296 protein-coding genes, 1 tRNA gene, 1 other RNA gene and 2 pseudogenes are annotated in these 359,432 nt (G+C 46.7%); 134 read left to right on the top strand and 166 right to left on the bottom strand.

Going from position 1 to position 359,432, the window contains the following annotated elements:
- Together A596_RS01530 and A596_RS01525 are read left to right on the top strand one after the other, a co-directional pair.
- A partial coding sequence (locus A596_RS01530) for a DUF1592 domain-containing protein (protein WP_039912073.1) occupies window positions 1-3,165 on the top strand: 3,165 nt, incomplete at its 5' end.
- A 113-nt stretch (window positions 3,166-3,278) separates the two neighbouring features.
- Entirely contained in the window at window positions 3,279-4,592 is a 1,314-nt protein-coding gene (locus A596_RS01525) for a DUF1552 domain-containing protein (protein WP_039912072.1), read from the top strand.
- Window positions 4,593-4,717: 125 nt separating this feature from the next.
- On the opposite strand, the gene A596_RS01520 is transcribed toward A596_RS01525, so the two are convergent.
- From A596_RS01520 to A596_RS01510, 3 genes are all read right to left on the bottom strand, one after another.
- The gene (locus tag A596_RS01520) at window positions 4,718-5,995 is read right to left on the bottom strand and encodes a valine--pyruvate transaminase (RefSeq protein ID WP_039912071.1); all 1,278 of its coding nucleotides are present in this window, start codon (window positions 5,993-5,995) and stop codon (window positions 4,718-4,720) included.
- A gap of 65 nt (window positions 5,996-6,060) precedes the next feature.
- The gene (locus A596_RS01515; protein WP_039912070.1) at window positions 6,061-6,426 is read right to left on the bottom strand and encodes a response regulator; all 366 of its coding nucleotides are present in this window, start codon (window positions 6,424-6,426) and stop codon (window positions 6,061-6,063) included.
- Window positions 6,427-6,522: 96 nt separating this feature from the next.
- Window positions 6,523-7,788, bottom strand: a complete 1,266-nt coding sequence (locus A596_RS01510) for a YihY family inner membrane protein (RefSeq protein WP_052417117.1) — start codon at window positions 7,786-7,788, stop codon at window positions 6,523-6,525.
- 73 nt (window positions 7,789-7,861) lie between these two features.
- On the opposite strand from A596_RS01510, the gene arsC reads away from it, so the two are divergent.
- The 4 genes from arsC (at window position 7,862) to sppA (ending at window position 11,376) form a co-directional block, all read left to right on the top strand.
- Entirely contained in the window at window positions 7,862-8,206 is a 345-nt protein-coding gene (gene arsC, locus A596_RS01505; protein ID WP_039912069.1) for an arsenate reductase (glutaredoxin), read from the top strand.
- 82 nt (window positions 8,207-8,288) lie between these two features.
- Window positions 8,289-8,882, top strand: a complete 594-nt coding sequence (gene wrbA / locus A596_RS01500; RefSeq protein ID WP_039912066.1) for an NAD(P)H:quinone oxidoreductase — start codon at window positions 8,289-8,291, stop codon at window positions 8,880-8,882.
- 75 nt (window positions 8,883-8,957) lie between these two features.
- Window positions 8,958-9,431, top strand: coding sequence for a DUF2069 domain-containing protein (locus A596_RS01495; protein ID WP_052417116.1), 474 nt, complete (start codon window positions 8,958-8,960; stop codon window positions 9,429-9,431).
- Window positions 9,432-9,444: 13 nt separating this feature from the next.
- Complete coding sequence (gene sppA, locus A596_RS01490; RefSeq protein ID WP_052417136.1) at window positions 9,445-11,376, top strand: signal peptide peptidase SppA; 1,932 nt, start codon at window positions 9,445-9,447, stop codon at window positions 11,374-11,376.
- Window positions 11,377-11,506: 130 nt separating this feature from the next.
- On the opposite strand, the gene A596_RS01485 is transcribed toward sppA, so the two are convergent.
- The 5 genes and pseudogenes from A596_RS01485 to A596_RS01465 form a co-directional block, all read right to left on the bottom strand.
- Complete coding sequence (locus A596_RS01485) at window positions 11,507-13,768, bottom strand: PQQ-dependent sugar dehydrogenase (protein WP_084127895.1); 2,262 nt, start codon at window positions 13,766-13,768, stop codon at window positions 11,507-11,509.
- Window positions 13,769-14,014: 246 nt separating this feature from the next.
- A pseudogene (locus tag A596_RS01480) lies at window positions 14,015-15,631 on the bottom strand (methyl-accepting chemotaxis protein); the annotation flags it as partial.
- Between the two features lie 443 nt (window positions 15,632-16,074).
- Entirely contained in the window at window positions 16,075-17,868 is a 1,794-nt protein-coding gene (locus tag A596_RS01475; protein WP_052417114.1) for a glycoside hydrolase family 9 protein, read from the bottom strand.
- Window positions 17,869-18,020: 152 nt separating this feature from the next.
- Complete coding sequence (gene hda, locus A596_RS01470; protein ID WP_039912064.1) at window positions 18,021-18,734, bottom strand: DnaA regulatory inactivator Hda; 714 nt, start codon at window positions 18,732-18,734, stop codon at window positions 18,021-18,023.
- Between the two features lie 18 nt (window positions 18,735-18,752).
- On the bottom strand, window positions 18,753-20,015 hold the full coding sequence (locus A596_RS01465; protein WP_235425593.1) for a DUF2066 domain-containing protein: 1,263 nt from the start codon (window positions 20,013-20,015) through the stop codon (window positions 18,753-18,755).
- A gap of 216 nt (window positions 20,016-20,231) precedes the next feature.
- Here A596_RS01465 and purM point away from each other — a divergent pair, with 216 nt between their 5' ends.
- From purM to slyD, 4 genes are all read left to right on the top strand, one after another.
- Window positions 20,232-21,287 carry a phosphoribosylformylglycinamidine cyclo-ligase gene (gene purM, locus A596_RS01460; RefSeq protein ID WP_039912061.1) on the top strand — a complete coding sequence of 352 codons (1,056 nt, stop codon included), beginning with the start codon at window positions 20,232-20,234 and terminating at the stop codon, window positions 21,285-21,287.
- A gap of 3 nt (window positions 21,288-21,290) precedes the next feature.
- Window positions 21,291-21,968 (top strand): phosphoribosylglycinamide formyltransferase, encoded by a 678-nt coding sequence (purN, locus tag A596_RS01455; protein ID WP_039912059.1) that lies wholly within the window; start codon window positions 21,291-21,293, stop codon window positions 21,966-21,968.
- An 11-nt stretch (window positions 21,969-21,979) separates the two neighbouring features.
- On the top strand, window positions 21,980-22,705 hold the full coding sequence (locus A596_RS01450; protein ID WP_039912057.1) for a DUF3108 domain-containing protein: 726 nt from the start codon (window positions 21,980-21,982) through the stop codon (window positions 22,703-22,705).
- A gap of 86 nt (window positions 22,706-22,791) precedes the next feature.
- A complete protein-coding gene (gene slyD / locus A596_RS01445; RefSeq protein ID WP_039912056.1) occupies window positions 22,792-23,277 on the top strand; it encodes a peptidylprolyl isomerase in 486 nt (161 codons plus the stop codon).
- Window positions 23,278-23,337: 60 nt separating this feature from the next.
- On the opposite strand, the gene A596_RS01440 is transcribed toward slyD, so the two are convergent.
- From A596_RS01440 to A596_RS01430, 3 genes are all read right to left on the bottom strand, one after another.
- The gene (locus A596_RS01440) at window positions 23,338-23,523 is read right to left on the bottom strand and encodes a hypothetical protein (RefSeq protein WP_039912055.1); all 186 of its coding nucleotides are present in this window, start codon (window positions 23,521-23,523) and stop codon (window positions 23,338-23,340) included.
- Window positions 23,524-23,534: 11 nt separating this feature from the next.
- A complete protein-coding gene (dcd, locus tag A596_RS01435) occupies window positions 23,535-24,104 on the bottom strand; it encodes a dCTP deaminase (RefSeq protein WP_039912207.1) in 570 nt (189 codons plus the stop codon).
- Window positions 24,105-24,172: 68 nt separating this feature from the next.
- Window positions 24,173-24,625 (bottom strand): MerR family transcriptional regulator, encoded by a 453-nt coding sequence (locus A596_RS01430; protein ID WP_039912054.1) that lies wholly within the window; start codon window positions 24,623-24,625, stop codon window positions 24,173-24,175.
- 317 nt (window positions 24,626-24,942) lie between these two features.
- Here A596_RS01430 and A596_RS01425 point away from each other — a divergent pair, with 317 nt between their 5' ends.
- From A596_RS01425 to A596_RS01400, 6 genes are all read left to right on the top strand, one after another.
- On the top strand, window positions 24,943-25,170 hold the full coding sequence (locus tag A596_RS01425) for a hypothetical protein (protein WP_039912053.1): 228 nt from the start codon (window positions 24,943-24,945) through the stop codon (window positions 25,168-25,170).
- 142 nt (window positions 25,171-25,312) lie between these two features.
- Window positions 25,313-25,708, top strand: coding sequence for a GtrA family protein (locus A596_RS01420; RefSeq protein ID WP_084127893.1), 396 nt, complete (start codon window positions 25,313-25,315; stop codon window positions 25,706-25,708).
- A 2-nt stretch (window positions 25,709-25,710) separates the two neighbouring features.
- Window positions 25,711-26,670, top strand: a complete 960-nt coding sequence (locus tag A596_RS01415) for a glycosyltransferase family 2 protein (protein WP_039912050.1) — start codon at window positions 25,711-25,713, stop codon at window positions 26,668-26,670.
- Between the two features lie 49 nt (window positions 26,671-26,719).
- Window positions 26,720-28,648 carry an NPCBM/NEW2 domain-containing protein gene (locus A596_RS01410; RefSeq protein WP_039912049.1) on the top strand — a complete coding sequence of 643 codons (1,929 nt, stop codon included), beginning with the start codon at window positions 26,720-26,722 and terminating at the stop codon, window positions 28,646-28,648.
- Between the two features lie 24 nt (window positions 28,649-28,672).
- A complete protein-coding gene (locus tag A596_RS01405; protein ID WP_039912047.1) occupies window positions 28,673-30,505 on the top strand; it encodes a hypothetical protein in 1,833 nt (610 codons plus the stop codon).
- Window positions 30,506-30,569: 64 nt separating this feature from the next.
- Window positions 30,570-32,105, top strand: coding sequence for a glycosyltransferase family 39 protein (locus tag A596_RS01400; protein WP_039912045.1), 1,536 nt, complete (start codon window positions 30,570-30,572; stop codon window positions 32,103-32,105).
- Between the two features lie 20 nt (window positions 32,106-32,125).
- Here the strand turns inward: A596_RS01400 and A596_RS01395 are convergent, their stop codons facing one another.
- The 3 genes from A596_RS01395 to A596_RS01385 form a co-directional block, all read right to left on the bottom strand.
- Complete coding sequence (locus tag A596_RS01395) at window positions 32,126-33,532, bottom strand: MATE family efflux transporter (RefSeq protein ID WP_052417135.1); 1,407 nt, start codon at window positions 33,530-33,532, stop codon at window positions 32,126-32,128.
- Between the two features lie 155 nt (window positions 33,533-33,687).
- Complete coding sequence (locus A596_RS01390; protein ID WP_039912044.1) at window positions 33,688-36,183, bottom strand: ABC transporter permease; 2,496 nt, start codon at window positions 36,181-36,183, stop codon at window positions 33,688-33,690.
- 4 nt (window positions 36,184-36,187) lie between these two features.
- Complete coding sequence (locus A596_RS01385; RefSeq protein ID WP_039912204.1) at window positions 36,188-36,856, bottom strand: ABC transporter ATP-binding protein; 669 nt, start codon at window positions 36,854-36,856, stop codon at window positions 36,188-36,190.
- A gap of 127 nt (window positions 36,857-36,983) precedes the next feature.
- Between A596_RS01385 and A596_RS01380 the strand changes: the two genes are divergently transcribed.
- Window positions 36,984-37,604: an arylesterase gene (locus A596_RS01380; RefSeq protein ID WP_039912043.1), complete on the top strand. Its 621-nt coding sequence runs from the start codon at window positions 36,984-36,986 to the stop codon at window positions 37,602-37,604.
- Window positions 37,605-37,630: 26 nt separating this feature from the next.
- Here the strand turns inward: A596_RS01380 and recJ are convergent, their stop codons facing one another.
- From recJ to A596_RS01330, 10 genes are all read right to left on the bottom strand, one after another.
- Window positions 37,631-39,361 (bottom strand): single-stranded-DNA-specific exonuclease RecJ, encoded by a 1,731-nt coding sequence (recJ, locus tag A596_RS01375; protein ID WP_039912041.1) that lies wholly within the window; start codon window positions 39,359-39,361, stop codon window positions 37,631-37,633.
- A 139-nt stretch (window positions 39,362-39,500) separates the two neighbouring features.
- Window positions 39,501-40,898 (bottom strand): threonine synthase, encoded by a 1,398-nt coding sequence (gene thrC, locus A596_RS01370; RefSeq protein WP_039912040.1) that lies wholly within the window; start codon window positions 40,896-40,898, stop codon window positions 39,501-39,503.
- Between the two features lie 47 nt (window positions 40,899-40,945).
- On the bottom strand, window positions 40,946-42,250 hold the full coding sequence (locus A596_RS01365) for a homoserine dehydrogenase (protein ID WP_039912039.1): 1,305 nt from the start codon (window positions 42,248-42,250) through the stop codon (window positions 40,946-40,948).
- Window positions 42,251-42,396: 146 nt separating this feature from the next.
- On the bottom strand, window positions 42,397-43,188 hold the full coding sequence (locus tag A596_RS01360) for a DsbC family protein (protein WP_039912038.1): 792 nt from the start codon (window positions 43,186-43,188) through the stop codon (window positions 42,397-42,399).
- A 33-nt stretch (window positions 43,189-43,221) separates the two neighbouring features.
- Window positions 43,222-44,121 carry a site-specific tyrosine recombinase XerD gene (xerD, locus tag A596_RS01355; RefSeq protein WP_039912202.1) on the bottom strand — a complete coding sequence of 300 codons (900 nt, stop codon included), beginning with the start codon at window positions 44,119-44,121 and terminating at the stop codon, window positions 43,222-43,224.
- Window positions 44,122-44,329: 208 nt separating this feature from the next.
- On the bottom strand, window positions 44,330-44,680 hold the full coding sequence (gene rplS, locus A596_RS01350) for a 50S ribosomal protein L19 (RefSeq protein ID WP_039912035.1): 351 nt from the start codon (window positions 44,678-44,680) through the stop codon (window positions 44,330-44,332).
- Between the two features lie 9 nt (window positions 44,681-44,689).
- Entirely contained in the window at window positions 44,690-45,463 is a 774-nt protein-coding gene (gene trmD, locus A596_RS01345) for a tRNA (guanosine(37)-N1)-methyltransferase TrmD (RefSeq protein ID WP_268745672.1), read from the bottom strand.
- A 57-nt stretch (window positions 45,464-45,520) separates the two neighbouring features.
- On the bottom strand, window positions 45,521-46,060 hold the full coding sequence (gene rimM, locus A596_RS01340) for a ribosome maturation factor RimM (RefSeq protein WP_084127890.1): 540 nt from the start codon (window positions 46,058-46,060) through the stop codon (window positions 45,521-45,523).
- Window positions 46,061-46,088: 28 nt separating this feature from the next.
- Complete coding sequence (rpsP, locus tag A596_RS01335; RefSeq protein ID WP_039912033.1) at window positions 46,089-46,337, bottom strand: 30S ribosomal protein S16; 249 nt, start codon at window positions 46,335-46,337, stop codon at window positions 46,089-46,091.
- Between the two features lie 148 nt (window positions 46,338-46,485).
- Entirely contained in the window at window positions 46,486-48,393 is a 1,908-nt protein-coding gene (locus A596_RS01330) for a beta-ketoacyl synthase (RefSeq protein ID WP_039912032.1), read from the bottom strand.
- A 123-nt stretch (window positions 48,394-48,516) separates the two neighbouring features.
- On the opposite strand from A596_RS01330, the gene A596_RS01325 reads away from it, so the two are divergent.
- Window positions 48,517-49,521: a GlxA family transcriptional regulator gene (locus A596_RS01325; RefSeq protein WP_039912031.1), complete on the top strand. Its 1,005-nt coding sequence runs from the start codon at window positions 48,517-48,519 to the stop codon at window positions 49,519-49,521.
- A 49-nt stretch (window positions 49,522-49,570) separates the two neighbouring features.
- Here A596_RS01325 and A596_RS01320 read toward each other — a convergent pair whose 3' ends face one another.
- Both A596_RS01320 and A596_RS01315 read right to left on the bottom strand, forming a co-directional pair.
- Entirely contained in the window at window positions 49,571-50,041 is a 471-nt protein-coding gene (locus A596_RS01320; RefSeq protein WP_039912197.1) for an Hsp20 family protein, read from the bottom strand.
- A 143-nt stretch (window positions 50,042-50,184) separates the two neighbouring features.
- Window positions 50,185-51,084, bottom strand: coding sequence for a TIGR01777 family oxidoreductase (locus A596_RS01315; RefSeq protein ID WP_039912029.1), 900 nt, complete (start codon window positions 51,082-51,084; stop codon window positions 50,185-50,187).
- Between the two features lie 256 nt (window positions 51,085-51,340).
- On the opposite strand from A596_RS01315, the gene A596_RS01310 reads away from it, so the two are divergent.
- Complete coding sequence (locus A596_RS01310) at window positions 51,341-51,652, top strand: HPF/RaiA family ribosome-associated protein (RefSeq protein WP_039912028.1); 312 nt, start codon at window positions 51,341-51,343, stop codon at window positions 51,650-51,652.
- Window positions 51,653-51,754: 102 nt separating this feature from the next.
- On the opposite strand, the gene A596_RS01305 is transcribed toward A596_RS01310, so the two are convergent.
- A complete protein-coding gene (locus A596_RS01305; protein ID WP_039912026.1) occupies window positions 51,755-52,498 on the bottom strand; it encodes a SapC family protein in 744 nt (247 codons plus the stop codon).
- A gap of 573 nt (window positions 52,499-53,071) precedes the next feature.
- Here A596_RS01305 and A596_RS01300 point away from each other — a divergent pair.
- The 3 genes from A596_RS01300 to A596_RS01290 are packed head-to-tail and all read left to right on the top strand — an operon-like array spanning window position 53,072 to window position 56,246.
- Window positions 53,072-53,902 (top strand): endonuclease/exonuclease/phosphatase family protein, encoded by an 831-nt coding sequence (locus A596_RS01300; protein ID WP_412130092.1) that lies wholly within the window; start codon window positions 53,072-53,074, stop codon window positions 53,900-53,902.
- 53 nt (window positions 53,903-53,955) lie between these two features.
- Window positions 53,956-55,233 carry a cardiolipin synthase ClsB gene (clsB, locus tag A596_RS01295; protein ID WP_084127888.1) on the top strand — a complete coding sequence of 426 codons (1,278 nt, stop codon included), beginning with the start codon at window positions 53,956-53,958 and terminating at the stop codon, window positions 55,231-55,233.
- Window positions 55,230-56,246 (top strand): lysylphosphatidylglycerol synthase domain-containing protein, encoded by a 1,017-nt coding sequence (locus A596_RS01290; protein ID WP_039912025.1) that lies wholly within the window; start codon window positions 55,230-55,232, stop codon window positions 56,244-56,246. Before clsB ends, A596_RS01290 begins: the two co-directional genes overlap by 4 nt.
- Before the next feature lie 91 nt (window positions 56,247-56,337).
- Here A596_RS01290 and A596_RS01285 read toward each other — a convergent pair whose 3' ends face one another.
- The 5 genes from A596_RS01285 to A596_RS01265 form a co-directional block, all read right to left on the bottom strand.
- On the bottom strand, window positions 56,338-58,272 hold the full coding sequence (locus A596_RS01285; RefSeq protein ID WP_039912022.1) for a family 2A encapsulin nanocompartment cargo protein cysteine desulfurase: 1,935 nt from the start codon (window positions 58,270-58,272) through the stop codon (window positions 56,338-56,340).
- An 88-nt stretch (window positions 58,273-58,360) separates the two neighbouring features.
- Window positions 58,361-59,296 (bottom strand): family 2A encapsulin nanocompartment shell protein, encoded by a 936-nt coding sequence (locus A596_RS01280; protein ID WP_039912020.1) that lies wholly within the window; start codon window positions 59,294-59,296, stop codon window positions 58,361-58,363.
- A gap of 198 nt (window positions 59,297-59,494) precedes the next feature.
- Window positions 59,495-59,755 carry a helix-turn-helix domain-containing protein gene (locus tag A596_RS01275; protein WP_039912019.1) on the bottom strand — a complete coding sequence of 87 codons (261 nt, stop codon included), beginning with the start codon at window positions 59,753-59,755 and terminating at the stop codon, window positions 59,495-59,497.
- A complete protein-coding gene (epsC, locus tag A596_RS01270) occupies window positions 59,752-60,744 on the bottom strand; it encodes a serine O-acetyltransferase EpsC (RefSeq protein ID WP_200882836.1) in 993 nt (330 codons plus the stop codon). The genes A596_RS01275 and epsC overlap by 4 nt, the downstream gene beginning before the upstream one ends.
- A 146-nt stretch (window positions 60,745-60,890) precedes the next feature.
- Window positions 60,891-61,418, bottom strand: a complete 528-nt coding sequence (locus A596_RS01265) for a rhodanese-like domain-containing protein (RefSeq protein ID WP_052417111.1) — start codon at window positions 61,416-61,418, stop codon at window positions 60,891-60,893.
- Between the two features lie 263 nt (window positions 61,419-61,681).
- On the opposite strand from A596_RS01265, the gene A596_RS21815 reads away from it, so the two are divergent.
- Window positions 61,682-62,506, top strand: coding sequence for a hypothetical protein (locus A596_RS21815; protein WP_052417110.1), 825 nt, complete (start codon window positions 61,682-61,684; stop codon window positions 62,504-62,506).
- A gap of 38 nt (window positions 62,507-62,544) precedes the next feature.
- Window positions 62,545-63,330: a class II glutamine amidotransferase gene (locus A596_RS01255; RefSeq protein WP_052417109.1), complete on the top strand. Its 786-nt coding sequence runs from the start codon at window positions 62,545-62,547 to the stop codon at window positions 63,328-63,330.
- A gap of 65 nt (window positions 63,331-63,395) precedes the next feature.
- Here the strand turns inward: A596_RS01255 and A596_RS01250 are convergent, their stop codons facing one another.
- From A596_RS01250 to A596_RS01230, 5 genes are all read right to left on the bottom strand, one after another.
- Entirely contained in the window at window positions 63,396-64,148 is a 753-nt protein-coding gene (locus A596_RS01250) for a cytochrome b/b6 domain-containing protein (protein ID WP_052417108.1), read from the bottom strand.
- A gap of 80 nt (window positions 64,149-64,228) precedes the next feature.
- Window positions 64,229-64,744, bottom strand: a complete 516-nt coding sequence (locus A596_RS01245) for a c-type cytochrome (protein ID WP_039912016.1) — start codon at window positions 64,742-64,744, stop codon at window positions 64,229-64,231.
- A 362-nt stretch (window positions 64,745-65,106) separates the two neighbouring features.
- Window positions 65,107-66,045, bottom strand: coding sequence for a hypothetical protein (locus A596_RS01240; protein ID WP_152600064.1), 939 nt, complete (start codon window positions 66,043-66,045; stop codon window positions 65,107-65,109).
- Between the two features lie 49 nt (window positions 66,046-66,094).
- On the bottom strand, window positions 66,095-66,937 hold the full coding sequence (locus tag A596_RS01235; protein WP_200882835.1) for a hypothetical protein: 843 nt from the start codon (window positions 66,935-66,937) through the stop codon (window positions 66,095-66,097).
- Window positions 66,938-66,995: 58 nt separating this feature from the next.
- On the bottom strand, window positions 66,996-67,457 hold the full coding sequence (locus A596_RS01230) for a DUF6152 family protein (protein ID WP_052417107.1): 462 nt from the start codon (window positions 67,455-67,457) through the stop codon (window positions 66,996-66,998).
- A gap of 626 nt (window positions 67,458-68,083) precedes the next feature.
- On the opposite strand from A596_RS01230, the gene A596_RS01225 reads away from it, so the two are divergent.
- From A596_RS01225 to A596_RS01215, 3 genes are all read left to right on the top strand, one after another.
- Complete coding sequence (locus A596_RS01225; protein WP_039912014.1) at window positions 68,084-69,580, top strand: MBL fold metallo-hydrolase; 1,497 nt, start codon at window positions 68,084-68,086, stop codon at window positions 69,578-69,580.
- A 287-nt stretch (window positions 69,581-69,867) separates the two neighbouring features.
- A complete protein-coding gene (locus A596_RS01220) occupies window positions 69,868-72,837 on the top strand; it encodes a TonB-dependent receptor (protein ID WP_052417106.1) in 2,970 nt (989 codons plus the stop codon).
- A 159-nt stretch (window positions 72,838-72,996) separates the two neighbouring features.
- On the top strand, window positions 72,997-74,019 hold the full coding sequence (locus A596_RS01215) for an Ldh family oxidoreductase (RefSeq protein WP_039912013.1): 1,023 nt from the start codon (window positions 72,997-72,999) through the stop codon (window positions 74,017-74,019).
- A gap of 234 nt (window positions 74,020-74,253) precedes the next feature.
- On the opposite strand, the gene A596_RS01210 is transcribed toward A596_RS01215, so the two are convergent.
- The 5 genes from A596_RS01210 to A596_RS01190 all read right to left on the bottom strand — a co-directional run bounded on the left by A596_RS01210 (window position 74,254) and on the right by A596_RS01190 (window position 80,174).
- Window positions 74,254-74,841 carry a peroxiredoxin gene (locus A596_RS01210; RefSeq protein WP_152600063.1) on the bottom strand — a complete coding sequence of 196 codons (588 nt, stop codon included), beginning with the start codon at window positions 74,839-74,841 and terminating at the stop codon, window positions 74,254-74,256.
- A 54-nt stretch (window positions 74,842-74,895) separates the two neighbouring features.
- Entirely contained in the window at window positions 74,896-75,615 is a 720-nt protein-coding gene (locus A596_RS01205; RefSeq protein ID WP_052417105.1) for a c-type cytochrome, read from the bottom strand.
- 3 nt (window positions 75,616-75,618) lie between these two features.
- Entirely contained in the window at window positions 75,619-76,032 is a 414-nt protein-coding gene (locus tag A596_RS01200) for a hypothetical protein (protein ID WP_039912012.1), read from the bottom strand.
- Window positions 76,033-76,244: 212 nt separating this feature from the next.
- A complete protein-coding gene (locus A596_RS01195; RefSeq protein WP_039912011.1) occupies window positions 76,245-77,699 on the bottom strand; it encodes a DUF1501 domain-containing protein in 1,455 nt (484 codons plus the stop codon).
- Between the two features lie 84 nt (window positions 77,700-77,783).
- Window positions 77,784-80,174: a DUF1549 and DUF1553 domain-containing protein gene (locus tag A596_RS01190; protein WP_039912010.1), complete on the bottom strand. Its 2,391-nt coding sequence runs from the start codon at window positions 80,172-80,174 to the stop codon at window positions 77,784-77,786.
- A 625-nt stretch (window positions 80,175-80,799) separates the two neighbouring features.
- Between A596_RS01190 and A596_RS01185 the strand changes: the two genes are divergently transcribed.
- The 6 genes from A596_RS01185 (at window position 80,800) to A596_RS01160 (ending at window position 95,180) form a co-directional block, all read left to right on the top strand.
- Window positions 80,800-83,595: a TonB-dependent receptor gene (locus A596_RS01185; RefSeq protein WP_052417131.1), complete on the top strand. Its 2,796-nt coding sequence runs from the start codon at window positions 80,800-80,802 to the stop codon at window positions 83,593-83,595.
- 153 nt (window positions 83,596-83,748) lie between these two features.
- Window positions 83,749-85,182: an aryl-sulfate sulfotransferase gene (locus tag A596_RS01180; protein WP_200882834.1), complete on the top strand. Its 1,434-nt coding sequence runs from the start codon at window positions 83,749-83,751 to the stop codon at window positions 85,180-85,182.
- 164 nt (window positions 85,183-85,346) lie between these two features.
- Window positions 85,347-86,786 (top strand): sulfatase family protein, encoded by a 1,440-nt coding sequence (locus A596_RS01175; protein ID WP_084127880.1) that lies wholly within the window; start codon window positions 85,347-85,349, stop codon window positions 86,784-86,786.
- Between the two features lie 430 nt (window positions 86,787-87,216).
- On the top strand, window positions 87,217-89,925 hold the full coding sequence (locus tag A596_RS01170) for a TonB-dependent receptor (protein ID WP_052417104.1): 2,709 nt from the start codon (window positions 87,217-87,219) through the stop codon (window positions 89,923-89,925).
- 404 nt (window positions 89,926-90,329) lie between these two features.
- The gene (locus A596_RS01165; RefSeq protein WP_052417103.1) at window positions 90,330-93,176 is read left to right on the top strand and encodes a TonB-dependent receptor; all 2,847 of its coding nucleotides are present in this window, start codon (window positions 90,330-90,332) and stop codon (window positions 93,174-93,176) included.
- A 531-nt stretch (window positions 93,177-93,707) separates the two neighbouring features.
- Window positions 93,708-95,180: a hypothetical protein gene (locus A596_RS01160; protein WP_039912009.1), complete on the top strand. Its 1,473-nt coding sequence runs from the start codon at window positions 93,708-93,710 to the stop codon at window positions 95,178-95,180.
- An 80-nt stretch (window positions 95,181-95,260) separates the two neighbouring features.
- On the opposite strand, the gene A596_RS01155 is transcribed toward A596_RS01160, so the two are convergent.
- Both A596_RS01155 and A596_RS01150 read right to left on the bottom strand, forming a co-directional pair.
- Window positions 95,261-96,295, bottom strand: a complete 1,035-nt coding sequence (locus A596_RS01155) for an NADP-dependent oxidoreductase (RefSeq protein ID WP_326979648.1) — start codon at window positions 96,293-96,295, stop codon at window positions 95,261-95,263.
- A 49-nt stretch (window positions 96,296-96,344) separates the two neighbouring features.
- On the bottom strand, window positions 96,345-97,562 hold the full coding sequence (locus A596_RS01150; protein WP_039912008.1) for an MFS transporter: 1,218 nt from the start codon (window positions 97,560-97,562) through the stop codon (window positions 96,345-96,347).
- Between the two features lie 130 nt (window positions 97,563-97,692).
- Here A596_RS01150 and A596_RS01145 point away from each other — a divergent pair, with 130 nt between their 5' ends.
- The 3 genes from A596_RS01145 to A596_RS01135 all read left to right on the top strand — a co-directional run bounded on the left by A596_RS01145 (window position 97,693) and on the right by A596_RS01135 (window position 100,648).
- Complete coding sequence (locus tag A596_RS01145) at window positions 97,693-98,625, top strand: AraC family transcriptional regulator (RefSeq protein ID WP_039912007.1); 933 nt, start codon at window positions 97,693-97,695, stop codon at window positions 98,623-98,625.
- A gap of 71 nt (window positions 98,626-98,696) precedes the next feature.
- A complete protein-coding gene (locus A596_RS01140; RefSeq protein WP_235425589.1) occupies window positions 98,697-99,464 on the top strand; it encodes a DUF3617 domain-containing protein in 768 nt (255 codons plus the stop codon).
- A 131-nt stretch (window positions 99,465-99,595) separates the two neighbouring features.
- Window positions 99,596-100,648 (top strand): S66 peptidase family protein, encoded by a 1,053-nt coding sequence (locus A596_RS01135; RefSeq protein WP_039912006.1) that lies wholly within the window; start codon window positions 99,596-99,598, stop codon window positions 100,646-100,648.
- A gap of 70 nt (window positions 100,649-100,718) precedes the next feature.
- Here the strand turns inward: A596_RS01135 and A596_RS01130 are convergent, their stop codons facing one another.
- The 3 genes from A596_RS01130 to A596_RS01120 form a co-directional block, all read right to left on the bottom strand.
- Window positions 100,719-103,049, bottom strand: a complete 2,331-nt coding sequence (locus tag A596_RS01130) for a carbohydrate binding family 9 domain-containing protein (RefSeq protein ID WP_152600060.1) — start codon at window positions 103,047-103,049, stop codon at window positions 100,719-100,721.
- 50 nt (window positions 103,050-103,099) lie between these two features.
- On the bottom strand, window positions 103,100-103,540 hold the full coding sequence (locus A596_RS01125; protein ID WP_039912004.1) for a rhodanese-like domain-containing protein: 441 nt from the start codon (window positions 103,538-103,540) through the stop codon (window positions 103,100-103,102).
- Window positions 103,541-103,926: 386 nt separating this feature from the next.
- Window positions 103,927-105,786, bottom strand: coding sequence for a phosphatase PAP2 family protein (locus A596_RS01120; RefSeq protein WP_200882833.1), 1,860 nt, complete (start codon window positions 105,784-105,786; stop codon window positions 103,927-103,929).
- 558 nt (window positions 105,787-106,344) lie between these two features.
- On the opposite strand from A596_RS01120, the gene A596_RS01110 reads away from it, so the two are divergent.
- The 4 genes from A596_RS01110 to A596_RS01095 all read left to right on the top strand — a co-directional run bounded on the left by A596_RS01110 (window position 106,345) and on the right by A596_RS01095 (window position 111,634).
- Window positions 106,345-109,056 (top strand): TonB-dependent receptor, encoded by a 2,712-nt coding sequence (locus tag A596_RS01110; protein WP_039912002.1) that lies wholly within the window; start codon window positions 106,345-106,347, stop codon window positions 109,054-109,056.
- A 194-nt stretch (window positions 109,057-109,250) separates the two neighbouring features.
- Entirely contained in the window at window positions 109,251-110,042 is a 792-nt protein-coding gene (locus A596_RS01105) for a hypothetical protein (protein ID WP_052417100.1), read from the top strand.
- 8 nt (window positions 110,043-110,050) lie between these two features.
- Window positions 110,051-111,001 carry a hypothetical protein gene (locus tag A596_RS01100; RefSeq protein ID WP_039912001.1) on the top strand — a complete coding sequence of 317 codons (951 nt, stop codon included), beginning with the start codon at window positions 110,051-110,053 and terminating at the stop codon, window positions 110,999-111,001.
- Between the two features lie 144 nt (window positions 111,002-111,145).
- Window positions 111,146-111,634 (top strand): GlcG/HbpS family heme-binding protein, encoded by a 489-nt coding sequence (locus tag A596_RS01095; RefSeq protein WP_039911999.1) that lies wholly within the window; start codon window positions 111,146-111,148, stop codon window positions 111,632-111,634.
- Between the two features lie 103 nt (window positions 111,635-111,737).
- On the opposite strand, the gene A596_RS01090 is transcribed toward A596_RS01095, so the two are convergent.
- From A596_RS01090 to A596_RS01060, 6 genes are all read right to left on the bottom strand, one after another.
- Entirely contained in the window at window positions 111,738-112,313 is a 576-nt protein-coding gene (locus A596_RS01090) for a peroxiredoxin (protein ID WP_039911998.1), read from the bottom strand.
- Between the two features lie 70 nt (window positions 112,314-112,383).
- Window positions 112,384-113,523, bottom strand: coding sequence for a PQQ-dependent sugar dehydrogenase (locus A596_RS01085; protein ID WP_052417099.1), 1,140 nt, complete (start codon window positions 113,521-113,523; stop codon window positions 112,384-112,386).
- 23 nt (window positions 113,524-113,546) lie between these two features.
- Window positions 113,547-114,014, bottom strand: coding sequence for a cupin domain-containing protein (locus A596_RS01080; protein ID WP_039911997.1), 468 nt, complete (start codon window positions 114,012-114,014; stop codon window positions 113,547-113,549).
- A 28-nt stretch (window positions 114,015-114,042) separates the two neighbouring features.
- Entirely contained in the window at window positions 114,043-114,537 is a 495-nt protein-coding gene (locus A596_RS21810; protein ID WP_052417098.1) for a DUF6644 family protein, read from the bottom strand.
- Window positions 114,538-114,560: 23 nt separating this feature from the next.
- Window positions 114,561-114,935, bottom strand: a complete 375-nt coding sequence (locus tag A596_RS01070; protein WP_039911996.1) for a DUF6152 family protein — start codon at window positions 114,933-114,935, stop codon at window positions 114,561-114,563.
- A gap of 343 nt (window positions 114,936-115,278) precedes the next feature.
- Window positions 115,279-116,535 carry an SGNH/GDSL hydrolase family protein gene (locus A596_RS01060; RefSeq protein WP_052417097.1) on the bottom strand — a complete coding sequence of 419 codons (1,257 nt, stop codon included), beginning with the start codon at window positions 116,533-116,535 and terminating at the stop codon, window positions 115,279-115,281.
- 235 nt (window positions 116,536-116,770) lie between these two features.
- Here A596_RS01060 and pdxR (A596_RS01055) point away from each other — a divergent pair, with 235 nt between their 5' ends.
- Complete coding sequence (gene pdxR / locus A596_RS01055; RefSeq protein ID WP_039911992.1) at window positions 116,771-118,228, top strand: MocR-like pyridoxine biosynthesis transcription factor PdxR; 1,458 nt, start codon at window positions 116,771-116,773, stop codon at window positions 118,226-118,228.
- 317 nt (window positions 118,229-118,545) lie between these two features.
- Window positions 118,546-119,181 (top strand): PEP-CTERM sorting domain-containing protein, encoded by a 636-nt coding sequence (locus A596_RS01050; RefSeq protein WP_039911991.1) that lies wholly within the window; start codon window positions 118,546-118,548, stop codon window positions 119,179-119,181.
- 181 nt (window positions 119,182-119,362) lie between these two features.
- On the opposite strand, the gene A596_RS01045 is transcribed toward A596_RS01050, so the two are convergent.
- The 3 genes from A596_RS01045 to A596_RS01035 all read right to left on the bottom strand — a co-directional run bounded on the left by A596_RS01045 (window position 119,363) and on the right by A596_RS01035 (window position 121,517).
- Window positions 119,363-120,073: a tetratricopeptide repeat protein gene (locus A596_RS01045; protein WP_039911989.1), complete on the bottom strand. Its 711-nt coding sequence runs from the start codon at window positions 120,071-120,073 to the stop codon at window positions 119,363-119,365.
- Between the two features lie 152 nt (window positions 120,074-120,225).
- A complete protein-coding gene (locus A596_RS01040; protein WP_200882832.1) occupies window positions 120,226-120,651 on the bottom strand; it encodes a GNAT family N-acetyltransferase in 426 nt (141 codons plus the stop codon).
- 29 nt (window positions 120,652-120,680) lie between these two features.
- Window positions 120,681-121,517, bottom strand: coding sequence for a penicillin-binding transpeptidase domain-containing protein (locus A596_RS01035; RefSeq protein WP_039911988.1), 837 nt, complete (start codon window positions 121,515-121,517; stop codon window positions 120,681-120,683).
- Window positions 121,518-121,754: 237 nt separating this feature from the next.
- Here A596_RS01035 and A596_RS01030 point away from each other — a divergent pair, with 237 nt between their 5' ends.
- Window positions 121,755-124,949, top strand: coding sequence for an efflux RND transporter permease subunit (locus A596_RS01030; protein ID WP_039911986.1), 3,195 nt, complete (start codon window positions 121,755-121,757; stop codon window positions 124,947-124,949).
- 60 nt (window positions 124,950-125,009) lie between these two features.
- On the top strand, window positions 125,010-126,266 hold the full coding sequence (locus A596_RS01025) for an efflux RND transporter periplasmic adaptor subunit (protein WP_084127875.1): 1,257 nt from the start codon (window positions 125,010-125,012) through the stop codon (window positions 126,264-126,266).
- Here the strand turns inward: A596_RS01025 and ribA (A596_RS01020) are convergent.
- From ribA (A596_RS01020) to A596_RS00960, 13 genes are all read right to left on the bottom strand, one after another.
- Entirely contained in the window at window positions 126,200-126,853 is a 654-nt protein-coding gene (ribA, locus tag A596_RS01020; protein ID WP_052417095.1) for a GTP cyclohydrolase II, read from the bottom strand. The two genes, A596_RS01025 and ribA (A596_RS01020), sit on opposite strands and share 67 nt — an antisense overlap.
- A gap of 29 nt (window positions 126,854-126,882) precedes the next feature.
- Entirely contained in the window at window positions 126,883-127,212 is a 330-nt protein-coding gene (locus A596_RS01015) for a DUF3325 domain-containing protein (RefSeq protein WP_052417094.1), read from the bottom strand.
- Window positions 127,212-128,807, bottom strand: a complete 1,596-nt coding sequence (locus tag A596_RS01010) for a PepSY-associated TM helix domain-containing protein (protein ID WP_039911985.1) — start codon at window positions 128,805-128,807, stop codon at window positions 127,212-127,214. The genes A596_RS01015 and A596_RS01010 overlap by 1 nt, the downstream gene beginning before the upstream one ends.
- A gap of 71 nt (window positions 128,808-128,878) precedes the next feature.
- Window positions 128,879-129,175, bottom strand: coding sequence for a DUF3649 domain-containing protein (locus tag A596_RS01005; RefSeq protein WP_200882831.1), 297 nt, complete (start codon window positions 129,173-129,175; stop codon window positions 128,879-128,881).
- Between the two features lie 243 nt (window positions 129,176-129,418).
- Window positions 129,419-130,021 (bottom strand): cytochrome c, encoded by a 603-nt coding sequence (locus A596_RS01000; RefSeq protein WP_052417093.1) that lies wholly within the window; start codon window positions 130,019-130,021, stop codon window positions 129,419-129,421.
- Between the two features lie 53 nt (window positions 130,022-130,074).
- Window positions 130,075-130,806, bottom strand: a complete 732-nt coding sequence (locus A596_RS00995) for a hypothetical protein (RefSeq protein ID WP_039911984.1) — start codon at window positions 130,804-130,806, stop codon at window positions 130,075-130,077.
- 92 nt (window positions 130,807-130,898) lie between these two features.
- Window positions 130,899-131,378, bottom strand: a complete 480-nt coding sequence (locus A596_RS00990) for a DUF6644 family protein (protein ID WP_039911981.1) — start codon at window positions 131,376-131,378, stop codon at window positions 130,899-130,901.
- A 56-nt stretch (window positions 131,379-131,434) separates the two neighbouring features.
- Window positions 131,435-131,935 (bottom strand): hypothetical protein, encoded by a 501-nt coding sequence (locus A596_RS00985; RefSeq protein WP_052417092.1) that lies wholly within the window; start codon window positions 131,933-131,935, stop codon window positions 131,435-131,437.
- 79 nt (window positions 131,936-132,014) lie between these two features.
- Window positions 132,015-132,470, bottom strand: coding sequence for a rhodanese-like domain-containing protein (locus A596_RS00980; RefSeq protein WP_039911980.1), 456 nt, complete (start codon window positions 132,468-132,470; stop codon window positions 132,015-132,017).
- Between the two features lie 368 nt (window positions 132,471-132,838).
- The gene (locus tag A596_RS00975) at window positions 132,839-133,732 is read right to left on the bottom strand and encodes a dienelactone hydrolase family protein (RefSeq protein WP_039911978.1); all 894 of its coding nucleotides are present in this window, start codon (window positions 133,730-133,732) and stop codon (window positions 132,839-132,841) included.
- Between the two features lie 126 nt (window positions 133,733-133,858).
- On the bottom strand, window positions 133,859-134,857 hold the full coding sequence (locus tag A596_RS00970) for an SMP-30/gluconolactonase/LRE family protein (protein ID WP_052417091.1): 999 nt from the start codon (window positions 134,855-134,857) through the stop codon (window positions 133,859-133,861).
- Between the two features lie 460 nt (window positions 134,858-135,317).
- Window positions 135,318-135,941, bottom strand: coding sequence for a redoxin domain-containing protein (locus tag A596_RS00965; protein WP_039911976.1), 624 nt, complete (start codon window positions 135,939-135,941; stop codon window positions 135,318-135,320).
- A gap of 73 nt (window positions 135,942-136,014) precedes the next feature.
- On the bottom strand, window positions 136,015-138,162 hold the full coding sequence (locus A596_RS00960) for a protein-disulfide reductase DsbD family protein (protein ID WP_235425588.1): 2,148 nt from the start codon (window positions 138,160-138,162) through the stop codon (window positions 136,015-136,017).
- A 982-nt stretch (window positions 138,163-139,144) separates the two neighbouring features.
- Here A596_RS00960 and A596_RS00955 point away from each other — a divergent pair.
- From A596_RS00955 to A596_RS00905, 12 genes are all read left to right on the top strand, one after another.
- On the top strand, window positions 139,145-140,152 hold the full coding sequence (locus A596_RS00955) for a sulfate ABC transporter substrate-binding protein (RefSeq protein WP_039911975.1): 1,008 nt from the start codon (window positions 139,145-139,147) through the stop codon (window positions 140,150-140,152).
- Window positions 140,153-140,464: 312 nt separating this feature from the next.
- Window positions 140,465-140,641: a YezD family protein gene (locus A596_RS22515; RefSeq protein WP_084127872.1), complete on the top strand. Its 177-nt coding sequence runs from the start codon at window positions 140,465-140,467 to the stop codon at window positions 140,639-140,641.
- A 112-nt stretch (window positions 140,642-140,753) separates the two neighbouring features.
- Window positions 140,754-142,022, top strand: coding sequence for a porin (locus A596_RS00950; protein ID WP_039911973.1), 1,269 nt, complete (start codon window positions 140,754-140,756; stop codon window positions 142,020-142,022).
- Between the two features lie 201 nt (window positions 142,023-142,223).
- Window positions 142,224-142,415 carry a YezD family protein gene (locus A596_RS00945; RefSeq protein WP_039911972.1) on the top strand — a complete coding sequence of 64 codons (192 nt, stop codon included), beginning with the start codon at window positions 142,224-142,226 and terminating at the stop codon, window positions 142,413-142,415.
- 105 nt (window positions 142,416-142,520) lie between these two features.
- Complete coding sequence (locus A596_RS00940; protein ID WP_039911971.1) at window positions 142,521-143,771, top strand: porin; 1,251 nt, start codon at window positions 142,521-142,523, stop codon at window positions 143,769-143,771.
- 32 nt (window positions 143,772-143,803) lie between these two features.
- Window positions 143,804-144,814 (top strand): sulfate ABC transporter substrate-binding protein, encoded by a 1,011-nt coding sequence (locus A596_RS00935; RefSeq protein ID WP_039911970.1) that lies wholly within the window; start codon window positions 143,804-143,806, stop codon window positions 144,812-144,814.
- 124 nt (window positions 144,815-144,938) lie between these two features.
- On the top strand, window positions 144,939-145,823 hold the full coding sequence (gene cysT / locus A596_RS00930) for a sulfate ABC transporter permease subunit CysT (protein WP_039911969.1): 885 nt from the start codon (window positions 144,939-144,941) through the stop codon (window positions 145,821-145,823).
- 2 nt (window positions 145,824-145,825) lie between these two features.
- Window positions 145,826-146,719, top strand: a complete 894-nt coding sequence (gene cysW / locus A596_RS00925) for a sulfate ABC transporter permease subunit CysW (protein ID WP_039911967.1) — start codon at window positions 145,826-145,828, stop codon at window positions 146,717-146,719.
- Window positions 146,720-146,787: 68 nt separating this feature from the next.
- Window positions 146,788-147,846: a sulfate/molybdate ABC transporter ATP-binding protein gene (locus tag A596_RS00920; RefSeq protein ID WP_039911966.1), complete on the top strand. Its 1,059-nt coding sequence runs from the start codon at window positions 146,788-146,790 to the stop codon at window positions 147,844-147,846.
- A 427-nt stretch (window positions 147,847-148,273) separates the two neighbouring features.
- Entirely contained in the window at window positions 148,274-149,551 is a 1,278-nt protein-coding gene (locus tag A596_RS23780) for a sigma-54 interaction domain-containing protein (protein WP_052417090.1), read from the top strand.
- 10 nt (window positions 149,552-149,561) lie between these two features.
- Window positions 149,562-150,809, top strand: a complete 1,248-nt coding sequence (locus A596_RS00910; RefSeq protein WP_039911965.1) for a hypothetical protein — start codon at window positions 149,562-149,564, stop codon at window positions 150,807-150,809.
- 203 nt (window positions 150,810-151,012) lie between these two features.
- On the top strand, window positions 151,013-153,115 hold the full coding sequence (locus A596_RS00905; RefSeq protein ID WP_084127869.1) for a TonB-dependent receptor: 2,103 nt from the start codon (window positions 151,013-151,015) through the stop codon (window positions 153,113-153,115).
- Window positions 153,116-153,182: 67 nt separating this feature from the next.
- Here A596_RS00905 and A596_RS00900 read toward each other — a convergent pair whose 3' ends face one another.
- From A596_RS00900 to A596_RS00885, 4 genes are all read right to left on the bottom strand, one after another.
- Entirely contained in the window at window positions 153,183-154,643 is a 1,461-nt protein-coding gene (locus A596_RS00900; RefSeq protein ID WP_084127867.1) for an FAD/NAD(P)-binding protein, read from the bottom strand.
- 210 nt (window positions 154,644-154,853) lie between these two features.
- A complete protein-coding gene (locus tag A596_RS00895) occupies window positions 154,854-155,267 on the bottom strand; it encodes an ExbD/TolR family protein (RefSeq protein ID WP_039911963.1) in 414 nt (137 codons plus the stop codon).
- Window positions 155,267-156,016, bottom strand: coding sequence for a MotA/TolQ/ExbB proton channel family protein (locus A596_RS00890; RefSeq protein WP_052417089.1), 750 nt, complete (start codon window positions 156,014-156,016; stop codon window positions 155,267-155,269). The genes A596_RS00895 and A596_RS00890 overlap by 1 nt, the downstream gene beginning before the upstream one ends.
- Before the next feature lie 101 nt (window positions 156,017-156,117).
- Window positions 156,118-156,891: an energy transducer TonB gene (locus A596_RS00885; RefSeq protein ID WP_052417088.1), complete on the bottom strand. Its 774-nt coding sequence runs from the start codon at window positions 156,889-156,891 to the stop codon at window positions 156,118-156,120.
- 508 nt (window positions 156,892-157,399) lie between these two features.
- Here A596_RS00885 and A596_RS00875 point away from each other — a divergent pair.
- Entirely contained in the window at window positions 157,400-158,689 is a 1,290-nt protein-coding gene (locus A596_RS00875; protein ID WP_039911960.1) for an O-acetylhomoserine aminocarboxypropyltransferase/cysteine synthase family protein, read from the top strand.
- 113 nt (window positions 158,690-158,802) lie between these two features.
- Here A596_RS00875 and A596_RS00870 read toward each other — a convergent pair whose 3' ends face one another.
- Complete coding sequence (locus tag A596_RS00870; protein ID WP_039911959.1) at window positions 158,803-160,248, bottom strand: catalase; 1,446 nt, start codon at window positions 160,246-160,248, stop codon at window positions 158,803-158,805.
- A gap of 284 nt (window positions 160,249-160,532) precedes the next feature.
- On the opposite strand from A596_RS00870, the gene mobA reads away from it, so the two are divergent.
- Together mobA and A596_RS00860 are read left to right on the top strand one after the other, a co-directional pair.
- Window positions 160,533-161,156 (top strand): molybdenum cofactor guanylyltransferase MobA, encoded by a 624-nt coding sequence (gene mobA, locus A596_RS00865; RefSeq protein ID WP_039911958.1) that lies wholly within the window; start codon window positions 160,533-160,535, stop codon window positions 161,154-161,156.
- A 39-nt stretch (window positions 161,157-161,195) separates the two neighbouring features.
- On the top strand, window positions 161,196-161,633 hold the full coding sequence (locus tag A596_RS00860; protein ID WP_235425587.1) for a VanZ family protein: 438 nt from the start codon (window positions 161,196-161,198) through the stop codon (window positions 161,631-161,633).
- Between the two features lie 200 nt (window positions 161,634-161,833).
- Here the strand turns inward: A596_RS00860 and aceF are convergent, their stop codons facing one another.
- From aceF to A596_RS00835, 4 genes are all read right to left on the bottom strand, one after another.
- Window positions 161,834-163,426: a dihydrolipoyllysine-residue acetyltransferase gene (gene aceF / locus A596_RS00855; protein ID WP_039911957.1), complete on the bottom strand. Its 1,593-nt coding sequence runs from the start codon at window positions 163,424-163,426 to the stop codon at window positions 161,834-161,836.
- A 94-nt stretch (window positions 163,427-163,520) separates the two neighbouring features.
- Complete coding sequence (gene aceE, locus A596_RS00850; RefSeq protein WP_039911956.1) at window positions 163,521-166,172, bottom strand: pyruvate dehydrogenase (acetyl-transferring), homodimeric type; 2,652 nt, start codon at window positions 166,170-166,172, stop codon at window positions 163,521-163,523.
- 443 nt (window positions 166,173-166,615) lie between these two features.
- The gene (locus A596_RS00840; RefSeq protein WP_052417087.1) at window positions 166,616-169,528 is read right to left on the bottom strand and encodes an insulinase family protein; all 2,913 of its coding nucleotides are present in this window, start codon (window positions 169,526-169,528) and stop codon (window positions 166,616-166,618) included.
- A gap of 44 nt (window positions 169,529-169,572) precedes the next feature.
- Complete coding sequence (locus A596_RS00835; protein ID WP_039911954.1) at window positions 169,573-169,857, bottom strand: sulfurtransferase TusA family protein; 285 nt, start codon at window positions 169,855-169,857, stop codon at window positions 169,573-169,575.
- Between the two features lie 287 nt (window positions 169,858-170,144).
- Here A596_RS00835 and A596_RS00830 point away from each other — a divergent pair, with 287 nt between their 5' ends.
- The gene (locus A596_RS00830) at window positions 170,145-171,554 is read left to right on the top strand and encodes a M48 family metalloprotease (RefSeq protein WP_052417086.1); all 1,410 of its coding nucleotides are present in this window, start codon (window positions 170,145-170,147) and stop codon (window positions 171,552-171,554) included.
- A 32-nt stretch (window positions 171,555-171,586) separates the two neighbouring features.
- On the opposite strand, the gene A596_RS00825 is transcribed toward A596_RS00830, so the two are convergent.
- The 3 genes from A596_RS00825 to A596_RS00815 form a co-directional block, all read right to left on the bottom strand.
- Complete coding sequence (locus tag A596_RS00825) at window positions 171,587-174,154, bottom strand: sensor domain-containing protein (protein WP_039911952.1); 2,568 nt, start codon at window positions 174,152-174,154, stop codon at window positions 171,587-171,589.
- A gap of 221 nt (window positions 174,155-174,375) precedes the next feature.
- On the bottom strand, window positions 174,376-174,594 hold the full coding sequence (locus A596_RS00820; RefSeq protein ID WP_039911950.1) for a SlyX family protein: 219 nt from the start codon (window positions 174,592-174,594) through the stop codon (window positions 174,376-174,378).
- Between the two features lie 4 nt (window positions 174,595-174,598).
- Window positions 174,599-175,786, bottom strand: a complete 1,188-nt coding sequence (locus A596_RS00815) for a serine hydrolase domain-containing protein (RefSeq protein ID WP_235425586.1) — start codon at window positions 175,784-175,786, stop codon at window positions 174,599-174,601.
- Window positions 175,787-175,868: 82 nt separating this feature from the next.
- On the opposite strand from A596_RS00815, the gene yciH reads away from it, so the two are divergent.
- Window positions 175,869-176,198, top strand: coding sequence for a stress response translation initiation inhibitor YciH (yciH, locus tag A596_RS00810; protein ID WP_039911948.1), 330 nt, complete (start codon window positions 175,869-175,871; stop codon window positions 176,196-176,198).
- A gap of 1 nt (window position 176,199) precedes the next feature.
- Window positions 176,200-176,460: a DUF3820 family protein gene (locus A596_RS00805; protein ID WP_039911947.1), complete on the top strand. Its 261-nt coding sequence runs from the start codon at window positions 176,200-176,202 to the stop codon at window positions 176,458-176,460.
- 15 nt (window positions 176,461-176,475) lie between these two features.
- Here A596_RS00805 and A596_RS00800 read toward each other — a convergent pair whose 3' ends face one another.
- Entirely contained in the window at window positions 176,476-177,264 is a 789-nt protein-coding gene (locus A596_RS00800) for an AraC family transcriptional regulator (RefSeq protein ID WP_039911945.1), read from the bottom strand.
- 114 nt (window positions 177,265-177,378) lie between these two features.
- On the opposite strand from A596_RS00800, the gene A596_RS00795 reads away from it, so the two are divergent.
- The 8 genes from A596_RS00795 (at window position 177,379) to A596_RS00760 (ending at window position 188,129) form a co-directional block, all read left to right on the top strand.
- On the top strand, window positions 177,379-178,623 hold the full coding sequence (locus tag A596_RS00795; RefSeq protein ID WP_084127865.1) for an MFS transporter: 1,245 nt from the start codon (window positions 177,379-177,381) through the stop codon (window positions 178,621-178,623).
- A 113-nt stretch (window positions 178,624-178,736) separates the two neighbouring features.
- Window positions 178,737-179,279, top strand: a complete 543-nt coding sequence (locus tag A596_RS00790; protein ID WP_039911944.1) for a hypothetical protein — start codon at window positions 178,737-178,739, stop codon at window positions 179,277-179,279.
- A 98-nt stretch (window positions 179,280-179,377) separates the two neighbouring features.
- A complete protein-coding gene (locus A596_RS00785; protein WP_039911943.1) occupies window positions 179,378-179,704 on the top strand; it encodes a rhodanese-like domain-containing protein in 327 nt (108 codons plus the stop codon).
- A 17-nt stretch (window positions 179,705-179,721) separates the two neighbouring features.
- Complete coding sequence (locus tag A596_RS00780; RefSeq protein WP_039911941.1) at window positions 179,722-180,789, top strand: AraC family transcriptional regulator; 1,068 nt, start codon at window positions 179,722-179,724, stop codon at window positions 180,787-180,789.
- 268 nt (window positions 180,790-181,057) lie between these two features.
- Window positions 181,058-182,185 (top strand): serine hydrolase domain-containing protein, encoded by a 1,128-nt coding sequence (locus A596_RS00775; RefSeq protein ID WP_160280057.1) that lies wholly within the window; start codon window positions 181,058-181,060, stop codon window positions 182,183-182,185.
- Between the two features lie 113 nt (window positions 182,186-182,298).
- On the top strand, window positions 182,299-184,797 hold the full coding sequence (locus A596_RS00770; protein ID WP_084127910.1) for a YgiQ family radical SAM protein: 2,499 nt from the start codon (window positions 182,299-182,301) through the stop codon (window positions 184,795-184,797).
- A gap of 196 nt (window positions 184,798-184,993) precedes the next feature.
- On the top strand, window positions 184,994-187,198 hold the full coding sequence (locus A596_RS23405; protein ID WP_052417085.1) for a bifunctional serine/threonine-protein kinase/formylglycine-generating enzyme family protein: 2,205 nt from the start codon (window positions 184,994-184,996) through the stop codon (window positions 187,196-187,198).
- Window positions 187,199-187,280: 82 nt separating this feature from the next.
- A complete protein-coding gene (locus A596_RS00760) occupies window positions 187,281-188,129 on the top strand; it encodes a hypothetical protein (protein ID WP_039911938.1) in 849 nt (282 codons plus the stop codon).
- Window positions 188,130-188,197: 68 nt separating this feature from the next.
- Here the strand turns inward: A596_RS00760 and A596_RS00755 are convergent, their stop codons facing one another.
- The 15 genes from A596_RS00755 to pyrH form a co-directional block, all read right to left on the bottom strand.
- Window positions 188,198-189,145: an acetyl-CoA carboxylase carboxyltransferase subunit alpha gene (locus A596_RS00755; RefSeq protein WP_039911936.1), complete on the bottom strand. Its 948-nt coding sequence runs from the start codon at window positions 189,143-189,145 to the stop codon at window positions 188,198-188,200.
- 281 nt (window positions 189,146-189,426) lie between these two features.
- Window positions 189,427-192,960 carry a DNA polymerase III subunit alpha gene (gene dnaE / locus A596_RS00750; RefSeq protein WP_039911935.1) on the bottom strand — a complete coding sequence of 1,178 codons (3,534 nt, stop codon included), beginning with the start codon at window positions 192,958-192,960 and terminating at the stop codon, window positions 189,427-189,429.
- A 32-nt stretch (window positions 192,961-192,992) separates the two neighbouring features.
- Window positions 192,993-193,607 (bottom strand): ribonuclease HII, encoded by a 615-nt coding sequence (gene rnhB, locus A596_RS00745; protein ID WP_200882830.1) that lies wholly within the window; start codon window positions 193,605-193,607, stop codon window positions 192,993-192,995.
- 8 nt (window positions 193,608-193,615) lie between these two features.
- Entirely contained in the window at window positions 193,616-194,764 is a 1,149-nt protein-coding gene (gene lpxB / locus A596_RS00740) for a lipid-A-disaccharide synthase (protein ID WP_039911933.1), read from the bottom strand.
- Between the two features lie 53 nt (window positions 194,765-194,817).
- Window positions 194,818-195,588, bottom strand: a complete 771-nt coding sequence (gene lpxA, locus A596_RS00735) for an acyl-ACP--UDP-N-acetylglucosamine O-acyltransferase (protein ID WP_235425584.1) — start codon at window positions 195,586-195,588, stop codon at window positions 194,818-194,820.
- Window positions 195,589-195,633: 45 nt separating this feature from the next.
- A complete protein-coding gene (gene fabZ / locus A596_RS00730; protein ID WP_039911929.1) occupies window positions 195,634-196,071 on the bottom strand; it encodes a 3-hydroxyacyl-ACP dehydratase FabZ in 438 nt (145 codons plus the stop codon).
- Between the two features lie 26 nt (window positions 196,072-196,097).
- Window positions 196,098-197,126 carry a UDP-3-O-(3-hydroxymyristoyl)glucosamine N-acyltransferase gene (lpxD, locus tag A596_RS00725; protein ID WP_039911927.1) on the bottom strand — a complete coding sequence of 343 codons (1,029 nt, stop codon included), beginning with the start codon at window positions 197,124-197,126 and terminating at the stop codon, window positions 196,098-196,100.
- A 13-nt stretch (window positions 197,127-197,139) separates the two neighbouring features.
- A complete protein-coding gene (locus tag A596_RS00720; protein WP_235425583.1) occupies window positions 197,140-197,652 on the bottom strand; it encodes an OmpH/Skp family outer membrane protein in 513 nt (170 codons plus the stop codon).
- A 39-nt stretch (window positions 197,653-197,691) separates the two neighbouring features.
- Window positions 197,692-200,316 carry an outer membrane protein assembly factor BamA gene (bamA, locus tag A596_RS00715; RefSeq protein ID WP_084127908.1) on the bottom strand — a complete coding sequence of 875 codons (2,625 nt, stop codon included), beginning with the start codon at window positions 200,314-200,316 and terminating at the stop codon, window positions 197,692-197,694.
- A gap of 65 nt (window positions 200,317-200,381) precedes the next feature.
- Window positions 200,382-201,740: a sigma E protease regulator RseP gene (gene rseP / locus A596_RS00710; RefSeq protein WP_039911924.1), complete on the bottom strand. Its 1,359-nt coding sequence runs from the start codon at window positions 201,738-201,740 to the stop codon at window positions 200,382-200,384.
- Window positions 201,741-201,781: 41 nt separating this feature from the next.
- Window positions 201,782-202,978, bottom strand: a complete 1,197-nt coding sequence (gene ispC, locus A596_RS00705; RefSeq protein ID WP_039911922.1) for a 1-deoxy-D-xylulose-5-phosphate reductoisomerase — start codon at window positions 202,976-202,978, stop codon at window positions 201,782-201,784.
- Between the two features lies 1 nt (window position 202,979).
- Window positions 202,980-203,834 (bottom strand): phosphatidate cytidylyltransferase, encoded by an 855-nt coding sequence (locus A596_RS00700; protein ID WP_052417084.1) that lies wholly within the window; start codon window positions 203,832-203,834, stop codon window positions 202,980-202,982.
- The gene (gene uppS, locus A596_RS00695) at window positions 203,827-204,561 is read right to left on the bottom strand and encodes a polyprenyl diphosphate synthase (protein ID WP_039911920.1); all 735 of its coding nucleotides are present in this window, start codon (window positions 204,559-204,561) and stop codon (window positions 203,827-203,829) included. The genes A596_RS00700 and uppS overlap by 8 nt, the downstream gene beginning before the upstream one ends.
- 137 nt (window positions 204,562-204,698) lie before the next feature.
- Window positions 204,699-205,256 carry a ribosome recycling factor gene (gene frr / locus A596_RS00690; RefSeq protein ID WP_039911919.1) on the bottom strand — a complete coding sequence of 186 codons (558 nt, stop codon included), beginning with the start codon at window positions 205,254-205,256 and terminating at the stop codon, window positions 204,699-204,701.
- Window positions 205,253-205,987, bottom strand: coding sequence for a UMP kinase (gene pyrH / locus A596_RS00685; RefSeq protein ID WP_039911917.1), 735 nt, complete (start codon window positions 205,985-205,987; stop codon window positions 205,253-205,255). The genes frr and pyrH overlap by 4 nt, the downstream gene beginning before the upstream one ends.
- A 253-nt stretch (window positions 205,988-206,240) precedes the next feature.
- Between pyrH and A596_RS00680 the strand changes: the two genes are divergently transcribed.
- The gene (locus tag A596_RS00680) at window positions 206,241-207,560 is read left to right on the top strand and encodes a GGDEF domain-containing protein (RefSeq protein ID WP_039912120.1); all 1,320 of its coding nucleotides are present in this window, start codon (window positions 206,241-206,243) and stop codon (window positions 207,558-207,560) included.
- A 36-nt stretch (window positions 207,561-207,596) separates the two neighbouring features.
- Here the strand turns inward: A596_RS00680 and A596_RS22510 are convergent, their stop codons facing one another.
- From A596_RS22510 to rpsB, 3 genes are all read right to left on the bottom strand, one after another.
- Window positions 207,597-209,708: an eCIS core domain-containing protein gene (locus A596_RS22510; RefSeq protein WP_235425582.1), complete on the bottom strand. Its 2,112-nt coding sequence runs from the start codon at window positions 209,706-209,708 to the stop codon at window positions 207,597-207,599.
- A gap of 197 nt (window positions 209,709-209,905) precedes the next feature.
- A complete protein-coding gene (gene tsf / locus A596_RS00665) occupies window positions 209,906-210,775 on the bottom strand; it encodes a translation elongation factor Ts (protein ID WP_039911915.1) in 870 nt (289 codons plus the stop codon).
- Window positions 210,776-210,901: 126 nt separating this feature from the next.
- Window positions 210,902-211,639, bottom strand: a complete 738-nt coding sequence (gene rpsB, locus A596_RS00660) for a 30S ribosomal protein S2 (RefSeq protein ID WP_039911913.1) — start codon at window positions 211,637-211,639, stop codon at window positions 210,902-210,904.
- Window positions 211,640-212,011: 372 nt separating this feature from the next.
- Between rpsB and uxuA the strand changes: the two genes are divergently transcribed.
- From uxuA to A596_RS00620, 8 genes are all read left to right on the top strand, one after another.
- The gene (uxuA, locus tag A596_RS00655) at window positions 212,012-213,202 is read left to right on the top strand and encodes a mannonate dehydratase (protein WP_039911912.1); all 1,191 of its coding nucleotides are present in this window, start codon (window positions 212,012-212,014) and stop codon (window positions 213,200-213,202) included.
- Window positions 213,203-213,463: 261 nt separating this feature from the next.
- Entirely contained in the window at window positions 213,464-214,237 is a 774-nt protein-coding gene (gene map, locus A596_RS00650; protein WP_039911910.1) for a type I methionyl aminopeptidase, read from the top strand.
- Window positions 214,238-214,329: 92 nt separating this feature from the next.
- On the top strand, window positions 214,330-217,017 hold the full coding sequence (locus A596_RS00645; RefSeq protein ID WP_039912118.1) for a [protein-PII] uridylyltransferase: 2,688 nt from the start codon (window positions 214,330-214,332) through the stop codon (window positions 217,015-217,017).
- A gap of 35 nt (window positions 217,018-217,052) precedes the next feature.
- Window positions 217,053-218,252: a succinyldiaminopimelate transaminase gene (dapC, locus tag A596_RS00640; protein WP_039911908.1), complete on the top strand. Its 1,200-nt coding sequence runs from the start codon at window positions 217,053-217,055 to the stop codon at window positions 218,250-218,252.
- Window positions 218,253-218,254: 2 nt separating this feature from the next.
- Window positions 218,255-218,926: an endonuclease III gene (gene nth / locus A596_RS00635; RefSeq protein WP_039911907.1), complete on the top strand. Its 672-nt coding sequence runs from the start codon at window positions 218,255-218,257 to the stop codon at window positions 218,924-218,926.
- Window positions 218,927-218,983: 57 nt separating this feature from the next.
- Window positions 218,984-219,328, top strand: coding sequence for an ArsC family reductase (locus A596_RS00630; RefSeq protein ID WP_039911906.1), 345 nt, complete (start codon window positions 218,984-218,986; stop codon window positions 219,326-219,328).
- Between the two features lie 26 nt (window positions 219,329-219,354).
- Window positions 219,355-220,386, top strand: coding sequence for a 2,3,4,5-tetrahydropyridine-2,6-dicarboxylate N-succinyltransferase (gene dapD / locus A596_RS00625; RefSeq protein WP_039911904.1), 1,032 nt, complete (start codon window positions 219,355-219,357; stop codon window positions 220,384-220,386).
- 129 nt (window positions 220,387-220,515) lie between these two features.
- Window positions 220,516-221,217: a YebC/PmpR family DNA-binding transcriptional regulator gene (locus A596_RS00620; protein ID WP_039911903.1), complete on the top strand. Its 702-nt coding sequence runs from the start codon at window positions 220,516-220,518 to the stop codon at window positions 221,215-221,217.
- A 184-nt stretch (window positions 221,218-221,401) separates the two neighbouring features.
- Here A596_RS00620 and A596_RS00615 read toward each other — a convergent pair.
- The 6 genes from A596_RS00615 to ftsH form a co-directional block, all read right to left on the bottom strand.
- Window positions 221,402-221,486: transfer RNA gene (locus A596_RS00615), tRNA-Leu, on the bottom strand.
- 11 nt (window positions 221,487-221,497) lie between these two features.
- Entirely contained in the window at window positions 221,498-221,926 is a 429-nt protein-coding gene (gene secG, locus A596_RS00610) for a preprotein translocase subunit SecG (protein ID WP_039911902.1), read from the bottom strand.
- 48 nt (window positions 221,927-221,974) lie between these two features.
- Window positions 221,975-222,790: a triose-phosphate isomerase gene (gene tpiA / locus A596_RS00605; protein WP_084127862.1), complete on the bottom strand. Its 816-nt coding sequence runs from the start codon at window positions 222,788-222,790 to the stop codon at window positions 221,975-221,977.
- A 168-nt stretch (window positions 222,791-222,958) separates the two neighbouring features.
- Entirely contained in the window at window positions 222,959-224,293 is a 1,335-nt protein-coding gene (gene glmM / locus A596_RS00600) for a phosphoglucosamine mutase (RefSeq protein ID WP_039911901.1), read from the bottom strand.
- A 40-nt stretch (window positions 224,294-224,333) separates the two neighbouring features.
- Complete coding sequence (gene folP / locus A596_RS00595; protein WP_084127860.1) at window positions 224,334-225,194, bottom strand: dihydropteroate synthase; 861 nt, start codon at window positions 225,192-225,194, stop codon at window positions 224,334-224,336.
- Window positions 225,195-225,270: 76 nt separating this feature from the next.
- The gene (gene ftsH, locus A596_RS00590; protein WP_039911899.1) at window positions 225,271-227,175 is read right to left on the bottom strand and encodes an ATP-dependent zinc metalloprotease FtsH; all 1,905 of its coding nucleotides are present in this window, start codon (window positions 227,173-227,175) and stop codon (window positions 225,271-225,273) included.
- Window positions 227,176-227,495: 320 nt separating this feature from the next.
- Between ftsH and A596_RS00585 the strand changes: the two genes are divergently transcribed.
- A complete protein-coding gene (locus tag A596_RS00585; RefSeq protein ID WP_039911897.1) occupies window positions 227,496-227,798 on the top strand; it encodes a YhbY family RNA-binding protein in 303 nt (100 codons plus the stop codon).
- Window positions 227,799-227,865: 67 nt separating this feature from the next.
- On the opposite strand, the gene greA is transcribed toward A596_RS00585, so the two are convergent.
- The 20 genes from greA to glyA all read right to left on the bottom strand — a co-directional run bounded on the left by greA (window position 227,866) and on the right by glyA (window position 249,199).
- A complete protein-coding gene (gene greA, locus A596_RS00580; protein WP_039911896.1) occupies window positions 227,866-228,345 on the bottom strand; it encodes a transcription elongation factor GreA in 480 nt (159 codons plus the stop codon).
- Between the two features lie 11 nt (window positions 228,346-228,356).
- A complete protein-coding gene (carB, locus tag A596_RS00575; protein WP_039911894.1) occupies window positions 228,357-231,575 on the bottom strand; it encodes a carbamoyl-phosphate synthase large subunit in 3,219 nt (1,072 codons plus the stop codon).
- Between the two features lie 11 nt (window positions 231,576-231,586).
- Window positions 231,587-232,744: a glutamine-hydrolyzing carbamoyl-phosphate synthase small subunit gene (gene carA, locus A596_RS00570; protein ID WP_039912115.1), complete on the bottom strand. Its 1,158-nt coding sequence runs from the start codon at window positions 232,742-232,744 to the stop codon at window positions 231,587-231,589.
- Window positions 232,745-233,147: 403 nt separating this feature from the next.
- Window positions 233,148-234,056: a DUF808 domain-containing protein gene (locus A596_RS00565; protein ID WP_039911893.1), complete on the bottom strand. Its 909-nt coding sequence runs from the start codon at window positions 234,054-234,056 to the stop codon at window positions 233,148-233,150.
- Between the two features lie 92 nt (window positions 234,057-234,148).
- Window positions 234,149-234,967: a 4-hydroxy-tetrahydrodipicolinate reductase gene (gene dapB, locus A596_RS00560; RefSeq protein WP_039911890.1), complete on the bottom strand. Its 819-nt coding sequence runs from the start codon at window positions 234,965-234,967 to the stop codon at window positions 234,149-234,151.
- Window positions 234,968-235,001: 34 nt separating this feature from the next.
- A complete protein-coding gene (ribA, locus tag A596_RS00555) occupies window positions 235,002-235,619 on the bottom strand; it encodes a GTP cyclohydrolase II (RefSeq protein WP_084127857.1) in 618 nt (205 codons plus the stop codon).
- The gene (locus tag A596_RS00550) at window positions 235,616-236,107 is read right to left on the bottom strand and encodes a phosphatidylglycerophosphatase A family protein (protein ID WP_039911888.1); all 492 of its coding nucleotides are present in this window, start codon (window positions 236,105-236,107) and stop codon (window positions 235,616-235,618) included. Before A596_RS00550 ends, ribA (A596_RS00555) begins: the two co-directional genes overlap by 4 nt.
- Before the next feature lie 15 nt (window positions 236,108-236,122).
- Entirely contained in the window at window positions 236,123-237,088 is a 966-nt protein-coding gene (gene thiL / locus A596_RS00545; protein ID WP_039911887.1) for a thiamine-phosphate kinase, read from the bottom strand.
- A gap of 26 nt (window positions 237,089-237,114) precedes the next feature.
- Entirely contained in the window at window positions 237,115-237,588 is a 474-nt protein-coding gene (gene nusB, locus A596_RS00540; RefSeq protein ID WP_039911886.1) for a transcription antitermination factor NusB, read from the bottom strand.
- Between the two features lie 186 nt (window positions 237,589-237,774).
- A complete protein-coding gene (ribH, locus tag A596_RS00530) occupies window positions 237,775-238,245 on the bottom strand; it encodes a 6,7-dimethyl-8-ribityllumazine synthase (RefSeq protein WP_039911883.1) in 471 nt (156 codons plus the stop codon).
- A gap of 58 nt (window positions 238,246-238,303) precedes the next feature.
- Window positions 238,304-239,419 carry a bifunctional 3,4-dihydroxy-2-butanone-4-phosphate synthase/GTP cyclohydrolase II gene (gene ribBA, locus A596_RS00525; RefSeq protein WP_039911881.1) on the bottom strand — a complete coding sequence of 372 codons (1,116 nt, stop codon included), beginning with the start codon at window positions 239,417-239,419 and terminating at the stop codon, window positions 238,304-238,306.
- A 139-nt stretch (window positions 239,420-239,558) separates the two neighbouring features.
- On the bottom strand, window positions 239,559-240,218 hold the full coding sequence (locus A596_RS00520) for a riboflavin synthase (RefSeq protein ID WP_039911880.1): 660 nt from the start codon (window positions 240,216-240,218) through the stop codon (window positions 239,559-239,561).
- A gap of 11 nt (window positions 240,219-240,229) precedes the next feature.
- Window positions 240,230-240,829, bottom strand: coding sequence for an RDD family protein (locus tag A596_RS21805; protein WP_152600057.1), 600 nt, complete (start codon window positions 240,827-240,829; stop codon window positions 240,230-240,232).
- An 87-nt stretch (window positions 240,830-240,916) separates the two neighbouring features.
- Entirely contained in the window at window positions 240,917-242,041 is a 1,125-nt protein-coding gene (gene ribD, locus A596_RS00510) for a bifunctional diaminohydroxyphosphoribosylaminopyrimidine deaminase/5-amino-6-(5-phosphoribosylamino)uracil reductase RibD (RefSeq protein WP_039911878.1), read from the bottom strand.
- Window positions 242,042-242,066: 25 nt separating this feature from the next.
- The gene (nrdR, locus tag A596_RS00505) at window positions 242,067-242,534 is read right to left on the bottom strand and encodes a transcriptional regulator NrdR (protein WP_039911876.1); all 468 of its coding nucleotides are present in this window, start codon (window positions 242,532-242,534) and stop codon (window positions 242,067-242,069) included.
- A 351-nt stretch (window positions 242,535-242,885) separates the two neighbouring features.
- Window positions 242,886-243,446 carry a peroxiredoxin gene (locus A596_RS00500; protein ID WP_039911875.1) on the bottom strand — a complete coding sequence of 187 codons (561 nt, stop codon included), beginning with the start codon at window positions 243,444-243,446 and terminating at the stop codon, window positions 242,886-242,888.
- A gap of 245 nt (window positions 243,447-243,691) precedes the next feature.
- The gene (locus A596_RS00495) at window positions 243,692-245,149 is read right to left on the bottom strand and encodes a sensor domain-containing diguanylate cyclase (RefSeq protein WP_039911874.1); all 1,458 of its coding nucleotides are present in this window, start codon (window positions 245,147-245,149) and stop codon (window positions 243,692-243,694) included.
- A 154-nt stretch (window positions 245,150-245,303) separates the two neighbouring features.
- Window positions 245,304-246,767 carry a reprolysin-like metallopeptidase gene (locus A596_RS21800; RefSeq protein ID WP_052417081.1) on the bottom strand — a complete coding sequence of 488 codons (1,464 nt, stop codon included), beginning with the start codon at window positions 246,765-246,767 and terminating at the stop codon, window positions 245,304-245,306.
- 162 nt (window positions 246,768-246,929) lie between these two features.
- Complete coding sequence (locus A596_RS21795) at window positions 246,930-247,613, bottom strand: hypothetical protein (RefSeq protein WP_052417080.1); 684 nt, start codon at window positions 247,611-247,613, stop codon at window positions 246,930-246,932.
- Window positions 247,614-247,933: 320 nt separating this feature from the next.
- Window positions 247,934-249,199, bottom strand: coding sequence for a serine hydroxymethyltransferase (gene glyA / locus A596_RS00480; protein ID WP_039911873.1), 1,266 nt, complete (start codon window positions 249,197-249,199; stop codon window positions 247,934-247,936).
- A gap of 364 nt (window positions 249,200-249,563) precedes the next feature.
- Here glyA and A596_RS00475 point away from each other — a divergent pair, with 364 nt between their 5' ends.
- From A596_RS00475 to A596_RS00435, 9 genes are read left to right on the top strand one after another with little or no spacing between them, the layout of a single operon-like run.
- Window positions 249,564-250,361, top strand: a complete 798-nt coding sequence (locus A596_RS00475; protein WP_039911872.1) for a polysaccharide biosynthesis/export family protein — start codon at window positions 249,564-249,566, stop codon at window positions 250,359-250,361.
- Between the two features lie 30 nt (window positions 250,362-250,391).
- Entirely contained in the window at window positions 250,392-251,750 is a 1,359-nt protein-coding gene (locus A596_RS00470; RefSeq protein ID WP_039911871.1) for a Wzz/FepE/Etk N-terminal domain-containing protein, read from the top strand.
- Window positions 251,747-252,610, top strand: a complete 864-nt coding sequence (locus A596_RS00465; protein WP_052417079.1) for a CpsD/CapB family tyrosine-protein kinase — start codon at window positions 251,747-251,749, stop codon at window positions 252,608-252,610. Before A596_RS00470 ends, A596_RS00465 begins: the two co-directional genes overlap by 4 nt.
- A gap of 33 nt (window positions 252,611-252,643) precedes the next feature.
- On the top strand, window positions 252,644-253,900 hold the full coding sequence (locus tag A596_RS00460; protein WP_052417078.1) for a hypothetical protein: 1,257 nt from the start codon (window positions 252,644-252,646) through the stop codon (window positions 253,898-253,900).
- The gene (locus tag A596_RS00455; protein ID WP_039911870.1) at window positions 253,890-255,029 is read left to right on the top strand and encodes a glycosyltransferase family 4 protein; all 1,140 of its coding nucleotides are present in this window, start codon (window positions 253,890-253,892) and stop codon (window positions 255,027-255,029) included. Before A596_RS00460 ends, A596_RS00455 begins: the two co-directional genes overlap by 11 nt.
- Entirely contained in the window at window positions 255,005-256,054 is a 1,050-nt protein-coding gene (locus A596_RS00450) for a glycoside hydrolase family 5 protein (RefSeq protein WP_084127855.1), read from the top strand. The genes A596_RS00455 and A596_RS00450 overlap by 25 nt, the downstream gene beginning before the upstream one ends.
- A 23-nt stretch (window positions 256,055-256,077) precedes the next feature.
- Window positions 256,078-257,289, top strand: coding sequence for a GumK N-terminal domain-containing glycosyltransferase (locus tag A596_RS00445; RefSeq protein ID WP_235425581.1), 1,212 nt, complete (start codon window positions 256,078-256,080; stop codon window positions 257,287-257,289).
- Entirely contained in the window at window positions 257,286-258,056 is a 771-nt protein-coding gene (locus A596_RS00440) for a WecB/TagA/CpsF family glycosyltransferase (protein ID WP_052417077.1), read from the top strand. Before A596_RS00445 ends, A596_RS00440 begins: the two co-directional genes overlap by 4 nt.
- Window positions 258,053-259,543: a lipopolysaccharide biosynthesis protein gene (locus A596_RS00435; protein WP_039911868.1), complete on the top strand. Its 1,491-nt coding sequence runs from the start codon at window positions 258,053-258,055 to the stop codon at window positions 259,541-259,543. The genes A596_RS00440 and A596_RS00435 overlap by 4 nt, the downstream gene beginning before the upstream one ends.
- A 194-nt stretch (window positions 259,544-259,737) precedes the next feature.
- Here A596_RS00435 and A596_RS21790 read toward each other — a convergent pair whose 3' ends face one another.
- From A596_RS21790 to A596_RS00420, 3 genes are read right to left on the bottom strand one after another with little or no spacing between them, the layout of a single operon-like run.
- A complete protein-coding gene (locus tag A596_RS21790; protein WP_052417076.1) occupies window positions 259,738-260,490 on the bottom strand; it encodes a glycosyltransferase family 25 protein in 753 nt (250 codons plus the stop codon).
- Between the two features lie 16 nt (window positions 260,491-260,506).
- A complete protein-coding gene (locus A596_RS00425) occupies window positions 260,507-261,715 on the bottom strand; it encodes a hypothetical protein (RefSeq protein ID WP_039911865.1) in 1,209 nt (402 codons plus the stop codon).
- Window positions 261,716-261,719: 4 nt separating this feature from the next.
- Window positions 261,720-263,174, bottom strand: coding sequence for an undecaprenyl-phosphate glucose phosphotransferase (locus A596_RS00420; RefSeq protein WP_200882829.1), 1,455 nt, complete (start codon window positions 263,172-263,174; stop codon window positions 261,720-261,722).
- 308 nt (window positions 263,175-263,482) lie between these two features.
- On the opposite strand from A596_RS00420, the gene A596_RS00415 reads away from it, so the two are divergent.
- Window positions 263,483-263,986 carry a M48 metallopeptidase family protein gene (locus tag A596_RS00415; RefSeq protein WP_039911864.1) on the top strand — a complete coding sequence of 168 codons (504 nt, stop codon included), beginning with the start codon at window positions 263,483-263,485 and terminating at the stop codon, window positions 263,984-263,986.
- Between the two features lie 113 nt (window positions 263,987-264,099).
- On the opposite strand, the gene A596_RS00410 is transcribed toward A596_RS00415, so the two are convergent.
- The 7 genes from A596_RS00410 to minC form a co-directional block, all read right to left on the bottom strand.
- Window positions 264,100-265,737 carry a di-heme-cytochrome C peroxidase gene (locus A596_RS00410; protein ID WP_052417075.1) on the bottom strand — a complete coding sequence of 546 codons (1,638 nt, stop codon included), beginning with the start codon at window positions 265,735-265,737 and terminating at the stop codon, window positions 264,100-264,102.
- Between the two features lie 154 nt (window positions 265,738-265,891).
- Window positions 265,892-267,433, bottom strand: a complete 1,542-nt coding sequence (locus A596_RS00405; protein WP_039911863.1) for a helicase HerA-like domain-containing protein — start codon at window positions 267,431-267,433, stop codon at window positions 265,892-265,894.
- Between the two features lie 25 nt (window positions 267,434-267,458).
- A complete protein-coding gene (locus A596_RS00400) occupies window positions 267,459-268,082 on the bottom strand; it encodes a YceI family protein (RefSeq protein WP_235425580.1) in 624 nt (207 codons plus the stop codon).
- Between the two features lies 1 nt (window position 268,083).
- On the bottom strand, window positions 268,084-268,731 hold the full coding sequence (locus tag A596_RS00395; protein WP_039911861.1) for a 3'-5' exonuclease: 648 nt from the start codon (window positions 268,729-268,731) through the stop codon (window positions 268,084-268,086).
- Window positions 268,732-268,873: 142 nt separating this feature from the next.
- Entirely contained in the window at window positions 268,874-269,131 is a 258-nt protein-coding gene (minE, locus tag A596_RS00390) for a cell division topological specificity factor MinE (RefSeq protein WP_039911860.1), read from the bottom strand.
- A gap of 3 nt (window positions 269,132-269,134) precedes the next feature.
- Window positions 269,135-269,944, bottom strand: a complete 810-nt coding sequence (minD, locus tag A596_RS00385) for a septum site-determining protein MinD (RefSeq protein WP_039911858.1) — start codon at window positions 269,942-269,944, stop codon at window positions 269,135-269,137.
- 98 nt (window positions 269,945-270,042) lie between these two features.
- Window positions 270,043-270,801, bottom strand: a complete 759-nt coding sequence (minC, locus tag A596_RS00380; protein ID WP_039911857.1) for a septum site-determining protein MinC — start codon at window positions 270,799-270,801, stop codon at window positions 270,043-270,045.
- A gap of 269 nt (window positions 270,802-271,070) precedes the next feature.
- Between minC and A596_RS00375 the strand changes: the two genes are divergently transcribed.
- On the top strand, window positions 271,071-272,699 hold the full coding sequence (locus A596_RS00375; protein WP_235425579.1) for a DUF3300 domain-containing protein: 1,629 nt from the start codon (window positions 271,071-271,073) through the stop codon (window positions 272,697-272,699).
- Window positions 272,700-272,872: 173 nt separating this feature from the next.
- The gene (locus tag A596_RS00370; RefSeq protein WP_039911856.1) at window positions 272,873-273,430 is read left to right on the top strand and encodes a hypothetical protein; all 558 of its coding nucleotides are present in this window, start codon (window positions 272,873-272,875) and stop codon (window positions 273,428-273,430) included.
- A 154-nt stretch (window positions 273,431-273,584) separates the two neighbouring features.
- On the opposite strand, the gene A596_RS00365 is transcribed toward A596_RS00370, so the two are convergent.
- From A596_RS00365 to pdxR (A596_RS00355), 3 genes are all read right to left on the bottom strand, one after another.
- Window positions 273,585-276,560 carry a TonB-dependent receptor gene (locus tag A596_RS00365; RefSeq protein ID WP_052417074.1) on the bottom strand — a complete coding sequence of 992 codons (2,976 nt, stop codon included), beginning with the start codon at window positions 276,558-276,560 and terminating at the stop codon, window positions 273,585-273,587.
- Window positions 276,561-276,795: 235 nt separating this feature from the next.
- A complete protein-coding gene (locus A596_RS00360; protein ID WP_039911855.1) occupies window positions 276,796-277,926 on the bottom strand; it encodes a site-2 protease family protein in 1,131 nt (376 codons plus the stop codon).
- Between the two features lie 99 nt (window positions 277,927-278,025).
- Window positions 278,026-279,537: a MocR-like pyridoxine biosynthesis transcription factor PdxR gene (gene pdxR, locus A596_RS00355; RefSeq protein WP_039911854.1), complete on the bottom strand. Its 1,512-nt coding sequence runs from the start codon at window positions 279,535-279,537 to the stop codon at window positions 278,026-278,028.
- Window positions 279,538-279,675: 138 nt separating this feature from the next.
- On the opposite strand from pdxR (A596_RS00355), the gene A596_RS00350 reads away from it, so the two are divergent.
- The 5 genes from A596_RS00350 to A596_RS00330 all read left to right on the top strand — a co-directional run bounded on the left by A596_RS00350 (window position 279,676) and on the right by A596_RS00330 (window position 286,912).
- Window positions 279,676-280,458: an aldolase gene (locus A596_RS00350; protein ID WP_039911853.1), complete on the top strand. Its 783-nt coding sequence runs from the start codon at window positions 279,676-279,678 to the stop codon at window positions 280,456-280,458.
- Window positions 280,459-280,493: 35 nt separating this feature from the next.
- Window positions 280,494-281,408, top strand: a complete 915-nt coding sequence (dapA, locus tag A596_RS00345; RefSeq protein WP_039911852.1) for a 4-hydroxy-tetrahydrodipicolinate synthase — start codon at window positions 280,494-280,496, stop codon at window positions 281,406-281,408.
- A gap of 211 nt (window positions 281,409-281,619) precedes the next feature.
- The gene (locus A596_RS00340; RefSeq protein WP_039911851.1) at window positions 281,620-282,453 is read left to right on the top strand and encodes a CvfB family protein; all 834 of its coding nucleotides are present in this window, start codon (window positions 281,620-281,622) and stop codon (window positions 282,451-282,453) included.
- 59 nt (window positions 282,454-282,512) lie between these two features.
- Window positions 282,513-283,493: a Gfo/Idh/MocA family protein gene (locus A596_RS00335; protein ID WP_039911850.1), complete on the top strand. Its 981-nt coding sequence runs from the start codon at window positions 282,513-282,515 to the stop codon at window positions 283,491-283,493.
- Between the two features lie 314 nt (window positions 283,494-283,807).
- A complete protein-coding gene (locus tag A596_RS00330) occupies window positions 283,808-286,912 on the top strand; it encodes a TonB-dependent receptor domain-containing protein (protein WP_052417073.1) in 3,105 nt (1,034 codons plus the stop codon).
- 32 nt (window positions 286,913-286,944) lie between these two features.
- Here the strand turns inward: A596_RS00330 and A596_RS00325 are convergent, their stop codons facing one another.
- The 3 genes from A596_RS00325 to A596_RS00315 are packed head-to-tail and all read right to left on the bottom strand — an operon-like array spanning window position 286,945 to window position 288,233.
- Window positions 286,945-287,169 (bottom strand): hypothetical protein, encoded by a 225-nt coding sequence (locus tag A596_RS00325; protein ID WP_039911849.1) that lies wholly within the window; start codon window positions 287,167-287,169, stop codon window positions 286,945-286,947.
- A gap of 27 nt (window positions 287,170-287,196) precedes the next feature.
- Window positions 287,197-287,745 (bottom strand): DUF1415 domain-containing protein, encoded by a 549-nt coding sequence (locus A596_RS00320; RefSeq protein ID WP_039911848.1) that lies wholly within the window; start codon window positions 287,743-287,745, stop codon window positions 287,197-287,199.
- An 11-nt stretch (window positions 287,746-287,756) separates the two neighbouring features.
- Window positions 287,757-288,233, bottom strand: a complete 477-nt coding sequence (locus A596_RS00315) for a YehS family protein (RefSeq protein WP_039911847.1) — start codon at window positions 288,231-288,233, stop codon at window positions 287,757-287,759.
- Between the two features lie 131 nt (window positions 288,234-288,364).
- Between A596_RS00315 and A596_RS00310 the strand changes: the two genes are divergently transcribed.
- Window positions 288,365-288,919, top strand: coding sequence for a sugar O-acetyltransferase (locus A596_RS00310; protein ID WP_039911846.1), 555 nt, complete (start codon window positions 288,365-288,367; stop codon window positions 288,917-288,919).
- On the opposite strand, the gene A596_RS00305 is transcribed toward A596_RS00310, so the two are convergent.
- The 3 genes from A596_RS00305 to A596_RS00295 are packed head-to-tail and all read right to left on the bottom strand — an operon-like array spanning window position 288,906 to window position 291,131.
- Window positions 288,906-290,078: a glutathionylspermidine synthase family protein gene (locus tag A596_RS00305; protein WP_039911845.1), complete on the bottom strand. Its 1,173-nt coding sequence runs from the start codon at window positions 290,076-290,078 to the stop codon at window positions 288,906-288,908. The genes A596_RS00310 and A596_RS00305 overlap by 14 nt on opposite strands.
- Before the next feature lie 3 nt (window positions 290,079-290,081).
- Window positions 290,082-290,669, bottom strand: coding sequence for a DUF1190 domain-containing protein (locus A596_RS00300; RefSeq protein ID WP_084127850.1), 588 nt, complete (start codon window positions 290,667-290,669; stop codon window positions 290,082-290,084).
- Window positions 290,670-290,717: 48 nt separating this feature from the next.
- Window positions 290,718-291,131, bottom strand: a complete 414-nt coding sequence (locus A596_RS00295; RefSeq protein ID WP_039911843.1) for a DUF350 domain-containing protein — start codon at window positions 291,129-291,131, stop codon at window positions 290,718-290,720.
- Window positions 291,132-291,343: 212 nt separating this feature from the next.
- Here A596_RS00295 and A596_RS00290 point away from each other — a divergent pair, with 212 nt between their 5' ends.
- The 6 genes from A596_RS00290 to A596_RS00265 all read left to right on the top strand — a co-directional run bounded on the left by A596_RS00290 (window position 291,344) and on the right by A596_RS00265 (window position 297,323).
- Complete coding sequence (locus tag A596_RS00290; RefSeq protein ID WP_235425578.1) at window positions 291,344-292,339, top strand: HlyD family secretion protein; 996 nt, start codon at window positions 291,344-291,346, stop codon at window positions 292,337-292,339.
- Window positions 292,332-293,300 carry an ABC transporter ATP-binding protein gene (locus tag A596_RS00285; protein WP_039911842.1) on the top strand — a complete coding sequence of 323 codons (969 nt, stop codon included), beginning with the start codon at window positions 292,332-292,334 and terminating at the stop codon, window positions 293,298-293,300. The genes A596_RS00290 and A596_RS00285 overlap by 8 nt, the downstream gene beginning before the upstream one ends.
- Complete coding sequence (locus tag A596_RS00280; RefSeq protein ID WP_039911841.1) at window positions 293,297-294,406, top strand: ABC transporter permease; 1,110 nt, start codon at window positions 293,297-293,299, stop codon at window positions 294,404-294,406. Before A596_RS00285 ends, A596_RS00280 begins: the two co-directional genes overlap by 4 nt.
- Window positions 294,407-294,571: 165 nt before the next feature.
- Window positions 294,572-295,585, top strand: coding sequence for a choice-of-anchor A family protein (locus A596_RS00275; protein ID WP_039911840.1), 1,014 nt, complete (start codon window positions 294,572-294,574; stop codon window positions 295,583-295,585).
- 133 nt (window positions 295,586-295,718) lie between these two features.
- Window positions 295,719-296,630, top strand: a complete 912-nt coding sequence (gene cysK, locus A596_RS00270) for a cysteine synthase A (protein ID WP_039911839.1) — start codon at window positions 295,719-295,721, stop codon at window positions 296,628-296,630.
- Between the two features lie 96 nt (window positions 296,631-296,726).
- Window positions 296,727-297,323 (top strand): pentapeptide repeat-containing protein, encoded by a 597-nt coding sequence (locus tag A596_RS00265; RefSeq protein ID WP_039911838.1) that lies wholly within the window; start codon window positions 296,727-296,729, stop codon window positions 297,321-297,323.
- 59 nt (window positions 297,324-297,382) lie between these two features.
- Here A596_RS00265 and A596_RS00260 read toward each other — a convergent pair whose 3' ends face one another.
- Window positions 297,383-298,750, bottom strand: coding sequence for an amidohydrolase family protein (locus tag A596_RS00260; RefSeq protein WP_235425577.1), 1,368 nt, complete (start codon window positions 298,748-298,750; stop codon window positions 297,383-297,385).
- Between the two features lie 23 nt (window positions 298,751-298,773).
- A complete protein-coding gene (locus tag A596_RS00255; RefSeq protein WP_052417072.1) occupies window positions 298,774-300,036 on the bottom strand; it encodes an alpha/beta hydrolase family protein in 1,263 nt (420 codons plus the stop codon).
- A gap of 255 nt (window positions 300,037-300,291) precedes the next feature.
- On the opposite strand from A596_RS00255, the gene A596_RS00250 reads away from it, so the two are divergent.
- Window positions 300,292-300,564 (top strand): hypothetical protein, encoded by a 273-nt coding sequence (locus A596_RS00250; RefSeq protein WP_039911837.1) that lies wholly within the window; start codon window positions 300,292-300,294, stop codon window positions 300,562-300,564.
- A gap of 141 nt (window positions 300,565-300,705) precedes the next feature.
- On the opposite strand, the gene A596_RS00245 is transcribed toward A596_RS00250, so the two are convergent.
- From A596_RS00245 to A596_RS00235, 3 genes are all read right to left on the bottom strand, one after another.
- On the bottom strand, window positions 300,706-301,620 hold the full coding sequence (locus A596_RS00245) for a hypothetical protein (RefSeq protein ID WP_039911836.1): 915 nt from the start codon (window positions 301,618-301,620) through the stop codon (window positions 300,706-300,708).
- A 1-nt stretch (window position 301,621) separates the two neighbouring features.
- Entirely contained in the window at window positions 301,622-302,701 is a 1,080-nt protein-coding gene (locus A596_RS00240; RefSeq protein WP_039911835.1) for a hypothetical protein, read from the bottom strand.
- A 134-nt stretch (window positions 302,702-302,835) separates the two neighbouring features.
- Window positions 302,836-303,564, bottom strand: a complete 729-nt coding sequence (locus A596_RS00235; RefSeq protein WP_235425576.1) for a glycerophosphodiester phosphodiesterase — start codon at window positions 303,562-303,564, stop codon at window positions 302,836-302,838.
- 144 nt (window positions 303,565-303,708) lie between these two features.
- On the opposite strand from A596_RS00235, the gene A596_RS00230 reads away from it, so the two are divergent.
- Window positions 303,709-304,347, top strand: a complete 639-nt coding sequence (locus A596_RS00230) for a mechanosensitive ion channel domain-containing protein (protein WP_235425575.1) — start codon at window positions 303,709-303,711, stop codon at window positions 304,345-304,347.
- A gap of 295 nt (window positions 304,348-304,642) precedes the next feature.
- Window positions 304,643-305,722 (top strand): hypothetical protein, encoded by a 1,080-nt coding sequence (locus tag A596_RS00225; RefSeq protein WP_039911833.1) that lies wholly within the window; start codon window positions 304,643-304,645, stop codon window positions 305,720-305,722.
- A 61-nt stretch (window positions 305,723-305,783) separates the two neighbouring features.
- Here the strand turns inward: A596_RS00225 and A596_RS00220 are convergent, their stop codons facing one another.
- The 4 genes from A596_RS00220 to A596_RS00205 form a co-directional block, all read right to left on the bottom strand.
- On the bottom strand, window positions 305,784-307,700 hold the full coding sequence (locus tag A596_RS00220) for a potassium transporter Kup (protein ID WP_052417071.1): 1,917 nt from the start codon (window positions 307,698-307,700) through the stop codon (window positions 305,784-305,786).
- 70 nt (window positions 307,701-307,770) lie between these two features.
- Window positions 307,771-308,493, bottom strand: a complete 723-nt coding sequence (locus A596_RS00215; RefSeq protein ID WP_039911832.1) for a response regulator — start codon at window positions 308,491-308,493, stop codon at window positions 307,771-307,773.
- Window positions 308,490-309,974, bottom strand: a complete 1,485-nt coding sequence (locus A596_RS00210; RefSeq protein WP_052417070.1) for a sensor histidine kinase — start codon at window positions 309,972-309,974, stop codon at window positions 308,490-308,492. The genes A596_RS00215 and A596_RS00210 overlap by 4 nt, the downstream gene beginning before the upstream one ends.
- Before the next feature lie 74 nt (window positions 309,975-310,048).
- Entirely contained in the window at window positions 310,049-311,239 is a 1,191-nt protein-coding gene (locus A596_RS00205) for an amino acid aminotransferase (protein WP_039911829.1), read from the bottom strand.
- A 160-nt stretch (window positions 311,240-311,399) separates the two neighbouring features.
- On the opposite strand from A596_RS00205, the gene cobT reads away from it, so the two are divergent.
- The 5 genes from cobT (at window position 311,400) to A596_RS00180 (ending at window position 315,926) form a co-directional block, all read left to right on the top strand.
- Window positions 311,400-312,434, top strand: a complete 1,035-nt coding sequence (gene cobT / locus A596_RS00200) for a nicotinate-nucleotide--dimethylbenzimidazole phosphoribosyltransferase (protein WP_052417069.1) — start codon at window positions 311,400-311,402, stop codon at window positions 312,432-312,434.
- A gap of 150 nt (window positions 312,435-312,584) precedes the next feature.
- The gene (locus A596_RS00195) at window positions 312,585-313,328 is read left to right on the top strand and encodes an adenosylcobinamide-GDP ribazoletransferase (protein WP_039911828.1); all 744 of its coding nucleotides are present in this window, start codon (window positions 312,585-312,587) and stop codon (window positions 313,326-313,328) included.
- Window positions 313,325-313,864, top strand: coding sequence for a bifunctional adenosylcobinamide kinase/adenosylcobinamide-phosphate guanylyltransferase (gene cobU / locus A596_RS00190; protein ID WP_039911827.1), 540 nt, complete (start codon window positions 313,325-313,327; stop codon window positions 313,862-313,864). The genes A596_RS00195 and cobU overlap by 4 nt, the downstream gene beginning before the upstream one ends.
- Window positions 313,864-314,484, top strand: coding sequence for a histidine phosphatase family protein (locus A596_RS00185; protein WP_084127846.1), 621 nt, complete (start codon window positions 313,864-313,866; stop codon window positions 314,482-314,484). Before cobU ends, A596_RS00185 begins: the two co-directional genes overlap by 1 nt.
- 29 nt (window positions 314,485-314,513) lie before the next feature.
- Complete coding sequence (locus A596_RS00180) at window positions 314,514-315,926, top strand: MATE family efflux transporter (protein ID WP_039911825.1); 1,413 nt, start codon at window positions 314,514-314,516, stop codon at window positions 315,924-315,926.
- A 34-nt stretch (window positions 315,927-315,960) separates the two neighbouring features.
- Here the strand turns inward: A596_RS00180 and A596_RS00175 are convergent, their stop codons facing one another.
- The 4 genes from A596_RS00175 to A596_RS00160 all read right to left on the bottom strand — a co-directional run bounded on the left by A596_RS00175 (window position 315,961) and on the right by A596_RS00160 (window position 321,507).
- Window positions 315,961-317,829: a M2 family metallopeptidase gene (locus tag A596_RS00175; protein ID WP_152600056.1), complete on the bottom strand. Its 1,869-nt coding sequence runs from the start codon at window positions 317,827-317,829 to the stop codon at window positions 315,961-315,963.
- 31 nt (window positions 317,830-317,860) lie between these two features.
- On the bottom strand, window positions 317,861-319,636 hold the full coding sequence (locus A596_RS00170; protein ID WP_039911824.1) for a peptide MFS transporter: 1,776 nt from the start codon (window positions 319,634-319,636) through the stop codon (window positions 317,861-317,863).
- A 72-nt stretch (window positions 319,637-319,708) separates the two neighbouring features.
- On the bottom strand, window positions 319,709-320,494 hold the full coding sequence (locus A596_RS00165; protein ID WP_039911823.1) for a TIGR01458 family HAD-type hydrolase: 786 nt from the start codon (window positions 320,492-320,494) through the stop codon (window positions 319,709-319,711).
- A gap of 113 nt (window positions 320,495-320,607) precedes the next feature.
- A complete protein-coding gene (locus A596_RS00160) occupies window positions 320,608-321,507 on the bottom strand; it encodes a LysR family transcriptional regulator (protein ID WP_039911820.1) in 900 nt (299 codons plus the stop codon).
- A gap of 150 nt (window positions 321,508-321,657) precedes the next feature.
- Between A596_RS00160 and A596_RS00155 the strand changes: the two genes are divergently transcribed.
- Complete coding sequence (locus tag A596_RS00155; protein ID WP_039912082.1) at window positions 321,658-322,269, top strand: NAD(P)-dependent oxidoreductase; 612 nt, start codon at window positions 321,658-321,660, stop codon at window positions 322,267-322,269.
- A gap of 156 nt (window positions 322,270-322,425) precedes the next feature.
- On the opposite strand, the gene A596_RS00150 is transcribed toward A596_RS00155, so the two are convergent.
- The gene (locus A596_RS00150; RefSeq protein ID WP_039911819.1) at window positions 322,426-322,992 is read right to left on the bottom strand and encodes a TetR/AcrR family transcriptional regulator; all 567 of its coding nucleotides are present in this window, start codon (window positions 322,990-322,992) and stop codon (window positions 322,426-322,428) included.
- 136 nt (window positions 322,993-323,128) lie between these two features.
- Between A596_RS00150 and fabF the strand changes: the two genes are divergently transcribed.
- Entirely contained in the window at window positions 323,129-324,409 is a 1,281-nt protein-coding gene (fabF, locus tag A596_RS00145; RefSeq protein WP_039911818.1) for a beta-ketoacyl-ACP synthase II, read from the top strand.
- Window positions 324,410-324,471: 62 nt separating this feature from the next.
- The gene (hisC, locus tag A596_RS00140) at window positions 324,472-325,527 is read left to right on the top strand and encodes a histidinol-phosphate transaminase (RefSeq protein ID WP_039911817.1); all 1,056 of its coding nucleotides are present in this window, start codon (window positions 324,472-324,474) and stop codon (window positions 325,525-325,527) included.
- A gap of 87 nt (window positions 325,528-325,614) precedes the next feature.
- Here hisC and A596_RS00135 read toward each other — a convergent pair whose 3' ends face one another.
- A complete protein-coding gene (locus A596_RS00135) occupies window positions 325,615-326,331 on the bottom strand; it encodes an STAS domain-containing protein (protein WP_039911816.1) in 717 nt (238 codons plus the stop codon).
- 408 nt (window positions 326,332-326,739) lie between these two features.
- Between A596_RS00135 and A596_RS00130 the strand changes: the two genes are divergently transcribed.
- A complete protein-coding gene (locus tag A596_RS00130) occupies window positions 326,740-329,058 on the top strand; it encodes a sensor domain-containing protein (protein WP_039911815.1) in 2,319 nt (772 codons plus the stop codon).
- Window positions 329,059-329,107: 49 nt separating this feature from the next.
- Here A596_RS00130 and rimK read toward each other — a convergent pair whose 3' ends face one another.
- The gene (gene rimK / locus A596_RS00125; protein ID WP_039911813.1) at window positions 329,108-330,013 is read right to left on the bottom strand and encodes a 30S ribosomal protein S6--L-glutamate ligase; all 906 of its coding nucleotides are present in this window, start codon (window positions 330,011-330,013) and stop codon (window positions 329,108-329,110) included.
- Window positions 330,014-330,052: 39 nt separating this feature from the next.
- Window positions 330,053-330,517, bottom strand: coding sequence for an ATP-dependent zinc protease family protein (locus A596_RS00120; protein ID WP_039911812.1), 465 nt, complete (start codon window positions 330,515-330,517; stop codon window positions 330,053-330,055).
- Between the two features lie 233 nt (window positions 330,518-330,750).
- Between A596_RS00120 and A596_RS00115 the strand changes: the two genes are divergently transcribed.
- Both A596_RS00115 and A596_RS00110 read left to right on the top strand, forming a co-directional pair.
- Window positions 330,751-330,960, top strand: a complete 210-nt coding sequence (locus A596_RS00115) for a PA3496 family putative envelope integrity protein (protein WP_039911811.1) — start codon at window positions 330,751-330,753, stop codon at window positions 330,958-330,960.
- Between the two features lie 331 nt (window positions 330,961-331,291).
- Complete coding sequence (locus tag A596_RS00110; protein ID WP_039911810.1) at window positions 331,292-332,611, top strand: GGDEF domain-containing protein; 1,320 nt, start codon at window positions 331,292-331,294, stop codon at window positions 332,609-332,611.
- Window positions 332,612-332,629: 18 nt separating this feature from the next.
- Here A596_RS00110 and A596_RS00105 read toward each other — a convergent pair whose 3' ends face one another.
- Window positions 332,630-333,565 carry a VanZ family protein gene (locus tag A596_RS00105; protein ID WP_039911809.1) on the bottom strand — a complete coding sequence of 312 codons (936 nt, stop codon included), beginning with the start codon at window positions 333,563-333,565 and terminating at the stop codon, window positions 332,630-332,632.
- A gap of 325 nt (window positions 333,566-333,890) precedes the next feature.
- Window positions 333,891-335,258: a deoxyguanosinetriphosphate triphosphohydrolase gene (locus tag A596_RS00095; RefSeq protein WP_200882828.1), complete on the bottom strand. Its 1,368-nt coding sequence runs from the start codon at window positions 335,256-335,258 to the stop codon at window positions 333,891-333,893.
- Between the two features lie 593 nt (window positions 335,259-335,851).
- Between A596_RS00095 and atzF the strand changes: the two genes are divergently transcribed.
- The 16 genes from atzF (at window position 335,852) to A596_RS00015 (ending at window position 357,717) form a co-directional block, all read left to right on the top strand.
- Window positions 335,852-337,666 (top strand): allophanate hydrolase, encoded by a 1,815-nt coding sequence (atzF, locus tag A596_RS00090; protein WP_039911805.1) that lies wholly within the window; start codon window positions 335,852-335,854, stop codon window positions 337,664-337,666.
- Between the two features lie 94 nt (window positions 337,667-337,760).
- Entirely contained in the window at window positions 337,761-341,399 is a 3,639-nt protein-coding gene (gene uca / locus A596_RS00085; protein WP_039911804.1) for an urea carboxylase, read from the top strand.
- 95 nt (window positions 341,400-341,494) lie between these two features.
- Window positions 341,495-342,208 carry a GntR family transcriptional regulator gene (locus A596_RS00080; protein WP_039911803.1) on the top strand — a complete coding sequence of 238 codons (714 nt, stop codon included), beginning with the start codon at window positions 341,495-341,497 and terminating at the stop codon, window positions 342,206-342,208.
- A 325-nt stretch (window positions 342,209-342,533) separates the two neighbouring features.
- Entirely contained in the window at window positions 342,534-343,832 is a 1,299-nt protein-coding gene (gene urtA / locus A596_RS00075) for an urea ABC transporter substrate-binding protein (RefSeq protein ID WP_039911802.1), read from the top strand.
- Window positions 343,833-343,928: 96 nt separating this feature from the next.
- A complete protein-coding gene (gene urtB / locus A596_RS00070; RefSeq protein WP_200882827.1) occupies window positions 343,929-345,623 on the top strand; it encodes an urea ABC transporter permease subunit UrtB in 1,695 nt (564 codons plus the stop codon).
- A 117-nt stretch (window positions 345,624-345,740) separates the two neighbouring features.
- Window positions 345,741-346,970: an urea ABC transporter permease subunit UrtC gene (gene urtC, locus A596_RS00065; RefSeq protein WP_235425574.1), complete on the top strand. Its 1,230-nt coding sequence runs from the start codon at window positions 345,741-345,743 to the stop codon at window positions 346,968-346,970.
- Window positions 346,970-347,782, top strand: a complete 813-nt coding sequence (gene urtD / locus A596_RS00060) for an urea ABC transporter ATP-binding protein UrtD (protein WP_039911800.1) — start codon at window positions 346,970-346,972, stop codon at window positions 347,780-347,782. The genes urtC and urtD overlap by 1 nt, the downstream gene beginning before the upstream one ends.
- A 46-nt stretch (window positions 347,783-347,828) precedes the next feature.
- Complete coding sequence (gene urtE / locus A596_RS00055; protein WP_039911799.1) at window positions 347,829-348,524, top strand: urea ABC transporter ATP-binding subunit UrtE; 696 nt, start codon at window positions 347,829-347,831, stop codon at window positions 348,522-348,524.
- Between the two features lie 320 nt (window positions 348,525-348,844).
- Window positions 348,845-350,323 carry an MFS transporter gene (locus A596_RS00050; protein WP_039911798.1) on the top strand — a complete coding sequence of 493 codons (1,479 nt, stop codon included), beginning with the start codon at window positions 348,845-348,847 and terminating at the stop codon, window positions 350,321-350,323.
- Between the two features lie 58 nt (window positions 350,324-350,381).
- Complete coding sequence (locus tag A596_RS00045; RefSeq protein WP_052417068.1) at window positions 350,382-351,407, top strand: glycoside hydrolase family 43 protein; 1,026 nt, start codon at window positions 350,382-350,384, stop codon at window positions 351,405-351,407.
- An 823-nt stretch (window positions 351,408-352,230) separates the two neighbouring features.
- On the top strand, window positions 352,231-353,202 hold the full coding sequence (locus tag A596_RS00035; protein WP_052417067.1) for a hypothetical protein: 972 nt from the start codon (window positions 352,231-352,233) through the stop codon (window positions 353,200-353,202).
- Window positions 353,203-353,240: 38 nt separating this feature from the next.
- Window positions 353,241-354,068 carry a Hint domain-containing protein gene (locus tag A596_RS00030; RefSeq protein WP_039911795.1) on the top strand — a complete coding sequence of 276 codons (828 nt, stop codon included), beginning with the start codon at window positions 353,241-353,243 and terminating at the stop codon, window positions 354,066-354,068.
- Window positions 354,007-354,930: a hypothetical protein gene (locus A596_RS00025; RefSeq protein ID WP_152600055.1), complete on the top strand. Its 924-nt coding sequence runs from the start codon at window positions 354,007-354,009 to the stop codon at window positions 354,928-354,930. The genes A596_RS00030 and A596_RS00025 overlap by 62 nt, the downstream gene beginning before the upstream one ends.
- Before the next feature lie 107 nt (window positions 354,931-355,037).
- Complete coding sequence (locus A596_RS00020; protein WP_039911792.1) at window positions 355,038-356,588, top strand: hypothetical protein; 1,551 nt, start codon at window positions 355,038-355,040, stop codon at window positions 356,586-356,588.
- Between the two features lie 357 nt (window positions 356,589-356,945).
- Window positions 356,946-357,300, top strand: a transfer-messenger RNA (tmRNA) gene (gene ssrA, locus A596_RS22505).
- 90 nt (window positions 357,301-357,390) lie between these two features.
- Window positions 357,391-357,717 (top strand): hypothetical protein, encoded by a 327-nt coding sequence (locus A596_RS00015; RefSeq protein ID WP_152600054.1) that lies wholly within the window; start codon window positions 357,391-357,393, stop codon window positions 357,715-357,717.
- 472 nt (window positions 357,718-358,189) lie between these two features.
- Here A596_RS00015 and A596_RS00010 read toward each other — a convergent pair whose 3' ends face one another.
- The gene (locus A596_RS00010; protein ID WP_039911788.1) at window positions 358,190-358,954 is read right to left on the bottom strand and encodes a DNA adenine methylase; all 765 of its coding nucleotides are present in this window, start codon (window positions 358,952-358,954) and stop codon (window positions 358,190-358,192) included.
- Between the two features lie 118 nt (window positions 358,955-359,072).
- Window positions 359,073-359,432, bottom strand: a pseudogene (locus A596_RS00005) (phage portal protein); the annotation flags it as partial.

Genomic DNA, 359,432 nt, shown 5'->3' with positions numbered 1-359,432 from the left:
CCTAACCTGGCGGCCAACGGTACGGCGTCGTTTGGTTTCCTGGTGAATAACCCCGGGGCTGCACCCACGGCGTTTACCCTCAACGGGGCGTCTTGTGGTGGCAATACCAGCCAACCCGGCACCAGCAGTAGCAGCTCAGCCGGTAGCAGCAGTTCTGTGAGTAACGGTTTAGCCGCTCGCTGGTTACTGGATGCAACCAACTCCACGTTCCATTTCGTGACCGTGAAGAAAAGCACTGCGGGTGTGGAAACCCCGGAAAACCTGACCTTCAGCACCTTGCAAGGTACGGTTTCACCAACCGGTCAAGCCACACTGACTATCCCGCTGGCGAGCATCAATACCGGTACTGCGATTCGCGATACCCGTATGCAAGACCTATTGTTCAAATCCAGCTACTTACCCAGCTTGCACTTCACCACCCAACTGGATTTAACCGCTATCAGCGCCCAGGCAACCGGCTCTACCGCTGTACAGTCGGTAACAGGTAACCTGATCCTGAATGGCGTTGTGAAATCAGTGGTGTTTGATGCATTGGTAGTTAAGCATGCAGATAGCAGCGTGAGCTTCTCCCCGCGCAAACCTATTGTGATCAACTCAATCGACTTCGACTTGAATGCCGGTGTTGAAGCACTGCGTGCCGCAGCGTCACTTTCCACCATCGGTGAAAAAGTACCGGTTTACTTCAAGCTGTTCCTCACCAGCAATAACCCGGCCAATACGCCGGCGATTAGCCTGCCAACCGCTCCAACCGCGCCGTTGAGTCTGACCGGTACCGCAGTTTCTACCGGTGCGAGCTTGAACTGGGCCGATACCAGTGCGAACGAAACCGGCTTCCTGGTTCGTCGTAAAGGTGAAGATGGCCGTTGGGTAACCACAACAGCAACCGCAGCAAACACCGTTTCTTACCTGGATGCGCTGACAACCGCTGGTAGCTATGACTATAAAATCATCAGCTATACCGACAGCATTCCATCAGCCGCGACCGCACCTCTCACCCTGGTGTACACCGGTTCCAACAGCACCAGCACATCGACTTCTACGTCTACCTCCAGCAGTGTGAGCAGTGCAGCGTTTACCGGTAATGCGACCACCGGCCAAAGCATTTTCACCGGTTCCGGCAGCTGTACCGGTTGCCATAAAGACACTAACGGCGACGGCGTATTCAGTGAAGGTAATATCCAGTTCAATGTGAATAACTTCACTTACCATACCCTGGCGAAGTATGCGGCCAAAGGTTATACCGGCACGTCAGCACTGGACCTGTCGGTGTTTATCAAAGACAACATGCTCGGCCATTGCAATAACAATGCTTGCCAGGATGTTGCTGCATACCTGTGGTCACTGCGTGGCAAAGTCACCACCAGCAGCACCAGCACATCAACCAGCTCGGCGTCGTCAAGCTCGGTGAGCAGTGTGTGTGTGGGCGATAGCTGTGCCCCGACCTACGCTGATCGTTCTCTGCGTATCTTGAGCAAGAGCGAGTACATCAACAGCATCAACGACCTGACTGGCATCAACCTGAACACTACCCTGGATGCGGCTACCCTGGCGTCGATCCCGGCGGATATCCTGGTCAATGGCTTCACCAACAACACCCGTGCAACCATTTCTGAAAACAGTGCGCGCGCTTACGAGTTGTTGGCCGGCAAGATTGCCGATGCAGCAGCGGCGAAGAGCTTCTCTGGCATTGCAACCTGTAGCGGAACCGTTGCCGCATGCGGCGATGCATTTGTTGCTGATTTCGCCAAACGCGCATTCCGTCGCCCACTGACTGCTGAAGAAAAGACAAACTACCTGACCTTCTTCTCTTCCAGCCTGGGTGTAAGTACTACCAGTGATGCACTGAAACTGGCCCTGCGTGCGGTATTTACCTCACCACAATTCCTGTATCGCAGCGAGATGGGTGTGAAAGTGTCTGACCTGCGCGCCGGTACCGTGGACTCAACCGCGAATATCAGCATTAACGATATTCCATCCGCAGACCGTACCGCATTGCCGGATACCGCTTACGTGTTGACGCCGTATGAGATCGCCTCATTCCTGGCTTTCACTTACACCGGCAGCACACCGGATGCAACCCTGTTGGCAGCGGCGGATAGCAAATCCCTGTGGACCAAAACGCAAATTGATGCACAAGTAACCCGTCTGTTGGGCACCACCAAAGCCCGTCAACATTTCGGTAACTTTGCTGTTCAATGGTTAGATGGTGAAGGCTTGCCTTACGATGCGCGCGATCCAGCCCGTTATCCGACCTACACCGCCGATGTGCAGAAATCCATGCTTGAGGAAGTTCGCGCAATCTACAACGACGTGCTCCTGGACGGCGCTCCGTTCGCGAATTTGTACAGCAGCTCTTACACCTTCGCTAACCAGGCATTGATTAACTTCTATGGTTTGACTGGTTCTGCCGGTTCTGCGTTGCAAAAAGTGAATACCACTAACCGTGGCGGCCTGTTGGCGTCCGGTGCATTCACTGCCCGCAATGCGCACTTCGCAAAAACCGCACCGGTCATCCGCGCTGTTCGCACCCGTCGCGCCTTCCTGTGCCATGACGTACCTAACCCGCCAACCGGTGTAGCGCTGGACCAATTGCGTGAAGATCAAGCCAAAGCATTTGATGCCTTGAAAGCCAGCCAGGGTGGTTTCGCGACTGCACGTCAGGAGTACCACTTCCTGACCAGCGTAAGCCCATGTACCAACTGCCACTTGAAGATCATCAACCCGCTCGGCTTCGGTTTCGAAGACTTCAGCCCGGTTGGCCTGCCACGTACCCGTGATGACAACAACCTGTCTGTCGCCTTCCAGGATGACGACGGTACGTTGTACGGTATAACCAGCGTGGACGATGGCAAATCATTGACCTTTACCGGCACCAAAGACCTGGGCGCCAAACTGGTCGCGTCTCCGGATGGCTTCTCACAACTGCGCGCCTGTTTTGTGGAAAACAACTTCCGCATGGCGTTCGGTACCGGCATCAAGTACTTCGACCGCAACCTGGTTGGCAGCGATGACAAGCCAATTCCGTTGCCGGCTGCACAACAGCAAGCTAACGCAAACGAAGTGGCTAGTTTGATCCAGCAAATGAGCGCCAATAGCGACAGCCCCAAAGCCATGCTGCAAAGCCTGGGTAGTTTGAAGTCGGTTCGCTATCGTAAAGACTTCTAAAAGTCAGCAAACCTAAAAAAATCGGGCGGGGCTACCACCCCGCCCTTTACAAAAAGATTTCTTCCCATCAATCGCCAGTGCTTCACTGGCAAGGGATAAAAAGGGTTTTAACTATGAATGACTTCAAAAAAATGGCTGATGAAAATCGCCGCGATTTTTTAAAGTTTGTTGCCAAAGCCGGTATCTCCATTCCTGCACTCCAGGCATCTACCCTGGCGATGGGCGTTATGTCCAGCCGCTTTGCCGAGGCCCAAACATCGTCCAATAAAATTAAACGTGTGATTTTTGTGTTTATCCCCGGCGGTACTCCGGGCTTTGCGTCCTACAGCTTCACCCCCACAGTAGAAAGCAATGGCAGCCTGACCATGAAGGCCTGCTCGCAATCGATGGATACCCATAAGCAAAACTGCATTTTCGTGCACAACGCCGCCATCGTTTCCGGCAATGATCCAGCCGGTGGCCACGGCCTGACCTTCCGCGTATTGGGCGCCTTCAACGGTAACGGTACGACCGTGGATAATGTGCTGGCACAATCGGTTGTCGGTGCCAGTTCACGCTTTGGTTCCTTGCGTTTGGGCGTTATCGCCAACTCGGCAACAGGTGCGACGCTGGACTGCTCTATTTCTTCAGTGAACATCTGGACCCAATCAACCTACGTCAGTAACCCACGTACGGTGTTCAACAGTTTGTTCACTGGCGGTGCCAGCACCGGTACTACGGCGCAACAACAACAGTTGAAGATTTATGACGTGAACCTGGCAGCGCTGACCAAAATCCGCAATCAATTGTCTACCGAGGAACAACTGCGTGTAGATGAAAACATTGCCGCAATCCAAAAGTTGAAAAACGATTTGAACAATTCCACCACTACCACCGGTGGCGCGTGCACCAATCCGGCCTGGGATAACTTCGGCACTGGCGAAGCGGACCCAATGCTGGGCGCGCATTTTTCACAATTGTTTGACCAGCAAGCACGCAACGCTGCCTTGGCACTGGCCTGTAACCTGACCAAAGTGGTTAGCATCCAAATGGGTACTGACGGCGGTAACTTCACCGCACCGGGCTTCAGCGATACTTACCATGGTTCTATCCACGTAGGTAAAGATGATCCGTTCATTGCCCAACGCGCTTATTTGCAAGGTCGCGTGGCCAGCCTGATCAATATCCTGAAAACCACACCGGATGAAACCGGTGCGCCACTGTTCAATTCAACCCTGGTTGTACAGCTGAGCGACATGGGTAATGGCCAGGTCCATATGGGTGAAGATGCGCCGTTGCTGTTGGCAAGTGGTGCCAGTACATTCCGTGGCGGTCGTGTAGTCACCGGCAAAACCCACACCCAGTTGCTGGATAACGCGGCGCAAGCGATTGGCCTGACGGGTTATACCGCGTACTCGGCGGGTGCACTTTCCGGCGTTTGGTCGTAAAGGTTTCGTTGTTCGGGGATCAATAAACAGCGCCTTTGGGCGCTGTTTTTATTTCAGGGTGGGGATTTATTGTGTGCTATTGGTAAACGAATCGAGGCTTGCGTAAGCCGCTAATCACTTAAAATTTATTTTTCCTGATAAATACGCCGCAGTTCATCCGCAATAATCTGTGCACCCTGCTCGACGATTTTCGGGTCCTGGCAATAAGTCACGCGAATGCATTCATGCTTGTGTTGCCAATCCTCTTCCAGGCCCGGAAAAAAATGATGGCCGGACACAACCAGCACACCGCGCGCTTTCAACCGCTGATAAAGCGCTTCACTCGAAATCGGTAAATTTCTGCACCAGAGCCACAAAAAAATCGCGCCTTCGGGTTTATGGATCAAACAGGGCAAATCATCGAGATATTGTTTGAACGTTGTAACCGCATGCTCCATACGCGCGCGATAAAACGGTGCGACTACTTCGCGACTTAATTGCAAAATTTTTCCGTCCGCTAACAAATGCCGCGCAAGTGCCGGGCCAAAATTTCCCGTCGCCAGGCTAAGAATCGTATTGGCTTTGGCGAATGCATTAATCATTTCCGGATTGGCAATGACAATGCCGGTGCGTGCGCCGGGCAAACCCAATTTCGACAGGCTCAATACCAAAATAGTGTTGTCATTCCAGTGTGGCTGCGCATCGGCAAATAAAATATTCGGAAAAGGAGTGCCGTAGGCGCCATCAACAATAAACGGTACGTTATGCACGCGCGCCAGTTCATCCAGCTTTACCAATTCTTCATCGCTGATGACATTACCCGTGGGATTGGTGGGACGCGACACACAGAGCGCACCGGTTTCTTCGGTTATTTTTAATTGCGAAAAATCAACGTGGTATTTAAAAAAACCATCTTCCAATAATTCAATGTTCGGACGCGTGGCGGTAAAAAAATCCTCGCAGATCCCCAAGTCGCTATAGCCCAGATATTCCGGCGTTAACGGCAATTGAATACGCTTTTTGCTGCCGTCGGGATATTCCCCCGCCAGCAAATTAAACAACACAAAAAATGCGGACTGGCTGCCATTGGAGAGCGCGATATTGGCGCGCGAAATCGGCCAACCGTATTCGCGCGTAAGTAATTCCGCAATGGTATCCAGCAATTCCGCATCGCCCTGCGGCGGTTGGTAAACGCCTAATAATTGATGTGCTTCGCGCGCATCATCCAGTGTTGCACGCAAGGCTTCTTCAAAGGCTTGCTCCATCGCCGGAATACGTGCCGGGTTGCCGCCGCCCATAAAAATCATATCGGGATTAACCCGCAGCGCATCGCCCAGGTCATCCATCAAGGTGACTATGCCAGCATCAGTACAAAGTTTTTGGCCAAAGCGGGAAAGCGATAAGGAAGCAGAAGAGGAAGTCATGGAATGCGCCAGTCAGGGTTAACAACTGGCGGCAATCTAACGGCAGACGGGATAAAACGCCAGAATCAAATCAAGCCAAATTTTCGCAGGGTATCGGCAAGCTTGTCAGGGTTAACCGGCTTCTGGATAAAATCCAGCGCGCCCAGTTGTGTCACACGGGCGTGCGCAGTGGGTTGTATGTCGCCGGAAATCACGATAATCATCGCATCCAGCCCCTCGGTTTTAACGGCTTCCAATACCTGGTAACCATCCATTTCCGGCATGGTCAGGTCAAGGAACACCATTTCGCCTTTGCCGTCGCGAATCGCTTGCAATCCTTCGGCGCCATTAGTGGCAAAGGTGATATCGACCTCCAGGCCTTCAGGTAAGGAGCGTGCAACTTGCTTGCGCGCCATCATAGAGTCATCACAAATCAACAAAGGAATTGCCATAGCGGGAACAAATCTTCTAATGATTAAAAAGTCATAAATCGAACGTTATCGAGAGTATAGACAGGGATCTTTCCTCGCAGAAATATTTTTACCTTCTTATTTGGATGGATTTTGAGCTGCCTCGCCGACAGAAAACAAAGACTCCACGGACCGGTCCAGCCGCTCGCGGGTAAAGTGATCCACCGCCCCCAACTCTGTCACCGCCTCCGCAGCCCAAGGCAAGCCCGACAGGCAATCGCGCTCTTTCGGCAATTGCCGCGGCACATCGAGCATGTCAGCCAAATCGAGCAGGCGCAGGTTTTTCAAATCATGGCAAAGCAAGTAATCGCCCTGGTAGTTAGTCGTCAGTACATGGTGTTTCACCAGGGTTTCGCTGATACGCAACCATTGTTCCGCCGATAACCCTTGCCGCAACAGCGCCCGCTCCGGCACGGTGTTGCCGTCGCGCGAGGCCTGGTAGCAGCGCCACAGGATCATCAGGCTGGCAAGCAAATCGGGGTAGTTGCGCACACGCAAACCGATTTGGTGAGCATTAATCGTATGCACAAATACCGCTCCCCCCAGAATCACAGTCCAGATCAAATTGACCCACAGCAGAAACAGCGGAACAGCGGCAAACGCCCCGTACACCAGCGTGAAGGAGGAGTGGCCGACGATCCAGCCAAAGGCCGCTTTTAATCCCTGGAAGCACAAGGTGGTGAAGAATCCGCCCACTAACGCATGGGTGACCGGCACCTTGCAGTTGGGCACCGCTACAAATAACAGGGTGAATGCAGCCCAAGTCAACACCCAGGGCGCAAATTGCAACACGGTTTCCACAACGCCAAGGCTATCGTAGGGGCCGACTAACAAACGAAAGGACACCAGGTAAGTACTCATCGCTAAAGCAACGCCTAGCAATAAGGGGCCCAGACTTAGGATCGCCCAATACAGCAGGAAATTGGCGACGCCGCGACGACCGCGCGCTACGCCCCAGATAGCATTAAAATTCTGCTCGATATTCTTGAGCATCAAATAGGCTGACACCAACAGAAACGCCAGGCCAAACGCGGTAAGCTGGCGCGCCTGGGCGGAAAAATCCTGCAGGTATTTGCCCAGGTCCTGCTCGCTATTGGGCAGGAAATGATCGAACACCAGGGCCTGTAGTTGATCGCCCAGATTCTGGAAGGCAGGGATAATCGAAAACATCGAATAGGTAACGGTCATCATCGGCACGGTAGCGAAGAGCGTTACGTAAGTCAGTGAGGCCGCACTTTTCTGGCACTCTTTGGCTTGATATTGGCGAACCATCAAACAGAAAAAACCCAGCAACCAGCGGTAATGCATCTTTATGTTGGCCAACTGCTCACTTAACCATGGCATAGCGATAAATCCTTAAACCTAAACCGGAACCCAGCCGCTATAATCGGCCTCATTCCCACAATGGATATTAAAAATGGTCACACTCTACCATAACCCGCGCTGCTCAAAATCGCGTGACGCCTTAAGCCTGCTGCGCGCTAACGGCGTAGAACCGGAAGTTGTCCTCTATCTTGAAACACCGCCAAACGCAAAGGCCTTAAAAGCACTGCTTGCAAAATTAGGCATCGGCCCGCGCGATTTATTGCGTAAAAGCGAAGATGTTTACAAAGAATTAAATCTGGGTGATGAAAAACTAGGGGACGCGGCACTGATTAATGCCATGGTGGAAAATCCCAAATTGATCGAGCGCCCTATCGCGATTAATGGCGATAAAGCCGTTGTAGGGCGCCCGCCCGAAAATGTCTTAACCATTATTTAATTGAAAATTTGTTAAACATCGGAAGAACATAGCCACAACATCGTTTAATGAATTAGAGACACATTATTTAAGAGGCCATCTTATGTCTGCCTATGTACTGGTGTTGTATTACAGCCGCAATGGTTCCACCCTGGAAATGGCGAAACACATTGCACGGGGCGTTGAACAAGCCGGCATTGAAGCGCGCTTGCGCACAGTTCCCGCCGTGTCCGCCACCACTGAAGCCACCGAGCCCGGCATTCCTGACAGCGGTGCGATTTATTGCAGTGCAGAAGATTTAAAACATTGTGCCGGTTTGATCCTCGGCAGCCCTACCCGTTTCGGCAATATGGCAGCGCCGATGAAATATTTTCTGGATGGCACCAGCGGCCATTGGTTAAATGGCGATTTGATTAACAAACCCGCAGCCGTATTTACCTCGACCTCTACGTTGCATGGTGGCCAGGAAAGTACGTTGTTATCGATGATGTTGCCATTGTTGCATCAAGGCATGGTAATTGCCGGCATTCCTTACAGCGAACCAGGCTTAAATACCACGCTGACGGGCGGTAGCCCATACGGTGCATCGCACTTTGCACACGGCGATAAACCCACCAGACTCAGTGATGTTGAAATGGATTTATGCCAGGCACTGGGTAAACGTGTTGCAACACTCGCATTGAAATTACACAGCTAGATATTCTGTACCCAGATCGCCTTAGCACCCGTTTTATTAACACCGCAACACGATAGAACACAACAAGGTTTATTCATGACTCAACCCGAACACGCGCACGAAACCGACAGCGGCAAGCGTAAAAAAGACATTGTTATCACCGATGCCGACGCCATCATCTTGCAAAAAAAATTGCGCATTGGCCGCCTGCTGACACTGGGTTGCTATTCCGGCTTATTATTATTATTTACCGCACTGAATCTATTCCGCGAGAGCGGTAATATCAAATTGTGGCTGGTACAAATTATTCCATTGCTGGTTTTTATTCCCGCGTTACGCAATGAAACCCATCGCAGTTACAGTTGGTTATGTTTTGTCGCACTGATGTATTTTCTGGTGATCATTCCACTGCTAATGACACGCTGGTTGTGGAGCGATTGGTTAATCACGATATTAGTCACTGTGTTATTTATTGCCGCCATGATGACCAGCCGCTGGTTGCAATACTGGAATTATTATTTGTACACCAAACAATCCCACTCGCCCGCTGTTGATGACAGCAATCAATAATCAGGAATTTATTGTGTCAGTCAATCATTACGAACCACCAGTTCCACCGAGCCCACCACCGCTTACACCACCACCCGCGACGCCCCCCCTCGTCGCTATTAAAAAACCGGGACCATTGCGTCGATTTTTTGGTGGCATTGGCGGTGGCATTACCTGGCTGCGCAACACGGTGATGAATATTTTCTTCCTTTTATTAGTACTGCTCATCATTGCTGCCATCGGATCAAGTGCACCCAAGCCACTACCGGCAAGTTTTGCATTGAGAATCGCACCGACGGGAATTTTGGTTGACCAGCGCAGTTATATAGATCCGACCAGTGCATTACTTTCCGAAGAAGATCCGGAAGATAATGAAACAGTTGTCAGTGAATTGGTTGAGGCAATTAACAACGCGGCGGCCGACAAACGTGTAACCACACTGGTGCTGGAACCCGGTCGCCTGGTTGGCGGTGGCTTAAGCAAAATGAATGAGCTTGGCCAGGCACTGGAAAATTTCAAAGGCAGCGGCAAAAAAATTATTGCGGTCAGCGATAACTATTCGCAAGAACAATATTACCTGGCGACCTACGCCAACGAAATTTACCTGCACAACATGGGCACGGTAGAAATCACCGGTTATGACCGCTATATGAATTACTACAAAACCGCACTGGATAACCTCGGCATCACTATCCATGCATTTCGCTCCGGTAAATATAAAGATTACCTGGAGCCATTTTTGCGCGATGACATGTCCGATGAATCGCGCGAGCACAACGAGCAATGGATCAACGAACTCTGGGCAACCTACACCGGCAATGTTGAACAACGCCGCAAACTTGCAGCCGGCAGCATCAACGATTATGTAAATAATCTGGATGCACACATGGCCCTCACTGAAGGTGATAGCGCCAAACTTGCGCTTGAAAAAACATTGGTAGATAAAACTGTTTCGCGCCAGGAAGCAGAACAATTATTAATTGATGCCGCAGGCAAAAGCGATGAAGGTGATTGGTACAACGGTGTTGGAGTGAGGTCCTACCTTGCAGATATTCGTAAATTGCCAACGCTGGAAAAAAATAAAGTCGCGGTTATTGCTGCGGTGGGTTCGATTGTTGATGGGCACCAGCCCGATGGCAGCATCGGCAGTGAAAGTATGGTGGAATTATTGCGCCAGGTAAAAGATGACGCCGATGTAAAAGCGTTGGTGATTCGTATCGACTCCGGTGGTGGTAGCGCGTTTGCATCAGAAATTATTCGCGCGGAAATTATTAAACTGCGTGAAAAAAATATTCCTGTTTATATTTCCATGGGTAGCGTTGCAGCATCCGGTGGTTATTGGATGGCAACGGCGGGCGATAAAATCTGGGCACAACCAACAACCATCACCGGCTCTATTGGCGTATTCGGCGCATTCCCTACACTGGAAAATTCGCTGAAAAAAATCGGTATCAGCACTGACGGTGTAGGGACTACCGAATTGGCAGGCACTATGCGCCTTGATCGTCCACTGAGCAGCAAAGCCAGCAAAGTGGTACAGCACAGCGTGGACAGTATTTACCAACGTTTTATCACCCTTGTTGCCGATGCGCGTAAGCAGGATAAAAACGCGATCAATGAAATTGCACAAGGCCATGTGTGGACCGGCACCAAAGCCAAAGAAATTGGTTTGGTGGATGAATTGGGCACGCTAAAAGATGTTATCGCCGCAATTGCTACCGAAGCCAAACTCGACAAGTATAAAGTAGAGTTTGTGCATCGCCCGCTTTCACCGAAGGAGGAATTAATCAAGTCATTGCTCGGTGGCCAGGCCGGTACATTGGCTCCCAAAACCTTACTGGAAAAGTTTTCATCGCTCGGTGTACTGAATGATCTGGCACCAGCATTAAAACCATTGCAGGAAATCAAAAGCCTGAATGATCCACGCGGCATTTATGTGAAATGTTTTGAGTGTGTTGCGCCTTGATGAATAAGCAATTTGGCAAAATGATCAGGAATTAATTTGAATCAATTGCCGTAAACAGAAATTTATTTTTATTAAACAGGCGGGTTAGTATGACTAACCCGCCTGTTTTTTTCACACTCATATTTTTATTTCACTCGCAACCCGTTAAGCCGGCGATCCAATCATTTACCACCTGCACCGCCCCGGCATCAACCAGATGCGTTGCCAGCGGTGGCATTTGGCTGCTATCCCGCCGCTTCATTCGCTCCAGCACAATTGACCGGGCGGGTTCACCCGGCACAATCAAGCGCGCGTTGGCAATTCCCAAGTCACCCACTAACGGCAATGAATTGCAAGCGTTAGTGGCAGACAACGCAGTAGTAAAACGCAAATCCAGATTTGTTGGCGTAGGTCCATTCGGGCTATGGCACCCGCCGCAATTGCTGTGCAGGTAAGAGCGTGCACGTTGGGCGAGGGTCGCGCTGGAATCATTTAACGAAAATAATTTTTCCGCTTTTTGTGCAGAGGTCGGAGCGGATGAAAATAACTGGATATGCGTTAATGTATCCAATTGGTTGGCAGTAACATTACTCGCCGGATAACGCAGAGCGGCATTTAGCTGCGCCGTTTCCAGCCCTAACGAGAAGTTGGCCACTTCGGTATGGCAAATCAAACATTGCCCTGCACTCGGATATTGCCACTGAATACCGTCAATGGTTTTTTCTTTCGCATCGCTTAATAAATTCGCATCAGTTTGATCATCGCGCCATTCATAACTAAATCCTTGCCAACCCAATTCGCCGCGCGCGAACAATCGCGTCTCAATAAATTTATCGCCCAATTTAAAATGCTTCATCAACACACTGCCAACGGGAAATAAAAAATCACCATTTGCAGCGAGATCAATCTTGCGATTATCCGGCACCGAGAGATAGCGTTCTTTTTCTGCTGAGTCCGACCACAATTGATTTTCAACCTGATACGGAATCATCGCCGTTGCCGGCAATGTGGGATTACCCGCACTCACGCAACCGGTTTCCGAAAGACGCTGCGCCATGGTGCCGGGTACACGCTCACCACCCGTGGCCTGGAGTTTTACAATTTGTGAACCGGCACCACTTTGGCCAATCGCATAAAGCTCGCCCTGGTTATCCTGCGCAAACGACACTATATCCACCGGCACATTGCCATGGCTATTTACACTGATACTGCTATCGCTATTGCGAGTGATTGACTGCATGGTATTCAGGCAATAGTCGGTAAAAAAATATTTTCCATATGCTGCCGGGTACTGCGTGCCGCGATATACAAATCCACCAATTACCGAACAAACACCGGTGTTGTGGCTGATTGATAACACTGGTTTGATTTTATTGGCTGTAGAACAATTGGGCCTGCCGCTGTAACAGCTATCACCCTCCATATCACCCCAACCATAATTGCCCCCACCGGTAATTAAATTGACCTCTTCCCAAGCCCCCTGCCCGACATCGCCCGCCCACAATTCACCGGTTTCGGTATCGAAACTAAAACGCCAGGGGTTACGTAAGCCATAAGCCCATATTTCCGGTGCGCCACCACTGCTGGCAAATGGATTATCGGCAGGGATACCATAATTTTTTCCACCGCCAGTTGAATCGACATCAATACGTAAAATTTTTCCGAGCAAATTATTTTTATTTTGCCCGTTTTGCTGCGGATCGCCGCCACTGCCACCATCGCCCGAACTGATATATAAAAAACCATCGTTACCAAACGCGAGTTGGCCACCGTTATGGTTCGAATAAGGCTGGTCAAAACGCAGTAAAATTAATTCGCTGTTTTTATCAATAGTACCGTTAGTGGCAAATTCATAACGCGCAACACGCGACTCCAAATTATTACTTGAATTTAATCCCATGTAATAAAAATACACGTAGCGATTGCGCGCAAATTGCGGGTGAAATGCAATTCCAAGCAACCCGGTTTCACCCCCATTGAATTCGACACGGTCCTCAATATTCAACACACTGGTCAACGTATTAGCGGATGCTTGATTGGGAAAGCGCACCACGATTCCTGATTGGCGCAACGCATACCAATTTGCATTGTCATCCGGCGCCTGGATTAAATTGGTCGCTTGGGAAATATTTGGCAAGGAAGGAAATACAGCACTCCAGTTGATACTCGTAGCACCCGACCCTACCGGTGCAGGTGCGAGGCAGGTTTTATTTACAGGGCGATTGGCGAGGCCTGAAATAACACTGCTGGCAGAGGAAGCTATCGCAGAAGATTGCACACTGGATGACATAATCGGCATTGAAGAAACAGCCCCCGAAGAAGTTGCCGGTTTACTGCCACTACTTCCTCCCCCACAAGAAACCAATATCCCACAACCAGTAATAAAAATAATTTTTCTTACGCAGGTTTGCATGGCACATCCCTCGGCGTTCACGGTTTATGTGATATATGGACTCATAATGCGCTGGTTAGATCCCTAAAACCAACGCACTATTCACATAAATAAAATCTCACGCCTATTAACAAAACCCACTTCCCAAAAGAACAATTTGTTCATACAAAAGCTGTTCATAAAAACCACCTCCAATAAAAACGCCAGCATCAGGCTGGCGTTAGGGAGGGTCAATGCATGTTCGACCAGGTATCGATAGGAATTTGCTCAGGTTTGATAAACATTTTTATTAATAACAAAAAATTCCATCATTTCTTGTAATTGTACCGCCTGGTTACTCATTTCCTCCGCCGTACTATTCAGCTCTTCCGCCGCCGAAGCATTCACTTGTGTGGTTTGCGCCAATTGGCTTACGGCGGAATTAATTTGTTCCAATCCTTTGGATTGCTCGCTGGATGCTGCACTGATTTCTTGCACCAGATCTGCCGTTTTGCGAATAGAAGGTAGCATTTCGTTTAACAGGCTACCGGCACGCTCAGCCATTTGCACACTTTTTCCTGCAACTGAACCTATATCTTGCGCCGCGAGCTGGCTACGTTGCGCCAGCTTGCGAACTTCTGCGGCCACCACGGCAAAACCGCGCCCATGCTCTCCGGCCCTGCCCGCCTCGATTGCTGCATTTAATGCGAGCAAATTAGTTTGGTAAGCGATTTCATCAACCAGACTGATTTTTTCCGCAATCTGGCGCATGGCTGCTACCGTTTCGCGCACTGCATCACCACCTTGCGCGGCTGATTTTGCACTGTGGCTGGCGATGGAATCAGTGGCTTGGGCGTTATCGGAATTTTGTGCAACGGCCGCAGATATTTCTTCTACTGACGCGCTGGTTTCTTCTACCGTTGCCGCTTGTTGCGTTGCGGCTTGCGATAAACTTTGCGAGGTGCTGCCAATTTGCTCGCTCGACTGCACCAGTTCCTGCGCCGCATGGCGAATATTCGCAATAATATCTACCAGTTTTTCACTCATGGTTTTCATTGCACCTGATAACTGCGCAATTTCATCATTGCCGCGCACATGAATCGCGACGGATAAATCACCTTCAGCCATACGCAATGCCGCATCGCGTGCACTGTTAACGGGATTGACTACCCAATTGCGAATACACCAGATTAAAATTGCCGCCACAATAAAAATGCTAACCACGCCAATTAAAATTGCAACGCGACGCATTTCAATCACATCTTCCATCATTCGTTCCGCAGGGACACTCACACGAAATGACCAGGGTGAGGTGGTTTTACCAACATTAACCGGCACTGCGACCTGGTACGCATCCGCTTGCAGATGATCATCATATAAATCGCGTCCCAATACTTTTCCGTTATCGACTGCATTTAATAAATCAGGATCAGTAATTTTTTCACCGACATTTTTTGCATTACCATCCCCTACATAAATTCCGCTGTGGGACAACAAGCTAGCGTAACCAATAGCGTAAGGTTTTATTTTACTGACTTGCGCCTGGTAATCAGAAAGCGCGATATCCACACCCGCAACACCCAACACTTGTCCATTGTAAATAATGGGTACCGCTACGGTAGTGATCAATGTTTCCTTGCCACCCACATTGTAAATATATGGCTCGATCAATGTTTCCTCGCGGCTGTTTTTTGCTAACAAATAATAATCACCGGCACCGGGTTTGTCGTAATCCACTAGTGCTTCAACGGCGAGATTGCCCGCACCGCGATTCCAGTAAGGCACATAGCGACCGGTGGTATCGTGCGCATTGGCATTGCGAAAATTATTATCTTTGCCATCGAATGCATTGGGTTCAAATGCGGTCCACACGGCTAAAAAATCCGGATTGTTTTGCAGGAATTGACGCAGTAATTCATCCGCGACTTTGCGGTCAGGATTGGTCAAACGTAGCGCTACTAATGCAGTCGCCAGATTGCGTGACGCACTCATCGCAACTTCTAACCGTCCTTTTACACTGAAGGCTTCATGTTGGGCCAACTCCTCGGCGTATTCTGCAGCCAAATCATGTTGCATATGGCTGGCCTGGGAATTCAGCACCCATAAGGTGACTACATAACTGATAACGACCAGCAAGATGATGGACATCATCTTGGTGTTCAGACTGTTGAGTTTCATGATGGCTCCCTCGCCGTCTTTGCGACGCCTGACTGAAATTCCTAAAGCATAGTCCGGTTTGGCCAAAAGCCAGCTGCAACGTAAAGAATCGTTATGAGGGTTTTTACTCAGGCATAAAAAAGCCAGCAGACGCTGGCTTCATATCCTGCACAATAATGGAACAGGAAAAACTATTTTGGCGTTAATGCCTGGAGCGCAGCAGATACATACACCAGTGGCGCATTCCAGTTAATCGCGATTTCATTACTGGCATAGCTGCAGTAATTATCCAGATACGATTTTGCCGCCAGGTTCGAGGGATAAACGGCCTGGCAATCGGATTTATCCTGCTGTCCCGGCTGCGGGCCACCGGCAATAAAACCGGGGATGGGTTCGGGAATCCCATCGGCTTCCGATGGACGATGGTGAGGATGCAGTGTCGACCTTTCCCCAAAGCCAGTGACAAATGAAGTATCGGTTGCATTGCGCCCCAGCACGTAATCCAGCAGCGATTGGGATGCATCCAGATATTCACGCTTGCCGTTCAAGCGGTATGCTTGTAACAACATCATCGCCTGGTTTAATGCCGTTGAATTGCTGCCCCAAACAAAATTATTACTTTCCATGCTGACTTTGTAAGGCGATACCAGCCATGCCGCTATCAACTTGTCTGCGAGGGTATTAATGCGATTGGCAATTAACGCCTGGTCCGCAACGGAGGTGAGCTTGTTGCGATGATGGGCTAGCGATACCCACGCCAAACCATGCACATCACCCCACGAAGGAACCGAATTAAATACGTTCGTTGGTTTCAACGCGGTGTAGTAACCCTCTTTTTGGGTAGAGATGTATAACTCGGCGGCAGCCCAGGCAAATTCATCCGCTAATGTTTTATCGCCATATTGCCCAGTAAATACATCGGCAGGTTGCTGGTAAATAACTGCGGGATTGGTATTCGCCCAGGCCCAGGCGGACTCTGCTGCTGCGAGCATTTTTGCAGAGAGCCCGGGCAATTGCGTTTCATAAGGGGCGAACACGCGGCTGGCAACTGCCATTACCGCCGCAAAATCCAGCGTCGCTGCAGTGGTTTTTTGTACCAGGTAACGCTCGCTGGTGGCTTGGTGGGGCATCACCGTGCCATCAAAATTCTTGTTGGTCAGTTTGTGATAGACACCGCCATCATTCGGATCTTGCATGGTCAGCATCCATTCCAGGTTCCACAATGCCTCGTCAAGCAAATCCGGTAACGCATTACCGCTTTCGGGAATCACCAAATTCTGGTTGTTAAATATTTCCGGAAAATGCTCGTATGCGGCAAGCAAGGTGTAAGTGGAAATACCCGAGTTAACGATATATTTATTGTAATCGCCAGCGTCGTACCAACCTTTGGGGCTGGCTACGAGGGTCCCCGCAGGGCGCGCATCACTCGCAGCCGAGGGATGAATCAATACATTGGTGTCGGGATGGCCAAGTGGCCGCGCAAATTTCCCCGCAAACTCCGGCAACAATTCAATGCCACTGCGATTGAAATAAAACGCTTTAATGCTCGCGGCATTCAATGCGCTGTACACATCAGGTGCGATGCTAAATATGTGTGAATCAGCAACACCTTCAACACGCAACTGATAATCGCCCGGCGTTTTTACACTGGAAAAATCCGCCAATTTTACGTTTTCACCGGAGGCATCCCATATTGCTGCCACACTTAAAGCCCCGCTAAATACTTCAGTATCGCTGCCAGCTTTTAATAATGTAAAACTGCTCGCCGCAACGCCAGGAACCACGGCTAATTTTGCGGACTCGGGTAAAAATCCCAATTGGTTTATTTTGATCAGCCCGGTATTTGTACCGGAGTTCGCCGCCGCAGAAATAGATGAAGAATTATCGGAGTCACTACTATTACCACAGGCAACAAGAAAACTGGAAAGACTGATTGCCGCAATGATGCGAGCCAATCTCGCAGGCGCAAAAAATATAAAGGGCATAGCATTCTCCATTATTGTGCGAACGAACCAACGCATTAAAAGAGCTGTGCATAAACCAGGGTGAAGACGAACATCCGTCGCCCCGGTTTACGCATATATATGGGAGGTGGTTATACGATAGGAGAGAATTGTGGTTGCGATCCCCAACAGGATCAAATTGCTAATACTTTCTTTACAAAAGGAATCGTCAATTTACGTTGCTCAGCCAGAGAGGCATGATCCAAACGCTGTAATTGCCAAAACAGTTCATTGGTATCACGCGGCAGGCGCTGGATTATGTATTGCGCAACATCATCCCCCAGCTCCAAACCACGGGCACGGGCGCGCAATTGCAATGCTTGCTGTTTGTCTTCATCGCCAAGGCTATGCACCTGGTAGGTGATGCCCCATTGCAAGCGCGAACGCAAATCTTCCAGGGAAATTTCCAACTCGCGCGGACTATGCTCTGCGGCAACAAGCAAACGCTTACCTTGTTCGCGCAGGCGATTATATAAATTGAAAATCGCCAATTCCCAATCGGAACGGCCGGCAATACTCGGCAAACAATCCAGGCACACAAGATCCAGATCTTCCAGGCCGACAAATAATTCATCGGGCGCATAACCAACGAGATCGCGCAAGGGAAGGTATTGAGCCGATAAACCCAGTTCCTGCGCCTGATGACAGGCGGCTTGCAACAGATGGGTCAATCCGCAACCGGGGGCACCCCATAAATAAATAAATGCCTCCCCTTTACCATCCAGTTGTTCACGCAAACCTTGTACAACCATTGCGTTATGGGTTTGCGCGGGTGCGTAGAAATTCTCAAAGGTGGCGTCATCATTTAAATTGACGCTGAGGGATAACTGCTGCGGCAAGTTAATCATAACTACTTCTGCCAGACTCTATTTTTGCCAAACGAAAATTAACGGGTCTTCCAGCGTACCTGCGTGGGCAGGTGCAGTAGCTGGAATAGATTGTGGAGCGGTATTTTGTTGTTCACTGGCCAACGCCTGATCCAGCTCCGCCATCGCTTCCGCATCAATATCAGCGGAAGATGTAGATGGCGCATTCACAACAGTTGCAACACCCCCGGCATCCGGCACCAGACGACGCCCCAGCGCAAGGGTGCTGAGCAGTAATTTGGTATCGCCTTCAGCAGTCAAGCGCACCAACAAACCCTCAGGGGTTACTGTTACAACTTCCATACGCTGCACCATCGCCAATTCACCCAAATAGCGTTGTACTTCTTTAAAGGCACCAAAGCTGGTGATATTGCGCACCCGGAGCACAATATTTTGCGGCCCCTGATTGGTCGGTGTAATTGCATATTGGTTAGCGAAATAATCTGCGGCGCGATCAATCGCCGATGCAAATAAACCACCGGCTTCCGGTGTTTCATCGGTAAACGATTGCACATTGCCAGCATGGAACAATTGCCAATCGCCAACCCATGGACCTAATGATCCCAAGGGTGCGTTTGCATTGTCTATCACTTCACTGGTTGCGCTTGAAGGCGCGGGAATTGGCCCGGAATTGGATGGGGTGTATCGCCCCACCAGAATTGCGTCAGCTTTGTAGCGCAACGAGGCAGCTTTAATTTTTTCTACGTTAACCGACCACAGGTCATTCGCCGCTACTTCGCCATCCTGTTGAGGAAATGCGAGCGGTAAACCACGATAAACAGCTTGCGCTCGCATCGCCTGTACATCATTTGGTTGCGACACTACACGCAACCCTGCCGGACCTTTTGCAACCAGCCACACCAATACTTTAGGGCGAGTTGCTGGCCACAGCGGCAAATGTGCGTCACGCAGTAATTTCTCGATTGCCCGCGGCTCAAAATTTAATTGCAAACCGGTTGCGGGCACATTTGTTCCACCTTCTGTGACTTTTTCGGTGGTCGATTTGTAAGCAAAGCCAAATAGATAATTTTGTGCATTCGGCAATGCTTGCTGGATGGCTGGATGGTTGATAGCGGCGCGCTGTCCGGAAACCCGTATAATCAATTCACCAAAACTGGCACGGGCAGCAGCATTTCGCTCTGCTTCTGACTGGTTTTTTACCAACGCTTCAGCGCGGTAAATGTCCACGGTTTGCCCGGCATTGGTCCAACCGGCAAGTGGTAAAACGGCTAACAGCAGCATAGGCAACAACAGAGAACGCACCAAAGCCAACCCCTGATTAAGTGATCATTCAATATGGAAGGCCGGCATTGTAGCAGGCTTGCTTCAACTGGCGACGGCGATTATCACAATTCCCCTTATACCCTCAGGACAATTTTCGGCAATTTCCCCCAAGTTTCCCCATGGGCAGCTATAAGCTGCTAGAATGGCGGCCTTTTTTTAAACCACTCCAACTGCCAGAGCTGTGAGCCCTTTCTTATGAGCCAAAACCAAACCCCTACTCCATCCTTAAGCTACAAAGATGCAGGCGTTGATATTGACGCGGGAGATGCATTGGTAGAACGCATTAAAAGCGTTGCCAAGCGTACCCGTCGCCCCGAGGTAATGGCCGGTTTGGGCGGCTTTGCAGCCCTGTGTGAAATCCCTGAAGGCTACCGCCAACCAGTATTGGTATCCGGTACTGACGGCGTGGGTACCAAATTGCGCCTGGCAATGAACCTGCAAAAACACGACACCATCGGTATCGATCTCGTCGCCATGTGCGTAAATGACCTGGTTGTCACTGGCGCAGAGCCACTGTTTTTCCTGGACTATTACGCGACTGGCAAACTGAATGTAGATGTAGCTGCTGCTGTAGTTTCCGGCATTGGCGATGGCTGCGAACTTTCTGGCTGTTCATTAGTAGGCGGTGAAACTGCTGAAATGCCGGGTATGTATGAGGGCGAAGACTACGATCTGGCAGGTTTCTGCGTAGGCGTGGTAGAAAAATCCGAAATTATCGACGGCAGCAAAGTAAAGGAAGGCGATACCCTGATCGCCCTCACCTCCAGCGGCCCACACTCCAACGGTTACTCATTGATCCGTAAAATCATCGAAGTCACCAACGCCGACCTGAATCAGGATTGTGGCGGCAAACCACTCGCAAATGCACTGATGGAGCCTACCCGTATTTACGTGAAGTCGGTGCTTAAACTGATTAAAGAATCCGACGTTAATGCATTAGCCCACATTACCGGCGGCGGTTTGACCGAAAATATCCCACGTGTTTTGCCAGAAGGCTGCAAAGCAGTGATCGACACCAAAAGCTGGGCATTTCCACCGGTATTCCAGTGGCTGCAAAAAGGCGGCAATGTGGATATCCGCGAAATGTATCGCACCTTTAACTGCGGTGTGGGCATGGTAATCGCCATCCCTGCCAGCGAAAAAGACAATGCGCTGAACATCCTCCGCGCTGCTGGCGAAAATGCTTTTGTTATCGGCCATATCGCCAAGGCGGTTGGCGACGAACACCGCGTTGAACTGCAAGGCCTTTAATCAATGTCCCAAGCTGCGTCCCAAGCAATAAAGTTGCGTGTTGTAGTTCTTATTTCCGGGAGCGGCAGCAATCTGCAAGCCCTGATTGACGGCGTTGACAGTGGCGATTTACCCATAGAAATCGCCGCTGTTATCAGCAATCGGCCTGAAGTCATGGGCTTAACCCGCGCCAGCAAAGCGGGAATCCCTACGCTAGTACTGGACCATAAAAACTTTGCGAGCCGCGAGGCATTTGATATTGAATTGATGCGCACCATAGACGCCTACACACCCGGGCTGGTTGTGCTCGCGGGCTTTATGCGCATATTAACCCCGGCTTTTACCGAACATTATTTAGGGCGCATGCTGAATATTCACCCGTCCCTGCTCCCCAAGTTTCAAGGGCTGCACACCCATCAACGCGCGATTGATGCCGGTGAAACCCACCATGGAGTAAGCGTGCACTTTGTAACCGCCGAGCTGGATGGCGGCCCGGTGATAGTACAAGCAAGGGTTCCGGTATTACCTACCGATGATGCCGGTCTCCTGGCCAAGCGTGTGCAGAAACAGGAACACGTCATTTATCCTCTGGCGGTAAAATGGTTTGCAGAGGGGAAACTAAAAATGACCAACGGCAAAACCGAACTCAATGGTGAACTTTTAGCGGAAAATGGCTATCAAATTGAGGCCAATGACATTTAACGGAAGATTCTATGACCAGCTTTCGGTTTAGCGCTTACCCACTAATTCTGGCCTGCTTGTTGTTCGCCTCGTCAATCGTTACGGCGGCTGATGCCCCAAAAACATTCGACAATCAATACAAGGCCAAGTTATACGGCTTTAATATCACTGTTACCAATCGGCTTACCAAAAGCGCCGACAATCAATACGACCTGCTTTTCAAGTTTGATTCGATGATTGGCACGATTACCGAAACCAGCCAAATGCAGTGGGACCCGGTAAAACAAACCATTAAGCCGCTCCACTATTTATATAAACGCCGTGGATTGGGAAAAGATCGCGATGCCGATCTGAGTTTTGATTGGGAAAAGAAAACTGTTATCAACAAAGTACAACAAACCAACTGGCAAATGGATATTACCCAGAAGGTGCAAGATAAGCTCAGCTACCAAATCCAATTGCAGCAGGATTTATTGAATGGCCAGAAAAACTTCAACTATCAAATTGCTGATGGCGGCCATTTGAAAGAATATAAATTTGTCACGCTGGGCGAAGAAATTCTGGAAACACCACTAGGCAAAGTCAACACAATCAAAGTGAAACGCAGCCGCGATAACGATAAGCGCGTAACTTACGCGTGGCTGGCCAAAGACTGGAACTATTTACTGGTACGCCTGCAACAGGAAGAAAAAGGCAGCCAATACACTATTCACATACACAAGGCGTCAGTCGATGGCAAAGCCATTGAAAAATTTTAGCGCCTTATTTTTGTCAGCTAACGTTTTCGAATTAAATTGCGTAACCAGATTTATTTATACATATTACTTAATCAAAAAGGCCTTTTATGAAAATTGCAGAAAATAGCGTTGCCAGCTTCCACTACACCCTGACTGATAGCACTGGCAAAGTGCTGGACTCTTCCGAAGGGCAAGAGCCCCTGTCTTATCTGCACGGCGCAGGCAACATCATCCCAGGCCTCGAGCAAGCCCTTGAAGGCAAAGTTGTTGGTGATAAATTAAATGTTGCCGTAAAAGCAGCCCAGGCTTACGGTTTGCGCGATGACAGCCTTGTACAAGAATTACCAACCACCATGTTTTCCGGCATCGATCAAATTGAAGTAGGCATGGAGTTCCACGCGGAAACTGAGCAAGGCTTGCAAGTTGTTACCGTTACCCACGTTGAAGGCGACCAGGTCACTATCGACGGCAATCATCCACTTGCTGGTGTAGACCTGAATTTTGATGTGGAAATCACTGAAGTGCGTAGCGCAACTGAAGATGAATTAAATCACGGCCACGCTCACGGTGCCGGCGGTCATCACCATCACTAATTTGAGATTAGTATTAAACCTATAATGAAAAAGGCTCCACAGGAGCCTTTTTCATTGGTATCACTTCAATTCCACTTTTTGCTCACCGCAACGACTGCATTTATAAATCGTTACCAGTTTTCCTTGCTTTACATCGAATTGCTTTTCTTTCACCACTTCCCATTTATGAAAACCGCTGCGGCATAAACTTTTGCCTTTATGTTTTTCAAAGGGGCTCGGTTTTTTAAACGGGATTACATCACCCACACAATAGCCTGTCAGGTACGGGGTAAAGTAACACCGCGCTGGCCTTGATATTTGCCACCGCGATCTCTATAGGACGTTTCACAGGTTTCGTCAGATTCAAAAAATAACATCTGCGCCACACCTTCATTTGCATAAATTTTTGCCGGCAACGGCGTAGTATTGGAAAACTCCAGGGTCACATGCCCTTCCCACTCAGGCTCAAGCGGCGTCACATTAACAATAATCCCGCAACGCGCATATGTCGACTTACCAAGGCACACCGTTAAAATATTGCGCGGAATGCGGAAGTATTCAACCGTTCTCGCTAACGCGAAAGAGTTGGGAGGAATGATGCAAACATCACTTTTAATATCGACAAAACTTTTTTCATCAAAGTTTTTAGGATCTACCACCGTTGAATGAACATTGGTAAAAATTTTGAATTCGTCAGCACAGCGAACATCGTAACCGTAACTGGAAGTTCCATAAGAGACGATACGCTGACCAGCGGCATCGTAGCGAATCTGGCCCGGTTCAAATGGCTCGATCATGCCATGCTCTTCCGCCATGCGGCGCATCCACTTATCGGATTTGATGCTCATAGAAACTCCCAAACAAATAACAAAACGGCGCGCATCATAGCCTTTTTCAGGGCAGAAAAACACCGGCACTAACGGCTATCAGACTCACCTAACAAGGTAAAAGCCATTGCCACCGACTTGTTCGCAGGCACTCCCTCTACTGCCGTTAACGGGACACCCACGTTACTGTTACCATTATCGCCGGCGCATTCTTCCGCCATCTTAACGAGGGTCCCCCGCAACGCATTCAGAACAGATAACTGCTGATCAAGCCGGCTTATTTTATCAACAAGCAACGATTTGACCTCACTGCAACGCCGGTCCGCGTTCACGTAGAGCCCCAATAACTCACTGCATTCATCAAGCCCCAACCCTGCGGCGCGCGCGCGCTGCAAAAAACGTAAACGCTCGATATCGCTACCTGAGTACACCCTGTAATCATTATTTTGGTCGCGCATCGGTACGACCAACCCTAAATCTTCGTAATGGCGAATAGCCTTGCTCGATAAACCGGACGCTCGCGCAGCCTGCCCTATATTCATTACCAACCTCCCGGTTAAGTCATTAATTGATACATCAAACCTCGCAAACCTTACCCTAACCGAAAGGATCGCACAATTCACTCAATTGCTGCCATAACCCGAAGTAACAGTCAGAAAAGTTTTTGCTACCTGATGACACAAAAATACAAATTTAAACGCCAAAATTATTGTGGGCAGCTTTATAATAGGTGATGAAAAGCACGATTTTTGTATTTATTTTTCTTTTTAAATCATTGTGTTAATGACGATTCTTGACAAAGAAACTTAATAATCCACAATAAGTGCATATTTATTACTCAATCCGCACAAGGTAAAACATGCAATATCTCGACATTAATCACCCCGAGTGGCAAAAAATGTGGGATGAATTAGCAAGCTATTCATTAAATGATGGCGATCCGTTATGCATCAATGAAGGTTATTGTTGGGAATACATGGGCTCAACCGCAGATCACCATCACCTGCGCCATGCCTGCCACCCATTAACCAACAAACCGGAATATATGTATATTGAACGCTCAGGTGCGGCATTGCGCTGGGCGTAATTTGGCTGAGCTTCCCTCCCGCTTTATAACTTTCCACCATCCTTCTCCTCCTAACAGCAAACCACAGACACATATAATTAAAATGTGTTAAGGTGCAGCGATTTTTACAACTTCCTTCTGTTAGAATCCAAACACAATAACAATGAAACGTTTCGTCTTGTATTTAGCAATTGGCGGTCTCAGTACCCTGCTTCAATTTGCATTACTGATTATATTTGTTGAAAGTCAAATGCTGACAGAAGTTTACGCATCTGCTGCAGGCTATGTACTTTCATCATTCTTTAATTACTGGGCGAATTATCACTATACGTTCAAGAGCAACAGCCGCCACAAAGATACTTTTCCCAAGTTTGTTGTTGCGGTAGCCATCGGCTTATCAACCAACACCGCGTTGTTTGCGGCATTTTTATTTATATTTGAAAATTATCTTCCCTTGCCATGGGTGGAACCCTATTTGGTTGCACAAGTATTAGCAACGGGGATTACTGTTGTGCTCAATTTCCTCGTACATAAAATATGGATCTACAGGAACCATTAAAAATGACAACCCATATACCTTCGCTTGCTGTTGTTATTCCTTGTTACAACGAAGAAGAAATGCTGCCCAAAACATTGGCAACAATGTTGGCATTGCGCGACGCCATGATCGCCAAAGGAAAAATTAACCAAGATTCCAAAATTTATTTGGTTGACGATGGCAGTAAAGATAAAACCTGGAAAATACTCAACGAAGAAGCAGCCAATAACTCTGCACTGGTAGCAATAAAATTATCGCGTAACAAAGGCCACCAGAATGCATTGTATGCAGGGCTCTGCACGACTACCGAAGACATCACCGTCAGTATTGACGCTGACTTGCAAGATGATCCACAAAACATTGAATTGATGGTCGACGAATACCTGAAAGGCCATGATGTCGTGTATGGGGTTCGTTCAGCGCGCCATACCGATACCTTCTTCAAACGCTTCACTGCAGAAGGTTATTATCATTTAATGAAAAAAATGGGCGTGGATCTGGTTTTCAACCACGCAGATTTTCGTTTGCTATCACGTCGCGCACTCGATTCATTAAAGCAATACGGAGAAGCTAACCTGTTCCTGCGCGGCCTGGTGCGTGAAGTGGGTTATCCTTCATCAACTGTAGAATATGAACGCCAGGCGCGCGAAGCGGGTGAGAGTAAATATCCGCTGAAGAAAATGCTTTCTTTCGCATGGAAAGGAATTACCGCATTTTCAACGGCCCCACTGCGCATGATTACTGTGCTGGGAATACTATCCGGCTTTGCGTCATTTAGTTTGATTGTGTGGGTGCTTATCGTAAGATTTTTTACCGATAGCGCTACGCCAGGTTGGGCATCTGTGCTTTTACCTTTGCTCTTTATTGGTAGCGTTCAGTTACTCTGCCTGGGCATTATTGGCGAATACCTTTCCAAGATTTACGAAGAAGTCAAAAAGCGTCCAAAATTCCACATTAGCGATATCGTGAATAAAAAAGATTGACGCTCTATTGGCCCTGCGGGGCCAGTAATACAATAAACGGGATGGCAACATGAATAACGACAATACTGCCGACAACATACCACCGCAGGGTCAGGCAGAGTTAATTTCAAACACAACCACTGACATATCTTCCAGCGTTCAGGTCCCGCATGTGGAGTTTATTCCACTGGACCAATTAACTGACCGCTTTTATAGCGCGAAACAGTTCCTCATTTATTTCCAATTTTATTTGTGCGCGGCAATTGTAGCGAACCTTGGATTATTATTCTGGGATGGTAATGGCGGCGATATCGGGTTTTGGGAAGACTGGGTTAAACAACTGTCCAACCGCGGCTATAAAGATTTCAATGGAAACTATCCACCGCTATACATTCACTGGCTCTACGTCGCAAGCCAGTTGTATAACTATTTACAATTGCCGGTAGAAAATAATCTATTCCTCAAATACGTTTCGTTAATTCCAATTTTCCTCTCGCATTTTTTGCTAATTGCCATCGTTCATCGCTTGCTCAAAAATTATTGCACCTCTGCCAATCATTATCACGCCTGCATGCTACTAACAGCGCTTAATCCGGCGCTGTTTATGAATGGTCCTATTTGGGGGCAGGTCGATGTGCTGCCCGTCATACCAGTGCTTCTGGCTATCCTGGCGAGCACCAGTAAAAAATATCGTGCCCTGACTTTTCCGATCTACACCGTTGCACTGTTGACCAAATTCCAGATGATTGCATTTGCACCGGTAATGGGAATTATTTTTTTCCGTCACTACAAAATACATCTGGTCGGTTGTGCACTCTCACTGCTGACGATTGTGCTGTTGTTTTTACCTTCTATTGTTGTCGGTAGTTTTGCCCAGTCGTTCAAGCTGGCGTATATCGATGTATTGCATCAATATGGCGCAACCACGATGGGCGCTGCAAACATCTGGATTTTACTGACCGGCAACGCTGCACCCGATACGGTTATACTTTTTGGCATTGAACCTGACTCGCCACTGGCAATTATTTTCAAGGCCAAAAATTTCGGGATGATCGGGTTTTTCCTGGTATGCCTGATTGTTTTTCTACAGGGCATGGGAAAATTAATTGATCAACAATTACCGCAAAATAATCCGCAAAATGCTGCGCAACTTTTCTTTTACGCAATGATTTGCACCATGGCATTTTTTGCGTTGCTGCCGGCAATGCATGAACGCTATTTGTTGCCAGCGGTGATTGTTTCACTGGTTTACTATGCGTTAAATCCAGGCAAAATTATTTTCCCGCTGCTGTTTACTTTTATTTCCGCATTTAACGTTGCCATGTGTCTGGGTATCAGGACATCGCATGTCTGGCCGGCCATCTCATGGATAATGGTAGGTGCATTCAGTTACGCTGTGCTCGAATTATTATTCGGGAAACACTGGAGTAACTTCACCGGCAAATTGTTTTCCTGGTTCTTCGCCATCAAATATATTGCGCTGGTGGTATTAGTTATTGGTTTCTACCTGATTGGCCAACGCTTGTACCTGGAAAGCAAACCTATTGATCCCGAATTGCAGCCTCATCAGTTATCCTTAACTGAACTACCTGTTGCATTTAGTAAACAGGATTACGGCCAGCTGAATATCAATAAGAGTGTTAATGGCAATCCGTTGCGTGCAGATGAGCACCGTTATGCCAAAGGCTTGGGAACCCACGCAAACTCTATTATCGAATACCAGCTACCGCCCAAAACCAAAACCATTACTGTTTCTGTAGCGCTGGATGATGAAGTGGAATCAGCCAGTGTGAAATTCACAGTGTGGGGCGATGATCGCTTGTTGTGGGAATCGCGCAATCATTACGGCGCCGAGAAGCCGGAATTTGCTGAAATAAATCTGGAATCAGTGCAGCGTTTGCGTCTGCAAGTGGACGGCATTAACGACATTGGCGGCGACCACGCAGATTGGTTAAACCCGATTATTACCCTTGCGGCGCCAGATACTCCCGCGCCATAAGTAATATGAGATATTGAGCCTGTTATGAAAACAACGTACCGTTATTTGCTAACAACACTGCTAAGCCTCGGCGCACTAATAGCACTGATGTGGTTGTCTACCTGGCAATCTATTAGCCTGCAGAAAGTAGAAGTTGCCTACAACGGTAATGATTATGAAGCTATTACGTTACCCTTTGCGCAGGACCATCTCGGGGGATATTCCATTCGTGTCACAATTGATGGAATTCGCTCCAACAAACACAGCTTTAGAATCTATCCCGACGATGAAATTCATGCGCTGATTGTTAATGGTAAACCTGTTTCACTGGATCACCTTTCTACTGATGATCGTCGCAACTATGGTTCCGGCTTTACGATTGAAATAGACCAGTTCATCCCCAATCAAACCAATGTCCTTGAGGCGCAATTAAGCAATGCCAGTAATCCGGCGGGATTTCGTATTGAATCTATCAAGCGGTTGAGTAACAGCAAATTACTTGCGATCTACGCAGTGCTGGTTGCTTTGGTATTTGTACTAAAACGCCACCTGCAGATTAATAAAACCCAAACGTTGGTTTTGTTAATTGGTTTGGTGATTTCAACACTCTATTTATCCAAAACTGACGAGCGCACACGCACCTTCGATGTGTTTGAAGGCGGCGGCCATAAAGATTACATTGAATATTTAATTGAACATAAAAAACTTCCGATACCCGGTGATGGATGGGAATATCACCAGCCGCCACTTTATTACCTGAGTGCTGCACTCGCAAAACAAACGGCGCCCATTGATAGTAAAGTCTCCGGTGAATTGTGGGGGCAGTTATTTGCGATGTTTTTGTGGGTGCTGTTTTTAATTGGCAGCCTCGCCACGATAAGACTCGCATTTCGCAAACACCCACTTGTTATCACCATGGCTAGTATAGCGCTGTGTTTATGGCCATCCGGAATTATCCACAGTATTCGTATCGGCAATGATTTGGGTGTGTATGCCTGTTATGCACTGTCATTTTTTTACACGATTAAATGGTGGAAAAATCGCGATTCACAAACGCTATTTTGGGCAAGCTTGTGGATGGCGGGCTCGCTGCTGAGCAAATCCAATGGTTTGGCGGTTGCCGGTGTTTTAGGTGTGCTCATGTTATTTCATATTTATGGGCTCGCGCGTAAACCAGCACTATTTCAACAACACAAAACTAAATTATTTCGCGATGTTGCAATTGCCGGCGGTTTATTTTGCGGTGCAATTTTGTTGAACTTTGCTGATAATATAAAACATTATCTCGATGGCACCTCGGAAGATTGGTTGTTATCCAACGTCAGTGAAATGATTAACCCGGGATTAAAAGTGGGCAACGAGCCCAAGAATTATTTAATCCTGGATACTGCCACTTTTTTAGAGCAACCATTTATCAGTACGTGGGAAGATAAATATGGCCGCCAATATTTCTGGAATTTTGTGCTGCGCTCTGCACTTTCCAGTGAATATTTTTTTAATGGCGATGGTATGCAAATCTGGGGTACCGTTAATGGTATTTTGCTACTGGCAATGCTCGCAGGCACAGCTGTTTTTTATCTGCAGCAACAACCACAAACCGGCGCGGCCCGATTTAAACGCCTTGCCTACCGCAACGCGCCCTGGATAATGGCGCTGGTGTTTCCATTTATATTATTGCTGGCTTACCGCATTAAAGTACCGCTGTCTTGCAATACCGATTTCCGTTATATCTATCCCGTTCTTTTGCCGATTTTATTTTTTGTTTTCCAGGCATGGAGCAGTTCTTCACGGCTTATGATTGCCAGGGTTATGACGCTGGCCGCACCGGTGATTGGACTGAACAGCCTCCTGTGGATATACCTCCTCCTTCAGCAGTAAACATGTTGTAACTGACAGAAGGAATACTACCTATAACACGCGAGTTTGCATAAGGAGATAAGCAATGCGCAACTTGCCATCACTACTGCTTACAGGTTTTTATTATTTATTTGGTTTGATTTTTTTGTGGTTGTTTTTAAGTATCACATTTAACAACCAAACGTATCAGTTCAAAACGTTGTACATAGTGCTTTATGTAATCGGTTGGTTATTCGTTACCGGTTACGTTTACAAAGCTATCAAACATGCAGAGCATTTCCTGCAAATCCATGAACGAAAAATAGTGTCGTTGTGGATGCTTGTCCTTTTTTCTGCACAACTTTTTTGCGGGTACTGGCTTGCCGTTGCTACCGGCTGGGATACGGAAGCAGTATTCCGCGGTGCAATTATCCTCAAGGAACAAGGGAACCTTGGTGGCTATTCAGAATACTTCCACATATTTCCACACAACCTGGGAGCAGCCAGCGCATTACAACTGGTATTTACCATTTGTTCCATTCCCGGCTTTCAGGATTATCACTGGATTGCCACTGTTTATAATGTAATTTCAATCAACCTGGGTATATTTTTTGTTTATCTGATTTGCCGCGAACTGAAAAGTATTAAGGCCGCTTTTTTATCATTGTGGTTAAGTAGCTGTTGCATCCCGTTGTATTTTTACACACCCATTTTTTATTCAGATACGTTGTCACTTCCTTTTGTGATGATGACCTATTACCTGTATCTGCAAATACTGAAAAGTGAAAACACCAAACAGCAACTTACTCGCGCGGCTGTTTTGGCGGTTGCATGCGCTATTGGCACACTCATCAAATTCACAGTCATTATTGTTGCCATTGCCGTCCTGATGGATTTGGTCTTACGCGGAAACCTGAAGAAATATTGGCTTGCCGTTATAGTTGCAGGCGGTATTTTTTATGCGCTGTTATCCGGCTTTAACTATTATCGCTACAACCATTTGCTGGATAAAAATCTCTCTGAACAAAAACAGGTTCCCTACACCCACTGGGTGATGATGGGGTTGAGCGGCAATGGGGCTTATAACGGTAGCGATTACGAGTATACCTATACATTTTCCACGCGGGAGGCGCGTACCCAAGCCAATATCGAGCGCATTGGGCAACGGTTAAAAGAATATGGTGTTGGAGGTTACCTTGAGTTTCTCCACCGCAAGCAGCAGTTAAGTTTTGGCAGCGGCATTTATGGTGTTAATGAAATGATTGACGATAATCCACTCCGTCCCAATTCATTACACCAGGTCGCTATAGAGGGGGGAAAATACTACGAAACCTTTAAACACATGGCGCACGGCTATCATATATTTCTGTTTTTATTAATTATTCTTAGTGCAGTTTATGACGCAGCAGCGAAAACCCGGGGATCAATTAATAAATTGGTTGTGCGGTTGTCGATAACCGGAATTTTTATATTCCTGGCATTATGGGAAGCCAACTCACGCTACATCTTAAATTTTATACCGATGTTTATCGCGTGCGCTGCATTAGGTTTTCCCGAGCTCTACCGAGTGGCAGGCATCATTAAAAACTCCCTGCAACAACATATCCGTGAAACCCGGAACAGTGACATCCAACTCACTTGATTGAACAGCAGCAAGCCCGTCTAAACCGACGGATTTGCTGCTTTCGCTTCACGCGCGGCAATGCCAGTGTATTTCCATTTACCCTGCTTCCACCGCCAGCGTTTGATTAACGCACGCACAAATTCATCCAGAATTGCAGCAATCAATAATCCGTACAAACCAAGTCCGCATGGAATCGCCAATACATAAGCTAATGGCACAGAGAACAACCAGATCACACCGATACTTGATATCGATGTAAAAGCTGCATCACCTGTGCAACGCAATGCAGACCCCACAGTTATATTTACTGTACGCCATGGCTCTGCTAAAAAACTCAACAAAAATGCCCACAAACCTATGGCAACGACTTCGGGATCACTACTGAATAATGTCAAAATAGGTTGATTGAACAGCAACCAGCAAAGTGCCAGGATACTGGTTCCAATCAGGGATATTTTTAAACTTTGTTTGAGTTGCTTGTTGACCAGATCAAACTCACCGCGCCCTACCCGCTGCGCAATAATGGCTTCTGTCGCCATGCCGATGGCAATTGAAATCATCAAGCAAAATAAAAAGGTGTTGTAAGCATAAACTTTAACTTTAAGCGCAAGATCGCCAACTTCAGCAGCAATCCAATTAAGCGCAATCATATAAGCCTGGAATGACATGGGTTCCAGGATAGAGGGCGCAGCAATCATAATTACTGGCGCAATCAACACCGCAAAATTTTTCAAGCCTTCACGCAAGGGAATATGAATACGCAATTTAAAATGGACAATCACCATCACAAATAACAAACTGCAACCAGCTGCAATAGTACTGGCAATTGCCACACCTTTTACGCCCGTAGGAGGCAGCCCCATAAATCCATAAACGGCAATCGAGCAGCCGATAATATTGGCAACAAATAAAATAATATTGCTGAAAGTATTCCATTTGGGTTCGCCATAAATATTCAGAATCGTTTGGTAAATCACCCGGCAACCCCAGAGTGCAACCATCCAGCCAATAATCGATAGATAGGTACGCGCGTAGGTTTCCACATCGGGGCTCAAAGACATTGCAGAGGCAACCCATGGACCACCATGGTTCACTGACAACCCGGCAATTAACGCAAGGGCAACCACAAAAATAGCGTAGGCTGCGATAGTGGCATTACCGCGCACATAATCATTGGCACCTATACGCTGACTGGCAATACTTGCCCCGGCAAATGCACTGACAATCAAAAATGCATTGGCCACAAACACCAGTGGCGTAATTGCCCCCACCGCTGCCGCAGCACTGTCGGAAATGCGGCTGAGAAAATACATATCTACAAGCGGGATGGTATATGTCACCGCCTGATCAACAAACATCGGGCCAGACATTCCCCAGATACCTTTTTCAAGTACCTTGCTTTGCGGAGGGCGTTTGGGGGTAAATTTTTCTGAACGAGAACTCATAACAAACTCAAAATAGGCACTGCCAAAGCACAAGACGCAAACCTGTTTATACAGATTTGCGTCCTTGTTTTATAGGGCAATGCCGTTAAGGCAAAACGTTGGTAACAGCAGTTTTATCCGCTGATTTTCATTTGGCTAGTGTAACGCGAAAGCGATCAGGTCGCCTCCCGTAATACGATTGCCGGGGGCGTGGTCACCACACGCCGGCATCCTAGGTAGCCAAGTCCGGTCACAAAAAGTGCACCGCTCAGGGGGGAGATCAACCAGAATAAATAATGTGGCTGGATAGGGGTTTTCAATACAAAGGTTTGCAGGCTAATCAGTAATATTTCTGTTCCAATAATCGCAATCAAGCCGGCAAGCCCGCCCAAAATCGCAAATTCGGCGCAGATACTCCCTACAATTAATTGCCGTGGACTGCCTAATGCACGCAACAACCCCGCCTGTTGTTTACGGGCAGCAATGCTGCCCATTACGGCGGCAAACAACACCAGGCAACCGCCAATCAGCGTGAGCCACAATACCAGCAAAACACCATCGCTGACTTGATTCACAATCGAACGAATTTGCTCAATGATTCGATCTAATTCCATAAGTAAAATAGTGGGGTGATCATGCAACAACGTATTGATAAACGATTTTTGCGAAGGTGGTAGATAAATGCTGGTGATATAGGTGGGGGAATATCCCTCCAATGAACCCGGCTCAAAAATAAAGAAAAAATTGGGGCGCATGCTGCGCCAATCGAGGCTGCGGAAACTCGCTACCTGCGCATGCATTTCCAAACCTCCGAATGAAAACTGCAATTTATCGCCAATTTTCAAACCGATTTCGGTGGCCGTTTCAATTTCTACAGAGACACCCGGTAGATCTGTTTCTTTACGTTGCCATTTATCCCACCACTGGCCTTCCAGAATTTTATTATCGGCTGCGAGTTTTTCTGACCAGGTAACATTTAATTCGCGACGCAAGGCATTGCTGGTGGAACGTTGTTCTTCCGTGGTTTCCACTCCGTTGATATGGGTTAAACGCGCACGCATCATTGGATAAATTGGTTCAGGGCGAACGTTTGCTTCCCTTAGCAGGTTTTGCACTTGAGGTAATTCGTCCGGTGGAATATTTACCAGGAAATGGTTGGGCGCATCATCCGGCACTTGCACTTTCCACTCTTCAATTAACGATGTACGCACAATCGTCAGCGTAAATAACAACATAATGGCTACGGCGAATACCAGAATCTGGATTAGGCTCTGGCCGCGGTTGCGTTGCAAATTCGCAAATGCCAAACGCCAGAAACCACCCAGTTGGACCATCCATTTTTTACTCAGCGCTAACAAGCCGTATGCAATAACCAATGTAGAAACTATAACTGCCAGCAATGCACCGCTAATGCTCAGCGCAAGCTCCAGGTCGCGGCTAAACAAAATAACCAGGGTCAATACCGCAAATAACGCTAATGCTGCCTGCATCCACACCTGGGTTACATTTATTGCAAGTTCGCGCCGCAGGATTTTTAATGGCGGCACAGTCGGCAAATGCCACAACGCCGGCAACGCAAAAAACACCACGCACATTAGCCCGCTAACAAAACTTAATGCGTAGGGATAAATACTCGCTGGCCCCAACCGAATTTGGTAAGCCTCCTGCAAGCTCACAGCAATAATTTGTTGCAGAAAACTACCCAGCACCAAACCTAGCAGGGATGAGATTACCCCCAGCAAAAACAATTGGGAAAAATACAAACTGCGAATACGCGGTGCACTGGCTCCCAGGCTTTTCATTAACGCTACCTGATCAGTATGTCGCCCGGAAAATTGACGGGCGGCAATCGCAATTGCCACACCTGCCAATAACACCGCGATCACAGCGGAGAGCAATAAAAATTGTTTACTGGTTTGCAGCGTACGCCCTACCCGTTCTTGCGCGGAATTAATATCTACCAGACGCTGGTGCTTGCTAAGCAGTGGTTTTAATTCATCAATAAATTGTTTGAGTTGCGGCACATTATCACTGGCAACCAACCATTGATAATCAACACGGCTGCCCGGTTGCACAACATTTGTTTTAGGCAGATCTACAATATTCATAATCAGCCGAGCGCCAGTCATACTGAATGGGCTGGCGCTATCCGGTTCGCGAATTAATACGTGAGTTACCGTTAGCTCAAACTCACCAACTGCTACTTTATCGCCAAGATTAATTTTTAATAGCGGCAATAAACGCGAATCAACCCAGGCTTCACCAGATGCAGGAATGCCGTTGGCAATGTCTATATCGCTGGTATTCATCGCAAAGGGAACGCGACTAATTTCAAATTGACCCCGCAAGGGATAACCAATATCTACCGCTTTTACCGAGGCGAGATGCATTTCATCACCGGCAAATACCATAGAGGAAAATAAAGCAGATTGGGTTTGACGAATTTCCGCACTTGTCGCTCTTTCCGTCCATTCGCTATTGTGAGGCTGTGAGCCGCGCACAATATAATCCGCACCCAATACGCTATTACTTTCATTGATCAAGGTAGATTCGAGGCGATCAGTAAAAATCGCAATGCCACTTAACACCGCAACGGCGAGGATCAATGAAAAACCCAGCAGTTTTAATTCACCACTGCGCCAATTGCGCTTGAGTAATTGTAGCGCCAGCATTCTCCTACTCCTTACTCGATACTATTGCACCGGCAGCGATCTCAATACGACGCTGGCACAATTGCGCCAGGCGCTCTTCGTGGGTAATCAGAATCAACGTAGTGCCCTGAGCACGATTTAGTTCAAATAACAATTCGATGATGCGCGCCCCGGTCGAAGAATCCAAATTTCCGGTTGGTTCATCCGCAAACAAAATTCGCGGCTCACTTGCAAACGCACGAGCAATTGCCACACGCTGCTGCTCGCCACCAGACAGTTGCTGCGGATAATGGTGCAAGCGAGCGTCCAATCCCACACGCTGTAAAAATTCTTTCGCTTTGGTTTGTGCAGCTTTATCACCACGCAACTCTAGCGGCAGCATCACATTTTCCAACGCTGTTAAACCCGGCAATAATTGAAAGGATTGAAAAATAAATCCCACATTTTGTGCACGCACCGCTGCGCGCCCTTCTTCATCCAGTTGCGATAAATTAGTGCCATTCAAAATAACGTCGCCCGTGGAGGGAACATCCAGCCCGGCAAGAATTCCAAGTAACGTGGATTTGCCGGAACCTGACGCCCCCGTAATTGCCAGAGACTCGCCGGCATTCACGCGCAATGAAATAGGCTGGAGAATTGTTAACTCTCCCTCCTGAGTAGGCACATGTTTAGTGACTGCATTTGCCTGGACCATTGGCTCTAATCGGGTGGCACTCGGTGTGGCATTATCAAGCGATACTTGGCTGGAAAGCACAGACATAATTGATTAACCTGTAACAAGTTGATTAGGCCCATTCTATTGGCAGAGGATTTTGTTCACCATGCAAAAATTGCACATTTACTTGTTTTTACTCCTGACTTTTGTCACCAATCTTGCAATTGCACAACAACCCACAGACAAAATTCTGGTGCTGGGCGATAGCCTTAGCGCGGGCTACGGCATAGATATACAACAAGGCTGGGTTAGCTTGTTGCAAAAAGAATTGGCAAAAACACATAAAGTGCAAGTGATCAATGCGAGTGTCAGTGGTGAAACCAGTTCCGGGGGAAAAACACGTTTGCCTGCCTTGCTCACCGAACACAAACCAGATGTAGTGATATTAGAACTTGGCGGGAATGACGGGTTAAGGGGACAGCCGTTAAAATTGCTGGAAAAAAACCTGCAAACAATGATTGATGCCAGCAAAAATTCCGGCGCAAAAGTTATTTTGGCGGGAATGCAAATTCCACCAAATTATGGCCCGCGCTATAGCAGCGAATTCAAAACACTTTACGTCAATCTGGCCAAAAAAAATGATTCGGGATTAATTCCTTTTTTACTGGAAGGTATTGGAGGAAAGGCAGAATTGATGCAGCGCGACGGCATTCATCCCACGGCAGAAGCGCAATCTATTATTGTGGATAACGCTTTACCGGAAGTGAAAAAATATTTACGCGAATAGTGCCGCTATTTGAACATGAGCCGCGGCTACAGCGGCTCCAGATAATCCACCAGTAATTGCACGCTGGTATTTCCACGAAACTCATTAATATCTAACTTATAAGCCAAACGCACACGTTGTATTTGCGGGTTCGGCCAAATAGTTGTGTCCACATTGAATGCAATCGCATCAATAAGCTGTTGGCCTTGCGTATCTAAAGCCAAGGTCATTTTCAAATGTTTTTCGCCCACTTTCCGTTGCTGCAGCAAAAAAAATTCACCATCAAACACCGGCTCTGGAAAATGTTGTCCCCAGGGGCCAGCGTCACGTAATTGGGTAGCGATGTGTAAATTAATATCCTGTGGCATTAGTTCACCGTCGCTGACGATCACCGCTTGCAAATCCGCATCGGTTAATTGACGGCGAACCTCTTCGTCAAAGGCGCGTGCAAACGAGGTGAAATTATCGCGTGACAAACTCATTCCCGCTGCCATGGCGTGACCACCAAATTTTTGCAGTAATTGCGGATGGCGCGCAGCAATTGCATCCAGTGCGTCGCGAATATGCAAACCGGGAACAGAACGCGCTGAACCTTTTATTTCGTTATCACCCACTTCAGCAAAAACGATTGTGGGGCGATGGTATTTATCTTTAATGCGAGAGGCGAGAATTCCTATAACACCCTGATGCCAGGTTTCGTCAAATAAACAAACACCCCACGGCAAATTTTCTGCATCAGCCTGCAAGGTTTTTTGCAGCATGCCCATGGCCTCTTTTTGCATGCCAGTTTCTATCGCTTTGCGATCACGATTTAATTCATCCATTTGCGCCGCCATTTCGCGCGCAAGATTATCACTATCGCACAATAAACATTGGATACCGAGCGACATATCATCCAGGCGGCCCGCCGCATTCAAGCGCGGCCCCAGTGCAAAACCAAAATCACTTGCTACTAATTTGTGCGCTTGTTTGCCGGCAACTTCCAGCATGGCTTTTATACCGGGACGACAACGACCTGCGCGAATCCGCTCCAAACCTTGTGCGACCAGAATACGATTGTTGTGATCCAACGGTACCACGTCCGCAACAGTTCCCAAGGCAACCAAATCGAGAAAGCTCGCCATATTGGGCTCTGGAATTCCATTTTCTTCAAACCAGCCAATTTGACGCAGCTCGCCGCGCAACGCATTCATTACATAAAAAATAACACCAACACCCGCAAGATTTTTACTGGGAAATTCACACCCGGGTTGATTGGGATTTACGATCGCATCAGCATCCGGTAATTCTGCGCCCGGCAAATGGTGATCCGTGACGATAACGGCGATACCCAATTCGCGCGCCGCATTCACACCGTCAATACTGGAGATTCCATTATCAACAGTGATGATAATATCCGGCTCTTGAGCCGCAGCTACTGCGACGATTTCCGGCGTTAAACCGTAACCATATTCAAAACGGTTGGGCACCAGGAAATCTACATTAGATAACCCCATCGCACGCAACGCCAGTACCGCTAATGCACTACTCGTCGCACCATCTGCATCAAAGTCGCCGACAATAATTATCTTAGCTTGCGCGACGACTGCATCTGCCAGCAAACTCACCGCCTCGGCAAGGCCTTTAAAATTCGGCTTGTGAAGATGCGCCAATTGATACTGTAATTCGCGGCTCTGTTGCACGCCGCGCGCAGAATAAATACGTTGTAACAGTGGATGCAAGGGCTGATCAAATTGAGCAGATTGTTTTAGCTCTCGGCGGCGAATAGTTTTTTGCATAATGGTTCAGGGCTTTAGTAGTTGTATTTTGATACGTGCAGGCAGGAACTTTAATCTCACCTAATTTCTCTTTTTCAACCAGGGAAATAAAAAAAGCCGCACTGGAATTACCAGTGCGGCTTTTTGGTATTACACAAAATTACTTGCGCACATTAGCAGCAACAAATTGTTGCACTTTTGCCAGCTCCTGCGGCAATACGGTGTAGCGCTCTTCACGCTCAAACAAATCTTTCATATGGTGCGGCAGTGCCGGGTCAGTATCCTGACCTGCTTTACGTACCGCTTCCGGGAATTTTGCCGGATGCGCAGTTGCCAGTATCACCATCGGAATATCCTGGCGACGACGGGTTTTACGCGCTGCATCAACACCAATTGCAGTGTGCGGATCCAACAGGTATTCCGTGCGATCAAACACGTCACGAATTACATCGATAGTTACTTCGTCGCTAACACCATGACTGGTAAACAGTTCACGTGCACGCGCCAATGCCGATTCTTTCAGTGTCATACTGCCAGATTTGAAATCATCCATTAGCTGACGAATTGCACCGCCATCGCGATCATATAAATCAAATAACATCCGTTCGAAGTTACTGGATACCATGATATCCATGCTGGGCGACAAGGTATGTTGCAACTTATTTTTACTGTGATCATTGCTGCTGATGCAACGATGCAGAATATCGTTGCTGTTAGTGGCGATAACCAATTGATCAACCGGTAAACCCATCTTTTTGGCGAGGTAACCAGCAAAAATATCGCCGAAATTGCCAGTAGGGACCGAGAAAGCAATTGGGCGATGCGGAGCACCTAACGCCAGGCCGGCGTAAAAGTAATAAACGATTTGCGCCATGATGCGCGCCCAGTTAATCGAGTTTACCGCTACCAACTGGCGGCCTTCCGGCAAGAACGACTGATCGCCGAAGCTGGCTTTCACCATATTCTGGCAATCATCGAAATTACCTTCGAGTGCAATATTGAATACATTTGGTGCAAGCACCGTAGTCATTTGGCGACGCTGTACATTAGACACGCGATTGTTCGGGTGCATGATAAAAATATCGATGTTATCGCAACGACGGCAACCTTCGATTGCCGCAGAACCGGTATCACCCGATGTTGCACCCATTACTACAACTTTTTGATTACGTTTTTTCAGCAAGTGGTCAAGCAGGTGACCGAGGAATTGCAACGCGAAATCTTTAAATGCAAGCGTTGGCCCCTGGAACAATTCCAGAATCCATTCGTTATGCGCAGTTTGCACCAGGGGCGCAATAGCATCATGACGGAACGTTGCATAAGCATCGGCAATAATTTTTTTGAAATCTTCATCGCTAATTGCGCCAGCAACAAAAGGCTTCATCACATTAAATGCGAGCTCCTGATACGACAAGCCTGCCCAGGATGCAATTTCTTCCTTAGAAAAAGTTGGCAAGGTTTCAGGTACATATAAACCACCGTCCGGAGCCAGACCAGTGAGTACCACTTCTTCAAAACTGAGTGCGGGCGCCAGGCCGCGGGTGCTGATGTATTTCACAATTAATAACCTTTAAAAAAATTTGCTCGCCAGTTTCATTGCTCTGATTATTTCAATGCTTCAACGCGAATACGCTGTACCGAACCGCTGATAGCATCCAGCGCCTCGATGCTGCGGATAGCGGCAGCAAGTTTTTTATCCTGCACATTATTAGTCAGCAAAATCAGTGGTACAGTGGATTCACCTTCTTTGGCTTCTTTCTGGATCATCGCTTCGATACTGATTCCCGAATCACTCAAAATGGTCGCAATCTTGGAAAGCACACCGGGTTTGTCTTGCGCAGACATACGCAAGTAGTTAGCTGTTTCAACTTCTTCAATAGCAAGGATTGGCTGTTCCGAAACAAAATCGGCACCAAAACCCAGGTAAGGTACGCGATGTTCAGGCGAGGCAGTCAGGGTACGTGCTACGTCAACGATGTCCCCTACAATAGATGAACCTGTTGGCTCTGCACCGGCACCAGCACCGTAATACAGCGTTGGGCCAACCGCATCCCCTTTGACCAATACAGCATTCATCACCCCATCAACGTTGGCGATTAAACGCTTTTCCGGAATCAGTGTTGGATGCACACGCAACTCGATACCTTTGGCGGTGCGGCGGGCAATACCAAGGTTTTTAATGCGATAACCTAACTCTTCCGCATAGGTCACATCTTCAGTAGCGATTTTGGTAATACCTTCGGTAAAGACTTTATTAATCTCTAATGGAATACCAAAAGCGAGGGAAGCAAGAATCACCAGCTTATGGGCTGCATCTATACCTTCTACATCAAAAGTAGGGTCGGCCTCTGCGTAACCCAGAGCTTGTGCCTCAGCCAGCACATCGTCAAATGAACGACCTTTATCACGCATTTCAGTAAGGATAAAGTTACCGGTACCATTAATAATGCCGGCCAACCATTCAATATTGTTAGCCGCCAATCCTTCGCGAATCGCTTTGATAATTGGAATACCGCCAGCCACAGCAGCTTCAAAAGCAACGGTTACACCTTTGGCTTTGGCCGCTGCAAAAATCTCGTTACCATAATGGGCAATCAACGCCTTGTTTGCGGTCACCACATGTTTACCATTTTCAATGGCTTTCAAAACCAGGTCTTTGGCAATAGTCGTACCGCCAATTACCTCTACCAGCACATCAACATCAGGGTTATTGGCAACCTCGAAAATATCGCGGGTAACATTAAATTTTGAGGTATCAACATTAGGGTTGTCGCGGCGGGCACCAATTTGCACAATGGTAATATCACTACCGGCACGGGCATCAATATGCGCTTTGTTGCGCGTGAGAATATTTACAGTACCACTGCCTACGGTACCCAGACCGCAGATGCCTATTCTTACCGGTTTCAAGGTGAATTCCTCGTCAAATTGAAGTGTGTTTTACGCCAATACAAAAAAGACGGCCACCATACTCATGGTGGCCGTCAGTGTCAATTGCAGTGGTAACGGCGACCAGAACAGAGGTCGCAAGATACCGAAAATTGATTAAATATCGATTAAATGCCCAGGCTTTTTGCCAAATCTTCTGGCGGCAAATAACCAGGCATCAACTTACCATCTGGCAGGAACAATGCAGGCGTACCATTTACACCCAAATGGCCACCCAATTGAAATTGTTGGGCCACCGGATTATCGCAAGTTGCAGGAGTAACACTTTCATCCGCTTTTAACTTCGTCAGTGCAGCCAATTTATCTTTAGCACACCAAGCCGAAACCAGCTTATCCGCAGACGGGCTGGGGATACCGGCACGGGGATACGCCAAATAGCGAATTTCAATCCCCAGATCATTGTACCCGGGCTTCTTCTGTCCACCTTCTTCATAAGTGTGCATCTGGCTGTGCAGTTTGCGGCAATAACCACAGTCCACATCCGTAAATACATAGACTACAGCCTTTGATTTACCCTGGGGTTTAAAGTTAATGCTGGACTTGCCGTCCAGGCTAGCTAAAGCTTTTTTGCGCTCTTCAATGACGAAAGGATCTTCAATTTTGGCAAAACCAGAGGCGTCGATGCCAAAAATTTCACCTGCGATAAACTTGTCTCCTTCCGGTGTTACATAAAGAACAGGACCACCAGGAACCTGAACCTGGTACAACCCTTTAATCATTGAAGGGCGAGGCTGACCAAAATTAATATCCGGACGCGCCTTATGCAGGTTTTCCAAAATAGTCTCTTCAACGGTTTTGCGCTTGAGCAAATCACCCTGAGCCGAAGCCATGGGGGCAAATGTCGAAATAGACAATCCCGCCAGCGCAACCAATCCTAAGTGTTTCAATGTTTTTATCATAATGATGTCTCGTGAAAGTCAATAATCGTCGTTCTAACCGCGCGGGTGATGCAGCGCATGCTGTTGTTTCATCCGCAATTTTGCTACATGGGTATAAATCTGGGTCGTTGACAAATCGCTATGCCCGAGCAGCAACTGTACCACACGTAAATCCGCTCCGTGATTCAATAAATGGGTCGCAAATGCATGACGCAGGGTATGAGGCGACAATTCTGCCTGAATCCCTGCCATTTCTGCCCAATATTTGATCCGGTACCAAAATGTCTGGCGAGTCATGGGCTGAGCCCTTGTGCTGGGGAATACTACCTCATCCGGTATATTATTCAGCAACACAGGTCGCGCTTCACGCAAATAACGCTCCAGCCAGCGCGCCGCCTCGCCGCCCATAGGCACCAATCGCTCCTTACTACCCTTACCCATTATGCGAACCACATTTTGGCGAAGGTTAATTTGCGACATACTCAAACCAACCAATTCACTGACACGCAATCCGCACGCATAAAGCACTTCAAGCATGGTGCGATCACGTAAGCCGATGGGATTTTCTATATCAGGTGCTGCAAGCAGCGCTTCGACATCGATTTCGGTTAAAGATTTCGGTAAAGGCTTGCCTATTTTGGGATTTTCTATCAGGGCAACTGGATTTTCTTTTAACAGGTTTTCACGCAACAAATATCGATAAAAGCCCCGCAGGCATGACAGGAAACGCGCAGAAGTCCTGCCAGATAGTTTTTGCTGCCGCCGGAAATCAAGAAACTTCTGAATAGCCTCATAATCGGCGTCAATCAACTTATTATCATGCTCATTCAACCATATCGAAAACTGGGATAAATCCCTGCGATATGACTCCTGTGTATGATCACTCAGCCCTTTTTCAACCCAACTATTATCAATAAAAGAATTGATAAGGTCCAAATCCGGCTGACTGGGCATCCTGGTGTGATCAGCATCTTCAGCCACAGGAATATCGATCATAATTTTTGTCGCTACAAATAAAAAATGAGACTAACGATTCAGAATCAACTTAACAACCACCGAAACGAAAAGAAATTAAAAGATTCATCAATGAAAACTGAAAACAAAAAAGCCGAAACAGTTTCCTGTTTCGGCTTTTTTGATCATCGATATTACCGACTCAATCTTATACCAGCTTCTCTTTAATACGAGCAGCCTTACCAGTAAGGTCACGCAGGTAGTAAAGTTTCGCTTGACGCACATCACCACGACGCTTCAGCACAACGCTGTCGATCAATGGGCTGTGAGTTTGGAAGGTACGCTCAACACCAACACCGTGAGAAATTTTACGCACAGTGAAAGCAGAGTTAAGGCCGCGATTACGAATGGCAATTACAACACCTTCGTAAGCCTGAACACGCTCACGATCACCTTCTTTTACTTTTACGTTTACAACAACAGTATCACCAGGAGAAAACTCAGGCAGGTTTGACTTGAGCTGTTCTTTTTCCAGTGCATCGATAATCGGGTTACTCATGATAATCTCCTAAGAGTCTATAGCTTCACAGCTAGAGTTTGTCGTATCAAGGTCTCGACGATACTCCGTCAACAGCGTCTGCTGTTCCTTGGTTAAGTTTATTGCTTGCAATAAATCCGGCCTTCTCAGCCACGTTCGCCCTAACGATTGTTTCAACCGCCAGCGCCGAATCAGTTCGTGATTGCCAGACACCAATACGTCCGGCACACGCATTCCTTCAAATTCTTCCGGACGGGTATAGTGGGGACAATCCAGCAAACCATCCGTAAATGAATCTTGCTCTGCCGACAGCGCGTGCCCTAAAGCACCCGGAATCAGCCGTGTTACCGCATCAATAAGCACCATTGCTGGCAACTCACCGCCACTTAACACATAGTCACCAATAGACCACTCTTCATCGATAACTGTTTGAATCAACCGCTCATCAACCCCTTCGTAACGACCAGCCACCAGAACCATGTTGCCGCAGGCCGCAAGCTCAATAACACCGGATTGATTCAGCGTTCGCCCCTGAGGTGAAAGATAGATTACTTTTGCACTCTCACCAGCCCATGATTTTGCAGCGGCTATAGCATCACGCAGTGGCTGCACCATCATCACCATTCCCGGACCACCGCCAAATGGGCGGTCATCAACTGTTGAGTGGCGATCATGGGCAAAATCACGTGGGGTTAACGTTTTTAACTCCACCAGGCCTTGCTTGATTGCACGGCTGGTTATTCCAAAACCGGCAATCGCGTTAAACATGTCAGGAAAAATGGAAACAACCGCAATTTTAAGCAATTGACGATTACCCCTCTCGCCCCACAGCGCTTACACCAAAAAATTGAGTTTAAAAAATTAAAACTCGGGATCCCAATCCACTAGCATTTCGCCAGCATCAAGATCAACAGATAACACGAACTGTTCAGGCACATAAGGTATCAAGCGCTCACGCTTATCAATACTTTCTGCATCCGCAGTGACAACAAGCACATCATTTGCACCGGTTTCCATCAATTTGGAAATTACACCGAGACGTTGGCGCTCGCCACCCTCAAACCGGGTAAACACTACCAAGCCTTCAAGCTGGCTCCAGTAGTATTCGCCATCATCCAGTTCCGGCAACAGCTCGCGATCGACAGCAATATCAGCAGCGGTATATTGCGCAGCCAAATCGCGATCATCGATACCGATGATATGCGCAACAAATGCATCGCCATGAGGCCGGGCATCGTCGATTTCAATTTTTTTGACACCATGCTTGGTTTTTAAAAACCAGGGATGGTATTCAAACAAATTTTCTTCAGGGTCGGTGTAGGAATGAACCTTTACCCACCCTTTAACACCATAAACTGCAGTGATACGCCCAACATTGACCAGATTGGATTGGCTAGACATCAGGCGTTAACCGCAACAAAAACAGCAATTAAGCTGCTTTTTTGCTTTCTTTAACCAGTTGTTCAACGCGCTCGGACAACTGTGCGCCTTGACCAACCCAGTGAGCCAAACGATCAGCATCGATACGCAGACGCTCTTCCTGACCACGAGCAACCGGATTGAAGAAACCAATACGCTCAAGGAAGCGGCCGTTACGGGCGCTACGGCTGTTGGTTACGGTCAGATGATAAAATGGACGCTTTTTAGAGCCACCACGAGACAGACGAATAGTTACCATTGAGGTCTTCTTCCTGTATTTACTTATGGGGAAAGCCTGGGCTTTCCAGTTAAAATTCGACTTTCAGGTTAAAAAATCGTTAGTCGCACAATAAGCTGTGCGAAAGGCGCGGCATTTTAAGGGAAAGATTCAGCTTTGTATAGGCTAATCACTCACACATATCTGCATAACGGTTGGCAAAGATTAAATCTATGGGATGGGCAAAACCAGGCAATTGAACACTATCCTGATCCAGCCTGATTTGCGACTCATCAATCAAACCTTCACCAAAGTGGTAAATCGTAGCGAAATTGCCTTGCTGTGCAGCCACATCATAAGCTTCTGCAGCCGCACGAACTTGCTCGCGCTTATCGCGGTAGCGCGCCATGCCTTTTTCACCAAAACGGCGGGCCAGCATTCGCTCAACAACATGCGGCGCAAAAATACTAGCTGTCGCATTGTTCCCGCCAAAACCTTTGGAATTCAGGAACGCAACATCCAATTGCTGCGACGCAACCACATCTTTTGTAGCTATTTGCAATCTATCGGCAAAAACATCATCAGCCACTTTATCAATGGTTTTGACACCAGGGATGATGCCATATTTGAAAACCCCGAGACTGGCAATCAACTGTTCGCCACTGGCAGCAGATAATGAATGCCCCACATAAGCCTTCACAGCAGACACTGGCCAATTTTCAATTCCAAAAACCTGAGCAACCTGATCAAAAATTTGGGATTCGGTTACCCGATTTTGTGGTGTACTTGAGCCGTGAGCCTGGATTAATGAACGTTGCTTGATGGATTCCTCACCCAGAATCGCTTTGGCTGAGGCAACCGCTTTAGCCATAGTAATGTAGTTACCTGGGCCAGGGGCAGAAATGGACTTTTTGAAACCGTCTGCATTGATAAATACATCACCAACAGCACCGTGAATATCCGCACCCAACTCAATTGCGAGCGCATCATCCATCAACACCACATACTGACTGGCCTCTGCCATAGTAAAACCGGCGTTTTCACCAAAAGGACGACTGGTACGGCGAGGATCAATCTCGTCAGTACCATCCAGTTTTTTCAATTTTTCTTCGCTGGCCAATGCCCCCATAGTTGCATAACCATCAATGATCTCCAGCACGATGGGCGCTTCTGCACAACCTACAACTGCCACACGACACTTGCCGGAAGCAATATCTTCAGCCGCAGCCTGCAAGTTATAGAGGAAAGATGCACAAGCACCTGTAATTGCGCCGGTTTGTCCGACACTACCGAGAATATAAGCATTCACAAAATCAGCAGGCATGGTGTTCAGCCCCAGCGGGCACTGCTTGGCACTGACACGCCCGCCTTTCAAACGCGACTGCAACAAACCACCAAAACCATTTTCATCCATTTGGCTCATAACATTACTGGCATAAACTCCGACCTGATCAGGCTGCACCGCAGCCATAATTGCCGACCATTTAATACCAATAGACTGAATGGCATCTGATGCACCGATAACAGCAAGCTGCAATGCACGGGGATGGTAATGGGAGTTATACAGTGAGCCCGGGTTGAAACCTCGCGGTAATTGACCGGCAGACTTCACCGGAATATCGCGGTAACTATCGAATTTAACTTCGAGACCACCAGAAGCAGTAACGCGCACGCGATCGCCATCTATATCATTAACCAACCAATCAGTTGGCACTGGTTCCGGTAAATCGCGCTTGCGCAACTCAAAAACCAATGGGGAATCACCAGCACCCAACGTCGCCGATTTTTGCCAATGGGCTGCATCCACATCAAAAAAACTTTTATCAATACGACGAATGAGGGTTCCATCCAGAATCTGCTCACCATAACGAGCTTCTATATCAGCCAAATCAAGGGCTTGATCTGCTGAATCACGGTACGCACCCTCAACATAAGATATTAATCCCATCATCACCGCCAAACCGGCAAGGGTTTCCTGCCTAGGCAGTTCTGGCAGACTTTCAATCACCATACGGCGATAGGCATGATGGCCAGACGCTCGACCAGCCGCATTGAATCCACCAAACCCCACAACAATCGGCAGGCGCGCAACAGACATAGGAAACTCCATAACAAAACAACACTGATAATCACAGTGTATGGACTCCTTATAAGCTTGTCCCTGCCATTTCGGTCATTTTTAGTGTTAAATTGGCCAAAACATTAGTGCGATGTATCCAATATGCGCCAGAACCTCCCCATTCGAATTCACTTCATCCTGTGTGAACGCATGCTTACCACGAGCAGCACCCTCCCGATGGAAATGTTATTGGCAGCAGAAAGCGCCATGCATACCATGCTCCCTGCTGATCAACGTCGCCCCCTGCAAATAAAAACCCTGGGATTAACTACAGATGCCGTTGCCACCCGCACCGGGTTGCGCTGGCAACCAGACCTAAGCGTTAGTGATAACCCGGCAAGTGACCTGATTTATATTCCCGGCCTATGGCGTAACCCCCGCCCTATCGTTAAGCAACACACAGTCTTGCTCGATTGGTTGCGGGAGCAATACCAAAACGGAGCGATCATTAGTGCCGTAGGTACTGGCTGCTGCTTTTTGGCTGAGGCGGGATTATTGGATGGAAAAGCAGCGACCACACACTGGCACTATTTCGATCAGTTCCAAAAAGATTACCCGCAGGTACAACTTAAACGGCAATATTTTATCACCCAGGCAGGAAATCTTTATTGTGCCGCAAGTGTCAATTCACTTGCCGATTTAACAGTACATTTTATTCAACGCTTTTTTGGCAAAGCAATTGCGAGCCACGTTGAGCGACACTTTTCTCACGAAATTCGCAAAGCCTATGAAACGAGCGGCTTTTTTGAAGCGAGCGAAAACCCGCACCCGGATGAACAAATCACCCAGATTCAAATATGGCTACAAGACAATTACCATCGCGAGATATTATTTCCGCAAATTGCAGAACGTTTCAGCATGAGCATACGCACACTCAATCGCCGCTTTAAAGCTGCACTCGGACAAACCCCGTTGGAGTATTTACAGGAAATACGAATTAACACAGCAAAAGATTTATTAAAAACAAGCAATTTATCGATTAGCGAAATTGCCGATAAAATTGGTTATGAAGACACGGGTTATTTTACCCGCCTATTTAAAAAACATTTATCGACAACACCCAACGAATACAGAGACACGGTTCGCGCAAAATTATTTAGCACATAAAAAAATCCCCGCACAGCGAGGATTTTTTTATGTGCGGCCCCCTGAAAGTTTATGCTGCATTTGTCGCAGCGGGCACCATGGTTAATTTTTCAGTTGTTTGTACACCAATCGGAATAGTACGCGGCTTTAATGCTTCCGGAATAATACGTTGTAAATCGATATGCAATAAACCATTTTCATAATTGGCAGATTGTACCTGTACATGATCTGCCAATTGGAAGCGCCGCTCAAAACTGCGTGCAGCAATTCCCTGGTGCAAATAAGTGCGCTGCTCAGTTTCAGACGTTTTATTAGCAGATACCGTCAAATTGTTCTGATTAACCTCAATGGTTAGTTCAGACTGGTCAAAGCCGGCGACCGCCATGGTAATTCGATATTTATCTTCACCTGTCAATTCAATATTGTACGGTGGGTAGGACGGTTGGTTTTGCTCTGTCCGCGCAAGGTTATCCAACAGATTCGCCATACGATCAAAACCAATTGCGGAACGGTATAAAGGAGAAAAATCAAAACTACGCATAAAAATATCCTCAACAAGAGCAATATTAACAATGTGACTCATCGATTGATCGAGTCGTTTACATGAACGCGATCCTCTATTGAGCCATCGCATAACTTAAATAAGGCCCAGCTGAAACATTTCAAGCGTGACATTTAAAAATTTTATTTAATTAACAAATCCTCAAAAGCATCCTTCAAATCCGGATAGCGAAATTCAAAACCGCCACCAAGCGCCTGGGTCGGCAATACTCGCTGGCTAGCGAGCAAAATAACATCTGCAATTTCACCAAACAGAAGGCGTAATACAAAGGCAGGCATGGGAAGCAATGCAGGCCGACGCAACACACTGGCTAAAATACGCGAAAACTCAAAATTGGTAACTGGCTCCGTAGAAACAGCATTTACCGGCCCCGTGACAACCGGATGATCAATTACAAAAAGGATCAACCTGACCATATCATCAATATGAATCCAGGACATATACTGTTTGCCGCTTCCCATCGGGCCACCCAAGCCCAACCGAAACGCAGGTAATATCTGCTTAAGCGCACCGCCATTGGTTCCCAACACGATGCCAATACGCAACACACATAAACTGGAGCCTCGCTGCTCAAATTGCTTTGCAGATAATTCCCAATCACGACAAAGTTGCGCCGCAAAATCAGTGCCTGCCGGCTTTCGCTCATCTAACATCTGGTCGCCACAATTGCCGTAATACCCGATTGCACTGCCATTAATTATCCGTGCAGGAAACTTGCCCTTCCGCTCAAAAAAATCGAACAACTTATCAGTAAACCCGATTCGGCTATCCCAGATAAATGCCTTCGTTTCTGCTGACCAGCGTCGCGCGGCCAAAGGCTCGCCCGCCAGGTTTACCACAACATCGGGAATACAATTCAGGGCATCAAGTGTGGCAATAACATTTACAGCGCCTGACAATTGTCTCCTGGCCGCCGAGGGGTCACGCGTTAAAACAGTAACTTGATGATTGCCAGCACTTAACGCCTTAACCAAAGGAACACCAATAAATCCTGTTCCGCCAGTTACCAATACTGATTTCATAGTCATCCGCTCCCTAAAATCGCCTAATAGATATTATTCTATCCAGGCAGCCGCGCTCCATTATGTCGCATCAAAACCGGGATATAAGCATTAATGCCATTAAATAATAATAAACAGCTCAAATGTTATTAAGAAAATTGTAAGAAAAACTTGAAATTTATTTTGGGATGAGCAATATAAGAAGTGAGGGCCAAGATTGTTCGCGAAACCAATTCGGAACCTCAGTCCTCTAACATAAACGTTAAGGAGCTTTACGATGAAACCTGCTGTCGACGTTGTATATCGTGATTTGGATTCTTCTGCTGCACTCAACGAGATCATTACCAAGAAGCTGGAAAAGCTCAATCGCTATACCGACCAGATAGTTCATAGTCGCGTTGTTCTTGATACCCCCCACAACCACAAACACAAAGGTAAACAATTCCGGGCCTCTATTGAACTGGATATCAAAGGCCACCCCGTTGCAATCACTCAGGACGACGAATCTATTCATGTTGCAGTGCGCGATGCATTTTCCAGCGCCGAACGCAAGGTAAAACAACTGGCAGCCCGCCAACGAAATCGTTAATCCTCAAAGGTTAAAGCCTTATTAATTTTCATTTCCCCAAAATGAAAAAGCCGGGATCAACAAGATCCCGGCCGAGAGAAATTCACTAATTCAAGGCTTAAATCAAACACCAAGCTTTTGCGACTTTTTATTAATTAATTCATTCAGGTTGGATAGTGATTGAATGTGGCTATAAATCAACTCCAATCCATCTTTCTTGAATAAATCCAATGCATCGGCATCACTTAATTCTTTTAATTTTTCACGCTTGACTACATAGAATCCCATCAGGTTCATGTTGGCATCTTCGCGCCCTTTGAACGTGATGTTCGCTTGCATTGGCTCAAGTAATTTTAACTCATGCAAACGTTTGCAAAATAATTTGGTCATTTCGGCGCGATATTGGTAATCCTTTAAAAACTCTACGACCTCCTTCAGATGCGCTGATTGTTCACCGCTCTCTTCGAATAGTGGACGACCTTTGCTACCATCTTTAATGACTGCACTGCTACCCTCATCAATACATAATGCGAGGGTATCCGCATTTTTATCACCACCCAACACAAATGGATAACGACGAATAAACGCCGGGATGTAACGGGTAGTAAATTGATTGCTCTCATTCAGGCACAGGTTTTCGCCTTCTTTCAGCCCCATAATCGCCAGAGGAATATACTCACCCTCATTAGCAGTTGCGGAGAAAACGATAGGGAACTCACCCGCAGCAAATGGAATTTCCGTTGCAAGCACTGGAGCAGAAATTATGTTGGATACAAATGAATAGTTATCCACCTGTACAGCCCAGTTGCGATGAACGTCAGATGACAATGGCTGAATGTTGTCGTAAATCATTAATTGCTTGGCCACGAGGATACCTCTATTTATTGTCTTGGCTTTGAAAAAAACCGGTTAAATGCTACAAAACAGGAGCGCATGGTAGCACTTTCGTCAGCTGATGCCACTAGTCATTAAAAGGCACATTCATAGAACAAAAAACAACCAATTAACATCTGTATTGCAAAAAGCCCCACTATTTTTTGCCAATGATTGATCCTAAAAAACCACAAAAAATCTCATATTTGGTTATAAGGTATTGGGGATAACACGTAAAAATGAAAATATTATCTCTCACTCTTTTTGAGCCCGACATCATCCCTGAATAGCGGAACCTTTAAAAAAAGCCACAAGACTGCAAATTTTTACCTAATTTTCAGGCTCTCTCCTTTTGAAAAATTTACATGCTCCATCATCAAAACCTACATGTTTTTAAAAACTATGTGAGCAACAGTCGTGACTGTTACATTAAAAAGAAATATTGAATTATTTTGGCCTAACAAGGGTCAATTAATTAGCCCTGCAAGACTTTCTAAATATCGGCTTTTCAAACGGTCGCCCATTTAGCACTTATGTAAATGCACTTTCCTGTTATGGTGATGCATTATGAATATTTATGCTGACTCAGAAAAAAATTCCCGGGAAGGAATAATTATTCCTGAAAAAGAAGCAATCAAACTCACAGAGATGAAACCCGATGTTCATACATTAAGATTGCTCACATTAAATATGCACAAAGGTTTTAACATATTAAACCGACGTTTTGTGCTACCCGAATTACGCGATGCTGTACGCAGCCTTTCTACTGATGTAGTTTTTTTACAGGAAGTCCACGGCAGCCACAATCGCCATGCCCTGCGCCATTCAAATTGGCCCAGTGTTCCTCAGTATGAATTTTTAGCCGACAGCATGTGGCCGGAATTTTCCTATGGTCGTAATGCGGTTTATCCCGATGGCGACCATGGCAATGCTTTACTTTCAAAATATCCCATCATTCGTTTTCGAAATCTGGATGTATCCATAGGCACAATTGAACAAAGGGGATTGCTACATTCCGTTTTAAAAGTTCCCGGGCATGATGAGGTTCATGCTATTTGCGTGCATTTGGGCTTGCGGGAAAACCATCGGCAACAACAATTAATATTATTGCAGGAATTAATTGAAAGTTTTTCTCCAACATCACCCGTAATTGTGGCGGGCGATTTTAATGACTGGCGTCAACGTGCGGATAAAATCCTTTCTACAGCCAATATGAATGAAGTTTTTGTCAGCCACTACGGAAAACCTGCAAAGAGTTTTCCAGCACGATGGCCCCTTCTTTGCTTGGATAGAATTTATATTCGTAACGCAAGTGCATCTAATCCGGAAGTGCTCTCCAGAAAACCCTGGTCACACCTGTCTGATCATGCACCATTAATTGTTGAAATACATTTGTAAAGAAAGAAAAAAATTTTTCATCAAAAAAGACACACGATAGTCAGGAAATTTTTATGAAAAACAATTGGCGCGATGGCAATAAAGTCGATTTGCTGATCAACGGCGAAGAATTTTATCCACGGGTATTTGAATGTATTGAAAATGCAAAAAAAGAAGTTATCGTGGAAACATTTATTCTTTATGAAGACAAGGTTGGTCACCGGCTTCAACAAGCCTTGATCAAGGCCGCGCGCAATGGTGTACGCGTTGACTTTACAGTCGATGATTATGGCACTTGGGATCTGAGCAAGGATTTTGTAAAGGCAATGACTGACAGTGGTGTAAAACTTCACATTTTTGATCCGCAACCAAAACTATTGGGAGTGCGACTTAATTTGTTCCGGCGGCTACATCGGAAAATTGTCGTAGTAGATCGCGAAATTGCGTTTATTGGTGGGATAAATTATTCCGCAGATCACATGATGGACGCCGGGAAGAAAGCCAAGCAAGATTATGCAGTTGAATTACGTGGCCCCATTGTCGCAGACGTTTACAGAACCTGTCTGCGGCTTTCATTGCAGGAATTAAGCAGGAAAGAACAACGATCCCGCTTGAAAGCAGCAGAGGAAGAAACCTGTAAACCTGCCGGGGATAGCAAGGTTTTACTGGTGGAACGCGATAATATATCCCACAAAAAAGATATTGAAAAACAATATCTCCTGGCGATCCGCCTTGCTAAAAAACGCATCGTTATTGCCAATGCCTATTTCTTTCCTCGCTATTATTTTTTGTTATCGCTACGTCGTGCAACAATGCGTGGTGTTGAAGTTACCTTAATTATGCAGGGCCGGCCTGATATGCCGTGGGTTACCGCTTTATCGCGCTTGCTTTACAAATATCTATTGCGCTCTGATGTGAAAATTTACGAATATAACCAAAGGAGCCTACATGGAAAAATTGCTATTGTCGATGATGAGTGGGTTACCGTTGGTTCCAGCAATCTGGACCCGCTCAGCTTTTCACTAAACCTTGAAGCCAATGTCATTATCCAGGACAAAAAATTAAACCAGAAAATTGATGCCCACCTCAACGAACTTATCCAACAACATTCCCACAGAATCGACCTGGAACTCGCACAGCGAGGTTATTGGTGGCGCGTTCCACTTATTTTTATCAGCTTTTATTTCCTAAGGGTATTCCCATCAATAGCTGGCTGGCTGCCTGCACATGCGCCAACATTTAAACACATCCTTCCAAAACGGCGTTTTTGGTCCAAAAAAGCCACCCAGCCTCATGAAGAAAATAATGGAGAGGGCCCTATTAAAACTTATGATAAGGGAAGTATTTCATGACTACTGCCGAAGCATCCACCTATACCAAGAGCCACAACCAGCCCAGTAAAAAAATGATCTGGTTGAAACGAGGATTAACAATATTTTTTTTTATACTCGTCCCGGTTCTATTATTTTCGCTTGTCAAGCAAATAGAATGGCAAGAAGTAAAGGAAGCACTTACCTCTTATAAGATATCAACATTACTAATAGGCATCGCGATTGCCTTATTTAGCTATTGTATTTTTGCAAGCTATGACCTCATCGGAAAAAAATACACCGGACACACAATTCCTTCCACGCAAATTATTCCTTTAGGGTTTGTGTGCTATGCATTTAATCTTAATCTCTCCAGTTGGGTTGGAGGAATTGCACTGCGTTATCGGCTTTATTCACGACTCGGCCTGGATGTTCCCACCATTACCAAAATACTTAGCATGAACTGGATAACAAATTGGCTGGGTTATTTGATTCTTGCTGGTACAATTTTTTTATTTGGATTAATTAGCCTTCCTGATAACTGGAAAATAGGGACAACTGCATTACAAGTCATTGGAGCAGCAATGGTTGCAGTTGCTATTTTATATTTATTTGCCTGCAAATTTTCCAAACGACGCTCGATAACTGTATTCCGTCATGAATTAAGTTTGCCTGAATCGAGCTTGTCATTTATCCAGGCAGGTATGGCCATCCTGAATTGGTCACTGATGGGACTACTGATATTTACACTGCTGCCAGATGGCAAAGTAAGTTATCCCACTGTGTTGGGAATTTTATTGATCGGTGCTATTGCCGGCGTTATTACACATATTCCTGCGGGACTCGGTGTACTGGAAACTATTTTCATCACGTTGTTACAGCATCAATTGTCCAAAGGCACTATTTTGGCCGCCTTGATCGGATATAGGGTTATTTATTTTTTAATACCATTGGCAATAGCCATTTTAATTTATTTTATTTTTGAAAGCCGGGCCAAAAAGCTCCGTGCAAGCAACGAGGAAAATCAGGAAGATAGCAATAACGTTAGAAATTAATTATTGAGCCTTTCCATTAAAAAAATGTTCCGGAATTCATATGAATACCGGGGCACTTGAAAAAACCAGAAAATCAATCCAGCAAATCAATTTAGTTTCTTCTCGCACTCGCTAAACGCTGCACTACAGAAATAAACAAATCAATTTCCTCGCAAGTGTTATAAAACGCAAAGCTGGGGCGAACAGTCGCTTCGACACCAAAACGGCGCAAAATCGGCTGGGCACAATGATGGCCGGAGCGTACCGCAATACCCTCTCGATTTAATTCTGCACCAACTTCTTCAGTTTTATAACCTGCTAGTGTGAATGACAATACACTCGCTTTATCAGCAGCAGTACCAATAATTCGCACGCCGGGAATTGGGCGCAAACGATGGGTAGCATAATCCAGTAAATCGTGTTCATAACGTGCAATACGCTCGATACCTACACGATCTACATAATCCAGCGCAGCCCCTAAGCCCACTGCATCGGCGATATTACCAGTGCCGGCCTCAAAGCGATTGGGCGCTCCCTGGAACACAACGCGCTCAAAGGTAACATCAGCAATCATGTTGCCGCCGCCCTGCCAGGGCTCCAAATGCTGTAGATGTTCCGCTTTACCGTATACAACGCCAATACCGGTGGGGCCAAAAATTTTGTGTCCGGAGAACACAAAAAAATCGGCATCCAGCGCTTGCACATTTACCCGCATATGGGAAACCGATTGCGCACCATCAACAATAACCGGCACACCAAAGCTGTGGCCAATATCAATAATTTCTTTAATCGGCGTAACCGTACCCAATGCATTCGAGACTTGCGTAACCGAAATAATTTTGGTGCGGCTGTTAATGAGCTTGCGGTATTCATCCAGCAAAATTTGACCATTGTCATCCACCGGAATAACACGGATTTTTGCACCTACTCGCTGCGCAAGCAAATACCAGGGAACAATATTCGCGTGGTGTTCAAGTTGCGACACAATAATTTCATCACCCTCGCCCACTCGTTGCTTGCCAAATGTATTTGCGATCAGGTTGATACCTTCTGTCGTACCACGCACAAAAATAATATCGTCAGCCGATCTGGCATTGATAAATTTCGCTACTTTATTGCGCGCACCTTCGTAAGCATCAGTAGCACGCGCAGCCAATTCATGCGCAGCGCGATGAATATTGGAGTTTTCGTGTTCGTAGAAATAACTGATGCGATCAATCACAACTTTCGGTTTATGCGTAGTAGCCGCGTTATCAAACCAAACCAAAGGTTTTCCATTCACGCGCTCCGCTAAAATTGGAAAATCGCGGCGAATCGCATTTACATCAAACCCTTGTTGCTCTGCTGCAAATACATTGGTTTTCAGTGTATTACCAAATACAGGTTGCGCGCCTGAATCGAGAAAATAAAAACGTGAATCTGGCGCTGGTGTTGCAGCCGAGGCTGGAGCATCAAAACGAGTAACGCTGAATTCCGCAGCAAGTAATTGCTGGATGTCCGACTCACCAGGAAGGTGCAATGATTGCGCAGCGACACGATCACTGCCGACAGACTGAGGCTGATGATAATTACCAACATGGGATTCAAGAGCATGCGGAACTTTTAAATCCGGTGCCGCAGGTCTTGTAGCTGCAGCCGGTGCCTGGGTTACAAAGCGATTCTCACCAAGCAGCTCACGCAAATCCGCTTCTCCCGGTAAACCAAACGCTTGCGGTGAAACCTGGGCAGCAGTTTGCTCTACCTGACTTATCAATTGCTCTAAATGAATTGGGGCAAGTGGATACTGATTGGCATTTTCCGCAAAATAATAATTTGGTGCAGCAGATGCGTGACGTTCTACGGCGGGACTGGTCATTGGCGGTGGCGCACTCGTCACTCCCGCCTGTGGTCGCGCAGCAGGATGCCCACCGGCATTCGGTGCCGCTTGCAACCCGGAAATGCCAGCAAAGAATGGCGCTGCATTGGGCAACGCCTGGAACATTTCATTGGCTAATGAAGCAAGGTTTTCCAAATCAGGTAAACCGCTAGGTTCTGGATATTCACTCATAAACAATACTCGGAATTGTTTTCTGGATACTTTTTCGTAAAACAGAATTCAATACAAATTAAGCAAATACAAATTTGTTTGCCTTAAATTATTGTTTATAAGTATCAGGATAATCGTGATACTTACTCACATCCACATCTTCCAGAACAGCCACTGCATCTTCAGTCAGAATCGCGAGCGAGCAGTAGAGGGAAATTAAATAGGATGCAATAGCATTACGACCAATCCCCATAAAACGCACCGACAAGCCAGGGCTCTGTTGGCCAGCCAAACCTGGCTGATACAAACCAATAACGCCTTGGCGTTTATCTCCAACACGAATCAATAAAATTTTAGTTTTACCGTCTTCATCAATTGGCAATTTGTCAGAAGGAATCAACGGCACACCGCGCCAGGTAATAAATTGTGAACCAAACAAGCTAACGGTTGGAGGCGGAACACCGCGACGGGTACATTCGCGACCAAACGCTGCAATCGCCAAAGGATGTGCAAGGAAAAAGCCTGGCTCTTTCCAAACTTTTACCAACAGCTCGTCAAAATCATCCGGAGTCGGTGCGCCAGTGAGTGTAGAAATACGTTGGGTTTCATCAACATTCGCCAACAAACCGTACTCGGGGTTGTTGATTAATTCGCTTTCCTGACGCTCTTTGATGGTCTCAATAGTCAAGCGCAATTGTTCTTTGATTTGATCGTGCGGGCTGTTATACAAATCGGAAACACGTGTGTGGACATCCACCACACTGGTAACGGCATTCAAAAAATATTCGCGCGGCTTATCTTCATAATCAACAAAAGTTGGTTTGATTTCTGATTCATCGCGCTGCGAGCAAGTCACAGTAACGCGAGTCGGATTTTTCACGCGATTCAAACGGAAAATACCAGCCTCAACAGGAACCCATTGCAGGAAGTGTACTAACCAACGCGGGGTAATGGTTGATAACTGGGGTGTAGTTTTCGTCGCATTAGCAAGCTGGCGAGCAGCATTATCACCAAGTGCTAACTGAACATCATTTTCGGTAGACATGCCGAAGCTCCTTAAAAAAGAATGTCGTAAAAACCCATAGAAGAAATCGCACTAAGCTAAGATCGCATTGATCTAAGAAGCGAACAACCTGCTATAGCCATCAACAAAAGAATAAAAAAACGTCACCTCATCCCGTGTAAATAATTACCGGGAATTAATGAAAGAAATATGAAAGTATTTCAGGGTTGCAAGTGTTGATTAATCAACACTTGCTAATTCGGCTTGCTGTAGTTCGTTGTTAAGAAGAATTTCACTACGCGCAATTAAATCGGAAGTTGGAAGGTTTAACGCAGTCGCAATTTTTGCGATAGTAGCAAGCGATGGAATCGCTACCCCACGCTCCACTTCGCCCAAATAGGTGCGATTTAAATCGGCGCGTTCGGCAAGGGCTTCTTGCGATAAACGCCGGGTGTCGCGCAGCTGTTTCACTACGCGGCCAAAATACACATTAATACTCATACATCGGCCTCCTGCGGCGCCTGTTGACGTGAACTAGCCTGGGTAATACTTGAACCGGGCGGAACACTGCGAGTCAGCCATACATTACCGCCGATGACTGACCCCTTACCTATTGTGATACGACCCAATACTGTAGCACCGGCGTAAATCACCACTTCATCTTCAACGATAGGATGACGCGGCAAACCTTTTTGCAAATTGCCTTTGTCATCAGTGGGAAAAGTTTTTGCTCCCAGTGTCACTGCCTGATAAATACGAACACGTTCGCCAATCACTGCGGTTTCACCAATCACAACACCGGTGCCATGGTCGATAAAAAATCCACGCCCGATTTCTGCCCCGGGGTGTATATCAATACCAGTCAAGGAATGTGCCAATTCTGCAACGATGCGCGCTAATAACGGCACGCCCAATTGATACAAGGTATGCGCAAGGCGATGATGAATAATCGCAAGCACGCCGGGATAACAAAGCAACACCTCATCTACGCTGCGCGCTGCTGGATCACCTTGATACGCAGCCTGGATATCCACATCTAACGTGCGGCGCAATTCCGGTAATGCAGCCGCGAATAAACGGACGATTTGATTAGCCTGGATTCTTAAAACAGTTTCATCATCCTGGGAATTTTGTTGGCGGGCGAAATAAATTAATTCCAATTGCACCTGTCGCAATAGCTCATTCAATGCAGCGTCCAGCGTATGACCAACGTAGTAATCTTCTGTTTCTTCGCGCAATTCCTGTGGCCCAAGGCGCATCGGAAATAACGCACCACAAAGGTCGCGGATGATTTGTTGCAGTGCATCGCGCGATGGCAATTCACGTAAACCAGGCTCGCGCGAACGCCCGCGCTGGGCTCGCCAATCGTTACGTGCATTGCGCAACTCTTGAACAATTTTGTCCAGCTCCCAACTCGCCGAGTTTAACGGTTGCGCGTTAAGCTGGGCGATATTGGCATTGAGCAATTCGGGTGGGTGATTGACACTCATAAAACATATAACTCATCAGTAATTATTGTTGATGATTTCCTTTGAATGACAGAAACAATCCCGCTGTTTAATTTGGTGATTATTTCGTCCTGGAACTGTTTAATTTTGAAATCCGTTAACGCTGAAACTGTTTAATCCTGAACGGCTTAATCCTGGACCCAAGGCAAACCGCGTTGGCGCCACCCACTCACAGCACCGCGCTGCTGGCGCTCATCCAGATCGCCCTCAAAACCTTCACGCACATTAAATACATGGATGAACCCGGCGTTTGCAGCAGCAGTGGCTGCGGCGGCAGAACGTTTACCACTACGGCACAGGAACAGAATGACCGCGTCTTTCGGTAATTTATTTTCCAGCTCACGCAGGAAGCGTGGATTTTTGATTAATGCAGGGCCGGTTTGCCATGCAATATGCAGCGTATTAGGGACATGTCCAACAAACTTGCGCTCTTCAGAAGTACGCACATCAATCAAATGTGCCTGACCGCCGACAAATAATTTCCAGGCTTCTTCCGGCAATACACCACCGGCATAAGTCAAACCAGCCGCTTTTGCATCCGCATTTGCGACGAGCAAAACCTCAGGTAACTCCTGCGCGGCGCCCTGTGGAGAAGCGGTGTTATGCGCAGAAACTGATGAATTATCAACAACGGAATTTAACTGAATCACTGTCATGTTTTCTCCTCAACAGTGTGTTGCCATGACACACTCGATGGTAACGCAAGGTGTTTAAGATGATGTGAAGCCACTATAGTGACGGCTATAACCAATGGGAAAGAATATATCTCTATATCCTTATAATCAGAGTTATAAAAAATAAGCAGCTGATAAAACCGGATTGGAGCTCGTTATAAGCTAGGAATATTTAATTCTTTCATAATTCGTTTTGCGCTATTTATGATGCGTGCCTGGATAGTTTTTATTGCAAGGCTGACGCTATGCCCCTGACAGAATTAATGAATTATTTTAACGATCAACTGCAAACCCAGGCGCGTCTGCGCGAATTGCCAAAAACCGGCTTTTATAAGGCCGACAACCAATATTGGGCGCGCTTTGGTAATCTGATTCTGGGTAGCCAGTTTGCAGAAATATTATCGGCAAAAGATGATCAACTGATTGGCCATTATGCGGATTTATTTGTACGCTCCAGCACCGGCAATTTATTAAATATCGACGATATTGTGAATGCCCTGGAAGACAAGGAACAGGTTGTTCACCTGGACCGCCTGGTAAGAACCCTGCACTCGTTAAATTATTTGCAACAACACGACGGTTTCAAAGGTTTACTGGCACTGCGCGTTCAGGCGCGCCATATATTGAGCGTAGCGAATGAACACGGGAAAGCATTTGAAAAAATATTAAGCGATTGCGGCCTGGGGCCAGAGCGCGTGGTATTGCACACCAAACTGGTGGATATCGCGAGCCTGCCGCATTTCCAGCAAGCGTTAACCAATTATCGCGAACGCCAATATCGCATTGGCATCAGCCTGCATGAATTGCCGGACTGGGAATTGCTACGACAATTCGAATTGCAACCGGATTATATTTTTTCCAGCCCTGCGCTAGTCCAGCAGTTAATTGAACAACCCAACTACCCGTTGGGATCAACACGCATTCTGGTAGCTCCCGAACAGGACTTTAGCCAGTACAAACTGGTGCAATTAGCGAATACACGTTTTGAAGGTTACGTGCAATTAGCAAGCAACACGCAACCGGTTTTTAATAATTCATCGATCGATGAATCACAACGACTTGCAAGTTAATTTAATTCGTCCACGCCGAGGATCTTGGAACTATTACTATGTGCCAGTTATTAGGAATGAGCTGTAAACAACCGGCAAGTATTGGGTTTTCCTTTGAAGGATTTCGCGCGCGTGGCGGGCTTACCGATGAACATAAAGATGGTTGGGGTATTGCTTATTATCGCAACCAGCAAGCTCAGGTGATCCTTGATGATTCACCGGCAGCGGAGTCACATCTGGCGGAAGCCATCCAAAAAAATGGCCTGAAATCCAAAACGATTATCGCGCATATCCGCAAGGCAACTGTGGGCCAGGTCAAGCTCAATAATTGCCACCCCTTCCAGCGCAGCCTGTGGGGCAGTGATTGGTTGTTTTGCCATAACGGGGATTTAAAAGGATTCAATCCCTTCCTGGACGATGAATTTACACCGGAAGGTGATACTGATAGCGAACTGGCATTTTGTTATTTATTACAGCAGCTGAAACGCCATGTACCCAGCGGAATCAGCAATACCGCCAGCTTGTTTCAGTGGTTGAATCACTTTAGTGAAACCATTGCCAGCTTCGGTACCTTTAACATTATTTTGTCCAATGGCGAATGGATGTACAGCTATTGCTCCACGCATCTGGCGTATGTTGAACGCAAATTTCCGTTTAGCCGTGTGACATTGATTGATCGCGAGTTATCACTGGATTTGAGTGAACACAACAGCCATGAAGACCAGATGATTGTGATCGCAACAAAACCATTAACCGCTAATGAAGACTGGAAAGTATTCCAACGCGGTGAAGCGCGGTTATTTAAAGATGGGGAACTGCACCTGGAACGAGTAAGCGGAGAATAAATTCTCCGCTTTTTTATGCAATAACCAATTTAAGCTTTATTCGATGAAAGAATTCGGATAACAACTCAGTAACCCAAATCCAGTACAGCTTCAGGCGCAGTAACAATAATCCAGGCAAGCAGCGCTGATACCAATACAATTAAAAATAGCGCCAGCCAGATTTTGGATGATTCAATTGAACGCGCACCTTCAAAACCGTGGCGGGGTTTCTTGCCAGTAATCATCGCTTTAATCAGGTTTTCGCGTTTGAAGAATACATAAAAAAGCACAGCACCTACATGTACCCCCACCGCTGCAAGAATCCAGTAAAACAATTCTTTATGCAATCCGGTAAGCTTCAAACTTAATTCATTACTGATGTAGCCATACAAAGGCCCAACATTAAATATTTCGTCGTTCGCAAATAAACCGGTAACAGCCTGGATCAGCATTACGGTTAACAGCAACAATACCATCAACGCCCCCAGAGGATTATGCCCTGGATAGCTTTTGGCTTTATTGCTCGCCAGGTGTTTGGCGTAACGCACGCTTTCCAGCGGGTGGCGAACAAAATTTACAAACTGCGCGTGATGGGTACCGAATAGTCCCCATAAGATACGAAACCCTACCAGCACCACTACAAAATAACCTGACCATAAATGGTAAGTGAAATAACTTACCCCCAACCAATTGCTGACATACGCAACAATAAACGAAGCCACTAACAACCAGTGAAATACACGCGTAGGCAAATCCCAAACATGCAAATGCGGGTTATCAGAAACAGCTGAAGTTTCAATCTCAAGGCTTTGGGTGGGTTCAATAAATTGATCGGACATAATAGTACTGCACGTTAAGCGGGATTTAAGAATATCTATGCTGGCACAGTGGCCAGCATAGAATTAACAACAACAGCGGACTATTTTTCCTTGTACTTGTCGTGACAGCCTTTGCAGCCTTCAGCAACTGCCTTGGCGGCATTTTTGAACGCGTCAGACGCAGTAGATTCCTTCGCAGCAACTTGAGCCAGGTTTTTTGAATTGGCTACAAATTCTTTTAACAACTTATCGAAGTCTTCTTTTTTAGTGAAGGCCTCAGCTTTGGTTTTGGTTTGTGGTACACCCAGATTGGACTCCGCCGGGAAAGTCCCATCCAGTAACTCACTCAAAAAAGCAACGCGCTGTGCACGCTTCACGATTTCAGCCTGGTTGTAAGCAGCTTTACCTTGCAGAACTTCACCAATAGGTTTGAAGTTATTGGCAATCAACAAAAATGCTGCCTTGCGTACAGCAATCGCTTGCTTGGCCGCATCCGAAGCTGCCGCTGGTGCCGCTTTTGCAGGTTCATCTGCAGCAAACACACTGGCACTACCAGCAACCAGGCAAGCAGCGCCCAGAATTTTTAACGAGGTTACAACTTTGGCTACACGAGTCATTAACAGGATTCTCCTAAGATCTATGTCTGTTGATTATTCATCAAGCTAACCGGTACAAGTATTTCAATTTGAACACTTATTGCTTTGTTTCATTACATACACAAACGATTCGCCGATTTTTCAATCGAACTGCCAATCAATTTGCCCATGCTGTTTGACTTTTTGCAATGAGCATGCCGTTTCGATGAAAACATACCCATTGCCCGCAACAAGCGCCCCGATCAAAATTTTTTCGGCGGGCATTATCACCCTGCCCTTATGGCCGCAGTACCACTACCCCTGCTGGCGCTCGCAGTATAAATTTGCGTGCAAGCTTATCGCAACAGCAATACTGCGCCGTGATGAACACGGCTCATAAAAGGTTATTTAGCAGTAATGCCAAAAGCACCATTATTCTCGGCGCAGATGCGCTCGTAATGCTCAAGGATTAACTCGTTACCCGCATGTGTAGCCGGTTCCACTTCAAAATGCCAGCCATTAGGTGTGTCCGCCTCGGTATAACGCTTGGCGGGAATGGTGACGGTAAATGGGCGCGTATAAACCGTCGGATCAGTAATCGTAGCCACATAGTTGTAACGAGAACGATCACTATTAAAAATATAACGCTCTTCAATAGTACCGTTTTCGCTAATGAACTCACCGGAGCGGCCAAATAAGGCCTTGCCGTTATGGTTACGCACGCTCACCACCAATGTATTCCCCTCCCAGTGTCCGCGCGAATCGCCATTCCACAATTTAATATTGTCTGGCAGTGGGGCTTTGTTATCCAAATGGATAATACGCGTACCTGAATTGAACTGGAATAACACATAACCGGGATACTGGCTGATTTCATAGCCGTGCCAATAAAGCGATTTGGGCACACCTGCCGGTGCGCAACGCGCTAATGGTTCTATATACTCCTGTTTTACCGGGTTATGAAAACCCACCTGGAATTCTTTGACTTTTTCCAACGCCCATGGCTGCAATGGAACCTGCCCATCCGCAGGATCACTCACACGGCTGGGCGCACGCGCTTCACGCGGCCCCTGGTCAGCCGGGCGAGGATTAGGGTCATTGGGAATGCCGCCTTGCGGATCGGTAAAATTATTGTGGTTCGCAATTGTGTTAGACCAATGCCCCTGGACATCCGGTTGTCCATCGGCCAAACGCGGACCTGTCCACTCACCGGATTTAATTTCCGGGAAACTTTTCTCAATTGGAATACCACCCTGTGCGTAACCCAATGCGGAGATACTTATTAATATCATCGCTATTGCCGTTTTACGCACAGAAAAAAATGTTGCTGCTGGTTGTCTCATAAGATGCCTCGTAAATATCCAAGCTGTGATTGGGCGCAATGATCAGGCATTAATTGCCGCTGGGCCTGGGCGGATAAAATTCGTCGTACTCCAGGGTAAAACGATAATCCTCAATCAGCTGGAAATCTTTTTCGCGGTGGCGATGCAAAATCACGCTCAATGTCCAGGGGCGACTAAAAACTTTTTCGTCAGTAATCGTGGCCTGGTATTCGATAGTATTGCGATCAAGGAAAGTCCAGCGCTCCAGCACTTGCAACGCATCGCTGTGATAATTACCGGCGCTGTCAAACCAGGTTTTATCATTGAAATGACGCGCATCTACCACCAACGTATCGCCCTCCCATGTACCGCGCGAATCACCTAACCACCAATCGTAAGGATCTTTGGGATGACCAGTGTTATTGGTGAAAATAGTACGCACTGAATGGCCAAACTGATGCACGATAAATAAATCTTTTTCGCGCTGGAAAATCTGGAACGGCGCCGGGTAATAAATACCGCGCGGAACACCTAACGTATAACCTTTCAATGCCGGGTCCAGTTTTTTACGTTCGGCAAAATTCTTTTTCTTTTGCTCCAACGCTTCCGGTAAATACGGCAAATATTTTCCTTCTACAACACCGGCTCCCGGCGGTGCATCCTCGCGATGGTTATGCGGCTCCAAATCATAATCAGCGCCGCTGGTACTCTGCCAGATTCCGGAAAAATCCGGTTTGCCATTCGCCAGGCGCGGAATACCATCAGGCGTTGGATTTGCCTGCTGTGTCTGCGCGTTGGCTTCACCAACACCTTGTTTGTTGCAAGCTTGCAAACCGAAGATGCTCACCAGGAATAAACTGCCGGTGAGCAGGTACCATTTCAATTGAATGGTTAATTGCAGTGGACGACTCAAAGGATTCTCCCGATAATCAGAAATAATTAATCAGCAATATCAATAACTGATAACAGGTTTACGACTTGGGAGCAGAAGATTTTTGCTGGTTAGCCGGCGCATCGGGTGCACCACCTGTTGTGAATACACGTCCATCAGCGAGCGTTGCTGTTACCGCGTAACCGAAATTCAAACCATTCTTCGCTCGAAAACCTTTCAGGGTGACTTGCGTACCAACAGGCAAGGATGCCTTGGTTAATCCCTTTTGTTTCAAGCTAAAGGGCGCACCAAATTCAAACCCCCAATTTGCTACTTTGCCATCGGCTTGTTTCACATCGAAATACAACCAACTGTGTGGATTTACCAATTCAAGCTTGGTGACTACACCCGTCAATTCGATCGGTTGGTTCGCATCAAACTCTGCGGAAAATGCATGGTGTGCAAAGGTAGTGGGCGATGAGAAAACCATGGCGGAAACAACAGCAACCCCTGCGAGTGGTTTTAGCAAAGATCGTACTTTTTTTGCGGATAAAAATTTCATAGCCTGCCTCATTAGCCAAGGTGATAAAAAATTAAGTTAATAACAAAACATAAACGTTTCGGCTGTTAACACCGCAGTTAACGGTTCAGTTAACAATTCACTTATCCCTCGAATAGCAATTTGCAGACCATCGCGATAAAAATGCGCCATTCACGAATACTTTCCTTTTTACTGTTCAAAAATAATCATCACTGCCCTGAACTTATAAAAAAAATTAAAATAAATGCTGGCTATCCAACAACATCCTGTTCGATCCATCAAATGGATAACAAGGTAGATTTTTCCTGGTGGAAACTAACAATCACGATCATGTGATAAACACAACAAACACTGTTTTTATTTCAGCATTCGCGTATCCAATTCAACATTCGCAGGATGAAACCCATCAGAATAAAAATAAATCGGTAATTTGGTATAGGCATTGCTCTTAAACAATAAACAAAAAGCGGAAGTTGGAACTTCAAAATACAAACCCGTGTTTTACATCGTCTGCGATGATTTTTATGCCAGCCATTTTTTAAACGGCAGGTTTCTAACCTGCAACGCTAAAAAGCACTGATTTTTTCTCGTTCGTTAATTCAGCTCGTTAAACGTTTAATTTTATCTACCAACAGGAAATATTTTTTATGAAATCGATTATTCACACAGGTTCTGGCCTGCCATTCAAGGCTGGCTTGATTGCGCTGGGTTTAAGCCTGAGTACCGGCCTTTACGCTGCTGAATCAGCATTGGAAGCTGCTTATAAAAAAGCAGGTGCTGATAAAGTTAAAACCCTGGAATTTACCGGGTCAGGCAAGTGGTACCAATTCGGTCAATCGCCGGCACCGGGCACTGCCTGGCCCGCGTTTGAAGTTAAAAGTTACAGCGCGAGTATTAACTTTGACAACCAGTCGGCGCGCACCCAACAAACGCGCCTGCAAATTGTTGAAGCAAACCGTGAGCGTCCGGTTCCTGTAGAGCAGAAACCGGATCAATATGTCAGTGGCTCCGTTGCATGGAACCTGGCAGCCCCTCAAGGCTCTGCACCAGGTACACCAGCTGTACCACAAGCACAACCTGCTGCCGTAGAAGAGCGGCAAGCAGAAATCTGGACAACACCACAAGGCTTTTTGAAAGCGGCACAATCCAACCACGCAGTCACCAATAAAAAAGGGGATGCCACGCTGGTTGAATTCAATCTGCAAAAATATAAATACCAGGGTTTAATTAATAGCAAAGGTGAACTTGAACAAGTAAAAACCTGGATTGATAACCCGATCATTGGTGACACGCTGGTAGAAGTCAATTACAGCCAATACAAAGATTTCAATGGCACTCGCTTCCCGGCAAAAATCGTTAAAGTGCAAGGCGGCTCACCCGTATTGGATATCAACGTTAACCAGGTAAAAATCAACCAGCCTGTTGATGTGGCAGTACCGGCAGATGTCAAAAGCAATCCGTCACCTGCTGTTGCGGTAACGAGTACCGAATTAGCTCCCGGTGTTCATTATTTGCAAGGCGGGTCACACCACAGCCTGGCGGTAGAACAAAAAGATCATGTTGTGGTGATTGAGGCCCCGCTTAACGAAGCGCGTTCAGTAGCCGTCATTGCAAAAGTAAAAGAGTTGATTCCCAACAAACCTATCACGCACCTGATTAACAGCCACCAGCACTTTGACCACTCCGGTGGTTTGCGCACTTATGTTGATGCCGGGGCAACAATAGTTACCCATGAGCTCAACAAACCTTTCTATGAGAAAGCCTGGCAACAAGCGCGCACTATTAATCCGGATAAATTGGCCAGCTCTAAAAAGGCAGCAAAATTCCAAACCTTTAATGACAAGCTGGTATTGACCGATGGTCAACGCCCAATTGAAATTCACTCAATCGCAGGCAATGGCCACAACGATGCATTTGCACTGATCTATTTGCCCAAGGAAAAAATTCTGGTTGAGGCTGACGCGTTCACACCACCGGCGTCAAATGCGCCTGCACCAACCAGCGTGAACCCTTTCTCAAAAAACTTGTATGAGAATATTAATCGCCTGAAACTGGACGTCGCGCAAATTGCACCACTGCATGGCCGTTTGGTTAAACTGCAAGATCTGGAATCATTTATTTCTATCAATACCGCCAGCAATTAATTTTATTAATTCAATTGCAAATAAAAGGCGCTATCCATTGGATAGCGCCTTTTTTATTCTAAAGTGAAAAATTTTGGTTATGAGAGATTAGCAACAGAGTTGCTGTATTTTATCCAACATTGATTAAATTCAAATAAACACTCTTGACACTACACTCAACGAACACTGTTTAAAAAAAATTAATATGCAATAAATCAAACACTTAAATAAATTTAAAAAATAATTCCAAGTTGGTATATCGCTTGCAATTTCACCGGCGGCTAAGAATATATACTTTGGAGTTATTAATGAAAGCTACTGATCGAGCAACCAATTACGAATCGCTTTTTCAAACCAAAAAAAACAACCTTGGGAAAAAATTTTCTGTAAAACCGTTAAGCATTATTTTAAGTGGCCTTATTTTTATCACAGCTAACCAGGCACTAGCACAAGCAGAAGAGGCAGCACCGGAAGAAAAGGATGTTGATGTCAATGAAATCCTGGAGTCCGAACCTACTAGCGCCGGCGGCAAACGCAGCCCGCAAGTTCAGGAACTGTTGGTTACCGGTATCAAAGAAGAAGAAACAAAAAACCTGCTTAAAACCCGTGAAGAACCTTTTTCACAATCCATTATTTCCGGTGAAGTGTTGAATCGCGAACTGGGCCTGGATTATGAATCCATATCCAAACGTTTAGCTAACGTTACGTTTAACCAGAACAACACGCGCGGCGCATCACTGTCAATTCGCGGTGTAGGCAAACGCGCATTTGCCGAAGTGCAAGACCCTAGCGTATTGGTTATTCAGGATGGTGTTAGCTTTGGTTTAACTGCACAAGGCAACTTCGATTTTTATGATATTGAAACCGTTGAAGGCTTTCGCGGCCCGGTAGGGACATTAGGTGGAAAAGGTGGCAGTTCCGGTGCAGTGTATGTCACCACCAAAAAGCCAACGTTTGAACCTGGTGGTGAATTAAGTGTTGCCTATGGTGAGCGCGATACTGTCATCTTGAAAGGCGCTTATGGTGGACCAGTCATTGATGATTTGCTGGCGTGGCGCGGTTCATTCATTGTTGATAAACAACGCGGCGCGTATGAGCAACGCTATGACGAAAACTTCAGTATGTATAATCGTAACCGCGTGAGTGGTCGCGTACAGTTTTTGTTAACACCCACTGAAAAATTTAACGCGCTGTTGAGCGTAGATCTCGAACCACGCGGCGCACAATTGCAAAATGGTTTGACTTTTTACGTCGATCAACCAGAGCGCTATAACAATGCCAGCGCGCTCGCGCCGAATGGCAGGCTCTCTGATCCAAGTGGTACAGGTTCAAAGGCTAAACTGGCAGGGTTTTGGCAAGAATCCCTTACCCGTGATCCTGCAACCAATGCCATTACCAAAATTACGGAGAGCTGGGTAGGCCCACGCAATTGGTTCGAAAATCGCAAATTCGTTAAAAATAATGTTTACAGCTATGAAGATTATCTTGCCAACGAAGGCGATGAAACCGTTTATTTCAATGAGAACCAGGGGCAAACAGTTTCTAATAAAGGCGCATCGTTAAATCTGGATTATCAACTTGATCATCACAAACTCAATTCTATTACTGCATGGCGTGCCTATACTTTCGATGCGCACAATGATGAAGGTACTCCGTTTGATATTAGTATCGACGGTGGTGGCGGTGTGTTCTATAAACAATACAGCCAGGAATTCAGTATTGAATCGGATAAAGAAGGCAGCTTTGATTACATTGCCGGTTTATTTTTCTTTCAAACTGAAGACACCATTACCTCTAAAACCGGTTGGGGCTCTGATGCCGGCGCCTGGTTTGCAACAACGGCCCAATACAATTCCCTGGAGCGAAACGCAGGTATAAATCGCGGTGCTGGCCTTGCGTTGTTGCGCGACGCATTGGATAACGTTCGCAAATATGGCGCGACCGATGTAGAAACAGAAAGCAATGCTATCTATGGTAATGCCAACTGGCATTGGCATGAGTCAGCTACGTTCACTGCAGGTTTGCGCGTCGGCACCGAAGATCGAACCACCACAGATATCGTAGAATTGCAAAATGATGGTTCAGGTAGCTGGCTGAATCCTTCTTCAGTGCGCGGAATCGATTTGGGAGGATTTGATGTTGTCGGTACTGCCAGCACCATTCCTGCAGAACTGCGCGGCCAATTAGGTACTATTACACAACAACGCGATAAATTCGGTAATGCGATCAGCGCTACCACTGTGCACACCAATGCCAACACCGATGCGCAAAAAAGTTTGGCGGATGCTGTGGCTAATAAATATTACGGCGTAGCGATTACCAATGTTCCCGGAGCCGCCTACAACAGTTTGACTGCTGCGCAAAAGGCCCAAATTGCTAACGCAAAAGCGCTGCGTGCCAGCCAGATCGGCCAATTAATTCCCGAAGTTTCGAGCACCTATGACGATACACTCTACACCGGTTTTTTAAGCCAGGCCTACGAGTTTAATGACCAGGTCCGCGGTTATGTTACCTGGCAATACGGTGAAAAATCCGGCACTGCGTTTAACATCAACGGCGAACCTACGGGTGTAAAACCGGAAAAAACCAACTCATATGAAGTCGGCGTAAAAACGACATTCTTCGATGATGAATTAGTGTTTAACATCAACTTGTTCAGAATGGATATTGAAGATTATCAACAAGCCATTCGTAAAGTGGATGAGTGGGCAACGCAAGACAATATCAACAACGGTGTTGTACCTTCGCTGGCGTACATAACTGCACAAGGCAACGTTGATGGGGTGCGCGTAGAAGGTGTGGAATTCGATGGTTATTACACCGGTATCGAGCATTTCAGTTTTCGTTTGAGCGGGGCATTTAACGATGCTTATTACACCGATTTTAAAAACTCGCCCAAGCCGCCGGAATTAAACTACCTGGATGATCCATTTGTTGACCAAACCGGAAAGAATTTACCGGGCGCAGCTAAATGGACGGTGAACCTGGGTGTGGAATATCGTTTACCGGTGTTAAGCGCAGCGGAATTCCATGCAAGCTTCAATACTGCATATACCAGCGATTATTTGAATGCCGATGATTTATCCTCTTATTCGTATACACCGGGCTATAGCCGCACTGATGCCTCTATTGGTTTCGGTTCAATTGATGGAAAACTGGATGTGAGCCTGATCGTTAAAAATGCATTTGATGATCGCACCCATGAACGCGGCTGGAACAGTTATGCTCCATGGCCTTACCCACGTTGGGTTGGTGTTGTGTTTACCGGAAAATTCTAAATTCGTAAAAAACCACACGCATTAGCAGCCCTTGAAAATCTGCTATTGAGTGTGCTGCATTAATCATGGATGATTCTCTTCCCCGCAGCGGGATAATGGTATATGTACCTATACGCCATTATCCCGTTCTTTCATTTTAAAAAGACCACGGATTTTTCCATGAGCGACTCAACTGTTGTTCCCTATCAATTATTGCAAAAAAAAATTTATGATCGCTTAGTGCTTGCGGGCATAGCATCGGAGCAAGCGCAAATCGAAGCCGATATTATGACTGAAGCGGATTTGCTCGGTGTCCCTTCACACGGCGTAAGAATGTTGCCGCCATTATTAAAAGCATTGGCAGAAGGCCGGGTTACAAAAAATCCACAATTCACGGCGGTACGCCAATTTGGTGCAATTGCCGTATTGGATTGCAACAACGGTCCCGGTCGATACGCATCGCAAAAAGCAATGCAACAGGCAATTACACTCGCACAAGAATTTGGTGTGGGTGTTTGCCTCGCTAAAAACACCACGCATTGGGGGCGCGCCCATGCTTATGCCAATCGCGCCGCGCAGGCAGGATTTATTGGAATTTGTACAACCAACGCAATTCCGACCATGGCCATTGGTGGCGCAACAAAAGCAGTGATTGGAAATAATCCGCTTGCGATCGGGATACCGGGCAAAATTTCTGACCAACCGATTGTATTAGACATGGCAATGAGCCAGGCTGCTGTTGGCAAAGTAGGAACCTGGTTACGCGAAGGAAAAACCTTACCCGATAATTGGGGGCTGGATGCAGAAGGCAAACCCACTAATGATGCAAAAGCTATTTTAGGGGGCGCAGTACTACCCATGGGTGAACACAAAGGTGCAGGGCTAGCGCTAATGTTTGAATTACTCACCGCCGCCCTGGCCGGCACAGCATTCACACATCAAATTCGCGGCCATGATCCAAGTGGTCTGGACCCTCAAGCGAGCAAAATTTTTATCGCCCTGAATCCTTCCGCGTTTATTGATCCCGCTGAATTTCACCAGCACAGCGATGCTTTTATTGCTTACCTGAAAACAGAAGCAGCGCCCTTTTCATATCCAGGTGAACGTGGCTGGCAAACACGGGATAAACAATTAGCGGGTGGCGTAGAGCTACACAACGAAATCGTGCTGCAGCTAAATAGTGTGGGGATTTATTTTAATTAAAATTATGAAGGGAATGAAAAACCGCAGCATGGGTTCGCAATTCTCTTGAACCTATCACTTGCTTGAGAGATACCGCTCTTTAAGTGCTCCCGCCTAAACATTGCAGCTTAAATATCGCTCTTCCAATGTAAACCCTGAACTTCCTTACTTGCCATGTAGCCACTGAATAATTCATGGTTTAAATAGCAAGTAAGGAAAACGGAAACAATTTTCAAATTATTTCCAGTCAATATTTTACTTCGCAGCCAGCTTCTCTACCGCTGCCAAGGCTTGCTTGACATTATCAGTTGGCGAAACACCACTAATGGTAGAAGAAATTTTTCCGTCTTCGGTAATGATAAAGGTAGTGCGTTCAGCAAAACCGTGTTCGATTGCTTTACCACGACTGTCCGTTTTGCCAGGGGCGGCATCGCGCACGTTCAATTCAAATGATTTAGCCACTTTGCCTTGCGGATCTGATGCGACCGCCACTTTGCCTGCACAATATTCAGGATCTGAAGAAAAATCGTTAAGGCGCTCAATACTATCCAATGAAACACCGATTACAGTTGCCCCGGCTTTGGCAAATTTTTCGCTGTTCACGGAAAAGCTGTGTGCCTGTAAATTACAACCATTGGTATACGCTGACGGATAAAAATAAACAACAACCGGGCCAGATTTTAATTTTTCCTTGAGTGAAAAATCGAACGCCTTTCCCGCTAAAGAGGCCTTGAGTGCAAAATCCGGGGCAGTATTTCCTGCTTCCAATGCCGCCATGGCGGGCAACGCCAGGCTACCGGCAAAAACACCGGCCAGTAATGATTTGCTGATTGAAAATTTCATAACTTTTTCCTTCAAAAAGATTTGCCTTAAAAAGGCCTGGTGGAAATTTTCCGCTTATTTTAATGCAGAGATAAAATCATTTAACGCATTGATTTCTGCATCGGTTAAATTTCTGGTTACTTTATTCATTACACCATCCTGGCTGTTGGTTCGCTCCCCTGCCCGCCAATCGCGTAATTGCTGGTCCAGATAATGCCAATCCTGTCCACCGACAACCGGAATCAGCTCGGGAGGTAAATCGGGATATCCTTTTACCGGCTCGCGAGTTCCCTTGCCATCGCGTCCATGGCAACTAGCGCAGGCGACTATACCGCGTTTCGCATCACCCTCCAGGAATAACTTCTCGCCTTGTGCGCTGGCTTCATGGTTACCGGTCATCACCGGTTGGCTGGCGTACCAGGCCAGAATATCGACCACATCGGCATCATCCAGGTTCCGCGCCATAATCGCCATAAAATCGTTCTTGCGCTCACCGCTGCGAAAATCCTGGAATTGCTTCAACAAATAATCCGGACTTTGCCCTGCCAGTTTAGGAATCTTTGCTGATTCATTAAACGCGTGGATGTTACCGTCAAGCCCATGGCATTCAGCACAACGCTCATCGGTTGCTTTTGCTTTTCCTTCAGCAGCATTACCACTAAATTCCCCCGCGAGGATCGCCTGGGACAACAGCAGCGAACAACACAACAACACAATTCGAATACAAAAACGCGCACCACACAACGAGCCCCCCGGGTTACCCCGGAGTAAGGCCTGGGATTTTAATATCGCCATGCCTTAATCTTCTTTATAAAAGTTATGGCAGGTTTTGCAGGTACGCGAAAGCTCTGTTGCCGAGTGCGCGGCGCTTTCAAAGTCACCCGCTTTTACCTGGCTAATAATATCACCAGATATCTTTTTACTTTTCTCTGATAATTTCACTGCTTCAGCAACATCATTACCAGCAGCCAACTCTTTTTGATAGTGTTCAACTACCACGGCAAAAAGTTCATTCAATGTTTGGGCATCTGCTGTTGCAGCATCTGCATCCTCTAAAGAAACATTGGAAGTTAAACTATCATTTGTATCTTCAATCGTTTGCATCAAATCCATATCCATCTCAGATTCCTCAGCAAAAGGAGCTGAAATAGCCAACAGATTAAGACCGAACAACAGCACGAAAAAACGTAGAGCGACAACAAAATTACGCATAATTTCCCGGTAATAATTTCAACAAAGAGGTAATAAAAATATCAAGTACATTTGCAATATGGAAATATCAAATTAATTGCAAAAATAAAAAACAGTAATAAGAAAAATAAAAACAACACAGTTCGAAATATAAAACTACAGATAAAAAATGAGGCAGCAATGCTGCCTCGCAAATCACCCTAAAAAAACTATCTAGTAAATCCAGCCAGGCATTAAGCCAAAATATCTTTAATCACTTTACCGAACACAACTGTTGGACGCTCTGAGCGGCCATTGTTAATGAAGGTGGTTTTCAAGTGGTTCAAGCCAAGCAATTGCAATACGGTTGCATGCAAATCGTAGGTATCTACAGCGGTATCCTTATCGGCAACTTGCACACCGAGTTCGTCAGTTGCACCGTAAGTGAAACCGGCTTTCAAACCGCCACCGGCCATCCATTGGGTGTAACCCCATGGGTTATGGTCACGGCCAGTACCGCTCTCACCCCATGGGGTGCGCGAGAATTCTGAAGTCCATACGACGAGCGTAGTTTCAAGCAGGCCGAGGGTTTTCAAATCTTCCAGCAAACCAGCGATGGGTTTATCAACCATTTTCGCCATCAAACCATGGTTTTTATCCAGGTCATCGTGCGCATCCCAACTGGTGATTTCAGTTTCGCCATCCGGAGCACCACTCACTACCTGGATAAAACGCACACCGCGTTCTACCAGACGACGCGCACGCAATAAGGTTGTGCCGTAGCTGCTGCTCACCGGATCATCAATACCGTACAGTTTTTTGGTTGCATCACTTTCTTTAGTGAGATCCACTGCTTCCGGTGCAGCAACTTGCATACGATCTGCCAACTCATAAGAACGCAAACGCGCTTTCAATTCGGTATCCAATGGACGGTCACTGGCTCCGATTTGGTTGAGCTTGTTCAACAGATCCAGGGAGTTGCGTTGTTGCAGTGCAGAGCGCAATTCAGGACGATCCAGATAATAGATTGGTGATGCACCCGGACGGAATGCAGTACCTTGGTAAACGGCCGGCAAGAAACCTGAATGCCAGTTCACTGAACCTGCACGCGGCTCAGAGGCACCGTTGTACAGCACTACATAAGGTGGCAAATCCGGGTTAGCGGTACCCAGTGCGTAGGAAACCCATGCACCCAATGACGGGCGGCCCGGGTTCAAATCACCGGTGTTCAATTTCAAAATAGAAATATCGTGGGTTGCACCGATGGTGACGCTTGATTTGATAAAGGTCAGTTTATCGGCGTGGTTAGCAAGATTTGGCAACAGGTTAGAGAACCATGCACCACTCTCGCCGTATTGTTTCCAAGTTCTTTCCTTGGAAACAAACAAACCATTCACACCACCTTGCGTACTGGTTTTAATTCCTTTGAGGAACGATTCCGGTACTGGTTTGCCAGCATTTTTTACCAGCTCTGGTTTGTAATCGTACAGGTCCAATGTACTTGGAGCGCCGTTTTGATGCAGCCAGATTACCGATTTGATTTTTGCCGGAAAATGCGGCTCTTTCGGTGCTAACGGATCAGCAGGATCTACCAGATCAGCAGCCACAGCAGCATTCACACTCAAACCTGGAATAGCACCTGCCAGAGCCGCACCACCCACTCCCAGGCCGGTGTTCTTTAAAAAGTCGCGACGTGATTTATTATCCATTGCAGTAATCTCATTGTTTAATTAGTAAAGATAATTTTTAAATAACCGTAATTTTTTAACAGTAACTTCCTGCAACCCTGCGTATCAGAAGCGATACGCAAAGTCATTGGAGTTAGCTACTGCGTGTACCAGGTCCACAAAAGCAGCGGCTTTGAATGGGTCCAGGTTTTTGGTGTCTTTCAAACCGGTTGGTACAGCAACTTCAAATTTGTCAGTCCAGGTTTTTGATTCCACTAATTTCTGTTGTTCCTTCAGGAAACCTTTCAGCGCTGATTTTTCTTTGCTGGTTGGTTTGCGTGAGAACAGAATTTCGTAAAGCTTATCGATCTGCGCACTTTCGTTCGCACCCGCTTCAGAAATTACACGGCCCGCCAATGCTTGTGACCAACCGAATACCACGTCACTGTTGAACAGGGTTAATGCTTGCAGTGGTGTAGTTGTTACATCGCGCTTGTGATGCGGCTTGGATGGGTCCGCCGGATCGAACGATGCAGTCAACGGATACGGCAAGCTGCGACGAACAAAGGTATAAATACTGCGACGCTTGTGATCGTTAGGATCTTTGGCTTCTTCCCACAGCGCACCACCTTGACCGTTGTTCAAGGTATTACCCGCTACCAGGCTTGAAGGCACTTTCGGGAACACCGCCGGGCCACCGATAGTTTCATCCAGTTCACCCGAAGCGTAGAGCAATGAATCGCGCAGCTCTTCTGCTTCCAAACGCTTGCGTGGGTATGACGCTAACAATTTATTGTTTGGATCAACCTTCAACGCATCAGCGCGCTCATCAGATGATTGGCGATATACAGCCGACAACACGATGTCACGTTGTAATTGTTTTACGTTCCAGCCATTTTTGGTGAAGTTGCTTGCGAGGTAATCCAGCAATTCAGGATGCGTTGGTTTTTCACCCGCGCGACCGAAATCTTCCACAATTCCCGCGATGCCCTTATTGAATAATTGCGCCCAGACACGGTTCACATACACACGTGAAGTCAATGGGTTTTCAGCGCTGGCAATCCAGTTAGCCAATGCAGTACGGCGACCGGTTGAGGTTGCTGTTGGAGTAATCTTCAAGTCGTAGTTTGCTGCCCAGAGTTTTGGCAAACCTGGCTCAACAGCTTCCAACGGACGCTCATGAATACCGTTAAAGCGCACACGGGTTTCCGGTGCTTCGGTACCCAATTCAGTTAATGCGGTGTAAGTTTTTGAACCGCGGCGTGGACGCAAGTGATCAAACTTCTTCAACTCTTCAGTCAAACGCTCGTATTCATTCCACAATTCCACATTCGCAGCCACATATTGCGGGTGATCTTTATTTGAAGTCGTTTCCTTCAAATAAGCCGCAATATCACGCTCGGAAGCAACCGCGTTCAAACGTGCATTCACCCATTTGTCCAATGGATTCCATTGCTCTTTCGGTTTGAAAATAGCATCGCGACTGTCAGTCAAATAACGCTCGTTATGGTATTTGCGACCGGCAGTGCGCACCTTATCCAGGATCGCTTTTTGCTGGTCAGTAATCGGTTTGATTGCCGCCTGATACGTAGCCTGCGCGGTTACGAAATCGATATCCCACTGGGTTTCGGTACCTTTCGCCAATTCAAAACGTTCGTTATTGAAGGTATTCGCAAAGAATGCCTGCAATTGGAAATATTCTTTTTGGCTGATTTTGTCGATTTTATGGTTGTGGCATCTTGCACAGCCAATAGTAGACGCGAGGAAAGTTTCGCCTACCAGATCAGTCATGTCGGTAGAAATCTGGTAGTGACGTTGCACCAGGTCACGTGAGTTGAAGTTATCCGGATAACCCGCCAACAAGCCGGTTGCGATTTTTGCTTCCTGGCTGTCTGGCCATAATTCATCACCCGCAATTTGCTCGCGAATAAACGTATCGAATGGTTTGTTGTCGTTAAACGCTTTGATTACATAATCGCGATAACGCCAGTTGTTCGGACGAGTCTGGTCATTTTGGAAACCAGCGCTGTCTGCATAGCGCGCCAGGTCTAACCAGCGACGCGCCTGGCGCTCGCCAAAGTGTGGCGATGCCAACAGACGATCCACCAGCTTTTCATAAGCGTCAGGTGATTTATCTTTTTCAAATGCTTCTACTTCAGCAGGAGTTGGCAATAAACCTATCAGGTCAAGCGTCACACGACGAATATAAGTAGCGCGATCCGCTTCAGGAGCAGGTTTTAAATTGTATTCATTCAGGCGCGCCAGAATAAAATTATCAATTGGTGAACGCACCCACTTGCTATGGCCTGCATCAGGTACGACCACATCGGTTTTAACAGGCTCGTAAGCCCAATCCCTGGATGCGGTGCTGGTAATAGGTTTTACTTTTTCCGCCTTGGCCGCAGCAGTTTTTTTCGCTGCATCATCCTTCGCATCAGCTGCGTAAGCCTGTCCAAGGCTAAATACTGACGCCGATAAACCCAGCACAACCGCCAGGTATAATTTCTTCTTGTTCATTAACTCGCTCCTACACGAATGATGGTTGCCTGGGTGAACACCACCGGTTAACACCTAACTACCAAACTGCTAACCCGCCATTGATTTCTCAACAGCTAAATTAATTTCTCTCAGGTAATTGCAACTAGCGAGCCATATTTGTAAAGGGAGTGTAAAAATCTTCAGGAAGCAAAATATCTTTTTGATTCCTAAAGATTTTTATTTTTCTCAACGAAAAAATTAAAAAAAAATAATCGACTAATTACATTTTATCTGGTGGGTTAAAAACAATTTTTTTTTGCAACTGCTCTACACGCAACAGCGTTCAGCACTGAAAAAAAATATGCATGGAATTTTTATTTTTATTGTTGTTTTTTAAACATGTTTTGTTTTGCAAAAAACTGTTCAAAACAATTCATTTGAATATCGGCAAATAAAAAATAGGTTGATGCAACCTTTTGTTTTTTAAAGATTTTACCTGCCGTATTAAAAACGCTTTCCTGTTGCTTTTATTTCACTGGCATATTAATTGCCCAATCACTCCTGACACATGAATTTACATATCAGGAGTTATTTGATGTTCTCGCCCGTCGCAAAATTTTCAAGAACGAAAAATGTTCTTTTTTCAGCAGCTGAAAAACCATTTTTGTTTAAACCTTTGGCACTTTTTATTGCCTCTGTTGCCATATCATCAGCTGCTGTTGCCCAATCAGCAAATACCGATGACGAAGGCAGTGCACAAAATTCAACTGAACAATTAGCAGCTGTTGAATACGAAGCACCCTACGAGGCACCGCTCCTGGCAGCCAACACAAACGAAAAAGTCATGGTGCTGAATGTGGTTACTGTGCGCAGCCGTAACCGCATTGAAAAACTGCAAGATGTCCCCTTGTCTGTATCCGTTGTGCAAGGTAAAGAATTGGAGCGATTAAACGCGACTGATATCGCGGCATTGACGCAACGCCTCGCGAATATTTCGTGGAACCAGGGTAATCAACGCACCAGCAGCCTTTCAATCCGTGGCATTGGCAAACAAGGTCAAACCGAAGCGCAAGATCCGGCAGTAGGGTTAATTGTGGACGGTGTGAATTACGCCTATAACGCATTGTCATCCAGTTTTGATTTTACCGACGTAGAAACTGTTGAAGTAGCGCGCGGCCCGCAAGGGACATTGCTGGGTAAAAACAGCAGTATTGGTGCTATCAATGTCACTACCAAACGCCCCTCTTTTGATTCCGATTTCTCTTATGCGTTAACACTCGGTGAATGGGATACCGTGCAAGGCCGCTTCGCCGGCGGTGGAGCAGTTGTTGATAATTTATTGGCATGGCGCGGCTCCCTCAGCGTCTCCAAAGGCCAGGGCGATCTCAAAAATGCCTACAACACTGACGAAACCTACACCAACAAGGAGCGCGTTTCCGGCCGGGTACAATTTCTGTTAACGCCCAACGAAGATTTCAGCGCGCGCCTTGCTGTGGATATTCAACCACGCTCTGGTGAGCGTACTAACGGAAGGACTATTCGCACGCCCACACCCGCAACCTACTCAAACGGGTCTATAAATCCATTATCAGAAGATGCGAAAACACGCCTCACCAGACGCTGGTTCACGCAAAGCCCGGCCTATAACTACACGGATTATTACCTGGCAACCGATGAAGTAAACAATGACAGTGCGCGCCCGCTTATCACCGGCAGCAACGGAGCCACTGTTGATCTCAACTGGAAACTGGATAGCCACACCATCACCTCCATCACCGCGTACAAGGATTACCACTTCAACGCGGTCAACGATGAAGGCACGCCCTTTGACATCCAGCGCAATTCCGGCGGCTTCTTTAACGATTACAAACAAGTCAGCCAGGAAGTTCGCTTGAGTTCCGCGCAAGGCGGTTTTGTGGACTATCAAACGGGTTTGTATTACCTGGACGTGAACAATAAATCCGAGTACCAACGGATATGGGGCAATGATGCCGGTGCGTGGTTTGCGAGTAATGCCCAGTACACCACATTGGATAAAGATGGCGCCGGGCGCTATTTGCTCATCAACTCGCTGTCGGGTCTGGACATGGCCTGGAATAGCCCGGCCGGCTATCAGGATATTAACAACGAAAGCATTGCCGCATTCGGCCAGGCCAACTGGAATTTTACCGATAAGTTTGTGCTGACCACTGGCTTGCGATTTACCCGCGAAGAGCGTGACAACCGCACTTCAACACATATTGTCGATTCCGGATTCGGCGCAGAGTTGAATCCATCCACAGTCAATGATGTGAACCTGGGTGGTTTCCACAGCGTGAACGCAACAACCGCCTTGAATGCAACGACCAACGTCGCAGCAGGAACCCTGGGGCGCGTAGTCACCACCGTCAACCCCGATGGAACCACCACCAAAACACTGGTAAACGATAATTCGGTATCCCAGTTAAAACTCGCCGACTTTTTGGCCAACAAATATTTTGGAACGACCATCGCTGATGCAACACCGGGCTCGGCATACAACAGCCTGACCGCTGCCCAAAAAGCACAAGTGGGTGCGGCCAAAGCATTGCGTCAATCGCAAATCGGTGTGGTGTTTAACGAGTTTGATGTTGAACCCTATGAGAAAACACTCCCGGCATTTGTGATAAGCCCTACCTATAAATTCAATGAAAACCTGACCACCTATTTCTCCTGGCAGCACGGCGAAAAAGCCGGTATTGCGCAAGCGACCAACGGAATTTCAAATCTGGTGAAGGAGGAGAAAAACGATGCGCTTGAATTGGGTTTGAAATCATTACTGCTAAACAATACCCTGGTTCTTAACCTTGCGTTGTTCGAAATGAACATCAAGGATTACCAACAAACCAGTCGCATTTTCGATGAATACAGTACAACGCTTGCTCGCCAGGCTGATCCAAATGCGCCAGATCGCTACACCAACGCAACCGCCAACATACCTAAAGTAAGGTCGCGCGGGCTGGAGATTGACAGCATTTATTCCGGAATCCCGAACACTACCTTGCGTTTCGCAGGCGCCTACACGGATTCGACTTACGAGGAATTCACCAACTCCGCCCAACCTTCCGAAAATGGCTATACCGGCGCCCCTCCCTATCAGGATGTTAGCGGCGAGACATTGCCCGGCGCATCAAAAGTCAGTTTCAACCTGGGTGTGGACTACCGCCTGCCGGTGTTTGACGGGAAAGAGTTCCATACGAGTCTGAATGCGCAGTACAACAGCAAATTCAACTCGGATAACTCACTGTCATCCTATGGCTGGATTGAAGGCCGTACGCTGGTGGATTTCGGTATTGGCCTGGGCAACAGCAAGCAAACCTTCGATGTAAACCTGGTGGTAAAAAACCTGTTTGATGACGACACGCCAAGCACTCGTACCTGGAACAGTTACACACCGGCTACCCCGCGCTGGATAGGTGTGACCTTTAGTGGCCGTTTTTAATAGTGTAGTGGCCGTTTTTAATAGTGTAGTGGCCGTTTTTAATAGCGGCCGTTGTTAGCTCAATAGTGTTAGTTCAATAGTTTTAATCAGGTCACATTAAAAATTATTTTCGCCGCTGCCCGACGGCGGCGAAAATTTTTAAGGAGCGTAGTTGTGATTGCATCATTGAAGAAAAAAATTATCCCGCCGCTAAACCGCGTTATTTATCCGTTAGCAACAACAGCTATTTTCCTTGCGGCCAATCTGGCCCAGGCAATTCCCAGTGTGTACCCCACCGGTACTACAATTTACGATCCCGCCAAAGCCTATAACTCCTACGTGTTATTTGCCGGGCAGGATAAAAAAACCCATTTAATTGATTTAAATGGCAACGTGGTCCACGAATGGAATTACAACGCATTTCCTCCGGTGTTGATTGATCCCGCCTTAAACAATGGCAAACGCGGTCATGTGTTGGTACAACTTTCCGGCGAAACCGGTGGTCGCGCCAACGCCACAGCACAATCGATTGGCGAAGTGGACTGGAACGGAAAAGTGGTCTGGCAATGGGGCGGTGCCGGTGCGCAAGACGCGTACGCCACCCAAGGTACTGCCACCGATGCCAGCGGTTACGGCACCAGCATTCGCCAACATCACGATTGGCATCGCTTGCCCAATGGCAACACGATTATCCTGGTGAATTATGTTATTCCGGTAAAAGGCTGGAAGGCCGAAAAATTATTGGAAGACGGCGTCTATGAAGTTAATCCAAAAGGTGAAGTAGTTTGGAAGTGGGCGGCGTTTGAACATCTCGATGAATTCGGATTTAGCGAAGCCTCACTGAAAATCCTGCGCGAAACATTAACGCGCAACGATAAAACCATTCCGTTTGATTATTTGCATTTCAACAATTTGTCCGTGGTGGGCCCCAACAAATGGTACGACGCTGGCGATCAACGCTTTCATCCGGACAACTTATTATTCGATGCGCGCGAAGCAAACATTATCGGCATCATCGATAAAAAATCCGGAAAAATTGTGTGGCGTATCGGGCCGGATTATCCGCCATCAATCGGGCAATTTAAATTACCGCGCCCGGTAGACCAGATCTCCGGCCAACACGATGCGCATATCATCCCCAAAGGTTTACCAGGTGAAGGCAATTTACTGGTATTTGATAACCAGGGTGCTGCAGGTTATCCGCCGGTAAATATCGGCACCCAACCGCGTTCGCGTGTACTGGAAATTGACCCGATCAAAAAAGAAATTGTATGGCAATACACCGGCGCAGATTCCGGTAAACCCGGTTACAGTTTTTACAGTTCCTATATCAGCAGTGCGCGCCGTTTGCCAAACGGTAATACGTTGATTGATGAAGGCATGAACGGCCGTTTGTTCCAGATTACAGCCAAAGGCGAAATTGTGTGGGAATACATTAGCCCCTACTTCAGCACACCGCGCGCAGAAGATCCGCAACCGTTTTCTGCCAACACGGTTTACCGCGCACAACCGGTTCCCTACAACTGGGTACCAGAAGGCACACCACGTTCAGAAAAGCCGGTAAAAGCACCGGACCTTAAACAATTCCGCGTGAATGCACAGCCGTAATTTCAGGATTTTTTTATCCGAACTGATTTCACTCAGGGTTCACCAAACAATGGATGTTTGCCGCTTGCAGCCAGTGCACATATGCACTGGCGTTTTTTTCTGATAGTGCAGCATAGTAATTATCGGCTGCAATTATCCTCAACTCACAAGGTGAATGATTAGTTATGACATCAATCAACAAACATCGCCGCCGCTTTCTCGCACGTGCTTCAAAAATATCGGCAGCAACGCTGGCTAGCGGTGGATTATTGGGATCAGGGTTATTACAAGCCCATGAAAAATCTGCTGAAAAACCAAACATTATTTTTATTCTTGCTGATGATTTAGGTTACGCCGATTTAAGTGTGTATGGTCAACGCGCATTTAAAACTCCCGTACTGGATAAATTAGCGCAGGATGGTTTGCGCTTTACGCAACATTATGCAAATTCTGCTGTTTGCTCTGCAACGCGCTTTGGCTTAATTACCGGCCGCTACCAATACCGTTTACGCGGAGGCCTTGAGGAACCGCTATCCGGTTCGGCAAATAATATCGGGCTGCCACCGGAACACCCCACCCTGCCATCACTGCTCAAAAAGCAAAACTATAAAACGGCGCTTTTTGGCAAATGGCATTTGGGTTCATTGCCAACATTCGGCCCGTTAAAAAGTGGATACGATACGTTCTTTGGAAATTACGGTGGCGCGCTGGATTATTTCACGCATAAATCCAATGTTGGTCCGGATGCAAAAGAAGGTCTTTATGAAGGTGAAGTCCCTGTAGAAAAAGTGGGTTATTACACCGATCTGATTGCAGATCGCGCGGTGGATTACATCAAGGCCCACGACAAACAAAATCCATTCTTTTTATCGCTGCATTTCACCGCGCCCCATTGGCCCTGGGAAGGCCCGGAAGATGAAGCAGTTGCCGGGCAAATCAAAAGCCTTTTCCATTACGAAGGCGGTAGCCTGGAAACCTACGGCAAAATGGTGGTTGCATTGGATACCGCAATTGGCCGTGTGCTAAAAGCGCTGGATAAACAAAAGCTCAGTAAAAATACCATCGTTATTTTCACTAGCGACAACGGTGGTGAGCGCTTCTCGGATACCTGGCCTTTTACCGGCCAAAAAACAGAATTGCTTGAAGGCGGCATTCGCGTACCCGGTATTATTCGTTGGCCCGCTGCAATTAAAGGTGGGAAGGTATCAGACCAGGTGGCCATCAGTATGGACTGGTTACCGACCTTGGTTGCCGCTGCTGGCGGCACCCCGGACCCCGCGTATCCAAGCGATGGTGAAAACCTATTACCCGTTTTATTAGGCAGCGAAACGGAAAAGCCGCGCACATTGTTCTGGCGCTACAAAGGGAATGGACAACGCGCGATACGCTCCGGTGATTGGAAATATTTAAAAATCGCCAACAACGAATTCCTGTTTAATTTAAAAGAGGATTCGCGCGAGCGTGCCAACTACGCCGAAACCCATCCGGACATTTTCAACCAATTGAAAACCCGCTGGGATGAATGGAATAGCACCATGCTCGCACTTGCGGAGGAATCCGGTACTCATGTGGTGGATGGCAAAAGCCAAGCAGATCGCCACGGTGTAATTAGCACCAGGAAGTGACCATCACACAACACCTGCCGGGGCAGCTTCCAGCGATGAACCCCATTGTTATTCTTCTTACAACAAGGATGTTGCAAGCCACCCCAAAAACGAATGTTTAAATTTCAAACCCCTTCAGCAACTCATCATCGCACCGGTTTTATTTACTACAGTTCCTGCCGGTTAAATAACATTTTCGACTATTTTTTTAAAAAAATAATACAGCGACTATTTATTTACAAACAGATTTTATTTTTCCCGAAAGTGCTACGAATTTCCTGACCAGGAAACATTACATGGTCTGTTACTTGCGATAGTCACATTGCATACATCGACACATTGTTTAGTTAACAGCAGGCCTGGATAAAAACAGGCTTGGATAGAACCACTATGCAGCAAAAAAATAATGTAGCGATAAACACAATGATTAGACTATTTAAAGGAGTAGTTCATGGTTCGTACTGATCAAATCCACCACCATATCCACGCCATAAATTCCCGACGATTTTCGCTACTGGCATCACAACTGCTACTGATCAGCAGTATGATTTTTTTTGCGTTACCCGCGCTGGCACAAACCAACCAACAAAATCCCGACACCGCCCGAAAAATCGCTGATAACAAAAAGACCACTGTATTAAAAACAGTAACCGTGCGCTCACGTAATCACACAGAAGAAATACAACAGACGCCGGTTTCTATTTCAACGGTGAGCGGCACAGAGCTGCAGCGTTTTGAAACAAATAATTTCCAGGGCATCCTCAAAAAAATTGGTAACGTGCGCTGGGCCGGTGCTTCATCGCAAAACCACCCATTACATACATCACTCACAATTCGCGGCCTGGGCTATTTCAAAGCCGGTGCAGGCGGCTTGGACCCTGGTGTTAGCGTTAAAGTGGATGGGGTTAGTTATGCGTATTCCACGCTGGCAGCAGGCGCCAGCTTTTACGATTTGGAAAACGTAGACGTTGCCCGCGGACCACAAGGCGCGACGGGGGGATTAAACGCAAACCTCGGGGTAATTTCATTTACCTCAAAAACACCACGATTTACTCCGGAAGCAGAAGGTGGGGTTACTTTCGGGCAACGCGATACCCTCATTACCAAAGCTGTGTTAGGCGGTGCTGTTATTGATGAATTACTTGCATGGCGAGGAACTTTTTATCGCGAAACCGTAGACGGCGCATTTACCAATGCGTATAACAAAACCCAATCGTTTGGCAATAAAGATCGCACTTCAGCCAAAGTTCAATTTCTGTTAACACCATCCGACGATTTACGCATTCGCACCAGCCTCGATTATATTCCCAAAGGCAGCGAGCTGGATGGCGGCACCAGCTTCGGCTTGATCCCACGGGAAACACCCGCGTTTTACGACACATTAAATTCCCTGGGCAATCCAATAGCAGTGGATAGAACTACCACACCTGAAGGCCGTTTGGATCGCCCCTGGTTCAAGCAGGATGAAGCCAACAATTATTTAGGCTCACCGGATCAGGTGAATATCAGCGGTACCTACCCGATTAAAAACCGGCAGCGCGGCGCATTGGTGGATGTTGATTGGAAGATTGCCGGCGGCACATTTTCTTCATTAACTGCATGGCGGGATTTATTTTTTTATTGGGATGGCAAAGGCACTGATGACCGGACTATTTTTGATGTGGTCGCCACACCAACAGCAGCAGACCAAACCCAGGAACAATTTAGCCAGGAATTTAAATTTGCGGCAAAACTGGATTCAGTTAGCTATGAAACCGGTGTGTATTATCTGGATAAATCCATTCACAGCGACAGTATGAATCGCACCGGTTCCGATGCAGGTGCCTACTTTGCTACCGATGCCTACTACCGCACACTGGATGCGGATACCAGCGGCCGCTTGTTATTAACGAATTCTGCAAATCGTTTATTAATACGCAATCCATTGGTTATTGATGGTGAAAGCATCGCACTTTACGGTAACAGCACATGGCAAATTACAGATCCATTTTCAATTGCCGCCGGCTTGCGTATCTCGAAAGAAAAACGCCACCAGACCAAAACTTCCCGCTATATTGCCGATAATGGTTACGGTGCAGAACTCAATCCCGCCGCCGTAAACGATGTCCAGCTGAATGGATTTATCAGCGACAGTAAAGGGGTTTTGGCCAACACCAATAGTACCAGCCAACTCGCATTGGCAAACTCCGTCGCCAATAAATATTTTGGTGTGCCCTCATACTCTTTACTCACTGAAAAACAAAGAACCCAGGTTGCGGCGGCAAAAGCAATTCGCCTTGCACGTTTGGGGGCATTGCATATGGAAACCGATGCCGAACCCTATGAAGATGATTTATTAATTGGCAACATCAGTCCCGCTTACGATTTTAATGACAGCCATACCGGCTATTTTTCTTATCAGCATGGTGAAAAAGCCGGTGTATCGCAAATCGTAGGCGCTACCAAATTCGGTGGTAAATCTGTTCCGGTAGACACCGAGAAAACCGACGCTTATGAGCTCGGGTTGAAATCACAATTTTTTAACGGCATGGTGAGTTCAAATGTGGCGGTCTTTTATCAAGACATTAAAAATTTTATCCAACCGGTTTATTTTTATGATGCAGCCCAAACCATCGCCAACAATAATGGCCTGCTGGCATACACCGAAGGTTTGGGAAATGTTCCTAAAGTCAGATCCAAAGGTGTGGAACTGGATTTGGCCTATACCGATAGCTTTAACACTGTGCGTTTTGCCGGCGCTTACACCGATGCACGTTACATAGAATTTACGAATCTGGGCAAACCACCAGAATTGGGAGGAAGTTCCGTAGCTTATTACGATGTGAGTGGTCGTACAGTTCCGGGTGCGTCAAAATTCACGTTCAATATTTTTGCTGAACATTCACAACTTGTTTTTACCAATCGTCATTTTCACATCAGTGCAAATTACAATTACACCAGCAGTTATCTCAGCGAGCCAACGCTATCCCGTTATGCAAAAGTAGATGGTTATGGACTCACCGATATCGTGTTAGGCATTAGTACAACGGATAAAAAATTCGACGTTTCGTTAATCGCTAAAAACCTGTTTGATGTCGACTATGGCAGCCTGTTTAACTGGAATTCTTATGCGCCCGGCGATCCGCGCTGGATCGGTGTAAGTATCAATGCAAAACTATAAAAAAATGAAGGTGTGGTTAGCATCAGAAAATGATCCGTTTGCAACAACGCATTTATTTGTTGCTTGCAAAATAACACCTTGAAAACATCTCTACGCAAGGAAGCGTTTTTCAGGCAATTGGCTTTTTAAACAGCCATATGTTTTGTTTTAAGAATCACTGCAACCAAAGAAACATCACCGGTTTATTCCGCACAGAATATGTTATCTAAAAAACAGGCGCGCAAAGGGGGCCGGTTTAATTTCAACAATCATTTTTCAATTATCAACAGCCTTTGTCGCATCAAAAAACTTGTCCGTATCGGTACAGTAAAAGTTGATTTATGGCCTGTTACTTGCGATAGCAGCATTGTATGCGCCGACATTATTGTCGAGTAATTCATTGTTGTTTTCTGAAGGAATTTTCCATGAATCGTATTCATCACACGCACAATCCCTTACATCAATCCCCAAAAAAACGACGTCTGTCATTAACAGCCACACAGTGGCTGGTAGTTGCCGGCCTTGCCCACTCCGCATTGCCCGTGCTTGCACAAACCAGCCAGAACGATCAAACCAGTGAAGCCGAAAAAACCGTTCAAACAATTCAACTCGCACAAGCATCAACAACCAGCAATACAACCACAGAAAAAAAAGCCGAAAAACCAATTGTTTTACAAGCAGTTACTGTACGCTCACGTAATCGCATCGAAAAACTGCAAGATGTCCCGCTGTCTATTTCTGTTGTTACCGGCCAGGAATTGGAGCGCCTGCAAGCGTTGGATGTTGCATCATTTAGCAAGCGTGTTGGGAATGTAATCTGGAATCCGGGCAACCCGCGTCAATTCAGTTTGTCTGTACGTGGAATCGGTAAGCAGGCGCAAACCGATGCGCAAGATCCAAGCGTGGGAATTATTGTCGACGGCGTTAACTACGCCTACAACCCGCTCTCATCCAGCGTAAACTTTACTGATATTGCTGCGGTTGAAGTAACGCGTGGCCCACAGGGAACCTTGTTAGGAAAAAACACCAGCCTCGGTGTAATTAATATCACCACGCGTCGCCCGACATTTACCAAAGAAGCATACGCAACGGTGAGTTATGGTGATTATCACGATTTATTTGGCTCCGCCGTTTTAGGTGGTGCGGTAATTGATGATTTGTTGGCATGGCGCGGAACATTTACCGCCCAAAAAGCGAATGGCGATTTAGTAAATACGTACAACCAGGACCAGACTTACGCGAATAAAGATCGATTGTCTGCACGTGTACAATTTTTATTGACGCCCAGTGAAGATTTCACCGCGCGCATTAGCCTGGATGCACAACCGAAAGCCGGCGAAGCGACCAATGGTCGCTCGTTTAACAAACCTACGCCAACGACTTATGCGGGAATTAATACCACCGGTGCAAATTCAGGAACCAATGTGAACCCGCTGAGTTCCGACCCCAAAACCCGTTTGAATCGCCGTTGGTTCCTGGAGCAAAGCGATTATCGCTATGAAGACGATTGGCTCGGGAATAGCACTCGTGATCGCATCAATGCCGACAATTACAATCCGATTGTGACCGGCACCAACGGTGCGTCCACCGAATTAAACTGGCGATTGAATGATTATGAAGTTACCTCGATTACCGCCTACAAGGATTATTATTTTGCAGCACGTAACGATGAAGGCACGCCGTTTGATATCAGTAAAAATGGTGGCGGTTTGGTGGACTACAAACAATATAGCCAGGAGCTTCGTTTAAGTTCAAAAACCGGCGGCTTTGTCGATTACCAAACGGGATTATTCTGGTTAGCAACGGATATTGATCACTCTACCCGCGCGGGTTGGGGGGCCGATGCCGGTGCATGGTTTGCATCGACTGCGCAATATAATCGCCTTGATGCAAATGCCAGCGGACGCGCGTTATTACAGGATTCATTGAGCCGCTTAAATCGCGAACAAGCCAACAAATATGAAAATGCAAGCACCGCAATATTTGCGCAAGCTAACTGGCATTTGTCTGATCCATTAACATTAACTACGGGCGTGCGCTTAACACGAGAAAACCGCGACACAACCACCAGTGCATTACTTACCGATAACGGCGCTGGCAGTGCATTAAATTCTTCGTCGGTGAATGTGGTCAACCTGGTAAACCTTGGCGGGTTTAATTCACTGAATGCCACCACAACAATTGATGGAACCTCTTATCCTGCCGGAACTTTGGGGCAGATTGTGAATGGTGCTTTCGTTAATAATAACTCGACAGCGCAATTGCAACTCGCCGATAAACTTGCCAATAAATATTTTGGTACAGCCATTACCGGAACTGCAGGGGCCGCTTATGCCAGCTTGACCAATGCACAAAAGGCCCAGGTTGCCGATGCAAAAACTATTCGCCGAACGCAAGCCGCTGCATTATGGAATACGGTTAAAGCCGAAAGTTTTGAAGAAACCCAACCAGCCTTTGTGGTAAGCCCAACGTACAAGTTTAACGATAAGCTTACCGTGTATGCTTCATGGCAATACGGTGAAAAAGCAGGCATCGCGCAAGTGGTAAACGGATTCTCCTATTTAACCGATGCAGAAAAATCCAGCGCCTATGAAATTGGTGTAAAAACAGTTTTGCTGGATAACACCCTGGTATTTAATGCCGATATTTTCCTCACCAATATCAAGGATTATCAACAAGCCGTACGCGCGGTGGATGAATATACCACTGAACAAAACACTATCAGCGGCGCACCGGAAGTTGCTTATCTCTCCTACACCGGCAACGTGCCTAAAGTGCGAGCACAAGGTTTGGAAATTGATGGGCTCTACTCCGGAATTCCCAATACCACTATTCGTTTCTCCGGCGCATATAACGATGCCTATTATGTTGAGTTTCCCAATTCAGCACAGCCGGTAGAAAATGGTTACCAGGGCGCTGCGCCCTTCCAGGATATTTCGGGTGAAACCTTACCGGGTGCCTTTAAATACAGTTTTAATTTAGGTATTGATTATCGCGCGCCGGTATTTAGCAACCACGAATTCCATACCAGCGTTAATACCTCGTACAACAGCAAATTCAATTCCGATAACGCCCTCTCCAGTTATGGCTGGGTAGATGGCTCCTCCACTACCGATTTTTCAATTGGCTTGGGCAAAAACAAAGGGGAATTTGATGTAAGCCTGGTTGTAAAAAACCTGTTTGAAGATGACACTTACCAAAACCAAACCTGGAATACCTGGAGCCCGGCGTTACCGCGGACAGCAAGTATTGTGGTGAGCGGTAAGTTCTAACGGCTTATACCGAAGAAAATCAGTGCCCTTCTCATCGGGGCACTTTTTAACCACAAACTTTCACAAAAATATTAACAATCCCTTTCTTAAATTTTTCCTCCTGAAAAACTGGCTGCACATTAAACAATTTGTCAATAAAAACATCCATATGGCATCTAAACTATTTTAACTGGATTGGCCCATACCTTAATAATTCTATTTATCATAATAAAAATTATATGAAACTATTTTTACATCGTAAAAAACCTATAGTTTTTCATAATGTTTATTCGTAAAATTTAAAAACAAAAACATAACACTAATGCCACTTGCAGCATGCCTGAAAAATTATTTGAAACAGATAATTTATACGCATGAATCTGGAGATGTAGTTAATCAACCACACAAAAGGATTGTTCGATGTGTAATACATCTATCAGTAAAAACTTCTCCATTAAATCGTTATTCCTCGTTTTCATGTTATTAAGTAGCACATTCAGCCACGCGATAACATTTATGACGCTACCCAGTATACAAAGGTCGGGAAATTTTATGCTTTCGTGGGCAAATGCCATTGGAAGTATTGAGATTACCGAAGAAATTAACGGCGTGAGCCGGGTAATACACACAGCGAACACAGCATCCGGGAATATTATCGTTATTGGCAGGCAAACCGTTACACCGAAATATTTTATTCGTGAACTCCGCCCCGGGGGCGAAGTCAAGCAGATGAATGCCATATTCGGTTATTCAACGCCCTTCATTCAAACACCTAAATCTATTTTCATAAATAACCATGAAATCCTGAATGCACAGGATTTCAGCCTGTTACGTGTATTGAACCAATTAGCTGCACAAATGACAGCCAATAATCCAACTGATCCCATTGACGGAACCACCTTATTCGCCCGGATGTGGGATGCGCAAAATCCGGTGAGCCAGTCTGCGGGAACTGGCATTGCAAACTGCTCCGGATCGTTAAATAACTTTGCGGTGGAATGCCGCCCTGAAGAAGGCATTCAAGCAACCCAGGCAGCAAACTATATTGCTGGTTATATTCCTATTGCGTTAGCGAATCGTTTTGATTTGCGCGATAAAGAAACATTTCAGGATTGCGGCGAATATCGCATTGTCTTTGGCCGCCCGAGCGGTGGAAGAAACTTTATCAGCCTTGATGCGGTATTACCAAACCCGCTCCCGGGCAATGCGGCAGGCTGTTATCCACTACAGGAATTTTTTCGCAGCCTCAGTTCATCGAATAATGCGGGCGTAGCGCAGTTTTTGAATATTTTTTACTTCAAAGGTATTCCGGACTTTGGTATTCGCGCTCCAATTGATTATCGGAATTTTGCACAGGGCAGCGGCCAAATCCGCACCAACCAATTCCTTGGTTCCAGCACCTGGAATTTGAAGGAGTATAAAACTGCGGTAGAAAATGGAAAAAATACGTTGCAAGTTGTCAGTGTAAAAAACAATCCAAACAGTTTATTTTTCCAGGATGGAAACGCAGATAGCCGTGCCATTGCATTTAAAAATGATTTTGTGAACAACCTGCAAACCTTGACCGGCGATGTGAATCAATTCAGTTTGAAAATTGTAAGCGACACGCATAATTTACCGCAAAGCCATGCCAGTGGAGCAATCGCAGAAAGCGATTATTCATCGCCAGTCAACTTTGTACCTGGTGGTATTTTTTCTACCACTATCAACACCAAATTAATACAACTGGGTAGTACCCTAACCCCGCTCCAAATCACTAAACGTGCCACTGCAATGAGTTGCGCCGGATGCCATAATCCATCCGCGTTTGGCCTTAATAATGCCAACGCCTTGGGAACTGGTGTTAGCTGGCCGAATTCCCATGGTTTTAACCACATTAGCGAATATTTGCTGAACGGTGAATACCCGTTATCACCTGCGCTTATCAATCAATTTTTACCTGCACGTAAAATTGATCTGGAAAACTATTTGCAAACCAAAGGGGTTGGTGTACAACCGGTTAACCTACCCAAACGTTCCGGCTAATCAATCCGTTTTTTTTCGGTTAACCGTTTTGGGTATTAGTTAATTATTAACTGGCGGAGTTGTTACTTCGCCAGTGCTTTTTATAAGGGACGGGCAACCTCTACCAATAACTTGCCAAAATTTTTCCCTTGTAACAAACCAATAAAAGCCGATGGTGCATTTTCCAGGCCCTGGATTTTATTTTCACGCAGTTTTATTTTCCCGGCGCGAATCCACTCGTGCATATCCCGTACGAAACTCCCATAGCGAGTTGCATAGTGGTCAAGAATAATAAAACCTTCCACATGGACACGCTTCTGCAATATTGCAGCCATCAGCAATGGTAATTTATTGGGGCCAGCGGGCAAGGTTTTATCATTGTAATGGGAAATAAAACCGCATACCGGAATGCGCGCGTTCAGATTCAATAACGGCAATACAGCTTCAAATACTTCTCCGCCTACATTTTCAAAATAGATATCAATGCCAGCGGGGCAAGCAGCGACAAGTTCCCGGGCGAATTGCGGATGGTGGCGATCAATACAAGCATCAAAACCCAATTCTTCAACAGCGTAGCGACATTTATCTGCACCACCGGCAACCCCCACAACACGCAAGCCTTTGAGCTTTGCGATTTGCCCCACCACTGCACCGACCGCACCGGTCGCGGCAGCAACAACCAATGTTTCACCCGCGTTAGGCTTACCGATATCCAGCAAACCGACATACGCAGTAAAACCCGGCATTCCCAAACCACCCAGTGCGAGTGAAGGCTCGGCCATATCACCCAGTTTTTGCAAATCACCGCCATCAGATAATGCATAATCCTGCCAACCGGCATTGCCCAGCACTAATTCACCCGCGTGGAATTTTCCATTGCGCGACACCACCACCTGGTTCACCGTACCGCCAACCATGTGCTCATTCAGATTAATTGACGGTGCGTAACCAGGGCCAATCTCATCCATTAAATTACGCATGTAAGGATCGAGCGAGAGATAGAGTGTACGCAATAACACCTGACCTTCATCAGGCGTTGGAACCGGTTTTTCATCCATACGGAAATTTTCCAATACCGGTAAACCTTGTGGGCGCGCTGCCAAAATAATTTGGCGATTACGTTTTTCGGTTTGCATAATATTTTTCCTTTTTAGTGTGTCCCTACAGAATTTGTATTGAAAACAATTAAACAGAATGTGTTTTACGCGGGCCAAAAACCAATACCACAAGGGTGCCAACACTAATTGCAATCAGTGCGAAAACAGGTCCGCCTAACGCGCCGATATAATCAACCAATAATCCCCCACCAATTGCGCCACTGGCAATTGCAATTTGAAATGCAGCCACTAATAAACCACCTGCTCCTTCTGCCTGATCCGGCGCGGCGCGCACAATCCATGTCTGGAAACCAATCGGAAACGCGCCAAATGCAAATCCCCATAGTGCGATAGAAAACGCTGCTACACTCGCATTATTCCCACCGATAATTAATGTCAGCGCGAGTATTGCGATCAATGCACCACCGCTGGCAATCGCAAAACGTTCGCTGCGTTCAGCGATAAGTGCGCCGGCAAAATTACCGAAGAATCCACCAATCCCATAACCCAACAAAATTGCGGAAATCGCACTAACAGGCAAATGCGTTACATCTTCCAATAAGGGACGAATGTAAGTGAAGCCCGCAAAATGACCGGAGATCACTAACAATACAGCGAACAATGCAACACGCACATGGGTGCGGCCCAGTAATTCAAACAATGTGCGCAAGTTTGGATTATCTTTGGGCGGCAACGCAGGGATCGCAAAAAATTGCGCAATGATCGTTACCAAACTCAAACCACCGGCAACGATAAAGGCGCTGCGCCATCCCCACAAATCACCGATATAAGCGCCCAATGGTGCAGCGCACACCGTTGCCACAGAAACGCCGGTCAGAATTACCGACATCGCCCGCGCAAATAAATTGTCCGGTACCAGGCGCATTGCCAACGCCGCTGACATCGACCAAAAACCGCCGAGGGCAATGCCCAACAAAACACGCGATACAAGCAATACGGCAAAATTTTCTGCGGTAGCGGCGAGCACGTTGGAAATGACTAGCAATAGTGACAGGAATAGCAACACCAGTTTGCGATCCAGATTGCGGGTAATAACGGGAATGGTCGGTGCCGCAATCGCACCAACCAACGCCGTTGCGGTAACAGCCTGGCCGGCAGCACCAGCGGAAATGCCAAGGTCTGCGGCCATCGCTGTCAATAAGCTGGCGGGCAAAAATTCAGCGGTTACCAGGCCAAACACACCCAGCGCCAGGCTGATAATTCCCGCCCAGTTAGCAGATGAACTAGCGGAAGATGCGAGGGGTGGTAGTAGAGCGGAATTGTCTGGGCAAGTGGTATCGTTCATGGGCGGTCCTACATAACGGGATAACTGGAAAAAACTCGAAAATGTAGTCGCAGTGTAGGGTTAGAATTTTGGCTTTTCTATGATATAAAATCCAAAAGGCATGACTGTTTGTCCAAAGTGAGTAGCACCTATGCGCGATACATTGACAGAAATCCTGCTTGGCCTGCGCCTTGACGGTGTGGAATATGGCCGTTGCCTGCTAAACCCGCCATGGGCTGTCGCCTTCCCCGCACAAAAAATGGCGCGCTTCCACTTTGTGGCGCAAGGGGGTTGTTGGGTTCGCACGCGAACAACGGATTGGGTGCAGTTAAATCCGGGCGATGCTGTACTTTTTCCGCGTGGCAGTTTTCACATATTGGCAAGCTCGCCCGACGTGCCTGCCATTGATATAGATTCCCTCGCCCGTCGCGCGGTAACGGAAAATATTTATCTGGTGAATGGTGACCTGGCCGAAGGTGACAAACAACCGGATGTGATGTTTTGCGGCGCCATGCGCTTTAACCTCGACCCACTTCATCCGTTGGTCGCGATGATGCCGGACATGATGCGCGCTGGCGATCTCGCTACACGCGATCCATCGGTCCCCATACTGCTGGAGTCGATGGAGCGCGAAATTACCCTCGCGCGCATCGGCGCCTGCGGCATACTCGCGCGCCTTGCCGATGTGTTGGCCGCAAGTATTATCCGCGCCTGGGTCGAGTGCGCGTGCAGTAACTCCGATGGCTGGATTGCCGCCGTGCGCTGCCCGCAAATTGGCAAAGTATTGGCTGCAATCCACACCCAACCGGAACAGGATTGGACTGTCGCCAGCCTCGCCGCCGTGATGGGCGCATCGCGTTCAAGTTTTACCGATAAGTTCACCCGCACCCTCGGTGAATCGCCGGCCAAATATGTTGCGCGCGTGAAAATGTTCCAGGCTCGCCACTGGATTGCGCAGGATGGTATGCGCATTGCGGTAGCGGCAAATCGCCTGGGTTATGATTCGGAAGCAGCATTCAGCCGGGCATTCAAACGCATTATCGGCCACCCGCCGAGTGAAGAGCGACACATGGAATCGGTTTAACGCCCGTCAAACATATCCAATTAACAATGCGCACGATCGCATTCACTCCCTGTTCACATCAGGGAGTGAAAATGAAAATCCTGAACCACCACAACCGGGAAGAGTCTCACTATCAGGATTTACCCTGCATCAAGAACCGCCCTGCTATTTTAGAAACTGCTATCAGAAAGTTTGATAGTGATAATCCAGAAAATGTTTTACCAGAAAGGAACAACACCATGATCAAAAGCACAGGCTTAATATCATTAATGGGTTTACTGGCAATAAGCACATCACTACCGTTGCACGCGGATACATTAAAAGTCGATATGAAACCCGGTTTATGGGAACACCGCATTAAATTAATCGGCGGCAATGGTCTCGCGGCGCAAACCGAGCAAATGCAACAAGCAATGGAAGAAGTGAAGAAACAAATGGCGGGCTTGCCACCTGAGCAACGCAAAATGATGGAAGATATGATGGCCCAACAGGGCATGAAATTTTCTGATCAAGGCGTAAGCATGCAGAACAATAAAGTGCAAATCAGCAAAGATGGCACTATCGTCAAACAATGTGTTACCCAGGCGCAAATCGATAAAGGTTACGTGCCCGAAACTGGCGATGAATGCACACCAACCATCACACAAATCAGCAAAACAAAATTCAAAACTACTTACACCTGTACCGGACAACAAAGTGCTACTGGCGAAGGTGAAATTGAATTTGTGTCACCCACCCAATACAGAGGCAAATCGCATTTTGTTACCAAGACCGAAGGCTCAACACAAAAATATGAGACTGAACAAACCGGGTCATGGCTATCCAGTAATTGTGGCGATATAAAACCTGAAGATTACTAAAAACTGTTGTGAATTCCCGTGGTGATCCAATTGGATCGCCACTCAAATTACTGGAGCACACAAATTACAAGATAATATAGCCTCCGCTCATAACTTACATGATCGTCAATTTTCCTGAGAGAGTCTCCCTTATGGATAAGCGCCAATTTATTAAAACAGCAATCGCAAGCACTGCCCTTCTATCATTAACAACCTCTTCCAGTGCTAAAGCCACTTCCATAACCAATCCAAAGCGAATCCTGCCAATACCATTAAACAAAGGCGATACAGTTGCGTTGGTATGTCCATCCAAAGCAATTGACGATAGCCTGGAAGTACACATTGGAAAGGAAGCGCTGGAAGCCTTCGGTTTCAACGTGAAATTGGGGAAACATTTAAATTCGCGTCGTGGCCATTTAGCAGGAACGGATAGTGAACGCGCGAGTGATATCAATGACGCATTTGCGGATAAAGCAATCAAAGCCGTTATTTGCCTTGGCGGCGGTTCCGGTGCAGCGCGCGTGTTGCCCTTGCTGAATTATCAAACTATTCGCAACAATCCCAAAGCATTGTTGGGCTTCTCGGATATCACTGCATTACATAACGCCATTTATGCACAAACAGGTTTGATCACCTTTCATGGTCCCAATGCAACTGGCAGCTGGAATCCATTTAATGCCGATCAATTCCAGCGACTCTTTTTCCTGCGCGAATTAATGCACTATGAAAATTTGCGCAGCCATGAAGATGATTTGGTACAACGCCAAAACCGTACTGCCACGATTCGTAGCGGAAAAGTACGCGGCGAATTAATCGGCGGCAACCTCACCGTATTTACCGCGCTGGCAGGCTCACCTTACTTACCGGACTTCACCGGCAAAATTCTTTTTCTGGAAGATGTGGAAGAAGCTCCCTATCGCATTGACCGAATGCTCAGCACATTAAAATTAATGGGTGCATTGAACAAAATCGCCGGTTTTATTTTCGGCGCCTGCGTCGATTGCCGGCCCAATGGCGGTTATGGTTGGTTAACACTCGAAGAAATTTTTAACGACCATATCAAGCCGCTAAATATTCCCGCCTATCGCGGCGCGATGATTGGCCATATACGGCAGCAATTTATTGTGCCGATTGGCGGGATAGTTGAAATGGATGCGGATGCGGGGTCGTTTCGGTTGGTTGATCATATTTTTCAAACTGGTTGATTTTTTTCTGTATGAAATCGTTGGGATTCGCGAGTTCACCCACAATCTGCAATTCCCACCTGCGCAATCACTACAGCATCCACGCATAACTCAATTTCAAAAATACCGAGCGTTGGTAGAGATCCAGTTCATCGATCTGATCGTCGCTGAGCGCCGCATCACTGTAGCCGGCGTAAATCAAGGTTTGCGGATTTATCTTGTAGGAATATAACAATTGCGAACCTAACTCGCGTTTTTTGGGTTTAACTGCGATGAAATTATTATCCGGATTATGTTCGATATCGGAATAAATCAGCGCAAGCCGCACAAAACTACGAACCGAGAATTGATAGCTCAACCGCAGGTCGGTCATATTCGCAGTAAACACTTCAGCGCCGTCGGCATCCAGGGTGCGATAAGTATGGCGCAGGTTTAACAGGAAATGTTCATTCAAATTCCAGCGCACTTCCGGCTCAAGTTCAAGCCCGTGCCCCATACGGTTATTGCGAAAATCGAGCTTTCTGCCATGCTCTGTTTCCAGCCCTACATAAACACCGGACCAGGGTTGGGCTTCGATTTCACTTTCCAATAATACTTCTGTAAATTCGTCCGTGTTGCCGGTAATTGCCAGTGTGGTTTTATCATGGCGAGCACCAACACGCTCGCGATATATTGGCCGTAACTTCAGATAAGATTGTTGCGGCCCCCACATCTCCAGTTCCACTTCCCATTCTCTTTCCAGAAACTCATGGCGCTCGTTGTGGGTAGTATCCCAATCGCTCCAGAGTTTGATGCGATTCCACCCATGCGAATCGGAAAACCATTGGTAACTCGTGGCGTGGGTTTGCTTGTAATAATCGGTCTGCGGAATATAACCCAGGTCCGCACGAAAATCCTCGCCCATACGTTGATAGCGACTATTCCACATCCAGTGGCGCGTTTCGCGTAAATAGGAAAAATAACCGGCGTGACTACTAAACGGTTCGGCGTTTACCCGCAATGCCGATTCATCGCGCAATTGGCCTGCCAAAGTCCGCGGATACTGGCTATTGCTGTATAGCCATTGCGCTACCCATTCATCCTGGTCGTTGGGTTGGTATTTCACATCGATACCCTGGACCCGGTTGTGATAATCCTCCGCTTCACGCGCAGTGCCCAAGGCACCGATTGATAAGGTCGCGGTGGGATCGTATCGATAACGCCACACCGCGTTGTTGCTTTCGCGATCCAGTTGCGCAACGGTCGAACTGATATTACCGGGAACAATAAATTGCGTGCTGTTATCATCCGTCGCAAAAAAAGCAAACGCATGGCGATTGTGGCGGCCCGTTAATTTCGCGCCGGCGTCCGGTGAGTTCACATTACGCGTATAAACCAAATCCAGCGGCGATGAAAAATAATCGGCATTATCGAGAAAGAAGCTGCGCTTTTCGGGCAGTAGCAACGTGAATGGATCATTCACTGATACTTGCGCTTCATCGGCTTCCACTTGCGAGAAATCAGGATTCAAGGTCGCATTCAAATTGATATCAGGGGTGATTCCCCACTTCACATCCAACCCCGGTTCAATATCGCTTTGGCGCTGCCAGGGGCCGTTGTCATGCGGGCGCAATTTACGCTGCTCATCGGTGCCCGCAACCAGGCTCGGCACCAGCGTAAAATGTTTTCCTTCCTTCACACCGGAAAATCCATATGACGCTTGCAATTGGCAAATCCAGCAGGGATTGGCGCGCTCCAGCTTATTGTTCGACAGGCGATGGCGCACATCGCGCGGATAAAAACGCAGCAATTCAATTTTCCATTGTTGCTGTATTAAACGGTCATTGAAATTCAGAATTTGCAGGGGAATGGCAATCTCTACCTGATAGCCCTCTTCCGTTAATTTACCTGCACTGTGCCAAATTCCGTCCCAGGCCAGATCAGTATCATCTTCCTGCTTGCTGGTTTCATCGGCAATGCCATCGGCTTGAACACCAAATGGATTTACATAAAATTGATAGGCAAGTTTGTGATCACCGTAGGTATCAATCTTGATGCCTACGGTATCATCATCCCAAATTTTATCGCGGTCGCGATAATACGCGCGGATTGCATCGGGATCCGTATCCCTGGCGCGGAAGGCGATATAAAAATAATCGCCATTTTCCATCACATAAGCCGTGGTTGTTACCGGTGCGGGATTATTTTCAGCGGGCCAGGTATCGAATAACAAATCCACTTTTTTTGCTGCTTGCCATTCGGGTTCAGTTAACTCTGCATCTATGTTCACTGAATGTTGAATGCGTGGAATGGCAATCTCTTCAGCAGCAAGGTTGTTGGACACAGCAACAACCAAGGTTGCTGCTGCCAGAAAATTACAACCTGAACCATAACCTGCGAGTAAACGTCTTTTAAAAAGCTTGCTAAAAAACAGTTTATTCAAACCCAACCCAAAACCACCCACCCTCATGAAATAATCCTTTACACACCGATTTATTGTGCTGGTTTAGGAGCCGGCTTTTGAATTTTAGTCACTGCTTTACCGCCTTGTTGTTCATAATTTTCTGAACCGGCAGCACCAATCACTTTGTAACCTTTGCTGCTCAGCAAATCACCCGCAGCAAATGCACGATTAGCGTGGTTGGAAACAGTGATAATGCTCCGGTCTTTAGGGATGTAAGCAATATTCTTTTCCAGGTCAGCGAACTGGACGTTTAAAAATACCGGGAAACTACCAAAGGTAATCAGCTCATCAGGGCGACGAATATCAATGACCAATACCTGGTCTGGCTTCGCCAGCCATTGATCAACCTGCGCTACCGTTAGCTCGGGAGTTTTGTATTTAACAGCGGGCTTACCGCTATTATTCTGGGCCATTGCCAGGGAGGCAAAAAAAGCTACAAACACACCAAAGGCAAGCGTTAATTTTTTCATGGAAATTATTCCTTACTAAAAAATTGGAACGAAAAGGGAAATGGATAATGAATAAGAATTAAAGAGGCACTACACCAGCACAATTGCAATGCCCATACCAATGCCAATAAATATTGGCTTTGCTCAAAAGACATACTAAACAACAATCAATTTGACCAATTATTGCGAGGCTGGAAATACCGGAAAAAAATACCTGCTTAGAATCAAACAGTGCACAGTAGATAAGGCAACAACCAGGTGTGGAAAACAGCGCTCCAATAATAGCCATTTAATAAATATCAAAAAAAAATGCCTCGCAGAAAATAACTGCGAGGCATTTTTATGAAGAGCGATTAATCAAAAAAACATCCTTGTAGCCGCTTTGCATCTTGCACAACGATTCCTTTCTACACCGTCACTTTGGTTCCATCAAACCGGGTGAAGGTATAACCTTCAAATGTTTCGTTGTACGTAAAACGCTGGTCGCGAAGCAGGCTAATCGCCAACGCTTCACCTAAAGCATGGGATGCCGAAATATCGGCGCGAGTGTGGAAACCATTAAAGTTGCGGCCGAACCCAACATTATTAACCAGCTTGTTTAATTCACCACCGACAGTCAGTGGTTCACCCTCCCATGGAATTAACCTCGTTGGATCAGCCGGATCAACTTGTACCGGATTTGGAATAACGTAGTTTTCATCAAAGAACGCTTTCAATAAGGTCACTGGTGTTGCCGCTGAAATAGTGGCACCACTTGGATAACCCGGATGCGTAGGTGCTCCGGTATTATTCGCCAACGGCAATAAATAACTGCCATTGGCAGCAAAGGTGCGAGCTACTGCATCCGATTCAAGTACATCGCGGTGAACCGGATAACTCGCACCTTTGGCCAACACTTTGTGCACGAGGCCACCGTAGTCCTCGGGGCGCAAACGTCTATCGACAAACCAGTTTTGGTAGTAGGAAGTTTTGATCGCCAACGGCCCCGCCAATGCTAACAATCCCTGGATAAATCCCGATGAAAATGAAGAACCGGACGATTGGGTTTTGGAATTAACGTAAGGATTGGCAGGATTCAACGGTGCACCTATACCACCCGCCAAGGGATTACCGGCAACAGGGGCGGCCAATAAAATTTGCAATGCGTGCAAATAGGTCGGACCAGAGCTGCGTGCAAGCCACGCCAGATCGCGACCATTAATGATGTGACGCCGCCCGGGTTCAGTACTGATATTTCTGCCAGTGCTGATGCCATTGCGAATTTTCAACCATTCATCAAACGTAGTTCCAAAACTTTCACCAACAGTTTGGATGGGGCGCAATTGCGCCTGGGCGGGAAAAGTTCCCCAGGCAGGAACAGGACGCAGCAAAAATTGTGATATATAAGGCCCTTTCAATGTCTCGGGCGGAACAACATATTTGCCTTTTTTTCCACTGCGATCAGCCTTGTAATCCACATATAAGGCTGTGCTGCGAAACAGGGTTTCCGGAGTCACTTTGCCATTTACTTTCGGGCCGCGATATTCCGGCAACCGATTTAATTCAGCAACAGCTGCCTGTACCAGTTCATTACCGGTCCCGGTTTTGTAATCTTCAAAGGGAACATCGCGCAGCAGGGCCTGCCAATAAATTTCTATATGCTCCGCCGCGAGTGCAGCACTGTCCAGCCGCGCGGCAACCGGAATAGCCAATTGTGCATTGCTCACACCTTCAAGCGCTGTTGTGAGTGGGCCTTGCGGATCAGCTAATTTCGCCGTTCCACCTAAAATAATTTTTTCAAAGTCTTCATGCTTGCGGGTTTGCAGGGCTTTTAAAAACGATGCATAGGATTCAGGATCAACGTGCCCGTTTGCATCGTGCTTTAATCCTTTTGTCGATGTGCCAATTTTATTGGCATAACGCGCTTCATCACCGTTGTTGGGATGCGGGGGAATATCGACATCGTATTCCAGTTCGGCGGCTTTAATTCGCGCCTTATAGGATTTTTTACGCAACGTTTTTGCATGCAACGTACCGTATTGATCATCGCGATAGAAATCCGAATAATCATTTCCATCACTTGAACGCTCATCATCCTCATCTTTAGTGTGTGCATGGGCAACGCTCGCCAGCAATGGTGCGGCGACACCGGCAGTCGTCAGGATGCCTGCACGCCCTAACAGAGAACGACGGCTCACACCGGATGGAGAAGTTTCGGGTACTGCGATTAATTCTTGCTGCTGGTCTTCAATATTCGCTTGCGCATCTGAACCTGGGATAACCGACATAGATTTCTCCAATGATTTCAACAATGAAATTGCCAAACAAACCTGTGATAAATCAGTTGCCATAATCTCTGGCACATACCCACCAACGCAAAGCCTGTACCAATTAACAAAACATGAGTATTCACAAGGGTAAAACCTGTAAACCGATTTTTTTGCCAGAATAAAAACCGGATGCATTGGCTAAAACAAATCACAAAGTGTTTATATTGTTTTCCTTACTGTTATCAATATGACAGTTGCTTTTTAGACAGGGCCATTAATAACGTTCATTTAAAAATATACGCAACAAAAATTAACATGTATGGCAACCAGCAACCCATTATTGAAAAGCAAGCACTAAAAATATCTTCACAGTTTATTTATCCACAGCCACTTAAAAAAATTCCCTGGAATAATTTCCCCTGCTTAATATCAAACAAAAATTTTCCTGTTAAAAAAATAACTTTAATAAATCATAAATCACGCCTTGACCGGCTTGGCATATCAATTGCCTTTGCGTTTGCTACTTCCGGTTTTATTTACCTTGTATTCAACCAAGCGCAGCAAATGAGGCTATAAATGGAAAAAAGAAAACGTGTTAACTTAACCAGCCAGCGATACTTAAAAACCAAAAAATCAATGTTATATAAAGCAATTATTCTGGGAACCGGTTTATTATCCTCAAGCTTGCTGTTTGCTGCTGATAATGATGGAAAAACGGTAGCCGATAAAAATGCCGAAAAAACTTCCGCTAATAAAGGTGATGCCGTTCTTTTGCAAGCCGTAACAGTGCATAGCCAGCGGCTGAAAGACAAACCGGAATCAGTCTCTGCGATTACCGGCGAAGAACTACAAAAATTCCACGTGAACAATTTCCGCGATATCGTAAATCGTATTGGCAATATCAGGACGTCCTGGCAGAACCCTAACACCACGTCAATTTTTGTACGCGGTGTAGGCTGGGCTGCTGGCGCTGGTGTCCTTGATCCAAGTGTTGGTGTCACGGTAGATGGTGTGAGTAATGGCATCAGTGCGATAGCGGCGCTGTCCAATTTTGATGATATTGAATCGGTAGAAGTCATTCGCGGCCCCAATGGCGTTAACGGCGGCAAGAGTTTTAGTGTGGGTGTAGTGAATATCAAAACCCGCGCCCCCAGCTTTACGCCAGAAGCAAAAGCATCGCTCACCTTCGGGGAATTAAATACCGTCTCTTATGTTGCAACCCTGGGTGGTGCAGTTATTGATGATTTGCTGGCAGCAAGGATTTCGTTGCACCGTGAAACAGCCGACGGCCCCTGGGCTAATAAAAATGACAGTCATTACACCTGGCGCAACACGGATAGAACCAATGCGCGCGCGCAATTTTTATTTACGCCTACAGATAATATCAATGCTGAATTAGCAATTGATTACACACCGACCGGCCGGGAAATTTGCGAAAACTGTTTTACTTTCAGGGATAAAATTCCTGCATTTTATGACAGTATAAATCCTGCAACAGGTAAACCTTATCCAGTCAATTATGCCGAAGATGCTTTTGGAAAAATCCAGCGCCGCTGGTTTAAACAAAAAACAGATTACAACATCGACGATTATTATTCCCACAGCATTGATACCGCCAGTGAATACCCAAATACCTATGCCACGCGCGGTGCTACATTTAATTTCAAAGCCGCACTGGACGGCGGTGTTTTCCATTCGATTACCGGCTATCGCGATTATGAATTCTCACAAGGTGCCGGCACCCATACCCCGTTTGAATGGTTGCGCGCTCCACGCGGAACCCAAACCGAATACGAACAATTCAGCCAGGAATTTAAATGGAGTGCTGCACTGGGCAATTCCGTGAAATACGAAACCGGTTTATTTTATTTCGCGGGTGATTTCCCCAATACCGGCCAAACTGAACGCTACGGCTCGGACGGTGGCGCATGGTATGCCAATGAAGCGCAATACAATTCGCTGGATATCAATGCGGAAGGACGCCAATTATTACTCAATTCCGTGGATGGCCTTATTGTGCAATCCAAAAACAAACTGGATAACACCAGCGAAGCGATTTACGCAAATCTGGTATGGGAAGCAACGGATGCATTAAATATCAATGCAGGCATTCGTTTTACCCATGAAGAGCGCAAAACTACCTCTCGCAATTTTATTCAAACCGATGGTTTTGCTGCGGAGTTAAATCCTGCGTCAGTAAACGATGTAATTTTGAATGGTTTTATCAATAACCCAACTAATGGGTCAATTACAACTGATGCTAAGGGTGATTCCATCATTAACAGCACCGCACAAATAGCGCTGGCAAACAGCGTCGCGCAGAAATATTTTAATGTCGCTTCTTATAATTTGCTCACCAGCGTACAACAAAAGCAAGTTGCCGATGCAAAAGCTATCCGTGCGGGAAGGATTGGTGCCCTTTATCAATCCGTTGAAGCTGAGCCTTACGATGAAGTATTACCCACCACCAATCTGGGCATCAGTTATGAACTGAATGATTTCAATACCGTGTTTGCATCCTGGAAACACGGTGAAAAAGCGGGCGCAGCACAAATTGTTGGTGCAACACCAAAGGGTGGAAAATCATTCCCGGCAGATACCGAGAAAAGTGACTCATTTGAAATTGGCTCAAAAGCTATTTTGTTAAACCAAGACCTTTCCTTAAATACGACGTTCTACCTGCAAAACATCGACAATTATTTACAACCCATTTTTGTCTTTGATGAAGTGCAAACCACACAAAACAAAAATGGCATTAATGTGTATACCTCTGCTATTGGCAATGTGCCGGAAGTGCAAACCAAAGGGGTGGAAATCGATTTATCCTATTCTGGCATTGAATACACCACCATCAGATTTTCCGGTGCCTATACCGATGCTAAATACAAAGACTTTAAATTCCTCGCCAAACCCGGTGAATTGGGTGGCACTTCGATTCCTTACTACGATGCCAGCGGAAAAACCCTGCCCGGCGCACCGAAATTCAGTGGCAATTTGTTTGTGGATTTCTCCTATCCACTCAGTGGCGGAAAATTATTCCACACCAACCTGAACTACAACTACGTCACCGAATTTAATAACGATCCCTCTTTATCGCGCTTTGCCACTTCAGGCCCTTATGGCATTACGGATATTTCCGTAGGCCTGGGCCGTCAGGATCGCAAATTCGATATCAGCCTCGTTGTTAAAAACGTATTTGATGAAGATACCGGTTTCAAAACCACCTGGGCGTCCTACAAACCGGGCATTCCTCGTTGGGTGGGAATTACTATTGATGCAGCGCTTTAATTTGTTGAATACCGCTGCATTTATTTATACGTTTTAAAAAATTGCCCGGCCATTTACGAACCGGGCAATTTTGCTTTTTATAGTTTTCATTTTTTACATGTTTGCTGATTAAAACTGCTTATATCAAAAGCAGTTCTCTATACCTGTGGTTATTTATACAAGCGTTTATTTATTTAAAAAGTGCCGGAGGGAAAATGTTAGACACCAATGCACAATCAAGGCGGTTAATAGTATTTACCGCACTAGGTTTACTGTTTTTTTTAATCATAACCAGTTATCCGGCTAGCGCCGCCGAAAAAATTCCGCGCCTGGCGAATGGCAAACCGGATTTCTCGGGAATCTGGCAAACCACCAGCGCAGCGGATTACGGCCTGGAGCCGCACAACAGCCGGAAGGATGCACCGCCAGGTGCCGGTGTCGTTGACGGTAATGTAATTCCCTACTTACCGGAAGCATTAATACAACGCGATAAAAACTTTGCAGAACGCAATGAGCTGGACCCAGCACTAAAAGGTTGGACACTCGGTGTCCCGCGAGGCATTTATTACCCTGAACCCTTTCAAATTTTTCAACGTGCGCGCGACATACATATTATTTTCCAGTTTGGGCACTCTATTCGTACCATCCACACCAATAACACCCAACACCCCGATGATGGCTATGATTTGTTGCTCGGAGATTCAAGGGCACACTGGGAGAAAGATACACTGGTAGTAGACACCATTAATTTTAATGATAAAACCTGGCTTGATCGCGCTGGCAATTTTCACAGTTCGGCGCTGCATTTAATCGAGCATTGGAAATTCCTGGATGCCAACACGATAGCTTATAAAGCCACATTGGAAGATCCGAATGTTTACAGCCGCCCCTGGACGCTGAATATTATTTTGCATCGCCATCGCGAAGAACATTTCCAGCTAATTGAAGACTATCGTTTCACGCTGGACTTTGATGATATTTATCCACCCAAGCGCGATGGCAAATAGGAGGCGTTATGAAATTACATCGGAATACATCCAGAATATTACTCATTATTTTGTTAGCGGCCAGCGTTGCGTCTTATGTTCACGCCCAATCGTCTGCTGTTACATCATCAGCTGCACCGGTTGATAAATCCCATGCAAAGATTGCGTCAGGCAGATGGAATGGTCCCAAACTCGCCGATGGCCAACCTGATATCAGTGGTCACTGGAGCCCGGCGTTTGGCAGCTATTTAAATTTTACGGACCCGGAAGGAATTTCAACCGGTGAACGACCACGTGTGTTACCACCGCGAGATCAACGCGCACCTAGCCGTGTAAGTGACCCCACTGATGGACAGGTGCCTTTTCAACCATGGGCATTGGCAAAAGTAAAAGAGTACCAGGATTATTACGATAACCCGATCAAACCGGAATTTATTGACCCGCTCGCACGTTGTGCTCCCCAGGGAATTCCGCAATCACTATACATGCATGGCCACGAAATTTTGCAGTATCCGGGTTATGTTGTTTTCCTATTCGATCAGGGCAATCGCATTATCCATTTGGATGGAAAACCAAAACTCCCGGAAAATATTCGTTTGTGGAACGGTGATTCGCGCGGTCGCTGGGAAGGTAATACATTGGTTGTGGATGTTGCTAATTACAACGGTAAATCCAAATACGCCCGCACCGGTGAATTTGCGAGCGAACATGTAAAAATCACCGAGCGTTACGTATTTGATAATGATGGTAAGCGCTACAACTATATTGCAGAAATCAGCGACCCCACAGTCTATACCCGCCCGTTTACTGTAACAGTCACCGAGCGTAAATGGACTGAGAAAGATGAGCCGAGGGCAGTTGTGTATGCTGTGCGCAAAGCAAAACACGATGGCAAGGAAACCATTATTGAAAACGAAGAAGAGCGTGCATGTATTGAATACAACAACCCGCACGGGCATCTTTCTGTCGATAAACCTTAATCATGCCTGCTGCTCGGAATGTTATTAATATCGCGAATTGATAATCCTCCAGTATTTCGTTAAGTTAGCGCCATAACATCAATTATCCGGAATAATCGGCAGAAAATTATTATTTTTAATCTTTATTATTTTATTGGAGATCACATGCAGGTTAAGAAAAAATTATTGGCTCTGTTAGCAGGAACCGTCGTTTGCATTTCAACCGGTACATTTGCCCAAACTCTCACCTACGGTGCACCTATCACCCTGGACTCCGCAAAAAAAATCGCTGCCGCTGCGGCAGCTGAAGCAAAAAAACAAAACTTAACCGTGGTCATCAGCATCGTAGATTCTAGCGGAACGCTCACTTACCTTGAAAAAATTGATGGCACCCAGATAGCCAGTGTAGACGTGGCTATCAATAAGGCGCGCACCGCCAACAATTTCAAACGTCCTACTAAAGTATTTGAAGAAGGTGTAACCGGTGGCCGCAATGTACTGCTCAGCCTGCCGGAAGGCACTTTATTAATTGAAGGCGGCTCACCGATTGTGGTTGATAATAAAATTATCGGGGCAATTGGTGTGAGCGGCGCAACCTCGCAACAGGATGGTCAGATTGCGGAAGCGGGTCTGGCGAGTTTGAAAGCCAAGTAACAATAAAATTCAGGTTGGGATTATCCCAACCTGAATTCACTATGTACATAAGGAAAAAATACTACAGAATTAACGTGGGAAATTATTTGAGGAAATTATCCATTCAACCCTGCTTGTGCAGCTTTTGGATCTCTTTCAGCGCCTGATCCACATTTTCCGCAGGTTTCAACCCTCCGATTGTCGCCGCCACTTTTCCATCTTGCCCCACAATAAAAGTAGTGCGATCTATAGAGCCATGATTCACCGTAACGCCGCGAATATCTTTTCTGCCTGCAGTCGCTTCATTGACCGTTAATCCATATGCGTTTGCAATCTTGCCATCTGTATCTGATGCAACCGGAAACTTGCTGGCACAAAACTGTGGATCAGCCGAGAACTCATTCAAGCGATCAATATCATCCAGCGATATGCCTACAATAGTTGCACCTGCGGCGGCAAACTTTTCATGGTTCACAGCAAATGCACGCGCCTGGATACTGCACCCTCCACCGAAAGCCGTAGGGTAAAAATAAACCACGACAGGGCCCTTTTTAAGCGAATCTTTTAATGAATAGTCAAAAGATTTACCACCTAATGAAGCCTGGGTATTGAATGCCAATGCATTATCACCCACTTTTATCTGAGCACTAGCGGGTAACGCAATGCAGCCCAGCAATATTAACCAACTGATTTTTTTCATTGTCCTAACCTTCTATTCTTGAGCAAAAAATTATTTACTTTTGTTTATTGTCCTTTCGAAAAACGATTATCTATTTGCTTTTGTAAGCAATTCGATAAATCACATTCGCGTAATCATCTGATACCAATAGCGAACCATCCGGTAATTGCAACAAATCAACCGGCCTTCCCCACACACTGTCATCGCTGTTCAACCAACCTTCAGCAAATACTTTGTATTGCGGTTTTTCTCCTACTTTAACGTTGGTATTTACCGTTACCAGCTTGTAGCCAGATTTCTTTGAGCGATTCCATGAACCATGGTGGGCAATAAAAGCCTGGTTACGATATTCGGCAGGAAAAGACGGGCCGGTGTAAAAACGGATACCCAACGCGGCCGAATGCGCCTGAAATTTTACTTCAGGGGGAGTGAATTCGGCGCATTTGTGTTTGCTGCCAAATTCCGGATCGGGGATATCACCACCGTGGCAATAGGGATATCCAAAATGTTGTCCGGCTTTAGTTGCGCGATTTAATTCTTCAGGGGGAATATCATCACCCAAATGATCGCGGCCATTTTCGGTAAACCAAAGTTCACCAGTTTGCGGATGCCAATCAAAGCCCACGGTATTGCGAATACCGCGCGCAAAAATTTCCGGTTTGGGATTACGCTTGTCTACATCAATACGAGTAATACTGGCGTAAGGATCACCTGGTTCACAAATGTTGCAAGGAGCACCGATTGGAACATACAACAAACCATCGGGGCCAAAGCGAATAAATTTCCAACCATGGGCGTTATCGCTCGGATATTGCTCGGTTACTACCACGGGTTTAGGCGGATTTTCCAATTGCGCTTCAATATTGTCATAACGCAGGATACGATTCACTTCAGCGACATATAGCGAACCTTTGCGAAAAGCGACACCGTTAGGACGGTTTAAACCGGAAGCAATGGTAATGATTTTTTGCGCTTTGGTACCATCATGTTTGATAGCGTAAACTTTTCCTTCATTGCGTGTACTTACAAATAATGTTTGTGCATCGCTCAATACCAGCGAGCGGGCATTCACAACATTTTCTGCAAAAACACTGATTTCAAAACCCGGTGGCAACTTAATGTTGTGCAAAGGCAATTCAGCAGCATTTACCGGTGCACATATCCCAAACAAAAAATAAAGCCCTACTACATTTATTTTACACGCGGCCACACATTTCGTTAACAACTGCATTCCCAACTCCAACTCAATTTAAATTAATGCTTGTGATCCGCAAGCTGCTCGGTTTTAACCGGGCCAATACCCGACACCTGAATAATTGCTTCTTCACCTTTGGCGCCATCAAAATGCACTTGCCCGCCTTTGTGGATTACGTAACTACCAGCGGGCACAGCAACCGTTTGTTCAGTATCAAATTTATCGCCAGTGCCCACCCACCAGGTTCCTGAAACCACTACAAAAAATCTATCGCCATTATGAAAATGCGGTTTGGAGAAATTGCCCGGCAACCATTTGATACGTACCACATAAGGTCCAGGCTTGGCAGGGTCGCCAAATAAAATCGCTTGCTCATTAGTGCCAGCAGCGTTACGCACCCATTTAATATCCGCTGGTGTTTTAAACTCGACGGAGCGACGGTCCAACTCCACTGCCGTCGCGCCGTAAGATAAAACCATACATAACATCAACAACCATTTTTTATTTTGCAACAGCAAAAATTTCATGTCCGACTCCTGTTAATTAACAAATGTTTTACCAATAACCGATTAGCCGGCCCGCCGAAATAACGACTATCCAGCACACCAAAGATCCGAATCCTGCTAGAGCCAGCGCCGCATTATCTGAGTCAGTCAGTTCCATTTGCCGACGATTTTTCCATGCAGGAATTTGATGTGCCCACCAGGCATTTGCCAATGCAAACAACAAACCAAAAAATTTTATCCACAGAAAAGGATTACCGGCATAATCGCTCGCATTTGCCGATAACAGTAAAATTCCCGTCATTACTGCCAAAATAAATCCGCTGATTGCAACAGGTAACGCCAGTGAGGTGACGTACGCTAACGGGATATGGCGACGCCATCCCATCAAGCGCAAATCCATTAACAAAACAGCACCGCCCAATACAGCAACACCTAACAGGTGAAATAAGTTAATTAATGCGTAACCCCAGCCTCCCAAACCGCGTACAGTTACTCCAATCGATGACGATTGAAATTCAGTTAGCAGTTCAAACAACGAGGGCATGGATCTTCAAATCCGTATGCAGATTATTCGCGGTCGGGATAAACGTTATAGAGTTTTCCCTGATAGGTAACACGCTCGGTTTTTATTTCAAAACGCTTGGGGTCTGCGCTGCGATGGCCACTGACCGTGACCTCTGCGCCAACAGGAATTGTGTCCTCTTTCAAACCGGCACGCTCAGTGCGCGCTGGTGGTGCCAGGGTAATTTCCCACACCTGGCCTTCGGCACGAATTTGCAAATTGGCATGGGGACCGGCAAGGCTAACAGCTTTGACAACTGTGCCCGTTAATTCAAACTGTTCGCCTTCATTACTTGCCCAACCGTGATGGGCCCAGGCGCTCTCAATAGTGATGCTCATTGCCATAATCGATAAAATCGTTGTCAAATATTTCGCTTTCATCGTCACATATCCTCTATTGAATCTGGATGTAAAAATATACCCATGTCGGGCAACCTTGCCCGACAGTGCTAATAGTTAGCATGCTGGTATTACCGGTTTTGATTATCGGGTTTTATTCATTTAGCAAACATTATGCCGGCGGGATTTTTCAAGATAAGGAGGAGGATGCTTATATCTGGCCTGTAGCGACCATCACGTTGCACCTATTCAAAATACAGGTGCACAAAAACCAACATAAACACTGCATACATATTAACATCAAAAATTTGTACTGCACCTAAAAAAACGGGGTAACTATTCAATTACCCCGCCAGGATAGATCACTTATTTAACGAGTACCGGGTTATTCAAACAGGGCCAGGTCTATCGCATTCGCCATTAATTCATTACCGGCATCGTTGGGATGAATCCCGTCAATGGTATAAATCGGCCAGAAACGTTTTGGATCGGAAGGATCGCGTACTGCTTTATCGAAATCAATTACTCCGTCATAAGCACCACTGGTGCGAATCCAGCGATTTACTGCTGTACGGGTTGCTTCATTTTCCGGTGTATATACACCAAAAATACTATCGCCAAACGGGGTAATAGTTGCACCGTATACTTTCAAACCTTTTGCGCGGGCACGCTCGATGAACTGCTTTAATCCAACGATGATATCGCTGGCCGTAACCACTTCTGACACATTTCCAGATACGGTTGGCGAGATAATATCCACCAATCCCAAAGCAACAATAACATGAGTTGCACCTGTAATAGCGAGCACGTCGCGGTCAAAACGAGCAGCGGCGCCTGGCCCGCAAAAATCATGCAAGATGCGGTTGCAGCCAATCCCCTGATTTACCACAGCCAGTTTTTGTGTAGTGTAATTCGCATTGAAACGCCCGAATAAAAAACCGGGCCAGTTGGTTGGTGTTGCGCCTTTCGTTACCGAATCGCCAAATGCAATCACAACACCGGAATTTTTACGTGCAGATACCTCAACAACAGCAAGAAAATAATTTGATGTTACTGTCTCAGCTACGGGTAAGTTAGTTGCTCCGGTATGATTTCCCGGCTCTGAAATATAGGTATTCTGATTAACGCCCTCGACATAAGTAGCAGGCCCGGTATTAACGGGAACATAAATACTAACAGCAAGCACAGTTTGTGCTGCAACAGAAAGGTCAATAGGATCGCTGAGTACAACTGCACCTGCCGGAATAGAAATGGAAGGCAACCCGCTGAATTTTAATGTGCGATCCGAACCCGGAACAATTGCAGCACCCGTCGATTGTAACGCAAGGTGTGCGGCACCAATTTTTAACGCCTGGGTTCCAAATGCATTGGAAATACGAATACGAAAGCGTTGCCCTCCCAAACTGACACGTACCGTTTGCCGTATAGTCTGGTTATCAAAAATTTTAGGAGGCTCAAATGCAGTTCCAGCGGCTGTCGGCGGTGTTGCCCATGTTGCAATCCATTGCTCGCGATAGCTGTCACGCAACGAATTCTGGTACTGCAATGAATCATCAGTGAATTCGACAGCATTTACCATCACACAAAATGTCGATAATAAAAACCCGAATAACAAACCAGTTTTTTTCATTAAGGTAATCATAGATATTGTCCTTCAAAGAGAAATTATTAAAAAAGCTGAATTGTTTGCATAGGACCTGACTGTAAAAGTTCTGTCACACATTGCATGTGACAGAACTTTTTTCTTTCAGCATTTACGAATCAACTCTTTTATACAGTGTGCATGACCAACCCAGCGGCAGTCTCCTTCTGTCATTGAGTTGGCTTAGCGTCCCACGTATATTGAGGGGAAAAAAGAACCAGTCAGCGGAAATTTTATGGAACCAGTTTTTGCATTAGGCCTACAGGTGTCACGCGATACCGGCAATCTCGTCGCGCAAATTTACAATCAACTCAGCAAAGCGATTTTACAAGGGCGCCTGGCAGCGGGAATTGCGATACCGTCAAGCCGATTATTAGCCAGGCATCTGAATGTTTCGCGCAATACCATATTGCAAGTTTACGCGCGGTTACAAAGTGAAGGGCTGCTAATAACCCAGGCAGGAAGTAAAACATTAGTAGCAGGCATAGTAACCACCCTGCCCCATTCAACAATGGCTGCAAATTTTATTGCAGGAATTGCATCTCACTGGCAAGACACCACACTATTTGCACAACCGACCGGGTTGCCAATTGAATTTAATTTCTCAATTGGCCTCGCCGATATCAGCACATTTCCATTTGAAACCTGGCGCCGCGCAATTAACCGGCAATACCGAAAAATGGAAAACAGGACAATGGAACCCGGGCACCCCGCTGGCCAACCATTATTACGCAATATGATTGCAAAATTTATTTCACAATCACGAGCGGTCAGCTGCAGCCCTGAAAACATTTTTGTGTGCAGTGGTGCGCAACAGGCTTATACCTTGTTAGCACAATTATTTATTAAACCGGGTGAAACCGCTGTGGCGATTGAATCGCCCGGTTATCCGATGGCCAGACGTGCATTTGTAGCGGCAGGTGCGCGTATTTTTGATGTGCCTGTTGATGGCGAAGGCTTGCTTGTAGATGCCATTCCATCGGGCGTGAAAATAGTATTTGTAACTCCCACCCATCAATTTCCCACATCAGTCCCTATGTCAATTTCGCGCAGGATGGAGTTGCTAAAACGCGCAAAACAGCGTGACATGATTATTATCGAAGACGATTACGACAGCGAATTTCGCATCGGCTCACAACCTATTGATGCATTGCAAACACTGGATTCAGAAGGGCGTGTTTTTTATGTGGGGACATTTTCAAAATGTATGTTCTTTGATATTCGTACCGGTTTTATCGCCGCACCGGAATGGGCGATTCCTTATTTAGCTAACGCACGACAGGCGCAAGATTGGCGCAATCCACTCACCGCCCAACTTGCGCTCGCCGAGTTCATGCAAACCGGCGAATTGCGCCGGCATATTTCCCGTATGAATCGTATTTATGAGCAACGATATACGGCCATCATTGCCGGAGTAAATAAGTACGCGAAAGGCATTTTAACGCCCGGGGCTATACGCGCAGGAGTCCATCTGACACTCAATTTACATTCTGATTACCCTGCAAAAGCAGTGTGTGAACATGCACTTAAACAGGGGCTCAAGATTCATTGCGGCCATGAATTCAGCGTAACGGAAAACATCCCTAACCAGCTCATGCTCGGCCTTGGCCGGATTGCCCAACGCAACATTGAGCCTGCAATGCAAAAATTAGCCCGTTGTATTTTGGAAACCGGAAAAAGCCACAAAAACTAAAAAAGCAGGCCCGTTACCAAGCCTGTTTATTTCTATAACAGCGATAGATTAGGCGCCACATAAACACACCGGGAATGCAAAAAATTGCCAGCACAGGGTGAATTGTTCACGCGTATTTAATTTCAGCAAATTTAAGTGCCGTGAAAGCGTTAATTAGTGAGCCAATCAATATTTCTGTGTCGCTTAACAGGCGTATGCTTTCTTCGCAGTCATTATTTACATCCGGTAATAATGAAATTATGGCGGGATAATTTGCAGGCCCGCCCACCAATTCCATCACCCTTCCGTAATAGTCACCCAGGATCCAGGAGACACTTATGCGCAACCATAGATTCCTCGTGTTTTTATTTCGTTATTTTTTTTCAGTATTAACACTCTTTATTTGCAGTTATACCCATGCGGTGGTTATTAATTTTGACGATATAGAACGCGTACACACAGATCCGGACGATCCGTTTTGGGCCGACCAGGAAATTACGGACCAATATCTTTCCCGCGGGTTATTGATTGATGGTGGATATCTGAATAGCTACGACCCTGATTCAGATTTAATTGTCAGTGGCAAAAATTACTTGCAAGGCGGGCCCTATTTCGGTTTGACTTTTGTAGGAAAGCTACCGACATTTGTTAGCCTTATAGTGACATCTTCCCACGAGGACGTTGTTTACCTGAATGCGTTGTGCGGGGACGGGGTTACACTCTCACAGGAAACACCCGGCTGGGCAGGGCCCGATAATAACACGCCTTTTGAAGCAAAAAAGCTGATTACATTTACCTCGGACTTCGGAATTTCCCACATCGATATTTCCGCGTTTTACTTCTTGCGAACCTCTGCAATGATTGATGACCTGACTTACCACTACAGCGTGCCAGAACCAGCAGCGATATTACTTTTTATCATGGGTTTATCAGGAATTTATGGACGCCGCATAAAATTGCGTGGCAATCGTTAATGTAACGAATATCCCATTACCCACCCATATAATTAACGCTAAAAAGCCTGCAGGATTTAATTGCAGGCTTCGTATTTCCTATTTATAAACTAAAATTGTCCCGGCCATTCAGTTAACCAGAAGAATTCAGGATCTAAATAGCGCATTCACGGCGTACGCGATTTAATAAATATCCAGGCCGTTAAAGGTTATTTTGTTCGCGCAATTTATTAATATATTCCAGCTCATTTAATGCGCCTTTGTCTTTTGCATCTATAGCAAGGCATTCCTTATATTTTGCTTCAGCCTCATTCAATTTACCCAACTGGATCAAATTGAAACCAATGCCCCGTTTTGCACGGGAAAATTCGCTAATCCTGACCTGTTCAGGCGAATAGGTTTTAGCTGCATCTTCAGCCTGGGCAAAATAATCAATCGCTTGCTGCCAATCGCGTTTAACCTGGTAAATATGTCCTAACGCCGATAAATACATCGCATTTACCGGTGCCATGCTCACTGCTTTGTGCAAATAACCTTCTGCATCACGCAGCCTGCCGGTATTCATTGCGGTGAAACCACGCAAGTAATACGCATCCGAACACACGGTATCAACCACATCAACCGATTCATCCCTTGAGCTGGAAAGCACTGCATACATAAGGCTTTCTGCTGTAGTCCTGGATGTGTAAACCTTTTTCCCATCGGCCGGGTATTTAACCTCGCAGTGTTTTATCGCCTCATCAAATTCTGTAATAGCCTGAAGCAGCATGCCGGTCTGCATAAAATAAAGCCCTTGCTCTGCATGGGCTTTGTGCGGTTCGCTGATAACCGCTTGCAGTGGTTTTATCGTTGATGAACTTGAACAACCACACAGGGCAATTATTCCCGAAAAGAAAAAAACTGATTTATTCATTTTTATCCTTTAATGTGCAGGTTGATGTTGCCTATACCCGACATTAAAGAAAACCTGGCTCGCCGGAATAGTTAAAAAGTAACAGTGCTAACAATTCTACAAAAGCCAGCAATTACTATGCCCGACAGCAATTAACAGGTTGTCGCCTACATTTACAGGTTTTTATAAAAGTGGATTTTTAATTCGTCAGGCGATTCTTTATTCGACACATCATTAATTCTATAGCCGCTTGAGGTCAACATACATAACATTTCCGGGAAGTCATTCATGGATTTAACCCTGATAACCGAATAACCATTCTCCCGCGCCCAGCCCTCCTGCTTCAATAATAGCTTCTTTGCGATTCCATTACCCCTATGGCTCGGCAGCACTCCCCCCAGCCAACTGTAAAACTCATTGGGGTTTAGTTCATAACCTAATTTAAAACCAACTGCCTCATCACCAAGGGTATAAATTAATGATAAGAATTTTCGCCCATTAATTTTTTCTACCATTCCCGGATAGTCAAAATCGCCAGAAAATTCCGGAATCTGGTTGGCCAGTAAAAATGCTTGTTCTATATCGGATATGATTATCACAGGCAACTCCGACTCAATAAAATTAACAACTATTGTTTCGCCCAAAAACCCAAACCGGTTAACAATTGCAGTGAAAGTTCTTTACGATAGTTTTGCAATGCTGAAAAGCTATCACCCTGCATATAAATTGCAAATGCGGCTACAGCTTTTCCATCTTTATCTTTCACGTAGCCCACATACCAACCTTCAAAAGCGCCATCAAAATTATGTGGGTCTATGGGCCCGGTGCCCGTTTTGGCATAAAGGGAAAAATTACTTTTTGATTCTTGCAATGCAATGGTTTCAAACGCTGAAAATATTTCACGATTAACACCGCATTGGTTTTTCAATAAGCAAGCAAGAAATTTGACCTGTTCTTCCGGTGATATTTTTATTTCACCATTCAACCAGAACTGGTTGCTACCTGAAGTAAAGGCCTGGTTGCCGTAATGAAATGCTGCGAGCCATTTTCTATATTGTTCCGGATTAATACGAGGCACCAGGGCCTGGTAATACCACACTGCAGAACGCTGGAATGCAGTAGCCAGTGTTTGTGATTTTTTCCAGGTTTCCGGCCAGTAGGTTGCGGGGGGATATTTCAATTGATCCCATTCGATACGCTCATCTACCGATTTCACCGCGCCTGCCTCAAGTGCAATCAAGGTGTGGGGAATTTTGAACGTGGAATATGGACTATGGCGCTGCGTCAAACCTTTCTCATTAATTACCTGGCAATTACCGTTTTTCAGGTCAAGCACAATAAAGGTAAGGTCATAGATATCATTTTTAATGGCGAAAGAGTTGGTATCAATTGGCTTCGTCGTTGTGCAGGCTCCGGCAAATGACACCAGCGGAAATAAAAATAATAACCCTAAAAAAAGTTTCACAACCCTATCTCCATATGAATTTTTTCGCATGTTCGATTTGTCGCAATTTAATGAAATAAATTGCTGTTGGATAAACAGCTATTGAACGCCAAACTGTTTGTTTTTAAACAAAACTATCAAGCACCAACATACCTAACCACTCACATTCGCGCAACCCACAGATGGCGCATTTATTGCTGATAAGGCGGAAATGCAACATTTCCTTCCGCAATTGCTTCTACAGAAACATTCATCATTATGTGGATAGTTAACATCGCCCTGCGCCGCCCCCATACGTTTATTGTGGCGGCAATCCTGATTTTATTGGCTATGCCCTTTGTATTGGTGCGTATGCCCACCGATATTTTCCCGCAAATTAATATTCCGGTTGTCGCCGAGATGTGGGAATACCGCGGCTTGACCGCAAAAGAAATGTCAGAACGAATTACGTCGCAAGCCGAGCGCGAACTTGGGCAAGCAGTGGATAATATTGAGCATACCGAATCCTTCTCGGTCGCCGGCCTCGGCATAGTTAAAGTATTTTTCCAACCGGGTACCGATATTAATGCCGCCCTCACCCAAACCACCATGAGCGCAAATGGTGCAGCGCGAGGAATGCCGCAAGGAACGCAAGCAGGACGGGTGCGTGCCTGGTCAGCATCCGAATTGCCCGTGGTGCAGCTGAGCATTTCCAGCGATACGCTTTCCGATATTGAAATTGGCGATGCAGCCGGCAATGTGTTACGCCCGATTGTTTCAAGCAAAAAAGGCCTTTCTCTCACCTTCCCTTATGGCTCCCGTTCTCGTCAGGTATCCGTAGACATTAACGCAGCAGCCATGCTCGCTAATAATCTTACGCCAGCAGAAATTGTGACGGCGATGGGAGCGCAAAATTTAATTTTACCAACCGGGACTATGAAAGTTGGTGACAGCGAATTCGATATCAAACTGAATGGTGCCATTGCCACCATCGATGAAATTGGTTCCATTCCTATTCGCAGTGAGCGCGGTCGCACAATTTTATTGCGCGATGTAGCCAATGTGCGCGACGGTTTTTTACCAGCGGCAACTATTGCACGGCAAAATGGTTCGCGCAGCGTACTCAATTCGGTATTGGCATTCGGTGGAGTGTCCACCATTGAAGCTGTGGACCATATTAAAGATTCCATACCTGAAATTCTTTCCAAAATGCCTGAAGGTATTGATATCAAATTGATGTTTGATCAATCCATTTTTGTGAAGGCAGCCATTAGCAACGTCATGCATGAAGGTTTGATCGCTGCATTACTGACCGCAAGCCTGATTTTATTATTCCTCGGTAACTGGCGCAGCACATTAATCATTGCGGTTTCTATTCCATTATCCATTATGGTTTCGTTAATTTGCCTGCACTTAATCGGGCAGACAATTAACTTGATGACGCTGGGTGGATTGGCACTGGCGGTGGGAATTCTGGTAGACGATGCCACGGTAGAAATCGAAAACGTTGAGCGGCAAATGGCATTAGGTAAACCGCCACTGCAAGCAATTCTGGATGGTGCGCAGGAAATTGCAGTACCCGCGTTTGTATCTACATTATGTATTTGTATTGTGTTTGTTCCGATGTTCTTCCTGGATGGCATCGCCAGCTATTTATTTGTGCCGCTGGGGCAAGCTGTAGTATTTGCGATGATTGCGTCTTATATCATTTCACGCACACTAATTCCCACACTGGTGATGTTTATGATGGTAAATCATAAGCCCACAGATATTCACGGCGATAATTCTTCATCAACATCAAAAAATCCGTTCGTAAAAATACATCATACGTTCAATCACGGCTTTGAAATTTTCCGTCATAGCTTTTCTGTGTTAATTACCGGTTTGCTGGAAAAACGCAAACGCTTTATGGCTGTATTTTTTGGTTTTTGCTTACTCTCTACCGGACTATTTCCCATTCTGGGGCAGGACTTGTTCCCGGTAGTAGACAGCGGTCAATTGCGTTTGCACATCCGCGCGCCGTCCGGAACACGCCTTGAACAAATGCCGGCATTGATCAATGAAATCCACCATGAAATCCGCGCGACAATTCCCGCAGAACAAATGGGTGATATCCTCGATATTATTGGTGGCCCTTACAGTACTATCAATACGCTTAATGGCAACTCGGGTACGGCGGAATCTGCCGATTCGGAAATTATGTTCAGCTTTAAACAAGGCGAGCTGGACAGTAATGCAATTATGAAAAAATTGCGTCTCACACTTCCCAAGCGCTTTCCCCATGTGGAATTCTTTTTCCAACCAGCGGACCAAATTAGCCAGACCTTAAACTTTGGTATTCCCGCCCCTATCGATGTGCAATTTATCGGTGGAAAACCTGGCGATATTTTGCCAATCGCCGCCGCATTCAATAATGAATTGCGCAAAATCCCCGGTATAGTTGATGCCCATGTTTACCAGCGCTGGAGCAAACCGACACTGTCACTGGAAATGAATCGCACGCAATTACAACAGTTAGGTTTAAGCGCACGCAATGTTGCGGAAAACATGATGATTTCCCTGAGTGGCAGCATGCAAACCACACCCACTTATTGGTTGAATGAAGCCAATGGCAATACCTATAACATCGGCGCAAAAACCATTGAAATTGAAATGGATTCAATTGACGAGTTAATGGGAATTCCAATTGGTAAAGGTAACGATGGCAAGCAGCAGTTGCTGGGTAATGTAGTGACTTATAAGCGCACATCACAGGTGTCAGCCGTCAATCGCTATAACAATTTCAATATGATTAATATCCATGCAAATTTCCAGGATCGGGACCTGGGCTCAATCAGTCGCGATATCAATGAGCTGGTCGCAAAAACCCAAGCCAGTTTGCCGCGCGGTGTAGATATTAAAGTGCGCGGCCAAATTGAAACCCTGGATGAAGCTTTCACCGGATTAAGCGCCGGTATTCTGATTGCAATCGTGCTGGTTTATTTTTTAGTGGTAGTAAATTTCCAAAGCTGGCTCGATCCACTCATTATTATCAGCGCATTGCCTGCCGCGCTGGCGGGTATCGCCTGGATGTTGTTCTTAACGGGAACCACACTGAGCGTGCCGGCATTAACCGGAACCATCATGACGATGGGTGTAGCAACCGCAAACAGTATTTTACTCGTGTCCTTTGCACGCACACGCTTGCAAGAAGGTGCAGCACCGATTGTCGCTGCACTTGATGCCGCCACCACGCGCTTGCGTCCGGTGTTAATGACAGCCTGTGCGATGATTGTCGGTATGTTGCCAATGGCTCTTGGTTTAGGCCAGGGCGGAGAACAAAACGCACCGCTTGGTCGCGCGGTGATTGGTGGTTTGTTGTTTGCAACCGTATCGACATTACTATTTGTGCCACTGGTATTTGCCAGCTTGCACCAGTTTTTAAGTGATCGGACACGACCAGCGAATCATTTTTCACCGCTGGCGAACAACTAGCAAAATGAAATTACTTAATTAAAAACGTAAAACAAAAAATTTATTAGAGCATCAATACAAATGAATGATTATCACCCTTTACCAAAGGATGACACCGATGGACTTCATACAAACGAGCAGGAACATTTTTCTGCATCGTCGGTGGAGTCGCTCCAATCACCTGCCAGATCAACCAATGAATCCATCATAACAACCAAAAATGTTGCGATTGCATTGATTGGTTTGCTTCTGGTAAGTGGTGCCACGCGCGCCCTGGTCAACCAGCGTGATGCAAAAGCGTTGCAGGATTACACCACCGCGACATTGGAACGTACAGTATTAACAACAAAAGCCAAGCCCGGTGCATTGCAACAAAATTTGCGTTTGCCAACAAGCTTGCGCGGAAATACTGAAGCCGTTATTTACGCACGCACTAATGGTTATGTTTCCAATTGGCACAAAGGTATTGGCGATTATGTAAAACGCGGCGAATTGCTGGCGACACTGGATACACCGGAACAGGAACAGGAACTTGCACAAGCGCGCGCCCAACGTGAACAAATTGCAGCGCAACTTGAATTTGCTGAAAAAACACTAGCGCGTTGGGACAGCCTTGCACAACGTGAAAGTGCAATATCCCCCCAGGACCTGGATGAAAAACGCAGCCTGGTTCGCCAGACTCGCGCCGATTTAAATGCAGCAGATGCCAATGTAAAACGCCTGGGCAATGTTGAAAATTTTCGCCATATTCGCGCGCCCTTTGACGGGATTGTTACCCGTCGCAGTATTGAAGTGGGCGATTATGTGGCACAGGGCAGCAAGGAATTATTTGCGATTACCCAAACAGATCCACTGCGCGCCAGTATCTGGGTTCCACAGTCGTATGCTGACGGTTTGCGCTTGAATGCCGAAGTAGAATTAACCTTGCGCGAACAGCAAGGCCCGCTGGAAGCGCGTATTGAGCGAATCGCGGGTGGTATAGATCCGGGCACTCGTTCACGCCAGGTGGATTTATTATTGCCGAACCCTAATGCCACTTTATTGCCCGGTGCTTATGCCGAGGTAAATATTCCCGTTACCAGCAGTGTCGAAACCTTGGTGGTGCCCGCCGCCACATTAATTATTCGCGATCAATACCAACGCATTGCTGTTGTTGAACCGGATAATAAAATCAGTTTTCGCAATGTAAAGCTGGGGCGCGACTTAGGGCGCGATGTGGAAGTGCTGGAGGGCATCAGCACCGGAGATACCCTGGTGGTTAGCCCGCCGGATCAATTAGTGGAAGATGAACTGGTAAAAACTTTAGCCTGGAAACCGGCAGCACCTGCTAACAGGTGATCCATTCGGGTCGCCTTGGTCAATAAATAACTTTCGTTTTCGCTGTTCAACCCTGCCTCAATCGGTACGCGCGTAACAACCGGTATACCTTCTGCAGTGAGCGCGCGGATTTTGTCCGGGTTATTCGTCAGCAATTTTACTGATTGCACACCCAAATCATTTAATATTGCTGCGGCTAGCCAATAGCGGCGCTCATCAGCACCGTGGCCCAACATTAAATTGGCATCTACAGTGTCGTAACCAAGATCTTGCAAATTATAGGCGCGCAGTTTTTGTTCCAGGCCAATCCCCCTGCCCTCTTGCCGTAAATAAACCACGACACCGCGCCCTGCCTTGGCAACGGCTTCCAACGCACGATTTAATTGTTCGCCGCAATCACAACGCAATGAACCAAGTACATCGCCGGTAAAGCATTCGGAATGGACGCGTACCAATACTTCTTCAGCGCCCTCCAGATCACCCAAATAAAAAGCGAGGTGTTCTTTGTTGTCTTCAGTGTTAGTGTAATAACACAGTTGGAAATCACCATATTTAATAGGAATGCGTGCACACGCTGTGCGTGTTACAGAATGCTGATGCTTAACCAATTCATAAACTCCTGATCCAGATTTTGCTGCTATTTATTACTGACCGGCGACAATTTTCCAATCGCATTTTCAAATAAACCAATCGCCAATACCGAGCGCGGCCAATAGCTGAATTGAAATACCAGTAATAATCCCGATAAGCTCAATACCGCCGTATATTCCACCAAACCGTTGCCAAACCCGCTGCTATACACCTGATACACAACAGCAACGGCCAATAGCAACCAACCGATAGTATCCAGCGCGAGCCTTACATCATCATGTAACTCACGGCTCGGCCATACTTGTTGCAAGTGACGATTTTTATTCAGTGCCAGCAATGCAAAGCCTATGTAAACAATAATCGTAGATACCAGCATCAGGCATTCGCCTCCTGTGCAACACGGTTTACTTTAGTTTTAACGGGAGCATTTATTTGTTGTTGCTCACGTTGTTGTAATTTCACGGCGGCAATTGCGAATAAAATAGCAGTAGCAATTGCGACTAGATCAAATCCTGCAAACACCCAATCACCTTGTTGTAAACTCTGGAATAAATCGCGCCCGGTAGTAATTGCATTTACAAAAGGCAGCAACAGGAAAGCCGCCGATGCAACCCAGAGTTGCTCGATCCAGGCGCGATTGATCGGACGCACCACAGGATGTAATAACGCAATCAGCCAGACAATAAACATGACGTGTACTTCCCACTCATTGCGCGCAGGCAAATCAACCGGCAATAATCGATTCGCTAAAAAATACGCGGCAATGGCCGTATGCAAACCGGCAATGGTACCGACGTTCAAACCTTCCACCAAACGATGACCGAAATCCGGGCCTTCAGCTTGCTTGAGTTGTTTTGGCCGGCGTTTAACGATCCATAAAATCAAACCGGAACCAATAATGGCAACACCGGCGAGGCCGGAAAAGAAATACAACCAACGCAACCACCAACCCGCAAATAAACTTTCATGCAAACCCTGTACAGTTTCATAAAATGTGCGCGGCGCGGCGGTAGTGGCTGGCTGTTCGGTAATGAGCTCACCATTGGTTGCATTAAATACCAGCTCTTCCGTAGAGCGCAGCGGTGAAATAATCTGGCGAGTCACTATCGCTTGTGCATGTTGATCGCCAGGATAATGAATTTCCACCGAACGTACTTGTCCTTCCCCCCAGCGACGTTCTGCTTCAGCGGTAATTTGATTCAGTGATACTAATGGCACCTGTGTTTCCGCACGCTCCAAACGATATTCGCGCGCTGCCAATTCATCATTAAATTGTTGGCGATTTTTTTCGCCAAACCCGTAATTGGCACCGACAATTCCGGGCACCAATGTCGATAGGAAAAATAACAGGCCGGTATAGGTGATCATAAAAAAGAATGGCAGCGTTAGTACTGCTAATACAGCATGAAGATCCAACCAGGAACGCTGGCCTTTATTCGGGCGAAAGGTGAAGAAGTCGGTAAAGATTTTTTTATGGGTAATGACTCCGCTCACAATTGCCACTAGCATAAACATGCTGCAAATACCAATTATCCAATTGCTCACTGAGCGCGGCATATATGCCAGGGCGTAATGCATTTTATAGAGCAATTGACCACCGCCCGTTGCACGGGTATCCAGCGGCGCTGCGGTGGATGGATCAATAAATTCTTCACCGCGTTTTAGCGCTTGCCCGGGTTTAACCTCGGTATCCCAGGTAATGCGCAAATAAGGTGTATCGCGATTGGTAGCAGGGTAAATCGTCCAGCGCTCTGCACCTGCACCCCGTTGTGTTAATCGCTGCTGCGCTGCGCTAATTTCTTGTGCGAGTGGCACCGCCTGCGGAATTACTTCAGGCTTCATCCATTGATCAATCTCTGTATCAAAGCGGCCGAGGTTGCCGGTGACAAACACAAAAAATAATACCCAACCTACGACTAATCCGGTCCAGGTATGCAACCAGGCCATAGATTGGCGAAATCCGTTTTTCATCGATTAAGCCCTCATTACTTTATTAGATTAAAAATTAAAAAATGTGCAGACCAAAGGAAGGGTGCAAGGCATCAAACCAACAGCAGTATGAAGGCAAAGAAAATCGCACTGCCAGTTAATCCCCACCAGAGTTGGCGAAACTCCTTCACTGAGAAAACCCAAATAATCGCAATGGTGTAAATTGCAAAGCTAAGCAAATTGGCAGTCATCACTGCACTGCTTTTAGCAATAGGCAAAACCTGGGTCAGAAAAATACTGAGTGCAATGGTAAACAGGTAACCACCGAATACCGCAATCAGGCAGCGACCCGCTACTTCCCAACGATAACGGGCCACGTCTTCTTCAGAGGATTTCTTATTAGTTGCCATAGCACATACCCCGTAAAATAAATCCGTACATCACAAAATATTCCAGCAGTTTGCAACAATTGCGCCAGCCGGAATAAATGACGTTTTAATCAAATTCTCCGGGAAAATTAGCGGTGCCAATAAGAAAAACAAAAAATGCTGATTGAAATTCAACACGCCATCGCAACGGCGGGAATTTAAATTGGTGATAAGCAAACACAGGGAATCACCATTCGCAACAGCCGAATGGTGATAAACGCAACATCAATTGGTCGGACGCTTATCATCCGGATACCAGAATTGTGAATGGCAGCTTTCGCAGGTGTGTTCAATAATTCCACCTGCTTCTTCCAGTCGATCCACATTTTTTTCATCAATCGCACTGATTGCTAAACCCGCTGCATCTTGTAATGCATGGGCACGCTGAACAAACACCGGCCATTGGGCAACAATTAATGCTTCGATCGCTTCAGCGTGCAATTCGGTGTGATGCGTAGAGGTACTAGCCTCCGGATGGGCCACTTTGCGGCCAGGAATTACTAATAGATTGGCAACCTCCCGCAAGGTAATTGCATGGTTGCGTAATTTTTCCCAGTCCTCATCCGTTTCAGGACGAACTTCCGTTATACCCTCTGCGGTGCTAACCGTTGAAATGGAATTCCAGATGGGGTCGATATTAGGATCAATTACCGACAGCATAATTTCCTGCAAGGTTGCTGTGAGTTTGAAATCAGATACGTTAACTGCCACTGTTGACTTAGGGCTTTCCGATGGAGCGGCAACGCCTGTTTGCTTTGTGCAAGCAGACGTTGCGACTAACAGCGCAAGCGTTGCGATAAAAACCCATTTACGCTGCATTTCTTTCATACATTATTAACTCAAATTGCTTTTAACATTCATCGACAATATTAATGGCAACATTAATTTGCGACGAAGCAATAAAACAAACCGGCACCGCCAGTCGCTACCAGGTTTTCCTGGCCACAACCACGGCTTGGATGCGCCGAGTTCCAGGAAGCATTGCCGCCGCCGGTGCGATCAAAGTGACCAACCTGTACCGAACCATCTGCTGCAGTACTGGTGTAGTTCTTACAGGTGTGATCAGCAGCATCGGTAAATGCAGTACCGTCTGTTTTTGAACCGGTGAGAATATCGTGCTGGTTTGGAGTATCACCGGCACCCAATACGCGCTCGCCTTTTTCAGTTAGCGCCTGGTTGCGAGTGAGGTTGCTGCCCAATTGTGCTTGCGCCAACGTATCGCCATGCAAATGGCCAACATCATTCGCGATCAATGCACCTTTTACGTTGTACCATGGACCTTTCCCGATGCGATCACGCGCGTTAATTGCAGGTTTGCCATCAGCAGCCTGCGTGCTCAAATAAGCGCGCCAGGTTTTATTACCGGCACCCGCCGCTTTGGCAAGTGCCTGGCAATGCGCATCTGCACCGGCAAGGCCACCAAGGTTTGCACCTTTACCCAGGCCTACGCTGGTCGTAAAAAAACTGAATTTTTGCAGCGCTTCTTCAGGGCTGATTTGGGGCGCCTGCGGGCGGGGGGTTGCTGCTGTGTTTTGTGCTACTACCGGCAAACTGGTAAATGCAACACCAGCAGATAATAAACTGGTACACAGGGCCAGGGTTTTAAATTTCATCAGTATTTCCTCTATGGTTTTCAGGGTTAAAAATGATTCGTTATGATTTAAAAATTATTAATGAATTAAAATAAAAATTATTGCGGAAATTATCAGGCGGCCATAAAGCCAATTGCCCTGCCCGCCAGCCCTACCCCGAACCATAACAATAGCGAAATAATCGCGGTAACAATTGCGAGCCAACGCTGCGGATTTTCGGCCGCAGCTACTTTGCGATACAACGAATATTGAATGGCTAATGCCACTATAAATAATTTCATCTTGAACCAGAAAGCAGGGTTGGGTGCATACAAAGCCGCGCTTGGAGCTAACATAAACACACCGGATAGCACCAGGAATATTAAGCCGGTTATTACAAATGGCTTGGTGTAGCTCGCTAATTGCGGAGCTGTAAAATGCGTTAAACCAACGCCTAATAAACGCAAGTTGACCAACAGGATCGAGGTGAGTACCAACACCAGGCCAGCAATATGGAACAGCTGTGCAAGGATTCCAAAAACCAACGGCGCCTGACCTAACGATATAGCAATACTGCTATTTTGAATTGCCTGGAAAATTGCTTCTGTACTCATCGCTATCTCTTGGTGCTTTAATTAGCTTGTTTAATAAATCGCTGGTTTTTTTGAACTCAATAACCGGAATCAAGATAAGGAATCAACCGACCCAATATCACCACCAGGCTCCAACTCACCAAAGAGATCCAACCCGCTACTTGCGCACCCGCTGGCAAAACAGCTGCTGTGCCCCACTCACTGGCAGTGCGACCAAATTTCAATTCAAACCAAAGCGCGTTCAAACCGGCGAGAAAAATAAATAGCAGTTTTAGTGGAAACACGGGCGCCTCCACCAATCCAGGACCAGCCGCAAACGTTAGTAGAATCCCGGTTGCAAATGTGATTGTGAACCCGCCTATTAACCATGGGCGCAATTGGTGTAGCAATATATGAACAGGCAAGGTTTTAAAAATAAATCCTGTTAAACGCAGGTCAGTTAATACAATCAATCCGAATGATAATGCGAGGCTCAACAGGTGAGCACCTTCCACGAGTGGATATACATAAAGAGACTCTGCCAGTGAAGTTCCCAGCGGTGAGTCATACATAGTTTGCAGTACATCGGCGGCGCTCATCGTTTAACTCTTTAACTCAATTCAATTCAATTCAATTCAATTCAAATAAATTTAACGCAATTAAATTGGTGCTATGGCATTAATCATTAGGAAAGAGATTTGTAAATTCCTTCTTTACAGGAGGAGCAATCCGCGTCACCCAGCCGCCTTCCTCTTCATAATCCTGAATACCGGCAGCGCCAGCGACCTTAAAACCTTTTTCCGCCAGCAGATCTGCGCCACGCAACGCACGCCCGGCGTGATTGGAAACGGTGACGATAGTGCGATCTTTAGGGATGAATGCCAGGTTTTTTTCCAAATCGGCCAATTGGATACTGAGGTATGCAGCGAAACCACCAATCCGGGTTAACTCATCCGGGCGACGCAGATCGATAAATACCAATTGTTCCGGGTTAGCTAACAACTTATCAATTTGTGCACGGTTCAGCGTTGGGCTTTTTGCTTCATATTTAGTAGCAGGTGCCGCGTCTTGCGCAAAACTCACGGGCGCAATAACGGCAGCAATGATTACTAATAATTTCACGATCAACTTCATAACAACAATTCCTCAACCAAATTAGAATACGCCTGACAGAAAACCAATCCCGCCAGGAATGCCACAGAAAAATTTCAGGATGAATTCACTAGAGCAAGCGCCATACCATCGGTAATATTCCTGCTGAATTTTCTACAAATATTCCCGGATTTGTTTCAGTAGTTTGATTTTTAAGGATTTTTTGAAATATCGGGAAACGGGGATTTTTTTGAATTACATTAGCAAGGAATGAACTTGTTTCTTTTTCAGCAAAACCAATAAACAGAAATGATTAAATATCAACAGCAGTGCATGAAGATCAATGACACAATAAAAAAGCCCTCGCAGCAAAATGTTGCGAGGGCTTTTTTAAAACGACAAGACGTATATTAAGCGCGCAGGTGTTTGTTGAAAAAATCGATGGTTCTGCCCCATGCCAATTTGGCTGCCTTTTCATCAAAGCGTGGTGTTGTATCGTTGTTAAAACCGTGCTGGCTGCCTTCGTAGATAAACGCCTGGTAATTTACCCTGGCTGATTTCAATGCCGCCTCATAAGCTGGCCAACCGGCATTAATACGTTCATCAACACCGGCATAATGAATCAATAAAGGCGCTTTGATTTTCGGCACATCGACCGCTTCCGGTTGACGACCATAGAATGGGACAGCAGCCCCCAAATCCGGTAAACGCGTCGCCAGGAAATTGGAGATTCCGCCGCCGTAGCAGAAACCAACAACACCTACCTTGCCATTCCCATCCGGCAATTTTTTCAGATAATGTGCGGCGTTAACAAAATCTTCCTGGGTTTTGGTTTGATCCAGTTTCTGGAACAATTCACGCGCTTTCTCTTCGTCGCCAGGGTAACCCCCCAACGTAAACAATGCATCAGGAGCGAAGGCGATAAAATTATCCAGCGCTATGCGGCGGGTAATATCTTCAATATGCGGGTTTAAGCCGCGGTTTTCGTGAACCACCAATACGGTTGGTAATTTTCCGGTCGCTTTCGCGGGCTTTACCAAATACCCACGCACTTTGCCATTACCATTAGGAGAATCAATTTCTACATAGGTCGCGTTAATGCGCGCATCATCCGGTTTTATTTGTTGCGCCTCGGCAAATTGCGGGCTCAACGCAGCAAGCAAGCCAGTAGCTGTTACACCGGCAAGGGCTGCATACCTGGCAGCACCAGTGAGAAAATCGCGGCGCGATGCCTGGCCGTGGACATATTGATCAAAAAGTTTTAATACTTCCGGGTGAAAATCATCAGCCGTTTTGCGAGTCATTGCAGGCTCCCTGAATCGTGTTAAAAAAGCTGGCAGGTACACTGCCAGCAACATAGGGACAACTAAAATAGCGACAACTAAATAGCGACAACTAAATAGCGACAACTAAATAGCGACAACTAAAAATTATTTAACACGGCCGGCAAAACCGGGAGTTAATACATTCACCTTATAGGCCGCACCGCGACCTACGATATAAAGGGTCTTTTTATCTTTGCCAGCGAAAGCAATATTCTGTGGTTTGTGCGGCACAGGAATTCCGCCGAGGAATTTACCTTTATCATCAAACACATCTACACCGGTGTTAGACGTTACGTACAAGCGACCATCCGCGTCAATTGCCAAACCATCGGCACCACTGGACAATGCGCCCTGTTCATTTTTTTGCAAGCCATTAGGGATTTTCGCAAAATTTTTACGATCGCTTAAAGAGCCATCGGCCTTGATGGCAAATGACAACACATATTCGCCACCGGTGTTGGCAACGTATAACGTTTTTTCATCGCGACTTAATTGAATACCATTCGGGCGTTCAATTTCGTTGATACCTACAACACGTTTGGTTTTGCCTTCCGGACTGATGTAATAGACACCGGTTTTTGGATCTGCTTTAACATCCTGGCCAGGACCACTGTCGGTAAAATATATGCCGCCATTTTTTGCCAACACCAAATCGTTGGTGCGTTGGAATGCTTGACCTTCATAATCTTTTACTAAAACTTTTTCACGTCCTTTTGGATACACAATACCCACCTGGTTATTGTTGACTTGCACGGTGATCAGGTCACCATTAGGCGCAAATGCCAAACCATTGGAACCGTTTGAATTTTCCAGAAAGGTAGAAATACTATTGTCTGGTGCAATTTTGGTAATACGGTTTGCGCGCGTCTCGGTAAATAAAAAACTGCCATCCGGCGCGGCAATCGGGCCTTCAGTCCCTTCAAAACCTTCTTTGATAAATTGTACCGGCGTGCCTGCATTAACAACACCGGGAATTGCCGGGGTTTTCGCTTCAACAGCAAACGTTGTACTGGAAATTAATACGGGTGCAACTAATGCAGCAGCAACCAAATGTTTAATGGCTTTGCCCAATGGATTTGGCAAACGCGGAAGAAAATTCGTCATAAACCCGGTTCCTCAAAGGCTTTAATTTAAATAAAAATATCGCAACAGAATTAAGGCCGAAAAAGGACCGGCTCCGGTGTTGTGGGCCTTTGCCGGTCAAGATTAGCGTTAGGCGTCGCTACCGTCCCTGTGCCCGCAAAAACAACATGTCGAGCAACAAGTGCAACCGGCTTTCACGGGCAAAGGCGATAGGGTTCGCCTTGCCGGTCATTAATCGGCAAGTGGATATCGCAAGGATCGAGCCAGCTTCATAAGAATTGTGACTTTTATTGCAGAAAAAATTAAACATTTGATTTTTATAATATTTTTTAAAGTCAGCACAAAAATTATTATTTCAGAAAAAAAGAAAAGTGTTTATTTTAAAGCAGGTGACAAATAGATATGCTGGTATGGCAACAGTCGATTGCTGATAAAAAAACGGGCCGCAATTGCGGCCCGTTTTTCAACACACATCGAATAATTAGCCGGCGTATTTAATAGAGCAACCGTAAGGTGCAGTGCTGGGGTTAGGTACTTTCTTACCAGCAGCCAATGCTTCCAACGCTTCTTTTACGTAAGGTTTAGCTTTGGGAATATCTGCTTCGTTAGCAGTTTTAATACTGTCTACACCACCTTTATACACCAACGTACCTTCAGGATTAATAATGAAAAAATGCGGGCTGGTTTGCGCGTTATAGAGTTTTCCGATGGTGCCTTCCGGATCAAGAATAGTGTTAGTTGGAGTTGCACCACGCTTTTTATTCAGGCTGATTGCCGTTGCTCCATCCACATTACCTTGCTTGCCCGGTGCGGAAGAAATGACTTGTAACCAGACTACGCCTTGTTCTGCCGCTTCTTTTTGCAATGCAGGAATATTACCGCTTTTATCGTAATGTTTTACCACATAAGGACAATCGTGGTTGGTCCACTCCAACACTACTGTTTTACCTTTTAAATCAGCCAGGTTAATGGTTGAACCATCAGCCGCTTTACCGGAAAACGCCGGCGCCGCTTTATCGACCACGGGTTCAGCAACTACCTGGGTAGATACCAATGCGAAGGCGAGGCTCGCCAGGGCAACTTTTGCAGATTGACGGAATGACATAATAAACTCCTTATGATTGCTGGATTAAAAAACATAAATTTAAAACATAATTTAAAAACAACGTTACAAAAACTTATTGCCCGCTCACCGCTGCAACAACCAAATCCGGTGTGAGGATTTGCGGCAACTCTTTAGGGCTATCCGCCTGTCCAGCAGGATAAAACACATAGAGCGGCACACCACTGCGATTAAATTTTTTCAGGAATGCAGTGATCTGTGGGTCTCTATTGGTCCAATCCCCTTTTAAATAAACGACACCCTGTTGTTGAAATTGTTTTTTTACTGCATCGGTACTCAATGCAACGCGCTCATTCACAAGGCAACTGATACACCAGGATGCGGTGAAATTTAAAAATACCGGCTTGCCTTCCGCTAATAATGATTGCAAACGCTCATCACTGTACGCTTCCCAATTTGCATCCGCTGCTGCTGACTTTTGTGCAGCATTTGCGGGTAAATTCACTTGCACTCCACCAAATCCAACAGCGAGCAAAACCAATGCCAGTACCGAAGCATTACCGAGGTTACGCTTTCCGTCTGTTGAGGTGCGCGTGCTGTCATAAAGCCAGGCGGCTATAGCGATCAGTAACATTCCACCCAGCGCAATAATGACCGCATCCACACCCGCTTGTTGCACTAACACCCACACCAGCCAAATAGCTGCGGCATACATTGGAAATGCCAATAATTGTTTGGCGCGCTCCATCCACAATCCGGGACGCGGCAACCAACGTTGCAAACGCGGCCAGCAGCTCAACAACAAATACGGCAACGCCAGACCTAAACCAAGGCTTAAAAATATTGCGAGCAATTTCAGCGGCGGCTGTGCAACGGCGTAACCCAGCGCGGCCGCCATAAAAGGTGCGGTGCAAGGTGTCGCGACCACGGTTGCCAGCACGCCGGTGAAAAAGCTGCCACTGTAACCGGGTTTTTCTGTCAATGAAGAACCGACACCTGCCACTGAACCGCCAATAAAAAATACACCGGATAAACTCAAACCCACTGCAAATAATAAATAGGCAACTAGCAATACAAAAATCGGGGATTGGAATTGAAAACCCCAACCTATCTGATTGCCACCGGCTTTTAACACAATCAACAAAAGTGCCAGCACTGCAAAACTTGCCAATACGCCCAACGTATAAACATATCCCTGGCGACGAATTTCTACTGTTGAATAATTGGAATGGCTGACAAGCGATAACGCTTTAATCGACAACACCGGGAATACGCACGGCATTAAATTTAAAATCACACCCCCCAGTAGCGCGAACAACAATGCACTGGCAAATCCAATGGCAAACCCTTCTGCAGTTTGATTGCTTGTAAGCGATTGCACTGGAACATTAATTTCATAACCCCGCACAATGCCTTGTTGCTCTTTAATTACCAACACGCCTGTCAACTTATCCCCTATAACAGCGGGGGCTTCGCCGGTAGGAATTTCCAATTGAATGACATCGGTTAAATTTTTACGTTGTTGCAGATCGCTTTGGCGAATACGCCCCCAGTCGTAAGGATAAAACCAGATATCCTGCACCTGTGCCTGTTGATCTTTCGATAAAGCCACTTGCAATTGCAATTTGCCTTGTGCCGTCTCGGGATCAATTGCACTTTGTTGCGCAGTCACTTCCCATGGGCTCGCAACAGGTACTTGTGCCTGCGCTTCGGCAATCAGTGGACTACCTTCGCCCGTTTCATTTGCATTACCGACAACAGGCAAAGACAAAGCTAATTCGACTTGCTGCGGAATACACTCCTCCGCACATACCAACCAATCCACCAGCGCGCGCGCGGTAAACGTATCACCTACTGCAATAGAAGATGGAACAGAAATTTTACTCAATAGCGTGACACTGTTTTCATAGGCGTAATTGGTGATCGGCCCCATAGAAAAACGGCCGGGTGCAGGCCAAATAATGTCGCTCGCAGATGCACCTTCAGGCAACGTCCAACTGATAGTAGTGGCATTACCGGAATCACCCGGGTTAATCCAGTAGGTATGCCAGTGCGGAATAATCTTCTGGTTAACACCTAAATATATTTCACTCCCGGGAACTACGGCATTTACAGATGCAACCAGTTGCGCCTCAACCTGTGGTGTTGCTGCCCTGTCAGCCTGGGCACCTTGCTGGCTATGAGCAACAGCAGCGCCTGATAACAGCCACACAAAGGCCATACCCCGAAACACACGTAAATATTTTCCAACTCCGGATAACATTCCAGCTCTCTTCTTTATATCTGTGAATTTTTAATAAACGGGTTTTAGTGACTATTCACCCCAATGAGCTGATTCACCCCAATGACCTGATTCACCCCGATGGCTGATTAGCCTCGATAACTGATTAGCCTCGATAACTGATTAGCCTCGATAACTTAACAGCTCCAATCAGTTGGTCGCTATGGGCATCTGCTTAACTATGAGAAATACAATAATACTTTTTTATTGGTTGTGAATTATGAACGCACCAGGCAGAACCTAACAAGGATTACCCTGAATCGAGATTTTTAACCAGAAAAAGTTTCCGGATTAACAAAAATTCACATTACTTGCTGCGCGAAAACGCCCTTGCTTTTTTAAGGGTTTTGGAAATGTTATACCGCCAGGCAATGCATTAGCGGATATCAAGTACAGCTCGGGAGCGCTGATCTCACGCTATGCGGACCGACAACATTCATTACGCCCTGGTGCGCTGGATGGATTGTGGCAAAAGCCACAGATTATCCGTTCAGCATAAAAAAATGTTCGAATATCAGCGCGGCCTGCGCAGCTGAGAGCGCAAGAACAGTGTTATCTATTCAACAAAAATTATTCATCATTGCTTTTAATTCAACAAGCAATCCCCTCCATAAAGTTTGCTTTTGAACAGGCTTATAGCCAACCCATTAACGCTTATTCAAAAATACGGCATTGATAAAATTTTAAAAATTTCTTTTAGTGAATTGATTTTTATGGTGTTGATTTAATCAATCGCCGCTTGAAACAGCGCCACAACTACTTATTCTTTTTGGTTTGTCATTTAAAACAAAGTGTTTTTATTTACACAGATTTTTGTCGCATGAATGACTGGCACAGATCTGGCTATAACGAGATTAACGAAGGAGGTACGCAGGTTTTTCAGCAAGGACAGCTATCCGTTAATTATTAGTCTACGTCATTAATCTGTTGGCATTTATTTGCCGAATTGCCCTAAGGAATTTTTATGAAATTGTTTAGTAAAAAAGCGGCGCTCTTTGCGGCAACCTTATTACTCAGTTCAGCGAGCTTCGCAAAAGAAGTGACCTTGCTTAACGTATCTTACGATCCAACCCGCGAGCTTTATCGCGAATTTAATACTGCGTTTGCAAAACACTGGAAAGCAAAAACCGGTGACGATGTAAAAGTAGAGCAATCCCACGGTGGCTCTGGCAGCCAGGCGCGCGCCGTATTGGATGGCCTTAAGGCAGACGTAGTAACCCTAGCGTTAGCGGGCGATATCAGCCCTCTCGCTAAAAATGGCAAACTGCTTCCGGACAACTGGGCATCACTGCTGCCAAACAACAGCGCACCCTATACATCAACCATTGTGTTTTTAGTACGCAAAGGTAACCCGAAAAAAATTGAAGACTGGAATGACCTGGTGAAATCCGGTGTTGAAGTCATTACACCAAACCCGAAAACGTCTGGCGGTGCGCGCTGGAATTACCTGGCAGCCTGGGCTTACGCCAAAAAGAAAGAAGGCTCGGATACCGCAGCACAAGAGTTTGTGAAAAAGCTTTATAAAAATGTCCCGGTACTGGATTCAGGTGCTCGCGGCTCAACCACTACCTTCGTACAACGCGGCATCGGTGATGTTTTGCTTGCATGGGAAAATGAAGCCCATCTGGCAATCCAGGAAGCAGGTAGCGATGAAATTGAAATTGTTTATCCTTCAATTTCTATCCTGGCAGAGCCACCAGTGGCAGTTGTTAGCAAAAACGCGGCAGCTAAAGGCACCACTGAAGTTGCCGAAGCTTACCTGAAATACCTTTACACCAAAGAAGGCCAGGAAATCGCAGCTAAAAACTTCTACCGCCCACGCGATCCGCAAGTTGCCAAAGCATTTGCCAAGAATTTCCCAACCATTGAGTTCACTACCATTGCCGATTTCGGCGGCTGGGATAAAGCCCAACCACAACACTTTGGTGACGGTGGTGTGTTTGACAAGATTTACGAATCTCCAAAATCGTAATAACTCCGATTGCACGCTTTATACAGGATAAAAATTTCGTTCACCGCCAATTTTCATCCCGTATAAAAATCAGTCGATAACAACACTCGCATAGCGCGAGTGTTGTTTTTTAAACATTAAATTTTCATTTTTGCTGATTTTAAAACATCTATCTGTTTATAAATAAGCTTTTCGTCCTGCAACAAAAAACTTCGTTATAAGCTAATAAAAAATCAGTATTTTTCGTTTATAACCATCGTCCCTATGATTGCGCCGAATTCAGGAAATTATGTTCCTGGATAACGCACAGACTAATTTCCTGCGAGGTTTGTTATGGGAACCCATCGTCCAGAAATCGCCACCGGTATTGAAGATGTACTAGCCGAAATTAAACGTCAGCTGGCACATATTCGTTACGGTTCCGTGGAAATCCAAATCCACAACGGTCAAGTCGTGCAATTGGAAAGCCGTGAGAAAAAGCGTTGGGATAAAGGCGTTAATGCCCGTTAGTTCCAGTGAGTTTTTTAACCGCTTCATCTTTGTTCAATATTTTTTATTAATAAGACTTAAATAAAACACTGACCGGATAACCGGCTGTGACAATCATTTTTCGGAGATTAGCATGTCATTATTTACTCACGCCGTGGCCTCAACACGCTTTCCGCGCAAGACCCTTTTCACTGCCCTGGGCCTGGCGTTATCGGTCAACGCTTTCGCTGGATTCCCAACCCTGTACGGCAAAGTACAAGTTACTGCCGGCCAATACGATTTTGAAAAAATTGATTTCGCACCCACCGCTGCTGGTGCGACCACTTATCGCAATGTGGGTGCAACCAATGTTGCGACCGAACTGGACAGTTTCACTGTAGAAAGCATCGGCTCACGTTTGGGTGTACAAGGTGATTTTGATGCGGCAGCGGGCGTGAACGTGTTTTATCGCGTGGAATACGGTGTGGATTATGACAACGGCACCAACAGCAATGGCCGTGAATTGGTACAACGCAATATTTTTGGCGGCCTGCGTGGCAGCTGGGGTGCGTTGTTGGCCGGTAAAAATGATACTCCCTTGCGCTCACTGGCCGGTCGCAATGGCACCATCGTAAAAAACAGCTTTGTGCCTGCGGTACAAAAAACGGATGTTGACCGCTTCAATGAAGCACCATTGGCTGACATTGGTACCTATCTGGTTGGTGAAAATCGCGTTGATAACGTCATCCAGTACACCTCTCCGATTCTGTTGGGCGGCCTGGAAATTAACCTGGCAGCTGTGCAAGCGGAAGAAACCGGTGTAGAACAATCGGCGACCAACCAACAAGATGACAATGGTTTTGCCTCTGGCCAATCCGTATCTATCGGCTATGGCCAAACTGGCTGGTTTATCGGTGCTGCTTACGAGAACAATGTTGCGACTACCGACGCAGCACGTATCGTGGGTGAAGTGACCTTCGGCCCGGTCAAGCTGGGTGCAATCTACCAAACAGCTGAAGCGCACGACGCCGAAGACGTACTGGGCGGCTTTACCAGCTTTGTAAACGCCACCACCACAACCGTAGGTGCACAAAACGGTATTAACCCTCTGGCCGAGTGGGATGGCGCTGGCGGCACCACTGCTTACAAAGAACAAGATGGATATGTAATCAACGGTGTATGGAAAATTGCTGGCCCGTGGTCTGCCAAATTCCAATACGCCAACAGCACTTCTACTCCCCTCAACACCACTTATTCCGATGTAGATCTCGACGCAATCGCAGTGGGCCTTGATTTCGCATTGAATGATGCAACACGCATTTTCGGTTACTACGCCGATGTTGAAGCACAAGGCGATGCAGCCATCAGCACCAAGGCAACCACCGACAATATCGTTGCACTGGGTATTGATTTCCGCTTCTAGGAATTTACCTCATCAGGCAAATTCACAGCGCAACGCAGGGACGCGTTATGCAGTTTGATTCCCCATAATACCTTGCATGCTATAGCCATCCAAGCACTGTTATAAGCTAATAAAAAATCAGTATTTTTAGTTTTAATGGGCGCACCCTATGATGGCGCCAGACTTCAGAAATTACTCTGGGGAAATGAATAAGAGGTCATTATGGGGACTCACCGCACAGAGCAGGCAGGCCCATCCGCTAACGATGTTGCCGATGAAATTCTTGAAGAAATCAAACAACAGCTGGCTTTTATTCAATTCGGCTCGTTGGAAATTCAGGTTCACAATGGGCAGGTAGTACAGATTGAACGGCGTGAAAAAAAGCGCTGGGAAAAAGGTGTCAACACCAAATAAATCGGTGCAACTTGCCAACAAAATTTAAAAATTTTTGTTTAAAACTATCAATAAATACCACTCACCGGACCACCGGATGTGATTTGTGAAAAACTGGAGATTAGCATGTCATTTCAAAGCAAGTGGTCGGTTGTGCGATCACAAGTCAGAAGCACAGGATTCAAACATAATTCATTAGCATTGCTCGTTGGTACCGCACTTTCTGCCAACGCATTTGCAGGCTTTCCTACGCTGTACGGAAAAATTCATTTAACAGCCAATCAATACGATTTGGAAAAAATTGATTTCGCACCTACCGCTGCTGGCGCGACAACTTATCGTCACATTGGCGCAACCGGTGTGACGACCGAACTCGACACTTTTGCACTGGAAAGCACCGGCTCACGCCTGGGTGTGCAAGGTGATTTTGATGCGACTTCCAGCGTGCAGGTTTTTTACCGCCTGGAATACGGTATTGACGTTGATAACGGCACCAATGCCAATGGTCGCGAACTGACCCAGCGTAATATTTTCGGTGGATTGCGCGGCAGTTGGGGTTCGATTTTAGTGGGCAAAAACGATAGCCCGTTAAAAACCTTGCAAACCAACCCGGTATTGCGTACCGACCTAGACCGTTTTAACGATTCCCCGTTGGGCGATATCGGTACCTATATTGTCGGTGAAAACCGTCCGGATAACGTAATCCAATACACCTCGCCCATTTGGTTTGGCGGCCTTGAAGTAAACATCGCGGCAATCAGTGCTGAAGAAACCGGTGTTCCTGTGAGCGGAACCAACCAACAGGACGATAACGATTTTGCATCCGGCAAATCTGCATCCATCACGTACGGTAAAGCCAAATGGTATGTGGGTGTGGGTGTTGACTCAAACATTGCTACCACGGATGCAATTCGCGCAGTAGGTGAATTCACTGTTGGTCCATTTAAATTTGGTGGTATTTATCAAACCGCAGAAGCACACGACGATGTAGATTCATTGGGTGGACTTTCTACATTCGTAGGTACTAACGGCACAACACTGGGCGCACAAAATGGCTTGAACCCACTCAGTGAATGGGATGGTGCTGCTGGTAATGCCTTTAAAGAACAGGACGGTTTTATCGTTAACGCGCAGTGGAAAATTGCTGGCCCATGGTTGGCAAAAATCCAATACGCAAATTCCACCACCACACCAACCAACGCTGCTTATAAAGATGTTGACCTGGAAGGTGTGATTATTGGCCTGGATTACAACTTCAACCCGAATGCGCGCGTGTTTGCCACGGTTGCCAGCGTTGAAGTAGAAGGCGATGAAAAAATCAGCACTAAAGCCACTACCGATACCGCATCGGCATTGGGTTTTGATTTCCGTTTCTAATTCTTACAATATTTTTCAGAGAGCAAAACATTATGAAATTTAGCGCACGATCCATTGGTAAATCAGCAGCGGCGATTATCGCAGCCAGTTTGCTGTCCGGCAGCGTACTGGCCAAAGATATCAATTTGTTAAACGTATCCTATGACCCGACACGCGAACTTTATCGCGAGTTCAACGCCGCTTTTGCTAAACACTGGAAAGAAAAAACCGGCGATAACGTCCATGTGGATCAATCACACGGTGGTTCAGGTGCACAATCGCGCTCAGTAATCGACGGTTTGAAAGCAGACGTAGTTACCCTTGCACTGGCGGGTGACATTGACCCTATCTCCAGCATCGGTAACTTATTGCCAAAAGACTGGGTTACCAAGTTGCCAAACAACTCTGCACCTTACACATCTACCATTGTATTCCTGGTACGCAAAGGCAATCCCAAACACATTAAAGATTGGGATGACCTGGTCAAAAAAGGTGTAGAAGTAATTACGCCAAACCCGAAAACCTCGGGCGGTGCACGCTGGAATTATTTGGCAGCCTGGGCGTTTGCTGAAAAGAAACAAGGTAAAGATAAAGCCGGTGCACAAGCATTTTTGCGCGATCTTTATAAAAATGTGCCTGTTCTGGATACCGGTGCCCGCGGCTCAACCACGACCTTCGTACAACGCGGAATTGGTGATGTATTGATTACCTGGGAAAACGAAGCATTCCTGGCGGTTAATGAATTGGGTGAAGATGAAGTCGAAATTGTTGTTCCCAGTATTTCAATCCTTGCCGAGCCATCTGTAGCGGTTGTTGATGAAAATGCAAAAGCCAACGGTACTACTGAAGTTGCCAAGGCTTACTTGCAATATCTCTACACTAAAGAAGGCCAAAACATCGCTGCAAAAAATTATTACCGCCCACGCGATCCACAAGTTGCTGAAGCTTACGCAAAAACCTTCCCGAAACTGGATCTGGTTACCATCGAAGATTTCGGTGGCTGGGTAAAAGCGCAACCAGAACACTTTGGTGACGGTGGAATTTTCGATCAGATTTATCAGTAATTTCTGAATCCCTCCCTGGCCTTTCCCTTGAAACGCAGCACGCAGCCAAGGGAAAGTCGGGGCGGGAATTAAGGGGATTAAAAACCAGTTTCCTGACCACAGGTACTAAATTAGAGAGTTGTACATGAGTGAAATTACCGCTACGGCGCTGGCATCAGCGTCGCCTGTCCCGAGCGCAAAAAAACGCTGGGTGAAAAAATCGGTGCTACCGGGTTTTGGTTTATCACTTGGACTCGCCGCACTTTACGCCAGTCTGATTGTATTTATCCCACTTGCAGGACTTGTACTTAAATCATTGGAACTAAGCTTGCCAGAACTCTGGGAAGTTATTAGCAACCCACGCTCAGTTGCCAGTTACAGGCTTACTTTTGGCGCTGCATTTACAGCCGCTGGTATTAATTTATTTTTTGGTTTGATCGTCGCGTGGGTTTTGGTGCGTTACGATTTTTTTGGTAAACGCGTTATTGATGCCTTAGTGGATTTACCATTTGCATTACCCACCGCTGTAGCCGGTATTGCACTCACTGCGCTTTACACCACTAAAGGCTGGGTTGGCCAATGGTTTTGGCTCGCCGATATTAAAATTGCTTATACCTGGTTGGGTGTAACTGTTGCGCTAACGTTTATCGGGCTGCCATTTGTGGTGCGAACAGTACAACCAGTCCTGGCCGATCTCGAATCTGAAGTTGAAGAAGCGGCAGCAAGTTTGGGCGCATCGCGCTGGCAAACTTTTAGCCGTGTATTATTACCTGCGCTATTACCATCACTCTTAACCGGATTCGCACTCGCATTTGCACGCGCAATTGGCGAATACGGTTCCGTTGTTTTTATCAGCGGTAACATGCCTTATAAAACTGAAATTACCCCATTATTAATCATGACCAAACTGGAACAATTCGATTACGCCGGTGCGGCAGCATTGGGTACGGTTATGCTGGTGTTTTCTTTCGTTTTATTATTACTTATTAACTTGCTCCAGCATTGGAGCCACAAGCGTACAGGAGGCTGATTATGGCTGGCGCAGTTTCATCATTAAATCGTAAAACCGGCACGGCCCATGCTGCCACTAGTGAAGCCCCCTGGGTACGCATTGTGTTAATTACCACAGCGTTAACGTTTCTAGCACTATTTTTATTTTTGCCATTAGTTGTCGTTTTTAAAGAAGCCTTTACCAAAGGTATCGATGTTTATCTGGCTTCCGTGAGCGAACCTGCTGCTGCACATGCGATAAAGCTAACCCTTATCGCCGCGGGCATTGCAGTCCCCTGTAATGTAATTTTTGGTTTGGCAGCAGCATGGGCAATCGCCAAATTTGATTTTCGTGGCAAGCAATTTGTTATCACCATGATCGATTTACCGTTTGCCGTTTCCCCCGTTATTGCCGGTTTGATTTATATGTTGTTGTTTGGTCGCCAGGGGTTTTTTGGCCCATGGCTGGGTGAACACGATATCCAAATTATGTTTGCCGTACCCGGCATAGTGCTCGCTACTGTATTTATTACTTTCCCGTTTGTTGCGCGCGAATTGATTCCGCTGATGCAAGAGCAAGGCAAAGAACAAGAAGAAGCTGCGATTACACTGGGGGCCAGCGGCTGGAAAATGTTTTGGCGAGTGACCTTGCCCTCGGTGAAATGGGCCCTGCTCTACGGCATGATTTTGTGTAATGCGCGAGCAATGGGTGAATTTGGTGCGGTGAGTGTGGTGTCCGGAAAAATTCGCGAACAAACCAATACATTGCCGTTGCATATCGAAATTTTGTACAACGAATATCAATTCGCTGCCGCTTTTGCTGTCGCATCGCTGTTAGCACTGTTGGCATTGGTAACACTGGTATTGAAGAGCCTGCTGGAATGGAAAGCAGCGCGTGAACATGAGCTGGCCGTACGTGCAGCAAGTGCTCAATAACCACTGAACAGTAACCAACGAAAATAGTCGATTTATTTGCGCGAACTCTTAATTAACGAGAAAACTCTATGAGCATTCAAGTCCGCAACCTACACAAACATTTTGGTAATTTTACGGCGTTAAATAACGTTTCACTGGATTTCCCCACTGGCGAACTGGTTGCCCTGCTCGGCCCATCAGGTTGCGGAAAAACAACATTGCTGCGCATTATTGCCGGCCTGGAAAATCCGGATGCAGGCAGCGTACTTTTCCACGGTGAAGACGCAACCAATGTACACGTACGCGAGCGCAATGTCGGTTTCGTATTCCAGCATTACGCCCTGTTCCGCCACATGACAGTATTCGATAACGTTGCGTTTGGTTTAACCGTGCGCCCGAAAGAAACGCGCCCGAGCAAAGAATTTATCAACAAACGTGTGCATGAATTACTGGAGTTGGTACAACTGGATTGGTTGGCAGATCGCTACCCGCACCAATTATCCGGCGGCCAGCGCCAACGTATTGCGTTAGCACGTGCGCTCGCGGTTGAACCTAAAGTTTTATTATTGGATGAGCCTTTCGGTGCACTGGATGCAAAAGTGCGTAAGGATTTGCGTCGCTGGTTACGTCGCTTGCACGATGAATTACATATCACCTCTATTTTTGTAACGCACGACCAGGAAGAGGCTATGGAAGTAGCTGATAAAATTGTGGTGCTTAATAAAGGCCAGATCGAACAAATTGGAACACCGGACGATATTTACAACAATCCGGCCAGCCCGTTTGTGTATGACTTTATCGGCCAGGTGAATTTATTCCATAGCCGTGTGAATGATGGCTGGGCGCACATTGGCGATTATAAATTGCCTGCGCCGGAGCACGATGGCATCAACGACCAGGCTGCGATTGCTTACGTGCGCCCGCATGATATTGAATTGAGCGAGCAACCAACCGATGGCGCAATTGCTGCGCAAGTCGCTCATGTCAGTACCGCAGGTTCAGTATTGCGCATTGAGTTGCAACATCAACTCAACAGCGATGTATTGCACGTAGAACTGCCGCGCGCGCAAGAACGTTCCCTTAACCTCAGTGTGGGTGCACGAGTGTTTGCACGTCCTACCAATTCCAAAATATTCTTGCAGAAGTAAAATTTTCCCTTGTGTATCTTCAAGGCGGCGACGAAAGTCTCCGCCTTTTTTATTGGTTGCAATATTGATCTCCCTTTTCACAATATCGAAAACGTACTTTTTTGTAGCAACTTGCCAATTTTTTCATCAGCCTTGCATTTTTCCTGCACCAAAAACCACCTTATCTGTCGTGTCTATAGTGATTCTTTCCGTTATTCATTTTGTTATAAGTTTATAGATTTAAATTCCTTCTTAAGTGTGCAATTTAACGCATAGAATGCTTACATAAATTTACCAGTAGTAATTAATACTTATTTTTTAGCGTTACGTTAGCGTGCATTAAAGTTAAGAGCATTACAAAAAAATTAACAATCGGTCATTACGGTTAGATACACCAACACGTCATAACAACTCTATTTGGGCTAAAAACTTTTTTTGAGGAATCATCGTGAGCCAGGAACTTAAACAACCGGTTCTTTTATCCCTGGAAGGAGGCAATGCGCAACCATTATCGGTGAGGGCAAAAGCCTTGGTCTTTTCCGACCCTATCTCTGCAACGCTGCTCGAATATATCGAGCGAATTGCACCCAGTGAGGCACCAGTGTTGATTGGTGGCGAAACGGGTACTGGTAAGGAATTGGTCGCGCGCCACATCCATCTATTAAGCGGACGCAAAGGCCCTTTCCTTGCCGTTAACTGCGGCGCGATTAGCGATCAATTGGCAGAGAGTGAATTGTTTGGTCACGAAGCCGGTGCATTTACCGGTGCGGTGGGCAAACGCGAAGGTTGGTTTGAAGCCGCCAATGAAGGTACTTTATTCCTCGATGAAATTGGCGACCTGCCTTTGCCCTTGCAAGTAAAACTTTTGCGGGTGTTGCAGGAAAAAGAAGTGGTACGTATCGGTTCGCGCAAATCGATTCCGGTTAATGTGCGCCTGGTCGCTGCCACCAACGTGGATTTGGACTACGCCGTGTCCGCCGGACATTTCCGCCGCGATTTGTTATACCGCATTAATATTGCGCACGTAAAATTACCACCATTGCGTGAACGCCCGGGCGATGTAATGCCATTGGCCGAACACTTTTTAAAAACCTACGCGCAAAAAATGGGGCATCGCCTGCCGCAATTTTCACCGCAAGCGGTTGAATTGTTATTGCACTATGGATGGCCTGGTAATATTCGCGAGTTGGAAAATGTGGTGCATTTTGCGTTGCTGGTCGCCAGCGGCGATAAAATTGAAGCCTCGCATTTAAAAGTGACCGGCGGCTGGAATACAGGCAGCAATTTCCAACAAGTTGCGCAACCAGTGCATGCACCGCAATTTGCACACCAACCGCCGCAAGGTATAAATACTTCACCATATTCCGGTGGTAATTATTCCAATGGCTTCGGTAACCATGCTGCCAATTCCAACGGCACAGGTTCAGGTGATAGCGATGATCCTATGACAGCGATTGCCAAACAATTGCGTCGCTTGTTTAGCGAGCAAGGTAATGGCAATCACTTTGATAACCTGGAAAGTTTAATTGTGCACGAAGCGTTTTCCCATGTGCGTTCAAACCAGGTGCATGCATCTGCCTTGCTGGGAATTTCCCGCAACGTAATGCGCACACTGTTAAAGCGCCATGGTTTGCTGGTGGATTCAGGGTTTAGCAAAAACATTGACCATCATGCGCTGGATAACGAACAGGATTTATCGTCATTGGAATCCAGTTTTGCGAGTTAATGTCTAAACGATGCAACCACGAATCGATAACGACAGTGCATCACAGCAATTGGAAATACATGCCGCACGAATTCGTTCAAGCGGCATTCTTGCCCGCAGCACCCATCTGCATAGTTTATTTGAATATCTTTACCAATGTTATCTGGATAATAAAACGCCCAAGGAATTGGAAATCGCCATTGACGGTTTGGGGCGCGAAGAAAGTTTCGATGTAACCCAGGATGCGCTCGTCCGTGTTTATATGCATAAATTGCGACGCAAGCTTGATGATTTTTATGGTAATGAGGGCAATACATTTTCTCACCGTTTGCAATTGCCCAAAGGTGAATACCGGTTGGTATTACAAGCGCGCGATGAAGTTAAATACACTGGGGAAAATGCCAGGAGCATCACTAACTTTCCGAAAATCCGAATGACCAATCGATTTTTGGGCGCAATTATTATTGCACTCCTCGTTGTTAACCTGGCGCTTCTATATTTCTGGCGCCCCCCTTCAGCCCTCCCAGACGTTCGACAAACTATTTTATGGCAACCGCTGCTTGCCGATAACAAACCCATCCTGTTGGTATTGGGCGATTATTACATTTTTGCCGAAAGTGAAAATGGTTCCAACGTAAACCGGTTAGTGCGTGATTTTGATATCAATTCGCCTATCGACCTGGCCAGCTATTTACAACTGTACCCCGAACAAGCTGAACACAAATTTGATGTAGGATTAAGTTACCTGCCCACCAGTTCTGCACAAGCACTCACGAAAATCAGCCCGATTATTAATACTACTGATAAACCGGTGCAAACAGTCATGGCTTCGCAATTAACTGCCGAACAATTGCGAACAAACAACATCGTATATATTGGCCATTTAAGTGGTTTGGGTTTGTTATCCGATCAGGTGTTTGCACAATCGCATTTCACAATCGGTGATAGCGGTTTTGATGAATTAGTCGATAAAGAAAGTGGAACTCGTTACATCAATACCCGCAGCATTCCCGGTGCACCCGCCAACACCCAACACCATTACGCCTACCTTGCCAGTTTCACTGGACCGGCAAATAACCGTTTCGTGATTATCGCGGGTGTGCGTGATTCCGGTTTGATTGAGCTGGCCAATATCGCCAGTAATGCCAATGCCCTGGAAACGCTTGCAGAAAATAATTCCGCGCCTTTTTTTGAAGCCGTTTACCAGGCAAATGCCGTTGGAAACAATATCGGTGTCGCGCAACCGGTAAATATTAAATCCCGCACATCCGAAAATTAATCACAGAATAATTTTATTCCCGTTCATATAACGATCAACACTTAACACCCAATAAGCACTTTCATTGCAGCATGCGCCTTGCCGCCCATGGATTAACGTTAATTTCATCAGTTATAACCGTACTTAACTGGATTCCCTGTTTCATTATGCACACTCTGGGCTATTGCCAATTACTTCCAGGTTTTTATCTCAGGTTGATTCCCATGAAATATTTTTCGTTAAAACCATTGCCGCTCGCATTAGTAATCGTCACCGGTGCAACTCATTCTATTGCTGCAGACAGCGCGAGCAGCAACACTTCCGTTGCAACAATCGCCCCAGCAGATACAAAAAATACCCGACTGGAAACGGTGGTAGTGCTTGGTCACCAGTTAAACCAGATCGGGAAAAAACTTTCTGCTGCAGAAGGTACCGTTGGTAGTGCAGATATTGAAAACCGCCCGGTGTTGCGCACAGGTGAAATATTGGAATTTGTTCCGGGCATGATCGTTACCCAACACAGCGGTTCCGGTAAAGCCAACCAATATTTTTTGCGTGGATTCAACCTTGACCACGGCACTGATTTTAATAGCAGTATCGATGGAATGCCGATCAACATGCGTACCCATGGTCACGGCCAGGGTTATACCGATTTAAATTTTATTATTCCCGAATTGATTGGCAGCATCGATTATCGCAAAGGCGCTTACTACGCAGAAGTGGGTGACTTTTCCGGCGCAGGTGCAGCCGCTTTTAAACTTAAAAATCGCCTGGATGAAAATTTGCTCGCATTTACCGGTGGCGAAAATAATTACGGCCGCTTATTAGGTGCCGGTGATGTTGAACTCACCCAAGGTCGATTATTGTTGGGCGCAGAACGGCAAATTTCCGATGGCCCCTGGACCAGCTTAAATGAAGATGTTGATAAAACTGCTGTTAACGCACGTTATATTAATCCATTAACGGACGGAAATTTTACGCTTACCTTTATGGGGTACGACAATAGCTGGAATTCACCCGACCAGATTCCTGCGCGCGCTGTTGAGCAAGGCATTATTGACGAATACGGTTCACTTAACACCACCAACAATGGTGAATCCAGTCGCTACAGTTTATCCAGCCAATGGAATAATCAACTCTGGAAAGCCAATGCCTATGCAATTCATTCCGATTTGCAGCTTATTGCTGACTTCACCTATTTTCTCGATGATCCCGTTAATGGCGATCAATATAAACAAGAAGACGAACGCAATATTTATGGTGGCGCCCTGTCCCGGCATTGGGACTCCGAATGGCTTGGCAAACCGGTGGCCAATCTAATCGGCAGTGAATTTCGTTATGACGATATCGGCAAAGTCGGTTTATATAAAACCAAAACGCGTGAAACGATCAGTACGGTAAGAGAGGATTCTGTTGATGAAGCATCCGGTGGGATTTTTGCGCAAAGCACCATCAGTGTTACGGATAAATTCAGCGCGCACATAGGTGGCCGCTACGACTATTTCACAGTTGATGTAAACAGTAATATTAATGAAAACAGTGGCGATGCATCGCAAGGAAAATTCAGCGTGAAAGCTGGCACCACTTATTTATTCAGCGATCAACTCGAAGGCTTTATTAATGCCGGGCAAGGATTTCACTCCAACGATGCACGCGGAGCAACGCTTACTGTTGACCCGGTTTCATTAGAACCCGCCGATGCGGTGGAATTAATTGTGCCATCCAAAGGGGCAGAAATCGGCGTACGCGTGTTCGACCAACAGCGCTTTAATATTTCCACATCATTGTGGTACCTGGAATCCGAATCGGAATTAATTTTTATCGGCGACGCCGGTCACAACGAGGCAAGCCGCGCATCCAAACGTACCGGTGCGGAAATTGCGAGTTATTTCTGGTTCGACTCCTCCTGGAACCTGGATGTGGAATTGGCATGGACGCGCGCGCGGTTTAGCGAAAATATCCGGGAAGAAGGCAAATATGTAGACGGTTCTGTGCCTTTTGTGGCGAGTACAGGGATTAGCTACGGCGGTAATCGTAACGGCTTACAAGGATCGTTACGATATCGTTATTTTGGTGCGCGCGTGCTCGAAAGCTTTGACCGAATAAAAGCGGACTCCACCAGCACGGTGAATCTTGGTTTGGGTTATCGTTGGGAAAAAACCACGATTGAATTGGAAATTCATAATTTACTGGATAGCGACGAACACGACATTGATTACTATTATGCTTCACGCTTGCCCGGTGAACCTGAAGAGGGTGTAGAGGATTTGCATTATCACCCTGCAGAGCCGCGCACGTTACGCGCAAAGGTTGAGTATCACTTTTAAAACCGGATAATGGCATAGCGCACCGAATCCCAAGGATTATCAGGTGCATTATGCCAATCCCGCACATCTATAAAGCAGGCGTTATTAAAGCAATCGCGTCCTGCACATTGTTAGGCCTGGGCAAAAAATTATTACTATAAAGTGATACAGCTATTGAATGCGCTTGCTGACGGATTTCATGGATTGCAGTAGTTTCAAATAAAACGCCACCCAATGCCGGCCCGATGCCATAAATTTCATATTGTGCTGACAAAGAAAAATTGTGTTCGGGTTTACCTAATTCTGCACACAATTGATTTTCATCTTTTAATAAGCCGATGCAGAGCAATTGCGTAAATCGAAAACCGGGGGCATAACCGGCGCAGATCATCGCTTTATCCGCCAGCACTTTTACTTTTTTATAACGGGAATGGATAGACAGCGCCTTATTCGAATACAGCGTGAGTTGAAACCCGTTCGCGACTGCATCAATACGCGTTACTTTTGCTTTATGTATACGCAAACGCCCTTGCGCTTCCAGGGACGTAAGACGCTGATAAATTTTTGCAGGAATACGATGGCGGGCAACATTCCACCAGGGAAAAAATTTGCGGATACGGACCCGCTCTTTTTCCGGCAAATTACTCCAGATTTGGTTATTAAGTGCACGTAGCTGGTTGATACTATCCTGCCAGGCAATTCCCGTTTGCTGATTGGAGCGAATATAAGCGCGTACATCGCGCAGCAAAGTTCGCGCAGATTGCGCATTCGAATTAAATACCGGCACCATCTGCTGATGGTGCACCTCTTGATGCGCTAAAGGCAAAAGGCCATGCCCGGAGAATACATGGAAGCGTCCCTTAAACCCTCGGGACAGGGCCATTTGCACAGCATCTACCGCACTTAACCCCGAACCAATTAACACCAGGTCACGTTGCTGTTGCCAATCGCATGCGTTCGCAGATACACAGTAAGGTGATGCAAAAATTGAATGGGACGTGACAGGATTATGGAAGGCTGGATAATTACCTGTAGCAACAACCAATGAATCAGCAATAAGGTTACGATGCTGATTCGTAGTAATGCATACGCCATTATCGTTCGCAGCATTAACGGTAATAGCCCGCTCCGCAATGAACTCGATGCTATTGCCACATTGTTCAAGCCGTGCAACCGATTCCTTTAACACCTGACACAAGTATTCGCCATAAATCATGCGCGGGACAAAGTCATCGGGATGGACAATCAGGTCAGAAAAATCGGGATGTAATTGCCGCCATTGATCAGACTGTTGTAACCACTGATAAAAGTGCGCGGGATCATTGGTATAAACACCCATCCGCTGCGCAGGGACATTTAAAACCAACGACGGGTGTGTAACTGCATAAGCTAACCCGCGTGGTGCAGCAGGATTATCATCGACAATCTTGATCGTGAGTGAGGGGGTTTTGGTTGCAGCATGCAGTTTTGCCAAAGCTGCCAGCAAAATCACAGCAGAGGCGCCACAACCAATAATGACCAGATTCTTCCTGTGTAGGGTATCGGGCAAAACAACTACCTATTTAGAATATATCTGTTTGAAAACGCATCAACGTCACAATGCATCAGCTTAAAAAACATGCATCATTATGAATGCATGATTTTACAGATACTGAATAAAAATAACCTCCTTGTACACCGTTTTTTTGCTTACTGCTTTAAATTTTTATTAATTAATTATTGCTTTTTTGCTGATAGCGAATTTATGGCAAGGAAATAATTAGCTACCTGCTTCAGTAACTACAGAAAGCCGCTCGATACCCGCTTTTTCAACCAGCACCATGACTTTGGCTACTACACCATAATCGACCGTTTCATCCGCATTAAGATTCAAGCGCAATTCAGGATCAGCTGCCTTACGGCTTTCCAATTCCTGGCGGATAATTTCCAATGAGTATTCATCTTTATCCAGATAGATTTTCCCTTCGGCATCGATACTAAGTACTAATGGTTTTTTCGGCTCTTCGATTTTGACCGTTGTTTCTGTATCCGGTAAATTTACATTGATCGCATTAGTCATGAGCGGTGCAGTAATAATAAACACCACTAGCAGTACCAACATTACATCCACCATCGGTGTAATATTAATCTCGCTTAAAACTTCATCACTATCACTACTGCTTGAAATTGCCATTATGCAAATACCTCTTTACCGGTATCGGGTTTATTCAATTCGGATTTGCTACCGTCACGCTCAGGTTGAACCTGGGCTGCTTTAACAACAGGAGCGGAGGCTTTAATACGGAAACCTGCTTTTTGTACCAGGCTGACAAAGTCAGTGGCAAAATCATCCAAATCCGCTGCAATTAACTTCACACGACGCAAGAAAAAGTTGTAAGCCAACACAGAAGGTACGGCAACTGCGATGCCGATTCCTGTTGCAATTAGTGCCTCACCAATTGGACCCGCAACCACTTCAATACTCGCCGATTTACTAGCGGTAATTTGCGTAAGCGCCTGGATAATTCCGAATACAGTACCAAACAAACCTACGAACGGCGCGGTATTACCAATTGATGCGAGAATTGCCAAACCATTTTCCAGTGAACGGCGCTCCTTCTGGATTTGTTGGCGCAAATGGCGCTCCAGCAAATCCTGGCGATCCCAACTGTGCTCCAGATCAGTAGCGGTGCTTGCATCTGCGTTGCGCAATGTTTGGAAGCCCGCGGCAGCAACACGCGCTGTGGCACCTACATATTTCTCAAACGAGGCAGCAGCGTGCAAATCAGGAGATGACCAAAATGTTTTAATAAAGCGACGATTTTGGCGTGACAAAGTAAAATGTTGAATGCCTTTTATAACAATCAGGGTCCAGGTAACAATTGAAACAGCAATAAGGGCCCACAAAGTCCACTCAACGATATGTTGGTACAGCTCAGACATAATCTCTATTCCTAATTAACAAAAATGTAATTGAAAAACGTCAGTTCGGTTTTTCATCCAAACAATATTTAAAATGTAATCTCAAAAATCCTGGTGCCGGATTAATTAGATAATTTAAAATCGATGGGCACTTCTACCCAGGAATCTACTGGTGTTTCACCTTGCTTTGCCGGTACGAATGACCAGCGCCTTACTGTTTGTACCGCAGCGGTATCCAACACATTGCGCCCACTGGAGATTTTCACTTCTACTGATGATGGCTTGCCATTCCCCAATACATGTACATTTAAAATTACCGTCCCTTCCCATCCACGCTCCACTGCCAACTCCGGATATTCCGGTGCCGGGTTACGCAAATAACCTGGATTTGCAGTAGCCGGTGTAATTGGCGGTGGTGGTGGCGGTGCAACCGGTTGCGGTGGTGGCGGTGGCGTTTCTACCACTTGCTCCACTGGTACCGGTTTTGGTTTTTCAACCGGTTTGGGTTTCGGTTTTTCCACTTTTGGAGGCGGTGGTACTTCTTCAGGTGGTGGAATTACTGGTGGAGGTGGTTGCTCTACCGGAGGACGATAAAGCTCTACTGTCATCGGGGGAATTTCTGCTTTAGTGATCGGCACTTCTATCACCGGCTTGAAATAAAAATAGGCAAAACCGGCAAAATGCAAACCGATAATAAATGCCAGCGCAATAAAACCTAATGCACCGCGGTATTTCGGGTACACCAATTCAATTTGTTTTTCACGGCTATATTCACGTGGAATTAACTTGACGATATCCGCTGATTTTCGCGGCGTTGTTGCAGGTTGTGTACGCAACTGATGCCGCGCATGGCGACGATCATAACTATAGGGTTCCGAGTATGCATGAGCACTCATAAATGACTCCCGCCCAACAGAGGGCTTACCAAAATCGCTTGTGGCGACAATAAAAAACAACAATTGGTAAACATTTATCCATCATTGTGTGCTGGCATAAATATTCACTTGCCCAAGGTTTTGCAGCAAGTGTGCCAATGAATAAAAATATTAGTGTTCAATCCTTAAAAAAATGCCGCCGCCTTTTAACTCCTTGAAAACCGGCATCTTAATTTTTATCACCACAAGATAAATTGGAAATATTTTCCAATGATGTATACAACCCAGCGTCAAAATTGTTAATTTATAATCAGAAGGACTGGTGAATATCCAGCAGTTTTTTTTAGCGGAGGGGAATAAATTGTGTTCAAAATAAAGCAGAAACCCATTCACATTTATTTCAAAAATAATATTGAAAAAATGGCATAAGCTTATGAATTAATTGAAGTTCAGAAAGGTACACCAGGTCGTTAGAATCGACTTTCACTGCTTTTTTCATAGCACTATTACGCATAAAACGGAGTAATTCATGTCTGAAACCTGGAAATTTGAAACACAATCTGTGCACGCAGGGTACACACCTGATCCCACCACGAAATCAGTTGCAGTGCCCATTTACCAAACAGTTGCCTATGCATTTGATAATGCGCAACATGGCGCGGATTTATTTGATTTAAAAGTTGCAGGTAATATTTATACCCGCATTATGAACCCCACCAATGATGTGCTGGAAAAGCGCGTCGCCGCACTTGAAGGCGGTATTGCCGCGTTGGCGCTGGCATCCGGCCAAGCGGCGGTGACCTATGCGATACAAACAATTGCTGAAGCGGGTGACAATATTGTTTCTTCAACGGCGCTTTACGGGGGTACTTATAATTTATTTGCGCACACATTACCGCAATACGGAATCACTACACGCTTTGCTGACCATCTAAATCCGGATAGTTTTGAACCCTTAATCGATGAACGAACCAAAGCTATTTTTGTAGAGTCATTGGGTAATCCACAAGGAAATGTCACCGATATTGCGCGCATTGCTGAAATTGCTCACCGTCACGGTGTGCCATTAATTGTGGACAATACTGTTGCTACACCTTATTTGTTACGCCCCATTGAACATGGAGCGGATATTGTTGTGCATTCATTGACTAAATATATGGGTGGCCATGGCACTACTGTTGGTGGTGCCATTGTCGATTCCGGAAAGTTTCCCTGGGCGAACCATAAAGAGAAATTCAAACGCTTGAATGAACCTGATGTGAGTTATCACGGTGTGGTGTACACCGAGGCTCTTGGCGCCGCTGCGTATATTGGCCGAGCGCGTGTAGTACCACTGCGCAATACCGGTGCGGCACTTTCACCGTTTAATGCATTCCTGATTTTACAGGGAATAGAAACATTGGCATTGCGCCTCGAGCGCATCAATGACAACACGCAAAAAATTGCTGAATACCTGCAAAGCCATCCGAAAGTAAGCTGGGTAAACTACGCAGGCTTACCAGGCAATCGTTATTATGAGCTTGCACAAAAATATTTGGGCGGAAAGGCATCAGGTTTATTAACTTTTGGTTTAAAGGCTGATGATGGTCGCGAAGCTGGCGCCCGCTTTCTGGATGCGTTGCAATTATTCACTCGCCTGGTAAATATCGGCGATGCAAAATCCCTGGCCACCCACCCTGCTTCCACGACACACCGCCAATTATCCCCCGAAGAATTGGCTAAAGCAGGCGTTGGATTCGACACAGTGAGATTATCGGTGGGCATTGAACACATTGATGATTTATTTGCAGATTTGAAACAAGCTTTGGAAAAAGTGTAATCGACGGCGAACCAAACCATACATCGTTAAATATTTTCCTTGCGTTGCTGTTCAAATTATTAAAAATAAAAGGCACTGAATTTCTTCAGTGCCTTTTTTATCGAGTTAAAAAATTACAATAATGCTTTCACCATCGCTGCATATTCAGGATCCGCTTTATGCAAATATCCCAACATACGCTCCTGGATGGATGCATTAGCTTGCGATAAACCACCTGCAATATTACGGGTGAGTTGCGATTTTTGATCAGCGCTCATCAAGCGGAATAAATCACCAGCCTGAGAATAATAATCCTCACTTAATTGATCGTAGCGATCAACTACAGCGTTACTCAATACCATCGGCGGTTCACGGTAAGCCGGATTTGGTTCGGGATAGCCCTGCCCTGCACGATCATTCGGATAATAATTTGCGCCACTGGTTTGTACCTGGTTACCGTGACCAAACGGGCAACCTGCCGCTGCACCGTCACGCTGGTAGTGGTTCACCGGGCAACGGGGTGCATTCACAGGTAATTGATTGTGGTTCACACCCACGCGATAGCGGTGCGCATCCTGATAAGCAAGCATACGTGCTTGCAACATTTTATCAGGCGATCCACCGGTACCTGGAACGAGATTGCTAGGCGCAAATGCCGATTGCTCGGTTTCAGCAAAATAATTTTGTACGTTGCGATTTAATTCAAGCTGGCCAATTTCAATTAACGGGTAATCTTTGTGTGGCCAAACTTTGGTTAAATCAAAGGGATTAATATGATACGTCTCCGCTTGTTGTTGAGTCATAATCTGGATTTTGACTGTCCAACTCGGAAATTCACCGCGATTAATCGCATCAACCAAATCTTTTTGCGCACCAAACGGAGGTTGTTTTGCGGCTTCTTCATCCGTCAGGGTTTTAATGCCCTGGTTAGTTTTGAAATGCCATTTTACCCAATAGCGCTCACCTTTATCGTTCCACAAACTTAATGTGTGCGAACTAAAACCGTGAACGTGGCGATAGGACAACGGGATACCGCGATCAGACATCAATATCGTCATTTGATGTAACGATTGCGGATGGTTGGCCCAGAATTCATACGCAGCCGCAGGGTCCGGTAAATTGGTTTGCGGGTTTTTCTTTTGCGAATGGATAAAATCAGGGAATTTAATTGGATCATTCAGGAAGAATACCGGTGTGTTGTTGCCAACAACATCATAGTTACCCTGGCGAGTGTAAAACTTCACCGCAAAACCACGTGGATCACGCGCATAGTCACTGGAGTCCTGGCCACCACCGACGGTGGAGAAACGCAAAAATACTTCAGTTTTGTCGCCAACTTTTTGTAAAAAGTCTGCAACACTGTATTCGCTTAAACTTTTGCTCAAGGTGAAGTGACCGTAAGCTCCGGTACCGCGGGCATGCACTACGCGCTCGGGGACACGCTCTCGATTAAAATGCGCGAGTTTTTCAAACAGGTAATGGTTATCAAACGTAAGCGGGCCGCGCGGCCCAACACTGATGCTGTTGTTATCGTCAGCAACGGGTGCGCCAGCGGAGGTAGTCAAATCGATTTTACTCATAGTTACATCCATCCATTTTTAGTTAACAAAGTTGCTCGGAATATGCAACCATACTATGTGATTGCCTTAAATATAAAAAATCAATTATAAATATTGAATCAATAGTTTTTTAATTAATTGCAGTAATTTTCCCTTCAAACAAAACCATCACATAAAAATCATGGTTCTGAACCTTGGCAACAGCTAAACTAGACACTACGACAGACAAGGATTAACGCGCCAGCATGCCGGGATGTGCGCTTAAATAATCCTAGACGATGATCCTGACCCAGCCAGAAAGACCTATGAGTATTTCCCAATCCGTTGTCGGCATCATCCTGGCCGGCGGCCTAGCCAAACGCATGGGCGGAGGCGACAAGTGCCTTCTACCCCTTGCAGGCAAAACCTTGCTACAACGGACTGTAGAGCGCGCCCAACCTCAAGTTGGGTCTTTGTTATTGAATGCCAATGGCAATAGCCTGCGCTTTGCGCGCACACGGTTGCCGGTTATTCCCGACGTATTTCCCAATAACCTCGGTCCATTGGCAGGAATCCATGCCGGGTTGAAACGCATGGGGGGAGACAACCCGAACGCAGAGTGGTTGGCAAGCTTTGCATCGGATACACCATTTTTCCCTACTGATGTAGTCGCACGCTTGTTGGAAGCGGCAGTTACTCATCATAAGCAACTGGCAGTAGCAGCCTCTAAAAACCGCACCCATCCAATTTTCGCGCTTTGGCATGCATCGCTCCTGGAAAAAATTGAACAGCAACTCCAGACCGGAGACGCTCCACGATTGCAGGATTGGATCAAGCAACAAAAAATGGTAACGGTAGAATTTGCTGCAGATGCTTATGATCCATTTTTTAATATCAACACCCCGCAGGATCTTTACGCCGCAGAGCCATTGGTAAGCCTGGTCAAATAAACTATCGCACCGGGATCGCCGGAATTTCGCCAGCCTGTTATGCTTTTCCAAAATCTTTCGAGGGAAATGCAAATGTTGTGGCGAGCGCTCTGTGTGATCCAGTTTTGTTGTTTGTTAGTGATTTATACTTACCTCGGGCTAACACCTCACCCTGAAAATTCAGTGCCGGTTTTCAATGATTTATTAATGCACTTTACCGGTTACACTGTCGCTGCAATGTCCATTAGTTTTGCATGTCCAGGATGGGCATTTTGGCATCGTGCTGCATTCCTCATTACTTATTCTTTTGCTATCGAAGTAGGCCAGCATTTTAATCCTCCTCGCACGTTCAGCCTTGCGGATATGATGGCAAATAGCGGCGGAGTTATCTTGGGGTTATGTATAGTTTTCTTATTAACAAAATACATAACACCTTTCACCAAACTGCTTTATTGGAAAACAAGTTTGCATAATCAAATAACGTCTTCCGAATCCTGAACAAGTTCGTTTGTTCATAGCCAGAGGATTGCCGGTGCAGAAATACAAACAAAACGTAAAAAAATAATTTTGGTTACCACCTTATTGGCAAATTGAAATAACCCACGTTTTTATGCGATATTTTTTGGTTAATCTATTCGTGAAAAACAAAAAGGCCAGCAATTTGCTGGCCTTTTACTAACTCATTTACAAAAACGATATTACAACAACAAACGTCTTACATCAGCAATTACAGCAGTCAGGTAAGTGAAGAACCGGCCAGCATCTGCACCGTTAATTGCACGATGATCGTAAGAGAGAGACAACGGCAGCATATTGCGCGGTACAAACTCTTTGCCATTCCATACAGGTTTCATTTGCGCACGACTTACACCGAGGATAGCAACTTCCGGTGCATTTACGATAGGAGTAAAGCCGTTGCCACCCGCGGCACCAAGGCTGGAGATTGTGAAACAGCCACCTTGCATATCTGCTGGCAACAATTTTCCATCACGCGCTTTTTTAGCAATCGCATTGATCTCGTCAGTCAATTCCCACAGGCCTTTTTTATCCACGTTACGAATAACCGGAACCATCAAACCGTTAGGAGTATCTACTGCGATACCAATATGTACATATTTTTTGTGAACGATACTTTCGCCATCGTGATGTAACGACACATTGAATGTTGGCTCTGCAATTAATGCAGCCGCAGATGCTTTTAACAGGAATGGCAATGGAGTCAATTTGCTGCCGCGCTTTTCTGCTTCGGCTTTCAAACCATTACGGAAGGCTTCCAAATCAGTAATATCAGCATCATCCCATTGGGTAACATGAGGCACATTCAGCCAATTACGGCTCATATTGTCCGCAGTGATTTTCTTCACTTTGCTCATTTTCACCGTTTCAATTTCGCCAAATTTGGAGAAATCGACTGCAGGTACACGCGGAATACCTGAACCACCACCAACAGGTGCGCCAGATTGAGCGGCCTGTACAATTGGCTTCACGTAGCTACGAACGTCATCCTTCAACAAACGACCGCGGGGACCAGTACCCGCTAATTTGCCCAAATCAACACCCAGTTGACGAGCCAGTTTACGCACAGCTGGCCCGGCGTAAACATCACCAGTCTGCTCTACTTCTGCAACTGGAGCTGGTGCAGATTTTGGTGCGTCAACTTTTGCAGCAGGCGCAGGCGCTGCTGCTTCAGCTTTAGCCGGGACTGCGGCAACAGGAGCCGAAGCTATTGCTCCGCCACTGGTAGCCAACACGCCAATTACTGAACCCTGGGAAAGCTTATCGCCTACCTTTACAGCAAGACTGACAATTTTACCTGCTGCTTCAGCAGGGATTTCCATAGATGCCTTATCCGTTTCGAGTACGATCAATGAATCGCCCTCAGCAACTTCATCGCCAACATTTACAGAGATTTCAATAACCTCAACGCCTTCAGCACCACCAATATCCGGAACAACCAGATTTACTTCAGCACTTGCAGCTGGCGCAGGAGCAGCAACTGGAGCCGCCGCTGCTGGCTCTACCGGTTGGGGAGCTGGTTCAGGTGCAGCTGCACCCTCTGCTTCAACTTCCAGCAACAGGCTGCCTTGCGATACTTTATCGCCAATATTTACTTTGATAGCGACAACCTTACCTGATGTATCAGCAGGGATTTCCATTGAAGCCTTGTCCGTTTCAAGCACGACAATTGAATCACCTTCAGCGACGACATCGCCCACTTTTACGGAGATTTCAATTACTTCAACGCCTTCTGCGCCGCCAATATCAGGCACTTTAATAGTTTGAATTGCCACTGTAGTAGTTCCTCATTAATCGGTTATTTCTACATTTGATAAATGTTTTGGAGAATACAAACAACATCGCCCTCTTTGTGAGAGGGCGATGGTTTTATACGCTCAATGGATCCGCTTTTTCCGGATCAATACCAAACTTCTTGATGGCCTTGGCGACCACATCGGCTTTAATCTTGCCCTGGTCTGCCAAAGATTTGAGTGCAGCAATTACCACGAAGTAACGGTTAACTTCGAAGAAATGACGCAATTGGGTACGGGTATCACTGCGACCAAAACCTTCCGTTCCCAACACTGTGTAATCGCCGGGAATATAAGCGCGCAGTTGCTCGGAGTAAGTTTTCAGGTTGTCAGTAGAGATAATGAATGGGCCTTCGGCGCCCTCCAATACCTGGGTAATATAAGGTTTGCGTTGAGCGGCAGTGGGGTTCAGCATATTCCAGCGAGTGGCGCGTTGGCCATCGCGGGTCAATTCGTTCACACTGGTAACACTCCATACATCGGCTTCAACATCAAAGTCTTTGCGCAGGATTTCAGCAGCGAAGCGCACTTCACGCAAAATAGTACCAGCACCCAACAGTTGTACGCGGTTCTTGGCTTTACCCGTGCCTTTTTCCAGTTGGTAAATACCTTTGATAATGCCCTCTTGGGAACCTTCAGGCATATCCGGATGCTGGTAGTTTTCGTTCATCAATGAAACGTAATAGAACACGTTTTCATTGTCGTGATACATGCGCTTGATGCCGTCCTGGATAATGACCGCCAGCTCGTAAGCATAGGTCGGATCGTAAGAACGGCAATTCGGAATAGTGTTGGCAAATACATGGCTGTGGCCATCCTGATGCTGCAAACCTTCGCCATTCAACGTGGTACGGCCAGCTGTAGCCCCCAACAGGAAGCCGCGCGCTTGTGAATCACCCGCTGCCCATGCCAAATCACCAATACGTTGGAAACCGAACATGGAGTAATAGATGTAGAACGGAATCATCGGCTTTTTGTAGTTGCTGTAGGCCGTTGCTGCAGCAATCCAGGAAGCCATGGAACCTGCTTCGTTGATACCCTCTTCCAGAATCTGGCCAGTAGCAGATTCGTGGTAAGACATCATTTGGCCTGCATCGTGAGGAACGTATTTTTGGCCTTCGGATGAATAGATGCCAACGGTTTTAAACATACCTTCCATACCAAAGGTACGCGCTTCGTCCGGTACGATCGGTACGATTTGCTTGCCGATATTCTTGTCTTTTACCAGCGAAGACAGAATACGTACAAAGCTCATCGTAGTAGAAATTTCACGCTCGCCAGTGCTCTTCAACTGCGCCGCAAATGCGTCGAGCGCAGGCACCAGCAATGGATCAAAACGTGGATCACGCGATGGAACAAAACCTTTCAATACCTGACGACGCGCCTTCATATACTGCATTTCAGGGCTGTCTTCTGCCGGACGATAGTACGGAAGCTTGGGCAAGTCCTCATCGCTGATCGGCAGCTCAAAACGATCACGGAATTTTTTCAGATCTTCTGTCGCCAGGGATTTAGCGGAGTGAGTTTTGTTAATCGCCTCGCCGGATGAACCCATACCGTAACCTTTTACAGTCTGGGCAAGAATTACGGTAGGCCTTCCTTTGGTGTTTACGGCTTGATAGTACGCGTTGTAAACCTTATGAGAATCATGGCCACCGCGCGCCAGGCCCATGATGTCGTCATCCGACAAATCCTTGACCAGTTCCAGCAACTCCGGATATTTGCCAAAGAAATGCTCGCGGGTGTATGCACCGCCGTTGGCTTTGTAGTTTTGCATTTCACCATCGACAACTTCGTCCATGCGCTTTTGCAACAGGCCGGTTTTGTCTTTGGCAAGCAGGTCATCCCAGCCGCGGCCCCACAGAACTTTAATAACGTTCCAGCCAGCACCGCGGAATACACCTTCAAGTTCTTGCACAATTTTGCTGTTGCCGCGCACCGGACCATCCAGGCGCTGCAAGTTACAGTTGATCACAAAAATCAGGTTATCCAGCTTCTCGCGGGTAGCAAGGGAAATAGCACCCAGGCTTTCCGGTTCGTCACACTCACCGTCACCCAGGAATGCCCAGACTTTACGGTCAGTTTTGGGGATTAGACCACGCGCTTCCATATAACGGTTAAAACGCGCTTGATAGATAGATTTGATTGGCCCCAAGCCCATGGATACCGTCGGGAATTGCCAGTAATCAGGCATCAGCCATGGGTGCGGATAAGAAGAAAGGCCACCGCCATTGACTTCGCGACGGAAATTATCCAAATGGGATTCGCTAAGACGCCCCTCCACAAATGAACGGGCATACATACCTGGGGATACATGCCCCTGGAAATAAATCAGGTCGCCGGGGGTGTCGCCGTCGTTGCCGCGGAAAAAGTGGTTGAAACCTACATCATATAAGGTGGCCGATGAGGCAAAGGATGCAATGTGCCCCCCCAGACCTTCATCATTATCATTGGCTTTCATGACCATCGCCATGGCATTCCAACGGATAATTGAACGAATTTTGCGCTCCAGCTTGGCATCGCCTGGAAACTTGATTTCTTTTTCTACAGGAATGGTATTGCGATAGGGAGTTTGTATAGAGGAAGGCTGTTCAATGCCATGGTTAACGGCGGACTCGGACAGCGATTTCAGCAGCTCCGCAGCACGGTCTTTACCGGCATGACGGACAACTGATTTCAGGGCGTCCAGCCACTCTTTTGTTTCAATGGCATCAATATCTTGTAGCATTCAAATCTCCTCAGCTATGCGCAAATACGCACATCATGTAGCAGTAGTATCTATATAGGAATTTGGATCTGGGCTTCGCACAAAATTTGCACAAATGTGCAGTTTTTTCATGGAGTTACAGGAGGAATATCCCTTTTTCTTGTGTCAAAAATCCCCGAATTCTTGCATAAGTGGGAATTTTTTACCAGCCCTAGCCCATACGGTAACACTTTTGAGGGGCACAGCTTTGGTGCACTGTTAACTATCCATCGCGCTTTAAATACAACAACGCTATTAAAAAATCGGGTTTGCAACAGGGCTGGCATTATTACCCAAATATTTCCGATTCACCAAGCAGAAATCAGTAAAAATTTTGATAATTTTTGCGCAGCATGCACCACAAAAAAGCAAATAGAGGCATTACTTTGAATCATGCGATTAATCGTTAAACAATTCGCAAAAAATCAGGGGGTAGATAAAGGTTGCAATTGCTGTTTGTAAGACAACAAATCATCGATAAGAAAAAAGTTTTCACGTTCAATTAATTTCTGCGAACTCAACCATAATCGACGATTTTTATCCGTAAATATTGTTCGATAATATTTAGCGAGTGATTCCGGAGTAATGCGCGAAACCGCATCAGCCAAATCCAATCGTCGGGAAAAATGCTCTTCATAAACGGTGATTGCATTCCAATAGCGGTCACTTTGTTCTTTTAATGAGCGCGCTGGCTCTCGCAATTCATTTATCAGTGATTGTTGATTGATGGAAAATTCTTCTGAATTCGCAATGCCCTCAATTTTCTCCGCAAGAAACTGATCGATCTCATTGATAATGTCTTCCTCACTGGCAACAGGCGATTGCACAACTAGCAAGGTATTTTCCACAGCCAATAAGGGAGCAGGAATCGCAGCAACAATGTAGCCCAATTGTTTTTGCGTACGCAGTTGATAATAAAATGCCGGTTGTAATAGCTGCCTTACTAACAACATATGCGCATTATCATCCACAGAATTGGAATTGTTTTGTATCAATAACTCCACAATGCTATCTGAATGTTCTAAATTATGAACATACAACCAGGGCTTGTCGGACGATTGGGGCAACATCAATATTTTTTGTTCGGGCAATTCGCGCACAGCTTGTCGATTCAGCAGTTCATGCTCCGCCAGCACGGCCAACTTCAATGCTTCTGCGCGAAAATAATTACCATAAAAAAATGCGTCAAGACGCGCATCAATTAAATGCCTGCCGGCAAATTGGCTAAGTTGCTCAAAAGTAGTAGATTCAAGTGCAGTAATTAATTGCGCATTACTCCATGCCGGTGTCATCTGCAAAACAGGGATTTGCTTTGCCAAGACTTGATATGGCAAATCTTTATTTTGATTACGTAAGTTTCGCAGTAAATTTTCCTTTAACAACGCAAAGCGCTCCTGGGTGAATTTACCGCTCCTTATCGCCTCCATAACCTTGTTTATAAGCAATCCCTGGCGGCCGGAATAACCAAAAATTTTAATATCAAACCCACGTGTATTAGCTTCAATAGACAACTCAATACCCGCTAAACGAGCAGGATAAACAAACTCACCGAGCTGATCGTTAACTAGCGCGATAAATAATTGCTCTCTCACCGCACCAGCGGCATTAGCAGCAACCAACGGGGATTTAACACGCAAATTAATAGTGGCCCGCGGCTGGATAAATTCCCGATCCTGCGTGTACCACACCCGGGTATTTTTGTTATTTACAATTAACTCCGGTTTACGATTAATCACTGCGCCCTGCTGCTCCAGCATGGAACCGGTTTTAACGGTAAGCCGCTTGGGGATAAACAGGTTTTTATCCGGCAATGACAGCTCCTGGCGCACCGCAGGTTTTAATTCCATCAATTCGGAAATACCTGCACGCAAACTGTAAGGCGCAGAATAGAGCCTGGAAATCCGATATGCATTAACTTCTGGTGCAGTGAGTGTAACCAGAACATTATCGCTGGTTAAAAAAGACAAACTTTTCTGGATAAGTTTTTCGTCATAGTCAGCATACAGCAAATTTCCACTGAGGATATCTTGTGGCTTGTAGATACTCATGGACTGAGCCAGCTCGCTAACGGTCTCCATCGGTGGGCGCTTTTCCTGGAAACGGAAATCCAGGTCAGCCATTACCTGAAATTCGTTATAACGCCAACTCGAAGCACCCCGTTCACGTAATTGTTCAATGCAATAAAACACCAGCGATGTAATTTGATCGCGTGCACGAACCCCTTGGGGAGTGAGCTGGATATTCACCTGAAAGAGCGCATCGCTACGATTTTCCAGTGTGGTGTTAGCGTAGACCGCATCAGCCCAGCCCAATCGTTTTAATAACGACAACAAGCTACCGCTGCCCTCATGCCCTAATAAATGAGCAATATAACTAAAGGGTTTGGTTTGATAAAAATCATCAGGGTTGGGAATCGGAAATGAAAAACTTAAATTGCGGAGTTCTTTTTCAGGCTTTATTTCCAAACTGGCAGGCAAGGTATCTGCATTAAATAATGAAGGGTATTTTGCAGAAATATTAGTGTCTCGTTGCGGTACATTCACAAAGCGTGGACGAACCATCTTTTCCAGCACATCCAGGGGCTCACGCCCTAACACCACCAGATTCATTAAATGGGATGAATAATGCTGCTCATAAAAAGCAAGCATATCATCGCGCACCGAATGACCTTCGCGATCTGCCAGGGTAGTTAAATTACCTACCGAAAATTTTGCACCGGGATGTTCAGGGTTCATCAACTCGCGATAAATATCCCACTCGCGGCGACCATCATCTTTTAATTTGGCTAGATACTCTGAATGAACCGCTTTGCGCTCACGCTCTACATATTCAGGAGAAAATAAAGGGGCGACAAAAAATTGGGAGAAACGATCCAGTGCCGGCTCAAGCTGGCTATTATCGATATCAAAAAAGTAATTGGTATTTTCTGCTGCAGTGTAGGCGTTATAACTACCCCCGTGGCGCGCAATAAATTCCTGGTACTCACCGGCATGCGGATATTTTTCGGTACCCAGAAATAACATGTGCTCCAGAAAGTGCGCCAATCCTTCACGATCGCGAGGATTTTGGTTAGCACCAATATTTACATCGAGCGCGGCAGCAGATTTTTCAGTAGCGGGATCAGAAATAAGTAAGACACGCAGCTGGTTTTCCAATACCAGATAACGATATTCACGTTTGTCGTTTTCACTTTTTTTCAGCGCGATCGATTTTTGCTGGTCCGTAATTTCTGTCGGCTCAAGCGCAACACTTGCCAGCGGTAGAGTTAACAAACAAATGCACGCTGCATAAATTGCAGAAGAAATCGCACCGCGCTGTTTGCTACACACTTTTGCCATAACACACTCACTTACACATCAATAATCTGCAACTGCAGCGATGATTATTTACCAGTAGCGGAATTTGCAGAATTGGCCTTTTTCAACAAATAACAAAAGGCACCGTCTCGCTCGATATAACCAATCAGTTCATGTCCGCTAATGTTGGCAAAGGCTTGAAAATCCCGCACCGAACCAGCATCAGTCGCCAACACCCGCAGCACTTCACCAACAGCCAGATCCCTTAATGCCTGCTTGGCTTTCAAGAGGGGCAACGGGCAGCGCAACCCATAAGCATTAACTTCCGCGGTAACCGGATGGGTAAAACAGTCAATCACCCTGTCAGTCATAGTCTTTCACCTGCGCGCCGCTCTGATTCGCGGAATAAACCAGACTTTTTGTGCCAACCAGCGAACCAGCGTGACGGAAAAAGGTCTCAAAAGGTTGCTAACCTAGTCTTTACGCGTCAAAAAGGCTAGAGTTATGCCGAATTTTTTGTGCCCTATCCCTTGTAGGCCAGTCATACTCAGGAGTCCGCCCTTCCGTGTCCAGGCTAGTGAATCGCTCTTTGCTCCCTTTTTATTGCTCATTTCAATCACGGTGCCGGCAAATATTGCAGCCCATAGGGGTTGCCTTGATGGTTCTCTGCGGATTGGCCTTTACGCCGGCAAGCCACGCCGATGTAGATTTACCAGACCTGGGCGATAGCAGTTCAATCACCATTTCACCGGTACAGGAGAAAATCCTGGGGCAACGTTGGTTGCGCGCTTACCGCAGCCAGGTCCCAACGTCCTCGGACCCGCTAATCATCAATTATCTGGAACAACTGTTTACGCGTTTGATCCCGTACAGCCAACTGACCGAAAAGCGCATCGATTTGGTGGTCGTCGAAAATAACACGCTCAATGCATTTGCGGTACCGGGCAATATTATTGGTGTCCATACCGGCCTGCTGAACTATGCCAAAAGTGAAAACCAGTTAGCCGCGGTGCTTGCCCACGAAATGGGCCACCTTAGTCAACGCCATTATGCCCGCCGCCTTGAGCAGCAAAAGAATATGATGGTACCGATGCTGGCGGGAATGCTGGCCGGTTTAGTGCTGGCAGCCAACAGTAATAGCGATGCAGGTGTTGCGGCAATCATGGGTACCCAGGCTGCGGCACAACAGGCGTCCCTTGCCTTTAGCCGCCAGAACGAGCAGGAGGCTGACCGTATTGGTATGCAAACAATGGTAGAAGCAGGGCTTGATCCCCACGCCGCAGCGGATATGTTTGAGGAAATGGTACGCGCTAATCGCCTTAATCGCCGCCCCCCGGAATATCTACTGACTCACCCGGTGAGCGAAACCCGTGTTGCCGATGCACGCAACCGTGCACAACAGTACCCACGCAAACCTGCTGTTGATGACCTGGAGTATCAACTAATGCGTAGCCGTGTGCGTGTAGACGCCGAAGAAACACCACAAACTGCTGCACGGATGTTCAAAAGTGAATTGGATAAAGAAAGCCTTTCTCCCGACGCGAGTCGCTACGGCTGGGTGTTGGCATTAACCAAGTCCAGTCAATTCGGCCCCGCGCGAGAGGCATTAGCGCCGCTGCTTGAAAAAGACCCGGATCGAGTGACCTACCAAATCATGCGGGCCGATATCGAAATCGCCGCGGAGCGCTACAAACCAGCATTGGAAATCCTGGAGGCACAGCTCAATAAATACCCCAACAGTTATCCGTTAATTGTTCGCCATGCGGAAGCATTAATGAAAGCGGGACTTTATAAACAATGCGCTGAAATCCTGGATCTTTATTCGCGCAAGCGCAGCAACGATGACTACGTGTGGTATTTATTAGCGGAAGTCAATGGATTGGCCGGCAATATTTTAGGAGTGCATGAAGCGCGTGCTGAATATTTTATTTTGAACGGTGTTTATGACCGCGCCCAGATCCAGTTGCGCAACGCGTTGAAATTAACCAAAGATAACGCTTATCGCACCGCACTTATTGAAGAGCGCCTCAAATACGTAGAAGCGCAATTACAGAATAATGGTTTTTAAGGATCCAATACTTTCGATAGCCGTAGCGCAAATTACTGCGGCTGTTTAATCCAGCCAGATTCAACAATCCACTCATCCGTATTTACGACCGCCATTGGTCGCCCGATAAAATACCCTTGCGCTTCATCACATCCCATTTCGGTGAGGCGCGTTAACAATGCTTCATTTTCTACGCCCTCAGCCACAACGGTTAACCCCATGTTGTGCGCAAGATGGATTGTTGAATTGACAATCAACTCATCTTGCAAATCATCCATCATATTACGCACGAATGAATTATCGATTTTTAATGTTTGCACTGGCAAACGTTTAAGATAAGCCAGTGATGAATAACCGGTACCAAAATCATCAATGGCCAAATGCACCCCCAATGCATGCAAGGCATCCAGATTGCGCAATGCGCGCGTGGGGTCAGTCATGATGGAGCTTTCGGTAATTTCCAATTCCAATCGCGTTGGTTGCAACTGATATTTTTTTAATAAACGATCCACCAACTTGGGAATATTGTCGTCCATTAAATTGCGCGCAGATAAATTCACCGCAACACTCAGCGCCATACCCTGATCTTGCCAGCGCCGGCATTGTTCAATCGCACGCTCCAAAACCCACGCGGTTAATTGATGAATGACACTGGTTAATTCGGCGATTGGAATAAAATCATTAGGGGGGACAAAACCTAATTCAGGATGTATCCAGCGAATGAGCGCTTCAAAACCGTAACATCGTTTTTCATTCAGCAGCACTTTCGGTTGATAATACAAACACAATTGGTTTTCGCGAATTGCACGCCCCAACTCACTAACGATCGCCAAACGCTTGGTTGAATGGGGATCATACTCAGCACTATAAATAGACAAACCAAGCATCTGGCTTTTTGCATAGTACATAGCGATGTCGGCATAGCGCATCAATTCATGATGATCCTGGGCTTGTTGCGGGCTAATTGCAATGCCGATACTCGCACTTACTTGCGTTGTAAATCCATCCAGATCAAACTCCTGAGACAACGCATCCAATAACCGGTGTCCAAAAACAACTGCCTGGTGAGTACTCCGGATGCGCGGCAAAAACACCGCAAACTCATCGCCCCCCAGGCGTGCTACAGTGCCTGGAACTTCCGACATTTCATTAGCCAACCGCGGACCAATTAATTTTAATAAATGATCGCCAACGTTGTGCCCCAGTGTATCGTTAATTTCTTTAAAACGATCCAGATCGATTAACAACAATGCACTGATTTGTTCAGCACTGCGCTTTTCAAAGCACGCCTCCATATCTACATAAAGCTTGTTGCGATTGGGTAGCGATGTGAGTGAGTCATGTTGGGATTGGTAGCGTAACTTATCTTCGTAGCGTTTGCGTGCGGTAATATCTTTAGTTGTGCCCCATACCCTCCTCAAATAACCATCTTCAACAATACCGGTACAACAAATTTGAAAAAAATATTGTTTACCGCGGCTATCTTCACGCACTATATCGTGATCGATCATCTGGTAATTATTTTTAACAAAAAAATCAATATCAAATACGTAATTACGTGAACCACTGTCGATCAAACCCATGCCGAGAATCTCATCCAGCGATTCCACACCGAGCATTCCGAGCAAGACTTTATTCGCTTCCACCAAACGTGCATTATTGGCAATTTGGCGGGACTGGGTTTCTATGTCTTTAGTAATTGCGATCGCCGGTTGCATTTCATAACACCAGATCGCTTCGGAGCTGTGCATGATAAATGCTTTGTAACTCGCTTCACTTTCCTGCAACGCATCGCGCGCGCTTTTCTCGCGCGACAAATCCTGCAGCTGGATTAATACCCGCTCGATATCACCCTTATAACCGCGAATGGGCAAAAAACTTGCGCGGAAAAATAAATTTTTATTATTCACAAAACGACTGCGATGAATATTACCCAATAAATAATTGGTTTCTATCGTTTGAATTTTTCCTTGTTCATAGACTTGCTGGATAGCCTCAAGTAATTCAGGGTCGCGACTGACGCGCTTATCACGCAAGATCGAATAATAACCCGCCGCCATTTCGGCCTGGCGGTGGTTCAAATGGAACATTCGCTCCAGCGCCTGGTTCATATTCAATATCACACCTTGCCTATCGGTGATCAAACTGGGAATCGGGCTTTCCGCAAATAATCCGGATAAAAATTGCAATGCATATTGATCACCTGGCTGTGCCAGCAAGTGGCGCGCGCTGATCACCACACCGTGAAAATAACGCGCGCCATCATCATGTGTTGGCTGCAAGCGTGCGACAAAGCGCAGATGCGGTTCACCTGGCAATCCCACTAGACGCAAATCGCAGGAGCGCAAACGTTCGTAGTCCTGATCAAAGGGGTCAGTGTTGAACAATTGCATAAATAAATATTTGTCGGCGACAGGCAGGAGCTGCAATAAATCAGTCAGGCGATTCAACGCAGGGGGATTGGGTATTGCAGCAGCCAGCAACCCGGAAGTAATAAATAATTCACCGCTAATTGCTTCCATACTCCAGGGCGCGACGTTGGACGAGTCCAGTACGTTGTCCAGAACAAGATCACCCGGTAACTCTGAGGCTGGATCACCCGATGAATTGGAGTGCTGCATAGAAATAAGCTTGCCCTGTTTCAAACGTGCTACGACAACAAATTGATGATTAAGAAAAAGATTTTCAGACCAAAGTGTAGCCAAGAATTTTTAGAGCAAGCCGATAACAGGTATTAGTTCACATTAATTGTCATTAATGAGAACCAGTGCGCCGTTGCACTTTTAGTGTTTGTCATTTTTTTGGCGAAACATTCAAGTCACTATTTCGTCCATAAAAATTGTCAGTAATGCGGCGGCCTCTCATCCTGAATTTGTTCACCGCCCTGCCCCTGTGTACGCAGTGAGTCCTCAAGGCGCTGGGCAAGAATGCGAATTTGCTGTTTAAGTTGGGTGATATCCGCATCCTGTTGGGTAATTACCTGATTCAATTGCTCAAGAGTATCTTCCTGATAAGCAACCCGTGTTTGTAAATCGATTAATTGTTCTTGAAAGTCAGTCATGGTGTTACTCCAGAATTGCGTAAATTGCATCAATCAAACGCACAGCGCGCTCATCAATTAATAAACCCTGCCCCATACGATGGGTAACGTAACCAAAACCCACCTCAAAATCCGGATCGGCAAATGCCACGCAACCGCCTGCACCGGGATGCCCAAACGCACGCTCGCCGCGACCGTAGCGACAATCCGCACGCTGGTGTTGGGATAGCATAAATCCATTACTGAAACGCAATGGCAAACCAAGGGTTTGATCTTGTTCGAACGTTTGCTCTTGCCAGCAGAGCGGCAAAATGGATTCATTCAATAATCCGCTGGCGCTGGCGAGATTGCCGAAAATAGTGGCGAGTGCGCGCGCATCGGCATGAGCATTGGCTGCCGGAATTTGCGCTTGCCGCCATTCGCGCGAATTGGTTGCAGTCATCAGACTGATGGGATTGGAAAATGCGCGATTGGTTACACCGCGCGGGTCAGCCTTCATAATTTTGCCCAATGCGATGCTATCAGCACCGGTAGAGAAATTTGGTAAACCTGCAGGGCGTTTTAACGGACCGGTATCGGCAATGTTATCGAGCAACGCATCCGGTACACCGAAATAGCAACTCACTCCCAAAGGCCCGGCCACTTTCGCCTGGAAATAATCGTTCACACTCGCGTAGCCGCTTGCACGCTTGATAATTTCGCCAAGCGCCCAACCGAACATAAACGGCGAATAACCCTGTGCAGTACCAGGAATCCACCAGGGTGATTCAGCAGCAACCGCAGTTGCCATCGCTTGCCAATCAAATATTTGCTCATTGGCGAGGTGCTGATGAAACGCCGATAAACCCGCGCGATGGCACAACAATTGGCGCAATGTAACCGCACCTTTATCGGCTTGCGCAAATTCGGGCCAAAGCCCCGCCACAGGTTCATCCAGCGCCAGGGTTCCCTCGGCAATCAATTGCAAAACACAAATGGCAACCAGCCCTTTACCCGCCGAAAAAATATTAACCAGGGTCTGCTCGTCCCACTCACGCGCCTCAATACCCGCCAGTTTATTACTGCGCTGGCCAGCCCAGATATTCACCACCAGCGCACCGCGATAATGCAACGACACCCCAGCCCCGGCTTCGCCCATGGCAAAATTGGCTGCAAAGGCATCCACCAGCGGTTGCCATTCCGGGGACCATTGCCCTTTTACTTCAATTGTCATAACCGATTCCTGCAATGTAGTGCGTGGCATTCTAACAGCCTCGGCAGGTAGAATTGGCCATGCATTCGCAAGAGATCACATCATGAGCAAAGACAAAAACTCCCGCCTCGTTTATTCCACTGAAACAGGCCGCGTTAAAGAAGAAAAACCGGCGGCCGCAATTCCGCAAGGCGACGGTATTGTGCGTATTCGCCGTGAAACGGCGGGGCGCAATGGCAAAGGCGTGACTACCGTTACCGGTGTGCCGCTGGACGAAGCCAAATTAAAAGATCTCGCTAAAGCCCTGAAAGTACTCTGTGGTGTTGGTGGTTCAGTAAAAGATGGCGTGATTGAAATCCAGGGCGACCAGCGCGATAAGTTAAAAGCGGAATTGGAAAAACGCGGCTTCACTGTAAAAATCGCCGGTGGTTAATGTGGACGAATTTCCATTTGATCCGCAGTTGTTAAAAGATCTGGTTACCACACCCATGCCCTACGGCAAGTACGCCGGCCATGTTATCGCCGACATTCCCGAACATTATCTGGTGTGGATGGCACGCGAAGGTTTTCCCAAAGGAAAACTCGGTAATTTATTGGGTTTGATGTACGAAATCCGTTTGAATGGCCTGGAAGGTTTATTAAAACCACTGAAAGAAAATCCACGCTATTTCCAGGGCGATAAAAAGCTCAACTAATACATGCTGAATGCCTTATCGCTCATTTCCTTTTTGCAAATATTGATTGGGCGCTACGCCGAAGGTGCGTTTAAACATCGCCGAAAAAGCGCTGGGATTCGCATAACCCAGCGCATCAGAAATACGGGCAATGTTCTCACCGCGCCCGAGCCGACAAAGTGCATCTGCAAGCTGAACCTGTTGTACCCATTGGCGATATTTCATTCCGGTTTCTTTGGGAAATAACCGGATTAAAGTGCGCGCGCTGGCACCGGCCAGCTCCGCCAATTCTTCAATCGTGCGTGTTACACCCGGCGTGCTCATGAGCAAATGACAAACGGTTTGCAAGCGCCGATCCTGCGGCCAGGGAATTTGCACTGCTTGCGTTGCCGCGCGGTCAATCTCACTCAAAATTAACGCAACCAGGTGCTCACCCCGCCCGGGGATCGGGTATTCCGCTGGCTCCTCCAGCAAACCTAAAATCAATTCGCGCAATAATCCCGATACCGAAATAGCACGGCACTCTCTACCGGGTGATAACGGAATGTCGGCACTGACAAACAACGTACGCATTTCCAGATCGCTCATCATGAATGAGTGGTGCTCCACATTGGGCGGCACCCAGAGCGCGCGGTGCGAGGGAATTGTCCAGACGCTATCCGGCGTGATCACCCGCATGACCCCTTCAACGGCATAGAGCAATTGCGCGCGTGGATGAGTGTGCGACGGAATTTCATCGCCATTGGCGTAATGTCCACTCCAGGCCACGATGGGGCGCGGTACGAGTTGTAATTCTTCCGGGCTACGTTGATAAACAATGCTCATCTTGCGTTTCCATTAAACCTTTAAGTTGTCACATATTCGACAGTTTATGTCATTTCTGTTTATTTTTGATCTTTATACTGCCATGGAACCAATTCCCCGGAGATACCTGCCACCATGAGCAAAATGGAATCCATTCCAAACCAACCCCTTGCGCCTGCTGAATTTGACGCGACCAAACTGGTGTTGCCGGTCGTGGGTGCTGTTGCCTTTGTCCATCTCCTGAACGATTTGATCCAGGCGATATTGCCAGCCATCTACCCAATGCTGAAAACCAGCTATGACCTGAGTTTTACCCAGATAGGAATGATCACGCTGGTGTTCCAGCTGACTGCATCTATCCTCCAGCCGGCGATTGGCCTCTATACCGATAAACACCCCAAGCCATATTTATTGCCTATCGGTATGGTGTTCACACTGATCGGGTTGATCATGCTCGCGGTAGTGAACAGTTACGCCGGTTTATTGATTGCCTCGGCGTTTGTCGGCCTGGGTTCATCGACGTTTCACCCGGAAGCATCGCGTGTTGCGCGCATGGCATCGGGTGGTCGCTTCGGGTTTGCGCAGTCGTTTTTCCAGGTAGGAGGAAATAGCGGTTCTGCCCTCGGACCATTGCTGGCAGCGGCGATTATTATCCCGCGCGGCCAAAGCAGTGTCGGTTGGTTTACGGTGTTTGCGGTGCTGGGGATTATCGTATTGTTCAGCGTGAGCCGCTGGGTTGTGCGCACCCACGCGGCACTGGGGGCAAAACGCGTGGCAACGGTAAATCACTTGCCGCGCAACAAAGTAATTACTGCGCTGGCCATTTTAGGTTTGTTGATATTTTCCAAGTTCGTGTACATGACATGCCTCAGCAACTATTACACCTTTTATCTGATCGAGCGCTTCCACCAGCCAGTAGAATCCGCGCAATTATTTCTGTTCATATTTTTGGCGGCGGTAGCGATAGGGACATTTGCCGGCGGCCCGTTAGGCGACAAGATTGGCCGCAAACTGGTGATTTGGGTATCGATCCTCGGCGCCGCGCCCTTCACGCTGTTACTGCCCTACTGCAATTTGTTCTGGACAGGAGTATTCAGCGTAATAATCGGCCTGATTTTGTCATCCGCGTTCTCGGCAATTGTTGTGTTTGCGCAAGAATTGGTGCCGGGAAAAGTCGGCTTGATCGCCGGATTGTTTTTTGGCTTGAGCTTTGGTTTGAGTGGTATATCCGCTGCAGCATTGGGCGGATTAGCAGATGCTACGGACATTATTTTCGTCTTCCACTGCTGCGCTTATTTACCGTTGCTGGGGATTTTTACCGCCCTGCTTCCCGATCTCAATCCACAACATACACCCGATCGCAATCCACAACATAAATAAGTCACACCACGATAACTGGAGCCACATTATTGACGTGTGGCTCTGGCCTGGATTTTGCTCATACCCCTCTATCAATAGAGAACCGTCGTTTTTCTGACAGAGGGGCAATGCATATGGATAACGAACTGTTTTTACAAATCACTGACACATCATTAAAAATCGGCCTGGGTGCGTTGATCGCCGCCGTTACCGCCTGGGTTGTACTGCGCCGCAGCGGCGGCTCCCAACAATCTGCCAATACCGCTGGCGATAATCGCCGCATCCAGATTCTGGAAGATGTCTCCAGCCAGGTTGGAACTGTTTCCCACATATTCGCCAAATATTCGTCATTGGTAGTGGAATCCATCCAGTTTGGCGAGCGCTGGCCGCAAGCGCGCCGCATCGAGTTGGAAAGCGTCAACACCGAGCTGGTGGCCGAGTTCAAAAAAATGGCGGAAGCCGAGGCGAAACTATTGATGCTGGGTGAAAAAAACCTGGAGCGCAGCCTGCGCTTGTACGGCGCTAAAATTGCCGTATATCGCAAACAGGTCTATGTGGGCCGCAAAGATATTTCCCTGGAACAAATTACCGCGCTGAAAAACGCCATCGTTCAGGTCCGGGAGCAGTTTTACGATATGTTAAGCCGCAAATATGACCGTTTACTTGCCAGCGTCTGATCATTAAAGCGTTTCCCTAACGCCCGCTATTGCGGGCGTTGTTGTTTATACTGCCGTGAAATCCCCTAACCACTGGAAGACTCCACAAGGAGATTGGTATGCTGCGCCCCTTCTTAAAACTCATCAGCACAGGTTTATTGCTTATTATGTCTACTACCGGTTTTGCCAACGAGATCTGGATTGATGTTCGTACTACCGACGAATTTAACGCAGGCCACCTTGAAGGTGCCGCACATATACCCTACGAAGAAATTGCCGCCCGCATCAACGAAATCACCACCGACAAAAACGCAACAATTCATCTCTATTGCCGTTCCGGTAATCGTTCTGGTATCGCACAACAAATCTTGCAATCGGTTGGCTTTACCAATGCAATCAACGAAGGCGGATACGAAGATCTTCTGCGCAAGCAAGCCGGCCAGTAAATTCACGAACAACCGGGATGTTAGCCAGCGTCGATTTCTTTATCCGTTATGCCTGCATCGGCCAGCTGATGTTGCTGGCCGTCCTGTTTTTACAATATCCGATCGCAAAAAAACTGCCGATTATTGAACGTTGTATTCCCGTTTTGTTAACAATTTGTTTCGCCGCTTTCCTATTGCTCACCGCGCCTTTTGTTCCTCGCCCCCAGGGAATAGCCCGGCATATTTTGCTGTGGTTAACCGATGCAACCCCGTTCTTTTTGTGGTGGTGTGGCCAGAGTTTATTTGATGACAATTTTAAACTGCGCCGCTGGCCACGCTGGAGCCTGATCGCCCTCAGCTTACTCGCACTCTGGCATACCTATTATTTCCTGGTACTGGGCGGCCATGGCCCCTACCACGACCTAAACCACGTGTTTGGATTAGTTATCATGGTGCATTTAATTGTGTCGGTAATAAATAACTGGCGCGACGACTTAATTGAGCAACGCCGTACAGCACGCGCCTGGCTGGTATCCCTGCTAGCCCTGTATTTTGTGATTCTGTCAGTCGTGGAGCTGAGTAATACCGGTTTGAACCGCAACCAGATTTTTATGCTGGCGACATCCATATTGTGTTTAATTGGAAGTACCGTCATCGGGTTGATGATGCTTAACCATCGCATTGCATTTATACAAACAAGCAACCATACACTGACGCACATTCCAGATACGACAAGTGAATTGCAGGGTTTGGGTGTAGCGGATTCCGAACTTTATGAACGGTTAAAAATATTTATTGAAAATCGTGGTTATCTGCAATCCAACCTGGTGATCTCCCACTTGGCTGCGCAATTAAATTGCCCTGAACATCACTTGCGCAAGCTTATCAATCATCGCTTGGGCTACACCAATTTCGCAGCGTTTCTCAATCACTATCGCATCGAAGAAGCTTGTGCACGGTTAAAAAACTCTCCATTACCCGTATTAACTATCGCGCTCGACGTGGGTTACGGTTCTATTGCGCCGTTTAATCGCGCATTCAAAGAAATCACTGGTGAGACGCCGACCAGCTATCGCAATAAAATACCTGTGCCGGATTCAAACTGACATCATCACCCGGCTAATCCAACCGTATAAAAATCATTCAACGCCTTTATATTTCACCCAAAAAATATCGTTTTTTCAAAATCGATCAGCTTTTTTTTGAATTCGATAAGACTTTTCATTGCTCGCTCGGCACTTTGTCTGTGGTTAAAAACAACTTACAAGGTATGTATCGATGCTTCGCAACCTAATAATTTCAACGCTTGTCCTATTTCTCGCCTGGTTTAGCTGGCCGATTTATCAATACTTCGCCTATGAAGGCAAAGTGCCTATGTTTTTCCCCACAGATTTTGTGTTGCCAGATTCCAACCCTCGCTCAACCGACTACTCGTCCCATCCACAGTCCCGCGCGGCACTGGATTTATTGGAGCAACATAAAACCAATATCCATGCACCCGCGATCTCTGCTGCGGTTGCGATTGATGGAAAGATAGTATGGGCCGGTGCAACCGGGTGGGCGAATATTGAGAAACAAATCCCAGTCACAACAGGAACGCAATTTCGTACCGGCAGTACGGCAAAAGCATTAACCGGAACCTTGCTCGCCAAAATGGTCCAGGAGGGAAAAATCAATCTGGATACACCCATTGCCAATTACCATCCGCACTTGCCTAATAAAGAATGGGAGCAGTTGACTCCACGGCAATTGGCATCGCATACCAGCGGTATTCCCGATTACATCGATAACACCGGTGATTGGTGGGGCTTTTATCATTTGGTCACCTTGAAAAAACGCTATTTGTCGGCAAATGAGTCGCTGGAAGTATTTGATGGAACATCGTTGCTGTTTGAGCCAGGTACTCAATACCATTACGCCACCTTTAACACCGTATTATTAAGTGCTGTACTGGAAACAATTGCAGGTGAAACCTATTTAAAAACAATGCACCAAAAAATATTTACGCCATTAAATATGGCCGCGACAGATGCAGAATATGAATCGAGAAATGATGCGACCCTGGCTGATTTTTATTGGAATGACGATGGCCGTTATCCCCACTTTCGCCGTTGGCGAACCGTCGATTTAAGCCACCGCCTTGCCGGTGGAGGCTTTGTTTCCACGCCATCTGATTTGGTAAAACTCGGCTCGGCCTGGTTAGATGACAGTTTTATCTCACCTCACATCCGCCAACAATTCTGGCAACCACAAGTGCTGGCATCAGGAGAAGTTAACGAAGATAACTATGCCCTTGGTTGGCGTTGGGCCGATTATGAGGATGAGCACGGGAAGCTGCATAACGCCAATCACGGTGGCGTATCGCGCGGCTCACAATGCTGGCTAATGGTAATCCCGGAGCAAAACATGGCAGTGGCGGTAATGATCAACTCCAATGTGCAAGAATTCTGGGATTTTGGCAAAGTGAGTATTCCCCTCGCCCGCCTGTTCCTAAAACAATAATTCACGGTGACAATTCGCAGTGACATCAGGCGGCGCAACTAAAAAAATCTATTGCCCACGCCCTATTTCTGGGACAATAGCCGCCTGATTCCTACCCAATGCCGTACCTGATCATGAGCAACACCGCCAAACACCTCTTCTCCTACACCAAACCCAACATCCACGCCCAGGCCAAAACCTATAAGCCTGCGCCATTCCTGCCCATGAGCCGGCAGGAAATGGACAAATTGGGTTGGGATAGTTGCGACATTATCATCGTATGCGGTGATGCTTATGTAGATCATCCGAGTTTCGGGATGGCGGTCATTGGCCGGTTTATGGAATCACTGGGGTTTCGCGTGGGCATCATTGCCCAACCGGATTGGAAAAGTGCGGAACCATTTAAAGCATTGGGTAAACCCAACCTGTTCTTTGGCGTTAGTGCAGGCAACATGGATTCCATGATCAATCGCTACACCGCCGATTTGCGCCTGCGTTCTGACGACGCTTACACACCCGGTGGCATGGGCGGAAAACGCCCTGACCGTGCAGTCACGGTTTATAGCCAGCGCTGTAAAGAAGCTTACAAAGATGTGCCGATTGTACTCGGTGGAATTGAGGCCAGCCTGCGCCGTATCGCCCAGTACGATTACTGGAGTAACGAAGTCCGCCGTTCAGTTTTGATCGATGCCACTGCCGATATTTTGTTATACGGCAATGCTGAACGCGCGATTGCTGAGGTCGCACACTCACTGGCGGCCGGAAAAAATATTAAAGAACTCGATAATATTCGCGGCACCGTGGTAATTAAAAAAGAGCCGCCTGCCGGCTGGACTGAAATTGATTCCACGCGCATCGATTGGCCCGGCAATATCGATAAATTACCCAACCCTTACGAATACCAACACAACAGCAAATCAGTTGTCGATGCTGCACAAACCGATATCAATAATTCGCAAGTCGGTTTGCGCCAACTGGATCCGGAAAAAATGGCTGAGCAAATTGCCGCATTGAACCCGCTTGCAGCAAATGAAGAAAAACTTCAAACACAAGGTTGCCCCGCACAAGGAATTGAAAGCGAAAAAGTATTGGATCCAAATGAGCCGCAACCAATTCGCATCATTCCCATGCCGCTACAAAATCGCAGCGATCTGGTGGATGACGAAAAAGTGTATGTGCGTTTACCGTCATTCGATAAGGTGCGCAAAGATCCCATACTCTACGCTCATGCATCGCGTGTTTTGCACCAGGAAGCAAATCCGTTTAACGCGCGCCCGATGATTCAAAAACACGAGAACCGCGAAGTCTGGATTAACCCGCCACCAATCCCATTGGAAACCGATGAACTCGATGGTGTATTTGATTTGCCTTACGCGCGCATACCGCACCCGGTTTATGGCAAACAAAAAATTCCTGCCTACGACATGATTAAAACCTCCGTAAATATTATGCGCGGATGTTTTGGCGGCTGTACTTTCTGCTCGATCACCGAGCACGAAGGGCGGATCATCCAGAGCCGTTCACAGGAATCGATCCTCAAAGAAATTGAAGATATTCGCGATAAGGTTCCCGGTTTTACCGGCCACATTTCCGATCTCGGTGGCCCTACCGCGAATATGTATCGCCTCACATGCAAAGATATGCCAACGCTGAGTAAATGCCGGCGCTTATCGTGTGTGCACCCAACGATTTGTAAAAATCTAACCACCAGCCATAAACACACCACTAATTTGTATCGCGAAGCGCGCAAAATTCGCGGTGTGCATACAATCTCTATCGCATCCGGTTTGCGTTATGATCTGGCAGTGCAAGATCCTGAATATGTAAAAGAATTAGTGACGCATCACGTCGGTGGTTATTTGAAAATTGCACCGGAGCACACGGAAGATAATGTGCTCGCGCAAATGATGAAACCTAAAATGACCAGCTATTACGAGTTCAAACGCATGTTTGATAAATTTTCGAAAGAAGCTGGCAAGGAGCAATTTTTAATCCCTTATTTTATCGCCGCCCATCCGGGCACGCGCGATGAAGATATGCTTAACCTTGCGCTCTGGTTAAAGAAAAACAATTTTGAAGTGGATCAGGTACAAACGTTTTATCCATCGCCGATGTCACTGGCAACAGCAATGTACGTGAGTGAACGCAATCCGCTCAAGAAACTGACATACAAGAGCAGCAAAATTGCCATTCCGCGCGGCATAGAACAACGCCGTTTACAGAAGGCACTATTGCGTTATCACGATCCGGCTAACTGGCCCATTATTCGTGAAGCCCTGCGTAAAATGCGTAAACCACATTTGATCGGCGGCAGCATCTCTGCACTGGTGCCGGATGAAGCCACAGAAAAAAGTCGCAACACCCAACGCGGCCACAACCCTAACGCGCGTGGAACGGGAAAATCATTTGCAGGAAAACCCGCTGCAACCGCGAAAGCAGCAAGGCCAACGAACGCAGGAAAGCCAAATACCCAGGCACAAAAACCGGCGGCAAAAGCGTTTGGCGATAAGTTTGAAAGTACAAAAAAATTCAATGCGCAGCAAACTGCAAAGCCGGCACACTCCAATCGTCCAGCCGGAAAAACAGTGCCCGGCAACAAACCCGGTGGCAAACGGCCAGCCCCTAAAAAATAGCCGGTTACATACCCGACACAAAAGGATTTGTGTATATAAAACAGTTTTTTCAGGCAGTCAGTTTTTTGCAAATCAAGCAGTTTTCGCAAATTGAACAGTTATTGAAAGTTAGCCGGTTTTTATCAGTCATCTCCGTTAAAATAACGCAACCTGATTCCCATTCATTTGTCGATACAAATTCACTTCGTTTATAAAAATGCAAATACCTGGCTACACCATTATTAAAAAGATTAATGCGGGCGGTATGGCAACCGTATTCCTGGCGACGCAACACAGTGTGGGGCGCACCGTTGCATTAAAAATCATGAAACCCTTGCTGGATAAGGATCCGGAATTCCATCAGCGCTTTCAGCGCGAGGCCAACATTATCGGCCAATTGTCACACCCTAATATCATTCCGATTTACGACATTGGTCGCCATGAAGGTTTAAATTACATTTCCATGGAGTTCTTACCCAAAGGATCGCTGGAAGAAAAGATCAAACAAGGTATCACTCCCGAACAAGCTATTAAAATAACGATTGGTATTGCTGCAGCATTGGAACAGGCGCATAACAAAGGTTATATGCATCGCGACATTAAGCCGGAGAATATTTTATTTCGCGACGATGGCTCGCCCGTCCTAACTGACTTCGGTATTGCCCGTACCATTAAATCCAAAGCCAATATGACCCAGGTCGGCACCGTAATAGGAACCCCCTACTACATGAGCCCTGAACAAGCTAAAGGTGAACCCAGCGATGGCCGCTCGGACCTATATAGCCTTGGTGTTGTGTTATATGAAATGCTCACCGGCGAAAAACTTTTCCATGCGGATAGTTCATTAGCCATCAGCGTCAAACATATCCATGAACAACCACCGCAGTTACCTGAACACTTATCCGCACTGCAAACAATTTTGGATAAGTTACTCGCCAAAAACCCGGAACTACGTTTTCAGACAGCGCGAGAACTAATTGAAAAACTCGAAACCATTTCCTTACACAATATCCACCTGAACACCAGAAAGAAATTTTTACCTTTTGCATTTCTCACAAAGATCGGCCAAATAATTGGCCAGGATGCAAAATTAATAAACACAAAAACCAAACAGTTGTGGCAAGCGAATAAAAAAATTGACCCGCCATTTATCCGTTCAGCAGAAGCCGCCCAAACGTTAGTGGCCAACAGCACCCAAATTGCGACACGCATTGCGTCCACAATACCGCAGCACACTATCAAGGCAACCGTAAATCACAGTGGTTTAATTACTCGCCTGGGCATTTATTCAATGTTGATTTTTGGTTTCATGCTTTTTGGTTGGCGAGCATTTTTTAGCAGTGAACAACCATCAGCAAAAGAGCAATGGGCCAGTATCACCGGGCAACAGGATACCGGCAACATAGCCAACCCAGCATTGATTCCACTGACAGTAAATCCAATTCCAGAAGATGCGCGCGTGCGCATTTTAAACATTCGCGAAAAATATATTCCAGGTATTGAACTACCCGGTGGTACCTATCATTTGGAAATCAGCTACCCGGGGTATGCAACAAAAAAGAAATGGATTCGATTAAACACGCAGAATTCATCCATCGATATTGCATTGCAAAAAACCAACCAAACGCAGGCTGGCAACACGTTGCCATTACCGGAGTTGGTATTGATAAAAGCGGGGAGTTTTTTTATGGGTAACCCAGGTACCCAGGGCGCCCAAGTTACCATCGCGCGTGATTTTTATATTAGTCGCTATGAGATTACCTTTAATGAGTACGATTTTTTTGCAGTAGAAACCAATCGCGCATTGCCTGATGATAATGGTTGGGGACGCGGCGAACGCCCGATAATTAATATAAGCTGGGACGATGCTAATGCCTATATAAACTGGCTCAATAAAACTACCGGAAAAACTTATCGACTTCCCACCGCTGCCGAATGGGAATACGCAGCGCGCGGGAACACCACCAGCAGTTATTGGTGGGGGAATAATACTGAAGATGCCCGTGGCCGCACTAATTGCCGCTTTGGCTGTAAAAGCTGGTGGGACAGTTTTTTTAATAATAAAACCCAGGTAGTTGGCGCATTTCCACCCAATGATTTTGGAGTGCATGATACCGCCGGAAATGTTGCCGAATGGACTAGCGATTGTGCAGACGCACCAAATCCATCGGCCACACCACAAACAGTATGTTTAAAACGCGCGGTGCGCGGTGGTGCATTTACCAGCAAAGTAGAAAATATTACTGTTTATTCGCAAATTGCTTTTACTGCCACAAAGTCCCGCAACAATATTGGTTTCCGTGTGTTACAGGAAATCCCGCAAGTACGGATAATAGAAGATCAATCCAATATGGAAAACCAACCGCGTCGCCGCAATATTTTCCGTGAACTCCGCGACAGTATTTTTAATCGCGACAATTAATATTTGCTAAATTTTTAATTGTTCTGCTAGGGTTAAGCGGCTCTGCAACAGCAGGGTTAATTTAATTAAAAAAGGAGTTCACATGAATAAGTTTGCTCGTAATATAGGTGTAGCACTGTTTAGCATGCTCAGTGCATCCAGCTACGCTAAAACATTTGAATATGATTTTACCGCGATTAATTCTTTGCCAGGGCCAATTCAATATCCAAACCTGAATTTTAATCAACCTAAAGCTGTTGTTTTTAAAGTCAATAAAGATCCACTAAGCCCTGATGTGCAAATTAACTCTCTGGAAGTCAGCTTTCCCAACGCCGCTAAATTGGTGGCCACAGGGTTTAGAAAGATTGAACCTGACCTTTATCGCGCCATTGTTGATGACGCCTGGATTTATCGCCAGGTATTTGTAGATGTAAGAGGTGTGGATTTTAATCGTCCCTTGCAATCCAATCCGCGCATCGAAGTTTCGATTTCAGAACAGGCCGGCTTCATCCAGCCGGAAGCAGCACCTAAAGGGCAACCGCTGTTTAGTGTTAATGGAATACTGCGCGATATAACTGTTGCGAAAATAGCAGATGTAGCAACAACTACGATCGACTCCAAACCCCTGACACTTTCCCTGAAAGATACACTGACCTACGCACCGGTAGAGAACCAGATTAATGGGCCGAGAGAAGGCTTTGCTATTGAGACACTTTGGCAAGGAAAAGGGCAAAAAACTATTTATGTTCCGGTGCCTGTACCGCAAGAAGATTGGGATCGGTTGACCGCAATAGCGATCACAATCAAGGAGATGACTATTCCTGGTGGCAAGGATTATTTCTTCAGTATCAAATATAAAGAAGAAAATGGTATTGAACGAACCACTAACGAGCAGCTGTTGAGGCCGTTATTGAATACTGTTTTTGGAACAACACCGCCCTATCCATATTAATCCCACACATAAAAAAACCGCTGATTTTTTTATCAGCGGTTTTTTTATCTCACGAGCTTGAAATTGTATTAATTTCCGTAGCTCATCAAGCGCTGATAACGGCGCTCCAATAAGGCATCAATAGGTTCTTTACTTAAACGATCCACTTGAGAAACCAGTCGCTCTTGTAATTTGCTAGCCATTTCATCCAGATTGCGATGGGCGCCGCCCAAAGGCTCAGGAATGGTTTCATCAACAATCCCCAGATCTTGCAATACTTTGGAAGTTACCCCCATCGCCTGAGCTGCTTCTGGCGCCTTGGTTACAGTTTTCCAAATAATATTGGCACAACCTTCCGGGGAAATAACGAAATACGTGGAGTATTGCAGCATGTTCAAATGATCGCCCACCCCAATCGCCAATGCGCCACCAGAAGAGCCTTCGCCGATTACGGTACAGATGATGGGTGTGCGCAGACGCGACATCACAGCAAGATTCTGGGCAATAGACTCAGAAATACCACGCTCTTCAGAATCGATACCAGGGTATGCGCCGGGGGTATCAATCAGGGTTAATACTGGCAGCTTAAAACGCTCCGCCATTTCCATCAAACGCAATGCCTTGCGATAACCCTCAGGGCGCGGCATACCAAAATTGCGCATCACTTTTTCATGGACGGTCCGGCCTTTTTCTTCGCCGATAACCATAACCGGTTTACCATCCAGGCGAGCAACCCCACCAATGATGGCCCTGTCATCGCCAAAGTGGCGATCGCCATGAAGCTCATCAAAATCGGTAAACACACGGGAAATATAATCAGATGTATAAGGGCGTAAGGGATGGCGGGCAACTTTAACAATGTCCCACGCAGTCAGCTTGGAATAGATGTTTTCGGTCAGTTTAGTGCTTTTTTCACGCAGCCTGGCAATCTCGTCGGCGAGATTAACATCAGAACTATTGCCGACCAGCTGTAACTCTTCTATTTTTCCTTCGAGTTCAGCGATGGGCTGTTCAAAATCCAGATAATTCAGATTCATAGCAAGCTCTTAATCCAGGTAGAAAGCTACCGATTTAACTTAATGGGGGTAAATGCATACCGGTTGCTGGTGGCTTTTTAGCCACACCTACGGATGCCATATTTGGGCCGCTACCTTACGCGAAAAGGGCGATTTAGTCGATCTTTTCCACTGAGATTCACGGGTCCAAGGCATCGCAGTGGCGCATTTTTCTTCATTAATACCAGCATAAGTCACCGACTATTCTGCGGCAGACAATTACCAAACATCCTTCCAAACGACGCCATAAAAAATTGGCAAAACTAATAAACCAATCGCACCCGACTACTGCCATAAGCATCGCGTAAGCGCTGCAATAACTCATCTTCTGGCCGAACGTTCCATTGCGCACCCAAGCGCATTTGTGCACGTGCATCACTACGCACATAATCGATCACTAAACCGCAGCGTGCTTCCTGCTGGGATGACTGGCGATAAGGTTCAAGCATCTCTGCAAAATCGCGTGCAAAGCTTGCCGATAAAACACCCGACTCCAATTCCAGAAATAACTCCCGCACTTTTTCCTGGCGCACGTCGGCAAGCAAACGTAAATTTTCAGCGCTCATCTTCAACATTCCACTGAAATCGTCGTAACGAACCTGGCCGCTAATAATTAACAGGCCATCTTTCAATAAAACGTCGCGCGCATTATTCAGCGTTTCAGCAAAGACCGTGACATCCATACGCCCGGTGCGATCATCCAGCGTGACAATGGCCATGTTATCGCCGCGTTTGGTTTTCACGATGCGCTGCGAAATAATTAATCCGGCAATTGTCTGGTTACTTTTTTCAGGCTTTAAATTGGCGATACGCGAACTGACCAAATGTTCCAGTTCGCTTTCATATTCATCGATGGGATGCCCGGTCAAATAAAGTCCCAGCGTTTCCTTTTCTGCGTTCAACCGCTCTTTCATTGTCCAGGTGCGAGTGCGGCGAAAATCCGCATACACATCTTTAGTCGCTTGTTCCTCTGCAATCACGGCGCCGAATAAATCCATCATTCCCGCATTAGAGTTTGCGGCAGCTTGCTCGGCAGTTTTTACTGCCTCACCCATTGAAGCAAACATCACTGCGCGGTCGTGATCAATAAGATGATTATCGGTATCGTACGTTGGCCCCAAGCGGTCTGCTGCACCGGAGCGAATAATGGCTTCCAATGCGCGTTTATTGACTTTGCGCGGATCAACACGTGCGCAGAAATCAAATAAATCCTTGAACGGCCCGCCTTCGTTACGCGCGGCAATAATGGATTCAACCGGACCTTCACCCAAACCTTTGATTGCGCCCAAACCATAAATAATCCGGCCCGCATCATCCACCGTAAAATGAAACTCACCGGAATTCACATCCGGCGGCAATAATTTCAATTTCATGGTGCGGCATTCTTCGATAAAGGTTACGACCTTATCGGTTTTATCCATGTCCGATGACATGGTTGCCGCCATAAAATGTGCGGGGTAATGCGCTTTTAACCACGCGGTTTGATAGGAAACAATTGCGTATGCAGCCGAGTGCGATTTGTTAAAACCATAGCCCGCAAATTTTTCTACCAGGTCGAAAATTTTAATCGCCAGCTCAGGATCAACACCCTGGTTTTTTGCGCCCTCTTCAAACACCGAACGCTGCTTGGCCATCTCTTCCGGCTTTTTCTTACCCATCGCACGGCGCAACATGTCTGCACCGCCGAGCGTGTAACCGGCAAGTACCTGCGCAATTTGCATTACCTGTTCCTGGTAAACAATTACGCCGTAGGTTGGCTCCAATACCGGTTTTAAGGTGTGATGCTGGAATTTTGCATCGGGATAAGCCACTTGTGCGCGGCCGTGTTTACGGTTGATAAAGTCATCCACCATGCCCGATTCCAACGGGCCTGGACGGAAGAGCGCTACCAATGCAATCAGATCTTCGATATTATCCGGCTGCAAACGTTTGATCAGATCTTTCATACCGCGGGATTCCAACTGGAATACCGCGGTAGTTTCTGCGCGTTTTAATAAACCAAATGTTTTGGGATCATCAAGCGGAATCGCACTGATATCGAGTGGTGCTTCACCTTTTTTCACGCGCTGTTTATCGATCATGATGCGTGCCCAATCGATAATCGTGAGCGTACGCAAACCGAGGAAGTCGAATTTAACAAGGCCCGCTTCTTCAACGTCGCCTTTATCAAATTGCGTAACAAGACCACTGCCGGTTTCATCGCAAAATAAGGGTGCGAAATCGGTCAATTTTGTAGGCGCAATGACTACACCACCGGCGTGTTTACCAACGTTACGGGTGAGGCCTTCCAACTGCACAGCCATTTCCCAGATTTCACCGGCATCGCCATCTATCGCAATAAATTCTTTTAACTGCGGCTCTTCTTCCAGTGCTTGCGCGAGTGTCATGCCCGGCGTGGGCGGAATCATTTTTGATAATTTATCGGCGAGGCCGTAGGATTTTCCTTGTACACGCGCTACGTCGCGCACCACCGCTTTTGCAGCCATGGTACCGAAGGTAATGATCTGGCTTACTGCATCACGGCCATAGTTATCTGCTACGTAGGAAATAACTTTATCGCGGTTATCCATACAGAAATCGATATCGAAGTCAGGCATGGAAACACGTTCCGGATTGAGGAAACGTTCGAACAGCAAATCGTATTGCAATGGATCAAGGTCGGTAATTTTTAATGAGTACGCAACCAGCGAACCCGCACCCGAACCACGCCCTGGCCCTACCGGAATATCGTGATCTTTGGCCCATTGGATAAAGTCCATTACGATCAGGAAGTACCCGGGGAAACCCATCTGGATAATAATATCCAGTTCGAAATTGATGCGGTCTTCGTAAACTTTGCGTCGCTCAGCATAATCAGTAGCTGATTTATCCAGGATACGTTCAAGTCGCTCGTCCAAACCTTCATGGGAGATTTTGCGAAAAAACTCCGCTTCGGTTAAACCATCAGGCACCGGATATTCAGGCAAAAAATATTTACCCATTTGAATATTGATCGTACAGCGTTTTGCAATTTCAACCGTGTTCGCAATCGCTTCCGGAATATCGCTAAACAATTCCGTCATTTCTTCGGCAGAGCGCAAGTATTGCTGATCGCTGTAACGGCGCTCACGGCGCGGATCATCCAGCGTTCTTCCCTCGCCGATACATACACGCGCTTCATGTACTTCAAATTCACTGGATTTTAAAAAGCGGACATCATTGGTTGCCACCACCGGGCAATTCATTTCGCCCGCGAGTGCTACCGCTGCATGCAAATGGTTTTCATCGTTTTCACGGCCAGTGCGCTGCAATTCCAGATAAAAACGATTGGGGAATTCCTGCATCCAACCCGCTAACAATTCCTGCGCTTGAGCTTGTCGCCCACCAAGCAACGCCATACCAACATCGCCAAACTTTCCACCGGAAAGTGCGATAACACCTTCACTGTATTCACTCACCCACTCACGCTGGATATAGGCAACACCTTGCTGCTGCCCCTGGCGCCATGCGCGCGAAATTAATTCGATAATGTTTTTGTAGCCTTTGTCTGTCATGGCTAACAAGGTAAGCAATGTGGGTTTGCCCTCAGCATCACTACTCGCAACCCAGAAATCACTACCGGCAATTGGTTTAACACCGGAACCTTGTGCCGCTTTATAAAATTTGATTAATCCATAAAAGTTGGTTTGGTCAGTAATAGCGCAAGCGGGCATATTCAATTCAGCCACGCGTTTTACCAATGATTTAATCCGCACCAGGCTATCGCTCAGTGAGAACTCGGTGTGCAAACGCAAATGGACAAAATTAGCAGCGGGCATAATGATTTTCTTAAAACAAAAATGGTAAAAATCTAGAAGAGTTGCATTTGTTCTATTTTGGCTTTTACTGGCGCATAAGAAGTACGATGTATAGGTGTAATGCCTAATTTGTCCAATGCATCCATATGTACTTTAGTGGGATAACCTTTGTGTTCTGCAAAGCCGTAGCCGGGATATTCTTTATCTAACAACACCATTTCACGGTCGCGAGTCACCTTCGCCAAAATGGAAGCAGCACTGATTGCCGCAACACGACTATCGCCTTTCACCACTGCTTCCGCCTGGTATTGCCATTTTGGTAATTTATTGCCATCCACCAACACATGTTCGGGTTGAATATGTAACCCTTGTACTGCACGAGCCATCGCCAATAAGCTGGCTTGCAAAATATTGATCTTGTCAATTTCCGCTACGGATGCGCGCGCAATACACCAACTCCTAGCCTTGAGTTGGATTTCATCAAACAGTAGTTCACGTTTTTTTTCAGTCAATTTTTTCGAATCATCCAAACCGGAAATCGGATTATCAAAATCAAGAATAACCGCAGCAGCAACTACGTCACCCGCCAGCGGACCGCGACCAACTTCATCGCAACCAGCCAATAAAATGCCGCGATAACTGGTAACAAAGGGCTCCAGAATAGTCATCAATCACCTCAGGACTTTTTGCTGATCAATTTTACGATGGCATCGGCAGCGCGCGCGCTGGCATCTCTCTTCAGTTCATTGTGCATGGTTGCAAATGTATCGCTCAACTGCTGTGCCTGGTCGGGATTTTCAAAATAATTCATGACAGCACTGCTTAGTGCTTCCGGTGTTGCCTTGTCCTGGATTAATTCAGGAACCAACATTTTTTGAGCAAGCAAATTAGGCAATGAAATCCAGGGCGTTTTTACCAACCAGGATAAAATCAAATGCGATAAGGGCGCTAACTTGTAGGCAACTACCATAGGTTTCTTTAGTAACAGCGCTTCAAGCGTGACCGTACCTGATGCAAGTAACACGACATCGGCTGCTGCCATGGCTTCATGAGAATGACCATGTACCAGCTCAATGGGAAAATCGACGTAATCATTAAGCTCGATATGCAATTGACGGTAACGATCAGAATTCGCAGCAGGAATAACAAAGTGCAAACTTGGATCCTGCTCCAGACAGTAAACAGCAGTGCGCATAAATAAATCGCCCATGCGTTCAACCTCTGAAGACCGGCTACCGGGCAACAACGCCACAATCCTGCCCTCTTCCGGCAATCCCAGCATTTTGCGTGCGGCAACTTTATCGACCTGCATTGGAATTTCATCAGCCAAATGATGGCCAACAAATTCGACAGGAACATTATGCGCTTGATAAAACTTTGCTTCGAATGGCAACAGCGTCAGCATTAAATCCACTGAGCGTGCAATTTTAAAAATTCTTTTTTGTCGCCACGCCCACACAGAAGGACTCACATAATGAACAGTCTTGATTCCTTTTTCCTTTAACGATGCTTCCAACGGAATCGTAAAGTCAGGTGAATCGATTCCGATAAAAACCGCAGGAGGATTGGCGATAAAGTGTTCACGCAAAAATTTTCGGATGCGCAACAATTCCGGTAAACGCTTTAACGGCTCAATCAATCCCATAACCGCCAAACGATCCTGTGGAAAATAAGAATGAAAGCCTTCAGCCAGCATGCGTGGGCCGCCGATTCCGGAAAATTCTGCATTGGGGAAATGTTTGCGCAATTCATGCATTAATGCTGCGCCGAGAATATCTCCGGAGGCTTCTCCGACAACAATACCTATGTGTATGTGATCAGACACAAGCCCTCCGGATTTTTATACAATAAATCTATCGCTGGATGCGCAATCTTGTTCTAACGAACAATACCGCGCTCGGATGATTTTAGAGAATCGATTAACAATTGCAGTGATGCACACTCAGCGACCTGGGTGTCCAACTCCGCAAGCGCCTCATCAAGAGTCAGCCCGCGACGGTAAATAGTTTTATAAGCTTTGGTTAAAACAGCAATATCGTCTTTGGAAAACCCGCGACGACGCAAACCTTCTACATTAATATTTTTTGCTTCCGCCGGGCTGCCGTTAACCATGACATAGGCTGGAACATCTTTACCAATCGCAGTACCCATCCCGGAAAAGCTATGCGCACCGATTTTGCAAAACTGGTGGACCAATGTGAAGCCGCTAAGAATTGCCCAATCGCCAATATGAACATGGCCAGCCAATGCCGTATTGTTTACCAGAATGCAGTGATTTCCGATTACGCTGTCATGCCCAACATGAACATACGCCATTAACAGGTTATGACTACCGATAGTCGTTTCGTTGCGATCTTGCACTGTACCGCGATGAATGGTGACGCCTTCGCGAATGGTATTGTGATCACCAATAACAAGGCGTGTGGGCTCACCTTTATATTTCAGATCCGGAGTATCTTCACCAATGGAAGAGAACTGGTAAATACGGTTGTGCTTGCCAATCCAGGTCGGCCCTTTGATGACGACATGCGATGCAATCACGCTGCCCTCACCAATTTCTACATCAGGGCCAATCACAGTCCATGGCCCAACTTCTACGTCAGCAGCAAGCCTTGCATCCGGATGAATAATTGCAGATGGATGAATCAAAATAATTTCTCACTCATTGCTAAAGATAAAGATGAATATTTCACCTTATATGCTGCGATCCGCGCAAAGAATGGTTGCAGATGCAGCAAGAACTCCATCAACACTGGCCTTACATTCGAATTTCCAGATACCGCGCTTTTCAGACACTACACGCGATTCCAATTGCAAACGATCACCTGGAACAACCTGGCGCTTGAAGCGAACGTCATCCGCGCCAGCAAACAAGTAAATAGAACCGTCCTGTGGTTTTTTATTCATGGTTTTAAAACCAAGAATACCTGACGCTTGCGCCATTGCTTCAATAATCATTACACCGGGAAATACGGGAAAATGGGGAAAATGACCGTTGAATACCGCCTCATTGATGGTGATATTTTTGTAAGCGACAATAGACTCGCCTTCAACCAACTCGACTACGCGATCCACCAGCAAAAATGGATAACGGTGAGGAAGGTATTCGCGAATTTCATTAACATCCATCATGGTCGATGACCCCAAGCAAAATAAAATTATTCTCCACCGCTACAATTGCGGTCGAGTTTGATTAGACGCGTTGCCAATTTATCGAGCTGGCGAAAACGCGCCGCATTCTTGCGCCACTCTTTAGTTGGCCCAAGCGCAGTTCCAGAAGAATAAGAGCCAGGCTCAGTAATTGAACCTGTTACCAGACTCATGGCTGTAATATGTACCCTATCGGTAATTGTCAGATGCCCGACTATGCCAACCGCACCTGCAATCGTACAATATTCGCCAATAGTGGTAGTGCCAGCAATTCCTGTTTGCGCGGCAATTGCAGTACCTTTTCCAATACTGACATTATGGGCAATTTGCACCTGGTTATCGATGATAACACCATCAGCTATGCAGGTATTATCCAATGCACCGCGATCAATACAAGTGCACGCACCTATTTCAACGTTGTTACCAATAACAACGCCACCCAGCTGATGAATTTTTACCCACTCACCAGCATCAGGCGCAAAACCAAAACCGTCTGCGCCAATTACAGCACAGCTATGTATGCGGCAATCGGAACCAATACTGACACCGTGGTAAATACTTACCTTGGCCGCCAGTTTTGTATTATTTCCAATCACACTGTCATCGCCAATATAGCAACCAGGCCCAACGACAACCCCATCACCCAATTTCACACCATCGCCCAAAATGGCGTTGGCACCTATGGAGATATCATTCCCCAATATACAGTTAGTACCGATAACAGCTGTAGGGTGAATTCCGGGAAACGGGGCACGAGATGATTCAAATAATTTTGTTGCTTTTGCATAAGCAACATAAGGTTTTTTAACAACCAGTTTATTACCGGCAAATTCTTCAATTAAATCCGGATGAATAAGAACAGCACCTGCTGAAGTAGCAGGAAGGTATTTTTTGTAAGCGGGATTTGCAATAAAGGTTAAATCGTTGGCTGTTGCAGTTTGCAATGTAGCCAACGCACTTATTTCCTGATGCGGGTCACCGATTAACTCGGCCTCCAACAAGGCTGCAAGCTCAGCTAATAAATAAGTGCGCGCCACAATAAACCTGAACTTATTTAGCTTTGTTGAGCAGTTCAGTCACTTTTGGAGTTAAATCATTTTCCGGCTTCGCCATCATCACTGATTTGGCATCAACGATCATGGAAATATTTTCAGATTCAACCAATTGCTTTACCGCAGCTTCCATTTTTGGACCAAGTTCTTGCATAACTTGTTGCATTAACGCCTGCTGTTCAGATTGCAGTTTTTTGCCCTGGAATTGGTAATCCTGACCAAGGCTTTGCAGTTTCTTTTCTTTCTCGGCGATTTGTTCCGCACTCCATACCGATTTATTTTTTTGATATTCAGCCTGCAATGCTTTGATATCTGCAGTCAATCCATCCAGCTTGGCTTTGGCGGCTGCAAACTCGGCGCTCTTTTGCAATTTATCAAATTTTGCTTTGGCAGCCGCAGTACCCATCACAGCTGCAGTAGGGTCCAGCACTACCACTTTTCCCTGTGCCCAAGACACAGCAGATACCAGTGATAAAGCCATTACAGCGAATAATTTTTGTGTAACAGTCACAATCTTTTCCTCTTAAATAATCAGATAAAACATTTATTGTTAGAAAGTTTGCCCCAAGGAGAACTGGAACACTTCAGTACGATCAGCTTCATTTTCCCTAATAGGTTCGGCAATACTAAATGTCATAGGGCCGAAACCTGATATCCACGTTAAACCTAAACCCACCGAAGCGTTGATGTGATCAATATCAACATCATAACAATTCGATTGCGTTTTCCCACAGTTAGTATCAAACACATTACCAGCATCAAGGAATAATGTTGTTTGAATAGAACGTTGATCTTTAATGAAAGGTAATGGGAACAAAACCTCCGCCCCACCCTGAATCAAAACATTACCACCAAATGCTCCACGGTTACGGCCAACATAATTATTGTTATTGGCGTTAGTCATCAATTCGCCAGCGGTACAACCTCTACCACCGGGGGCATTAGGATCTTCGCATAAAACATATGCCGGTCCGCCTCTTTCGCTATCCTGGCGTATACCATCACCATTCAAATCATCCCAAATAGTGTAGTTGTAAACTTCCGTACGAATATAAGTACTGCGAGGCCCCAGGGTATTACGTTCAAACCCGCGCACAGAGCCAAACCCACCAGCGTAGAAGTTTTCAAAGAATGGTAACTCGTCCAAACCACCATAAGCATCTGCATATCCCAAACGAGTATGCAGCCTCAGCGTGAAGGCACGGGTCAAAGGTATAAATAACTGGCCATTGTAGTTAAGTTTGTAATATTCCAGATCGCCGCCTGGCAAAGAAATTTCAAACGAGAACTGTTGTTGGGCACCACGATTGGCCAACACACCACGGTTCAATGTAGATCTCAACCAATACACACTGGCCTGGGCATCATTGAAAGTATCACCGTAGATATCCAGGAATCCTTTTGGCCCCAACATATCCTCAGTAATATCCTGAGGTTCATAGAGCCCTGCCGGATAATCAAAACCATTTGCCTCACGCAAGAGCAACTCGTAATTTTGTGCTTGTGTGATGTAACCAATTTCAGGATTCCAATTCGGCGAACGAATAATTTCCTGGGATGAATAAGCTGTTGGAGTTACTTCCAGGCTACGCAAGCCAATGTCAAAACCAATACGCTCGATATCAGAAATTGGATAACCAAAATTCAACTTTCCACCATATACGTTGGTGCTGTACGGCGTGATGTTATAAGAACCATAATCACTCTTCGTGTAATACAAACTAACACCGCGACTTACACCATCTGGCGTGAAATAAGGATCGTTGTAATTAAAGTTATACGCTGTTTGATAACGGTTATGGCTGAAACTGAAGCCCACTTGCTTACCAGTACCGAACCAGTTGTTTTGCTGGATGCTGGCAGAAAACAATAGCCCGGAATATTGTGCATAACCTATCTGTAAACCCATGCTACCTGATGGTTGTTCTTCTACAGTGTATTCCACATCAATTTGATCTGAAGTACCTGGTACTTCTTTGTTTTCTACTTTTACTTCTTTAAAGAAACCCAAACGCTCCAGGCGAACTTTGGAGTTTTCAATTTGTGCAGAGTTTGCTGAACCACCTTCCATTTGGCGCATTTCGCGGCGCAACACTTCATCAATGGTTTTGGTATTGCCACGGAAATTTACGCGGTTTACATACGCACGCTTACCCGGCTCAATAAAGAAAGTGATTTTTACTGTTTTATCAGCATCATTGCGCTCTGGCATACCTTCTACCTTGGCGAATGTATAACCTTCGTTACCTAAACGTTTGGTTACATACTCTTCCGAGGTAGTCATTAAAATTTGCGAGAAAATTTGCTCCGGTTGCATCAGGATCATGCTGCGAATAATCGCTTCATCAATCGCAGGATCACCCGCAAGCTCTACACTACTGACTTTATAAATATCACCTTCAGTAATATTAACCGTCACAAATATTTTGGATTTGTCCGGACTTAAGGAGATTTGTGAAGAATCAATTTTAAAATTCAGATAACCGCGATCCATGTACCATGATTCCAGACGCTCCAGGTCACCTTTCATTTTTTCTTTATTATATTTGTCGTTGCCAGTAATCCACGACCACATACCGGTTGTTTTCAGTTCAAACAAATCGATCAATTCTTCTTCGGTATATTTCGTATTTCCAACAATATTGATCATTTTGATGCGCGAAGGACTACCCTCATCAATTTTCACCAGGACTTTAACCTGGTTACGAGGCATATCTTCAATTTCAATATTTACACTGGCGCCGTAGCGACCCTGGTTAACATACTCACGCTGTAATGCCTGAGTGATACCTTCAAGCGTTGCACGTTGGAAAATTTGCCCTTCGGACAAGTTGTTATCTTTCAAACTGTCCATCAGGTTTTCAGTCTTGATGGCCTTGTTGCCCTTCAGTTCAATTTTATTAATTGCCGGGCGTTCTTTAATTACCAATACCAAAACATCGCCATCGCGCTGGATAGCAACATCAGAAAAATAACCCACTTTAAACAGTTCACGGGTGGCGTTCTGAATATCTGCCTGGGTAAGCACATCACCAACACGAATCGGCAGGGCACTGAACACAGTGCCAGCAGAAACCCGCTGCAAGCCTTCAACACGAATGTCACTTACCCGAAACGTTTGTGCCTGTACCGCCACAGCGAGAAAAAGCACGAGCAAACCGCTAAAAAATCGCATCAAAACTTGCTTCATAGAATCTGTTCTAATCATTAATGGATGTTGGTTGCAGCCAGGCGGAGCTGTTAGAGCCGCATTATGTCGTTATAGATTGCCAGTACGCTCAGGCTAATGACCAAAAAGAGACCAATCTGGTACCCCAGCAACTGCACCTTGTCGGACACCGGTTTCCCCTTAATTACTTCAATGAAGTAATAAAATAAGTGACCGCCATCCAGCACAGGAATGGGCAATAGATTGAACACCGCCAGGAACACACTCAGCAAGGCGACAAAACCAATAAAACTTATCAAGCCGCTCTCGGCTGAAGAGCCCGCCACCTTAGCAATGGTTATCGGTCCACTCAAGTTTTTCGTGGAAATTTCGCCAAGAATCAATTTTTTGACTGATAAAAGAACAAAACCGGTGGTTTCCCATGTTTTGTTGAGCCCCGCAATAAAGGCTCCGGCAAAAGAATAGTTGTAAATGCGCAGCACACTATCGGGAAATTCATATGCTTGAGGCCCCATTCCGACCTTTCCCTGCGTCTTTCCTTTTTCATTAACAGTATCGGGAATTAATGTCAGTGTTAAATCCTTACCTTCGCGCTCAACAGTTACCTTTAACGGTGACCCAGGTCGCTCCCGCACATATTCCACCCAGACCCTCCAGTCAGTTACCGCCAACCCATCCACCTGGACCAGCTTATCGCCAACCTTGAAACCAGCCCGCTCGGAGGGACTATCAGGTAGTACATCACCGACTACGGCAGGAATTGCCGGCAATTGAAGATTTATGCCCAAACCTGCAACAGGATCCGGATCAGCAGCATCACGCAACCACTCATGTAATTGGGTTTCGGATTCGTATTGGAAATGGGAGTTATCTGAATAGGAGACCGTAAAACTAATAGTTCCCGTTTCTCCCAAACGATTAAGCAGCACCCGGTTTAGCGCTTGCCAGGTTGGAGTTGGCAGACCATCAATTGCCACAATTTGCTGGCCCTTTTCAAGTCCGGCATGTGCAGCAATAGAATCGGGAGCAACAGAGCCGATTACCGGAATAATTCCGCGCTCCCCTTGCCACAATAGCAATCCCCAGAATAAAAGAATCGCCAGGATAAAATTGGCAATTGGACCAGCAGCTACAATCGCGATCCGCTGCCATACCGATTTATTATTGAATGCCATATGGCGCTCTTCAGGCGCGACAGCACCTTCACGTTCATCAAGCATTTTGACGTAACCGCCCAGAGGCAAGGCAGCAAGCGCATATTCAGTACCCTGGCGATCACGCCACGACCACAGGACCTTGCCAAAACCTATTGAAAAACGGTGAACCTTTACCCCACAACGGCGCGCCACATAAAAATGCCCGAACTCGTGGATAGAGACGAGAACCAAAAGCGCCACCAGAAAAGACAAGATTGTCTGGAGTATTGCCATGTACCTAACCTCAGGGGGAACTTGCGAACATCAAGCGGACATTACCAATGTGCAATCAGCTGCTGCGCCAAGGCTCTGGCCTCAGTATCGGCGCCTTGGACATGCGCGAGATCAACCGGTTCAATAGAGGGCAAATGCGACAACACCTCACCGATCACAACAGCAATCTGGTCAAACCGGATTCGGCGCTGTAAAAACGCTGCAACGGCTTCTTCATTAGCCGCATTTAAAATCGCCGGCGCAGTACCTGAAACTTCTGCTGCCTGCTGGGCCAGTTGCAAACAGGGAAAACGTGTGTAATCGGGGCTACTGAAATCCAGGCGAGCGGTAGCGATCAGATCAAGGCTCGCCACTCCCGACTCAATACGCTCCGGCCATGCCAGTGCATGGGCAATTGGCGTACGCATATCAGGATTTCCCAATTGCGCGAGAACAGAGCCATCAATGTATTCCACCATGGAATGAATCACACTCTGGGGATGGATTACTACCTGGATTTGCTGCGGACGAGCATTAAACAACCAGCAGGCTTCAATCAACTCCAGGCCTTTATTAAGCATAGTGGCGGAGTCGACCGAAATTTTCTGCCCCATACTCCAATTTGGATGGGCACATGCCTGCTCAGGGGTAACCTTTGGTAAATCGGAGATAGGGGTATTTCGAAACGGCCCGCCCGATGCAGTCAGCAGCACTTTACGGACCCCACTGGATTTTAAACCATCACCAAGATAATCAGCCCGGTGATTGGGAAGGCATTGAAAGATTGCATTGTGTTCACTGTCGATAGGTAAAAGCACCGCCTTGTGTTCAGCGACTGCACGGGTAAACAAACCACCCGCCATCACTAATGCCTCTTTATTGGCAAGCAATACTTTTTTCCCCGCCCTGACTGCCGCCAGGGTCGGCAAAAGTCCTGCTGCGCCGACAATCGCCGCCATCACCGCATCAACACTCTCATGCACAGCAACCTGCTCAAGTGCAGTAGCCCCTTGAAGCACTTCGGTTTTACATCCCTGGCGCCGCAATTCCAGCTCCAGTTCTCGCGCTGAGTCCGGATCTTTTAACACAGCATAGCGCGGTTGATGCACCAGACATTGGGTTGCCAACTCTTGCCACCGGCGATCTGCCGTCAATGCGAATACCCTATAGCGCTCAGGATGACGCGCAATCACATCCAGGGTACTGACCCCGATAGAGCCGGTCGCCCCTAAAACTGTGATTGATTGAATTACTGACATATCAAACACTCGCGCCAGAACTGAATACACCGGTAGCCAACAATGCCATTGCAAACACCGGTGCACCGGCAGTAATCCCATCTACCCGATCAAGAATGCCTCCATGGCCAGGCAGTATGCTGCCACTGTCTTTCACACCGGCGTGCCGCTTGACCATACTTTCCAGCAAATCACCCAATACTGACACCAAACTGGTAGGCATTATCACCAGAAGGATTCCGATCAAACCAAGCCCCAATGCCTGGCTTAATATCAGAGCCAACAAGCAGTTGGCGATGAATCCCCCGGCAAATCCCTCCCAGGTTTTTCCGGGGCTAACTGCCGGCGCCAGTTTATGGCGACCAAAGCGGCGACCGGCAAAATAACCACCGCTGTCAGCAACGGCAACGACGAGCATTAACAACAAAACCAGCCAGGCGCCATTCACCTGCTGCCGAACATAAACCAATGCAACCCAGGTAGGAATTAACACTACCAGTCCCATCAACAAACGCAGCCCTTTATGACCCCAGAGAAGCGCGCTGGACGGATATCCTTGCACCAGCAATAAGGCCAATGCCCACCAACCACAACCAATCAGCAGCAAATCGCGAATAGCTTCATTATTTAAGCGCGGACTGGCCTCCCCCTCAAACCCGAGATAAACCGATGCCCCCACCATCAATGCCAATATCACCAGCACATAAAGACTGCGTTGCCAGATCGCAGAGAAACCGGAAAGGTTAGCCCATTCCCAAGCCCCAATGAGTACGACCGCGCCGATAAAAAATGAAAAATATCCAGAGGGAAGACCGAACAATGCCGCGAGGAAAATCGCAGCCAGAATTAAGGCAGTAATAACGCGCTGCTTAAGCATTGAGTGCACCCGCTTCGATTTGATCGCCCGTCATACCAAAACGACGTTGACGCTCGTGAAAACTATTGGCCGCTTTTTTCAATTCATCACCATCAAAATCCGGCCAAAGCTTGTCACTGAAAAATAATTCAGCATATGCGCACTGCCACAGTAAAAAGTTACTAATACGCACCTCACCCCCTGTACGAATCAATAAATCCAGTGGTGGCAAGTTGGCAAGGCACGTATGTTGATGCAGTGATTCTTCGGTTATATCAGATGGGACCAATTGGCCATCTACAACCTGTTGCGCCATTTTTTGCGCAGCCTGGGCAATATCCCACCGGCCACCATAATCAGCCGCTATTACCAGCGTTGTTTTTCCGCCAGCAGTGACCTCTTCCGCCGCAGCAATTGCTTTTTGAATGGACGGGCTAAAACGTTCACGATTACCAATCACACGCAACGCGACGCCTTTTTTCTTTAATGCTTTAGCTTCATTTTTAAGATACAGCAGAAACAGGGACATCAATGCTTCTACTTCCAACGGCGGGCGCCGCCAGTTTTCGCTACTGAATGCAAATACCGTCAATACTTCTATACCTAATTCCTGACAGGCAGCCATTACATCGCGGATACGCTCCACACCTACTTTATGGCCAGACACTCCCGCCATGCCACGCTGCTTGGCCCAGCGATTATTGCCATCCATAATGATCGCCACATGGCGAAGATTATTGTCAGTCACGCGCTTCTCCCAACGACAGGCTTATATGTTGACGCAAACAAAAATTTGCCTGTTTTACTTTCGGTAGTGGTGTTTGCAAACTATCAGGCCCGGCATTACCGGGCCTGATTATTGGATACTGCTTAATGCACTTCAGATTAAATCGCCATCAAATCTGCTTCTTTTGCAGTCAAGGCCTTATCAACTTCGGCAATATATTTATCCGTGATTTTCTGGATATCATCTTGCGCACGACGATCATCATCTTCGCCGATAGCTTTATCTTTCAATAATGCTTTTACATCGCCCAATACATCGCGACGCACATTACGCACAGCAACACGGCCATTTTCTGCTTCTGCACGTGCTTGCTTGATAAAGTTTTTACGGGTTTCTTCAGTGAGCATCGGCAATGGAATACGAATCAAACCATTATTCGTTGAGGGGTTTAAACCCAGATCCGATTTCATAATCGCTTTTTCAATCACCGGCACCAGATTGCGCTCCCACGGACTAACCGACAACGTGCGGGCGTCCTCGATATTAATATTCGCCACCTGGCTCAGTGGTGTCGGAGTGCCGTAATAATCCACACTGATGCCGTCCAACAGACTTGGGTGAGCACGACCAGTACGAATTTTATTGAAATTATTACCCAATACTTCAATCGCTTTCTTCATACGCGCTTCAGCATCTTTTTTGATGTCATTAATCATGATTTATCCTCTTCAATCAAAGTACCTTCGTTGCTACCCACAACGATATTCAACAGTGCGCCGGTTTTATTCATGCGGAAAACCCGTACCGGCATATCGTGCTCACGGCACAAACAAATTGCTGTCAAATCCATTACACCGAGTTTTTTATCCAACACTTCATCGTAAGACAGGCGATCATATTTAGTCGCAGTTGGATCTTTTTTCGGATCGGCGGAATAAACCCCATCTACCTTTGTAGCCTTCAATACGATATCAGCATCAACCTCGATGCCACGCAAACAGGCAGCAGAATCTGTAGTAAAGAAAGGATTGCCCGTACCGGCAGAAAATATAACAACTTCACCTGAGTTTAAAAAACGCACAGCACGGCGACGATCATAATGCTCTACCACACCACTCATGGGAATGGCTGACATAACACGGGAGGAAATATTGGAACGTTCCAGCGCATCACGCATTGCCAGGGCATTCATCACTGTGGCCAGCATTCCCATGTGATCGCCAGTTACACGATCAAGCCCCGCCGCACTCAATGCCGCACCGCGGAACAGGTTGCCGCCGCCAATCACCAGGCCAACTTGTACACCAATACCCACTAACTGACCAATTTCCAGAGCCATTTTGTCGAGTACTTTAGGGTCAATCCCGAATCCTTCGGTTCCCATCAGCTCCTCACCACTCAATTTCAATAGGATACGCTTGTATTTCTTATCTCTGGGGCTGGACATAAATGCTCTCCAAAACAATGAGTTAGCCGCAAATGCCCGCCTCAACCGGGGGCCGAAAAAAATCAGTGCAGTGTAACAGAAAAAGCCCCCCGGTTTACGGCCGGCAACACCTTTTTCAACTTCTATTATTGCCAGCCCAAACAAAACCCCTTTCTCTTAGTCAAATAAACAATAAGAAGATTTTTAAGATTGATTTCCCCGGAGCCTCATTGATACTTATGCCAAACCAAAAAGAATGCCGTGGCCCTACTCAATGAATGACAAAAACTTTAATAGTGTACTCCTCGCCTCCATCCTCATTACCCTGATATTGGTAGTTGGCGTCCATTTTGTTCCCAACAAACGACTCCTGTTATTGCCGGATAGCAGTGCCCGCCTCTATCTGTTAACCAAGCAACTCCCCGACGGAAGCCCCTCGTCCGAATGGACGAATGACCAACACACCGCCTGGAAATGTACAAAGCCCGAACACTACAACATTGATTATTTCCCCTGCGCATTTACGATAGACATGTCCAAATCCGCCGAGATAGGCATAGACTTGTCCAGCTTCAATCACATCAATCTGCATTTAAATTACCAGGGCAGCTCCAATAAAATCCGAATTGCCATTCGCAACTTCAACAATGATTACTCCAAAGCCAGCGATAACAACAGCACCAAATTTAATGCCATCCAGATTCACGCAAGCGAACTCAATAAAGAATTACACCTGCCACTTTCATCATTTGCGGTCGCAGACTGGTGGTTAACACAATACAACATTCCCTTGTCGCGCTCTGCACCGGAAATGAACAACACCATGGTTATCACCGTCGATTTTGGCGAGCCAATACAATCAGGTACCCATAGCTTCGAACTGAAAAAAATCGAACTGCAGGGCGATTGGATAGCAGTGGAGTATTGGTACCTGGGCATTCTTATTTTGTGGCTGGGCAGTATTTTTATCTTTGCCATCAAGCGCCTGTTCGAATTAAACGAACAAACCCGACACGACACACAAGTGATTAACCAACTCAGTAACACCAACGAACAACTTCAAGAGGAGACCAATAAATTCCGCCGCTTGTCGACAGTCGACCCCCTGACCCAACTCTACAACCGCTTTGGTATCGATCAGATTATTGCCAGCTTTTCCGGCAGCAGTCACCTGCACTCCCCCAGCATCCCAAACTATTCGCTATTGGTTATCGACATTGACCATTTCAAACACGTCAATGACCAACACGGTCATGACTGTGGCGATTTGGTGCTTCAACACATCGCCAAAATTATTCAATCCAATTTGCGCGCAGGCGATTTTGTAGGCCGTTGGGGCGGCGAGGAATTTGTAGTCATCATGCCCGGCGCCAACCAAAAAACTGCCATGGCAATCGCAGAGATAATTCGCGAAGTTATTTTCAATACACCATGCAACCTGGAAAAACCATTAACTGTCAGCGCAAGTTTTGGAGTAAGCGAAAGGCATATTGATGAAGATTTTGCGAGCTGTTTCAAACGCGCCGATAACGCGCTTTATAGAGCCAAACAGCAAGGCAGGAATTGCAGTGTTTATGCAGAAGAGCAGCTTTAGCAAAACATCCTGTACAACAGACACCCACCGAATGAATTAATCATTATCTGGAGATTTTTTACTTGAAGAAGTGTTGTAGAGCGTGCCCTTTTTAAATAACTTGTTCCGTTCCCAATTGTCCGCGTTTTCCAATTCGGTGCCACTTTTTCCCTGTTTGGGTTTGTAGGAATATGAAACATAAGAAAGGGAGGCAGGGAAAAAACCACCGCGCGCATCGAAAGGCTCCTCATCATTAAGCTCAGGTGAGTCGCTCATGGTGACTGAATATGAGTATACTCCCCCACCCTCCATCACAGCCTCTTTTAACGGCGCCTCGACTGCTCGTTCAAACTGCTGATTCAGCGAACCTGTCATAGGTGTCAAATTTTTATCAATCGCCGGACCATGCAAATGATGATTCAGCAGATGCCCTTTTAGGTAGGGAGACCAATTACCATCAGACTCAGGCTCAGAACCTGATGTATTTCCCGGTCTCATTGTTAATGGGAACGCATTCATTGACGTTGCCACATCATACTCAATATCCTCATCAGAGCTTAACGCAAGTGTACTGACTTGACCGAAATCCACTTTTGTCTTGGGAAGGTATAAAACCCTCTCCCGCATACCAGATTGAGGAATCTTACCTTTCCCCCGCTGATAACCAGTGATTGCATCATATGCAGCCTCAAGAACCTGGCGAACAACCCCGCCATACTCCATGCTCCAGGGAATCGATAAGGCGTTAAATTGCGCCTCCAGCTCCAGCGTCATACCGCTTGTTTCACCAGAATTTAATTCCAGCGCATCGTGGACACCAGGTGGCCGCCCCGAAGCTGACCCGGTAAATGTGGCTGACAGACCATTGGTCAACTTCGCAGTCATTTTGTATCCCCCCTCTAATGGCTTATGAGGTTCAGCCTTATCGAGTTCGACAATAACGCAAAGAATATGTGAGGGCACAAAAGTAGCTGAATTATTACCAGTTTCCGGCTCCACCTTCACTTCATAAGCAAAATATCGCGCCTCGTTATAAATCATTTTCTTTAATGGATCTTCGATATTCTTTGAATGGACACCATTCAGTTGCCGCGAGAAAGGAGCGAAATTCTTTGCCTCTGCCGGACCATGCAACAAATGATTCAGCAAATGCCCCTCCACATTAACCCCCCAGCGCGAACCAGTGGCATCCGAACCACGATTATCACCAGGATTCGTCGTTAATAGACTGGCTCGCATCCAGCTACCGCGCGCAAGCCCACCCTCTGAATATGAACTCACAGGGCCATACTCAACTTTCGAAGGAGGCGTTCCTGTTTCATCACCATGCTTTTTTAAAATGGGCGTCAATACATCTGAGAGACCGGTTTCCCAACCACCTGACAACTTGTAAAACACGGTGAGGATATTATTAATTCGATCCAGATCAGGATCGATTGACCCCGCATTATCAATATCCTGTATCAATTTATAGAGTGCCGGTAAATCACTTTCCCCAAACGGGGTTCCATCAAAATCACTTAACAGCTTTAGTCCTGCCCCCTGAATTACACCAACCATTTGATGAGGTACCGATAAAACAGGAGCTACCTCTTTTAATCCTGTCGCGTGAACACCACCCATCTGCAATGCCCTCGCCCCCATAATGTCAGCTTCACTCTCCAGGCCAGAATCATCATTAACCAACAAATTCCCTTTCATTTGTACCGTTGGCTTAACCCTGCCTTGCGCCTGCTGCACCACGTGCCATGCCTCATGCGGCAAATGCCTTTCCTGCCCCGGTGCCACATGAATCTCACTCCCCTGGGCGTATGCATGGGCATTCAACTGTGCAGGTTTTTCGGAGTTATAGTGGACCTTCACGTGATCCATACTGATCCCGGAAAGGTTTTCTATCCCCGCCTTTAAATTATCAGGCAACCCTGTGTTGTTGGATTTTTGCTGTGCTTTTAATTGCGTTGACGATGCAGTGGTTTTCATTTTGGCTTGCAACGTCTGCAAATTTTGCTGATGCGGGCTGGCCGCCATACTTGCCTGAACGGATTTTAATTGCGCCGCGTGATCCCGCTGATCATCAAATAACAATTGCGGATCAACAACAACTTGTGCCTCGGATTTCGCCTGATGCTGACTGGAGTGATCAGCAGGAGCCTGCACGTTGGTTTGCATTTTTTATCAATCCTTTCCTGGCACAATATTAGGGTCATTTGGAAGCGAGCAAGCAGCAAACAAGAAGCTCAAAGCCTAGACAGCAACAAGGAACAAGACAACTACGCCACATTACTCCGACACAAAAATATGTTTCATAAAAAAACCCGCGCAAGCTACCCTGCGCGGGTTTTTTATATCTTTTTGCAAAAAGCGAATTAGGCTTTAGCAGCAGCTACTTGCGCAGCAACTTCAGCAGCAAAATCCACAACCGCAACTTCGATGCCTTCACCGACTTCCAGACGCACAAAGCTCTTCACAGTTGCGCCGCCAGCTTTGGCGAATTGAGCAACGGTTTGCTCCGGATTTTTAACAAATGGCTGATCAACCAGGCTAGCTTCTTTCAGGAACTTGCTGATGCGGCCGCCAATCATCTTCTCAACGATTTCAGCTGGTTTGCCAGCCATATCTGGTTGGGCACGAATGATTTCTTTTTCTTTCTCTACCACGTCAGCTGGCATCTGGTCAGAACTAACTACTTGCGGGTTAACTGCCGCTACGTGCATAGCAACATCTTTAGCCACTTCTTCGCTACCACCTTCCAATTGCACCAACACAGCAATGCGATTATTCAAGTGCAAATAACCGCCAACAACACCACCTTCAACAAGGCTGATACGGCGCACACTGATTTTTTCACCAATTTTTTGTACCAGTGCTTCACGTGCAGCTTCCAACTCACCGGCCATTACCGCAGCAACGTCGGTTTGCTTGGTAGTGAATGCTTTTTCCAATACGCTGTTTACGAATGCCAGGAAACCGGCATCGCGCGCAACGAAGTCAGTTTCAGAGTTAACTTCGATAGCAACGCCGTAGCTGTTATCAGCAGCAACTTTAACAGCCACAACGCCGTCAGCAGCAGTACGGCCTTCTTTCTTGGCCGCTTTCAAGCCAGAAACTTTACGCAGGTTTTCAATCGCCAGCTCGATGTCGCCATTGGCTTCGCCCAAGGCTTTTTTACATTCCATCATGCCAAGACCAGTGCGATCACGCAGTTCTTTTACCAGTGCAGGAGTAACAGCGCTCATGGTTAATTCCTCAATAAAAGTGTTCGAATTCACGTTAAAAAAGGGGGCCCTAGCCCCCTCTTCCGACAACCCTGCGCATGAAGCTAGCAGGGTCATATTGTCGTTTAATTACTGCGGCCGCTGAAATTATTCAGCAGCACCTTCGGCAGCAACGTACTCATCTTTGTTTGGCACAGAAGAAGCAGACTTGGAACCTTCCAGGCACGCATCAGCGATTGCAGATACATACAACTTGATCGCACGGATGGCGTCGTCGTTGCCAGGAATTACGTAGTCAACACCTTCAGGGTTGCTGTTGGTATCAACGATACCGATAACAGGGATACCCAGCTTGTTAGCTTCCTGGATCGCAATGCGCTCGTGGTCAACGTCGATTACGAACAGTGCATCAGGCAGGCCAGCAATGTTTTTGATACCGCCGATAGAACGCTCCAGCTTCTCCATATCACGGGTACGCATCAGAGCTTCTTTTTTGGTCAGCTTGGCGAACGTACCGTCCTGGCTTTGGGTAGTCAGGTCAGACAGGCGACGGATAGAAGCGCGAATGGTTTTGTAGTTGGTGAGCATGCCGCCCAACCAGCGGTGGCTAACATATGGTTGGCCAGCGCGTTCAGCTTGCTCTTTGATGGTCTTTTGCGCCGCGCGCTTGGTACCAACAAACAGGATTTTTTTCTTTTGTGAAGACAACTGGGTAATCAGGGCCAGTGCTTCATTGAACGCTGGAACAGTGTGCTCCAGGTTGATGATATGAATCTTGTTACGCGCACCGAAGATGTATTTGCCCATCTTTGGGTTCCAGTAACGGGTTTGGTGACCGAAGTGGACACCGGCAGACAACATGTCGCGCATGCTTACTTGTGGCATTTTAGTATTCCTACTGGGTTAGGCCTCCATACACCCCGCTCACCAACCAGCATGTTTGCAGTTTCTCTACTGAGGTAGAGCCAAACATTAGGCACCCAGGTTTTGCGTGTCGATGTATGTGTGACGTTTGTTAAATAAATAATGGATTTTCTCGCTTTCCCAGTGTTCCGGACGGAGCCTTGGAAAAAGAGGCGCGCTTTATACCACAAAAAAACCGCCAGTTAAACCTAAATCCCTTATACCTAACCGCATTGCGGGCAAGCCAGGCCGGTATTCCAGTGATTGTAAGGAACTGCATATCCCTCTAGGCTGCGTTCGATTCAACTTGTACACTAGTTGAATCAACCAACAAAAAACTCCAGAGACCTCATCATGAAAGAAACCTGGCGCTGGTTTGGCCCTAAAGATACCGTCAGCCTGCAAAACATCGCCCAAGCCGGTGCTACCGGTATAGTCACTTCGCTTCATCACATTCCAACAGGTGCCGCATGGCCGATGGCGGATATCCTGGAGCGCAAAAAACTGATTGAAGATCAAGGACTTGAATGGGCAGTGATCGAAAGCATTCCGCTTCACAACGATATCAAAACCCGCACCGGCAACTTCCAGCAATATATCGACAACTACAAGGAATCATTGCGCAATGTAGGCGCAGCTGGCATCCAGGATGTTTGCTACAACTTTATGCCAGTAGTCGACTGGACCCGCACCAACCTGAATTACACCCTCGCTAACAACGCGCGTGCCCTGCGTTTTGAAATGAGCGATTTTGCCGCTTACGATGTTTACATCCTGCAACGCCCGAATGCCGAGCAATCCTATCGCCCAGATGTACTTGCCAAAGCCAAGGCGCGCCTGGATGCAATGAGTGACGAAGAGAAAACCCTGCTGGAAAAAAATATCATTGCCGGCTTGCCCGGTGGTGAAGGCTCTTATGATCGTGAGGGAATCCGTACCGCTATCGACCTGTTCATCAAAATGGGCGATGAAGGTATGCGCGCTAATCTGTTTGCTTTTCTGCGCGAAGTAATTCCTGTTGCCGAAGAAGCCGGGGTGCGCATGGCAATCCACCCGGACGACCCGCCTTTTTCACTTTTTGGCTTGCCGCGCGTTGTCTCAACTGCTGACGACGCTCGCGCACTGCTCAATGCCGTACCAAGCCCATCCAATGGTTTAACACTTTGCGCCGGCTCTTATGGAGCCCGTTGTGATAATGATCTGGTTGCCATGGCACGTGAGTTTGGTGATCGCATTTATTTCGTACACCTGCGCAATATCAAACGAGAGGAGGATGGCTCCTTCTTTGAATCGGATCACCTGGATGGTGATAACGATATGGTTGGCTTGATTGAAGCACTGCTGGATGAAGAAGATCGCCGCAAAAAAGCAGGTAGCAGCTTGCCCGCCATTGCCATGCGCCCCGATCACGGCCACTTAATGGGCGATGAAATTGGCAAAGCAGGCATCAACCCCGGTTATTCTTATGCCGGCCGCATGAAAGGTTTGGCAGAATTGCGCGGGGTGATCCACGCACTTTCATCATTGCGCGCCCGCGCCGTGTAACCCCAACATACAAAATCACTCGAACAAAAAGGGTGCACATGCACCCTTTTATTGTTTAGCGCAATATACGATCCAGCATCGATAAGAACATTAAAGTACAACCAAAACCCCGCTATACCCGCCGCACGCCATATTTGAGCGCTAATTAAGCAAAAAGCACATATAGCTAATGACAATCGCGTCTGATTTGGGCCAAAAAAGGGCTTGAATCGTTTAGAATGCCTGCAACTTTTTATTCAACCGTTGAGATGCCCTGAATTCATGTCAGTTACTATCAAAACCCCGGAAGAAATCGAAAAAATGCGCATTGCTGGCCGCATGGCTGCCGAAGTACTGGAAATGATCGGCCAGTACGTCCAACCCGGCGTAACCACCGCTGAACTGGACAAAATTTGCCATGACCATATTGTGAATGTGCAAAAAGCAATTCCCGCTTGCCTGGGCTATCGCGGCTTCCCCAAGTCCATTTGCACATCAGTCAACCAGGTGGTTTGCCACGGAATTCCCTCAGAAAAAAAAGTCCTTAAAACCGGCGACATCATCAATATCGATGTGACGGTGATTTATGAGGGGTACCACGGCGATACCAGTGCAATGTATTTCGTAGGGCCACCCACGCCGCACGCCGAAAGGCTGGTGAAGGTTACCCAGGAATGCATGTATAAAGCGATTAAACTGGTCAAACCGGGCTGCCGCCTGGGCGATATCGGCCACGTGATCCAGGAGCACGCCGAAGGAAATTATTATTCAGTTGTGCGCGAATACTGTGGTCACGGCATCGGCAAAGTGTTCCATGAAGACCCGCAAATTCTTCACTATGGTCGCCCGGGTACCGGAATGGAATTGAAAGAAGGCATGTGCTTTACCATCGAGCCTATGATCAACGCTGGCAAACCACACACCAAATTAAAAAGCGATGGCTGGACCGTAGAAACCAAAGATGGCCGACTCTCCGCACAATGGGAGCACACCATGATCGTCACCAAAGACGGTGTGGAAGTTTTTACCGCTCGCGCCGGTGAAGTTTTTAATTAATGGCTATTAACGATTGGATTGCGCGCGTGCTTGGCATGCGCGCCGATCAACCAGGCCCCGCACCACAACCGACCCAAGAACCCGGTAAACCCATGTCGATGTCTTCTGTGCCTTATTTTGAACGGCCACTATTCTTTTTTGACCAAAGCCGCTTTCGCCGGGCACTTGCTGAGAAGCCGATCATTACCGTCTTTAAAGATGCGATCAATGCTGCCAGTACCCAGGCCAATCGCCGTTTTATTGAAGGTGAAGATATTCGTGCACTGGTTTATGAACGCGCTTTGTTTATCGACTGTGTATTGCATTATGCATGGCATCAATTTGAATGGCCGGACAGTATCAGCCTGGAGGCAGTTGGTGGTTACGGGCGCGGTGAGCTGCACCCCGGTTCGGATATTGATTTATTAATTCTGCATCGCCCGGAAGTATTTGAACGCAGCAAAAATAATATCGAAAAATTCCTCACCCTTTTGTGGGATATCGGCCTGGAAATTGGCAGCAGTGTGCGCACAGTAAAACAAACTATTGAAATTGCGCGCACAGATATCACAGTTGCAACCAACATTATGGAATCGCGCACACTGGTCGGCGATCCATCGCTCCGCCAGGAATTGTTGAAAGCATCGGCTCCAGAAAAAATCTGGTCGGCAGAAGAATTTTTCCGTGCAAAGTATCAGGAACAACAAGAACGCCATAAGAAATATAACGATACCGAATACAACCTCGAACCCAATATCAAAAATGCACCGGGCGGTTTGCGGGACATTCAAACGATCAACTGGGTAATCAAGCGCTACTTTGGTGTGCGCACTTTGAAGCAATTGGAAGGTAAAGGTTTTTTTACCGACGAAGAATTTTCACTTCTCAATAGTGGCGAAGAATATTTATGGCGCGTGCGCTACGCTTTGCACATGGTCGCCAAACGCGCCGAAGAAAGGTTGCTATTCGACTACCAACGAGAAATCGCAAAATTGTTTGGCTATACCGATAACCATGAAGGTTTGGCAGTCGAGCAATTTATGCATAAGTACTACCGTACCGTACTGGCATTGCGCGAATTGAATGATGTAGTCCTGCAATTCTTGTCTGAAGCAATTTTACAAAAAGGCAAAACCAAAAGCGTGGTATCGATTAATGAGCGCTTCCAGCTGCGCGATAATTTTATCGAAGCCACACACACTTACGTATTTGAAGAAAACCCGTCTGCATTATTGGAAATGTTTGTGCTGATGGCACAAAATCCACAGATTGAAGGTGTACGCGCGTCCACCATCCGCTGGATTCGCGAGAGTCGTCATTTAATTGATGATAACTTTCGCACCAATCCCAAAAATACCCAACTGTTTATCAAACTCTTACAACAACCGGCTGGATTGGTTGAACAGTTAAAACGCATGTCGCGTTATGGAATTCTCGGTTTGTACTTGCCAGAGTTTGGGCAGGTTACCGGCCAAATGCAGCACGATTTATTTCACATTTACACAGTAGATGCACACACACTAAAAGTCGTGCAAAACATGTGTAACTTCCTGCTGCCATCAGCCAAAGAAGAATTTCCGGTTGCGGCTAATATCATGACGCGCCTGCCCAAACTCGAATTGCTGTATATCGCTGGTTTATATCACGACATCGGCAAAGGCCGGGGGGGCGACCACTCAACACTGGGCGCAGTAGATGCTGAAGAGTTTTGTACTCGCCATGGCATTTCACCGCGCGAGACGCGCTTGATTTGTTGGCTCGTTGAAAAACATTTATTGATGTCGCAAGTTTCCCAGAAGCAGGATATTTCCGACCCCGAAGTGATTCATAAATTTGCGTTGACAGTCGGCGATCAGTTGCACCTGGATTATTTATATTGCCTCACGGTTGCAGATATTAACGGCACCAATAAAGAATTATGGAACACCTGGCGGGCCAGCCTCTTACGCCAGCTTTACCTGGACACCCGCCGTGCGTTGCGTCGAGGATTGGAAAACACTGTCGACAAGCACGATTTAATTGAAGAAACCCAACAGGCGGCAATTCGTAAGCTCGCACGTAAAGGTCTCAGCAGGGAACAAGTTCTGGCACTGTGGGGGGATATGGGCGATGATTATTTCCTGCGCGAAAACTTTGTGGATATTGCATGGCATACACAAGCTATAGCCGCACGAACCGATGACAAACCGCTGGTGCTGATCAAAAAAACAACCAGCAAGGAATTGGCGGGCGCAACACAAATTTTCGTGTACAGCAAAAACCAGAGAAACGTCTTTGTTGCTGCAGCTACTGCACTCAGCCAATTAAATCTTAGCATTCAGGATGCGAAAATTTATAGTTCCAAATCCGGCTACACAATTGATACCTTCTTTGTACTTAATGAAGACGGAAAACCGCTCGGGAACAATGCAACATTGCTCAAACAAATCCAGCACGCGTTGGTAGATGAATTGAGCCTGGTCGATAATTATCGTGATGTTATTGGCCGCCGCACACCACGTCGCCTTAAATATTTTGCATCCCCTACTCGCACGTCGTTAAGCACCGACACTATTCGCAACTGCAGTGTGCTGGAAGTTATCAGCCCGGACCGCCCAGGCCTACTGGCCTGCATCGGTAGAATTTTCATGGATTTTGATATCCAATTATTAAATGCAAAAATCGCCACATTAGGCGAGCGCGTCGAAGATATATTTTTTATCGTCGACAGCGACGAAAAACCGTTGAGCGATGCATCTGTCTGTGAAAGATTACAGCAAGAAATTCGCGAACAACTGGATAAGCGCGTCGACAAACTTTAATCGAGCAAAACTTTCACCAAATTAGATAAGCCACCATGAATCCGGATTTAAACCTTTTACATCCTTATCCCTTTGAAAAGCTCGCAGCACTCAAGGCGGCTGTTTCAGCGCCTGCGCATTTAAAAGATATTATGTTATCGATTGGTGAGCCAAAACATGAGCCGCCGGCTTTCGTATTGGAAACATTAACCAAAAATTTGTTTAAACTTTCCAACTACCCAACCACAAAAGGTTTGTCGGAATTACGCGAAGCTATTGCCAACTGGGCAAGCAAGCGTTTCAAATTAAATTCAGGCAGTTTTAACGCCGATAAACATATATTACCGGTTAACGGGACTCGCGAGGCGTTGTTCGCATTCGCGCAGGCAATTGTTGACCGCAATAAAACCGATGCAGTAATTGTTTCACCCAACCCCTTTTATCAAATCTATGAGGGTGCCGCATTGCTTTCCGGTGCCCAGCCATATTTTTTAAATTGCACACCGGATAATAATTTTATTCCCGATTTTGCCGCCGTACCTGCTGCTATCTGGCAACGCTGCCAATTGTTATTTATTTGCTCGCCAGGCAACCCGACCGGTGCAGTAATGAGCACATCGCAACTCAAAGAACTTATTGCGCTGGCGGATCAACATGACTTTGTCATCGCATCTGACGAATGCTATTCAGAGTTATATTTTGATGAAGCCAATCCACCAGCCGGTTTACTGCAAGCCTGTGCCGAATTGGGTCGCGATGATTTTTCGCGTTGCGTGGTTTTTCATAGTTTATCCAAGCGCTCCAATTTACCGGGATTGCGTTCAGGTTTTGTTGGCGGCGATGCAAAAATCCTGGAAAAATTTTTGCTTTATCGTACGTATCATGGCTGCGCCATGCCCGTGCCAACGCAGTTAGCCAGTGTAGCCGCGTGGCAAGATGAGAATCATGTAATTCAAAATCGCACCGCTTATCGTGAAAAGTTTGATGCGGTTCTGGATGTATTAGCCGGTGTATTGCCAGTCACCAAACCTGATGCCAGCTTTTACCTGTGGGCAAAAACACCCATCAAAGGTGAAGCGTTCGCACAACAACTATTTGCGCAACAAAAAGTCACCGTCCTACCCGGCAGCTTTTTAGCGCGCGAGAATGGCGGGCTTAATCCTGGTGAAGATTATGTGCGCATGGCACTTGTCGCTCCGCTGGCAGAATGTGTAGAAGCGGCGCAACGCATCAAGCAATTTGTTCAGTCCCTGTAATCATGAATACAGAAAAAAATCTCACCAAGGCGGCAAGGGTAGCATTCATCCTCCAAACGTTGCAGGAGCTCTACCCACAGCCTCCCATTCCCTTGCAACATAAAGATACTTACACGTTGCTTATTGCGGTATTGTTATCAGCACAATGCACAGATGAACGCGTCAATACTGTAACACCGGCATTATTTGCGGTGGCGGATAATCCCTATGACATGGCAAAAGTACCCGTTGAAAAAATCCAGGAAATTATTCGTCCTTGCGGTTTATCACCACAAAAATCAAAAGCGATTTCAGTGCTCTCAAAAATACTGGTTCAGGAACACGATGGAAAAGTTCCTGAAGATTGGGAGGCGCTGGAACGATTACCCGGTGTTGGCCATAAAACTGCCAGCGTTGTAATGAGCCAGGGCTTTGGACACCCGGCATTTCCGGTAGATACCCATATTCACCGCCTTGCCCAGCGCTGGGGCTTAACGACCGGCAAAAACGTAGTGCAAACCGAGAAAGATTTAAAACGATTATTTCCGGAATCAAGCTGGAATGCATTGCACCTGCAAATTATTTATTACGGGCGCGAACACTGTTCGGCGCGCAGCTGCGATGGGACTGTGTGTGGCATTTGCAAAACCTGCTATCCGAATCGCAAGAAACCGAAGTTAACGCTAAAGGCATAACTCCCTTCAATTTAATTTGGCTTCAGGGTACTGGCGTAATAATTTAAAGAGAAAACAATGAACACACTCTACGGTATTAAGAATTGTGACACTGTAAAAAAGGCACGGGATTGGCTGGAAAAAAATAATGTAGCTTATCGATTTCACGACTTTCGTGTTGATGGATTAACTGAAGCCCAGGTTAGCAGCTGGATTAACGAATTGGGGCTGGAAACAATTGTTAACAAACGCAGCACCACATGGAAAGAACTGGATGAAACCAGCAGAAACAGTTTCGATGAAAAGAGCGCAACAAAAATCATCACAACCAATCCGACACTAATCAAACGCCCCCTGCTGGATACCGGCAAATATAAGCATGTCGGATTTAAAGATGCAGAATATAGTAAAATTTTTAGCTAATTTTTTGAAATAAAACAGGAACTATCATGACTCAACTCTATGCACTCGGTTTAGGTATAGGCACTCAAAACTCCAAAGGTGAATGGCTGGAAGTATTTTATGCATTGCCCGTACTCAACCCGTCGCAAGGTAGCGCTCGCGCCATTGCCAATATTGTGGGTTATACCGAAGGTAACCAGGCAATTGCGATTAGCAACAATCAAGCAAGTGAAATCGTGCAAGCGTTAACTATCGCCGGTGATACGGCGCAAGCAGAAATCGCCAAAGCATTGACCAATAGTAAACGCCCGCTGGTCGCCACATTACTTGCTACTGACACCAACCCTGCATCAGTACCAGAAGGCTATTTGAAATTGCATTTGTTATCACATCGACTGGTGAAACCACACGGTACTGTTTTAACGGGAATTTTCGGGATATTGCCAAACGTTGCGTGGACCAATGAGGGAGCAATAGATGTTAATGACTTACCTGCTCGCCAATTGCAAGCACGGTTAGATGGCAAGGAGCTGGAAGTGTCCTGTGTGGATAAATTCCCCAAAATGACTAACTACGTAGTACCGAAAGGTGTGCGCGTAGCACATACCGCACGCGTTCGCCTGGGTGCATACCTGGGTGAAGGTACCACTATCATGCACGAAGGCTTTGTAAACTTTAATGCAGGCACTGAAGGCCCTGCAATGATTGAAGGTCGCATTTCCGCTGGCGTATTTGTTGGCGCAGGATCAGATTTGGGCGGCGGAAGCTCGACTATGGGCACTCTTTCCGGTGGCGGCAACATAGTGATTTCTGTGGGCAAGGAATCCCTGATTGGCGCTAATGCCGGCATAGGTATTCCGCTGGGTGATCGTTGCAAAGTAGAATCAGGGCTTTATATAACGGCGGGAACCAAAGCTGTTGTCCTGGATGATGAGGGTAACGAAGTTAAAACCGTGAAAGCACGGGAGTTGGCAAACGTTTCAGATTTAGTATTCCGCCGCAACTCCATTACCGGGCGCGTTGAAGTGGTTACCAATAAAAGTGCCCTGCAATTAAATACGGCATTGCATAAAAATTAATTTATAGCGGCGCAATTACTGCGTCCTGATTTCTAGCGTATCGAAACCAGATAAATCCGGGCGCAACAAATCGCGCCCCTACCAATAACCACCACACACAATTTTTTGTGTAGTACAGAGGCGATAATTATGGGCGCACAGTGGAAAGCAAAGCATAAAGAAGAAGCATCCAATGCTAAAGGTAAATTATTTACCAAACTCACCAAGGAAATTATGGTTGCTGCACGCAATGGTGCCGATCCGGATATGAATCCGCGTTTGCGCCTGGCAGTGGAAGCCGCCAAAAAAGCCTCGATGACTCGCGAGACATTAGAGCGTGCCATTAAAAAAGGGTCAGGCCAGCTTGATGGCAATATCAACTATGAAAAAGTTACCTATGAAGGCTACGCTCCTCATCAAGTCCCAGTGATCGTTGAATGCCTTACCGACAATGTGAACCGTACTATCTCCAACATTCGCGGCTTATTCCGTAAAGGCCAGCTTGGCACATCCGGTTCAGTCTCCTGGGATTTTGATCACCTGGGAATTATTGAGGCCACCCCGGCTAATAAAGAAGCCGATACTGAAATGGCGGCAATCGAAGCGGGCGCCCAGGATTTTGAGGCAGAAGATGATGGAAGTGCGACGTTCTATACTGATTTGACCGATCTGGACCTGGTCTCAAAAGCATTACCCGCCCAAGGCTTCACAGTAGTATCCGCAAAACTTGGTTATCGTCCAAAAAACCCTGTAAACCTGAGTGGTGAAGCGCTGGCAGAAGTAGAAGCATTTCTCGCTGCTATCGACAATGATGATGATGTACATGAAGTATATGTTGGGTTAGCCGGCTAACCTTAAATATAACTTTTATTAATTGCTCGTATTTTGAGGCAATCAATATGCGAGCAATTAATTTTCCCCTCTGCTCCAGTCAATAATTATTAGCGATTCCTGCAATATTTTATTTTTACAAAAACAAAAAACCCGCAATAAATGCGGGTTTTTTGTACGTATCAGATTTTCTCAGTCTACGATTTGGTGCCCTGGGCCGGACTCGAACCGGCACAGCATTCGCCACTACGACCTCAACATAGCGTGTCTACCAATTCCACCACCGGGGCAAAAACTTAATTTATTCCTTCTTCTCTTCAGGTTGTGCTGCATCAGCAGGAGCTGCCTGACTTTCAACGGCTGGAACATCAGATGGCGCCGCTGGAGCAGTTGTAGCTGCTGGAATATCTGAAGCCGGTGCAGCTGATGTTGCTGGAACATCAGAAACAGGAGCTTGTTGTACTGCTGGAACAACCAAACCTTGTGTCGCTACTTTTGAATGATTTTTAGCAATTACTGCCAAACCAAAGCTGGTAGCAAAAAACAAAAATGCAATAACCCATGTTGCACGAGTGAAGAAGTTACCACTACCTTCACTACCAAATACAGTTTGTGAAGCACCAGCACCAAATGAAGCACCAGCGGCAGCACCTTTACCTTGCTGCAATAACACCAGGCCGATAATAACCAACGCAGCCAGTGAATGAATAATCAGTACAAATTTTTCCATTGCAAAACTCTCTTGTGAGCGTTTTTATGCTTATCGACCAACTGCGAATTATTCAGCGGCCTTACATATTGCTAAAAACTCGTTAGCATCCAGAGATGCTCCACCGAGCAAAGCACCGTCTATATCTGCCAATGCAAACAATTGTTGTGCATTATGTGCTTTGACACTGCCACCATACAAAATTCTTACTTTTTCTGACAATGCACCGAGCTGGGCTCGCATAAATTTATGCACTTCTTCCGCTTGCTCTGGCGTTGCAGTTTTTCCGGTACCTACAGCCCAAACAGGCTCATAAGCCAATACCGCTTTATCGAACACATCTTTTCCGGTATGCGCAAACACCGCATTAAGTTGTCTGCTTATGGTTTCAAGATATATTCCCTGTTCACGATCTTGTAAGGATTCACCTACACACAAAATCGGAGTCAAACCTGCCTTTTGAGCAGCCGCAAATTTTTCTGCGACTTGCTGGTCTGACTCATGCTGCATCCGGCGGCGCTCATTGTGACCAATTATTACAAATTTGCAATCCAAATCTGCAAGCATTGATGCGGAAACTTCGCCGGTAAAAGCACCTTTATCCTGATCATGTACGGTTTGCGCTCCCAATATAATTGGAGAGTTATGCAAAATTTCCCGAACCTGATTTAGATATGGAAATGGAGGGCAGATTACAACATCTGCACCATGCTCTCCTTGCCACCCATTGGTTATCGCAACAAGTAAATCCGCGTTTTCACGCAAATTTCCATTCATTTTCCAATTGCCAACCACCAGCTGGCGACGCTTGGCGTTACTTGCTTTACTCAACAGCAATACCTCCCCCAAAGCGGGCGCTAATGGTAGCCAAGATGGTTTGAACATACAACCAAATCTTGGCATAACCCCTGATTTTTCTACGTTTTTATCTCGCTTTGACTGAAAAGCCCCGGCAATTAATCAATCCCTGAATATAAATTCTGCGCTTTGACCGATTTTCAGACACAGAACCTATCTAATAACTTAACGCCGTCCTTGCATAAGCTTTCCGCTTTACACAGAAGCCTCTACTACCGCTGCAAGCTCCTGGGCCAGCTCTTTCACTTGTTTTTTATCCTCTCCTTCCACCATAACCCTGACTACCGGCTCTGTACCGGAGGGACGCAAGAGTACACGACCAGTACCGGCCAGCTTTTCTTCCGTTAATTTTACCGCCGCATTAATCGATTCATTACTACTTAAATCAATTCGTTTGGAAACATGCACGTTAATCATCACCTGGGGCAATTTGTTCATCGCTTTTTTGATTCGATGCAATGAGTCCCCCATGGTTGTGATTGCCAACAACACCTGCAAGGCAGAAATAATTCCATCACCGGTAGTAGTAACATTGCTGCATACAATATGGCCGGAGTTTTCACCGCCCAGACGCCAACCATTTGTGCGCATCAATTCAATTACGTAACGGTCACCCACCTTTGCACGGGCAAAAGGGATATTTAATTTTTTTAGCCCTAACTCAAAACCAAAATTGCTCATCAATGTGCCTACAACCCCCTCACAACCACCAGCATATTCATGTTGATAAGCTGCAATGATGTAGAGCAATTCATCACCATCAACCAGCTCACCTTTGTGGTCGACAAAAACCACCCGGTCACCATCACCATCAAAAGCAATACCCAGGTCCGCACCAAGTTCGACAACTTTTTCCTGTAACGCCTCCGGCTTGGTTGAGCCGCAACTGCGATTAATATTGGTGCCGTTAGGTTCAACAAAAAGAGAAGTGACATGGGCACCGAGTTCGGTAAACACATCCGGGGCTATGTTGTAAGTGGCTCCATTAGCGCAATCCAGCACTATGTGCATCCCCTTAAGGTTGAATCCCCACGGCATAGTGCCTTTACAAAACTCAATGTAACGACCTGATGCATCAGCAATACGACGTGCTTTACCGAGCTTTTCCGCTGTCGACATTTGTTGTTCAAGTTGTTGCTCGATTAAATTTTCCAATTCATCAGGCAACTTGCTGCCATTACCGCCAAAAAATTTAATGCCGTTGTCAACGTAACTATTGTGGGAAGCACTAATCACAATGCCCGCCTGCGCCTTGAATGTACGCGTTAAATAAGCAACGCCCGGTGTCGGCATTGGCCCAAGCAAGCCCACATCCACACCAGCATTAATCAAACCAGCCTGCAAAGCAGACTCAAACATATAGCCTGAAATGCGCGTATCTTTTCCAATAAGAATCATATTTTGTCCATCAAAACGATCCTTAAGTACGCAGCCGGCAGCCCAGCCGAGCTTGAGCATAAAATCCGGAGTAATTGGAAATTCGCCAACCAGACCACGAATACCATCAGTACCAAAATATTTGCGAGACATATACCCTTACTCCGCTAAAAAATAATATCGCTGTCAATGATTAATCAGTCACGGCAGCGAGAACTTTTAATACATCAACCGTAGCAGCTACATCGTGCACACGAATAATTGCGGCACCGTGTTGTGCTGCCAACATAGCCAACGCCAAACTCCCGGGCAGACGTTCGCCGACCCCACGATTTAACAGTTGCGCCAGCATCGATTTCCGGGACACCCCCACCAATAGCGGGAACCCTAAATCGCCCATTTCAGGCAGGCGCTTTAAAAGCGCGAGATTATGCGCGAGTGTTTTACCAAAACCAAATCCGGGATCAAGAATAATTCGCTCCCTGGAAATTCCCTGAGCTACACAAGCCTCTACCCTTGCCGTTAAATATTGGCGAACCTCAGTTACAACATCTGTATAAACAGGATTGTTTTGCATAGTTGTTGGCTGACCTTGCATATGCATTAGACATACAGGTAAAACTGTTGCGGCCACCGCCGCAAGCGCTCCTTCTCGCTCTAACGCACGCACATCATTAATCAAACTGGCCCCATGGTTAGCAGACTCTCTAATAACAGATGCCGTACTCGTATCGACCGACACTATTGCATCCAGCTTACTCACCAAAGCCTCTACTACCGGTACTACCCGATCCAACTCTTGCTGCTCGGAAACAATCGCTGCGCCGGGGCGAGTTGATTCCCCACCAACATCAATAATTACTGCGCCTTCAGCAAGCATTTGCTCTGCCCTGCGCAATGCCAGGTCAAGCGATAAATGCTGATCTATATAATTATTGCCACCATCAGAAAAGGAGTCAGGTGTGGTATTCAAAATACCCATAACCAAGGGACAGGAGGTATCGAGCTGGTGTTTTCCACAGACCAATAGGGATGATTGAGAAGATGGCTGCATTTTAGCCTCGAAATACAAATCGACAAAAACAAAGAACCCCGAGCAAGCTCGGGGTTCTTATAGAAATTGAAATTAATTAATGGGTATTCGCAGGGCCACCGATTGGACCAGAGGAAGATTCACCGGCATCTTTGTCGCGCATGTGACCATTAAAATCATCGTCATTCCATTCGCGTGGAGGGCGCACTTTGCGGCGAGACATAAGGTCATCCACTTGTTCAGCATCGATAGTTTCATATTCCATTAATGCATCTTTCATTGCTTCAAGAATGTCGCGATTGTCTTCCAGGATTTTCTGTGCACGCGCATAACAATCATTGATGATGCGACGCACTTCTTCATCAATATTTTTGGATGTTTCATCCGAGTATTGCTGGGTAGCCATACCTGGGTACATTCCTTCCTCTTCACCATAATGAAGCGGCCCCAGCTTTGCGGACAAGCCCCATTTGGTAACCATATTACGGGCAATTGCAGTTGCACGCTCAATATCGTTGGAAGCACCAGTGGTAATTCCGTCAGCACCCAGGGTCATATCTTCTGCAATACGACCACCAAACAAGGTACAAATGCTGGACTCGAGTGCGCGGCGACTCAGACTGTATTTATCCGCTTCGGGCAAGAATTGGGTCACTCCCAAAGCGCGACCACGCGGAATAATAGTAACCTTATGCACTGGATCATGCTCTGGAACAATCCGGCCAACAATCGCATGCCCCGCTTCATGGTATGCGGTATTTTCTTTTTCTTTCTCACTCATCACCATGGTGCGACGCTCAGCACCCATCATGATTTTATCGCGAGCTTTCTCGAAATCTTCCATTGTCACCAGGCGCTTGTTAGCACGAGCGGCCATCAATGCGGCTTCATTAACAAGGTTCGCCAGCTCAGCACCCGAAAAACCAGGGGTGCCGCGTGCAATTACCGAGGCACTAATACGCTCATCTAATGGCACTTTACGCATGTGTACTTTCAAAATTTGTTCACGACCGCGAATATCAGGCAGGCCTACATACACTTGACGGTCAAAACGACCTGGACGCAATAATGCTTTATCAAGAACATCAGCACGGTTGGTAGCTGCGATAATAATGACGCCGTCATTACCTTCGAAACCATCCATCTCTACCAACAACTGGTTGAGGGTTTGTTCACGCTCGTCATGACCACCACCATGACCGCCACCACGATGGCGGCCAACCGCATCGATCTCATCGATAAAAATAATGCACGGAGCTTGCTTCTTGGCCTGTTCGAACATGTCGCGCACACGACTCGCACCGACACCCACAAACATCTCAACAAAGTCCGAACCGGAAATAGAGAAGAAAGGGACTTTGGCTTCACCGGCAATCGCTTTGGCAAGCAATGTCTTACCGGTACCTGGTGGACCAACCATCAATACACCACGTGGTATCTGACCCCCCAGGCGCTGGAATTTAGATGGATCACGCAGATATTGCACCAGTTCCTGCACTTCTTCTTTAGCTTCATCAACACCGGCAACATCGGCAAAAGTCGTTTTGATTTGGTCTTCACCGAGCAAGCGCGCCTTGCTTTTGCCGAAGCTCATCGGGCCGCCTTTACCGCCGGCGCCACCTTGCATCTGTCGCATAAAGAACCAGAACACGGCAATGATGATAAGGATTGGAAAGCTGGCAACTAAAAGCTGATTGAGCAAACTGGGCTGCTCAACTTCACGACCTTTGATCACCACATTGTGGTTATAAAGGTCGTCAATCAATTTGGGGTCTTGCACCTGCGGACGAATGGTTTTGAACGTCGAGTTATCCTTATAGGTTCCCTCGATGACCAATCCATCAATAGTGACTTCCTGCACACGGTCATCGCGTACACTGGCGATAAAATCCGAGTAGTTCAAAGTGTTATTACCTGACTGTTTGTTAAAGCCCTCAAAAACACTAAAAAGGACTACGGCAATAACAAGCCAAAGCACCAAATTCTTGGTTATATCATTCAAGGAGAAATCCTCACAGTTACATCAATTAGGTTTGACGGCCAGCGATTTGCTTATTGCACTAACAGCGGGCGGTAGATACTGGCATATTTGCCGGCTGAAATCGTCGAATTTTTCACAGCTTAACGCCTTTTTGACGCACAAATAAGGCATTAGTTACAAGATTTAACTCATATTGGGGGCAAGCCAGCAAATTACAAGCGCTGCAGTATTTTCATATTTACCTGAACACCACTTGTAATTGCACTAAACCCAGCCTAAACAGCACCATAATAGAGTAGAATAACGCACATTTTTTAACATGACACATTTAAGGTAAGTGTATGCCTATTAGCACCGAGCGCAAAAAACAATTTCGTACTATTGGCCACAAGCTTAATCCCATTGTGACCATTGCCGGGAATGGTTTGAGCGAAGGGGTAGTTGCAGAACTCAATCGCGCCCTGGATGACCATGAGCTAATCAAAGTAAAACTTGCTATTACAGAACGTGAAGATCGCAAAGAAGTTGTAGCCGAACTAATAGCATTACCGAATGTTGAACTAATCCAGGAAATTGGCAAAGTAGTTTTACTTTATCGCCACAATAAAAAAGCCAACCCCAAGCTATCCAACCTGCATCGCTAACGCAAATAGCTGATGCAGATATAAAAAAACCGCCGATTGGCGGTTTTTTTATATCTGAAAACAAGGATTAGATATGCTCTACCTTATCGATTTCATAATCCACATCACCGCCGGGTGCTTTTACAACCACAACATCACCCTCTTCCTTACCCACCAATGCGCGTGCAATCGGTGAATTCACAGAGATCTTATTGGATTTCACATCCGCCTCATCATCACCAACGATCTGGTAGGTCATTGACTGGTCAGTATCCAGATTGATGATAGTTACCGTTGTACCAAATAACACTTTGCCGGTGTGCGGGATCTTGGTTACATCGATAATCTGGGCATTGCCAAGCTTACCTTCGATCTCATTGATACGACCTTCGCAAAAACTTTGTTGTTCGCGCGCCGCAGAATATTCGGCGTTTTCTTTGAGGTCTCCGTGCTCACGGGCTTCGGCAATGGCTTGCACAATACGTGGGCGCTGTACTTTTTTCAGGTCTTCCAACTCAAGGCGCAGTTTTTCTGCGCCTTGCTCGGTCATCGGAAATTTTGTACTCATTTTTATTTCCTTTATTTGATTCGTGTGTGCAAATCTTGCAAACGACGCACTTCAATATCTTTCACTTCTTTGAGTGACATGCATACCGCAAAACCGGCCGCCAATGTTGTGTTGTAATACACGCGATGGTTTTCGGCGCTGCGGCGAATTGAAGATGAATCGCGGGTTGCCTGGCGTCCTTCTACAGTGTTGATGATCAAATCGATTTCATCGTTTTTAATCATGTCCACAATATGCGGGCGACCTTCCTGTACTTTATTAACCACTTGTACAGTCAAACCGGCGTTTTGCAACACCTCAGCAGTACCACGTGTTGCCACCAGTTTAAAACCAAGTTCAGCAAGATCCTTACCAACACTGACGATACCATCCTTATCCATATCGCGCACACTGATAAATGCCGTGCCTGATGTGGGGATGCGGTTGTTTGCACCCAGTTGCGATTTACCGTAAGCCTCACCAAACGTGTTGCCCACACCCATCACTTCACCAGTCGATTTCATTTCCGGGCCGAGGATCGGGTCCACCGCGGGGAATTTATTGAATGGGAATACCGCTTCTTTCACACTGAAATAATCCGGGATAATTTCTTTGGTGAAGCCCTGAGCTTCCAATGAAACACCCGCCTGGCAACGTGCGGCCACTTTCGCCAGTGATACACCAATACATTTTGAAACGAATGGGACAGTGCGCGATGCGCGCGGGTTCACTTCGATCACATAAATTTTGCCATCCTGGTACGCAAGCTGGGTATTCATCAAACCAATTACACCCAGTTCAATCGCCATTTTCTTAACGATCTCACGCATATCGTCCTGCACATCGGCAGGCAGTGAATAAGGTGGCAATGAACACGCAGAGTCACCGGAATGAACACCACACTGCTCAATATGCTGCATGATGCCACCGATAACAACTTGCTTACCGTCAGACACAGAATCAATATCAACTTCAATCGCGTTATTCAGGAAGTGATCAAGCAATACTGGTGCATCTTCAGAAACTTGCACTGCCGTGCGCATATAAGTGCGCAGCTCGTCTTCTTTGTAAACAATTTCCATAGCGCGGCCGCCCAATACATAGGACGGGCGAACGACCAATGGATAACCCACTTTATCTGCAGCAACCAGAGCTTCTTCCAACGAACGAACAATCGCATTTGGCGGCTGCAACAGATCAAGTTTGTTGATCATTTGCTGGAAGCGCTCACGATCTTCTGCTTTATCAATTGCATCAGGGCTGGTACCGATAATAGGCACACCTTCCGCTTCAAGTGCACGCGCTAATTTCAATGGTGTTTGGCCACCGAATTGCACAATTACACCGACCGGTTTTTCTTTGTGGACAATTTCCAGCACATCTTCCAAAGTCACTGGTTCGAAGAACAAACGATCAGAAGTGTCGTAATCGGTAGAAACCGTTTCCGGATTACAGTTAACCATGATGGTTTCATAACCGTCTTCGCGCATCGCTAACGCGGCATGCACACAACAGTAATCGAATTCGATCCCCTGGCCGATACGGTTAGGGCCACCGCCGATCACCAGGATTTTTTTCTTATCGCTCGGATTGGCTTCGCACTCTTCTTCGTAAGTTGAATACATGTATGCAGTCGAGGTAGAGAACTCTGCAGCACAGGTATCAACACGTTTGTAAGCAGGGCGAATATTCAATCCCTGGCGATGATGGCGCACTGCTTTTTCCGTAGAGCCCAGCAGCAACGCCAGACGTTTATCAGAGAAACCTTTACGCTTCAGTTGGAAGAATTTATCTGCATCCAAATCTTTTAATGATTTACCGCGCAACGATTGCTCGATATCAATCAATTCTTTTACTTGCACTAAAAACCATGGATCAATTTTGGAAAGGTTGAATGCATCGTTAACACTCAACCCCATGCGGAAAGCATCACCGACATACCAGATGCGCTCGGCACCGGCAGTACTCAATTCACGACGCACTTTTGCCGCGCCTTCTTCAGTGGTGTAATCCACTTTAGATTCAAAACCGGCAGAACCCACTTCCAAACCGCGCAGGGCTTTTTGCAAGGATTCCTGGAAGGTACGGCCAATCGCCATTACCTCACCAACGGATTTCATTTGCGTGGTCAAACGCGCATCCGCATCACCGAATTTTTCAAAAGTGAAGCGCGGCACTTTGGTAACCACGTAATCGATTGACGGTTCAAACGATGCGGGCGTTGCACCGCCAGTGATGTCATTTTTCAATTCATCAAGCGTGTAACCTACCGCAAGTTTCGCAGCGATTTTTGCAATCGGGAAACCGGTCGCCTTTGATGCAAGCGCCGATGAGCGCGATACACGCGGGTTCATCTCGATGACCACCATACGGCCATCAACCGGGTTCACTGCAAATTGCACGTTGGAACCACCGGTCTCCACACCGATTTCACGCAATACCGCAATCGATGCATTACGCATGATCTGGTATTCCTTATCGGTGAGGGTTTGCGCGGGTGCAACGGTAATTGAGTCGCCGGTGTGGACGCCCATCGGGTCAAAGTTTTCGATGGAGCACACGATAATACAGTTATCGTTTTTATCGCGCACCACTTCCATCTCGTACTCTTTCCAACCGAGTAGCGATTCGTCGATCAACAATTCGTTGGTGGGCGATAAATCCAGACCGCGTGTACAAATCTCTTCAAACTCATCCCAGTTGTAAGCGATACCACCACCGGAACCACCCATGGTAAATGACGGGCGAATAATGCACGGGAAACCGAATTCTTTGGGTGCTTCTTTAGCTTCTTCCAGGCTGTGGACAATTTTGGCACGCGCGCAGGAAAGACCTATACGCTTCATCGCCTGGTCAAACAGGTTGCGATCTTCCGCCATGTTGATAGCTTCTTCTTTCGCGCCGATCAATTCCACATTGTATTTTTCCAGCACGCCGTTTTTGGCCAGTGCCAGCGCGCAATTCAATGCAGTCTGGCCACCCATGGTTGGCAGGATTACATCGGGGCGCTCTTTCTCAATGATCTTGGCAACGGTTTGCCATTCAATCGGTTCGATATAGGTTGCATCCGCCATGGCCGGGTCGGTCATGATCGTTGCCGGATTGGAGTTAACCAGAATTACGCGGTAACCCTCTTCACGCAATGCTTTACAGGCTTGGGCGCCAGAGTAGTCGAACTCACAAGCCTGGCCGATCACAATCGGGCCAGCGCCGAGAATCAAAATACTGTTTATGTCGGTACGTTTTGGCATGTCGGCTCCGATTAAGACTTGCGGGCTTGCATCAATTCAATAAAGTGGTCAAACAGGGTATCGGCTTCGTGCGGCCCCGGGCTTGCTTCAGGGTGGCCCTGGAAGCTAAAGGCTGGCTTGTCAGTGCGATGGATACCTTGCAGGGAACCGTCAAACAGGGACTTGTGCGTCGCGCGCAGATTCGCCGGCAAACTGCTTTCTTCCACTGCAAAGCCATGGTTTTGGGCGGTGATCAACACACGCTTGGTGTCCAAGTTTTGTACCGGATGGTTGCCGCCGTGGTGACCGAATTTCATCTTGATAGTTTTTGCACCGGATGCCAGTGCCAGCAATTGGTGGCCAAGGCAGATACCAAACACCGGAATATCGGTCTCCAGGAATTCCTTGATCGCTTCAATTGCATAAGTACATGGCTCGGGGTCGCCAGGGCCATTGGAGAGGAAAATACCATCCGGATTTAACGCCAGCACTTCCGCGGCAGTGGTTTTTGCAGGAACAACGGTCAGGTCGCAACCGCGATCTGCCAGCATGCGCAGGATATTGCGTTTAACGCCGTAATCGTAGGCAACCACTTTGAATGGCTTGTTACCATCCAGAACCTTATGGCCTTCACCGAGGCTCCAGCTGCTTTCATTCCACTGGTAGGTTTTGCTAACCGTCACTTCTTTTGCCAGATCCAGGCCCTTCAACCCACCGAATGCTTTGGCGGCAGCGAGCGCTTTGGCTTCATCAACAGCATCACCCGCCATCAGGCAACCATTTTGCGCACCTTTATCACGCAGCAAGCGAGTCAGGCGGCGGGTGTCGATATCGGCGATACCGATCACATTGCGCGCTTTCAAATAATCGGAGAGGCTTTCCTGGTTGCGGAAGTTGCTTGCTAACAAAGGAAGATCGCGAATCACCAGGCCGGTTGCCCAAATGCGTTCGCATTCTTCGTCTTCAGCGTTGGTACCGGTATTTCCGATATGGGGATAAGTGAGGGTAACGATTTGCTGGGCATAGGATGGGTCGGTAAGGATTTCCTGGTAACCGGTGATCGCAGTATTGAATACCACCTCACCAACAGATAAACCCTCGGCACCAATAGCGGTACCACGAAACACACTACCGTCGGCAAGGACCAGAATGGCCTTCTTCGGGGCAGGAAGGGATTCCTGAGTAGTCAAAACAACCTCCTGGGCTGGCTGGGTTTTGGCTTGAAAGCGGCTAGCTGCCAAACGTCTTGATAAGGTCAGACTTTGCCTTTTCAATCCGACTTTAAAAGTGGCGCCCGGTTCGAATTCACTTTCTTTGGGCTCAACAAATCAGTCGCATTGTTCCTGTTTAGGGTAATCAGCGCGATAAGTCATTGTATATAAAGGCAAATTTAATCTGACTGCAAAACGTTTGGTTGTAAAAAAGCGAGATGAAACCCAAATCTCATCTCGCCTTTTTATGTTCTTGTGCGAACCATTTTGTATTTTTCTGCTGCCCGGTTTTTGGCCTGGCGCAATCTGGCTGCGAATTCTACGGGACTAGCGCGTTGCTGTCCACGGGAATCTGCCCTGATTGAGAGCAAAGTTTCATAGATCAATTTTTACGGAAGAACTTGCTGACCAGCGTGACTACCGCCAACACCAAAGCACCAATAACAACACCAGCCAAACCATTTAATACTGACGATGTTAACCACCCCACAGGTTGGGTATTGGTAGCAATATGCTCAATCCAGTGATGGATAACGGGAATACTGTGCGTCACTATTCCACCACCCACCATAAACATAGCCGCCGTACCCAACACCGATAACAGCTTCATCAACCGGGGCGCAGCAGCGAGCAAGAGATTCCCCAAAAACTGTGCTGTGGCATTTTGTTGCTTGCAAAGATGCGCCCCCATATCGTCAAGTTTTACGATCAATGCAACCAAACCATACACACCAATGGTCATCAAAATGGCGATACTGACAACCACCGCTGCTTGCTTTGCAAAAGTCGCGGCGGCGACAGTTCCCAATGCGATCACAATAATTTCGGCAGACAGAATAAAATCCGTGCGCACAGCACCTTTGATTTTTTCTTTTTCGAAAGCAACCATATCCACAGCGGGATTAGCTACCGCTTTAATCAATTCTTTGCGATGCTCTTTGTCTTCGTCTTTTGAATGAAGAAATTTGTGCGCAAGTTTTTCAAAACCCTCAAAACATAAATAGGCACCGCCTATCATTAATAAAGGGATAATTAACCAGGGAACAAAAGCACTAATCAACAGTGCAGCGGGAACTAATATCAGTTTGTTGACTGCAGAGCCCTTTGCAACAGCCCACACAACCGGCAATTCCCGCTCAGCGCGAATACCTTGTACTTGCTGGGCGTTCAACGCGAGGTCATCGCCCAACACACCGGCGGTTTTTTTAGCGGCAACCTTGGTCATTACTGCTACGTCATCCAGCACAGTAGCTATATCGTCGAGCAACATTAATAAACTGGAGCCTGCCATAACACACCTTGTTTTGTAGGTTGGGCAAGTATGCCCAACAGATTCTTTCATGTTGGGCATTGCTGCTACGCAGCTGCCCAACCTACATGAACTTATCGCAATCCCAACACGTCTTGCATATCAAACAAACCGGCCTTTTGTTGATATAGACAGTGTTGCTGCAACCAAATAGCAGCGCGCACAGCGCCGTTGGAAAATGCCAAACGACTCGATGCTTTGTGCGTGATTTCCACGCGCTCGCCATCCGCCATAAACATCACCGTGTGATCGCCGACTACGTCGCCACCACGCACAGTTGCAAAACCAATAGTCTCTTTGGGGCGCGGACCAATCTGGCCCTCGCGGCCATAAACAGCCACTTTATCCAAATCACGTTCCAATGCATTGGCTAGCACTTCGCCCATGCGCACCGCTGTGCCCGAGGGTGAATCGACTTTATGGCGATGATGCGCTTCATACACTTCCACATCGTAGCCTTCACCCAGAACGCGAGCGGCCAAATCCAGCAATTTAAAACACAGGTTTACACCGGTAGAAAAATTTGCTGATAACAACAATGGGATTTGTGTTTGATAGCTTAGTAATTCTTCTTTTTCCGCCGCACTAAAACCGGTAGTACCAATCACGATAGGCTTGTTGTGTGCCGCACAGATTTTTACGTTTTCCAGCGTTGCTGTTGGTGAACTGAAATCAATCAATACATCGAATTGATCGACAACCTCAATTAATGATGCGCTGATAGCGATACCTAATTTGCCTACATTACCTAATTCACCCGCGTCGACCCCGATCAAAGAGCTACCGGGACGAACAATCGCCGCACCTAATGATGTTTCCGGATTTTTATGGGCTGATTCAATCAGCGCTTTTCCCATGCGGCCAGCAGCGCCAGCAATTGCGATTCGAGTCATGCTAATGTCCTGAGATTAATAAGATCCTGAAAAATTATTCGTGGTCAGCGTTAAATAAATTTTCGCCATTAAACAAATGGCCAAGCTTGCCCTGTTTGGTTTCCAGATATTTTGCATTGTGCGGATTGCGGCCGGTTTCGTGGGGCATGCGCTCAACGATATTAATACCCATCTCTTGCAATGCTTTGACTTTGCGCGGATTGTTGGTGAGTAATTTCAATGCTTTGATATTTAAATGATGGAGCATGGGTTTGAGGATAGAGTAATCACGCATATCTGCACCAAAGCCTAACCGCTCATTTGCTTCGACGGTATCAGCCCCCTGATCTTGAAGGTGATAAGCTCTAATTTTATTTAATAAACCAATACCCCGCCCTTCCTGGCGCAAATAAAAAATCACACCGCGGCCAACAACAGAAATTTTATGCATAGCTGCCTGGAGCTGAGGCCCACAATCACAGCGCATACTAAATAATGCATCACCGGTTAAACACTCGGAGTGAACGCGAGCGAGCAAAGGTTCATCACCGCTAATGTCACCCATCGTGAGCACTACATGCTCTTTATCAGTTTCATCATCACTAAAACCGTGCATGGTAAACATGCCAAACGGCGTGGGCAATTTGGAAGATTCTACAAAGTGAACAGTCACACCAACCTCACAGAATAGGCAATCAACTGGAGTGCGATACAGGCGTAAACACCGGCAAGAAAATCATCAATCATAATGCCAAAACCGCCGTGCACTTTTTTGTCCAGCCAGCTGATAGGCCAGGGTTTGAGAATATCGAAAATACGGAACAAAACGAAACCAAGCAACACCCATATAAGTCCTGCAGGTGCCATCAACATGGTCATCCAGAAACCGACAAATTCATCCCAGACGATGCCGCCGTGATCGTGTACGCCCAGTTGTCGGGAAGATCGGTCACACCAAAATACGCCCAATGCAAATGTCACCACCAGCCAGGATACGTAAAGGTGCAACGGCAGATCCTGGATCAATAAAAAAATCGGGATAGCTGCCAAAGTACCAAAGGTTCCCGGTGCTTTGGGTGCGAGGCCACTACCGAATCCGAATGCAAAAAAATGATAGGGATTGGTAAACACTTGTTTAAGGCTGGGAGTATTTGTATTCATTATTAAAACCGCACGCTAGAAGTGCCGGTATCCAGTGCTGGCAAGCGTAAATGGCTTACCTTCATATTCACAAATAACTTTTGAACCGGGAATAATTTCGCCAATGACGGTAGCGTTCAATTTTCCTTGCGCAATAAGCATGGCTATATCCGCCATTTTTTCCGGTGCGACAGTAAAGCATAATTCGTAATCATCGCCGCCACTCAAAGCCCATCCCAATGCTTGCACTTGATCATTCAATGCTTGTACAGCGGGCGATAATGGCAGATTTTCCACATCAATTACTGCACCCACATCACTCGCATCGCAGATATGTTGCAAATCGGCAACCAAACCATCAGAGATATCCAACGCCGCGGTTGCCACTTCACGAATCAAGGCCGATTCTTGCAAACGCGGTATCGGGCGATAAAAACGTTCATGCAAATAATTAGCGGATAATTCATCACAATGAATTTGCGCTTGAATCATTGCAAGCGCCGCAGCACCATCACCCAAGCTATGCGTTACCAACACAAAATCACCGATATTGGCACCATCGCGTCGCATAGCCGCGCCCGGCGATACAGAGCCCATCACTTGGATGGTAATAGTTAAAGGACCAGAAGTCGTGTCACCGCCAATCAGTGCAATATTGTATTGGCGTGCACAAGCAAACAATCCGCGACTAAAACTACGCAACCATTCTTCGCTCGCTTCCGGCAAGGTGAGCGCCAGGGTAAACCAGAGTGGCTCAGCGCCCATTGCTGCCAGATCACTCAGGTTAGTGCGCAATGCGCGCTCGGCGATTAATTCTGCATCCGCATCAATTGGAAAATGCACACCAGCCACTAATGTATCTACTGATACTGCCAACTGTTTTCCTTCCTGCATTTGCAATAATGCACAATCATCGCCAATGCCCAGCAATACACCTTCAGCAGGCTGTTCAGCCTGCTCGCGCTGGAAAAATTGCTGTATTAACTGGAATTCGCCGGGCACGTTGATAACTGGTTGGACAAAACGAATTAGCGTTGGTTGCGCTCGGCGTTAACTTCCAGCGCACGAACAACAGCGGCCGTTTTATCAAGCACACCGTTGATAAACTTGTGACTGTCTTCTGCGCCAAATTTTTTGGCTAGGGCAACAGCTTCGTTGATCACAACCTTGTAGGGGACATCAATACGATATTTAAATTCGTAGGTTGCAAGGCGTAAAAGTGCGCGAGTAATTGCATCCAGCTCATTCAAAGAACGATCCACCAGATAAGGCGCGAACAATTCTTCAAGTTCACTTAAATGTTCAGGTACTGCGTGAAGAACTTCGTGAAAATATTCCACATCCACTTTGCTCATGTCGTTATCGGTACGGAATTCTGCTTCAATCGCGTTGATGCTGGAACCCGACATTTGCCATTGGTAAAGTGCCTGCATTGCATAATGACGAGCCATGCGGCGAGTAGCTGCAGTGTGGCCTTTCTGTTGGCTTGATGGAGTAGTCATGAACAATTACCTGATAAAGAACATTGATTGCGCGATGCAATCTTTTAAAAAATTTAAAGCTATGCAGGTTGGAAGAGCGCAAGCGACTTCCGACTTTGTATTATTCACCATCGGCGATAATTTAAATCTATTGTCGGAAAGCGCTACGCTTTTCCAACCTACGTTTGATATTAAATCTTGCCGAACTTAAATTTTGGAAAACAACGAAACCATTTCCAGTGCAGTAGATGCAGCTTCAACACCTTTATTTCCCGCTTTGGTACCGGAGCGCTCAATCGCTTGCTCAATTGAATCTACGGTCAACACACCAAAGGTCACCGGAACACCGTATTGCAAGGAAACTTGTGCAAGGCCTTTGGTGCATTCACCGGCAACGTAATCGAAATGTGGTGTACCGCCGCGAATCACTGCACCCAGTGCGATGATCGCATCGAATTCTTTTTTCGCGGCAATTTTTTGCGCAGTCAGCGGGAACTCAAATGCACCAGGCGCGTAATAGATGGTGATGTTTTCATCTTTAATGCCGTGGCGACGCAATGTATCGAGCGCGCCATCTTTCAAACTTTCCACTACAAAACTATTCCAGCGGCTGACAATCAACGCGTATTTGCCAGCGGATGCAGAAAAATCACCTTCAATAACCCGGATGTTGCTCATAGTGTTTCCCAGAAAAAATCATTGATAAAATTTAAAATTCGCGTGTGACGATGGCGATTCAAGATGCATCAGGACACACATATTCAACAACTTCCAAATCAAAACCGGACAATGCCGAAAAGCGCATCGGTGCCGACATCACACGCATTTTACGAATACCTAAATCGCGCAAAATTTGCGAACCCGTACCCACCTGCTTGTAAAGCACTTCGGAACTGCGCTGTATTTGTTTGCCAGACAGCAGCCAATCAATACTGCTTTCCACTTCAGCGGTGAATTCATCGTGGCAAATTAGCAACACAACACCTTTGCCCGCCTCGCTAACTGCACGTAACGCATCCTGGTAAGTCCAGCTTTTGCCACCCGTGGGCGAGGTGCGCTTCAAACTCAATACATCGCGCGCAATATCCATCACATGGACACGCACCAATGTCGGCTCGGCATCTATCTCGCCTTTGACCATCACAAAATGCAGATCGCCGCGCGCCATATCACGGTAGGTGCGCAGCTCGAACTCGCCGTAAAGCGTTTCCACTTTACGGGTGTTAATACACTCGACCGTTTTCTCTTTGATGGTGCGGTAGTGAATCAGGTCGGCAATGGTACCGATTTTCAGGCTATGTTTAACAGCGAATTTTTCCAGATCCTGGCGGCGCGCCATAGTGCCATCTTCATTCATGATCTCTACCAGCACACCCGCCGGTGAAAAACCGGCCAGTTTCGCCAGATCACAAGCGGCTTCGGTATGGCCCGCACGACTCAAAACTCCACCGGGCTGTGATATCAGGGGGAAGATATGACCCGGCTGCACAATGTCAGTCGCTTTCGCATCAGGGCGTACTGCCGCATGGATTGTGCGAGCGCGGTCTGCGGCAGAAATACCAGTGGTTACACCCGTTGCCGCCTCAATAGATACAGTGAAATTGGTAGTAAACGAGGATTTGTTATCGCGTACCATCAATGGTAAATCCAGCAATTCACAGCGCTCTGCAGTTAATGGCAAACAGATCAAACCGCGTGCGTGGGTCGCCATAAAATTGATATCTTCAGGCCGCACCAGCTCGGCAATCATAATCAGATCGCCTTCATTTTCACGATCCTCGTCATCCATCAGCACAATCATCTTGCCCTGGCGCAGATCGTCAATCAGTTCATCAATGGTATTTAATTGCATAACTCATCTCATGAGAATGTTGGTTGGGCCGAGCCGCGTAGGCAGCAATGCCCAACATAACCGTGTGTCACTTTCTTCCAATTTTGCCTTCTTCCAATTTTGCCCGTTGGGCAGGGCTGCCTGCGCAGCCATGCCCAACCTACATAAAACCATTCTTCGCCAAAAACTCCAGGGTAATGCCTCCCTGCCCTTCCGGTTCAGCCGCCTTTTCACCCAGCATCAAACGCTCCAGGTAACGGGCGAGCACGTCCACTTCCAGATTGATACGGCTGCCGGGTTTGTAGTTACCCATAATGGTCATTTGCAACGTATGGGGAACAATGTTGAGTTCAAATTCGGCGCCGTCCACTTTGTTCACAGTAAGACTAGTCCCATCTACAGTAATCGAGCCTTTGTGGGCGATATATTTCGCCAATGACGTTGGCGCCCGGATGCGGAAACGTTCGGAGCGCGCATCTGGATGGCGGCTAACCACTTCACCAACACCATCCACATGGCCCGAAACAATATGGCCGCCGAGGCGAGTTTGCGGTGTTAGCGCTTTTTCCAGGTTGACGCGCTGACCAACCTTCCAATCCGGCAAGCTGGTGTTGTCCAACGTTTCACGCGATACATCAGCCCAAAAACCGTCACCGGGCAAATCCACTACGGTTAAACAAACACCATTAGTAGCAATGGAATCACCGAGGCGTACATCCCCCAAATCCAGATTGTTGGTTTTGATGCGCAGGCGCACGTCACCATTTTTGGGTTGCAGGGCTACCACCTCGCCAATGGCTTCGATAATGCCGGTAAACATAACGCCTCCGTTTAGACGATCAGGCTGTTGCTGGGTGCAACCGGAGTATCCGGTGAATAAGCCACCGGAATACGCAAATCAATCACTTTGGTTTTGGCAAGGTGATCGTGGATACAGCGACGATCCGGCCGGAAAATGGCCAGAATATCGACCAGGCGTAATAGTATGCCAATCACCGGAACCATACCCGCCAACCATTGGGTGAAGTAGCGCTGGGCGATCATCGGGAAAAATGCCGGTACGCGGTTATCCATAGTTACTATCGCAATCCCCATAATGCGCTTGCCCAACGTTTGTCCATAGCGGCCAAGCAGAAAACCGTGCAGCGCAAAAAAAGCAATATAGGGAAACATCATCAATAACGTCTTTTGTCCGCTGGTTAACGCTGCCACTTTGGCTAGCAATTCGTTCTGCATTGCCTGGGCATCTTTGGCCTTGTTCGGATCAATATCGGTCAGACCAAGAAACTGCATTAGAAACATCATGGCGATAAACATAAACGCGCAATCCAGCAAAAAGGCACCAAAGCGTTTGCCATAGGATGCGGTGTTATCAACCGGCGGGGGCATTTGGGGTGGTGGAGAATCAGGAGACTGGTATGGATCGTTCACGGGGCTATCTACCTCAAAAAGAATTGTTTAAGCCCACTCAATCTCCCTTTGAAACGGGGCGCGTAGCTAAGGGAGGTTGGGAGGGATTTAATATTCAGCATCCGGACTGGCAGTAATACGCCAATCGCGACCAACAGCCCGGATCTCTTTAATTTTCAGCGCCAGCGATGCCGACATGGTGTCGAGCGGCAAATCAAAAATCGGACGCGCATTACTGCCGAGTAGTTTGGGGGCCATATAAATGATGATCTCATCCAGCAAACCGCGCCGCAAAAAGCTACCCGCAAGGGTCGCACCGGCCTCAACCAGTACTTCATTACAATGGCGCTGGGCCAGTTCACGCAGCAGGGCCTGCAAATCGATCCGCCCATCTTTAGCTGGCAATGCCAGCAATTCAACAAAATCCGGCCAACCGGACAATTGTTCGTCCGTTGCAGTACCGTTGTGAACCAGCAAGATTGGGGTGGATTGCTTAAACATCAAGGCATTACGCGGCAAGCGCAGGCGAGAATCCAGGATTACACGCAGCGGCTGCTTGGCCGCCGCCTCTTGGGCATTTGGTAAATCCAGCTCATCGGCACGCACGGTCAGCGAGGAATTATCCTGTAACACGGAATCCACACCGGAAATCACCGCACAGGAACGGGCGCGCAAACGTTGTACATCAGCACGGGCTTTGGGGCCGGTAATCCATTTGCTTTCACCGGATTCCATCGCCGTGCGGCCATCAAGGCTCATCGCCAGTTTGCAACGCACAAACGGCAATTTGCGCTCCATGCGCTTGATAAAACCGGGATTCAACGCGCGGGCATCATTTTCAAGGACTGGACCATCTACCTGGATTCCACCCGCGCGCATAATTTCAATACCGCGCCCGGATACCAGCGGATTAGGATCTTCCATCGCATAAACCACACGGTTTACACCTGCATCAACCAACGCTTGCGAGCAAGGCCCCGTGCGACCATGGTGACTACATGGCTCCAGACTGACATAAACCGTTGCACCGCGTGCATTATCACCGGCCGCTAACAACCCGTTCACTTCCGCATGAGGCTCACCAGCGCGCACATGCCAGCCTTCGCCAATCACCTCTCCATCTTTCACCAACACACAACCAACGCGCGGATTGGGCATAGTGGTGTACAGGCCGCGCTCTGCCAAACGGAAAGCACGGGCCATAAAATCAAAATCCTGGGGAGATAGCGCCATAAAAATCCGAGGTTGTTAATTCAGGTCACTGATGGTCTTCAGGCTGTTGTTCAAGCCGGTCGATTTCCTGCCGGAACTCATTCAAATCCTTAAAGCGGCGATACACCGACGCAAAACGGACGTAAGCCACTTCATCAAGCTTCTTCAATTGCTCCATCACCTTCTCACCCACCAGCAATGCTTTTACTTCGCGCTCACCGGTCGCTTGCAGGAAATGTTTGATGTGATTGATAGCGGATTCAATCGCCTCGATGCTTACCGGACGCTTCTCCAACGCGCGCAGTAACCCGGCGCGCAATTTGTTTTCATCGAAGGGTTCGCGGGTGCCGTTTTGCTTGATGATGCGCGGCATCACCAATTCAGCCACTTCAAACGTCGTAAAGCGTTCATGGCAGGATAAACACTCGCGGCGACGGCGAACCTGATCGCCCTCTGCCACCAGACGTGAATCGATTACCTTGGTATCTTCCGCGCTACAAAACGGACAATGCATGATCACAAGCCCCGGCGATGGTTAAAGTGGGCGCATACTAGCACGAAATGTGAAGTTTTCGCCCCCTGCGGTTCATAGCGCTTATAGTCGGAGGCGTGGTAAAAACCGGTCTCAATGATGATTCAATCCCACCCGCGACCTGCGTCGACACCATCAATCACTGCTGCCGTCCGGCCACAACTACTATCGTGTAACACCCGATTAAATATGGCGATTGCGACGGGGGATTATTCAGGGAAATTGACACGGATACACTGCTGGATATGGACGTTAAAAATAATCGGCTTTTGGATTATACGATTGTGGATAGATAACCTGTTTGAGCGTTATTCCAAGTTGGCAGAGTGATGCTTAAGCCCGATGATCTTTAATCCAGGCCATCACATTCGCTGCATTTTCAGTCGGCGGAAAAACAGGATAAAAAACTTTTTTAATTATTCCATTCTCTACAATCAAGGTCAGCCTTTTGATTAAAACAGATGAATTATACTCAAACGTTGGAAGCCTCAATGCAGAGGCTATTTCCAATGCAAAATCGCTAACCAATTCAAAAGGAAGATGAAGGCGCTGTGATGCCTCAACCTGTTCGCTGTGTGATTGCACGCTTACGCCATAAACACTCACCCCAAGCCCGGTGAATTCCGCATAAAGATCTCGAAACGCGCAAGATTGCGGAGTACAGCCCCTGGCCCCGGGAATTTCATTCCAACCCGGCATAGGTGGTGAATCCGGCCGACCAATCAATGGATAAAAATAAACTACAACCAAACCGGGATTAGCACTGATATTTACTTTGTTTTCTGATGTCGCCAATAAAGTTACAGAGGGAAATTGCACTCCCAATAAATGATCACATGCCCCGTCATCTTCAGGCACGGGTAAATCAGGTGGCAATACCGTTAGATCGTTCATTTTCAATTTTCCTTAATTTGTATGAGCTTACACTCAGGTGAGAATAAAACTTCAACCACAGCAATAAAAGAATCTTGCCATTCCACTGTAATTTGCGCAGTGAATGCAAAATGCAGATATTTACTCTACTTTGAAAAAAGCACTAACTCCAGCTCTATCGTCATAAATATACAACGACTAAATTTATTTTTATCAAAATCAATTATCGAAGCAAGCACCCTATGTAGAAGGTAGTTACTGGTAACCTAGTCGATAATTTCAACACGATTGCGCCCGCTGCTTTTAGCGATGTAGAGCGCGCGATCCGCGCGTGCGAAGAAATGCACCAGGGTTTCGACACCGCCAAATTCAGCTACGCCAAAGCTACCGGTAATATTGAGGGTTTTGTTGCCCATTTGAAGTTGCTCTGCTGCCATCGTTTCACGCAGCTTTTCTGCAACCAACTGCGCGCTGTTTAACGGTGTTTGCTTGAGCAATATTAAAAACTCTTCCCCGCCCCACCGGCACAATACATCTCCATTGCGCAAGCTATTTTCCAGCATCCGCGCAACACGCATGATGACCCTGTCACCTGCGAGATGACCATGGTTATCGTTGATACTTTTAAAATAATCGATATCCAATAAAATCATCGACAGCGGTGTTTTAGCGCGATGCGATTCGTGTACCGCTTGCTCAAATAGCAATTCAAATGCGTGGCGATTTAATAATCCCGTTAGCGAATCCGTTGCCGCGACATTTTCCAAACGCCGTTGAAAGCGATTAACACTGTACAAACATAACAATAATACCAACGCAGTTACTGCTGCACTGACAGCAATATTGCCCATGAATACCTGGCGAACCTTTGCGATTTCCGCGTCTTCCGTTTGCTCTACTACCAAATACCAATTGAATTCGGGAATATAGCGCGAGCTCAACATGATTCGCCCCAGGGAATTATCGTATTCCAGGTTGGTAGGGCGGGTATTTTTATTTATTATTTTATCGGCAATCGCGGCAATACCTGGCAATTCATGGATTGAACCTTTATGCAACTCACCGGTTTTTGCCGAAACAATAATTTCACCCACTTCGTTCACAAAATACACGCGGCGATTGTAGCGCTGCTGGATATCGTCAATTACCCGCGCCAGTGAATCAAGTGTCAAACCGACACCCGTTGCACCAATAAAATTTCCATCGTAATCCAGCACGCGATAATTAATAAAAATCGTCACTGTATCCTGATTGGCGAGATCGACATCCAGATTCATTTCATACGGGGTTTTCATATCGCGCACGCGAAAAAACCAGTCATCACGTGATTCTGTTTTTTTTACGCTTTTCAGAATACCGTTGGGGTAATAATAGTTGTGGGTGTTATTTGAAACGAGGAAGCTGCTGACAGCACCGTATTCCCGTTTAACTTCATTCAAATAACGCACTATTTGCGAGCTATCTTGTTCACCGGATAAGATCCAGTCGCGCACAAATGTATCGCTGGCCATCAGCGAGGAAATAAACGTGGGGCGTAGTACATCGCGCTGGATTTCGGAGTAGATATTATCGCCGGTTAACGGCAGGCCCTGATCAATAATGGAACGACGGATTTGATCGCGCGATACCCAATAACTCGCCAGGCTGGTAGCCAGAAACCCTAAAATCAGGATCACCCCCAACCACACCAGCAAGCTGTACTTTTTCCAAAAAACACTCAACATCGATCATTTCCGGGTCACTACTTTCCGGAAGTCTAGCAGACATTAGTGACATCGCTTGAATAAAAAAGCCCGGCAGATGCCGGGCGAAATCCGTTCTGACCGGACCAGTCAGAACACTCACACCAGTACTTTTTTCACTCAAACAGCCCAACAATTACACTGTGCATTTGCAGGCGTTTAATGCAGCTTTGTAGTCAGCTTCCAATGCTTTTAATACAGCAAGTGCATTGGTCACTGCCAATTTCAAACTTTCGGTTTTCGCTTTTTCTGCCGTAGTTGCAGCCATTGCAACATTGTAAGCCTTTGTAGCAGTTGCTACTGCCGCTGTTGCCGGTGTAATTGCTTGCTGGGCGGTGTTAGCCTCATTCAACGCTACGGTAATCTGGACTACCAAATCATTGTATTTGGTAATCAGGTTGTTATACGCCGTCAATTTGCTCGATTTGGCCGTGGTGGTTGCCGAATTATAAGCTGTTAATGCTGTACTTAATTGCGCCTTCAATGGTTCGACCTTCGCCACAGCGGCATTGTATTTAGCAACTGCTTTTTCATAATTTTTTGTTGCCGTGGTTAAATTTTTAGTCACCGTTGCCAATTCCGTTTTTGCAGTGCGCTCTGCGGTAGTCTTGTCAGTGATTGCAATTTTATTGGCATTGACGGCTTCAACTGCTACCGAGTGGGCAACACGTGCCGCTTCAACTTTTGCTTTCAGCTTCGAGACATCTGTAGTACTGACACTACTGGCTGAACTATTGGATTTGGTGGAAGCAGAAGATGCCGGTGCACTTGAGCTGGATTTTGATGATGAACTGGATGATGCCGCTATACCTGCGTAAAAATTCGCAATTTGCGGACCGGTAATATTCAGTGCATAACGCGCGTCCGCACCGCTGGTGGTATTGTTGCGATCCACACCACAAGGTTGATTTTTGCAAAGGATGTCCGGATTGGAAAATTTATAAATTTTGCCAGTCCAGTAATCCACATTGAATGCACTTTGATAGGCCATCACATCAGTAAAGGAATTCATCACGCCGTAACCCAATGCATAATGAAATACACCACCGACACCATCTTGCTTGCGCGAATGTTTTAAACCCATGTTGTGCCCCAATTCATGTGCAGTCACAAAATCGCCGCAAGAATTAACAGCAACATGGGCAAACATATAGCCTTTATACGCAGCCACACTGCCATTATTGCCGGTAACCCAGGCAACACCACAACTACCGTGGATCGGTTTAAAAGGGCGATACAAAACCACCATATCGGCTTTGGCTTGATCGCGTGCGGCAGCTACACCACTGAATGCTGCATCCTGATTGAAGGTAATTGCATTCAACGCAGTTTCTGCCGCGTTATCATCGGTATAACTGACTTTCATCGTCTTCGCGACGCGCACTTCCAGATCCACACCACTATCGGCATAAATTTGATTGGTCACTTGAAAAAGTTGATTGATGCGAGTGGCAGGATCGCCACCATAAAGTGCAGCCGTGCCGTCGGTGTAAACAACCAATACATCAATAACCGTTGATGCAGCTAACGCGGGTAAAGTAAGTGCGGATAAAACAATTGCAGACGTGGAACGAATAGCATTTCGCCAAATAGTTTTCATAAAAGATTCTCTGCTGACTTTACTGAAAACCGTCCGTGATTAACAAATTTGGAGAATTCCAGATAGTTGTGCGCATCCATTAAAGCCAAACTGCGGTACTGCTATGCTGTCATGCCCATACCTTTTGCCCCCAAGTTGAACATTGTTGTTGAGTGATATTTTTTAATCGTGATTATGTGTATGCGGTACTTCCAGATAATCATTTTTACCCGGATCGGATAATTCAAACTCGGCAGGGTTTTTATAAACCCAACCACTTCCGTTAATCGATTCCAATGTATAACTGCCTTGTGGCGTAGTCACTGTAGCGAACACTGAATTGCCACCGTAAGTCATTACCACCGGATAATCAGCGCCGTGCCCATCAAGGTAGCCGCGCCATGAATAATCGCCATTGGGATTTTCATTACTACTTTTTACTGTGGCATTCACAGTTTCACCACCAGGCAGGGGCAAACTGACTTGCTCACCCGGCGATGGATAAACTGGCGAATCCATATCTACGGATACGGGTTCATAAATAGACACACCATTCGGCACCGGCATAGCAGTGCTATCAGCATTTGCAATACGCCATGCCGTAATAGCCATCGGCGGTGTTTCGGCTGCACCGCTTTCGGCCGTCTGCCCGGCAATTGTTTTATTAGCCTCGGCAAGCACTTCTTCTGCTTTGCGCAATTTATCGCTGCCAGTATTCAATATTGTTAGCGCATGGTCTTGTGGCAGGGCCATTGGTTGTTCGACTACGGGATCATTCTGGTTAACCAGAAACCAGGCCACAACAACCAATACCAACACAATTGCCCATGCGTAGGGCTGTTTAATCTTGCTACCCTGAAGCGCCATTAATGAAACTCTGGATGCCGAAGATTGTATAAAAATAGTTCAATTACCGATAAGAATCGACCTTTAAAATAGCTGTGGTTAAAAAAATCTAGTTGCGTTAAATCCCCATTCAAATAGCGATAAAAAAGGCAGCAGGATAGCTACCTTAATTAATTACAAAGACTTCCTTAATAGCTTTACAGCGGTGGCTGCCAAGCACAGGGTGTACGCATCAATGCTGACCAACAGAATTTGCCCATCGGGCATAATTCAGCGCTTTTTCTTGCCGCATAAAAAAAAGCCGCCATTGCGGCGGCTTTCACTCTGCGAACCTGGATAGATTAGTCAGCGTAAACAGGGAATTTCTTGCACAGATCAGCTACTTTGCCTTTTACATCAGCAATCACGGCATCAGCATTGCCCGCTTCCAGCGCGGCGAAGATGTCACAGATCCAGTGAGTTAGCTGGATAGTTTCTGCTTCTTTGAAACCACGGGTAGTAATTGCCGGGGTACCAACGCGGATACCGGAGGTTACGAACGGTGAACGCGGGTCGTTAGGTACAGCGTTTTTGTTCACAGTGATGTGCGCCTTGCCCAGTGCTTCGTCAGCATCTTTACCGCTATAGGCTTTACCAATCAGGTCAACCAGCATCAGGTGGTTTTCAGTACCACCAGACACAATGTTGATACCACGCTCAATAAAGGTAGCAGCCATTGCCTTGGCGTTTTTCACAACTTGTTGTTGATAGGCTTTGTATTCAGGGGTCATTGCTTCTTTGAAGCTGATCGCTTTAGCAGCAATCACGTGCATCAGAGGACCACCTTGACCACCTGGGAATACTGCCGAGTTCAGTTTCTTCTCGATTTCTTCGTTTGCCTTGGCCAGGATGATCCCGCCACGTGGACCGCGCAGGGTTTTGTGGGTGGTGGTGGTGGTCACGTCAGCAATTTGCACCGGGTTTGGATACAAACCGGCCGCTACCAAACCGGCTACGTGGGCCATATCCACAAACAGGTAAGCACCTACTTTGTCAGCGATATCGCGGAAGCGTTGCCAATCCAGTACCTGGGAGTAGGCAGAGAAACCGGCCACGATCATTTTGGGTTTGTGCTCAACCGCCAAACGCTCGATCTCGTCGTAATCAACCAGACCGGTTTCAGGGTTTAGACCATATTGCACAGCATTGTAAATTTTACCAGAGAAGCTCACTTTGGCACCGTGGGTCAGGTGGCCGCCGTGCGCCAAACTCATACCCAATACGGTGTCGCCCGGAGCACAAAGTGCTGCGTAAACAGCAGAGTTGGCTTGTGAACCAGAGTGCGGTTGCACGTTGGCATAATCAGCACCAAACAATTCCTTGGCGCGGGAAATTGCCAGAGATTCAGTGATATCCACATACTCACAACCACCGTAATAACGCTTGCCCGGGTAGCCTTCTGCATATTTGTTGGTCAGTTTGGTTCCCTGAGCAGCAATTACCAATGGGCTGGTGTAGTTTTCCGAGGCAATCAGCTCGATATGCTCTTCCTGGCGTTTACCTTCGTTCTGGATACTGTCCCAGATTTCGGGGTCGAAAGAAGCAATAGTCTGGCTTTTATCAAACATAGATAAGTCCTGCGTTAGGAAGGGTGGGAAGGATAAAAAATAGGCGCGCATTGTACACCAAGGCCCTAAACACCTTCTACGCCAAAAAACCCATGAGCAGCAGCAAATTATTTCATTTATCCCTGCCCTAATAACAAATTTACACGCCAGCGCACCAAAAATGCACAATTTGTTAAAAAACCCACCTTTTCCACGGGTGAGATTCTTACTTTCACCCATTAAAAGCCGTTTTTTTATTCTCTAAACCCAAACCAACCTGAACAAGATCGCATTTTCCAAAGGTCTTTTGCGACTTTGCGAAAATCGGCCCCGCTTTTGCAAAGCCAAACGCAGTCTTTTTTTGTTAACTGCTCAGGGAACCTAGATGAAGTGTTTTTGGCAATGTTGTTCGTTCGCGTTATTGGCGCTTTTACCCACCTTGTCGCTGGCCGCAGAAACGGCCTACCGGTTAGGTACTGGCGATGAAGTTCGTATTACTGTTTACGGTCAACCGGAGTTGACAACCGATGCCCAGGTCAGCGAACAGGGTACGGTAACTGTTGCATTGATTGGCGAACAGGTAATCGCTGGAAAAACTACCGCTGAAGCTGCCCGCCTTGTCGCCGAACGCTATCGCAATGGTGATTTTTTAAAGAACCCGCAAGTTAATTTGTTAGTAACCCAATACCGCAGCCAGATCGTTTCCATCCTGGGCAAAGTGAATCGCCCCGGCAAACTGGTATTGGAAGGTCCAACCAGCCTTACCCAAGCTTTGGCGTGGGCCGGTGGTGTTGCCCAGGGTGGCAGCGAAAAAATTGTACTTACCCGTGTTCGCAATGGCGCACAGGAACGCACCGAATACGATTTACAGCAACTGCTGAACCTGGATGCCAGCGATGCCCGCCCGATCTGGTTGCAGCACGGCGACACGCTTTATATCCCCGGTGAGGGCCGTTTTTATCTAAACGGTGAGGTGAATAAACCGGGTATGTATCTGTTGGATCGCCCGCTGAATGTAATGCAAGCGCTGGGAACCGGTGGTGGCCCAACTGCGCGCGGCAGCGAATCCAGCCTGCGCCTGTTACGGGTACAACCGAACGGATCAGTAAAAGAACTGCGCGCCAAACCTGAAGATCTGATTCAGGATGGTGATGTTCTGATTGTGAAGGAAAGCCTGTTTTAATTAACCGCAAAGGTTAAACGGAGAGCCGCAATGACTATCAATAGCCTTTTAGCCATTTTATTTGCCCGTAAGTGGGTAATTCTGATTACAACGGGAGTGGCTTTGTGCCTTGCCGTAGTTGCCCACCTGTTAACCCCCAGAACCTTTACCGGAACCACTGAATTGATAGTTGACGGGCGCGGAATGGACCCTATCAGTGGCCAAATGCAACCTGCGCGACTGATGACCGGCTATATCGCTACCCAGGCCGATATTATTCGCAGCCGCACGGTGATCAATAAAGTTATTGACCAGATTGGACAGCAAAAACTGTTAGCTGCCGCCGGTTTAACAGCCACGCCGGATGAAGAAGTCAATCGCCGGCAGTTACAGGGTTTCCTTGGCCAAGGGCTGGAAGTATTGCCCAAACGCGATAGCAATGTATTGAGCATTGCCTTCAAAGCAAAGGATCCGGTTTTGGCGGCGGATCTGGCTAACGCATTTGCGCAAGCTTATATGTATACCAACCTTGAGATGCGCGTTGAACCCGCGCGCCAAACCAGCGAATGGTACAAAGCACAGTTGGCCAGTCTTAGAACCGATCTTACTGATCGCCAAAACAAGCTCGCGGCATATCGTGAAGAACACAAAATTATCGCCGGCCCGGATCGCCTTGATCTTGAATCTACCCGTTTGTCCGAGCTTTCCACGCAATTAATGGCGGCGCAAACCGAACGCATTAATTCCCAGAACCGCCGCGATCAAATTGCCACACAAAAAATCGACCCTGAAAGCCGTGCGATGGACAATCCGCAGGTTCAACAGCTGGCCGGTGAGCTGGCACGCGCCGAAGCAACATTGCGCGATTTGGGTAATCAGGTTGGCGAAAACCATCCCCGTTACGCACAGGCCCGGACGGAAGTGGCGCAGTTGAAACAACAACTCAAGCGCCTGCTGGAGTTGATCAGCGGTAGCTTGCGTTCTTCCGTGGAGTTGTCCAAAGCGCGCGAAGAACAAATCCAGAAAGAACTGGCGGCACAAAAAGAATTGGTGCTGCAACTGAATCGCCACAAAAACGAGTTAGCGTTGTTTCAACAGGAGGTTGATAACGCCCAGGCTGCTTACGATTCTGCGCTTGCCCGCAGTGCCCAAACCCATTTGGAAAGTCAGATATCGACTACAGATATCGCTGTGTTAAACCCTGCAATTGCCCCTAACAACCCAACACCATCCAAGCTTGCCGTTATGTTGATCCTGGCGCTGGTGGGGGGTGTATTGGCGGGAGTTGCAGCAGCGCTGGTGTGGGAGTGGCTGGATCAGCGTATCCGTACAAATGCGGATATCGAATCTGATTTGGATCTACCACTACTCACCTGTATCCCCCTTGGAGTATCGGAGGTACGGTCATGAACGATTTTGCACAGGCGCTAAACCCGCCACAATTACCCTCTAAAATAGGTTCGATGCTGGTTGCCAGAGGCAAACTGGACGATAAGGATCTGCCGCGCATTGCTATCGCCCAAAAAAAATATGGGCTGAGGTTTGGCGCTGCAGCACTCAAACTGGGCCTTGTATCGCCAGAAGATATCAGTGCGGTCATTGCCGAACAATTCGCTTACACGCCGCCACCGACAAGCAACAGCCCCCTCGCCCGTGAATTACATTGTTTGTTTGCACCGGACTCTGCCCGCTCGGAAGCGGTGCGTAGCCTGCGCAGTGAATTGATGTTGCGTTATTTCAATTCTCGCCCTGGTGCCGGCTTGACATTATTGGGGGCGGAAAACCCGAAAATGCTGGCGCTCACCGCCGCCAACCTGGCAATCAGTTTCGCCCAAATCGGCCTGAAGACGTTGTTAATTGACGGCAACCTGCGCAAACCTGGCATGGACCAACTCTTCGCCCATAACTCACATCGCCCGGGCTTGACCGATGGTCTCGCGGGACGCGGCTCCCTGGTTGCATCATCTGTCGCCGAGGTTGATGGCTTGTGGTTTATCAGTGCCGGAACACCCGTTCCAAACCCGCAGGAATTGCTCGCCAATCGAACCAGCCAGCAACGCTTGTTTGAACTGCAAAACAGTTTCGACATAACCCTGATCAACACCGCCCCAATGGATACCAACCGCGATGCCCAGTTACAAGCAGCCCAAACAGGCACCGCGTTACTGGTAGCCCAACGACATCAGAGCAAAACCAAAGCGCTTGCCAGCATTTGCGCGCGTATGAACAGCCTGAACGTCCGGTTATTGGGCGTTGCTCTTTATGAGTAACGCGGCTTTTGCCATCAAGAGCGTTAAACGACGATGAACACCCTGAGTATCAACAATCCGGTTAACCAGAAAGCAGACACTTATATCTGCCTGATTCTGGTGTTTGCCGTTACGTACCAGGCGTTCCTCTGCTTGCTCAACACGTTCGGTTTTCCCGCGTCAATCGCCGTGGTCGGGGCATCGGAAGCGTTGATTATGGGAGCGTGCCTGCCCATTCTAATGCGCAGGATGGCAGTTCAATTGATTGCTGTCCTGGCCATTTCAGGCGCATTCTTTTGCCTTGCCGGTATCACTAGCGGGCAGTTCAATGTGAAAGCTGTGCGCGACATCCTTATCCCCTTATGGTTTCTATGGCTAGGCTACAACCTCGGACGCCCGGACGTTGCCGAACGGGCGTTGAAATGGATATGTATGGTGGTCATCGCCATAGGTACCTTTGAAATGTTTTGGCTGGATACCTACACACGTTTTTTTGATATCTACGGTTACTACCTGAATACCGGGAACATCACCCCGGTTACCGATTATGTTCGCGAAAGCCGCTTGCAGCTAAATGGCATTCGGCCTGAAGGCATAGGCAGGACTTTTTTCCCGGGCCTCCTGGGTAGCCATCGCGTTTCTTCGGTTTTCCTGGAACCTGTTTCACTCGGCAATTTTGCCACTATCGTCAGCGCCTGGGCGCTGTCTTATGACGCGAAGGACTGGCGCAAAGCATTATGGTTTCTGGTCGCTGCCTTCGTGATGATCGTTATCGCTGATTCGCGTTTCGCGTTGGTGCTCGTCCCGACAATGTTTGCGATGCGTTTATTCCTCCAGGGAAAAGCGTTTTATTTCGCCAGCCTCGCTCCACTTGCCGGCGTCACCCTGGTTATGGCCATGGGTTTCACCACCGTCGAATACACCGATAGTTTTTCCGGTCGCCTGGCACTTTGTGGTTGGGCACTTGAAGAGTTTGATTTGCAGCGCCTGCTCGGCCTGGACCTCGCGCCCAGTTATGGTGATATGGGTTATGCCTATCTGATTTCCCGCTTTGGCTTGCCATTATGCCTGCTGCTGTGGGCCGGATTTTGGTTGCTGCCCAGCCCGGATGAGCGCGCCAATCGCTTCAGGGCATTTGTCGCCGTCTATGCCGCGCTGATCCTGAGTGTTAGCGGAACGTCCTTATTTGCATTTAAAACATCAGCTTTGCTGTGGTTTTTGGTCGGCTGCCTGATTCAGCGCCCCGCCCTCGCCCGCGAACCCGGGCCCGCCCTACCGATCCAACCAAAGGAAATTAACTATGGCCGTTAGTGTCGCTCACGTAGTTCGCCAGTATTTGCCGTCCATAGGCGGCATGGAGGAAGTGGTGCGCAATATCGCCCGTGCACAGCGGGCGACCCAACATGTAAAAATCATTACGCTGGATCGTTTGTTCCGCGATCGCAACGAGCGCTTGGCCAAGCGTGAATATATTGATGGTATTGAAGTCATCCGCTTGCCATTCAGTGGTTCCAGCCGCTATCCGCTGTGCCCGCAAGTCTTGAAAGAATTGGCCGGGGTGGATCTGGTACATGTCCACGGTGTGGATTTCTTTTACGATTTCCTTGCTGCGACACGCTGGTTACATCGCAAACCGCTGGTACTCTCCACCCACGGCGGTTTCTTCCATACCAGTTTTGCCTCACGCGCCAAACGCGCTTATTTCAACACCATAACCCGGCTCTCTGCCCGCGCCTATAACCGGGTAGTTGCCACAAGCAGCAATGATGGCACCCTGTTTGAACCCATCCTTGACCAAAATAAACTGGAAGTTATCGAAAACGGGGTGGACATCGAAAAGTTCACCAATGCCGGCGCCAGGTTACGCCAGCCGTGCATGATTTATTTCGGGCGCTGGTCGTCCAATAAAGGCATTGAGCAAACCCTGCTGGACTTCCAGCAATTGCACAAAAATGCTCCCGAATGGCGTTTGATTCTTGCGGGAAGGGAGTTCGACCTTACCCGGGCGCAACTTGAAAACCATATCGCCAGCCTCGGACTGACCGAAGCGGTGCATATGGAAAGCAACCCCACCAACGAGCGATTACGCGAACTAATCGCTATGGCTAGTTACTTTGTTTGCCTCTCGCGCCATGAAGGATTTGGCATAGCGCCCATCGAAGCAATGAGTGCAGGGCTTATCCCGTTACTGAGCGCAATCCCGCCATTCCAGCGATTGGTGGATGAATCCGGGTTAGGAGTAATTGCTCTCCCGACCTCTCCCTTGCAACTGAACATCCCGGAGTTACTCGCCCTGCATCAACAGAGCGACACCCGATATCAGGAAATGCGCGCAGCAGCCATAGCATTTAGCCAGCGTTACGCCTGGCCGGCTATCGCTCGCCGCTACATGAGCCTGTATGAGGAGTTGGGACTATGTGGATCAAAACAGCAAAAGTGATAGCGTTCGCCGCATTACTGACAACATTTCAGGTAAGTGCCCATTGCCTGGACCAGACGCGATTAACCGGGGTTAACCTGGCCGGAGCGGAATTCAATTCCAAGAGCCTGCCGGGGAAAATCAATAAGGATTACACCTATCCCACCCGTGAAGAGTTTGAGTTTATTGCGGCCCAGGGCGCAAACGTTATCCGCTTGCCCATTCGCTGGGAACGTATTCAACCCAGGTTGGATGCACCTCTGGATGAAGCGGAATTGGCGCAAGTTATCATGGCCCTGAGCCGTGCCAAAACAGCGGGCCTGTGCGTAATTCTGGATATCCATAATTATGGCCGTTACTACAATGACCCGATCAGTTCCGCTGCATTTCAAACAGCATTTGTCGATCTCTGGCGCTCATTGGTAAAAGCGCTGGATGAAAAACATTTCCTGGCCCTGGGGCTCATGAATGAACCCTCTTATCTCTCCCTTGCGGACTGGGCTGCGCTTGCCAAGCGTACCGTTGCGGCATTGCGCGCTGCCGGAGCCGAACAATTAATTTTTGTGGGTGGTGGTGGCTGGAACGGTTTGCATAGCTGGTTTAGCGAAAAAGACGGTGTTTCCAACGCTAAATTATTTGCTGACTTGAAAGACCCGTTGAAAAAAACGGTGATTGAAGTCCACCAATACGCCGACAAAAATTATTCCGGTACGGCGATGGATTGTTATCCGCCAGAGCATTTCAATGCGTTATTTGAGCGCATCCAGACCTGGGCCAGAGACAACGGGCAGCAATTGTTTCTGGGCGAGTTCGGATTTTCTACCACCCCCGAATGCCTCACCACCCTCACCCATTTCCTGAAACTGATGGAAGGCCCGGAATGGAAAGGCTGGACCTATTGGGCCAGTGGCCGTTGGTGGGGTAAATACGGTCTTGCATTAAACAGTTCCCTCACTGAACCCTCGCCCCAGTGGCAACCTTTGAAGAAGGCTTTCTTCAAGAGCACCGAGGTGAAAAATCGCCCGGAAGCTCCAAGCCCTCTATAAACAGACGCTCCAAGGAGATCAATATGAACCAGCCGTCGCCATCCTTTGCCAAGGAAAACGCTGAACCATCAGCACCATTGAATCAGGACAAAACCAACTATCTGGTGCTGTCGGCCCATGATTTTCGTTCTCCACGTAAAGCGGGAATGCACTTTATCGCCACTGAGTTGGCCAAACTGGGTAACACACGCTTCTTTTCCCTGAGATACAGCATGCTCTCCCGCTACACGCGCGACCCGCGGCTATCGCTGGATAACATTGCCAACCGCATCGGCATTTACCAGGGCATTGAGTGTTATTTATGGAAAACATTTATCCACCCCTTCAACACGCGCCGCCGTTGGTTGCGTCCGCTGGAACACGTACTGTTTTCCTGGTATGCACGCGGGCGCAATCCGGTGTTACGCCAATGGATTCGTGAAGCCGATGTAATTTTGCTGGAAAGTGGTATTGCACCCGTGTTCTTCGACTTGATTAAGGAATTGAACCCAACCGCTAAAGTGGTTTATCGCGTATCTGATGACCTGGGCACAATCCAGGTTGCCGGTTATATCAGCACCGCATTTAAAAAAGCGGCACCGCGCATGGACACTGTGGCGCTGCTCTCAAAAGCGATGAAGGATGGTGTTCCTGCCGATTGCCCGGCAGTTTTCGTCCCCCAGGCAATAGACCATACATTGGCAGACAAGGGCGATCCATCACCTTATGGTCCGGGTATCCATGCCGTATCCCTTGGGTCGATGCTATTTGACCCGGAATTTTTTGTGCTTGCCTCGCGCAGGTTTCCGGAAATCCATTTCCACGTGATCGGGAGCGGCAACCCTCGCCATCCCGATTATGGCCCGAATGTCCATGTATATGACGAGATGCCGTTCCTGCAAACCCTGCCCTACATCAAGCACGCCAAATTTGGCCTGGCACCCTATGCGAACGCCAATTTGCCTATCTACTTGCGCGATACTTCGCTAAAGCTGACCCAATACGAATTCTTTGGAATTCCTGCTGTGTGCCCACATTTGATTGCCGGTGATTACCAAACCCGTTTTGGCTACACGCCCGGTGATGCAGACTCCATCGCCACAGCAATTACCGGAGCATTGGATTACCGTCCCACCGCAGACCGTAAAACCGTTCTCAATTGGCAACAAGTAGTAGCGCGCTTGCTCAACCCGCAGGACTTCCCCGATACCTCAATGGGCTCCGAGTCCGCACTGACTGCCGGAGGTAGTCGATGAACCAGGTATTGTCATCGACGGCAGATAGCGGCTACCTTCCGCTGGGTGGCTTCCAGTTACTAAAAACCACTGGCGAGGATTTGCTGGAGGAATTGCGCAGTCGATTCCATAACGGCCAACAAACCGCGCTGTTTTTTGCAAATACCAATTTCATCGTGCAATGCCAGGCACTGCGCGATGAAATGACAACCGATACGTTGATCATTAACGACGGCGTAGGTATTGATATCGCAACCTGGTTAATTCATCGCACCCGTTTCCCCGAAAACCTTAACGGCACTGACTTCACGCCTGAACTGCTGCGCCAATTGGGAAGCACTGCCAAAGTATATTTATTGGGTGGCAAACCCGGCATCGCGGAACGCGCGGCGCAAAACCTGCGCGCACAAAATATCCACGTTGCCGGTGTGAGTGATGGTTACGCACAAGCGCGTGACAAAAACCAATTGCGGCAAACCATAAATGACAGTGGTGCAAATGTATTGCTGGTGGCGATGGGAAATCCATTGCAGGAACGCTGGATTCTGGAAGAACGCAATCAACTCAATGCCACATTATTACTAGGCGTCGGTGCCCTGCTCGATTTCCTTGCCGGTGACAAACCACGCGCACCGGATTTGGTGCGCAAGCTGCGCCTGGAATGGTTTTATCGTTTATGCCTGGAACCGGGCCGTTTAATTCGCCGCTATACGATCGATATTTTTCGCTTTCTCAGCCTCTGCCTGCGCGAACATCGGAATACCGAGCGAGGGAGCCCGGCCGCATGAACCTGAAGCAGCATTTTGGAAAAAGTAGTTTATGGATGAGCATTGCCGCCAGCGGCAGCAGCCTTGTGAGTTTCATGATTTTTGTATTGCTGTCACGACTGCTAAGCCCGGAAGATATTGGCTTGATAGGTTTTGCAATTATCCTGATTGAGTTGGGAAAAATTTTAGTAACTGCAGGTTTGCCACAAGCGATAATACGTGAATCGGATTGGGACGAGACCAGAGCCAATACCAGTTTTTATCTGAGCGTATTTTTTTCTCTCGGCGTTAGCCTTGCCGCCTATACATTAGCGGCTCCCATTGTGGCGGAACTCTACGATCCGCGCATGCATACAATCCTGCAGGTTCTCTCCGTTATCTATTTACTGGAGGGAATCAAGATTGTCCACGAAGCAAAAATCCGGCGGGAATTTTTGTTTCGTTCACTGGCGATACGCACATTATTAAGCGGGTTAATATCCGGCATAGTGGCTGTAGTGATGGCATTCAATGGCTTTGGTGTCTGGTCTTTAGTGTGGCAGCAAATTATCAATCAAATATTAATTACTGTACTTACCCTCAACACGGTACGTTGGTGGCCAGGATTACATTTTTCCATCCCCGAAGCCAAAAAACTCCTGGGCTTCTCTACTCCACTAACAATTGCACAACTGATTAATAATCTCGCCAGCAAAGCCTATGAGTTATTGGTAGGCGTTTTAATCGGGCCTGCAGCATTGGGGTTTTTCCGTGTTGGTGGTCGGGCACTCTATATCGTGCAAGACATCGTTATTAAGCCATTTGAAAAAACGTTCCTGCCGGCCTTAGCGCAAATGAATAGCCAGGAGCAGCGCGCTACGGGAACCTTGCGGTTGATTCGCTTAACAGCGTATTTTTGTTTCCCGATATTTTTTGGTGCTGCTGCCATAGGCCCTGAATTTATTACCCTCGCCTTCACCGACAAATGGACTGAGAGCGGCCACGTAATGACCTTACTCGCACTGGGAATACCACCACTCGTTGTAGGCTATCAGGTAAATACCGCATTAACAGCAAGTGGCCACAGCGGTTTGGTGATGTTCCTCGCGGTGTTGGCACTGGTATTAAACCTGGCGCTGGGAGTATTGCTAGTCAGTTATGGAATATTTGCGGCAGCCGCAGGGTTTGCATTACGCACTTATTTAAGTTGCGCAGTGGAAATGATTTTATTCAAACGCATTTTTGCTATTGATGTCATCCGCCAGGTTCGCAATGTCGCTCCCAGTTTCTGCGCGGCCGTCATTATGTTTGGCGTTCTATTACTGCTGAAAAAGTACTTGCCTGACGATATTCATCTGGCAATCCGTTTATTATTTATTGCCGGTGCAGGCGCCGTGATTTATACAACACTAATGTCGTGTATTTTCAGAGGTGAGACTCGTTTCTTTCTTGCGGAAAGTTCATCACTTGCTCCCGCAAAAGCAAAACCGGCAATCAATAAATTACAGCGGTTTTTGCGGTTAGCATAATTATTCACGGCAGGATCGCGTTATCGATCAAAACATTAGCCATAAAAAAGTTGCGCGTTAAATTAACGCGCAACTTTTTTAATTTTGAATCTTTTTAAGTTTTAATTTTTTTAATTTGTCTGGCTTTTAAATTGTTTAGTTTTCGAATCTATATTGATTTCGCTTACAACAAGATGATGAGTACCAATCAATAATCAATACTGGAAGGGAACACGTTTATACCCAACCAGGGTACGGTAAATTGCAGGAATCACATCAATAAAACGATCCTGGCGTAGAGTCTGTGTAGGTGCTTCAATATTACTAACAAAACCAATTTTGCTGCCTTCTTGTTTATCCTGGGTTACCAATGCAGGGCTTGACTGCAGGATAGTCAGTGTTGGTGTAATGACTGATTGTTCATAATTATACAAAATAACATCTGCCGGGTGATGGTATTGCGGTGCAAGTTCAACCAGCTGGCGAGCAGTACGACGATTAATTAAATACCCCCCCGCGCACCAGCTTGTCGTTTTGACACGATAAAAATTTCGCTTACCTGCATGGATTTTTGTTGAGCGATCCATGAGCAAACGATTTGTGGATGTATCCAGACGCACCAAATCAATATCGTCTGTTAGCCAGCCATCGTCGGCAAATAATTGACTCAGCACTGGCGATAAATAAACATCATCCTCAAATACCGCCGCAAAACGATCATTACCCTCGGCAATTTTTTTCCACACCCCATAGTGACTTAAAAAGCATCCCATCTGGCCCCGCATCCAGGTTTTTTTCCCATCGCGGGGACGTTCAGCCACAAAACGTTCAAATTCCTCTACTGGAAATAAACGGCCATCCACAGCAGGGAAGCGCTCTACAGGAATACCCAGGCGCTCAAAATTATCTTTCATAAATGCCAGGCGTTCAGTGTCCTTATCAAGATTGATAAGATGGCTTTTAATCATGACATCATCCTCCACATTAAAAATCCCATTGCAAACCAAGATGAGCGCGGGTGTAATCAAAATCGCGGATAAGCACTAATGATTCCCTATCAACATAAGTCGCCGCAAACTCCAGTGTCAGCTGTTTTGCAAATGCATAACGTAATTGCACCGGAGTAATGCTAACTACTTTTTCAGTTGGCGCTGCAAACGCATTGCCAGGTAAATAATCATATTCGCTTTTATTAGCCGAAAAAGACCAGGTCAGGTTCCGCATTAACGCCCAACTCAACTGTGCATATAAAGAAACAATTTGATCCGGAGAATCATTCATTTCGCCTTGTGCGGGCTGCGCCTTACGAGCGCCCCACAAAGTCTTGATTTTTCGTGTAATGTCCCAGTTATATTCAATACTTATTTCATCGCCATCATCTTCGTTGATAAGACCATCGCGCTCGAAATAAGCCCACTGAAAATCAATACGTGATTTTGGAGATAAAACCCATTCAGTATTAACTTCCGCGCGAATAAAATCAAAATCGAATTGATTTGGTGCATAGGCTAATGCAGCAACATTTCCTGATTCGATTTCAGCATCCGCTGTTGCGTCCGGGGCAACAGACAAAAAACGGGGTGATAAATATTCACGCTCACCATAAGCACCGCGAATATTTATCCGTGACTGCCCGGGGAAATGATAAGAAATTTGTGCCGATGCCTCATCTTCATCAAACTCCATCGATTTACGCTTTGGATTTGAATGTTTTTTTGACGAGTGGCGCCCACCCAGCAACAAACTCAAGGAATCCAATCGCCCGATATCGACATATGCATTCCAATCATCGCGCGAAACAATATCTTGTTCGACGAACTCCAGCCTATCAACTGCGTAAGCCTGACGTTGCCACAAAATACCTGTGCGTAGCGAATCTGCCCAATCACTTTTCCAAAAACCACTACCGGCGTAATAGCTTTCATCCATCTCTTCGCGCACGTCATATTCCAACTGGCTTGCGCGCGCGCGTAAATTCCATTGTTGGGATTTGTACGAATGATTAACAGAAAGTGTCGCATCAAATTGGGAATAGTGTTCGCTATCCGGTTTTTCATGGAGGCGAGCAAAATTGCTGTCCCAATAATGGTTAGCTCCGAGCGTTACACTCACATCATTTTCTGCAGCAATTCCGCTCAGCGGAATTAAGGCGCAGAGCGGTAATAATACAAAACGGGCCGGCACTCTTGTCATATTTTCAATAAGCCTGTTGGCCCACAAATCCTTTAAAAATCGTTTGCCACAAAATTTTAAGGTCTAATAACACCGACCAGTTACGAATGTATTCCAGGTCATAGGCAATGCGGCCCGACATTTTGTCCAACGTTTCTGTTTCACCGCGGAAACCATTGACTTGCGCCAAACCGGTAATGCCTGGCTTAACTTTATGACGCAACATGTATCCTTTAATTTGGCCGCGATAATATTCGTTATGCGCTACCGCATGAGGGCGAGGGCCAACTAATGACATGCTGCCAGAAATTACATTAAACAATTGTGGCAACTCATCAAGGGAAGTACGGCGTAAAAAATTACCGAATGGTGTCACACGAGGGTCCGAACGTTTTGCCTGGGCGACATTAGGACCATCTTCACAAACACTCATTGAGCGGAATTTCCACACTTTGATAGGATCACCGCCTAATCCATAACGTGTTTGCTTGAAAAACACTGGACCTTTGGATGTAAGCTTTACACCTGCTGCAATCATTAACATCGGGATTGAAAGCCCTAACAACATTAATGAACCCAACACCAAATCTTCCAAACGCTTGGCCCAACCATTATCCACCAGCGGCGAATCGTAGATACTTAATGCAGGGATACCTTGCAAACATGTTAAACGTGAATGCAATAAATCGAAATTAAATACATCAGGAATTAAATAAGGCGATACAGTGGTGTCCGCCAGGCGATTAATGACTGAATGCATACGCAACTCTGCGCGCATTGGCAATGTGATGAACACAATGTCCAACTTGCCATCGTGAGCATCTGTATAAAGTTGATCCAAACCACCTTTTACATCTATGTGTTGACCAACGAGACGGCGCCCTACATCAGTATCCGGCGCGCGGTCATCGTAAAAACCCATAATTTTATAACCAAGCCATGGCATGTTGCTCATAGAGTTAATGACACGCAAACCCAGTTCATTCGCCCCTACAATAGCAACGCGACGTGGCTCGGAGGGTTTAGCGCGCAACTTTGCCAATAACAAACGGCGGCCAACATGCATGGCTACAATTGCTGCCGGGGTAATCACCAACCAGGCGCTAATACCAAAAAAACCTGCCTCACTGACGTTGTAAGCCAGTAAAGCGGCGAAGATAAGAAAAATAGAAGTGGCAAACCAGGCTAAAAATAACTGGAGCGATAGTTTCAGCATAGAGTGACCGCGCCACAGATAATAAACCTCATTGGTCTCGGCAAAAAAACCAAAAGCAATTACGGCGCTAATTGCAAAGGCGGTGTGTAAATTAGTCCATTCAATACCCACAAAATGCAATGCAGACCAAAGGAGGAGGACTATCAAGGCGCTATCCAATGCACGGAATAGCGCGAGAATTTTAGAATGGTGGAAACGCACAACTGGCGGTTGGCCAGTTAAGTGTTGAGGACCCATAGCAATATTCGGATGGTGACTGTTCATGTTTACCTCCATGCGATTTACAACTCAATTACCCATCCCCGTTTGCATTTTTCAGGCCAATAAACCTAAGTGTAAAATTGGCTACACATTTTTTTGATCGAAGTTCCAAATTTTTTCCTAATTGCTATAAAGCGCGACACGCATGACTGATGACAACGTGAGTCTCGCATCACCAAAAGGCAGTGCCGCCCCAGGATAATGCAAAAAATGCAGGGGCCAGCCATAAATTACAAAGTGGCGCTGGGTACATCATTCGTATGTGCTTATAATGCATATCCTTATTCCCCAAATACCTCTGATTGCCGGCTATGCATCCGCTAAAATATCTGAACGGTTACCCAACCCAAACACTGCAACAAGTAGAATCACTTATTAATGAAGAACGATTAGGCGAAGTTTTATTAAAGCGTTATCCATATGCCCACAATGTACGCACCGATAACGCGCTCTATACCTACACGCAAACATTAAAAAGCGAATTTATGAGCAAGGCGCAGCCGTTAAGCCGCGTAAGTTACGACAGCAAGATAAAAGTGATACAACACGCACTTGGTCAACATCACTACATCAGCCGTGTGCAAGGCAACAAATTAAAAACAGTCAATGAAATTAAAATCGCTAGCATATTCCGCACTGCACCGGAAGCGTTTTTAAAAATGATTGTGGTGCATGAGTTGGCCCACTTCAAAGAAAAGGAACACAACAAAGCGTTCTACCAGCTTTGCTGTCATATGGAGCCTAACTACCATCAATATGAATTTGATTTGCGCTTATATTTAACGCAGTTAGATTTATTTGGAGAAATTTATTGAGTAACAAAAATACTGCTGGAACACAGGAAAATAATGTAGCAAATACATCTTCATGAAAAAAATTGCCCTGGTTGGCCATGTTTATTCAATATCTTTCCTGCTTATTTAGCACATCATAAACTCTTTATATACTCGACCAATTCCCAACGCTGCTCATCATTTAGCCGGGTTCCGTATTCGTGGCCCGCATTGGAATTACCACGGAGACCTGTATCAAAAAAAGTGGCGCCGGGATGTTCATCAGACATATGGCCAACGTTAACTAAATCCAATTCAATATTACCCACATAAAATGTTTTGGGGCGTTCATTTACCGGCAACAGCAAATCGTAAACTGTGGGCACAGAACCATTATGCAAATAAGGTGCTGATGCCCATATACCATTAATTGGGCGCCCTTTGTAACCCGGAGTGGAATTTTCCGGAGCAGAATTATTAGATTGGTATTCTTTAAAAATTGCTTTAATGGTTTGCCATGGTTGATTAAATAAAGCACCTGCGGCGGTGTGCTTGACCAAATCTAATGGCTTTGTTTCTGCGGGAATCTTATCGCCCGCCAAAACCATCAAACGATCACCTTCCAGGAGGCCGGATTTTACCGAGCGATTATTAAAATTATCACTCATTAACGAATCTGTTCCCACTTCGGTAAGCGGTGTTAACACCACCGTTAACTTTCGCTTTTTATCTGCGCGATTTACATAGGTGTGACATTGTAAGCAGTGTTGATCGTAAAGAATTTTTCCTGCCGCCAGTTTTTTTGCATCCAACTCCCCGGCAAATTCTTTTGGCCATTGCGGTGCAACCAATCGATAAAATTCACGCTGGATATCACCCAGGTTACTAATGCGAATCGAAGACTCATAGGTTAATTTATTGGCAGGAACAGAGACGGTACCATATACCGCTAATGCAGTGATTGCATTTTGAAACAAAGGTCCAGGTTCTTTGTTAGGTGCAGAAGCATTCCATTGCACCAGATCCAGGTGGGATGCATCCCACAACACCGGATAGCTGGTGGGCGCATCAGGTGTATGGATGTTTTCCGGTATATGCAATGCTTCGACTGCTATTGCATTAAATATTTGCCCAAAGGCGTCAAGGCGACCTTTTCCATAAGGAGTGTCTGTTTTATTAATTGCATAGTGTTGTTCCAGTTCGGCAATGCGGGTTTGCAACTGCCCTTTCAAGGCCTCTGCACTTACACCTGACGCAGTATTAATGTGCTTTGAAAAACGCAAAAATTTTTCAGGGTCCGTCAGAGTTGCTTTTAATGCAGCTAATATTGAATATTCAAATTGAGTAAAATCAATTAATGCCTGGCCACCATCAATTCGAATGCGTGTGCCCCGGATACTCACTTGTCCGGTGTGGCAAGCAGCGCAGGTTAACCCGATATAATCGCCATTTTTTTTATCGCTATCGCGAACCAAACCAACAGGCAAACCGTCAGGATTAAACTCATCGGCTTGCACTGTAATAAATCCCAGCGCAGCCATATTGCGGTTATTACGAAAAAGTTCACGCGAATCAGATTGTTCAAGGGCAATAAACCAATCATAAGGAATAAAGCGAGAACCAAAAGAAGTGTATGAAACAGTTTGGCGAGTTTTATGATCCCATCCTTGCGCCAAAAATACTTCGCCTCGCAAATCTCCATTTGCACTTACGTGGTGCATACTCGAAAAAAGGAACAGAATAATTATCGATTTTGAAATAACAATCAGGCCCTGCGTCGTAATTTTTTTCATGCTGCATCCTCAACATTTTCCAGCCAGGCTTGAGCTTCCTGGCTCAAACCCGACATTCAAATTACTTACGCCTTTATTCTGTTCGCCTCCTTCGTGTTACTTACTATAGCCAATGACTGATGACATACAAATTACGCAACCTAACGGCGACCACCTAACGACGACCACCTAATAATGATCCCAAAATACCACGAACAATCTGCCGGCCCAGATTGCTGCCTATAGCACGTGCAGCACTTTTTGCCAGCGCTTCTGCAGCTGATTCCCGTTTTGCATCGGCGCGTTGCGCTTGCTGTTGGACACGAGTTTGCTCACGCTGGATTTGTTGTTGCTGTTTTTGTTGTTCCTTAAAAACACGCTCTTGCTCGATACGCAGTTGCTCCTGAACCTTTTGTTGTTGCTCAGATTGTTGCTGTTGCGTCACGCGCGCTTTCAAAACTTCATAAGCCGATTCACGATCAATCATTTGGTTATAAATAGTTTTATAAGGTGAACGGCTCATAACCTCGTTGCGCTCTTCGGCTGTCAATGGCCCGATGCGCGATCCGGGCGGAGCAATCAATATACGTTCTACAGGTGTGGGCGATCCCTTGTCATCCAATACCGATACCAACGCCTCGCCGATTCCCAATTCGGTAATTACATTGTCGGTAGAAAAAGCTGGATTGGGACGAAAAGTTTGCGCTGCAATTTTTACCGCTTGTTGGTCTTTTGGAGTAAATGCGCGCAATGCATGCTGGATACGATTACCAAGTTGACCGAGCACTGCATCAGGAATATCTGCGGGGCTTTGCGAAATAAAATAAATCCCCACGCCTTTGGAACGAATCAAACGTACAACTTGTTCAATTTTATCCACTAGCAATTTCGGTGCATCATTAAACAGTAAATGTGCCTCATCAAAAAAGAAAACCAGTTTAGGTTTATCAGCATCACCTTGTTCGGGTAAATTTTCAAAGAGCTCGGAGATCAACCACAGCAAAAAGATTGCGTAGAGCTTCGGTTGATTGACCAGCGTTGTAGCATCCAGAATATTAATTACGCCAGTCCCTTCCAGGGTAGTTTGCATCAGATGATTTAAATCCAGCGCCGGTTCACCAAAAAAATTATCGGCACTTTCTTGCCCGAGCATCATTAACCGGCGCTGGATAGCCGCTATGCTCGCTTCACTAATACCACCGTATTCATCTTCCAGATTTTTTCGTTCGTCTTTCATCCAATTGAGCATGGCTTGCAAATCTTTCAGATCCAGCAACAGCATGCCCTGATCGTCAGCAATTTTAAAAGCCGCATAAAGTACCGCTGTCTGGGTCTCATTCAAATCAAAAAAACTGGCGAGCAAGAGTGGCCCAAAATCTGAAATCGTTGCCCGCACCGGGTGGCCGTTTTTTGCATATAAATCCCAGAATATGCATGGAAACAATCGCTGCTGGTAATCGCTAATTTTCAGCAGCTGTACACGCTCATCCACTTTTGGGTGCGGCTTTCCTGCTTTGCCAAGGCCAGAAAGATCACCTTTGATATCCGCCATAAAAACCGGTACACCTGCTTTGGCAAACCCTTCCGCCAATACTTGCAAACTGACCGTTTTACCCGTGCCCGTCGCACCTGCAATCAATCCGTGACGGTTAGCCATACGCAAATTTAATTGCACCGATTGCTGGCCATTACCACCAATCAAGAAATATTGAGACATGATAACTCCTGAAAAAAAGGAACGTTTATTGTTGTTGGAATTCAGCAAAGACTTCGATATCGACTTGATCTGCAACAGCAGGAACCAAATAATCAATACCAAATGTTGAACGTTTAAATGATGACGTAGCGCTGAAACCTAAAGTGTAAAAACCAGTGAGCATGTTGTTGCCACCACCGTTGAAATGAATGGTTAATATAACCGGCGCGGTAATACCATGAAGCTGCAAATCACCAATGAATTCCGCGGTATTTTCATCAATGACATTTACACTATTGGTTTTAAAAAATGCCTGTGGATATTTTTCTGCATCGAACCAGCTACTCCCCTTTAGTGTTTCTTCCAGATCGGTATTATTGACATCTATACTGGCCACATCAATTACAGCAGAGAGCTTTGCAGCAGCAATATTTTTTGGATCATACTCCAAACTGGCATCTACTTTATTAAATCGACCAACAAATGTGGATAATCCCATATGGTTAATTTTGAATAACACCGCCACATGGGTTTGATCCAGCGTGTAAGAGCCTTTTTCAAGTTGGATTAATCCCACCTTCACATTGGGTTTGATTAAAGCTCCACAACTGGTGAGGAGCAACCCGAAAATAAACACAACAAAAAAATTAAACATGGAACTCTTTTTCATCTCAATCCAATTCCTTGTCGGTGTTCTTTTGATACAGTTTTAGTAACTGATGTTTGGGAGTTCTGGTCAATTTGAACATGAAATCGAACGTGGGAAATTGCTGTCCATGCCGTACCTGTAATTCATCCAGCATACTTAACCATAAATGTGCGGTTACTTCAGCATCCGCTAGGGCACGGTGATAAATACCTTCGCCAGGTAAATTTTTATAACTGGCTAATGTCGCCAATTGATGATTGGGAGCTGCCTGGTAAATACGTCGAGCGGCTAAAAGGCTACACACAATTCCACCAGAAAAGTATTTTTTAATGCGGCGAAACTCGGCACGCAAAAAACGCTCATCAAAACTGGCATTGTGGGCAACGAGGTTATGACCAGCGATAAACTCATAAAAATCACTCATCACAGCATCATTTTTACGCGCGGCCTTCACCATGGCATTAGTGATACCAGTGAGGTTTTCAATAAATAAAGGGATGCGTATGCCAGGGTCCATCACCTGTTGGAAACGATCAGTAATTTTTCCATTTTCAATCAACACCGCACCGATTTCGATTGCCCTGTCGCCCATGTCCGGCGATAAGCCAGTGGTTTCAAAATCAAATACAACCAAGTGATCTGCCGGTTTTTGCTGAAGGCCAATATTCATAATGCATCCAACCACTGAAAGATGAAGTATTAACAATATACTTTTAAGTAAAGCGCGTCCTATATAAAAAGTACTTTAAATAAAAAAGGACGCACTGTTATCCAATGCGTCCTTTTTCAGCTGCAACAAGGGGCGCGGCTTATTAATCCGGCAAGGTGATATTCAACTCCAACACCGAACAATTATCCGAATTATCCAGATTGACTGTTACCTGATCTGACTCGATATGAATATATTTACGGATCACAGCAATAATTTCCTGTTGCATTTGTGGCAGGAAATCCGGTTGGCTCAAACTGCGTTTATTGCGTTCGTGAGCCACGATAATTTGCAATCGTTCCTTGGCTACGGAAGCCGAGGAAGGCGCGCGTTTTTTGATTAAAAAATCCAGGATACTCACGCTTTACACCCCCAGCAAACGCTTCAGGAAACTTTTCTTTTCCGCTTCCAGGAAGCGGTGAGGAATCTCTTTACCGAGCAAACGATCAACTGCATCGTTATATGCCTGGCCAGCTGGCGTGCTCTCGTCCAGGATAACTGGTGTGCCCTGGTTAGATGCCTTGAGCACCGCTTCTGATTCAGGAATAACACCCAATAACGGAATTGCCAGAATTTCTTCTACGTCATTTACACTCAGCATTTCACCCGCGTCCACACGTACCGGATTGTAGCGAGTCAGTAACAGGTGTTCTTTGATTGGCTCAAGGTTTTGTTCGGCACGACGGGATTTGCTTTGCAGAATTCCCAGGATACGATCCGAATCGCGCACCGAAGAAACTTCCGGGTTGGTCACGACAATAGCGATATCAGCGAAGTATAAAGCCATTAATGCGCCCTGCTCGATACCGGCAGGAGAATCACACACTATAAAATCGAAATCTTTTGCGAGTTCGTTGATAACAACTTCAACACCTTCGCGTGTTAATGCATCTTTGTCGCGGGTTTGCGATGCAGGTAATACGTATAAACCTTCAGTGCGTTTGTCTTTAATCAACGCCTGATTCAGGGTGGCTTCACCTTTAATCACGTTTACGAAATCGTAAACCACACGGCGTTCGCAGCCCATGATCAAATCCAGGTTACGCAGGCCTACGTCAAAATCGATCACCACTGTTTTGTGACCGCGCATGGCCAAACCAGTGCTGATTGCTGCGCTTGAAGTAGTTTTACCAACACCACCTTTACCGGAAGTGACAACAATAATCTTGGCCAAGGGAGGCTCCTTTAAATAACGAATTTTTTAATGACATGAGTTTGCAATACGAGTTCACTATTCTGTAATTAACAAACGCTACTAACGACTGAATTCCGTTAATTACTAACTAGTGCTTCCACCACCACTTTTTCGCCTTTTAGGGAAATTTGTGCCGGCTTTTTCAATAATTCTTTGGGTAGCGAATCCTGCAATACAAAATTGCCGGCAACCGATACCAGCTCTGCGTCCAGTTGCTGGCAAAAAATACGCGCGGTTTCATCGCCCCTCACACCTGCCAGCGCACGACCACGCAAAGTGCCATAAATATGGATGTGCCCATCGGCCAGAACTTCTGCACCTTCACTCACCTGCGTCAGTACAATCAGGTCCGCACCTTCAGCATAAATCTGTTGGCCGGAGCGCACCGGGCGAGTGACTACTTTGCTCTGGCGCTGGACAATCCGCTCTTCAATCACGGTTTCCACCACAGTCTCTACTACCCGCTCAATAACCGTTTCCACAGCGGGAGCGGTTTCCTGTTTGGGCAGTTTGAGCGCACGTTCATTCGGGGTGGGCAAGACCGCCAAACCGGTCTTGTTGACTGGCGCTAACAATACCTCAGGTACACCGCTAAAACCTAGTGGTTGTAAATCCAGTTCACGGCAAATTGTCAGCAAATCCCCGATTTTTTTCAGGTCTTCAGGGTTTTCCAGGCGGTCCAGATTTATCAATACCGGAGAGTTCACAAAGAACTGCGGCGCCTGGGCGATTTTTTCTTTCAGTTCATCCACCAGACTTTTGGGTTCATAGCGGATAATGGCCAGCACTACCACGGTAATAGCGCTGCCTTTTAACTGAAAATTGACGTCAATCATGCGCGAATCTCGGGTTATAGGTCGATTTTGGGGAAGTGCGCCATTATCGGGGCGGCACCCGATTAGTCAAGCAAGAACGAGATGGTCCGATTTAATCTGCCTGCACGATTTATCTTCATGCACAATCAGTTCAGCCTGCATTAAGCGCCGCCCGCCTATATATGAATCAACCTTGGGAATTTCCGTTTCCGGTAATAGCCCAAGATAAAGCTAATAACGCCGTCTACTCTAAACACCCTTAACACGCGCACAAAGCGAGCGAGAAAATCATGAGCCAGTTACTGCAACGCCCCGGCAAACTTGCGTTAACCATCGGCCTGTTATTACCCCTGGTGGTGGGCTGCACAACCAGCCAGGCGGTGGATCGCACCACTTATAGCACCACTGCAGCCCAGGCCAGTTTCAGCGAAGCACAGCTGGATTCCCTACTCGCCCCTGTCGCACTTTACCCCGATACCGTGTTATCACATGTATTGATTGCATCTACTTATCCACTGGAAGTTGTAGAGGCAGATCGCTGGGCACGTAACAATACCCGCTACAAAGGTGATGATGCAGTAGATGCTGTCGACAACCGCGATTGGGACCCAAGCGTAAAAGCGTTGGTCGCCTTCCCCGATATTTTGCGTCGCATGAGCGAAGACCTGGATTGGACCCAACAATTGGGTGACGCCTTTCTCGCCGATGAAGAACGGGTAATGGACAGCGTGCAGAAATTACGTAATCGCGCTTATGCCTCCGGTCATCTGGATAAAGTTGAACATGTGCGCGTGATCCGCGAAGAAAAAACCATCGTGATCGAACCGAGCGTCGAGCGGGTGGTATATGTTCCCGCTTACGATACCCGTGTGGTTTACGGCAGTTGGTGGTGGCCGGATTACCCACCGGTATATTGGAATTACCCCAGTAGTTATGTATTTGTAAGCGGTTTCTACTGGGGGCCGCGCGTTTATATCGGCCCACGCTTTTATTTCAGTGGCTGCCATTGGCGCGACCGCCGCGTTTATGTAGTAGACCGTCACCATCACAGTGGTCATCGCTTTTACGATAGCCGCAGTGTAGTGCGCCATGTTGATGCAACACGCTGGAGCCACAACCCGGTGCATAGACGCGGCGTTGCCTATTACGACAATCCAACACGTGAGCGCTTTAATAGTCCCCGTGAAAGTTTCCGTGATTCGCAATCCTATCGCGCCAATTTACGTGGCGACAATGTGCGAGGGGACAATGTTCGTGGCGATAATCGCGCGCAATGGCGTGGCGATGACCGGGCACGCAATAACCCCAACATTGCTCCCAACCAGGCACGCGACCAGCGGCAAAATCGTTCCGATGAATTCCAGCAACGCCTCGAACGTCGTCAGGCAGGGCAAATTAATACCCCGACCAATCGGGTTGCTGCTGATAATGAACGTGCACAACCACGCGCAGAACAATTGCGTGAACGAATGAATACCCGTACTAACGAGCGCAATTTGGGCACATTGCGGAGTGATGGCCAAAATACACAAGCAAATCGTCGCTGGAATACGGAAAATCGCGATGCTGATCGCCAGGTCAATGGGCAGGAAAATCGCGATATTAACCGCCAACAGGAAAGCCGCACACCGCAGGAGCGATTAAATCCACAGCGTATCGAGCGAACCCAAACCCCACGCCCGGAGCGTTTCCAGCAAGACCGCACCGAGCGTCCGCAGATCCAACGCACAGAGTCGCGCACCGAGCAGCCACGCACAGAGCGTGTTGAACGTTTTCAACAACAACGCACGGAGCGTGCAGAGCAACCACAGCGCGCAGAACGTATGGAAAGGTTTCGCGATAGCGGTGGCGGTGGCGGTGGCAGGGAAAGTCGCCCGTCCAATGAGCGCAGTGAAATTCGCGGTGGCCGCGAACGCTAACGAATTGCACAACTTATAAGCACCGGCAGGATTTTCCTGCCGGGACTAAACAGAATATTCTGAATCCTGCCCATCAGGACACTGTATTTCTCCTCATTCCTGCTTTTATACTATTGCAACAAACCCGCGTCACACTGACCCAACCTTCAATTTCCAGAGTTAATTGAACCCCTATGCAGAACACCGCACCTCTTTTTCGTTTGCTGGCATTACTCGTGCTGGTTTCCGGTTTATTCGCCTGTAGCACCCAAAAACTGGCGCGCGATGAAAACTGGCCCGCGACTATGCCGTCACGCGCGTATTTTGTTGAAGCATTTGAAGCTGACAAAACCAACAAAGAAGTCCAGACACAACAGGAATACCTGACCTGGATTGTGCGTTTTTATAACGGCTGGGAACTCTATGGTCGCGGCTGGACAAAAATGACCAACGAATTGCTGGAACAGATTGACGACCCTGCGCAGGCGAAAGAAATCAAACTTAAAGTTGACCGTATTGGCCGGCAGGTATCTGCCGAGTGGGCGAAAAAATCTGACACTCGCACGATTTATTTGCGCCATGTTTCCATATGGGGCAACGCGTTACTGGAGTCCCTGGATCGCGACCAGGCACTGGAATTGGTAACGCGCGTAAATCAGGATGTGGATGATTTGCTCGCGCACAGAATCAAGCCGGCGGTAATAACCGCAGAACGTTATTTTCCGGCTGATGCGGAAGATCCATTCCTTTAAATAGAATTGAATTGCAAAAAAAAATCCCCGACATGTCGGGGATTTTTTTAAGCCGCTGAATATTGCCTAGCCATAAGGAGTGAATCGAATACGTGATCGAGACATACAAGTCCTTGTATTCACAAGGGCTCCATACGGGCTACAACGTTAGAATTTACCAATTCCAATTGACGCCCAATTTGAGCGTGGCGGGTGGGCCATCAAAAGTATCATTGGGCTGCGCAAAATTAGCTGGTAAATCTTCACCGGGAGCGCCATGCCAATCCTGATAACCACCATAATTTACTGCATTAGTTACGTTGAGAATGTCCAACCGTAAACCCAATTCACTATCGGGCGCTAACCAATTGGTAGGAATTTTTTTACTAAACGCAATATCCAATTGTTTGAAGCCGATGAATCCATTACTTTCCGGTTTAAATGTATTGTATTTACACGCATTCCAACCGGGGCGGCAATCAATTCCCATATAAGTTTTCACACTTTCCAGATTTAGTTTTGCCGAAAAATCCACCCCACCCGGTAAATCAAATAATGCGGCTATCACTAACCGATGTTCCGGAACTGATGTTGAATCGTACCAGGTGTAATCATCCATACTCGGATAGTCCAGCGCGAAGGTTTCACCGGATTTGCGGTTTTCCTGCGCATCTGTATAGGTATATGCGACGGTCACGCCCCAAAAATCATCTGCTTTGGGTTTATCCATTTTGATATACAACGAATCAGATTCCGACTCCAGGCCATTCATCCCAATCAAGCCATTACTGTAACCGGGAATACCAAACCCCCATGGTTGCCCCCAGGTTGCACCCGGCTCAAAAAAAGTGCCGTCAGGGCGACGGTTAATTAGCATCCATACAAAACCATCATGACTTTTTATGTGCGATAAACTCGCTTCCGTTTCCCAAACACCCAGCGATGCGCGTACGCCTAAACTGAATTGATCAGAGTAAGGTGTTTTTAAATCGTTATGCACCAAATAGACTTCACGCCCTGCGCCGCTATTTAAATAAAGCAATTCATCCAGGCCTTCGCGCGTTAAATATTTCGGATTCCAGGTTGCACAGTTGGTTTCAACTGCCGGGTCGCAATTATGTTGTGGATCTTCCGAATCAAAATTAATGCTGTAAGTGGGAAATGTGGCTTTGGTTGCTTCGAGTTGTAAATTATCAAACAAATTGCGGTCATAGGCTCGGCCAGCACCACCAAACAATACCATATTATATTCTGTACCGAAGTCGTAACTAAATCCGGCGCGTGGTTGCCATGCATCGGTAAAAGTATCGCGGTTATTTCCCGTGCTGATGTAATCTTCCACATTCACATTGGAATTATCCAGGTTGCGCCAATTGCGCAATGCCGTAACAACTGCCGCGGGAGTTTGGTAATCAAGATACGCATCTGATTTCTCGTAATCCCAACGTACACCAAGGTTCAATGTCAATCGCTCGGTCACATCCCAATCATCCTGGATATAAATTCCGATTTGCTCATTATCACTGCGCACAGTGCCATCGCCGATTCCCACTAAAGGCGCGCCCCACTCTACACGGTAAGGTTGGGTCCAGGAATAATCAATATTGTAGCGATATTGCGGATTAAACGGCTGTTGCTCTGCCGATGACAGTTCAACCGATTTATATTTAAAGCCGGTTTTAATTTTGTGATTAATGAATGATGTATAAGTAAAATCTTCTTGTAGTCCCCAACCGGATTGGCTCTTTTCCTGGTAGTCGCGCCCGGCTCCGGTATTCAATACTAATTTATCAGCAGCATTAAATAACACCACACCATTTCCCAAGGTATGGGGGCGCGGATTAAACGTGTAATCTTCGTAAGTAATGCGAAAATCATTTAACCAGTTTTCACTGCGCCAGTTATGGCTTAATACCCAACGGGTTTCTTCGTTTTCTTTGTCGGTACCGAAACTCAATACTTCTTGCCCGCCAATGCCGGTTAATTCCGTTTCATCGCGATACTTGGCAGTGAGCTCAAGTTTCTGCTCATCGTTGAGCGCGTAACTGAGCTTGCCGAAAATTAAATCTTCTTCAAAACTCGCACTCACACCACCTAATTGTGCACGAATACCTTCCGGCAATTTAGTGACGTCGTAACTTGAGCCAACAACAACATTGCGCGGGTCATTATTGGTTTTCCCTTCGTAAGCGACAAAGAAATGGAGTTTGTCCTCCATAATAGGGCCGCCCACACTCGCCCCGTACTGGATTTTCCGGCTGGGTGTTTTTTTATATACTTTTAATTCATTGGGATTTTTTTCGCGCATCCCTTCATCGGTATAATCGTAAAAAAATCCGCCTTTAAATTCGTTAGTACCCGACGCGGTTACCGCGACAATAGCGGCACTGCTTAATTGATCATATTCAGCGGAATAATTTTGGGTAATTACTTTATATTCAGCAATGGCTGATTGCGGAAATGGTGTGCCGCGACTCGCGTCTTGCCCGCTAATACCCCCGCGCAATACGTAATTTTTTTGCCCCACGCCATCGATAAATACATTAATAGCATTAGGGCTTTGTGCCCCGCCTTGAATAGTAGTACTACCTTCCTGCCCTTCATTAAATTGCACGCCCGGAGCAAGGTCCGCAAACGCGAGGAAATTGCGCGAGGTTTGCGGCAAGGATTCAATTTGCTCCAGGGTGATATTGGTTCCCACCTCACCGGCCACCGAAACACTTTCCTGGGTACCCAGTACTAACAATTCCTGCACGGGTTGCTCAGCGCTGGTTTGCTCAAGATCAATACTGAAATTGACCTTTTGTCCCACTTTTAAATTGACGGGCTTTTGGCCCTGCAAATTTTTCCCCGCGATACTGATGCGATAAGACCCCGGCGGCAAACCGGTCAGTGTGTAGCTACCATCAGCTTTAGTGATGGTTTTGGCTGTGTGTCCATTCGCTGTGTTAGTGACGGTAACAGCTGCACCGGCAAACGGTTGATCGCGTGTTTCAATAATCCCACTCAAACTTGCGCTACCAATTTGGGCAGAAACAGGCAACGCGATTGTCATAGCCGCTAAAAAGCCAATCGCCGTAGCGAGGACTTTTTTGCGCGCGCTGTGAATATCAGTGGAGGCAAGCAATGGGGACGGGGTATCAGTATACATAAGCGTTTCCTTTTCTTAATTATTGGAGGAATCGATTTTATTCATCATTCAATCGATATTTATCATTAAATCGATATTTATTACTTAACCGGCAGCAATCAAACAACAACCACACACTAAGCAAACCTGATTCCAGTGTAGAACAGAACGTGGCAATTACTGGTTTACACGCATAAAAAAGCCCGTCGTGCGACAGGCTTTTTGTTTTTTTATAGAAAGGAATTTATTTTGAAGATTAAGACGCCAGAACTTTCATCGCGATTTCCGAACCGGGCAATCCATCCTGTGCAATCATTACAATCATTCCTAAAAAGAGTGCAACAATTGCCAAATACCAGAATACGGAAAACCAGAGGCCATACCGATTTAGCGGCGTTATGTCTTCTGCAAGGCCAACCCGCCACCCCGCCACTATATCAATCACACCAATCACAATAAAAAAAGTAATGAAATAAAAACCGAGCTTCCAGGCAAATACAAAACACAATGCCGAAATACTCAGGAGCGCGACCAGCGCCAAATAATTACGACCGGAAAATACCAATGACTTCACGACGCGTCCACCGTCGAGTGGATACACTGGAATTAAATTAAATAAATTTAATAAAGCACTGGTAGAGGCGACCAGGCCGGCGAAATGGCTTTCGGTAGCGAGATAAACAATATAAAACACCAACGTCATGATTAAACCGAACACCGGCCCCATCATGGAAATGTACACATCCTGCCAACGGGTTTTCGGTAAATCACCTACTGCCAACCCACCAACAAATGGAATCAAATACATTCCCTTGGTAGGAATTCCGAATTTTTTCATCGCACGCAGGTGGCCATATTCATGGAATACCAATACTCCAATTAACGCTAATGCAAACTCGACGGTAAACATCACGCTATACACCGCAACCGAGGCCGCGAGCAGCGCAACTTTAACAACCTGTACCGTTTTTAATAATTTAAGTCCAACCAATCCCAATGAAATCCACGAATTACTTTTTGCCGGAACTGGTTTTGCCGGCATTACATCGGTGGCTGCCAATGTCACATGCTCTCCGTCTTGTACTGTCGATTGTTGTCGATCAGGACTTTGCCAATCCTGAACAGATGATAATTCTGTTTCAGCCTCCAGAACCTGCGTACCGCCAATCCACAATTGATAATTTACACGTGCCAGCGACACATTTATTTGAAAGCTGATGCGCACTTCACCCAAATCCGGCAAATCGAAACGATGTTCGCTGACAGGATTAAAGTTGCGCACCTGGGAAACCTGTTCACCGTCCACATTAACGGATTCTTCCCCGGTAGCCGGTGTAGCGGCTACAACAAACTCACGCCCGGCGTAAGCAAAGGTAAATACCTGCATAACACATTAACTCTCTGGGTAAATTTTCAAAAAACCAACGATCAGGAAATAAAAAAGCGCTCTTACATCAGTGCAATAATCCACTGCCATTGTACACATCTATACGGGAAACTGTTGTTGCATCGCCGCAACCAGGGCCGCCAATCCGGATTCCAATTCCTGTTGGTTTAAACTGGCATAACCCAGTCGTAATGCAGGAATGGCTCGCCCCGTTCCGGAAAATAATTGGCCAGGTAAAATAGCTACCCCCTGTGATAACGCGTCGCGCTGCAAGCGTTGCATATCCATGCGCGGGTCCAACGCCAGCCAGAGTGCCAGGCCACCGGCAGGAATCGTAAACGTTGCCGATGGCATTAATTCACTAACCCGCTGCACTGCATAATCGCGCCGTTCCTTATAAATTTTTAATGCGCGTCGCACATGCCGTTTTATTTCACCGGTACGCATCAATTCTGCCACTGCCAATTCGGTTAAGGCGTTCCCCTGTCGATCAATCAACATAATTTCATTCATACAACGATTGATTACCATTTCCGGCGCGGCGATATACCCCAAACGCAATCCCGGTGCGAGCACTTTGGAAAGTGAACCGATATGAATCACACGCCCGTCAGTATCCATACTCGCTAATGGCAGCATAGGGGTGTGGGAAAAATGAAATTCATGATCGTAATCATCTTCGATGATCAGAAAATCGTAACGCCGCGCCAATTCCAATAAACGAATCCTTCGTTCAACGGAAAGCATCACGGTTGTGGGAAACTGATGATGGGGCGTAGTATAAACTGCACTGACTTTGCGTCGCCTGCAAAGAATTTCCAATTCATCCAGATTCATACCTGCACCATCTTGCGCAATATATTCAATCCTGATTCCGAATGAGGCAAACGCTTCGCGTGCAGGAGGATAACCGAGATCTTCCATCACAACACAACCATCACCGCTTGCTGCGTCATTAACAGGCATTTTCTGCATTGCCAACAGGCGCGCACTCAAATAAATCCCCATCTGGCTGCCGCGCACGACACAAATTTGAGTGTTGGTCACACTCATACCGCGCTCGGCCCTGAGCATATCGGCAATGGCATCGCGCAATAATAAATTTCCACGCGGGTCATCATAAGCCAGGCGATTAGCGCGAGCCGAATGCAACAGCGCACGGCGATACGCGCGCGAAAGTACATCAAACGGCACCAGGCGCGCATCGGGCACCCCATCGCTAAAACGAATGGCACCAGGTTTTTCGGCAATGGATTCCAAAAATGCACTGAGGCCATTAGGTGGTAAAGATTTCACAAAGGAATCAGGAATCGGTGCCGCTTTTTTATCTATTTTTTTAATTGTCGGTGCAGGTAAACGCGCAGAAACAAATGCGCCGCGGCGCGCCTGGGTTTCAATCCAGCCTTGTGCAAGCAACTCATCGTAGGCTTGCACCACCGTTTTGCGATTGAGCGACAGGGCATCGGCAATCGTCCGGCTACCGGGTAATGCAGCGCCGGGCAATAAACGGCCGCGCTGGATCTCTTGAATAATCGCCTGCACCAATTGCAAATGCAGCGCCACGCCCGCAGTCCGCTCCAGCACAATGGTCAAATACCAATTCCGCAACATACCCCCTCCATAAACAACCCCATCCACTGGCCCCCTATAAATTACAAAACTGGACGTTTTAAGGGTCCAGAAAACGACGCACTATTACCTCCGAAAACTTTTACGTCAACCACCCCCAGCAGCATAAGGAGCAAAGATATGGCCGATACCCTTACTACGTCGAAAGAGGAACTGGTGCGTCAGTCGCACCGGAAAATGGAACAGTTTTTAGCGCTGCCCCAATGGAATACGCCGGAAAAACTGGCGCTTGCTTGCCGGATTTTATTTGATGCTGGCCATGATTCAGGATTGGCCGGCCAAATTACCGCGCGTGCTAACCAACCCGGCACCTACTACACCCAACAATTGGGCCTTGGGTTCGATGAAATTACCGCATCCAATTTGCTGGTGGTAAATGAAGATTTAAATCGTTTGAGTGGTGAGGGAATGCCTAATCCCGCCAACCGTTTTCATACCTGGGTTTATCGCAGTAATCCCGAAATCAATTGCATCATCCACACCCATCCATTTCATGTGGCCACTTTATCCATGCTCGAAACACCGCTGGTGATTTCGCATATGGATACCACCCCACTCTTCAATGATTGCGCTTTTCTCACGCAATGGCCCGGCATTCCCGTGGGCAATAGCGAAGGCCAAATTATTTCTGAAGCGCTGGGCAATAAACGCTGTTTATTTTTAGCGCACCACGGATTGCTTGTTACTGGCCGCACCGTGGAAGAAGCATTGATGCTCGCGCATTTATTTGAGCGCGCTGCACGTATGCAACTCGCTGCGATGGCGGCGGGCCACATCCAGCCGATTGATGAAACGCTTGCACAGGAAGCACATGACTGGACCTCCACCCCCAAACGCCATCAAGCTTTTTTTGCGTACTACGCTCGTCGTGCATTGCGCAATCACCGTGATTGTTTGCAATAAATTTTTATTTTCCATCACCCACTGAGGATATTTTTATGACTAGAAAAACCGATGTTTTCCAGGGTTCTTTATTTAAAGGAATCATTACCTACCCCATCACACCTTTTTCATCAAATGGCAAAGTGGATACTAAAACGCTGGCCACATTGATCGAACAATTAATCCGTAACGGTTCACATGCGATTGCACCGTTAGGCAGTACCGGTGAAAGCGCTTATTTAAATGATGAAGAATGGACGGAAGTCGCGCAGGCGAGCATTAAAGCGGTAAACAAGCGTTTACCCGTTATTGTGGGTGTATCGGATCTCACCACACAGAATGCTATTAATCGCGCAAAAATTGCCGAAAAATCCGGTGCCGATGCAATTATGGTATTGCCCGCCTCCTATTGGAAATTAACACCCGATGAAATTTTTAATCACTACGCCAAAATTGCCGATGCAGTTTCATTGCCCATTATGGTTTATAACAATCCCGCCACCAGTGGTATTGATATGCCCCCGGAATTAATCGTGCAGCTGTTCAAATCCATCGACAATGTCACTATGGTAAAAGAAAGCACCGGTGACATTCAGCGCATGCATAAAATCCGCTTACTGAGTAATGGCGAGTTACCGTTTTATAACGGCAGTAATCCATTAGCGCTGGAAGCGTTTGCAGCAGGAGCAACTGGCTGGTGCACTGCAGCGCCCAATATCATTTCACAGTGGCCACTAAAACTTTATCAAGCGATTCAAAATAATGACCTCACATCAGCGCGCGAAATATTTTACCAACAATTACCACTGTTGGAATTTATTCTGAAAGGTGGACTACCTACAACGATCAAGGCAGGATTAAAATTGAAAGGACTACCCGTAGGTGAACCACGCAAACCACTGCAAGCACTGGATGAAACAGGTAACAAAAAATTACAATCTTTACTGCAAACACTGATGGAAATTGCATAGAAAATTGGCTGATTAAAAAAGGTGTTTTGCATTAATAAAGAAGGAGTCCATGCGGCTCCTTTTTGTCCATCGGAACTAATAGCCCTGATTGTCACTGAAGGATGCAAGGCCCCATTATATTTCCCCAATCTACCGGTAAAACTGGAAATCCCCTGCTTATAACGCATACACTGTGCACCATCTCATGTACTAGTATCAGCAAAGGTTTTTTATGTTACGGGTAGGCGATCAAAATCGTTTAAAAATTATCAAACGCACTGACTTTGGCCTTTTTCTGGACGGCGGCAAATACGGCAACATTTTATTGCCCAAACGCTATGTCACCGAAGCAATGAACATTGGCGATGAGCTGGATGTATTTATCTACCTGGATTCTGACGATTGTATTATCGCCACTACCCTCACGCCCAAAGCAACTGTGGGCGAATGTGCATTCCTGGAAGTAAAAGAGGTTAACCAGGTAGGTGCATTCCTGGATTGGGGCTTACCCAAAGATTTATTAGTGCCTTATAGCGAGCAACATAAACCCATGGAAGCGGGCCGCTCCTACGTGGTGTGTATTTATCTGGATGAACATACCGGGCGCATCACTGCGTCATCGCGCTTGAATCGTCACCTCGAAGAGCGCGCCAGCGGCTTCCGCACCCAGCAACCGGTTGATTTAATTATCTGTGGCCGCAGCGATATGGGCTATAAAGCAGTCATCAATCATTCCCACCTGGGTTTAATTTTCCGCGATGATGCGTTTCGCACACTGCTTTACGGTGAAAAAGTAAAAGGATTTATCAAGACCATTCGCGATGACCGCAAGATCGATTTAAGTTTGCAACAACGTGCGCGCGACAGCAAAGAAGACCTGGCTGAAAAAATTCTCGCCGATTTACAAAAACGCGGCGGAGTTTCCTTCCTCACCGATAAAAGTGAACCTGAAGCCATCTATAAAGCCTTTAACGTCAGCAAAGGCAATTACAAAAACGCACTGAGTTTATTGTACAAGCAACGTAAAATCCTGATTGAAAAAGACAAGATCACCCTTGTTGAATAAATTCGGGAATTGAAAAATTCCGGATCTAACATAAATCCGTTGTAGCAAGTGAGCAAAGTATGCAAAAAATCCGCTGGGGAATTATTGGTGTTGGCGATGTATGCGAAGTAAAAAGCGGCCCCGGTTTTTACAAGGCGCCGGGTTCAGAATTAATTGCAGTAATGCGCCGCAACAGTAGTAAAGCAGAAGATTACGCCCGACGCCACAAGGTGCCACATTGGTACGACAGTGCCGAAGCATTGTTCGCTAATCCCGATATAAACGCCGTGTACATCGCTACGCCACCAGCGCAACATAAAGATTATGCAATTGCGGCAATGAAAGCGGGCAAAGATGTTTATATCGAAAAACCGGTCACATTAAACGCCGCCGAATGCGAAGACATTATTGCGATTGAAAAAAGCACAGGCAGAAAAGTGACAGCAGCCCATTATCGCCGCCATGTACCTTGCTTTATGAAAATGCACGAATTGATTCGCAATGGTGCAATTGGCGCGCCGCTGTTAGTGCAGTTGGATATGCTGCAGCCGGCAGCCTCAAAAATTATTACCACTACCGATGATAACTGGCGAGTAAATCCGGCGTTATCCGGTGGAGGTTTATTCCACGACTTATCACCACACCAATTGGATTTAATGCTTTATTGGTTTGGCGCCGTCGATAAAGCCAGTGGTTTTGGTTTTAACCAACGGAAGTTTAATAACGCTGATGATGCTGTACACGGTTGGGCAACATTTGAATCAGGCGTTTTGTTGCAGGGGCGCTGGCACTTTGCAGTTGGGGCGGAACAAACACGCGATCAATGTGAAATTATCGGCACCAAAGGCAAATTAACCATCAACTTCTTTGGCCAGCAAGTCATTCGTCTAACCAATACTGATGGCGAAGAAGAAATAATTATTCCTAATCCACAACACATCCAGCAGCCAATGATCGAGCAAGTAAATAATTATTTTCGTGGCGAGCGAAATAACCCCTGTTCAATCAGCGAAGCAAAAGCAGTTATGGAATTGATTGATTGCTTTAGTCATCCGCTGTAAATCATCGCTGTTAATTTGCGTTCCGTTTTTTCACGTCGCTTAACCCCACTCCATCGCCATAGCCAGAATCACTTATCAGTACAATAAAAATGGATTCTGGCGCCTGATTTTTCATTTCACACATCCAAACAAAACTTTTATGCTTTTTTAGTGCAAAAAATCACAATGTGATGCATTTCGAGCGGCAGATTTTTTGCTTGTCACTAGACTGTAAGCAGCACGTCAGCGCATAGCTGATCAAGGTGCTGTGGAAAATTATACTGATAATGTCTGGCAACCAGTGCTGACTCACACAGATGAGCGAAGGAGTTATGATGATCAAGCAACACATTTTGTACCTCGCAATACGTTCTTTCACCGCTCCAATGACCTCTCAATTAACCGTTCCCAAAATCATTGCCGCTACCGGTCTTTGCAGTTTGCTATGGGGTAGTCCGCAGGTTCTTGCACAAGAGCCAGGAAATGGCGAACAAGCGAATGAAATTGAAGAGCTGGTGATTGTGGGGTCGCGTATTCGCCAGACCAATTTAAAAACCGTTTCACCAACCACACTTGTTACCCGTGAAGACGCTGCGGCCGCAGGCCTTAATTCCACTACTGATTTATTGCAATCAAATGCGATTACCGGTGGCTCCTCGCAAATTAATAATGCTTTCGGTAGCTATGTCACTGAGGGCGGTCCCGGTGCAAATACCATTTCATTGCGCGGTTTAGGGGCAAGTCGCACGCTCGTGTTAATCAATGGTCGTCGCGTTGCACCGGCGGGAACGCAAGGCTCAGTGGGCACAGCGGATTTAAACGTGTTGCCAACAGCGATGATTGAACGTGTGGAAATCCTGCGCGATGGAGCATCGTCCATTTACGGTTCTGATGCAGTGAGCGGCGTGATCAATGTAATCACTCGCGACAATGTAGATGGATTAGTGCTTGAAGGTGATTTTAACCATCCCACCGAGGGTGGCGGGGAGCAAGTCCGCTTATCAATTGTCGGCGGGCTTGATGAAGAGCGCTTTTCTATTTCCGGTTCATTTGATTATTACGAACGCAAATCGCTCACGCTGGGTGATCGTGAATGGACACGCTGCAATCGCGACAACTTTCGCGATCCGGTAACCGGTGAAGCAGACGATTTTATTGACGTGCGAACCAATAAATCCAAGTGCTATCCAATAACAGCGACGGGATCAAATGGTGTCACCGTCAATACGATTGGGCTCGAAGGTATTGATGGTGAGAACTGGAGGGACTTCGGATTATCGGGACCTGTTGTTGGCGCTCCCTATACACCCGATCCATCGAAAACGATCTTCACTCGCTTCAGACCCAACGCTTCAATAAATAGCGGTCTGGTTGGCTTTGAAGGTGTTGGTGGTTTTGAAATCGTTAACGACGGTGATGATCAATATCTGCAATCATTAAGTACCAATATTCGCGATACATTTGACCCCAATATGCTTAAAGAAAATTTAATTTCCCCGGCAAAAAATTACACCGGTTTTGTCCAAGGTAAATACGATTTACAAGCCCTGGGAAAGGCTGAACTGTATGGTGAATTATTAGCATCGCGCAGGGAATCAGAGCAAGCAGGTTTTCGTCAAATGATTATGGATTACCGTCGAGGCAGCGCCGCGATTCCAACCTCACTGACGTTTTCAACTTTCGGAGCAGACCAGGGAACCAGTGATGGAGATTCCGTCGGAGTACGTGCTTTTGTGGGTTTTGACACTGATATCAGCAGACAGGAAGTGGATTTTTATAAACCCACTTTCGGCTTGCGCGGCGACCTTGTTTTTTTGCCTGATTGGCGTTACGACATTTATACAAGCTATGCAAAATCCGATGCGACTTATGAACAGCAATCATTTCTGATCGACAAACTCACTTATGCGAGCGATTCAATTACGGCACCGGGTGGGTTGAATTCAAGCCTGGTACGCGACGGCTTAACCTGTGAGATAAGCCTTACCAACCCGGGCGAAAAATGCGTTCCCTTTCCCCGTTTAACGGCTGCGGTGATCGGGGGAAATTTACCGCAAGATTTTAGGGATTATGTTTTCCGTAATATCATTGGTAAAACCGAATATGAAGAATCTATTTACAGCGCAATTTTTGATGGACCATTATTCAGTGTTCCCGCCGGTAAAGTACAAGCAGTATTGGGCCTTGAACATCGCAAAATGGAAATCAATGATCAGCCAGATGAAAACAGTGTTAATGGCAATCTTTATAATTTAAGCAGTGCGACGCCAACAGTTGGAGAAGATGACGTCACCGAAGTTTATAGTGAAATCCAGATTCCAATACTAAGCGGTGCTGCCTTTGCAGAAGAACTCACTTTTAACGGTTCGATTCGCTACACCGATTACAATTCTTACGGATCAGATGATACTTATAAAGTAGGTTTGATTTATGCGATTACCGATTGGTTCACACTACGTGCCAGCCGTGGAACCTCTTATCGCGCGCCAGCACTGTTTGAACAATTCCAGGGACCAACGAGCGGTTTCCGTGCAGCATCGATTGATCCGTGTAACGATTACAGCAATGCGGCCAATCCTAATCGTGCAGCAAACTGCGATGCAGAATTATCAAATCCCGCGTTCAATGCCACTAACGGTGTAGAAATTTTTAACCTTGGTGGAGCAGAAGCTGGTTTATTTGCGGAAACATCGGACAACACTACTTACGGCTTTATTTTCGAACCACATGTTAGCGATTCAACCCAAATCAGTATCGCTGTTGATTACTTTGAAATTGAAATTGAAAATGGTGTTCAACAGGTGGGCGAAGATGAAATTTTGAAACGCTGCTATGACTCCGCTACCGATTTTGCCGCCGACACGGGTTTATGTCGTTTTGTCACGCGCGATGCGGTTACCAAACAATTAACAGTCAATAATGCCTATACCAATTTATCTTCCGAAAAATTACGTGGCCTGGATGTGAATGCAGATTTTGGCCAGGATATAGGCCCTGGAAATCTGGGAGTTAATCTAAGCCTCACACGTTATTACACACAAGCTGAACAATTATTTAGAGGTGAAGAATTCAAGGAGTATAACGGCAGCCTGGAAAAACCGGAATTTGGCGGTTCTGCCAGCATCAGCTACACCCTGGATGATTGGAAATTCCTTTACAGTGTTGACTGGATCAGTAGCATGGACGGTTATTCAATAGCTGAGGAAGACCCTGCGGAGAGCTTTTCAGATTACACGGTTCCCAGTTACTTCGAACACCTTATCTCTGCACGTTATCAAGCAGAAACCTGGAAGACAACATTCGGGGTGCGCAACCTGACCAACGAAACACCACCGGAAATTTCTGCTGGTTATTTTAATCGCGTTGGCAATTCGCCACTGTACAGCGGGTATGACTATGTGGGGCGGGAAGTGTTTATTAATTTCCAGATTAACTATTAATTTAGAATAACTATCAACAGAATTTTTTAACATCAAAAGGAGCAGTTTTCGTACTGCTCCTTTTTTCTAATTAACCATAATAAATAAATTAACAAGGGATGTAATACCAGCAGCAGCAACCAGTAACTGCGCGCAATTGCTGTTAAATATCCACTATGCGACTTTACATAATTATTTACACCAACCGCCCAGGGAAGCAAGGTCCAGATTGCGCCCATTACCAAAAATAGCGTAACCATCATTTTTATTAACTGCATTATTTATTCCTTTGTATTTCAACCTTATCATTTCATCAAATACGAAAATAATTTTTCCCTTTCACTATCAGAAAGTGCTTCGATACGCTTTTTATTATTTTCCGGAACTTCTTCAACACCCTTGTAATATTGCAATGCTTTTTCCAAACTTGCCTCACGAATAATATGCAATATCGGATAAGGCGCGCGATTGGTGAGGTTTTCTGCATCTTCCGGTTCAGCACCGGCAAAACAATAATTCGGATGGAAGGTTGCCAACTGGTAAATACCGGTCCAACCATTGCGTTTAATCATTTTCTCAGCCCAGTTTAAAAACTGGTTGTAGTCAAAGAAATCCTGCAAATGGCCAGGGATAACAACCAGTGTGGTTTCCAGTTCACTGGCGGGCTTTTCGTCCAGCAATTCCATTTCACGCTGCAAGTCCTGTAGTAATAATTCATCATCATTTGCAGTTGAAATGAAAATCCGTACGCGATTTTCCTGCGTAGGCTTTCCGGCAAAAGGGCACAGGTTTAAACCAATAACCACCTCATTTAACCAGCGCACTACAGCGATATTAATGTTCTGCTCTTGCATCGATCAAACCTTCACGCTTTTCGCGTTTGCAGTAATTTTCCGATACCGTCGATAAAATCCAGTACCAATTCATCATCGCAGGCTTTGTAATGTTCGTGGCCGGGTTTGCGAAATAATGCCGAGAGATCTGATTTTGTGAGTTCGATAGTTACTAGCTTTAATGCTTCTCGCACGTCTTGCTCATGCAAATTAAAAGCGATGCGTAGTTTTTTTAGCACATCATTATTAGAGATTTTCCCGTGTTTGTTCACCGGTTCCATTACCGCATCCGGCTTTTTACCGCGATATTCATCAATCAAATTATTCAGGAAAATTAACAATATGTAGTCGGGCATAGTTTCAAAACCGGGCTGGTAATCTGTTTTTAATAGATTGACGATTTCCTTTTCGCTCAGATCAATACCAGCAGGCGCAAATAAGGTTTGTATTTTCAGCGTATCGAACTGTAAAGATTGGGTAAGCTTGCGAAAAATATCATTAGTTCTCATAAGTATTCTCTATAATTTCCTGAAGGTTACGACCGCTTGATGGTTATCATTTCTTGAGCTCGATAAGCCTGTAATCCCGGCGTGGTATTACGCTATTCTACCCCAAAACCCCTTCGCCCGAGAGCAATTGCATGCATCCTTTCCATGAAGTAAATCCGTTTGCCCCTGAATTGGTTGCCGCCCGTAAACGTGCCAAGCAGCTCTGTGCGGAGCTAAACGCCCTGCGTGCCGACCAAACCAAAGCCCGCAAACCGATTTACCAACAATTGTTCGGGCAAGTTTCCAGCGCTTATATAGAACCTCATTTTTTTTGTGATTACGGCAGTAATATTTTTTTGGGTGAGCGATTTTATGCCAATCACAATTGCGTCATCCTGGATTGCGCCGAGGTACGCATTGGTGATCGAGTAATGTTTGGTCCTAATGTGCAAATTTATGCAACCACTCATCCACTCGATCCGATAGAGCGTGCAACCGGTAAGGAATTTAGTGCAGCAGTCACCATTGGCGATGATTGCTGGATTGGTGGCGGTGCAATTATTTTAGCGGGAGTGACGATTGGTAAAGGTTCAGTGATTGGAGCAGGAAGCCTGGTGAATAAAGATATTCCCGACGGTGTTGTTGCGGCCGGCAATCCTTGCCGAATAATAAAATCCGTGACTGCTTCCGATATCAATCCAGAATAATATGCGGCAAAAAACGCGATGTATCCTTGGTGATTAATGTTTCGTCCTCGCGAATACAAATACCGGCGGCGCTGTCACCTACTATCCAGCTACCCAGCATGGTGTAAGTATCGGCATCGCGATATTCGTCGCGAAACTTTGGTAACGCATGCAATGCCTGACGAATAAATCGCCCATCATTGTAAGGACCTTGTGCTGAAACTTTTTCACCTTCGGCGGTAATCAAATCAACGTTAGCACCTTCGCGTGAAAATAATGGCTTACGCACCCAGCCGGCACTTATAGGTTCACTTTTCGGTGTTTCAAAAAATGCAGGCAGCAAGTTGGGGTGATTGGGATAACGTTGCCACAACAATGGCAAAATGCCTTTATTGGATAACAACATTTTCCAGCCTGGTTCGATAATTTGCGTTTGGCTGGAGGTTATTACTTTGGCGAAGTCTTCCTGCACCATAAATTCCCACGGGTAAAGTTTAAATAAACCATGGATGGGCTGGTTTTCCAAATCTACCAATTGGTTTTGCAATTCCCCCAAATCTTCAATCGCAATGTACCGCGTGTCTACACCAGCTTGCGTAGCAATATCCATCAAGTATTCGACAGTGCCTTTATCTTCAATACTTTCGCGCACACTGGAAAAATAAAAAGGTTGCGGCAGCGTTAATTCAGCAAACGCTTGTTCGAGCTTATCTTGCAGCGAATTAAATTGATCGGCGTGCGCAGGTAATACCCCGGCGTTGATTTGATCTTCCAGCCATACCCATTGGAAAAATCCGGTTTCAAATAGTGAGGTGGGAGTATCGTAATTAAGCTCGAGTAATTTCGCAGGACCTGTGCCGCTGTAAACCAAATCCATGCGACCATATAGATGGGGCTGGCCTTTGTGCCAGGAATTCCACACGTAACTCCAGAAATCGCGCGGGATATTCAACAACGTGAGCATTTCTTCGCTGCGGGTAATATCACCCACCATATCCATGACCATCTGGTGCAATTCTTCCGTGGGCGCTTCCAGGTCATTTTCTATTTGCTGCAAAGAAAATTGGTAATATGCCGTTTCATCCCAGTAGGGTTCGCCATCAAAGGTGTGAAATTTAAAACCAACATCCTCAGCATAAGCACGCCAATTAGCACGCTCGGTAATATTAATTCGCTTCATCCATTAACCGCCAAAACCGGTTGCCGGAGCACGGTTTGCTGCTTGCGAACCAAAACCGCCGCGACGCACTAATTGACCCGCCTGCGGTTGTACTTGCGAAGGTTTTAATGTGATAGGGCCAATGCCACCGGCAACAGGGCTATTCGTTGCTGTACGGAAAGTCGCGCGATCATCGCGCGATTTATACAACGGTTGCGTGGGAACTTTGGACGTATTGGCAGCGGCGGGCTGTTGCAGATTCTGCGGCACGGCGCCACGGTTCATCATTTGCCCCATTAAATATCCCATCATCATCGGCATAAAAACACTGCTGCCGGATGAGGTTTGTTGCGGTGCTGTTTCACAATTGCCAGAACCAAAATCAGTTTCACATTCTTCTTTGGAAACATATTTAGGGGCAACCTGTGGATGCAATGCTTTTGCTGCATCGTAGTCGGCTTTGCATTGCTCCGGTGTATTAAATGATGCTGCAGCACATTCACTTGGGGATTCATATACCAATGCCTGTTCACGTTCTTCACCACAACCAGCGAGCAATAATGTGGTAGCGGGAACCATTAAAACCAGAGCAGCTTTTTTACTTCGTTTCATCATCATGTTCCTGAAAAAGGGTTCAGTAAAAAGATTACTGTAAAAAAATTAATAGCTCATACACGCAGCGTTGATCAGCCCCACCGCAATTGCAGTGGCCGCCGATAAAATTCCGGTGGCGATTTCGCCGTTGTTAATTCGCTCGGGCAATTGTTTGAGGCTCAAGCGCAATACCACAAATGTTAATACTTGCACGATTAACGCTACAGCACCCCAGATTGCACAATCCGCCAACGATAATGAATGGGTGATCGCACTGGACAAGGGCAAAGCGAATCCGATTAACGCACCACCAAACGCCAAGGCAGCAGCAGGATTATTCGCGCGAATCAACGCTAACTCATCCTGTGGCGTAACCCAGGTGTAAAGGCGCACAAAAATCAATACCAATACAATTGCCACGGCAAAATAGGCGAGAAAAGGCGGCAAGCCGTCGAGCGATGACAAAGTGGTTTCGAGCATGGGAATTTCCTTGGGTAATTAAAATAATTAAGACGCGTGGATTCTGCCATAAATTCCTCCAGCACACTACGCGCAGCCAATTGGTGTCGCGTAGTGAATTGTTAAGTTTGATGAACTGTTGTAGTACAACAAAAATCATCAAGCTCCATGGTGTGCCAGTGCAATCGTTTTCTGGCAAACTCTGCGCATCCAGAGTAATTCAGGGATTCGTTATGAAACGGTATACCAGCCTGTGTTTTCGTGCCCGCATGCATTTTGGCATCCGCCTGTATCTGCTTTCCGTTTTTTTATTCGCACTGACGGCTTGTGGCGATCACGACAATCACCTGGCACTCGGAACACTCGAGCGCGACCGGATTATCCTCAAAGCCACTGCTGCGGAAATTATTACCCAATTACCCATTATGGAGGGCGCGTTGGTCGCACAGGGCGATCTATTGTTGCAATTGGATGATCGTCGCCAGCAAGCACTGGTGGCAAGCGCCCAAGCCAGCCTGGAAAGTGCGCAAGCCAATCTCACCAAACTGCAAAACGGTAATCGCCCAGAAGATATTGCCGCCGCGCGTTCACAAGTCCAGGGCGCGAATGCGCAATTGGTTGAAGCGCAAAAAACGTTTGATCGCGCACAGACCCTGGTTGCACGTAAATTGGCTGGTGCCGCCGAATTGGATAGCGCCCGCGCCAAACGCGATTCAGCACAAGCCAACCTGGATAAAGCGCATGAAAATTTATTGTTACAAACCAACGGGGCCCGCGAAGAAGATTTAAAACAGGCCGAAGCGCAAGTTGCGCTCGCTAAAGCCGGCCTGGAGCTTGAACAATATAACCTGAGTGAACTGAGTATCCGCGCCACTCGCCGCGCCCGGCTCGACCATTTACCCAAACATTTGGGCGAGCGTACCAGCGTCGGCGAAGCGGTTGTAACCTTACTGGATGATGGAGCTCCCTATGCGCGTATTTACGTACCGGAAACCCATCGCGTAAACCTTAAAACCGGAACGCAATTACAAGTGCATATCGATGGGCTCGCCGAACCCCAAACCGGCAAGTTGCGCTGGATCTCCCAGGATGCTGCATTCACGCCCTACTTCGCATTGAATTCGACCGACCGCGCGCGCTTGATGTATCTCGCTGAAGTGCAATTACCTGACAGCGCAAATGCGCTTCCCAGCGGCCTGCCGGTTCAAGTCGAGCTTCCCAATGACTGAGTTTGACCCTGCAAGCAATAGCGGCGAATGGGCGATAGAGACGGTGGGCCTGACCCGTCGCTTTGGTGATTTTGTTGCCGTCAATAAACTCGACCTGCGCATCCCGCCCAAAACTATTTATGGTTTCCTCGGCCCCAATGGTTGCGGTAAATCCACCAGCATGCGCCTGATAACCGGTTTGCTCACGCCCAGCGAGGGGTCAGTGCGAGTACTGGGCATGGAAATTCCCGCCCAGGCTGAACAATTGCGCCGGCGACTGGGCTATATGACCCAGAAATTTTCGCTCTACGAAGACCTCACCGTGCAGGAAAACCTGCGTTTTATGGCGCAGATCTACAATCTGGATAAACACCGGAGCAAACAGCTTATCGACCAGCAACTCAGTCGCTATCAGCTCAACGAACGTAAACAGCGCCTCGCTGGCGCGTTGAGCGGGGGCCAACGACAGCGCCTCGCATTAGCGGCAGCGACATTGCATCAACCCGAATTATTGATCCTCGATGAACCTACCTCAGCCGTAGATCCGGAAAACCGCCGCGACTTCTGGGAAAAACTATTCGACCTCTGCGATGCCGGCACCAGCATTCTGGTTTCAACCCACTACATGGATGAAGCCGAACGCTGCCATGGCATCGCCATAATGGAAGCGGGCGTGAAACGTGCCGATGGCCCACCAGCACAGCTGATGCGCGATCTCGGCGCCAGCGTCGTGGAAGTGGACGGGGACAACCTGCGCCTGCTGAAACAACAACTCAGCGAACTGCCGGAAATAGTATCCACTGCCCAACAAGGCACCCACTTACGGGTATTGATCAAAGAAGAAATCAACGAACCGGAAACCTGGTTGCGCACAACTCACCCGGAGCTGGTTGCGCAACGCCAGATCCATCAGGTGCGCCCCAGCCTGGAAGATGTATTTGTACATTGCACCGGCGGTGAAAACGGAAGTGCACGGCAATGAATGGATTGAACCGCAGCTTGCAGCGAATCGGCGCTATCGTTTTTAAAGAACTGCGCCAACTCACCCGTGATCGCCCTACATTCGGGATGATTGTGATGGTGCCACTGATCCAGTTGCTGCTCTTCGGGTTCGCGATCAATACCAATGTGCGCGATCTGCCTGTCGGCGTCGTGGACTTAAGCCATACGCAAGTAGCACGCGCCCTGATTGCTGACCTCCAGGCTACCCAGGTGGTGCGCTTTAGCGAAACCTACCAAACTCCCAAACTGGGTGAAGACGCCATCCGTCGCGGCCAGGTCCATGCAGTCCTGGTCATTCCTGAAGATTTCGGCCAGCGCCTGCAAGACAATCGACCTATCGCCCAATGGCTGATCGATGGCTCCGACACCATGGTCAGCAACGCCCTCCTCGCATTGCAACAAATGCCGTTCGCCAGTGGCTTTGAGGCACAAACTGCCGTTCGGAAAAACACCTTTGAAACGGCCCTTTTCTTTAACCCCGAGCGGCGTTCAGCGGTGAATATTGTTCCTGGCCTGGTGGCGATTGTGCTCACCATGACCATGGTGATGTTTACCTCGGCGGCACTGGTACGCGAGCGCGAGCGTGGCAACCTGGAGTTGTTGATCACTACACCCGTACATTCCAGCGAGATTATGATCGGCAAGATCGTGCCTTATATTTTTGTCGGCCTGATTCAAATGGGGATCATCCTTGGCCTTGGGCATTTGATTTTTGATGTCCCCATTAATGGCAGGCTCGATCAATTGGTACTCGGGGTTTTCTCTTTCATCAGTGCTAGCCTCACACTGGGCCTGTTAATTTCTACCATCGCCAAAACGCAGTTGCAGGCAATGCAGCTCACCGTGTTTTTGTTAATTCCATCCATTTTGCTGTCAGGGTTTATGTTTCCTTACGAGGGAATGCCGGATGCCGCGCAGTGGATTGCCGAAGCCCTGCCTGCCACTCACTTCATTCGCATGGTACGGGCAATTGTACTGCGGGGAGCCACACTGGACGACCTTTGGCCGGATCTGTTGTGGCTGATCGGTTTCACTATCATCGGGGTTCTCGCTGCCGCGACCCGCTTTAAAAAACGCCTCGATTAATAAAAGTGGCGTCTTATAACACTAGCCCCAACTTATCATTCAATTTGTGCTTCGCTTATAACCAATCAAAACAAGCCGAAAAATTTTTATAGTCGGGCGGCTTGAGCTTGTTCAGATTTCAACCTAAACTTGCGTCACATTAATTTTGTGAACTGGTTCGCATATATGCTCAAGCAAGTCTCTGCAATTTTCGCACTGGTAATAGCTGCTTCCCACGTCAATGCCATTAGTATCGATCTGGGTGCGGCAAAAGGTTATAACCTGTTTATTAAAGAAAACTTTACCCAGCCAGGTGCAGATTCCCAAGGCAAGATTGCCGTGGGTGGTAACGCCAATATTGGCCAGTATGACGTGGGCGTGAACTATGAACCCAATACCCACCGCGATGGTATCCAATTCTGGAAAGATACTGGCAGCAGCTACTCCGACGTTCTGGTAGTAGGTGGCAACCTGACTACCGCGAGCTATGCGTGGGGCAATGTCAAAGGTAACCTGATCCTGGGAGGTGAGCTCACCGCCGGCTCCAGCAAAAATGCAGTAGCGGGCACCACCACCAAAGGTACGCCAATCGATTTCAACAGCGCCTTCAATCAACTGACTGACCTCTCCAAATCACTTTCAACCCTGGGAAATACCGGTGGGCTGGAATTTAAATACAGTAACTGGTTGTTGCTGGACGGTATTGCCGATAAAGACGTTTATGTAGCCAATATCACTGGCCAAATGCTGGCCAATGCGACTGATTTGACTGCCGATGGTTTGGATAGAAATGACACACTGGTTATTAACGTCAGCGGCAAAAACATCACCTTTGACTCACTGAACTACGGCAGCCGCGAAACTTATGATGCATTGGACCTGGCCGCCAGCCATATCATCTACAACTTTTTTGAAGCGGAAAATATTACGTTCAGCGGCGGCCTCAAGGGCAATATCCTTGCACCCAATGCCAACTTCAATTTTTTACACGGCGACTTAAGCGGCCAGGTTATCGCTAAATCCTGGACCGGCGGTTGGGGTGCACAAGCAAATATGTGGGATGGATTTTTCGTACCGCCTGTTGAGCCTCCAGCACCGCCAGTAACACCACCCGTAGTGAAAGTACCGGAACCCTCATCCCTGTTGTTATTGGTAGCGGGTTTATTCGCACTGATACTGATTCGTCGCAAACGCGCGTAAACTTTTTTCAGACCCAACTAAGAAGCCGCTCACAATGCGGCTTTTTTTATGCCCCGTATTCGCTACACTGTCGTGTGCATTTTAAATTTATTCCTTAACGCTTGCAGCGCAAGCATTACTCACAGGGAACATCATGAAAGTTGATAACATTTTACAAACCATAGGCAATACACCTCACGTTCGCATCAACCACTTATTTCGCAGCGATATTGAAGTCTGGATGAAAGTCGAACGCTTTAATCCAGGGTCCAGTATTAAAGATCGTATCGCCCTGGCGATGATTGAGGATGCAGAAGCGAAAGGCCTTATCAACAAAGACTCGGTCATTATTGAACCCACTTCCGGCAATACCGGTATCGGCCTGGCACTGGTTTGCGCAGTAAAAGGCTATCGCCTGATTCTCACCATGCCTGAATCCATGTCCATTGAACGCCGCAAAAATATGAAAGCGTTAGGTGCAGAACTGGTATTAACACCTAAAGAGCTCGGCATGGGTGGTTGTATCGCCAAAGCCAATGAATTACTTGCAGAAAATCCTAACAGCTGGATGCCCCAACAATTCAACAATCCTGCCAACGTAGAGGTGCACCGCAATACTACTGCACAGGAAATTCTCGCCGACTTTCCTGAAGGCGTTGATTACCTGATTACCGGTGTAGGTACCGGCGGCCACATCACCGGTTGCAGTGAAGTGCTGAAAGAAAAATTTCCACACTTAAAAACCTTCGCGGTGGAACCCGAAAAATCACCCGTGATCAGCGGCGGCCAAAAAGGGCTGCATCGCATCCAGGGTGTAGGTGCCGGCTTTATTCCGCAGGTGTTAAATAAAGGCACGCTTGATGGAACTGTATTAGTGAGTGAAGAAGCTGCCTTTGACATGACTCGCCAATGTGCCTTGAAAGAAGGCATTTTTGTCGGCATTTCTTCCGGAGCGACACTTGCCGCCGTTGCGCAAAAGCAAAATGAATTTAAACCCGGCAGCCGCGTGATTATTTTCAGCTACGACACGGGCGAGCGTTATTTGTCGATTGAGGATTTGTTTTAACTCATCACCCTAAAGTGATTTACCGTTAAGGGCGCGATAAATCGCGCCCCATGCGAATATGGTTACAGAAAATACACTCCGGCCAGACACCTCACTATGACTATAGAAAACGACAGTGAATATTGTTCCAAAACATTCAAACACATCGATGCCGTTGGTGAATCGTTCAGCGAAGTGATTTTCGAAAATTGCGTTTTTGAACAGTGTAATTTTTCAAGCGTTCGCTTTTATAAATGTAAATTTGTCGATTGTGTCTTTGCATCGTCGAACCTCAGTAATAGCAAAGTAGACTACAGCAAGTTTTTTGATATTAATTTCAACGAAAGCAAGCTGGTCGGCATAGATTGGACTAAAGCAGATTGGCCGCGTTTCAATTTCACCTCACCATTAACATTTAATCACTGCATCATCAACGACAGTTCCTTCTTCGGCCTTACTTTAAGCGAGCTGACACTGGAACATTGCAAAGCCCACGATGTAGATTTCCGCAATGGCAACTTCAGCAAATCCAGTTTCACTTATACCGACTTCACCAATAGCCTGTTTATGAAAACCAATCTGCAAGACACAGACTTTAGTGAAGCTGAAAATTACGATATCGATATTTTTAATAACAACATAAAATCCGCCAGATTCAGCCGTTTGGAAGCGGTGAGATTGTTGAATTGCCTGGATATTGAATTAGGGGATTAAATAAGGGATTGAAAAATTGTTAACGCAGTTAATATTTTCAACCAACATCAATCACATGGTTACTCATGCAATGCGCTTTGTTGGAGCGCAATAAGTTCAGGTCGTGAAAACCAACGCCCATGTGTAAATACGCCACTTACACTACGGCTATTGCGGATGTCAGTTAATGGATTGCGATCCAGCAAAATAAAATCTGCTCGCGCACCGGCCTGAATAATCCCTGCACTTTCCTGTTTCCCCAGATAAGCCGCCACAGTCACTGTACTGCATTGCAGTGCTTCAAAAGGTGATAATCCGGCATCAACCAATAATGCAAGTTCCTCATGCAGGGAAATACCTGGCACTAGCGTACCAAATGTATCAGTACCTGAAAGCAATGGAACGCCCTGATCATGAAATTCTTTCATTAACATAAACAGCACGCGCAAATTTTTATCCACTTCTGCTTTAGTAATGGGAAAATCCTTTTCCTGATAGGGATTCGTTGCAGTATCAAGCCAAAACTCACGCACATCTACCGGCAAATATCGCAAATCGGGATTGCTCCGCAGTTTGGCAAGGTATTCATCCGATTGCCAAACGCCCACCATTTTATAAACAATTAATGTGGGATCAATATAAATTCCTGACGCTGCTACATCTGCAACTATTGTTTTACGATAATTCGCATCAAATAAATGCTCTACATTAGCCCGGTACGCTGATAAAAAATTGGTTGATAAAGCGTTAACATCCTTCTCATCACGCGCTACATATAAAAACTCTTCCATGTGCTCAAGAGAATTTAATACCAGGCTATTTTGTAACGGCATTTTGTGTTGGGCATGGCCAATCACCTTAAGCTCTCTTTTTCGGGCGCCAGCAATAATGGCGTTATAAATATCTGCATCCAAATCACCGTGCACCTTAACAAAATCAATTCCATGTTTTAGATGCTCGTCCAATATCGTATCAACAGCCGCAACGCTGGCCGGAAAACCTTTTTCCAAATGCGTACCGCTAAGTAAATAGCGTGGACCGACAATCGCACCACTATTAACCTGGTCGCGCAATGCAAAATGATCAAAGTCACCATCCTGCAAACGCATGTTCGCTACCGTAGTCACACCATTAGCGATGAATAAATTAAACATTTTTTGGGGGGCCCAGCGAACGTGAACATGCATGTCGGCAAGTCCAGGCATAAGATAACGTCCTTCCCCGTTAATTCTCGCTTTTGCGTTAACCTTATAGGCCTCACGTTGTTTAATGATCTGTCGAATTTTTCCCTTATCAATAACAACAGCCATATCCATTAAAATACCAGGCTTATTCATAGGAATAACGCTAACATTTTCAATAATATAATCTGCTTCAGGTTTATTAATGCCGCTATATACACAACCATTAAACAGCATGACAAATACAATCAATATTAATTTACGCACACAAGCCTCTCTTCCTTCACTGGTTACATGGCAATAGCGTTACCAAAAAACGGAGTTTCCTCCTGGCGAATCCAATCAACAATTAACCTGAAATATCCGTCAGTGACACGAGTATTTATACGTGTTCCATCAGGTAATTCCTTATATTCGTACATCCCGTGATCCGTATGAGGAAAAATATAAATATCCAGCAACGGGTTGTTCTTTTTATATTGCGTTAACGCTCTCAATGTTCGTTGGCTGGGTGCTTCGCGATCCTGATCAGCGAGAATCCATAACATGGGCACCTGCAATTGTTTCAGCACCGTTGCAGAATCATAATCCCAGATGAGTTCAAGGTTATCGAAAACGGCCTTTCCCATACGGCGCAATTCCGCATCACTCATACGGAGCATGGCACCACTGTATTCCCCATTAATTGTGTTAAAAGCAGGTTGACCAACGGATTTTTTTCTGAATTTTTCCAACTCACTGAAACCGCGAGTGAAATTCGATAAAAGGATTCTGGTTGTCAGGGTTGATAATGAATATATTTTTTCAATTTGCGCTTTATCAAAATTTTTCTGCCGCGCCTCCACAAGCATTTGATCAAGGTCTTCTTCTATAGGAGAGGCAACCAATCCATAACCAACTACCACAAAATCAACGGATAGATGTTGCGCCGCTAACGGTGCCACCCAACCACCCTGGCTTGCCCCCCAGAAACCCGCATGCGAAATTTTTGTTGTAGCCATTTTCCGTGCATGCCGCATTGCAGCAGCGGCGTCTTCTGCCAGTAATTCAAAATTCTGCGTGTACACTCCTTCTGACTGGCCAGTGCCACGTTTGTCATATACAAACACAGCGATACCCTGGCTTGCCAACAACAAGGCCCGTGAATTACCGATTGCTGCATCTTTTTCCGAACCATGCACCATCACAACCAGAGGAAAGGTTTTATATGAAACAGGTTCAATTAATTCACCCGCTAATTTTGCATCGACAGAGTTAAAATATGTCAGTGTGCGACGCAGTTTAACGGGAGCCAAGATCGTTGAAGCAGGATTATTCAAGGTGAGAAAACCAGGGTTGCAAGAAAATGGAAGCGCATCATCACTGGTGGCACCAAAGCGGCCATCAAGCATTAAATACCGCAGCTCCATTGCAGAAGTACTGTTTCTATTAGTTAAAACAATCGTATTATTTTTTCCATCACTATAAACACCGGACAAGCAATGTGCGTACACCGGTGTTTGCAAACTGGCCACTAACAGGAATATTAGCGCTACGACCTTGTGGTTATTCATTCTACTTTCACCCAAATCCAAACAATTGTTCCAATTAGAGGATGATGTTACGGATTTGGATTCACCCGGCACTATTTTTTTTGATCTAAACAAGAACACTCAATGGGCACTATCGGTAGTGTGCCCAACAACGCGAAGCCTGGGCCAAATTTCCTGCCACTGCTTTCCAGCAGACATTGAATTAATAACAACCTGCCCAATATAGATACCAATGTCGTTCAGCATCAACTCCGTAGCCGAAAAGGAAGATGAGCAATGAGCTTTCGTGAATATTTATTGTTAGGATTAGTAACCGGTCTATTTGTATTCTTCTGGCTCGGGTTTAAATACATTCAATACCTTCGCAATAAAAAACATAACACCGAATTATGGGGAACAATATTTGAAGGTATTACCAATAAATTAATTGATCTTGAACCGGTTAAAAAACCGGAGATTTACATTGAAAAAAAAGCACCGCGAAGCGGCAAAGAAAACACCGAAGATGATGATGGCAATAAACTGTCAGAAAGCAATAAAACCCAATAACCTATTGAATATCAATTGATTCTCTAAAGAATCCATAGCTTTATAAATACTTAATATCAGAACAATATAGTAAACCCAGGCTTCAATATACAACGCTGGCAGTGAATCACTGCCAGCGTTTTTTGAAAATTATCCCACTCGTTATGGAGCAACAACCTGCAATATTGGCGATGAACTAAAACTTGGCAACGTTGCAGTATTGTCGCGCTTGAAACTGACCGTCATTCCCATGCATGCATACATATTCGCGACAAATTCACACTCCCTGCCAACACTGGCTTCCACAAAATAGACGAGGGCCACATCGAGTGATTGACCTGCATCATAACTTCCCATGGAAGCAGTAACCCATTTGGCATTGGCTTTTTCAGTGTTTTTATCAAACGCCCATGTTGTACCAAATGTTTCAAACATATATTCACTGGCCGAATTTGGTGTTGGTGGCGCAACACGCAAAGTTTCACTTGACCATACCGGATAACCATTAACTAACAGCTGCACCCTGGCGCGCCCCTGATAGGCTCCTTTTGCGCTCTGCTCAAAGCGACCATCCATAACCGTTTCAGGAATTCGGAATTTTAAGCTGACACTGCGCTTACCTGAACCGGCCACCGTATAAGTAGTACGCCATGATGCCGAAGCGTGGCCACGTGTTTCGCCATTCAGTGCAATAGTTAACGCAGGAATTGCCGCAGCGCTCATTCGCGCCCAGCCCTGCGCAGTATTTTCTGCTTTGGTAAAATCAATTGCTTTAAGTTGATTGATATCCGCTGCCGGTGTGGATTGATTGGGATCAAAAGCCAGGTTATCAATCAAAACATCGTATTTTGCTAAAACACTGGCACCCTGGCCACGCGCACCACGCTCGCGGTTTTTTGTGCTGGTGTGATTATTGGCAATGGAATAGTGCACCGCCGTTTTGTATGCGAGATTATCCAACGGCGTAATAATAGATAGTGAATATTGGTCCACAGGAAAATAATCATCAGGTGGCAAGGCAGCAAAAACAGTAACATTGTTACACATTAACAAACCTGCAAATAAAATCCGTTTCATGTTAATTACCTCCTTCCCTGGTGCTAAGGGTTCCGCCGATATCCAAATAAAAATTTACAGGCAGGATTGTTGTTGAAATAATTTCGAATGCTACACCGCCAGAGGATGTATTGGGAATTTCACGCCCCGCAGTCAGCACCTGGCAATGGCGGGTATATGAAGGATTTAAATAACCGTTGAAATCCTGTCCACAGTTTGGTGCATCCGCAATGGCATCAGCTTGCAGGATATAATCCAGGATAAAATTATCACCGGATGTATAACGTCCAAGATAAATCGTGTAGGAATCATCACTCGCATCTTCACCCCAGTTGTACGATGTTCCGTAAGCATTGGAAACCAAATCCTTGCGATGCAATGAACGAGCGGTTTGCCATACCGGTAAACCATCAACCAATAATTCGGCGCTGGAACGTGCAACACCGTCATTACCATTTTCCGGCATGGGCTGATTCCCCGATGGGCCACCCGTGTAATATCCCGCTTGCAATCCATTTTTATGCACAGGCGCTTTAAAGCGCACAAAATAATCGCGCGTCGCTGCCGATTGGTTTTGCACGCGAACATGATAAGCAAGTGCCGTAGAAATATTGCCGGATTTTTGCACCGAGGCGCGCACAGACTTGTCGGCATTGGTATAAGTCACAGCAGATTTTTGCAGATAATTGGTATCGTAAATAATTAACGTATCATCCCAGGTCATTTCATCAGTGGGCGCTAATTGCGTTAACGATAACGTTGCCGGTGCAGGAAAACTGGTGGCGCTGGAATTAGGCCAGGCCGCTGGCAAACGCGTCCAGCTTGCAGGCGGTGTCAAGCGACCCGCAGAACGCTGCCAATAACGGCAAGCCGTACCGCATTGTACTTTGCTCGCCGAATTAAACGATGACCAGAGAATATTGGTTAAAGCTCCCTGAGCGGCAATCGAACGATTGATACTGTGTTCTTCCGGCACGGCAATACAATTATTTGCAACCATGCTGCCAAGCAATAAACAAAAACTGGTGCACAGTAATTTGTGGCGAGATTGAAATATAAAAGCTGGAGATAAAAAAACAGGTAACATAAAGTAATGCGGCATAATAAATCCTCCTTGAGCAGGGCAAAAAAATAAACGCAATAACCATCGCGCTGATTGCCATTATGCGCAGCGCCAAATCCTTTCGGCGCGGTAAAAAGTCACAGAGCCTTACCGAAAAAATACCCTCCGATTACTTAGTGTTGATTAAATTCCAGCAGCTTATCCGGCTTATCCGTAAATACCGCATCCACCCCCAGCGATTGCATATAACGCCAATCATCTTCGTGGTTTACGGTGTAGACCCAATTTTTTAAGCCGCGCTTTTGTGCATCCTGAATTAATTCCGGTGTAATAAAACTTAAATGGGTATTAAATGAATAGGCCTTAAGCAACTCGCAGCAGGCGGCGTAATCCAGGGGAATACCTTCAATAAGCACACCGCGTTTTACCTGCGGGATATGTTGCAAACACTGGTAGAGTTGCTGATGGTCAAAACTGGAAATCGTGTATTGTTCGTAGCTGCCCTGATGGCTATCAATATAATCCTGCAATATTTTTTTTAATGCCAGCACAGAATTCTGGCCTTTGATTTCAATATTCAATAAGGCTTTATCGCCTACCAGTTCCAACACTTGCTGCAAGGTTGGAACTGGTTCACCGTTCTCAAGCCGCTGCTCGCGCAAATAAGATAGTGGTTGCTCAGTAATAATACCTTGCCCCGAAACAACACGCCCCAAACGGCGATCATGAGTGACCAATAATTCGCCTTCAATTTGAAACACATCGATTTCAACAGCGTAAACCCCTAATGATAATGCACGGGCAATAGCCGCCAGGCTATTTTCCGGCAGCGGCGCCGGCCCCATTTGCGGCCCACCACGATGGGCGATGCATAAGAGCGGTTTTGTTAAATTTGACATCATTTTGCGCTCGTTCAGTGTTGATAGTTTTTACTATAATGCCAGCCACTCATGTACCGGCCAAGTAAACCGGAACCCATATTACACTTACAGGTCCCTAGTAATGGATTTGTAATTTTCACTTCAGATTTCAGGATAGGTGTTATTGTGGAAACGTTTTTGACCACACTCGAACAAATTACCAGCCACAGTGTGTTCTCCAAATTACTGATCGTTGTCTCCTGCATAATCGTGTTTTATGCAAGTTCCAAATTACTCGATAAAATTATCCACGATGTCAGTGTGCGCCGCGCCTTTGGGGACCTGCGGGTTCTGTACATGACACGCTTGATGAACATCGGCATGGTGTTCTGCTGCATTGTGGTGATTTGCCTGATCCTGGGCTTGGGCTATAGCGAAATCTCGGTATTCCTTTCTTCAATTTTTGCGGTCGTGGGTATCGCCCTGTTTGCGCAGTGGTCGATCCTGAGTAACGTTACCGCGAGCATGATCATCTTTTTCAGTTTTCCCTATAAGGTAAACGACCTCATCAAAATTCTTGATAAAGACGATGATATGCGTGGCGTGATTGTGGAAATTACCTTGTTCCACGTCATCCTGCGCCGCGCCGATGGAAACCTGATCAGCTACCCCAACAGCTTGATCCTGCAGAAAGCGGTAGTGCGCCTGGACCACCCGGAGATAGAGAAAATTGCAGAAAATGCCGAAGGTCCTGATCGCTTGAAAATCGACCAAATGAGCCTCGCTGACAACCCCAACCCGCGTAAATTACGCCAGCAGGAATAGCCCTTTTCCTGACACGTAAATGATTGACCAATCATTTACGTGTTATACATCATCAACCTACGGATATCCGTCCTAAAAAGCTGACAACAAAAACCGCATTGATATATTTTTTGTTAGCGCTACCAAATACCATTTACCAGCATTAAAAGTCTCTATATAGTCGCCGCGCTGGCCTTATCCCACCTAACAATAACAGCGGGATAGGAAAGATTGCGCTTACACGACGCACTCCGCCATGCCATCAAGACCACAAAAACCCAGCCTACGATAACAACAACGGAGCTTTGGAATTACTATGCAATCCCTGATTAAAACCTGTGCCCTTTCATTAATGGTTGCCGGATTGACTGCCTGCGGCGGAAGCGGTGGCGGCGGAAAAAAGCCTGAGCAGCCGCCAGTCTCGAGTTCCTCATCAAGCAGTTCAATTGCACCATCAAGTTCAAGTATTGCCAGTTCATTTACCCCTGCAAGTTCGAGTTCGTCAACCCCGGCCAGCTCATCAGAAGCGTCAAGCAGCGTTGCGTCAAGCGCTGCAGCTGGCAGCGAGAACACGCTCGCAGCTACCACCTACACAAACTACTCTGTCGCAGAAATAGCAAATTGTGGAGTGAATATCACTGCTGCGGATAAAACCTTTGCGTTCTTTGCCGATTACGATAGTGGAGTGCAAAACCAAAGTGTTTCCAGTTTGAATTTCAGTGGCTGGAACCATGCCACTAATGGCAGCACTACTGAATGGGTAAACCTGAAAAACACCCCAAATACCTATAATTTCAGCACTAGCGCAGCGGTAAATGACAGCTGTAATGGAGTGGACACAATTAATGTTGTGTTAGTGAAAAAAGTAGCCGATTGGGATCGCCAGCATTCCAACGGTTTCGAACGCAGTATTATTTCTTATGGCTACAAGTTTGGCGACATTGAAAACCTTGTGCTGGATTTAAAAATTAACAGCGCCAAAACCACTATTCCAAGTGTTGATTCATTAAAAACCACTTATGCGAGCTATGTGAACGCAGCTACTGTAGATGGATTGGACTCCGGCAAAGTGAATTTAGGAATTACGTTACATGATGGTGGAAATTTAAATGCGGCTATCATTGTTGAATTGGATCAAAGTACGCTGAAGGACAAATGGGTACGCGTAACGATTCCAATGAAGAACCTGACATTCTATTCCGAAGTTAATTATGTTCGCACAGCGAAAACCCTTGCGGATTTAAGTAATGTTGTCATCAAACGCGGGCTTTTTGTGGGTGAAACAAGAACCGGGGCAGTATTGCGTGGAAATATCAATCCATGGAGCGCGAACGTACCGGAGACATTCAAAGAAACCGATATCAGCTTCAAGAAAATAGAATTCCAATTAAAATAATTTTGGTTGGAAAAAAGGCGGAGCTGCAATGCAGCTCCACCTTTTTTTGCATGAGTTGAAATTAAATCTGTATCCGCGTTCCCAATTCAATCACGGCGTTATCCGGTAGGCGGAAAAACTCCACAACTCCGCCTGCGTTGCGGCTCATCGTCGAAAATAAACGCTCACGCCACGGCGCCATCCCGCTGCCGGGTGTTGAGACAATCGATTCGCGACTTAAAAAATAACTGGTCTGAAATTGCGGGATAACCAATCCATATTGTTCACATAATTTAAGCGCGCGCGGTACATCGGGCACATCCATAAATCCGAAATTCAGCGTGACTCGCCAGAACGTGTTTCCCAACTCTTCGATATGTACACGTGCATCGTCACCAACCCAGGGGTCATCTTTAAAATGTACTGTTAGCACCAGATTGCGCTCATGCAATACCTGGTTGTGTTTTAAATTGTGAAGCAATGCCTGGGGCACTGTGGTTGCATCTGCCACCATATAAATTGCTGTACGCGCGGCGCGCTGGATTTCAGCGGGACGCAAGGTTTGCAGAAACGGTTCCAATTCCACACCATCGCGATGGATAGTGTGCATCACAATCGCGCGACCACGTTGCCAGGTACTCATAATTAAAAATAACAGCGCAGCTACCAACAGCGAGAACCAACCGCCATCGAGAAATTTAAGTGCGCAACCAGCAATCAGAAAAATATCTACGGCGAGAAAAAATACTGTCGCAACGATGGCAATTGGCAAGGGTAATTTCCAACGACCACGCACCACAAAAAATGTGAGGCAGGTGGTCGTCGCCATGGTAACAGTCACGGCAATACCATAAGCACCGGCGAGACCGGATGAGCTACCAAAGAACAGCACCACAGCAATTACGCCAGCTAATAACATCCAGTTCACTGCCGGCATATAAATCTGGCCTGCTTCACGCGCTGATGTGTGATGCACCGTCATGCGCGGTAAAAATCCCAATTGAATCGCCTGGCGAGTCATTGAATAAGCACCGGAGATAACCGCTTGCGATGCAATAATTGCCGCAAGCGAAGCAATAATCAACGCCGGCCAAATTAATGTTTGTGGGAATAATTTATAAAATGGATTTGCGATAGCAGCAGGATCGGCCAGTAACAAAGCACCCTGCCCCATATAATTTAATGCAAGTGATGGAAATACCAGCCAGGTCCATGCGAGCTGAATCGGTTTGCGACCAAAATGCCCCATATCCGCATACAATGCTTCAGCACCGGTGAGCGCCAATACGATTGCACCGATTGCCGCAAATACATACCAACCGCGCCCGTTCAAAAATTGCCAGGCCTCCAACGGATTCAACGCTGCAAGAATTGCCGGTTGCACAATAATATGGGCAACACCCGATACGGCGAGCATTAAAAACCAGAGCGTCACAATTGGCCCGAATATTTTTCCCATTGCGCCGGTACCAAAACGTTGCACCAAAAACAAACTAATCAGAATTGCCAGCGTGATCGGTACAACCAGGGGTTTTAGTGCTGGCGTTGCCACTTCCAAACCTTCCATTGCACCCAATACTGAAATCGCCGGGGTAATAATACTGTCGCCATAAAACAGGGTTGCACCAAATAACCCGATCAATAAAATCCAGCGGCGCAATTGCGAATTTTTGTTCGCAGTTTGTGCAGCGAGTGCTGTCAGTGCGAGCGAACCACCTTCGCCGCGGTTATCCGCGCGTAAAATAAGGATCACATATTTCAATGTGACGACGAGCATTAATGCCCAAAAGATCGTAGATATCGCGCCAACAATATGGTGAGAATCCAGCGGGACACCCGTCGCTGGCGCAAAAATTTCCTTAACGGTATAAAGCGGGCTGGTACCAATATCGCCGTAGACTACACCGATAGCAGCGAGAGTGAGTGCGGCAAGGCTTTGTTTTGCAGGGGAAACCGGGATGTCGGAATCAGGCTGGGCCGATGCGGAAGAGATTGTCATAACAACTACCTATGTAATACACACACGCAGTATGTAGAACCCGATATCAGGATCGCATAAGTATAGTTCGCTATTCCGGATTATTATCCAGCAAACGGTAACCAATTCCCGGCTCGGTCAACAGGAATTCGGGGCGCGCCGGATTTTGTTCCAGCTTCGCGCGCAATTGTCCCATGTATAAACGCAAATAATGGGTGTGATCCAGGTATTCCTGCCCCCATACATCCACCAGTAATTGACGATGGCTAACCACTTGCCCGGCGCTGCGCACCAGGCGTGCCAGCAAATTAAATTCTGTTGGTGTGAGATGAATAGTTTCACCCTTTTTATTCACACTATGATTCGCCAGATCAATGCATAAATCCGCATATTCATAACGCGTTATCGCGGGACGAAGGTTCGCACCGCGATGCCGCATAGCCACCCGAATACGCGCAAGCAATTCGCCGAGACTAAAAGGTTTTACCAAATAATCATCGGCGCCCGCATCCAGTAATTCAATTTTTTGCCCTTCTGCTTCACGCGCGGAAATAATAATCACCGGTGTATTCTGGCGGCGGCGCAAACGATGAAGCAGCTCGCTGCCATCGCCGTCGGGTAACCCCAGATCCAGTAAAATTAAATCGAAGGATTGGGTTTTGGTTTCACTATCAAGTTGCGTTTGACTGTAAATCGCATTGGCTTCAGAAAGGCTCGCCGCCGTAATAACGTCACAACCATCCACCATCAATGCCGAACGCAATGTGCTGCGCAACTCGCGGTCATCCTCAACCAACAATAACCGCAAACTCATGTACGGGCTCCGGCAATAGACGGCTGCGTGTGCAACGGCAAACGGCACTCAAAGCGGGAACCGATAGCATCGGTGATATGTATAAATTCTCCGCTGTGGGCGCGAGCAATGGCACGGCACAATGCAAGCCCGACACCGGCACCCGATTGGCGATGGTCACCACGCTGGAAATTTTCCAGCAATTGTTCAAAATCATGTGCAGCAATACCAGCGCCATTGTCTTCCACTGCCAACACTAACCATTGTTGATGCATGCGCGCAGTCAATTTTATTTCACCATTCACCGGGCCATATTTAATGGCGTTGTCGATTAAATTTTCCAACAATTGGGCTAGCAGTAAAGAATCGCCCCAGATCAATGGCAAATCAGGTTGAATAGTTGCTTCAATTTGCGCCTGATGTACCAATGGAATTCGACGAAGCACGTTGCCAATAATTTCCTCTGCGGACTCCCAATCTGCCTTGATCGCCGCACCAACCGCTTTGATCCCGTCAAGCCGTGCAAGCTGCAACATATTATTTGTTTGGCGGCGCAAGCGATCTGTTTCATCAACAATGCGTTGTGCCAATTGTTGGCGTTGCGTTTGTGTCAAACGATCATCCTGTTCCAGCAACGAAGAGGCTGCCCCCATGATAGTGGCGAGTGGAGTGCGATAGTCATGGGAAATTGCAGCGAGAAAAGTGTTGCGCAAACTTTGCGATTGGGCCTGATCACGCGCCGCCTGTTCGCGTTTAAGAATTTGCTGCCGCTCCAGCGCCCAACCCATTTGATCGCACAATGCCTGGGCTTGGGCAAGCAATTCAGGTTGTCCAATCAATGCAGCATCCAACATTACCGCCCCCCCTGCCTGACCTTTACCACGTAAAGGCAAATAGAGATTTGCCAACTCCTGGTAGCGCCCGGTGCCCGGCCCTATGGCTTGGTTATTGTCCCGGCAATAAATCAGCGCTTCGCGCTGCTCAGTGGTCAATTGCGCAATATCGTTGTTCATATCACTCAATATTTGAACAGGAGAATTAGCGAGGCGAGCAAGTTGTTGCTGTAACTCGCCCAATAATTCTGCCGGCTCTTTGGTATCGCGCAATTTATCGCCCCAGGTGCGCAACACATCTGCGGCTTCGGCATGAGCCTGCGCACGGCGGGTTTGCTCACGCAGGGAAACCATCAACCCCGCCACAATGACATTTACAACCAACATCGCCACCAATAAAAAAGCATGTTGGTGCAGGTCAATTACAAAGGTACCGCGCGGCGGCACAAGGGCCCAGTTAAAAGCCATTAGCGCAATTACGCTGGTTACCAATGTAATACTCACCGGCAACCACAATGATGCAATGGCAGAAGTCAGCACTAATATCAGGCTCAAACTAGCCAGATCAAAGCGGGTATCTAACAACAATAATACGCACCAACCCAGCGCCCAAATGGCCAGGCCGGTTGCGTATCGCTGCAAATATTGAGGAGAGAAGAACGCATTCATAGGCGAGAGCTTAGCAGCCTCGCCGTTAGGAGCGCATAAGGATTGCAGGAAAAACTATAAGCGGCCTCTAAAAATTACAGCACCGCCACTATCGCCTTGGCAACATACGCCATTTTTTCTTTTGTCAGACCCGCCACGCTGATGCGGCTGGTATCAGTCATGTAGATGCTGTAATCACTTTTAAGCTTACGCACCTGGTCAACAGTTAAACCCAGGAATGAAAACATGCCGCGTTCTTTGGCGATAAAACTGAAATCGCGCGCTTGTTGTAAACCATTCAGGGATTCCACCAATTGCACACGCAAGCCGGCGATGCGTTCGCGCATTTGGGTAAGCTCGGTTTGCCATAATCGGGTGAGTTCATCGCTGTGCAGGATGATGTCAACAATCGTTGAACCATGTGCGGGTGGCATTGAGTAAATAGCGCGCGCTACGTTCAACAATTGGCTGAAACCGGCATCAGCTTGTTGGGGGTTGGCAAAAACCAGGCTCAAACTTGCTGCGCGTTCGCGATACAAACCAAAGTTTTTAGAAAACGAATTGGCAACAATCATCTCCGGCACGCGATTGGCCAGCATCCGCAAACCGTATGCATCCTCTTCCAAGCCTTCACCAAAACCCTGATAGGCCATATCCACAAAAGGAATGATGCCGCGCTCAACCAGCACATCAGCAACCTGATCCCACTGTGGGCGGCTCAAATCGGCACCACTCGGGTTATGGCAGCAGGCATGCAACAGCACCAAATCACCACGCGGGATCTCGTTGAATGTTGCGAGCAGAGCGGCGAAATCGATGGTGTGATTGGCGTAGTCGTAATAAGGATATTCGCGCAATTTCAACCCGGCAGAACCCAATAACGGAACATGGTTAGCCCAGGTCGGGGTGCTTACCCATAAATTAGCACCGGGTTTGGCACGCTGGATTAATTCCGCCGCCACCCGCAAAGCACCGCAGCCGCCGGGCGCTTGTACAGTGCGGACACGGCCGGCTGCGACAGCAGGATGATCCGCACCAAATACCAGGCGAGTTGCTGCCTCATTAGCACCGGGAACACCTGCGGGCGGGGTGTAGGCCTTGGTGATATCACGTGCAATACGCAGTTTTTCCGCCTCGGCTACCGCTTTCATAATCGGGGTTTGTCCCGAATCGTTTTTGTATACACCTACGCCCAAATCCACCTTGTCGGCATTGTTGTCATTAGCATAAGCGATACTCAAACCCAGGATCGGGTCGTTAGGCAGCAGGGGCAGAACTTCAAACATGGCAGGCTCCGGATTCAGGCGCAGTAAGGACAGGAAAACGCGCGGGATTATACGCCGAGTTTTTTGTTATCGCGTAAAAACTCGCTAAAACCCTACACATTTACGATTTCGGGGCGGTGGATGTGCTAACTTTCCCAGCCTGACAAAAAGGAACCGGATTATGACTATTGAGTGGCAAATCAACCCCGTAAACATCCAACTAATTCCGAGTATTCAGCAACATATCGATCAAAAAACCAAACCTATGGGCGCCCTCGGGCAACTCGAAGCAGTGGCATTGCAAATCGCACTGATCCAGGAGCGCTCGCGCTTAAGTATTGAACGACCGCTGATGCTGGTATTTGCCGCTGACCACGGTATTGCCGACGAAGGCGTAAGTATTGCCCCGAGCAGTGTTACCCAACAAATGGTGTTGAATTTCCTCGCAGGCGGCGCGGCGATTAATTGCTTTTGCCGCACCAATCACCTGCCCCTTAAAGTGATTGATGCGGGCATAAAAAATGAAATTTCTTTTCCGCCGGCGACATTAATTAACCAGCGCATTGCCGCCGGCACACGCAACCTTGCCCATGAACCGGCGATGACACACGCGCATGTGCGCCAGGCATTATTGTTTGGGCAATTGCTCGCCGAGCAGGAAATTGGTGCGGGTTCAAATTTATTGGCGTTTGGTGAAATGGGTATTGGCAATACCAGTTCTGCAGCGGCAATCCTCGCGGTTATCAGCGGTGCGCCGGTAGAAAAATGTGTGGGGCTTGGCACAGGTATTAATCCGGATCAACTTGCTAAAAAAATCGAGCTGATAAAAAAAGGCATTGCGCGGATCACTGATAAATCGCCATTAAATATTCTCGCCGAATTAGGGGGTTTTGAAATTGCGCAAATTTGTGGCGCCATGCTGGCAACCGCCCAGGCAAAAAAAATTATCCTGGTTGATGGTTTTATTGTTTCAGCGGCAGCATTGCTCGCCATACAATTTAATCCCAATGCGCGCGACTATATGATTTTTGCCCACGAGTCCGAAGAAGCAGGCCATCAGCTAATGCTGGATTTATTAAACGCGAAACCGTTGCTCAATTTGGGCCTGCGCCTGGGAGAAGGTACGGGTGCAGCATTAGCGCTGCCATTACTTCAAGCTGCCGTGAATTTTTACAATCAAATGGCGACATTTGAAAGTGCCGGCGTGAAAGTTTAAACACGGGTATCGATAACAGCACATGTAGCCCGAAGGGAGCGAAACGTATTACGGGGTTTGTCATTGTGACTCATTACTGTATGACACAACTTCCATACGAACTACCCAACATAAGCACCTATATTTCACCTCTAAGCCATCGCCACATTAATGAAAAACCAACTCAATTTATTTTTCCTCGCGCTCGGATTTTTCAGCCGCATTCCAATGCCGCAATGGGTGGAATATTCCCCGGAAAAACTTAACCAATCCAGCCGTTACCTGACATTGGTTGGTTGGTTATTAGGGGCGTTGGTTGCTGCCGTATTTTTTAGCGCGGACAAATTATTTCCAGCAACAGTCAGCCTTTGGCTAGCAATGGGATTTAGCTTATTACTAACCGGGGCATTCCACGAAGATGGCCTTGCCGATACCGCTGACGGTTTTGGCGGCGCATTTGCGCGCGAGAAAAAACTCGCCATTATGAAAGACAGCCGTATAGGTACTTACGGTGCATCGGCGCTGGTAATGGCATTGCTCGGCAAATATTTATTATTGATTGAAAACAGTGAAATCATTATCACATTATTAATTGCCTATCCCCTGTCGCGAGCAACAGCAGTAAGCCTGATTGCTGATATGCAATATGTAAGTGATTCGGATACCAGCAAAAGCAAACCACTCGCCAATCGATTAACCAAAACTGATCTAACTATTTTATTAATCACGGCATTACCCGCATTATTTTTTTTACCGCCACTCGATGCTGCAATTTTATTGATCACACTCATTACAGTACGCACATTGGCAAAAGCATATTTGAATAAACAAATTGGCGGATACACCGGTGACACTCTGGGTGCAGTACAACAAGTCAGTGAGTTAACTATTTACGGAGTATTGCTCGCATTATGATCCAACTTATTTTAGGCGGTGCGCGTTCCGGAAAATCGCGTTATGCAGAGCAACTCGCCGTAGCAACGCAAAAACCGGTAGTATATATCGCAACAGCGACTGCATCTGATGCTGAGATGGCTGAACGGATCGCGCATCACCAACAACAGCGCCCCGCTGATTGGCGATTGCGCGAATGCTCGCTGGATTTAATTGATACGTTATTTGAAGAATCCCAGAAAGACCAAACCATTTTGGTGGATTGCCTCACACTGTGGCTCAACAACCAATTGTTTCATTTTCCCAACCAGAGTTTTGCCAATCTGTTTGATGCATTGATTGAGAGTATTAAATCCAGTAAGGCAGAGATTATTTTTGTCGCCAATGAAGTTGGACTTGGAATAATTCCCCTCGGGGAAATCAGCCGCACCTTTGTCGATGAAGCGGGCCGTTTGAATCAACGCCTCGCACAAGTTGCTGACCAGGTATTTTTTATTGCCGCAGGATTACCTTTGCAATTAAAAGGCAACTCATCACTTACCCAGGGTGAAAAATAGTGAACAAGCGGATTATTACATTAATGCGCCACGGCAAAGTTGATGGCCCCGCTGCACTTTATGGTCATACAAATATTGCATGCAGTGCTGATGGCCTGCGTGAGTTACACAACAATATCACGTCTTTACATCAGTTAAATCCGATTAGCCACATCGTTAGCTCTCCTTTAATTCGTTGTGCAATACCTGCGCAAGAATTTTCAGCAACCCAACAATTGCCACTGCAAATTATCGACGAATTAAAAGAAATGCATTTTGGCTGCTGGGATGGAATTCCATTTGATCAATTTGGCGCTGAGCAATGGCTAACACTCAACCAATTTTGGGAGACGCCCGCGACTGCCCATGCACCGGATGGAGAAACACTGGAACAATTTGCAGGGCGGATTATTCGCAGCTGGGAACAAATTCATACAAATATCACAGCAGAACATCAACTGGTCATCTGTCACGGGGGCGTAATTAGGATTATCATCGCACACCTGCTCAACCTGGATTGGCGCAATGCCCGCTTATTCCGGCAATTGAATATCGATTATGCAAGCAATACTCGAATTGAAATAGCAACGCATCAAAATGCTTTACCAGTTATAAAATATATCGGCTTAAACCCTGTTTGACCTCACCTTCAAGATGTACTGGAACCAGCGTGAACACCCAAGACAATATTCCCCAAGCATTACCCGACCATAACCAGAGTTTGGTCGCCCGCACCTTAATCGAATGGAAGCAATTGGTAATCCTCGGTGCACCTATCCTGGTAGCGCAACTCGCACAAATGGCAAATGGTGTCGTCGACACAGTGATGGCTGGTCATTCCAGTGCGGAAGATTTGGCTGGTGTGGGTATCGGCACCAGCCTTTGGGTTCCAACCTTATTATTTTTTGCCGGCGTTCTCGGTGCAATGCAACCCACTATTTCCGGTCATCGTGGTGCGCAAGACTGGAGCAAGATTATGCCAACTACCTGGCAAGGAATTTATATTTCCCTCGTAGCCATGGTGTTAATGATTTTATTGTTAACAAACATGCACCCCGTTTTGACGCTGTTACAACTGGATGAAAAAACACTGTACATCGCCGATGGCTACTTGAAAGCCTTTTCCTGGGGGGTACCTGCCCTTTTATTATTAATGGCATTACGTGGGCTGACTGATGGATTGGGCCACACCCACATCATTATGGTTTTTTCGATAATCAGTGCTGTACTAAACGTTCCGCTTAACTATTTTTTTATTTTTGGCTTTGATTTTAATGCATTTGAGATCCCCAGAATGGGTGGCATCGGCAGCGGTTGGGCGACAACTATTTCCAATTGGGTTGCTGCAATCGCGCTGCTGGTTTATCTAAATACCAGCCGCGTCTACCAGCAATTCCATTTAATCGCCAATTGGGTTGCACCAGCCAAAGATGAAATTAAACGTTTATTAAAACTCGGTTTACCCATTGGTTTTAGCAGTTTTATTGAAGTCAGTATGTTCTGCATGATTGCCCTCTTCCTGGCGCCACTGGGCGCAACGACTATTGCGGGCCATCAAATTGTGCTAAACCTGATCTCATTGGTATTTATGTTGCCACTCAGCATGGGTATCGCATTAACACTGCGCATTAGTTTTCTAGTCGGCGCCAAAGACCATAACGAAGCACGCCTGCTCGCACGCAGCGCACTGCTGCTTGCGCTCACCATCGGGAGTGTGAATGCATCGATTTTATTTTTAGGCCGCGATTGGCTTGCCAGCCTATATACATCAGATGTAGCAGTGCAAAAAGTTGCGGCAACATTATTTGTACTCGGCGCAATTTTCCAACTCGCCGATGTAATCCAGGTCACCATGATGGGCGTACAACGCGGCTACAAAGATACCAAAATCCCGATGGTTATTATGCTGGTTTCATTCTGGGGAATTTCACTGCCACTGGGTTACGCACTGACCTTTAAGGATTGGATTACCCAACCTATGGGAGCGTCGGGCTTCTGGACCGCATTAATTGTTGGATTGATTTGTGCGGCTTCACTATTAACAATAAGGATGTTCCGGTTTAAATCGTTACAAACACCTTAAAAAAAACGGCTGATAGTTCAGCCGTTTTTTTCATCTACCAACCACAAGCCTGCCCTTTATTTTGTTCATCTAACCAGGCTTTCAACGGAGCAAAATAATCCAGGATTGCCGAAGCATCCATTTCACGGGTACCGATGGCTTCCTCCAGAACATCCTGCCAGGGTTTGCTTGAACCAGCAGCAAGGAGCATTTGTAATTTTTTACCGGCTTCTTTGCTGTTGTAGATGGAACATTCATGCAACGGGCCTTTGAAGCCGGCGGCTTCGCATAACGCTTTGTGGAATTGGAATTGCAGGATGTGCGCGATGAAATAGCGAGTGTAGGGAACGTTAGCAGCAACGTGATATTTGGAACCCGCATCAAAATCATTTTCGCTACGTGGCACCGCGGAGCGAATACCTTGATATTGGTTAACCAATTGCCACCAGGATTCATTGTAGTGTTCCGGTTTTATTTTTCCGGAGAACACTTGCCAGCGCCATTGGTCAATAATTTTTCCGAATGGTAAAAACGCGATTTTATCCAATGCCAATTTCATTTGCTGGTTGATAACGGCTTTTTGATTGTTTTCTACTTTATTGATCAAACCAATATTTTTTAAATAGCCCGGTGTCATAGACAGCACGATGGTATCGCCAATAGCCTCATGAAAACCGTCGTTGGCGCCGTTCTGGAACAAATAAGGTTGATCTTTGTATGCCAGGAAATAATAAACGTGGCCCAGTTCGTGGTGAACTGTTTCAAATTCAATTTCGGTTGGCTCTATACATTCCTTGATACGTACATCGTCTTTTGCATCCATCGTCCAGGCGCTTGCATGGCAAACCACTTCGCGATCACGCGGTTTGGTGAGCATGGATTTTTCCCAAAAACTTTGTGGCAGCGATTGCAAGCCTAAAGAAGTAAAAAAATTTTCGGCAGTTTTAGCGATGGCCACTGCGTCTTTTTTACTTTTTACCAATGCCGCAGTAACGTCCAGATCACCCACACCGGGATACGGTGTTACCAGATCATAAATACTGCCCCATTGCTGGCTCCACATATTACCGAGCAAATGCGCGGGAATACCTTGATTGAGCGGCACCTTATCTTTGCCATAATGTTTCGCAAGGTCAGTACGCACTTTGCAATGCAATGATTTATACAAAGGTTCGACTTGCGACCACAGACGCTCCACTTCCGTTTCAAAATTTGCGGAAGGCATATCGTAACCGGATTTCCAGGATGCTCCGAGATCACCAAATCCATAGGCGCGCGCACCGGCGTTAGCAATTTCTACATAACGTACATAATCTTTTTTATATGATGGCGCCACAGTGCGCCAACCGGTCCATGCATCCAGTAATTCATCGTATTTACGGCTTTTTACCAGCACATCAGACAACTGGTTTAAATCGCGGCAATCCTGCTCAGTACTGCTGCCGTTTTTGGGTTTGCAATATTTTCCAGCACCGTAAATGCCTTCCATATTGGTTCCCAATTGCGCAAGCTCGGCGCGCTCGGCTTGTGTGTCAGGAGGCAATAACGTTTTACCCAGAGTTAAATTGGTATAAGCCTTGGCAGTGGAGGTGGACATGGGTTTGTCTTTGTACGCGCGCGCTTCGGCAAGCACTTCTTTATCAAATGCCATCATGCGTTCATTGGCTTTTGATGCTAACAGCGCAGTGTCTTCATTGATATACGTTAGATAAGCCCATTGTGCTGCGTTGGTTTCGCGATAAATATCCAGATAACGCTGGTTCACATCAGCAATAAATGCATCAGCGGTTTTTTTATCTGCACTTTCATCTTTTTTAGCAGGTGATGACGGTTGGCAAGACGCTAAAAAAAGGCAGGATGCCAGTACGGTTGTTGCGCGCAAGGTGAACGCTCGTTGATTTTTTATCATTATCTTTTCAATCATAAGAAAGATTCCATTTTGTTAATGGTTTGAATTAACGAATTCCTGCCATGCCACGTTTAAGCAAGGGCGAAATCACCAACAAAAACACACCGAATCCGACACCTAATACCGTCAAATATTCAAACAATCCGGTGTAGGTTGCGAGCATGGCAGATACATCGGATTTCGCCGACGTATCGATTGACGCTAATTTTGATAATCGCGTTGCGAGTGTCTCAGACAGCGCTGTCGCCACAAACCAGGTGCCCATACTCACCCCCACTACACGCGGAATCGATAACTTGGTGACCGCTGATAAACCGATTGGCGATAGACACAATTCACCGGTACTGTGGCAAAAATACGCGAGCACAAACCAGAGTGTTGCAACTTTACCGATATCATTGGGAAATTGCGCACCTAACACCAACGCACCAAATCCCAAACCGGCGAGGATAGTGCCTATCGCGAATTTCACTGGCGTAGAAGGATTGAGTCCGCGCGCATCCAGCCATGGCCAGAGCAACGCAAATGGAATGGCGAGCAACATAATGAATGCAGGATTGAGCGCGGCAAATTGACTGGCGTTAATCGTTGTTCCGAATACATCGCGATCCAACACTCGATCAGCGAACAATGTCATTGAAGCAGCGGATTGTTCGAACAGCGACCAAAACACAATCGTCGATACAATCAATACCATCAACACCAAGGTGCGCGTGAATTCTATGCTGCGATGATTAACAAATCCGTAAATGATAAATACCAACAATCCCAGTAACGCAGCATAAAGCCAATATTCAGCAGCATCGTCGGACACCTGGAACACATGGTTTTGTGTTAGCACACTGCCGATGCCAATAAAAATAACAACGGCTGTTAATGCGAGTAACGATTTTTTGGATTGCCACGGATTGGGATGAATCATCGCGTACGCGAGGATGCCAACAATACCAAGCAGCAGGAAAATATTTTGTGTGATATGCACAACCGGTTCGCTTTGTACTAACCACCAGATCAAGGGTAGCGCCATAATGCTGCCGATATAAATCCACCACTCCTGTTTAATACCCGCGAGTTTTGTTGCCAGCCATTCAGGATCGGGTGATTCGGCGTATCCTTTTAAATAACGTTGGCCAAATAAAAACGTAATTAAACCAAGGATCATTCCGACACCGGCTAAACCAAAACCGTATTTCCAACCGTAAGTTTCGCCCAACCAGCCACAGACTAATGTTGCTACCAATGCACCAACATTGATGCCCATATAAAACAGCGTAAAACCGGAATCGCGGCGCGGATCATTTTCCGGATAAAGCTTGCCGACGATCACTGAAATATTCGGCTTTAAAAAGCCAACGCCGATAACAATAAATGCAATCGCGGTATAAAACACATTGAGCGCAGCGGTATCCTGTTTGGTGACTTCATTCGCCAGCACAGTTCCGGCCGCTAACACTTCACCGGTTGCCAGTGTTAATGATTCGGTCAGCGTCGTGCCAGCGGGGTAATACACCGCCTGCTGCCCTTCCACCGCCATGAGAAAATGGCCGATGACGAGTAAAATCCCGCCGAATAAAACCGCGCGTCGCGTACCTAAATAGCGGTCGGCAATCAAACCACCAATTACCGGTAATGCGTACACCAGACCGGCGTAGGCACCAAGGACATCCAGGCCGCGATTGTCAGAAAATAAATGGTATTTGGTTAAATAAAGCAACAGGATAAATTTCATCCCGTAAAACGAAAATCGCTCCCACATTTCCGTTGCGAAACATACATAGAGGCCTTTGGGATGGCCAAGAAAATCATCATTGCTTGTTATCATAAATCGATCCTTAGCCTTCAATAATGGGGGAGCGCAAATAACGCTGCTTCAGGCAAATGTAATAAAAAATTGTTATCGTAAAAGTTCATCCAATCCGGCGATTGAATCGAGAATATAATTGGGCCGGATTGTCGATTGCTCTGCGTAAGCGTCGCGGTATTTGCCGGTGCGCACCAGGCAGCCGCGAATTCCCATTTGCTGGGCACCACCTACATCACTATCAATATCGTCGCCAACCATCATCGCATTAATTGCATCAACATGGGCTGAGTCCAATACCTGCTGGAAAAAAGCGCGGTTGGGTTTACCCATCACGCGCGCATTTTTACTGCAAATATATTCAAGGCCAGCAACAAAAAAACCGATATCTGCTTTTAATCCGCCTTCAGTTTGCCAGAAACGATTTTTATGCAGGGCAATTAATTCTGCACCGGAATGCATCACATTAAACAGGCGGTTGATCAACGTTAAATCCCAGGCGTCACCAATGTCTCCCAGCACAACAAAATCCGGCCGCTGCTCATCCCAGAAAAATTCGGAAAAATCCTGCCGGATGCTATCAGCTACCACTGGCCATATCCGCACAGGCCGACGCAGTTTTTGTTGTATCGCCAACAGTTCCAATTTAGCGGCGGCGGGTGCGCTGATTAACTCCTCGTCCTCCAGAGTAAACCCCATTACCCGCAATTGGGCAATTAATTCATCGTGGGATTGCGTGGTGGTATTGGTGAGAAAACGCAATTGAATATCGCGTTCGCGCAACACTTTCAAGCAATCAATCGCACCGGGAATTGCTTGCTTCCCCACGTACAGGGTTCCATCCAGATCGAGCATTACCAATTCCGGGATACGTTTCATTAATCAATTCCTCAAGTGCCAGATGCATTACCCGATGACAGATCTTGCGCTGATAAATTTTCAGCCTCCCCCAAAGCTCGATTCTCAGGAATTCATCCTCAAGAATTCAATCTTCAAGAACTATAGCGCTGTTTTAAGGCATCAATAAAAACACTGACTTTTTGTGAACGCTGCACCGAACCGGGAAATACGGCATAGATCCCGCCACCCGGTAGTGACCACTCAGGCAATAAGCGCACCAGCCTGCCAGCGGCGAGATCATCCTTGACCGCGTAGTCCGGCAAGATCGCCATGCCGGCGCCCACCCGTGCAGCGGCTTGTACACCTAATGACGTATTGGTCATTAATGATGAGCGAAAGCGGCAGGTTACGGATGCAAACCCCTGGCGGGTAAATGTCCAATGCAAGGGGTTAGGTAATACTGACAATGCGATTAATGGAAATGCTTCCAACGCATCCGGGGATGCAGGCAAAGTACCGGAAAAATAATCCGGTGCTGCGACCAGCCATTCATCAAAGTTAGCGATAAGCGCCGCCTTATGACTTGAGTCCGCTAAACGGCCAATACGAATTGCCAGATCGATCCCTTCGGCCACCATATCAACGCGGTGATCGCTGGCAATAATTTCAATACGCAAATCCGGGTATTGCGTACACAAGCGCGCCGCCAACGGGGAAACCACGGACGCACCGTAATCAATAGACACCGATATACGTAACTTGCCGCGTAACTGGCGAGTGTCATCGCTCGCTTCAGCAATGGCGATTTCCGTGTCCCGCAGGATCTTCTGGCAAGCCTCATAAAACCGGGTTCCCGCCTCGGTGAGGTGCAACCGGCGGGTAGTTCGCACCAGCAAATTACTGCCGATTTCAGCCTCCAGTTTTTGTATATGGGCGCTCACCATTGTCTTCGCCAACCCTAAACGGTTGGCAGCGGCAGTGATCGAACCGGTTTCTACAACGGCGACGAACACTACTAATCGATTCAGGTTGATATCCAACAAGCTGGTCATGCTCACCACCATTGTCCACTTTTAGTGAACACAGAATGAAATTTTAACCATCTTATCAGCACAATTGATTACAGCGATACTGATCCCACTGAAGCCATTCAAACCATTCCCGGTTGAATAACAATGTGGGTAAACCATGAGGATCGCATTATGAAAATCGCATTTATCGGCGCCACCGGTTTTATCGGCCAACATATTTTGGCGGAAGCCATCAATCGCCAGCATCAGGTTACGGCACTTGTGCGCGACACCAGCAAAGTTGTTGCGCATGCGCAGGTTACGAGCAAAACGCTGGATAGCAACAACGCCCGGGCTGTCACCGCTGCATTGGCCGGGCACGACGTGGCGATAATTTCTTTCCATTATTTAAATGTGGATTTCCCTGCCTTGATTAATGCCGTAAAAGCGTCCGGGGTAAAACGCTTGCTGGTAGTCGGCGGTGCCGGCAGTTTGGAAGTGGCGCCCGGTGTACGTGTTATTGATACACCTGACTTTCCTGATGAGTGGAAAGCGGTGGCGCAAGCTGCTATCGGATTTCTGGATGCATTGCGTGCAGAAAAAACCCTGGATTGGGTTTATGTATCGCCCTCTGCATTTATTGAACCCGGCCAACGCACCGGTAAATTCCGCATCGGGAGTGAACAATTATTAGTGGATGAAAAAGGTGAGAGCCGCATTTCCAACCAGGATTTTGCTGTTGCAGTAATCGACGAATTGGAACAACCACAACATCACCAGAAACGTTTTACTGTGGGTTATTAATCCCATCCAAATTGCAGGGAGAAATATCCTCCCTGCAAAAACACATAAGGACTATGGCAATAAGCGATAACACAACGGCAAGCGTATCAATGCAAACACAGTAAAGCAGAATTGCGCGATACACTCGCAGCGATCACTGGATCGCCTGACAATTTATTAATGTAAATTTTTATTTACTACGCGCAATATTTCTTCAGAAAGTTGCGGATCATCCACTGCCCTTGCAATTACTTGTGCACCTACCAGACTCGCCAATGTCAACAACGCCTGCTCACGTTTTGCAGCTTCTGTTTTGGTGGCGGGTAATAAATTCATCAGGGAATTAAGCAAACGATTAAAACTCTGGGTAAATGCCTGCTTAATGATTGGCGATTGGCGTGCGGCATCCACTCCCAAGGCTGCCATCAAGCAACCGCGCCCGGGATTATCACGATGCTCTGCCGATAAGTAGCGCGCAATAAATGCTTTATATTTTGCGCCTTTTACGGTTCTCCGCGCGTCTTGTCCCTGCTCCAGGATTTCATCCACCGCGTAAGCGCAGGTCTGCGCCATCAAATCTTCTTTTGATGAAAAATGGCCATAAAACCCGCCGTGGGTTAACCCAACTTTTTTCATCAAATCTGCAATGCCAATACCATCGAAACCTTTTTCACGAAACAATTGCGCTGCGGTATGCAAAATTTTCCCGCGATTTTCTGCTGCTTGCTCTCTGCTTACTCTCATCGTAATTCCAGCCTGCGAATCAATATTCAATATAAATGTCATACAGCTATGACCAAATAGTGTTTGACAGTATACATGACACCCATCATATAATTTTATACATTATAGCCATCATGTAAAAAAAGTGGAGCATTCGATGAGCACAACTAACCCGACACGCATTGTGATCACAGGCATGGGTATAGCCTCACCCCTGGGCTGTGGTGTACAGCATGTTTGGCAGCAATTACTGGCAGGAAAGTCCGGATTGCGCCGCCTGGATGATGAGATCGTTGGAGAGCTTCAGGTAAAAGTGGGCGGCATAGTTCCTTCACTTGCTGAAGATCCGGTGGGAGGATTAAACCCGGATGAAATAGTTTCCCCCAAGGACCAGCGCAAGATGGATCGTTTTATTCTGTTCGCACTTATTGCTGCCGATGAAGCAATTAAACAAGCGCAATGGGTACCTGAAACCGAGGAACAACGCGAGCGCACCGCTACTATCATTGCATCCGGTGTGGGCGGTTTCCCGGCGATTGCCGAGGCAGTGCGTACAATGGATGCGCGCGGTGCCCGCAAATTATCGCCATTCACTATCCCGTCTTTTTTAGTCAATCTCGCTGCCGGCCACGTTTCCATTAATTACGGATTCAAAGGTCCGTTAGGTGCGCCGGTAACTGCTTGTGCCGCAGGCGTTCAAGCAATTGGTGATGCCGCCCGCTTGATTCGCAGCGGCGAAGCCGATGTTGCGATTTGCGGCGGAGCCGAAGCCACCGTCCATGCGGTCAGCCTCGGAGGGTTTGCTGCTGCGCGTGCGCTCTCAACCGATTTTAGCGATACCCCCACCAAGGCATCGCGTCCGTTTGATCGCGATCGCGATGGTTTTGTGATGGGCGAAGGTGCCGGGATTTTAGTCATCGAATCCCTTGAGCACGCATTAGCGCGCGGCGCCAAACCTATTGCCGAAATTGTCGGTTACGGTACCAGTGCCGATGCCTATCACCTGACTTCCGGTCCGGAAGACGGGGACGGCGCAAAACGCGCCATGGAACAAGCCATCAAACAGGCGGGTATCACTCCTGGTCAAATCCAGCATTTAAACGCGCATGCCACCTCAACACCCGTAGGTGATAAAGGGGAACTGGCAGCAGTTAAACGTGTATTTGGCAGCAATAATAGTATTGCCGTTACATCTACCAAATCGGCGACAGGTCATTTATTGGGAGCGGCCGGTGGAATCGAAACTATTTTTACCGCCCTCGCATTGCGCGACCAAATTATCCCGCCAACACTTAACCTGGAAAATCCGGACGAAGATGCAGCTGGAGTCGATATCGTGCATGGGGAAGCGCGGCCGGCGACTATCGATTATGCGATCTCCAATGGTTTTGGATTTGGTGGTGTGAACGCCAGTATTTTATTAAAACGCTGGGTGTGAGCCGGCTCCTGCAACGCGTATACTGCTCGCTCTTTTTTACAGCTATTCGCTGAGGAGCGATCATGTCGAAGTTCTGGAGTCCGGTGGTGCGCGAACTGGAGCCTTATGTGCCCGGTGAGCAACCGCAAATTGATGGGTTGATTAAATTAAATACCAACGAGAGCCCTTACCCGCCCTCGCCCAAGGTCATTGATTTAATCACCCATGACGCCATCGACCGTTTGCGCCTCTATCCGGACCCCAATTCCAAAAAGTTGAAAAATACTATTGCCAGTTACTACAAGGTAACCAGCGAACAAGTATTTGTTGGAAATGGTTCCGATGAAGTCCTCGCCCTGTTATTCATGGCATTTTTCCAGCAAGGTAAGCCATTGTTATTCCCGGACATCAGTTACAGTTTTTATCCGGTTTACTGCAAGCTTTTTGGAATCGAAGAAAAAACCATTCCACTGCGCGATGATTACACCATTAATTTTGCCGATTACGCGCTTGATAACGGCGGCATTATTTTCCCCAACCCTAATGCCCCCACGGCCATTGGTAAACCATTGGCCGAGATAGAAGCATTACTGCAAAAAAATACCGAATCGGTTGTTGTTGTAGATGAAGCTTATGTGGATTTTGGAGCGTCAACTGCTATTGCATTGGTAGATAAATATCCCAACCTGCTAGTAGTACAAACACTCTCAAAATCACGTTCTCTGGCTGGCATGCGTGTGGGCTTTGCGGTTGGGCACAAAGATTTGATTGATGCACTTGATCGCGTAAAAAATTCATTCAACTCCTATCCGATTGACCGTATTGCGGAAGCGGCAACTATTGTTGCATTTGAAGATGATGTTTATTTCAAAGCCTGCCGCGATAAAATTATCGCCACGCGCGATTGGACAGTTGCAGAATTGGAAAAATCGGGTTTTAACGTTTTGCCATCGCAAGCAAACTTCGTGTTTGCTGAACCTGTCGGAAAAAATGCCGCGGATGTAGCTCAGTATTTGCGCGACCAGAAAATTCTGGTGCGTTATTTTAACAAGCCGCGCATTAACCAATTTTTGCGCATTACCATAGGCACCGATGCGCAGATGCAAGCATTGATTGATGCACTGAAAAAGCACCAATAAAACAACGCGCAATTACAAAAAATTGGCCCGCCATTGCGGGCCAATTTTTTATGCCGGGTATAATTTGGCTACTCACCTGAAACGATTCTATTCACCGGGATTTTTTTTAGGCTGGATTAAAAAATATTTATCCATTCCCGACCATCTCAACAATTGTTCAACTTCTTTATTGCAATTACATAAAGTAATTTGTTCGCGCCCGGAACCTTTTCGTTCTTTAAACAACAACAGCATTCCCAAACCGGTCAAACTGAGCGCGGGCGTTTCAGTCAGGTTAAATTCGAATTCATGGATATTATTGGCCGCTGTGTCGCTCAACAAACGGCTCCACTCTTTACGCAAGTCATGGTCAATACTGCCATAGATATTAACGCGCACTCCCTGGCCATTATTAATAGGAACCCAATCAAGACTGGCAGAATCTGAAAACGTCACTGCATTGGAATAGGCACCGCTGGTTTTAGCAGCAGGCCTTGGCTTGGTTGTACTGCCGGACGACAAGGACTTACCACCAGACGAGCTGCCACCGGACGAGCTGCCACCAAACGATTTGCCACCAGGCTTGATAGGGACATGGGGTTTGGGCATGGAAACAGCGGCATGGGGCTGTGCTGGCCTGGTACTTTTTTTAGGCTGGGACTTATCATTCCAACCGGCGGGTACAACATCTTCCCAACTGCTTTCCGCTACACCATCGCCTACAACATCATCGATCACCCGCCCGCTAGTGCGCTTTGCCCGGGCTTGATCATCATCAGCCCGCACTACTTTGCGCTCACCCACGAATGGAACTTGATGACGCATTGCCCACTCCCGATTAACTTGCGATGTGTTGTTTTTAATTTTAGTTCAGTGTCGTTTAAATGCGAGTGTAACCACGCTACGCAAATTGCCTGTTTTTTCTTCACATTTTATTTTTTATATCCATAATGAAAGCACATTTCTGGCACACTTTTCATCTTTATATTAATAACTTGTATCAACTGGGAATTTTCGAAACACCGGTCCTGGGGCTAACTGCGCGAGATTGCTCAGGTTTTATTCCAGGCGCAGATTTCCACTTTATTTCTCATAAAAAAAAGCTCTAACCGGTTTTTTTGAGGTAAAGTGCGGCTCGAATGAAAAATTTGGGATACAACAGGCCCCGGAAGAGTGGCCGCAGGTTAAGTGTTAATGTACCTCTGGCGAGACGATCACCCAAATTGAGCAATTATGCAAAACAATGAAGCGGCGCAGTCAAAGAATACTGCCATAGAATTAATTAAAAAGTTCCAGCAACTTTTTACCGATTTAAATCATAAGCAAATCGCTGAGCGGTTGGTTAAGCTGGTTATTGCCAAGCAAACCATTAGCCGCGCAGTATTAATTGTCGAACGCGACAGTCATCTCTATGTCGAGGCCATCGCTTCTTCTGGCACCGATGAACCTATCGTCAATGGGGTTGCCACATCATTAAGCCGTTTAAATTATTTGCCTCATCAGTATATCCATCAGGTATTTGACACCGGACAATCCTGTTCATTGGATAAACAAGCCATCAACCAATTGGGGGCTATGTTTATCCAAAAAGGCACTAACGCCTGTTGCCTGCATCCTATCCAGGAAAAAAATAAAACCATCGCTGTGTTTTACATGGAATCCACTTACGAATTGCCATTGCTGCAAAAAACCGTGAGTGAACTCGATACTGTCTGGACCTTCAGCTCACTGCTGGTTCGCCAGGTCATCGATATGTGGCACCACGAGGAACAAGCCGAACGCTTTCGCCTGGCAGAGCAAGCGCTGTGGGCAAGTGAGACATACCTCAACGCCATTTTGCGTTATTCACCCGCATTGATTTCCGTTAAAGACCTGGATGGCAATGTAGTGTTGGCTAGCGAACACTTTAAGCAAATGGCCAATATTGATGAGTCCGGCTTTGTTGGCAAAAATGTTTTTGATGTGTACCCGAAAGATGTTGCCCAATCGATGTGGGAAATTGATGCAGCCACCAAAGCCAAACAACAAACCTATGAAGTTGAACTGGATTTGATGCATAAAGACGGCAGCCAGCACACTTACCTTATGCTGAAATTCCCGCTGCGCAATAAGGAAAGCAACGTATTTGGTGTGTGCACCATCGGTACCGATATCTCCGAACGCAAGCTCGCGGAAAACGCGTTACGCGAACAACAATCACGCCTGAATTACATGGCATTCCACGATTCGCTAACCTCGCTTCCCAACCGCTCGTTATTTTACGATCGCATTTATCACGGCCTTGCGCGCGCGCGCCGCAGCGATTCAAAAGTCGCACTCATGCTGCTGGATATTGATCGTTTCAAAATCATTAATGACAGCCTGGGCCACGATGCCGGGGACATACTCTTGAAAGCAATCGCCATGCGCCTGAATGAAGGTGTGCGCGATATGGATACGGTAGCGCGCCTTGGCGGTGATGAATTCGTAGTGGTATTGGAAGGCATTCACGATACTGAAGACGTTATTTTCGTCGCCAACAAATTGCTCAGCACTCTATCGCGTCCGCTGGAAATCAGCGGCCATACGCTTACAACTACGGTCAGCATCGGCGTGAGTATTTTTCCTGAAGACGGTGCCGATACCGATGAACTGTTGAAAAACGCCGACATCGCTATGTACAAGGCGAAAGAAGCGGGTAAGAACAATTGCCAGTTCTACACCAAAGGTATGAATGCCACGGCGGTGAATTATCTGCTGCTGGAAAACGATTTGCGCCGCGCCGTAGACCAACAGCAATTGACCCTGTATTACCAGCCACAAGTGGATTTGCAAACCGGTGAAATGATGGGCGTAGAAGCGCTGGTGCGCTGGCAACATCCGGAGCGCGGTTTGGTTTCGCCAGCGCATTTCATCCCACTTGCGGAAGAAACCGGATTGATCGTACCGGTCGGGGAATGGGTTTTACGCGAAGCCTGTCGCCAACAAAAAGCCTGGCTGGATGCAGGTAAACGCGTCGGCAAGGTTGCGGTTAACCTGTCGCCGCGGCAATTTCGGCAGAAAAATTTCCCAGGTAAAGTCGAAGCAATCCTGAAAGAAACCGGGCTGGAAGCCAAACACCTGGAACTGGAAATCACTGAGAGCTGTGCGATGGAACATGCTGGCGAGACGATTAACCAACTGAATCAGTTAAATGAGATGGGGATGTTCCTCGCCATTGATGACTTCGGTACCGGTTATTCATCCCTCGCCTACCTGCAGCGCTTCCCGATCCAGAAACTCAAAATCGACCGCAGTTTTATTAACGATATCCATGATGACCATAACGACGCCGCAATCGCCAAATCGATCATCGGCCTGGCCCACAACATGCAAATGCGCGTAGTCGCAGAAGGTGTAGAGACGGAGCAGCAAGCCGAATGGTTGCGTGAGATGGGCTGTGACCAGGCACAGGGGTTCCTCTACTCAAAGCCCATGACCGCCAAGCAACTGGAAAATCATTTCCGTAACGGGCGTTTCTATTTCGACGGGACAGTCATCCAGCTCGATCCCCATATAAAAATGGGAGCCTAAAGGCTCCCGTTTTTAACTCATCGTTCCACACATTCCCTGCATTTTTTAATTAACCTTTGCCACGGCTCTTATTGGCATTGGGACGTGCATTTTCTTCAACAAATTCCACAATTGCATCGGCGATATCTTTGTGGGTCGCCCCTTCAATTCCTTCAAGCCCGGGCGATGAATTAACCTCCATCACCAATGGTCCACGAGCAGAACGCAGTAAATCGACACCTGCCACATGCAACCCCATGGTTTGGGCAGCTTTAATCGCTGTACGTCTCTCCGTAGGCGTCAGCTTGGTTACTTTGGCCGTGCCGCCTCGATGCAAGTTGGAACGGAACTCACCTTCTTGCGCTGTGCGCTCCATGGCCGCAACAACCTTATCGCCAATCACAAAACAACGTACATCGCTGCCATTGGCCTCCTTAATAAATTCCTGCACCAGGAATTCAGCGCGAAGCTCCCGGAAGGCTTCGATCACACTCTCTGCGGCCTTTTGGGTCTCAGCAAGGACAATGCCGCGCCCTTGTGTGCCTTCACATAACTTCAGCACCAACGGCGTACCGCCAACCAGCTTGATCAACTCCTTGGCGTCGTGCACGTTGTAGGCAAAACTTGTTTTGGGTAAACCGATCCCCTTGCGCGATAGCAACTGCAACGCCCGCAATTTATCGCGCGAGCGGCCCAGTGCAATGGACTCGGTCAGGGAATAAACACCCATCATTTCGAATTGCCGAATAACAGCCAATCCATAATGCGTAACCGATGCACCGACCCGTGGAATAACGGCATCGAAGTCTTCCAGCTTCTCACCCATATACCATATAGCAGGGCTGGCAGAAGCGATGTCGATATAACATTTAAGGATATCAAGCACACGCACTTCATGGCCACGTTTGGTGCAGGCCTCCACTAAGCGGCTAGTGGAATAGAGACGGCGATTGCGCGACAAAATAGCGATTTTCATAAAAATCCTGGCGAGTGAACAAGAAGAGTAAACACCAACCTACATGGATGGCATCAGGGGCTGATCCTTATTGCCCCCCAACAAAAAAGATTTACCACTGTCGACCAAAAAACCGCGCCGCAGCGCACTGCGCCCGAGCAACATGCGAAAGCGCATATTTTCCCGATCTGTCAGCGTAATTTCGATGGGCATGGAAACACCGTTAATCGACAACCGGGTTTCAATCACCACCCGCTCCTCGCAATGGCCACCCGAATCGGTCACCGGGCGAATGTCCTTGACGGGCTCCTCGCATTCAATGCAGGTCAGGCTATCTTTCTGCAATGGATGCAGCCCAAACCTCACCCAAGGCTTGCCATCTTTCTCAAAAGGCGTAACGTAATAGGCATGTAAAGCGCTGGTTTTTGCGCCGGTATCGACCTTGGCTTTGATATGGGAAATCCCCAATTCGGGTAAGGCTACCCACTCACGCCAGCCGATAATTTCCGGTTGCTTAATGGCCACAGGTAAGACTCCTGAAAACGAGTGAACGAAGCGGTACTAACCACGGAACAAATGAAGCACCAAAAACGCGCTTTGTACTCCAGTTAGGACCAAAGGTAAAAAGAAAAATCTTATTGCCCATGGAAGATTTTTCTTTGTTTTTTTTATGGGCTATGGTAAATAGCGCGGGTCAAAATCCTCCCTTTGCGGGAACCGACGCCAAACCTTCTCTCTATCAATGTTGGAGTAGTCTTATGTCAGTTGATGTAGAGTCACAAGACGCTGATCTGATGGGTGATGTTAGCATCGAATCTGAAGATGATGAGGCAAGCACCCCGAAGCTCACCGGTAAAGAAGCCAGTCAGCACACGCTGGAAATGCGTCGCAAGATCGAAGATCGCCTGGAGCGCCGCCGCATCAAAGATCAATTAGGTTACGACGATCTTTCCGATCTTGATTTCTAACCCACAACAACAAGCCTGATTAACAGGTATTCGGTCAATACTAAAAAAGCTGGAGCCGCCCTTGATGGCGGCTTATTTTTTGCCTATTCATCAGATGTTTCATATCTTTACCATTTAGCTGCACCAATACTATTGCTGCGCCCTCCATTAGCTTCTATGATCACTCTTACAGCCAGCCTGGATGCTACAAAAATCAACCACTACGAAACATAAAAAGGCATCGAGGCCCCCGTAAGGACTGACTGGCGCCGCGACATTAATAAACAAGAAACAGCGAAAATAATAAGAGTTAACCATCGCGTTAACCAAGCGACCGCTGGAGCGCAGTTGTATGCAGCATTCCCCCCGACACCGTTTGTACTTTGACATTATCCTGGGCTTTTTGGTGATCATTACCATCTTTGCCATTACCGGTCAGGAGCAAATTCTTGAACAACGCTATGTGATAGATAACCATTCCGGTCTTAGCCTCAATGTTTATGATGATAAGGAAACCGGGGGCAACTCCAGTATTTATCTCGATAATCCCGGCACCATGCAGTGGCATTGCATACTGCGTGACAGCTACGATTTTCCATTTTGCGGGTTTGAAGTTTTATTCGACCCAGGCCGCACCCAGGGAATGGATTTTAGCCATTATGAAAAAATACGTATCTGGCTGGATTACACCGGCCCGAGTCAAACCCTGCGCGTTTATTTGCGCAACTTTGATGCGCAATACAGCAAAAAAGAAGTGCGTCAAAGCACTAAATACAATCAGGTAGAATTCAACGTAAACATGCTTAACGGCGTTGCAGAATTTTCCCTGCGCGATTTTTTTGTCGCCAACTGGTGGGTGTTTGACAACAATATTCCACCCCATTTGAGTCGCCCGCAATTCGACAACATCACTATTTTTGAAGTACAAACCGGTTCCGGTCGCCCGCTCGGCGAGCACCATTTCCGTTTGCGCAAAGTAGAATTTATTGGCCAGGCACTCAGCACTGCTGATTGGTATCTTACCATCATGGTGATTTGGCTATTTATTATTTTATGCTTTCTCGCCTACCGTATTATTTCCTTAAAAGATGAAGTTGTTGTGCAGCGCAAACGCGAATCTGAATTAATGGAAATTAATGAATTACTCGATACCCGCAGTAAAGCATTGGAACTCAAAGCGAAGAAAGATCCACTGACCGGAGCATTTAATCGATTGGGCCTGGAAGAAGCATTCAGCCTCGGGCTCTATGAATGGCGCAACCATAAAAAACCGCTATCGTTGGTGATGATGGATATCGATCATTTCAAAAAAATTAACGATACCTACGGCCATGATATTGGCGATTTAATCCTGAGCAAATTATCTGACCTGATACATCAACATATACGCGCACAGGATCTGCTGGCGCGCTGGGGCGGTGAGGAGTTTGTATTGGTATGCCGTGATACGGATATCGACAATGCTTTTGCATTGGCAGAAAAATTGCGCGGACTTATTGCCGTACAGGAATTCCATAAAGCTATTCAAATCACAGCAAGCTTCGGTGTTGCCACACTCAATACCAACGAAAACCTGGAACAATTATTCAAAGCAGCCGACATGGCGCTTTATGAGGCAAAAGCAACAGGGCGCAATCGCGTTGTTATGGCAAAAAGTGACAAGGTGAATTAATGTTTCACCTTATCGCTGCTACTCCAGGTAAATATAATCCCAGAAAAATTTCCTCGAGTGAGCAAGGTTCGATGTAAATAAACCCATTGAACTCACCTCTGCCAGATTCATCTCCCGCGCTTTCGGCGCAGACTGAATTTCGCTTACCGGAATGAGGACTTCATTCCAGCCTTGCTTCAATGTAAGGAGCTTATTAAATCTATCGTTATATAAATTATCACCGCGATCATGTTGCAAATCAGAGATGCGCAACGAAACGATTAGCAATTCCGGATCCGGATTAAAAAAACTCATCTTCAATTGCCGGTAGGAAACCCAGTTCCTTGCTGGAATAGTCAAACGAAGCCCCGAATAACGCCCCGGATTTAATGTCACCGCCAGCGAAAATTTCCCATTAACGGCATAATTTTCCGATTGGGCGATCTGTACCTGTGTTGAATTAAAATGCACTTGTTGCATATCGGCACTGGAATCAAAATTATTAACAACCGGCATTTGTTGATGCATTAGCCCATAACTATAAGCAGCGACCAATACTTTTATTACCGCCGGCGATAGCGCAACCAGTGCAATGAATCTTCCCGACCAAACCCAGGGCGAAGGTTTCAGAAACCAAAATAATCCGACCCACACCCCCGTTAAATTATAAAAAACATCCTGCCAGCTTTTATGTCGCCCAATCGCGCCCTGGATCAATTCAATCGCAATTCCAACGACTAATACCAACCCGGTTAACAATAACCATCGATGCCACTGCGCGAGTGAAATAAATTGATGAATTAATAATGTCAGTGTAGTGAAAAATACAATATGACCAAAATTCCATAGCTCACGGGCAATATCCGGTGAAACCCAATCTGGTCCACCGACAAAAAACAATGGCGATGCTAATAACACGGCTAAACACAACAAAACCCTGAACAATCCAGGCAACACATTTTCCCTTTCGCTCACGATATATCCTGGCAAGATAATCCTCCACCAAATACAAACCAATTAACAAACAATAATAAAAAATACACCTGCTGATCCCAACCTGAACATTCCCAGTATCGGCATAGTGTGTATTACTACAGCCTGCACTGACTTTAAGTCCACCACCGGCTTGCTGATTACCGGCACCAGATGCGGAACCGTCGGCGTTGACAAAACCGGCACAGAACCCGGCAAAAGGATTGGCATAGCAGCCACCAAAGTGTTTTTGTATTTCCGGTCAAAAAATAATAAAAATAAAAAAATCCCGGTTTTTTTACCGGGATTTTTACTTGTACAAACATTATTAATACTGTGAATGCCCCATACCGTTAAATTGCTTGGCCAGATTGGTAGCATAGTTATCGGTCATACCGCTGATGTAATCAATAACTGCCATTAGCGCCATATATTTATAATTTTTTTCACGCGAACTTACATTTGGATGGAAATTATTTTCACCAATTAACGCCATGACCCGGTTATCTTTATAGGTCATCTGTGAGTGATCGCCCAAAGAAGCATAAACTGCTGAGCAAATAGTGCTGAGCAAGGTTCCAATCACTGCGTAAGCACCAATCTCCAATTCAACCCGACGTGAATGATTAAAGATTTTTTGTTTGGCCAAATCTTTTGCCGCTTGCACTGCATCACGCACACGCGGATCACACAGGGAAATCAAATCGCCCTCCACCTGACCGTGCAAAAATGCATCCTGGTGTTTAATAAACGCAGCAGTACCGGAATTAATAAATGCATCAATGACTTTACCGCGCACCAAAGCAGGTTTACGTCCGTCATTAACTTTTTTCAGCAAGCGCTCAAGGTCAGCGAGCTGCGCCGAATCTGCAATCACTGGATGCAACAACTCATAAATTTCATTCCAGTTCAGAATCCCCATTTCCAAACCATCTTCCAGATCAATAATGCCGTAACAAAAGTCGTCCGCCGCTTCCATTAAATACACCAATGGATGTCGACAATACCAGTCGCTACCGCGCTCAATCAATCCGGTCTTTTGCGCGATCTCATGAAAATAATTTAATTCCGATTGGAAAATTCCGTATTTGGCGTTTTTCGGGCGCTGCCCTAATACGGTTGGCGATGAAGTCCAGGGGTATTTAATGGATGAGGCGAGCGTTGCATAGGTTAAGCGCATACCATCGTGATACTGGTGATATTCAGACGTAGTTAATACGCGCAATCCCTGGGCATTACCTTCAAACACACGGATATCATCTTGTTCAGATGGCGATAAGTCCTGTAAAAATTCCGCCCCCTCTTTTTGAAACCAGTTACGGATTGCATCTTCACCGGTATGTCCAAATGGGGGATTACCAATGTCATGTGCAAGGCAAGTTGCTTGCACAATATCACCAATATCGGTTGGTAAAATAAGTGATGGTAAATCACCTTTATCTTTTAACGCCTGGCCAACGCGAATCCCCAGGGTGCGGCCAACACAGGCCACTTCAAGGCTGTGTGTCATGCGGTTGTGAATATGATCGTTAGTCGCGAGCGGATGCACTTGCGTTTTGCGTGCAAGGCGACGGAACGCACCGGAAAAAATAATCTTGTCGTGATCCGAGTGGAAGGGCGAACGCCCCTCCTCATGTTTTGCCGTGCGCTTTCCCAAACGGTCTGCGCACAACAATTGGTTCCAGTTCATACCCATAAATTAATTCCCTAACAATTTTAAGATATCCAGTTTTTCTGGATTTCCTGTTATCTATTAATGAACAAATCCATTCCTTACCATCTTTATGCTTATCAAAGAGATTTAGCTCATCGACGGCACCGGATACGATAAGATTTTCAGCATTTCGTTCTTATCCTCCACCACTCCCATGCTTTTTCCAATGAATGGGATATCGAGTTCAGATGGCGGCCGCTGAATCATTTCAATTCATCTCAAACACTGAAGATATCGAGATGAAATATAGCTTGCGCCATCCTATATCTCACTATTTCCAATTTTTGAGTTGTCCTGACATTATCCTATTAAGAATACCCGCACCAATTTAGCTCCCAAATAAAATTTGGGCGCACAAAATCAGCGCATAAAAATACGTCATCCCCGCTGCAAAAATCCGCTATCACACACTTCACCTACGTCATTTAACCCATTGAATATAAAGCATTTTATGCTTGTTCACCCGAACTCGCACTAATCCATTTTTCACTTGGCACAGTTTCTGCTGAATACAAACTTGTATCCAAGATTGTATTTAAGCCGAATCTCATATTAAGAGGCAAGTGAGAACCACGATGACTCAGTCCACAACACAAACAACAACTGGCTGGACCATTACTGAATGGCTGGAGGCGTACCGCACCCAGGGGCTGGATGCGCGCGAAGCGCTACATAATTTACGCAATCAATTAAACAGCAATGATGCAGCCTGGATTTATATTGTCTCTGCCGCAGAATTGGATGCACAGTTAGACTCACTCACACGCCATGCCAATAGCGGCGATATAAAAAACCTTGCGCTTTATGCAGTGCCTTTCGCCGTTAAAGACAATATTGATGTTGCTGGCATTCCTACTACCGCTGCCTGCCCGGCGTTTACTTATATTCCGGAAAATGATGCAACCAGTGTTGCGCGCTTGAAAGCAGCCGGCGCTATCGTGCTGGGAAAAACCAACCTTGATCAATTTGCCACTGGCCTTGTTGGTACCCGCTCACCTTACGGCGCAGTACCAAACTCATTTAAACCGGAATATGTTTCCGGCGGTTCCAGCTCCGGTTCTGCAACAACTGTCGCCAATGGTGTGGTGCCATTTAGTTTGGGCACCGACACTGCCGGCTCAGGTCGCATACCCGCTGGCTTTAACAATATTGTCGGATTAAAACCCACCAAAGGTCGCTTCAGCACCAAAGGCGTTGTGCCCGCCTGTCGCAGCCTGGATTGTGTGTCGATTTTTTCATTAACAGTTGATGATGCCGAACTGGTTGCATCAGTGCTTGAAGGTTTTGATGCGGCAGATGGTTACTCGCGCAACATTCCAGCTGCTGCTACGTATTTTTCTGTATCGCCACGCTTCGCAATTCCTGCATCACCCGATTGGTTTGGTGATGATAAAGCACACGCAGCCTGGCAAGTAACGCTGGAAAAAATACGCGCGTTGAACGTGGAATTAATTGAAATAGATTTCACCCCAATGTTTGCTCTGGCGCAATTGCTTTATGGCGGCCCCTGGGTTGCCGAACGTCACGCTGCGATTGGCGAATTCATGAAAAATCATGCGCAGGATATGAATGAAGTTGTTCGTTCTATCGTAGAAAAAGCAATTAATTTTTCCGCGACGGATAGCTTTATTGCCGAATACAAACGCGCTGATTTAACCCGGGTTATCCAAACATTGATGAGTGGCTTTGACGCGTTACTGGTACCTACATCTCCACGTCATCCAACGATTGCGGAAGTGATTGCAGATCCAATCATAGTCAATAGCCAGCTCGGCACTTACACCAATTTTGTAAACCTCGCCGATTGTTCTGCACTCGCCTTGCCTGCTGTTTTACGTACCGATGGTTTGCCGTTTGGAATCACCTTGATTGCACCAGCATGGCAAGACGCAGCCCTCGCCGCCTTCGGAAAAAAATGGCATGCCGCTACCCAATTACCATTGGGTGCGCTTGATAAAAAACAACCTGAATTTATCGCGTCGACTGAATCACCTAAAGGTTATGTGCGCCTCGCGGTTGTCGGTGCGCATCTGACTGGAATGCCACTCAATGTGCAATTACAGGAACGCAAAGCGCTATTTGTAGAAAGCACCTTCACTGCAAAAAATTATCGGTTATTTGCGCTGCCCAACACCACCCCACCCAAGCCTGGTTTGATTCGCACTGAAGGCGAAGGTGCAGAAATTATTGTGGAATTGTGGGATGTACCGGTGCAGCACTTCGGCAGCTTTGTCGCACTGATTCCCGCCCCATTAGGCATAGGCACACTCACGTTAAAAGATGGTCGCGAAGTCAAAGGGTTTATTTGCGAAGGCGCCGCCGTGAATGGTGCGAAAGACATTACGCATTTAGGCGGATGGCGGGCTTATATCAAATCACTACAAAAATAACGTGTAGGTTGGGCGGCAATGCCCAACAAAGAATTACAAGAAACGTTGGGCATGGCTGCCCAACCTACACAAAAATTACAGCCGGAGAAGAACCATGTTAAAGACCGTACTGATCGCCAACCGCGGGGAAATCGCGGTCCGCATTGCCAAAACCCTGAAAAAAATGGGCATTGAATCTGTTGCTGTTTATTCGGATGCAGATCGTAATTCCGCGCATGTTACTGCGTGTGATAAAGCAATATGCCTCGGCGGTAATACGGCCGCAGAAAGTTATTTGAAAGCCGATTTGATTCTCGCCGCCGCGAAAGAAAGTGGCGCGCAGGCAATTATCCCCGGTTATGGATTCCTGTCAGAAAACGCAAAATTTTGTGAACAATGTGAAGCAGAAGGAATCGCCTTTTGCGGACCGACGCCCGCGCAAATTCGCCAGTTCGGATTAAAACACACCTCGCGTGAACTCGCCGAACAAGCAGGTGTTCCACTCACACCCGGCACCGGTTTATTGGATTCTGTTGAAGAAGCAACGGCGGCAGCCACAACACTGGGTTACCCGGTCATGTTAAAAAGCACTGCCGGTGGTGGTGGTATCGGATTAACACGCTGCAACAGTGAAGCAGAATTAATTAATGCCTATGAAAGTGTAAAGCGTTTGGGGCAAAACTTTTTCAGCGATTCCGGTGTATTCCTCGAACGTTTTGTTGATAACGCCCGTCACGTTGAAGTTCAAATATTTGGTGATGGTAACGGTAATGTGCTCGCATTGGGTGAGCGCGATTGTTCGCTGCAACGTCGCAACCAGAAAGTCGTTGAAGAAACACCGGCACCGAATTTACCTGTTGCAACGCGCGAAAAATTACTCGCCGCGTCGGTAAGCCTCGGCAAAATGGTTAACTACCGCTCTGCTGGCACCATTGAATATATTTACGATCCGGCGCGCGACGAATTTTATTTCCTCGAAGTCAATACCCGCTTGCAAGTAGAGCATCCGATTACTGAAGCATGCACCGGTGTGGATCTGGTTGAGTGGATGATTCTCACCGCCGCAGGCACTCCACCAAAACTGGATATTGAAATTAATCCGAAGGGCGCTGCAATTGAAGTGCGCTTGTATGCGGAAGATCCGGTCCGCGACTTCCAGCCATCTCCCGGTGTTTTGACCGATGTCGTATTTTCTGATTCGGCGCGTATCGATACCTGGGTTTCAACCGGCACGGAAGTATCACCTTATTACGATCCAATGATCGCCAAAATTATTGTGTATGGAAAAGATCGCGCTGATGCCATCGCAAAAATGAGCGCAGCATTAAATGAAACCCGTGCAGCGGGCATCGCCACCAATCTGGATTATTTACGCCAGATTATTGCCTCTGATTTTTTTGCCGCTGGTGATGTAGCAACGAATAAATTGGCAAGCTTTAATTATTTGCCACCGGTTGTAGAAGTGTTACAACCAGGTACCTATACCAGTGTGCAAGATTATCCTGGCCGTGTTGGTTTATGGAGTATTGGTGTTCCGCCCTCGGGTCCGATGGACGATTACGCATTCCGTTTAGCCAACAGAATTGTTGGCAATGATGAAAGCGCTGCTGCACTCGAATACACCATCATTGGTCCAAAGTTAAAATTCCACAGCGATGCAATTATTGCGCTTACCGGTGCGAATTCACCGGCAAAAATCGATGGGAAAATAATTCCTTTCTGGCAACCGGTAGCCATTAAAGCCGGACAAATTCTCGATATCGGCAAAGCCGAACAAGGTTGTCGCGGTTACCTTGCGATGCGCAATGGTTTTGATGTGCCGGTTTACCTGGGCAGCCGCTCTACCTTTGCGCTCGGCCAATTTGGTGGCCATGCCGGCCGCACTTTGCGCGCAACTGATATGTTATCAATCAGTAATCCTGCTATCGCAGCATGCACGACTCCAGCACCTGCTTATGAAGCCTCCGCTGCACCCGCTGAATTAATTCCCGATTGTTTCTCTAAAACAGAAGGGCCAAACGAATGGGAAATTGGTGTGCTTTATGGCCCGCATGGCGCACCGGATTTTTTCACATCCGAAGCGATTGAAATGTTTTTCTCCACCGCTTGGGAAGTACATTACAACTCCAACCGTTTAGGTATTCGTTTAAATGGACCAAAACCCACCTGGACTCGTAGCGACGGTGGCGAAGCCGGTTTGCATCCTTCCAATATTCACGATACCGAATACGCAATTGGCTCCATCAATTTCACTGGCGATATGCCGGTAATCCTCACCAAAGATGGCCCGAGTCTCGGCGGTTTTGTGTGCCCGGTGACGATTGTAAAAGCAGAGTTGTGGAAAGTTGGCCAGGTAAAACCCGGCGATAAAATTCGTTTCAAGCGTTTAAGTTTTGATACTGCCCTGGCGATGGAATTATCCATTGATCGCGCGATTGAAAACCTGAGCGTACAACCCGCTGTTTTACCAATCCCGATTATTAAATCGGAAAATACTGTATCCGAATGTATTGTTGCTGCTCTGCCGCCATCAGGCAGTCGCCCATTAGTCAGTTATCGTCAGGCAGGTGACAAATATATTCTGCTCGAATACGGCGACAATATTCTCGAATTAAGTTTGCGCTTGCGCGTGCACGCCTTGATGGAAGCATTAAAAGCAGCACCGATTGAAGGCGTAATTGAATTGTCACCGGGTGTGCGCTCACTACAAATTAATTATGACAGCCGCGTAATCCATCAACGTGAATTGATTAATCGTTTATTGGTGATTGAAGAAACGCTGGGCGATGCACGCGATATTAAAGTACCGAGCCGCATTGTGCATTTACCAATGGCCTTTGAAGATTCTGCAACACTCGATGCAGTTTCCCGCTATCGCCAATCCGTGCGCGACACAGCACCCTGGCTGCCGAGCAACACCGAATTTATGCGTCGTATTAACGGACTGGATTCGATTGATCAGGTTAAACAAATCCTGTTTGAAACCAGCTACATGGTCTTGGGTTTGGGCGATGTTTATCTCGGTGCACCTTGCGCCGTTCCGGTTGATCCGCGCCACCGTTTATTGACTTCAAAATACAACCCTGCGCGCACTTACACTGCCGAAGGCACTGTGGGAATCGGCGGTGTGTATATGTGTATTTACGGCATGGATTCACCTGGCGGTTATCAACTGGTTGGTCGCACCCTGCCCATCTGGAATAAATTTTTAAAAAATCCTGTGTTCAAAAATGGCGAACCCTGGTTACTGAAATTCTTTGACCGTGTGCGCTATTACGAAGTCAGCGAAGAAGAACTCACCGCACAACGCGAGGCATTCCGCGAAGGCCGTTTAAGCCTGCGTATTGAAGAAGATTATTTCAGCCTCGCGGAACACGAAAAATTCCTGCAAGAAAATGCAGCGAGCATTGCAGAATTCAAAACAAAACAACAAGCCGCGTTCACCAAAGAGGTTGCACTCTGGCAAGCCGATGAAGAACAACAGGTTGATGCCGCACTGCAAGTAAAAATCAGCAGCGGCCCGATTGAAGTGGATGGCCACGCCGTGACGGCGGATATCAGCGGCAATATCTGGAAATTATTGGTAGAACCAGGCCAATGGGTTGAACCTGATCAACCGCTATTAATTGTAGAAGCTATGAAAATGGAATTTTCGGTGTATGCAGATCGCAATGCAAAAGTGAGTGCGATTCATGTTAAGCCGGGCAAGCAAGTGAATGCGGGGGATTTGTTGTTGGTACTTGAGACGGATTGATTAAACCACCACGGACGTAGGTTGGGCAGCAATGCCCAACATTCTATTTTCAAAACAAAAATGTTGGGCATTGTTGCCCAACCTACGGTAAACCAATGAAATTAATTAAACCCGAAAAAAACAAAAAGAAAACCGAAGAGCCACGTACCAATTTAACCGAGCGGATCTACCAGATTATTAAGGACGATATTTTTTCATTCCGTTTATTGCCCGGTGATCGTTTCAGCGAAAACGAAATTGCCGAACGCGTTGCCGCCAGCCGCACACCTGTTCGTGAAGCATTGGCGCGCTTGCAACGTGAAGGTTTTGTCGAGGTTTCGTTTCGCAGCGGCTGGCAAGTAAAACCCTTCGACTTTAAACAATTTGAACAGCTCTACGATGTGCGCATCATCCTGGAGTTGGCCGCGGTAAAAAAATTATGTGAAATGGAACCGAGCCCCAACCTCGACGATTTAAAACGTATCTGGTTAGTAAAGCCGGAGGATCGTTTGGAAGATGGCCCCAGTGTATGCGCGCTGGATGAACGCTTCCACGAGCAATTGATTGAAGCCACCGGCAATATGGAAATGGCGCGCATCCATCACGACATTACCGAACGTTTGCGAATTATTCGCCGTATTGATTTTACCCAGCGTAATCGTATTGAAGCCACTTACGATGAACACGCAAAAATTTTGCGCACAATTATGGAGCGGCGCGCCGAAGACGTTAAAAGTTATTTAAAAACCCATATTGAAGCCAGCAAAGCGGAAGTGCGAAAAATTACGTTGCATATGCTCTACGAAGCACAGCAGCAACATCCAGAATGATTTAAATGTGCCACAAAGCGTGCTGTACCTGTAGGGATTGCCAGACACGCCGTGAATACATCCCTGTAGGCTTATCGTCGACATCCATGTCTCCGATAGTCTGGCAATCCCTACAGGTACAGCACTTGATATGAGCAAAACAGCAAGACTTTTAAAATAAAGAGTGACAACACAATTGATGAATGAAACACATCAACGTGATTAGGGAAGAAACACAGTCACCCACGATTCGCGTTACGGCGTTACCGGAAAAGTGAGCACTCAACCAATGAGCATCACTACACAAAAACCACTGAGTCATTAAAACCATCTAGGAGCTAGACCCATGAAGCTGAAGAAGATAGCAAAACATGTCGGGGCACTCGGTATCGCCTGCGGCTTAACCATCGCCTCGTTCAGCGCTGCTGCCGCTGACACGATTAAAGTCGGTGTACTTCACTCACTCTCCGGCACTATGGCAATTTCCGAGACCACTCTGAAAGACACCATGCTGATGTTAATTGAAGAGCAAAATAAAAAAGGCGGTTTGCTCGGCAAGAAACTGGAAGCCGTTGTTGTTGACCCGGCTTCCAACTGGCCACTGTTCGCGGAAAAAACCCGTGAGTTGTTAACCAAAGATAAAGTCGCAGCAATTTTTGGTTGCTGGACCTCGGTATCACGCAAATCGGTGTTGCCGGTTATTGAAGAGCTGAACGGTATTCTGTTTTATCCGGTGCAATACGAAGGTGAAGAATCGTCGCGCAACGTGTTCTACACCGGTGCAGCACCAAACCAGCAAGCAATCCCTGCGGTTGACTACCTGATGAATGAAGTAAAAGTAAAACGCTGGGTGCTCGCCGGTACTGACTACGTTTATCCACGTACCACCAATAAAATTCTTGAAGCCTATTTAAAAGCGAAAGGCGTCAAGCAAGAAGACATCATGATCAACTACACCCCATTCGGTCACTCCGATTGGCAAAATATTGTTTCTGATATCAAACGCTTTGGTTCTGCTGGCAAAAAAACCGCGGTCGTCTCTACCATCAACGGCGATGCCAACGTTCCGTTCTACCGTGAACTCGGCAACCAGAAAGTAACGGCAGAAGATATTCCGGTTGTTGCGTTTTCTGTTGGTGAAGAAGAACTTTCCGGTATCGATACCAAACCACTGGTTGGCCATCTCGCTGCATGGAACTACTTCATGAGCGAAGACAATCCGGCTAATGCCGCTTTCATTAAACAATGGAAAGCCTTTATCAAAAATCCAAAGCGCGTAACCAACGATCCAATGGAAGCTCACTACATTGGTTTCAATATGTGGGTTAAAGCCGTTCAAAAAGCAGGTACGACTGACACCGATAAAGTAGTTGATGCAATCATTGGTATTGAAGCTCCAAACCTGACCGGTGGTGTAAGCAAAATGCTGCCTAACCATCACATCACCAAACCTGTATTGATTGGTGAAATCCAGGAAGATGGCCAATTCCTCACCGTATCAAAAACTGATGGCCTGGTTCCAGGCGATGCATGGTCTGATTACTTGGAAGGTTCAAAAGACCTGGAGTCTGACTGGATCAAATTAAAGTGCGGTAACTACAACACCAAAACCAAAAAATGTTTAGGTGCAGCGGCTGCGCAGTAAATTCCACGCGATACATTTCTTCCCGGCCGTAAGGTCCGGGAAGAAATATAACAAAAAATATTTTGACTGCTTTTACTTAGTTAACGAGACAAGATTATGCGAAATTCTGTAAAACCGTCAGGGCGCTGGCTATTGCATATGATAGTGTTTTTATCATGTTGCTTTTCTGCTACGGTTTTTTCGCAAGAAACCGAGACCTCACCAGAAGCAGGTACCACATCAGTTGGGGCCACCGCTGCAAATGCCGATAACGAAGCAACCTCCCAACCAGAATTTGATGTTTTGGTTAAAGAGCTCACTCAAGGAAGCTTGCCCGCTCGAGCACAAACGGCAAAAAAATTAGCCGCATTCGAGGATGAACGTGTAGCCAATGTCATTAATGCATTACAACAAGGCACACTTTACGCTACCAAAGATGAAAATCCGTTGGTTGCCATTGTTGATGAAGCCGGCATTTATACCGATGCAATTAACGGTGAAAAAATTACCGGCGGTACAGAAGAATTCAAACGCGTTCCTATTAATAACAGCATGCGCAGCCAATTGCGTACGTTATTGGCACAACTGAATTTAACCCACAAAGATGCCAGCATCCGTTTGGATGCGGTCAATCGCATGATTGCCGACGGGGTAGATGAAGATTCCATTTCCTTGTTAAAAAACTTGCAAAAAGCCGAATCTGATAACGGTGTACGCTCAGCGATTGAAAGCGCTGTAGCTCTGTTTAATTTACACAGTGACGATCAACAATTACGCCTTGGTGCAATACAGGTTTTAAAAGACAGCTTGCAACAGGAAGTGCGCACCGCACTATCGAATGTAGCTGCTAACGATGCCGATGAAAAAGTAAAGCACCAGGCACAACTCGCCATCAAAGCCATTGACAGCAGCATCGCCAAATACCGTTTTGCTGAAAATATTTTCTTCGGTTTGAGTTTGGGCTCAGTGCTATTGCTTTCAGCAATTGGCCTTTCTATTACCTTTGGTGTGATGGGCGTTATTAACATGGCCCATGGCGAACTGATGATGATCGGCGCTTACGTCACCTGGGTTGTGCAGCAAATTTTTCCCAATCAAATTGCCTATAGCCTGGCGATTGCAATTCCCGCTGCGTTTATTGTTGCCGGTCTGGTGGGTATCGCGATTGAGCGCGGGGTAATCCGGTTTTTATACGGTCGCCCGCTGGAAACATTGCTCGCCACGTTTGGTATCAGTTTAATTTTGCAACAAGCGGCACGCAGTATTTTCTCACCGTTAAACCGCGCAGTGGAATTACCCGTATGGATGAGCGGCTCACTGCAAATTAATCCGGTGCTCTCAATTACCTACAACCGCTTATATATTCTGATTTTTGGTCTGCTGGTGTTTTTTGCGTTGTTGGTAATTTTGAAAAAAACCACGCTCGGTTTAAAAGTTCGCGCGGTATCGCAAAACCGCGCCATGGCTCGCGCCGTTGGTGTGCGTGCAACCTGGGTGGATGCAATGACCTTTGGTTTGGGTTCCGGTATTGCCGGTATTGCCGGTGTTGCTCTTTCACAATTGACAAATGTTGGACCCAACCTTGGTCAAGCCTACATTATCGATTCATTTATGGTGGTGGTATTCGGTGGCGTCGGTAATTTGTGGGGCACGTTGGTTGGTGCCATGGGACTGGGAATTATCAATAAATTTTTAGAACCTTACGCCGGCGCAGTGCTCGCGAAAGTATTGGTATTGGTGCTGCTGATTTTGTTTATCCAGAAACGGCCGAAAGGAATATTTCCGCAAAAAGGCAGAGCCGCTGCGGATTAATTGCTCACGTAGGTTGGGCAGCCATGCCCAACACCAATGCTGAAAATTGACGACGAATGTTGGGCATGGCTGCCTACGCGGCCCGACCCAACCTACGCAACAATGAGAGAGAATTTGATGTTAACCCAACGTTTATTACTCAGTGATCGCGGCGGCATGATTGTGCTGGGCCTTGTGCTAGCGACAATGATACTGGTGCCCATTTGCAATTTGCTGGTGCCGGAAACATCGGCGCTACATATTTCTACGTTTACTGTGACGCTGCTGGGAAAATTTTTGTGTTATGCCCTGCTCGCCCTGTCGGTAGATTTGATTTGGGGCTACTGCGGAATTTTATCGCTCGGCCACGGCGCTTTTTTTGCGCTGGGCGGTTACGCGATGGGCATGTACCTGATGCGGCAAATTGGCCCGCGCGGCCAATACGGTGATCCAATACTGCCCGACTTTATGGTGTTCCTGAACTGGAAAGAATTGCCCTGGTACTGGCAAGGTTTTGATATGTTCTGGTTTGCATTATTGATGATCATTGTCGTACCCGGAATTCTCGCATTTGTTTTCGGCTGGCTCGCATTTCGCTCCCGGGTTACCGGTGTATATTTTTCAATTATCACCCAGGCATTAACTTACGCATTGCTACTCGCATTTTTCCGCAATGAAATGGGCTTTGGCGGCAACAATGGATTGACAGATTTTAAAGATATTTTAGGTTTTCCTATCGCCGCGAGCGGAACGCGTATCTCCTTGTTTTTAGCCTCGGGTTTTATGTTGATACTTGCTTACATTGCCTGCCGTTATATCGTGACCTCGCGCATGGGGAAAGTCATTGTCTCTATTCGCGATGCAGAAACACGCACACGTTTTTGCGGATATAAAGTTGAATCCTACAAATTATGGCTATTTGTTTTCTCTGCAATTCTCGCGGGCATCGCTGGTGCGCTTTATGTTCCGCAAGTAGGGATCATTAATCCCGGCGAATTTTCGCCACTGAATTCCATCGAATTGGTGGTGTGGGTTGCTACCGGTGGCCGCGGCACCTTGTTTGGTGCAATTGTGGGTGCATTCACCGTGAATTACGGCAAAACGGTTTTCACATCTTATTCACCGGAAACCTGGCTGTTTGCATTGGGGGCGTTATTTGTGATCGTAACCCTGGTATTACCGAAAGGTTTGGTAGGTTTGTTTAATCGCACCAAAAAAGCGGCGAGCAAACAGAATCCTGGTAACCCACCACCAGGCAACCCTGCTCCTGCCACCGCCCCATCGGTAACACCAAACATGGGCACATCTACCGAAAATTTTATTTCCGCTGAAACCCCTGTCATCGCTGCCGTCAAGGAGCCCGTTTAATGAATATTTTTTCCCACAAACGCTATTCCATGGGACAAAAAGATCCCAACTTCGGCGCACCATTGGATACCACCCATCGCACTATTTTGTATGTGGAAGGTGTTACTGTCAGCTTCGATGGTTTCCGTGCTTTGAATAATTTGAACTTATATATCGATGAAGGCGAATTGCGTTGCATCATCGGCCCCAACGGCGCCGGTAAAACAACGATGATGGATGTCATCACCGGAAAAACAAAACCCGATGAAGGCAGCGTGTATTTTGGCCAGCAAATTAATTTGCTGGAATTATCCGAGCATCAAATCGCTCGCGGCGGCATTGGCCGTAAATTCCAGAAGCCGACTATCTTTGAAGCCTTAAGCGTTTATGAGAATCTAGAGCTGGCAACCGCTGCTGATAAACGCGTGTGGTGGACCCTGTCACAACAACTTAATAGCGCGCAAAAATATCGTATTGACGAAGTATTGTTACAAATCGGTTTGGCCGAACATCGCTACAAAAATGCCGGCTCACTTTCCCATGGCCAAAAACAATGGCTGGAAATCGGCATGCTATTAATGCAAAACCCGCGCGTACTATTGGTTGACGAACCTGTCGCCGGTATGACTGGTGAAGAAACTGAAAAAACGGCCGAGCTTTTATTATCACTCGCCGGTGAGCATTCAGTCATTGTGGTGGAGCACGATATGAAATTTGTGCGTTCCATTGCGCGCAAGGTTACCGTGTTGCACCAAGGCTCGGTATTAACCGAAGGCACTATGGACCAGGTACAAAACGATCCCAAAGTGATCGAAGTTTATCTCGGGGAATAACACGTATTGATTGGTCACTACCGATTGCAGAGTGAGTAAATAGAAAATGCTGGAAATTAAAAATATCAATCAATATTACGGCCAAAGCCACATCCTGTGGGATCTGTCGCTCAACCTGAAGCAAGGTACGTGTGGTTGCCTGATTGGCCGCAACGGCGTTGGTAAAACGACATTGCTAAAGTGCATTACCGGTTTGCTGCCGGTGCGCGATGGTTCAATCCAGTTGAGCGGTTACGATATTAATAGATTATCCACCGAAAGCCGCGCGCGCGGTGGTATTGGTTTTGTACCGCAAGGCCGCGAAATATTCCCGTTACTTACAGTGGAAGAAAATTTGAAAATTTCACTCAGTGCACGCAAGGATAAATTGCGTTCAATCCCCGGTTTAATTTATGAATTATTTCCGGTGCTGAAAGAAATGAAACACCGGCGCGGTGGTGACTTATCGGGTGGCCAGCAACAACAATTGGCGATTGGCCGCGCGCTGGTATTGGATCCAAAATTATTAATCCTTGATGAGCCCACCGAGGGTATCCAGCCAAACGTAGTGCGCGATATTGGCGAAGTTATTCGCAAACTCAATCGCGAATTGGGTTTGACCGTTTTGCTGGTCGAGCAAAAACTTCCGTTTGCGCGCCGTGTTGCCGATGATTTTTTTATTATGGAAAAAGGTAGCGTGGTTGCCACCGGCCCCATTGCGGATTTAAATGATGGTTTGGTGCAGCGTTATTTAAGTGTGTAACCCACCGCTTGCTACCCACCTGTTCACTGCGTCTCACGGATATGTTATTGGGCCGCGACGTCACCAAACCGCCACAAACAAGCTACGAATACAACCAGCGCCCGTGTTGATTGATAGCTGATGTGACGACGAATCCCTTATAACGCTTCTATCGTACTGATTATCTCCGGTTAAGTTATATACACCTTGACTATAAGGCCCCGTTAGGCGATCCTAACACCGACTTGTACACGAGCACTCGTCCTACCTTTAAGGAAACTGTTTTTCATAGGCTGCTATGCTGATTGAACAACCCCTTACACCGATAAGAAGACTCAAAAATGATTCAACAAAACACGCAAAAACTCTCTGTGGTAGAGAAAGTTGGCTATAGCCTGGGCGACCTGGCAGCCAACCTGATTTTCCAGACCCTGGTTACCTTTCTCGCATTTTTCTATACTGACGTTTATGGCATATCACCCGGCAAAGCCGCAATGATTATGGCTGCGGGTGGTTTATTCGGTGCATTTTTCACGCCGGTGATGGGTATCATCGCGGACCGCACCTCTACCCGCTGGGGAAAATTCCGCCCCTGGTTGCTGTGGACCGCAATTCCGTTCGGTGCTGTTGCATTACTCGCATTCAGCACACCGGATTTTGATGAGAACGGCAAGGTCGTATACGCCTTTGCAACCTACATCGCACTGCTGGTCATCTATGCCGCGAACAACCTGCCCTATTCCGCGTTGAGCGGTGTACTGACCGGCAACATGGCCGAACGCAATAGTTTGTCCGCGTATCGTTTTGTGGCGGTGATGGTGGCGCAATTCATTATCCAGGTGTTGTTGCTGCCGCTAGTATTAATCCTCGGCGATGGCGATAAGGCCGTCGGCTTTCACAATACCATGCTGCTCTTCTCCATCACCGGTACCATTTTCTTTTTGATCGCCTTTATCACCACCAAAGAGCGTATTTTACCGGTCATCGAAGCGCGCAATAGCATCGCGCAAGACCTTTCTGACCTGGCCAAAAACCTGCCGTGGATTGTCATGCTGACCGTTACCATTCTGGTGTTTGTCACACTCGCGCTCAAAGGTGGTATGTATATTTATTATTTTGAAAACTATTTGAACGAAGAGCACCTTGCGCAATTTTTAAATGATATTGGCTTCAACGGGTTTATCGCCGGGCTTAACAGCGTGCTTACCAGCATGGGCCTGTCGGAATTCCAATGGCCGAAAGATGCCCCAACCTCTACGTTCAGTTTATTCAATGGCTCCGGTATTATCATGATGATTGTCGGAATTGGCTTCTCCAAAAAACTCGCCGACAAATTTGGCAAGCGCAATGTCTTCGCCAGTGCCCTTTTCCTCTCAACTATTTTTGTATTTGCGTTCAAATTTTACGATGCCGACAGCATCGGTATCGTGTTCATATCGCAAATCCTGCACGGCTTTTTTTATGGCGTAACTATTCCGCTATTGTGGGCGATGATTGCTGACGTTGCCGATTATTCCGAATGGAAAAACAATCGTCGCGCAACAGCGATGGTGTTCTCCGCAATGATCCTTGGTTTAAAACTGGGCCTGACTATCGGTGGCTCACTGGTTGCCGGTTTACTCGCCCATTACGGTTACGACGCCAGCCTTGCACAACAAAACCCGGAAACAGTTGAAGGGATTAAAACCGGTGTAAGCGTATTTGCATCACTGCCATTCTTTATGGCGGTTGGCTGCATGTTCTTCTATGCGATCAACAAAAAACTGGAAGTGCAAATCGAAGCGGACTTGAATGAACGCCGCAAAGCGGCGGGCAAATAATTCTTACAGAATGGTTATTAAATAGAACGATTATTGATTTGGAAAGTGAGACACTATTATGGCTGCTGAAGAAACCCTGGCTCCCGAAGTCATCGCCGATTTAAAAGCGCGCGCAATTTCCCAACCGTTGGTTGAGCACATTTATACCGCTGATCCATCGGCCCACGTATTTAATGGCAAGATTTATATTTATCCGTCGCACGATATCGAAGCTGGTATTCCGTTCAATGACAATGGCGATCACTTCGGTATGGAGGATTACCACGTAATCTCTCTCGATTCACCGGAAAGCCCCGCAGTTGATAACGGCGTTGCCCTTCACGTAAAAGACGTTCCCTGGGCTCAACGCCAGATGTGGGCGCCGGATGCCGCACACAAAAATGGCAAATATTATTTATATTTCCCGGCAAAACGCGCGGACAATATTTTCCAGATTGGGGTAGCCATTGGTGATTCCCCTATCGGTCCTTTCAAAGCAGAACCCGAAGCAATCAAAGGTAGCTACACCATTGACCCGGCAGTTTTTGAAGATAACGACGGCAATTACTACATGTATTTCGGCGGCATTTGGGGCGGGCAACTACAGAACTATCGCAACAATCAATATGATGCAAATCGCGGCGAACCGGCAGATAACGAGCCGGCACTCGGCCCCATTGTTGCCCGCCTTAATGATGATATGAAAGAGTTCGCCGAAACACCGCGCGAAATTCAAATCCTTGATGAAAACGGCCAGCCATTATTAGCGGGCGATCACGACCGCCGTTTCTTTGAAGCATCCTGGATGCATAAGTACAACGGCAAATATTATTTCTCTTACTCTACCGGCAACACGCACTTTTTGTGCTATGCCACCGGCGATAATCCCTATGGCCCCTTCACTTATCAAGGCCGAATCCTGGAACCGGTTATTGGCTGGACAACCCATCACTCAATCGCCGAATATCAAGGCCAATGGTATTTGTTCTATCACGATTCAGTTTTGTCCAAAGGCATAACTCACTTGCGCTCGATAAAAATGGCGCCGTTAACACATAACGAAGACGGCAGTATTCAAACCATTACCCCTTATCGCGACGAATAAAGCCCGGGGCACTGCCTAAAGCAAGTCGCATCAATTACTACGAAAATACCATATCTGGAAATCCCACCCTGAAAGTGGGATTTTTTATTTACCCACCACACCGCATTTTTACTTTCATCGCATTCCATTCGCCGGAATAAAAATCCTTCCTATAAAAACCATTGACCATTAAAGGCAAATAAATCAGGACAACAATGCCGTACCCACACCTGCCAATCACTTCATACCCCCCCAAAAAAAAGCTAACAAAATTAAAAAATGTTTACTGTCGCGACTCAATTTACTGTCAATACATTTTTAAAAATTAGTCAGCACAATAAATCCGATGTTTACATTGGCATTTAAAGTTATTTACATTTTCGCTTAAGTCGCCTTATGCATCATAAAAATCATAATCATTTTAAAAAAATCATCACCCTGAAAAATTCACACAGAATAAAACATAAAAAAATCAATTACAAAAAAAATAACCATCCGCCAAAAGTACGCCTATTTTTTCATGTAAATAAAGAACGTTATTCCAAACAATTCCAAATTATTAATTTTTGTAAATTTTATTTGAAAAGATAGAAACATTCTCCGCAATAAAATATTTTTAAAAAGTAAGGGAAATTATTAAGGATAAAAAAATGAAGCTACTTATCACCTCATCGCCATCACAGCGCCACCTCGCGCACCTTCATCCATTGAATTATCCCATCCGACGTTAGCGGCGCGCAGCGCAATAATTTTCGCGAATTTCAAATCCAGATTCGTTAGGTATTTATGATTTCCATAAATATTTAATGATTGTTGTACCCTTTAAATTAACCAGGAGAAATCTATGAAGTGGAAATATATGCTATGCGGTTCTTTAGCGGCAGCAAGTACATCTTTGTATGCTGCTGATCAGAATGATGATATTAAACAGCAAGCAATTGCTGCAGGAACGTTTGAAGAAGTGATGCCAGATAACAATCTGCATCGCCGAACCAATGCCAATGCAGGGAGCTTAACCCAGGCGCGATTCAACCAAATCATTGATCAGGTAATAGCGATTTATGATCCGGTAGTTCGCTCGCATGGCGCAAATTTAACGTTCATCAGATCATGGAATAATGAAACCGTTAACGCTCAGGCATACCAGGTTGGCAACAACTGGTATGTGGAAATGTTCGGCGGACTCGCACGCGCCCCGGAAGTTACCGAAGATGGATTTGCCTTAGTGGCTTGCCATGAAATGGGACATCACCTGGCAGGTTTTCCGTTTTATTCCGGTGGCAACTCATGGGCGGCATCAGAGGGACAATCGGATTACTTTGCATCGCAATCCTGCGCCAGTGAATTGTGGCGCAATGCTGACAATTCAGCGTATGCAACCAGAATTCCGACCATTCCAAAAAATGCATGTGATGCAAACTGGCCGGATCAACTCGACCGGGAATTATGTTACCGCGTTGCATTAGCCGGAAAATCACTGGCAGATTTGTTAGCCGCAGGCAACAGAACTACTGTGAGTTTTGCGACTAAAGATAATAATCGGGTGACACAAACTATCGAAGGCCACCCCGGTGCCCAATGCCGTCTCGACACTTACGTAAATGGTGGATTATGTAATGTCGCATTCGATATTTACACCATTCCCGGCGTTGATGCCCCGCTCGGCAGAAATTCTTTATACGCTGAACAAGCCGCTGCATTTTATTCTTGTGAAAGCGTAACAAAAATTTTACGTAGCGGTGTTATCAACAACGCGCCTCGCCCCAGATGTTGGTATAAGCCCCAGCTAACTGACGGCACCACAAACGTTCAATAAATATCTACATCAATTAATCAAATGTTAAGGAACTGAACATGAAAATTTCAACCTTTGTTTTAAGTGTACTATTAGCGCTTGTCACCAATTTTGCGGTTGCCCAAACAGATCCGGGCCGTTTGAAAGACGCAACACTCGCCAGCCGTTGTGCCGCATCCACACTCACCCAGGCCCAATGTGCCCAATATCGCCAAATTGCCTATTACGGTTACACCTCCCCCATTACCGGCGCGACTGTTCCAGGTTGCATAACTTACAACGAATATTTATACGCAGGAGCAAATTCCATTGCACCTATCTGTAGCCAATTTCCTGATGCAGCAGGCAACTATCCGCTGATTGCCGTCTGTACTTGCGGTTGTTTTGCCGAGGGAACAGAAGTTAGCGTATTCGATAAAAACACTGGCGCAAGCCGGATCGCAAATATCGAAAATATCGTTAAGAACCCATTGGCATTCTCAGCAGCCGCAGCGACCGATAACTCAACATTAAGCGCATTGGTTTTTGAAAGCCGCGATATTAAGAAAGTTACTTTTGGTCCGGAAGAAAAACCACTGGTGTTGATCACAACAGAATCAGGAAAACATATAGGCCTCTCTACTGAACACGGAGTGCTATTGTCGAATGGGACTATCGTGAAAGCAAAAACCCTTAACACTGGCGATTTGCTGGTATTGGAAAATGGTACTGCGGACCCTATCGTCGACATAGCTACGGGTGAAAAAGATAAAACCGTGTTCAATTTCCTGACCAATTCAACAACAGAAAATGGCCATCTGATTGTTGCAGAAGGTTTAGTCGTGGGTGACCTGTACTGGCAAAACATTTTGGAATCTGAAATCGCTGAATTCAGAATTCGCCAGTAATAACCGGCTAGTAAAAACGAAAAGAGAGGCGGCGATTAGTCGCCTCTCCTTAACGAAAATCACAGGAATGAACACAATGAAAACCAGAGCATTTTTAATAGCAAGCAGCGTGACCATAATCGCAATTGCGGGTGTATTTTATTTGACGTCACAGGAAAGTATTTCACCGGCCAATCAGGCTGGAACGAAAAGCCCGACCTCGCCCGTCATTGCAGAAAAAACAATGGTTAAAGAAGCTATTCCCGCAGCACCAACGAAAGCCGTGGCCGACCAGGCTCAACAGCCAACAACCGAAACAGCCCCTGTATTCAGCCATAAATCCATAGAGACATTTAAAAAAGAATACCGGCAAATTTTCTTACTCGGCAACAATGTGGATAGGGAAAACAAGCGAAACGAAATCTACGAACAACTCTCGCGTGACCCTGAAATTGTAGATCTTATTAAAAATACTGTCGGCAATTATGAAAGCTCGCAACAATATTTTGGTGATGAACAAGCCCAGGCCCGGGTAGCATCTATAAAAATGCTGAACTATCTCGCCAAACAAGGAAATTATGAACCACTTGAATATGCATTATCACAAACAGCGGTGCGGTTAAAATCCAGCGAATGGGTAAAGGGGGTAGAACATGATTATTCAGATTTAGTGACAAGCTACATCGGAGCCAAAATGGGTAATGACGGCGACAACTATATTGCTGCGAATTTTGACGCAATTGCCCGGCAGGCAGGCGCATCAACGAGATTGTACGATCCGTTTAGAATCGGCCTGGAATTGTCATTATCCCGGGAACTCAGCAAAGAGAATTATTTGACTATCAGTGAAAAGTTAAAGCAATTGCGTGAGCAACATAATTAAAATGCGACACAGAACAACATTCTGCAACGTGTTGGCGCCCTGTGCATTTGACGAAACACCAGTGATGCAGGATTATCCCCGGCAGCAAACCAACAAGGAATCCATACATGTTTAAGTCGTTAACGCATCTGGCTGCCGGGCTGACACTCATTACATTAGCCGGTTGCGGCGGTGATTCCGGCAGCACCAATTCGTCACCCTCAAGCAGATTACCATCCTCAAATATTGCTTCACTACCGAGTAGCGTCGCGACGAGTTCATCGAGTAGTTTTTCTACCGAAACATCAAATTCATCTATTTTTTCCAGCCAGAGCACATCAAGCCAAAACACTTCATCAACAGCACCAATGGCAAAGGCAAAACTGTTAAGTGATATTGCAGATTTGTTAAATAATGAAACCTGTACCGATACCAAACCCTACAGCTGCGAAAAAATCGAGGTTGAATTCGAAGCCCCCGCCCCCAAACCGGGAAATACAAAATATCCCACTGTATTGATCATCGATAACCATATGGCTTCCCTGGCGGTTGCCGCTTACAGGAGCCGCGTACTTGAATTGCTAACAACGGATACAAACATGAATCTGGTGCAATACCGCCCAAAAACAACAATGCCCGTTACCGTGAATAATGTTTTTACTCTCATAAAAAATTATGATGGTTATTTATCAGTACAGGATTTCTCTGCATTTAATACACCTAAAAATATCCAGCTATTCACGATGACGCCCCCGGGAGAAGGCCACGGCTATTACATCGCTACATTTCTGCTGGAACATAACCCCACGGCAAAGTTTGTATTTGTTGAATCGGGATCAGAATCCAAACTCTATGCTCCCGCTGAAACTTGTTCACAATTAACATCTGTGGATGCTACTGAATCCACGCTTGCCATTAACATCATAAGATCCCGGTATGAAAATTTTTTAGCTTCATTAAAAAACACCATTGAGCAATATAATGTTGGTTTTATTAATGCATCCTGGGGATTATCGCGGCCAGTGCTATCTGCAATTATAAAAAACACCTGCGATGCCCAAGCGTCCGAGGAGGTGCTAACGCAAATCCTGGCAATCGATCATCAATTTATAAAATCCTTAGCCTCACACACTTATCACAACGAATCTATCAACCAGATGCAGGAAGTTGCATTAGTGCAAGCTGCCACTTATAGCAAACGGGAACTCACAGAAAATGATCCCGATTACCCGGCAGATTGCGATTCATCAATAAGTAACCGCATTCGGGTAATGGATTTTATGTATGCAGGAGCTGATATTCCGAAAGATGGAAGTTCAGACACCAGCATTTTGGGCAAGCAGCAATTGGACGCGAAAGCATGTGTGGATATTTTTATTCCACTCGGCCAAACACAGGAAAGCGATCCCTTCACCGGATTACCAGGCACCCGGCGTCAGGCAATGAAAACTATTCTCTACGGATTTTTTGAGTTTGACGTTTTCCCACTGATCAGCTCGCCATCATTAGCATCCCCAGTGGTGTTATCCAGCCTTATTAATGCGCAATCAACCAATCAATATTTACAATCACCGCCAGAACTGTACGGTAGTTTTTTAAAGGGCAATATCATTCACGATCCAATACTGCATAACCAATTCGATGTTTTTACCTGGCAATACCGAACCCCTGCATGGTAAACAAAACCGCGCCTTTTGACGGTGGGGCTTGTTAACAAAAGCCGGCAAATACCAGCTTTGCGCAAAAATATATTTTGGAGGCTCTACGAGTTGATTTGGGTGGGCTTGGTGATCAGGTAATCCAAATCGAGATTGGCTTTGGTCAGGTTGCCGCAAATACACTGTAATCTTTTGCAATGGGCGATTAAGTCAACAACTGGTAACGGTAATCGCTTCACCGCACTTGCAACCGGTCAAAAAGCCACCATATTCAATTACAGCGAAAAGCGGTATGACATCGGCTGGTAATAGAGGTAGAATGCCGCCACTCGCTGGCTTGGACACCGCTATCCCCTCAGATAGTACCGTCCAGCGACTGGGGCCGATTTGGATTCGACGCCGGTAACAAAGTCCAAGGTGCATGTCGTGATGACAGCCAATCACGTTAATCCAAAGCTGTACTTGAATAGTCGCAAACGACGATTCTTACGCTTTAGCTGCTTAATGCAGCTAACGGTCTCTGACAAGGTGCCAGTACCGCGCTAGAGCCCGTCATACAGAACTGGATCGCAGCAAAGCATGCCTGGGGCGGCGCTGCTAAAACTCTACAGGATCGCGCTTATCGTCCTGCCTGTTGGGCTGATACAGCGTTAAATCAATAAACGGATCTAAACATGTAGAGCCGAGGATGGAGTGCTGGCGGACGGGGGTTCAAATCCCCCCGGCTCCACCAAAAAACACTTTAAAATCAGTAAGTTAAAGTTTACACATTGTCATTAATTGGGGTTATTTGGGGCTGTTTTGGTTCGGTAATGACAACAGAATGACAACATCAAGGGCTACCGCAAGGTGGCCCTTTTTGGTTTATGGCCATAGCCAAATTAACCAGGCGAAAAACAAAAAGCCCTTGAAAAAACATCTGGGGAGCAGGGCAACTTTTGCCACTTTTCCAAGGCCGGACGTGCGCCATAAAACCCGTGGATTTGTGGGCGCTATTTTTAACTCACTGATTTATATAGGCTTTGCTGTTTCTAACACCCACAATCACCGCCACTTTCCCCAAGCTTTTGCATTTTCCGCCGTGGATGCTTTTTTGATCACCGCCTATCTATATCTATCTATCTTATTGAAAATAAATAAAAAAATATAAATAACCGGTAAAAAGTAATAGATGGTTCAATCCACGCGAAAAACATTTGATCAAAAAATAGCCCACGGTTTTTTATAAATACCCACGCTTTTTTGTGGGCTGTTTTGTGAACAGAAATATCAATAAAAACAAATAGTTAAATAATTAATCTACCCCTATCCACGCATCCACGGCTGCAATCTCCCTGTACCCCTTATCTTTTAAAAACCACTTCACTCGGTAGCCCCTGATTTATTACGCTTTACCTCATGCAACTTTTTGCGAATTTTTGAATAAATCTGAATAATTTTTTGCAGCCTGCTATCACGCATACGGCTCAGATACGGCGCGGCTTTGACCGGGTTGAATATGGTGAATAAAAACCCGCACGTGAAGAGCGCAGGCGGGGCGGGGGCCAGACTGCGCGCAAAAGGTTTGAAGGGGGTTGCTGGAATCGCACCACAGGGGGCATGGCGCGATTTTGGTGCGAGGGCTAGCGGTTGGTGATGATTAGCTCTGAAACGCCTTGCGCGGCTGTTTTAGCGCCGCCAACGGTGTATTTGATCTGAGTGGTGCGGATATCAAAGTGTTTGAATATCGCCCGGATATCGCGGTGGTCGTTGATGCTGATAATCACTTGGCCCTTAGCTGCAGCAGCGAGCTGGGCAAGCTGTTCATATTGCTCAATACCAAAATCAACACCGTATCCCGCTGTTTGCCAGTACGGTGGATCAACATAAAACAACGTCGCCGGGCGATCATAGCGCCGCATGCATTCCTGCCAGTCCAAGCGCTCGATAGTGGTTCGGGCGAGCCGTAGGTGTGCCGCACTCAATTCTTCCTCCAAGCGCAGCAGGTTCAGCCGCGGTGGTGTTGTTGCCGCAGTGCCAAAGCTCTGCCCCACCACCTTCGCACCGAACGCCAATTTTTGAAGATAAAAAAATCGTGCGGCACGCTGAATATCAGTGAGTGTTTCCGGATTCGCTTTCTGTGCCCACAAATAATCCTGCCGACTAACCAATGCCCAGCGGAATTGCCGCAGGAATTCGTCAAGGTGGTGTTTTACCACGCGATATAAATTAACCAGATCACCATGCACATCATTGATTACTTCGACCTTTGCAGGTTCTTTCATAAAAAATAATGCAGCACCGCCACAGAATGGCTCAACATAGGTTGTATGAGGTTTGAACAGAGGGATAATTTCTTTTGCTAGGCGGCGCTTGCCACCCATCCAAGGAAGGATTGGTTTACTCATTTTTTACCTGCATTAGTCACAATTTTTAATTACAATTTGATTGTGATGCGCAGGATTTTTAATCGTAGTCGTGCATTCAAAGCCCCGGTGTTGTTGGTAGCAACACCGGGGATAATTTTTAAAGAGCAGCCGAAGTCAGTTTCTCCAAGCCATATTCATTAAACGCAATGACTTCCTCTCCGACCCGTTCATTAAGTTCCATCATGCGCGCTTGCAGCGGTTCTAATTCATTTGCCACAAAAACCTTCGCCGCTTTCTCAACATCGCCAAAGCCTCCAGTATTGTCGGGAACTATGCCCATCAATTGTGATGGCACACGGTGGCTTGCTAGTTGATCATCGCGGCTGGCGCGTTTGATATTCAGGAACTCATCTTTAGCGGCAACCTCACTCACCGGAATTATTTGAATACCTTCCTTTTTTCCGCCCGGAGCATACATAAATAAATTTTTAAAATTGCCCGGCCCCTTCGACTCCTT

Origin of the sequence: Cellvibrio mixtus subsp. mixtus J3-8, assembly GCF_000766945.1 — a bacterium.
In the GTDB taxonomy this organism is placed as follows: domain Bacteria; phylum Pseudomonadota; class Gammaproteobacteria; order Pseudomonadales; family Cellvibrionaceae; genus Cellvibrio; species Cellvibrio mixtus_A.
The sequence above is the reverse complement of the archived record's forward strand: the minus strand, read 5'-3'. Positions and strand labels throughout refer to the sequence as shown.

Excerpts from the sequence above, each read along its gene's own strand:
- A596_RS00830 (WP_052417086.1), top strand. The coding sequence starts at position 170,145 with ATGGTTCTCTGCGGATTGGCCTTTACGCCGGCAAGCCACGCCGATGTA.
- A596_RS01125 (WP_039912004.1), bottom strand. The coding sequence starts at position 103,540 with ATGAAAAAATTAACGCTTGCCTTTGGTGTGTTTGTAGCTTTTTTTGCC.
- hisC (WP_039911817.1), top strand. The coding sequence starts at position 324,472 with ATGTCGAAGTTCTGGAGTCCGGTGGTGCGCGAACTGGAGCCTTATGTG.
- A596_RS01360 (WP_039912038.1), bottom strand. The coding sequence starts at position 43,188 with ATGATAAAAACATTGAAACACTTAGGATTGGTTGCGCTGGCGGGATTG.
- purN (WP_039912059.1), top strand. The coding sequence starts at position 21,291 with ATGTCCCAAGCTGCGTCCCAAGCAATAAAGTTGCGTGTTGTAGTTCTT.
- clsB (WP_084127888.1), top strand. The coding sequence starts at position 53,956 with ATGAAAAACAATTGGCGCGATGGCAATAAAGTCGATTTGCTGATCAAC.
- A596_RS00815 (WP_235425586.1), bottom strand. The coding sequence starts at position 175,786 with ATGACAATTGAAGTAAAAGGGCAATGGTCCCCGGAATGGCAACCGCTG.
- A596_RS00985 (WP_052417092.1), bottom strand. The coding sequence starts at position 131,935 with ATGAGCGCCGCCGATGTACTGCAAACTATGTATGACTCACCGCTGGGA.
- A596_RS00340 (WP_039911851.1), top strand. The coding sequence starts at position 281,620 with ATGTTACGGGTAGGCGATCAAAATCGTTTAAAAATTATCAAACGCACT.
- cobU (WP_039911827.1), top strand. The coding sequence starts at position 313,325 with ATGATCCAACTTATTTTAGGCGGTGCGCGTTCCGGAAAATCGCGTTAT.
- A596_RS01310 (WP_039912028.1), top strand. The coding sequence starts at position 51,341 with ATGAAACCTGCTGTCGACGTTGTATATCGTGATTTGGATTCTTCTGCT.
- A596_RS00280 (WP_039911841.1), top strand. The coding sequence starts at position 293,297 with ATGAATGGATTGAACCGCAGCTTGCAGCGAATCGGCGCTATCGTTTTT.
- A596_RS00870 (WP_039911959.1), bottom strand. The coding sequence starts at position 160,248 with ATGAGTAAAATCGATTTGACTACCTCCGCTGGCGCACCCGTTGCTGAC.
- A596_RS00995 (WP_039911984.1), bottom strand. The coding sequence starts at position 130,806 with ATGAAATTTAAAACCCTGGCCCTGTGTACCAGTTTATTATCTGCTGGT.
- A596_RS00470 (WP_039911871.1), top strand. The coding sequence starts at position 250,392 with ATGACTATCAATAGCCTTTTAGCCATTTTATTTGCCCGTAAGTGGGTA.
- A596_RS01200 (WP_039912012.1), bottom strand. The coding sequence starts at position 76,032 with ATGCGTAATTTTGTTGTCGCTCTACGTTTTTTCGTGCTGTTGTTCGGT.
- yciH (WP_039911948.1), top strand. The coding sequence starts at position 175,869 with ATGAGCAAAGACAAAAACTCCCGCCTCGTTTATTCCACTGAAACAGGC.
- ribBA (WP_039911881.1), bottom strand. The coding sequence starts at position 239,419 with ATGCAATTAAATACCATTGATGAACTGATTGACGATCTGCGCCAGGGC.
- A596_RS01290 (WP_039912025.1), top strand. The coding sequence starts at position 55,230 with ATGACTACTGCCGAAGCATCCACCTATACCAAGAGCCACAACCAGCCC.
- A596_RS01135 (WP_039912006.1), top strand. The coding sequence starts at position 99,596 with ATGGATAAGCGCCAATTTATTAAAACAGCAATCGCAAGCACTGCCCTT.
- A596_RS01255 (WP_052417109.1), top strand. The coding sequence starts at position 62,545 with ATGTGCCAGTTATTAGGAATGAGCTGTAAACAACCGGCAAGTATTGGG.
- A596_RS01385 (WP_039912204.1), bottom strand. The coding sequence starts at position 36,856 with ATGGTCCAGGCAAATGCAGTCACTAAACATGTGCCTACTCAGGAGGGA.
- rplS (WP_039912035.1), bottom strand. The coding sequence starts at position 44,680 with ATGAGTAACCCGATTATCGATGCACTGGAAAAAGAACAGCTCAAGTCA.
- A596_RS01215 (WP_039912013.1), top strand. The coding sequence starts at position 72,997 with ATGAGCGACTCAACTGTTGTTCCCTATCAATTATTGCAAAAAAAAATT.
- A596_RS00235 (WP_235425576.1), bottom strand. The coding sequence starts at position 303,564 with ATGATGTCAAATTTAACAAAACCGCTCTTATGCATCGCCCATCGTGGT.
- A596_RS00135 (WP_039911816.1), bottom strand. The coding sequence starts at position 326,331 with ATGCGTCATCAAGTTCCATTCGTGGGTGAGCGCAAAGTAGTGCGGGCT.
- A596_RS00680 (WP_039912120.1), top strand. The coding sequence starts at position 206,241 with ATGAATGACAAAAACTTTAATAGTGTACTCCTCGCCTCCATCCTCATT.
- urtB (WP_200882827.1), top strand. The coding sequence starts at position 343,929 with ATGCGAAATTCTGTAAAACCGTCAGGGCGCTGGCTATTGCATATGATA.
- dapC (WP_039911908.1), top strand. The coding sequence starts at position 217,053 with ATGAATCCGGATTTAAACCTTTTACATCCTTATCCCTTTGAAAAGCTC.
- A596_RS00875 (WP_039911960.1), top strand. The coding sequence starts at position 157,400 with ATGTCTGAAACCTGGAAATTTGAAACACAATCTGTGCACGCAGGGTAC.
- tsf (WP_039911915.1), bottom strand. The coding sequence starts at position 210,775 with ATGAGCGCTGTTACTCCTGCACTGGTAAAAGAACTGCGTGATCGCACT.
- A596_RS00835 (WP_039911954.1), bottom strand. The coding sequence starts at position 169,857 with ATGACTGACAGGGTGATTGACTGTTTTACCCATCCGGTTACCGCGGAA.
- A596_RS01005 (WP_200882831.1), bottom strand. The coding sequence starts at position 129,175 with ATGGCAACTAATAAGAAATCCTCTGAAGAAGACGTGGCCCGTTATCGT.
- A596_RS01240 (WP_152600064.1), bottom strand. The coding sequence starts at position 66,045 with ATGAGACAACCAGCAGCAACATTTTTTTCTGTGCGTAAAACGGCAATA.
- A596_RS21810 (WP_052417098.1), bottom strand. The coding sequence starts at position 114,537 with ATGCCCTCGTTGTTTGAACTGCTAACTGAATTTCAATCGTCATCGATT.
- A596_RS00565 (WP_039911893.1), bottom strand. The coding sequence starts at position 234,056 with ATGGCAGGCTCCAGTTTATTAATGTTGCTCGACGATATAGCTACTGTG.
- A596_RS00840 (WP_052417087.1), bottom strand. The coding sequence starts at position 169,528 with ATGGCAAAAGTGTGTAGCAAACAGCGCGGTGCGATTTCTTCTGCAATT.
- A596_RS00300 (WP_084127850.1), bottom strand. The coding sequence starts at position 290,669 with ATGAAACGAAGTAAAAAAGCTGCTCTGGTTTTAATGGTTCCCGCTACC.
- A596_RS01160 (WP_039912009.1), top strand. The coding sequence starts at position 93,708 with ATGCTTTCGTGGGCAAATGCCATTGGAAGTATTGAGATTACCGAAGAA.
- A596_RS00015 (WP_152600054.1), top strand. The coding sequence starts at position 357,391 with ATGACAACATCAAGGGCTACCGCAAGGTGGCCCTTTTTGGTTTATGGC.
- folP (WP_084127860.1), bottom strand. The coding sequence starts at position 225,194 with ATGCAGCCATCTTCTCAATCATCCCTATTGGTCTGTGGAAAACACCAG.
- ispC (WP_039911922.1), bottom strand. The coding sequence starts at position 202,978 with ATGTCAGTAATTCAATCAATCACAGTTTTAGGGGCGACCGGCTCTATC.
- rimM (WP_084127890.1), bottom strand. The coding sequence starts at position 46,060 with ATGTCTAGCCAATCCAATCTGGTCAATGTTGGGCGTATCACTGCAGTT.
- A596_RS00050 (WP_039911798.1), top strand. The coding sequence starts at position 348,845 with ATGATTCAACAAAACACGCAAAAACTCTCTGTGGTAGAGAAAGTTGGC.
- A596_RS01100 (WP_039912001.1), top strand. The coding sequence starts at position 110,051 with ATGAAATTACATCGGAATACATCCAGAATATTACTCATTATTTTGTTA.
- A596_RS00825 (WP_039911952.1), bottom strand. The coding sequence starts at position 174,154 with ATGCAGCACTCCAATTCATCGGGTGATCCAGCCTCAGAGTTACCGGGT.
- A596_RS00285 (WP_039911842.1), top strand. The coding sequence starts at position 292,332 with ATGACTGAGTTTGACCCTGCAAGCAATAGCGGCGAATGGGCGATAGAG.
- A596_RS01515 (WP_039912070.1), bottom strand. The coding sequence starts at position 6,426 with ATGGCAATTCCTTTGTTGATTTGTGATGACTCTATGATGGCGCGCAAG.
- cobT (WP_052417069.1), top strand. The coding sequence starts at position 311,400 with ATGACTATTGAGTGGCAAATCAACCCCGTAAACATCCAACTAATTCCG.
- fabZ (WP_039911929.1), bottom strand. The coding sequence starts at position 196,071 with ATGATGGATGTTAATGAAATTCGCGAATACCTTCCTCACCGTTATCCA.
- A596_RS00310 (WP_039911846.1), top strand. The coding sequence starts at position 288,365 with ATGCATCCTTTCCATGAAGTAAATCCGTTTGCCCCTGAATTGGTTGCC.
- A596_RS01095 (WP_039911999.1), top strand. The coding sequence starts at position 111,146 with ATGCAGGTTAAGAAAAAATTATTGGCTCTGTTAGCAGGAACCGTCGTT.
- arsC (WP_039912069.1), top strand. The coding sequence starts at position 7,862 with ATGGTCACACTCTACCATAACCCGCGCTGCTCAAAATCGCGTGACGCC.
- A596_RS00760 (WP_039911938.1), top strand. The coding sequence starts at position 187,281 with ATGAATAAGTTTGCTCGTAATATAGGTGTAGCACTGTTTAGCATGCTC.
- A596_RS01170 (WP_052417104.1), top strand. The coding sequence starts at position 87,217 with ATGGTTCGTACTGATCAAATCCACCACCATATCCACGCCATAAATTCC.
- A596_RS01420 (WP_084127893.1), top strand. The coding sequence starts at position 25,313 with ATGAAACGTTTCGTCTTGTATTTAGCAATTGGCGGTCTCAGTACCCTG.
- A596_RS00950 (WP_039911973.1), top strand. The coding sequence starts at position 140,754 with ATGTCATTATTTACTCACGCCGTGGCCTCAACACGCTTTCCGCGCAAG.
- urtE (WP_039911799.1), top strand. The coding sequence starts at position 347,829 with ATGCTGGAAATTAAAAATATCAATCAATATTACGGCCAAAGCCACATC.
- A596_RS00795 (WP_084127865.1), top strand. The coding sequence starts at position 177,379 with ATGAGCAAAATGGAATCCATTCCAAACCAACCCCTTGCGCCTGCTGAA.
- slyD (WP_039912056.1), top strand. The coding sequence starts at position 22,792 with ATGAAAATTGCAGAAAATAGCGTTGCCAGCTTCCACTACACCCTGACT.
- hda (WP_039912064.1), bottom strand. The coding sequence starts at position 18,734 with ATGATTAACTTGCCGCAGCAGTTATCCCTCAGCGTCAATTTAAATGAT.
- A596_RS00755 (WP_039911936.1), bottom strand. The coding sequence starts at position 189,145 with ATGAATCTGAATTATCTGGATTTTGAACAGCCCATCGCTGAACTCGAA.
- A596_RS00400 (WP_235425580.1), bottom strand. The coding sequence starts at position 268,082 with ATGAAAAAGAGTTCCATGTTTAATTTTTTTGTTGTGTTTATTTTCGGG.
- A596_RS01175 (WP_084127880.1), top strand. The coding sequence starts at position 85,347 with ATGACATCAATCAACAAACATCGCCGCCGCTTTCTCGCACGTGCTTCA.
- dnaE (WP_039911935.1), bottom strand. The coding sequence starts at position 192,960 with ATGCCCGCTGCTAATTTTGTCCATTTGCGTTTGCACACCGAGTTCTCA.
- A596_RS21790 (WP_052417076.1), bottom strand. The coding sequence starts at position 260,490 with ATGATTAAAAGCCATCTTATCAATCTTGATAAGGACACTGAACGCCTG.
- A596_RS00620 (WP_039911903.1), top strand. The coding sequence starts at position 220,516 with ATGGGCGCACAGTGGAAAGCAAAGCATAAAGAAGAAGCATCCAATGCT.
- A596_RS00770 (WP_084127910.1), top strand. The coding sequence starts at position 182,299 with ATGAGCAACACCGCCAAACACCTCTTCTCCTACACCAAACCCAACATC.
- pdxR (WP_039911992.1), top strand. The coding sequence starts at position 116,771 with ATGGAACCAGTTTTTGCATTAGGCCTACAGGTGTCACGCGATACCGGC.
- greA (WP_039911896.1), bottom strand. The coding sequence starts at position 228,345 with ATGAGTACAAAATTTCCGATGACCGAGCAAGGCGCAGAAAAACTGCGC.
- A596_RS01525 (WP_039912072.1), top strand. The coding sequence starts at position 3,279 with ATGAATGACTTCAAAAAAATGGCTGATGAAAATCGCCGCGATTTTTTA.
- mobA (WP_039911958.1), top strand. The coding sequence starts at position 160,533 with ATGAGTATTTCCCAATCCGTTGTCGGCATCATCCTGGCCGGCGGCCTA.
- A596_RS00440 (WP_052417077.1), top strand. The coding sequence starts at position 257,286 with ATGAACCAGGTATTGTCATCGACGGCAGATAGCGGCTACCTTCCGCTG.
- A596_RS00375 (WP_235425579.1), top strand. The coding sequence starts at position 271,071 with ATGAGCCAGTTACTGCAACGCCCCGGCAAACTTGCGTTAACCATCGGC.
- cysW (WP_039911967.1), top strand. The coding sequence starts at position 145,826 with ATGGCTGGCGCAGTTTCATCATTAAATCGTAAAACCGGCACGGCCCAT.
- A596_RS01140 (WP_235425589.1), top strand. The coding sequence starts at position 98,697 with ATGAAAATCCTGAACCACCACAACCGGGAAGAGTCTCACTATCAGGAT.
- urtD (WP_039911800.1), top strand. The coding sequence starts at position 346,970 with ATGAATATTTTTTCCCACAAACGCTATTCCATGGGACAAAAAGATCCC.
- rseP (WP_039911924.1), bottom strand. The coding sequence starts at position 201,740 with ATGGCAATACTCCAGACAATCTTGTCTTTTCTGGTGGCGCTTTTGGTT.
- A596_RS00585 (WP_039911897.1), top strand. The coding sequence starts at position 227,496 with ATGCCTATTAGCACCGAGCGCAAAAAACAATTTCGTACTATTGGCCAC.
- A596_RS01205 (WP_052417105.1), bottom strand. The coding sequence starts at position 75,615 with ATGGCGATATTAAAATCCCAGGCCTTACTCCGGGGTAACCCGGGGGGC.
- A596_RS01495 (WP_052417116.1), top strand. The coding sequence starts at position 8,958 with ATGACTCAACCCGAACACGCGCACGAAACCGACAGCGGCAAGCGTAAA.
- A596_RS00500 (WP_039911875.1), bottom strand. The coding sequence starts at position 243,446 with ATGAACGATCTAACGGTATTGCCACCTGATTTACCCGTGCCTGAAGAT.
- A596_RS01475 (WP_052417114.1), bottom strand. The coding sequence starts at position 17,868 with ATGCCCTTTATATTTTTTGCGCCTGCGAGATTGGCTCGCATCATTGCG.
- A596_RS00990 (WP_039911981.1), bottom strand. The coding sequence starts at position 131,378 with ATGAGTACAGAAGCAATTTTCCAGGCAATTCAAAATAGCAGTATTGCT.
- A596_RS00415 (WP_039911864.1), top strand. The coding sequence starts at position 263,483 with ATGCATCCGCTAAAATATCTGAACGGTTACCCAACCCAAACACTGCAA.
- A596_RS01400 (WP_039912045.1), top strand. The coding sequence starts at position 30,570 with ATGCGCAACTTGCCATCACTACTGCTTACAGGTTTTTATTATTTATTT.
- rpsP (WP_039912033.1), bottom strand. The coding sequence starts at position 46,337 with ATGGTAACTATTCGTCTGTCTCGTGGTGGCTCTAAAAAGCGTCCATTT.
- A596_RS00910 (WP_039911965.1), top strand. The coding sequence starts at position 149,562 with ATGCAACCACGAATCGATAACGACAGTGCATCACAGCAATTGGAAATA.
- A596_RS00365 (WP_052417074.1), bottom strand. The coding sequence starts at position 276,560 with ATGTATACTGATACCCCGTCCCCATTGCTTGCCTCCACTGATATTCAC.
- A596_RS00960 (WP_235425588.1), bottom strand. The coding sequence starts at position 138,162 with ATGTTATCCGGAGTTGGAAAATATTTACGTGTGTTTCGGGGTATGGCC.
- A596_RS00975 (WP_039911978.1), bottom strand. The coding sequence starts at position 133,732 with ATGACTCGCAAAACGGCTGATGATTTTCACCCGGAAGTATTAAAACTT.
- A596_RS00165 (WP_039911823.1), bottom strand. The coding sequence starts at position 320,494 with ATGAAACGTATCCCGGAATTGGTAATGCTCGATCTGGATGGAACCCTG.
- A596_RS00920 (WP_039911966.1), top strand. The coding sequence starts at position 146,788 with ATGAGCATTCAAGTCCGCAACCTACACAAACATTTTGGTAATTTTACG.
- dapD (WP_039911904.1), top strand. The coding sequence starts at position 219,355 with ATGACTCAACTCTATGCACTCGGTTTAGGTATAGGCACTCAAAACTCC.
- A596_RS01080 (WP_039911997.1), bottom strand. The coding sequence starts at position 114,014 with ATGAAATTTTTGCTGTTGCAAAATAAAAAATGGTTGTTGATGTTATGT.
- A596_RS00130 (WP_039911815.1), top strand. The coding sequence starts at position 326,740 with ATGCAAAACAATGAAGCGGCGCAGTCAAAGAATACTGCCATAGAATTA.
- A596_RS00860 (WP_235425587.1), top strand. The coding sequence starts at position 161,196 with ATGCTTTTCCAAAATCTTTCGAGGGAAATGCAAATGTTGTGGCGAGCG.
- rimK (WP_039911813.1), bottom strand. The coding sequence starts at position 330,013 with ATGAAAATCGCTATTTTGTCGCGCAATCGCCGTCTCTATTCCACTAGC.
- glmM (WP_039911901.1), bottom strand. The coding sequence starts at position 224,293 with ATGTCTCGCAAATATTTTGGTACTGATGGTATTCGTGGTCTGGTTGGC.
- A596_RS01425 (WP_039912053.1), top strand. The coding sequence starts at position 24,943 with ATGCAATATCTCGACATTAATCACCCCGAGTGGCAAAAAATGTGGGAT.
- A596_RS01195 (WP_039912011.1), bottom strand. The coding sequence starts at position 77,699 with ATGGATAATAAATCACGTCGCGACTTTTTAAAGAACACCGGCCTGGGA.
- A596_RS01025 (WP_084127875.1), top strand. The coding sequence starts at position 125,010 with ATGAATGATTATCACCCTTTACCAAAGGATGACACCGATGGACTTCAT.
- uca (WP_039911804.1), top strand. The coding sequence starts at position 337,761 with ATGTTAAAGACCGTACTGATCGCCAACCGCGGGGAAATCGCGGTCCGC.
- A596_RS01155 (WP_326979648.1), bottom strand. The coding sequence starts at position 96,295 with ATGCAAACCGAAAAACGTAATCGCCAAATTATTTTGGCAGCGCGCCCA.
- A596_RS01050 (WP_039911991.1), top strand. The coding sequence starts at position 118,546 with ATGCGCAACCATAGATTCCTCGTGTTTTTATTTCGTTATTTTTTTTCA.
- A596_RS00955 (WP_039911975.1), top strand. The coding sequence starts at position 139,145 with ATGAAATTGTTTAGTAAAAAAGCGGCGCTCTTTGCGGCAACCTTATTA.
- A596_RS00155 (WP_039912082.1), top strand. The coding sequence starts at position 321,658 with ATGAAAATCGCATTTATCGGCGCCACCGGTTTTATCGGCCAACATATT.
- A596_RS01070 (WP_039911996.1), bottom strand. The coding sequence starts at position 114,935 with ATGAAAGCGAAATATTTGACAACGATTTTATCGATTATGGCAATGAGC.
- A596_RS01300 (WP_412130092.1), top strand. The coding sequence starts at position 53,072 with ATGAATATTTATGCTGACTCAGAAAAAAATTCCCGGGAAGGAATAATT.
- nth (WP_039911907.1), top strand. The coding sequence starts at position 218,255 with ATGAATACAGAAAAAAATCTCACCAAGGCGGCAAGGGTAGCATTCATC.
- A596_RS23405 (WP_052417085.1), top strand. The coding sequence starts at position 184,994 with ATGCAAATACCTGGCTACACCATTATTAAAAAGATTAATGCGGGCGGT.
- aceE (WP_039911956.1), bottom strand. The coding sequence starts at position 166,172 with ATGCTACAAGATATTGATGCCATTGAAACAAAAGAGTGGCTGGACGCC.
- dapB (WP_039911890.1), bottom strand. The coding sequence starts at position 234,967 with ATGACTCGAATCGCAATTGCTGGCGCTGCTGGCCGCATGGGAAAAGCG.
- uxuA (WP_039911912.1), top strand. The coding sequence starts at position 212,012 with ATGAAAGAAACCTGGCGCTGGTTTGGCCCTAAAGATACCGTCAGCCTG.
- A596_RS22515 (WP_084127872.1), top strand. The coding sequence starts at position 140,465 with ATGGGAACCCATCGTCCAGAAATCGCCACCGGTATTGAAGATGTACTA.
- frr (WP_039911919.1), bottom strand. The coding sequence starts at position 205,256 with ATGATTAATGACATCAAAAAAGATGCTGAAGCGCGTATGAAGAAAGCG.
- A596_RS00935 (WP_039911970.1), top strand. The coding sequence starts at position 143,804 with ATGAAATTTAGCGCACGATCCATTGGTAAATCAGCAGCGGCGATTATC.
- A596_RS00045 (WP_052417068.1), top strand. The coding sequence starts at position 350,382 with ATGGCTGCTGAAGAAACCCTGGCTCCCGAAGTCATCGCCGATTTAAAA.
- A596_RS00350 (WP_039911853.1), top strand. The coding sequence starts at position 279,676 with ATGGCCGATACCCTTACTACGTCGAAAGAGGAACTGGTGCGTCAGTCG.
- A596_RS00790 (WP_039911944.1), top strand. The coding sequence starts at position 178,737 with ATGGATAACGAACTGTTTTTACAAATCACTGACACATCATTAAAAATC.
- A596_RS00290 (WP_235425578.1), top strand. The coding sequence starts at position 291,344 with ATGAAACGGTATACCAGCCTGTGTTTTCGTGCCCGCATGCATTTTGGC.
- A596_RS00255 (WP_052417072.1), bottom strand. The coding sequence starts at position 300,036 with ATGAATAACCACAAGGTCGTAGCGCTAATATTCCTGTTAGTGGCCAGT.
- A596_RS00175 (WP_152600056.1), bottom strand. The coding sequence starts at position 317,829 with ATGATTGAAAAGATAATGATAAAAAATCAACGAGCGTTCACCTTGCGC.
- A596_RS01430 (WP_039912054.1), bottom strand. The coding sequence starts at position 24,625 with ATGAATATAGGGCAGGCTGCGCGAGCGTCCGGTTTATCGAGCAAGGCT.
- A596_RS00550 (WP_039911888.1), bottom strand. The coding sequence starts at position 236,107 with ATGAATACAAATACTCCCAGCCTTAAACAAGTGTTTACCAATCCCTAT.
- A596_RS00465 (WP_052417079.1), top strand. The coding sequence starts at position 251,747 with ATGAACGATTTTGCACAGGCGCTAAACCCGCCACAATTACCCTCTAAA.
- A596_RS01145 (WP_039912007.1), top strand. The coding sequence starts at position 97,693 with ATGCGCGATACATTGACAGAAATCCTGCTTGGCCTGCGCCTTGACGGT.
- A596_RS00220 (WP_052417071.1), bottom strand. The coding sequence starts at position 307,700 with ATGACAATCTCTTCCGCATCGGCCCAGCCTGATTCCGACATCCCGGTT.
- urtC (WP_235425574.1), top strand. The coding sequence starts at position 345,741 with ATGTTAACCCAACGTTTATTACTCAGTGATCGCGGCGGCATGATTGTG.
- A596_RS01520 (WP_039912071.1), bottom strand. The coding sequence starts at position 5,995 with ATGACTTCCTCTTCTGCTTCCTTATCGCTTTCCCGCTTTGGCCAAAAA.
- A596_RS00700 (WP_052417084.1), bottom strand. The coding sequence starts at position 203,834 with ATGCTTAAGCAGCGCGTTATTACTGCCTTAATTCTGGCTGCGATTTTC.
- A596_RS00775 (WP_160280057.1), top strand. The coding sequence starts at position 181,058 with ATGTTTTTCCCCACAGATTTTGTGTTGCCAGATTCCAACCCTCGCTCA.
- A596_RS01265 (WP_052417111.1), bottom strand. The coding sequence starts at position 61,418 with ATGACAGTGATTCAGTTAAATTCCGTTGTTGATAATTCATCAGTTTCT.
- A596_RS01090 (WP_039911998.1), bottom strand. The coding sequence starts at position 112,313 with ATGAAAAAAATCAGTTGGTTAATATTGCTGGGCTGCATTGCGTTACCC.
- A596_RS00305 (WP_039911845.1), bottom strand. The coding sequence starts at position 290,078 with ATGAAGCGAATTAATATTACCGAGCGTGCTAATTGGCGTGCTTATGCT.
- A596_RS00970 (WP_052417091.1), bottom strand. The coding sequence starts at position 134,857 with ATGACGAATTTTCTTCCGCGTTTGCCAAATCCATTGGGCAAAGCCATT.
- cysK (WP_039911839.1), top strand. The coding sequence starts at position 295,719 with ATGAAAGTTGATAACATTTTACAAACCATAGGCAATACACCTCACGTT.
- A596_RS01245 (WP_039912016.1), bottom strand. The coding sequence starts at position 64,744 with ATGACTCGTGTAGCCAAAGTTGTAACCTCGTTAAAAATTCTGGGCGCT.
- nrdR (WP_039911876.1), bottom strand. The coding sequence starts at position 242,534 with ATGCATTGTCCGTTTTGTAGCGCGGAAGATACCAAGGTAATCGATTCA.
- A596_RS00110 (WP_039911810.1), top strand. The coding sequence starts at position 331,292 with ATGCAGCATTCCCCCCGACACCGTTTGTACTTTGACATTATCCTGGGC.
- A596_RS00460 (WP_052417078.1), top strand. The coding sequence starts at position 252,644 with ATGAACACCCTGAGTATCAACAATCCGGTTAACCAGAAAGCAGACACT.
- A596_RS00945 (WP_039911972.1), top strand. The coding sequence starts at position 142,224 with ATGGGGACTCACCGCACAGAGCAGGCAGGCCCATCCGCTAACGATGTT.
- A596_RS01000 (WP_052417093.1), bottom strand. The coding sequence starts at position 130,021 with ATGAAAGAAATGCAGCGTAAATGGGTTTTTATCGCAACGCTTGCGCTG.
- A596_RS01060 (WP_052417097.1), bottom strand. The coding sequence starts at position 116,535 with ATGATTACCTTAATGAAAAAAACTGGTTTGTTATTCGGGTTTTTATTA.
- A596_RS00150 (WP_039911819.1), bottom strand. The coding sequence starts at position 322,992 with ATGAGAGTAAGCAGAGAGCAAGCAGCAGAAAATCGCGGGAAAATTTTG.
- atzF (WP_039911805.1), top strand. The coding sequence starts at position 335,852 with ATGACTCAGTCCACAACACAAACAACAACTGGCTGGACCATTACTGAA.
- A596_RS00520 (WP_039911880.1), bottom strand. The coding sequence starts at position 240,218 with ATGTTTACCGGCATTATCGAAGCCATTGGCGAGGTGGTAGCCCTGCAA.
- A596_RS01330 (WP_039912032.1), bottom strand. The coding sequence starts at position 48,393 with ATGTCTGTTGCGCGCCTGCCGATTGTTGTGGGGTTTGGTGGATTCAAT.
- A596_RS00080 (WP_039911803.1), top strand. The coding sequence starts at position 341,495 with ATGAAATTAATTAAACCCGAAAAAAACAAAAAGAAAACCGAAGAGCCA.
- A596_RS01410 (WP_039912049.1), top strand. The coding sequence starts at position 26,720 with ATGAATAACGACAATACTGCCGACAACATACCACCGCAGGGTCAGGCA.
- A596_RS00395 (WP_039911861.1), bottom strand. The coding sequence starts at position 268,731 with ATGAATATTGGCCTTCAGCAAAAACCGGCAGATCACTTGGTTGTATTT.
- A596_RS00780 (WP_039911941.1), top strand. The coding sequence starts at position 179,722 with ATGTTAGCCAGCGTCGATTTCTTTATCCGTTATGCCTGCATCGGCCAG.
- A596_RS01120 (WP_200882833.1), bottom strand. The coding sequence starts at position 105,786 with ATGTCGGTTATCCCAGGTTCAGATGCGCAAGCGAATATTGAAGACCAG.
- A596_RS00330 (WP_052417073.1), top strand. The coding sequence starts at position 283,808 with ATGATCAAGCAACACATTTTGTACCTCGCAATACGTTCTTTCACCGCT.
- pyrH (WP_039911917.1), bottom strand. The coding sequence starts at position 205,987 with ATGTCCAGCCCCAGAGATAAGAAATACAAGCGTATCCTATTGAAATTG.
- A596_RS00980 (WP_039911980.1), bottom strand. The coding sequence starts at position 132,470 with ATGAAGTTGATCGTGAAATTATTAGTAATCATTGCTGCCGTTATTGCG.
- A596_RS01225 (WP_039912014.1), top strand. The coding sequence starts at position 68,084 with ATGAAATCGATTATTCACACAGGTTCTGGCCTGCCATTCAAGGCTGGC.
- A596_RS01045 (WP_039911989.1), bottom strand. The coding sequence starts at position 120,073 with ATGAATAAATCAGTTTTTTTCTTTTCGGGAATAATTGCCCTGTGTGGT.
- A596_RS00275 (WP_039911840.1), top strand. The coding sequence starts at position 294,572 with ATGCTCAAGCAAGTCTCTGCAATTTTCGCACTGGTAATAGCTGCTTCC.
- A596_RS00450 (WP_084127855.1), top strand. The coding sequence starts at position 255,005 with ATGTGGATCAAAACAGCAAAAGTGATAGCGTTCGCCGCATTACTGACA.
- A596_RS00315 (WP_039911847.1), bottom strand. The coding sequence starts at position 288,233 with ATGAGAACTAATGATATTTTTCGCAAGCTTACCCAATCTTTACAGTTC.
- A596_RS22510 (WP_235425582.1), bottom strand. The coding sequence starts at position 209,708 with ATGCAAACCAACGTGCAGGCTCCTGCTGATCACTCCAGTCAGCATCAG.
- dapA (WP_039911852.1), top strand. The coding sequence starts at position 280,494 with ATGACTAGAAAAACCGATGTTTTCCAGGGTTCTTTATTTAAAGGAATC.
- A596_RS00425 (WP_039911865.1), bottom strand. The coding sequence starts at position 261,715 with ATGACAAGAGTGCCGGCCCGTTTTGTATTATTACCGCTCTGCGCCTTA.
- A596_RS01485 (WP_084127895.1), bottom strand. The coding sequence starts at position 13,768 with ATGCAAACCTGCGTAAGAAAAATTATTTTTATTACTGGTTGTGGGATA.
- A596_RS00405 (WP_039911863.1), bottom strand. The coding sequence starts at position 267,433 with ATGTCTCAATATTTCTTGATTGGTGGTAATGGCCAGCAATCGGTGCAA.
- A596_RS01110 (WP_039912002.1), top strand. The coding sequence starts at position 106,345 with ATGGAAAAAAGAAAACGTGTTAACTTAACCAGCCAGCGATACTTAAAA.
- A596_RS00195 (WP_039911828.1), top strand. The coding sequence starts at position 312,585 with ATGAAAAACCAACTCAATTTATTTTTCCTCGCGCTCGGATTTTTCAGC.
- A596_RS21800 (WP_052417081.1), bottom strand. The coding sequence starts at position 246,767 with ATGAAAACTATTTGGCGAAATGCTATTCGTTCCACGTCTGCAATTGTT.
- A596_RS00370 (WP_039911856.1), top strand. The coding sequence starts at position 272,873 with ATGCAGAACACCGCACCTCTTTTTCGTTTGCTGGCATTACTCGTGCTG.
- A596_RS01150 (WP_039912008.1), bottom strand. The coding sequence starts at position 97,562 with ATGAACGATACCACTTGCCCAGACAATTCCGCTCTACTACCACCCCTC.
- tpiA (WP_084127862.1), bottom strand. The coding sequence starts at position 222,790 with ATGTTCAAACCATCTTGGCTACCATTAGCGCCCGCTTTGGGGGAGGTA.
- carB (WP_039911894.1), bottom strand. The coding sequence starts at position 231,575 with ATGCCAAAACGTACCGACATAAACAGTATTTTGATTCTCGGCGCTGGC.
- A596_RS00240 (WP_039911835.1), bottom strand. The coding sequence starts at position 302,701 with ATGCCGCATTACTTTATGTTACCTGTTTTTTTATCTCCAGCTTTTATA.
- A596_RS01165 (WP_052417103.1), top strand. The coding sequence starts at position 90,330 with ATGAATCGTATTCATCACACGCACAATCCCTTACATCAATCCCCAAAA.
- A596_RS00420 (WP_200882829.1), bottom strand. The coding sequence starts at position 263,174 with ATGAACAGTCACCATCCGAATATTGCTATGGGTCCTCAACACTTAACT.
- A596_RS00170 (WP_039911824.1), bottom strand. The coding sequence starts at position 319,636 with ATGATAACAAGCAATGATGATTTTCTTGGCCATCCCAAAGGCCTCTAT.
- A596_RS01325 (WP_039912031.1), top strand. The coding sequence starts at position 48,517 with ATGCGCCAGAACCTCCCCATTCGAATTCACTTCATCCTGTGTGAACGC.
- A596_RS00360 (WP_039911855.1), bottom strand. The coding sequence starts at position 277,926 with ATGCAGGTATTTACCTTTGCTTACGCCGGGCGTGAGTTTGTTGTAGCC.
- map (WP_039911910.1), top strand. The coding sequence starts at position 213,464 with ATGTCAGTTACTATCAAAACCCCGGAAGAAATCGAAAAAATGCGCATT.
- A596_RS01220 (WP_052417106.1), top strand. The coding sequence starts at position 69,868 with ATGAAAGCTACTGATCGAGCAACCAATTACGAATCGCTTTTTCAAACC.
- A596_RS01285 (WP_039912022.1), bottom strand. The coding sequence starts at position 58,272 with ATGAGTGAATATCCAGAACCTAGCGGTTTACCTGATTTGGAAAACCTT.
- epsC (WP_200882836.1), bottom strand. The coding sequence starts at position 60,744 with ATGAGTGTCAATCACCCACCCGAATTGCTCAATGCCAATATCGCCCAG.
- A596_RS00115 (WP_039911811.1), top strand. The coding sequence starts at position 330,751 with ATGTCAGTTGATGTAGAGTCACAAGACGCTGATCTGATGGGTGATGTT.
- rnhB (WP_200882830.1), bottom strand. The coding sequence starts at position 193,607 with ATGACTATTCTGGAGCCCTTTGTTACCAGTTATCGCGGCATTTTATTG.
- A596_RS00410 (WP_052417075.1), bottom strand. The coding sequence starts at position 265,737 with ATGAAAAAAATTACGACGCAGGGCCTGATTGTTATTTCAAAATCGATA.
- A596_RS01030 (WP_039911986.1), top strand. The coding sequence starts at position 121,755 with ATGTGGATAGTTAACATCGCCCTGCGCCGCCCCCATACGTTTATTGTG.
- A596_RS00445 (WP_235425581.1), top strand. The coding sequence starts at position 256,078 with ATGAACCAGCCGTCGCCATCCTTTGCCAAGGAAAACGCTGAACCATCA.
- A596_RS00965 (WP_039911976.1), bottom strand. The coding sequence starts at position 135,941 with ATGTCATTCCGTCAATCTGCAAAAGTTGCCCTGGCGAGCCTCGCCTTC.
- A596_RS01210 (WP_152600063.1), bottom strand. The coding sequence starts at position 74,841 with ATGAAATTTTCAATCAGCAAATCATTACTGGCCGGTGTTTTTGCCGGT.
- fabF (WP_039911818.1), top strand. The coding sequence starts at position 323,129 with ATGAGCACAACTAACCCGACACGCATTGTGATCACAGGCATGGGTATA.
- A596_RS00205 (WP_039911829.1), bottom strand. The coding sequence starts at position 311,239 with ATGTTTGAAGTTCTGCCCCTGCTGCCTAACGACCCGATCCTGGGTTTG.
- A596_RS00265 (WP_039911838.1), top strand. The coding sequence starts at position 296,727 with ATGACTATAGAAAACGACAGTGAATATTGTTCCAAAACATTCAAACAC.
- glyA (WP_039911873.1), bottom strand. The coding sequence starts at position 249,199 with ATGTTTGATAAAAGCCAGACTATTGCTTCTTTCGACCCCGAAATCTGG.
- A596_RS01380 (WP_039912043.1), top strand. The coding sequence starts at position 36,984 with ATGCAAAAATTGCACATTTACTTGTTTTTACTCCTGACTTTTGTCACC.
- urtA (WP_039911802.1), top strand. The coding sequence starts at position 342,534 with ATGAAGCTGAAGAAGATAGCAAAACATGTCGGGGCACTCGGTATCGCC.
- A596_RS01510 (WP_052417117.1), bottom strand. The coding sequence starts at position 7,788 with ATGCCATGGTTAAGTGAGCAGTTGGCCAACATAAAGATGCATTACCGC.
- cysT (WP_039911969.1), top strand. The coding sequence starts at position 144,939 with ATGAGTGAAATTACCGCTACGGCGCTGGCATCAGCGTCGCCTGTCCCG.
- A596_RS01280 (WP_039912020.1), bottom strand. The coding sequence starts at position 59,296 with ATGTCTACCGAAAATGATGTTCAGTTAGCACTTGGTGATAATGCTGCT.
- A596_RS21815 (WP_052417110.1), top strand. The coding sequence starts at position 61,682 with ATGCCCCTGACAGAATTAATGAATTATTTTAACGATCAACTGCAAACC.
- A596_RS01010 (WP_039911985.1), bottom strand. The coding sequence starts at position 128,807 with ATGAAAAACGGATTTCGCCAATCTATGGCCTGGTTGCATACCTGGACC.
- A596_RS01015 (WP_052417094.1), bottom strand. The coding sequence starts at position 127,212 with ATGCTGGTATCTACGATTATTGTTTACATAGGCTTTGCATTGCTGGCA.
- A596_RS00940 (WP_039911971.1), top strand. The coding sequence starts at position 142,521 with ATGTCATTTCAAAGCAAGTGGTCGGTTGTGCGATCACAAGTCAGAAGC.
- ribD (WP_039911878.1), bottom strand. The coding sequence starts at position 242,041 with ATGGCGCTATCTCCCCAGGATTTTGATTTTATGGCCCGTGCTTTCCGT.
- purM (WP_039912061.1), top strand. The coding sequence starts at position 20,232 with ATGAGCCAAAACCAAACCCCTACTCCATCCTTAAGCTACAAAGATGCA.
- A596_RS00225 (WP_039911833.1), top strand. The coding sequence starts at position 304,643 with ATGCAATCCCTGATTAAAACCTGTGCCCTTTCATTAATGGTTGCCGGA.
- A596_RS00630 (WP_039911906.1), top strand. The coding sequence starts at position 218,984 with ATGAACACACTCTACGGTATTAAGAATTGTGACACTGTAAAAAAGGCA.
- A596_RS01315 (WP_039912029.1), bottom strand. The coding sequence starts at position 51,084 with ATGAAATCAGTATTGGTAACTGGCGGAACAGGATTTATTGGTGTTCCT.
- A596_RS00645 (WP_039912118.1), top strand. The coding sequence starts at position 214,330 with ATGTCGATGTCTTCTGTGCCTTATTTTGAACGGCCACTATTCTTTTTT.
- A596_RS00095 (WP_200882828.1), bottom strand. The coding sequence starts at position 335,258 with ATGGGTATGAACTGGAACCAATTGTTGTGCGCAGACCGTTTGGGAAAG.
- A596_RS00020 (WP_039911792.1), top strand. The coding sequence starts at position 355,038 with ATGTTTAAGTCGTTAACGCATCTGGCTGCCGGGCTGACACTCATTACA.
- A596_RS01450 (WP_039912057.1), top strand. The coding sequence starts at position 21,980 with ATGACCAGCTTTCGGTTTAGCGCTTACCCACTAATTCTGGCCTGCTTG.
- A596_RS00885 (WP_052417088.1), bottom strand. The coding sequence starts at position 156,891 with ATGAGTGCTCATGCATACTCGGAACCCTATAGTTATGATCGTCGCCAT.
- A596_RS00890 (WP_052417089.1), bottom strand. The coding sequence starts at position 156,016 with ATGTCTGAGCTGTACCAACATATCGTTGAGTGGACTTTGTGGGCCCTT.
- A596_RS00250 (WP_039911837.1), top strand. The coding sequence starts at position 300,292 with ATGAGCTTTCGTGAATATTTATTGTTAGGATTAGTAACCGGTCTATTT.
- A596_RS00800 (WP_039911945.1), bottom strand. The coding sequence starts at position 177,264 with ATGAGCATTGTTTATCAACGTAGCCCGGAAGAATTACAACTCGTACCG.
- A596_RS21795 (WP_052417080.1), bottom strand. The coding sequence starts at position 247,613 with ATGGCGCTTCAGGGTAGCAAGATTAAACAGCCCTACGCATGGGCAATT.
- A596_RS01085 (WP_052417099.1), bottom strand. The coding sequence starts at position 113,523 with ATGCAGTTGTTAACGAAATGTGTGGCCGCGTGTAAAATAAATGTAGTA.
- recJ (WP_039912041.1), bottom strand. The coding sequence starts at position 39,361 with ATGCAAAAAACTATTCGCCGCCGAGAGCTAAAACAATCTGCTCAATTT.
- A596_RS00320 (WP_039911848.1), bottom strand. The coding sequence starts at position 287,745 with ATGCAAGAGCAGAACATTAATATCGCTGTAGTGCGCTGGTTAAATGAG.
- A596_RS00435 (WP_039911868.1), top strand. The coding sequence starts at position 258,053 with ATGAACCTGAAGCAGCATTTTGGAAAAAGTAGTTTATGGATGAGCATT.
- A596_RS01275 (WP_039912019.1), bottom strand. The coding sequence starts at position 59,755 with ATGAGTATTAATGTGTATTTTGGCCGCGTAGTGAAACAGCTGCGCGAC.
- A596_RS00495 (WP_039911874.1), bottom strand. The coding sequence starts at position 245,149 with ATGTTGAGTGTTTTTTGGAAAAAGTACAGCTTGCTGGTGTGGTTGGGG.
- A596_RS01230 (WP_052417107.1), bottom strand. The coding sequence starts at position 67,457 with ATGAAATTTTTATCCGCAAAAAAAGTACGATCTTTGCTAAAACCACTC.
- A596_RS00335 (WP_039911850.1), top strand. The coding sequence starts at position 282,513 with ATGCAAAAAATCCGCTGGGGAATTATTGGTGTTGGCGATGTATGCGAA.
- dcd (WP_039912207.1), bottom strand. The coding sequence starts at position 24,104 with ATGAGCATCAAATCCGATAAGTGGATGCGCCGCATGGCGGAAGAGCAT.
- secG (WP_039911902.1), bottom strand. The coding sequence starts at position 221,926 with ATGGAAAAATTTGTACTGATTATTCATTCACTGGCTGCGTTGGTTATT.
- ribH (WP_039911883.1), bottom strand. The coding sequence starts at position 238,245 with ATGAGCAACATCCGGGTTATTGAAGGTGATTTTTCTGCATCCGCTGGC.
- A596_RS01250 (WP_052417108.1), bottom strand. The coding sequence starts at position 64,148 with ATGTCCGATCAATTTATTGAACCCACCCAAAGCCTTGAGATTGAAACT.
- rpsB (WP_039911913.1), bottom strand. The coding sequence starts at position 211,639 with ATGCCACAAGTAAGCATGCGCGACATGTTGTCTGCCGGTGTCCACTTC.
- A596_RS00030 (WP_039911795.1), top strand. The coding sequence starts at position 353,241 with ATGAAAATTTCAACCTTTGTTTTAAGTGTACTATTAGCGCTTGTCACC.
- A596_RS00475 (WP_039911872.1), top strand. The coding sequence starts at position 249,564 with ATGAAGTGTTTTTGGCAATGTTGTTCGTTCGCGTTATTGGCGCTTTTA.
- minC (WP_039911857.1), bottom strand. The coding sequence starts at position 270,801 with ATGATTGACGTCAATTTTCAGTTAAAAGGCAGCGCTATTACCGTGGTA.
- A596_RS00215 (WP_039911832.1), bottom strand. The coding sequence starts at position 308,493 with ATGAGTTTGCGGTTATTGTTGGTTGAGGATGACCGCGAGTTGCGCAGC.
- A596_RS00245 (WP_039911836.1), bottom strand. The coding sequence starts at position 301,620 with ATGAAACGGATTTTATTTGCAGGTTTGTTAATGTGTAACAATGTTACT.
- A596_RS00820 (WP_039911950.1), bottom strand. The coding sequence starts at position 174,594 with ATGACTGACTTTCAAGAACAATTAATCGATTTACAAACACGGGTTGCT.
- A596_RS00295 (WP_039911843.1), bottom strand. The coding sequence starts at position 291,131 with ATGCTCGAAACCACTTTGTCATCGCTCGACGGCTTGCCGCCTTTTCTC.
- A596_RS00010 (WP_039911788.1), bottom strand. The coding sequence starts at position 358,954 with ATGAGTAAACCAATCCTTCCTTGGATGGGTGGCAAGCGCCGCCTAGCA.
- A596_RS01320 (WP_039912197.1), bottom strand. The coding sequence starts at position 50,041 with ATGCGTAGTTTTGATTTTTCTCCTTTATACCGTTCCGCAATTGGTTTT.
- A596_RS00035 (WP_052417067.1), top strand. The coding sequence starts at position 352,231 with ATGAAGTGGAAATATATGCTATGCGGTTCTTTAGCGGCAGCAAGTACA.
- A596_RS01390 (WP_039912044.1), bottom strand. The coding sequence starts at position 36,183 with ATGCTGGCGCTACAATTACTCAAGCGCAATTGGCGCAGTGGTGAATTA.
- A596_RS00325 (WP_039911849.1), bottom strand. The coding sequence starts at position 287,169 with ATGCAGTTAATAAAAATGATGGTTACGCTATTTTTGGTAATGGGCGCA.
- A596_RS00160 (WP_039911820.1), bottom strand. The coding sequence starts at position 321,507 with ATGACCAGCTTGTTGGATATCAACCTGAATCGATTAGTAGTGTTCGTC.
- A596_RS00210 (WP_052417070.1), bottom strand. The coding sequence starts at position 309,974 with ATGAATGCGTTCTTCTCTCCTCAATATTTGCAGCGATACGCAACCGGC.
- A596_RS01105 (WP_052417100.1), top strand. The coding sequence starts at position 109,251 with ATGTTAGACACCAATGCACAATCAAGGCGGTTAATAGTATTTACCGCA.
- A596_RS00455 (WP_039911870.1), top strand. The coding sequence starts at position 253,890 with ATGGCCGTTAGTGTCGCTCACGTAGTTCGCCAGTATTTGCCGTCCATA.
- A596_RS01190 (WP_039912010.1), bottom strand. The coding sequence starts at position 80,174 with ATGAACAAGAAGAAATTATACCTGGCGGTTGTGCTGGGTTTATCGGCG.
- A596_RS00895 (WP_039911963.1), bottom strand. The coding sequence starts at position 155,267 with ATGGCAATTTCAAGCAGTAGTGATAGTGATGAAGTTTTAAGCGAGATT.
- A596_RS01415 (WP_039912050.1), top strand. The coding sequence starts at position 25,711 with ATGACAACCCATATACCTTCGCTTGCTGTTGTTATTCCTTGTTACAAC.
- wrbA (WP_039912066.1), top strand. The coding sequence starts at position 8,289 with ATGTCTGCCTATGTACTGGTGTTGTATTACAGCCGCAATGGTTCCACC.
- xerD (WP_039912202.1), bottom strand. The coding sequence starts at position 44,121 with ATGCCCAGTCAGCCGGATTTGGACCTTATCAATTCTTTTATTGATAAT.
- A596_RS00785 (WP_039911943.1), top strand. The coding sequence starts at position 179,378 with ATGCTGCGCCCCTTCTTAAAACTCATCAGCACAGGTTTATTGCTTATT.
- nusB (WP_039911886.1), bottom strand. The coding sequence starts at position 237,588 with ATGACTACTCCATCAAGCCAACAGAAAGGCCACACTGCAGCTACTCGC.
- A596_RS01405 (WP_039912047.1), top strand. The coding sequence starts at position 28,673 with ATGAAAACAACGTACCGTTATTTGCTAACAACACTGCTAAGCCTCGGC.
- pdxR (WP_039911854.1), bottom strand. The coding sequence starts at position 279,537 with ATGTTGCGGAATTGGTATTTGACCATTGTGCTGGAGCGGACTGCGGGC.
- A596_RS01395 (WP_052417135.1), bottom strand. The coding sequence starts at position 33,532 with ATGAGTTCTCGTTCAGAAAAATTTACCCCCAAACGCCCTCCGCAAAGC.
- bamA (WP_084127908.1), bottom strand. The coding sequence starts at position 200,316 with ATGCGATTTTTTAGCGGTTTGCTCGTGCTTTTTCTCGCTGTGGCGGTA.
- A596_RS00905 (WP_084127869.1), top strand. The coding sequence starts at position 151,013 with ATGAAATATTTTTCGTTAAAACCATTGCCGCTCGCATTAGTAATCGTC.